The organism is Burkholderia sp. BCC1977, from assembly GCF_905339595.1.
Classification (GTDB): Bacteria; Pseudomonadota; Gammaproteobacteria; order Burkholderiales; family Burkholderiaceae; genus Burkholderia.
Genome location: NZ_CAJPGQ010000001.1, coordinates 57,672 through 433,524, shown reverse-complemented (window position 1 = coordinate 433,524; position 375,853 = coordinate 57,672). Strand labels below are relative to the sequence as shown.

The window sequence follows — 375,853 nt, the reverse complement described above, 5'->3', positions numbered from 1 at the left end:
TGCGGCGCAGGCGCTGGCGGTGCACAAGCAGATGGGCTGGGACACGTCGAAGGTGAACGTGAACGGCGGGGCGATCGCGATCGGTCACCCGATCGGCGCGTCGGGCTGCCGGATCCTGGTGACGCTGCTGCACGAGATGGCCAAGCGCGATGCAAAGCGCGGGCTGGCGTCGCTGTGCATCGGCGGCGGGATGGGCGTCGCACTCGCGGTCGAACGCGGTTGAGCAGGGTCTGACGAGATTGCACGCGTGCGGCGCCGGCCAGTGCCGCTCGCGTGTGCAGCAACCTTCGCGCGGAACAAGCAACCAACAACAAGCGTGATGTTCCGATGCGCCGATGCCCGCCTTGCGGGCGCCAGCGCACCGCAGCGGTGGGGCGGCAGCATGTGCCATGCCGTCGCCCCGCACCATTGTTTACTTTTTTGTCGGTAATTTATAGGATGACTAAGCGAATTGCAGTTGTGACGGGTGGAATGGGCGGTCTTGGCGAAGCGATCAGCATCCGGTTGAACGATGCTGGCTACCAGGTCGTCGTCACGTATTCGCCGAACAACACCGGCGCCGATCGCTGGCTGACCGAGATGCATGCGGCCGGTCGCGAATTCCACGCGTATCCGGTCGACGTGGCCGACCACGATTCGTGCCAGCAATGCATCGAGAAGATCGTCCGGGACGTCGGCCCGGTCGACATCCTGGTGAACAACGCGGGCATCACGCGCGACATGACGCTGCGCAAGCTCGACAAGGTCAACTGGGATGCGGTGATCCGTACCAACCTCGATTCCGTGTTCAACATGACGAAGCCGGTCTGTGACGGCATGGTCGAGCGCGGCTGGGGGCGCATCGTCAACATCGCTTCGGTGAACGGCTCGAAGGGCTCGGTCGGCCAGACCAACTACGCGGCCGCGAAGGCCGGCATGCACGGCTTCACGAAATCGCTCGCGCTCGAGATCGCGCGCAAGGGCGTGACGGTGAATACGGTATCGCCGGGCTATCTCGCGACGAAGATGGTGACGGCGATCCCGCAGGACATCCTCGATACGAAGATCCTTCCGCAGATTCCGGCGGGACGGCTCGGTCAACCCGAGGAAGTCGCGGCGCTGGTCGCGTATCTGTGCTCGGAGGAGGCCGGTTTCGTGACGGGCTCGAACATCGCGATCAACGGCGGCCAGCACATGCACTGACGCGCGGCGGCCCGGGCGGCGTTCGCGCGCGCGTCCGGGCCGTGCTCCCGCTGTATCCAGCGCCGGGGCGGCGCGCAGGCGCGCGGTGACGGATCACGGACGCAGGTTCGCCGCGCATGCGGCGGGTCGTGCGCGCCCGCGCTCCGGCTACCGCGTCGCGGCACGCACGCCGCACCGGCCTCGCATTCCGGAGGAGGCATGGGTGACACCTGGATGGGACTCGCGATCGGCGGCTCGGCACTGGCCGTCGCGCTGACGATGGCGATCGCGCTTCACTGGCTCGAGCGGCGCCGCGCGCGGCTGCTGCGAAACTTCGATCATCGCGATTGCTGGCTGGTCGCGTACGGCAAGTGCCTCGCGCGCGGGCCGGCGCGCCGCACGCGCGGCGGCGCGCGATGACGGCGGCGGTGCGGCACCGGCGCGTTCACGCGCCGTGCCGCATCCCGTTCATCCCGCTTGCGGTGCGCGGGACACCCTTACTCAATCGCTCTTCCGCGCGCCTTCGCCGGAATCGTTCTTGTGGAAGACCCGCTTCGTCGTGCGCTTGGTGGCATCCCAGCCCTCGCGCGACGCGTGCGCGATGCCGTGGCCGACCGTCTTCGCGGCGCTCGCGGTCGCGTGGCCGAAGCTGCGCGCGGCTTCGCCGGTCTTGTGTGCGGCTTCCTTCGAATCGCGCTTGATGTCCTGCTTCACTTCCGACATGTCCGCGTGCGCGATCGGGCTGATCAGCGCGAGAACGAACGCGGTGCAAATGAACTGACGTGCTTTCACGACCTGGTTTCCTTGGGGCAAATTCATCGAGGGTCCGCGCGGCCCGCAGGCGGCGGAACGAATGCGCCGGCCGCCGATGCATCGAGCATCACCGCGGCGCGGCCGCTGAGCAACACGCGCTCGGCGCAGCGCAGCGTGAAGCCGTACAACACGGAGCGGTCGTCGCCGCCGATGCGTTCGGCGTCGACGGTCAGCGGCAGCTCGAACGTGTCGAGCCGGTCGACGAACGCGTCGACGTTGCGCACGCTCGCGAGGTAGCCGGCGCGCGGCCGCGCAGGTTCCATCTGCGCCGGTTGCGCACCGAGCAGCGCACCGAGCAGCGCGCCGTGCACGGCCATCGCCTGCGCCGCATATTCGATTCCGCAGACCGACGCGAGCCGGCCGCGCGAGCGCAGCGGGTTGTGGGGATCGCGGTGGCTCGTCGCGCTGCAGCGGATGCGTGCGGCATCCCATGCTTCGACGCGATCGAGCATGCACATCGCGCCGTCGTGCGGAATGTGCGCGGCGATCCATGCGCGATCGAGCGTCGCCGTCGACGGCGGCATCGGCGTCGAGCAGGGCGTCGTCATTGCGTGTGCTCCGCGGTGGCATCGGGCAGTGCGATATCGACCTGCACGCGCGTATCTTCCAGATAGTCGAGCACGACGCGCGTTGCCCGCCGCGCGGCGAGCGCGTCGAGCAGCGGCAGCGCCCGCGCGGCCGGATTGCCGGTACGCAGCGCGTCGAGTTCGCGGTTCGCGAGCGTCGTCGCCGGCGCGTCGGTGAGCTGCACGTCGATGCGCGCGAGCGTGCGTTCGCTCGCGTCGGGCGCGAGCACGAGCGCGACGCCGAATGCATCGACGATCGGCCGCACCGCGTGCAGCGGCTCCGGATAGTCGGTGTCGTACGCGATCAGCAGGCTCGGCACGCGATCGACCACGACCTGGCACAGGCTTTCGAGCAGGCCCGCGGCAAAGCTGCCGTCGTGCGCGCACAGCACGTTCGACGTCGCCATCGCGCGGGTCGCGATGCTCCAGTAGCCGGCCGGCGCGTTGTGCACCGAGTTGTGAAAGCGCGTGGGCGACAGGTGGCGATCGTCGCCGGCGAGGGTCTCGCAGATCGCGTGGCAGTTCTGGCCGTCGCCGCCGGACGCGCTGAACACGGTCGCGAGCGTGGCGGCATCGCGCCCGCTCGCGGCTGCCGCTTCGAGGCCGACCGCGAGCGCGACGCGTACGACGGGGCCGGTACGGCGGCGCTCCGCCGGCGGCAGGCTGGCGGGCGCCGGCAGCACGGTGCGCGCGCGCGCATAGGCCGCGCGGCCCGCGAGCACGTCGGCCGCGTGCGGCCAGTCGTTCAGTCCCGGCCCGACGAGACCGATGCTTTCGATGAAGGCGGTGAGGGTCATGTCGGCTCCCGGCGGCTCGCATGCTCGGCGCGGCCGAGGATCAGGCTGCAGTTCGTGCCGCCGAAGCCGAACGAATTCGACAGGACCGCACGCACGCGCGCCTCGCGGCTCGCGAGCACGTAGTCGGCGGCCAGCGCCGGGTCGGGTTGCGTCGTGTTGACGCCGGCCGGCACGAACTGCTCGCGCAGCGCGAGCGCGGCGACGACTGCCTCGAGCGCGCCGGCCGCACCGAGCGTGTGACCGGTCGCGCCCTTCGTCGAGCTGCACGGCGTGCGCGCGAGCAGCGCACCTACCGCGCGGCTCTCGGCGGCATCGTTGCTGGGCGTCGCGGTGCCGTGCAGGTTCACGTAGTCGATGTCGCTTGCATCGAGGCCGGCCGACGCAAGCGCCTGTTCGATCGCGACGCGCGCGCCGAGCCCTTCCGGATGCGGCGACGACATGTGATGCGCATCGCTCGATTCGCCGATGCCGAGCAGCAGGATCGCGTCGTCGTCGAGCGTGGCGGGCGCATCCGGCACGCGTTCGAGCAGTGCGAACGCGGCGGCTTCGCCGATCGAGATGCCGTCGCGCGCGACGTCGAACGGCCGGCACGGCCGGCGCGACAGCAGTTCGAGCGAATTGAAGCCGTACAGCGTCGTCAGGCACAGCGAATCGACGCCGCCGACGACGGCCGCATCGATCAGCCCCGCTTCGATCATCCGGCGCGCGGAGCCGAATACCTTCGCGCCGGACGAACACGCGGACGAGATCGCCATCGCCGGCCCGCGCAGCGCGAAATACGCGCGCACGAACGCGGCCGGCGAATACGGGTTGTGCGTGTGCGCGTAGCGGAACCCGGCGGGCAGCGCGCCGCTTGCCGGATCGCGCTGCTCGTACGCGCGTTCGGTCTCGAGGATGCCGGACGTGCTCGTGCCGACGAACACGCCGACGCGCGCGGCGCCATGGCGCGACACGGCCGCCGCGACGTGCGCGTCGAAGCCGTCCTGCACGAGGCCGAGCTGCGCGAGGCGGTTGTTGCGGCAGTCGAAGTCGGCAAGATCCGCACGCACGGGCTGCGCATCGACGCCGTCCACGGCGCCGATCCAGGTGTCGAGATCGGCGCGTTCGAAGTCGCACGGCGTGAGCCCGCCGCGCGCGTGGCGCAGCGCGGCGAGGGTCGCATCGAGGCCGCGGCCGATACAGCTGGTGGCGGTGAAGTGCGAGAGCAGGAGAGGTTTCACGAGGGTCGTATCCGGTGGCCGGAACGGGCGCCGCAGCGGGGCTGGCGGGCGCGCCGGGCATGGTCAGATTTTATCAAACGGGGGGGCCGCCATGCCCGGCTGGCCGGACGGTTCGGGCGCGAGCGCGGCGCGCAGCGTGGTCCAGTGCAACCGCGCATCGGCGGCCGCGCGCAGCAATGCCGGCAGCACGTCCAGCACGATCGGTTCGCCGCGCGTATCGCGCGCCGCGTGGCCGTCGTGGACGAGCAGGATGTCGCGCGGCGCCAGGCCGTTCAGCAAGCGGCGCGTGACGGTGCCCGCATCGTGCGCGCGCGTGTCGAAGCCGCGGCGCGTCCAGCTGGCGAGCTGCAGGCCGAGCTCGCACAGCACCGGCTCGAGAAACGGATTGCGCAGGCCGGCCGGCGCGCGGAAGAAGCGCGGGCGCGTGCCGGCGATCTCGGTCAGCGTCTGCTGCGCGGCCGCGATCTCGCGCCGCAGCGCGGCGGGGCCCGACAGCGAGAACGTATGCCGGTGTCGCTGGCTGTGGTTCTCGACCGCGTGGCCGCGCGCGACGATCGCTTCGACCCACCGCGGATGGCGGCGCGCGAGATCGCCGATGCAGAAGAACGTCGCGCGCGCGTCGTAGCGATCGAGCAGGTCGAGCACACGCGGCGTGACGTCGGGGTCCGGGCCGTCGTCGATCGTCAGCGCGATCCGGCGGCCGGCGCCTGCCGGCAGGCGCGTCCAGTTCGGCCCGAGCAGCGCGCTGCGCGGCCACAGGCCGGCCGCGGTCAGCGCGAGATGCGACGCGACCACGCCGCCGGCGGCCCACGGCCAGGCGGCCGGCTGCGCGACCACGGCCGCGAGCGCACCCGCGTGCAGCGCGGCCGTGCCCGCGATCAGCGGGGTCGGTTTCCAGCGGCGCGCATCGCCGGGCTGGCGAGGCGGAACGGACGACGGCGCGTTCATGCGCGACCTCCTGTCGAATCACGATGAGGGCAGCCTGCCGCCCCGGCGCGCGGTGCCAGGATCGCGGCGAACGCGAGCGCGAGCATCGCGCCGGGGCCGACGGTCAGCCCGAAGGTTTCGAGCAGCGGCACGCGCGACAGCGCGAGCAGGCCGAAGCCGGCGACCGTCGCGAGGTTCGCGATCAGGAGCGACACGAGCGTGTGCGGCGTGACCGGTTGCGCGTCGTCGCGCTTGCAGAAGAACAGCGCATAGTTCGAGCCGACCGCGACGATCAGCAGCATTCCGACGAGGTGCAGGATCGTCAACTGCACGCCGGCGAGCGCGAAGCCGGCCGTCACCACCAGCACGGCCGCGACCAGCGGCGCGAGCGCGCGCACGACACGGCGCGGCGAGCGCAGCGCGATCAGCAGCAGCACGGCGATCGCCGCGAAACCCGCGAGCGACAGCCGGATGTCCTCGTGCACGTAGTTCATGTACAGGCGGTCAGCCTCGGCCTTCAGGTCGACGAACAGCGCATCGGGCACGCCGGCACGCGCGACGGCCGCGCGGATCGGCGCGGCATCGAGCGCCGGCGCGGCCGCCGAAGCGGTGCGTGCGATGTCCGGCGCGCGCAACGACAGCATCGCGCTCCAGCGGCCCGCATGCTCGGTCAGCAGCGCGTCGACGGCGAGCGCCATCGACGTGCCGCGCAGGTCCGCGCGCGTGAGCAGCGGCGCGCGGCGTGCGGCTTCGACATCGGCGATGAACGGTGCGAACAGCTCGGGTCTGACCGTGATCGGCTGGTTCGCGACAGCCGTGCGCATGCGCGCGGCAAGCACGTCCGCGTCCGGCAGGCTCGCCTGGCGCGCGCGCTGCGCGGCGTCGCTCGGCAGGTAGCGCGCGGGACTTTCGAAGCCCGCGAGCGCGCCGCGGTCGACGAGCGGCTGCAATTGCGCGGCGACCTGTTCCGCGCGTTCGAGCGCGGCCTGTTCGGTCGGCGCGGAAATCACGACGAGGTAGCGCACGTCCGGCGCGCCGACGTCGGCGCGCAGGCGTGCGTCGAGTGCCTGCGCACGGGCGGGAACGGGGCTCAGCGCCGCGAGCTCGCGGCTCCACAGGCCGTCGCGATGCAGCACGAGGGTCGCGCACGCGGCGAGCACGAGCACGGCGAGCGGCCAGCGCAGCCGCGGCGCCACGGCGGCCGCCCGCGCGAGCGCCGCGCCGACGCGCGACACGTCGCGAATCGCGACGTGCTGGCCGCGCAGGTGCGGCAGCACGAAGCGCGTGACGAGCGCGGCGGCCGTCAGCCCGACGATCGAATACAGGCCGAGCTGAACCAGGCCCGGAAAGCCCGAGAACAGCATCGACGCGAAGCCGCACACGGACGTCAGCACGCCGAGCCGGATCGTCGGCCAGTACGCGGCGACCCATGCACGCGTCGCGTCGACGGGGCGCGTGGTGCCGCGCGCGCCGGCCTGCGCCGACTGCACGAACAGGTAGATCGAATAGTCGACTGCTTCGCCGATCAGCGTCGTGCCGAAGCCGAGCGTCAGCCCATGGACCGTGCCGAACGCGAGGCTGACCGCCGCGATGCCGGCCGCGATGCCCGTGAGCACCGGCAGCAGCCCCAGCGCGAGTGTGCGCGGCGAGCGGTACAGGGTCAGCAGCAGCGCGACGATCAGGGCGACGCTCGCCGTCGACAGCCGCTCGACGTCGTGCCGGATGGTGTCGCGCGTGTCGACCGAGAACACGCCGGGGCCGGTCATCGCGAGCGTGTACGCGGCCGGGTTCGGCAGCGTCTGCGTCGCGGCGGAGAACGCGCGGCGCACCGCGTCGATCGCACGTGCCTGCGCGTCGGTGTCGGCGCCCGCGGCGGCCGTCTGCACGACGAGCACGGCGCGCGTGCCGTCGTGCGATGCCCACACGCCGTCGCGCAGCGCGGGCTGCGAGCCGCTGTCGAGCTGGTCGACGAGCGCGGTCACTTCGCCGGTCGGGTCGCGCGGCAGCATCGCTTTCGCGACGAGGCCCGCCGACGAGCTCAGCAGGTCGAGGCTGTCGCCGAGCGCCTGATGCAGGCCGTCCGTGCTGAAGCGCCGCGGCGTGACGGCCGGGCTCAGCAGGTAGCGATGGTCGAACACGAACTGCTGGTCGCGCGCGTCGTTCACGGCTTCGCCGTTGTTGATCGCCGAGAACTGCCGGTCGGCGCGCAGCGTGCCGGCGACGCGCCGCGACAGCGCGGCGCGCGTGGCCGCATCGCCGCCGTCGATCGCGACGAGGATCAGCCGTGACACGATGCCGTCGCGCAGTTGATCGACCAGCACGCGCTGGCCGGCGCTCGGCGCGCTCGGCAGGAACGCCGACAGGTCGGCCGTGAAGTTCGCGCGGGCGATCGCGATTCCGCATGCGACGAGCGCGAGCAGCCACGCGAGCACGGCGCGTTGCGTCCACACGGGCGGGCGGACCGTGACGGGGGCGGGCGGCCGGGTGCGTTCGTCCATCAGTTCGCCGGGACGGGTTGCAGGCGCATCGTCGAATGGTCGCCGTCGGCCTGCCGGATCGCGACGCTGCGCAACACGTCGCGCGAGCCTTCGAGCGTGATCGTGCTGACGACCTTCAGCATCCGCGAGTCGAGCGGCGTGAGCGTCAGCGTCCAGTCGTCGCCGCGACCGGCGAGCGCGACCTTGTAGACCTGCTCGAGCGCGTAGCGGTTGCCGGCGAGCGTCGCGCGGATGCTGTCGATGAACGCGCCGAGTTCCGGATAGCGTGCGAGCGCGAGCGTGTACTTGCGGTTGTTGCGCTCGACGGTGAGCATGTCGCCGTCGACGACGAGATGTTCGGGCTTCGGGCTCAGCGTGTGCTTCTCGAGATGGTCGGGGGCGACGAACACGAGCTCGCCCGACGATTCGACCGGTTGCGCGGCGATCGACAGCGTCTTCGTCTCGGTGAACGTCGCGCGCCCGGACTTGTGCTGCGCGAGCGTCGACATCAGCCGGTCGAGGGTCCACGCGGAAGCGGTGTCGGCCGCGTGCGCGGGCAAGGCGAGCGCGCACGCGGCCGTGACGGCGAACGTGCGCGCGGCGCGGCGCAGCGCGAGCGGAGACGGCAGCAGGAACATCGGCAAGAAGCGGCGAACGGCGGTCATGCGTCGGAATCCCTCGTGGCGGACAGGTCGGTGCACGCGCGCGCAGCGTCGCGGCGCGCGGCGGCGTCGCCGGTCTGCCAGAAATCGAAATAGTTGAACCAGTTGTACGGGGCCGCGCGGCAATACCTGTCGAGCAACTCGACGTAGCGCGCGAGCGCCGCATCGACAGCCGCCGCGCGCGCGTCGCGGTGGACGTCGGAGAAATCGGCGAGCGTCTCGAAGTGCACGTCGTAGCGGTTGCCGTCGCGATAGAGGCCCGTCATGAACAGCACCGGGCGCCGCAGCATCGCGGCCATGTACAGCGGCCCGAGCGGGAACGCGGCCGGCGCGCCGAGCAGCGGCAGCCGCCGCAGCGACGCGGCCGCGTCGTCGAGCAGCGTGCGGTCGGCGAGCATCCCGACCATGCAGTTCGCGTCGAGGCGCTCGCGCACCTTCAGCATCGAGTCGACCTGCCCGAGCGGAATCACTTCCGGCGTCGCGGCCGGGTTCACCGCGGCGAGCGTCGCGTTGATCTTGCGTGCATTCTCTTCGAACATCGTGACGACGACGCGCAGGTCCGGACGCGTGCGGCCGATCGCGCGCACGACTTCGAAGCTGCCGAGATGCGCGCCCATCAGGAATGCACCGCGCCCGCCGGCGAGCGCGGCGTCGACCCGCGTTTCGCCGTGCAGCCGGATGTCGAACAGGTCGAAGCGGCCGTTCATCAGGTAGATGCGGTCGTGGATCGTCGCCGCGAACGTAAACACGTGCCGGTACACGTCGCGCCAGCGCGCGGGACGGCCGAGCACGCGGCGCAGGTAGTCGCGCGACGCCGCGCACGCGACCGGCGAGAACAGCACGAAATAGGTTGCGACGGCATGCAGCACGATGCGCGACGGCCGCCGGCCGAAACGCAGCGAGATCCAGGTCATCGCGCGCAGCAACCCCGCGTTGCTGCGTTCCTGGCGCTCGGCCCACGCGTTGCGTTTCATGGCTGAGCGCCTTCTTGTGCGGCCGGCGGCGCGGACAGCACGCCGGTCGCGACGTCGCGCGCGCCCGCGCGCAGCGTGAAGCGGATCGTGCCGCCGGCCGCCGCGTCGAACGCGAGATCGAGCGGTTCGCCCGGCGCGACCGGACTCAGGAATTTGGCGGAAGCCAGCCGCCACGTATCGAGCGGGCGATTCAGCGACGCGCCGAGCGCGGCGAGCGCGTGATCGAGCAGCACGACACCCGGCACGATCGGATGACCGGGGAAATGGCCGGGCAGCGCCGGATGATCGGCGGGAATCGTGAACGCGAGCGGCGCGTGTGTCGCGGCACGCTCGCGCACATCGGCCGCGGCGGCGCGCGTGTGCCGTGCGACGAGCGCGGCGAGCACGTCGCGCGGCAGCTTGCCCGTTTCGTTGCGCGGCAATACGTCGACGAACACGAGCGGACGCGGCATGAAGGCGGGATCGATCCGTTCCCGCAGCGCGCGCTGCAGATCGGCCGCGGCGAGTGTCGGCGCGACCACGAGCGCGACGAGGCGCGTGACCGGTTCGAGGGTCGCATCGGCGTCGGCCGGGGCGGCTTCGTCCGGCATGAAGAACACGCCGTCGACGACGCCGGCAATCGCGTTCAGCTGATGGTTCAGATAGGCGAGCGACGTGCGCTTGCCGGCGATGTTGACGAGGTCCGCCTTGCGGCCGTGCAGCAGGAATCGGCCGTCGCAGAGCAACTCGAGCGCGTCGCCCATCGGCACGGGGGTTTCGACGTGCCCGCCCGACACCCACACGGTCGGGCCGCCGTCGTCGTCCGCGGCGTCAGGCGCCAGGCGCGCGTCGAGCCGGATGTCCGGGAACAGTTGCCAGGCGGCGCCCTGCGACGTGCGGCGCGTCGCGATCTGGCCGGTCTCGGTGCTGCCGTAGATCTCGACGAGCGGCGCAGCGAGCGCGGCTTCGGCTTCGCATGCGAGTTTTTCCGACAGCGGCGCGGTGGCCGACAGCACGAGCGCGGCCGGCGGCAGCGCATGGCCGGCCGACAGCAGTGCGCGCAGGTGGATCGGCGACGTGACGAGCACGCGCGGCTGCGGGATCGCGGCGAGTTCATCGCGAATGTCGACCGGGTAGAACGGCTGGCGGTTGCTGAACGCGAGGCCGCCGATCAGCGCGAGCAGCACTGTCGACTCGAAACCGTACATGTGCTGCGCGGGCACGGTGCCGATCAGCGTGGCCGCGCGGCCGTCGAGCAGGCCGAGGCGATCGGCCGCCGCACGCACGCAGCCGACCAGGAAGCCCCACGTCTTGCGGTGCGGCACCGGCGCGCCGGTCGAGCCGGACGTGAACACGTACGCCATGATCCGCGACGCGTCGATCCGGGGCACGACGAATGGGGCGTCGTCGGCGAGCGCGCCGGGTGCGGCGTCCGGATACGCGAAGCGCGGCAGGTCGATCGCGCAGTCGGGCGCGTCGTGCAGGCAGAACGCGTCCGGTGCGAACGACGCGAGCTGGCGCACCATCTCCGGCGTGTGCGTCGACGGCAGCAGGCTGATCCTGCCGGCGACGAGCGCCGCGCACAGGCTGACCGCGAAGCGGTAGCGGTCGCGGCACACGTTGAACACGTGGCCGCCGGCGGGCAGCGCGGCGGCCACGCGCGCGACGTCGGCGACGAACGTGCGCACGCTGACGGGCGTGCCGTCGCGCCAGGCGATCGTCTGGTCCGGCGAGGAGTGGAATACCAGCGGGTGAGTCGGCATAAATCGGTTGAAGCGGGAGGTGGTCACCGGCGCGGCCGCGATGCGGCGCCGCGCCGGCCATGAATTCATCGTGACGGCTGCGTCGACGCGCGGTACGCGCGCACCGCGTCGACCATCCGCGGCCGCGCGTCGTGCGGCAGCGCGAAGCGCCGGCACGCATGCTCGGCGGCGAACATCACGGCGACGAGCGGCAGCGACAGGTAGTTCGCGAACGTCGACCACGCGACGATCGGCGCGGTCGCGAACAGCAGCGTCGACACGACGGCGATCGCGACGAAGAACAGCGTCCATGCGAGCGTGATGCGCCGCGTGTAGCGCGCGACGGCCGGCGTGATCGTGCCGTGGATCATCGTCGCGAAGCGCGTGCACAGCGGCACCTGGCCGGCCGCGAGCGTGCGGCCGAACAGCAGCGCCATCGCGAGGTTGAAGCTCGCGTGCTCCAGATACAGGCCCCATTCGAAATGGCGCGCGAGCGGGATGCGCGCGGCCCACAGCGCGACGGCGGCCAGCAGCCACGCCGGCACGAGCCATGCGCGCTTCGGCGAGCGCAGTGCCGCGCCGAGCGCGAGCAGCAGCGGCGGCACGAGCGCCATCGCGAGGCCGAAGCCGTGCGCGCCGGGCGTCGCGGCCGCGTAATGCGCGCCGATCTGGTACGCCGCCACCGCGGCGACCGCGCCGGCGCCGCGTGCGATGTCGAGCGGCGTGCTCATCGCGGCGCTCCGGGCGCGCGGCGCGGGTGCGCGTTGCCGCCGGCCGCCGCGGCACGGCGGCGGACGGGCGGGCAAACCGGGGCGAGGCGAACGGACGGGCGCGGCATGGTTGCTGGAAACATCGGGCGGATCGGAGGCCGGACGCGTTGGTCGGGCCGTCAAACATCATATGAATGGCGGCCGGGATGTTTGTCCGGGCCGGCTGTCGTGCATGCACATTTTAGGGCCCCGGCGCGGCGGTTCGAGGCGGGCGCGGCCGGGTTTTGTAACCGAATGTATGGCAGCGCACTGAAGCTTTTGCGGCGGCGATTCATTTCCGCCCGAAGCGGCTCAAGCGTCTGCTGCGATCGGGGCCCGAAACCGGCCGCGGCGGAGGCCCTTCAGTCTGTAACCATTCGCGGTATACGTGCCGATACCCATCGTCTAGAATCCGCGTAACTTTTACAAACGACCCCCAATAACGCAGGCGGGGAAGCCGGCAGACGCCGGAGGGACGGAGATTCGCGCGCGCTTCGCTCGCGCCGTGCGTGCACGACGGTTGCCGTTTCCGGGCGCCTCCCGCTGCCATGGGCCGCCTGCCCGCAAGCATGATGAACGCACTGGAACAAGAGCTCGCCACGCTGATCATCGGCGAACTGAATCTCGAAGACGTCCCGCTCGACACGGTGACGGCCGGGACCCCGCTGTACGGCGAGGGCTTCGGGCTCGACTCCATCGACATCCTGGAAATCGCGCTGCTGATCTCGAAGAAGTACGGCTTCGAGCTGCGCTCGGACAATCCGGACAACCAGAAGATCTTCGCGACGCTCGGCGCGCTTGCAACGTACGTCGCCGCGCATTGCACGAAGTGACGGCGGCGCGCAGAGGATGACGGTACGCAACGGCGGTTGCTGGACGAACCGCCGCCGCGTCGATCGAGGGGAAACGCGATGAACGGAGCAATGCGATGCGGGCGCTCGTAACGGGCGGCAGCGGCGCACTCGGGCAGGCGATCTGCACGACGCTCGCGCAGGCCGGCCATGAAGTCTGGGTGCACGCGAACCGGAATCTCGCGCAGGCGCAAGCCGTCGCGCAGCAGATCGTCGCGGCCGGCGGCACCGCGCATGCGATTGCGTTCGACGTGACCGACGCCGATGCGACGCTCGCCGCGCTCGCGCCGTTCGTCGACGACGCACCAGTGCAGATCCTCGTCAACAACGCGGGCATTCACGACGACGCGCCGATGGCCGGCATGTCGCGCCGGCAATGGCACAGCGTGATCGACGTGACGCTCAACGGTTTTTTCAACGTGACGCAGCCGCTGTTGCTGCCGATGATCCGCACGCGGCGCGGCCGGATCGTCAACATCGCGTCGGTCGCCGGCGTGACCGGCAACCGCGGGCAGGTTAACTACGCGGCCGCGAAGGCGGGGCTGATCGGCGCGACGAAGTCGCTGTCGCTGGAGCTCGCGTCGCGCGGCATTACCGTGAACGCGGTCGCGCCCGGCATCATCGAATCGCCGATGGCCGACCACGCGTTTACCGCCGAACGGATCAAGCAGCTCGTGCCGGCGCAACGCGCGGGCCGGCCCGACGAAGTCGCGGCGATGGTCGCGTATCTGGTATCCGATGCGGCCGCCTATGTGACGGGGCAAGTGCTGTCCGTCAACGGCGGGCTCGCATGACGACGCGCGCGGCGTCGGCTTGACGCGAAGCAACGGCGCGCAACGCGGCGCGCGGCGACGATGCCGCGAGCCTGCGCAGCATAGTGAGGAAATCGAAGTGTCAGTGCATCCAGTCGACGCCGAACGGCGAGCGTGTTCCCCGTCGTCCGCCACGAACGCGGTCGCACGCGGACACATGGCCGCCGCACCCGCCGCATCGCGAGCGGGCCGCTCGCCCGCGGCGAACGGCGGCAACCGTGCGTTGCGACTCGTCCAGATCGATCATGCGCGGCTGGCTGCGCTGCTGCACGCTGCGCAGCAGCGGGGCGACGCATTCGACCACGTGTTTCCCGGCGCGCTGGGCGCGGTCTGCATCGGCGCGGCCGGGGCGCCGGCCGATGCGATGGCGAGTATGCTCGCCGCCGCCGCGCCCGACCTGCCGCTCGCGCCGGTGCAGATGGCGCTGCTCGATGCCGGCGGCCATGCACGCGCCGGTGCGGTCTGCGAAATCTGGCAATGCGACGCGTCCGACCTGCGCAGCGAGCGACGCGGCGCGCTGCAGTATCGCTACAGCGAAACGGCGGGGCTCGTGTTCGGCAGCATCGTCGTGCACGAAGCGCACGAAGCGGCCGCTGCGGATCGCGACGGCGGCACGCCGCTCGAGCGCGCGACACACGATGCGTACCGCGCGCTGTTCGACGTGCTCGATACGCTCGGCATCCCGCATCCGCTGCGGATCTGGAACACCGTGCCGGCGATCAACGCGCAGCAGTTCGGGATCGAGCGCTATCGTCAGTTCAATATCGGCAGGCAGCGCGCGTTCGACGCGTGCCGCCGCGCGCTGACGGGCGGCGTGCCGGCCGCCTGCGCGCTCGGTTCGGTCGTGCCGGTCGCGGGCGACACGCCGCCGGCCGCGCCGCTCGCGATTCATTTCATCGCGAGCCGCACGCCGGCCGATCCGGTCGAGAACCCGCGCCAGGTCAGCGCGTATCACTACCCGTCGGAATACGGCCCGCGTGCGCCGACGTTCGCGCGCGCGGCCGCATGGCGCGGCGGCGATGCCGCGCCGCTGCTGTTCGTGTCGGGCACCGCCAGCATCGTCGGGCATCGCACCGTGCATCGCGGCGACGTCGTCGCGCAAACGCGCGAGACGATCGCGAACCTGGCCGCCGTGCTCGAGCAGGCCGCGCGGCAGGGGCACGGCCCGTTCGCGCTCGCCGACCTGAGCTACCGCGTCTACGTGCGCGACGCCGGCGATGCCGCGGCGCTCGCCGCGATCGAGCGCGTGCTGCGCGATGCGACCGGCCCCGACGTGCGGCCGCTGTTCGTCCACGCGGACGTGTGCCGCGACGATCTGCTGGTCGAGATCGAGGCGAGCGCCGGTCATCCGCTGGAGCACCTGTCGTGAAGCGCGCGGGCCTGTCGCTGCGCGAACCGTCGCCGCGCGCGGGCGGCGTCGACGAAGCCTGTCGGCAGTCGCCTGCAGGTCATAAACTTTTGTCAGGATCCTCGTCTTCGCAATCGGCCGTTCCCATGTCCAAGCTGAACGCCTCGTCCACCCATCTCGTGCTGATTCCGAGCTACAACCCGGGCGTCAAGGTCGACACGACCGTGCGCAACGCCCGCGCGCAGTGGAATCCGGTGTGGGTCGTCGTCGACGGCAGCACCGACGGCAGCGCCGAGCGGCTGCAGGCGATGGCCGAGCGCGACCCCGGGCTGCGCGTGATCGTGCTGCCGGAGAACCGCGGCAAGGGCGCCGCGGTGCTGGCCGGGCTCGACGCGGCGGCCGCGAGCGGCTTCACGCACGTGCTGACGATGGATTCCGACGGCCAGCATCCGGCCGACCTGATTCCCGAATTCATGGCCGCGTCCCAGGCGGCGCCGGACGCGATGGTGCTGGGCCTGCCGAAGTTCGACGCGAGCGCGCCGCAACTGCGCGTGCAGGGCCGCCGGCTGTCGAACGGATGGGCCGACCTCGAGACGCTGTGGGCAGGGATCGGCGATTCGCTGTACGGCTTTCGCGTGTACCCGGTCGTGCCCCTCGCGGCGATCATGCATCGCCAGCCGTGGATGCGCGGCTTCGACTTCGATCCGGAAGCCGCCGTGCGGCTGTGCTGGGCCGGCGTGCGGCCGATCCGCATCGAAGCGCCGGTGCGCTACTTCGGCGCGCACGAGGGCGGCGTGTCCCATTTCCACTATGGCCGCGACAACGCGCTGCTCGTGTGGATGCATCTGCGGCTGTTCGCCGGTTTCGTGGTGCGGCTGCCGATGCTGGTCGCGCGGCGGCTCATGCGCCGGTCGCGTTCCGCGTTCAGCCGGTCGTCCGGCCGCGGCGATTGATGGCCCGTTTGCCTTCAATCGGCTGAGCAATCGCGTCGTTCATTCCGTATCGGTCAGTAATCAAGCTGTCATTCGATGTAAACATCTGGTAATTTTCTGCCGGATTATGCAAAATCGCCGCTTCCAAATACAACTACCGAGGGATCCGGGATGCATATCAAGAAAGCGGCGGCAGCGTGTGGCATGGCGTTCCTGTTGAGCGCATGCGGTGGCGTGCAGAGTCTCGACGCGAACAGCCTGACGTCGGCGGGGACCAACCTGTTCAAGGCGGCGACGCTGTCGGACAGCGACATCGCGGCGCTGTCGAACGACTCGTGCAAGGCGAGCGACGCCGAATCGAAGATCGCCGCGCCGAACAGCGCGTACTCGAAGCGCCTGACGAAGGTGATGAAGGGCTTCGGCGACATGACGCTGAACGGCCAGAAGATCAACTACAAGGTCTACGTGACCAAGGACGTCAACGCGTGGGCGATGGGCAACGGCTGCGTGCGCGTGTACAGCGGCCTGATGGACATGATGAACGACGACGAACTCCGCGGCGTGATCGGTCATGAAATGGGCCACGTCGCGCTGGGTCACTCGAAGAAGGCGATGCAGACCGCCTACGCGGTCAGCGCGGCACGCAGCGCGGCCGGCGCGGCATCGCCGGGCGTCGCGGCCCTGACGAGCTCGCAGCTCGGCGACATCACCGAGAAGTTCATCAACGCGCAGTTCTCGCAGACCCAGGAAAGCGCGGCCGACGACTACTCGTTCGATCTGATGAAACAGAAGAACATGAGCCAGAAGGGCCTCGTCACCGCGTTCCAGAAGCTCGCGCAGCTCGATGGCGGCAAGAGCTCGATGATGAGCTCGCACCCGTCGTCGGCGAGCCGTGCGCAGCACATCCAGGATCGCATCACGAAGGGCAGCTGATCGCTGCCTGATGCGCCGGCCCCGTCCGGCGCCCGGGATGAACACAACCCCACGCTCTTTCGGGCGTGGGGTTGTGTTTTTCGGGGCCCGGAAAGCGGCTGCGCCGCTGGCTTACGGCACCATCCCCGGCAGCACGTAGGCCTGTACGAGCGTGATCAGGCCGACGATCACCGCGAACAGCAGGCTGTGGCGCACCGTGAAGCGGAACAGCTCCGACTCCTTGCCGACGAGGCCGGTCGCCGCGCACGCGACCGCGATGGACTGCGGCGAGATCATCTTCGCGGTCACGCCGCCCGTCGTGTTCGCGGCGACGGCGAGCGTCTCGGGTACGCCGAGCTGGTGCGCGGTCGCTTGCTGCAGCGAACAGAACAGCGCGTTCGACGACGTATCCGAGCCGGTCAGGAACACGCCGAGCCAGCCGAGGAACGGCGAGAAGAAAGGAAACGCGGCGCCGGTCGCGGCCAGCATCAGCGCGAGCGTCGACGACATCCCCGAGTAGTTCGCGACGAACGCGAACGCGAGCACGAGGCCGATCGACAGGATCGGACGCGTGAGGTCCTTCAGCGTCTCGCCGAACGTGACGAGCGCGTCGCGCGGCTTCATCCGCAACAGCGCCATCGAGATCAGCGCGGTCACGAGGATCGCGCTGCCCACCGCCGACACGAGGTCGATCTTCAGCACCGCGTCGAGCGCCTTCGGCGTCGCGGCGATCGGCGCGGTTTTCATAACGAGCTGGTCGAGGCCGGCCACGTGGAACTTCAGGACGGTCGACGCAAGCGCGCCGTGCGCGGCGAACAGCGCCTTGAACGGCGCGATGCTCCACACGGTGACGACGGCCGTCAGGATCAGGAACGGCGACCACGCGCGCACGGTCTGCGCGAGCGTGTAAGGCGACGCCTGGCGATGCGTGCCCGAACCGTTGCCGCCCGCGCCGAACCCCGCGAGCGCCGCGCCGCCGCCGGACGCGACGAGGCCGCCTGCCGCCTGCTTCGCGCTGCTCGGCTGCCAGACCTTCAGGAACGCGGCGAGCGACACGAGGCTGACGAGCGACGACGTGATGTCCGGCAGCTCGGGCCCGATATGGTTCGACGTGAAGTACTGCGTGATCGCGAAGCTGCCGCCGGCGACGAGCGCGGCCGGCCAGGTTTGCCGCACGCCGCGCAGCCCGTCCATCATGAACACGAGCCAGAACGGCACCGCGAGCGACAGCAGCGGCAACTGGCGGCCGGCCATCGCGCCGATGTGGAACGCGTCGATGCCGGTCACCTGTCCGGCGACGATGATCGGGATGCCCATCGCGCCGAACGCGACCGGTGCGGTGTTTGCAATCAGACACAGTCCCGCCGCGTGCAGCGGCTTGAAGCCGAGGCCGACGAGCAGTGCGGCCGTGATCGCGACGGGCGCGCCGAAGCCGGCGGCGCCTTCGAGGAACGCGCCGAACGAGAAGCCGATCAGCAGCATCTGCAGCCGCTGGTCGTCGGTGATCGACAGCACTGAAGCGCGGATGATGTCGAACTGGCCGGTCTTCACGACGATCTTGTAGAGGAACACGGCCGCGACGATGATCCACGCGATCGGCCACAGGCCGTATGCGAAGCCGAAGCCGGCCGCCGCGAGCGCCTGCGGCACGGGCATGCCGTACGCGAGGATCGCGACGCCGAGCGACAGCAGCAGCGTGATCGCCGCGGCGACGTGCCCCTTCAGCCGTAGCGCGGCGAGCGCGATGAAAAAGAAGATGATCGGGATCGCGGCGACGAACGCCGACAGCCCGAGGCTGCCGAGCGGCGTGTAGATCTGATGCCAAACCTGCATGGGTGTCTCCTCCATGGATTGCTATCGGTACGGGTTGAAAGCGGGGTGGTCTATTCGGGCTGGCCGCGTGCGCGCAGCAGGTCGGCCAGGCTGCGCGGCGCTGGCTCGAGCGGCGTGCGATGCTGCGTCCAGCCCATTTGCTTTGCCGGCGTCAGCGCGCGCAGCCGCGTCGCGGTCCAGCGGAACGCGCGATACGCGCGCGGATGCGCGAACGCGCCCGACCAGAAGCGCCACACGAGGTCTTCCGCGCGGTTGTAGTTCGCGCCCTGGCCGCGCAGCGGATGTGCGACGGCTTCGTCGGGCTTGCGGTTCGCCTCGGTGCGCAGCCGCACGAGCAGTTGCGGGATCGGAATCCGGACCGGACACACCTCGCCGCACGCGCCGCACAGCGTCGACGCGGTTGGCAAGTCCGCCGTCGCGTCGAGGCCGAGCAGGTGCGGCGAGATGATCTTGCCGATCGGGCCCGGGTAGGTGGTCCCGTATGCGTGGCCGCCGATGCGTGTATAGACGGGGCAGTGGTTCATGCACGCGCCGCAGCGGATGCATTGCAGCGTCGCGCGCAGCTGTTCGTCCGCGTAGGCCTGCGTGCGGCCGTTGTCGAGCAGCACGAGATGCAGCTCGCGCGGGCCGTCGCGTTCGCCGTCGCGGCGCGGGCCCGAGATCAGGTTGAAGTAGGTCGTGATCGCCTGGCCGGTGGCCGAGCGCGTCAGCAGGCTCGACAGCGGCACGATGTGTTCCAGTTTCTCGACGACCTTCTCGATCCCCATGATCGCGATGTGCGTGTCGGGTACGGTGGTCGACAGCCGGCCGTTGCCCTCGTTCTCGACGAGCCACAGCGTGCCCGTGTCGGCCGCCGCGAAGTTCACGCCGGACAGGCCGATGTCGGCTTCCGCGAACGCGCGGCGCAGCGCGCGCCGGCCGGTCTGGATCAGCTCGTCGACATCCTCCGTGTAGCGCGTGCCGGGAATGTGTGCCTCGAACAGCTCGGCGATGTCGCCGCGCGTCTTGTGGATCGCCGGCATCACGATGTGCGACGGCTTCTCGCCCGCGAGCTGCACGATGAACTCGCCCATGTCGGACTCGATGCAGTCGACGCCGTAATCCGCGAGGTAATGGTTCAGCTCGATTTCCTCGCTCGCCATCGACTTGCCCTTGATCACGCGGCGCGCCTTGTTCGCCTGCGCGATGCCGAGCACGATCGCATTCGCGTCGGCGGCCGTGTCGGCCCAGTGCACGTGCACGCCGGCAGCGGTGAGCGTCGCCTCCAGCCGCTCGAGCAGCGCGGGCAGTTGCGCGAGCGCGTGCTGCCGCACGGCTTCGCCGACATCGCGCAACTGCTGCAATTCGGTGTCGTCGGGGAACTGGGTCGCACGCTTGCCCTGCAGGAAGTCCATCGCGCCGCGAAAGCTGCGGCGCAGCGCGGGATCGTCGAGCGCGGCGCGCGCGCGGGCCTTGAAGTCGCCGGGGGCGACGAATTGCAGCGGTTGGTCGCTCATCGCGGCAGGTCCTCGCAAGCGGTTGCGGTCGGTTCGGTGACGATCACGACCCAGAGGTTGCGCGGCCCGTGTGCGCCATACGCGAGGGTCTGCTGGATATCGGAGGTCTTCGACGGGCCCGACACCAGCACGACGTTGGTCGGCATGCCGGCGTGCCAGCGCTCCGCGTGCACGGCCGCGTGAAGGTCCGCATGCAGCGTGTTCGCATGCACGAGCGCGACGTGCAGCGGCGGCACCAGCGACACCGTGCGCGGCGTGCCGGCATCGGGCGCGAGCACGATGGTGCCGGTCGCCGCGATGCCCGAGCGCGCGACGGTGAAGCCCGCGTCGATCGTGTCGAACAGCTCGGCCTTCCAGGCGTCGATCGGCCGGTCGAACGGCACCGGCGCGACCGCGTCGGGCAGCGCCCGCGCGAGGGCCGCGGCTTCGGGGCGGGCCGGGTCGAGCAGCAGGCGGCGCACGCCGGCGTCGGCCAGACGCGCGGCAAGCTGGGCGGGCCATGCGTCGGCGGCGGCGCACCAGACCTCGGCATGCGACGCGGCGAGCGCGGCCTGCATCGCCTGCGCGAGGGCGTCGGGATCGGGGGCGATCGCCGCGCGCCACGCCGCGTAATGCGTGTCGATGCGCGCATCGAGCGCGGGCGCGGCACTGGCGGCGACGCCGGGGGCGGCGGCGCGCAGGCGCGCGAGGATGGCGTCGCGCGCGCTCATTGCGAATCTCCGCGCAGCGAGCCGGCACCGGCCGTGCGGCGCCACAGGAAGCTCGCCAGATGCTCGACGGGGAGCGCCGCGCCGGCCTTGTCGGCCGCGTGGCCGATGTTCAGCAGGCAGCCGCAGTCCGCCGACACGAGCCGGTCGCAGCCCGTCGCGCAGGCCGAGGCGACCTTGTCGCGCACCATCGCGCCGGAGATGTCGGGATGCTTCAGCGAGAACGTGCCGCCGAAGCCGCAGCATTCGGACTCGCGTTCATGTTCGATGCGCGTGACGCCCGGCAGCGCGTCGACGAGCGCGACGCCGTGCATGCGCGTGCCCATCTCGCGGCGGGCCGCGCACGACGTGTGCAGCACCACGCGCTCGTCCGGGCCGGCGTTCGCGGTGACGGCGTCGAGCCGCACGTCGAGCACGTGGACGAGGAATTCGGCGAGTTCGTAGGTGCGCTCCGCGATCGCGCGGGCCTGCGGGCCGTGCACGGGATCGTCGGCGAACAGGGCGGGCCAATGGTGCCGGATCATGCCCGCGCACGAGCCGGACGGCACGATCACGGGCCACGGCTTCGCGAACAGGTCGAGCTGCGCGGCCGCGACGCGGCGCGCTTCGTCGGGATTGCCGCTGCTGTAGGCCGGCTGCCCGCAGCAACTCTGGCCGCGCGGATAGTGGACGGTCAGGCCCTCGCGTTCCAGCAGGCGGACCGCGTCGAGCCCGGCTTCGGGGACGAACAGGTCGACCAGGCAGGTCGCGAACAGATAGACGTGCGCGGGGGCCGCGGCGGGGTAGTGCCTTTCGTTCATGTCTCGCTCCAGGGGCGCCGGCCCGGCATGCGAATGCGGGACGACGATTTCGCTGCATAATTCCCGCGACGGCGCCGCAGCTCAAATTGGTTGGGCCAATCGGCGTGACGGGTATTCCGGATGGAGAGACGGCGATGGCGGCGATGACGGCACGGGGCCGGACCGAAGTGGTGATGCGCAAGATCGAGACGGCGCTGCTCGACGGCACGTGGCCGGCCGGCGCGCGGCTGCCGGCCGAGCGCGTGCTCGCGCAGCAGTACGGTGTCGCGCGCAATACGGTGCGCGAGGCGACCCAGCGGCTCGTCGCGCGCGGGCTGCTGCAGAGCCGGCGCGGCGCGGGCGTGTACGTGACGGACCAGTTGCGCGCGGGCATCGCGTCGCCGTGGGGCCAGCTGGTCGCCGACCACCCGGCGCTGCGCGACGACATACTCGAATTCCGCCGCGTGCTCGAAGGCGCGACCGCGTATTTCGCCGCGCTGCGTGCCGACGCGAACGACCGGCGCCGGATCCGCACGCTGCTGCGCGAGCTCGAAACCGCGCACGCGAACGACGACGCGGCCGTCGAAGCCGCGACCGACGCGAAGCTGCACGAGGCGATCGCGCTTGCATCGCACAACACGATGTTCCTGCACCTGCACACGAGCGTGATCGGGATGTTGCGCGAGCACATCTCGATCAACGTCGCGGGGATGACGACGCATGACGCGCAGGCATCCGAGCTGCTGTTGCTGCAGCACCAGGTGGTCTGCGACGCGATCTGCGCGCACCGGCCCGAGGAGGCGCGCACCGCGATGCAGACCCACATCGACTACGTGCGCAGCCACTTCGAGCGCAGCGGCGACGCGCCGTGAGATTGGTTGGACCACGGCCGCCGCAGGCCCGCCGGGCGGCCGGTCGCGAGCCGCGGGCCGCCGTTCCACGCGGCCTTCGCCGGCGGCGCGCGTAGCGGCTGCGCGGCGCCGCATGCGCCGGCCGTGCGATTGACCGGTTCATCGGGCGCCCACTAGAATCGGCCGGAACCGCCCGTCAGCCGCGCGCCGCGGCGATTGCGGACCCGTTGATCCGCCTGTCGAGGAAGCTCCCGTGCTCACGTCTTTGATCCGGCGCGTGCCGGCCGCGCTGTCGTGGCGCGCCGCCTGCCGACCGGCCCGCGCGCTCGCCGTGTGCGCGCTGCTGTCGCTGGTCGCCGCCTGCGCGACGCATCCCCCCGCCACCACGCTCGATCGCCCCGTTTCGCACGCGTTGCCGACCGATACCGCGACGCCGCTGCGCGACGCGCTGGCCGCGCCGGAAGCCGCGCATCCGGGCCAGTCGGGCTTCCGGCTGCTGCCCGACGGCGCGACCGCGCTGCAGATGCGCATCGCGCTCGCGCGCGCGGCGACGAAGACGCTCGACATGCAGTACTACATCGCGACCGAGGACACGACCGGCAAGCTGCTGCTCGGCGCGGCGCTGTATGCGGCCGATCGCGGCGTGCGCGTGCGGATGCTGGTCGACGACCTGAACTTCCGCGACATCGACCGCGTGATGGCCGCGCTGGATACGCACCCGAACGTCGAGATCCGCGTGTTCAACCCGTTCGGCGCGTCGCAATACGGGATGGTCGAGCGCACGGCCAACTTCTTCACGCGAATCGACAGCTTCACACGGCGGATGCACAACAAGGCGATGATCGCGGACAACCAGATCGCGATCGTCGGCGGCCGCAATCTCGGCGACGAATACTTCAGCGCGAGCCCGACGCTGCAGTTCCGCGATCTCGACGTGCTCGCGGCCGGCCCCGTGACGAACGACATCTCGACGAGCTTCGACGACTACTGGGCCAGTGCGAGCAGCTATCCGCTGCGGATGCTGAATCATCAGTCGTTCGAACCGAAGGATCTCGACGCGATGCGCGACGAGCTGCGCGACCACTGGCGCAAGAACGCCGATCCGTACAACGCGAAGCCGCTGAACGCGACGCCGCTCGCGCAGCAGATCGCGCGCGACGAACTCGGGCTCGCATGGGCGCCGGCCGAGTTCAAGGTCGACGCGCCGGACAAGGTCGCGCGGCCGACCGACGCCTATGTGAGTCCGCCGATGCAGCGCCTCGTCGAACTGACGCGCGACGCGCGGCAGGAGTTCCTCGCTTTTTCGCCGTACTTCGTGCCGCACGATGCGGGCGTGAAGATCCTCGGCGAGACGACCGCCCGCGGCGTGCGCGTCGCGATCCTGACCAATTCGCTCGCCGCGACCGACGCGGTCGCCGTGCAGGCCGGCTACGCGCCGTACCGCGTGCCGATGCTGCAGCACGGCGTCGAGCTGTACGAATTCAAGGCCCAGCCGGGCCGGCAGCGCACGCGCCTGTTCGGCTCGCGTTCACGCGCGAGCCTGCATGCGAAGGCGTACGTGATCGACCGCAAGATCCTCGTGATCGGGTCGATGAACCTCGACCCACGTTCCGCGCACCTGAATACCGAACTCGCGCTCGTGATCCACAGCCCGGCGATCGCGCAGCAGGCCGCGACGATCTTCGCGCGCGCGACGCAGCCCGACGAAAGCTATCGCGTGAGCCTCGCCATGCCGGCGGGCGGCGGCACGCCCGAACTCGAGTGGACCGGCACGGACGACGGCGTGCCGACCACCCATCACGTCGATCCGCATGCCGGGTTGATGCGCAACCTGATGACGGGCCTCTTCATGCTGCTGCCGGTCGACGACCAGTTGTAAGGGCCGGAACGGCTCGGGCCAAACCCGCGATACCGGTGCGCGGGGAAAGGTGATATGGTTGTGCGCGCAACGATGTGCGTATCGTGAAGGGTGCCGCCGGACGGCCCGCGCAAGGCGGGCCGCCGCGGTGCCGAGCGACGCGCCGCACGCGCCATCTGCGCCATCTGCGCCAGACGCGCCAGACGCGCCATCTGCGCCAGACGCGCCGCGTGCGACGCCAGGAGACGAGGGACGATGCGCGCAGCCGCCCGCGCGGCCGCGCACGTCCGCAACCGGAGTGCCCCATGCAACGTGTACCGAACCAGCCGTTCACGCGTCCCGCCCGTTTCTCCGAAGCCGAATGGCAGGCGCGCGTGCAGCTCGCGGCCGCCTACCGGATCTTCGACCATCTCGGCTGGACCGAATTGATCTACAACCATATCTCGCTGCGCGTGCCGGGCGAGGACGGCCATTTCCTGATCAACCCGTTCGGGCTCCATTACCGCGAGGTCTGCGCGTCGAACCTCGTGAAGATCGACATCGACGGCAACGTGATCGGCCATTCCGACTGGCCGATCAATCCGGCGGGCTTCACCTTCCACAGCGCGATCCATGCGGCGCTGCCCGATGCGCACTGCGTGATGCACGTGCATACGACGCCCACGATGGCCGTGTGCTGCTCGCGCGACGGGCTGTCGTTCTCGAACTTCTATTCGGCGCAGCTGTACGGGAAGATCGCGTATCACGACTTCGAGGGCATCACCGTGCATCTCGAGGAAGGGCGGCGCATCGTCGCGAGCGCCGGCGGGCGGCCCGTGCTGCTGCTGCGCAACCACGGGCCCGTGACGATCGGTTCGACGCTCGCGCAGACCTTCTCGCTGATGTGGCTGCTCAATCGCGCGTGCGAGGTGCAGGTCGCGACCCACGCGATCGGCGATGCACTGCCGATCGCGCCGCCGGTGCTCGAGGGCTGCGTGCGCGATTCGCTGAATTTCGATCCGAAGCACGGCGCGGGGCAGGACGCGTTCGATGCGTTGCAGCGCATCGTCGATCGCATCGATCCCGGCTATCGCGCGTGATGCGTGCCGCGCGCGCCGGCTAGAACCGGTAGCCGAGGCCGGCCTGGATCACGTCGGTGTCGCGGTCGTAGCGCGTGACCACGCGGTTCCACGTGACGCGCGTGAGCCAGCGATCGGAGATCCGGTAGCTGGCCGAGATCGACACGATGCCGGAGAGCCGGCCGTCGCCGGGGCCCGGCTGGCCTGCGCGATTGCGCTGGTCGACCGCGAAGTACGCGCCGGCGCCGGCCGCCAGCGTGACCTTGTCGTTCAGGAACGCGCGCGTGAGCCACAGCTCGGAGGCGATGCCATTGCGGCGGACCCCCTGTTTCGCGCCTTCGTATAGCCAGGTCGCGGTCCAGTCGACCGAACGCGTGAGGCCGCGCCGGTATTCGAGGCTGCCGCCGAGCGTCGACGGCGACGAGCGGCTGTTGAGGATCGTTTCGCCGAGCATCGCGGTCACTTCGTTGTGCGTGACCTTGCGCGCGCGCGGCAGCGCGGTATCGCGCGGGCCCGGTGTGTCGGGGGCATCGAGCTGGTAGCCGACGCCGAACATCACCGACGTCGTGCCGGGGCCGCTGAACACCTGCGCGCGGTTGAGCTGAAGCTGCGCGATCCAGCGGTGCGACGTGTAATACGCGACGCGCACGCTCATCAGCACGCCCCAGCCGTGCGTATTCGAATAGCCGCGGCCTTCGGCGGCCGGCACCGTATCGAAGTAGCGATACGGGCCCGCGCCGGCCGACAGCACGAAGCGGCGGTTCTCGAGCGGCACGCGACCCCAGAACTGCACGGCCTGGCCATCGCGATGGTGATTCGGAATATGCCCCTCGTTGTACCAGCTGAAGCCGAGCGCGGTGTGCGTGCTCAAGCCTTCCTGATAGTCGAACGCCCAGGCATACGAGCGGTCGCCGCCGCCCCGCAGCGCGCCGGCGAACAGCGAGAATTCCTGCGCGTCGGCAGGTGCGCCGTAGAGCGCGGCGACGGAGCAGAGGCTCGCCAGCAGCGGGCGGACACGGACGGGTCGGGGCGGGCAGGGCATCGGGAGACGGGCCGGCACGGTTCACTTTCCAGTCACGACAAAACGCGACCATTGTCCCGTGCGTGCCACGCTGTGTCGACGCGGGTTTGCACAACAACCTGTTACGCATCGTGACGATGCGCGAGATGCGTCGTCACGTCGCACGGCGACCGGCAGCGCGCGAGCCGATGTGACGACGCGCGACGAAAATTGCTTCGGCATGCTTGGTAATTGGTGTTGGTGGACGTGCACGACGATGCGCGCATGCGATGCGGCGCAGGCAAAAAAAACGCGGCCGGATGGCCGCGTGAATACTCGCAGACTCCTTCGGACGAAGGAAACAAGCAACTGTGAGACGCAGTGTAGCGAAAGGCCGCGCGCGGATTCAGGGCTCCCGCTGCAAAGGTCCCTTCCAGGTTCCGTCAGGCTGGCGCGCGACGCGCGGGGTGCCGGATCGGCGGCGATCGACTACCATCATGGAGCGTCCCCGGCCGGGTGGCGCACCACGTCGTACAAGGAGGATTCATGCCGAAGCTGCGTTTGCTCCAGGTGGCGTTGCTCGCGGGCGTGCTGGCCGCCGGCAGCGCCGCTGCCGAAACGGTGCGCCTGTCCGCCAACCTGCAGCCGTCGAGCGAAGTGCCGCCCACCGCGACCAAGGGCGCCGGCGCCGTCGATGCGACCTACGACACGGCCAGCCACCTGCTGCAGTGGACGGTGACTTACGAACACCTCACGGGTCCGGCGACCGCCGCGCACTTCCACGGGCCCGCGCCGGTCGGCCAGAACGCCGGCGTGCAGGTGCCGATCCCGAAGGACGAGCTCTCGAGCCCGATCAAGGGGTCGAAGGAACTCACCGACGCGCAGGTGACCGCCCTGATGGGCGGCAAGTGGTACTTCAACGTGCACACGAAGGAGCATCCGTCCGGCGAGATCCGCGGCCAGGTGATGCCGGCAAACTGAGGCCGGCGAACGGATGCCGGCGAACCGGCGCCGGCGTTTGATATAGAGGCTCCCGTCGAGCGGCGCGGCAACGATCGCACGTACCATCGTCACACTGCGATGACGGAGTGTGTTCGATGAGTTGGCAAAGCAAGATCGCGTGCTGGCTGCTGCGCTGGCAGTTTCGTCCCGAGACCACGCGTCCGGTGCTCGATCCCGCCCGCGCGCGGCGCTTTACCGATCTGAGAATGTACGTGCCGCGTCGCGCGCCGTCGGGCTACCGGCTGCGCGAATGCTACGGTCCCGGCGACGCGCCGCTGCGCGGCGAATGGCTCGAACGCACCGACGCGGTCTCCACGCGCCGTCCCGGCCGCACGCTGCTGTACTTCCACGGCGGCGGCTACTACTTCTGCTCGACCAAAACCCATCGGCCGCTCGTGTTCGGCCTCACGAAGCGCGCGGGCGTGCGCTCGTTCTCGCTCGACTACCGGCTCGCACCCGAAAACCGCTTCCCGGCCGCGCTCGACGACGCGCTGGCCGCGTACCGGCAATTGCTCGCGCTCGGCACGCCGCCCGAGTCGATCGTGTTCGGCGGCGATTCGGCGGGCGGCGGCCTTGCGCTCGCGACGCTCGTCGCGCTGCGCGATCGCGGCGAACCGTTGCCGGCCGGCGCGATCCTGTTCTCGCCGTGGACCGACCTGGCCGGCACCGGCGGCACGATGCGCAGCAACGACGGCGCCGACCCGATGCTCGCGGCCGCGGCGCTGCCGAAGGCGGCGAAGCTGTATCTGGGAGACGAGCCGGCGACGCATCCGTACGCGTCGCCGCTCTATGCGGATTTCACCGGGCTGCCGCCGCTCTTTATCCAGGTCGGGAGCACCGAGGTGCTGCTGGACGACTCACGCCGCGTGGCCGACAGCGCGAAGGCCGCCGGCGTGCCGGTGGAGATCGAGGTGTGGCCCGACATGCCGCACGTGTGGCAGCTGTACACGCCGATGGTGCCGGAGTCGCGCGACGCGCTCGACCGTGCGGCCGCATTCCTGCGCCGCGTCGCGGTCGAGCGGGCGGTTCAGCGCGCGGGCGAGCCGTCGATCGCCTGATACGCGGCCTTCACGGCCACCGAGCCGTACTTGCGCTCGAGCCGGCGCACGGTGAAGTGGCCGTGCGCCATCTGCTGGAAGTGGTCGATGAACAGCGTGTTGACGGTCGCGCCGAGCACCGCGCCGATCGCCGGGATCGACTTCGCGGCCATCTGCTCGGTGACCTGCACCGAGAAGCGTGATGCCACCGTCTGCACGAGCTTGAACACCGCCGCCGAGCTGTGCGCGGCGATCCCTTTCGTCGTGATGTCCGACGATGCCTTCGAAATCGCCTGCGCGAGCGCGCCGCGCAGCACGAAATAGCCGAGATCGGCGTCTTCTTCCCGCTTGTCCGGGTTGCCGCCCATGCCGAGCACGGCCAGGCATTGCAGTTGCGTATCCACCGAGCCCAGGTCCTCGCCCTCGCTGCGCGCGATGTCGCACACCGAGCGGAAGATCAGCGTGGTCGTCACCGGCAGCTCGACCGGCAGCGCGAGGAAGCCGAACGCGCCGCCGGCCGCGCCGGTCGTCGCGACCGCGAGCTTGTGCAGCAGGTTGCTCGGCTTGTCCGGCTCGGCATCGGGCGTCTGCGGCTTGCCGAGCGTGCGCAGCGCGATGTTCAGGCACTTGCGCAGCGCGAGTTGCGTCGCGTCGTTGATCTTGCCGGTCGCGAAGTCCGGCAGCCGCGCGATCATCTTCTCGACCGGCGCGCCCAGCACGCCCGTCAGCTTCATCGTCAGCGACGGGCTTTCCAGCACCAGCTTCGCGCGCCGCAGGGCGTCCTGGTCTTCCGCCGACAGCGTCGCGGCAGGCGTGATTGAAATCGGTTCCATCTTTCTCCTTGGCGGTGGGGAACAGGCCCCGAACCATCGCCAGCCTAGATTACTCCGGCATGCTAGAATTTTGAGATTGTTTGACTCGTCAAAAGTTGCATCAACAAAAAATGGCCGTCCATACTGCCGCCCACCATTCGAGCGGGCAAGTCCTGCCGTTCCGCGAATCGCTGCTGGCGATGCTCGGGATCTCGTTCGTCACCATGCTCGTCGCGCTCGACCAGACGGTCGTCGGCACCGCGTTGCCGACCATCGTCGCCGAGCTCAAGGGCTTCGACCTGTATGCGTGGGTCGCGACCTCGTACCTGCTCAGTTCCGTGATTACCGTGCCGATCTTCGGCCGCCTCGGCGATTATTACGGCCGCAAGCCGTTCGTGATCGCGTCGATCGTCGTGTTCACCGCCGCGTCGGTGCTGTGCGGGATGGCCAACGACATGCTGTACCTGGTGCTCGCGCGCGGCCTGCAGGGGATCGGCGGCGGGATGCTGGTCGGCACCGCGTTCGCGAGCGTTCCCGACCTGTTCCCCGATTCCGTCGTGCGGCTGCGCTGGCAGGTGCTGATGAGTTCCGCGTTCGGCATCGCGAACGCGGTCGGGCCGTCGCTGGGCGGGATCCTGACCCAGTCGTTCGGCTGGCGCTCGGTGTTCTACGTGAACCTGCCGGTCGGCCTGCTGTCGCTGTTCTTCGTGTGGCGCTACCTGCCGCACCTGCGGCACGTCGAGCACGACCGCAAGATGCGGCTCGACTGGCCGGGCGCGCTGCTGATCGCGCTGTCGCTCGGCGCGCTGCAGCTGTTCGTCGAATGGCTGCCGAAGTACGGCGTCATGAGCTGGGCGTCGCTGCTGCTGGTCGTCGCGCTCGGCGCCGGTGTCGGTTTGTGGCATTGGGAGAAGCGCTGCGCGCAGCCGATTCTGCCGTTCGACATGTTCGGCAACCGCGCGCTGTCGGCGCTGTTCGTGCTCGCGATCCTCGCCGGCTTCTCGATGTTCTCGCTGCTGTTCTATGCGCCGCTGCTGTTCCAGGGCGGCTTCGGGATGTCGCCGAAGGAGGCGGGGCTCGTGATTACGCCGCTCGTCGTGTTCATCACGATCGGCAGCATCATGAACGGCCGCGTCGTCACGCGCATCCGCAACCCGAATGCGATGCTGCACGTCGGCTTCGTGCTGTTCGCGATCGCGTGCACGGGCATCGTCGTGGCGACGCACACGACGCCGACCTGGGTGCTGATGGCGCTGATGGTCGCGGGCGGCATCGGCCTCGGCTTCGTGCTGCCGAACCTCACCGTGTTCGCGCAGCAGACGGCCGGCCGCGAGCACCTCGGCATCGCGACCGCGCTGCTGCAGTCGCTGCGGATGGTCGGCGGGATGATCGGCACCGCGCTGACGGGCACGCTGGTCAACCAGATGTATTCGGGCGGCGTGCGCGATGCGTTGTCGGGCGACCACGCACTGCAGTGGCACGCGCAGCTCGCCGATCCGCAGATCCTGATCGACCGCGCCGCGCAAGGCGGTCTCGTCGCGGAGCTGACCCGCGCCGGGCATAATGGCGCGCTGCTGCTGGAAGCGGCCCGCGAAGCGCTGGTCGGCGCGATTCACCTGGGGGTCGCGATGGCGGCGGTCGTCGCCGTGGTGTCGGTGTGGCAGTGCCGCCGCGTGCCGCCGATCGCGCTGCGGCACAAGATCGAGCCGCATGTCGCGGCCGATTGAACGATTCACCGATTGAACGAGTAGAAATCAGCGCATGGAAGAACAGGACCGCGTCGCGATCTTGCAGCAATTCGGACGCACGTATCGCGCGTTCATGACCGCGTTCGAAACGCACGTCGGGCAGCCGATGCCGCGCTGGCGCATCATGGTCGCGCTGCACACGATGGGCGGGCATTCGTCGCAGAAGAAGCTCGTCGAGGTGCTGCGCATCGATCCGGGCGCGCTCACGCGCCAGTTGAAGTCGCTCGACGCGCTCGGCTGGATCGAGCGCGCGTCCGACGCGCGCGACAATCGCGTGACCAACGTCACGCTGACCGCCGACGGCCGCGCCGCGTTCGACGCGTGCCTGCCGCGCCGCAAGGCGTTCCTCGAGCAGACGATGGCGCAACTGCCGGACGACGTGCTGACTGCGCTGTCCGGCGCGCTGGCGATGCTGGAGTCGCGGATCGCGGATGTCGGCTCGACGCCGCCATCGCACTGAAGGCAGGGCGGAAGCGGCACGACGGGGCGCACCCCGTCGGCCGATCGTGATCGGCTCGGCACACGGGTCGCGGGAACCCGCCGCCGGCCGGTGTTTCACTTCATCTCATTCAACTTCGTTCACAGCTCGATGCGCGTGCCCAGCAGCGTGAGGAACTGCGCGAGCCAGGCCGGATGCGCGGGCCAGGCGGGCGCGGTGACGAACGGCGCGTCGGTCACGGCCGCATCGACCGGGATGTCCGCGTACTCGCCGCCCGCGAGCTTCACTTCGGGTGCGCAGGCCGGGTAGGCCGAAATGCGCTTGCCGCGGATCACGTCGGCGGCCGCAAGCAGCTGCGCCGCATGGCAGATCGCGGCGATCGGCTTGCCGGCTTCGGCGAACGCGCGCACCAGCGCGATCACCTTCGCATCGAGACGCAGGTATTCGGGCGCGCGGCCGCCCGCGATCGCGAGTGCGTCGTAGCCCGACGCGTCGACGTCGTCGAACGTCGCGTTCAGCGTGAAGTTGTGGCCGGGTTTTTCGGTATAGGTCTGGTCGCCTTCGAAATCGTGGATCGCGGTCTTGACCTTGTCGCCCGCGCGCTTGCCCGGGCAGACTGCATCGACGTGATGGCCGACGGCCTGCAGCGCCTGGAACGGCACCATCGTTTCGTAGTCTTCGGCGAAATCGCCGGTCAGGAACAGGATCTTCTTCGCGGCCATGGCTTTCTCCATTGAACAGCGTTGAGGGTCCGTTCGCGCCGTGTGCGGCAGACGGTGCAACGGCGGCGAAGCGGCCCCGAGGACGAAAGCGCAGTGTACTCCGGCCGCTTGAAGCGCGCGTGACGGCCGCCCTGCACGGCGGCGGGGCGGCGGGGCGGTGCGCGCGGTGCGTCAGAAGAAGGTTTCGACGACTTCCGTCACGCGGAATTGCGGATCGAGGACGAGCAGCTGGCGCCACTTGTCGAACGTCAGGCACGGGTGCGAGATGTCGAACGCGACCATGTCGCCGACCTTCACGTCCGCGCCCGGCGGGATCTGCAGGTACGCATGCTGGTCCATCATCCCGGTGACGGCCCAGCCTTCGCTCGCGGCGACGTCGCGCGGCGCGCTGTCGCGGCCCGGGCGGAAGTGGCGCGCCGGCTCGGGCAGGCCCGCGTCGAACGCCGCGTCGCGCTTGCCGAGCGCGATGATCGCGCGATTCTGCTCCGGCACCGACTGCACGTACGCCCACAGCTGCAGCGCCGGCAGCAGTCCTTCGCCCATCTTGCGGGCGAGCGGGTTGCGCGCGAACACGTCGGTCTGCGCCTTCTTGTAGATGCCGACGTCGTGCGTCAGGTAGCAGCCCGGGCGCAGCACGATTTCCGCGAAACCGGCGTCGGACGCCTTCGCGAATTCCTCCGCGACCACGTCGTACCATGCCGAGCCGGCGCCCGACAGGATCGCCGGCGTGCGCGCGAAACGGCCGGCTTCGGCCAGCTCGCGCGTGAGCGCGACGGCATCCTGCAGGAACGTGCGAATCTCGCCTTCCTCCTTCAGCACGCCTTCGTAGAGTTCGATGCCGGCCAGCTTCAGCGTGTCCGGATAGCGCGCGATCGCGTCGAGCACGGCGGTGCGCTGCGCGGCATCGCGCACGCCCGCGCGGCCGCCCGGCACGCCGAGTTCGATCAGCACGTTCAGCGTTTTCTTCGCGTCGCCGAAGAAGCGGCCGAGCTGGTCGACGCTGTCGGCCGAATCGACAAGGCAGAAGAATTCGAACTCGGGATCGGACAGCAGCTCCGCGATGATCGTCATGTTCTGGCGGCCGACCAGCTGGTTCGCGAGCAGCACGCGCCGCACGCCGCCGTGATACGCGGCCTGCGTCTGGTGCGCGGTCGCGAGCGTGATGCCCCATGCGCCGGCGTCGAGCTGGCGGCGGAACAGTTGCGGCGCCATCGTCGTCTTGCCGTGCGGCGCGAACTTCGCGCCGTACTGCTGGACGAACGCCTGCATCCAGTTCAGATTGTGTTCGATGCGATCCGCGTACAGCACGGCAGCCGGCAGGCTGACGTCTTCAGCGAGCAGGTTCCATTCGAGGCGGCCCGCGTCGTCGAGCGGCACGCTCGCGCTCGGCAGGTTGCCGAGACCCTTGCCCAACGGATTGATTGTCGGTTCCTGATAGTTTGTAACTTTCATCTCACTCCGCTCCATCATCACTATGCATTGCACTGAAGTTGACATGCAGATGGTACAGAAAGTAGCATCGGCGCGGTGATGTTATTTAGTAACATAAGGCGCCACACCCAGCGCCACACCCTTTTCAGCAGATGAATACGCCCGCCACCCCGTCCGCTCCGTTCGCCGCCGAGCCAACGGCTCCGGTTGCCCAGCCGGTCCTCGACATCGTCGCGCGGATCGCGGAATGCGCACCCGAGCTGCGCGAAGCCGAACGCAAGGTCGCCGCATTCATCCTCGCCGATCTCGCGCGCGCCGCGCATGCGAGCATCGGCGCGCTCGCGCGCGACGCGGAGGTGAGCGTCGCGACGGTCACGCGTTTCGCGAAGGCCGTCGGCTGTCGCGACGTGCGCGAACTGAAGGTGCTCGTCGCGCAGGCGGCCGCCGTCGGCCAGCGCTTTCTCGTGCCGTCCGACGAGCATGCCGAGGAAGACGCGAGCCCGGCATCGGTCGTCTACGACGAGATCCGCGTGGCGCTCGCGCACAACCACCAGCTGCTGCGCAACACGTCGTTCGACGCGGCGGCCGACCTGCTCGCCGGCGCGAAGATGATCTACGTGTACGGGCAGGGCGGCGGCTCGACCGCGCTCGCCGACGAGCTTCGCTTCCGGCTCGTGCGCTTCGGCCGGCCGGTCGCGAGCTACCAGGACAGCCTGCTGCAGCGGATGGTGTCGGCGACGCTGTCGCGCGACGCCGTGGTCGTCGCGCTGTCGGTGAGCGGGCGCGTGCCCGAGCTGCTCGAAAGCTGTCGCCTCGCGAAGCGCTATGGCGCGAAGCTGATCGCGATCACCGCGCCGGCTTCGCCGCTCGCGAAGCTTGCCGACCAACTGATCCCGGTCGTCGCGTTCGAAACCGATTTCATTTACAAGCCTTCGACATCGCGCTACGCGATGATGATGGCGATCGACGTGCTCGTCACCGGAGTCGCGCTGCGGCTCGGCGATGCGGGCCGAGAATCGCTGCGCCGCATCAAGCATGCGCTCGATGCGCACCGCGGCGGCGGAGACCGTCAACCGGTAGGAGACTGACCATGCATTCGCATCCCGAAGCCGCCGATACGCTGATCGTCGGCGCGCAGTTGTACGACGGCACCGGCGCACCGCCCGTCACGCGCGACGTCGCGATCCGCAACGGCGTGATCGCGGCGATCGGCAACCTGTCGAACTGGCTCGCCGAGACCGTCGTCGATGCGAACGGCCGCGCGCTCGCGCCGGGTTTCGTCGACGTGCACACGCACGACGACACGCACGTGATCCGCGCGCCGGAGATGCTGCCGAAGATCTCGCAGGGCGTGACGACCGTGATCGTCGGCAACTGCGGGATCAGCGCGTCGCCGGTGACGCTCGCGGGCGATCCGCCCGACCCGATGAACCTGCTCGGCGATCGCGACGCATTCCGCTACCCGACCTTCGCCGCCTATGTCGCGGCCGTCAACGATGCGCGTCCGGCCGTGAACGTCGCGGCGCTCGTCGGGCACACGGCGCTGCGCAACAACCAGATGGACCGCCTCGACCGCGCGGCGACCGACGGCGAGATCGCCGGGATGCGCACGCAGCTCGAGGAGGCGCTCGCGAACGGCGCGCTCGGGCTGTCGTCGGGGCTCGCGTACGGCTCCGCGTTCGCGGCGCCGGCCGAGGAAGTGATGGCGCTCGCCGAGCCGCTCGCGAATGCGGGCGCGCTGTACACGACGCACATGCGCACCGAGTTCGACGCGATCCTCGACGCGATGGACGAGGCCTACCGCGTCGGCCGTCATGCGCAGGTGCCGGTGGTGATCTCGCACCTGAAGTGCGCGGGCCCGTCGAACTGGGGGCGCAGCACCGAGGTGCTCGCGTCGCTCGAAGGCGCGCGCCGCTACCAGCCGGTCGGCTGCGACTGCTATCCGTACAGCCGCAGCTCGTCGACGCTCGACCTGAAGCAGGTGACGGGCGACATCGACATCACGATCACGTGGTCGGAGCCGCACCCGGAAGTCGCCGGCAAGCTGCTGAAGGCGATCGCGGCCGACTGGGGCGTGACCGAGCAGGAGGCCGCGCAGCGGATCCGCCCGGCCGGCGCCGTGTACCACAACATGTCCGAGGACGACGTGCGGCGGATCCTGTCGCACCCGGCGACGATGGTCGGCTCGGACGGCCTGCCGAACGATCCGCTGCCGCACCCGCGGCTGTGGGGCGCGTTCCCGCGCGTGCTCGGCCATTACGTCCGCGACACGAACCTGCTGCCGCTCGAGGAGGCGATCCGCAAGATGACGTCGCTGTCCGCGCGCCGCTACGGGATCGCGCGGCGCGGCGAGGTGCATGTCGGCTACCACGCGGATCTCGTGCTGTTCGATCCGGCGCGCGTGATCGATGCCGCGACGTTCGAGAAGCCGCAGCAGCCCGCGCACGGGATCGACGCGGTGTGGGTGAACGGCGTGCTGACCTATGAGAACGGCCAGCCGACCGGCGAGCGCGCCGGCGGTTTCGTCGCACGCGGCGAGCGCGTGCCGGCGAGTGCCGACGCCGCGTTCTGAACGCGGTCTCGATCCGATTTGCCGCGTGCGCCATGTCGGCGCGCGCATCCGCAACCGTGCGTTGCATGGGACCGGCGCCGGCGCTTGCATGCCGATGACGGTCGACCAACAAGGAGTGAAACGATGAAGCGATATGGCGTAGGCGAAGCGAAGGGTACCGGCGGCCAGGTGATGCCGTTTGCACGCGCGGTCGAGGCCGACGGCTGGCTGTACGTGTCGGGCCAGACGCCGATGGTGAACGGCGAGGTCGTCGAAGGCGGGATCGTCACGCAATCGAAGCAGACGATCGAGAACGTGATCGCGATCCTGAAGGAAGCCGGCTACGGTCTCGAGCACGTCGTGCGCTGCGGCGTATGGCTCGACGACGCACGCGATTTCGCGTCGTTCAACAAGGTGTTCGTGTCGTACTTCGGCGAGCATCCGCCGGCACGCGCGTGCGTGCAGTCGAGCATGGTCATCGACTGCAAGGTCGAGGTCGATTGTATTGCTTACAAGGCGCCGGCGAAGTAACGCGGCCGCAGTGAGCTGAACGCAACGGGCCTGGTGCATTGGCGTGCACCGGGCCCGCTTACCGTATGGAGAGGGGATATATGGAATGGGCCGCCCTGGTTCCGGAACTGATCTGCACGGACATCGCCATGAGCGTTCGCTTCTATACCGGCGTGCTGGGATTCCAGGTCCGGTTCGAGCGGCCGGAGGACGGGTTCGTCTACCTCGAGCTCGGGCCGGCCCAGTTGATGCTCGAGCAGCAGGGGCCGCAGAGCTGGTTGACGGGCGCGATGGAGGCTCCGTTCGGACGAGGGATCAATCTGCAGATCGAAGTCGAATCGCTTGCGCCCATCGCCGACCGGATTCGCCGCGCTGGCGTGGCGCTGTTCCGCGAACCTCGAACCTCGCGGTATCGTCAGGACGACGTGGAACACGGCCAGATCGAGATGCTGATCCAGGACCCCGACGGCTATCTGCTGCGTCTGGTGGAGATCCTTCCGGAGAGGCCGTGGCGCGGATAGCCTGCGGGGCGTCGTCCCGGCCCCCGTGCCACCGTCATGCGGTAACGGGGCGGCCGGATGGTTTTCTCACTGCCGCGCCGTCCGCGCGTTGTCCGGCATAGGCTGGTTGTAGTTCGTCCTGAACGGATTGATATCGAGCCCGCCGCGGCGCGTATAGCGCGCATACACCGCGAGCTTCACCGGTTTGCACGCATGCAGGATGTCGAGGAAGATGCGCTCGACGCACTGCTCGTGAAAGCCCGTGTGATTGCGGAACGAGATGATGTAGCGCAGCAGCCCCGCGTGATCGATCTGCGGCCCGACATAGTGAATCTGCACGCTGCCCCAGTCGGGCTGGCCGGTGACCGGGCAGTTCGAGCGAAGCAGGTCGGACACGAGCGTCTCCTCGACCGGCGCTTCGTCCTCGGCGTCGGCGGCCGACAGCAGCGACGGATCGGGGGCGTACACGTCGGTGTCGAGGTCGAGCCGGTCGAGCGACAGCCCGTCGAGCTCTTCCATCTGAAGCTTGCCGAAATCGTGCGGCGACACGAGCTGTACCGACACGCTCGCGCCGCACGAGGCCGACACGTCGCGCTTCAGCACGTCGCGCACCGCATCGATCGAGTCGAATTTCGATTGCGCGAACGAGCCGAGATACAGCTTGAACGACTTCGATTCGACGATGTTCGGCGATTCGGCCGGCACGTAGAACGTCGCGACCGCGAGCTGCGGCTTGCCGCGCGCGTTGAGCCACGACAGCTCGTACGCGTTCCAGATGTCGGTGCCGAAGAACGGCAGCGCCGACGTGATGCCGAGCTGCTCGCGCGCCCCGGCGCGCGGGATCGGGAACAGCAGCGACGCGTCGTACTCGGCTGCGTAGACGGTGGCCTTGCCGAGCGGGGAATGTTCGGGATTCATTGCACGCAGCCTTTACGACAGGAACAGGCGGTAAGACGGATTGGCGCTCTCTTCGACATACGGATAGCCGAGCGCCGCGAGGAAGCGGTCGAACTCCGCTTGATCGGCCTGCGGCACCTGGATGCCGACGAGGATCGAGCTGTAGTCCGCGCCCTGGTTGCGGTAGTGGAACAGGCTGATGTTCCAGTCCGGCGCCATCGACGACAGGAACTTCATCAGCGCGCCCGGCCGTTCCGGGAATTCGAAGCGGAACAGGCGTTCGTCGAGCGCGAGCGGCGAGCGGCCGCCCACCATGTAGCGGATATGTTCCTTCGACAGCTCGTCGTGCGTCAGGTCGACGGTATTGAAACCGTGCGACTCGAAGTTCGCGGCGATCTCCGCCGATTCGCCGCGCCGCTTGATCTGCACGCCGACGAAGATGTGCGCGGACTGCGCATCGGCGATCCGGTAGTTGAACTCGGTCACGTTGCGATCGCCGACGAGCGAGCAGAAGCGCTTGAAGCTGCCGCGCTCCTCGGGGATCGTGACGGCGAACACGGCTTCGCGCGCCTCGCCCACTTCCGCGCGTTCGGCGACGAAGCGCATCCGGTCGAAGTTCATGTTCGCGCCGGACGTGACCGCGACGAGCGTCTGGTTCTCGATGCCTTCGCGTTCCGCATAGCGTTTCGCGCCCGCGACCGCGAGCGCGCCGGACGGCTCGAGCACGCTGCGCGTATCCTGGAACACGTCCTTGATCGCCGCGCACAGCGCGTCGGTATCGACCGTCAGCACGCCATCGAGGAAGTCGCGGCACAGCCGGAAGGTTTCCTCGCCGACGAGCTTCACCGCGGTGCCGTCCGCGAACAGGCCGACCTCGCTCAGCTCGACACGCTCGCCCTTCTGCAGCGACTGCGCCATCGCGCACGAATCCTCGGCCTGCACGCCGAACACCTTGATCTCCGGCCGCACCGCCTTGACGTAGGCCGCCACGCCGGCCGCGAGCCCGCCGCCGCCGATCGGCACGAAGATCGCGTGAATCGGGCCCTGATGCTGACGCAGGATTTCCATCGCGATCGTGCCCTGACCGGCGATCACGTACGGATCGTCGAACGGGTGAACGAACGTGAGGTCGCGCTCCGCCTGCACCTTCACCGCGTGTGCGTACGCGTCGCTGTACGACTCGCCCGCCTGAATCACCTCGACGCTCGGGCCGCCGTGCGCGCGGACCGCATCGACCTTCACCTGCGGCGTCGTGACCGGCACGACGATCACGGCCTTCACGCCCATCCGGGCCGCCGAGAACGCGACACCCTGCGCATGATTGCCGGCCGATGCCGTAATCACGCCGCGCGCGAGCGCGTCGGCCGGAATGTGCGCCATCTTGTTGTACGCGCCGCGCAGCTTGAACGAGAACACCGGCTGGTTGTCCTCGCGCTTCAGGTAAACGGGGTTGCGCAGCCGGGCCGACAGGTTGCGGGCGGGTTCGAGTTCCGTCTCGAGTGCGACGTCGTAGACGCGCGCGGTGAGGATTTTCTTCAGGTAATCGTGGGATGCCATGGGCGCTCGCGTGCGGTGCGGAAGCAGACGGTAAAAGATCAATGATAGCGCCAAGGGTCCGTCCGCACGCAAGCGGCGTGCCGGGCGGGCGCCTCGGAACCGCGCCGGCGGGCGTGTTTGCCGCATGGGGCGTCCTTTTTTACCGGTTTAACCGCATGGTTACCGACCGGACGGACGGCGAATGATCACACGAAATCGCGCCGAACCAGGCCTGGCGCGGCTTGCGGCGATAGCCCCACGACCTGTCCGGCGTGTCACGCATGGCCCGATCATGGGTTAGAATTCCGTTTTGAATCAAGGATCGGAAGATGCAGAGGCACCCTCGGATCGCCCCGTTGAAGCCGACGCCGCGCGCAGCCAGCCCCGCGGCGGAGCGGCATGCGCGCCGCGCGCGATCGTGCTGATGGCGCCGAGTGCCGCCAGGCCCAGCCGGCCAGGAACGGTGAGTCCAGACCCGCTCCGGCCCCATGCGAGATAGTCGCGCGCCTGGCACCAGAACAGATTTCCCCAAGATTGCGCCTACGCGCTTGCCGACGCCCGTGCACGGTGTATCGGCCCTCCGAGTCGTCCGAACATGAACGCACCACAAGTTTTCGATCCGCATGGCGCGGCCGCCGCCGTCGCCGCCGACCCCGCGCCCCGACTGCGCGAGATTCCCTACAACTACACGTCCTTCTCCGACCGCGAGATCGTGATCCGCCTGCTCGGCGCGGAGGCGTGGTCGGTGCTCGACGAGCTGCGTGCCGAACGCCGCACGGGCCGCTCGGCACGGATGCTGTATGAAGTGCTCGGCGATATCTGGGTCGTGCGCCGCAACCCGTACCTGCAGGACGACCTGCTCGACAACCCGAAGCGCCGCGCGCTGCTGATCGAGGCGCTGAACCACCGCCTGACCGAGATCGGCAAGCGCCGCCGCGCCGACCTGACCGAGCACCGCGACGACGCGGGCCGCGAACGCGCCGGACGCGTCGAGATGCTCGAGGCCGCCGCGCAGCGCGCGGTCGACGAGTTCGCCGACGAATTCGACAAGATGGCCGACCTGCGCCGCCGCGCGACCAAGGCGCTCGGCCGCTGCACGGAGAAGGACAACATCCGCTTCGACGGGCTGTCGCGCGTGTCGCACGTGACCGACGCGACCGACTGGCGCGTCGAATACCCGTTCGTCGTGCTGACCCCGGATACCGAAGCCGAGATCGCGGGGCTGATCAAGGCGTGCTTCGAGCTCGGCCTGACCGTGATCCCGCGCGGCGGCGGCACCGGCTACACGGGCGGCGCGGTGCCGCTCACGCCGTTCTCCGCGGTGATCAACACCGAAAAGCTCGAACAGCTCGGCGCGGTCGAGCTGACCGAACTGCCGGGCGTCGCGCACAAGGTGCCGACGATCTTCTCCGGCGCGGGCGTCGTCACGCGCCGCGTGACCGAAGCGGCCGAGGCGGCCGGCTACGTGTTCGCGGTCGATCCGACCTCGCTCGACGCATCGTGCATCGGCGGCAACGTCGCGATGAACGCCGGCGGCAAGAAGGCCGTGCTGTGGGGCACCGCGCTCGACAACCTGGCCTGGTGGCGGATGGTCGACCCGGACGGCAACTGGCTCGAAGTCACGCGCCACGAGCACAACCAGGGCAAGATCCACGACATCGCGGTCGCGCGTTTCGAGCTGAAGTGGTTCGACGGCGCGCATGCGCCGGGCGAGAAGCTGCTGAAGAGCGAGATGCTCGAGATCGAAGGGCGCCGGTTCCGCAAGGAAGGCCTCGGCAAGGACGTCACCGACAAGTTCCTCGCCGGCCTGCCGGGCGTGCAGAAGGAAGGCTGCGACGGGCTGATCACGTCCGCGCGCTGGGTGCTGCACAAGATGCCCGCGCACACCCGCACCGTCTGTCTCGAATTCTTCGGCCAGGCGCGCGAGGCGATCCCGAGCATCGTCGAGATCAAGGACTACCTGTTCGAGACGTCGAAGCAGGGCGGCGCGATTCTGGCGGGCCTCGAGCACCTCGACGAGCGCTATCTGCGCGCGGTCGGCTATGCGACCAAGAGCAAGCGCAACGCATTCCCCAAGATGGTGCTGATCGGCGACATCGTCGGCGATGACGCCGATGCGGTCGCGCACGCGACGTCCGAAGTGATCCGGATGGCGAACGGCAAGAGCGGCGAAGGCTTCGTCGCGATCAGCGCGGAGGCGCGCAAGCGCTTCTGGCTCGACCGCAGCCGCACGGCCGCGATCGCGAAGCACACCAACGCGTTCAAGATCAACGAGGACGTCGTCATCCCGCTGAACCGGATGGGCGAGTACACCGACGGTATCGAGCGGATCAACATCGAGCTGTCGCTGAAGAACAAGCTGCAGCTGGTCGACGCGCTCGAAGCGTTCTTCCGCGCGGGCAACCTGCCGCTCGGCAAGACCGACGACGCGAACGAGATCCCGAGCGCCGAACTGCTCGAGGATCGCGTGCAGCAGGCGCTGGAGCTGCTCAAGCGCGTGCGTGCGCGCTGGGAATTCGTGCGCGACCGGCTCGACCAGCCGCTGCGCGAGGCGCAGCACTACCTGGTGCAACTCGGCTACGAGGCGCTGGCCGAGAAGTTCGCCGATCGCGCGGACGAGCAGCCGGGCGTGACCGTGTTCCACGTCACGCAGGACCGCACGGTCCGCATCTCGTGGAAGCAGGAGATCCGCGCGGAGCTGCGCGCGATCTTCAACGGCGGCGCGTTCAAGCAGATCCTCGACGAAGCGCAGGCGATCCACAAGCAGGTGCTGCGCGGCCGTGTGTTCGTCGCACTGCACATGCACGCGGGCGACGGCAACGTCCACACGAACCTGCCGGTCAACTCCGACAACTACGAGATGCTGCAGGACGCGCATGCGGCGGTCGCGCGCATCATGACGCTCGCGCGCTCGCTCGACGGCGTGATTTCCGGCGAACACGGGATCGGCATCACGAAGCTCGAGTTCCTGACCGACGACGAGATCGCCGAATTCCGCGCGTACAAGCAGCGTGTCGACCCGAACGGCCGCTTCAACAAGGGCAAGCTGCTCGACGGCGCCGACCTGCGCAACGCGTACACGCCGAGCTTCGGGCTGATGGGCTACGAGTCGCTGATCATGCAGCAGTCCGACATCGGCGCGATCGCCGATTCGGTGAAGGACTGCCTGCGCTGCGGCAAGTGCAAGCCGGTGTGCGCGACCCACGTGCCGCGCGCGAACCTGCTGTACAGCCCGCGCAACAAGATCCTCGCGACCTCGCTGCTGGTCGAGGCGTTCCTGTACGAGGAACAGACGCGCCGCGGCGTGTCGATCAAGCACTGGGACGAGTTCAACGACGTGGCCGACCACTGCACGGTGTGCCACAAGTGCGTGACGCCGTGCCCGGTGAAGATCGACTTCGGCGACGTCACGATGAACATGCGCAACCTGTTGCGCAAGATGGGCAAGAAGAAATTCAATGCCGGCAATGCGGCGGGCATGTTCTTCCTGAACGCGACCAATCCGCAGACGATCAACGCCGCGCGCAGCGTGATGATGGGCGTCGGCTACAAGGTGCAGCGCTTCGCGAACGACATGCTGAAGAAGGTCGTGACGAAGCAGACCCAGCACCCGCCGGCGACGGTCGGCAAGCCGCCCGTGGTCGAGCAGGTGATCCACTTCGTCAACAAGAAGATGCCGGGCAACCTGCCGAAGAAGACGGCGCGCGCGCTGCTCGACATCGAGGACAACAAGATCGTGCCGATCATCCGCAACCCGAAGTCGACGACCGTCGATTCGGAGGCGGTGTTCTACTTCCCGGGCTGCGGCTCCGAGCGCCTGTTCTCGCAGGTCGGCCTCGCGACGCAGGCGATGCTGTGGGAAGCCGGCGTGCAGACCGTGCTGCCGCCGGGCTACCTGTGCTGCGGCTATCCGCAGCGCGGCTCGGGCCAGTACGACAAGGCCGAGAAGATCGTCACCGACAACCGCGTGCTGTTCCACCGGGTCGCGAACACGCTGAACTACCTCGACATCAAGACGGTGGTCGTGTCGTGCGGCACCTGCTACGACCAGCTGGCCGGGTATGAATTCGACAAGATCTTCCCGGGCTGCCGGATCATCGACATCCACGAGTTCCTGCTCGAGAAGGGGATGAAGCTCGACGGCGTGACGGGCACGCGCTACATGTATCACGACCCGTGCCACACGCCGATCAAGACGATGGACCCGGTGAAGCTCGTCAACGAGCTGATGGGCACGGAGAAGGACGGCTACAAGATCGAGAAGAACGATCGCTGCTGCGGCGAATCGGGCACGCTCGCGGTCACGCGTCCGGACGTGTCCACGCAGGTCCGCTTCCGCAAGGAAGAGGAAATCCGCAAGGGCGCCGCGAAGCTGCGCAGCATCCCGGTCGTGGCCGGTGGCGCACCCGCGCCGGCTGCCGCGAACGGCCCGGACGTGAAGATCCTGACGAGCTGCCCGTCGTGCCTGCAGGGCCTGTCGCGCTACAACGAGGACGCGAACATCGAGGCCGACTACATCGTGGTCGAAATCGCGCGCCAGGTGCTCGGCGAGAACTGGATGGCCGACTATGTCGCACACGCGAACAATGGCGGGATCGAGCGCGTGCTGGTCTAATGCGGGCATGACGGCCGCCCGGCCGGGCCACGGATGAGAGCGGGCGCCGGCGCATCAGCGCCGGCGCCCGTCCACATGGGAGCGACGATGGAATGCGTGTTTTGCCGTGACGACGGCGGCGAGGTGCTCTGGCAGGACGATGCGCTGCGCGTCGTGCTCGCGACGGGCGAGCACGAGTACCCGGGCTTCTGCCGGGTGATCTGGGGCACGCACGTGGCCGAGTTCTCCGATCTCGGCGAGCCCGAGCGGGCACACCTGATGCGCGTGGTGTACGCGGTGGAGCGGGCCGTGCGCCGCGTGATGCAGCCGAACAAGGTGAATCTCGCGAGCCTCGGCAACATGGTGCCGCACGTGCACTGGCACGTGATCCCGCGCTTCTCCAACGACGCCCATTTCCCGCAGCCCGTCTGGGCGCCGCGCCAGCGCAGCGTGTCCGAGGCGCTGCTGCGCACGCGCGCGGCGCAGGCCTCGCTGCTGCACAATGCGGTGCGCGAGGAAATTCAACGCATGACCGATTCGAGGCAGCCATGAGCGGTTTGACTTCCACGACGCCGATTCCGTCCGGCGTCGTCGTGCACGCGGTGTCGCGCGTGCTCGAATTGCAGTATCCGAACGGCGAGAGCTACCGGATTCCGTTCGAGCTGATGCGCGTCTATTCGCCATCGGCCGAGGTGCGCGGCCACGGGCCCGGCCAGGAGACGCTGCAGACCGGCAAGCGCGAGGTGACGATCACCGCGCTCGAGGGCGTGGGCAATTACGCGCTGCAGCCGACGTTCTCCGACGGCCACTCGACCGGCATCTACTCGTGGGATCTGCTGTACGAACTGGCGACGCAGCAGGACGCGCTGTGGCGCGACTATTTCGACAAACTGAAGGCGGCGGGCGTCGAGCGCGACGCGCCGATGCAGGCGGCCTCCGCGCCGCACGGCCACTGCCACTGAAATCGACGGCGCCCGCTCGGCGCCGTCTTGCCATTTACTGAGGATCAACGCGATGAGCAAAACCCACTTCGGCTTCGAAAGCGTCGAGGAAACCGAAAAAGCGAAGAAAGTGGCGGGCGTGTTCCATTCGGTCGCGAGCAACTACGATCTGATGAACGACCTGATGTCGGCCGGCATGCACCGCGCGTGGAAGATGTTCACGATCGCGCAGGCGAACGTGCGCCCCGGCTTCAAGGTGCTCGACATCGCGGCCGGCACGGGCGACCTGACCAAGGCGTTCGCGAAGGCGGCCGGCCCGACCGGCGAGGTCTGGCACACCGACATCAACGAGTCGATGCTGCGCGTGGGCCGCGACCGGCTGCTCGACAAGGGCGTCGTGACGCCGTCGCTGCTGTGCGATGCCGAGAAAATTCCCTTTCCCGACAACTACTTCGATGTGGTCACGGTCGCGTTCGGGCTGCGCAACATGACGCACAAGGACGCCGCGCTCGCCGAGATGCGCCGCGTCGCGAAGCCCGGCGGCCGCGTGATGGTGCTGGAATTCTCGAAAGTCTGGGATCCGCTGAAAAAAGCGTACGATCTGTATTCTTTCAAAGTATTACCGTGGCTTGGCGACAAGTTCGCGAAAGATGCTGAAAGTTACCGGTATCTTGCTGAATCTATCCGGATGCACCCCGATCAGGACACGCTGAAGACGATGATGGAACAAGCGGGCCTCGATGCCGTCAAATATTACAATTTGTCAGGTGGCGTGGTAGCTTTACACCTAGGAACCAAGTACTAAGGGGTTCTTCCCATACATTCGCCTTACATCTGGAGAAGCTGATGTCCGAATCGCGTTCGTTGTTCAACCGTAGCAAGCCGTCGAAGCCGTGGGCTCGACGGGTCGGCACGCTGCTGATGGTCGGCCTGCTCACGGCCGGCACGTTCGCATCGCTCGACGCCGAGGCCAAGCGCATGGGCGGCGGGCGCAGCATCGGCCGCCAGAGTTCCACCGTCACGCAGCGCCAGGCCACGCCGCCCGCGCAGCAGCCGATGCAGCAGGCCGCGCCGGCGCAGGCGCAGCGCGCGAATCCGGCCGCACCGGCACCGGCCGCGCAGCCGAACCGCTCGCGCTGGCTCGGGCCGATCGCCGGTCTCGCGGCCGGCCTCGGCATCGCGGCGCTGCTGTCGCACTTCGGCCTCGGCGGCGCGTTCGCGAGCATGATGGCGAACGTCATCGTGATCGCGCTGCTGGCGATGGTCGGCATCTGGCTGGTCCGCAAGTTCATGAACCGTCGCCGCTCGAACGAGCCGGCGTACTCGGTCGGCGGCTCGGCATCGTCGTCGGGCAGCTACTCGCAGAGCCCGTCGTTCCAGCAAGGCAGCACCGGCAGCAACTATGCCGGTAGCGGCAGCAGCTACGCGAACGAAGCGCAGGGCGTGTTCGGCGGCGGCGCGGCAGCCGCCGGCGCGGCGGGCGCGATGGCGGCCGCACCGCTGCAGGTGCCGGCCGGCTTCGACACCGAGGCGTTCCTGCGCAGCTCGAAGGTCTACTTCGTGCGCCTGCAGGCGGCGTGGGACCAGGGCAACCTGGCCGACATCCGCGAGTTCACGACGCCGGAAATGTTCGCCGAGATCAAGATCGACCTCGACTCGCGCGGCAACGAGTCGAACCAGACCGATGTCGTGCAGCTCGACGCGGAACTGGTCGCGATCGAGGATCGCGGCATCGAGCAGTCGGCGAGCGTGCGCTTCCACGGGCTGATCCGCGAATCGGCGAATGCGTCGGCGGCGCCGTTCGACGAGGTGTGGAACCTGTCGAAGTCGGGCAGCCAGGGCTGGCTGCTCGCGGGTATCCAGCAGATCAACACGCACTGAGCGTGACCGGCGGCCGGCTTGCCGGCTGCCCGGGCGACGGCTGCCGCACTGCGACCGCTTGCCGCCCGGGTGTGCGGTTGGCCGCGGTCTGCCGACGATCCGACGTTACAATAGAAACCCGCGTGGGCGCCCGGCCTGCGCGGGTTTTTTCTTTCCCAGCCCGATGACCTTTGCTGCCAAGCCTTTTGCTGCTGCTGTCAATCACCTGCTCGCGCGCGAATCGTGGGCGCGCGACCGCCTGATCCCCTACGCGGGCAAGACCGCCCGGCTCGACGTGCCGCCCGTCACGCTCACGCTGCTCGTGCAGCCCGACGGCTATCTGTCCGCGGTGGAGGCGCACGATGCGCAACACGTCGACGTGTCGATCGCGCTCGCGGGCGACACGGTCGCCGCATTCCTGCAGGGCGGCCAGGCGGCCGTGATGAAGCACGTGAAGATCGAGGGTGACGCGGAGTTCGCGACGCAGATCGCGAAGCTGGCCGAGCACCTGCGCTGGGAACCTGAGGAAGATCTCGCGAAGCTGGTCGGCGACGCGGCGGCGTACCGGATCGCGACGGTCGTGCGCGACGCCGGCGCGCGCGCGCGCCGCGCCGGCCGCAACGTGCTCGATTCCGTCGCCGAGTACTGGCTCGACGAAAACCCGCAAGTCGTCCGGCGCACGGTGCTCGGCGGCTTCGACGCCGAACTGGCGCGTGCGCGCGATGCGCTCGCGCGGGTCGAGAAGCGGGTCGAGCGACTCGAACAAAAAATCGGCGCGCGCACGGGCTCCGGCCCGCGCGGCGCGCACTGAGGGCCGCAGGGCATGCGCATTTTCCGTTTCATCAAGATTGTCTACACCGTCATCCGCTTCGGCCTCGACGAAGTGATGCTGTCCCGGATCGACGACCGGCGCGTGAAGCTGCTGCTGCGGATCACGACGATCGGCCGCCGCTATTCCGATCCGCCCGCCGTGCGGCTGCGTCATGCGCTCGAAAGCCTCGGCCCGATCTTCGTGAAGTTCGGCCAGGTGCTGTCGACGCGCCGCGACCTGCTGTCGGTCGATTTCGCGAACGAACTCGCGAAGCTGCAGGACCAGGTGCCGCCATTCGATTCGGCGGTCGCGATCGCGATCATCGAGAAGTCGCTCGGCGCGCCGGTCGACGAGCTGTTCGACGAATTCGAGCGCGAGCCGATCGCGAGCGCGTCGATCGCGCAGGTGCATTTCGCGAAGCTGAAGCAGGGCGTACACGCGGGCAAGGCCGTTGCCGTGAAGGTGCTGCGCCCGAACATGCTGTCCGTGATCGACTCGGATCTCGCGCTGATGCGCGACATCGCCATCTGGACCGAACGCATGTGGGCCGACGGCCGGCGCCTGAAGCCGCGCGAAGTCGTCGCCGAATTCGACAAGTACCTGCACGACGAGCTGGACCTGATGCGCGAGGCCGCCAACGGCAGCCAGCTGCGCCGCAACTTCGCGGGCCTCGACCTGCTGCTCGTGCCCGAGATGTTCTGGGATTTCTCGACGTCGCAGGTGCTCGTGATGGAGCGCATGACTGGCGTGCCGATCAGCCAGGTCGAGACGCTGCGCTCGGCCGGCGTCGACATCAAGAAGCTCGCGCGCGAAGGCGTCGAGATCTTCTTCACGCAGGTATTCCGCGACGGCTTCTTCCATGCGGACATGCACCCTGGCAACATCCAGGTGAGCCTCGATCCGACCACGTTCGGCCGCTATATCGCGCTCGATTTCGGGATCGTCGGCGCGTTGTCGGATTTCGACAAGAACTACCTCGCGCAGAACTTCCTCGCGTTCTTCAAGCGCGATTACCACCGCGTCGCGACGCTGCACCTCGAATCGGGCTGGGTGCCGCCCGAGACGCGCGTCGAGGAACTCGAAAGCGCGATCCGCGCGGTGTGCGAGCCGTATTTCGACCGTGCGCTGAAGGACATCTCGCTCGGCCAGGTGCTGATGCGCCTGTTCTCGACGTCGCGCCGCTTCAACGTCGAGATCCAGCCGCAGCTCGTGCTGCTGCAGAAGACGATGCTGAACGTCGAGGGGCTCGGCCGTTCGCTCGATCCAGAACTCGATCTGTGGAAGACCGCGAAGCCGTATCTCGAGCGATGGATGACCGAGCAGATCGGCCTGCGCGGCTGGTACGAGCGCTTCAAGGTCGAGGCGCCGCAGTGGAGCAAGACGCTGCCGCAACTGCCGCGCCTGATCCATCACGCGATGGCGGCGCGCCACGATGCGCCGCGCGCGGCGAGCGAGGAACTGATGCGTCAGATTCTCGTCGAGCAGAAACGAACCAACCGGCTGCTGCAGGCATTGCTGATCTTCGGTCTTGCCGTCGGCGTCGGGGCGCTCGTCGCGCGCGTGCTGCTCGCGCTGGCGTACGGCGCATGATCGAAAGGAGCCGCGCGATGTCCGAACCGAAACAACCGTCCGCGCCGAGCGCCGCCGATTTCGCGACGCGCGACCCCGGCAACGCCGCGTTCTGGGACGAGCGTTTCACACGCGGCGTGACGCCGTGGGAATTCGGCGGCGTGCCGGACGGGTTTCGCGCGTTTGCGCAGCGGCGCGAGCCGTGCGCGGTGCTGATTCCCGGCTGCGGCAGTGCGCAGGAGGCCGGCTGGCTCGCGCAGGCGGGCTGGCCCGTGCGCGCGATCGATTTCGCCGCGCAGGCGGTGGCGGCCGCGAAGGTGCAGCTCGGCGCGCATGCGGACGTCGTCGAGCAGGCCGATTTCTTCGCGTACCGGCCGCCGTTCGACGTGCAGTGGGTGTACGAGCGCGCGTTCCTGTGCGCGCTGCCGCCGAGCCTGCGCGCCGGCTATGCGGCGCGGATGGCCGAACTGCTGCCCGCCGGTGCGCTGCTGGCCGGTTATTTCTTCGTGACGGCGAAACCGAAGGGGCCGCCGTTCGGCATCGAGCGCGCCGAACTCGATGCGCTGCTCGCGCGGCACTTCGAACTGATCGAGGATCTGCCGGTGACCGATTCGCTGGCCGTGTTCGAAGGGTACGAGCGCTGGCTCACGTGGCGCCGTCGCTGAAGCCCGCGCGTCGCGGCCGTTGCCGGAGCGCGCCGGGGTTTCGGATATAATTCAAGGTTTTGCAAGCCGTTTCCAGTTTCTGCGGGAAAAATATCATGCCGATCTACGCCTATCGATGCGAAGCGTGCGGTTTCGCGAAGGACGTGCTCCAGAAGATGAGCGACGCGCCGCTGTCGCAGTGCCCCGAATGCGGGAAGGATGCTTTTCGCAAGCAGGTCACCGCCGCCGGCTTCCAGCTGAAGGGCTCCGGCTGGTATGTCACCGATTTCCGCGGTGGCTCGGGCGGCACCAGCGCGCCGGCGACGGCGTCGGGCGACGCGGGTGCTGCAGCACCGGCCGCCGCGGCGCCGGCGGCAGCCGCGCCTGCTGCAGCGAGTTCCGACAGTACGACGACGAGCGCCGCGCCGGCCCCGGCCGCGGCGCCCGCCGCCGGCAGTTGACCGTCGCGGCCCGGCCGGGTCGCGACCAACCCGCGCCTCCGGCGCGGTTCATTGACGGCAGATGATGAAAAAGACGACCCTGAAAACGGTGTTTCTGACCGGCCTGCTGGTTCTCGTCCCGCTCGCGATCACGCTGTGGGTGCTCGGCCTCATCATCGGCACGATGGACCAGACGCTGCTGCTCCTGCCCGAATCGTGGCAGCCGGAGCGGATGCTCGGCTTCCATCTGCCGGGGATCGGCGCGGTGCTGACGCTCGCGTTCATCTTCGTCGTCGGGCTGGCCACGCAGAACTTCATCGGCCAGAAGCTCGTCACGTGGTGGAACGCGGTCGTGCGTCACATCCCGGTCGTCGGGCCGATCTACACGAGCGTCAAGCAGGTGTCGGACACGCTGCTGTCGAGCAGCGGCAACGCGTTCCGCAAGGCGCTGCTGATCGAATACCCGCGTCGCGGCTCGTATACGATCGCGTTTCTGACCGGCGCGCCCGGCGGCGACGTGGTCAACCATCTGACGGAAGAGTACGTGAGCGTGTACGTGCCCACGACGCCGAACCCGACGTCGGGCTTCTTCCTGATGCTGCCGAAGAGCGAAGTCATCGAACTCGACATGTCGGTCGATGCCGCGCTCAAGTACATCGTCTCGATGGGCGTCGTGGCGCCTCCGGCGCCGGCTCCGGCGCCCGCCCGCCGTCCCGTCGAGCCGCCGCTGTAAGTAAAGAATCATCGCCCGGGCCGCGCGTTGCGGCACCCGTTGATCAAACCGAACGAAAGCAAACATCATGTCGATGCGTACTGAATACTGCGGTCTCGTGACCGAACACCTGCTGGGCCAAACCGTGTCGCTGTGCGGCTGGGTGCAGCGCCGCCGCGATCACGGCGGTGTGATCTTCATCGACCTGCGCGATCGGGAAGGCCTCGTGCAGGTGGTGTGCGACCCGGATCGCGCCGAAATGTTCGCGACTGCCGAAGGCGTGCGCAACGAGTTCTGCGTGCAGATCAAGGGTCTCGTGCGCAACCGTCCGGAAGGCACGGTCAACGCCGGCCTGAAGAGCGGCAAGATCGAAGTGCTGTGCCACGAGCTGATCGTGCTGAACGCGTCGGTCACGCCGCCGTTCCAGCTCGACGACGACAACCTGTCGGAAACGACGCGCCTCACGCACCGCGTGCTCGACCTGCGCCGTCCGCAGATGCAGCACAACCTGCGCCTGCGCTACCGTGTCGCGATCGAAGCGCGCAAGTACCTCGACGAGCAGGGCTTCATCGACATCGAAACGCCGATGCTGACGAAGAGCACGCCGGAAGGCGCGCGCGACTACCTCGTGCCGTCGCGCGTGAACGCGGGCCAGTTCTTCGCGCTGCCGCAGTCGCCGCAGCTGTTCAAGCAGCTGCTGATGGTCGCGAACTTCGACCGTTACTACCAGATCACCAAGTGCTTCCGCGACGAGGACCTCCGTGCCGACCGTCAGCCGGAATTCACGCAGATCGACTGCGAGACGTCGTTCCTCGGCGAGCAGGAAATCCGCGACCTGTTCGAAGACATGATCCGTCACATCTTCAAGACGACGATCGACGTCGAACTCGACGCGAAATTCCCGGTGATGCCGTACTCGGAAGCGATGGCGCGTTTCGGTTCGGACAAGCCGGACCTGCGCGTGCAGCTCGAATTCACCGAGCTGACCGACGCGATGAAGGACGTCGACTTCAAGGTGTTCAGCACGCCGGCCAACGCGAAGGACGGCCGTGTCGCGGCGCTGCGCGTGCCGAAGGGCGGCGAGCTGTCGCGTGGCGACATCGACGGCTACACGGAATTCGTGCGCATCTACGGTGCGAAGGGCCTCGCGTGGATCAAGGTCAACGAGAAGGCGAAGGGCCGCGACGGCCTGCAAAGCCCGATCGTCAAGAACCTGCACGACGCGTCGATCGCGGCGATCCTCGAGCGCACCGGCGCTGAAGACGGCGACATCATCTTCTTCGCGGCCGACCGCGCGAAGGTCGTCAACGACAGCCTCGGCGCGCTGCGCCTGAAGATCGGCCATTCGGAATTCGGCAAGGCGAACGGCCTCGTCCAGGCCGGCTGGAAGCCGCTGTGGGTCGTCGACTTCCCGATGTTCGAATACGACGACGAAGACGCGCGCTACGTCGCGGCGCACCACCCGTTCACGAGCCCGAAGGACGAGCACCTCGAGTACCTCGAGACCGACCCGGGCCGCTGCCTCGCGAAGGCCTACGACATGGTGCTGAACGGCTGGGAAATCGGCGGCGGCTCGGTGCGTATCCACCGCGAGGAAGTGCAGAGCAAGGTGTTCCGCGCGCTGAAGATCGGTGCGGAAGAAGCGCAGCTGAAGTTCGGCTTCCTGCTGGACGCGCTGCAGTACGGCGCGCCGCCGCACGGCGGTATCGCATTCGGCCTCGACCGCATCGTCACGATGATGGCCGGTGCCGACTCGATCCGCGACGTGATCGCGTTCCCGAAGACGCAGCGTGCGCAGGATCTGCTCACGCAGGCGCCGAGCCCGGTCGACGAGCGTCAGCTGCGCGAACTGCACATCCGTCTGCGTCAGCCGGAACAGCCGAAGGCGTAACGCTTGTCAAAGGTCGTGTGCGCGGCGACGCGCGCGCGACGCCCAACGAAAAAGGCGCCGTGGTGCGCCTTTTTCGTTTTTTGCGGTACAGTCGCAGCACTTGCCGCCCGTTCGGGCACAGCCCGGCGCACGGCCCCGTGCCGCATGAAACAAAGATGACGAAGCCGCCGAAAATCCCCGAATCCGTTCTCGTCGTGATCTACACGCCCGAACTCGACGTGCTGGTGATCAAGCGTGCCGACCAGCCCGATTTCTGGCAATCGGTGACCGGATCGAAGGACGCGCTCGACGAGCCGCTCGCGCTCACGGCCGCGCGCGAAGTCGCCGAGGAAACCGGCATCGCGGTCGGGTCGCGCGACGTGCCGGCCACCGCGCTGGTCGACTGGCGCCACCGGATCGAATACAGCATCTATCCGCAATACCTGCATCGCTATGCGCCGGGCGTCACGCGCAACGTCGAGCACTGGTTCGGCCTGTGCGTGCCGCACCGTGTCGACGTGACGCTGTCGCCGCGCGAGCATGTCGACCATGCGTGGCTGCCGTACCGTGAAGCGGCCGCGCGCTGCTTCTCGCCGTCGAACGCCGAAGCGATCCTGCAATTGCCCGTGCGCGTGTCGCTCGCGCGGGCGCCGCACGGCTCGTCCGCATGAATGCGGAAACCCGCAAGCGCTTCGCGCAATTGCGGCAGATGTTCCTGCAGGAGCGCGGCTCCGCGTCGCGGCTCGCGTTTACGGCCGGCAACACGGTGCGGCTCTGCGAGACCGGCAGCGAATTCTTCCACGCGCTGATCGAGCGGATCGATGCGGCGCGCGAGCAGGTGATGCTCGAAACCTACATCTTCTGCGACGACGCGGCCGGCCGCCCGGTGTCGGATGCGCTGATCCGCGCGGCGCAGCGCGGCGTGCGCGTGCGCGTGATCACCGACGGCATCGGCACCGCGCGCCTGCCGCTGTTCGACACGTGGGCCGAGGCCGGTGTCGAGCACTGCATCTACAACCGCTTCCTGTTCGGCCGTTTCGGCTTCTCGCGCACGCACCGCAAGCTCGCGGTGATCGATCACGCGGTCGCGTTCTGCGGCGGCATCAACATCGTCGACGACTACACGCAGGGCAGCGCGACGCTGCCGTTTCCACGCTGGGATTTCGCGGTCGAGATGGCCGGGCCGGCGGTGTCGGACGTGCGCGCCGCGTTCGAGCTGCAGTGGCACCGCATCCAGTTCGGCCACAAGCCGTACGCGCAGTACGCGGCGGGGCTGCACGGCGGCGAAGCGTTCCCGGACATGTTCCGGCGCTGGATGCGCAGCCACCGGTGGATCAAGGCCGGCGCGCTGCGGGTCGTGACCGAGCCGAGCGTCGCATTCGTCGCGCGCGACAACGTCGTGAACCGCCGCGCGATCGAGAAGGCCTATCTCGCCGCGATCGGCCAGGCGCGCCATCGGATCCTGCTCGCGAATCCGTACTTCATGCCGGGCCGCAAGCTGCGCCGCGCGCTGACGGGTGCCGCGCGGCGCGGCGTCGACGTGCGGATCCTGATCGGCCGCAAGGAGTTCACGGCGCTCGATACGGCCGTGCCGTTCCTGTACCACGCGCTGCTGCGCGCGGGCGTGCGCGTGGCGGAATACGACAAGACGATCCTGCACGGCAAGGTGGCCGTGATCGACGACAATTGGGCGACCGTCGGTTCGTCGAATCTGGACGCGCTGAGCCTGATGCTGAACAATGAAGCGAACGTCGTGCTGGTGCGCTACGATGCACTCACGAACGAACTGCGCGACGCGATCGCGACCGCCTTCTCCGAAGGCCGCGAAATCGACGCCGCCCGGTACGCCGCCCGGCCGCGCATCGAGCGCATGCTCAACTGGCTGGCGTACAACACGTATCGCCTCGTGATGAAGGCGCTGACGGTCGGCGGTTACGACTGACCCGGATTCAGCATCCGCTTCATAAAATCTGTCCGCACGTTCGTGCGGAAAAGCCGCTCCGGTCCCGCCGGAATCGCGCAAAATAGCGGCTCGGTTAGACACCGGTTTCTAATAATTTCCTTGTTTCGCGAGCGGCCGCACTCAATAATAGTACGGCCGTTCGATTTTATTCGAACCCCCGAACGGTTAAGAAAAAGCTATGCGAAAAGGCGAACAGACGCGTGCCGCGATACTTGAAGCTGCTTTGGACCTCGCCAGCCGTGACGGGCTGGAGGGGCTGACGATCGGCCTCCTGGCCGAGCGCATGCAGATGAGCAAGAGCGGTGTGTTCGCGCACTTCGGATCGCGCGAGGACCTGCAGGTCGAGGTCGTCCGCGAGTATCACCATCGTTTCGAAAACGAGGTGTTCTTTCCGAGCCTGCGCGAGCCGCGAGGCTTGCCGCGCCTTCGGGCGATGCTGGCCCGCTGGACGGAGAAGCGCATCCAGGAGGTGACGACCGGATGCATCTACATCAGCGGTGCGGTCGAGTACGACGACCGGCCTGACAGCCCCGTGCGCGAGCAGTTGATCGCGAGCGTGACGGCCTGGCGTGCCGCGATGCTGCGTGCCATTTCGCAGGCGAAGGAAGAAGGCCATCTGCGTGCGGATACCGATCCGGACCTGATGCTCTTCGAACTGTACAGCTTCACGCTCGGCCTGCATCACGACGCACGATTCCTGCATTCGCCGGATGCCGTGCGCCTCACGTGGGCCGCGCTGGAAAAGACGATCGTTTCGTATCAGAGCGAGAGCCGTTAGCGGCGCGTGACCCGCCCGCCAGGAGCTCGAGCCGTTTTGCCCACCTTTGGAGAGAGTCATGGGACAGTACGCCGCGCCGCTGCGCGACATGCAATTCGTGTTGCACGAGCTTCTGAATGTCGAGGCCGAGGTCAAGCAAATGCCGCGGCACGCGGACCTCGACGCCGACACGATCAACCAGGTCCTCGAGGAGGCGGGCAAGTTCTGCTCCGAGGTGCTGTTCCCGCTGAACCAGGTCGGCGACCGCGAAGGCTGCACGTATGAAGGCGACGGCGTCGTGAAGACCCCGACCGGCTTCAAGGAAGCGTATCGGCAATACGTCGAGGCCGGCTGGCCGGCGCTCGGCTGCGATCCGGACTACGGCGGCCAGGGCCTGCCCGCGTTCGTGAACAACGCGCTCTACGAAATGCTGAACTCGGCGAACCAGGCCTGGACGATGTATCCGGGTCTGTCGCACGGCGCCTACGAATGCCTGCACGCGCACGGCGCGCCGGAACTGCAGCAGCAATACCTGCCGAAGCTCGTGTCGGGCGAATGGACGGGCACGATGTGCCTGACCGAGCCGCACTGCGGCACCGACCTCGGCATCCTGCGCACCAAGGCCGAACCGAACGGCGACGGCTCGTACTCGATCAGCGGCACGAAGATCTTCATCTCGAGCGGCGAGCACGACATGTCGAAGAACATCATCCACCTCGTGCTCGCGCGCCTGCCGGACGCGCCGCAGGGCACGAAGGGGATCTCGCTGTTCATCGTGCCGAAGTTCGTTCCGGACGCCGCGGGCGAGCCGGGCGAGCGCAACGGCATCAAGTGCGGCTCGATCGAACACAAGATGGGCATCCACGGCAACTCGACGTGCGTGATGAACCTCGACAACGCGAAGGGCTGGATGGTCGGCGAGCCGAACAAGGGCCTCAACGCGATGTTCGTGATGATGAACGCCGCGCGTCTGGGTGTCGGCATGCAGGGCCTGGGCCTCACGGAAGTCGCGTACCAGAATTCACTGACGTACGCGAAGGAACGCCTGCAGATGCGCTCGCTGACGGGCCCGAAGGCACCGGACAAGCCGGCCGATCCGATCATCGTGCACCCGGACGTGCGCCGCATGCTGCTCACGCAGAAGGCCTACGCGGAAGGCGCGCGCGCCTTCACGTACTGGTCCGCGCTGCAGATCGACAAGGAGCTGTCGCACGGTGACGAAGCGGTACGCAAGGAAGCGGCCGATCTCGTCGCGCTGCTCACGCCGATCATCAAGGCGTTCCTGACCGACAACGCGTTCGAGTCGACCAACCACGCGATGCAGATCTACGGCGGCCACGGCTTCATCTCCGAGTGGGGCATGGAGCAGTACGTGCGCGACGCGCGGATCAACATGATCTACGAAGGCACGAACTCGATCCAGTCGCTCGACCTGCTGGGCCGCAAGGTGCTCGGCGACATGGGCGCGAAGCTGAAGAAGTTCGGCAAGCTCGTCACCGAATTCGCGGAAGCCGAAGGCGTGAAGCCGGAGATGGCCGAGTTCATCAACCCGCTCGCGGACATCGGCGACAAGGTGCAGAAGCTGACGATGGAAATCGGCATGAAGGCGATGCAGAACCCGGACGAAGTCGGCGCCGCCGCCGTGCCGTACCTGCGCACCGTCGGCCACCTGGTGTTCTCGTACTTCTGGGCGCGCATGGCGCGTCTCGCTCTCGACAAGGAAGCGTCGGGCGACCCGTTCTACAAGTCGAAGCTCGCGACGGCCCGCTTCTACTTCGCGCGCCTGCTGCCCGAGACGGCGTCGACGATCCGCGCCGCGCGCGCCGGTTCGAAGACGATGATGGAAGTCGACGAATCGCTGTTCTGACGCGAGTCCGGGCGGTGCGCCGCCCGGATGCAACGGTTCCTGGTACTCACTTCGCCGTGCAGCCCTCACAACCCGCGCTGCACGACACTATCCGGAGACATCCCGTGAGCAATTTCCTGATTCGCAAGGTCGCCGTGCTGGGCGCCGGCGTGATGGGCGCGCAGATCGCCGCGCACCTCGTCAACGCGCGCGTGCCGGTGCTGCTGTTCGACCTGCCGGCCAAGGAAGGCCCGAAAAACGCGATCGCGCTGAAGGCGATCGAGAACCTGAAGAAGCTGTCGCCCGCGCCGTTCGGCGTGAAGGACGACGCGAAATACCTCGAGGCCGCGAACTACGAGGACGACATCGCGAAGCTCGCCGGGTGCGACGTCGTGATCGAGGCGATCGCCGAGCGGATGGACTGGAAGCACGACCTGTACAAGAAGGTCGCGCCGCACATCGCACCGAACGCGATCTTCGCGACCAACACGTCGGGCCTGTCGATCACGAAGCTGTCCGAAGGTTTCTCGGACGAGCTGAAGGCGCGCTTCTGCGGCGTGCACTTCTTCAACCCGCCGCGCTACATGCACCTCGTCGAGCTGATCCCGACCGCGCACACGCGTCCGGAGATCCTCGACCAGCTCGAGACCTTCCTGACGAGCATCGTCGGCAAGGGCGTCGTGCGCGCGAAGGACACGCCGAACTTCATCGCGAACCGCGTCGGGATCTTCTCGATTCTCGCGGTGATCACCGAGGCCGCGAAGTTCGGCCTGCGCTTCGACGAAGTCGACGACCTGACGGGCAGCCGCCTCGGCCGCGCGAAGTCGGCGACGTTCCGCACCGCGGACGTGGTCGGCCTCGACACGATGGCGCACGTGATCAAGACGATGCAGGACAACCTCGCCGACGATCCGTTCTTCCCGGTCTACCAGACGCCTGCCGTGCTCGCCGAACTGGTGAAGCAGGGCGCGCTCGGCCAGAAGACGGGCGGCGGTTTCTACAAGAAGGAAGGCAAGGCGATCAAGGTGCTCGACGCGAAGACGGGCACCTATGTGGATTCGGGCGCGAAGGCGGACGAAACCGTCGGCCGCATCCTGAAGCGCCCGCCGGCGGAACGCCTGAAGCTGCTGCGCGAGACGGACCATCCGCATGCGCAGTTCCTGTGGTCGATCTTCCGCGACGTGTTCCACTACATCGGCGTGCATCTCGAGTCGATCGCCGACAACGCGCGCGACGTCGATCTCGCGATCCGCTGGGGCTTCGGCTGGAACGAAGGCCCGTTCGAAGGCTGGCAGGCCGCTGGCTGGAAGCAGGTCGCCGAGTGGGTGCAGGAAGACATCGCGGCCGGCAAGGCGCTCGCGAACGTGCCGCTGCCGTCGTGGGTGCTCGAAGGCCCGGTCGCGGAGAAGGGCGGCGTGCACACGGCCGAAGGCTCGTGGGCACCGGCCGCGCAGCGCTTCGTGCCGCGTTCCGATCTGGCCGTCTACGGCAAGCAGGTGTTCCGCGCGCCGCTCGTCGGCGAAGCCGGCGCCGATCCGAAGACGTACGGCAAGACGCTGTTCGAAACCGACGCGGTACGTGCATGGGTCGATGATCGCGCAGGCGAGGACGACGTCGTGATCGTGTCGTTCAAGTCGAAGATGAACACGATCGGACCGAGCGTGATCGACGGCCTCGTGCAGGCGATCGAACTCGCGGAGAAGGATTACAAGGGCGTGGTGATCTGGCAGCCGACGTCGCTGAAGCTCGGCACGCCGGGCGGCCCGTTCTCGGCCGGCGCGAACCTCGAAGAGGCGATGCCCGCGTTCATGATGGGCGGCGCAAAGGGCATCGAGCCGTTCGTGAAGAAGTTCCAGGAAGGCATGCTGCGCGTGAAGTACGCGAACGTGCCGGTGGTGGCGGCCGTATCGGGCATCGCGCTCGGCGGCGGGTGCGAGCTGATGCTGCACAGCGCGAAGCGCGTCGTGCACGTCGAGAGCTACATCGGTCTCGTCGAAGTGGGCGTCGGCCTCGTGCCGGCCGGCGGCGGCCTGAAGGAAGCGGCGCTGCGCGCGGCGGAGGCGGCCACGGCCGCGAACGCGACCACCGACATCCTGAAGTTCGTCACGAAGTCGTTCGAGAACGCGGCGATGGCGAAGGTGTCGTCCTCGGCGCACGATGCGCGCGCGATGGGCTACCTGAAGCCGTCCGACACGATCATCTTCAACGTGTTCGAACTGCTCGACACCGCGAAGAAGGAAGCGCGTGCGCTGGCGGCGGTCGGCTACCGCGCACCGCTGCGCGCGAAGGACGTGCCGGTGGCAGGCCGCTCGGCGATCGCGACGATCAAGGCATCGCTCGTCAACATGCGTGACGGCCGCTTCATCAGCGACCACGACTACCTGATCGCGAGCCGCATCGCCGAAGCCGTGTGCGGCGGCGACGTCGAAGCCGGCAGCCTCGTCGACGAGCAGTGGCTGCTCGCGCTCGAGCGCCGCGCGTTCGTCGAGCTGCTCGGCACGCAGAAGACGCAGGAACGGATCATGGGCATGTTGCAGACCGGCAAGCCGGTGCGTAACTGAGCGAGCGGATAAGGAGCTTCAAATGAGCAAACAACTGCAAGACGCATACATCGTCGCCGCCAGCCGCACCCCGATCGGCAAGGCCCCGCGCGGTGTCTTCAAGAACACGCGCCCGGACGAGCTGCTGGTTCACGCGATCAAGTCGGCGGTCGCGCAGGTGCCGGGCTTCGATACGAAGCTGATCGAGGACGCGATCATCGGCTGCGCGATTCCGGAAGCCGAGCAAGGCCTGAACGTCGCGCGGATGGGCGCGCTGCTCGCGGGCCTGCCGCAGACGGTCGGCGGCGTGACGGTCAACCGCTTCTGCGCGTCGGGCATCACGGCGCTGGCGATGGCGGCGGACCGCATCCGCGTCGGCGAATCGGACGCGATCTTCGCGGGCGGCTGCGAATCGATGAGCATGGTGCCGATGATGGGCAACAAGCCGTCGATGTCGCCGCACATCTTCGATCGCAGCGAAGACTTCGGCATTGCATACGGGATGGGCCTGACGGCCGAGCGCGTCGCCGAGCAGTGGAAGGTGAGCCGCGAGGACCAGGACGCGTTCTCGGTCGAATCGCACCGCAAGGCGCTCGCCGCACAGCAGGCCGGCGAATTCGGCGACGAAATCGCCGCGTACACGATCACCGAGCGTTTCCCGAACCTCGCGACCAGCGAAGTCGACGTGAAGACGCGCGAGATCGCGCTCGACGAAGGTCCGCGCGCGGATACGACGCTCGAAGGCCTCGCGAAGCTGCGCACGGTGTTCGCGAACAAGGGCTCGGTCACGGCCGGCAACAGCTCGCAGACGTCGGACGGTGCGGGTGCGCTGCTGGTCGTGTCGGAGAAGGTGCTCAAGGCATTCAACCTGACGCCGCTCGCGCGCTTCGTGAGCTTCGCGGTGCGCGGCGTGCCGCCGGAAATCATGGGCATCGGTCCGAAGGAAGCGATTCCGGCCGCGCTGAAGGCCGCGGGCCTGAAGCAGGACGATCTCGACTGGATCGAGCTGAACGAGGCATTCGCCGCGCAGTCGCTGGCGGTGATCCGCGATCTCGGCCTCGACCCGTCGAAGGTCAACCCGGTCGGCGGCGCGATCGCGCTCGGCCACCCGCTCGGCGCGACCGGCGCGATCCGCGCGGCGACCGTCGTGCACGGCCTGCGCCGCCGCAACCTGAAGTACGGGATGGTCACGATGTGCGTCGGCACCGGCATGGGTGCGGCGGGCATCATCGAACGCCTGTAAGCGGAGCGGGACAGTAGCGATCACGGTGCGCGAGCCACGAGCTTGCGCACCGTTTTTCATTCCGGAAGAGGAAAGTCAAAGGAGACGGTTGTGGCCGAAATTCAAGTGGAACGCGCCGACGGCGTGATGACGATCACGATCGCACGCCCGGCGAAGAAGAACGCGCTGACGGCGGCGATGTACCAGACGATGGCCGATGCGCTCGCCGACGCGCAGGAAGACAAGGCGATCCGCGTGATCCTGCTGCGCGGCGGCGACGGCAACTTCAGCGCGGGGAACGATCTCGAGGATTTCCTGAAGACGCCGCCGAAGGACGAGAACGCGTCGGTGTTCCAGTTCCTCGCGCGGATCAGCCAGGCGACCAAGCCGATCGTGGCCGCGGTGCCGGGCATCGCGATCGGCGTCGGCGTGACGATGCTGCTGCACTGCGATCTCGTCTACGCGGCCGACACCGCGACGTTCTCGCTGCCGTTCGCGCAGCTCGGGCTGTGCCCGGAAGCCGCGTCGAGCGCGCTGCTGCCGCGTCTGGCCGGCCATCAGGTCGCCGCTGAAAAGCTGCTGCTCGGCGAAGCGTTCGACGCGCTGGAAGCGCATCGCATCGGCATCGTCAATCGCGTGCTGCCGGCCGCCGAGCTCGACGCATTCGCGGCGAAGCAGGCCGCGAAGCTCGCGGCGCTGCCGGCGTCGTCGCTGCGCGTGACGAAGGCGCTGCTGAAGGACACGGGCGGGGTGGCCGTTGCCGCGCGGATGAGCGAGGAAGCCGGCCACTTTTCGGCGATGCTGCGCGCGCCGGAAGCGCGCGAGGCGATGACGGCGTTCTTCGAGAAGCGCAAGCCGGATTTCCGTCAGTTCGACTGACACGGGGCGCAAGCGCTTCGCCGCGCCGGACGCCTTGGCCGTCCGGCGCGGTAACGCGCGCACCCGCGAGCCGCCGGCCGCGCGGCTTTCGTTCGCTTTTCACGATCGATGCGTCAATCGACGCGTCGGCTCGATCCTGAATCGCCATGCATTCGCGTGGCGTTCCGCGTCCCTCCGCATCCGCCGCCGTTCCGTTGTCGAGACTGCTGCGCAATTCGCGCCGGCACCCCTCATGTCGCGGGGCGGCGCCGTCACACTTCCCGTTCCGTTATTGCCGCCCGCTATCCGTGGTGCTTGAGCGAAAGCCCGGTGCCTGTCTTGTCGCAGGTCATCGTCATCGCCGGTGCCAGCCTCAGCCTCAGCCTCAGCCTCAGCCTCAGCCTCAGCCTCAGCCTCAGCCTCAGCCTCAGCCTCCCGACCCACCCCGCGCAGGGCGGTTCCGGCTCCCCTCGGCAAACCTTGTTCCCGGTCAAGTTGCACTGCGGCAATTTTCCGTACAGTTCGCGCACAGGTCGCCGCGGCCGGATGCGTCGCGCGATGGCGGCGCGCGGCCAGCGCTTCTTCTCAACGACAATCAGGCGAACGAACAATGATCGGACGAATCACCGGCGGGGCGCGTACGGCGCCCGTCATCGGGCTGCTGGCTGGACTCGCTGGATGCAGCGACCTTCACGTGCTCGATCCGAAGGGCGCGGTGGGCGTCGCGGAAAAATCGCTGATTGCGACGGCGACGTGGGCGATGCTGATCGTCGTCGTGCCGGTGATCCTGCTCACGCTGTGGTTCGCGTGGCGCTACCGCGCATCGAACCGCCATGCCGCCTATGCGCCGAACTGGTCGCACTCGACCGCGATCGAGGTCGTGATCTGGACGGTGCCGACGCTGATCATCCTGTTTCTCGGCGTGCTCACGTGGCGGACGACGCACGAGCTCGACCCGTACAAACCGATCGAATCGTCGGTCAAGCCGATCGATGTCGAGGTCGTCGCGCTCGACTGGAAGTGGCTGTTCATCTATCCGGAGCTCGGCATCGCGTCGGTGAACCAGCTTGCGATTCCGGTCGGCACGCCGGTGAATTTCCGCATCACCTCCGACTCGGTGATGAACTCGTTCTTCATCCCGCAGCTCGGCAGCCAGGTCTATGCGATGGCCGGCATGCAGACGCGCCTGCATCTGATCGCCGACGAGGCGGGCAACTACGCGGGCGTGTCCGCCAACTACAGCGGCCGCGGCTTTTCCGACATGAAGTTCCGCACGCTCGCCGAGCCGCGCGAGCAGTTCGACGCGTGGGTGCGGAAGGTGAAGGCGTCGTCCGACCGGCTCGACATGACCGCGTACGGCACCGTCGCGCAGCCGAGCGAGAAGGCGCCCGTGCGCTATTTCTCGTCGGTCGACCCGAAGCTGTTCCACAACATCATCGCGAAATACAACAACGGCCACGTCCTCGACCCGAAGGACGCCGCCTGCACGACGAAGGGGTAACGCATGTTCGGCAAACTGACACTTTCGGCGATCCCGTTCGATCAGCCCATCATCATGGGGGCGAGCGCCTTCATGGGGCTCGTCGTGCTGGGCATCGTCGCCGCGCTGACGGTCACCGGCAGGTGGCAATGGCTGTGGCGCGAATGGCTGACGTCCGTCGATCACAAGAAGATCGGCGTGATGTACCTGGTGGTCGCGGTGCTGATGCTGCTGCGCGGCTTCGCGGACGCCGTGATGATGCGCCTGCAGCTCGCGCTCGCGTACAACGGCCCCGGCTACCTGCCGCCGCATCACTACGACCAGGTCTTCACCGCGCACGGCGTGATCATGATCTTCTTCATGGCGATGGCGCTGCTGGTCGCGTTCTTCAACCTGATCGTGCCGCTGCAGATCGGCGCGCGCGACGTCGCGTTCCCGTTCCTGAACTCGCTGAGCTTCTGGATGACGGCGGTCGCCGCGATCCTGATGAACATTTCGCTCGTGATCGGCGAATTCGCGCAGACGGGCTGGCTCGCGTATCCGCCGCTGTCCGAGCTCCAGTTCAGCCCGGGCGTCGGGGTCGACTACTACCTGTGGGCGCTGCAGATCTCGGGCGTCGGCACGCTGATCACGTCGATCAACTTCTTCGTGACGATCATCAAGATGCGTGCGCCGGGCATGACGCTGATGAAGATGCCGGTGTTCACGTGGACGGCGCTGTGCTCGAACGTGCTGATCATGGCGACGTTCCCGATCCTGACGGTCGCGCTCGCGCTGCTCGGTCTCGATCGCTACCTCGACATGCATTTCTTCACCAACGAAGCCGGCGGCAACGCGATGCTGTACCTGAACCTGATCTGGGCATGGGGGCATCCGGAGGTCTACATCCTCGTGCTGCCCGCGTTCGGCATCTATTCGGAAGTCATCGCGACGTTCGCGAAGAAGCCGCTGTTCGGCTACAAGACGATGGTGTACGCATCGTGCGTGATCATGGTGCTCGCGTTCCTCGTGTGGCTGCATCACTTCTTCACGATGGGCTCGGGCGCCGACGTCAACGCGTTCTTCGGGATCATGACGATGGTCATCGCGATCCCGACCGGCGTGAAGATCTTCAACTGGCTGTTTACGATGTATCGCGGCCGCATCGAGTTCACGGCGCCGGTGTTGTGGACGATCGGTTTCATGGTCACGTTCACGCTCGGCGGGATGACCGGCGTGATGATGGCGATTCCGGGCGCCGACTTCGTGCTGCACAACAGCCTGTTCCTGATCGCGCACTTCCACAACGCGATCATCGGCGGCGTCGTGTTCGGCTACTTCGCCGGCGTCCATTACTGGTTCCCGAAGGTGTTCGGCTTCCGGCTCGACGAGAAGTTCGGCAAGCGCGCGTTCTGGTGCTGGTTCCTCGGCTTCTACGCGTCGTTCGTGCCGCTGTACGTGCTCGGCTTCATGGGCATGACGCGCCGCCTGAACCACTACGACAACCCGGCATGGCATCCGTGGCTGGTCGCCGCCGCATTCGGCGTCGTGCTGATCGCGATCGGCGTGCTGTGCCAGGTCGCGTCGGTGTGGGTCGGCTGGCGCAATCGCAACCAGCCGCAGTATCGCGACGCGACGGGCGATCCGTGGAACGGCCGCACGCTCGAATGGGCGACCTCGTCGCCGCCCGCGGTCTACAACTTCGCGGTGCTCCCGAACGTGCACGCACTCGACGAGCTGGCCTATCGCAAGGCGAGGGGCCTCGGGCTCGGCCTCGGCAAGAACGTCCGGTACGAGGACATCCACATGCCGTCGAACACGAGCGCGGGCTTCTTCGTCGGCATCTTCAGCCTGCTGCTCGGCTTCGCGCTCGTCTGGCACATCTGGTGGCTCGCGATTGCCGCGCTCGTGGGCATCGTCGCGACGGTGGTGCTGTACAGCGCACAGGACAACGACGGCTATTACATTCCGGCGGATACCGTCCGCAAGATCGAGGAACAGCGCGCGGGCGTGCGGATCGGCACGTCTGCGCCGGAAGTCGAACTGGAGGCGAACTGATGTCGTATCAATCTCTCGCGGGTGCCGCCCGCCATCCGGCCGCGCCCCACCATCCGCCGTCGCATTCGGTGTTCGGCTTCTGGCTGTACCTGATGACCGACTGCGTGATCTTCGCGTCGCTGTTCGCGACGTTCGCGGTGCTCGGCAACCAGTTCGCGGGCGGGCCGACCGCGAAGGACCTGTTCGACATTCCGGGCGTCGCGCTCGAGACGGCGGCGCTGCTGCTGTCGAGCATCACGTACGGTTTCGCGATGCTCGGCGCACAGCGGCGCCGGCGCGGCACGGTGTTCGTGTGGCTCGCGGTGACGTTCGTGCTGGGCGCCGCGTTTCTCGCGATGGAGCTGCGCGAGTTCTCGCACCTGATCGCTCAGGGCGCGGGCCCGCAGCGCAGCGCATTCCTGTCGGCGTTCTTCGCGCTCGTCGGCACGCACGGGCTGCACGTGGCGGTCGGCCTCTTGTGGATGGTCGTGCTGGTCGTGCAGATCGCCCGCGGCCCCGGCATGACGGAGCGCGACTTCCGGCGCCTCACCTGCCTGAGCCTCTTCTGGCACTTCCTCGACATCGTCTGGATCTGCGTGTTCTCCTTCGTCTATCTCGCGAGCGTGATCTAAATGGCCCATTCGGAACTCATCCGTCACGATGAAGCGCACGGCACGGCCGGCGGCTACCTCGTCGGTTTCGTGCTGTCGGTGCTGCTGACGGCCGCGTCGTTCGGCCTCGTGATGGGCGGCGTGCTCGCGCCGAAGGCGGCGATCATCGCGCTCGCGGCGCTCGCATTCGTGCAGATCGTCGTGCATCTCGTCTGCTTCCTGCACATGAACACGTCGTCCAGCCAGCGCTGGAACGTGATGGCGTTCAGCTATACGGTGCTGACCGCGCTGATCCTGATCGTCGGGACCCTGTGGGTGATGCACAACGTCAGCATGAACATGATGTCGCGATAACCGGCCCGGGTCGCGGTTCGGCCCGGCCCGCCGTGCCGTGCGTGCCGCACGGCTCCTTTTCTTTCGGGCGTGCGAATCGCATGCCTTTCTGCATCATGGTCAACAACGATTCCCAGACACCGGTTCGCGCCGACGAGCCGATCCCGCATCGCAAGGTCATTCGCGGATGGCTCGTGCCGTTCGCCACGCGCGAGCTCGTGCGTCCGATCCTGCTGCTCGTGCTCGACTACCTGTTGCTGTTCGCGGCGTTCGCCGGCGCGCTGCTGATTCCGTCGATCGTCGGCAAGATTGCCTGCGGGATGGCCGCCGGGTTCATCACCGGGCGACTGTTCATCATCGGGCACGATGCGTGCCATCAGAGCCTGACGCCCGACCGCCGGCTGAACCGCTGGCTCGGCCGCATCGCGTTCCTGCCGTCGCTGACGCCGTACAGCCTGTGGGAAGTCGGGCACAACGTCGTGCATCACGGCTATACGAACCTGAAGGGCTTCGATTTCGTGTGGGCGCCGCATACGCCGGCGGAATTCGCCGCGCTGTCGCCGGCGCGGCGGTGGCTGGATCGCCTCTACCGGAGCGGATGGGCGCCGGGCCTCTACTATCTCGTCGAGATCTGGTGGCTTCGGATGTATTTCCCGACCCGGGCCTATATCGGTGCGTCGCGGCCGGTGTTCCGGCGCGACTGCCTGCTGGTGACGGGCTTCGCGGCCGGCTGGATCGCCGCCGTCGTCGGGGTGGCGATCGAGACGCAGCAACCCGTCGCGCTGCTGCTCGCGACCGGCGTGCTCGTGCCGTTCTTGTTCTGGTGCTCGATGATCGGCTTCGTCGTGTATGTCCACCATACCGACCCGCGCATCGCATGGCACGCGAACCGCGCCGAATGGTCGGATGCCGCGCCGTTCGTGTCGACCACGCTGCACCTGACGTTTCCGTTCGGTATCGGCGGCCTGCTGCACCACATCATGGAGCACACGGCGCATCACGTCGACATGAGCGTGCCGCTGTACCGGCTCAAGCCTGCGCAAGCCAAGCTGGAGGACATGCTGCCCGGGCGGATCGTCGTGCAGCGCTTCAGCTGGCGCTGGTACTTCGACACGGCCCGCCGCTGCAAGCTCTATGACACCGACCGCAAGTTCTGGACGAACTACCGCGGCAACCGGACGAGCGAGGCGGCGCCTGAAGTAAGCGCGCCGGCCGTCGCGGGCGAGCGGCAGGGCGCGGTTCCCGAACCCGCGGGCAAGGCGCCCGCCGCGACTGCTCACACGGTGTCGTAATCGACGTGGCCGGTTTCGCGGCAAAAGCTGACCAGCCGCAGGCCGGCCGCCTTCGCGATCCCGATCGCGAGCGACGACGGCGCGGAGATCGTCGCGACCATCGGTATGCCGACCCGCGCGGACTTGCGCACGAGCTCGTAGCTCGCGCGGCTCGACAGGAACACGAAGCCGTCGGTCGCGTCGGCGCGCGACAGCACGAGTGCGCCGATCAGCTTGTCGAGCGCGTTGTGGCGGCCGACATCCTCGAACGCCATCCGGATCGCGCCTGTTGCGTCGCACCACGCGGCCGCATGCAGGCCGCCGGTGAGCCGCGTGAGCGCCTGGTGCGCCGGCAGCGCGTGCGCCGCGCGCGCGAGCGCGTCGGGTGCGAGACGCGCGAGAAAGCCGGTGTCGGGCACCCGTTCGGGCGCGAGGTCGAGCAGGTCGATGCTCTCGATCCCGCACACGCCGCAGCCGGTGCGCCCTGCGAGCGCGCGGCGGCGGTCCTTCAGCGCGGCGAACGCCTGCTGGACGACTTCCAGACGCACCTCCGCGTGCGGCAGGGGCGCATCGGCGTGCAGGATCACCTCGATGTCCTTGATGTCGCTGCCGCGCTCGACGATCCCTTCCGAGATCGCGAAGCCGACCGCGAACGCCTCGAGGTCGCGCGGCGTGCACATCATCACCGCGTGCGAGATGCCGTTGAAGACCAGCGCGACCGGCCATTCCTGGCCGACGTAGTCGTGCGCGGTTTCGACGGCGCCCCCGCGCGTGCGGCGCACGGACAGCTCGATCGCGCCGCGCGGTTCTTCTGTTTCAGTCGGATTCACGAGCACTCCCGTTGATTCGAGGCAGGGGCGGCGACGATCGGGTCCGCCGCTCGCGCGCAGAGGTTCTAAAATACCTCAGGCAGGCCGGCCGCGCCGGCATCCGCCATTCAGGTAACGACCATGGGACTCAGCGACGCTCCGCTGCTATTCAATTTCGAACACGATTCGTCGGAAAACCTGACGTACATCCCGATGATCGTGCGTTTCAATCTCGACCGTTTCGGTCTGCGGATTTCGCTGGAGCAGTGGCAGCTGCTGCCGCTCGAGGACCGCAAGCTGCTCGCGCGCTTTCCGGCCGACGACGACACCGCGATCGAGCCCAATTTCGATCACGCGCTGTTCGAAATGCTGCGCACGCATGCCGACCTCGAACCGTCATGGTTTCAGCCGGACGAGCAGCCGAGCTGGCGCGCGACCGACACGGTGCCGGACGCGCTCGTGCAGCAAAGCGCGCTGGCCGGCTTGCCGGCACCCGCGCTCGCGCAGTGGCAGCGGCTCGCGCCGTTCCAGCGCTACGTGCTGATGAAGCTGTCGCGCAAGCCGAAGCTCAATCACGACTTCCTGCCCGCGATGCGGGAGTTCGGGCTGACGGCCACGCACTGACGGCCGCGCGTTGACGACCATGCATTGACGGGCCGCATGCGGCGCCGCGGTGCGGCGCGTGCGGATCAGAGCGGCGGCAGTTGCCGCGGCTTGCGGTCCGCGCCGGTCGCGACATAGGTGAGCGTCGCTTCGGTGACCTTCACGATTTCGCCCATCAGGCGCATGCGCTGCGCATACACCTCGACGTCGACCGTCACCGACGTGTTGCCGGTGCGCGTGATGGTGGCGTAGAAGCTCAGCAGATCGCCGACGAACACCGGCTGCTTGAACACGAACGAATTGACCGCGACCGTTGCAACGCGGCCGTTCGCGCGCTGGCTCGCGGGGATCGAGCCGGCGATGTCGACCTGCGACATGATCCAGCCGCCGAACACGTCGCCGTGGACGTTCGCGTCGTGCGGTTGCGGGACGACGCGCAGCGCGGGCTGCATTTGCGGAAGTTCGAGGGTCGAATCGGTCATGGCGGGGGGCTTTCATCCTGTAATAAATGCGCCGCCGCGCGCAGGCCGGCCGGCGAGGCCGCCGGCAGCGGCGCGTAGCGGCTTCTGCGACAATATGACGTTCGCAAATTGTACGAGAAAGCGGGCGAGTCGGCCGCCGCAGCACGCGTCCGGCACCGCCGCCGATCCTTCCCCCCATGCGCCGATATTCCGCTTCCGGCGAGCCCGCGCCGGCTCAGACCGGGCCCCGCAACGACTGGCAGACCATCCGGTCGCTGCTGCCGTACCTGGCCACCTACAGATGGCGCGTCGCGCTCGCGCTCGGCTGCCTGATCGGCGCGAAGGTCGCGAACCTCGGCGTGCCGGTCGTGATGAAGCGCATCGTCGATCATTTGTCCGCCGTGCAGCAGCTCACCGCGCTCGGCCGCGCGGAGCAGTCGGCCGGCATCGTGCTCGCGGGCGGCGTCGGCCTGCTGGTCATCGCCTATGCGCTCGTGCGGCTGTCGACGTCGCTCTTCACCGAGTTGCGCGAGATCCTGTTCTCGAAGGTCACCGAGAGCGCGGTGCGCCAGCTCGCGCTGCAGGTGTTCCGGCATCTGCACGGGCTGTCGCTGCGCTTCCATCTCGAACGCCAGACGGGCGGCATGTCGCGCGACATCGAGCGCGGCACGCGCGGCATCCAGCAGCTGATTTCCTATTCGCTGTACAGCATCCTGCCGACGCTCGTCGAGGTCGGGCTCGTGCTCGGCTTCTTCGTGGTCAAGTACGAGGCGTACTACGCGTACGTGACGTTCGCGGCGCTGGTCACGTACATCGTGTTCACCGTGAAGGTCACCAACTGGCGCACGCACTTTCGCCGCACGATGAACGAGCTCGATTCGCGCGCGAATTCGCGCGCGATCGATTCGCTGATCAACTACGAGACGGTGAAGTACTTCGGCAACGAGGAGTGGGAGGCGCAGCGCTACGACGAGAACCTGAAGCGCTACCGCAAGGCCGCGATCCGTTCGCAGAACTCGCTGTCGGTGCTGAACTTCGGCCAGCAGGCGATCATCGGCACCGGGCTCGTGTTCATCCTGTGGCGCGCGACGCAGGGCGTGCTGGCCGGCAAGCTGACGCTCGGCGATCTCGTGCTGATCAACACGTTCATGCTGCAGCTGTACATCCCGCTGAATTTTCTCGGCGTCGTGTATCGCGAGCTGAAGCAGAGCCTCACCGACATGGACCGGATGTTCGGGCTGCTGTCGGCCGCGAAGGAAGTCGCGGACGCGCCCGACGCGCGGCCGCTCGCGGTGGCCGGCGCGCAGGTTCGTTTCGAGCACGTGAACTTCTCGTACGAAGCGTCGCGGCAGATCCTGCACGACGTGACGTTTACGATCGACGCGGGCACGACGACCGCGGTGGTCGGTCACAGCGGCTCCGGCAAGTCGACGCTGTCGCGGCTGCTGTTCCGCTTCTACGATCTCGACCGGCAGGCGGGCGGCGCGATCCGGATCGACGGCCAGGACATTCGCGACGTCACGCAGGACTCGCTGCGCGCGTCGATCGGGATCGTGCCGCAGGACACCGTGCTGTTCAACGACTCGATCTACTACAACATCGCGTACGGCCGGCCGACCGCGAGCCGCGACGAAGTGATCGCGGCCGCGCGCGCCGCGCACATCCACGATTTCATCGAGACCTTGCCGAAGGGCTATGACACGCCGGTCGGCGAGCGCGGGCTGAAGCTGTCGGGCGGCGAGAAGCAGCGCGTCGCGATCGCGCGCACGCTGCTGAAGGATCCGCCGGTGCTGCTGTTCGACGAGGCGACGTCGGCGCTCGATTCGCGCTCGGAGCGCGCGATCCAGCACGAGCTCGACCAGATCGCGCGGCACCGCACGACGCTCGTGATCGCGCACCGGCTGTCGACGGTCGTGCATGCGCAGCAGATCCTCGTGATGGACCACGGGCGGATCGTCGAGCGCGGCACGCACGACGAGCTCGTGCGCGCGGACGGGCTGTATGCGCAGATGTGGGCGCTGCAACAGCAGCGCGCGGCGGCGGGCGGGGAAGCGGCCGAGGCCGCGTGAGCGTGGGGGCCGCGCGGGGCGGCGCGCGCCGGGAGCGGGCGGTTTGCCGGCCGTGCGGGACCGGGCGGCATTGCGCCGTCACGGCCGGGTGACCGGGCGGAGCGTCCGCGGCATTCGATGGCGGGTCGGCCTGCCGCCGATCGACCGGGCCGTCATCGGCCTTTCAGGTCATGGGCCGCCGCGCCGGGTGGCCCGGCGCGGTCGGCCGCGAAACGATCAGCCCGCGGCGGCGCGCAGCCGCGCGTCGAGCTCGCCGAGCTGCGCCGGCGTGCCGACGTTCTCCCAGATACCTTCATACAATTCGCCGCTCGCGCGGCCGGCCTCGATGGTCGCCTTGAAGTAGGGCGACAGCGGCCGGTGCGTGCCGGGCACGATATCGCGGAACATCCGCGTGTCGTACACGCCGATGCTGCCGAAGGTGACGCGCGGGGCGCCGGCGAGCGCCAGCCGGCCGTCGTCGCGGAGCACGAAATCGCCGTCCGGATGGAACGGCGGGTTCGGCACCATCACCAGATGCATCGCGGGCGCGTCGAGTGCGGCCATCCGCGCGGCACGCGGGGCGAGCGTCCGGTAGTCGAAGGCGCAGTACACGTCGCCCGCGACCGCCGCGAACACCGTCGGCCGGCCGTCGCGCTCGAGCAGCGGCAGCGCCTGCGCGATGCCGCCGGCGGTTTCCAGCGCGTCGCCTTCGGCCGAATACGCGAGCCGCACGCCCCAGCGCGAGCCGTCGCCGAGCACCGCCTCGAGCTGGTCGCCGAGCCATGCATGGTTGATCACGATCGTTTCGACGCCCGCGCGGGCGAGCGCCTCGATTTGCCAGACGATCAGCGGCTTGCCGCCGACTTCGAGCAGCGGTTTCGGGCGGTTGTCGGTCAGCGGGCGCATCCGTTCGCCGCGGCCGGCGGCGAAGATCATCGCCGTGGTCAGGGGTGTGCTCATGTTCGGCTGAAGGTGAGGGCGGTCAGAACGGTCAGAACGTATAGCCGACGTCGGCCGCGCCCTTGCCCTCGAGCTCGTCGAGCAGCTTCGCGAACGGCACGAGCGGGCGGTAGCGCAGCGCGACCTTGCGTGCGTAGGTCAGGAAGCGCGGCAGGTCGTTCAGGTAGTGCGGCTTGCCGTCGCGGTAGTTGATGCGTGCGAACAGGCCGAGGATCTTGATGTGGCGCTGCAGCCCCATCCATTCGAGCTGGCGGTAGAACTCGCCGAAGTCCGGATCGACCGGCAGGCCGGCCTTCTTCGCCTTTTCCCAGTAGTACGCGAAGCAGTCGAGCTCGAACTCCTCGTCCCAGCTGATGAACGCGTCGCGCAGCAGCGACACGACGTCGTACGTCAGCGGCCCGTACACGGCGTCCTGGAAATCGAGCACGCCCGGGTTCGGTTCGCAGACCATCAGGTTGCGCGGCATGAAATCGCGCAGCATGAAGCCCTGCGGCTGCGCATGGGCGCTCGCGACCAGCAGCGCGAAGGTGCGGTCGAGCGTGCCGCGCATCGCGTCGGTGACAGGCTTGCCGAGGTGCCGGCCGACGAACCATTCGGGCAGCAGCTCCATCTCGCGGCGCAGGAACGCCTCGTCGAACGGCGGCAGCACGTCCGGCTTCGAGCTCAGCTGGAAGCGGATCAGCGCGTCGAGCGCGTCGTGCATCAGCGGGCGCGCGGCGACCGGGTCGGCCGGATCGAGCACCGAGATGTACGACGTGCGGCCGAGATCGGTCACGAGCATGAAGCCCGCGTCGAAATCGTGGGCCAGCACGTCCGGCACGTGGTCGCCGGCCGCGGCGAGCAACTGCGCGACCTGGACGAATTCGCGGCACTTCTCGGGCGGCGGCGCGTCGACCGCGACCAGCGAGCCGCCGGGGCTCGTGGCCGACGCGACACGGAAATAGCGGCGGAAACTGGCGTCCGACGATGCGGGCGCGAGGGTCGACAGGTCGAGGGCGAAACGCTCGGCGAGCGGGCGCAGCCATGCGGTCAGGGCGTCGAGGCGGGCGTCGGGCTGGGATGCGGCGGATGGGGGCGTCATGAAACTCGGCGGAGGGGGGAACGTCTTGCCATATAATACCCCACGACTTTTTTGACGCGCCCCGCGTCAGCTTCCGCCGTGCAGGCCCGCCGCCTGTCGCGCCGTCCGCCCGATCGCCTCCCCGGTTTGCGCTCAGCCGCAGTCGCGGTGCGACGGTGCGGCCCGGCGCGCGCGAATGTGCCGTGCCGGAGCGGTTGACAAGGGGCGATTCGCCAAACGATAGATGCCGCCCAAACCGCTATTCCCGAATGTCTTCCCCGGTGACGGGGCGCCGCGCAAACGGCGGCTCGCGCTCGCGCTCCTGGCCGTGCCCGGCCTCGTGCCGGCCGTGTCGTACGCGCAGCTGTCGGGCGCGGCCGCGCAGCCGCAGCCGCTCGACTCGCCGTGGGATCTGCGTCTCGCCCCGCAGCTCGAGGATCATCCGCTGAAGGACGGCGCGAAGCCGGCCACCTTCGTGATTGCCGACCACACGAGCGGCACGGCCGACCAGGACCTCGCCGCGAAGGGCTCGGCCGAGCTGCGCCGCGGCGACGCGGTCGTGAAGGCCGATGCGATCCACTACGATCAGGATACCGACATGGCCGATGCGTACGGCCAGGTCAAGGTGGTCAACGGCGGCACGTCGTTCGCGGGCCCCGAGGCGCATCTGAAGGTCGAGGCGAACCAGGGCTTCATGACGGCGCCGAAGTACCACTTCAACGTGACGGGCGGGTCCGGCAGCGCGGAGCGCGCCGACCTGCTCGACAGCGAGCGCTCGGTGTTCGTCAACGGTACCTACACGGCGTGCCAGTGCTCGACGAACCCCGCGTGGTACATCAAGGGCAGCCGCTTCGACTTCGATACGGGTGCCGACGAAGGCACCGCGCGCAACGGTGTGCTGTTCTTCCAGGGCGTGCCGATCTTCGCGAGCCCGTGGATGACGTTCCCGCTGTCGGGCGAGCGGCGCAGCGGCCTGCTGCCGCCGACGTTCTCGATGAACTCGAACAACGGGTTCGAGCTGACGCTGCCGTACTACTTCAACATCGCGCCGAACCGCGACCTGACGATCACGCCGCGCATCATCTCGCGGCGCGGCGTGCAGACCGAAGCGACGTTCCGCTATCTGTCGCCGTCGTATTCGGGCACGTTTACGGCCAATTACCTGCCGGATGACCGGCTCGCGCACCGCGACCGCTACGCGATCTACTGGCAGCACCAGCAGAACTTCGGCGGCGGTTTCGGCGGCTACGTCTACTTCAACAAGGTCTCGGACAACACGTATCCCGAAGACCTTGGGTCGATGAACCAGTTCATCAACGGGACGCAGACGCTGTACCAGCAGGAAGCCGGGCTCACGTACAACAACGGCCCGTGGTCGGTGCTCGCGCGCTACCAGCACTGGCAGACGCTGCCGCCGTCGATCGCGCCGTACAGCCGCGAGCCGCAGTTGAACGTGAAGTACACGAAGTACAACGTGGGCGGTTTCGACTTCGGCGCGGAAGCCGACTATTCGCGGTTCCGCATCACGACCGCCGACGCGACCGAAGGCGACCGGATCGTCTTCAACCCGTACATCGCGTACGGCGTGTACGGCCCCGGCTACTTCGTCGTGCCGAAGGTCCAGTACCACTTCGCGTCGTACGACCTGAACTATCTCTCGTCGAGCACGCCGAACAGCCCGAAGCGCTTCACCGAGTCGATCCCGACCGTGAGCTTCGACACGGGCCTGATCTTCGACCGCTCGGTGCGCCTGTTCGGCCAGGACTTCATCCAGACCCTCGAGCCGCGCCTGTACTACGTGTACACGCCGTATCGCGACCAGTCGAACGCACCGCTGTTCGACACCGCGGAATCGGACTTCGGCCTCGCGGAGATCTACCAGCCGAACACGTTCGTCGGCAACGACCGGATCGCCGATGCGAACCGGATCACGGCCGGCCTGACGTCGCGTTTCATCGATCCGCGCACCGGCGACGAACGCGCGCGCTTCGTGGTCGCGCAGCAGTACTATTTCGCCGACCAGCGCGTCACGCTGAATTCCGGCCAGAGCGCCGTGCTGGCGCGCCACTCGGACCTGATCGTCGGCGCCGCGCTGAAACTCGGCTCCGGCTTCATGTCGGAGACGGCGTTCCAGTACAACCAGAACAACAACCAGCTCGTGAAGTCGAGCGTCGGTTTCGGTTTCAGCCCGGGCGAGCGCCGCGTGATCAACGTCGGCTACCGCTATACGCGTGCGAACACGACGCTCGACAACCAGCCGATCAACCAGTTCCTGGTGTCCGCGCAATGGCCGCTCACGCGCCGCCTGTATGCGATCGGCCGCTTCAACTACGACCTGGCCGCCGACCGGGTCGTCGACGGTCTGCTCGGCTTACAATACGACGCGGATTGCTGGGCGCTCGGCGTCGGTGTCCAGCGGTTCGCGAACGGTGTGAACTCGTCGGGGCAGCAGAACTCGTCGACGCGATTCATGATGCAGCTGACGTTGAAGGGGCTGTCGAGCGTCGACAACGGTCTGGTGGCCGCATTCCGCGCCGGGGTGCCGGGCTATACGGCGCTGCCGTCGGCACCGCCGCCGATGTCCCGCTTCAGCAACTACGAGTAACGCCGGCTTGTCTGCACCGGTCAGCACGATTTCAATGGAGTATCAGTGGCAATGAAGAAAACCCTTCGTTTCGCGGCAGTCGTGTCCAGCCTCGCCGCGTCCGCCGCGCTGCTCGCCGCCGCGCCGGCCGCGGCGCAGGCGCTTGGTTCGCAAGGCGCGCAGCTCGCCGACGAAGTCGTCGCGGTCGTCAACAACGACGTGATCACGGGCCGCGAACTCGACCAGCGCGTCGGCCTGATCTCGCGCCGGCTGCAGCAGCAGAACGCACCCGTGCCGCCGGCCGACCAGCTGCGCGCGCAGGTGCTGAACCAGATGGTGCTCGAACGCATCCAGGTGCAGAAGGCGAAGGACGACGGGATCCGCGTCGACGACGCGACCGTGCAGTCCACGCTGCAGCGCCTCGCGCAGGCGAACGGGATGACGCTCGAACAGTATCGCGCGCGCCTCGAGGCGCAAGGCGTGCCCTGGAGCGTGTTCACGAGCGACGCACGCACCGAGCTGATGCTGTCGAAGCTGCGCGAGCGCGAGGTCGACGGCAAGATCACCGTGTCGGACGCCGAGGTCGCGAACTACATCGCGAGCCAGCGCGGGCCGAGCGCATCGCAGCAGCAGGACCTGCGCTTCCAGCACATCTTCATCAAGGCGCCGACCAACGCGCCGCAGGCCGACATCGAAGTCGCGCAGAAGAAGGCTGAAGCGCTGCTGCAGCAGGCCACGTCGGGCGCCGATTTCGAGAAGCTCGCGAAGAACAATTCGGAAGCGAACGACGCGAAGAAGGGCGGCGACCTCGGCTTCAAGGCGCCGGGCGCGCTGCCGGCCGACGTCGTCGACGCCGCATCGAAGCTGCGCCCGGGCCAGGTCAACCCGACGCTGATCCGCGTGCCGGACGGCTTCGAGATCGTGCGTCTCGTCGACCGCCGCCAGAGCCAGGGCGCGACCGCCGCGGCACCGAAGATCGTCCAGACGCACGTGCGCCACATCCTGTTGCGCGTCGGCGAAGGCAAGTCGGAAGGCCAGGCGCGCCAGCAGCTGCAGGATATTCGCAAGCAGGTCGAGGCCGGCGCCGATTTCGCCAAGTTCGCGCGCACCTACTCGCAGGACGGCTCGGCGTCGCAAGGCGGCGATCTGGGCTGGATCAGCCCGGGCGAGACCGTGCCGGAATTCGAGCGCGCGATGAACAATCTGCAGGCCGGCCAGATCAGCCAGCCTATTCGTACCGAGTACGGCTACCACCTGATCCAGGTGATCGAGCGCCGCGAGGCGGAGGGCTCGGTGCAGCAGCAGATGGATATCGCGCGCCAGGCGATCGGCCAGCGCAAGGCCGAGCAGGCGTACGCCGACTGGCTGCGCGAACTGCGCGATTCGTCGTACGTGCAGTACAAGATCGGCGGCGTCGGCCCGGCGAACTGAGCGAGCTTCACATGACGGCATCCGCGCTGCAGATCGCGATCACGACCGGCGAACCCGCGGGTGTCGGCCCGGAGCTGACCGTGCAGGCGTTGCAGGATGCCGCGCGGCGCTGGCCCGGCGCGCATTTCACCGTGCTCGGCGACGCCGCGCTGCTCGACGCGCGCGCGGCGGCCGTCGGTGCCGACCGTGCGGTGCTCGCCGGCGGCGGGCCGGTGTCGGTCGAGCATCATCCGCTTGCCGTGCCCGCGCAGGCCGGCAAGCTCGACGCGGCCAACGGCCGCTACGTGCTCGGGCTGCTCGATGCCGCGATCGACGGCGCGGTGGCGGGCCGGTTCGACGCGATCGTCACCGCGCCGCTGCAGAAAAGCACGATCAACGATGCCGGCGTGCCGTTTACCGGCCATACCGAATACCTTGCGGAACGCACGCACACGCCGCGCGTCGTGATGATGCTGGCAGGCACCGGCGAGCGGCCGCTGCGCGTCGCGCTCGCGACCACGCACCTGCCGCTGAAGGACGTGTCGGCCGCGCTGACGATCGACGGGCTCGTCGAGACGCTGGCAATTGTCGACCGCGACCTGCGGCGCGACTTCGGTCTCGCGGCGCCGCGCATCCTCGTGACGGGGCTGAACCCGCACGCGGGCGAGAACGGCTATCTCGGGCGCGAGGAGATCGACGTGATCTCGCCGGCGCTCGCGCGCGCGCAAGCGCGGGGCATCGACGCGCGCGGCCCGTATCCGGCCGACACGCTGTTCCAGCCGCGCCATCTCGAGGATGCCGATTGCGTGCTCGCGATGTTCCACGATCAGGGCTTGCCCGTGCTGAAGTATGCGACCTTCGGCGAGGGCATCAACGTCACGCTCGGGCTGCCGATCATCCGCACGTCGGTCGATCACGGTACCGCGCTGGATCTGGCCGGCACGGGCCGCGCGGATCCGGGCAGCATGGTCGCCGCGCTCGACACGGCCGTCACGATGGCGCGCCATCGCCGCGCGTCCTGACGCGCACGGGCCCGGGCCTGATCTTATTCGTCGTATTTTTCGTTTTTCTCAGTCGATGTCGAACAGCAGACAGCACCAAGGCCACTTCGCGCGCAAGCGCTTCGGGCAGAACTTCCTTGTCGATCACGGCGTGATCGACTCGATCGTCGCGACGATCGGCCCCGCGCGCGGCCAGCGGATGGTCGAGATCGGCCCCGGGCTCGGCGCGCTGACCGAGCCGCTGATCGCGCGTCTCGCGACGCCCGAGTCGCCGCTGCATGCGGTGGAACTCGACCGCGACCTGATCGGGCGCCTGCAGCAGCGCTTCGGCGCGCTGCTCGAGCTGCACGCGGGCGACGCGCTCGCGTTCGACTTCCGCTCGCTCGCGGCGCCCGGCGACAAGCCGTCGCTGCGGATCGTCGGCAACCTGCCGTACAACATTTCCAGCCCGCTGCTGTTTCACCTGATGACGTTCGCGGACGCGGTCATCGACCAGCATTTCATGCTGCAGAACGAAGTGGTCGAACGGATGGTCGCGGAGCCCGGCACGAAGGCGTTCTCGCGGCTGTCGGTGATGCTGCAGTACCGCTACGTGATGGACAAGATGCTCGATGTGCCGCCGGAATCGTTCCAGCCGCCGCCGAAGGTCGATTCGGCGATCGTCCGGATGATTCCGTACGAGCCGCACGAACTGCCGGACGTGGATCCCGTGCTGCTCGGCGAAGTGGTCACGGCCGCATTCTCGCAGCGCCGCAAGATGCTGCGCAATACGCTCGGCGACTATCGCGAGACGATCGATTTCGACGCGCTCGGCTTCGATCTCGCGCGACGCGCGGAGGATGTCAGCGTGGCCGAATATGTCGGCGTCGCGCAGGCGCTTGCGACGGTGCGCAAGGCCGCGGAGTAGCGGTAACGGATGGGGCAACGGGGGGCAACGCGCGCGGCGCGTGCCGGCTCGAGGTTCGCGAGGCTGTCCTGACGGGCAGCCTTTTTATTTCGCGGGCCGTGTTCGTCGATGCCGGACCGCGGTCGCGCGCCGTCACGCGCGCCGGCGGGACGGCGCGTTGACGAGTGCGATCCCGGTCAGCACCAGCGCGGCCGCGGACATGAAGCGCCAGCCGATCGATTCGCCGAGCAGCAGCACGCCGAACGCGACGCCGAACAGCGGCGACAGGAACGTGAACACCGACAGCCGCGACGCGCTGTAGCGCGTCAGCAGCCAGAACCACGACAGATAGCTGACGAACGCGACGATCACAGACTGGTACGCGAGGCTCGCGAGCGCGATCGGCGTGACCTGCGCGAACGACATCTGGCCGAGCAGCGCGGCGAGCGCGACCAGCACGACGGCCGACACCGCAAGCTGGTAGAACAGCGTCTTGCTCGCGCTGGCCCGCGCGAGCGACGTCGAGCGCACCACGACCGTCGTCGCGGCCCACATCGCACCGCCGAGGATGCCGAGCGCGTCGCCGGCGAGCCCGGCCAGCACCGATGCGCCGGGCGCGCGCGGCTTCAGGAAGCCGTCCGCGAACGCGAGCGCAATGCCGGCGAACGCGAGGCCGACGCCGGCCCACTGGACGCGCTGCAGCCGTTCGCCCGGCGCGAACAGGTGCAGGCCGAGCGCCGTGAAGCACGGTGCCGTATACAGGAAGATCGCCATGTGCGACGCGCTCGTCAGCGTCAGCCCGAAGAACACGCAGATGAACTCGCCGGCGAACAGCGCACCGGCCGCGATGCCCGCGCCGAGCGTGCCGTCCGCGCGGAACAGCGGCGTGCCGCGCGAACGGGCCCAGCCCCACAGCAGCAGCGCGGCGATCACCGAACGCAGCCCGGCCTGGAACATCGGCGGGATCGCCGCATTGGTGCTCTTGATCGCGACCTGCTGGAAGCCCCAGATCGCGCACAGCAGCAGCATCACGCCGATGGCGCGTGTGTCGAGCGCGCGGCGCACGGGCGTGCCGGCGAGCGCGGTCATCGGCGGACCTCGGCGGTGCGGAGGGAAGGGCGCAGGGACATGGACAGCGGCGGACGGACAGCGCGTCCGGCGCGCTCGAATGGGCGGTTTCGCACGGCAGGCAGTGTGGCTGAATGGAGTGGTGGTCGCGTTCCGGCGGCGGGCGGCATGCCCGCTTTTGGTGCGAGGTGGGAGGATGTTACCCGATCGGCCGGTGCGGCGGGGCGCGTTGCGAGTGGTGGCTTCTACCGGCGCACGGGCGTCGGGTTCGTCGTGCTGATGATCGGTATCGGCCGGCGGCGGATGGGGCGCCGGCGGCGGGATTCACGCGACTCCGGTAGAATTTCCGGTTCTGGAAAGTCCCCACAGGAGTACAACACATGCGTTTGCTGCATACGATGCTGCGAGTCGGCGATCTCGACCGCTCGATCAAGTTCTACACCGAATTGCTCGGCATGAAGCTGCTGCGTCGCGAGGATTATCCGGAAGGCAAGTTCACGCTCGCGTTCGTCGGCTATGAAGCGGAAAGCACGGGCACCGTGATCGAGCTGACCCATAACTGGGATACGCCGTCCTACGATCTCGGCAACGGCTTCGGCCATCTGGCGCTGGAAGTCGACGACGCGTACGCGGCCTGCGACAGGATCAAGGCGCAAGGCGGCAAGGTGACCCGCGAAGCGGGCCCGATGAAGCACGGCTCGACCGTGATCGCATTCGTCGAGGATCCGGACGGCTACAAGATCGAGTTCATCCAGAAGAAGGCGCACTGAGCGCGGATCAGCGGCGCGCGACGCACGATGGGCGTGGCGGGCAAGGAAAACGGGCGATGCGGAGGAATCCGCATCGCCCGTTTTTGCATTGTCGGTGCGACCGATCGCGTTACAGCGACGGCAGCAGTTCGGGCGGGTGGTGCTTGAGCGTGTGCCGCGCTTCGCGGAATTCCGGGAAGATCGATTCGACGGTCTGCCAGAAGGCCGGGCTGTGGTTCATTTCGCGCAGGTGCGACAGCTCGTGCGCGACGACGTAGTCGATGATCGACATCGGGAAGTGGATCAGCCGCCAGTTCAGCCGGATCTTGCCGTCGCTCGAGCAACTGCCCCAGCGCGTCGCGGCCGACGACAGCGCGACCATCGAATACGTGACGCCGAGCTTTTCCGCGTAGACGACGAGGCGTTCGCCGAAGATCCGCTTCGCTTCGCCCTGCAACCAGCCCTGCACGCGATCCTTGATCTGCTGCATGTCGGCCTGCGCGGGCAGCGGCAGCGACAGCCGCTGTGCATCGGTGTCGAATGCGACGGCGCCCGCGCCGAGTGCGATCGTGATCGTCTTGCCGAGATACGGGAGTTGCGCGCCGTCGCGCCAGTCGATCTGCGGCAGCGCGCGCTGCTCGGTGCGGGTCTTCCACTCCGCGAGTTTCGCGAAGATCCAGCGCTGCTTCTCGGCGATCGCCGCTTCGATGTCGGCGAGCGTGACCCAGCGCGGTGCGGTGATCGACAGTCCGCTGCCGTCGATCGTGAAGCCGATCGTGCGGCGCGCGGAGCGCTTCAACCGATACTCGAGCACGCGGCTGTCGAGTGCGAACGTGCGGACGCGCGAGCGATCGGGCGCGGGGCCCGGATCGAGCGGCGCCGTGGGTGCCGCGGGCACCGCAGCCGCTTCAGGCGGCGAGGGCGGCGCGGCGGGCGCCGACGGTGCGGGCGAGGCCGCCGCTGGCCCGTCGAAGAGCGGCAGGTCCATCTGGCGATGATCGAGGGCCACGACGGCAGGCCGTGGCCGCGGACGCTTTTTCATCAGTTCGCTTCGTTTCGTCGTACGCAACGGCTGCAATCCGGGTGATTCAGACGCGCGCGGCATCGCGCGTGCCGGCATTGCCCGGCTGGCGATAGGAATCGGGATCGATGCGGCGCATCTCCGCTTCGATCCATGCCTCGACCTGCGAGTTCAATACGTCGGGCGTCTTGCCTTCGACCGGAATCGGCTTGCCGATCGACACGGTGACGACGCCCGGGAATTTCGTGAACGAATTGCGCGGCCACACACGACCTGCATTGTGCGCGATCGGCACGACCGGCGCGCCGGTTTCGATCGCGAAGCGCGCGCCGCCCGTCTTGTACTTGCCCTGCTTGCCGACCGGCGTGCGCGTGCCTTCCGGGAACATGATCATCCACGCGCCTTCCGACAGGCGCTTCTTGCCCTGGCGGATCACCGACACGAAGGCGTTCTTGCCTTCCTTGCGGTTGATGTTGACCATGTGCAGCAGCCCGAGCGCCCAGCCGAAGAACGGCACGTACAGCAGCTCGCGCTTGAACACGTAGCAGAGCGGCTTCGGCATCAGCGCCGGGAACGCGAGCGTCTCCCACGCGGACTGGTGCTTCGACAGCAGCACGGCCGGGCCGTCGGGCAGGTTTTCCATCCCTTCGATCCGGTAGTGGATGCCGTTCAGCCAGCGCACGACCCACAGCGTCGACTTGCACCAGCCGGCCGCCATCCAGTAGCGCGCGTCGGGACGCATGAACGGGAACGCGATGAAGCACGCGGTGGCGTACGGCACCGTGTACAGGATGAAGTAGATCAGCAGCAGCAGGGAGCGGACGAAGCGCATCGGCGTGGGTCTGGCAGTAGGGAGGATGCGCGCGGCGGCCGCATCACTCGTGTTCGTGTGAAAGGAAGTCGAGCGCGAACGCGCGCAGGTCGTCGTGGACCTTCGTGCCGTCCGGCAGATTGCCCGCGGCGAGCGTCTTCTTGCCCTTGCCGGTCAGCACGAGGTGCGGCCGGAAGCCGACCGCGACGCCGGCCTGCAGGTCGCGCAGCGAATCGCCGACGACCGGCGTGTGACCGGGATCGACCTCGAAGCGCTCGGCGATCATCTGCATCATGCCGGGTTTCGGTTTGCGGCAGTCGCAGTGGTCTTCCGACGTGTGCGGGCAGAAGAACACCGCGTCGATGCGCGCGCCGACGGCGGCCGCCGCGCGATGCATCTTCAGGTGCATCGCGTTGAGCGTGGCCATGTCGAACAGCCCGCGACCGATGCCGGACTGGTTGGTCGCGACGACCACGCGATAGCCTGCGTGGTTGAGTCGCGCGATCGCCTCGAGGCTGCCGGGCAGCGCGATCCACTCGTCGGGCGTCTTGATGAACGCGTCCGAATCGACGTTGATCACGCCGTCCCGGTCGAGGACGACGAGCTTGCGGTTGGGGCTGGTCGGCATCGTTCGGCCCTTATGCGGCGAGCTTCGAGATGTCGGCGACGCAGTTCATCTGCTGATGCAGCGCGAACAGCAGCGCGAGACGGTTCGCGCGCAGCGCGGGATCCTCGGCGTTGACCATCACGTCGTTGAAGAACGTGTCGACCGGCGCGCGCAGCGCGGCGAGCGCCGACAGCGCGCCCGTGTACGCACGCGCCTCGAGCTGCGACTGCACGTGCGGCGTCACGGCCGCGAGCTGTTCGTGCAGCGCCTTTTCGGCGGCCTCGACGAGCAGCGTCGGCTGCACCGTGCCGTTCGCCCCGCCTTCCGATTTCTTCAGGATGTTCGAGATCCGCTTGTTCGCGGCCGCGAGCGCTTCGGCTTCCGCGAGGCGCGTGAATTCGCGCACCGCGTCGAGGCGCGCGACGAGATCGTCGACGCGCGTCGGATTCAGGCTCAGCACCGCGTCGACTTCGCCGGCCGAGAAGCCGCGTTCGCGCAGCAGGCCGCGCAGGCGGTCCATGAAGAACGCGAAGATCGCGTCGGTCGATTCGGCGACGCCCGGCACGCCTTCGAAGCGTGCATGGGCCGTGCGCAGCAGCGACACGAGATCGAGCGGCAGCTGCTTCTCGAGCAGCAGGCGCAGCACGCCGAGCGCGTGACGGCGCAGCGCGAACGGATCCTTCTCACCGGTCGGCGCGAGGCCGATGCCCCAGATGCCGACGATCGTCTCGAGCTTGTCGGCCAGCGCGACGGCGGTCGACACCGGCGTGGTCGGCAGCGCGTCGCCGGAGAAGCGCGGCTGGTAGTGCTCGGCACAGGCGAGCGCGACGTCGTCGGGTTCACCGTCGTGGCGCGCGTAGTACGTGCCCATCGTGCCCTGCAGTTCCGGGAACTCGCCGACCATGTCGGTCAGCAGGTCGGCCTTCGCGAGGCGCGCGGCGCGCTTCGCGTGCGCGGCGTCGGCGCCGATCGCGGGCGCGATCTCGCCGGCCAGCGCCTCGAGGCGCTCGACGCGCGCGAGCGCCGAGCCGAGCTTGTTGTGATAGACGACGTTCGCGAGCAGCGGCACGCGGTCGGCGAGCGGCTTCTTCTTGTCCTGCTCGAAGAAGAACTTCGCGTCGGCGAGGCGCGGGCGCACGACGCGCTCGTTGCCTTCGATGATCTCGCCCGGCGTCTTGGTCTCGATGTTCGACACGATCAGGAAGCGCGAGCGCAGCTTGCCGCCGACGTCGGTCAGCGCGAAGTACTTCTGGTTCGTCTGCATCGTGAGGATCAGGCATTCCTGCGGAACCTCCAGGAATTCGTCCTCGAAGCGGCACGGATAGACGACCGGCCATTCGACCAGCGACGTCACTTCGTCGAGCAGCGATTCGGGCATCACGACCGTGTCGCCGTTCGCGTGTTCGTTCAGCTGCGTGCGGATCGTTTCGCGGCGATCGGCGAAGTGCGCGATCACGCGGCCCTTGTCGCGCAGCGTGTCGGCATACGCGCGCGCATGCTGGATCGCGACGAGGCCGTCGGACAGGAAGCGGTGGCCGAGCGTGGTGTCGCCGGCGTCGATGCCGAACGCGGTGACGGGCACGATGCGATCGTCGTGCAGCACGGTCAGGCGTTGCACCGGACGCACGAACTTCACGTCGGAGCCGTCCGGGCGCTGGTAGGTCATGACCTTCGGGATCGGCAGCTTCTCGAGCGTTTCGTCGAGCGCGGCCTGCAGGCCGTCGGCTAGCGTCGCGCCGGCCGCCGAGTAGTTGACGAAGAACGCTTCGGCCTTGCCGTCCTGCGCGCGCTCGAGATCGGCGATCGACAGGTTCGGATGGCCGAGCGCCGCGAGCTTTTTCGCGAGCGGGGCGGTCGGCTTGCCTTCGGCGTCGAGCGCGACCGACACGGGCAGGACCTTTTCGCGGACCTGCTTTTCAGGCGCGACGGCGCGCACGTTCTGCACGACGACCGCAAGGCGGCGCGGCGTGGCGTAGCGTTCGAACACGAGTTCGCTTTCGACGAGGTCGCGCGCCGCGAGGCGTTGCGCGAGACCTTCGGCGAATGCGTCGCCGAGGCGCGCGAGGGCCTTCGGCGGCAGCTCTTCGGTCAGCAGTTCGACGAGCAGGGGGGCGGGATGATTGTGCGTCATGTCTGGAATAAATCTCGTCTCGTCAGTCCTGATCGATCTTGCGTTCGACCTTGAGCGGCGGCGCCCATGCCGGCTGGGCGGCGTCCTGGGCGTCGGTGGTGAGGCCCGGCACGCCCGGCGGGTTGCCGAGCATCGGGAAGCCGAGCTTCTCGCGCGAGTCGTAGTAAGCCTGCGCGACGAGACGCGACAGCGCGCGGATGCGGCCGATGTACGCCGCACGCTCGGTCACCGAGATCGCGCCGCGCGCGTCGAGCAGGTTGAACGTGTGGCCGGCCTTCAGCACGAGTTCGTACGCGGGCAGTGCGAGCTGCGCGTCGATCATCTTCTTCGCTTCGGCTTCGTAGCTGTTGAAGAACGTGAACAGCAGGTCGACGTTCGCGTGCTCGAAGTTGTAGGTCGACTGCTCGACCTCGTTCTGGTGGTAGACGTCGCCGTACGACAGGCGGCGCAGCTCGGGGCCGTCCGGGCCCTGCTCTTCCCACTCGGTCCAGACGAGGTCGTACACGTTCTCGACCTTCTGCAGGTACATCGCGAGGCGCTCGAGGCCGTAGGTGATCTCGCCGAGCACGGGCTTGCAGTCGAGGCCGCCGACCTGCTGGAAATACGTGAACTGCGTGACTTCCATCCCGTTCAGCCACACTTCCCAGCCGAGGCCCCACGCGCCGAGCGTCGGGTTCTCCCAGTCGTCCTCGACGAAGCGCACGTCGTTCTGCTGCAGGTCGAAGCCGAGCGCTTCCAGCGAGCCGAGGTACAGGTCGAGGATGTTTTCCGGCGCCGGCTTGAGCACGACCTGGTACTGGTAGTAATGCTGCAGGCGGTTCGGGTTCTCGCCGTAGCGGCCGTCCTTCGGGCGGCGCGACGGCTGCACGTAGGCGGCGCGCCACGGCTCGGGGCCGACCGCGCGCAGGAACGTGTGGACGTGCGACGTGCCCGCGCCGACTTCCATGTCGATGGGCTGGAGCAGAGCGCAACCCTGCTTGTCCCAGTAGGACTGCAGCGTCAGGATGATTTGCTGAAACGTAAGCATGAAGAGCCTTCGTGGCGCTGGCGCTCCGTTGCGGGCGGCGCTCCGGGCGGGGCCCGGAGGGTCGGCTCGCGCGGCGGCGCGGCTTGTTAGTGTGCTGAAACGTGCAATTTTACCGGATCGGCGGCCGGATGCGGCCGGAACGCGGACGAAGGGGCCGTCGGCGGTGTTCCGGCGCGCCGCGCGCAGCCTGTGAGCGGCATCGCCGATGCGCGCGGTGCGCTCGCTCGCGCGACCTCGCGATGCGCGTGCCGCGCCGCTTCGCGCGGGCGTTAAGATGCGCGTATCGCGGTGCGCGCGACGCCTGCCGCGCGACCGATTGCCCACTCCGGACCGCATGGACGATTCGAACGACCTCCTCATTCCCCTGCTGCCGCCGCTGCTTGCGCTGCTCGGGCAGGCCGCCGACGCGCACGCGCGCGGCGAGCACGACGCGCACGCGCTCTGGCTCGCGGCCGCCGGCCATCTGCACGCCGTCGACATGACCGCGCTCGCGCAACTCACCGTGGCGCTCGTCGCGCGGCAGCGCACGGCCGACGCGCTCGCGCTGGCCGAATGCGCGCTGCGCGTGCATCCGGGCGCCGGTGCAGGTTTCAACCATGGCTACGCGCTGCAGATGCTCGGCCGTCACGCGGACGCCGTCGCGCCGTACCGCGCCGTCTATGCGCTCGATCCGGGCTGGCCGTCGCTGCGCAACAACCTGGCGATCGCGCTGCGGCTGTCGGGCGGCGACCGCAACGAAGAAATCGCGCTGCTCGACGCGGCCGTGGCGGCCGATCCGCGCGATGTGCAGGCGTGGATCAACCTGGTCGTCGCGCGGCTCGCGACGCAGGACCTCGACGGCGCGCTCGCGTGTGCGGCGCGGCTCGCGGAGATCGCGCCCGACAATGCGCTCGCGCTGAACAACATCGCGATGACGATGAAGGAGGCGCAGCGCTGGGACGACGCCGAGCGCTACGCGGCGCGCGCGTGCGAGCTGGCGCCCGACGACGCGTCGTTCCGTTTCAACCTCGCGATCATCCAGCTCGTGCGCGGCGACTATGCGGCCGGCTGGCGCGGCCACGAGGCGCGCTGGGACGGCGCCGGCGAGCTGCGCGGCCGCCGGCCGGTGCTGCCCGGCCCGCGCTGGCAGGGCGAGCCGCTCGCGGGCAAGACGCTGCTCGTCTGGGGCGAGCAGGGGCTCGGCGACGTGTTGCAGTTCACGCGCTTCGTCGCGCCGCTCGCCGAGCGCGTGCACCGCGAGGGCGGCCGGCTCGCGTGGAACACGTTTCCGCAGGTGGGTACGCTGCTGCAGCGCAGCCTCGGCGCACACGCGGACGCGTTCAGCGCGGGCGGCGGCGTCGACGAACTGCCTGCCTTCGACTACGAAGTGCCGCTGCTCGGCCTGCCGTTGATGCTCGGGATGGAGACGTCGACGCTCGGTGCGTCGGTGCCGTACCTGCATGCCGATCCGCACGCATGCGACACATGGCGTGCGCGGCTCGCGGGCGACGGCCGGCTGAAGGTCGGGCTCGTGTGGACGGGCAGCGCGGGGCACCAGCGCAATCCGTTCAGGCGCGTCGGGCTCGAGCGTTACGCCGATGCGTTTCGCGGCATCGATGGCGTCGCGTTTTACTCGCTGCAGCCGGGCGCGGACGCGGATGTCGCCGCGGCGCGTGCGGCCGGTTTCGCGATCGAGGACTGCACCGCCGAACTGAAGCGTTTCGACGACACGGCCGCGTTCATCGGCGCGCTGGATCTGGTGATCACGGTGTGCACGTCGGTCGCGCACCTGTCGGGCGCGCTCGGCGCACGCACCTGGGTGCTGCTCGACGTGAATCCGCACTGGCCGTGGCTGCTCGAGCGTACCGACAGCCCGTGGTATCCGACCGCCACGCTGTACCGGCAGCCGACGTTCGGCGCATGGGCGCCGGTGATGGAGGCGCTCGGGCGGGATCTGCGCGGCCTGGCCGCGGACGCGAAGCGGCCGGCGTGAGCGGCTGAACGGCTGAACGGCTGAACGGCTGACCGGCGCGACGTCGTGCGTCATTGCTTCATGTACGCCGGCAGGCAGCCGTGTCGTGCGGACGAAGCCTCATGCGGGGAGCGGCACCATGCGGGGCGGTCCGCACGCCGGAACAGCGGCCGCCGCGCCACGCGCGCCGGCCGCCCGATGCGTCAGGCGTTCCGGTCGTCGTCGGCCTTCGCGCCGTTGCGGCGGCGCAGGCCCGGCCCGAACGTGAAGCCGAACGCGAGCAGCACCAGCGACACCGCGAGCACGACGTTGTTGCCGCTCGTCACGTACGGCGTGAAGCCGCTGGTGCCTTCGATCCGCACGTCGAGCGAGCCGATCGTGAACGGCTTCAGCTGGCCGAGCACGCGGCCGTGCGCGTCGATCGCGGCCGTCATCCCGGTGTTGGTCGAGCGCAGCATCGGCCGGCCCGTTTCGAGCGCGCGCATCCGTGCGATCTGCAGGTGCTGGTCGAGCGCGATCGTGTCGCCGAACCACGCGAGGTTCGTCACATTGACGAGCACGCCGGGCGGCTGCGGGTTGTCGCGGATCGTCGCGGCGATTTCCTCGCCGAACAAGTCCTCGTAGCAGATGTCCGCCATCACCGGCTGGTTGTGCACGAGGAACGGCTTCTGCACGGGCGCGCCGCGCGCGAAGTCGCCGAGCGGCATCTTCATCAGGTCGACGAACCACCGGAAGCCCCACGGGATGAATTCGCCGAAGGGCACGAGATGGTGCTTGTCGTAGTGATAGATGTCGCGCGAATGCGGCGTCACGCCGTACAGGCTGTTCGTGTAGTCGACGTAACGGCCCTCCGGCGTCACCGACGCGCCGACCGCGCCGAACAGCACGGCCGAGCCCGTCGTGTCGCTGAACTTGCGGATCGCGACGGCGAACGGCTCGGGCAGCTCCTGGATCATCACCGCGATCGCGGTCTCGGGCGTGACGATCAGGTCGGCCGGCTTCTCGACGATCATCTGGGTGTACATCTTGATCGCCGCGTCGATGCCTTCCTGCTCGAACTTGATGTCCTGCTTCACGTTGCCCTGCAGCAGCCGCACCGTGAGCGGCGCGTTGGCGGGCACGGTCCACGTGGCCTGCGACAGCGCGATGCCGGCCGCGACGAGTGCGACGGCGATGCCGGCCGGCGCCGCGATGCGCACGCGCGCGTTGCCGGCGTCGCCGCGCGCATCGGCGGGCGACCGGCGCGCGGCGACGAGCGCCTGCACGACCAGCGCGGCGAACAGCGCGAGCACCCAGGCGATCCCGTACACGCCGGCGACCGGCGCGACGCCCGCGAACGGGCCGTCGACCTGCGCATAGCCGCTCGCGAGCCACGGAAAGCCGGTCAACACGGTGCCGCGCAGCCATTCGCCGAGCGCCCATGCGCTCGCGAACGCGAACGCGCCGTGCCAGGTCGGCGAGAACGGCCGCGGATCGGGTTCGCGGCGATGCCACGCATGGCCGGCGCAGAACGACCAGAGCCCGGCCGAGAACGCCGGGTACAGCGACAGGTACAGCGAGAACAGCACCAGCGCGCCGCCCGCGAGCGGCGCGGCCATCTCGCCGTACACGTGCATGCTGATGTAGAGCCACCAGATGCCGCTGATGAAATTGCCGAAGCCGAACGCGCCGCCGGTGAGCGCGGCACCGCGCCAGCTCGACGTGCGCGTCAGCTGCGCGAAAAACCAGACGAATACGACGAGCTGCAGCCAGCCGCCGTGCGGGGTCGGTGCGAAGCTGAGCGTATTGGCCGCGCCGGCGAGCAGTGCGGCCGGATAGTGCCAGCGCGGCAGCGTGCGGCCGGGCGCCGGCGCGAAAAGACCGCCAGCCGGGCGGGACGGGATCGGATCGTCCATGTGAAGCGAAAGAGGGCGAGCGGTTGAAGGAGACGCGGCCGGCGCGAGACGGTCAGTCCTCGTGCGAGGTTTCGGCGCGGCGGCTCGCGAGCGGGTTGCGGCGCACCAGCAGCACGTGGACCTGGCGCGCATCGCCGCGCTGGATCTCGAACACGAGGTTGCCGAGCTGCAGCTTCTCGCCGCGGTGCGGCACACGGCCGAAATGATGGGTGATCAGCCCGCCGATGGTGTCGACCTCGTCGTCGGGGAAGTCGGTGCCGAACGTCTCGTTGAACTGTTCGATCTCGGTGAGCGCGCGCACGCGGTAGCGGCCGTCCGGCCCCGAGATGATGTTGCCGGCTTCCTCGTCGAAGTCGTATTCGTCCTCGATGTCGCCGACGATCTGTTCGAGCACGTCCTCGATCGTGATCAGGCCCGCGACGCCGCCGTATTCGTCGACGACGATCGCGAGGTGGTTGCGGTTCACGCGGAAGTCGTGCAGCAGCACGTTCAGGCGCTTCGATTCGGGAATGAACACGGCGGGGCGCAGCATCCCGCGCACGTCGAATTCCTCTTCGGCATAGAAGCGCAGCAGGTCTTTCGCGAGCAGCACGCCGATCACGTTGTCGCGGTTCTCCTCGAACACGGGGTAGCGCGAGTGCGCCTTCTCGAGGACGAACGGGATGAAGTCTTCAGGCTTGTCGGCGATGTTGATCGCGTCCATCTGCGCGCGCGGCACCATGATGTCGCGGGCGCACAGGTCGGACACCTGGAACACGCCTTCGATCATCGACAGCGAATCGGCGTCGATCAGGTTGCGTTCGTGGGCGTCCTGGAGGATTTCCAGCAACTCGGTCCGGGATTCCGGCTCGGGCGAGATGAAGTCGGTCAGGCGCTCGAGCAGCGAGCGCTTTTCTTGTGGTTTGTCGGTGAGCTTACGACTGGGATACGAATCGTTCATGGTGGTGCGCCCGGGTCATGCCGGAGCGCGCGGTCACGGAGTAGGCAAGGATACACCAAGGGCATGGCGCGCCCGTGTCACACCGGCCGTCCGGCCGGGGGCAGGCGGGCGCGCGCGCGCCCCGCTCGGGAACGGCCGCGCCGGGCGCGGCGCCGTCCTTCGTCTCCATCCTATCTCAGAAAGGGGCGGCGGGGCAGCGGTGGCAAAAAAGCCGCGGGCGACCGGCCGGCCGGTCGGCGTCAGCGACATTTCGCCGCGTGCGGGGCCGGCCGGGCGGGCATTCTGACCCTCAGAAGCGCATGCCGGCGGAACAGCCACCGGCGGCCGCGCCATTGGTCGCGGCGCCGCCGCAGCCGAAGAGGCCGCAGCCGGACAGCGCGACGCTCGTGGCGACGAGCAGCGCGGCCAGCATGACGCGCGATCTGCGTGACGGGTTCATGGGCGCGGGTTCTCCTTCGAATGCACGGGTGTGGCGGCCGGGGTGGTGCAAGCCGGCCCGTCGAGCGTCACCGGCATCGCGCGAGCAGCCCTTCCAGCGCGCGGTCGGGGATGCCGCTCGCGCGCAGCGCGTCCACGGTGCGGCTCACGTAGTCGAGCGTCGTGCCATAGCGGCCGGCCGCACAACTGAACACTTCCTTGACGACGGGGTCGGTCAGCTTGCCCGTGTAAGTGGGTACGTCGCGGCGCATCACGAATGCCAGCGCGTTCACGCGTTCGCCGGTCTCGAGCGAGCACGGCAGCCACGCGGGCCGGTACGAGCCCATCGGCATCTCGCGTTTCCACAACGTCTCGAGATGCGGCTGCGCGGTCGGGCCCGCGAGCCGGAACGCGATGCCCGAGCACGAGCCGCCGCGATCGAGCGCGAGCACGAGGCCCGGACGTTCGGGCGTGCCGCGGTTCACGCGCGACCACAGGTAGAGCCCGCGATGGTAGCCGTGCACCTTGCCGCGCACGGCGGCGACGGTCGGCAGCCCGGGGTTCCAGATCAGCGAGCCATAGCCGAACAGCCAGAGATCCTGCCGGCCGTCCCAGTCGCGCATCGTGTGCGCGAGCGATGCCGCGAGCTCGTCTTCCGTCAGCAGCCGTCCCTCGCCGATCGACGGCGGGTAGGCGGGCGGCAGCAGCGCGGCGTGGTGCATGGTGCGGACGGCTTTTACCGGTACGGGTTCGGGAAGCCCAGTTTCGCGAGGATGTCGACTTCGAGCGCTTCCATTTCGGCCGCGTCCTCGTCGCTCGTCTCGTGATCGTAGCCCTGCGCGTGCAGCGCGCCGTGCACCAGCAGGTGCGCGTAGTGGGCCGCGAGCGGCTTGCCCTGTTCGTGCGCTTCCTTTTCGACGACCGGGCAGCACAGCACGAGGTCGCCGATCACGGTGCCGTCGGGCGCCGGGTCGTATGCGAAGGTCAGCACGTTGGTCGGGTAGTCCTTGTGGCGGTAGCCGGCGTTCAGCGTGCGGCCTTCTTCGTCGCCGACGAAGCGCACGGTGAGCTGGGCGCTCGCGAACAGCGCCGGCTCGATCCATTCGGCGATCAGCTTGCGCTTGGGCAGCGTCTTGCGGATGTCGCCGGTGATCTCGTCGCCGTACTGCACGGACAGGTCGAGCTCCAGCTCGCGCAGTTCCTCCGCCAGTTCCGCGATTTCCTCGTCGCGCGGTGCGGGTTCGGCGCCCACGTGCAGCGTCACGCTGTCGTAGTGCTCGGGTTGCAGCGCGAGCTTCGCGCGCATCGCCGGATCGTTGTGCTGCGCGACGATCGCGACGGCCGCCTCGCCCGAGCTGCCCGACAGGTCGAACATCAGGCTGCGGCCGTCCGGGAAGTCGATTCGGAGCCCTTGCGCGTTGACGGTCCGGGCCTTGCCCTTCGCATCGAACAGCGAAAGACGGGGGGAATCGGGCGCGGCGGACTGGTCGCGACCGGACTTGCGAGAACGGGAAGATTTCATGACGGGTGCGGCGATTGGAACGCGTTGAGGATACACCAAACGGCCGATCGCTCCCGAATTCGAGCCGGCCGCACGCGGGCGAAAAAAAGCCCGGCGCGCCGTCGGGCGGGCCGGGCCGTTGGCCGGTGCGGCGCGCGGGCGCCGCCGGCTTCCTACGCGTCCTTGTGCTGCGCGTGGAAGTCGTCGTATGCCTCGACGATGCGTGCGACGAGCGGATGCCGCACGACGTCCGCGCTCGTGAAGCGCGTGAGCGCGATGCCGCGCACGCCGCCGAGCACCTGCTGCGCCTCGACGAGGCCGCTCTTGTGCCCGCGCGGCAGGTCGACCTGGCTCGTGTCGCCGGTGACGACGGCCTTCGAGCCGAAGCCGATTCGCGTGAGGAACATCTTCATTTGCTCGGGCGTCGTGTTCTGCGCCTCGTCGAGGATGATGAACGCGTGGTTCAGCGTGCGGCCGCGCATGTACGCGAGCGGCGCGATCTCGATCATCTGGCGCTCGAACATCTTCGCGGTCTTGTCGAAGCCGAGCAGGTCGTACAGCGCGTCGTACAGCGGCCGCAGGTACGGGTCGACCTTCTGCGCGAGATCGCCCGGCAGGAAGCCGAGCCGCTCGCCGGCCTCGACGGCCGGGCGCGTCAGCACGATCCGCTTGACCTGGTCGCGCTCCAGGGCGTCGACCGCGCACGCGACCGCGAGGTAGGTCTTGCCGGTGCCGGCCGGCCCGATGCCGAACGTCACGTCGTGCTGCAGGATCTGCTTCAGGTATTCGCGCTGCGCGGGCGTGCGGCCACGCAGGTCGGCGCGCCGCGTGTAGAGCTTCGGCCCGGGCTCTTCGTCCGGTTCGTTCGCGTCCAGCTGCACGACGGGCTCGTCGAACGGGTGGTCGGGGTCGCCGCGAAAGCGCACGTCGAGCGTGTCCTGGCGGCCGTTGCCGGACGTGTGGCGCACTTCGACCAGCGCGAGCTGGATATCGTCGACCGACAGCGGATCGCGCGCGCGGTTGTAGAAGTTCTCGAGCGCCGTGAGCGCGAGCTTCGCGCCGCGCCCGCGGATCGTGATCCGGTGGCCGCGTCGCGCGAGCGTGACGTCGAGCGCCTGTTCGATCTGCCGCAGGTTCTCGTCGAGCGGGCCGCAGAGGTTGGCGAGGCGCGCGTTGTCTTCGCGCGGCGCATTGAATTCCAGTGCTTGGACGGTCTTCAAAGTAGCGTCGGGCTCCTGTTGAGCGTCAGTCGGTCAGTGGGTGGCCGTGCTCGCGTCGTCGCTCACGAGCAGCAGCTCGCCGCGCAGCGAGTGCGGGTACGCATGGTTGATCTTCACGTCGATCATCTGGCCGATCAGGCGCGGGTGCGACGCGAGCGGCGCCGGGAAATTCACGACCCGGTTGTTCTCGGTGCGGCCCGCCAGTTCGTTCGGGTCCTTGCGCGACGGACCCTCGACGAGGATCCGCTCGACCTTCCCGACCATCGACTGGCTGATGCGCGCGACGTTTTCCTCGATGGTCGCCTGCAGATGTTGCAGGCGTTTGAGCTTGACCTCGCGCGGCGTGTCGTCGTGCAGGTTCGCGGCCGGCGTGCCGGGGCGCGGGCTGTAGATGAACGAGAAGCTGGTGTCGTAGCTCATCTCGTGCACGAGCGCCATCATCTTGTCGAAGTCTTCCTCGGTCTCGCCGGGGAAGCCGACGATCATGTCGGTCGACAGCGACAGGTCGGGGCGGATCGCGCGCAGCTTGCGGATCACCGACTTGTATTCGAGCACGGTGTAGCCGCGCTTCATCGCCATCAGGATGCGGTCGGAGCCGTGCTGGACCGGCAGGTGCAGGTGGCTCACGAGCTTCGGCACCTTCGCGTAGGTGTCGATCAGGCGCTGCGTGAATTCCTTCGGGTGCGACGTCGTGTAGCGGATCCGCTCGATGCCGGGGATGTCGGCGACGTATTCGATCAGCGTCGCGAAATCGGCGATGTCGCTCGAACCGGCCGCCAGCGCGCCGCCGAATTTGCCACGATAGGCGTTCACGTTCTGGCCGAGCAGCGTGACTTCGCGCACGCCCTGGTCGGCGAGGCCGGCCACTTCGGTCAGCACGTCGTCGAGCGGGCGCGACACTTCATCGCCGCGCGTGTACGGCACGACGCAGTAGCTGCAGTACTTCGAGCAGCCTTCCATGATCGACACGAACGCGCTCGGCCCCTCGACGCGCGCGGGCGGCAGGTGGTCGAACTTCTCGATCTCGGGGAACGTGATGTCGACCTGCGCGCGGCCGCTCTCGCGGCGCGCGTCGATCATCTGCGGCAGGCGGTGCAAGGTTTGCGGGCCGAACACGAGGTCGACGTACGGGGCGCGCGACACGATCGACGCGCCTTCCTGGCTGGCGACGCAGCCGCCGACGCCGATCAGCAGGCCCGGCTTCGCTTCCTTCAGCTCGCGCACGCGGCCGAGGTCGGAGAACACCTTTTCCTGCGCCTTCTCACGCACCGAGCACGTGTTGAACAGGATGATGTCCGCGTCTTCCGGGGTATCGGTCTTTTCGAGGCCTTCGGCCGCATTGAGCACGTCCACCATCTTGTCCGAGTCGTACTCGTTCATCTGGCAGCCGAAGGTCTTTACGTAAACTTTCTTGGTCATGGGGATTCGCCGTTCGCAGTGGTTGACCTGGGGGCGTCGTCAAGGGTGAATCGGGACGGCTGCTGCCGATGCAGCGGCTCGTGCCGGTGCCGCGTGGCGGACCGGGGCGCGCTGCGCGCGTCGGGCGAGCCTGTCGTGAGTTCCTGTCGTGAACGCGTGAAAAGCCGTCGGGCAAGCCTTCCATTATAGCTTTACGCGCCGCCCCGGGCGGGCGGCGGGTTGCAGCCGCGCGACGCCTTTCGTTGCACTCCGACCCCGATATGGCGGCGTGGCGACCGTCAGCGGCACGCGTTCAGCAGGTCGTCGAGCGCCGCTTCCTCGCGCGCGAAGCGTTCGGCGAGGAAGTCGAGCAGCACGCGCACGCGCGGCGCCATGTAGCGCTTGCCGTGATAGATCGCGTGCAGCGGCGCGTCCTGGTGCCGCCAGTCGGGCAGCAGCACGCGCAGCCGGCCGGCACGCACGTCGTCGGCGATGTCCCACAGCGACTTCAGCGCGATGCCGTGGCCGCGCAGCGTCCATTCGCGGGTGAGGCCGCCGTCGTTGGTCTCGAACGCGGTCGACACCGGCACCGTGTGGGTCTGTACCTCGTCGCCGCGCGTGAAGCGCCACGTGTTCATCGGGCCCGACGCGATCGTGATCACGTTGCATGGAAAGCGGGCCAGATCGTGCGGATCGGCCGGCACGCCGTGGCGCGCGACGAACGACGGCGCCGCGCACAGCACGCGCCGGTTCGCGGCGAGCCGGCGTGCGATCAGCGCGCCGTCGGGCGGGGCGGCGAAGCGGATCGCGAGGTCGATCTCGTCCTGCCACAGGTTCGACGACGAATCGGACGCCGTCAGCGAGAACGTGACGCCCGGATGCTGCGTGGTGAATTCGTCGAGCCAGTCGAGCAGCTGGTTGCGGCCGAAATCGGACGTCGACGACAGCCGCACCTTGCCGGCCACCACGTTGCGGCCTTCCTGCAGCAGCGCGTGCGCGTCGTCGAGCGCCTGCAGGGCCTGCCGGCAGCAGTTCAGGTAGAGCCGGCCTTCGTCGGTGAGCCGCAGCTGCCGCGTCGAGCGCTCGAACAGCCGCGTCGCGACCTTCGCCTCGAGTTTCGCGAGGCGCGCGCTCGCGGCGGCCGGCGTGAGGTTCAGCTTGCGCCCGGCCGCGGACAGGCTGCCCAGTTCCGCCGCCTCGACGAACAGCCGGATGTCGCCCAGTCGATCCATCGGATTTTCCAGAATCTTTTGAAAATGGTTCAAATGCCACGCCAATTATCAAAGATGGGCGTATTCGGGACAATGCGCGCACATCCCGCCTTTTGTGCGGTGCGGCACCGACCGGGCGCCGCGTCCGCCGCCTTTTCGGAGAACGTCATGCCCATTCCGTTACTGGCGCTCGCGATCAGCGCCTTCGCCATCGGCACTACCGAATTCATCATCATGGGCCTGTTGCCCGAAGTCGCGCACGACCTCGCCGTGTCGCTGCCGTCGGCCGGCCTGCTGGTCACGGGCTACGCGCTCGGCGTCGCGGCCGGCGCGCCGCTGCTCGCGGTGCTGACGAGCCGCATGCCGCGCAAGGCGGCGCTGCAGTTGCTGATGGCGATCTTCATCGTCGGCAACGTGCTGTGCGCGACCGCGTCCGGCTACGCGATGCTGATGGTCGCGCGCGTCGTCACGTCGTTCGCGCACGGCTCGTTCTTCGGGATCGGCGCGGTGGTCGCCGCGTCGCTCGTGCCGGCCGACAAGCGCGCGAGCGCGATCGCGCTGATGTTCACGAGCCTCACGCTGTCGAACGTGCTCGGCGTGCCGTTCGGCACGTTCGTCGGCCAGCTGCTCGGCTGGCGCGCGTCGTTCTGGATCGTCGCCGCGCTCGGCGTGCTGTCGCTCGGCGGCGTCGCGCTGCTGGTGCCGAATCGCCACGACAGCGGGCCCGTCGGCCTCGGCCACGAAGTGCGCGTGCTGAAGGAGCCGCAGGTCTGGCTCGCGCTCCTGATGACCGTGCTCGGCTTCGGCGGCGTGTTCGTCGTGTTCACGTACATCGCACCGATCCTCGAAACCGTCGCCGGCTATTCGCCGCGCGCGGTCGCACTGATCCTCGTGCTGTTCGGCGCGGGGCTGACGGTCGGCAACACGCTCGGCGGCAAGCTCGCCGACCGCGCGCTGATGCCGTCGCTGATCGCGATCCTGGTCGCGCTGATGGCGGTGATGGCCGTGTTCGCGAAGACGAGCCACCTGCCGGTCGCGGCCGCGGTCACGGTGTTCGTGTGGGGGATCGCCGCGTTCGCGACGGTGCCGCCGCTGCAGGCGCGCGTCGTCGAGAAGGCCGCGAGCGCGCCGCATCTCGCGTCGACGCTGAACATCGGCGCGTTCAACGTCGGCAACGCGGGCGGCGCGTGGCTCGGCGGGCTCGCGCTGGAACACGGCTTCGCGCTCGACGCGCTGCCGTGGGTCGCCGTCGCGGTGACGTTCGCGGCGCTCGTCGTCACGTGGCTCGCGATGCGGCTCGATGCGCGCGCGCCGGCGCGCGGCGCGGCACCGGCCGCGCATTGAGCGGTGCATCGAGCGGTGCCTCGAGCGGCGGTGCGCCGGCGCTATGGCGACAGGAAAAGGTTCGCGAGAAACGCATTCCTCCGCGATGCTGATAACGGTGTGAAGATAACTTCGTTTGCCGGGTCGGGGCCGGGTGATAGCGTCTCGATACGCGCCGTTCGTGGCGCAACCCGATTCCGGTTCCGGCTTACCCCATTCGCAGGGCCGCGCGGCGGCCCGGAGGCCATGCTATGTCTTCACCCCTGGCGCTGGTGCGCGACGTGTCTTCCTTCGAGTCCGGCAATGCCGCCGACGCGCGGACGTCCGCGTCGCTCGACGTCCTCGAGCAGGTCGTCGGCGTGAATCTCGCGCGCCTGCGCGCCGAGCGGCAACTGTCGCTCGATGCGCTCGCGCGGCTGTCCGGCGTGTCGCGCGCGATGCTCGCGCAGATCGAATCCGCCCGCAGCGTGCCGTCGATCAAGGTGCTCTGCAAGATCGCCGCGGCGTTGAAGGTATCGGTCGCCGCATTCCTGCGCCGCCACGCGGTGAACGGCTTCGAGCACCTGGCGGCCGAGCGCGCGGCGCGCGTCGTCAGCTCGAACGGCCGCTTCTCGGCGCGCGCGCTGTATCCGGAAGGCGAACCGGCCGCGGCCGAGTTCCACGAGCTGCGGATCGCGCCGCTGCACACGGAGCCCGGCACGCGCCGCGCGCCCGGCACGACGGTCAACCTGGTCGTCAGCGAGGGCACGCTCGAAGTCAGCGTGCACGATCGCCGCCAGTTGCTCGCGACCGGCGACGCGATCGTGTTCGACGCCGACCAGCCGTACAGCCTGCGCAATCCCGGCGACAGCGAGGCGCGCGCGTTCCGCGTGACGGTGAGCCCCGAGGTGCCGCCGCGCTGGCTCGTGCCCGACGCCGCGCACGCGGCCGGCTGAGCGCGGGCCGCCGGGCCCCGGCGCCGGTTCCATTGCGGACGGGCGCGCAGGCCCGGGGTCGGCCGTTCGGACGATGCCGTTAGACGGAGTCGTCAGTAAGGTTTTAGGTGTGGTTCGCTGCGCGGCGCGCGCAGCTGATGTATGCTTGGCCCGCCGCTCCCGGGGTAGACCCCGGCCGGTAATCAGTGCGTCTTCAGGGCGGGGTGAGATTCCCCACCGGCGGTAGGCTGGCGAAAGCCGGCGAGCCCGCGAGCGCCCGCGCCTCCGCGCGGGGTCAGCAGATCTGGTCGAATGCCAGAGCCGACGGTCATAGTCCGGATGAGAGAAGATGTGCAGATAGTCATGTCCGTCAGGGCCGCTTTGCCATGCGTGCGAAGCGGGTTGTCGTTCTGTCTGTTTGCAATGCCCTGAAACGTTTTTCGCCCAAATCTTCATTGCGAGGAGCGTTTCACATGTCCTTCATGTCCGTTTCGTCGGCACCCGCCGACGCCTTTGCCGATCTCCCGTTGCTGGATTCCGAACCGGTGCCGCCGCGCATCGCCGCCGCGCTCGACGCGTTGCGCGCGGGCCGCGCGGTCGTGTTGCAGGACGATCACGACCGTGAAAACGAGGCCGACCTGATCGTTGCCGCCGAGCGCATCACGCCCGAGACGATGGCGCTGTTGATCCGCGAGTGCAGCGGCATCGTGTGCCTGTGCCTGACCGACGACAAGGTCCGCGCGCTCGAGCTGCCGCCGATGGTGCAGACCAACGAGAGCCGCAACGGCACCGCGTTCACCGTGTCGATCGAGGCGCGCGAAGGCGTGCACACCGGCGTGTCCGCGGCCGACCGCGTGACGACGATCCGCGCGGCGATCGCCGACGATGCGAAGCCGTACGACATCGTGCGTCCCGGCCACGTGTTTCCGTTGCGTGCGCAACCGGGCGGCGTGCTGGCGCGGCGCGGTCACACCGAAGGGACGGTCGACCTGTCGATCCTCGCGGGCCTGAAGCCGGCGGGCGTGCTGTGCGAACTGATGAATCCGGACGGCACCATGACGCGCGGCGACGACGTCGAGCGTTTCGCGCGGCAGCACGGATTGCCGATGCTGACGATCGCGGAACTCGTCGAATTCCGCGAGGCGCTGGCGGCCGCGCGCGAGCGCTGTTGCGAGCCGGCCTGACGGCCGGCGTAGCGGGCGCGCCGATGCGCCCGCGGTACGGCGTGCGCATCGCGTCGCACGCCGGTCAGGCCGAGCCGGCGCAGCCGTCCGTCAGGACTGCACGTCGCCGAATTCGCCGCGCAGGCCGGCCGCGACGAGCGCCGGCAGTTCGTCCATGTTCCGCATGATCCGCGTGATGCCCATCGCGCGCAGCGCGTCCGCGTAGTTGTCGGGGATGTGGCTTGCGCCGACGAACGCGATCGTCTTCATGCCCGCCGCGCGTGCGGCGTTCAGGCCCGATACGCTGTCCTCGACGACGATGCAGCGCGCCGGCGCAACGCCGAGCGTTTGCGCCGCATGCAAGTACACGTCGGGGTAGGGCTTCGGTCGCGCGACCTGCTCGGAGCTGAACACGCGATCGCCGAAGATTTCGGTGAGCGACGCGCGCTTCAGCGAGCTGCGCACGCGCGCGAGCCGGCTGTTCGACACCACCGCGGCCGGCAGGCCGACCTTCAGCAACGCGTCGCGCACGCCGGTGATCGGCGCGAGCGATTGCGCGAGACCGGTTTCGATGTTGTGTTCGACGGTGTCGATGAAGTTGTCGGGCATCCGGATCCCGAAACGCGCTTCGAGCCCGGCGAGAAAGCGCGACGTCTGCTGGCCGAAGGCGGATTTCGCGGCGTCTTCGAAATCGAGGTGCGGGAAGGTGGCGGACAGCGTTTCGAACAGCACGCGGTCGGCAATGACTTCGCTGTCGACGAGCACGCCGTCGCAGTCGCAGATAAGGTGATCGAGCATGATGATGAAGAAGCGGGGCGTCGGCGACGCCGATCATGCCGCCATGATACGTGCTTTCGCGGCTGCCCCGCGCACCGTTCGGCGCGCCGCTTCCGCGGCCGGGCCGATCCGGCGTATCGGATCCGGCCCGGTCTTGCGGCACGGCGGTGGCGCGCCGGCGCCAGCGCCGGCCGCCGTTGCGCGCGTCACACCTCGACCACGCGCCCGGTCTGCCACGACGTCATCGCGGCCTCCGCCAGCTCGAGCGCGGCGAGCCCGTCGTCGATCGTCGTCCTGACCGGCGAGCCGTCGCGCAGCGCATCGACGAAGTGCGCGATCTCCGCCGCGTACGCGTGCCGGTAGCGCTCGAGGAAGAACGGCTCCGGCACCTCCGTGACGATACCGTTCGCCGACCATGCGGTCACTTCGGTCGGCCGCACGTTGCCGGCCTGCAGCATCCCGTTGCTGCCGAGCAGTTCGAAGCGCTGGTCGTAGCCGTAAGCCGCGCGGCGCGACGTGTTGATCTGGCACAGCAAGCCGCGCCGGGTGCGGATCGTCACGGCGGTCGAATCGAGGTCGCCGGCGTCGCGCACGGCCGGGTCGGTCAGGCAGCTGCCGGTCGCGTGCAGCGTCTGCGCTTCGTCGCCGAGGATCCAGCGGAACACGTCGAAGTCGTGGATCAGCATGTCCTTGAAGATGCCGCCCGAGCTGCGGATGTAGTCGACGGGCGGTGCACCGGGGTCGCGGCTCGTGACGACCAGCATTTCCGGGGTGCCGATCTCGCCGCGCTCGACGCGCGCCTTCAGCGCGGCGAAGGTCGGATCGAAGCGGCGCTGGAAGCCGATCATGCAGGTGACGCCGCGGCGGCGTACGACCTCCACGCATTCGCGCGAGCGGGCGACGGTCAGGTCGACCGGTTTCTCGCAGAACACGGCCTTGCCCGCGTTCGCCGCCGCGACGATCAGGTCCGCGTGCGTATCGGTGCTCGATGCGATCACGACGGCCTGCACGGACGCGTCGCCGAGCGCGCGTTCGATGTCGGCGACTCGCGCGCCGTGCGCCTGCGCGAGCGCTTCGGCCGACGGCGCATGCCGGTCGATCACGTACTTGAGTTTCGCGCCCGGGTGGCGCGCCAGATTCGCCGCGTGGATCTTCCCGATTCTTCCCGCACCGAACAAAGCGAATTCGATCATGGTGTTCTCCTGGTGAGTCAGTTGTGTTCCGACGGGGCGCGGCATGTATTGGCCGTGCCCCGCGTCGGCCGTCAAAACGAATGATTGATGCCGACGTTCACGCCGGTCTGCGAACGGCCCGGCAGCGGATTCGCGAGGTTGTCGTTGTCCGTGCCCGGGTTGTTGTTCGCGACCGAGAAATTCGAGCCGCTCGCGTTGCGCACGTGCGCGGCCGTCGCGTAGAGCAGCGTGCGTTTCGACAGGCTGTACGCGCCGCCGAGCGCGAACATCGACGCGTGGCCGGACGGATCGTGCGTCGCGTCGCCCGCGCCCGAGCCGACGTGCACGTAGTACGCGGCGCCGCCGAGCGACAGCGCGGGCGTCACGCGATACTGCGCGCCGATCCAGTAGTGATCCGCATTGCGCGCGAGGCCGGCGGGCGTGTCGGGCGCGTTCAGGTGCGTGTACGCGGCCTGCAGCGTCAGCGCGCGCCAATAGAGGTTCGCACCGGCGAAGACTTCACGCGAGCTCGTGAACACGTTGCTCATCCGGCCGTTCGCGTCGCGCAGCTCGTCGTACATCGCACGCAGCATCACGAAGTCGTTGCGGTACGTGAGCTGAATGCCGTCGCTGCGGCCATACTCGTTCGCCGCGCCGAGATTGAAGCCGCCGGCCTGGTTGCCGAGCGCGTACTGCGCGTGCACGCTGAAACCGTTCCATGACGGCGACCGGTATTCGATGTTGTTGCTGGTGATCGGCACGTTGCGGCTGCGCACCAGCGCGGTCGCGGAATAGGCCTGCTGCAGCAGCGGATCCATGTCCCACTGGTCGTTCGCGACGAACAGGTTGCGGCCGAACGTCAGCGTGCCGAGCCGGTCGGCGCGCACGCCGACGAGCGCCTTGCGGCTGAACAGGCGGTTGTTGCCGTCGCCCGCGGTGCCCGACATCAGGTTGATGCCCGATTCGAGGTTGAAGATCACGCGATAACCGCCGCCGATGTCTTCCTGGCCGAGCAGCCCGAACCGGCTCGCGCCCCAGTCGCTGCTTTGCGCGCGCAGCCGCGACGCGGTGGTGCCGTGGCCGGTCTGCACCTGGCTCACGTAGTCGAGGCCCGCGTCGGCAACGCCGTACAGCGTCACCGATGTTTGAGCGAAAGCACCCGAGTAACAGAGGATTCCTGAGCAGTAGAGCGCGGTTAGCGCGATTCGTTTCATGTCGTCTCCAGACCTGTCGTCGTTTTGTTGTGGATGACCTGCTTGCCTGCTTGTCTGCGTGGCGGTTGCCGCGGCGGCCTGCGCCGCCGCGCCGCTCAGCGAGCCGCCAGCTCGCCGCGGAGGTGATCGATGCTGGCGCGCAGCCGGTCTTCGATGTCGTCCGCCTCCGCGATTTCGTTCGCGAACGGCTCGAACGAGAATGCCCCTCGATAGCCGCGCGCGAGGAGTTCACGCAACTGCCGGACGTTGCCGAGCCGGTCGGCGCCGCCGACCAGCACGCGGTGGCCGTCGCGCATCCGGTCGACCGGCAGGTCGCTTTCCTCGACACCCGAGATGTGCACGAGGCCGGTCAGGTTCGGGAAGAAGATGTCCTCGCCCGACAGGTGATGGTGGAACGTGTCGTGCACGAGCCGGAATACGTGCTCGCCGGCCGCGGCGTAGATGCCCTTCACCGCATCCGACTTGCGGCGCAGCGCGCATTCCTCGAAACCGAGCGGCTCGATGAAGCCGAGCAGGCCGCGCGCGTCGAGGATCGGCTTGAGCGCCTTCAGCGCCTTGACGAGATCGGCGTGCCGCGCGGCGGCGTCGCGCGTGTCGCCGCGGCTGTTGGTCGGACACAGCACCAGCGCGCGTGCGCCGCATTGCGCGGCGTAGTCCGCGAGCACGGTCGCTTCGTCCGCGCGCTCGGCATTCCATTGCTCGAAGCGCTGCAGCGCGTTGATCGTCAGGATCGACACGCCGCCGGCTTCGACCGTCGCGCGCACCGCCGAAGCCGGCGTGCCGTCGGTGATCTCGACGCCGTCGAGATCGTTGCGGATCTCGATCGTGTCGACGCCGAGCCGCCGGCACAGCGCGACATAGCGGTCGAGCGGCAGGCGCGGCGCGCTCATCCGGTTCAGCGAAAAGTGAAAGGCTTGTTGCGTCATCGTTCTGTCCTCAGGTGTCGAGTGGGGCGGGGCGAATCAGGTGAGGCCGCGCGCGCGAGTGTCGGCCGGCGCATCCGCCGGCTCCGCGGCGAGCGCGCGCCACGTGTCGCGCAGCCACTGCGCGCACGCGACGTTGTTGTCGAAGATCGAATAGCGGGCGCCGCCGCCGTAGTCCGGAAACGGGATGAATTCGCAGCTGACCTGCGCGAGCCGTGTCGGCCGCGCATGAACCTGCCACTGCAGCAGGCGCCGCAGCGCCGTTTTCCACGTATCGAGCGGCGCGGCGCGCCATTCGCCGTGATAGGCGCCCGGCGCCGGTTCGACGAACGGATACTGGATCCCGCGGCCGGGCCGGCCATCCGCGCGGCGCATCCAGCGGTTCTCCGGATTGTTCGGGATCACGCTGCGCGCATGCGCGTGCCCGACCCAGCCGCGTGCGATCCAGTCGGCGTAGACGGCCGACGGCGAGGCCGGGTCGAGCAGGTGCCGCACGCTGTCGACCGGTTCGCGCAGGCCCGACGCATCGAGTTCGGCGCGATTGCCGAGCTTGAACAGCAGGTGCGAATGGTCGAGCGTGATCCGGAACGGCACGCCGGCCTGCTCGACGCATTGCGCGACGCGCGCGATCCGCAGGAAATCCTCGCTCCACATGTCGACGTGCACTTCCAGGCTCGGCAGGCAGCCGACCGGCTCGCCGCGTTCGTAGGCGCGCAGGTAGAAGTCGGCGACTTCGCGGTCCGACAGCGGATGGCCGTCCGCATGGTGCGCGTACAGCTGGCAGTTGAGCACCGTGCTGCCGAACCGCGCGCCGGCGTCGACGATCTCGGCGACGTGCGCCTCGTCGCGGCCGGCGCACCAGATGCCGCCGATCACGCGAATCGGCAGGGCATGCCGGTCGACGAGCGCGAAGTACGGCGACAGGTCCTCGCCGCGCACCGGGTTCTTTTCGACGTAGTCGAACACGCCGGCGCCGGCGATCATCCGGAACCGCTCGGCGGGCGCGGGCAGCGGCAGGCCGTCGTGTTCGAGCACGCCGTCGAGGTTCACGCCGATGAGGATCGCTTCAGCCATCGTCTCCATCCGTTCCGGTTCTGGATGGCTGCCAAATGTACGGACGTGCCGAGCGGGCTGCATGACAAACGTTGACGAAAAATCGCCAATTCGGCGGTCGATCTTTCCGTGACGCGCCTGCGCGCGATGCGCGGCGGGCGTCAGGCCGGCAGATACGCGCTGGTGCGCACGTTGGCCGAGCAGAACACGCGGAATTCGACCGGATCGCCCGGCGGCGGCTGTTCGACGATGCCGCACGCGTGCAGCACGTGCTGCAGCGCGGAAATCGCCTGGCCGTCCGGATCCTGGTCGATCGCGATGTCCATCGAACCGGCCTCGATGTAGGTGCGGTGCAGGTCGATCATCTCGTGCCCGATCCAGACGACGCGCCCGGCCGCGCCGGCCTTGCGCAGCGCGGCCTCGATGCCGGCCGAGCCCGCGCCGCTGTTGTAGATCCCGACGATATCGTCGTGCGCGCGCAGTGCGTTCGTCACCGCGCGGTAGCAGCGGTCGTCCTGGTCGAGCGTTTCGATCGGCGCGTCGTCGCAGTCGAGGTCGGGAAACGCTTCCCGCAGCTGGTCGACGCAGCCGGCCATCCGGTCGGCGTGCGCGCGGTAGCCCATGCGTCCGCCCAGCAGCAGCACGCGGCCGGGGCGCGCCGCGAGGCGGCCGAGGTAGTAGCCGGCCGTGCGCCCGGCGCGGTAGTTGTCGATGCCCGCGTAGTGCACGCGCTCGATGCCGCCGATGTCGGTGACCATCGTGACGACGGTTTCGCCGCGCGCGATCGCGCCGGCCAGCGCGTCGCGCACGCGCGGCGTGTCGCGCGCGGTGACGATCAGCGCCGCGCGCCGGTAGGCCGGCCGCTCGATCAGCGCGGCCGCGCGGTCGTCGTCCGCGGCGGGCAGGATGGTCCGGTGCACGACCACGCGCCGGTCGAGCATCTGCAGCGAGCGCTGCACCGCCTGCTGCAGCCGCCGGAAGAACGGCGCGTCGGTGTCGGGCAGCAGCACGTCGACGTGAAGCAGCCCGTGCCGCGTGTCGGGCAACTGGCGCGGCACGCCGAGCTGGCGCGCGGCCGCGACCACGCGCTCGCGCGCCTGCGCGGACACGCTGCCGCGCTCGTTCAGCACGCGGTCGACGGTGGTCGTGCTGACCCCGGCGAGTGCCGCGATCTCGTCGAAGCGCGCGGTGCGCTTGCGCCAGCGCGGACCGGTGGGGTCGGCCATGGTCGTCTCCGTGTTCGTCTGTCGTCGCCAGCGGGAGGTGGCGCTGTCCGGAACGCTAAAGCGATGGCGAAATTTCGTCAACGTTTCGATTGAGCGGGCCATGGCCGTCGCCTAATTTTGAATGCATGCGAAGCGCTCGCCGCGCTTCCCGCGAACGAACAACCAGGAGACACGAGTGGCCCATACGGACGATCAGGCGCACGACCGCACCGCGGCGGCGCGCCGTCAGGAATACCGAATGATCGGCGGCGCCGGCGAGCGTGCGCGGGCCGCGGGGCTCGTCAACGCCGAGTGGTACCGGTGCCCGGTGCCGCGGCCGCTGATGAAGCAGCTGATGCAGCGCGACGATGCGCGCGCGATCCGCGACACGCTGATCTGGTACGCGGCGATCGTCGCGAGCGGCGTGCTCGCGTGGTTCGCCTGGCGCGCGCATTCCGCGTGGGCGATTCCCGCGTTCTTCGTGTACGGCACGCTCTACTGCAGCCCGGCCGATTCGCGCTGGCACGAGTGCGGGCACGGCACCGCGTTCCGCACGCGCTGGATGAACGACGTGCTGTACCAGGTCGCGTCGTTCCAGGTGTTCCGCCGCGCGACGGTATGGCGGTGGAGCCACGCGCGCCATCACACCGACACGCTGGTCGTCGGACGCGATCCGGAAATCGCCGCACCGAAGCCGACCGACTGGCTCGGGCTCGCGCTGAACGTGGTCGCGCTCAAGCATGTGGCGAGCGAGCTGCGCAAGATGATCGTGCTGGCGTTCGCCGGCCGGCTCGACGACGAGGAGCGCACCTACGTGCCCGAATCGGAGTGGCCGAAGGTCGTGCGCGAGGCGCGCATTCATCTGGGCGTTCATGCGGTCGTGATCGGCGCATCGCTGGCCTGGCACACGATCCTGCCGCTGCTCTACATCGGGCTGCCGAGCCTCTACGGCGCGTGGCTGTACCTGTACTTCGGCCTCACGCAGCACGCGGGCATGCCCGAGAACGTGCTCGATCACCGGCTCAACTGCCGGACCGTGACGATGAATCCGGTGTTCCGCTTCCTGTACTGGAACATGAACTACCACGTCGAACACCACATGTTCCCGATGGTGCCGTTCCACGCACTGCCGAAGCTGCATGAGGCCGTGAAGGCCGACATGCCGCCGCCGTACCGCGGCACGCTGGCCGCGTATGCGGAGATCGTGCCGGCGCTCGTCCGGCAGACGCGCGACCCGTCCCATTACGTCGTGCGGCCGGTGCCGGACGCGGCGCGGGCGTGACCGGCAACCGACCTTCCAACCCAGGAGACACGCATCATGACGCAATGGCTCGACACCGGCGCCCTCGACGACATCGACGACGAAGACGTCGCGCGCTTCGACCACGACGGCCGCACGTACGCGATCTACCGGATCGACGGGAACGTGTATGCGAGCGACGGGCTGTGCACGCACGAGCACGTGCATCTCGCCGACGGGCTCGTGATCGATCACGTGATCGAATGCCCGAAGCACAACGGGCGCTTCGACGTGCGCGACGGCCGGGCGCTGTCGGCACCTGCGTGCGAGAAGCTGCGCACCTACCGCGCGAAGGTCGAGGACGGCCGCATCCTGATCGAGGTGTGACGCGATGGCGAACGACCGGGTGATGGCGATCGTCGGTGCGGGCCATGCGGGCGGTCGCGCGGCGCAGGTGCTGCGCGAGGGCGGCTGGCACGGGCGCATCGTGCTGATCGGCGCGGAGGCGCACCTGCCGTACGAGCGGCCGCCGCTGTCGAAGGGCGTGCTGACCGGTGAGCGCAGCGCCGCGCAATGCGGGCTGCGCGATCCGGATGCGTGGCGTGCGGACGACATAGAACCGATCGTCGCGACGGTCGAGCGGATCGATCCGGTGGCACGCGAGCTGCATGTCTCGGGCGGCCGCGGATTCGCTTACGATGCGCTGCTGCTCGCGACCGGCGGCCGCGCGCGCCGCCTCGCGATTCCGGGTGCGGAACTCGACGGCGTATTCGCATTGCGCACGCTCGACGATGCGGCTGCGCTCGGCGCGCGGCTCGTGCCCGATGCGCGGGTCGTGCTGATCGGCGGCGGCTTCATCGGTCTCGAGGTCGCGGCGTCGGCGCGGCTGCGCGGTTGTCGTGTGACCGTGCTCGACGCGGCGCCACGCCTGCTCGGGCGTGCGGTGCCGGAGCCGATCGCGGCACGCGTGCATGCACTGCATGTGGCGCGGGGCGTCGCGATCGGCCTGAACCGCCGGCCCGTCGCGATCGAGCGTACGCCGGACGGCGCGCTGGCCGTCGTGCTCGACGACGGCGACACGCTGATCGCCGATACGGTGGTCGCCGGCATCGGGATCGAACCGGCCGACGAACTGGCGCGCGACGCGGGCCTCGTCGTGGAACGCGGGATCGTCGTGAACGCGCGGCTCGAGACGTCGGCGCGCGGCATCTATGCGGCCGGCGATGTCGCGGTGTTCCCGAGCGGGGCGTCAGGGCGGCTCGTGCGTCAGGAGACCTGGCACGGCGCGGAAACGCAGGCGCGCGTCGCCGCACGCAACATGCTCGGCGCCGACGAGCCGTATCGCGAGATGCCGTGGTTCTGGTCCGATCAATACGATGCGCAACTGCAGGTGGCCGGCGAACCGGCGCTCGGCGAGCGGACGGTCGCGCGCGTGCTCGGCGACGATGCGGAAATCCATTTCCACTTCGATGCCGGCGAACGGCTCGTCGCGGCGAGCGGTTTCGGTCGTGCGTCGGGATTCGTGAAGGAGATGCGCGTCGCGCGCATGCTGGTCGAGCGCCGGATCGACGTGACACCGGCCGCGGTCGCGGATGCGGGGGTGAAGCTGAAGTCGCTGGCGGCGGCCGCGGGCGATCGCTAGCGGCGGTGTGCGGCGGCGCAGCGGCAGCCGTGCGGAGCAGGAGGAAGGGGGCGGGCAGAAGCGCGCGGCAGCTGCTGCCGCGCGCTCCCGTTCGGGTTCAGGTCAGACCGCGCTCAGGCCATCGCGTGCAGGCGCAGATACAGGCCGGCCGCCGCGGCGCCGCCGAGCAGCGGGCCGATCACCGGCACCCATGCATAGCGCCAGTCGCTGTCGCGCTTGCCGGGGATCGGCAGCAGCGCATGCATCAGGCGCGGCGACAGGTCGCGCGCCGGGCTCATCGCATAGCCGGTCGGCCCGCCGAGCGAGATGCCGATGCCGAGCACGAGCAGGCCGACGGGCAGCGCGTCGAGCGCGCCGAGGCCGACCTGCGGTGACGCGAGGTACAGCACGCCGAGGATCAGCACGAACGTGCAGATCGCTTCGGTCAGCACGTTGTGCGTGGTGCTGCGGATCGCGGGCGCCGTGCAGAACACGGCGAGCTTCACGTCCGCATCGACTTCCTTCGCGAAGTGCTGGCGATACGCGAGCCACACGAGCAGCGCGCCGGCCATCCCGCCGAGCATCTGCGCGGCGATGTAGCCGCCGACCTTCGACCACGCGAACTTGCCCGCGAGCGCGAGGCTGATCGTGACGATCGGGTTCAGGTGCGCGCCGCTGAACGACGCGGTCACGTAGACGGCGACGAACACCGCCATCGCCCAGCCCATCACGATCACGATCAGGTCCGCGCCCTTGCCCTTGGTCTTCGCCAGCAGCACGTTGGCGACCGCGCCGTTGCCGAGCAGCACGAGGATCGCCGTGCCGATGAATTCCGCAATATAAGGTGACATGTTGTCTCTCGTGGATGACGGCGGACTCGCGCGTCGCGCGGCCCGCCGGTGTTGTTGTATTTCGTTCGTATTTCTTGTGGTGACTGCAGCGGTTACTGCGTGTCGTCGGCCCATGCCTTGGCGGCGCGTACCGCGCGCTGCCAGCCGGCCATGCAGCGTTCGACCTGCTCCTTCGGCATCGACGGCGAGAAGCGGCGATCGAGCTGCCACTGGCTGCGCACTTCGTCGAGGTTCTTCCAGTAGCCGATCGCGAGGCCCGCGAGGTAGGCCGCGCCGAGCGCGGTCGTCTCGGTGATCTGCGGACGCACCGCGTCGACGCCGAGCAGGTCGGCCTGGAACTGCATCAGCAGGTCGTTCGCGCTCGCGCCGCCGTCGACGCGCAGCTCGCCGATGCTGATGCCCGAGTCGGCTTCCATCGCGGCCAGCACGTCGAGCGACTGATAGGCGATCGCGTCCAGCGCCGCGCGCGCGAGGTGTGCGGACGTCGTGCCGCGCGTGACGCCGAACACCGAACCGCGCGCCCGGGCGTTCCAGTGCGGTGCGCCGAGGCCCGCGAACGCCGGCACGAGATAGACGCCGTCGGTGTGCGGCACGCTCGCGGCGAGCGCCTCGATCTCGGCGGCCGTCTTGATGACGCCGACGCCGTCGCGCAGCCACTGCACGACCGCGCCCGCGATGAAGATGCTGCCTTCGAGCGCGTACTGCACGTCGTCGCCGATCTGCCACGCGATCGTCGTGACGAGGTTGTTCTTCGACTCGATCGGCTTGTCGCCGGTGTTCATCATCAGGAAGCAGCCGGTGCCGTAGGTGTTCTTCACCATGCCCGACGTCGTGCACATCTGGCCGAACAGCGCCGCCTGCTGGTCGCCGGCGATGCCCGCGAGCGGGATCTTCGACGCGAACACGGTGGTCTTCGTGTAGCCGTAGATTTCCGACGACGCCTTCACTTCCGGCAGCATGCTGCGCGGGATGTCGAGCAGTTCGAGCAACTCGCTGTCCCACTCGCGCGTGTGGATGTTGAACAGCATCGTGCGCGACGCGTTCGTCACGTCGGTCACGTGCAGCTCGTGCTTCGTGAAGTTCCACACGAGCCAGCTGTCGACGGTGCCGAACGCGAGCTTGCCCCGCCGCGCCTTGTCGCGCGCGCCCGGCACGTTGTCGAGGATCCAGCGGATCTTGGTCGCGGAGAAGTACGAGTCGATCGGCAGCCCGGTCTTCGCACGCACCTTCGCCTCGAGGCCCTGCTGCTTCAGCGAATCGCAGAAATCGGCGGTGCGGCGGTCCTGCCACACGATCGCGTTGTAGACGGGCTGGCCCGTCTCGCGATCCCAGACGATCGTCGTCTCGCGCTGGTTGGTGATGCCGATCGCGGCGATCGACGTGCCGTTCAGGCCGGTGCGCGTGACGGCTTCGGCGGCGACGCCCGCTTGCGTCGACCAGATTTCCTGCGGGTCGTGCTCGACCCAGCCGGGTTGCGGGTAGATCTGTTCGAATTCCTTCTGGGCGATCGAAACGATGTTGCCCTGGCGATCGAACAGCATTGCGCGGGAGCTCGTCGTGCCCTGGTCAAGCGCGAGGATGTACTGGTCCTGCATGTCTCTCATCTCCATCCGTGAATTGGCGTAGTTGTGATGCGCGCCGCATGTTACGCGGCGCGTCGGTGAATCAACGTCGGTCAGGCAACTGCAACTGCAAACGAATCACGCGTGCGGCGCATGCGCGGCGGCGAACCATGCGTCGACCGCGGCCGTCACCGTGTCGAGCGTGCCCGGCGTGACGTGCAGGCCGAGCTTCGAGCGGCGCCACAGGACGTCCTGCGCGCAGGTCGCCCATTCGACGTCGCGCAGGTAGCGCAGTTCGGCGTCGTGGATGCCCGGTGCGATCTCGGTGCCGAGGTCGGCGAGCGACGTCGCGCCGTCGACCACGCGTTCCGCTCGCGTGCCGTACGCGCGCGCATAGCGGCGCGCGAGCGCGGCGGGCAGCCACGGGTGGCGTTTCGCGAACGCGTCGGCGAACACGTCGAACTTCGCGTTCGCGATGTCGCCGCCCGGCAGCGGCGCGCCGGCCGTCCAGGTTGTCGCGTCGCTGCCGAGTGCACCGCACAGCAGGTCGGCTGCTTCTTCCGCGAGCTTGCGGAACGTCGTGATCTTGCCGCCGAACACCGACAGCAGCGGCGCGCCGGCACCGTCGTCCATCTCGAGGCGGTAGTCGCGCGTGACGGCCGACGCGTTCGCCGCGTTTTCGTCCTCGAGCAGCGGGCGCACGCCCGAATAGGTCCAGTGCACGTCGGCCGGCGCGATCTTGCGCTTGAAGTAGCGGTTGATCGAATCGCACAGATACTGCGTCTCGTCGCGATCGATCGCGACCTTCGCGGGATCGTTCGTGTATTCGACGTCGGTCGTGCCGATCAGCGTGAAGTCGTGCTCGTACGGAATCGCGAAGATGATCCGCTTGTCCGGGTTCTGGAAGATGTACGCGTGATCGTGCTCGAACAGGCGCCGCGTGATGATGTGGCTGCCCTTCACGAGCCGCACGCTGTGCTGCGCGCCGCGGCCGAGCGCGCCGTGCAGCACGTCGCCGACCCACGGGCCGGCCGCGTTCGCGACCGCGCGCGCACGCACGACGCGCATCGAGCCGTCCGCGTGCTGCAGCCGCGCTTCCCATTCGTCGCCGTGGCGCTCGGCCGAGACGAGCCTGGTGCGCGTGAGGATCTCGGCGCCGCGTTCCTTCGCATCGAGCGCGTTCAGCACGACGAGGCGGGCGTCGTCGACCCAGCCGTCCGAATACACGAAGCCGCGCTTGATCGAGTCGATCAGCGGCGCGCCGGCCGCGTGGCGGCGCATGTCGATGCCGCGCGAGCCGGGCAGCAGTTCGCGCTTCGCGAGGTGATCGTAGAGGAACAGGCCGATCCGGATCAGCCAGGCCGGCCGCAGGTTCGGCATGTGCGGCATCACGAAGCGCAGCGGCCACATGATGTGCGGCGCCGCGCGCAGCAGCGTCTCACGCTCCTGCAGCGCTTTGCGGACGAGTCCGAATTCGTTGTATTCGAGGTAGCGCAGGCCGCCGTGAATCAGCTTCGTGCTGGACGACGACGTGTGCGACGCGAGGTCGTCCTGCTCGCAGAGCAGGACCGACAGGCCGCGGCCGGCCGCATCGCGCGCGATGCCCGCGCCGTTGATGCCGCCGCCGACGACGAGCAGATCGTAGCGATTCGGTTGGGTCACCCTGCTGTCCTTATCGTTTGATGGAAATGGGCGAACATGAAATGTTCGAATTCGAAATTTAACGAACGAAATCGAAAAAGTAAAGTTCGAAAAAGCGGGGCCAGTAGCGCATGGCCCGATCCCGGACGATACTGGCGGAATCGACCGTTTCGCGAGGTGAATCATGCGTATTGGGATGTGGGTCGGCGCGTGCGCCGTCGTCCTGGCAGGGTGCAGCGCTGGCACGCCGCCGCTTGCCGGCAACTGGCGGGCGCCGTCGTTCGTCGACCTGCAGACGTCGTGCGGCGGCACCGCGCACGACTGGGGCGCGGACGCGCAGCCGGTCTATTCGACGCTGTACGACGCGTACGTGGCGAAACGGTATCGCGGGCTGACGCAGGCGAACTACTGCACGTTCGTAAACGAACTTTCGGCGCACTATGCGGCGCCCGACGCGGCGGGGCGCGCCGGCTGGGTCGCGTATTTCAACGGGGCACGCGCGCAGGCCGTCAGCTGGCGGGCCGCGGTCGATCCGACGCTGCGCGGCGGCTGACGCGGGAAAGCTGCTGCCGGAGGCGGGAACAAACGGAAACGCAACGCGGCCGGAAATCCGGCCGGCGCGCTCGGGTCAGGAACAGCGGGACTTCAGGAATAGCGGCATTTGATCGATCGCAACGCGGCGTCGCCGGTTTCGGTCACGCAGTATTTGCGTCCCGATCCCAGCCCTTCCAGCCGCACGAGCTGCTGTTCGAGCAGCGCGTCGAGTTCATCGCGATCCATGTCGCCGTGATCGGGGGCATCCTTCACAAGCAGTAGCGTGGCGAATTCATGCGGACTCAGCATCGTTCTCTCCATGGCAATCGGTTTGCCCGCACAGCCGGCGCAAACGCCGCTGCGCGATACCCCGCGGGGTATGGCTTGGGGGGAAAGCTGTATTCGCCGGCCTTGGGATTCGCACACGCCTTGGCACGGGCGGATCGCGCGAACGGGCCGGGGAACTGGAGTCTAGTCGAGCGCGCGGGCAACGACAAATCGTGCCCCGTTAATTTTCAATTTGACAGGCGCACGTCCCGCAAGCGGTTCGGCCGGCGCGCCAACTTCTTGATTTCACTTGAAGTTTCAGGTGCGGTGCAGCATCGCAAGCGTCATTCCGCGACGTACACCTGGGTGCCCGCGTTCGCCACCGCGTCGGCCATCTCCGGCGGCAGCGGCTTGTCGGTGAAGAGTGCGTGCACCTGGCTCAGGTGCCCCTGGCGCACCAGCGCCGGGCGGCCGACCTTCGAATGATCGGCCACGAGGTAGACCGTGCGCGCGTGCTGCATGATCGCCTCGGCCACGCGCACCTCGCGCGTGTCGAAGTCGCGCAGCGTGCCGTCGGCCTCGATCGCCGACGTGCCGATGATCGCGTAGTCGACCTTGAACTGGCGGATGAAGTCGATCGCGAGTTCGCCGACGATGCCCTTGTCCCACGGCCGCACGATGCCGCCCGTGATCAGCACCTCGCAGTCGGGGTAGCCGCTCATCATCGACGCGACGTTCAGGTTGTTCGTGATCACGTGCAGCCCGTGATGGCGGTTCAGTGCGCGCGCAACCTCCTCGGTCGTGGTGCCGAGGTTGATGAACAGCGAGGCCTGGTCGGGGATGTGCGACGCGGCGAGCGCCGCGATGCGCCGCTTCTCGTCGTGGAACATCCGCTGGCGCGCGGTGTACGACACGTTTTCCGAGCTGGTCGGCAGGCTCGCGCCGCCGTGGTAGCGGCGCAGCAGGTTCAGGTCGGCGAGCCAGTTCACGTCGCGGCGGATTGTTTGCGGCGTGACCGCGAAGTGCGCGGCGAGATCGTCGACGGTCACGAAGCCGTCGCGCTGCACCCATTCGAGCAGTTCCTGCTGGCGCGCGTTGAGGGTGAGGCGGGGATCTCGGGTCATGGCTCGGCGGTCGGGTCGTGAGGCGGAGCAGGTATTGTAAGGGCGGGAAGGGCGTTCGACCGGCCTCCGGCGTATGACCGCCGGGAATTCATGCGGAAAGCGCATGGATTCATGTGACAAATGAATTTGCGCGATCGCGCGGATCGCGCTGCAATGGCGGACTGTCCGCGCATGCCGATCCTGCGTCCGGCGCGTTCATTCAGCTTTCGACGAGGTGGAACCGATGACTGGCTTCAACTGGCACAACCCGTATCCGACGACCCGCATGCCGGTGTTCGCGCGCAACGTCGTGTCGACGTCGCACCCGCTCGCGGCGCAGGCCGGGCTGCGGATGCTGTGGAAGGGCGGCAATGCCGTCGATGCGGCGCTGGCCGCCGCGGCCGCGATCACGGTGGTCGAGCCCGTGTCGTGCGGGCTCGGCGGCGATGCGTTCGCGCTCGTGTGGGACGGCGAGCGGCTGTCCGGATTGAATGCGTCGGGCGTTGCACCGGCCGCGTGGCACCCCGACTACTTCCGCAAGCGCCACGGCGAGGACGCGCACGGCATCGCGAACAAGCCGACCCGCGGCTGGGATACCGTCACGGTGCCGGGCGTGATCGCGGGCTGGGAAGCGCTGCATGCGAAGTTCGGTTCGCTGCCGTTCGCGGACCTGCTCGAGCCGGCGATCGAGATTGCCGAGCGCGGCTATTCGGTGTCGCCGATCGTCGCGCACAAGTGGGCGGCCGCGGTGCCCGAGCTGCAGGGTCTGCCGGGCTTCGCCGATACCTTCATGCCGCGCGGGCGCGCGCCGCACGTCGGCGAACGCATGTGCCTGCCGGGCCACGCGCAGACGCTGCGCACGCTCGCGAAGGACGGCCCGCGCGCGTTCTACGAGGGCGCGCTCGCCGCGCGGATCGCGGCGTTCGCGCGCGAAGGGGGCGGCGCGCTGACCGAAGCCGACCTGCGCGCGTACCGGCCGGAATGGGTCGAGCCGATCGGCAAGCGCTTCGGCCGCCATACGATTCACGAGATCCCGCCGAACGGGCAGGGTATCGCCGCGCTGATCGCGCTCGGGATCGCCGAGCACGCGGGCGCGGCCGAATGGCCCGTCGATTCGGTCGACTCGCAGCACCTGCAGATCGAGGCGATGAAGCTCGCGTTCGCGGACGTCTATCGCTACGTCGCCGATCCGCGCGCGATGGACGTGACGCCCGCGCAAATGCTCGACGACGCGTATCTCGCGGAACGCGCGAAGCTGATCGATCGCACGCGCGCGACGCACTTCGCTGCCGGCCGGCCGCCTTCGGGCGGCACGATCTACCTGTCGGCCGCGGACGAGCGCGGGATGATGGTGAGCTTCATCCAGTCGAACTACATGGGCTTCGGCTCGGGGCTCGTCGTGCCCGGTACGGGCATCGCCTTGCAGAACCGCGGGCACGGCTTCTCGATGGACCCGGCGTCGCCGAACGTCGTCGCGGGCGGCAAGCGGCCGTTCCATACGATCATCCCCGCGTTCGTCACCGAGGCGGTCGACGGCCGCACGGAGGCCGCGATGAGCTTCGGCGTGATGGGCGGCGACATGCAGCCGCAGGGCCACCTGCAGACCGTCGTGCGCATGCTCGGCTACGGGCAGCAGCCGCAGGCCGCCTGCGACGCGCCGCGCTGGAAGGTCAATCGCGACTTCACGCTCGACGTCGAGTCGACGATGAAGCGCGAGACGGTCGATGGGCTCGCCGCGCGCGGCCATACGATCAAGTCGATCGACGATCCTTACATGGATTTCGGCTCGGGGCAGTTCGTATGGCGCCTCGATCGCGACGATCCCGACCGCGGCTACGTGGCCGCGAGCGACAGCCGCCGCGACGGTCTTGCGGCCGGTTTCTGACGGAACGCTTCCAGTCTTGCGCTCGACGGGCGGCCGAATGGCCGCCCGTTTTGCTTGACGCGGCGCATACCATCGAACGCGCGCAACCGGTTCGAACAACTCATCTAACGAACCGCAACATGCGCGGCGGAACTGCGCCCGTCAGGGATGGTCAGTGCTTTGAAGCACGAACATTCAAGTCCGGCTAAGATGCCAGCATGGTTCGGCCGGACCAATCCACTAATAAATGCAAGCAAAACGTCGCCTGCGGGCGCGCCGGGCCGGTGCCGAACGCATCGGCCGGACGGCCGCGCGACGATGGGAGCGCACCACCATGCCTACTGAAACCACGCATGTCATGCCGTGGCGTATCGAGGACATCGACCTGAACCGGATCGATCGTCAGCGCGCCGCCGCGAACGAGGATCTGCTGCTGTTGCTGTGCGCGTCGTCGTTCATCGAAAGCGGTTCGGATCTCTACACGAGCAACCTGAGCGAGTTCTTCAACGACGATCCGGAAGTGTCCGCGTGGCTCAACAATGCATGGGAGCACGAGGAGCTGCAGCACGGGCGCGCGCTGAAGGCGTACATCGCGCACGTGTGGCCCGAGTTCGACTGGGATACCGCGTTCGCGAATTTCTTCGCCGAGTATTCGAAGACCTGCTCGGTCGACGCGTTCGAGAAGACCCGCGCGCTCGAGATGGTCGCGCGCTGCGTCGTCGAGACGGGCACGGCCACGCTCTATCGCGCGATCAACGAATGCTCGGACGAGCCGGTGCTGAAGGAAATCACCGACAACATCCGCACGGACGAAGTGCGTCACTACAAGCACTTCTTCAAGTTCTTCAAGAAGTACAACAAGCTCGAAGGCAACGGCCGGCTCGCGGTGCTCGGCGCGCTGATGCGCCGCGTGATGGAAATCAAGAACGAGGATTCCGAGATCGCGCTGCGCCACGTGTTCGCGATCCGCTACCCGGATCGCGTCGGCGACAATCAATACAACCGCGAGCGTGTCGCGCGCATCAGCTCGCTCGTGCGGCGCAACCTGTCGGCCGACATGTGCGTGAAGATGCTGCTCAAGCCGCTCGACCTGCCCGCGAAGATCCAGCCGAGCGTCCACTATCCGCTGACGAAGATCACGCGGCACGTGTTCATGCGCTGATCGTCAGCGCGCGGCCCGGCGCGCTATGCTGCGGCATCATCGTCTGCTTTTCACCGGGGCCGCCATCATGACCGATTCCCATCGCCACGCACTCGAACAATGGACGTTCGACGCGTGGCCGCCGGCCGTCGTTTCGCTGTTCGACGGCACCGCGCTCGAACGCCATGCCGACTTCGCCGCATCGCTGATCGTCGCGACCGACGACGGCCAGTTGCGTACGACGCTGCTCAGCGTCGGCGAGATCCATGCACGCGACGCGCATACGCTGCTGCTCGCGCTATGGCCGCAATCGCGTGCGGCGCGCGCGCTGGCGCAACGGCGCGCGGCCGCGTTGACGCTCGTCGCGGACGGCGCATTCTTTCAGGCACAACTGAGGATCGAGCCGCTCGAAGGGGACTTCGGCGGACTGGCCGGATTCGCTGCGACGATCGCGCACGGCGATGCGCAGCGGGTCGGCTATGCGCGTCTCGCGACCGGCGTCACGTTTGCGCTGGAAGGGGAGGCGCGCACCGAGGTGCTCGCGCGCTGGCAGCGCCAGGTCGAGCACCTGCGGCGCGCGGCCGCGCGGCTTCAGTGACCGCGCTGGCCGCTGCGCGACGAACGGTTGCGGTTCGCGTGCGCGGCATTGCCGTTCGCGGGACGCGCGCCGTTGCCGCTTGACGGGCGACCGCCGCCACCGGCGTTGCCGGTCGCGCCGCCGGCCGTGCGCGGCTTGGCCGCCTTCGCGGCCTTCGGTTGCGCATTGCCTTCGCGCTTCGCGGCCGGCTGGCCGGAGCCGCCTGCACGCGGCTGGCGATTGCCGCCACCGCCGCCACCACCACCGTTGCCGCCGCGCGGCTGCTGGCCGCGACGTTGCTGGATCGGCTCCGGCTTCGCGTTCGGATCGGGTTCGAAGCCCGCGATCACTTCCTGCGGAATCTCGCGCTTGATCAGCCGCTCGATGTCACGCAGCAATTGCTTCTCGTCGACGCACACGAGCGACACGGCTTCGCCGGTCGCGCCTGCGCGGCCCGTACGGCCGATCCGGTGCACGTAATCTTCCGGCACGTTCGGCAGGTCGAAGTTGACGACGTGCGGCAGCTGGTCGATGTCGATCCCGCGTGCGGCGATGTCGGTCGCGACCAGCACCTGCAGCGTGCTGTTCTTGAATTCCGCGAGCGCGCGCGTGCGGGCCGACTGGCTCTTGTTGCCGTGGATCGCCATCGCGCTGATGCCGTCCTTCGTCAACTGCTCGGCGAGCCGGTTCGCGCCGTGCTTGGTGCGCGTGAACACGAGCACCTGGAACCAGTTGTGTTCGCGGATCAGGTGCGTGAGCAGCTCGCGCTTGCGATCGCGGTCGACCGGGTGGATCTTCTGCGCGACGCTTTCGGCGGTGGTGTTGCGGCGCGCGACTTCGATCAGCGCCGGCGAATCGAGCAGGCTGTCGGCGAGCGACTTGATCTCGTCGGAGAAGGTGGCCGAGAACAGCAGGTTCTGGCGCTGCGGCGGCAGCTTCGCGAGCACGCGCTTGATGTCGTGGATGAAGCCCATGTCGAGCATCCGGTCGGCTTCGTCGAGCACGAGGATGTCGAGATCCGACAGGTCGATCGTCTTCTGCTGCATGTGGTCGAGCAGACGCCCCGGCGTCGCGACGACGATGTCGACGCCGCGCTTGAGCGCATCGATCTGCGGATTGATGCTGACACCGCCGAACATCACGGTCGAGCGCAGCTTCAGGTACTTGCTGTACGCGCGCACGCTTTCCTCGACCTGGGCGGCGAGTTCGCGCGTCGGCGTGAGGATCAGCGCGCGCACCGCGCGCTTCGCGCCGCGATGCTCGGCATAGAAGGTGTGCAGGCGCTGCAGGATCGGCAACGTGAAGCCGGCGGTCTTGCCGGTGCCGGTCTGTGCGCCGGCGAGCAGGTCGCCGCCGCCGAGGACGGCAGGGATTGCCTGTTGCTGGATGGGCGTCGGCGATGTGTAGCCGAGCTCGTTGACCGCCTTGACGAGCGGTTCGGCCAGGCCGAGAGATTCGAAAGACATAGTTACCACTCTTGAGTTTTATGATCAGCGACGCCTCGCGCGGCCCGCGCGGGGAACGGCGTCGCAAAAAAGCAAAGGGGCGCGGCTGCGGTTTCCCGCAGCCGCGCCCCCGTTTGTGTCGCGCGCTATTTAGTCAAGCGGCGCGGAACGCAGGTCGCTCACCTGTTGCGGCGAGATCGGCGTACCGTTGTTGTCCCACGACATCCGGATATACGTGACGACTGCCGCGACTTCCTGGTTCGACAGCGACTGCGCGAACGGCGGCATCCCGTACGGACGCGGATTCTTGAACGTGCTCGGCGGATAGCCACCATTCAGCACCATGCGGATCGGGTTGACTGCCGATTCCATCACGATCGAGTGGTTGCCCGCGAGCGGCGGATAGGCCGGCGGCTTGCCTGCGCCGTTCGCGGCGTGGCAGGTCGCGCAGTTGTCCGCGTAGATCTTCTTGCCCTGGTCGAACAGCGCGTTGCCGAACTGCTTCGACGGCTCGTACTGCATGTTCTTCGGCGCTTCAGCCTTCTGCGGGATCGACTTCAGGTACGTCGACATCGCGCGCGTATCTTCGTCGTTCATGTACTGCAGGCTGTTGTGGACCACGTCCGCCATCGGGCCGAACACCGCGCCCTTCTGCGACACGCCGGCCTGCAGCAGGTCCGACAGCTCCTGCACGTGCCAGTCGCCGAGGCCGAGTTCCTTGTCGTTCGTCAGCGACGGCGCATACCAGTTCTGCAGCGGGATCAGGCCGCCGGCGAACGCCGACGAATTCACCGGGCCGCCCATCATGTTGATCGACGTGTGGCACATCGAGCAGTGGCCGAGGCCTTCGACGAGGTACGCGCCGCGGTTCCATTCGACCGACTTGGTCGGATCCGCCTTGTACTCGCCTTCCTTGAAGAACAGCGTGCGCCAGCCGATCAGCAGGTTGCGGTTGTTGAACGGGAACTTCAGTTCGTGCGGACGGCTCGGCACCGAGACCGGCGCGACCGAACGCAGGTACGCGTAGATCGCGTCCGAATCGGCGCGCGTGACCTTCGTGTAGCTCGCGAACGGGAAGCCCGGGTAGAGCAGGCTGCCGTCCTTCGAACGGCCGGTGTGCATCGCGCGGTAGAAGTCGTCCGACGTCCACTTGCCGATGCCGTCCTTGTCGTCCGGCGTGATGTTCGGCGTATACATCGTGCCGAACGGCGTCGCCATCGGCAGGCCGCCCGCGAACGACTTGCCGCCGCGCACGGTGTGGCACGCGATACAGTCGCCGACGCGCGCGAGGTATTCGCCCTTCTTGATCAGCGCGGCCTGGTCGGCCGGCGTGGCCGCGACGGCGGCAGCGCCGTGCAGCGTGTCGTTGCCCGGCCACAGGACCGGCACGAGGGCGGCAGCCGCGACGATCGCGACAGCCGAGAGTGCAAACAGGGACTTGCGTTTCATTGTGTCTGTCTCCCTTGCCTTATTGCGGTTCGCTGCCGCAGGCGAGCGGAGTCTTCATCGAACGCGCCGGGGCCGGCACGGGGTTGGCGGGCGCCGGTTGCGCGGCGAGCCATGCGGTCACGGCCGTCACGTCTTCGTCCGACAGCTTCGACGCGATGTCGTGCATGCAATCCGGTGCCTTCGCGTGGCGGTTGCCCGAGCGCCATGCGCCGAGCTGTGCGCTCAGGTAATCGGCGTGCAGGCCGACGAGGCCCGGGATCGCCGGCTGCATGCCGGTCAGCCCGGCGCCGTGGCAGGCCACGCAGGCCGGCAGCTTGCGCGACGGATCGCCTTGCGTGACGAGCTGCTTGCCGCGCGCGAGCGTGGCAGCCGGCAGCGTCGGCTTGGCCGGCGTCGGGTACGGCGGACGCTCGGCCGAGAAGTGCTCGGCGATCTCTTTCAGGTAATCGTCGTTCAGGTACGTCAGCAGATAGTTCATCGGCGGGTACTTGCGCCGGCCATCACGGAAGTTGACGAGCTGGTTGTACAGGTACTCGGCCGGCTTGCCGGCAAGCCGCGGGAAATAGTCGTTGTCCGTGCCCTGGCCGTGAACGCCGTGACATGCGGTACAGCCGCGCACACGCTCGGCCATGGTATCGGGTGCCTTGAGCGGCGCCTGCTGGGCGTGCGCTTGCTCCGTGGGCTTGGTCTGCGCTTGGGCAGCGCTCATAAGGCCCGCGCCACCGATCAACAGAACGGCGAGCATCGGACGGAAGAGGCGTCTTGAAGACACACGAGACTCCATGTTTATTCGTCGGGGACCTTGTCCGGGCTACGATCGGCTCGGCGCATGGCAGGCAGGACAGCCGGGCTGCTGCGACGCGGCATTCTATCATCGATGGGTAATGACGGCTATTTGGCAAAAGGACATCGGTTCCTGTCTGTTTGCGACTTGCGACAATTTGACGCGCTATGTGCATGGGTTGTGTGAACCGGCGTGCGCTTTGACCATCGAAGACCGTACACTCGCGGGTCGCGCGGCGCCGCCTCCGCCGCAGATCCAGTCATTTCTCCCGTTTCCGGATTCATCGATGACGTTCCTTACCGTGCCGTTGCCGTCTTCCCGCTGTCGTTCCACTTGCCGCCGCACCGCCGGCCGGCCGTTCCCGGGAGGGCGCGCGCGATGAGGATCGACAGCTTGTGGATCGGGCAGGTCGCGCTGGCGGCGTTGATGGACGCGACGTTCGCGATGGCGGTCGGCTCGGCGCTGCTCAAGGCATGGCTCGGCAAGGACGGCGCGCGGCCGGTCATCGCGCCGTCGCATCCCGCATGGCTGCGCGCGCAACATTCGCTGGTCGCGGCGGCGCTGGCGCTCGTGCTCGCCGATCTCGGCTGGCTGGTGTACGAAGCCGCGTCGATGAGCGGCGCGGGGCTCGGCGGCGCGTTCGCCGCGATTCCCGTCATGCTCACGCAGACCCACGCGGGCTTCGCGTGGAGCGTTGCGTTCGCCGGCGCGGTGGTGCTCGCGATCGTCGCGCTGGCGAAGCCGGACGGCCCGCTCGCGCACGCGGTGCTGTGGCTCGCGGTGATCGTGGTCGCGGCCGGCAAGGCGTCGCTCGGCCATGCGGCCGACACCGGCCCGCTGTCCGCGGCGGTCGGCGTGCAGACGCTGCACCTGCTCGCCACCGCGGTATGGGGCGGCCTCGTGCTCGCGGGCGGCCTCGCGGTGCTGCCGGTGCTCGGCTCGTCGGTCGCGCGCGGCGCGCTGATCCGGATCGGTCAGCAACTGTCGCGGACGTCGGTGATCGCGGTCGTCTTCGTGCTCGCCACGGGCGTGCTCAATGCGCTGCGCGGGCTCGGCGGCTCGCTCGCGCCGCTCGACGGCAGTACGTGGGGGCGCGTGCTGTTGCTCAAGCTGCTGCTCGTCGCGCTCGCGCTCGTGCTCGGCGGGCTGAACCGCTTCTCCGCGCTGCCGCGCCTGCGCCGTACCGCGTCGACCGAGGATGCGCACACGTTCCGCAACATCCTGCATCTCGAGGCGCTGACGATGATCGGCGTGTTCGTCGCGGCCGCCGTGCTGGCGTCCTGCGTACCGGGGTTCGCGGCGTTCGGCTGATGGCCTTGGCGGCGCGGCGAGGGCAGGGTGCCCGCGCGCCGCGTACTGCAGATGCAGGAACGGCCGCCTGTCGGGCGGCCGTCTCGAAGCCGATGCGCGGCATGGCCGCCGCGCAACGCACCTCACCTCACGCCTTCATCACCACTCGGCGACGCTGCCGTCCGCGTGGCGCCACACCGGGTTGCGCCAGCGATGGCCGGTCTTCGCCATCTCGCGCACCTTCTCCTCGTTGACGTCGATGCCGAGCCCCGGGCCCTGCGGGATCGCGACGAAGCCGTCCTCGTAGCGGAACACCTCGGGGTTGCGCAGGTAGTCGAGCAGGTCGTTGCCCTGGTTGTAGTGGATGCCGAGGCTCTGTTCCTGGATGAACGCGTTGTAGCTGACCGCATCGAGCTGCAGGCACGCGGCCAGCGCGATCGGGCCGAGCGGGCAGTGCAGCGCGAGCGCGACGTCGTAGCTTTCCGCGAGCGTCGCGATCTTGCGGCACTCGGTGATGCCGCCCGCGTGCGACGCATCGGGCTGGATGATGTCGACGTAGCCGCCGGCGAGAATGTGCTTGAAGTCCCAGCGCGAATAGAGCCGCTCGCCGAGCGCGATCGGCGTGTTGGTCTGGTTGACGATGTCGCGCAGCGCCTCGGCATTCTCCGACAGCACCGGCTCCTCGATGAACATCAGCTTGTACGGATCGAGCTCCTTCGCGAGCACTTTCGCCATCGGCTTGTGCACGCGGCCGTGGAAGTCGACGCCGATCCCGACGTGCGGGCCGACCGCGTCGCGCACCGCCGCGACGTTCGCGATCACCTGCTCGACCTTGTCGTAGGTGTCGACGATCTGCAGCTCCTCGGAGCCGTTCATCTTCACGGCCTTGAAGCCGCGCTCGACCACCGCGCGCGCGTTGTTCGCGACGTCGCTCGGCCGGTCGCCGCCGATCCACGAATACACCTTGATGCGGTCGCGCACCTGGCCGCCGAGCAGCGCATGCACGGGCACGCCGTGATGCTTGCCCTTGATATCCCACAACGCCTGGTCGACGCCCGCGATCGCGCTCATCATGATCGGGCCGCCGCGGTAGAAGCCGGCGCGGTACATCACCTGCCAGTGATCCTCGATCAGCAGCGGGTCGCGGCCGACCAGGTAGTCGGCGAGTTCCTGCACCGCGGCCTCGACCGTGTGCGCGCGGCCCTCGACGACCGGCTCGCCCCAGCCGACGATCCCTTCGTCGGTTTCGATCTTGAGGAACAGCCAGCGCGGCGGGACGACGAAGGTTTCGAGGCGGGTGATTTTCATGGCGCGAGTCTCCAGGGTTGACCGGTGCGGACGCGCGGATGCGACGCCGGTCGAGTGCGTGACGGTTATCCTAGCGTAGCCCGCTAAAAAATAGTATTAATAGCACTATTGCGCAGATAGTGGGCAGCCGCGGCGTTGCCCGCCCAACGGAGGACGATCATTCAACGCGACCTGCATGGACAGACGGCCTTCCGGCTGGCGACGGCGATCCTGCGCGGCGACTATCCGCCCGAATCGCTGCTGCCGCGGGAGCCGGACCTGATGGCGATGTTCGGCGTGAGCCGCACGGTGCTGCGCGAGGCGCTGCGCACGCTGACGTCGAAGGGGCTGGTCGAGTCGCGGCCGAAGGTCGGCACGCGCGTGCGGCCGCGGCGCACGTGGAACCTGCTCGACGCCGACCTGCTCGACTGGTACGCGCGTGTCGCGCCGCCGCTCGCGTTTGCGCTGAAGCTGCAGGAGATGCGCGAGATGATCGAGCCGCATGCGGCCGCGCTGGCTGCCCGCACGCATACGCCCGAAGCGTTCGACGCGATCGACGGCGCGGCGCGCGCGATGGCTGCCGCGCGCAACGTCGACGAATGGGTGCGCGCTGACTTGCGCTTTCACCTGAGCGTGCTGGAGGCCGGCGGCAACGAGCTGCTGGTGCCGCTCGGCGCGCTGATCGATCGCACGCTCGAGGCGCAACTGCACCTGAACGCGCGCCGGGCGGAGGTCTACAACGCGTCGCTCGCCGAGCACGTGGCCGTCAGCGATGCGATCCGCGTGCGCGACGAGGACGGCGCGCGCCGCGCGATGGCGTCGTTGCTCGCGGTGACGCGCGCGCGGATCGAGATGTCGTGACGCGAAGGGCGGGGGCGGGCCGTCAGGGGTTCGCGCAACCGCCCGGCTTCAGCACGCGCTGCGTCGACGCCGGATATTTCGCGAGCAGGCTCGCCGGGCGACGCGGGCGCGCCACCAGCTCGCCGCCGCAGTTCGGGCAACGGCCCTTCAGCACGTCGTCGGCGCAGCTCGCGCAGAACGTGCACTCGAACGTACAGATGCGCGCATCCGCCGAATCGGGCGGCAGGTCCTTGTCGCAGCATTCGCAGCCGGGGCGCAGGTCGAGCATGGCGGTTTTCCTCGTGGTCGGAGCGGGCGCCGCCGCGCATTGCGCGCGACGCGGGTGCGCGCTACTGTACTCGCTTGAGTCGGCCCGGCCAACGGTGTCCCGCCGGGACGCCGTCGACGCGCACGGGCCGCCCCGGGAGACGACCATGCTTTATCGCGGAAGCTGTCACTGCGGCGACGTGAAGTTCGAGGCGGAAGGCGACCTGCAGGGCGTGATGGCCTGCAACTGCTCGATCTGCCGGCGCAAGGGCGCGCTGATGTGGTTCGTGCCGCGCGACCACCTGACGCTCCTCACGCCCGACGATCATCTCGCGACCTACACCTTCAACAAGCACGTGATCCGCCATCGCTTCTGCAAGCGCTGCGGGATTCACACGTTCGGCGAGGGCACCCATCCGAACGGCACCGCGATGGCCGCGATCAACGTGCGATGCCTCGAGGATGTCGATATCGACGCGCTGCCCGTCACGCACTACGACGGCCGCTCGCACTGAGCGGTGCGTCGTCGCATGAGCGCACGGGCCGCCCGTCAGGACGGCTCGGTCGCCTCGGCCTGCGGCGTCGGCGTTTCGGCCTGCGGCGCGGGGCCCGTCGTGCGCGTGCCGGCTTCGGCCGGGCGTTCGATCAGCGGCGCGAGCGCCGGTGCCATCGACTTCAGCAACTGCACGGCCATCGCGCTCGTGAAGTCGTAGCGCGCCGCGTAAGGCTCGTGCGCGGTCGCCGTCAGCACACCGAAGAAGCGGTCGCCGAGCACGAACACGAACGTGCCGCTGCGATTGACCTTGCGCGACTCGATCAGCCGTGCGCCGCGCGCATAGACATTGAAGCGCTGGTCGCCCGTCCCGGTCTTGCCGTACACCTGCAGCGTCTTGCCGTCGGGCAGCGTGAAGCCGCCCGACAGGCGCCGCGCCGTGCCGCTCAGCACGACGTCGCGCAGCAGCGTGCGCGCGACGTTGACGATTTCCGGCGACAGCGTCGGCTGCGGCTGCGCGGTCGCGCGCACGAAGCGCGTTTCGTACGGCGTGCCCTTCGCGAAGTCGAGGCGCGTGATCGTCTCGGTCGGCGCCTTTTGGCCGCCGGTCGCGATCAGGCCGATCAGTTTCGCGAGCGCGTCGGGCTGGTCGCCGGATGCGCCGATCGCGGCCGCGTACGACGGCGTGACTTCGGCGAACGGGTAGCCGAGCGCGCGCCACGCCTTCGAGATTTCCGCGTACGCACGCAACTCGACCATGCGGCGGATGCGCCGGTCCTGGGTCCCGTGGTAGCGCGTCTTGTACAGCCACGAGTACGTGTAGAAGCGCGCATCGCGGCTGTTGCGCTGGACTTCGCCGAGCGACGCGTTCGGGTGCGCGCGCAGGTAGTTGAGCGTCCACAGCGCGAGCGGGTGGACGCTCGCGATGTAGCCGCGATCGTTGAGGTTGAAGCGGTCGATCGCGTACTTCGCGTAGAGCGCGGCGAGATCGTCGTCCGACAGCGTCGCGGCCGGCGTGCCCTTCAGTTGCGCGCGCATTTGCGCATCGAACCACGCGAGCGATTCGTTCGGCGCGACGCTGCGCAGCACCGTCGCGATCTTCGGCGGCGACTTGCGCACGTCCCGCAGCATCAGCGCGAGCGCATCGTCGGGCGCCTTGCCCGCATAACGCGTGTAGTAGCGCTTCACGTAGACCTGGCTTTCGCCGTCGACGAACTGCTCGAGGTAATGCTTGCGCTGCCCCGGATCGCCGAGCCACGACGACGACGGGCCCGCCGTCTGCAGCATCTCGTAGTGGACGATGTCGCGCATCAGCCGCACGAACACGAGGTTGACCGAGTGCTCGAACGCCGCGTGCAGCGTCAGGATGCGGCCGTTGTCCGACTTCTCGAAGTTCGAGAACACCTGCGCGCCGCCGCCCGTGTAGAACACGTCGGGGCTCGCCGAGTACTTGCGTTCGACCGATGCATCGAGCATCGCCTGCAGCGAGCGGTCGCGCGTATGCGACAGGTAGTCGAGCGCCCAGTGCGTCAGCCCGTCGATCGGGTCGGGCTTCACCCGCGCGAGTTGCGCGTTCGACAGGTTGCCGTAGCGCGCGTGCAGGTCGGAGACGATCTGCAGGTAGGTGATCAGCGTGCGCAGCTTCGCGGTCGAGCCGAGGTTGATGCGGCCGCCGCGGTTCACGTCGAACGGCTGGTTCACGCTGTCGGTCTGCACGCGCAGCATGTTCGCGCCGTTGCGATGCTCGTACAGCGTGAAGCTGTACGTGAGGTGCGACGGATCGTCCTTCGGCGCGAGCATCTCGAAGCCGTACAGGCCGGCGGCCTGCGCGCCGTCGCGGGTCGACGCCTTCGCGAGCCGTTCGGCGACCGCCTGCTGCACGCCGTTGTCGAGCGTGCTGGTGGCTTCCAGATCGAGCTGGTCGAGCTGGTACACGTCGCTGATTCCGAGTGCCGACAGCAGCGACGCGCGCGCGGACGACACGGCCTTGCGCGACACGAACGACTGCACGTGCGCGGCGGCCGGCGGCGCGCTGCGCTCGATCCGCGCGGCGAGCGCCGCATCGCGCAGCGAGGGCGAGATCACGCCGCCGGTCGACAGGAGCCGCAGGTAGCTGTCGGTCAGTTTTTGCAGCGCCGGATAGCCGCGATTCAGGAAGTACGACGGCGCGCGCTGCGCGATGATCAGCGACAGCACTTCGCGGAACGCCTTGCCCTGTTCGTCGACGTTGTCGCCGGTCGTCGGCGCGGACAGGATGCGGTTCACGTCGTTGAAGTCGCGGCCGTACCACGCGGCGAGACCGTCACCGATGCCGGTGATTTCGCCCACGTGCGGACGCGCGGCGAGCGGCACCGAGTTCAGGTAGCGCACCAGGATCGCGCGGCGCGCGAGCATCGTCTGCGGGCCGTTCATGTACGCGAGGATCGACGCGGACGCGATCTGCCGCAGCTTCTCCGGCGGCGTCGCGGTGCGGCCGTCGGGCGAATGGCGGAACTTCTCGATCTGCGTCGCGAGCGTGCTGCCGCCCGGGCGGGCCTGATGATGGTTGACGACGTGCATCGCCTGGTCGGCGAGCGCGCGGCCGAAGCGACCCCAGTCGATCGCCGGGTTGCGGTTCGGCTGGTTCGCGTCGAGCAGGTAGCGATCCTCGATGAACAGCAGCGAATCGGCGACCACGCGCGGCACCCTGTCGAAGTCGGTGTACACGCGCTGCGGGAACACGGTCGCGAACAGCGGCGAGCCGGTCGAGTCGAACAGCATCAGCCCGGCCTGGTCCTTCTCTTCGTAAGGCAGGAACAGGCCGTGATCGGCGAGCGACAGCATCCGTTCCGAATCGCGTGCCTGCTTGCCGACGACGAAGCCGCGTGCGAGCAGACGCTGCTGGAACGCGGGAATCATCGCGTAGCCGAGGCGCTGGTCGTACGGCCCGTTGGCAGGGAAGCGAATATGGTCGCTTGCGCCCGCTTCGATGGTGTAGCCAACGTCGCGGGTGAGCTCGGACAGATAGCGCGCCTGCAGGCGCGACGTCTCGATTTCGGTCATCACGAGTCGCGCAATGATCGCGATTGCAATCACCAGCGCGGCCAGCAAGGACCACTTGATCCACGTCCAGACCGATGCACTACCGGTCACGCGCGGCAGGATGCGATTCAGCGGCCGATTCATGGCGGCGTCTCCCTGAAGGCGCGGGCTCCGGCCGCACCCCATTAAGGATTAGTGTAGTCCTCCGCAGCGGGCTGCCAAGGGTGCTTCACTACCGAGATGCGCCGACGCAACGCGCGTGCCTGCGGCGCGCGGCAACCGGCGTTGCGGTGCGGCGGCGCGTGTCGCCGCGACGTAACGTTTGCGCGCTTGCGCCCGCGTGCCATGGGCTGTCGGGGGCAGCCCGGGGGCAGGCCGCCTGGCCGTTTACGCACCGGCTTTGTGCGTTGCGATTGTGCGTCGCGGTATCGCGGCAAATCGGGTCAGATCCTGTCCGCGGAATCAGGGCCGGCGCACGACGACGCTACGGGTTTCCGCGATGGCCGGGTGCACCGGTCGCGGGTACGATCGCCGGGTGTGCGGCGCATGTCCGCTTTCGCCGGGGGTGCCATGTCGATTCATCCCGTCGCGCTCGTTTGCACGGCGATCCTCGGGTTGCTGCTGTTCGGCCTCGGTCTGGTCGTGTCCGTCACGCGCTTCCGGCACACCACCGGTTCCGGGTGTGCGTCCGATCCGACCGACCGGTTGCACAAGATCGTGCGCGCGCACGGCAACACGGCCGAATACGCGCCGTTTCTCGCGGTGCTGTTTCTCTATTTCGGCGTACACGATCCGTCGCGCGCGATCGTGTCGTTGATCGTCGCGGCAACCGCGTGCCGCTGTCTGCTCGTGATCGGATTGCTCGCGTGGCCGACGATGGCCAGGCCGAATCCCGTGCGTTTCATCGGCGCGCTCGGCACGTATCTGTGCGGCGCCGCGCTATGCGTCGCGCTGTTCGTCTGATCGTCTGGCCGGCAGCGCGAATCCCGCGTTGAACGACGTGCATTCGGCGATCTGCCGCGGTGCGGGTGATATCCTCGCGAAACGCCCGCGACCGACGGGCGGATACCGACTGTCCGCACGCGGCCCGACGCCGTGCCGTGCGGCGTTTCCGAGGGAGAGCCGAACCATGAGCCGCAAATTCATACTGAAGGGCGACACGACCGACCATGGCGGCGTCGTGCTCGACGGGATCGCCAATTCGTCGTTCGACGGCCGCGAACTCGCCTATCTCGGCGCGCCGGTGTTCTGCGCCGCATGCAAGACCCAGGGCGTGATCGTGTCCGACGGCGGCGAGCGGACGATGACCGTGATGGGCAAGGTCGTCGCGCTCGAACACGACCTGTGCCAGTGCCTGTGCACGCCGCAGCCGAAGCTGATCCCGTCGCAGGGAACCGGCACCATCTCGGGCTGAAGCCCGTCGTCAGGCGCTGCGTTCGGTCTCGATCACGAGGATGCGCGCTTCGCCGAGCGGGTGCGCGACGTGTTCGGTGCCGATCGTCGCGTGGAATACGTCTCCCGTTTCGAGCACCGTCGCGTGCTCGCCGCCTGCTTCGCGGTAGCGCATCTCGACACGGCCGTCGAGCACCGCGAAGACTTCCTCGCCGTCGTTCACATGCCACCGGTACGGCTGATCGGTCCAGTGCAGGCGCACCGTGATGCCGTTCAGGTTCGCAATGTCCAGCGCGTCCCATGCGCGCTGCGCGGTGAACGCGGTGCTGCGGATGATGTTCATCGTCAGGTCCGATCCGTGAGTCCGATTGCCGGGGAGGGCGGGCAGGCTGCCCGCCCGCTGGATGCCGTGTATCCGGGATCAGCGCGACCTCGCGCGCAAGGCCGCGTCGATCGTCTGCCTGCGCTTCTCCAGGCCGGCCGCCGAGCGTTCGGTCACGCGCGTCAGCACCGACGCCGGCGCGGTATCCGGCGAGCCTGCATCGAACGGCGGCGCGGGTGCATATTCGAGCGCCAGCTGGATCGCCTGCGCCTCTTCGTCGCCGACGAGTTCGGCGGCGATCGTCAAGGCGAAGTCGATGCCGGCCGTCACGCCGCCGCCGGTGATCAGGTTGCCGTCGCGCACCACGCGCTCACGCACCGGCACCGCACCGAGCGGCTCGAGCAGCGAATGAAACGCCCAGTGCGTCGTCGCGCGGCGTCCGCGCAGCAGCCCGGCCACGCCGAGCAGCAGCGCGCCCGTGCAGACCGACGTCACGTAGCGCGCGGCGGCCGCGCGCTGCCGCACGAATGCGATCGTTTCGGCATCGAGCAGCAGGTCGTTGATCCCGATCCCGCCCGGCACGCAGATCACGTCGAGCGGCGGGCAGTCGTCGAACGTGCAGGTCGGCGCGAGTGCGAGGCCGCTGCTCGACGCGACGCTGTCGCGCGATTTCCAGACCAGATGGACAACCGCGTCGGGCAGCGACGCGAGCACGTCGTGCGGGCCGGTGAGATCGAGTTGCTGGACGCCCGGAAACACGAGAAGGCCGATATGCAGGGTCATGCGAACACTCCGGATGGAAGGGGCGGCGCCGCGGCCGGCGCACGATGGACAGATCGATTCTAGGCGCGTAGTGTTTGGCGAAATTGCCAGATCACCCACGTTTTCAGCCAATCGCCATGCCTGCCGCCCCGCGCTCGATCGTGGTCCTCGCGTTCCCCCGTGCGCAGTTGCTCGACGTGACCGGGCCGCTGCAGGTGTTCGCGTCCGTCAACGAACTCGCGCAGGAGCGCGGTCAGCCCGCGCCGTATGCGCCGCGCGTCGTGGCCGCCGAGGCCGGGCCGATCGAGACGTCGTCCGGCCTCGTGGTGATGGCCGATTCGCTGCGCTCGGCCGGGCGGCCCGACACGGTGATCGTGGCCGGCGGCAAGGGCGTGCACGCCGCATCGCGGGATGCGCGAACCGTGCGCTGGGTCCGGCAGCAGGCGCAGCGCGCGCGACGTGTCGCGTCGGTCTGTACCGGTGCGTTCCTGCTCGCCGAGGCCGGCTTGCTCGACGGTCGGCGCGCGGTCACGCATTGGGCGCGCTGCGACGAATTCGCGGCGCGCTATCCGAACGTGCGCGTGGAGCCCGATCCGATCTTCATCCGCGAAGGTGCGCTGTGGACGTCGGCCGGCGTGACGGCCGGCATCGATCTCGCGCTCGCGCTCGTCGAGGAGGACCTCGGGCGGGCGATCGCGCTCGACGCCGCGCGCGAGCTCGTCGTGTTCCTGAAGCGGCCGGGCGGGCAGGCGCAGTTCAGCGCGATGCTGTCGATGCAGCGCAGCGACGACCGCTTCGGCGATCTGCATGCGTGGATCGCCGAGCACCTGACGGCCGACCTGTCGGTGCCGGCGCTCGCCGAGCGCGTCAGCATGAGCGAGCGCAGCTTCGTGCGTCACTACCGGGCGGGCACCGGCCGCACGCCCGCGCGCGCGGTGGAACAGATTCGCGTCGAGGCCGCGCAGCGCTTGCTCGGCGAAACCGCGTGGCCCGTCAAGCGGATCGCCACGCGGTGCGGCTTCGGTTCGGAAGAGACGCTGCGGCGCAGTTTCGTGCGCGTGCTCGGCGTGTCGCCGCAGGGCTATCGCGAGCGGTTCGTGCGCTGACGTGCCGGTGCGCGGGCCACGCGTGGCGGCCAGGGACGGAGCAGTCGTCCGGAACTGCACGAATCCCGATCACTTTCGAGTCCGAAACGCCGCGACTATTCAGGCATGGAGAACAATAGGCGGGGGCTTGTGCCGCGCGGGTTGCGCGCTCTATTCTGTTCCGTTGGCGATTCGAAGGGGGGCGCAGCATGGACCGCATCCAGGCAATGGAAGTTTTCACCCGCGTGGTCGACGCGAACAGCTTCACGCGCGCGGCCGACACGCTCGCGATGCCGCGCGCGTCGGTCACGACCATCATCCAGAATCTCGAGGCGCTGCTCGGCGTGCGCCTGATGCACCGGACGACGCGCCGGCTGTCGCTGACGCCGGAGGGCGCCGCGTACTACGAGCATTGCATGAAGATCATCTCGGAGATCGCGGAAGCCGACGCGAGTTTCCAGACCGGCAACCGCAAGCCGAGCGGCGTGCTGCGCGTCCACATGCCGAGTTCGCTCGGGCGGCGCGTCGTGTTGCCGGCGCTGTCGATCTTCCGGCAGCGCTATCCGGACATCACGCTCGACCTCGGCCTGTCGGACCGCTACGTGGATCCGGTCGAGGAGGGGATCGACTGCATGATCCGGGTCGGGCCACTCGAGGATTCGTCGATGGTCGCGCGGCGGATCGGGATGCTCAAGCGCGTGACCTGCGCGTCGCCCGACTATCTCGCGCGTCACGGCGAGCCGCAGGAAATCGCCGACCTGGCCGACCATCATGCGGTGAATTTCCGCGCGAGCCACGGCGCGCGGGCGATTCCGTGGGTGTTCATGATCGAGGGCAAGCCGGTCGAGGTGCGGATGAACGGCAGTGTCACCGTCAACGATTCGGATGCGTACGTGACGTGCGGGCTCGAAGGGTTCGGGATGATCCAGCCGACGCTGTTCATGGTGCTGCCGAACCTGCGCGACGGCTCGCTGGTCGAGGTGCTGCCCGACTGCAATCCGAAGCCCAAGCCGATCTCGATCGTGTATCCGCACAACCGGCATCTGTCGCAGAAGGTACGTGTGTTCGCTGACTGGATCGCGGAGCTGTTCGAGTCGACCCCGGCAATGGAGGGTGGCGAGAACTGGCGGGGGAAGGTGCGGGCGGAGGCGGTGGAGGAGCGGGGATCGGTGGTGGCGTAACGGGTGGGACGCGCGTGCCTGCAGGGCAGGCGGCGCGCGAATCCGCGCACGCGCCGGATGACGGGCCACGCAATGAAAAAAGCCGCTGTTCCTTGCGGAACAGCGGCTTTTCGCATTTGGTGGCGAATCAGGGACTCGAACCCCGGACCTGCGGATTATGATTCCGTCGCTCTAACCGACTGAGCTAATTCGCCGAAGAGTTGAATTATGCTGATATGCCCCCGGGCTGTCAACACCTTTTTTCATCTTCCCTGAAAAAAGTTGCCGGCGGCCCGTGCCGGCCCGGATTGCGGGCGGGTTTCCGCCCGCAATCCGATCTCAATCCTGCGCGTAGATGTTCGAGTCCTTCGTCTCCTTGACGAACAGCAGGCCGATCACGAACGTGGCCAGCGCGATCACGATCGGATACCACAGCCCCGAATAGATGTTGCCCTGCGCGGCGACGATCGCGAACGCGGTTGCCGGCAGGAAGCCGCCGAACCAGCCGTTGCCGATGTGATACGGCAGCGACATCGACGTGTAGCGGATCCGCGTCGGGAACATCTCGACGAGCATGGCCGCGATCGGGCCGTAGACCATCGTCACGTAGATCACGAGGATCGTCAGGATCACGATCGTCATCGGCCAGTTGAGCTGCGCCGGGTCGGCCTTCGCCGGATAGCCGGCCGCCTTCAGCGTCGACGCGAGCGTCTTGTCGAACGCCGCACCCTGCGCCTTCGCGTCGGCCGCCTTGCCGTCATAGGCCGCGATCACCGTGTCGCCCACCTTGATCTCGGCGGTCGCGCCGGCCGGCGCCGCGACGTTCTCGTAGTTCAGGCCGGCCTTCGAGAGCGCGCTCTTCGCGATGTCGCACGAGTTCGTGAACTTCGACGTGCCCACCGGGTTGAACTGGAACGAGCAGCCGGCCGGGTCCGCGACGACCGTGATCGGCGCCTTCTGCGTTGCCAGTTCGAGCTGCGGGTTCGCGTAGTGCGTGAGCGCCTTGAACAGCGGGAAGTAGGTGAGCGCCGCGACCAGGCAGCCGGCGAGGATGATCGGCTTGCGGCCGATCCGGTCCGACAGCGAGCCGAAGAACAGGAAGAACGGCGTGCCGATCAGCAGGGCGATCGCGATCAGGATGTTCGCGCTGGCACCGTCGACCTTCAGCGTCTGCGTGAGGAAGAACAGTGCGTAGAACTGGCCCGTGTACCACACGACGGCCTGGCCGGCGGTCAGGCCGACGAGCGCGAGGATCACGATCTTCAGGTTCTTCCACTGGCCGAACGCTTCGGTCAGCGGCGCCTTCGACGTCTTGCCTTCCGCCTTGATGCGCAGGAACACCGGCGATTCGTTCAGCTGCATCCGGATCCACACCGACACCGCGAGCAGCAGGATCGACGCGACGAACGGCACGCGCCAGCCCCAGTTGCCGAACGCTTCCTCGCCGATGAACGTGCGCACGCCGAGGATCACCAGCAGCGACAGGAACAGGCCGAGCGTCGCGGTCGTCTGGATCCACGCGGTGTAGAAGCCGCGGCGGTTCGCCGGCGCATGTTCGGCGACGTAGGTGGCCGCGCCGCCGTACTCGCCGCCGAGCGCGAGGCCCTGCAGCAGCCGCATCGCGATGAAGATCACGGGCGCCGCGATGCCGATCGATGCATAGCCGGGCAGGAAGCCGACCACGAAGGTCGAGATGCCCATGATCACGATCGTCACGAGGAACGTGTGCTTGCGGCCGACGAGGTCGCCGAGCCGGCCGAACACGATCGCGCCGAACGGACGCACGGCGAAGCCGGCCGCGAAGCCGAGCAGCGTGAAGATGAAGGCGGCGGTCGGATTGACTCCGGAGAAGAAGCTCTTGCTGATGTAGGCCGCGAGTGATCCGGCCAGGTAAAAGTCGTACCACTCGAACACGGTGCCGAGCGACGACGCGAAGATCACCTTCTTCTCTTCGCCCGTCATCGGCGAGTGCGAAATTTGCTCGCCTAACGTTGCCATGAATCGTCTCCAAGTCCCTTGATATAGATGTGCGGCCGCCTTGGGTGGGCGGGCCTGTCGACGATTATTGGCACGGAAACTTACGGCGCACTGACTCGCGGGCACAAAACGACTGCGCGTTAACCCGCGCCGAATCGGTTGTTTCGCGCCCCGATCGTGTCGCAAACGGTTGGTAAAGCGCCGGTTTCGATGCGATCGCGGCGCGGTACGCGGGGTGGGCCCGCGCGTGTCAGGATGGGTCGGGGGCGGCGTCCGACAACGGCAGGCTGATGCGCACGAGCGTGCCCGCGAGGCGCGGTGTGCTCTGGTAGACGTGATCGTCCAGCGTCAACGTGCCGCCGTGCTGCGCGGCAATCTCGCGCACGATCGCGAGCCCGAGGCCGCTGCCGTCGCCTTCGCGGCCGAGGATCCGGTAGAAGCGCTCGACCACGCGGTCGCGTTCGGCGGCCGGGATGCCGGGCCCGGTGTCCTCGACCTCGAGATGCACGCGCCGCGCCGCAGGCTCGGTCCGCACGCGCACGGTGATGCGGCCGCCCGCGGGCGTGTAGCGGATCGCGTTGTCGACCAGGTTGCCGAGCATCTCGCGCAGCATCACGGGATTGCCGTCGACGTCGAGCGGCGCGTCGTCCTCCGGGCCTTCGTAGCCGAGGTCCATGCGCTTCGCGAGCGCGGCCTGCACCCAGTCGCGCACCGTACGGCGCGCCAGTGCGGCGATCTCGACCGGCTCGAACGTCAGCCCGCTCGCGCGGTTCTCGGCGCGCGCGAGCGCGAGCAGCTGCGTGACGAGCCGCGCGGCCTGCTCGGAGCTCGTCGCGATCTGCTCGAGCGAGCGCTGCACGTCGGGCGGCACGGGGTGGCGCAGCGCGAACTCGGCCTGCGTGCGCAGCCCCGCGAGCGGCGTCTTCATCTGGTGCGCGGCGTCGGCGATGAAGCGTTTCTGCAGCGCCATGTTCTGTTCGAGGCGCGCGAGCAGGTCGTTGAACGACGTGACGAGCGGCTCGATCTCGGGCGGCGCGCGCTGCGCCTCGACGGGCGACAGGTCGTCGGGCCGCCGCGCGCGGATGTGCGCCTGCAGCGCGTTGAGCGGCGCGAGCCCGCGCGACAGCCCGAACCACACGAGCAGGATCGCGAGCGGCAGGATCACGAACTGCGGCAGGATCACGCCCTTGATGATGTCGTTCGCGAGCGCGTTGCGCTTGTCGAGCGTCTCGCCGACCTGCACCAGCACGGGCTGCGTGCCGCTCGGCTCCGGCAGCGCGACAGTCGTATACGCAACGCGCACGTCGTTGCCGCGCAGCAGGTCGTCGCGGAACACGACGACGCCCGGCGGCGGACGGTCCTCGTCGCGCGGCAGCGGCATGTCGGCCTCGCCCGCGACCAGCTCGCCGCGCGTGCCGAGCACCTGGAAGTAAACGCTGTCGACGTTGTCCGCGCGCAGGAAGTCGCGCGTCTGCTGCGGCAGCGTCAGCTCGGCGACGCCGTTGACCGGATGGATCTGCCGCGCGAGCACGTACGCGTTGGTCTCGAGCGCGCGGTCGAACGGGCCGTTCGCGATCGTCTTCGCGACGAGATAGGTGACGGCGATGCTCATCGGCCACAGCAGCAGGAGCGGCGCGAGCATCCAGTCGAGGATTTCGCCGAACAGCGAGCGCGGGCGCGCGGCCTCGGGCGTGTCGGTTTCGTCGGGGGGCGCGAACGGGTTCTCGTAGCGTGCGTCGCGCGCGGCGTCGGCGGCGGACGATTGCTCGCCGGTCGGATGGCGGGAATGGGCCGGCGTGGCCATCGCGGCGACCGCCGGTTTCAGCGCAGCGGCGTGCCGGCCGCCGCGGGCTGGGGCGCGGCCGAGTCGGCCGGCGCCGCGGGCGCGACTTTCTCGAGGCAGTAGCCGAGGCCGCGCACGGTGGAAATCCGCACGCCGCTCGGCTCGATCTTCTTGCGCAGCCGGTGCACGTACACTTCGATCGCGTTATTGCTGACTTCCTCGCCCCACTCGCACAGATGGTCGACGAGCTGCTCCTTCGACACGAGCCGGCCGATGCGCTGCAGCAGCACTTCGAGCAGCCCGAGCTCGCGCGCGGACAGATCGAGCACGCGCTCGTTCGCATACGCGATGCGGCCGACCTGGTCGAACGCGAGTGAGCCGTGGCGCACGACGGTCGGGCCGCCGCCCGCGCCGCGCCGGGTCAGCGCGCGCACGCGCGCCTCGAGCTCGTTGAGCGCGAACGGCTTGGCCATGTAGTCGTCCGCGCCGAGGTCGAGCCCCTTCACGCGCTCGTCGACGCTGTCGGCGGCGGTCAGGATCAGCACGGGGAGATTGGAATTGCGCGCGCGCAGGCGCTTCAGCACGTCGAGCCCGGACATCTTGGGCAGCCCGAGATCGAGGATCAGCAGGTCGAAGGCCTGCATCGACAGCGCGGTATCGGCCTCGACGCCGCTCTTCACGTGGTCGACCGCATAGCCCGATTGGCGGAGTGACCGGGTGAGGCCGTCCGCGAGTATGCTGTCGTCTTCGGCGATGAGAATTCGCATGTTGCTGACTGGTGGCCGGCGGGGCGTTCGCGCCGGCGCGGCTGTCTCCGAAGTTATCCGTGTACAACGCAGCCTGCATTGCGGGCTTGCACAAAACACTGTTTTTTTATACAGTGTCTGCATTCGTGGGCGGCGCTTGAAAGCGGGCGCGCCTCTGACAGACGCTGCTCATCATAGCAAAGGACGATTCATGGAAGATAGCAAGAAGGGCTCCGGGATGACCGCCGAGAAGAGCAAGGCGCTGGCGGCCGCACTCGCACAGATCGAGAAGCAGTTCGGCAAAGGGTCGATCATGCGGATGGGCGACGGCGAAGCGACCGAAGACATCCAGGTCGTCTCCACGGGCTCGCTGGGTCTCGACATCGCGCTCGGCGTCGGCGGCCTGCCGCGCGGCCGGGTGGTCGAGATCTACGGTCCGGAATCGTCGGGTAAAACCACGCTCACGCTGCAGGTCATCGCCGAACTGCAGAAGATCGGCGGCACGGCTGCCTTCATCGACGCCGAGCACGCGCTCGACGTCCAGTACGCGTCGAAGCTCGGCGTGAACGTGCCGGAGCTGCTGATCTCGCAGCCGGACACCGGCGAGCAGGCGCTCGAAATCACCGATGCGCTGGTGCGCTCGGGCTCGATCGACATGATCGTCATCGACTCGGTCGCGGCGCTTGTGCCGAAGGCCGAAATCGAGGGCGAGATGGGCGATTCGCTGCCGGGCCTGCAGGCTCGCCTGATGTCGCAGGCGCTGCGCAAGCTGACGGGCACGATCAAGCGCACGAACTGCCTCGTGATCTTCATCAACCAGATCCGGATGAAGATCGGCGTGATGTTCGGCAACCCGGAAACCACGACGGGTGGTAACGCGCTGAAATTCTATGCATCGGTGCGTCTCGATATCCGCCGGATCGGCTCGATCAAGAAGAACGACGAGGTGATCGGTAACGAAACCCGCGTGAAGGTCGTCAAGAACAAGGTGTCGCCGCCGTTCCGCGAAGCGATCTTCGACATCCTGTACGGCGAAGGCATTTCGCGTCAGGGCGAGATCATCGATCTCGGCGTGCAGGCGAAGATCGTCGACAAGGCAGGCGCCTGGTACAGCTACAACGGCGAGAAGATCGGTCAGGGCAAGGACAACGCGCGTGAATTCCTGCGTGAGAATCCGGAAATCGCCCGCGAGATCGAGAACCGCATTCGTGAGTCGCTCGGCGTCGCTGCGATGCCCGATGGCGCAGGCAACGAAGCCGAGGCGATGGACGAAGAAGAGTGATGGTCGGGCGCCGAGGTCAGGCTGGCGAACCGGAACCGAGCGACACGCCCGAATCGGCGGGTCGCTCCGGCCGGCGAGCCGCATCCTCGGGTGCCGACCGGCGGGGCGCGGGCAGCCATGCCGCGAACCGCACCGCGACGAGGGCATCCGACGATGCCCTCGTTTCGTTTGAGATGACCGCGCCGGTCGATCCGTTCGACGACGACGAATCGTTCGACGCGCACGACCGGTCGCGCCGTCGCGTGTCCGGTGTCAGCTTCCCGGGCGAGCGCGCAGCCGATGCGGCGGCGTCGGTCAAGGAAGATGTGTATACACGCAGCAGCCAGCATCCGCGTCGCACGCGCCGTGCGTCCGGCGGCTCAGGCAGCGCCGCTTCCGGCGACGCGTCCGGCATCGCCGAGCGCAAGTCGTCGAAACCGCCGCGTTCGCTGAAGGGCCGCGCACTCGGCTATCTGTCACGGCGCGAATACAGCCGCACCGAACTCGCGCGCAAGCTCGCACCGTATGTCGGCGAGGACGAATCGGTCGAGCCGGTGCTCGATGCACTGGAGCAGGAAGGCTGGCTGTCCGACGCACGCTTCGCCGAGAGCCTCGTGCATCGCCGCGCATCGCGCGTCGGTGTCGCGCGCATCGTCAGCGAACTGAAGCGCCATGCGGTCGGCGACAGTCTCGTCGAGGAAGTGAATGCGCAATTGCGCGAGACCGAGTGGACACGCGCGCAGGCCGTCTGGCGCAAGAAATTCGGTGCACTGCCGCAAACGCCCGCCGAGCGCGCGAAACAGGCGCGCTTCCTTGCCGCGCGCGGCTTCTCGAGCGCGACCATCGTGAAGTTGCTGAAGGTCGGCGACGATTTCCTGATCGACGACTGACCGGTTCGATCGCGCGCGCCGCGCGCGATTTTGCTGCAATGCAACCGTTTCCGGACAGGCGGGAATACCCGCCGTCGCGGCCGGCTGCCTCAAATACCCAATATGCTAAAATCCACGGGTTTTCCTCTTCGGCCTCAACCTCCAGCATGCCGCTATCCGAGCCCGTGCCCCGACAGTTGCGACATCGACGCGCAATCCGAGCGGAAGCTTACGAGCGCGGCGACGGCCTGTGGGACATCGAAGCCTGCCTGACCGACCACAAGCCGCGCGATGTCGCGCTTGCGTCGGGCATCCGGCCCCAGGGCCTGCCGATCCACGAACTCTGGCTGCGCGTGACCATCGATCGTGACCTCAATGTCGTCGACGCCGAAGCGTCTTCGGAATGGGTTCCCTATCCCGGTCACTGTCAATCCGCCCCTCCCGCCTATCGGGCCCTCATCGGGCTCAATCTCTTCCGCAATTTCCGCCGCAACGCGAACCGGCTGCTCGCCGGCGTCGCGGGCTGTTCCCATCTCACCGAACTGTGCGCCGTGCTGCCGACGGCCGCGATCCAGGCGTTCGCCGGTGATGTGTGGAACGTGCGCGAAGAGGGGGGCGAAGGCCCGGATCATGACGGCGAGCACGTCGAACCGCCTTTCCAGCTCGGCCGCTGCCGGGCCTTGCGGTTCGACGGCGAGGTCGTGCGGCAGTACTACCCGCGCTGGTATGGCGCGAGCCGGCCGGACGTGCCCGGTGAGGGCAGCACGAAGGAATGAACGGAAATCATTCGAAGAAGCGTCTTAAGCGACATTTCATCCAACTCTCAGACTGAAGGGAATCACGCATGAAGATTCACGAGTACCAGGGTAAGGAAATCCTGCGGAAATTCGGAGTCGCGGTACCGCGCGGCAAGCCGGCGTTCTCGGTTGACGAGGCCGTCAAGGTGGCAGAAGAGCTCGGCGGCCCGGTGTGGGTCGTGAAGGCTCAGATTCACGCGGGTGGCCGTGGCAAGGGCGGCGGCGTGAAGGTGGCGAAGTCGATCGAGCAGGTTCGCGAATACGCGAACCAGATCCTCGGCATGCAGCTCGTCACGCACCAGACCGGTCCGGAAGGCCAGAAGGTCAACCGTCTGATGATCGAAGAAGGCGCCGACATCAAGCAGGAACTGTATGTCAGCCTCGTCGTCGATCGCGTGTCGCAAAAGATCGTTCTGATGGGTTCGAGCGAAGGCGGCATGGACATCGAAGAAGTCGCCGAAAAGCACCCGGAACTGATCCACAAGGTCATCGTCGAGCCGTCGACCGGCCTGCTCGATGCGCAGGCAGACGACCTCGCCGCGAAGATCGGCGTGCCGGCTGCTTCGATTCCCCAAGCGCGCGCCATCCTGCAAGGCCTGTACAAGGCATTCTGGGAAACCGATGCGTCGCTGGCTGAAATCAACCCGCTGAACGTCTCCGGCGACGGCAAGGTCATCGCACTCGACGCGAAGTTCAACTTCGACTCGAACGCGCTGTTCCGCCACCCGGAAATCGTCGCGTACCGCGACCTGGACGAAGAAGATCCGGCTGAAATCGAAGCGTCGAAGTTCGACCTCGCGTACATCTCGCTCGACGGCAACATCGGCTGTCTCGTGAACGGCGCAGGCCTCGCGATGGCGACGATGGACACCATCAAGCTGTTCGGCGGCGAGCCGGCGAACTTCCTGGACGTCGGCGGTGGCGCGACGACCGAGAAGGTCACGGAAGCGTTCAAGCTGATGCTGAAGAACCCGGACCTGAAGGCGATCCTCGTGAACATCTTCGGCGGCATCATGCGCTGCGACGTGATCGCGGAAGGCGTGATCGCCGGTTCGAAGGCCGTGAACCTGAACGTGCCGCTCGTCGTGCGCATGAAGGGCACGAACGAGGACCTCGGCAAGAAGATGCTGGCCGATTCGGGCCTGCCGATCATTTCGGCGGACAGCATGGAAGAGGCTGCGCAGAAGGTCGTCGCGGCTGCCGAAGGCAAGTAAAGGCGCCCCCGGACCTGGCGCTGCGCGTCAGGCCCCCCGTGGGGGTCAAGAAAACTTGGGGCTGCCCGGCGTTTTCTTGAAGGCTATCGAATACGCATGGCGGCGCGGCTGATACGCGACGCCAATCGAACAGAGGTCAAAATACATGTCGATTCTGATCAACAAGGACACGAAGGTCATCACGCAGGGCATTACCGGCAAAACCGGTCAGTTCCACACGCGCGCCTGCCGTGAATACGCAAACGGCCGCGAAGCATTCGTCGCGGGCGTGAACCCGAAGAAGGCCGGCGAAGATTTCGAAGGCATTCCGATCTACGCGAGCGTCAAGGAAGCGAAGGCGGAAACCGGCGCGACCGTGTCGGTCATCTACGTTCCGCCGGCAGGCGCAGCCGCTGCGATCTGGGAAGCGGTCGAAGCCGACCTGGATCTCGCGATCTGCATCACGGAAGGCATCCCCGTGCGCGACATGATCGAAGTGAAGGACCGCATGCGTCGCGAAGGCCGCAAGACGCTGCTGCTCGGGCCGAACTGCCCGGGCACGATCACGCCGGACGAGCTGAAGATCGGCATCATGCCGGGTCACATCCACCGCAAGGGCCGCATCGGCGTCGTGTCGCGTTCGGGCACGCTGACGTATGAAGCGGTTGCTCAGCTGACGGCGCTGGGCCTCGGCCAGTCGTCGGCAGTCGGTATCGGCGGCGACCCGATCAACGGTCTGAAGCACATCGACGTGATGAAGATGTTCAACGACGATCCGGATACGGATGCGGTCGTGATGATCGGCGAAATCGGCGGTCCGGACGAAGCCAACGCCGCTCAGTGGATCAAGGACAACATGAAGAAGCCGGTCGTCGGCTTCATCGCGGGCGTCACGGCGCCCCCGGGCAAGCGCATGGGCCACGCCGGCGCGCTGATCTCGGGCGGTGCGGATACGGCCGAAGCGAAGCTGGAAATCATGGAAGCGTGCGGCATCACCGTCACGCGCAACCCGTCGGAAATGGGTCGCCTGCTGAAGAAGGCACTGTAATTTCCGTGTGGTTCGTCCTGCAGAAAACGCCGGCTTTGCCGGCGTTTTTTGTTATGCTCGCGCAATGAATTTGTAAGCCCCGGGCATGCGCCGCATGTCCCTGCGTTGACCCGGGCCGCCTGTCCGACAGCCGTTGCCCCGTACCCGATACTGCTCATGCTTGAATTCCTGACGTCGCTCCACTGGGGCGCGGTGTTTCAGATCGTCATCATCGACATCCTCCTCGGCGGCGACAACGCGGTCGTGATCGCGCTCGCGTGCCGCAACCTGCCGGCCAACCAGCGGCTGCGCGGCGTCGTGTGGGGCACGGCCGGCGCGATTCTGCTGCGGGTCGCGCTGATCGCGTTCGCGGTAGCGCTGCTCGACGTGCCGTTCCTGAAGTTCGGCGGCGGCCTGCTGCTGCTGTGGATCGGCGTCAAGCTGATGGCGCCGGACGCCGACGCGCACGACAACGTGAAGCCGGCGGACCGGCTGTGGGACGCGGTGAAGACGATCGTGATCGCCGACGCCGTGATGAGCCTCGACAACGTGATCGCGATCGCCGGCGCGGCCGAGCAGGCCGATCCGTCGCACCGGCTGGCGCTGGTGATCTTCGGGCTCGTCGTCAGCGTGCCGATCATCGTGTGGGGCAGCACGCTGGTGCTGAAGCTGCTCGACCGCTTTCCGGTGGTCGTCGCGCTGGGCGCCGGGCTGCTGGGCTGGATCGCGGGCGGGCTGATGGTGCACGACCCGGTCGGCGACCGCTGGCCGGTGCTCGATACGCCGGCCGCGATCTACGGCGCGAGCATTGCCGGCGCGCTGTTCGTCGTCACCGCCGGTTACGCGCTCCGGCGCCGCCGCGGCGTCCCGCACGCGCATTGACGTTGGCCGTCCGGCCGACTGCCGGGGCCGCGGCCTGCTGGCTACGATCGAAACGCCTGCCTGATTCGGCAGGCGTTTTTCGTTTCCGGAGCCAGTCATGTTCGAAGCCTTTTCCGTTTCCCTGTTCCGTCGCATCGCCGCCGATCTGCGGCGCGCGCGCCGGCCGGTGCCGCGCTGGCGGCCGGCCGGCTTCACGTTGATCGAGTTGATGATCGTGCTTGCGATCGTCGGCGTGATCGCGGCCTATGCGATTCCCGCCTATCAGGATTACCTCGCGCGCTCGCGGGTCGGCGAGGGGCTCGCGCTTGCGTCGTCCGCGCGGCTCGCGGTCGCCGACAATGCCGCGAGCGGCGCGGGCCTCGACGGCGGCTACAGCCCGCCGGCCGCCACCCGCAACGTCGAATCCGTCGTCATCGACGGCGATTCGGGCCAGATCACGGTGGCGTTCAGCGCCCGCGTGGCCGCGGCCGGCGCGAATACGCTCGTCCTGGTGCCGTCCGCGCCGGACAAGGCCGACACGCCGACCGCGCGCGTGCCGCTGAAAAAGGGCGCGATGCAGGCCGGTGCGATCGCATGGGAGTGCTTTGCCGCCGGCAAGGCTGCGTCGTCGCTGCCGGCGCCGGGCGCGGGGCCGCTGCCGGCGGAGGCCGCGACGTTGCCCGCGAAATATGCGCCGGCGGAATGCCGCGCGTAGTGTCGGGGGCGTGCCGGCGAGTGCGGGGCTGCGTGCACGGCACGGCACGGCGCCGGCCGTGCCGGCGGGGCCCACCGGTCCCGCGGCATCGGGTGACGGTGCGACGGGACCGCACAGAGGGGGGAAAGTTTTGTATAGTGCGCCGGTTGCTGACATCCGGTTCGCTCATGCCTTCTACTTTTTCCCGTTCGTTGCCGCTCGTTGCGCTGGCTGTCGCCCTGATCGTGCCGTACTCGATCACGAATCACACGTATCCGATCCCGACCTTCTACTCCGAGTTTGCCGCGCTGGTGCTGTATCTGCTGGTGGGGCTCTCCGTCGTCCTGCTCGCGCGCACGGGCCGCCCGGCCGAGCCGTTCGCCGCGCCGGCAGCGTTCGTCGCGCCGCTCGGGTTCGCGGCGGTGCTGATCGCGCAGGTCGCGCTGATGCCGCTGAAGGTGCCGTCGATGAACTGGCTGGCGGTCGGCTATCTGGCCGCCGCGCTGGTCGCGATGCAGGCCGGCTACACGCTCGCGCGCGAGGGGCTCGCCGAAGCCGCCGCGCGCATGATGTCCGGCGCGTTGATCCTCGGCGGGTTGCTCGCGGTCGCGAGCCAGGTCGTACAGTTGTTTCATCTCGAATCCACGGTGTCGCCGTTCGTCGTGATGTACAACATCGCGGTCGATCGCCGTCCGTACGGCAACATGGCGCAGGCGAACCACCTGGCGACCTACATCGCGTTCGCGCTCGCGGGCGCGCTGTATCTGGCGCAGACCCGCCGGCTCGCGGCATGGGCGTGGCTCGTGCTGTCGATCGTGCTGTCGGTCGGGCTCGCGCTGACGGTGTCGCGCGGGCCGTGGCTGCAGGTCGCGGTGCTGGTCGTCGCGGGCTTCTGGATGGCATGGCTCGAGTCGCGCCGCGCGCCGGGCAACCGCCGCGCATGGCTGATGCCGGTCGCGCTCGCGGTGGCCTTCGTCGCGGTGAACGTCGCGGTGCGCTGGGCCAACGTGCACTTCCACCTGGGGCTCGCCGAGTCGGCGGCCGACCGGATGCGCGATGCGGGGCAGATCGCGCCGCGCCTCGCGCTGTGGAAGTACGGACTCGCGATGTTCCGCGAGCATCCGTTGCTCGGCGTCGGCTGGGGCGAATTCCCGTCGCATCAGTTCGCGCTCGTGCGCACGCTCGGCGGTGTCGAGATCGCGAACAACTCGCACGACATCTTCATCGACCTGCTCGCGAAGTCCGGCCTCGTCGGCCTCGGCGTGCTCGTCGTCGCGCTCGTGACGTGGTTCGTGCGCGCGGTGCGCGCGCCGCAGTCGAGCACGCGCGTGTTCGGCCTCGCGCTGATCGGCATCGTGCTGATGCATGCGCTCGTCGAATATCCGCAGCAGTACATGTTCTTCCTGCTGCCGTCGATGTTCGTGATCGGCCTGCTCGACGTGAAGCCGCTGCGCATCCTGCCGGGCCGCGCGGCATTCGGGCTGTTCGCGGTGCTGTCGGTCGGCGGCGTGCTGGCGGCGGTGCCCGTGCTGCGCGACTACCAGCGCGCGGAAGTGCTGTACTACGGCAGCGATCCGGCCGCGCAGTACCGCGATGCGCCGTCGCTGCTGTTCGGCGCGTGGGGCGATTACGGCGCGGCCACGCTGCTGACGATCTCGCCGGACAACCTGCCGCTCAAGCTCGTCGCGCACGAGCGCGCGATCGCGCTGCTGCCGGGCGAGACGGTGCTGCGCCGCTATGCGGTGCTGCAGGCGCTGGCCGGCCGCGACGCAGACGCGCTCGATACGGTCGCGCGCCTGCATGTGTTCTCGAAGGAGTTGAAGGACTGGCCGCAGCAGCTCGCGTCGCTTTACAAGCTGTGCGACCAGCAGCCGGCGCTGAAGGCGTTCAAGGCGGCGGTCGTTGCGAAGTACGGGGAAGTGCCGCCCGACGCGGACGACGACGACTCGGACGACGATTCGGAGTGACGCCGCACGGCGCCGGGCGGGGAATCCCGGTGCCGGTCGGATTGCGGTGAAGCACGGGAGCTGCGGCAGCCAGGGACGCTGCGGCGATTGCTTCCCGCGGAGAATGGATGCCCGCCGGATCCGGCGCGAGTCGCGTCAACCATTGTCAAATCGCCGCCACGCTCGAGGCGGCGCGTGCACAATGCGCGAAAGCGTTCGCGTGCGTGGCTGCCCGGTGCGGGCCGCCGGCGCGAACGCCGCCCCCGGATCTCCGGGAACCCGCCAAGCAGGATCGCGACCGACCCACCATCGGTCGTGCGGCCGCAACGGGGCGCCGGTCCGATGGCCGCGGCGCGGGGCGATGCACGCGATGCGGCCGGATGATGTCCGCCGGCGCGGCGTTCGCCTGGAACAGTACTGAAGAACGATATTCGACCATGGCCCTTCGCTCGACCATCCTGATCCTGCCTGCCGTCGCCGTGCTGTTTTCCGGCTGCGCGATGCTGTCGTCGTCGCAGGAAAGCAAGCTGACCTGCCACATTCCGCGCGCCGTCTATCCGGATGGCGCGAAGCCGCTCACGCGTCCCGTCACCGTGCTCGTGCGCGCGCTGATGACGACCTCGGGCGAAGCGCAGAACGTCACCGTGACGACGAGCAGCCGCAATGCGGCGGCAGACCGCGCGGCCGTCGACGCGATGACGCATGCGACCTGTGCGCAAACCGGCGCCACCGCGAATCCGTTCCTGCTCACGCAACCGTTCGTGTTCGAGCCGCGTCGCGGCGAGTGATGGGCGGGCGATGCGGCCGGTCATGCCGTGTCGAGCCCGTCGCTTGCCGTCGTTTCCTCTCCGGCGCCGCCAGGCCGCTGCGGCGCGCGGCCGGGGTTCAGTGCCGCGGCATCAGGTTTGCGCCGTGGCAAGCCGGCTCGGCCGCCTTGCGCAGCCCGAGCATCGTGAACCCGTTGCGCTCCTGGCGGATCAGCGCGTAGCGTCGCGCCACCGTGTTTCCATCCTTGCCGGTCAGATCCAGTTCGACCTGGAAGCGATCCTTGCCGTCCGAGCAGCCGCGTACCGGACCGTACGCGAACCCGGTATCGGGCGCCTTGCCTTCCGCTTTGAACGCCTGCCGGGCTTTCAGCGCCGCCGCAGCGGCCGCCGGTTCGCTCCACTCGCGCGCGAGCGCATCGTCCACGTTCAGCCATTCGTCGACGAAATCGCGGCCGTTGACCGCGACGGGCTGCACGCGCTGCACGGTGTCGCCGTCGACGCGGTAGCGGAAGATGCCCGGCCGCGTCATCACGTCGCTGTCGCGCGAGCCGACCGTCGTGCGCATCTCGAAGCCGTCGGGACGCACCTTGAAGCGGAGCGCGTCGTCGTCGAGCACGTAGCCGTGATCCGTATGGAACAGCGTGCGTTGCGCGGCTGTGCCGTTGGCCGGCGCGACCACGTCCGCGCCGAACCGGCTCCAGCGCGACGAGCACCACGGCGTGCCGTGGACGACGGCCACCTGGCCGCCCGGCAACACGCCGAACCAGAAGCCGCCGCCGTACGCCCCGCCGATGTCCTTGTAGTCGTCGGCCTGCCAGCGCAGCACGCGCCGCCAGCCGCCGTTTTCCCACGCGTAGGCCGTGAGCAGGTTGTCGTGGCCGCACGCGATGTCGAAGCCGGCGCGCACGAAGAGCAACGGGCGGGACGTGCCGTCGCGTTCGACGTCGACGTCCGCGTTGCGGCCGAACGCCGATTCGCCGTTTTTCGGCTGGGCGGGTTGGCCGGGTACGCCGAGCGTCGCGGCAAGTGTGCGTTTCAGCGCAGCCGGTTCGACGTGTTCGTCGCTGCATGCGAGCCGCGCATCGATCGCACCGATGAGCGCCTGCTTGTACGCGCGAAGCGCATCGCGCAAAGGGGGCGACACGTCGACGGTGCCGCCGCCATCGCCTTGCGGATTGCGGACTTGTTGTAGGCGATGTTGCGCGTCGACGGCGGCGCGCGCGGCGGTGTCGGCGGCGGGGCAGCTGCCGGCGGCGAACGCGGTAGCAGGTGTGGTGCAGGCGATGGAGAGCGCGAGTGTCGCGCGGTTCAGCATGTTTTTCACGGAAGGTTTTTTTTCGTTATTCGCTTCGTGCATCGCGGCGAGCGTGCGGCCGGACACCGAAGTGGAACGAAGCCCGGCGGATGAAGGAAGATTCGACCGAGGTCGCCTGTCAGCCGGTGCGGCATGGCGCTGCGGCCCGGGATCGGCAGCCACGATCGCGGGCCGCGGCAAAGGCCGGTTGCCGGCACGTCCGGTGTGCGATCAGAAGGTCCGCTTCTTCAGCGTGAATGCGTGCAGCCAGTACAGCGTGTTGGTCTGTGCGTCGAAGTAGCCGCCTTGTGCGACCTTGTCGGTCGTTTGATCCCACGACTTGCCGGCGTCGGTGCTGCTGAACGTCAGGTCGATCGGCGCACCGCCGCGGCTTCCCGAGTTCGGGTCGGTTGCGTAGACGAGCAGGAGACCGTCACGACCGACACTCAGGCTGTCGAGCCGGAGCGTCTCGTCGAACGTGCGCAGTTGATGCACGGACCCGGGATGGTCGTTCGTCCACGTGGAAATGGCGCCCGTCCGGCGGCCGTTGTCGCGAACCTCGCCGCTTCGCGGCTTGTCGAGACGCGACAGCGCGTACAGCGAATAGCGTGCTGCCGGTCCCGGCGTGGTATCGAGCGCGGTGACGACCTGGCCCGGCAGCTCGGTCTCGGTCACGAATGCATGCTGCTCCCAGTCGAGCCGGTCGATCACGCTGTGCGCCGGCGTTTCGGCAGGCGGAGCGACGGAGTAGGCGATGCGCAATACACCGTCAGGGCCGAGACTGACGGCATTGAAATTCTTGCGCGTCTTGCCGGCGACACGCGCATCGGCCGGCACGTCGATCGCCTGCCACGTGTTTCCGCCGTCAGCCGTCCGCCATATGCGAGGCCCCCAGCCGATTGCGTAGCCGCGCTGCGGATCGAGGAAGAGCAGTTGGCCGATATTCTGGCTTTCGGGCCATTGGAGCTGCGACCACGTTTGGCCGCCATTGAGCGACTTCCAAAGCTTCGTGGTTTGCGGCGCATCGCCGCCGCGTGCCTCGGGCGCCTTGTAGTTCATCCATGACGTGCTGATGAACTGTACGGACCAGTCCGGCGAATACCACCAGGCGGCATTCTGGCCGACCTGCTGGAACTGGCGTTTCATCCCGCCGTCGATGGTGCCGCGGAAGAAGCTGATCGTCATGCGGTTCAGCAGCTCGCCGGTGTCGTTCATCCATGCTTCGGTCGGCTCGGGCCGCTGCGGTTCCTTCGAATCGGCCGTGGGCTTGAACGTCACCTCGGGATTGGCGAGTTTGACGCTCATCACGTTGTTGCCCTTGATGCGGAAGTTGCCGCCGCCATACGGCGTGTCGTTCCGCATGAAGCTTGTCGAAATCGTTTCCCAGCCCGTCGCCATGTTTACGTACCCGTATGTTGCAATGGCCAGGGCAACGAGACCCCCGGCGATCCATTTCCAGCGCTTGTGTTTTTGCATGTTACTTATTCAGCAAACGATCCAGCGCCCGGCTGACTTCGTCGGCCGTGTCCGAACTCCATTCGCGTGCTTTTTGGGCCGCGTCCGAGCCCCACTCGCGGACCTGGTCGGCCGCTTCCGAACTCCAGTCGTGCGCCTTTTGCTTGGCGACGGGGATACCCGCGTCCCATGCCTGTTTGAACGTCCGCCCATCGCCCCATTCCTGCATATTGGGCCGCATGCCAATCTTCACCAGATCGTTGACCGGCAGACCGGCCAGCCCACCATCCAGATAAGCGAGTGGGTGCGTGACGAAGGCGAAGGTCTTGAACGTTTCCCCGTTCTGGTCCACCTCCAGCTCGTATCGTTCCACCTGCATCGACAGTGCGCCATTTCCCGGTTTCGCGCTCTGGAACGCAATCTGGTCCCCCTGCATGTTCTGCTGCAACCCGATCTCGATGTATCGCTGAAGCCACCACCGGGCGGTTTCGAGCCATTTCTTGCCTTTTGCCGTGAGGGTGGGATACAGATTGGCGCCGTAGTCCGAACAATAGTAATAGCCGTAACTCACGTAGTAATCGGGCGGTTTATGTCCGCACCCGATATGGCGCATCATGAAATTGCCATGGCGCGACCAGTCGGAATCCGTGCTCCCCAGCTTGATCAGCTGCTCTCGCCGATGCAGCAGGCGGCGAGCGACTTCCTTGTCTTTCCACGGATCCCATGACGTCGCGAATTTCTTGACGGTCTCCCATGCGCTCGACTTGCTGACTTTCTCGACCGTCTCCCAGTACTCGCCATGCAGCGGCTGGTAGTAGAACGGGCAGGTGCCGACGATGGAATCGGCGGCCGGCGGCGCGTACTTGTCGCAGATGTGGATATTCACCTTCGGCCGATCCTTGTACCCGGTCGGCGTCAGCATCCCGGAGCCGGTACCCAGGACGTCGTTCTTCTGTTGTCCATCAGCCATTCGATTTCCCTAGAAACTTGACGACGACGTCGTGCGGCACGTGGCTCTGCGTGAGCCCCGTCTCACCTGCCGCATTGGTGACGCCTTCCGAGAGCAGCTTGCCGTTCGAGAACATCTGGTACCGCGTGTTCGCGACCGGGATGTCGGTGCCGGCCCAGTGCGCGATGAACGCCTGATCGTAGTTGCCGGTCGAGTTCGGCAGCGTCGGCATCGTTTGCGACAGGTGCGTGGGGCCGCTGAACGCATGCTGCGCACCCTTGATGTCGATCTTGCCGGGCGCGTGCACTTCGATGTTGCCGTCCGCGATGCGGATGTACGCGCCGCCGGATGTCAGCAGGATTTCCTTCGCTGCCGCACCTTCGATCGACTGCGTGGCCGCCACCACCTTCAGCGCCTTTTGCGCGGTCAGCTCGATGTTGTCCGCATGCGCCTGGATTTCGACCTTGCCCTTGCCGGCGAACAGTTTGATCCCCGCGTTCTGCGCGAACAGGCTGATCCGGTCGATCACGCTGGCGACCAGCGATTTTCCGGCGGCGACATGCGTGCTTTGCCCGCTGACGACGTTGATGTGCCGGTCCGCGACAAGATGCGCGGACTGTTGTGTAGACATCCCGATGCCGGCCGGACTGCCGAACAGCATCACGGGCTCCTTGAACGCGTTGGCAGTGCCGGTGCCGCCGCCGGCGGTCCTGCCGCCCGAGGTGTTGCCGCTCACGCTGTTCTGCGTCGCATCGCTGAACTGCTTCAGTGCTGCATGGCCGGTATCGAGCGACTCGGCCTGATGTTGCGCGCTGACATCCGACATCGCCTCCATCAGGCCTTCCGCCTGGACGAGTTGCTGTTGCGTTTCCTTCGCGTCGAGCGGCTGGCTCGCCGGCTGCTTCGGGTGCGTCGTGACGTATAGCCCGCGGTTCGCGCGCACCGCGCCGTATGCGTCGGAGCGCAGGTCGAACCCGCTGCCGAGGTAGCTGCCGCGATCGTTGCCCGTGTGGTCGATCAGGTAACCGAGGTGCAGGTGCGTGTTGGCCTGGCTGCTGTGCAGGTGCACACGGTTCTGCGCGGTCGCGTCGTCGAGCACCAGCTGGTTGTAGCCGGTTCCCGCATATTCCCTGGACCGGTATCCGGACAGGATCCCGTTGCTATGCCATTGTGGAGTCGTTGCGCCGTTGTAGACCTTGCCGACGATGATCGGGCGATCGCAGTCGCCGCCGAGGAAGTCGACCAGCACCTCCTCGCCGCTGCGGTGCGGATGCACGGCACCATAGCCATTGCCCGAATCCGACGTCGTGGCACGCAGCCAGCACGACGCCTTCTCGTCGCCGTCGTTCAGGCGGTCCCAATGGAATCGGACCTTGACCCGGTTGAGCTCGTCGGTATGCACTTCTTCACCTTGCGGCGCGACGACGATCGCCGATTGCAGGTGCATCGGCGGTTTCGCATGCTCGAACGGGCTGCGGAACGGTACCGTCGTGCGCTGTGCTTCGACGCGGATCTGCAAGAAGCCCTCGCTGCCGTCGGGATGACGGACGCGCGACAGGACCGTATCGGTTGCCTGTACGATGCTGCCGATTTCAGCCTGCAAGCTGTGCGGGAAAGCGGCCTGGTCGTCGGCCACGGGCAGGTTGTTGACGATGACCCACGCCATCTCGATCACGGCGAATTCGCGCTGCCCGGCATCGTCCTTGTCGTGTTCGGGGTGATCCGTCAGCTCGAACGTGCGTCCCGCATCCATGCGCCGCACGCCGCCGACGCCATGAAAGCGCTTCGCGTGCGACTCCTGTTCCTCCATCCAGAGCTTCGACAGATGGTCGCCGCGGGACTGCTCGAGGTACGTATACGCACCGGTGTATTCGTAGACTTCGAGTTGTTGCGGCAGGTCGCCCTGATTCGCGATCGTCGGCGTATGGGTTGCCTTCGGATTCGACGCGGTCGGCGGCTGCTTGTAGTCGAACGTGCGTATGGTGTGCGCGACGCTTCGCAGCGTGCGCGTACCGGAGAACTGGACGAACGTGTCGGCCTCGTCGCCCGTGCCCGCATGATGAAAGCGTACCGTTCGCGGCGACAGCGCGGGCAATGCGCCGACGCGGTCGACGACGACGAGCCGGTGCGACTGGCCGTCCTTGTCCTGTTCCCAGAACCCGTAAAGGCCCTCGGATTCCATCAGGCGGTGGATGAAATTCCAGTCGTCCTCGTATTGCATGCAAAACGAGCGGGACGGCAGCGGCTGGGAGAGCCTGAAGTCGAAGCAGCCCTTGGCTTGCGGGTGCTGGTTCAGGACGTCGGCGATGATCTCGTCGGCGGGTTTGTCCTGCCAGATGCGCTGGTCGCGGCGGAACTTCAGGAAGTGCAGGAACGACGCGAAGACGACCTGGTAGTGCGTGAGGCCGCTGTCCGACCCGAGCCGGCGGGCAGCGTGTACGTACCCGTGGTGCGGCGCGTACGACTTGTCGGCCTGCTGGATCCGCAGCGTGACGGGCTGCGCGATCAGCTTCTTGAGCTCGATGTCGTCGGACACCGACACGGCGTCGACGGTGAACTCGAAATGACGCCCGAGCCGGGATCGTCCCTTGACGCGATGGGGCAGCAGGACGTCAGGGCCGAGCGGCGTCTCCAGCTTGACGAGTCGTTCGTCCTGGATCGGCCCGGCCAGCAGTGCGTTTCTCAATGCTTGCGAATTCATCACCCGTGCTCGCTATTGTTGTGCTGGGTCGCACGCTCTCCCGTGCGGAATCCGCTAATTGTATGAGATAAACGACAGCTATCTCGATTTTGCCTTTCAACGATATTTCAAATGCGGTCGGATCGTCGGCCTGACGGGGCAGGGTGCGCACGTCATCCGGTCGGGCCTGGGTGGTTCAGGCCGGATCGACCGGGCCCGGGCTGCTCAGCCCGCCGCATCCTCCGCCTTCCAGTCCCCCGACTTCCCGCCGCGCTTCTCCCGCACGCTCACCTCGGTGATCACCATCCCGCGATCCACCGCCTTGCACATGTCGTACACGGTCAGCAGTCCGACCTGCACGGCGGTGAGCGCTTCCATCTCGACGCCGGTGCGCCCGAAGGTCTCGACCTGCGCGACGCAGTGCACGCCCGGCAGCGCGTCGTCGAGTTCGAAGTCGACGGCCACGCGCGTCAGCGCGAGCGGGTGACACAGCGGAATCAGGTCGGCGGTGCGCTTCGCGCCCTGGATCGCGGCGATGCGCGCGACGCCGAGTACGTCGCCTTTCTTCGCCTTGCCGTCGCGGATCAGCGCGAACGTCGCCGGGAGCATCCGGATCGTGCCGCGCGCGATCGCGATGCGTTGCGTTTCCTGCTTGCCGCCGACGTCGACCATGTGGGCGTGGCCGGCGGCGTCGAAATGGGTCAGTCCTGACATGTCTTGCTCCAGTGGCACGGAGTGCGCGCGCGAGCGCGTCCCTCGATCCTGCTTCGCGATCGGCCGGGGCGCCGAATCCGGTATTTGTGCCCCGAGCCGATCCAACGTTTCAACGGGCGCCTATCATAGCAGTGGCCTTCGCGGCGCCGAGCGTGCAGATGGCGCACCTGCCGCACGGGACAGTCGCGATGTCGCCGGTACAATGACCCGAATATTCAGACCAAACGCCGCGATGCGCGCCCGGCGCGCGGGACGGTGTCGCTTTCATCCTGCCATGCGTGTCAAACAGTTGCTTGCCGTGTTGCTGTCGGCGGCGCTCGCGGTGCCGCCGAGCGGTCATGCACAGCGCGCGTCCGCGCCGCCGCTCGAGCCGGCGGCCGGCGCCTCGCCGTCGATTTCCACGGTGCCGTCCGGCATCGCGACCGGCGTATTCGGCACCTACGGCGGCGCGGAAAGCCGGTTTTCCGGCGCCGACGGCGCGTCCGCGCCCGTCGCGAGCCTGCGTGCACCGCTGCGCGCGCTGGAGCTGCCCGATCTCGGCGACGGCTCCGGCGGTTCGCTCACGCCGCAGGCCGAACGCCGTCTCGGCGAGCGCGTGATGCGCGAGGTGCGGCGCGACCCGGACTATCTCGACGACTGGCTCGCACGCGATTACCTGAACGCGATGGCGAAGCGGCTCGCGGCCGCGGCGGCGGCGCGCTACATCGGCGGCTATACGCCGGACTTCGAACTGTTCCCGGTGCGCGATCCGCAGATCAACGCGTTCTCGATGCCGGGCGGCTTCATCGGCATCAACAGCGGGCTGGTCGTCACGACGCAGACGGAATCCGAACTTGCCTCGGTGGTCGGCCACGAAATGGGCCACGTGCTGCAGCGGCACATCGCGCGGATGATCGGCGCGAACGAGAAGACCGGCTACACGGCGCTCGCGACGATGCTGCTCGGCGTGCTGGCGGGCGTGCTGGCGCGCAGCGGCGATCTCGGCAGCGCGATCGCGATGGGCGGTCAGGCGTATGCGGTCGACAACCAGCTGCGCTTCTCGCGGTCGGCGGAGCGCGAGGCCGATCGCGTCGGGTTCCAGCTGCTCGCCGGCGCCGGCTACGACCCGTACGGGATGCCGGGCTTCTTCGAACGGCTCGAGCGCACGTCGATGGGCGACGCGGGCGTGCCGGCGTATGCGCGTACGCACCCGCTGACGGGCGAACGGATCGCCGACATGGAGGATCGCGCACGCCGCGCGCCGTACCGGCAGCCGCGCCAGTCGGCCGAATACGGCTTCGTGCGCGCCCGGCTGCGCATTCTGCAGAACCGCGCGCCGAACGACATCACGGCCGAGGCGCGCCGGATGCAACTCGAGCTCGACGATCGCACGGCGCCGAACGTCGCGGCGAACGCGTACGGGATCGCGCTCGCGAACACGCTGCTCGGCCAGTACGACGCGGCCGACCAGGCGCTCGCGTCGGCCCGCGCCGCGTTCAACGCGCGCGAGCGGCACGCGGACGATCCGGCGGCGAGTTCGCCGAGCCTCGACGTGCTCGCCGCGGACATCGCCCGCCGCGCGGGCCGGACCGACGACGCGGTGCGGCTCGCGGCGCTCGCGCAGCGGCGCTGGCCGGCGTCGCACGCGGCGATCGTCGCGCACCTGCAGGCGCTGATCGCCGCGCGCCGCTTCGCCGAGGCGCAGGCGCTCGCGCGCACGCAGGCGCAAGCGGACCCCGAGCAGCCGGACTGGTGGGACTATCTCGCAAAGGCGAGCGACGGCCGGGGCGACGTGCTCGCGCGGCGCCGCGCGCTCGCGGAGAAGCTCGCGCTCGACGGCGCGTGGCCGTCGGCGATACGCCAGCTGAAGGAGGCGCGCGACGCGAAGGACGTGTCGTTCTACGACCAGTCGATCATCGGTGCGCGGCTGCTGGAATTCGAGGCGCGCTACAAGGAGGAGCGCGAGGACGAGAAGAACGGCCGCGGATAACGGCCGTCAGGCGGGCAGGGCGGCGGCGCTTCAGCTTGCGACGCGACCGTTGCCGCCATCCGATGCATCGCGATGCGCCCGCTGCGCGGGACTCGCGACGAAGCCGAACGTCGCCGGCACGTCGGCGCACGCGAGATTGCCGAGCGGCAGCGTGTGCCCGTCGCGCCAGCGCAGCACGGGCGGCGTCGCGTCGAGGTCGGCGTGATCGGCGAACAGGCCGAGGTCGTGGTCGTGCAGCGCCGCGATGCGCGGCGGCGTGCCGGCCGCGCGCAACAGCACGCCGCCCGCATCGTCGAGCCACGCGGCGTCCGGTTCGAACGGCGCGCCGGTCTGGTCGGCCAGCGTCAGCTGCCCGTCGCGTTCGGCCAGGCGCACGATCCACGGCGTATAGGCGAGTTCGACGTACACGCGTTGCGGCCCGTTCTGGAAGAACCACTGGCCGTGTGCATCGCAGTCGTAGTTGCGTCCGATGAACGCGTTCAGCGCCGCATGCCGGACCGGCGAGCCGAGCTCGCCGGCGGCCTGCGCGGCGTCGTCGCGCAGCCGCCACTCGCCGCGCCGGTCGAGCAGCAGCCAGCCGGTGCAGTGCGGCACGTTCGGCCACTTGGCGAGGGCCTGCCTGACGATGTCATCCATGGTCGACGAATTTCGAGCAATAGCCGAACACCCGCGCCGACAGCCAGTCGAGGCGGCCGGGGAACGGCCCGGTCATGAATCCCGCATGGCCGCCGGCCGCGGGCTGGTCGAGCTCGACGGCCGGCGACACGTCGGCGGCGCTCGGCAGCGCGGATTCGGGCAGGAACGGATCGTTGCGGGCGTTGAGGATCAGCGTGGGCACGTCGATCGCGGGCAGCAGCGGACGCGTCGTGGCCTGGGTCCAGTAGTCGTCGGCGTCCGCGAAGCCGTGCAGCGGCGCGGTCACGACTTCGTCGAAGTCACGCATCGTCACGGCCCGCAGCATCGCGTCGCGGTCGAACAGCCCGGGATACTGGTCGAGCTTCGCGAGCGCCTTGCGCTTCAGCGTCTTCAGGAAGCTGCGCGTATAGATCATCGCGAAGCCCTGCGACAGCGCGCGGCCGCCCGCATGCACGTCGATCGGCGTCGAGATCGCGGCGGCCGCGTGCACGATCGACGTGTCGCTGCGGTGCTCGCCGAGCCAGCGCAGCAGCACGTTGCCGCCGAGCGACACGCCGGCGGCGACGATCGGCCCGCGATGCTGCGCGGCGAGCCGGCGCAGGATCCAGTCGACCTCGGCGCTGTCGGCGAGATGGTAGAAGCGCGGCTGCCGGTTGAGCTCGCCGCTGCAGCTGCGAAAGTGCGGGACGACCGCGTGCCAGCCCTTCGCGCGCGCGGCGGCCATCATCGCCAGCGCGTAGTGCGAGCCGGAACTGCCTTCGAGGCCGTGGAACAGCACGAACAGCGGCGCGTCGGGCGGCGGCGCGGCACTGTCGAGATGCGCGACCCAGTCGAGATCGATGAAGTCGTGGTCGGGGGTTTCCCATCGCTCTCGTCGGTAGGCGACGGCCGGACGCCGTGCGAACAGCGCGGGCACGATGGTTTGGGCATGGCTGTTCGGTAGCCAGCGCGGTGCGCGATAGCGCAGTGAATCGTCGTCGGGGGCCAGGGCCCCGGTCAGCGGCGAGGTGGGCGGAGAAGCCGTACTCATGATCGCTCCGCGAATGCGTTGCTTCGTTCTTCGTCAGTGCAGCGGACCCTGCCCATGACGGATCTTCGCGGCGAATTGTCCGGCCGCTTGTTCGGGAATCGGGCTCGCGTGAATATGCGCGATGCGCCACTCGCCGCGTTCGTGAATCATCACGTACGTCGCGAAAACCATGTCCGGTTCGGCCGTCAGGTCGGCCTGCTGATGCGCTTCGGCGATCGTGTAGACGACGGTGCCGAGACTGTCGTAGACGCGGATGTCGAGCGGTTCGATCGTCACGGGACGCGTCGCGAGCCGGTTCGCCAGCCCGCTGCGGATCTGGTCGAGGCCGTGCAGATGCTCGCCGTCGGCCCAGACGCAGCTGGCGAAGTCCTCGTCGATCCACAACCCCAGCAGTGCGTCGAGATTGGCATCGGCGACGGCCTGGTAGTAGGCGTTCAGCGTATCGGCAGCGGCTTCGAAAAGGCGGGCAAAACGTGGCATCGGGTTTATCTCTCGCGCGCGTCGCGCGCCGTATTCAGCACGGCGGCCCGGATGGAGCCGCCGTACACCGGTGAATCGGATTGCCCGGCGCGTCGTGCGACGCTGCCGGTCAGGGTCAGCGCTGCCCGACGAGCATGCCGCGCAAATCGCCGAATACCTGCTCGGGACCGAGTTCGCGCAGGCACTTCAGGTGGCCGAGCGGGCACTCGCGTTCGAAGCAGGGACTGCATTCGAGATGCAGCCATTGTACCTTCGCCAGGTCCGACAGCGGAGGGGTGTGGCGCGGATCGGTCGAACCGTACAGCGCGACGAGCGGCCGGCGCAGGGCGGCCGCGACGTGCATCAGCCCCGAATCGTTGGTCACGACCGCGTTCGCGCGCGCGATCAGCGCGCACGCCTCGGACAGCGACGTCTGCCCGCACAGGTTGCGCACGTTCGGCGCGTGGTCGGCGATCGCCTGCGCGGCGGCGGCGTCCTTCTGCGAGCCGAGCGCGACGATCTGGGTGTACGGGAACGACTGGTGGACGATCGTCGCGAGCGTCGCGAAGTGCTCGGGCGGCCAGCGCTTGGCCGGGCCGTATTCCGCGCCGGGGCAGAACACGACGAGCGGCTTGCGCGTATCGAGATTGAAACGTGCGGACACGCGCGCCGTCTCGTTCAGGTCGGCGTCGAGGCGCGGCGCGGGCAGCGTCTTCATCGACTCGGGCAGCTTCGCGCCCGGCGCATACGCGAGCGCCGCGTAGTGGGTCGTCATCGGCGGACGCTCGGCCGACTTGTCGGGGTTCGCGTGCCGCACGTTCAGCAGGCCGTAGCGGTGCTCGCCCGTGTAGCCGATCCGCAGCGGGATGTTCGCGAGCCACGGGATCACCGCGGACTTCAGCGAATTCGGCAGCACGTACGCCGCGTCGTAGCCGACGTCGCGCAGGTCGCTCGCGAGCTGCCAGCGGCGCAGCAGTTGCAGCTTGCCGTGCGCGAGGTCGGTCGCGTAGACATCGTGGATCTCGGGCATCCGCTCGAGCACGGGCGCGACCCAGGCGGGCGCGACGGCATCGATCGCGATGCGGGGATGGAGTTTCTTCAGCAGCGCAAAAAGCGGCTGCGCCATCAATGCGTCACCGATCCAGTTCGGTGCGATAACCAGCGCTCGACGCATCAGGTCGACTTCCGATGTCGTAATGAAGCACGGCGCACAGGCACCGCGTTCGGGTTGTCAGAACAGGAAAAGGGCGGCGCACCGGGGTCCCGGCTACGCCGCCTCGCGAGCGGCGGGCCCGCGGGCCCGGCCGGCCGGGGGCTCAGTGGCCCTTGACCACCTCGCCGTCGCGCAGCTTGTAGCGCGTGCCGCAGTAAGGGCAGCGTGCCTCGCTGTGCGAGACGTCGATGAAGACGCGCGGGTGCGCGCTCCAGCGCGCCATGGCCGGGTTCGGGCAGTAGGCGGGGAGATCCTTGGCCGTCAGCTCGACCAGCGGCATTTCCTTGATTTCACTCATGAGACTTTCTCTTTATCACTCTTTTGTGGGGCGGTCGGTGGCGCAGCGCACTCAGACCTTCGTCAGCCAGTGCGCGTACTTCGCGTTCTTGCCCGACACGATATCGAAAAACGCCGACTGGAGCTTTTCCGTGACCGGGCCGCGCGCGCCGCTGCCGATCGTGCGGTTGTCGAGTTCGCGGATCGGCGTGACTTCGGCGGCCGTGCCCGTGAAGAACGCTTCGTCGGCCGTGTAGACCTCGTCGCGCGTGATGCGCTTCTCGATCACCTCGATGCCGGCGTCCTTCGCGAGCGTGATGACCGTGTCGCGCGTGATGCCGTCGAGGCACGACGCCAGGTCGGGCGTGTACAGCTTGCCGTTGTTCACGAGGAAGAAGTTCTCGCCGGAGCCTTCCGACACGTAGCCGTCGACGTCGAGCAGCAGCGCTTCGTCGTAGCCGTCGGCGGTCGCTTCCTGGTTCGCGAGGATCGAGTTCACGTACCAGCCCGACGCCTTCGCGCGCACCATCGACACGTTCACGTGGTGGCGCGTGAACGACGACGTCTTCACGCGGATGCCCTTCGCGAGGCCTTCCTCGCCGAGGTACGCGCCCCACGGCCAGGCGGCGATCGCGACGTGGATCGTGTTGCCCTTCGCCGACACGCCGAGCTTTTCCGAGCCGACCCAGATGATCGGGCGCAGGTAGCACGACTCGAGCTTGTTCTCGCGCACGACTTCGAGCTGCGCGGCTTCGAGCGTTTCCCGGTCGAACGGCACGTCCATCTGGAAGATCTTCGCCGAATTCAGCAGACGTTTGGTGTGCTCGCGCAGACGGAAGATCGCGGTGCTGCCGTCGGCCGTCTTGTACGCGCGCACGCCCTCGAAGACGCCCATGCCGTAGTGCAGCGTATGGGTCAGGACGTGGATCTTGGCGTCGCGCCAGTCGATCAGCTTGCCGTCCATCCAGATCTTGCCGTCGCGGTCGGCCATTGACATAGGATTCTCCTGGAAGCGGTGGGGTGCTGCGGGGTGTGTGCAGCGTTGAGCCGGAAAGACGCTTATTTTAGCGTCATTTGGTGTCGATCCGGTCGGTCTGCCGAGGGCCGGGGCTATAATCGTCCGGCACCGATTCCAATAACGACGGGCCGTGCCGGCAGGAGAAGCCGGAGCCCGGACGAACCGCCCGCCGCGGCCCGCTTTCCCATGCTCGCTCGATTGTCCGCCACCGACCGCTTCGCGCTGATCCAGGGCGCGCGCGACTATTCCCCGACATTGATGGCGATCCTGTCCTGGGGGCTCGTCACCGGCATCGCGATGAGCAAGTCGGTAATGACGCTCGGGCAGGCGAGCGCGATGTCGATCTTCGTCTACGCGGGCTCGTCGCAGCTCGCGGTGCTGCCGCTCCTCGCCGCGAAGCTGCCGATCTGGACGGTCCTGCTCACGGCCGCGATGGTCAACCTGCGCTTCGTGATCTTCAGCGCCGGGCTTGCGCCCCATTTTTCCTACCTGCCGCTGTGGCGGCGCCTCGCGATCGGCTATTTCAACGGCGACGTGATCTACCTGCTGTTCCAGAAACAGGGTTTCGCATACGGCCGCGTGCCGGGCAAGGAGGCGTATTTCTGGGGGATGGCGCTCGCGAGCTGGGCGTCGTGGCAGGTGTCGTCGCTCGCCGGCATCCTGCTCGCGAGCGTCTTTCCCGCGAGTTGGGGGCTGGAGCTGGCCGGTACGCTCGCGCTGATCCCGATCATGGTGTCGGCGGTTGCGAACCGCTCGACGCTCGCGGCCGTCGCGGTCGCGGGTATCGTGTCGCTGATCGCGTTCGACCTGCCGTACCGGCTCGCGCTGCCGATCGCGGTGCTGGCCGCGCTCGCGGCCGGCTGCACGGCCGATTTCTTCGTCGAACGGGCCGACTGGCGCCGCATCCGCACCGAAACCGTGCACGAAAAGGAAATCGAATGAGCGCGACGGAAATCTGGATCGTGATCGTCGGGATGACGGTCGTCACGGCCGTCACGCGCGCGCTGTTCCTGCTCGGCGGCGAACGCACCGTGCTCCCCGAGCGCGCGCAGCGCGCGCTGCGCTACGCGCCGGCCGCCGCGCTCGTCGCGGTCGTGCTGCCCGACGTGCTCGAAACGCCGGCCGGGCTGTCGTTCGCGCTGTCCAATCACCCGTTCTACGCGGCGCTCGCCGGCCTCGGCTGGTTTTTGTGGCGGCGCAGCATGCTCGGTACGATCATCGTCGGGATGCTCGTCTTCACCGTACTGCGCCTGATCTTCTGACGAATCGCCGCGCCGGCCGGCCGGGCACCGGCCGCTGGCGTACACGCATTGCTGCGTTGCATCAATGTGTCGCTTGCCGCGCGCGATCCCAAATAGGCGGAATTCGCCGCCGCACGGGTCAGTCTGCCGGATGGATCGGCTAGAATGCCCGTTCGAGATTTTTTACCCGTGCGCGTCATGCGAACCGCCAGCCACGGCCGCATCCGGCGCCCTTTCGCGGCAGCCCGCGCACGTCCAGCGTGAACCCCCTTTCCCCATCCACTACTTCAATCTGTTCAACATGAGCCAAGTCAAGCGTCTTACCGACCTGATCGCCGCCGGCCAGCTCGCCGGCAAGCGGGTGTTCATCCGCGCCGACCTGAACGTCCCGCAGGACGATCACGGCAACATCACCGAAGACACGCGCGTGCGCGCGTCCGTGCCGGCCATCCAGGCCGCGCTCGACGCCGGCGCGGCCGTGATGGTCACGTCGCACCTCGGTCGTCCGACCGAAGGCGAATTCAAGCCGGAAGACTCGCTCGCGCCGGTCGCGAAGCGCCTCGCCGAACTGCTCGGCCGCGACGTGCCGCTCGTCTCGAACTGGGTCGAGAACGGCGTGAACGTCGCGCCGGGCCAGGTCGTGCTGCTCGAGAACTGCCGCGTGAACAAGGGCGAGAAGAAGAATTCGGACGAGCTCGCCCAGAAGATGGCGAAGCTCTGCGACGTGTACGTGAACGACGCGTTCGGCACCGCGCACCGCGCGGAAGCGACCACCCACGGGATCGCGAAGTACGCGCCGGTCGCGTGCGCGGGCCCGCTGCTGGCCGCCGAACTCGACGCGCTCGGCAAGGCGCTCGGCAACCCGGCGCGTCCGCTGGTCGCGATCGTCGCCGGTTCGAAGGTGTCCACCAAGCTGACCATTCTCAAGTCGCTGGCCGGCAAGGTCGACCAGCTGATCGTCGGCGGCGGCATCGCGAACACGTTCATGCTCGCGGCCGGCCTGTCGATCGGCAAGTCGCTCGCGGAAGCCGATCTCGTCGCCGAGGCGAAGGCGATCATCGACGAAGCGCGCGAGCGCGGCGCGTCGGTGCCGATCCCGACCGACGTCGTGACGGCCAAGGAATTCTCGCCGACGGCCGCGGCCACGGTGAAGCAGGTCGCCGACATCGAAGCGGACGACATGATCCTCGACATCGGCCCGGATACGGCCCGCGCGCTCGCCAGCCAGCTCGAGAAGGCCGGCACGATCGTGTGGAACGGCCCGGTCGGCGTGTTCGAGTTCGACCAGTTCGGCAACGGCACCAAGACGCTCGCCGAAGCCATCGCCAAATCGTCCGCGTTCTCGATCGCGGGCGGCGGCGACACGCTCGCGGCCATCGCGAAGTACGGCATCCACGACCAGGTCAGCTACATCTCGACGGGCGGCGGCGCCTTCCTCGAGTTCCTCGAGGGGAAGAAGCTGCCGGCAGTGGAAGTGCTCGAAACGCGGGCGGCCTGAGCGTGGCGGCGCGCGCAGGGGTGACGAGGGCCGCGCGCTCCGCGAAAGCGGAGCAGCCGGCCGGCGCGGGCAAGCGCAAACGCGCGCCCGCGCGGGCGAACTCGACCCCGCGCGCACCGGCGGCCGCCGGCGACGCGGCCGTGCAGCACCACGAGATTCAGAACAAAGCGATGCCGGGCGCAAGCACCGGCACGCTCCCCGGAACGGCCGCCGCTGGGCCCGCCGATTCCGGCTCTCGCAGCGTTTCACCCAGCGCATCCACCTTGATCCAGATGAGGAGTTTCATGCAGCGCGCCACCAAGATAGTCGCCACGATCGGCCCGGCTTCCAGTTCGCCGGAGATTCTGCTGCAGATGATGCAGGCGGGCCTCGACGTCGTGCGGCTCAATTTTTCGCACGGTACGGCCGACGATCACCGCCAGCGCGCCGAGATGGTGCGCGAGGCCGCCCGCAAGGTCGGCCGCGAGATCGCGATCATGGCCGACCTCCAGGGCCCGAAGATCCGCGTCGGCAAGTTCGAGAACGGCAAGACGACGCTCGTGCCGGGCCAGGCCTTCATCCTCGACGCAGGCTGCGAGCTCGGCAACGACGAGCGGGTCGGCCTCGACTACAAGGAACTGCCGCGCGACCTGAAGCCGGGCGACCTGCTGCTGCTGAACGACGGCCTGATCGTGCTGACCGTCGAGCGCGTGCTCGGCGACGAGATCCACACGATCGTCAAGGTGGGCGGCGAGCTGTCGAACAACAAGGGGATCAACCGCCAGGGCGGCGGCCTGTCGGCGCCCGCGCTGACCGCGAAGGACATGGAGGACATCCGCACGGCGATGTCGCTCGGCGCGGATCTCGTCGCGGTGTCGTTCCCGAAGAACGCGACCGACATGGAAATGGCGCGCCAGCTCGCGAACATCGCGGGCGCGCCGTACGGCATCAAGCCGAAGATGATCGCGAAGATCGAACGCGCGGAGGCGATTCCGGCGCTGCAGAGCATTCTCGACGCGTCCGACGGCATCATGGTCGCGCGCGGCGACCTCGCGGTGGAAGTCGGCAACGCGGCCGTGCCGGCGCTGCAGAAGCGCATGATCCGGATGGCGCGCGAGTCGAACAAGCTCGTGATCACCGCGACGCAGATGATGGAGTCGATGATCCACGCGCCCGTGCCGACCCGCGCGGAAGTGTCGGACGTCGCGAACGCGGTGCTCGACGGCACCGACGCGGTGATGCTGTCGGCCGAGACGGCCGCCGGCAAGTACCCGGTCGTCACGATCGAGACGATGGCGGCCGTGTGCGTCGAGGCGGAGAAGTCCGAGCACGTCGAACTGGACAAGGATTTCCTCGACCGCACGTTCACGCGGATCGACCAGTCGATCGCGATGGGCGCGCTGTTTACCGCCTATCACCTGGGTGCGAAGGCGATCGTCGCGCTGACCGAATCGGGTGCGACCGCGCTGTGGATGTCGCGTCACTACACGCACGTGCCGATCTTCGCGCTGACGCCGCGCGTCGGCAGCGAGCGCACGATGGCGCTGTACCGCAACGTGACGCCGCTGCACGTCGACTTCAACAGCGACCGTGACTCGGCGCTGCAGGCGGCGCTCGAGATCGTCGTCAAGCAGGGCTACGTGCAGCACGGCGACATGGTCGTGCTGACCGTCGGCGAGCCGATGGGGCAGGCGGGCGGCACCAACACGCTGAAGATCGTGCGGGTCGGCGAGCATTATTGAGCGCCGGTGTGCACCGGGCCGGTCCGCTGACCGGCCCCCGGCCGCCCGAATTGATCGGGCACCGTTTTTTGACGAAAGCCGCGCGGGGTCCGATGCCCCGGTGCGGCTTTTTTTCTGTTTTTTGCCCGGATTGTGCCGTGCGAAGGTAACAAAATGCGAGTACGCGCCACCGGGCGGTCGGAATCGGAGGCGCTTCGCGATAAAATGCGGCTATTCGACGCTCAGCCGCGCCGTGCCGCCCCGGTTTCGACGGGGGGCGAGCGCCGCGCCGGCGTCAGGGCGCACCGGTTTTCATTCCAAGGAGTTCCACAATGCCTCTCGTATCAATGCGTCAATTGCTGGACCACGCGGCAGAGCACGGTTACGGCCTGCCGGCCTTCAACGTGAACAACCTGGAGCAGGTCCAGGCGATCATGGCGGCGGCGGACCAGGTCGGCGCGCCCGTGATCATGCAGGCATCGGCCGGCGCGCGTAAGTACGCGGGCGAGCCGTTCCTGCGCCACCTGATCGAAGCAGCGGTCGAATCCTATCCGCACATCCCGGTCGTGATGCACCAGGACCACGGCCAGTCGCCGGCGGTTTGCATGGGCGCGATCCGCAGCGGCTTCACCAGCGTGATGATGGACGGTTCGCTCGAAGCCGACGGCAAGACGGTCGCCTCGTACGAATACAACGTCGACGTGTCGCGCAAGGTCGTCGAGATGGCGCACTCGATCGGCGTGACGGTCGAAGCCGAACTCGGCGTGCTCGGCTCGCTCGAGACGATGAAGGGCGACAAGGAAGACGGCCACGGCGCGGAAGGCACGATGACCCGCGAGCAGCTGCTGACCGATCCGGAGCAGGCCGCCGACTTCGTCAAGCTCACGCAGTGTGACGCGCTCGCGATCGCGATCGGCACGTCGCACGGCGCGTACAAGTTCTCGAAGAAGCCGACGGGCGACATCCTGTCGATCGAGCGCATCAAGGAAATCCACGCACGCATCCCGAACACGCACCTGGTGATGCACGGTTCGTCGTCGGTGCCGCAGGAACTGCTGGCCGAGATCCGCGAATTCGGCGGCGACATGAAGGAAACCTACGGCGTGCCGGTCGAGGAAATCCAGGAAGGCATCAAGCACGGCGTGCGCAAGATCAACATCGACACCGACCTGCGTCTCGCGATCACCGGCGCGATCCGCCGCTACCTGTTCGAGAACCCGGGCAAGTTCGATCCGCGCGACTACCTGAAGCCCGCGCGCGAAGCGGCGAAGCAGGTGTGCGTCGACCGCTACCTCGCGTTCGGCTGCGAAGGCCAGGCCGCGAAGATCAAGCCGGTGTCGCTCGACAAGATCGCCGAACAGTACAAGTCCGGCGCGCTTGCGCAGGTCGTGCGCTGAGACTGTAGTACGATTGCCCCGCCCGGTTCTGCCGCCGGGCCGGAGCCGACTGCCCCGGGGCCCGATCCGATCCGGCCCCGGCAGCCGTTCCGTCCGGCCGAACGAGGGCCGGCCGGCAACCGACGGGCGTGATCGCCCGCCGGTTCGCCGACGCATTGCAAGACCGCCGTTCCCGCCTGCCGCGGGGAACGGCGTTTCCCTTTTTGTTTGGCTCCTTATCTGCGAAAAGACGATGTCTACCCTTTACGAATCCACGCTCCGCTCGCTGCCGCTCCTCGGTCGCGGCAAGGTCCGCGACAACTACGCGGTCGGCAACGACAAGCTCCTGATCGTCACGACCGATCGCCTGTCGGCATTCGACGTGATCATGGGCGAGCCGATTCCGAACAAGGGCCGCGTGCTGAACCAGATGGCGAACTTCTGGTTCGACAAGCTCGCGCACATCGTGCCGAACCACCTGACGGGCGACGCGCCGGAAGCGGTCGTCGCGGCCGACGAGGTCGAGCAGGTCAAGGGCCGCGGCGTGGTCGTCAAGCGCCTCGAGCCGATCATGATCGAGGCGGTCGTGCGCGGCTACCTCGCCGGCAGCGGCTGGAAGGAATACCAGGCGTCGGGCGCCGTGTGCGGCGTGCAGCTGCCGGAAGGCCTGCAGAACGCGCAGAAGCTGCCCGAGCCGATCTTCACGCCGGCCGCGAAGGCCGAGCTCGGCGAGCACGACGAGAACATCACGTTCGAGGAAACCGAGCGCCGCATCGGCACCGAGCTGGCCGCGACGATCCGCGACATCTCGATCCGCCTGTACAAGGAAGCGGCCGACTACGCGGCGACGCGCGGCATCATCATCGCCGACACGAAGTTCGAATTCGGCCTCGACAACCACGGCAAGCTGTACCTGATGGACGAAGTGCTGACGGCCGATTCGTCGCGCTTCTGGCCGGCCGACCAGTACCAGGTCGGCACCAACCCGCCGTCGTTCGACAAGCAGTTCGTGCGCGACTGGCTCGAGGCGCAGCCGTGGGGCAAGACCGCGCCGGCACCGGCGCTGCCGGCCGACGTCGTCGAGAAGACGGCCACGAAGTACCAGGAAGCGCTCGAGCGCATCACCGGCCAGCCGCTCGCCTGACGCAAGGAACGCCCGAAATGAGTGAAGTCCAGACTGCCCACACGCACAGCGCGCCGCTCGTCGGCGTGTTGATGGGTTCGAGTTCCGACTGGGACGTGATGAAGAACGCGGTAGCGATCCTGCAGGAATTCGGCGTGCCGTACGAAGCGAAGGTCGTGTCCGCGCACCGGATGCCCGACGAGATGTTCGACTATGCGGAGAAGGCGCGCGAGCGCGGGCTGCGCGCGATCATCGCGGGCGCCGGCGGTGCCGCGCACCTGCCCGGCATGCTGGCCGCGAAGACCACGGTGCCGGTGCTCGGCGTGCCGGTCGCGAGCAAGTACCTGAAGGGTGTCGATTCGCTGCACTCGATCGTGCAGATGCCGAAGGGCGTGCCGGTCGCGACGTTCGCGATCGGCGAGGCCGGCGCCGCGAATGCCGCGCTGTTCGCGGTGTCGATCCTGTCCGTCACGTCGGTCGACTACGCGAACCAGCTCGCCGCGTTCCGCGTGCGCCAGAACGAAGCCGCGCACGCGATGGTGCTGCCGCCGCTCGCATGACGGCGCACCGGCGGCCGCACTGCCATTCCGGCGGCCGCCTGACCCTCCCCACTGCGGCGGGCAGCGCCCGCCGCGACCGACCACTGACATGACCGCAACTCCTGATTCCGTTTCCCCGATCCTGCCCGGCGCGTGGCTGGGCATGGTCGGCGGCGGCCAGCTCGGCCGCATGTTCTGCTTTGCCGCCCAGTCGATGGGCTATCGCGTCGCCGTGCTCGATCCCGATCCGACGAGCCCCGCCGGCACGGTTGCCGATCGCCACCTGCGCGCGGCCTACGACGACGAAGCCGCGCTCGCCGAACTGGCCGGACTGTGCGACGCCGTATCGACGGAATTCGAGAACGTGCCGGCCGCGAGCCTCGATTTTCTTGCGCGCACGACGTTCGTCGCACCGGCCGGCCGCTGCGTCGCGGTCGCGCAGGACCGGATCGCGGAGAAGCGTTTCATCGAGGCCTCCGGCGTGCCGGTCGCACCGCACGTCGTGATCGAATCGGCGGCGGCACTCGCCGCGCTCGACGATGCCGCGCTCGACGCGGTGCTGCCGGGCATCCTGAAGACGGCGCGCCTCGGCTACGACGGCAAGGGCCAGGTGCGCGTGAGCACCGCGCGGGAAGCGCGCGACGCGCACGCGGCGCTCGGCGGCGTGCCGTGCGTGCTGGAGAAGCGCCTGCCGCTGAAGTACGAAGTGTCCGCGCTGATCGCGCGCGGCGCGGACGGCCGCTCGGCCGCGTTCCCGCTTGCGCAGAACGTGCATCACAACGGCATCCTTGCGCTGACCGTCGTGCCGGCGCCGGCCGCCGATGCCGCGCGCGTCGAAGAAGCGCAGCAGGCGGCCGTGCGGATCGCCGATACGCTGGGCTACGTCGGCGTGCTGTGCGTCGAATTCTTCGTGCTGGAAGACGGCTCGTTCGTCGCGAACGAAATGGCGCCGCGCCCGCACAACTCCGGCCACTACACGGTCGATGCGTGCGCCACGAGCCAGTTCGAGCAGCAGGTGCGCGCGATGACGCGCATGCCGCTCGGCAACCCGCGCCAGCATTCGCCGGCCGCGATGCTGAACATCCTCGGCGACGTGTGGTTCCCGAACGGCGCGGCGGCCGATGCCGTCACGCCGCCGTGGGACACGGTCGCCGCGATGCCGGCCGCGCACCTGCACCTGTACGGCAAGGAAGACGCGCGCGTCGGCCGCAAGATGGGCCACGTGAACTTCACGGCCGAGACGCGCGACGACGCCGTTGCGGCCGCGACCGCGTGCGCGCAGCTGCTGCGCGTGCCGCTCGACTGAGGCACCCGCCGATGGCCATCGATCTCCCGAACTCCGTGACGCCCGCGCAGATCGACGCGGCTGCCGCGCTGCTCGACGCGGGGCAACTCGTCGCCTTCCCGACCGAAACCGTGTACGGGCTCGGCGGCGACGCGGCGAATCCCGAGGCCGTCGCGCGCATCTATGCGGCGAAAGGGCGCCCGGCGAACCATCCGGTGATCGTGCATCTGCCGCCCGGCGGCGATCCGGGCTATTGGGCCGACAATCTTCCGGCCGATGCGCAGGCACTGATCGATGCATTCTGGCCGGGTCCGCTGACGCTGATCCTGAAGCGCCATGCGCGCATTCCGGACGCCGTGAGCGGCGGCCAGGATTCGGTCGGCCTGCGCTGTCCGTCGCATCCGGTCGCGCAGGCGCTGCTGGCCGCGTTCAGCGCGCGGCGCGGCGGCCATGGCGGCGTCGCCGCGCCGTCCGCGAACCGCTTCGGCCACGTGAGTCCGACGACCGCCCAGCACGTGCGCGACGAATTCGGCGACACCGTGCACGTGCTCGATGGCGGCGCGTCCGAAGTCGGCATCGAATCGACGATTCTCGACCTGTCGCGCGGTTTCCCGGCGCTGCTGCGCCCGGGCCACGTGACGCCGCAACAGATCGCCGACGTGCTCGGCCGCGCACCGCGCCTGCCCGACGGCAGCGACGCGACCGCGCCGCGCGCGTCCGGCACGCTGAAGGCGCATTACGCGCCGCGCACGCCGCTCGCGCTGCTGCCGTTCGATGCGCTCGAGCCGCTGCTCGCGGCCGCGCAGACCGACGGCGAACGCGTCGCGCTCGTCGCACGCGCGTCGCGCGCGGGACGCTGGGCGCAGGCTGACGGCGTGCATTTCGTCGCGGCGCCGGAAGATCCGCAGGCGTATGCGCGCGACCTGTACGGCATGCTGCGCGCGCTCGACCGTGCGCAGGTCGCACGCATCCTCGTCGAGAAGCTGCCCGAGACCGTCGAATGGATCGCGGTCAACGATCGTCTCGGTCGTGCGGCCGCGGCGTTCGAGGCGCGCGACTGATTCGGCCGTCCGAATCCGCTCGTGAAATGAAAAACGCCCGACCGGCGAAATGAACCGGTCGGGCGTTTCCGTTTGCGCGCGCGGCGCTCGGCCGCTTACTTGCCGACGCCCGAAGCCGCGATCTGCTTCTCCACGAACTGTGCGAACAGCGCGTGCAGGTGCGTCGTCGGGTGGACCGTGTCGGCGAACATGTAGGTCTGGTCCGCGTTCGGGGCCGTGTAGGTCTGCGGCGAGCAGAACAGCGACGAGCCGAAGGCGGTCGCATTCGCGACGCCGTACTGGGTCGCGGCAGCGACCATCGCCTTCAGGTTGCACCCGGTGTCGGTGTTCGACACGCTGAAGCCGTTCGCCTGGTAGTTGGCCGCGATGCCGTCCTGCCACGTGAACGTGTCGAGCAGCGCGACCTTCGTCGTGTCGACCTTCAGCGCGGCCAGCGTGCCGGCGAGCGTCTTGTTGAACAGCCCCGACAGTTGCGTGAACGCGGCCTGCGTCTGCGCGCCGCCCTGCAGCGCGAGCGGCGTGCCGCCGATGTCCGGCACGTTCGACACGTACACGTGCGCCGCGCCCGCCGCGACGATCTGCTGGACGATCCCGCCGAGCTGCTGCGCTGCCAGGCCGATCGCCTGCGCCGCCGCGAGTTGCGCGGCCGGCGTGTTGCCTTGCGCCTGCGCGACCTGCGCCTGGTAGAAGATGTCGTTCGCGCCGCCGTTGACCAGCACGATCTGGCCGGCGTTGAAGCTGCCGTGCTGCGTCAGGTACTGCTTGACCTGATCGGCGATCGGCGTCGTGGTCGCCTGCGCGTAGTCGGCGTTCGGCACGCTCGCGTCCGCGTGGCCGATGCCCGGCTGCAGCGTCACGCGCGAGCCGCCCTGTGCGTAGCCGAGGCCGCCCGTGGCCTGCAGCGGAATGCCGAAGCCGCCCTGGTTCGCGGGCTGCAGCGTGTCGCCGTAGTACTGCGCGACGTCCTGCGTCCACACCTGGCCGGGGTTGGTCGTGAAGCGGCCGCCGCCGAAGCCGAGCTTGATCTGCGAGTAGGTACCGGCATCCGACAGGCTGTCGCCGAACGACACGATCTGCATCTTCACGCCGGACGGCGGCGTGCTCGACGCGCTGTTGTTGTTGTCGTCACCGCCGCCGCACGCGGCGAGCAAGGCGAGCGCGGCGCCCGCGATCGCGACCTGCGCGGTGCGCAGCAGGCGTTGACGGTTGCGCGACGGGGTGTGTTGTCGTGATTGCATCGATGGATCTCCTCGTAGATATGGCCCGATGTGTTGTGCATCTGCCGCGCGTCTCCTCCGGTACTGGCTGCGCGGCGGCCGTTGGCTGAAGCGGTTTATTGGTCGCGCACGGCCGCAAGCGGCGTGGTGCGCGGATCATGATTTGCGGCCTCGGCGGTCTGTGCATGATAAGCGCTCGCCCATTCGGGCGGGCCGAAAATCGCGCGCAGCTTGTTGCGCCATCCGTGGACGCGCAACGCGTCGGCCGCCATCGACACCCACTCGTGAAACGTCGCGACGAGCGGGTTGTTCGAGCCCAGCGGCTCGACGATTCCGTATTGCGGCGGATCGTCGGGCGACTCCTCGACGTAGCTGCCGAACAGGCGGTCCCAGATCACGAGCACGCCTGCGTAATTGCGGTCGATGTAGCGCGGGTTGCGTGCGTGGTGCGCGCGATGGATCGACGGCGTGTTGAGCACGTATTCGAGCCAGCCGAGCTTGCCGATCGCCTGCGTGTGCACGAAGAACTGGAACGCGAGGTTGATCAGCACGACGCCGACGATCTGCTGCGGCGCAAAGCCGAGGAACGCGAGCGGCAGCCAGAACGCCCACATGCCCGCGACGGGATACATCAGGCTCTGCCGGAACGCGGTCGAGAAATTCATCCGCTCGGACGAGTGATGCACGACGTGCGCGGCCCACAGCCAGCGCACGCGATGGCTCGCGCGGTGGAACACGTAGTAGAGGAAGTCCTGGCCGACGAACAGCACGGCGAACGACAGCCAGCCGTCGTGCCACGTGAACAGCCGGAAATGTGCGTAGCAGTACGCATAAACGGGGATCACGAACAGCCACGCGAGCTTGTCGGCACCCTGGTGCATCAGCGCGAGCGCCGCATTGCACAGCGTGTCGCGCCACGCATAGACGTGGTCCTGCGCGCGCGTGCGGGCGAGGCGCCAGGCCTCCCACGCGATGCAGAGCAGGAAGACGGGCGCCAGCGCGAGCAGAAGCAATTCGACGTCGAATCGCATGGACGTGTCTCCTCCTTTCCCCTGCAAGCCGTGAGGCCGGGCGTATGGCCCGTTGTAGATATCGGTCAGGCCAACAGCCTACGCAATCGCCACGCGCTAGGCGAGGGGGCAGCGTAGAGGGTTCCCTCTGAGCGCTCCAAACCTGTCGCGTCGCGCCAGGCCGCCCGAGGGGGCAAGAAAACGTGCGGCGGCCGGGCGTTTTCCTGATGACACGGATTCTACGGAAGCCATGCGGAACGGGGCCGCACGGTGCGGCCCCGTTTTATGGGCAGAACTGGCGGGCGGTGCGCGGCGCGCCGGCGGCCGAGGCCGTTTCAAACCGCGCGGGGCGAAATCCCGGGGGCGGGGCGCCCTGGTGGGTGGCGCCGCTCCACGATCGACTCAAGCAGGCGCCGCGTCGCGGGGGCGTCAGTGCGCGCCCGCGTAGATCCACTCGAGCAGCGTGTCGTGCGCGGCGCGCGCGCCTTCCGCGTGGTCGTCGTTGATGAAACTGACGACGATGTAGCTCTGGCCGTCGGCGCCCGCGACGTAGCCCGCGATCGCGCGCACGTCGCGCAGCGTGCCGGTCTTGATGTGCGCGTTGCCGAGCACGCCGGCGTTGGTCAGGCGGTTCTTCATCGTGCCGTCGATACCGGCGATCGGCAGCGAATCGATGAATGCCTGCGCGACCGGGCTCGCGTTCGCGGCCTGCAGCAGCGCGGCGAGCGACTGCGCGCTCACGTGCTCGTCGCGCGACAGGCCCGAGCCGTTCTCGAGGTCGAGGTCGGGCATCGCGATGCCGCTCTTCTGCAGGAACGCGTGAATCGCGCGGCTCGACTGCTCGGGTGTCGCGGGCGGCTTGCCGGCGACCGCGCCGATCGTCAGGAACAGGTTGCGCGCCATCACGTTGTTGCTGAACTTGTTGATGTCGTAGACGATGCTGCCGAGCACGGGGCTGTGATGGACCGCGAGCGGCCGCGCGGTGGTCGGCACCTTGCCTTCGCTGACCGGTCCCGCGATCGTGCCGCCGTCCTGCTGCCACAGCGCGAGGAAACCGCGTGCGAAGAACGTCGTGTGATCGAGGATCGCGAGGTTTGTGGTGTGCGCGCCGCAGCGCAGCGGGTAGTCGCCGGCGAACGACGCGGTCATGATCCCGCCGCCGCCGGCCGACAGCGTCGGACGCGCGGCCGCGGCAGCCGCGCCGCACGACCCGGTGCCTTCGAACAGCTGGTTGTCGATCGACAGGTTCGCGAGCGGCGGCAGCACGTCGACGGCGACCTTGCCGTCATCGCCCGGCGTCACCGTGAACGACACGGCCTTGAATGCGTACAGCAGCGGATCGGGGCCGACGTTGTACGGCGCGCTCACGTCGTCGTCGAACGACGGCAGGTCGCGCGTCGACGCGGCGAAATAGCTCTTGTCGAGCACGAGGCCGCCGGCCACGCGCTTCACGCCCGCCTTGCGGATCTTGTCGACGAGGTCGATCAGTTCCTCCGGTACGAGCTTCGGATCGCCGGTGCCCTTGATGTAGAGGTTGCCCTGCAGCGTGCCGTCCGGATCGACCGGGCCGTCCCCATACGCGGTGGTGCGCCAGCGGAAGTCGGGGCCGAGGATCGACAGGCCCGAGAACGTCGTGACGAGCTTCATCGTCGACGCCGGCATCATCGGCCGGCTCGCGTTCCACGCAATCAGCGGCTCGGGATCGCCGACGCGCTCGACGACCACGCTCATCGCCGATGCCGGCACCTTCGCGCGCTGCAGCGCGACGAGCACGGACGCCGGCAGGCCGGCCGCACGCGCGGCGGGCGACACCACGGCGGTCTTGCGCGCTTCCTTGTGGGACTTCTTGCGGGCCTGCGCGGACGGTGCGAACGCCAGGGCCGTGCAGGTGGCGACGACGGCGGCCGCACGCAGGAAGGGGCGGGCGCGGGGGGCGAACCGGGCGGAAAGTTCGGAAATCGGCATGGGCGAATACGGGAAAGGCACGGGGCTCGGGCAGGGCGCGCGCGGCGCCGGAGCGCACATTGTAGAGAGAAGTGCGGACGCGCCCCTTGCAATCCGCCTTTCTGTTGCATTGCAGGGGGCGCACGCGATTCGCGGCGCTACAATGGTCGCCATGTTTTACTCGTCCGATGGGTTCCAGTTCCAATGCGGATTCTGCTTGTTGAAGACGATCGAATGATTGCCGAGGGCGTACGCAAGGCGTTGCGCGCCGACGGCTTCGCGGTCGACTGGGTGCAGGACGGCGACGCCGCGCTCACGGCGCTCGGCGGCGAGACGTACGACCTGCTGCTGCTCGACCTCGGCCTGCCGAAGCGCGACGGCATCGACGTGCTGCGCACGCTGCGCGCGCGCGGGCTGTCGCTGCCGGTGCTGATCGTCACCGCGCGCGATGCGGTGGCCGATCGCGTGAAGGGGCTCGACGCGGGCGCCGACGACTACCTCGTCAAGCCGTTCGACCTCGACGAACTGGGTGCGCGGATGCGCGCGCTGATCCGCCGCCAGGCGGGGCGCAGCGAGTCGCTGATCCGCCACGGCGCGCTGACGCTCGATCCCGCGTCGCATCAGGTGACGCTCGACGGCGCGCCGGTCGCGCTGTCCGCGCGCGAGTTCGCGCTGCTCGAGGCGCTGCTCGCGCGGCCCGGCGCGGTGCTGTCGAAGAGCCAGCTCGAGGAGAAGATGTACGGCTGGGGCGAGGAGATCGGCAGCAACACGGTCGAGGTCTACATCCACGCGCTGCGCAAGAAGCTCGGTTCGGACCTGATCCGCAACGTGCGCGGGCTCGGCTACATGGTCGTCAAGGAAAGCTGACGCGTGAGGTCGATTCGTCATCAACTACTGATCTGGCTGCTCGCGATCGTCGTCGCGGGCGTGGGCATCGCGGGCTGGCTGATCTACCGGCAGGCGCTCGCCGAAGCGAACGAGCTGTTCGACTACCAGCTGCAGGAGATCGCCGCGGCGCTGCCGTCCGAGCCGTTCTCGCAGGTGTTCGGTTCGCGCACCAACGGCGACGAAGGCATCGTGATCCAGATCTGGAACCGCAACGGCGTGCTGATGTACTTCTCGCATCCGCGCGCGCCGATCGCGCCGCGCGCGGAACTCGGCTTCTCGACCGAGCGCACCGATCGCGGCGAATGGCGCGTGTACGGCGCGATCGTCGGCGACAACGTCGTGCAGCTCGCGCAGCCGCTGTCGGTGCGCAACCGGCTCGCGGCGAACGTCGCGCTGCGCACGCTGTGGCCGCTGATCGTGCTGCTGCCGTTCCTCGGTGCAGCGGTCTGGATGATCGTCGGGCAAGGGCTCGCGCCGCTCGGCCGCCTCACGCGCGCGGTCGAGGCGCGCCGGCCCGAAGCGCTCGATCCGTTGCCCGATGGGCGCCTGCCGCTCGAGGTGCAGCCGCTCGTGCGCGCGCTGAACGGGCTGCTCGCGCGGCTGTCGGCGGCGCTCGACACGCAGAAGGCCTTCGTCGCCGATGCCGCGCACGAGCTGCGCACGCCGCTCGCGGCCGTGCAGATCCAGGCGCAGCTCGTCGCGCGCGCGAAGGACGACACGTCGCGCCGCGAGGCGGTCGCCGATCTGCAGGACGGCGTCACGCGCGCGACGCGCCTCGCCGAGCAGTTGCTCGCGCTCGCGCGTGCCGAACCGGACGGCGCGACGATGCGCGAGCCGGTCGACCTGCACGCGCTGCTCGTCGAATGCGTGGCCGCGCATGCACCGCTCGCGCAACGGCACAGCATCGATCTCGGCTTCGAGGAGACCCGCGCGGCGACCGTCGTCGCGGACGTCGGCGCGCTGCGGGTGATGTTCGGCAACCTGCTCGACAACGCGGTGAAGTACACGCCGGACGGCGGCCGCATCGACGTGTCGCTGACGCGCGACGCGGCCGGCCGCACGTGCGTGCAGATCGGCGACAGCGGGCCGGGCATCCCGGCCGACGAGCGCGAACGCGTGTTCGACCGCTTCTATCGCGACAGCTCCGCGCGGGCGCGCGCCGACGTGTCGGGCAGCGGGCTCGGGCTCGCGATCGTCAAGCGCGTGGCGACGCAGCAGGGCGCGACGGTGACGCTCGGCGACGCGGCCGCGGGCGGCCTGCTCGTGAGCGTCGTGTTCCGCGACGCCGAGATGCCGGCGCGGGCCCCGCAGGCGTCCGAATCCGTATGACGAACCGGCGCCGCGCGGGCGCCGGTGGCGGCCTAAGCCCCGTTTGAGGTCGATTAAGCCTCCTTTAAGTCAGGGTCGTTACGCTGCGTCCTAACAACGAGGAGGTCCTACGATGAACACCCGATTCCTTGCGCGCGGCGCCGTCGCGGTCGCCGTTGCGGCCGCCCTGTCCGCCGGCTATGTCGCAGGCACCCGCCGCGCCGATCCGCAGATCATCACGCCCGCGCAGGCCGCCGCGCTGATGCCGGCCGAAGCCGCGGCAAAGACCGGCATTCCCGATTTCTCCGGGCTGGTCGAAACCTACGGCCCGGCGGTCGTGAACATCAGCGCGAAGCACGTCGTGAAGCAGGTGTCGCGGCGCGTGCCGCAGCCGCAGCTGCCGATGGATCCGAGCGATCCGTTCTACCAGTTCTTCAAGCACTTCTACGGCCAGGTGCCGGGCATGGGCGGCGACACGCAGCCGGACGACCAGCCGAGCGCGAGCCTCGGTTCGGGATTCATCGTCAGCGCGGACGGGTACATCCTCACCAACGCGCACGTGATCGACGGCGCGAACGTCGTCACGGTGAAGCTGACCGACAAGCGCGAGTACAAGGCGAAGGTCGTCGGCGCCGACAAGCAGTCCGACGTCGCGGTGCTGAAGATCGACGCGAGCGGCCTGCCGACCGTGAAGATCGGCGACCCGGGCCAGAGCAAGGTCGGCCAGTGGGTCGTCGCGATCGGTTCGCCGTACGGCTTCGACAACACGGTCACGTCCGGCATCATCAGCGCGAAATCGCGCGCGCTGCCCGACGAGAACTACACGCCGTTCATCCAGACCGACGTGCCGGTGAACCCCGGCAACTCGGGCGGCCCGCTGTTCAACCTGCAGGGCGAGGTGATCGGCATCAACTCGATGATCTACTCGCAGACGGGCGGCTTCCAGGGCCTGTCGTTCGCGATTCCGATCAACGAGGCGATCAAGGTCAAGGACGAGCTCGTGAAGACGGGCCACGTGAGCCGCGGCCGCCTCGGCGTCGCCGTGCAGGGGCTGAACCAGACGCTCGCGAGCTCGTTCGGGCTGCAGAAGCCGGACGGCGCGCTCGTCAGCTCGGTCGACCCGAACGGCCCGGCCGCGCAGGCCGGCCTGCAGCCGGGCGACGTGATCCTCGCGGTCAACGGTTCGCCGGTGGCCGACTCCACGTCGCTGCCCGCGCAGATCGCGAACCTGAAGCCGGGCTCCAAGGCCGACCTGCAGGTGTGGCGCGACAAGTCGAAGAAGTCGATCAGCGTGACGCTCGGCGCGATGACCGACGCGAAGCTGGCCTCGAACGACGGCGGCCCCGTCGAGCAGGGGCGCCTCGGCGTCGCGGTGCGTCCGCTCACGCCGCAGGAGCGCAGCGCCGCCAGCCTGTCGCACGGGCTGATCGTGCAGCAGGCCGGCGGCCCGGCAGCCAGTGCGGGCATCCAGCCCGGCGACGTGATCCTTGCGGTCAACGGCCGCCCGGTCACGAGTCCCGAGCAGTTGCGCGATGCGGTCAAGGGAGCGGGCAACAGTCTTGCTCTCCTGATCCAGCGCGACAACGCACAGATCTTCGTGCCGGTCGACCTGAGCTGACCGGCGGCCGTTGCGGGCCGGCCCGGCCGGCCCCGGCGGGCGCCGCCGGCGTTCGGCCTCGTGGTGCAGTGTTCCGACCCGAAAGGAGAGAGCCATGCAATATCTACGCAACGTGTCCCGATTTGCCGTCGCCGCGGCGCTGGCCGCCGGCCTCGCCGCCGCCGCGCCCGGCGCGTACGCGCAATCGGACGGCTTGCCCGCGGCGAGCCAGCAGGGCGATGTCAGCTACGTGTCAGGCGGCATCGGCAAGGATCAATCGACGGCATTCGAGAGCAACGAGGCGGCGTGGCCGCTGGCGCTGCGCTTCACCGGCAAGGGCGGCGAATACCTGGCCGACGTCCATGTGCGGATCGTCGACGGCAAGGGCACCGAGCTGCTGAAGACGGACGCGCGCGGGCCCTACATGCTCGTGAAGCTGCCGCCGGGGCGCTACACGGTCCATGCGTCGTACCAGGGCAGCGACGAATCGCGCGCGGTCACGGTCGGTGCGAAGGGCGGCACGAAGGCCGCGTTCCAGTGGAGTGCGCAGTAGCGCATCGCGCGCGGGCCCGGCCGGGCCGCGCAATCGGACCCAGTTTCGCCCATAATGAGAGCCACGGCGCCTGTGCCGTGGCTTTTTCGTTTCCTGCCCCCGGCTTGCCCGCCGGGGCCGCCGCCCGGAGGAGAAACGATGTCCGATGCCCCCGACCCTCGCCTCGAAATCGTGCCGAACCGCCATCGTGTGCGCGTGATTCATCGCGGCATCACGTATGCCGATTCGCACGGCGCGCTGACCGTGCGTGAAATGGGCCTGCCGGATATCCATTACCTGCCGCGCGGCGACGTCAACATGCACCGGCTCGTGAAGTCGAGCGTCACGACGGCCTGTCCGCTGAGGGGCCAGGCCGTGTATTTCGACCTGCAGACCGAAGACGGCGTGATCGAGAACGCCGCATGGAGTTACGAGGAACCGGGGGCGACCGCGTCCGCGCTTGCGCACTATGTCGCCTTCGACGTCGCACGGGTCGACAGTCTCGTCGAGACGTCCTGATGCGGCGCGTGTTCATCGGGGAGACATCATGGAACTGAACGACACGTTACGCGTACCGCTCGCGCCGGCTGTCGTGCGGGCGGCGCTCGAGGATCTCGCGTTGCTGCGGGCGAGCTTCGACCATTGCGAATCCTTCGTGAAGCTCGCGCACGGCGAGTTCGCGCTGACCATCACGGTGCCGCTCGGCCCGCTGCGTGCGCGCTACGACGTGCGTGCGCATTCGGCGAGCGAGCAGGGCGACGCGGAAGGACAGCCGCGCCGCGTGCTCAACTTCAAGGCGCGGGCCGACGGCCTCGGCGCGCTGCGCGGGCAGGTCGAGCTCGTGCTGCGGCCGGACGACGATGACGCGGCTGCGACGTGCATCGAATACGTGGTGTGGACGACGGCGAGCGGGCCGCTCGCCGAGCTGCCGGCGCGGCAGATCGAGAATGCGCTGCACGAGTGGACCGACGATTTCTTCCGCGAATTCTGCGCGGTCGTGCAGGCGAAGCACGGTCTCGTGCCGAACCGCGCGCGCTCGATCCCGCAGCGTCGCCAGCATGTGTTCCTGCGGCCCGCGTCGCTGATGGCCGCCGCGAAGCGTCCGCTGCCGCCGCACCTCGGCGGCGCGCTGAGCGGCCGCGCCGCGAGCGCCGTGCATCATCGCGAATCCGGTCCGCTGCCCGTCTGGGTGTGGGCGGCGATCGTCGTGTTCGTCGCGCTGCTGCTGTACGCGGCGCGCTGGATCAACGGCGCCTGAGCGACCGGGCGCGCCACCGCGTTGCCCGGCCGACCGCCGGCGGCGCGGCGGCCCCTAGCGCCGCGCGTCGGGCCCGGCGCCGCGAAATTCCCTCCGATAGGCCGACGGCGACGTGCCGAGCGCGCCCGCGAAATGCTGGCGCAGCGACACACTCGAGCCGTAGCCGGCCGCCTGCGCGATCGCGTCGATCGATTGTCCGGTGGTTTCCAGCAGATGCTGCGCGCGCGTGAGCCGTTCGGCCTGCAGCCATGCGGTGACGGTCGTGCCCGTCGCCTGGCGGAAGTGGCGCGTGAACGTGCGCCGGCTCATCAGCACGCGTTCGGCGAGCGAATCCACGCTGTGCGCGATGTCGAGATGCGCGCGCACCCAGTCGAGCAGGCCCGCGAGCCGCGCGTCGCGCGGATGCGCGGCGACCGGCTGCGGCACGTATTGCGCCTGCCCGCCCTGGCGATGCGGCGGGATCACGAGACGGCGCGCGATCCGGTTCGCGGCGTCCGAGCCGAAGCGCCGCCGCACGACGTGCAGGCAGCAGTCGAGCCCCGCGGCCGTGCCGGCCGACGTCATCAGGTTGCCGTCGTCGACGTACAGCACGTCGGGGTCGAGCTTCACGCGCGGAAAGCGCTGCGCGAAGTCGTCGGCCCACGCCCAGTGCGTCGTGGCCGGGCGTCCGTCGAGCAGCCCGGCCGCGGCGAGCACGTACGCGCCGAGGCACAGGCCGACCACCTGCGCGCCGCGCGCGGCGGCCGCGCGTACCGCATCGACCATAACGTCCGGCGGCGCTTCGTCGGGATCGCGCCAGGCCGGCACGATGACGATGTCCGCGTCGTCGAGCGCGTCGAGCCCGTGCGGCGCGGTGATCGTGAAGCCGCCCGTCGTCGACAGCGGGCCGCGCTCGGCCGAGCACACGCGGAACTCGAACGCGGGCATCGCGGCCGCGTCGCGCTCCTTGCCGAACACGACCGACGGCACCGACAGGTGGAACGGGCTGATGCCGTCGTACGCGATCACGGCGACGACGGTCGGGGCAGGGGTAACGGACGACGCAGCGGCGCGCATGACGGGCTCCGGAATGGTGATGGCCCGATTCTATCGAAGAATGGCTATCGGGCCACTGTCCGCCTGCCCGATGCGATCCGACAATGCATCGCATCGCGCTGCCGACCGCCCCGTTCCGGAGCGGGGCGGCGCGACTGAACCCGGAGCCTGCCATGTCGAACGCCGCATCGTCTTCCGCTTCCCGCCGTGCCCTGATCGTGATCGATGTCCAGAACGAATACGTGACGGGCAACCTGCCGATCGAATATCCGCCCGTCGACGCATCGCTGGCGAACATCGGCCGCGCGATCGACGCCGCGCACGCGGCCGGCGTGCCCGTGATCGTCGTCCAGCACGTCGCGCCGGCGGGCGCGCCGATCTTCGCGCCGGGCACGGACGGCGTCGCGCTGCATCCGGTCGTCGCCGACCGGCCGTACGCGCACCTGATCGTGAAGGCGCAGGCCAGTGCGTTCGCCGGTACCGATCTCGCCGCATGGCTCGACGCGCACGGCATCGACACGCTCGCGGTCGCCGGCTACATGACGCACAACTGCAATGCGTCGACGGTTTATCACGCGGCGCACGCGGGGCTTGCCGTCGAGTACCTGGCGGACGCGACCGGCGCGTTGGCGTACGAGAACGAAGCGGGCGCGGCGAGTGCCGAAGAGATTCACCGCGCGTACACGGTGGTGTTCCAGTCGAATTTCGCGGCGGTGATGTCGACCGACGCATGGATCGCGGGACTCGGCGGCGCGGCGATGCCGACGCGCGATTCGGTGGCCGCATCGAACCGGCGGGCCCGCGCGCAGCGCGCGAAGGCGGCCTGAGCGGATCGGGGAGAGCCGGGGGAGAGCAGGAGGCGGGCGGGCTGCCGCCCGCGCGTGGCCGGATCGGCCAGACGGTCGCGATGACACGGCGCACGGCGGCGCGCCGTCGGAGGCGCTGCCGGTCAGTCGCCCGTCTTCAGCATCGCCGGGCTGTAGCGCATCATGTCGAAGCAGCCGTCGACGAGCTGTTCCGCGTGCTGCTCGGCGTCGATCTCGTCGGGCAGCATCAGCATGTCGCGCACGAAGCCGCTGACGAGCGTGTGCAGCATCAGCGTCGCGCGCCACGTGTCGAGCCGCTCGGGCAGCAGCTTGAGGCGCACGGCGCCCGCGAGATCGGCATCGATCGCGTGCAGCGCCTCGCTCATTCCGGCGCGGTTGCGCTGCAGCAGCGGCTCCATGTCCGCGACGTACTCGCACTTCATGAACAGGATGCTGAACACGCGCCGCAACTGCGAGTCGCGCTGCACGCCGAGCAGGCACCAGATCAGGATCTTGCGGATCTTCTCGAGCGGATTGCCGCCGGGCGCGTCGAGCGGCATCCGCTTGAGTTCGTCGATCGGCAGGAACACGCGGTCGAACATCGCGTCGAACAGCTCGCTCTTGTTCGCGAAATGCCAATAGATCGCGCCGCGCGTCACGCCGGCGTGCTGGGCGATGTCCGCGAGCGACGTGTGCGACACGCCCTTCTCGAAGAACACGTGTTCGGCGGCGTCGAGAATGCGGTTGCGCGTCTCGAGCGCCTCCTCCTTGGTGCGTCTGACCATGTGCAGGCCTGAATGGATCGATCGTAGGTGAATATAGGGTCTGTAACCCTCGTCGCCGCCATGCGGAGCAGCTATGCTTGCGACTGGTAATAATTCGTAAGACTTGGCGATTGGCGACGGGCGAGCGGGCTTTTTACATACATTCGTGAATGTATATACAATACCACCCTACGATCGAATGACCCAAGTGGCAATCAGTTAATATCCCACTCTGCTGATTCCCGCCAAAGTACCAGTCCGCAGTTCGCGGCATCTCGTCGGCATGGAGGTCTCGTGCCGACTTGCTGTATCCAGTAGTCCAGTAATTCAGGTGTTCGATCGGCGCCGCGAGGCGCATCCGTGTGACGCTCCGTTCGGGCGCCGCACTCATTCCATTGGTTATACACAGAGGTCGCTCCATGCGCGTCGAACGGGTTCCATACCGCTTACTCACTGTCGCGACGGCCGCCGTTTTCCTGGCCGCGTGCGGGAAAAAAGAATCGGCACCGCCGCCGCAAACGCCGGAAGTCGGCGTCGTCACCGTCCAGCCGCAATCCGTCACGGTCTTCACCGAACTGCCGGGCCGCACCAGCGCGTTCCTCGTCGCGCAGGTCCGCGCACGGGTCGACGGCATCGTGCTGCGCCGTGAATTCACCGAAGGCACCGACGTCAAGGCCGGCCAGCGCCTCTACAAGATCGACCCGGCGCCGTACGTCGCCGCCCTGAACAGCGCGAAGGCGACGCTCGCGAAGGCGCAGGCGAACCTCGTCACGCAGAACGCGCTGGTCGCGCGCTACAAGGTGCTGGTGGCCGCGAACGCGGTCAGCAAGCAGGACTACGACAACGCGGTGGCCACGCAAGGCCAGGCCGCGGCGGACGTCGCCGCCGGCAAGGCCGCGGTCGATACCGCGCAGATCAACCTCGGCTATACGGACGTCGTGTCGCCGATCACCGGCCGCGTCGGCATTTCGCAAGTGACGCCGGGCGCCTACGTGCAGGCGAGCCAGGCGACGCTGATGTCGACGGTGCAGCAGCTCGATCCGGTCTATGTCGACCTGACGCAGTCGAGCCTCGACGGGCTGAAGCTGCGCCAGGACGTGCAGAGCGGCCGCCTGAAGACGAGCGGCCCGGGCGCGGCGAAGGTGTCGCTGATCCTGGAAGACGGCAAGACCTATTCCGAGGCCGGCAAGCTGCAGTTCTCTGACGTGACGGTCGACCAGACGACGGGCTCGGTGACGATCCGCGCGGTGTTCCCGAACGCGGGCCGCGTGCTGCTGCCGGGGATGTTCGTGCGCGCACGGATCGAGGAAGGCGTGAACGAGAACGCGTTCCTGGTGCCGCAGATCGGCGTCACGCATGACCAGAAGGGCCAGGCGGTCGCGATGGTCGTGAACGCGAGCAACAAGGTCGAGCCGCGTCCGCTGAAGACGACCGGCATGCAGGGTCAGAACTGGATCGTCGAAGGTGGTCTGGCGGCGGGCGACCGCGTGATCGTGCAGGGCGTCGACAAGGTGCGTCCGGGCGCGACCGTGAAGTCGGTCGCGGCGCAACTGCCGGCCGCCGATGCCGCATCGGGTGCAGCCGCATCCGCCGCGCCGGCCGCCGCCGGTTCGGGCGCCGCAGCCGCTTCGGGTGCCGCCGCATCGGGTGCAGCGCCGGCGAGCGCCGCCGCTGCGTCGAGCGCGCAATAACAGGGAGCCTGTTTCATGGCAAAGTTTTTTATCGATCGCCCGATCTTCGCGTGGGTGATCGCCATCATCCTGATGCTGGCCGGGGTTGCGGCGATCTTCACGCTACCGATCGCGCAGTATCCGACGATCGCGCCGCCATCGATCCAGATCACCGCGAACTACCCGGGCGCTTCCGCGAAGACGGTGGAAGACACGGTGACGCAGGTGATCGAGCAGCAGATGAGCGGTCTCGACAACTTCCTGTACATGTCGTCGACGAGTGACGACTCGGGCAACGCAACGATCACGCTGACGTTCGCGCCGGGCACCAACGCCGACATCGCGCAGGTCCAGGTGCAGAACAAGCTGTCGCTCGCGACGCCGGTTCTGCCGCAGGTCGTGCAGCAGCTCGGTCTGTCGGTGACGAAGTCGAGCAGCAGCTTCCTGCTGGTGCTCGCCTTCAACTCCGAAGACGGCAGCATGAACAAGTACGACCTCGCGAACTTCGTGGCGTCGCACGTGAAGGATCCGATCAGCCGGTTGAACGGCGTCGGTACCGTCACGCTGTTCGGCTCGCAGTACGCGATGCGGATCTGGCTCGACCCGAACCGCCTGACGAACTACGGCCTCACGCCGGTCGACGTGACGAGCGCGATCACCGCGCAGAACGTGCAGATCGCGGGCGGCCAGATCGGCGGCACGCCGGCCAAGCCGGGCACCGTGCTGCAGGCGACGATCACCGAATCGACGCTGCTGCAGACGCCCGAGCAGTTCGGCAACATCCTGCTGAAGGTCAACCAGGACGGCTCGCAGGTTCGCCTGAAGGACGTCGCGCAGATCGGCCTCGGCGGCGAAAACTACAACTTCGACACGAAGTACAACGGTCAGCCGACCGCGGCACTCGGTATCCAGCTCGCGACCAACGCGAACGCGCTCGCGACCGCGAAGGCCGTGCGCGCGAAGATCGACGAGCTCGCACCGTTCTTCCCGCACGGCCTCGTCGTGAAGTATCCGTACGACACGACGCCGTTCGTGAAGCTGTCGATCGAGGAAGTGGTCAAGACGCTGCTCGAAGGTATCGTGCTGGTGTTCCTCGTGATGTATCTGTTCCTGCAGAACCTGCGGGCGACGATCATCCCGACGATCGCGGTGCCGGTGGTGCTGCTCGGCACGTTCGCGATCATGTCGCTGGTGGGCTTCTCGATCAACACGCTGTCGATGTTCGGCCTCGTGCTCGCAATCGGCCTGCTGGTGGACGATGCGATCGTGGTGGTGGAGAACGTCGAGCGCGTGATGGCGGAAGAGGGGCTGTCACCGAAGGAGGCGACCCGCAAGGCGATGGGCCAGATCACCGGCGCACTCGTCGGCGTGGCGCTCGTGCTGTCGGCGGTGTTCGTGCCGGTCGCGTTCTCCGGCGGGTCGGTCGGCGCGATCTATCGTCAGTTCTCGCTGACGATCGTGTCGGCGATGGTGCTGTCGGTGCTGGTCGCGTTGATTCTGACGCCGGCACTGTGCGCGACGATCCTCAAGCCGATCCCGCAAGGGCATCACGAAGAGAAGAAGGGCTTCTTCGGCTGGTTCAACCGCACGTTCAACAACAGCCGCGACAAGTACCACGTCGGCGTGCACCACGTGATCAAGCGCTCGGGCCGCTGGCTCATCATCTATCTGGTCGTGATCGTCGCGGTCGGGCTGCTGTTCGTGCGCCTGCCGAAGTCGTTCCTGCCCGATGAAGACCAGGGCCTGATGTTCGTGATCGTGCAGACGCCGTCGGGTTCGACGCAGGAAACGACCGCGAAGACGCTCGCGAACATTTCCGACTACCTGCTGAAGGACGAGAAGGAAATCGTCGAATCGGCGTTCACGGTCAACGGCTTCAGCTTCGCGGGCCGCGGCCAGAACTCCGGTCTGGTGTTCGTGCGCCTGAAGGACTACTCGCAGCGCCAGCACGCGAACCAGAAGGTCCAGGCGCTGATCGGCCGGATGTTCGGGCGCTATTCGGGCTACAAGGACGCGATCGTGATCCCGTTCAACCCGCCGTCGATTCCGGAACTCGGCACCGCCGCCGGCTTCGACTTCGAGCTGACGGACAACGCCGGTCTCGGTCACGATGCGCTGATGGCCGCGCGTAACCAGCTGCTCGGGATGGCCTCGAAGGATCCGACGCTGCAGGGCGTGCGCCCGAACGGGCTGAACGATACGCCGCAGTACAAGGTCGACATCGATCGCGAGAAGGCGAATGCGCTCGGCGTGACGGCGGATGCGATCGACCAGACGTTCTCGATCGCGTGGGCGTCGAAGTACGTGAACAACTTCCTCGACACCGACGGCCGGATCAAGAAGGTGTACGTGCAGTCGGACGCGCCGTTCCGGATGACGCCGGAAGACATGAACATCTGGTACGTGCGCAACGGTTCGGGCGGGATGGTGCCGTTCAGCGCGTTCTCGAACGGTCACTGGACGTACGGTTCGCCGAAGCTCGAGCGTTACAACGGCGTGTCGGCGATGGAAATCCAGGGTCAGGCCGCACCGGGCAAGTCGACCGGTCAGGCAATGACCGCGATGGAAGGGCTCGCGAAGAAGCTGCCGGTCGGTATCGGCTATTCGTGGACCGGCCTGTCGTTCCAGGAAATCCAGTCCGGTTCGCAGGCGCCGATCCTGTACGCGATCTCGATCCTCGTCGTGTTCCTGTGTCTCGCGGCACTGTATGAAAGCTGGTCGATCCCGTTCTCGGTGATCATGGTGGTGCCGCTCGGCGTGGTCGGCGCACTGCTCGCGGCGACGATGCGCGGCCTCGAGAACGACGTGTTCTTCCAGGTCGGCCTGTTGACCACGGTGGGCTTGTCCGCGAAGAACGCGATCCTGATCGTCGAGTTCGCGCGCGAACTGCAGATGACGGAGAAGATGGGGCCGATCGAGGCCGCGCTGGAAGCAGCGCGCCTGCGGCTGCGTCCGATCCTGATGACGTCGCTCGCGTTCATTCTCGGCGTGATGCCGCTCGCGATCAGCAACGGCGCGGGTTCGGCCAGCCAGCACGCGATCGGTACCGGCGTGATCGGCGGGATGATCACGGCGACGTTCCTCGCGATCTTCATGATCCCGATGTTCTTCGTGAAGATCCGCGCGATCTTCAGCGGCGAGAAGGAAGACGTCGATCAGGCGCTGCGTCTTGCGCAGGATCACATGCACGAGGCGGAGAAGGGCGGCCACGGCGACGACGAGAAGAAGGGACAGTGATGATGCAAAAACACGCTTTGACTGCAATCGCGGTCGCGCTCTTTGCCACGGGCTGCACGATGGCGCCGCATTACACGCGGCCCGACGCGCCCGTCGCACAGGCGTACCCGGCCGGCGGCGTCTATGCGACGCAGCCGGGCGCTGCCGGCGCGCGCAGCGCGAACGGCCAGGCGGCGACCGCCATCGGCTGGCGCGAATTCTTCGTCGATCCGCGCCTGCAGCGGCTGATCGAGATCGCGCTGAAGAACAACCGCGACCTGCGCGTGTCGGTGCTGAACATCGAGGCCGCGCGCGCGCAGTACCAGATCACGCGTGCGGGCCTGTTCCCGACGCTCGACGGTACCGGCACGGGCACCATCCAGCGCGTACCGCGGGGCCTGTCGACGACCGGCGCGCCGTACATCTCGCGCGCCTACAACGTCGGGCTGTCGGCATCGTGGGAGCTCGACCTGTTCGGTCGCGTGCAGAGCCTGAAGGACCAGGCGCTCGCGCAGTACCTGTCGACGTCGTATGCGCGGCAAGCGTCGGAAATCTCGCTGGTGTCGCAGGTGGCGGATCAGTACCTGACGCTGCTGTCGACCGACGACCTGTTGCAGGTCACGGAAAACACGCTGAAGACGGCACAGGCATCGTACGACCTGACGAAGCTGCAGTTCGACAACGGCACGGGCTCCGAGCTCGAGCTGCGTCAGGCGCAGACGGTCGTCGAGACGGCGCTCGCGAACCAGCAGGCGCAGGCGCGTGCGCGTGCGCAGGCATTGAACGCGCTGGTGCTGCTGATCGGCGAGCCGCTGCCGGACGATCTGCCGGCGGGCATGCCGCTCGACGCGCAGAACCTGCTGACGGATGTGCCGGCCGGTCTGCCGTCCGACCTGCTGACGCGTCGTCCGGACGTGATGCAGGCCGAGCAGACGCTCTTGGCGGCGAACGCGAACATCGGCGCGGCACGCGCGGCGTTCTTCCCGCGCATCTCGCTGACGGGCGCGTTCGGCACCGGCAGCCCGACGCTCGGCGGCCTGTTCAAGGCCGGCACGGCGGCGTGGTCGTTCGCGCCGCAGATCACGATGCCGATCTTCGAAGGCGGGCAGAACATCGCGAACCTGAACCTCGCGAACGTGCAGAAGCGCATCGAGATCGCCAACTACGAGAAGGCGATCCAGTCGGCGTTCCGCGAAGTGTCCGACGGGCTGGCCGCACGCGGCACCTACGACCAGCAGATCGCCGCGCTCGAGCGCAACGAGCACGCGCAGCAGCGCCGCTTCGATCTGTCGGACCTGCGCTACAAGAACGGTGTCGACAGCTACCTGTCGGTGCTGACCGCGCAGACCGACCTGTACTCCGCGCAGACGTCGCTGATCAGCGCGCGTCTGGCACGCTGGACGAACCTGGTCACGCTGTACCGCGCACTGGGCGGCGGCTGGATCCAGCGCGCGGGCGAGACGCCGCGCGCGCCGGACGAGACGGTCGACTACGACAAGGCGGCCGCACCGGCGCCTGCGTCGGCAGCGGCGACGAACGGGTAAGCACGACGGCGGGCAGGGGCGGGCAACCGCTCCGGTTCGCTGAAGTCCGGCCCCGGGATGCGAGAACGCCACGGACGAAAGTCCGTGGCGTTTCCTTTTGTGCGGTCGGTTATCGCGTGCGTGGTTGGGGGCGCCGCGGTATTCGGCTGGTTCGCGCCGACTGCGGTTCATCGGTTCGGATGCGTCGATTGGCTGAACGGATCGACCGCGCTTGATGCGACACCGGTTGGATATCGGGTCGTCAAAGCAAAACGCCACGGCAAGCCGTGGCGTTTTTCCGTTACCGTATCGCGCCGTGCTCCGGCGCGTCCGGGGCGGACCGATCAGTGATGCACGTCGGCCGGGCGTCCGTCGAAGTCGTGTCCTGCGCGGCGGATGTCGCAACGCGCGTCCTTCTCGCCCTTCACGCCGTTGAACACGATGTTCAGGATCACGGCGGTCGCCGACGCGAGCAGGATGCCGCTGTGCAGGATCGGTGCGAGCGCGGGCGGCAGCTTCGAGAAGAAGTGCGGCGACACGACCGGCACGAGGCCCATCCCGACGCTCACCGCGACGATGAACAGGTTGTGCGAGTTGTTCACGAAGTCGACCTTCGACAGCACCTTGATGCCGTTCGCGGCCACCATCCCGAACATCACGATGCCCGCGCCGCCGAGCACGAACGGCGGCACCGACGCGACGACCTGCGCCATCTTCGGGAACAGGCCGAGCATCACCAGGATCACGCCGCCCGTCGCGCAGACGAACCGGCTCTTCACGCCCGTCACGCCGATCAGGCCGACGTTCTGCGAGAACGACGTATGCGGGAACGAGTTGAAGATGCCGCCGATCAGCGTGCCGAGGCCGTCGACGCGCAGGCCGCGCACGAGGCGCTCCTGGTTGACCGGACGATCGACCATGTCGCCGACCGCGAGGAACATGCCGGTCGATTCGATGAACGTGACGAACATCACCGTGACCATCGTCGCGATCGACAGCGGGTCGAAGTGCGGCAGGCCGAAGTGGAACGGCATCACGAAGCCGACCCACGGTGCGAGCGCGACGCCGTCGGTATTCACGCGGCCGATCGCGAACGCGATCACGAAGCCGGCGACGATGCCGAGCAGCACCGAGATGTTCGCGAGGAAGCCGCGGCCGAACTTGTTGATCAGCAGGATCAGCGTGAGCACGAGCAGCGACAGGCCGAGGTAGACGGGGCTGCCGTATTCGGGGTTGCCGACGCCGCCGGCCGCCCAGTTGATCCCGACTTCCATCAGCGACAGTCCGATCACCGCGATCACGGTGCCGACCACGACCGGCGGGAAGAACCGCAACAGCTTGCCGATCATTGGCGCGAGCACGATGCCGATGATGCCGGCCGCGATCGTCGAACCGAAGATGTCGAGAATGCCGAGGCCGGGGTTGGTGCCGATCGCGATCATCGGGCCGACTGCCGCGAACGTGCAGCCCATGATGACGGGCAGGCGGATCCCGAAGATCCACAGGCCGAGCGTCTGGATCAGCGTGGCGATGCCGCACGAAAACAGATCGGCGCTGATCAGGAACGCGATCTGGTCTTTCGGCAGCTTCAGCGCGCCGCCGACGATAAGCGGCACGGCGACAGCGCCGGCGTACATGACGAGGACGTGCTGGAGACCAAGCGTTACAAGCTTGCCGGTCGGCAGCACCTCATCGCACGGATGGACCGTGTTCGATTGCATCTGTCTCACTCCATGATCTTGTTTTCGGGGTGATACGAAGTTATGCGGAATGCAACATCGCAACAAGAGCGCTGGGTTCTATTCCGTTCTTTGCTGGTTCGATATGCCATTGCGGCATGAAACAGGGTGTCGATCATCGGGAAACTGCCGCTGGAGTGAGGTTTCCCGGTTTTATAGCCGTCCAAAATAGCGCGGGCCCCCGTGTCAAATATCGGCCGCTTTATGGTGTGTATCGCGACCTCGGCATAGTGGCAAAAACGACCGGCGAAAAATCGTGCCGGGTTAACCCGCGAGCGGCTGTTTTGGCGGGCAAGGTGCAGCCCGGCGGAACCAGTCGTGCACGGCCGTGCTTTCGCGTCGCAGCGCTGCCACGAGCGCCGCGAAAATCGGGCTGCCTGTCGCGATCCCGCTATCATTGATATCCGTTCACTCGACTACGCCATCCCGTTATGCGCCTGCTCGGAATCGACCTCGGCACCGGCTCCGTCAAACTCGTCACGCTCGATGCCGATGGCGTCGAGCGCGCGGTGGCGAGCGAACCCTATGCGTTGTCGTCGCCGCAGCCCGGCTGGGCGGAAATCGCGCCGGACGTGTGGTGGCAGGCGCTCGTGCGCGCCGCCGCGCGGCTGCCGGCCGGCGAGCGCGCGCAGGTCGCGGCGATCGGCTTCTCCGGCCAGATGCATGGCGTCGTGCTGATCGACGCGGCCGGGCAGCCGGTGCGGCCCGCGCTGTTGTGGCCCGATACGCGCGCGGTGCGCGAAGCGGACGCGGCCGATTGGCCGGGCGCCGGTTTGCCCGTCGCGCCGAATCCCGTCGCGCCCGGCATGGCGGGCCCGCTGTTGCGCTGGCTGGCCGCACACGAACCGCACGCGTTGCGGGCCGCCCGCCGGGCCGTGCAGCCGAAGGACTGGCTGCGCGTCGCGCTGGGCGGCGAGGTCGCGGCCGATCCGAGCGACGCGTGCGCGACGGCGCTCGCGACGCCGGACGGCGCATGGGATACGGCACTGATCGAGTCGTTGGGCCTGCCGGTCGACCGGTTCGCGCCGGTGCGGGCGTCGGGCGCGCGCTGCGGCGTGCTCGCGGCGAAGGCCGCGGCGGCACTCGGGCTGCCGGCCGGCGTGCCGCTGGCGACCGGGGCGGCCGATACCGCGTGCGCGGCGCTCGGCAGCGGGCTCGTCGCGGCCGGCGACGCGCTGCTGACCACCGGCAGCGGCGGCCAGATCGTCGTGCTCGCGGATGTGTTGCCGCCCGCCCGGCGCGGGCTGCATCGCTATCGCACGGCGGCCGGCGGCGGCTATTACACGATGGCCGCGATGCAGAACGTCGGGCTCGCGCTCGAAGCCGTGCGCGGCTGGCTCGGCTATCCGGGCTGGGCGGATGCGTACGACGACGCGTTCGCGCAGCCGGCGTCGGAGCGGCTTTGCTTTCTGCCGTACCTGACGGGCGAGCGTTCGCCGTGGATGAATCCCGATGCGCGCGGCGGCTGGCTCGGTCTCGGGCTCGGCGACACGCGCGGCGCGATGATGCGCGCCGCATTCGAAGGCGTCGCGTTCGCGTTGCGCGCGGGGCTCGATGCGATCCGCGATGCAATCCGCGATGCGAACGGGGCCGATCCGGTGACGACGCTGCGCCTCGCCGGCGGCGGCTCGGTCGATCCGCGCTGGCGCCAGTTGCTCGCGGATGCACTCGGCGCGTCGCTGGACGCGGTCGATTGCCCGAACGCCGCGACGCGCGGTGCCGCGCTGCTCGCGGGCGTCGCGATCGGGCACTGGCGCGACGACGCGCTGCGCACGCTGGCGCCGGCTGCGTCGCCGGTCGCCGCACCGCGCGACGAGCGCGCGCTGGCCGCCCGCCATGCGCGTTTCATCGATCTGTATGCGCGAACGGATGCGTGGTTCACGCGCGGCGTTTAAACTCGGGCACTTGTCCTGGATTGTCCTGTCGCGACAGCGGTGACGTCTCGCGGCAAGCCGGCGACCGTTTCCCGCGCGCGATGGGCGGCGGGATCGGGGATCATGCCGGGCGCGATACGGTTTCCCCGTGTCGCGCGGCAGGGCTCGACCCGACCACGCACGCGCTGCCGCGCGCGACGTTCGACGACGGCGTCGACCCGATGAAGACGGGCGAATCGATTCGCCCGATCGTGCTGTATTGAACGGAAGGGAACTCCATGCTCGAACTCGTTTCTTCGCACGCTTGCCACGGTGGCGAGCAACGCTTCTATCGCCATGATTCGCAGGCGATCGGCCTGCCGATGAAGTTCTCGGTGTACCTGCCGCCGCAGGCGGCGCACGGCCGCGTGCCGGCGCTGTTCTATCTCGCGGGGCTCACGTGCACCGAGGAGACGTTCGCGATCAAGGGCGGCGCGCAGCAGTACGCGGCGCAGCACGGCCTCGCCCTCGTGATGCCCGATACGAGCCCGCGCGGCGCGGGTGTGCCGGGCGAGACCGACGCATGGGATTTCGGCGTCGGCGCGGGTTTCTATGTCGACGCGACGCAAGCGCCGTGGTCCACGCATTACCGGATGGAGTCGTACGTGACGGGCGAGCTGCGGGAATGCGTCGCGGCCGAGCTGCCGATCGACGGCGCGCGGCTCGGGATCTTCGGCCACTCGATGGGCGGGCACGGCGCGCTGACGCTCGCGCTGCGTCACCCCGGCCTGTACCGGTCGGTGTCGGCGTTCGCGCCGATCGCCGCGCCGACGCGCTGCCCGTGGGGCGAGAAGGCATTCTCGGGCTATCTCGGTGACGACCGCGAAGCATGGGCGCAGCACGACGCGAGCGAACTCGTCGCGCGCGCGGATGCGCCGAAGTTCGCGGACGGCATCCTCGTCGACCAGGGCCTCGCCGACTCGTTCCTCGCGAACCAGCTGAACCCCGACGTATTCGAAGCCGCGTGCGCGAAGGCCGGCCAGCCGCTGACGCTGCGCCGCCATGCGGGCTACGACCACGGGTACTACTTCATCTCGACGTTCATCGCCGATCACATCGCGCATCACGCGCGGGTGCTGGCACGGTGAACGGGGCGCGACACGCGTGACCCGCGGCGCGCGCCGCACGTCGCGCGCGCATGCAAAAACGCCGGCGGCCTGTCGGGCACGCCGGCGTTTTCATTTTCGCCGCTCGACGATCAGTGGCGTCGCAACAGGCTCGCGCCGTACACGAGCGCGGACAGCGCGGTGATCCAGAAGCTCGTCGGCCAGTCGGTGTGATACGCGAGCGCGATCCCGGCCCACGCTTCGAACAGCGCGAACAGCGCGGCGAGCAGCACGCCGGTCGACAGCCGCGTCGACAGGTTCTGCGCGGCCGCGGCCGGACCGACCAGCAGCGTGAACACCAGCAGCACGCCGACGATCTGCGTCGCCGCGGCCACTGCCAGCGCGCACACCGCGAGGAACAGCATCGACACCGTGCGCAGCGATACGCCCTTGGCTTCCGCCAGCTCGGGCTGCAGCGACGCGAACAGCAGCGGCCGAGCGATCAGCGCGAGCGCGACGAGGCTCACCGCGCCGATGCCGGCCAGCACCGCGAGCGTGTCGTGGCTGACCGCGAGCACGTTGCCGAACAGCAGCGCGGTGACCTGCGTCGCGAACGACGTGTAGAAGTGCAGGAACAGCAGCCCGAAGCCGAGCGCGCCCGACAGGATCACGCCGATGGCGACGTCGCGGCCCGCGAGCCGTTCGCCGAGCGCGCCCATCCCGATCCCGGCCGCGAGCGTGAAGCCGACCATCCCCCAGATCGGCGAGATGCCGAGCAGCACCGCGCCGGTCGCGCCGGTGAAGCCGACGTGCGACAGCGCATGGCCGGCGAAGGTTTGTCCGCGCAGCACCAGGAAGTAGCCGACGATGCCCGCGAGCACCGCGACGATTCCCGACGCGGCGAACGCGTTGATCATGAAGTCGTATTCAAACATCGTGCGAATGCCCGGGATGAGCGTGTCCGTGGTGGTGATGGCCGTGATCGTGGCCGCCGCCGTGCGAGTGGCCGTCGTCGTCCTCGTGTTCGTGATCGTGCTTTTCGATCTCGACGTCGCCCGACATCACGAAGATCTTGCCGTTCACGCGCATCACGTCGATCGGCGAGCCGTAGAGCCGCGACAGCACGGGTTTCGTGATCACCTCGTCGACGGTGCCGAGCGCCGCGACGCCGTTGCCGAGATACAGCACGCGGTCGAGCGCGTTCAGCAGCGGATTCAGTTCGTGCGCGGAAAACAGCACGGTGATGCCGAGCTCGCGCTGCACGTTGCGCACGAGTTCGACGACGCCGCGCTGGTGGTTCGGGTCGAGGCTGATCAGCGGCTCGTCGAGCAGCAGCAGCTTCGGGCTGCCGAGCAGGCACTGCGCGAGCAGCAGGCGCTGCCGCTCGCCGCCCGACAGTTCCGACAACGGCCGGCGCGCGAGCGTCGGGCCGCCGACGAGGTCGAGCACGCGGTCGACGTCGCGCCGCGTCGCGGCGTTCGTGTGCGGCAGCCCCCAGCGGTGGCCGTCGGCGGCCATCGCGACGAAGTCGTAGCCGCGCATCCGGCGATTCGCGAGGCCGCTCCTGATCTGCGGCATGTAGCCGATCGACGCGTTGCCGCGCGCGACCGGGACGCCGCCGACCGACAGCGTGCCGCCCGTGACGGGGACGAGGCCGAGCACCGCGCGCATCAGCGTCGTCTTGCCCGCGCCGTTCGGCCCGAGCACGCCGACGAATTCGCCGGGTTCGATCGAGAAGCTCACGTCGCGCAGGATCGTGCGGCCGCCCAGTTCGAGCGTGACGCGATCGAGTGCGAGTGCGTGGGGAGTGGCGGTCATTTCGTTGCGTGAATTATTTCTTGCTGGCGGAAAGCGCGGCCGCGAGCGCGTCGAGCTGGCCGGCCATCCATTGCTGGAAGGTCTTGCCGGCCGGCTGCGTCTCGGTGACGCTCACGCTCGGCACGCCGCCGTCGCGCGCGACCTTCAGCAGGCGCTTGGTCATCGGCGCTTCGGCCTGGCTGTTGTAGATCAGCACGCGCACCTGCTTCTTGCGCAGGTCGTTCTCGAACGCGGCGACGTCCTGCGCGCTGGCTTCGGTGTCGTTCATCGTCGCGAGCTGGAAGCGCTGGTTGCGCATGTCGAGGCCGATCGCATCCGACATGTAGCCGAATACCGGCTCGGTGGCCGTCACCGGCACGCCCTTGTACTGCGCGCGCAGCGCGCCGACCTTGTCGTCGATCGGCTTCAGCGACGCGACGAACTTCTGCAGGTTGGCGTCGTAGTCGGCCTTGTTCGCCGGGTCGGCACGGCCGAGCTCGGCCGCGATCGCGCGTGCGGCGGCCGGCATGGTCGCCGGGTCGTACCACAGGTGCGGGTTGTCGCCGGCCTTCTTGCCGACGAGATCGGCGACGACGATCGTCGCGCGCTTCGCCTGCTTCGACGCGCCGAGCAGCTTGCCCATCCACGGATCGTAGTCCGCGCCGTTGTAGATCACGACCTGCGCGTGCTGCAGCGCGCGCGCGGTCTTCGGGCTCGCTTCGAACAGGTGCGGATCCTGGTCGGGACTGCTGAGGATGCTGGTCACCGCGACATGGCGGCCGCCGATCTGCGACGCGACGTCGCCGTAGAAATTCTCGGCGGCGACCACGTTGACGGTCGCGGCCTGCGCGAAGGCGGGTGCCGCGATCGACAGCGCGGCGGCGGTGGCGGCGGCCAGCAGACGGGCAAGCGGCAGGGCGCGCCGCGGCGCGCGCTTCAGGGCAATGGACATGAAACTCCTCGTTGGAAGGGGCGGCGTGTGCGGTGTCAGCGTTGCGCGGGCTTGCCCTTGCAGTGCCCGCACAGGCCGTTCAGCTCGACGACCTGGTGGTGGACTTCGAACCCGTGTGCAGGCTCGCTCGCGGACAGCTGTTTCGCGAGGTCGCTGCCCGGAATCTCGACGGTCTCGCCGCACGAATCGCAGATCAGGAACTGGCCTTCGTGCGGCACGCCGATCTCGCAGCACGCGAAGAATGCGTTCTTCGATTCGATCCGGTGGATGAAGCCGTGCTCGACGAGGAAATCCAGTGCGCGATAGACGGTCGTGGGCGGCACGCGGCCGCGCTGCGGCTCGAGCTCGGCGAGCAGGTCGTACGCGCCGATCGGGCGCTGCGCGGCCAGCACGCGTTCGTAGACCTGGCGGCGCAGCGGCGTCCACGCGAGCCCGTGCTCGGCGGCGAATGCGTCGGCCCGGGACAGCCGGGCGTCGATGGGCGATGAGGTGGCCATGGCGTGAAGCAGGCAATGAAACGAAGTATGGCGATGATATAACGTATCTCCATGCCGTGCAGCCCGAATTCCTGCCGATGCACGCGCTCCGTCCCCTTCATCGCCGTTTCAGCCGCGCCGCACCCAGCGCGCCGCGCCTTGCCGGGCGCGGTTCGCCGGCCGGCGCCCGGTGTGGACGTGCCGCAGCGCATCATCGAAAGCCGCCGTGTCGCCTTGACAGCGCGAATCGCGTATCCGATCATTCGACCAACAACAGAGCAATTGATCGGCCAGCGAGCGTTCGCTCACCTCGCGGCCTTCGTGCAGCAGAACGAACCGGAGACAACCAGTGAGACTGGAAGACAAGGTCGCGATCCTGACGGGCGCGGCAAGCGGCATCGGCGAAGCGGTCGCGCAACGCTATCTGGACGAGGGCGCGCGCTGCGTGCTGGTCGACGTGAAGCCGGCGAGCGGTTCGCTCGCGCGACTGATCGAGGCCCATCCCGGCCGTGCGGTGGCCGTCACCGCGGACGTCACGCGCCGTGACGACATCGCGCGCATCGTCGCGACTGCCGTCGAGCGCTTCGGCGGCGTCGACATCCTGTTCAACAATGCGGCGCTGTTCGACATGCGCCCGATCCTCGACGAATCCTGGGACGTGTTCGACCGGCTGTTCGCGGTCAACGTGAAAGGGCTGTTCTTCCTGATGCAGGCGGTCGCGCAGCGGATGGTCGAGCAGGGTCGCGGCGGCAAGATCGTCAACATGTCGTCGCAGGCGGGGCGTCGCGGCGAGGCCCTCGTTTCGCACTACTGTGCGACCAAGGCCGCGGTGATCAGCTACACGCAGTCGGCCGCGCTCGCGCTCGCGCCGCACCGGATCAACGTGAACGGCATCGCGCCGGGCGTGGTCGACACGCCGATGTGGGAGCAGGTCGATGCGCTGTTCGCGCGCTACGAGAACCGGCCGCTCGGCGAGAAGAAGCGGCTCGTGGGCGAAGCCGTGCCGCTCGGCCGGATCGGCGTGCCGGGCGACCTGACGGGCGCCGCGCTGTTCCTCGCATCGGCCGACGCCGACTACATCACCGCCCAGACGCTGAACGTCGACGGCGGCAACTGGATGAGCTGAAATGGCGCCGCTCGCACGCGCAACCAGCCGGCCGGCCCGCGACGCAGCGGCCGCCGTCGAACGAGGGCACGCATGATGGCCGAGATCGTCGTTGCCGGCGAACTGCTGGCCGAATTCGTCGCCGCCGAGCGCGGCCAGGGTTTCGACACGCCGGGCCTGTTCGCGGGCCCGTTCCCGAGCGGCGCGCCGGCGATCTTCGCCGACCAGGCCGCGCGGCTCGGCGCGCGCGTCGCGTATGCGGGTTGCGTCGGCCGCGATGCGTTCGGCGACGCGATCGTCGCGCGGCTCGAGCGCGACGGTGTCGACGTCGCGCGCATCCGCCGCGTCGCCCGTCCGACCGGCACCGCGTTCGTCGCGTATCGCGACGACGGCTCGCGCAGCTTCGTGTTCAGCCTGTCGACCAGTGCGGCCGCGTGCGTCGATGCATCCGACGTCGACACCGCGATGTTCGACGGCTGCCGCTACTTCCACGTGATGGGCTCGTCGCTGACGAGCGAATCGGCGATCGCGGCGGTGCAGCGCGGCGTGATCGAAGCGGCGCGCGTCGGCGCGAAGGTGTCGTTCGACCCGAACGTGCGGCCGGAGATGCTGAGCTTCCGTCCGATGCGCGCGGCGCTCGACACGATGCTCGCCGCGTGTCACCTGTTTCTGCCGAGCGAGGCCGACCTGCCGTTCTTCTGCGGGCCGCAGCCGGCCGAGCGCGCCATTGCGGGGCTGCTCGCGACGCATCCGCTGCTCGAGCGCGTCGTGCTCAAGCGCGGCGCGGCCGGCAGCGTCGCGTTCGACCGTGCGAGCCGCGTCGACGCGCCGGCGTATCCCGTCGACGAACACGATCCGACCGGTGCCGGCGACTGCTTCGGCGGCACGCTGGTCGCGAGCCTCGTCGCCGGCGCGCCGATCGACGTCGCGCTGCGCCGCGCGAACGCGGCCGGCGCGATCGCGGTCACGCGGCGCGGCCCGATGGAGGGCAACAGCAGCGCGACTGAAATCGACCGCTTCCTGACCGAACGAGGTGTCGCATGTCCGGCCTGACCCCCACCGCCGAACGTCCGCGCAGCGCGCACGCCGACGCCGTGCTGCGGATGATCTTCGACGCGAACCGCGCGGATGCGCAGCGCGGCATCTATTCGATCTGCAGCGCGCACCGGCTCGTGCTGGAGGCCGCATGCGAGGCCGCGCGCGCGGACGGCTCGCCGCTGCTGATCGAGGCGACCTGCAACCAGGTGAACCATCTCGGCGGTTACACGGGCATGACGCCCGCCGATTTCCGGCGCGACGTCGATGCGATCGCGCAGCGCTGCGGGCTCGCGCCGTCGGCGCTGGTGCTCGGCGGCGACCATCTGGGACCGAACCCGTGGCGGCACCGCCGCGCGGCCGACGCGATGCGCGAAGCGGCCGCGATGGTCGCCGCGTATGTCGAAGCCGGGTTCGAGAAGATCCACCTCGATGCGAGCATGGCCTGTGCGGACGATCCGCCGCGGCTCGACGACCGGACGATCGCCGCGCGCGCGGCCGAGCTGTGCCGTGCGGCCGAAGACGCAGCCGCGCGCGCCGGCGTCGCGCCCGTCTACGTGATCGGCACCGAGGTGCCGACGCCGGGCGGCGAAGTGGCTGGCGACGCCGCCGGCGATGCGATCGCGCGGATCGCGGTCACGCGCGGCGACAGCATCGCCGCGACGCTCGACGCGCATCGCGGCGCATTCGCGGCGGCCGGGCTCGACGACGCATGGACGCGCGTGGTCGCGATCGTCGCGCAGCCCGGCGTCGATTTCGACGATCGCCACGTGCTCGACTACGACAGCGCGAAGGGCGCATCGCTCGGTGCCAGCATCCTGCGCACGCCGCGCCTCGTGTTCGAAGCGCATTCGACCGACTACCAGACCGAAGGCGCGCTCGCCGCGCTCGTGCGCGACCACTTCGCGGTGCTGAAGGTCGGCCCCGCGCTGACCTTCGCGCTGCGCGAGGCGCTGTTCGCGCTCACCTTCATCGAGGACGCGCTGATCGACGACGTCGCGCAGCGTTCGCGCTTGCGCGACGTGGTCGACGCCGCGATGCGCGCGCAGCCCGAGCACTGGGCGCCGTACTATCGCGGCGACGAGGCCGAGCAGCGGCTCGCGCGCCAGTTCAGCTACAGCGACCGGATCCGCTACTACTGGCTGCAGCCGGCCGTCGCGGCAGCGGTCGAGCAGTTGTTCGACAACCTCGCGCGGCAGCCGGTGCCCGAAACGCTCGTCGCGCAGTGGCTGCCGGACGTGTACGCGGCGTGCCGCGCGGGCGGCCTCGCGAAGGAGCCGCGCGCATGGGTGCGCCACCGGATACGCGACGTGATCGCGCACTATGCGCGCGCGTGCGGCATGCAGCGGGCGGCGTGACGGGCCGCGAAGGAAACGCAACACGACACACGCAATACGACACACGCAATACGCAACACCGACGACAGTTCGAACAATCACAGGAGACATGCCATGCAACGAAAGATGCTCGACGCCGCCGTACGCTGCCTCGCCGGAGCCGCGTTCGCGACGGCCGCGTGCGCGGCGTCCGCCGGCACGCTGACGATCGCGACGCTGAACAACCCGGACATGATCGAGTTGAAGAAGCTGTCGCCGGCGTTCGAGAAGGCGAACCCGGACATCAAGCTGAACTGGGTGATTCTCGAGGAGAACGTGCTGCGCCAGCGCGCGACCACCGACATCACGACCGGCAGCGGCCAGTTCGACGTGATGGCGATCGGCACCTACGAGACGCCGCAGTGGGGCAAGCGCGGCTGGCTCGCGCCGATGACGGGGCTGCCCGCCGACTACGACCTGAACGACATCGTGAAGACCGCGCGCGACAGCCTGTCGTACAACGGCCAGTTGTATGCGCTGCCGTTCTACGTCGAGAGCTCGATGACGTTCTACCGCAAGGACCTGTTCGCGGCGAAGGGGCTCAAGATGCCCGACCAGCCGACCTACGACCAGATCGCCGAGTTCGCGGACAAGCTCACCGACAAGGCGAAGGGCACCTACGGGATCTGCCTGCGCGGCAAGGCCGGGTGGGGCGAGAACATGGCGTACGTGTCGACGGTCGTGAACACGTTCGGCGGGCGCTGGTTCGACGAGAGCTGGAACGCGCAGCTCACGTCGCCGGAGTGGAGGAAGGCGATCGGTTTCTACGTGAACCTGCTGAAGAAAGACGGCCCGCCGGGGGCGAGCTCGAACGGCTTCAACGAGAACCTGACCCTGACCGCCTCGGGCAAGTGCGCGATGTGGATCGACGCGACGGTCGCGGCCGGGATGCTCTATAACAAACAGCAGTCGCAGGTCGCCGACCGGATCGGCTTCGCGGCCGCGCCGGTCGCCGCCACGCCGAAGGGCTCGCACTGGCTGTGGGCGTGGGCGCTGGCCGTGCCGAAGACGTCGAAGCAGCAGGACGCCGCGCGCAAGTTCATCGCCTGGGCGACGTCGAAGCAGTACATCGAGATGGTCGGCAAGGACGAAGGCTGGGCGTCGGTGCCGCCGGGCACCCGCACGTCGACCTATCAGCGCCCCGAGTACAAGGCCGCCGCGCCGTTCTCGGACTTCGTGCTGAAGGCGATCGAGACGGCCGACCCGAACGATCCGTCGCTGAAGAAGGTGCCGTACACGGGCGTGCAGTACGTCGGGATTCCTGAATTCCAGTCGTTCGGCACGGTGGTCGGGCAGGCGATCGCGGGTGCGGTGGCCGGCCAGATGACGGTCGACCAGGCGCTCGCCGCGGGCCAAGCCGCCGCCGACCGCGCGGTGCGCCAGGCCGGCTACAGGAAGTAACGCGGCCCGCACCGTGCGCGCCGCCGCGCACGGTGCACGTCGCCGAAGCAGACAGGCGGGCCGGCCGTTCGCGCCCGCGTCTCAACCGGAGGGACTCCGATCATGCGTCATTTACGTCTTCCCCTGAGCCACGCGCCGTCGGTCGGCGACGCGTCGCCGCCGCCGGGTGCGCCGCGCCGCGCGCGCGGCGCCAGCTGGCTCGTGTCGCCGTCCGTCGCGGTGCTGCTGCTGTGGATGTCGATCCCGCTCGCGATGACGATCTGGTATTCGTTCTCGCGCTACAACCTGCTGAACCCGGACGTGAAGGGCTTCGCCGGGCTCGACAACTACCGCTTCCTCGCGACCGATCCGTCGTTCCTGCCCGCGATCTGGCACACGCTCGTGCTGATCGGCGCGGTGCTCGCGATCACCGTGGTCGGCGGCGTGCTGATGGCCGTGCTGTTCGACCGGAAGTTCTACGGGCAGGGCGTGGCGCGTCTGCTCGCGATCGCGCCGTTCTTCGTGATGCCGACGGTGGCCGCGCTGATCTGGAAGAACATGATCCTGCATCCGGTGTACGGGCTGGTTGCGAACGCGATGCGCGCGCTCGGGATGACGCCGATCGACTGGTTCGCCGATTACCCGCTCACCGCCGTGATCATCATCGTCGCGTGGCAGTGGCTGCCGTTCGCGTTCCTGATCCTGTTCACCGCGATCCAGTCGCTCGACCAGGAGCAGAAGGAAGCCGCGCGCATCGACGGCGCGGGCCCGATCGCGATGTTCTTCTACATCACGCTGCCGCACCTGAGGCGTGCGATCGCCGTGGTCGTGATGATGGAGACGATCTTCCTGCTGTCGATCTTCGCGGAGATCTACACGACGACGGGCGGCGGCCCGGGCAATGCGACGACCAACCTGTCGTACCTGATCTACGCGCTCGGCCTGCAGCAGTTCGACGTCGGCCTCGCATCCGCGGGCGGGATCATCGCCGTCGTGGTCGCGAACGTCGTGTCGTTCTTCCTGGTGCGGATGCTCGCGCGCAACCTGAAGGGGGAGTACGAAAAATGAGCGACCTGACTATCGAAGGCCGGCGCGCGCCGGCTGCATTCGACCTCGTGCGGCGCGCGCTGCCCGGCGCGCTCGCGTGGCTGCTCGCGTTGCTGCTGTTCTTCCCGATCTTCTGGATGGCGATCACCGCGTTCAAGACCGAGCAGCAGGCGTACGCGTCGACGTTGTTCTTCATGCCGACGCTCGACAGCTTCCGCGAGGTGTTCGCCCGCAGCAACTACTTCGCGTTCGCGTGGAACTCGGTGCTGATCTCGGCGGGCGTCACGCTGATCTCGCTGCTGCTCGCGGTGCCGGCGGCCTACGCGATGGCGTTCTTCCCGAACCACCGCACGCAGAAGGTGCTGCTATGGATGCTGTCGACCAAGATGATGCCGTCGGTCGGCGTGCTCGTGCCGATCTACCTGCTGTGGAAGAACGCGGGGCTGCTCGACACCGTGTCGGGCCTCGTGATCGTGTACACGCTGATCAACCTGCCGATCGCGGTGTGGATGACCTTCACGTACTTCAACGAGATCCCGAAGGACATCCTCGAAGCCGGGCGCATCGACGGCGCGTCGACGTGGCAGGAGATCGTCTACCTGCTGATGCCGATGGCGCTGCCGGGGCTCGCGTCCACCGCGCTGCTGCTGGTGATCCTGTCGTGGAACGAGGCGTTCTGGAGCATCAACCTGTCGAGCTCGAACGCCGCGCCGCTCACCGTGTTCATCGCGTCGTACTCGAGCCCCGAGGGGTTGTTCTGGGCGAAGCTGTCCGCCGCGTCGCTGCTGGCCGTCGCGCCGATCCTGATCGTCGGCTGGCTGTCGCAGAAGCAGCTCGTGCGCGGGCTCACCTTCGGGGCGGTCAAATGAGGGCGGCCGGTCTTGGCATGAACGTGCTGATCTGCGATTGCGACGGCGTGCTGATCGACAGCGAGGCGGTCGCCGCCGACGTGATCGTGCGCGAGCTCGATGCGCGCTGGCCGGGTGTCGATGCGCGGCCGGCGGTGATGCCGCTGCTCGGGCTGCGCATCGAGCGCGTGCTGGCCGGCGCGGGCGAGGCCGTCGGCCGTACGCTGTCGGCCGACGACGTCGATGCGATCCGCCGCGCGGTCGAAGCGGCGGCTGTCAACGCGCCGATGGTCGACGGCATCGATACGGCGCTCGCGGCGCTCAAGCTGACGACGGCGTGCGCGAGCAACAGCTACCGCGCGTACGTCGAGGCGGCGCTCGCGCGCACCGGCCTCGCGCGCTTCTTCGGCGACCGGCTGTTCTGCGCGGATTCCGTCGCGCGGCCGAAGCCGGCGCCCGACGTGTATCTCGCGGCCGCGCGCGCGCTCGGCGCGGTGCCCGCGCAATGCCTCGTCGTCGAGGACAGCGTGACCGGCATCACCGCGGCCGCCGCGGCCGGGATGACCGTGCTCGGCTTCGTCGGCGGCGGGCATGCCTCGGCCGCGCAGATCGACGCGTTGCGCGGGATCGGCGCGCGTCACGTATTCGACGACATGCACGAGCTGCCCGGCTACGTCGCGCGCTGGCAGGCGACCGGCGCCGTGCTGCCGAGCTAGCAACCACGAACGATTGCGCGCCGCGTCGAACGCGGCGCATCACGAACGAACGGAGACAGACCATGGCAAGCGTGCTCCTGCGCAACATCGCGAAGCGCTACGACGACACCGAAGTGCTGCGCAACGTGAACCTCGACATCGCCGACGGCGAATTCGTCGTGTTCGTCGGCCCGAGCGGCTGCGGCAAATCCACGCTGATGCGGATGATCGCCGGGCTCGAGGACATCTCGAGCGGCGACCTGCTGATCGACGGCGCGAAGGTCAACGACGTGCCGAGCGCGAAGCGCGGCATCGCGATGGTGTTCCAGTCGTATGCGCTGTACCCGCACATGACGCTGTACGACAACATGGCGTTCGGCCTGAAGCTCGCCGGCGCGAAGAAGCCCGAGATCGACCAGGCGGTGAAGCAGGCCGCGAAGATCCTGCACATCGATCACCTGCTCGACCGCAAGCCGAAGCAGTTGTCGGGCGGCCAGCGGCAGCGCGTCGCGATCGGCCGCGCGATCACGCGCAAGCCGAAGGTGTTCCTGTTCGACGAGCCGTTGTCGAACCTCGACGCCGCGCTGCGCGTGAAGATGCGGCTGGAATTCGCGCGGCTGCACGACGAGCTGAAGACCACGATGATCTACGTGACGCACGACCAGGTCGAGGCGATGACGCTCGCCGACAAGATCGTCGTGCTGTCGGGCGGCGCGGTGCAGCAGGTCGGCACGCCGAACGCGCTGTACCACGCGCCGGCCAACCAGTTCGTTGCGGGCTTCATCGGCTCGCCGAAGATGAACTTCCTGAAAGGCACGGTCGAGTCGGTCGATGCGACCGGCGTGCTGGTGCGCTTCGGCAGCGGCGAGACGCAACGCGTCGCGGTCGAGGCGGCCGGGTTGCAGCGCGGCGCGGCGGTGACCGTCGGCGTGCGGCCCGAGCATCTGATGGTGGGGGCGGCGGCCGAGGGTGTCGCCGCGCGGACGATGGCCGTCGAATCGCTCGGCGATGCCGCGTATCTGTATGCGGAGTCGGCCGTCGCGCCGGACGGGCTGATCGCGCGGATTCCACCGCTCGACACGTACCGCACCGGCGAGGCACTGCACGTGCATGCGCAGGCCGAGCACTGCCATCTGTTCGACGAGCAGGGCCAGGCGTTCCGGCGGCTGAGCGCGCACGCGAAGGCCGCGTGAGGGCACGCGAGCGCACATAAGGGCACGCAAGGGTACGTGACGGCGCGCCGGTCAGCGCTGCAGGTGCTCGGCCATGTAGTCGACGAAGGCGCGCAGTTTCGGCGTCGGATGGCGGCCTGACGGCCACAGGACGTAGATCGGCGTGCAGCTCTCGACGTGTTCGTCGAGCACCGCGCGCAGCGTGCCGTCGTCGAGCGCATCGCGCACGAAGAACTCGGGCAGGCACGCGATGCCGAGCCCGCGCAGCGTGAAGCACAGGCGCGCTTCCGCGCTGTTGCTGACCATCGCGACCGGCACCTCGGGCGGCGTACTCGCGTGCGGCACGCGCAGCGGCCAGGTCTCGAGCTTGCCGCTGCTCGGAAAGCGGTAGTGCAGGCAGCGATGCTGCGCGAGATCGGCCGGCGTGCGCGGCGTGCCGTGCCGCGCGAGGTAGTCGGGCGACGCGACGAGGTGCTGGCGGAAATGGCGGAGCAGCCGCGACGACAGCCGCGAATCCGTCGGCTGGCCGGTGCGCAGCACCGCATCGAAACCTTCTTCGACGACGTCGACGAGGCGGTCGCTGAAATCGATGTCGAGTTCGATCTCCGGATACGCGGCCATGAAATCGGCCAGCAGCGGCAGCAGCAGCGTGCCGATCGTCGGCAGGCTCACGCGCAGGCGCCCGCGCGGCGCGTCGGCGCTGTGCGTCAGTTCCTGCTCGGCCGCGTCGATCTCGGCGATCACGCGCCGGCAGCGTTCCAGGAAGCGCGTGCCTTCCGCGGTCAGCGTGATGCTGCGCGTGCTGCGGTGAAAGAGCCGCACGTTCAGCCGGGCCTCGAGCCGCGCGATGCGCTTGCCGATCGCGGACGCCGACAGCCCGAGCGCGCGGCCGGCCGCGACGAAACTGCGCGTTTCCGCGACCTGGACGAACACGACGAAGCCGCCAAGATTTTCCATGCAGGTTCCCGATTGCGGACATCGACGTCCGGAGTGTCCGGAACTCTAACCCGGTTTTTCTTCTCGCGCCGGCTCCCTACGATGGGCGTTCCTTCATTGTTCGAGGTCACGCCATGTCATCCCTGCCTGTCACTGCCCGCCGCGCCGAACCGGACGCCGCGCTGCGCGAACGCCTCGACGCCGTGCTCGATCGCGCGCTGGCCGAAGCACGCGTGGTCGGCGCGGTCGTGCTGGTCGCCCGCGACGGCGAACTGCGCCATGCGCGCGCGGCCGGTCTGGCCGATCGCGAGGCCGGCACGCCGATGCGGGAGGACACGCTGTTCCGGCTCGCGTCGGTATCGAAGCCGGTCGTGACGGCCGCCGCGATGCGGCTGGTCGCGGCGGGGCGCATCGAACTCGACGAGCCGGTCGCGCGCTGGCTGCCCGCGTTCCGGCCGACGCTTCCCGACGGCACGCCCGCCGACATCACGTTGCGTCATCTGCTGTCGCATACGGCCGGGCTCGGCTACCGCTTCCTCGAAGCGGACGCCGACGGTCCGTATGCGCGTGCCGGGGTGTCCGACGGGATGGATCGCGCGGACCTGTCGCTCGCGGAGAACGTGCGGCGCATCGCCGGCGTGCCGCTGCGGTTTGCGCCCGGCACGTCGTGGGACTACTCGCTCGCGATCGACGTGGTCGGCGCGCTGATCGAGGCGGTCGATGGCCGGCCGCTCGCCGAGGCCGTCGCCGCGCTCGTCACGACGCCGCTCGGGATGACCGACACCGCCGTCTTCTCGCACGACGCCGCGCGTTTCGCGACGCCGTACGTCAGCACGCCGGGCGCGCCGCGCCGGATGGCTGACGACGATCTCGTACCGGTGTACGACGGCACGGTCGGCATCCGCTTCGCACCGGCGCGCGCATTCGACGCGGCCGCGTGGCCGTCGGGCGGCGCCGGGATGGTTGGCACCGCACGCGACTGCATGATGCTGCTCGATACGTTGCGCACCGGCCGCGACGGCTGGCTCGCGCGCCGCTGGATCGACGAGATGTCGAGCGTGCAGCCGGGCGCCCACGACCTGCCCGACGCGCCGGGATTCGGCTTCGGGCTCGGCTTTTCGGTGCTGTATGACCCGGCGGCCGCGCAGTCGCCGGAGTCGGTCGGCACGTGGCGCTGGGGCGGTGCGTACGGGCACGCGTGGTTCGTCGACCGCGCGGCCGGGCTGACGGTCGTTGCGCTGACCAATACGTTATACGAAGGGATGCACGGGCGTTTCGTCGCCGACGTGCGCGATGCAGTCTATGACGTCGACGGCCGGAGCGCGACATGAGCGAATGCGTTTCCGCTTCCGCTTCTGCCTCCGCCTCCGCCTCCGACCGGGTCGCCGACCGGGCGTCCGGTCCGTCCGCGCCGGTGCGTGAACGCCTGCCGGTCGCGAACCTGCTGGCGCTCGCGACTGCCGGCTTCATCACGATCCTGACCGAAGCATTGCCGGCCGGCCTGCTCCCGTTGATGAGCGTCGACCTGCACGTGACCGAGGCGCTGATCGGGCAGCTCGTGACCGTCTATGCGCTCGGCTCGATCGTCGCGGCGATTCCGCTCGTCGCCGCGACGCGCGCGATGCGCCGGCGCCGGCTGCTGCTCGCGGCGCTCGCCGGGTTCGTCGTGTCGAATGCGCTGACCGCCGCGTCGCCGTACTACGTGCTCACGCTCGCCGCGCGCTTCGTCGCGGGCATGTCGGCCGGGCTGCTGTGGGCGCTGCTGGCCGGCTATGCGAGCCGGATGGTCGGCGCATCGCTGCGCGGCCGTGCGATCGCGGTCGCGATGGTCGGCGCGCCGGTCGCGATGTCGATCGGCATTCCGGCCGGCACCGCGCTCGGCGCGCTGTTCGGCTGGCGCATCGCGTTCGCCGGCATCACGGTCGCGGCGCTCGCGCTGATCGGCTGGATCCGGCTGCGCGTGCCCGACTATCCGGGGCAGCAGGCCGGCGCGCGCGAACCGGTGCTCGGCGTGATCGCGCTGCCCGGCGTGCGGCCGGTGCTGGTCGTGATGTTCGCGTACGTGCTTGCGCACAACATGCTGTACACGTACGTCGCGCCGTTCCTCGCGAGCGTGCGGATGGGCGGGCAGGTCGATGCGGTGCTGTTCGTGTTCGGCGTCGCGTCGCTGGTCGGCATCGCGCTGACGGGCGCATGGATCGGCGCCGCGCAGCGGCGGCTGACGCTCGCGAGCATCGCGCTGTTCGCGCTTGCGGCGGCGATGCTCGGCGCCGGGTCCGGGATGACGATCGTCTATGCGGGTGTCGCGCTGTGGGGGCTCGCGTTCGGCGGCGCGCCGACGCTGTTCCAGACCGCCACCGCGAACGCGGCGGGCGACGCGGCCGATGTCGCGCAGTCGATGCTCGTGACGGTGTGGAACCTCGCGATCGCGGGCGGCGGCATCGCGGGCGGGATGCTGCTCGGCGCGACGGGCGCGGGGGCGATTCCGTGGGTGCTCGTCGCGCTGCTGACGGCGGCGTGGCTCGGCGCGTGGCGCGCGCGCCGGCATGCGTTTCCGGCGCCGCGCGCCGCGTGAGCTTGCGATATGCAGGTGCGGGCACGATTCAGGATGCCCGAATGTCCGGCGCCGCCCTGGCGCGCGGCGCGTCGGTACCGCGCGCGGAGGGTCGGGCCGTCGTCATCCGCGCGTGCGTCCCGCCGTTCCTGAATCCCGCCGCGCGCACTGCCGGCGCGGCGCCGGCTGACGACCCGTCCCGATCTCCCCGACCGTCTCCCGTCAACCGTCCGGCGTGATCGACGCTTGCGCGTCGCGCCGAGCGGGAACAATCGTGTCCGGTGGTGCGTTTCTTTTTGACAAATCCTGCCCGAAAGGACAGCTATCGCGCGGGAAGCGTTTGCTTTGTAATTTCCCCGGCGTTTGATTGGCGAATTCGCTTATATCGCGTCCCGTACGCCAGGACGCGACGCGTCAGGCCGATCGATCGCGCCAGTGCCAGCGCGATGTCAAAAACTACGAGGGGTGCGGCGGTTGCGCGACCGCTTGCCGATACCGGGCAAAGCACATCCTCAGCCATTCACGAGAGGGCCGAAATGTCGTGCGATCTATACGAGAACCAAGCACGCGCGGTGGAGTGCGACGCGCTATCGATCGCCCGCGCGATCGTGCGCGAAGTGTTCAAGCTTCGCAAGCTGCATCCGACGGAGGACAGTCGACCCGGCGACATCGAAGCCGAGATGGACTGGCATGTCGAGGCGATCCTGCCCATCGTTGCGAGTGATCGGCAGGTCAGGCTGATCCTGCCTGCGTTTCCGGGCAAGTCGCCGAACCGGATGAAGACGCTCGGTGCGTTGCCCGATCTCGCGGAGAAGCACGCGCTGAAGAACCTGGCCGCGCTGTGCACCCGTATCGGCAAGATCTACCGGCCGGGCGTCAGGTTCGTCATCTGCTCGGACGGCTACTGTTTCTCGGACGTCGTCAGCATCGGCGACGATGAAGTCGCGCAATACCTGAAGAGCCTCGAAGCGCATGCGGCCGTGCATTTCGAAGGCAGCTTCGAGTTCTTCGACCTGAAAGGCCACTTCGGCTATCTCGACGACCTCACGTCGAAACGCGAGGAGTTGCTGATCGCATATAGCGATCCGGTCGAGCGGATCCGGCGGCAATGCCAGGACGATCCGGCGATGAGCGCGATGTATCGCGGCATCACGCGCTTCCTGTACGAAGATTCGCTCGGCATCGAGCGGTTCCGGACCTGGAGCAACACGGCAATCCAGAAGATGAGCCGCTGCAACGCGTATCGCGTGATCCAGCGCAGCAATGCGTGGAGCCGGCTGATCGAGGACGCGTTTCCCAACAGTCTGCGGCTGTCCATTCATCCGCAGTTCCGCATGTCGAAGAAGATCGGCATCCGCCTCGTCGACTGCGACGACGTGTGGCTCACGCCATGGCATTCGGTAGCGGTGCGCGAGAACAACCGGATCGTGCTGAAGAAGCGCTCCGAGGTGGACGAGCGCAATTCGGTACTGGTGTTCTCGGATGGCGTGCCCTGCCATTTCGTCCATCACCCGCAATTGTTCGCCGGTTCCGCTGAAGCCGTTTCCTCTTGAGCGGTGCGGCCCGTATTCCACCCGATTGGCGTTCGTCGGCAGCCGCGTCGCACCGCGGGCGCGGGCGACGAATGCGTTCCATCTGCAATGGAGGCACAACGTGAATCTTTCCGACATGCGCAACGCGAAATGGATCGATGCGCATACGCTGACGGCCGGCCAGCCGACCGAGGCGCAGTTCGCCGAGCTGGCACGGGACGGCGTGACGACGATCATCAACCTCGCGCCGTTCGACACGCGTTACTCGATCGACGACGAGGAGGGCTGCGTGCGGCGCAACGGCATGCAGTATCACTTCCTGCCGGTCGATTTCAAGCAGCCTGCGCTGGAGGACTTCGACACCTTCGCCGATCTCTTCCGGCAAGCGGCGGGCGGCAGGACGCTCGTGCATTGCGCGGCAAACTACCGGGTCTCGGTGTTCGTGTCGCACTACAAGATGATGCATGACGGCTGGTCCGCCGGACAAGCGGACGAATGGATCGCCGGCATCTGGAATACCGCGGAGTTTCCCGTCTGGCAAACCTTCATCCAGACGCTGCGTGCGAACCTGAGCGCACGCCGTACGTCATGAGCCGTGCATCGGCGGTGGCCGAATTTCGGCGCGCATTCGGACAACTGTGCCGCAGCGGCGATGTCGACCGCCTGTCTGCCGTGCAGCGCGACGCGCTCGATGCACAAGTGGGCGCGTGCGTGACGCGTGGGCAGCCGATCCGGCTGACGTTGCCGGGTTTCCCGCTCAAGTCGCCGGACCGGCGTGGCAAGGTGCTTGGCGTGCTGCCCGACTGCGGCGAACAACTCGCGCTCGGCTATCTCGACGCGTTCTGCGAGACGGTGCGCCGGTTCTACGCGCCGGGATGCGTGGTCGACCTGTTCAGCGACGGGCTGACGTTCTTCGATCTGCTGGACGTGAGCCGGGCCGACGCGAATGCGTATCACCACGCGCTGCGCGAGCTGATCGCGTCGCGCAACATCGTCTGGCATTCGTATTCGACGGTGGATCCGTCGTTCGATCGCGATGCGTCCGACGTCGACGCCGTGCTTGCGCCCTACTGGCCCGCCGACGACGACACGCGTTGCGATGTCCGCGGCGAACGCGTCGGCGAGCTGACGGCATTGCTCGCCGGCGAACGGCAGATCGTGCTGGCCGACGCGGACACCGCGACGCGCGCGCGGCTCTCGCGGGCCGCGCAACGGATGGCGGAGCGCGGGGTTGCGCTGGATGGCTTTCTCGACGCGAAGCTGCCTGCCGGTCTGCGGCTGACCGTCCATACGGCGCCGCCCGGGAGCAAAAAGATTCCGATCAGGTTGCATGCCGGGGGCGGCAATGGTGCGCTGCCCTGGCGCAACGTGCTACTTCAAAAAAAGAATGGAGAATTTGCCATGCTGAGCAAATCGCAGGTCAATCAAACCGTCAACGCCGCGCTCGTCACGAAAGGCGGCGAACCATGGTATTTCGCGGAGGGCGACGATCCGGTCCTGAATCGCTGTGCGATCAGCGTCGTGCATCGCGACGACTTCGGCTTGCTGGTCGAGCCGAATGCCGAAGAAGCGGGCCGGATCGATTGCTGCGCGCTGTCGAAGGATGCACTCGCAACGATGCTGCAGCGTCATGGTTTCGTCGTGCTGCGTGGCTTCCGTGTCGATGACGAGGCTTCGCTCGTGAAGTTCACCGAGCAGTTCGGCAAGCTGTACGTGTGGCAGTTCGGGCCGGTGCACAAGGTGAAACCCGAAGAAGATGCGAACGGCTACGTACATTCGTTCGAGGCGGTGCCGCTGCACTGGGACCTGAGCATGCTGCCGCTCACGCATCCGCTCGTGCAGCAGGACGAACACTTCTCCGCGAAGATGTTCGCACTCTACTGCAAGACCGCGCCGAAGCGCGGCGAGGGCATGACGACGCTGGTCGATGCGCGTCGTATCGTCAGTCAGCTCGACGCCGGCACGTTGGCCGCTTGGGAGCAGACGAGTCTGACCTACGACACGAAAATGACCTACTTCGGCGGTGTGCCGCGGACGTTTCCGCTGATCGCCACGCACCCGGATACGGGCGAAAAGGTGCTGCGCTACCAGGAGGGCAGCGAATCGACGCTGCAGCGTTTCGAAGTGAGCCTCGCGACGCCGGGCACCGTGCCCGATGACAGCGTGCAGCAGATCAATGCGCTCGCGTACGCACGCGAGTACCTTGTCGAGCACGACTGGGTGGATGGCGATATCGTGTTGGTCGACAACTACAGTGTGCTGCATGGCCGCCGTGCGATGTCACGCGAATCGGCGGCGCGCGAACTGTGGCGGGTGCAGGTGTATTGAGTGCGCTGTCGAGTGTCGGCCGGTCCGGCGTTTGCCGGCAGACCGGCCGGCTGCATCGTCGCTGGCCTGGCGTAACCGGCCGGCACGGTGGGTATCGAAACGAAAATGCCGCGGTGCGAGCCGCGGCATTCGTTTGTCGGTGCACCGTACGCGGGACGTGCGCCTGCATCGGGCAGCGCGCGGGCGGTTCGAGCGTGCGGCACGTGACGACGCCGACGTCAGCGTGCCGAGACATCGAGCGGGACGTCGTTTTGCGCGTTCTGTGCGGCTTCCCAGCCGCCACCCAGTGCGCGGAACGATGCGATGGCCGCCCGGGCCGCCTCGGCCTGCGCCTGGGCCTTCGCATCGCGCGTCTGCAGCAGATCGCTGTCGGCGTCGAGCACTTCGATGAGGCTTACGGCGCCGCTCTGGTACGCAGTGAACGATGTTTCCCGCGCGCGCGCCAGCGCGGTTTCGCCGCGTGCAAGCGCACGCATCTGCGCCTCACGCTTCACGAGCGCCGAAAACGCGTCCTCGACGTCCTCCGAAGCGCGCAACGCGGCCTGTCGATAGGCGGCGAGCGCCTCGGAAGTCTGTCCGCGCGCAGCCGCGATCTGCGCATCGATGCGCCCGAAGTCGAACAGGCGCCAGCGCAGGCCGAGGATGCCTTGTGCCTGCGTGGCGCCATGCGTGAACAGGTCGCCGGATGCGGTGGCGGCCGTGCCGATCAGGCCGCTCAGCGACAGCTTGGGATAGTACTCGGCGATCGCTGCGCCGATGCGCGCATTCGCGGCCGCGAGCCGCCGTTCGGCGACGATCAGGTCGGGTCGGCGGCGGAGCAGGTCGCCCGGCGTGCCGGCATCCGCGAGACGCGGGGCGACCGGAATCGGCGCGGCCGTGCCCAGTTCGGCCCGATGGGTGCCGGGCTGAGCGCCGACCAGCACATCGAGTGCGTTTTGCGCTGCGTCGAGCCCGGTTTCGAGGATCGGCACCGTGGCTTCGACCTGGGCCAGCGCGCCTTCTGCCTGGCGAACCTGCAATTCGGCCGCGACACCATTGCGGTACTGCATTTGCACGGTTGCCAGCAGGCGCCGGCGGGTGTCGACCTGCTGCGTTGCGACAGCGAGGCGCGCCTGCAGCCCGCGGATCGTCACATAGGTATTCGCGGTCTGCGCGGCGACGGCCAGCCGGGTGGCGACCGCGGCGGCTGCCGACGCCTCGTATTCGGCGCGCACGGCCTCGCGGCTGCGCCGCAACCCGCCGAACAGGTCGATTTCCCAGCTCGCGCCGATGTCACCTTCGTAATAGGCGGCGTTGCGGGAGAAGCCGGGGGTCGACTCGAGCAGTCGTCCGAGCGGCGTATCGACCGACTGGTAGACCTTCTGGCCCTGTGCGGTCACGGCGCCGCTCGGCAGCAGCGCCGCGGTGGCGGCGCCCAGCGCGGCGCGCGCCTGTGCGACGCGCGCGGATGCCTGGGCGATGTCGAGGTTCTGTTGCAGCGCGAGATCGACGAAGCGCGTCATGAGCGGGTCGTCGAAGCCGGTCCACCACGCGTCGAGGTTCGCGACCGTCGTCACGGGACGCTGTTCGACGGCGGCTTGCCCAATGAAGCGATCGGGTGCGGCAATGACCGGCCGTTGGTAATCGGGGCCGACCGCGCAGCCGGCCAGCGCGCCGACGGCGAGGAACGATGCAAAAAATCGATGGGAAACCGGCATGACGACCCTTCAGGGTAGAGAATAGAGGCGAAATTTCGAGTGTGACCATTGTACGAATTGGTCACATGGTGTCAATCACGTCCTGATGTTCCAGATTTCCAACCATGACTGAAAGCGTGTCTCTCCCCGCAGGCCGGCGCGGCCCGGCGGACCACGCCGTCCGCGACCAGATCGTGAATGCGGCGAACGAACATTTCCGGCATTACGGGTACGGCAAGACGACGGTCTCCGATCTCGCGAAGGCGATCGGTTTCTCGAAGGCGTACATCTACAAGTTCTTCGATTCGAAGCGCGCGATCGGCGAAGCGATTTGCGCGACCAGCCTCGGCACGATCATGGCGGCGGCGGATCAGGCGATCGCCGGCGCCGAGTCCGCGACCGACCGGCTGCGCGGGATGTTCCAGGCGATGACCGCCGCCTGCGTGGGATTCTTCTTCACCGATCGCAAGCTGTACGACATTGCCGCGTATGCGATCGAGGAAGGCTGGCAGACCACGATCGAACATGACGAAAAGATCAGGGGCGCGATCGTGCGGATCGTCCGTGAAGGGCGCGAAAGCGGCGAATTCGAGCGCAAGACGCCGCTCGACGAGACCTGCCGCGCGATCTTTCTCGTGCTTCAGCCGTTCGTGAATCCGGTGATGCTGCAGTACCACCTAGACCACGCCGAAGACGCGTCGAAGGCCGTCTGCAACCTTGTGTTGCGCAGCCTGTCGCCCTGACGTCATTTTGATTGTGACCATTGACGATATTGGTCACATGATTCACACTCGGGCCTTCTTCAGTCTGGAGATTGCCCATGTTGCTCATTCGCGCGGCCGCGCCGGCTGTTCTCGCCGCTTCGATTGCGTTCGGCCTCGTCGCCTGCGGTCCCGCGAAACAGGACGATCCGCGCGCCGCGACGCCGCTCGTCCGGACGGACATCGCACGTGACGCCGGGGGCGTCGGGCGGACCTTCACGGGTACCGTCGTCGCGCGGGTGCAAAGCGACCTCGGTTTCCGCGTGCCGGGCAAGATTGTCGAACGCATGGTGGATGCCGGCCAGACCGTGCGTCGCGGGCAGCCGCTGATGCGGATCGACGCAACCGATCTGCAACTCGCGACGCGCGCCGAGGACGACGCCGTGGCGGCAGCGAAGGCACGCGCCAACCAGACTGCGGCCGACGAAATGCGCTACAGCGGGCTTGTTTCCGCCGGCGCGGTGTCGGCATCCGCATACGACCAGATGCGGGCCGCCGCCGACACCGCGCGGGCGCAGCTTCGTGCCGCGCAGGCGCGTGCGAACGTCGCGCGCAACGCGGCAGGTTACGCGGTGCTGGTCGCCGATGCGGACGGTGTCGTGATGAGCACGCTCGGTGAGCCCGGACAAGTGGTGGCCGCAGGGCAGACGGTCGTGCGGCTTGCGCGTTCCGGCCCGCGTGAAGCGGTTGTCGACCTGCCCGAGACTTTCCGGCCCGCGCTCGGCTCGATGGGCCGCGCGACGCTGTATGGCGGTGCCGACCTGACGGGTGACGCACGTTTGCGGCAACTTTCCGATGCGGCCAATCCGCAGACGCGGACATTCGAGGCGCGCTACGTGCTGGAGGGGCCGATCGCGCGCGCGCCGCTCGGCGCGACGGTGACGGTCAATGTGCCCGACGCGCGCGCCGCGACCGGCGCCGCCGCAATACGGGTGCCGCTTGCGGCTGTCTTCGATCGTGGGAATGGCCCGGGCGTCTGGGTCGTCGACGGGACGAAGCCGCGCGTGGTCTGGCGGCGCGTGCGGCTGGTCGCGATCGGCGACGAGACCGCCACCGTCGCGGAAGGGCTCAAGGCAGGCGAGCGCTTCGTCGCGCTCGGCGCGCACCTGCTGCACGACGGTGAGAGCGTGCGCATTGCGGGAGCGCTGCAATGAGCGGCTTCAATCTTTCCGCGCTCGCGGTGCGAGAACGCGCGGTCACGCTGTTCCTGATCATCGCGGTGTCCGTCGCCGGCGCGCTCGCGTTTCTCAAGCTCGGCCGCGCGGAGGATCCGGCATTTACCGTCAAGGAGCTGGCCTTCATGTCTGCGTGGCCCGGCGCGACCGCGCAGGAGATGCAGGACCTGGTCGCCGAGCCGCTCGAGAAGCGGATGCAGGAGTTGAAGTGGTACGACCGCACGGAAACCTTTACGCGGCCGGGGCTCGCTTTCACGACCGTCACGCTGCGCGACGACACGCCGCCGTCGGCCGTGCAGGAAGAGTTCTACCAGGCGCGCAAGAAGCTGGGCGACGAGGCGGCGAAGCTGCCGCAGGGCGTGGCCGGCCCGTTCGTCAACGACGAATACGCGGACGTGACGTTCGCGCTCTACGCGCTCAAGGCGCGCGGCGAGCCGCCGCGCGTGCTGGTGCGTGAGGCGGAAGCGCTGCGCCAGCGGTTGCTGCACGTGCCGGGCGTGAAAAAGATCGATATCGTCGGCGAGCGGCCCGAGCGCATATTCGTCGAATTCTCGTATGCACGGCTCGCGACTCTCGGCATTTCGCCCCGCGATATCTTTGCCGTGCTGAACGACCGGAATCTCGTGACGCCTGCCGGCTCGATCGACACGGCCGGGCCGCGCGTGCAGATTCGCCTCGACGGCGCGCTCGACGATCTTCAGAAGATCCGCGACACGCCGATCGTCGCCGGCGGCCGCACGCTCAGGCTGTCCGACATCGCGGACGTCAAGCGCGGCTATGAGGATCCCGCCACCTTCCTGATCCGCAACCAGGGCGAGCCGGCGCTGCTGCTCGGCGTCGTGATGAAGGAGCGCTACAACGGCCTGCAGCTCGGCAAGGATCTCGACAAGGAGGTGGCGGCGATTTCGGCCGAAATGCCGCTAGGCCTGTCGCTGACGAAAGTCACCGATCAGGCCGTCAACATCGAGGAAGCGTACGACGAGTTCATGCTGAAGTTCTTCGTCGCGCTGGCCGTCGTGATTACCGTGTGCCTGATCAGCCTCGGCTGGCGGGTGGGGATCGTCGTCGCGGCGGCCGTGCCGCTCACGCTCGCGGGCGTCTTCATCATCATGCTCGCGACTGGACGCGATTTCGATCGCATCACGCTCGGCGCGCTGATCCTGTCGCTCGGGCTGCTCGTCGACGACGCGATCATCGTGATCGAGACGATGGTCGTGAAGATGGAGGAGGGGTTCGACCGCATCGCCGCCTCCACGTACGCATGGAGCCATACCGCCGCGCCGATGCTCGCGGGCACGCTCGTGACCGCGATCGGGCTGATGCCGGTCGGTTTCGCGAAGTCGAGTGCGGGCGAATACGCGGGCAACATCTTCTGGGTCGTCGCCTTTGCGCTGCTGACGTCCTGGGTCGTCGCGGTCGCCTTCACGCCGTATCTCGGCGTCAAGCTGCTGCCGCGGATCCGGCCGGTCGCGGGCGGGCATGCCGCCGTCTACGATACGCAGGCGTATCGCCGGTTTCGCGCGCTGCTCGCGTGGACGGTCGCGCACAAGAAACGCGTCGTGTTCGCGGTCGTGGTTTCGTTCGCGGCCGCTGTCCTCGGCCTCGGCCTCGTCAAGCAGGAGTTCTTCCCGATCTCGAGCCGGCCGGAAGTGCTGGTAGAAGTGCGGATGAGTGAAGGAACCGGCATCGCCGCCACGAGTGCGGCGGTCGGCAAGGTAGAGGCATGGCTGCGCAAGCAGCCCGAGGCCCGGCTGGTCACGAGCTACATCGGCCAGGGGGCGCCGCGCTTCTTCATTGCGATGTCGCCTGAGCTGCCCGACCCGTCGTTCGCGAAGATCGTCGTGCTGACGCAGGACGAGAAGGCGCGCGAGGCGCTGAAGCTGAAGCTGCGCACCGCCGTTGCGCAGGGTCTCGCGCCCGACGCGCAGGTGCGTGCGACGCAGATCGTGTTCGGGCCGTATTCACCCTTTCCCGTCGCGTTTCGCGTGATGGGGCCGGACGAGGGCAAGGTCCGGGAGATCGCCGGGCAAGTCGAGCGTGTGATGCGCGCGAACCCGTCGATGCGGCAGGTGAACACCGACTGGGGGCCGCGCGTCCCGACGATCCGCATCTCGCTCGATCAGGATCGGCTGCGCGCGATTGGCCTGAGCACGCACGATGCGTCGCAGCAGCTTCAGTTCCTGTTGACGGGCGCCCCTGTCACGCAGGTGCGCGAAGACATCCGTTCGGTCGAAGTGGTGGCGCGCAGCGCCGGCGCCGACCGGCTCGATCCGGCGAAGCTCGGTGCGTTCACGCTGACGGGAAGCGCCGGCCAGAAGGTGCCGCTCGACCAGCTCGGCGAGGTCGGAGTTCGCGTGGAAGATCCGATCTTGCGGCGTCGCGACCGCCTGACGACGATGACCGTGCGTGGCGACATCGGCGAGGAATTCCAGCCGCCCGAGATCTCGAACGAAATCATTCAGGCGATCCGGCCGATCGTCGCCGCGTTGCCGCCGGGGTACCGGATCGAGACCGGCGCGGCCCTCGAGGAAGCGAACAAGGCGAACGCCGCGCTCGCCGCCGTGTTTCCGATCATGCTGATCCTGATGATGATCGTCGTGATCTTCCAGGTGCGCTCGATCGCGGCGATGGCGATGGTGCTGTTGACGGCACCGCTCGCGCTGGTGGGTGTCGTGCCGATCCTGTTGCTGTTCCGTCAGCCGTTCGGCTTCAACGCAATCCTCGGGTTGATCGGTCTTGCCGGCATCATCATGCGCAACACGCTGATTCTGATCGGGCAGATCCACCAGAACGAAGCCGACGGCCTCGATCCGTACGACGCGATCATCGAAGCAACCGTGCAGCGTGCGCGCCCGGTGATCCTGACGGCGCTTGCGGCTGCGCTTGCCTTCATTCCGCTGACGTTCTCGGTGTTCTGGGGGGCGCTCGCGTTCACGCTGATCGGCGGTACGATCGGCGGCACGGCCTTGACGCTCGTGTTTCTCCCTGCTCTGTACGCGATCTGGTTCCGCATTGCTCCGAAGGCGACCGACGAAGCGGCGCAAATGTCTCCGCCGGCAACTCGGCGCGAAGAGACGCCCGTCAGTTCCTGACCGGGCACATGCGAACCGGAAAACAGGGAGGCGAGAAAATGACGAACCATTCGAGCATGTGCTATGGAAACATGTTTTCCGAGCTGAATTCGGAATCGGAGCTGGTCGAGCGCATGACGTACGTGACGCGCGAGCTTGGCTTCGAGCATTTCTACTATGTGATGCGCATTCCACTGCCGATCTCGAACCCGCGGAACTACATCTTTTCCGATTGCCCGGACACGTGGATCCGGAGCTACGTCGAGCGCGACGGCTTCAGGACCGATCCGGCCGTGCAACGCGGGTTGCGGGAAACCATGCCGTTCCTGTGGTCCGCCGTTAGCGGGGAGGCGGCGGATTTCTGGGGCGATCCGATGCAGCAGCGGTTTCGTCACGCGTGGAGCATGCCGCTGCGCGGGCAGTTCGGCACGATCGGCTTGCTGTCGCTGCTGAGGAAATCCGCGCCGATCCTCCGGGACGAACTCCTGTTCAAAGAGCCATACGTGCTGTGGCTGACGACGCTGGCTCACCGGGCGATGACGCGTCTCGTCGTCGCCACGGCGATGCCCGAGGTGTGCCAGACGCTGACGGCGCGCGAGAAGGAGGTGCTGAAATGGACGGCTGCAGGCAAGACGTATGCCGATATCGGATTGATTCTGTCCATCTACGACCGGACCGCGAAGTTTCACCTGATGAACGTGATGCGCAAGCTGCGTGCGGCCAACAAGGCGGAGGCCGTGATGAAGGCCACGATGCTCGGGTTTCTTCAGTGATCTCCGGTTCGTCCGGAAGCGTCGGCGATCCGGTGTGCGGTGACCGCATGCGGTGAGGGGAAGCCGGCACGCCGGCTACGCTTCCAGCGCCGCCCTCGCGCACGTCTCGTCGGTGACGAGCCCGGACAACCAGCCGCCGCGCAGCGCGGCGATCACCGCATCGCGTTTCTTCGGGCCGCCGGCGAACGCGATCGTCGGACGCTTCGGCGGCGTATCGAGCGCGACGCTCGTCACGCGCGCGCTGGTCGACACGTCGATCAGCTTGCCCTGGGCATCGATCGGCACGCCGAGCAGTTCGGCCACCGCGCCGAGCGCGGTCATCTCGTCGCGTTCCTGTTCGGTGATGAAGCCGTCCTCGTAGAGCGGGCAGTGCGGGCCGATGTTGCCGACCCCGACGAACGCGACGTCGGCCTGCGCCGACAGCGCGTCGACGATCCGGTACAGCCGGTGATTGCACCATTGCGCGCGCTCGGCGTCGCTGTCGGCGAACAGCGGCGCGGGCAGCAGGAAGTGCTTGCTGCCGGTTTTCTCGGAGATGTACTGCGCGACGTCGTAGCGGTTCGACGAGCCGTCGGCCGCGATCGCGCCGACCATCGACACGAGCCGGTGCTGCGGCCGCTCGATCTGGGCGATCTGCGCGACCGCCGCCTTCAGCGTCCGGCCGCTGCTGACGGCGATCACCATCGGCCGCGTTTCGTTCAGGTAGCGCTCCATCACCTGCGCGCCGGCGACCGCGAGCTTGCGGTCGATCGCATCGGGCGCATCGGCATCGACGGGCACGACTTCGCACATCGCGAGCCCATAGCGTTTCGACAGCTGCGCGCCGAGGTCGAGACAGTCGGCGAGCTGGTGATCGACGCGCACGCGGATCAGGTTCTTCTCGACCGCGAACGCGACGAGGCGCTGCGCGACCGGGCGCGACACCTGCAGCTTCTCGGCGATTTCGTTCTGCGTATCGCCCGCGACGTAGTAGAGCCACGCGGCACGCGTGGCGAGATCGAGTTTTTCTGAGGACTTGGACACGATAGCGGTTCGGTTCGGATCTGGGCCGGCCGTCAGGCGGCGCAACGGCATCCACTGTAACGCATGCCGGGCGCGCGGCCGACGGCCACGGCGCGTCGCCGCGGCGGCGCTTACGCGAGTCGCGCGCGCGACGGTTCGTAAAGCGGGCGCACGTGCCGATACAGTGCGCGGAACGCGTCGAGGCGCTCGCGCAGCAGCGCGTGACGGGCGGCATCGGGCGCGTATTCGGCACGCACCGGCGGCTTGGTCAGCACCGCATGCGGATCGCCGCCGACGGCGAGCCAGCCCAGCCGCGCCGCGCCGAGCGCCGCACCCGTTTCGCCGCCGCCGTGCTGGCGCGTGCGCACGTTCAGCGCGTCGGCGATCAGTTGCGCCCAGAACGCGCTGCGCGCGCCGCCGCCGATCAGCGACAGCCGGTCGGTTTCGACGCCGGCCGCGTGCAACGCGTCGAGGCCGTCCGCGAGGCCGAGCGTCACGCCTTCGAGCACGGCGTAGCCGAGATGCGCGCGTTCGGTCGCATGCGTCATCCCGAAGAACACGCCCTGCGCATAAGGATCGTTGTGCGGCGTGCGTTCGCCGGACAGGTAGGGCAGGAACAGCGGCGCCGTCGCGAGCGCGTCCGCGTCGAGCGCCTCGATTTCGGCGAGCAGCGCCGGCTCGTCGGTGCCCGTCAGCTTGCAGACCCAGCGCAGGCAGCTCGCGGCCGACAGCACGACGCTCATCAGTTGCCAGCGATCGGGAATCGCGTGGCAGAACGCATGCACGGCCGACGCGGAGTTCGGCAGGAAGCGGTCGCCGACCACGCTCAGCACGCCCGACGTGCCGAGCGACACGAAGCCGTCGCCCGGGTGGATCGCGCCGATGCCGAGCGCGCTCGTCGCGTTGTCGCCGCCGCCGCCCGCCACCACGACGGCCTCCGACAGCCCGAGCTCGCGCGCGAGATCCGCGCGCAGCGTGCCGGACGGCGCGTTGCCTTCGACGATGCGGGGCATCTGGTCGCGCGTCATGTTGCACGCGGCGAGCAGTGCGTCGGACCAGTCGCGGCGCGCGACGTCGAGCCACAGCGTGCCGGCCGCGTCGGACGGATCGGACACTTTCGCGCCGGTGAGCCGGAAGCGCAGGTAGTCCTTCGGCATCAGCACGCAGGCCGTCGCGGCGAACACGTCGGGTTCGTGCTTCGCGACCCACAGCAGCTTCGGCGCGGTGAAGCCGGGCATCGCGAGATTGCCGGCCAGCGCGTGGAGATCGGGTGCGCGTTCGGTGAGCAGCGCGCACTCGTCGGCGCAGCGCATGTCGTTCCACAGGATCGCGGGGCGCAGCACGCGATCGTCGCGGCCGAGCAGCACCGCGCCGTGCATCTGGCCCGACAGGCCGATGCCGCGCACCTGCGCGAAGGCCTGCGGATGCCGTTCGCGCAGCGCCGCGAGCGCGGCGAGCGTGCCTTGCCACCAGTCGTCCGGATGCTGTTCCGCCCAGCGCGGATGCGGCCGCGACACGCTGAACGGCGTGCCGGCGGTGCCGACCACGGTGCCGTCCGGAGCAAGCAGCAGCACCTTCACTTCCGAGGTGCCGAGGTCGATGCCGAGATACATGAGCGATCCGTTCCGTCAGTGAGGAGCCGCTACTTTAGCCGCACGCGGGCGTGCAGCCAACGCAGGTTCGCCCGGATGCGCGGCCGCGCGCGGGCAGCCGCGTATCCGGGCTGCGGGCCGCGGGCCGCGGGCCGCCGCGCATCAGCGCTGCGCGAGCCACGCGTCGACGCGCGCGAGCCCGGCGCGCAGCGCCTCGAACAGCGCCGCGTTGCCGGCGAGCGAGCCCCACAGCGCGCGGCTCGCGCACAGTGCGACGACCGGATCGTCGGCTTCGACGATCGCGCGCGCGGCGCCGTCGTCCATCACGCCGTCCTGGTACGGATACGGGAGCAAGCCACGCGCCCAGCGTTCGAGAAAGCGCAGGAACAGCGCCGGCAGCACGGCGGTGGCGACCGGCGCCGCGCCGCGCGCGAACGATTCGACGAGCGTCGGCGCGATGAAGCCGGGAATCTTCGAGAAGCCGTCGGCCGCGACGCGCTGGTTCGTGTCGAGCACGTACGGATTGCCGAAACGTTCGAGCACGACGTCGCGGTAGCGTTCGAGGTCGAGCGGGCTCGGGCTGAGGCACGGGATCACGTCCCGCGTCACGTAGTCGTGCGCGAAGCGGCGGATCGCCGCGTCGTGCGTGCCTTCGTGGATATACGTGTGGCCCGCGAGCGTGCCGGCCCACGCGATGCAGCTGTGCGTCGCGTTGAGGATGCGGATCTTCGCTTCCTCGTACGGGTGCACGTCGTCGACCAGTTCCGCGCCGGCCAGCTCCCAGCGCGGCCGGCCGGCCGCGAAGCGGTCCTCGATTACCCACTGGATGAACGATTCACCCATCACCGGACACGCGTCGTCGACGCCGGTGGCCGCGCGCACCCGTTCGCGCACGTCCGCGGTCGGGCGCGGCGTGATGCGGTCGACCATCGCGCTCGGCGTCGCGACGTTCGCATCGAACCAGGCGAGCAGGCCGGCTTCGCCGCGCCGTTCGAGGAATTCGCGCATGCCCGCGCGAAAGCGCGCGCCGTTGTTGCGCAGGTTGTCGCAGCTCTGCAGCGTGAGCGGGCCCGCGCCGCGCTTCACGCGCTCGGCGAGCAGCGCCGCGAGCGCGCCGTACAGCGTCGTGCGCGCGCCCTGCAGGTCGGCCGCGAGATCGGCGTTCGCGAGGTCGAGCCGGTTGTGTTCGTCGAGGTAGTAGCCGCCTTCGGTGACGGTGAACGACACGATCCGGCACGCCGGGTCGGCGCCGGCGTCGATCAGCGCGGCGAGATCGATCGACCACGGCAGCACGCGCGAGATCGCGCGGACCGTCTCGTAGGCGCGCTCGCCCTGCGGCGTGACGGTTTCGAGCGTGTAGGCGCCGTGCTGGGCGGCGAGCGCGTCCATCGTCGCGCGCATGTCGTCGCGGATGTTGCCGACGATCAGCGACCAGCGTTCGCCGGCCGGCACGGCCGCGTTCGCGCGATGCAGATACCACGCCTGATGCGCGCGGTGGAACGAGCCTGCGCCGATGTGCAGCAGCACGGGTGCGCGGGCGGAGGACGATTCGCTCATCCGGTGTCTCCTGTTCGTGCCAGTCTTTTCGGTCGAATACGATCATTTGCTCTTTGTGTGAGCGAATGATCGTATTCGGGCGAGCGAAAGTCAAGGCGGGGACACGGCATTTCGATGGTGCGCTGCGGCGTCGCGCGTGTCGCTTGCGCGACTTGTCGACAGCGGGGGCGGGCGTCAGCGTCCGTCGCGCGTCAGTGCGACGAGTTCCTCGAGCAGCTTGCCGGCCGGCCCCGGCAGGATTCCGTGGCGGCGGCGGAACGCGGTGAGCGTGCGCACCGCGACGACCTCGCGCACCGGCAGCGTGTCGATCGTGCCGGCGCGCTGCTCGGCGCCGTACATCGGTTCGGGCATCCAGCTCAGGAAGCCCGCATGCGCGACGAGGCTCTTCAGCGTCGTGACCGAGCGCGTCTCGACCGCGATGTCGGGCAGCGCGAGCCCGTGCGCGTCGAAGGTCGCGCGCATGTGGTCGAACGGCGCGGTGCCGCGCGGCGGAATCGCCCAGCGCGCGTGCAGCGTGTCGGCGAGCGTCGGCGCGCGGCCGAGCGCGCGCAGCGGATGGTGCGGTGCCGCAACGATATGGCTGCGATCTTCCCAGCGGCACTCCGGAATCGCGACGATCTCGTCGGTGTCGGGCCCGTGCGCGGACAGCGCGAGATCGATCTCGTGCTTGTTCAGCCCTTCCGCGAGCCGGTCCCACACGCCTTCGAGGATCTCGACGCGCAGGTTCGGCCAGCGGTCGAGCACGCGGCCGACCGCGACCGGCAAGACGAGGCTCGCGATGCTGCCCACCGTGCCGACCTTGATCGTGCCCTTCGCGAAGCCGCGCATCGCGTCGAGTTCCTCGCGCGCATGCTCGGCCTCGTGCTGCAGCAGCGTCGCGTGCGGCAGCAGCGCCTCGCCGAACGCGGTCAGCTGCACGCCTTTCGAATGGCGCTCGAACAGCGGCGCGCCGACCTGGTCCTCGAGCCGCTTCAGGATCCGGCTCAGCGCCGGCTGGGTCACGTGCAGCGCGTCGGCCGCGCGGCCGAGGCTGCCGCACGCGACGATGGTCGTGAACGCACGCAATTGTCGAAGATCGAAAGTCATGCCGAACCGTAATGGCTTTTCGCAGAAAATACAGTATCCGTGAATGACTCGCGCTTCGATACTGTGGAAATCGCCAAGCCACCCAGGAGACGCCCGAGCATGTCCGGCACCCCGTTCCATTCCGCCGCACCGGCAGCCCCGATCACCGTCCGCGATGCCGTCATCGACCTGTTTCGCCAGTTCGGCATCGATCGCGTGTTCGGCAATCCCGGCTCGACCGAGCTGCCGATGTTCCGCGATTTCCCCGCCGATTTCCGCTACGTGCTCGGCCTGCAGGAGGCCGTCGTGGTCGGGATGGCGGACGGTCACGCGCAGGCCACCGGCAATGCGGCGGTTGTCAACCTGCATTCGGCGGCCGGCGTCGGCAACGCGATGGGCAACCTGTTCACCGCGTTCAGGAACCGCACGCCGCTGATCGTCACCGCCGGCCAGCAGGCGCGCGCGATCCTGCCGTTCGATCCGTTCCTCGGCGCGACGCAGGCCGCCGAGCTGCCGAAGCCGTACGTGAAATGGAGCATCGAGCCCGCGCGTGCGCAGGACGTGCCGGCCGCGATCGCGCGTGCGTACCGGATCGCGATGCAGGAGCCGCGCGGGCCGGTGTTCGTGTCGATCCCGGTCGACGACTGGGACCAGCCGGCCGAGTTGCTGCCGCGCCGCGACGTGAGCAGTGTCGTGCGGCCCGACCCCGATGCGCTCGCGCGGCTCGGCGACGCGCTCGATGCCGCGCGGCGTCCGGCGCTGGTCGTGGGCGCGGCCGTCGACCGCGCCGGCGCGTGGGATGACGTCGTGCGGCTCGCCGAGCGGCACCGGGCCAGCGTGTACGTCGCGCCGATGTCGGGGCGCTGCAGCTTTCCCGAGGACCATCCGCTGTTCGCCGGCTTCCTGCCCGCGATCCGCGAGAAGATCGTCGCGCGGCTCGACGGGCACGACCTCGTGTTCGCGTTCGGCGCGCCCGCGTTCACCTATCACATCGAGGGCTTCGGCCCGCACGTGCCGCCGGGCGCCACGCTCGTGCAGCTCGTCGACGATCCCGGCATCGCCGCGTGGACGCCGTCGGGCGACGCGGTCGTCGGCAACCTGCGGCTCGCGGCGCGCGACCTGCTGGCCCGGCCGGCGCCTCCCGAGCGGCCGATGCCCGCGCCGCGGCCGCCGCTCCCGCGCGCCGAAGCGCCGGCCGCCGGCGAACGGATGTCGGTGGCATTCGTACTGCAGACGCTCGCCGACGTGCGCGACGCGCACGACATCGTCGTCGAGGAAGCGCCGAGCGCGCGGCCGGTGATGCAGGCGCACCTGCCGTTCACGCGCAGCGGCACGTTCTACACGATGGACAGCGGCGGGCTCGGCTACGGGATGCCGGCCGCGGTCGGCGTCGCGCTCGCGCAGCCGGGGCGGCGCGTGATCGGGCTGATCGGCGACGGGTCGAGCCTCTATTCGATCCAGGCATTGTGGAGCGCCGCGCAACTGAAGTTGCCGATCACGTTCGTGATCCTGAACAATCGCCGCTACGCGGCGCTGCAGGACTTCGCGCCCGTGTTCGGCTTCGGCCCCGACGATCCGGTGCAGGGCACCGATCTGCCCGATCTTGATTTCGTCGCGCTCGCGCAGGGGATGGGGTGCCGCGGCATCCGCGTCGCCGACGCCGCGCGCCTGCACGACACGCTGACGGATGCGCTGCGGGCCGATACGCCCGTCGTCATCGACGTCGAGGTTGCCTGACGCGCGTGGCGCGTCGTTCCGGAGAATCCATGCAAACCGTATCGATGCTGATCGGCGGCGAACGCCGCCATTCGTCCAGCGGCGCGACCTTCGTGCGCCGCAACCCGCTCGACGGCGAAGTCGCGTCGGCCGCGCCCGCGGGCACGGTCGACGATGCGCGCGCGGCGGCCGACGCGGCCGCCCGCGCGTTTCCCGAATGGGCCGCGCTCGGCCCCGGCGCGCGCCGCGCGCTGTTGCTGAAGGCCGCCGCCGCGCTCGAAGCGAAGCACGAGCAGTTCGTCGCCGCGATGGCGGCCGAGACCGGCGCATCGGCGCTGTGGGCCGGCTTCAACGTGCACCTTGCCGCGAGCGGGCTCGTCGAGGCCGCGTCGCTGACCACGCAGATCGGCGGCGAACTGATCCCGTCCGACGTGCCCGGTTCGCTCGCGATGGGGGTGCGGCAGCCGGCCGGCGTCGTGCTCGGCATCGCGCCGTGGAACGCGCCGGTGATCCTCGCCACGCGTGCGCTCGCGCTGCCGCTCGCGTGCGGGAACACGGTCGTGCTGAAGGGCTCCGAACTGTGCCCGGTCACGCACGGGCTGATCGTCGAGGCGCTGCAGGAGGCCGGGCTGCCGCCGGGCGTCGTCAACTTCGTGACGAACGCCCCCGAGGATGCGGGCGCCGTCGTCGATGCCCTGATCGCGCATCCGGCCGTGCGCCGCGTGAATTTCACCGGCTCGACGCGTGTCGGGCGGATCGTCGCCGAAGCGTGCGCACGCCATCTGAAACCGTCGGTGCTCGAACTGGGCGGCAAGGCGCCGTTCGTCGTGCTCGATGATGCCGATCTCGACGCGGCGGTCGCGGCGGCCGCATTCGGCGCGTTCGCGAATTCCGGACAGATCTGCATGTCGACCGAGCGGATCATCGTCGACGTGGCGATCGCCGACGCGTTCGTCGCGAAGCTCGCGGCCAGGGCCGCGTCGCTGCCGCTCGGCGATCCGCGTCGCGGGCCCGCCGTGCTCGGTTCGCTGATCGACATGAAGGCCGTCGAGCGCTGCAACGCGCTGATCGACGATGCGCTCGCGCACGGCGCGACGCTGCGCTGCGGCGGCAAGTCGGACAGCACGCTGTTCCCGGCGACGCTGCTCGATCACGTGACGCCCGCGATGCGGATCTATGCGGAGGAATCGTTCGGGCCGGTGAAGGGCATCGTGCGGGTCGACGGCGAGGCGGCCGCGATCCGCTGCGCGAACGACAACGCGCTCGGGCTCGCGTCGGCCGTGTTCAGCCGCGATGTCGCACGCGCGATGCGTGTCGCGGCGCGCATCGAATCGGGCATCTGCCACGTGAACGGCCCGACCGTGCACGACGAGGCGCAGATGCCGTTCGGCGGCGTGAAGGACAGCGGCTTCGGCCATTTCGGCGGCAAGGCCGGCATCGCCGCGTTCACGGACCTGCGCTGGATCACCGTGCAGACCGCGCCGCGCCACTATCCGTTCTGAGGGGGCGCCGACGATGAGGATTGCGATTCTCGGTGCCGGTGCGATGGGTTCGCTGTTCGGCGGGCTGCTGGCCGAGCACGGCGAGGCCGTCACGCTGATCGACGTGAACGACGCGCATCTCGATGCGATCCGTCGCGACGGGCTGCGTATCGACGACGATCGCGGCGAACGCCGCATCCGCGCGTTGCAGGCCGTACGGCCGGAAGCGGTGAATGGGGCGAGTGCGGCGGCAGGCGCATCGCCCGACACACCGTTCGACCTGCTGATCGTTTTCACGAAATCGCTGCACACGCGGGCGGCGCTCGACGGCGTGCGCGCGTTGCTGACGCCGCAAACGTTCGTGCTGACGCTGCAGAACGGCCTCGGCAACGTCGAGACGCTGAACGCGTTCGTGCCGCTCGAGCGCATTCTGGTCGGCGTCACGACGTGGCCGGCCGATTTCGCCGGGGCCGGACACGTGCGCTCGCACGGTGCGGGCACGATCCGCATGATGACGGCCGACGGCGCGGCGCGCCCGTTCGCGGCGGCCGTGGCCGACGCGCTGTCGCGTGCCGGGCTCGCGTGTGCGCTCGATGCCGACGTGTGGGCCGCGATCTGGGAAAAGGTCGCGTTCAACGCGGCGCTCAACACGCTGTGCGCGGCGACGGGCTGCACGGTCGACCAGCTCGGCCGCGAACCTGACGGCCCGCGGCTCGCGCTCGCGATCGCGGCGGAGACGGCCGCCGTCGCGCGCGCGAAAGGCATCGCCGTGGACGGCGAACGCATCGCGCGCAACATCGAGCATGCGATCCACGCGCATCGCGGCCATCGGCCGTCGATGCTGCAGGACGTGCTCGCGGGCCGCCGCACCGAGATCGACGCGATCAGCGGCCAGGTCGTCGCGGCGGCGCGCGAGACGGGCGTCGCGGTGCCGCATACCGATACGCTGCTCGCGCTCGTCAGGCTGATCGACGCGCGGCGCGACTGAGCATCGGGCCGGCGGCCGGCTTGCGCCGCACGACGATACGGCCGCGCCGCATGCCGGCGATGTCGCCGGATCGGGAAGGATTGGACAGGATGCGGGGTCGGGGCCGATGCAGGGGCGTCGACCGACCGTGCAGCACGAGATCCGGGCACGCGTAAGCGCCAGCCCGGACAACTGGAGACGCCATGAAAATCAGCAAATGCCGTTGTCTTGCCGCGCGCCGTTCGCGCGCCTTGCCGCCGATGCAGCCGATGCCGCTGACGCGTGCCGCACGGGAGGTCGCATGAGCACGCGCGACGGATTGCAGCCGCCCCCGGTCGACATCGGCGCGACCCTCGACGACGGGCCGTTCACGACGATGCAGCGTTGCGTGGTGCTGCTCGCCGCGCTTGCGATCGTGCTCGACGGCTTCGACGGCCAGTTGATCGGCTTCGCGATTCCGGTGCTGATCCGCGAATGGGGGATCACGCGCGGCGCGTTCGCGCCCGCGGTGGCCGCCGGGCTGGTCGGGATGGGCATCGGCAGCGCGTGCGCGGGGATCGTCGCGGACCGTTTCGGCCGCCGCCAGGCCGTGATCGGCAGCGTGTTCCTGTTCGGCGTCGCGACCTGCGCGATCGGCTTCGCGCCGGATGTCGCGGCGATCGCGGTGCTGCGCTTCATTGCGGGGCTCGGGATCGGCGGCGCGTTGCCGACGGCCACGACGATGACGGCCGAATACACGCCCGCGCGGCGCCGCACGATGATGGTGACGGCGACGATCGTCTGCGTGCCGCTCGGCGGCATGCTGGCCGGTCTGTTCGCGCACGAGGTGCTGCCGCGCTACGGCTGGCGCGGGCTGTTCTTCGCGGGCGGCGCGTTGCCGCTCGTGCTCGGCTTCGTGCTGGTGCGCGCGCTGCCCGAATCGCCGCGCTACCTGGCGCGCCGCCCCGCGCGCTGGCCGGAACTCGGTGCGCTGCTCGCGCGCATGCAGCGGCCGGTTGCGCCCGGCACCGCGTTCACCGATCTGCGCGACGCGCGCGCGCCCGGCGCGCGCGGCGGGTTCGGCGCGCTGTTCGGCGCCGGCCAGGCGCGCGACACGATCGCGCTGTGGTGCGCGTTCTTCATGTGCCTGCTCGCCGTATATGCGGCATTCAGCTGGCTGCCGACGATGCTGGCCGCGAGCGGGCTGAGCGTGTCGGTCGCGGGCTCGGGACTCACCGCGTACAACCTCGGCGGCGTGATCGGTGCGCTGCTGTGCGCATGGGCGATCGCGCATGCGGGTTCGCGCTGGCCGCTCGCACTGTGCAGCATCGGCGGCGTGGTGAGCGCCGTGTGGCTGATGGGCGTGGATGCGGGACGCCACACGGGCTGGCTGATCGTCGGGCTCGGCCTGCACGGGCTGTTCGTCAACGCGGTGCAGTCGACGATGTATGCGCTGTGCGCGTACATCTACCCGACGGCGGTGCGCGCGACCGGCACCGCGAGCGCGCTCGCGTTCGGCCGGCTCGGCGCGATCCTCAGCGCGTTCGCGGGCGCGGTCGTGATCACCGCGGGCGGCGCGACGGCGTACCTGACGATGCTGGCCGTCGCGATGGGGGTGGTGTGCATCGCGCTGCTCGCGATGCGGCGGCACATTCCGCGGCTCACGCGCGAGCGGGCGGTGCCGCGCGACGGGGAGGAGCTGGCCCGCACGTCGTCGTGACGCGCGGGCGCACGACGTGCGTTACAGCGTGGTGCGCACGTGCCACAGCTCCGGGAACAGCACGACGTCGAGCATCTTGCGCAGATACGGCGCGCCGCTCGTGCCGCCCGTGCCCTGCTTGAAGCCGATGATGCGTTCGACGGTCGTCACGTGACGGAAGCGCCACTGGCGGAACGCATCCTCGAGATCGACGAGTTCCTCAGCCATCTCGTACAGCTCCCAGTGCTGCTGCGGATGACGATAGACCTCGAGCCACGCGGCTTCGACCGTTTCGTCGTGCCGCATCGGCTGCGTCCAGTCGCGCTCGAGCCGCTCGGGCGCGATCGGGAAACCGCGCCGCGCGAGCAGGCGCACGACCTCGTCGTAGAACGACGGCGCCTCGAGCGTCGCGCGCACCTGTTCGAGAATCTCGGGCCGGTGCGCATGCGGCTGCAGCATCTGCACGTTCTTGTTGCCGAGCAGGAATTCGAGCTGGCGATACTGGTACGACTGGAAGCCCGACGACTGGCCGAGATACGGCCGCATCGCCGAATACTCGGACGGCGTCATCGTCGACAGCACGTTCCACGCCTGCACGAGCTGCTCGAGGATCCGCGACACGCGCGCGAGCATCTTGAACGCGGGCGGCAGCGCGTCGCCGCGCACCGCGTCGAGCGCGCCGCGCAGCTCGAACAGCGCGAGCTTCATCCACAGCTCGCTCGTCTGATGCTGGATGATGAACAGCATCTCGTTGTGATCCGGCGACAGCGGATGCTGCGCGTCCAGGATCGCATTCAGCGACAGGTAGTCGCCGTAGCTCATCGACTTCGAGAAATCGAGCTGCGCGTCGTGCCAGCCGGCTGGCGCCGCGGCATCGCCCGGCACGTGCGGTGCTTCGTGGACGGGTTGGGCCGCGCGTGCGCCCGAGAACGGGCAGCCCGCCGGCGCATCGTCGCCGGGTGGCTGCATATGACCAGAATTCACGACTTTCTCCAGATTTGAATGACGGGGGCGCGGCGCGCCATCCGCACGTCGCGGCGGCGCGCGCCGGGCGACGCCGATCAGGTCACCGCGCCGCGCTCGGCGAACTCGGGCGCCTTCCACGCATCGGTGGCCAGAATGTCGCGCAGCGTCTCGACGGCATCCCACACGTCGACGAAGCGCGTATAGAGTGGCGTGAAGCCGAAGCGCAGCACGTACGGCTCGCGGTAGTCGCCGATCACGCCGCGCGCGATCAGCGCCTGCATCACCTCGTAGCCGTGCGGATGCTCGAAGCTCGCCTGCGAGCCGCGCTGGTGATGCGCGCGCGGCGTGACGAGCTTCAGCGACAGGCCCGCGCAGCGCGCCTCGACGAGCGCGATGAACGCGTCGGTGAGCGCCAGCGACTTGCGGCGGATCGCGTGCATGTCGGTCTGCAGGAACACGTCGAGCCCGCATTCGACCATCGACATCGACACGATCGGTTGCGTGCCGCACAGGAAGCGCGCGATGCCCGGATCGGGCGCGAAGCCCGGCTGCATCGCGAACGGCGCGCGGTGGCCCCACCAGCCCGACAGCGGCTGCGAGAAGTGCGCGTGATGGCGCTGCGGCACCCACACGAACGCCGGCGAACCGGGGCCGCCGTTCAGGTACTTGTACGTGCAGCCGACCGCGCCGTCCGCATGCGCGCCGTTCAGGTCGACCGGCACCGCGCCGGCCGAGTGCGCGAGATCCCACAGCATCAGCGCGCCCGAATCGTGCACGAGCTGCGTGACGGCCGGCATGTCGTGCATGTAGCCGGTGCGGTAGTTCACGTGCGTGATCATCGCGACGGCCGTGTCCGCGCCGAGCGCGTCGGGCAGGTCCGCCGGATCGACGATCAGGCGCAGTTCGTAGCCGCCGCCGAGCTGCTCGATCAGCCCTTGCGCGATGTACAGGTCGGTCGGGAAGTTCGAGCGCTCCGACACGATCACGCGGCGCTCCGGCGCGCGCTCGGCCTGGTGGCGCAGCATCGCCGACAGCAGCTTGAACAGGTTGATCGAGATGGTGTCGGTCACGACGGTTTCGCCGGGCGCGCCGCCGATCAGCGTCGCGAGCTTGTCGCCGAGGCGGCGCGGCAGCGCGAACCAGCCGGCGGTGTTCCAGCTGCGGATCAGGCCTTCGCCCCATTCGGCGCCGATCACCTGTTGCGCACGGGCGGCCGATGCGCGCGGCTGCGCGCCGAGCGAGTTGCCGTCGAGGTAGATCACGCCGTCGGGCAGTGCGAACTGGTCGCGCAGCGCGCCGAGCGGGTCGTCGCGGTCGAGGGCGAGCGCGTCTTCACGGGTCTTGATCATGATGTCGGGTCAGTGATTCACGGGTCAGGGTTCGATTAATCAGGCGGATCGGCCAGGCAGCGCGCGCAGCACCGCACGCACGGGGCTCGCGTCGAGCGTCGTGAACTTCAGCGGCAGCGCGATCAGTTCGTAGTCGCCGGGCGGCACCTCGTCGAGCACGATCCCTTCGAGGATCGCCATCCGGTGCGCGCGCACGCGGTGATGCGCATCCATGGTCTTCGATTCCTGCGGGTCGAGCGACGGCGTGTCGATGCCGATCAGCTTCACGCCGCGCGCGGCGAGCAGGTCGACGGTGTCGGGCGCGACCGCGCAGAAGCCGCCGTCCCATTGCTCGACGCTGGCGCGCGCATAGGTGCGCAGCAGCACGCGCGGCGGCACGCCGGCGAGCGCGGCCTCGATATCGGCCGGGCGCACGACCGGCGACGCGCCGATGCAGTGGATCACGCGGCACGGGCCGAGATAGGTGTCGAGCGGCACCGCGCCGATCGGCGCGCCGTCGGCGTCGTAGTGGAGCGGCGCGTCGCAGTGCGCGCCGGTATGCGGCGACAGCGTCAGGCGCGCGACGTTGACCGGCGAGCCGGCCTCCATCCGCCAGACGCGTTCGACGGAAACCGGCGTATCGCCCGGCCACACGGGGGTGGCGGGGCTGACGGGCGGCGAGATGTCCCAGAGTGTGTCCATGGCATGACGAGTCGGTGAATCGATGCTTCGAATGATAGGTGGACGCTCGCAGAAAGTGCTTGCGAAATAAACATGGACAATCCGCCGGATTGGCAGATAATTCGACTCAGAGGGAAAATGGGGACCAAAAATGCACGCGATCACGCTCGATGCCACCGACTGCCGGATTCTGGCGGTACTGCAGGAGGAGGGCAGAATCAGCAATCTCGACCTGGCGGAACGGATCTCGCTTTCGCCGTCCGCCTGTCTGCGCCGCATGCGCCTGCTCGAGGAGCAGGGCGTGATCGAGCACTATCGCGCGTGCCTGAGCCGCGAGAAGCTCGGCTTCGAGCTCGAGGCGTTCGTGCAGGTGTCGATGCGCAACGAAGAGAATCAATGGCACGAGCGCTTCGCGGAAGCGCTGCGCGAATGGCCGGAGGTGGTCGGCGCGTTCGTCGTGACGGGCGAGAGCCACTATCTGCTGCGCGTGCTCGCGCACAACCTCAAGCACTATTCGGATTTCGTGCTGAACCGGCTCTACAAAGCGCCGGGCGTGATGGACATCCGGTCGAACATCGTGCTGCAGACGCTGAAGGACGAAGCGGGCGCGCCGGTCGGGCTGGCGCGCATGGGGGCGATCAAAGCGGTGTGAGGCCGTGGAAGCCGCCGCCGTGGAACACGAGCGGCGGTGCGGCATCCGCCACGTCACGCACGCCGCAGCGTTCCACTTCGCCGACGAAGATCACATGGTCGCCTTCGTCGTAGCGGCTGCGGTTGTGGCATTCGAACCACGCGAGCGCACCGTCGAGCACCGGCATCCCCGAGTTGCCGGCTGCGTGCGCGATCCCTTCGAAGCGGTCGCCCTTGTAGGTCGAGAAGCGCTTGCACAGGTCAAGCTGCGACGCCGCGAGCACGTTCACCACGTAATGGCTGTTGCTGCGGAACACCGGCGTCGACGCCGACTTGTGCGCGAGGCTCCACAGCACGAGCGGCGGATCGAGCGACACCGAGTTGAACGAGCTCGCGGTGATGCCGATCAACTGCCCGGACGGCGCCCGCGTCGTGATGACCGTGACGCCGGTCGCGAACTGGCCGAGCGCCTGGCGAAAGGCGGCCGAGTCGAAATCGGGTGGGGTGGCATGCTTCATCGGGCGGCCATCCGGATCGAAACGGACAGGCGCGGCGCGCGGCGGGTGCGGGGGGCGCGGCGGACGAAAGGCGGCAAGGCCAGGGCGGTCGGTCGGGAAGTGGTGCGCATGGCGCGATTTTAGCGGAATCGCGACCGCCGGGCCCATGCGGACGGTGCATTGCGGGGCCAGCGTGAGGTAGCGAACACTGGCGCGCGGCGCTGCAATTGGGCCCGCGGCGGCGTTTCTGTCGCGTTTTGTTGCGCGCGGTCGGCGGTCCGGCCACGGGGCGCGCCATCCGCCACACCCTGAATCGCGCGCGACCGCCGCGCCAGTAGCCGCTCGCGCGCTAGCCCGCCGCCGCCAGGCCGAGCGACAGCGCACCGGTCAGGATCAGGCTCGACGCCCACACGGCATCGAGGTTGAACCAGCTCCGCGCGACGAACTTCAGCCCGAGATAGCAGTACACGAGCCACGCGAGCGTGCCGCCCGCGCCGATCATCGCGGCCGCGTGCACTGCCGCGACGACGAGGGCCATCCCGAGATGCGCGTCGACGAGCGTGGCCGCCGCGCGATGGCCGATGTCCGGGTCGAGCCCGCAGAGCCCGAGATAAATCGGCACCAGCATCAGCCCCGCACCGTGCGCGAGCGCCACCGCGAACGACCACAGCCCGAGCCGCGCGGGCGGAATCCGCGCGAGCGCGCGCGGATGGCGCCGCCGGATCAGCAGCACCGCGCCGAAGCCGATCACGAGCGCGCTCGCGCCGATCCGGATCGCCGACTGCCACGCGAGCAGCGCGGCGAGCAGCCCGAACGGCAGCATCACCGTGAATACCGCGAGCGCATGACCGAGCGCGAGATAGCCGAGCGCGGCGACGAGCGCGCCGCCGCGGCGCGTCATCAGCGCGTTCGACACCGCGAGCGGCCAGCCCATCGCCGGATTGAGCCCGTGATAGACGCCGCTCGCGAGCACGGCCGCCCACAGCGCGAGCGGCGCGGAGAGGCTGGCGCTCAACGCTTGACCGACGGATAGCAGAACGAGTCGGTCGAGCAGTCGCCGCCTTCGAGCCGGATCTGGTGCGCGCGATAGCCGTCGGGGAAGTCGACCCGGTAATCGTCGGCGAGCGTCAGCCCGCCGTCCGGGCCCGCATGCGCGAGCACCTGCGCGGCCGGCACGCCGTCCGGATAGAACTGGTCGTCCCACGTCGAGTAGAGCGAGTTGGTCCAGTACACGCGCCGGCCGTCGCGGCTGATCTCGACCATCTGCGGGCCGCCCGCGAACGCGCGGCCGTTCGGGTGCGGCGCGCGGCGCACGATCCCGCCGATGCGTACCGACCCCGCGAGCACCGGGTGATGCGGGTCCGACACGTCGTACTGACGCATCTCGCCCGTGCCCCAGCACGACACGTACAGAAAACGGTCGTCGAGCGACAGGTCGATGTCGGTCACGAGCGGCGGCACCGCGCCGAATCCCTTGAGCAGCGGCGGCAACTCGTCGGCGGCGGCCGGTTCGGGCGGAATCGTCGCGGTCTTCTTCACATGGAACTGGCCGTCCTCGCGCCACCAGGTCCAGATCGACCCTTCGAGATTGGTCGTGTCGACCACCACGCCGACGAACCCGTATTCGCGCACCGGATCGTGCGCGGGCCGCACCTCGAGCGCCATCTGGTGCTGCGCGCCGAGATCGATCGTCTGCACGTTGCGCCGCGCGCGCAGGTCCCAGAAATGCAGCCGGTGGCCGTAGCGGTTCGCGAGCAGGTCTTCCGGCACGATGCCGTGCTCGAATTGCGGCGGCAGCGCCCATTCGCTCGACACCATGTAGTCGCGCGGCAGGTTCCACCAGAAGTCGTAATGCTTGTCCTGCGGGCCGCGGTCGATTTCCCAGCGGCCGAGCACGTCGAAGGTCTCGCAGTCCATGATGAAGATGCCGGGCGCGCCGTCGGTGCCGTCCTTGCCCGCGCCGCCGAGCGTGCTCACGTAGATGCCTTCGGGGCCGCAATGCACCGTGTGCGGCCGCGAATAGCCGGTCTTCGCGAAAACCTCGTCGGGCTCGATGATCTTGTGGATGCGCGCCTGCGTCGGATGCGGCTTCGTGTCGATCACGTAGATGCGCGACGAGCGCAGGCCCGGGATGATCAGGAAGCGGCGCTCGAGGAACGCGTGACCGGTCAGCGGCGACAGCGACGACGAGCACGCATTCCAGCCGAAGTGGTGGAATTCGTCGCCGGTATTCGGCATCGTCACCGTGTGCACGATCTTGCCGTAGGTCGCCGAGCCGGGTTTCACGTCGATCACGGCGAGCGCGTCGGGCCTGGAAAAATCGGGGCTCAGCAACAACGTATAGGCAAATTCCTCCGCCGGCGCCTGCATCGCAAGTGCCGGCGAAGCGTGAAATGTCGGGTCAGGCCGCATGCTCATCGTAGTGCCTCTCTCGGTTGTATCGGATCAAGGATGCACGGCCGTTCACTGCGGACGTGCGGGTCGAACAGGTTGCATGACGCGCATGCGCCGGCGGCCGCGCGCGTCGGCAGGGCGCGCGGTGCGGTGCATCAGATCGGGAAAGCGGGGAAACGCGGTGCACCGGGTCGCCGCGCATGCGGCGTAACGGGCGCACGGTGATGCGAGGGTGCGGGGGCAGCGACGGCGCGCGGGGCACCGGCGGTCGGGCCCGCCAGGCGGACCATTTCTGCTGAGGCGTGCATAGCGATGTTCCGGCAGATGATGTAGGCATCAGGGCGGGCATGCATCGGACGCTGCGTGGCGCCGGACGGTGTGCCGTCGCGGCGAAGCGTGCCTAAGTGTAGTCGAGAAACGTGCGGCCGGTGGTGTGCGGCGCGCGTGCGGTTCAGCCGGATTCGCGCGCGAGTGAGATACTTGAACGCTGCCGCTGCGCACCGGGCAACCGGGCAGCGGCGATACGGACCGGCGGCGCCGGCGCGCGAGCGCGTGCCGGCCGCCGTCATCAACGAGGTAATGATTTCATGGTGAACGAGATGCTTGAAACCGCGACTGTGGGCGGCGGGTGCTTCTGGTGCACGGAGGCCGTGTTTCTCGACGTCGACGGCGTGACGGCCGTCCAGTCGGGCTATGCGGGCGGCCATACGCGCAATCCCGGCTATCGCGACGTCTGCGACGGCGACACCGGGCACGCGGAGGTCGTGAACGTGACGTTCGATCCGGCGCGCATCGGTTATCGGGAGATCCTCGAGATATTCTTCGCGACGCACGATCCGACCCAGCTGAACCGGCAGGGCAACGACGTCGGCACGCAATACCGATCGGCCGTGTTCACGCATTCGGATGCGCAGCGCGACGTCGCGCTCGACGTGATCCGCGAACTGGAGCGCGAGCAGGTGTTCGGGCAGCCTATCGTCACGCAGGTCGTGCCGCTCGACGACAACTACTGGCCGGCCGAGGACTATCACCAGAACTATTACGCGCGCAATCCGGGGCAGGGCTACTGCTCGGTCGTGATCGGGCCGAAGCTCGCGAAATTCCGCCAGAAGTTCTCGCACCGGCTGAAGTCGCTGCGCGGCGCGTGAGCGGCGCGTCAGTCCGTCAGCCAGCCAGCGGCGCGGGCACCCGCGCCGCGACCCCTACGCCGCCTCGTTGCGCCAGTGCGCGCACGCGGCGGCGATCTCGCGCGCGAGCGCGACGCACGACAGCGGCGCGGAGCCTTCCGCCTTGTTGTTGATCGTGATGATCACCGGCTGTCCGGCCAGCGCGTAGCGCGCGGCCAGCGCGGCGAGCGCCGAGCGCGTGGCCGGATCCTCGTCGACGAGCTTGTCGAACGGCTCGTACTTCGCTTTCGCCTGTTCGTACTTGAACCCGCCATGCAGGCTCCAGCGCACGATCAGCGGGCCAGGCGCATCGCCGTCGAGCAGCGCGAGCGCGGCCGCCTGGCGCAGCGGGTCGGGCATCCGCGCATGCAGGCCGACGCAGTAGCGCACGCCGAGCGCCGCGAGCGCGCGGATGAAGCGCGGCGTGAGCAGGCTCGCGTCGCGGATCTCGATCGCATAGCGCGTGCCGTCGGCATCCGGCGACAGCGGCGGCAGTGCCGCGAAGAACGCCGACAGCCGGTCGATCAGCGCGGCCGGGTCGGCGAGCAGTTGATCGGGCATCGGTGAAAACTGGAACACCAGCACGCCGGCCTTCCGGCCGAGCCCTTCGAGGCACGGCTGCACGAATTCCCGGGTGGCGAGCTGCGCGTCGAGGAAGGTCGGGTTCGGCCCGGACGGCTCGCCGCGCCGGCCGCGCACGACCGCGTCGGTGACGGATGCCGGCGCCTTCACGACGAAGCGGAAGTCGTCCGGCACCTGTTGCGCGTAGCGCAGGTAGTCGGCGACCGACAGCGGCCCGTAGAACGACCGGTCGAGGCTCACGCTCTTCAGCAGCGGATGCGCGCCGTACGCCTCGAGCCCTTCGCGCGACAGCTTGGTTTGCGCGAAATCGCCGTCGTAGACGATGCCGTCCCAGCCGGGGAAATACCACGACGACGTGCCGAGCCGCACGTTTGGCGGCAGCGCGGCCGCCGCGTCGGCGACTTCCGCGGAAACCGGTGCGGGCGGCACGCCGCGCCGGCGCCGGCCTTGCTTCGGCGGCGCGGCCGGCGGGGAGGGTTCGTCCCACAGCAGGCCGGACGCGGGGGGCGGCTCAGGTTCGTGATCGGCGGACGGGCGGGGCGATGCACGGCCGGCGCGCGCAGGCGACTTTGCCGGCTGCACCGCGTCGTGCTCGTCCGGTGTCACGTGTGCGCCGGCGCCTGCAGGATGGCCGTCGTCCGCGGGCGCGGCCGTGCGCGCGTCGTCGGGCGACGCGCCGCCGAACAGGTCGAACTGCCAGTCGGCGTGCGACCCGTCCGTGTCGTCGCGCTGCTGTCGTTGCGGCGGCGTGTTGCGCCGCGTCGTGCCGTCACCCATGCATGCCCAGCGTGAAGTGCCGCCTAGCGCGGCAGCGTGTGTTCGTACATATAGCGTCGCGACCATGGCAGCGTTTTCGCGCTGCGTCCGGCCTTGCGGCACACGATCTGGAAGATCGACACGTCGTCGTGCTCGAACGCATACGCGCAACCGGCGAGGTACACGCGCCAGATGCGGAATTTCTCGTCGTCGACGAGCGCGCGTGCCTGGTCCGCCTTCGCCTCGAAGTTCTCGGTCCAGATCTCGAGCGTGCGCGCATAGTGCCGCCGCAGGCTTTCGACGTCAATCGCCTCGAGCCCGCCGCGCTGCGCCGCTTCGAGCGCGAGGCTGATGTGCGGCAGCTCGCCGTCCGGGAACACGTAGCGGTCGATGAATTCGCCGCCGCCGAGCGCCGTTTCGCCGCTTTCCGCGTCGGTCGACGTGATCCCGTGGTTCATCGCGATGCCGTCGTCGGTCAGAAGGTCGTGCACGCGCGAGAAATAGAGCGGCAGGTTCTTGCGGCCGACGTGCTCGAACATCCCGACGCTCGTGATGCGGTCGAACTGTCCGTCGATCTCGCGGTAGTCCTGCAGGCGGATCTCGATCTTGTCCTCGAGCCCGGCGGCTTTCACGCGCGCGGTCGCGAGATCGAACTGGTTCTGCGACAGCGTGACGCCCAGACACGTCGCGCCGAACTTCTGCGCGGCGCGCAGCACGAGCGCGCCCCAGCCGCAGCCGATGTCGAGCAGGCGCTGGCCCGGCTCGAGCTGGATCTTGGTCAGGATGTGGTCGATCTTCTTGACCTGCGCGGCCGCGAGATCCTCGTCGCCGTTCTCGAAGTACGCGCACGAGTACACCATGTTCTCGTCGAGCCACAGCCGGTAGAACTCGTTCGAGACGTCGTAGTGATACTGGATCGCCTTCTTGTCGGTGTTCTTCGTGTGATTGAAGTAGCGCTTCACGCGCGCGAGCTTGCTCGCGCTGGTCACGGTGCTGCGCGCGAGCGAATAGCTGATGTTGATGATGTCCGACAGCCGGCCTTCGATGTCGATCTTGCCCTTCACGTACGCCTCGCCGAGATTGTCGAGGCTCGGTTCGAGCAGGAGCGGCAACGCCGACGCGCTGTTGACCTTCAGCGTGACCTGCGGCGCGCTGAAGGTGCCGAAATCGAGTTGATCGCCGTTCCACAGCACGAGGCGCGCCGGTATGTTCGCTTTCGCCCGTACTTCGTCCGCCCACTGTGCCAGCTTCTTTTCCCAGAACATTTGGATTCTCCGTTTGTTCGTTGAATCGAATACAGCCAAGTATCTTGACCGGCGCCCGCCGCTTGCGAGGCGGGCGCCCGGATGCAACACGAGACACGACCGGCGAGCGCCGGCACCGCGGCCGCGGTTCGGCTTACGGCGACAGGCGCGAGATCGTCCAGCCCGGCGCCGCCGCGGCGTCGCGCGTATAGAGCAGGCGGTCGTGCAGCCGCGACGGGCGGCCCTGCCAGAACTCGATCGCGTCGGGCACGACGCGATAGCCGCCCCAGTGCGGCGGGCGCGGCGGGTTCTCGCCGTAGCGTTCGGCCACGTCCTTCTCGCGCGCTTCGAGCGTCGCGCGGCTGTCGATCACGGCGCTTTGCTCGGACGCCCACGCACCGATGCGCGAGCCGAGCGGGCGCGACGCGAAATAGCGGTCGCTTTCGTCGGCGCTGGTCTTCTCGATCCGGCCTTCGATGCGCACCTGGCGCTCGAGCTCGATCCAGTAGAACAGCAGCGCCGCGTGCGGATGGGCGGCGAGATCGCGGCCCTTGCGGCTTTCGTAATTGGTAAAGAAGACGAACCCGCGTTCGTCGACGCCCTTGATGAGCACGATTCGGGCCGACGGCCGGCCGTCGTCGCCGACGGTGGCCAGCGTCATCGTGTTGGGCTCGGGGAGCTTGGCGGCGAGCGCCTCCTTGAACCAGCGATCGAACTGGGCGAAGGGGTCGGGGGCGGCATCGGCTTCGTCGAGCGAAGCACGCGAATAGTTGATGCGGAGATCGGCGAGAGTCGTCATGTTATGCAAACGCTTCAATCTGGGGCCAGTATAGCGAACGCGCAAGAATCGTGCGTGCACAGTGGCGCGTGCCGGCGGGGAGTTCAGGCAAAATAGAGGGCTGCACGACTTACGTTTTCCTTGCCGCCATGTCCGCTGCCGACACCGCCCCGCTCAGTTCCTCTGATCTTACCCCGACCCCGACAATCCAGCTTGACGTGGATCGCGAGCGCCGCTTCGGCGGCATCGCGCGGCTGTACGGCGCCCCTGCGCTCGCCGCGTTCGAGGGCGCGCACGTCGCCGTGATCGGCATCGGCGGCGTCGGTTCATGGACGGCCGAGGCGCTCGCGCGCAGCGCGATCGGCACGCTGACGCTGATCGATCTCGACAACGTCGCCGAAAGCAATACGAACCGGCAGATCCACGCGCTCGACGGCAATTACGGCAAGCCGAAGGTCGACGCGATGGCCGAGCGGATCGCGCTGATCGATCCCGCGTGCCGCGTGAACCGGATCGAGGATTTCGCGGAACCCGACAACTTCGACGCGCTGCTCGGCGGCGGCTTCGACTACGTGATCGACGCGATCGACAGCGTGCGCACGAAGGTCGCGCTGATCGCGTGGTGCGTCGCGAAAGGGCAGCCGCTCGTCACGGTCGGCGGCGCGGGCGGGCAGCTCGACCCGACGCGCATCCGCATCGACGATCTCGCGTTGACGATCCAGGATCCGCTGCTGTCAAAGGTGCGCGCGCAGTTGCGCAAGCAGCACGGCTTTCCGCGCGGGCCGAAGGCGCGCTTCAAGGTCAGCGCCGTGTATTCGGACGAGCCGCTGATCTATCCGGAAGCGGCCGCTTGCGACATCGAGGACGGCGCGGAGCCGTCCACCGCCGCGCATGTCGCGGGGCTCAACTGCGCGGGGTTCGGTTCGAGCGTGTGCGTGACCGCGAGCTTCGGCTTCGCGGCCGCCGCGCATGCGCTGCGGGCGATCGCGGCGCGGGCCGCGGGCTGATCGGGAAACCGGTCGACGCGCAAAGGAATGTTGCGGCGCGGCAGACGCGCCGCGCACGACCAGGCGATCCGGCCGGGCCATCGAGGCCCGGCCGGTCGTTCGTCAGTTGAGCGCCATGCTCAGCTTGCGCCGCCATGCGGCGACGAGTTCGGGGCGATCGCCCGCCAGCTCGAACACCGAGATCATCGTGCGGCGGCCGAGGTCGTCGCCGTACGCGCGGTCGCGCAACACGATTTCCAGCAACTGCTCGAGCGCGCCTTCGTACGCGCGTCGCGCGATCAGGCTCTGCGCGAGGTCGAAGCGTGCTTCGAGATCGGCGGGGTTCGCCGCGATGCGGGCTTCGAGCGCGTCGGTCGGCGGCAGGTCGGCCGTCGCGTCGAGCGCATCGAAACGGGTCTTGATCGCCTGGTAGCGCGGATCGGTGCCCTGCACGGTCTGCGGCGACAGGCGCTCGGCCTCGGCGCGCGCGGCGTCCACCTGGTTGTTCGCGAGCAGCAGTTCGATCAGGTCGAGCCGTGCGTCGTCGAAGCCGGGGTTCAGCGCGAGCGCCGCTTCGAGGTGGGTGAGCGCATCGTCGTAGCGCGATTCGGCGATCGCGTATTGTGCGGCGCGGCGCTCGGCTTCGTCGGGCGCGGGCAGCAGCCGGTCGAGGAACGCGCGCAACTGGCCTTCCGGCAGCACGCCGATGAACTGGTCGACGGGGCGCCCGTCGGCGAACGCGATCACGTGCGGGATGCTGCGCGTCTGGAAGTGCGCGGCGAGCTCCTGGTTCTCGTCGACGTTCACCTTCACGAGCTTCCAGCGGCCTTCGTAGTCGGCTTCGAGCTTTTCGAGCAGCGGACCGAGCGTCTTGCAGGGGCCGCACCACGGCGCCCAGAAGTCGACCAGCACGGGGGTGTCCAGCGACGCCTCGATGACGTCTTTCTCGAAAGTGGCAAGCGTGGTGTCCATGTCGTTCTCTTCCGTTCGAATGTCGTCAGGATGGGGGCGGCGCGCCTCTTTTTCAACGCGGCTTCGATTCGGGCAGCGGAATCCACTCCGTTTCGCCGGGCACCTTGCCCATTTCCTGGTTCGTCCAGGCCAGTTTCGCGCGCTCGATCGCGTCGCGGCTGCTGGCGACGAAGTTCCATTCGATGAAGCGCTCGCCGTCGATCTTGTCGCCGCCCAGCAGCATCGCGCGTGCGCCGCTGCCGCTCGCGAGCGTGACGGTGGCGCCCGGCGCGAGCACGGCCATCCGCTCGGCCGGCACCGGCGTGCCGTCGATCGCGAGGTCGCCGTCGACCACGTAGACCGCGCGCTCCTCGTGCGACGCGTCGAGTTCGAGGCGGCCGCCGGCCGCGAATTCCGCGGCGACGTACAGCGTGCGCGAGAACGTCGTGACGGGCGCGCGCAGGCCGAACGCGTCGCCGGCGATCACCGTCAGCGACACGCCGTCCTCGTTGCGCGTCGGCAGCGTGTCGGCCGCATGGTGCTCGAACGACGGCTCGGTGGTCTCGTGGGCGACCGGCAGCGCGACCCAGGTCTGGATTCCGTGCACGGTATGGCCGCTCGCGCGCTGCGCGTCGGGCGTGCGCTCCGAGTGCACGATGCCGCGGCCGGCCGTCATCCAGTTCACGTCGCCCGGCACGATCTCCTGCAGCGAGCCGAGGCTGTCGCGGTGCAGGATCGCGCCGTCGAACAGGTAGGTGACGGTGGCGAGCCCGATGTGCGGGTGCGGGCGCACGTCGAGCCCGGTGCCGGCCGGCAGCGTCGCGGGCCCCATGTGATCGAAGAAGATGAACGGGCCGACGAGGCGTGCGGCGAGCGCGGGCAGCGTGCGGCGCACCTGGAGGTTGCCGATGTCGCGGATGTGCGGCTTCAGCAGGGCTTTGATCGGATCGGTCATGGCGGGCCTCGCGGGGAGCGGCTGGAATGCCGGTCATTGTACTGGCGGCACGGCCGCGACGCGCGCAACGCGCGGGGCGCGAGCGCCGTCCGGCGGGAGCGGATACGCGCGATGCGGTTTTCCTGCTGCCGCAGCCGCCGCTGCGGCTGCCCCGTCGCCGCGCGTGACGGATTCCATGCGCGCCGCGCGGGTATCGGGCCGTCCGGCGAAACCCGGTAGACTGATCGGCTTCAAAAACATCCGACAATTGAGGAGACGCCGATGATGGCCCCGAAGGACTTGCTGCTCGCGCTGGTCGTGATCCTGGCGTGGGGCGTGAACTTCGTCGTGATCAAGGTCGGCCTGCACGGCATGCCGCCGATGCTGCTCGGCGCGCTGCGCTTCACGCTTGCGGCGGTGCCCGCGGTGTTCTTCGTGCGCCGGCCGCAGATTCCGTGGCGCATGCTGATCCTCTACGGCGCGACGATCCAGCTCGGCCAGTTCGTGTTCCTGTTCACCGGCATGTACGTCGGCATGCCGGCCGGTCTCGCGTCGCTCGTGCTGCAGTCGCAGGCGTTCTTCACGCTGGTGTTCGCGATGCTGTTCCTCGGCGAGCGGCTGCGCGTGCAGAGCCTGATCGGGCTTGCGATCGCCGCGGCCGGACTCGTCGTGATCGCGGCGCAGGGCGGCCGCGCGATGACGCTCGCGGGCTTCCTGCTGACGATCGGCTCGGCCGCGATGTGGGCGTTCGGCAATATCGTCACGAAGAAGGTCGGCAAGGCGAACCTGGTGTCGCTCGTCGTGTGGGCGAGCCTCGTGCCGCCCGTGCCGTTCTTCCTGCTGTCGCTGTGGTTCGAGGGGCCGCAGCGGATCGCGACCGCGCTGGCCGGGCTCAACGGCGCATCGATCTTCGCGGTCGTCTATCTCGCGTTCGTCGCGACGCTCGTCGGTTACGGCTTGTGGAGCCGCCTGATGTCGCGCTACCCGGCCGCGCAGGTCGCGCAATTCTCGCTGCTGGTGCCGATCGTCGGGCTCGCATCGTCGGCGCTGCTGCTCGACGAGCATCTGACGGACGCACAGTTGATCGGCGCCGCGCTCGTGATGGGCGGGCTCGCGGTGAACGTGTTCGGCGGGAAGCTGGTGCGCCGCTTCGCGGCGTCGTGACGCGCCGGCACGCAGCGCGTGCCGGCGGCGGGGACGGGTGGCGCGTCAGGCCATCCGGTTCTTCGCGAGCGGCGGGTTCGCGGCGAAGTAACGCTTGATGCCGCGGAAGATCGCATCGGCCATCTCGTCGCGATAGCTGTCGTCGTTGAGCCGGCGCTCTTCGTCGGGGTTGCTGATGAACGCGGTCTCGACGAGGATCGACGGGATGTCGGGCGCCTTCAGCACCGCGAACCCGGCCTGTTCGACCGAGCCCTTGTGCAGCTTGTTGATGCCGCCGACTTCCTTCAGCACGTAGTTGCCGTAGCGCAGCGAGTCGCGGATCTGCGCGGTCGTCGACATGTCGAACAGCGCGCGGTTCACGGCCGCGTCCGCCGTCTTGATGTTGATGCCGCCGATCAGGTCCGACGAGTTTTCCTTGTTCGCCATCCAGCGTGCCGCGGCGCTCGTCGCGCCGTGGTCGGACAGCGCGAACACCGACGAGCCGCGCGCGGACGGCGTCGTGAACGCATCGGCGTGGATCGACACGAAGAGATCCGCGCCGACGCGGCGTGCCTTCTGCACGCGCACGTTCAGCGGCACGAAGAAGTCCGCGTCGCGCGTCATCATCGCGCGCATGTTCGGCGCGCCGTCGATCTTCGCGCGCAGCTTCTTCGCGATGTCGAGTGCGATGTGCTTCTCGTACGTGCCGCCGCCGCCGATCGCGCCCGGATCCTCGCCGCCGTGGCCCGGATCGATCGCGACCGTCAGCAGGCGCACGGTGCCGCCCTTGCCGGATTTCGGCGCGGTGAACTTGTAGGTGTCGCCGTCGTCGTCGCTGTCGTCGCGGCGCGCGATGACGGGCGGCGGCTTGACGGCCGGCTTCGCGGGCGTGGCAGGCGAAGACGGCGTCGCGGCGGCCGGCGGCGTGCGCGGCGCGGCCGGCGTGTTCTGCGCGAAGCGCTGGAAGAACGCGTCGCTGTTGTCGCCCGCGCCGGGCGGCGGCGCGGCCGGGCCCGCGAGCGCGGTCGGCGGCTGCATCTGCTGCGCGCGCGCGGTGTCGTTGAGCGCCTGTTCCTTGCGTTCCGTCTGCGCGATCAGGTCGGTCAGCGGATCGGGCGCGACGGCCGGATACAGGTCGAACACGAGCCGGTACTTGTAGGTGCCGACCGGCGGCAGCGTGAACACCTGCGGCTTCACCGAGCCCTTCAGGTCGAACACCATCCGCACGACGTGCGGCTGATACTGGCCGACGCGCACCGACTGGATCTGCGGATCGTTCGGCGCGATCTTCGATACGAGGTCGCGCAACGCCTGGTCGAGATCGAGCCCGTTCAGGTCGACGACGAGCCGGTCGGGACCCTGCAGCAGCTGTTGGCTATTCTGCAGCGGCTGATCGGATTCGATCGTGACGCGCGTGTAATCGCGCGCGGGCCACACGCGCACGCCGAGCACCGACGACGCATGCGCGAGCCGCGGCGCGGCGAGACCGAGCACCAGCGTCGACGCGCCCGCGCACAGGATCTGACGGCGCCGCCAGTTGTGCGTCGCGGTGGCCGCCGATTCGATCGAGCGGAACGGTTTGATCAACATCTTTCGAGACATGCCTTTCCTGAAGCGCTGAACGCCCGGACGGTGAGGGCGCGTCCGTCGCCATCCACGTCGAGCGAGAAAACCAGATCGGGCACGCCGAGCAGGGTGCCCGCCTGTTGCGGCCATTCGACGAGGCAGATCGCGCTGGAATTGAAATATTCGCGAAAGCCTGCGTCGGACCATTCGGCCGGATCGTTGAATCGATACAGATCGAAGTGATAGACCTCAAGTTCCCCGTCTTCGCGCGCGAATGCGTACGGTTCGACGAGCGTGTAGGTCGGGCTGCGCACGCGTCCCGGGTGGCCGAGGCCGCGCAGGATCGCGCGCACGAGGGTGGTTTTGCCCGCGCCGAGGTCGCCGATCAGCTGGATCTGGAGTCCGTCGAACGCGTGGGCATGGGCGAGTTCGCTGCGTGCCGCGTCGAGCGCGTGCGCGAAGCGGGTGCCGAAGGCCTCGGTCGCCGCTTCGTCGGCGAGTGCGATCACGCGCTCCGCGAGCGGGGCAGGCAGCGTGTCGGCATGAGGCGTATGGGACGTGGCTGGCATTCTCGTAAAATAGTGCGATGAACCGATTACCGGAACTCGCCGCATCCGACAGGCCTTCGACTCGTGCCGAAGGCGCGGCGCCGTGCGCGCTCGATGATGCGACGTTGACTGCGCTCGCCGCTCGCATCAGGGCGTGGGGGCGCGAATTGGGTTTCGGGGCGATCGGCATCAGCGATACCGATCTCTCGGATGCCGAAGCAGGCCTCGCCGCCTGGCTGGAAGCCGGGTACCACGGCGAAATGGATTATATGGCGAAACACGGGATGAAACGTGCGCGGCCGGCCGAACTTGTGGCCGGTACGCGACGCGTGATCTCCGCGCGGCTCGCTTATCTGCCAGCCCAGACGCTCGCCGCCGACGGTCCCGATGCGTCATCCGGCGCGCTCGCGCCGCACGACTGGCGCGAGCGCGAACGCGCGCGTCTCGACGATCCGCAGGCGGCCGTCGTGTCGATCTACGCCCGCGGCCGCGACTATCACAAGGTGCTGCGCAACCGGCTGCAGACGCTCGCGGAGCGCATCGAGCGCGAGATCGGCGCATTCGGCTACCGCGTGTTCACCGATTCGGCGCCGGTGCTCGAGGTCGAGCTCGCGCAGAAGGCCGGGGTCGGCTGGCGCGGCAAGCATACGCTGCTGCTGCAGCGCGACGCGGGTTCGCTGTTCTTCCTCGGCGAGATCTACGTCGACGTGCCGCTGCCGACCGATGCGCAAACGGCGCCCGAGCTCGCGCCCGAGACGCCCGGCGCGCACTGCGGCAGCTGCACGCGCTGCATCGGCGCGTGCCCGACCGGCGCGATCGTCGAACCGTATCGCGTCGACGCGCGCCGCTGCATTTCGTACCTGACGATCGAACTGAAAGGCAGCATTCCGGAGCCGCTGCGGCCGATGATCGGCAACCGCGTGTACGGTTGCGACGACTGCCAGCTCGTGTGTCCGTGGAACAAGTTCGCGCAGGCCGCGCCCGTCGCCGATTTCGACGTGCGGCACGGGCTCGACCGCGCGACGCTCGTCGAGCTGTTCGCCTGGGACGCCGACACATTCGATACGCGGATGCAGGGCAGCGCGATCCGGCGCATCGGTTACGAAAGCTGGCTGCGCAATCTCGCGGTCGGGCTCGGCAATGCGTTGCGTGCGCCGGCCGATCGGCTCGCACCCGACGCGCGCGACGCGATCGTCGCCGCGTTGCGCGCGCGGGCCGACGATCCGTCGCCGATCGTGCGCGAGCATGTCGAATGGGCGCTGCGTGCCGCATGAAGGCGGCGTAAAGTGTCGTCGGCGCGCGGCGGCGCCGCGCGTTTCACCGGTGAGGAGGAGCTCATGTTCAACGCAGTCATCGACGCGCCGTTCGGCAAGGTCGGCATCCGCACCGATGCCGCGGTGGTGCGCGAGATCGTCTATCTGCCCGAGTCGGTCAAGTCGGTCGATCCGGACTCGCCGCTCGCGAAGCGCGCGGTCGAGCAGATCGAACGTTATTTCGAGCGCGCGTCGGCACGCTTCGACCTGCCGCTCGCCGACGTCGGCAGCGCCTTCCAGCATCGGGTGTGGAACGTGATCAGCGACATTCCGCCGGGCACGGTGCTGACCTACGGGCAGGTCGCGAAGCGGATCGGCAGCGCGCCGCGCGCGGTCGGCCAGGCGTGCGGCGCGAACTACTTCCCGCTCGTGATTCCGTGTCATCGCGTCGTCGCGGCGGGCGGCCTCGGCGGCTTCGCGAATCACGACGACAATGGCTATTACCAGAAAGTGAAGCGCTGGCTGCTGGCGCATGAAGGCGTGCCGTACCGATGAGTGAACCGTTGCTTTCCCCCGATTCCGATTCCGACGCCAACGACGGCGGCGAGGCCGCCGCATCGCCCGCGCTGCTCGCGAGCCGCGCGTCGATCGACGTGTTCTGCGACGCGCTGTGGCTCGAGCACGGGCTCGCGCGCAACACGCTCGATGCGTACCGGCGCGATCTGGTGCTGTTTTCGCAATGGCTGGCGGCGACGCACGATGCGCCGCTCGACTCGGCCGACGAAACGATGGTGACCGGCTACATCGCCGCGCGCAGCGACGGCAAGGCGACGTCGTCGAACCGGCGGTTGTCGGTGTTCCGTCGCTATTACGGCTGGGCCGTGCGCGAACATCACGCGAGCGCGGATCCGACGCTGCGGATCACGTCGGCGAAACAGGCCGCGCGGTTTCCGTCGACGCTGTCCGAGGCGCAGGTCGAAGCGCTGCTCGGCGCGCCCGACATCGGCACGCCGCTCGGCCTGCGCGATCGCACGATGCTGGAGCTGATGTACGCGAGCGGGCTGCGCGTGAGCGAACTCGTCACGCTGAAGACCGTCGAGGTCGGGCTCAACGAGGGCGTCGTGCGCGTGATGGGCAAGGGTTCGAAGGAGCGGCTCGTGCCGTTCGGCGAAGTCGCGCACGGCTGGATCGAGCGCTACCTGCGCGACGCGCGGCCGGCGCTGCTCGGCGCGCGCGCGGCCGACGCGCTGTTCGTGACCGCGCGCGGCGACGGGATGACGCGCCAGCAGTTCTGGAACATCATCAAGCGTCACGCGCAGCAGGCCGACGTGCGCGCGCACCTGTCGCCGCATACGCTGCGGCACGCGTTCGCGACGCACCTGCTGAACCACGGCGCGGACCTGCGCGTCGTGCAGCTGCTGCTCGGCCACAGCGACATCTCGACCACGCAGATCTACACGCACGTCGCGCGCGAGCGGCTGAAGACGCTGCACGCGCAGCACCACCCGCGCGGCTAGCGCGGCGCGTGCCGGCCGGCGCCGCGCGTCACGCAAGTTCGCGCAGCTTGTGCTTCAGCACCTTGCCCGTCGACGCGGCGGGCAGCGCATCGAGCACGCGGATGCGCGCAGGGCGCTTGTAGGGTGCGAGCCGTTCCGCGCACCACGCCTGCAGCGCGGCCTCGGTCGCCGTCGCGCCCGGCACCAGCTCGACGAACGCGAGCACTTCCTCGTTGCCCTCGACCGCGCGGCCGACGACGGCCGCCTGCACGACCTCCGGGTGCGCGTTCAGCACCTGTTCGACCTCGACCGGATACACGTTGAAGCCCGAGCGGATGATCAGCTCCTTGCTGCGGCCCGCGATCGTCACCGAGCCGTCCGCTTCCCGGCGCGCGAGATCGCCGGTGCTGAGCCAGCCGTCCGGCGACACGGCCGCGCGCGTCGCGTCCGCGTTGCGGTAGTAGCCGAGCATCACGTTCGGCCCGCGCACGCGGATTTCGCCCACCGCACCCTGCGGCACGTCGGCGCCGTCCGGTGCGACGATCCGCATCTCGACGCCCGGGATCGGCACGCCGACCGAGCAGTCGGTGCGCGGCGCGTCGAGCGGCGTCTGCGTGATCGTCGGGCTGCTTTCGGTCATTCCGTAGCCGTTGTGCAGCGGCACGCCGTACACGCGCTCGACGCGCGCCTTCAGGTCCGCGTCGAGCGGCGAGCCGCCCGAATACGCGAAGCGCAGCCGCGGCGCGCGCCATGCGTGCGCGTGCGTGTGCAGGTGCTCGAGCAGCTTCGCGTGCATCGCGGGCACACCCTGGAAGATCGTCACGCCTTCGTCGGCGAGCGCGACGCGCACGGCCTCCGGCGAGAAGCGCGGCGCGAGCCGCAGCGTCGCGCCCGCGTACAGGCTGCCGAGGCAGACCGACGCGAGCCCGTACACGTGCGACACGGGCAGCACCGCATAGACGACGTCGTCGGGCGACACGCCGCGCAGCGCGCTCGACGTCGCCGCGATGAACAGCAGGTTGCGATGCGACAGCATCACGCCTTTCGGGGTACCCGTCGTGCCGGTCGTGTAGATCAGCGCCGCGCACTGCGCGGCCCCGTCGGCCACCACCGGTTCATCGGGCGCGCTTGCGTCGACGCGGTACGACCACGCGCCGATGTCGACCGGCAGCGCGTCGGCGGGCGTCGCGTCGTAGCGCGCCGCATGGGTGCGCGCATCGGGCGATGCTTCCGTCGCGAACGCGATCAGCTTCGGCCGCGCGTGCGCAGCGATCGCATCGAGTTCGCCGGCGGACAGCCGCGCGTTCGACACGAGCGCCCATGCGTCGACGCGCGCGACCGCGAACAGCAGCACGATCTGCGCGACGCTGTTTTCCGCGACGATCATCACGCGATCGCCGCCGCGCACGCCGAGGCGCGCGAGCCGCTCGGCGGCCGCATCGACGGCCTGCGACAGCTCGCCGTACGACAGGCGGCGCGCGTCCTCGATCAGCGCCGGATGCGCGGGCGCTTGCGCGGCCCAGCGGGCGGGCACGTCGGCGATGCGGCCGGGCAGCGCGGCGAGCAGTGCCGCGACGTCGAGCGGCGCGGCTGGGCGGACAGGCGAGGACATGGCGTCTCCAGAAGAAGGGCCGGGCGGCGGCGCGGCGAGTTTTGCGAACGATCGTGCCATGACGGCGGGCGCGCCACAATCGGTCAATCGGGCAATAGCACTTCGCGATGTCCGCAATGATGACGGACGGGCGCGCCGCAACCGCAGGCAGGCTCGCCCGGGATCCCGGGATCCCGCGGCAAAAGGGCCGCGAGTATACCGCCGGTGCGCGGCCCACCGCCGCGAACACGAGACGGGGCGATCGTGCGACGACGCCCGCCCACTGGTCGTTCGCCATTAAAATGCCGCCATGAGCAAATCCAGACACGTGTCCGAGACACCCGCGACCCAGCTGCTGCGCCGCCACGGCGTCGCATTCGACGAGCATCCGTACGATTACGTCGAGCACGGCGGAACCGGCGAGTCGGCGCGCCAGCTCGGTGTCGACGAACACAGCGTCGTGAAGACGCTCGTGATGGAGGACGAGCACGCGAAGCCGCTGATCGTGCTGATGCACGGCGACCGCACGGTGTCGACCAAGAACCTTGCGCGGCAGATCGGCGCGAAGCGCGTCGAGCCGTGCAAGCCCGACGTCGCGAACCGTCATTCCGGCTATCTGGTCGGCGGCACGTCGCCGTTCGGCACGCGCAAGACGATGCCCGTGTACGTCGAGTCGACCATCCTCGAATTGCCGACGATCTACCTGAACGGCGGCCGCCGCGGCTACCTCGTCAGCCTCGCGCCGGCGGTGCTCACGACGCTGCTCGGCGCGACGCCCGTGCAGTGCGCGAGCGTCGACTGAGGGTTTCACCTTCGTGGCAGGCCGTGCTCGTTCGGTAGAATGGGCGCCGTTTCGGCCGGTCGGCCCGCCCGCCCGGCCGGCCGCCACGGCCTGCCGGCGGTTCGCCGCGACGGCGTCTGCCCCGACCGGTCGGCATGCCGCGCCCGGCCGTCCCTTTACCGATACGTTGAAAGAAGAGTTCTCCGCATGCAGATCCTGCTCGCCGCACTTGTTGCCTACCTGATCGGTTCGGTGTCGTTCGCCGTCGTCGTCAGCACCGCGATGGGCCTGGCCGATCCCCGTTCGTACGGGTCGAAGAATCCCGGCGCGACCAACGTGCTGCGCAGCGGCAACAAGAAGGCCGCGATCCTGACGCTCGTCGGCGACGCGTTCAAGGGCTGGTTCGCCGTCTGGCTCGCGCGGCACTTCGGGCTGACCGAGGTCGCCGTCGCGTGGGTCGCGATCGCCGTGTTCCTCGGCCACCTGTATCCGGTGTTCTTCCGCTTCCAGGGCGGCAAGGGCGTCGCGACCGCCGCCGGCGTGCTGCTCGCCGTGCACCCGGTGCTCGGCCTCGCGACCGCGCTGACCTGGCTGATCGTCGCGTTCTTCTTCCGCTATTCGTCGCTCGCGGCGCTGGTGGCGGCCGTGTTTGCACCGGTGTTCGACGTGTTCCTGTTCGGCACCGGCCACAACCCGGTCGCGTGGGCCGTGCTCGCGATGAGCGTGCTGCTCGTGTGGCGTCACCGCGGCAACATCTCGAAGCTGCTGGCGGGGCAGGAAAGCCGGATCGGTGACAAGAAGAAGGCAGCGTCCGACGGCGGCGCGCAGGACGGCGGAAAGGTTTGACGCAGGGGATGGCGGCTGCCGCCCGCCGGGGCGCCCCGTGTGCGGGGCCCGGCGGCGCGGCATGACTCGTTGACGGCGCGGTCGATGGCGCCGTCGACGGCGTCGATCAGTCGCGGAAGTTGTTGAAGTCGAGCGGGGTGTCGGTCACGTCCTTGCGCAGCATCGCGATCACGCTCTGCAGGTCGTCGCGCTTCGTGCCGGCCACGCGCACCGCGTCGCCCTGGATGCTCGCCTGCACCTTGATCTTGCTGTCTTTCACGAGCCTGACGATCTTCTTCGCGAGGTCGCCCGTCACGCCCTTCTTCACGGTGACGATCTGCTTGACCTTGTCGCCGCCGATCTTCTCGACCTTGCCGTAGTCGAGGAAGCGCACGTCGACGTTGCGCTTCGCGAGCTTGTTGATCAGCACGTCCTTGACCTGGCCGAGCTTGAAATCGTCGTCGGCGAACAGCGTCAGCTCGCGCTCCTTCTGCTCGACGCGTGCGTCGGAGCCCTTGAAGTCGAAGCGCGTCGAAATTTCCTTGTTCGACTGCTCGATGGCGTTCTTCACTTCGATCATGTTCGCTTCGGAAACGACGTCGAACGATGGCATGGCATTCTCCCTTGAGATGCGGGCGCCCGGCTGGCGCGCGGGCACTCGCTATAATTGCGGACTGTTTGCCATTTTACCGATGCCCCTTCGTTTGCCCAAGGCCGGCCGTGTGCCCGCCCGGCGGACGTGACCGCGAATGCCGATGCCTCCTGACGATTCCGCCCTGTCGCTGCTCCCCGACCATCCGCTCGCCGCGCACAACACGTTCGGCATCGCCGCGAAGGCGCGCTTTGCCGCGCGCATCACGCATGCGTCGCAGTTCGAGGCGCTGCACCGCGACCCGCGCGTCGCGTCGCTGCCGCAGCTCGTGCTCGGCGGCGGCAGCAACGTCGTGTTCACGCGCGATTTCGACGGTGTCGTGCTGCTCGACGAGATCGCCGGCCGCCGCGTCGTGCGCGAGGACGACGACGCGTGGTACGTCGAGGCCGGCGGCGGCGAGACCTGGCACGCGTTCGTCGCGTGGACGCTCGAGCACGGGATGCCGGGCCTTGAGAACCTTGCACTGATTCCCGGCACCGTCGGCGCCGCGCCGATCCAGAACATCGGCGCGTACGGCCTCGAGATGAAGACCTATTTCGACTCGCTGGTCGCCGTCGAACTCGCGACGGGGCGCCGCGAGCGTTTCGACGCCGCGCGCTGCGCGTTCGGCTATCGCGACAGCTTCTTCAAGCGGGAAGGGCGCGGCCGCTTCGCGATCGTGGCGGTGACGTTCCGGCTGCCGAAGCGCTGGACGCCGCGGCTCGGCTACGCGGACGTCACACGCGAGCTCGACGCGCGCGGCATCGCGCCGGACGCGGCGACGCCGCGCGACGTGTTCGATGCGGTCGTCGCGATCCGCCGCGCGAAGCTGCCCGATCCGCTCGTGCTCGGCAACGCGGGCAGCTTCTTCAAGAATCCGGTGATCGACGCCGCGCAGTTCGCTGCGCTGCGCGCACGCGCGCCCGAAGTCGTGTCGTATCCGCAGCCGGACGGGCAGGTGAAGCTCGCGGCCGGCTGGCTGATCGACCAGTGCGGCTGGAAAGGGCGCGCGCTCGGTGCGGCGGCCGTGCACGACCGGCAGGCGCTCGTACTGGTCAATCGCGGCGGCGCGACGGGCGCCGAGGTGCTCGCACTGGCGCGCGCGATCCAGGACGACGTGCGCACGCGCTTCGGCGTCGAGCTGGAGCCCGAGCCGGTTTGCCTGTGAGTCGGGCCTGACGCTGGTTCGCGCCGCTTCGGCGGTGCACGGGATCGCATCTTGCCGGCCCCGAAGGCAATTGCCTCCCGTTGTTCCGGCGACCCCGCCCCGCGGTCAGGAGGCATGCCGTGCGTCGACCGTGCGCGGCGCGTTCCTTGCACGCGCCATTCAATTCACGATGCTTGACGATCGATCGCTGCCGCGACCTTGACTTACACTTAACCTAGAAGTTAAATGAGACTATGCGATCGACGACACCCGATCCCCTTTCCGTAGTCTTCGCCGCGCTGGCCGATCCGACCCGCCGGGCGATCCTGCTTCGCCTGGCGGAGGGCGCGGCGCCGGTCGGCGAACTGGCCCGACCGTTCGACATGTCGGCGCCGGCGATTTCGAAGCATCTTCGCGTGCTGTCGGAGGCGGGGCTGATCGAGAGGGAAGTCAATGCGCGCTGGCGAATCTGCCGGTTGCGCGCGGACGGGATGCGCGATGCACACGGATGGCTCGAAGCCTATCGGCAGTATTGGGAAGAGAGCCTCGATCGACTGACGGCGTTCGTCGAACAATCGTGCGCCGGCGGCACGGTCGGCGACGACGTTCCACCTCGGCGGGAGAAGTCATGAGTCAGGCAGCGACGTTTCACCTTGAATTGAACCGCTTCATCCGCGCGCCGCGCGAGCGAGTCTTCGATGCGTTCACGAACGAAACCGCGCTGGCGTCCTGGCATTGTCCACGCGGGATGAGCGTGATCGAGGCGAGTGCCGACGCGCGGGTCGGCGGCAAGTACCGCATCGTGATGGGCGGGCGCGACGGTTCGCGGCACATCGCGGGCGGCGAATACCAGAAGGTCGATCGCGTCGATTTCCTGGCGTACACCTGGGCGTGGGAGGCCGGGGCGATGCCGGCCGACCTGAAGACGCTGATCGAGGTCACGTTCACCGACCGGGACGGCGGCACGCATCTGCACATGCGTCACAGCGGCTTTCCCGGGGAGGCCGAGCGCGATTCGCACATGGGCGGGTGGCAATCGGTGTTCAACCGGCTCAGCGATCTGCTGGACCCGGAAGGCAGCGCGGGAACGGTCAGCGTGATCGGTGATCCGCGCAGCTCCTTCTGCCGCACCGTGCGGATGGCACTCGCGGAAAAGGGCGTCGCATATACGTTGCAGGCGGTGCCGCCGCATTCGCCGGAGGTGCTCGCGCACAACCCGTTCGGGCGCATTCCGGCGTTCTGCGACGGCCCGGTCGAGTTTTACGAAACGCGGGCGATCCTCGGCTATATCGACGAAGCGTTCGACGGCCCGAGCCTGTTGCCCCAGTGGGGCGCCACCGCGCATGCGCGCGGCGAGCAGTGGATCAGCCTGATCACCTGTCACGCGTACGACGCGATGGTTCGCCGCTACGTGCTGCAGTACATCTTCCCGAAGGGCGAAAACGGCCAGCCCGACCGCGCGGTGATCGACGCGGCGCTCCCCGACATCGACAAGCATCTGCGCGTGTTCGACGCAGCGTATGGCGGCCGCGACTATCTGGTCGGTGGAACGGTGTCGATGGCGGATCTGTTCCTGGCACCGATCGTGGCGTATGTCGGGATGTTCCCGGAAGGTGCGGAACTGCTGCGGAACGTCCCGAACGTCACGCGCGCGCATGCGGTGATGCGCGAACGGCCGAGCTTCGCCGCGACCCAGCCGGCGCCGGGCTGACCGGGGGCGCATCGGCATGAGCATTCGTTTCGCCCACACGATCGTCGTGGAGCAATCGCCGGCGGAAGTGTTCGCGACACTCGACGATTTTTCCGTCACGCCGCAATGGCTCGAGCGCTGCACCGGCATCGAGAAAGCGGCGCCGGGGCCCAACGCCGAGGGGCAGGCGCTGCGCTACGCGTACCGCGACGGGCGGCGGGCCGGCGTGATGGACGGGCGCATCGTCATTCGCAAGCCGGGTGAGCGGCTCGTTTGCGTGTACGAAGACCGGATGATGCGCGTGAACGTCGATTTCCGCATCGAGGCGCATGACGGCGGCACGCGCCTGACTCACGAGGTCGAGATCGCGCCCAGAACCTGGCTCGCGCGGCTGTTCTCGCCGATGGTGCGCCGCGCGCTGCCGATGCAGACCGTTCGCGCGATGGAAAGCTTGCGCGATTACCTGCGGCGCGCCCATGCGCCGCAGGTCGGCAAATGAAAAGCGCCGGTCGGTGACCGGCGCTTCGAGCGTGAGGTGACGCCTGGCCGTCAGTGCTTCAACCGGCCGAGCAGCAGGAACTCCATCAGCGCCTTCTGCACGTGCAGGCGGTTTTCCGCCTCGTCCCACACGACGCTCTGCGGGCCGTCGATCACGCCGGCCGTCACTTCCTCGCCGCGGTGCGCGGGCAGGCAGTGCATGAACAGCGCGTCCTGGTTCGCGTGACCCATCATTTCCTCGTCGACGCACCAGTCGGCGAACGCCTTCATCCGTGCCTCGTTTTCGGCTTCGAAGCCCATGCTCGTCCACACGTCGGTCGTCACGAGATCGGCGCCCTTGCACGCTTCGTTCGGATCGTCGAACACCTCGTAGAACGGCGCGCTGCCCGGCGACACGAGCTTCATGTCGAGCGCATAGCCCGGCGGCGTCGACAGGCGCAGCTTGAAGCCGAGGATCTGCGCGGCTTCGATCCAGGTGTACAGCATGTTGTTCGCATCGCCGACCCACGCGACCGTCTTGCCGGCGATCGGGCCGCGGTGCTCGTAGTACGTGAAGATGTCGGCGAGCACCTGGCACGGGTGGTAATCGTTGGTCAGGCCGTTGATCACCGGCACGCGGGAGTTTTCCGCGAAGCGCGTGATCACGTCCTGCTCGAACGTGCGGATCATGATGATGTCGACCATCCGCGAGATGACCTGCGCGGAATCCTCGACCGGCTCGCCGCGGCCGAGCTGCGTGTCGCGCGTACTCATGAACACCGCGTGGCCGCCAAGCTGGAAGATGCCGGCTTCGAACGACAGGCGCGTGCGCGTCGAGCTCTTCTCGAAGATCATCGCGAGCGTGCGGTCGTGCAGCGGGTGGTAGGTCTCGTAGTTCTTGAACTTGCGCTTCAGGATACCCGTGCGTTCGAGCACGTACTCGTAGTCTTCCAGCGAGAAATCCTTGAACTGCAGGTAGTGACGAATGGTTTTGGCGGTCATGAAACGAAGTACGGCGGGTCTGAACCGGCAGCGGGGCCGGACGGCGCCGCCGTCGGGTGTGGATAACTCAAAGCAGCATAAAGGATTTTCTGTGCTTTGACGAGCCACGGCGCGAGCCGCGAAGAAAACCGGGGCGGGATCGTGGCGCGCGACGGAGAACGCCGGAAGAGGGGCCGCGAGACGACGCGCGATGGCGCGCTGCGGTATAATTCAAAAGTTTTCTCCAGCCCGGCAGGCAAGCCTTTTCGCGCTCTGCCGGACACAAGCCATGCGCTGCACAAATCCGGTGCGGCGCGCCGGCGGCACGCATCGACGGCCTGTTTTCGGGATATCGGAGCGCGTGTGTCGTCGTCCACTCCAGCTTTGTGTTCGCGTATCCAGGCGCCGTCGCCTGGACATCGCCGGGCCGTCACTTGGGTAACCACATGGCTGAAACCCCTCCGACCGAATTCTTCATCCAGGGCATTACGAAAGACGGGAAAAAGTTTCGCCCGAGCGACTGGTCGGAGCGTCTGGCCGGCGTGATGGCCTGCTTCGGGCCGGGTGCGAGCGGGCCGAACGCTCGCCTGAAATATTCGCTGTACGTGCGCCCGACGATGCTCGGCGACCTGAAATGCGTGATCCTCGATTCCCGGCTGCGCGACATCGAGCCGATGGCGTTCGATTTCGTGCTGAACTTCGCGAAGGACAACCACCTCGTCGTCACCGAGGCGTGCGAGCTGCCGGACTACAACGAGAAGAAGTGAGTTTGACGGGCGAGGGTGCATGCCGCGCCCGCGCCTGATGGTCGCCCGGTGCGATGCGCGGACGACACGCAACAAAAAAGCCCGCCTAGGCGGGCTTTTTTGCGATCGCAGGAAACAGGAGCGCCCGCCGAAGCGGGCACACCGGATTTACGCTGCTGCCTGCAGACCCTTGACGGCTGCGGCGAGGCGGCTCTTGCTGCGAGCGGCCTTGTTCTTGTGAACGATCTTCTTGTCGGCGATCGTGTCGATCGTCTTCACGGCAGCCTTGAACAGCTCGGCAGCCTTTGCCTGGTCGCCGGCTTCAACAGCCTTGCGAACCGACTTGATCGCGGTACGGAATTTCGAGCGCAGCGCCGAGTTGTGCGAATTTGCCTTCGCGGCTTGGCGGGCGCGCTTGCGTGCTTGTGCGGAGTTAGCCATGACGGTTCCTTATCCTGTCCTGTTTCCAGAGCTTGGAGCCTGACGGCCAAGCGCTGCTTTTCGATCCGTCCCCTGAGAGCGATTGCCCAGGGGCGCATAAAAAACGGTGATTTTAACCGAGGCCGAGACATGAAAACGACAGGCGCCGTGCATGTAACAGGCTCAGAAACCGGCGATTATAGCAACAAAATCAAGCGCGTGGCAAGGTCAACGTGACATCGGCCGGACGAGGGTGCCGGCGACGTGCGCCCTTTTCGGCATCCGTCCGTGCCGGGACACGCAACGTCCGTATAATAAGCGCCCCATGAATCTATTCCGAGCCCTGCTGACGGTCAGCGGCTTCACGCTGCTGTCGCGCGTGACCGGACTGGCCCGCGAGACGCTGATCGCCCGTGCGTTCGGCGCCAGTCAATACACCGACGCGTTCTACGTCGCCTTCCGAATTCCGAACCTGCTGCGCCGCCTGTCTGCCGAAGGCGCGTTCTCGCAGGCGTTCGTGCCGATCCTGGCCGAGTTCAAGAACCAGCAGGGGCACGATGCGACCAAGGCGCTCGTCGACGCGATGTCGACCGTGCTCGCCTGGGCGCTCGCCGTGCTGTCGGTCCTCGGGATCGCCGGCGCGTCGTGGGTCGTGTTCGCGGTCGCGTCCGGCCTGCATACCGACGGGCAGGCGTTCCCGCTCGCGGTCACGATGACGCAGATCATGTTCCCGTACATCGTGTTCATCTCGCTGACGACGCTCGCGTCCGGCGTGCTGAACACCTACAAGAGCTTCTCGCTGCCCGCGTTCGCGCCGGTGCTGCTCAACGTCGCGTTCATCGCCGCGGCCGTGTTCGTCGCACCGCACCTGAAGGTGCCGGTCTTCGCGCTCGCGTGGGCCGTGATCGTGGGCGGCGTGCTGCAGTTCCTCGTGCAGCTGCCGGGGCTGAAGAAGATCGACATGGTGCCGCTGATCGGCCTCAACCCGGTGCGCGCGCTGCGTCATCCCGGCGTGAAGCGGGTGCTCGCCAAGATGGTGCCCGCGACGTTCGCGGTGTCGGTCGCGCAACTGTCGCTGATCATCAACACCAACATCGCGTCGCGGCTCGGGCAGGGCGCGGTGTCGTGGATCAACTACGCCGACCGCCTGATGGAATTCCCGACCGCGCTGCTCGGCGTCGCGCTCGGCACGATCCTGCTGCCGAGCCTGTCGAAGGCGCACGTCGACGCCGATTCGCATGAATATTCGGCGCTGCTCGACTGGGGGCTGCGCGTCACGTTCCTGCTCGCGGCGCCGAGCGCGCTCGCGCTGTTCTTCTTCGCGACGCCGCTCACCGCGACGCTGTTCAACTACGGCAAGTTCGACTCACATACCGTCACGATGGTCGCGCGCGCGCTCGCGACCTACGGGATAGGCCTCGTCGGCATCATCCTGATCAAGATTCTCGCACCGGGCTTCTATGCGAAGCAGGACATCAAGACGCCGGTGAAGATCGCGATCGGCGTGCTGATCGTCACGCAGATCTCGAACTACGTGTTCGTGCCGCTGATCGGCCATGCGGGCCTGACACTGAGCATCGGCGTCGGCGCCTGCCTGAACTCGCTGCTGCTGTTCCTCGGGCTGCGCAAGCGCGGCATCTACCAGCCGTCGCCGGGCTGGCCGCGCTTCTTCGTGCAGTTGATCGGCGCGACACTCGTGCTCGCGGGCCTGATGCACTGGTGCGCGATCAGCTTCGACTGGACCGGCATGCGCGCGCGGCCGCTCGATCGCATTGCGCTGATGGCCGCATGCCTCGTGCTGTTCGCTGCACTATATTTCGGTATGTTGTGGGTGATGGGCTTCAAATACGCTTACTTCAGAAGGCGCGCCAAGTGACGACCGCAATGACTCGCGTCCTCGACTACTTCAGCACGCTCGTGGCGGACGACGACAGTCTGCCCGTCACGGAAACCGTGCTGTCGCTCGCACAGGACGCGTATCCCGATCTCGACCTGCAGGGCACGCTGGCCGAAATCGACATCCTGGCCGCGCGGCTGCGCCGCCGGCTCGCCGACGATGCGAACCTGAAGGACCGCGTCGCCGCGCTCAACGAGTTCTTCTTCCGCGAACTCGGCTTCGCATGCAATCACAACGATTACTACGACCCCGATAACAGCCACCTGAACGCGGTGCTGAAGCGGCGGCGCGGGATTCCGATCTCGCTGTCGGTGCTGTATCTGGAGCTCGCCGAGCAGATCGGCGTGCCGGCGCGCGGCGTGTCGTTCCCAGGCCACTTCCTGCTGCGCGTCACGCTGCCGGACGGCGACCTGATCATCGATCCGACCAACGGCCATTCGTTGTCCGAAGCCGAGATGGTCGAGATGCTCGAGCCGTACGTCGCGCGTGCGGCGGGCGCGGTCGACAGTGCGTTGCGCGCGCTGCTGCAGCCGGCCACGAGCCGCGAGATCATCGCGCGGATGCTGCGCAACCTGAAGACGATCTATCTGCAGACGGAACGCTGGCAGCGGCTGCTCGCGGTGCAGCAGCGGCTCGTGATCCTGCTGCCGGAACAGCTCGACGAAGTGCGCGACCGCGGCTTCGCGTATGCGCGGCTCGATTATCTGCGCCCAGCGCTCGAGGATCTCGAGCAGTATCTCGGCGAGCGGCCCGATGCGGACGACGCGACCGTCGTCGAATCGCAGGTGACCGAGTTGCGGCAGCGGATGCAGCGCGACGGCGAGGACTGAGCCGTCGCAGTATCACCGGCACCTCGAACGTCGAAACGCCCGCATCGCGGGCGTTTTTCGTTTGCAGTGGCTTGCATTTACTTCGGCTGCATCCGGATCGCGCCGTCGAGGCGGATCACTTCGCCGTTGAGCATCGGGTTCTCGATGATCTGGCGCACCAGCATCGCGTATTCATCCGGTTTGCCGAGCCGCGGCGGGAACGGCACCATCGCGCCGAGCGCGTCCTGCACGTCCTTCGGCATGCCGAGCAGCATCGGTGTCTCGAACAGCCCGGGCGCGATCGTCATCACGCGGATGCCGTGGCGCGACAGGTCGCGCGCGATCGGCAGCGTCATGCCCGCGACGCCGGCCTTCGACGCCGCATACGCGGCCTGGCCGATCTGGCCGTCGTACGCGGCGACCGACGCGGTGCTGACGATCACGCCGCGTTCGCCGCCGGCGTTCGGCGCGGTCGCGGCCATCGCGGCGGCCGCGAGCCGGATCATGTTGAAGGTGCCGACCAGGTTCACGTTGATCGTCTTCGCGAACACGTCGAGCGGATGCGCGCCGTCCTTGCCGACGGTTTTCGCGGCGGGCGCGATGCCCGCGCAGTTCACCAGGCCGCGCAGCGTGCCCGTGCCCGTGCGCGTCGCGGCGTCGACGGCCGCCTGCGCGTCGGCCTCGCCCGACACGTCGCAGCGCACGAACAGGCCGCCCAGCTCGCTCGCGAGCGCCGTGCCGGCCGCCTCGTTCAGGTCGGCGAGCACGACCTTGCCGCCGGCCTGCGCGAGCATGCGGGCCGTGCCGGCGCCGAGGCCCGATGCGCCGCCCGTGATCAGAAAGACGTTGCCGCGAATCTCCATCACTGTCTCCTTGGTTGGGTCCGATGCCGGTCGATCGGAGGAAGGCCGGTGCGCCGGTTCAGGGGGCGCATGCGTTCGATCGATTGTACGGGGCGCCGTCGGGCGCGGGCGAGACCGGCACGGTCATGCGAATCCAGGTCGGACGAAACGGACCGAAGGGACGACGCAGGCGAAACGGACTAAATGGACGAAACGGACGAAAAAAAACCGCCCGGAAAGGGCGGCTTGCGGAGCACGGCGCGGTGCTTACTTCAGTGCGTCGAACGCGCGCTCGCGGATTTCGTCAACGCTGCCGAGGCCCGAGATCTTGCGATACTGCGGGGCCTTCAGGCCGTTTTCCTCGCCGCGCTGCGCCCAGTCGCCGTAGTACGTGATCAGCGGCTTGGTCTGCGCTTCGTACACCTCGAGACGCTTCAGGACGGTTTCTTCCTTGTCGTCGTCGCGCTGGATCAGCGGCTCGCCCGTCACGTCGTCCTTGCCCTCGACCTTCGGCGGGTTGAACTTCACGTGGTACGTGCGGCCCGATGCCGGGTGCGTGCGGCGGCCGCTCATGCGCTCGACGATTTCCGAGAACGGGACGTCGATTTCGAGCACGTAGTCGATCGCGACGCCGGCTTCCTTCATCGCGTCAGCCTGCGCGATCGTGCGCGGGAAGCCGTCGAACAGGTAGCCGTTCGCGCAGTCGGATTCCTTCAGGCGCTCCTTCACGAGGCCGATGATCAGGTCGTCCGTCACGAGCTTGCCTTCGTCCATGAAGCGCTTCGCCTCGATGCCGAGCGGCGTGCCGGCCTTGACGGCCGCGCGCAGCATGTCGCCCGTCGAGATTTGCGGGATGCCGAACTTTTCCTTGATGAAGTTTGCCTGGGTACCCTTGCCCGCGCCGGGCGCGCCCAACAGGATCAAACGCATGGTGATATCTCCGGTATGTAGATTCGTGTGGCGAGACGCAAAAGCGTCGGCGACAGCGTGCGCGGGGCTTGCCTTGCGCGCGGCGGACCGGTCTGATGCGGCGCGCGGCGAAAAGCGACGCGCGGCTGCCGGGACGGGCCGTGGCGGGGTCAAGCGATGGCGCGCGGGTCGCGGACGGCTCGCACAATCGCCTGATTATGCCACGGGTTATTTTGAACCCGGCCGAAAAAGGGCCTGCACGCGTGCGAGATCGGCCGGCGTGTCGATGCCGGCTTCGGGCGCGTGTTCGGTGATCAGCACGGCGATGCGCTCGCCGTGCCACATCGCGCGCAGCTGTTCGAGCTGCTCGGCCTGCTCGATCGGCGCCTGCGCGAGCGACGGATAGGTGCGCAGGAAACGCGCGCGATACGCGTAGAGGCCGATGTGGCGATGGACCGGAAAGGCCGGCCCAGGCATGGCCGCAACGTCGGGCCAGTGCGGCTGGTACGCATCGCGGCTCCACGGAATCGGCGCGCGCGAGAAGTACATCGCGACGTTGCGCGCGTCGAGCGCGACCTTCACGATGTTCGGGTTGAACACGTCGGCGGCGTCGTGGATCGGATGTGCGGCGGTCGCGATCGCGCAGTCCGGATGCGCGGCGAGGTGCGACGCTACGTCGCGCACGAGCGCCGGGTCGATCAGCGGCTCGTCGCCCTGCACGTTGACGACGACGGTGTCGTCGCTCCACCCGAACGTCGCGGCGACTTCCGCGAGCCGGTCGGTGCCGGACGGATGGTCGGCGCGCGTCAGCACCGCTTCGAAACCGTGCTCGCGGGCCGCGTCGAGCACGCTCTGCGCGTCGGACGCGACGAGCACCTGCTGCGCGCCCGCTTCGCGCGCGCGCTCGGCGACACGGACGACCATCGGCTTGCCGCCGAGATCGGCGAGCGGCTTGTTCGGCAGGCGCGTCGACGCGAGCCGGGCAGGAATGACGGCGATGAAGGGCTGCGGATGAGTCATCGGGGCTGGGCGGTGAGAAGAGCGGGGCGGGCGGCGCGTCGAAGGCAGGCCGCCCGGCAGGTTCGGCACGCGGCTGCGGCGAACCGCGGCCGCGTTCCGGTGCGCCGGTGCGGCGTTTAGCTGCTGGCCGGGCCGGCGGGGTCGACCGGCGTGCCTTCGACGGTCTGGCGTGCTTCGTCGACGAGCATCACGGGGATGCCGTCGCGGATCGGGTAGGCGAGCTTGTCCGCGTTGCAGATCAGCTCCTGCGCGGCGCGGTCATAGTGGAGCGGGCCTTTGCAGATAGGGCACACAAGGATTTCAAGCAGGCGAGCGTCCACGGAGTTTCTCCACAACGAGGGCAATGAGGCGAGGATCGAGCGCGGCTTCGACGGGGACGACCCACAGCCGAGCGTCGCGCCAGGAAGCGCCCAATTTTACTGCATCCTTCTCGGTGATCAGGATCGCGTCGACCGCGTCGTCGACGAACGGATTGTCGGCGAACGCGTAATGGTCGGGCAGCGCGCGCGTCGCCGGCGCGAGGCCGGCCGCGCGCAGCGTCGCGAAGAAGCGTTCGGGCGCGCCGATGCCGGCCGCGGCGAGCACGCGCTCGTGCGCGAACTGCGACAGCGGGCGGCGCAGCGCCGGCTGGTCGAGGTGCCAGGCGGCGCCCGGCGTGAGCGCGAGCGAATAGGTGTCGGGCCACGGCGGCAGCGCGCCGCTGTACGGATCGTTGACGAGCGTCGCGTCGCGGTGGCGCGACAGCGGTTCGCGCAGCGGCCCGGCCGGCAGCAGGAAGCCATTGCCGCCGAGCCGGTGGTCGAACACGACGAGCTCGACCGTGCGCGCGAGGCGATAGTGCTGGAGGCCGTCGTCGCTGACGATCACGTCGACGTCCGGGTGCGCGGCGCGTAGCGCCTGCGCGGCCGCGACGCGGTCGGGGCACACCCACACGGGCGCGCCGGTGCGGCGCGCGATCAGCAGCGGCTCGTCGCCGGCCGCGCGCGCGCGCGACGCGGGCGTGACCGCGGTCGGTGCCTTCACGTTCGCGCCGTAGCCGCGCGACACGACGCCCGGCGTGAAACCGGCCGCGCGCAGCGCGTCGACGAGCGCGATCACGGTCGGCGTCTTGCCGGTGCCGCCGACGGTCACGTTGCCGACCACGACGACGGGCACGCCGACGTCGACCGATTGCTTCCAGCCCTGCGCGTAAGCCGTGCGGCGCAGCGCCGCGCACAGGCCGAACACGCACGCGAACGGCGTGAGCGCCCAGGCGAGGGCGCCGCGTCGCTGCCATTCGCGCGTGAGGCACGCTTCGAGCCGCGCGAGCGGGCCGCCGGGCGCGCTCATCGGGCCGGGCGCGGCGCGTCGTGCGCCGCGGCGTGGGACGGATTCGTCAAGACGGATTCTCCGTTGGGCGGCGCATGCCGCAAGGTCTTCGGAAGGCGGCACTCTAGCGCGCCGCACGCGGGCGCGGCAAGCGCGGCCGGGCGACGCACCCGATGGGGCCGGATCGGAACGGGCTGTGGATAACTCTGTGAAAAACTCCCCGCCTGTTCACGTCAAACGCCCGCCGGGTGGACATCGAATCGGTTGAGAATCAAGCTGCAAGGTTTAAAAAACTATAAAAATCAATGCATTGCGCGGAATCGTCTGGATTTTTCCGTGGTTTTTAAGCGGTTTTGGTGGACGATTGCCAGAGTGTGGACACCTTCCGCGTGTTGCAGCGCGGGCGGCCGGCGCTGGACGCCGCGCGCGTGTCGGACTATCGTGTCGCCGCCAGCATTCATCCGACCGCCCATGCTTTCCGACTCTCCCTTTTCCGCTCCCGGCGCCGCACGCGGCGGCGACGAAGTGATTCCCGTTTCGGCGCTCAACCGCGCGATTTCGACGATGCTCGAGCGCTCGTTTCCGCTGCTGTGGATCTCGGGCGAAGTGTCGAACTTCACGCGCGCCGCGAGCGGCCACTGGTATTTCTCGATCAAGGACCAGCAGGCGCAGATGCGCTGCGTGATGTTCCGCGGTCGCGCGCAGTACGCGGAATTCACGCCGCGCGAAGGCGACCGGATCGAGGTGCGCGCGGTCGTCACGATGTACGAGCCGCGCGGCGAAGTGCAGCTCAACGTCGAGGCCGTGCGGCGCACCGGCCAGGGGCGCCTGTACGAGGCGTTCCTCCGGCTGAAGGCGCAGCTCGAGGCCGAGGGTCTGTTCGCACCCGAGCGCAAGCGGCCGCTGCCGGCGCACCCGCGCGCGATCGGCATCGTCACGTCGTTGCAGGCCGCCGCGTTGCGCGACGTGGTGACCACGCTCGCGCGCCGCGCGCCGCACATTCCGGTGATCGTCTATCCGGCGCCCGTGCAGGGCGCGGGCGCCGCCGAGAAGCTCGTCGCGGCCGTGCAAACCGCGAACGCGCGGCGCGAGGTGGAAGTGCTGCTGGTCTGTCGCGGCGGCGGGTCGATCGAGGATCTGTGGTCGTTCAACGACGAAGCGCTCGCGCGTGCGATCGCGGCGAGCGAACTGCCGGTCGTCAGCGGCGTCGGCCACGAAACCGATTTCACGATCGCGGACTTCGCGGCCGACCTGCGCGCGCCGACGCCGACCGGCGCGGCCGAACTCGCGAGTCCGCAGCGCGCGTTGCTGTTGCGCGAGGTGGCCGACCGGCAGCGCGCGCTTGCGCGCAGCCTGGAACGCGGGCTCGAGCAGCGTGCGCAGCAGCTCGACTGGCTCGCGCGCCGGCTCGTCAGCCCGGCCGAACGGCTGCAGCGGCAGCGCACCCATGTCGAACAGCTGGCGGTGCGGCTCGCGTCGGCGGCGTCGCGGCCGGTGCGCGACGCGCGTGCGCGTTTCGCGCTCGCGCAATTGCGCTGGCAGCGCGCGCGGCCCGATCCGGCGCAGGCGCGCCATGCGCTCGCCGGATTGTCGCAACGTCTCGTGGTGGCGCTGCAGCGCCGTCACGAGCGCGATACCGCGCGCGTGTCGGCCTGCGCGGCGCGGCTCGAGGTGCTGAGCCCGCAGCGCACGCTCGAGCGCGGTTACGCGGCGCTGATCGACACGCAGTCCGGCCGCGCGGTGCGGGCACCGAGCGCGCTGAAGCCGCAGCGCCGCCTGACCGTGCATCTCGCCGAAGGCTCGGCCGACGTGTCGCTCGCCGACGTGCAGCCGCGGCTGACCGATACGATCTGACGGCGGCGTAAGCGAAACGAAGGCCACGCGCCCGGCGGTCCGGATGCACCGGGCGCGCCGGACGCGGGAACGGAGGCTGCGCATCGCCGTCTCGTCCTGCCGGATGAAGCGCCAGCGCCGATTTTCTGCATACCGCGGATAAATGCCCGTGAGTTTGCGGGGATATTCGGACTCGCCTACAATCGGACGCTCGGCAGCATTCAACACAGCCTCCCTACATACTCAACGAAGGAATCGCCATGGCTCATACGCTCCCGCCGCTCCCGTACGCTGAAGACGCACTCGCGCCGACCATCTCGAAAGAGACGATCGAGTACCACTACGGCAAGCACCACCAGGCTTATGTGACGAACCTGAACAATCTGATCCCGGGCACGGAATTCGAAAGCCTGTCGCTGGAAGAGATCGTGAAGAAGTCGTCGGGCGGCATCTTCAACAACGCCGCGCAAATCTGGAACCACACGTTCTTCTGGAACAGCCTGTCGCCGAACGGCGGCGGCGCACCGTCGGGCGCGCTGGGCGACGCGATCAACGCGAAGTGGGGTTCGTACGACGCGTTCAAGGAAGCGTTCACGAAGGCCGCGGTCGGCACGTTCGGTTCGGGCTGGGCATGGCTGGTGAAGAAGGCCGACGGTTCGCTCGACATCGTGTCGACGAGCAACGCCGCCACGCCGCTGACGACGGCCGACAAGCCGCTGCTGACGATCGACGTGTGGGAACACGCGTACTACATCGACTACCGCAACGCACGTCCGAAGTTCGTCGAAGCGTTCTGGAACATCGTGAACTGGGACTTCGCAGCGAAGAACTTCGCGTAAGTCCGGGCGTCCCGCGCGCCTTTGCGGCGCGCGGCACCCCAACAAAAAGCCCTCGTCACGAGGGCTTTTTTGCTTTTGTCGGGCGTGAATCGACGCATGGCATGCGCCGGATCAGCCGATCATCCCCGACACCCAGCCGAGCGCCGCGCTGGCGATCACGACGGCCCACGGCGGCACGCGCCAGAACACGAGCGCGACGAACGCGACGAGCGCGGCTGAGAAATCGCGTGGCGACACGATCGTGTCGCGCCATACCGGCTGATAGAGCGCGGCGAGCAGCAGCCCGACGACGGCCGCGTTTACGCCCGCGAGCGCGGCCTGCATGCGCGTGCTGCGGCGCAGGCGTTCCCAGAACGGCGCGGTGCCCGCGACGAGCAGGAACGACGGCGCGAAGATCGACACGAGCGCGATCGTCCCGCCGAGCCAGCCGTTCGGCGCATCGCGCAGCGATGCACCGAGGAAGGCCGAGAACGTGAAGAGCGGCCCCGGCACGGCCTGCGCGACACCGTAGCCGGCCAGGAATGCCGAATCGCCGATCCAGCCCGGCGCGACGACGGCAGCCTGCAGCAGCGGCAGCACCACGTGGCCGCCGCCGAACACCAGCGCACCGGTGCGGAAGAAGGCGTCGACGACGGCGAGCGTGTTCGAATGGAGCGCGCGTGCCGCGACCGGCAACGCGACGATCAGCGCGGCGAACAGGACGAGCCACAGCATGCCCGCACGGGGCGACACGTGCAGCGGCAACGGATCGTGGGCGCCGCGCCCGGGCTGCGGCAGCAGAACGAGACCGGCTGCCCCCGCCGCGACGATCACGGCTACCTGCAGCCATGCGGTCGGCACGAGCAGCGCGATGCAGGCCGCGATCGCCATCAGCGTGACGCGGCGCGCATCCGGGCACAGCGTGCGCGCCATGCCCCACACCGCCTGCGCGATCACCGCGACCGACACGATGCGCAGCCCGTGCAGCGCGCCGGCCGCGACCGGCATGCCCGTCGCGTGCACGCCGAGCGCGAACAGCATCATCAGCAGCGCCGACGGCAGCGTGAAGCCGAGCCACGCGGCGAACATCCCGGCATAGCCCGCGCGCGACAGGCCGATCGCCATCCCGACCTGGCTGCTCGCCGGACCCGGCAGGAACTGGCACAGGCCGACGAGATCGGCATACGCGCGCTCGGTCAGCCAGCCGCGCCGCGTGACGAACGCGTCGCGGAAGTAGCCGAGATGCGCGACGGGCCCGCCGAACGACGTGAGGCCGAGCCGCAGGAACGCGACGAATACGGGCCACGCGCGGCGGGAAGGGGGAGTGACGGTCGACGTGTTCAAGCGCGGATGACGGGAGGCGAACGAGCCGCCACGATAGCGCAATGGCATGGCAGCAGGAATGCGGCGTTGCGGCGAAGGCGCGGCCGTGTCGGGACTGCGGTCAGGACGTGCCGTCGGGCAGCCCGCTCGCGCGGCGCAGTGCGTCGACGTCGACGAGTTCGATCTCGCCGACGTGCAGCCGCACGACGCCGTCGGCCTGCAGCGCCTTCAGCAACTGGTTGGTGGTCTGCCGCGTCAGCGACAGCATCGCCGCGAGCTTTTCCTGCGACAGCCGGATGCGCGTGCGGCCGGCGCTGATGCCGCCGTAGCCGTCGGCGATCATCAGCAGCCGTGCGGCAAGCCGCTGCGCGGCCGGCATCACGCTCATCGATTCGACGGTCAGGAAGCTCAGCCGGAGCTTTTGCGCCATCAGGAGCGCGAGCTGCCGCCAGTATTGCGGCGTCGCGTCGAGGATCGCGAGCAGCGCGGCCTGCGGCACGTGCAGCAGCAGCGTGTCGTCGAGCGCGATCGCGTCGTGCGTGCGCGGCTGGCCGTCGAACAGCGCGATCTCGCCGAACCACGTGACGGGTTCGGCGACCGTCAGCAGCGCTTCCTTGCCCTGCGGATCGACCGCACCTATGGTGAGGGAACCGGCCAGCACCGCATACAGCCCGCACGGCGGGGCGCCGCGGCGGAACAGCGCGTGGCCGGCCGGCAGGCGCCGCAACGCGGCATGGGCGAGCAGGTCTTCGCGCAACGTGGGTGGCAGCGCGGCGAACCACGGGTGCGCTTCGATTTGCGGCAGGTAGGGGGCGAGCGACGAGGGCATGGGCACGCGATGTCGGGTAGCTGACAGAGGTTCTCGGGCGTGACGCGCATCATAGCGCTCGATGATCGTTCAGGAGACACCATGAAGACGCTCGAAGACCACCTTTCCCAGTATGCGGCCTACCATCGCGACGCGCGCAACATCGCGACGCATCTGGTCGGCATCCCGCTGATCGTGTTCGCGGTCGAGGTGCTGCTGTCGCGGCCGGCGCTCGGCACGCTGGCCGGCGTTGCGCTGTCGCCGGCGCTGCTGCTCGCGGTGGCGTTCGCGGTGTTCTACCTGCGTCTCGACCTGCGCTTCGGGGTGGTGATGACCGCGTTGTTCGCACTCGGCCTGTGGGCCGCGCAGACGCTCGCGCTGCTGCCGACCGCGCAATGGCTCGGGATCGGCATCGGCGCGTTCGTGGTCGGCTGGATCGTGCAGTTCGTCGGGCACTGGTTCGAGGGGCGCAAGCCCGCGTTCGTCGACGACCTGGTCGGCCTGATGGTCGGGCCGCTGTTCGTCGTCGCCGAAGTCGCGTTCTTCGCCGGCCTGCGCGGTGAGGTGCGCCGCGAAGTCGAACGGCGCTCGGGCCCCGTCCACGGCGGCGCGCACTCGCATGTCTGACACGTCGGTCGCGCCGGTCTGCGTGTTCGGCGCGGGCGCGGTCGGCTGCTATCTCGGCGGCCGGCTCGCGGCCGCGGGGACGCCGGTGACGCTCGTCGGCCGCGTACGGATCGGCGACGCGATTCGCGTAAACGGGCTGACCTTGACCGACCGGCGCGGCTATCGCGCGACACTCGCGCCGGCCGAGGTCGCGTTCTCGACCGATCCGGCGGCATCGGCGGCATCGCGGCCGGCCTGGCGCGGCGATGCGCTGTGGGCCGAACTGGTCGCGCAGGCGCCTCGTGCGGGCGACGTGCGAGCAGCGTAGGGCCGCGCGTCGCGCACCACACCACGCGCGATGCGCAACGGCTAAGATGCGGAGTGCGTCACACGACATGACACGACATGACGCGTCCGCGGAGCAATCGCCATGGTGGATCGCCCGACTCTCGATGCCTACGAAGCCCATGCCGCGCAATACGCGCAGGACTGGCTCGACCAGGCCGCCCCCGACGACATGTACGCGCTGCTCGAGCAGTATTTCTCGCCGGGGCCGACGGCCGACGTCGGTTGCGGCGCGGGGCGCGACACCGCGTGGCTTGCTTCGCAGGGGTTCGACGTGCGCGGCTACGATGCGAGCGCCGCGCTGCTCGCCCAGGCGCGCTTGCGCCACCCGTCGCTGACATTCGAGCTGGCTGCGCTGCCGGCGCTCGCCGGCGTGCCGTCCGGCGCGTTTCGAAACGTGTTGTGCGAGACGGTCGTCATGCATCTCGAACAGGCGGATGCCGCTGCGGCGGCCGCGCGGCTGGCCGCGCTGCTGATGCCCGGCGGCACGCTGTACCTGAGCTGGCGGGTAGCCGGCAACGGCACGTTGCGCGACGAGCGCGGCCGCTTGTACACGCCGCTTGATTCGGCGCGCATGCATGCGGCACTCGGTGCCGGCATGCACGTGATCGACGAGCACGAGGTGGTCAGCGCGTCGTCCGGCAAGCGCGTGCACCGGCTGATCGCGCGCCGGGCCGACGACGTCGACGGCGCCGCATGAGCGCGGCGCGCGAACTCATTCGCGGTTGAGCGCCGCTTCCCAGTTGATGTCGACACACAGCACCTGCATGCCGGTCGCGACCGGCGCGGCGATCGATGCGGTCACGCACAGGTGCGCTTCGTTGATCGACAGGTACGGCGGCGTCAGGTGTACGCGGCCCGGCGCGCGCATCGCGTGGATGAAGTAGGGGCGGCGCTCCCAGCTCGCGCCTTCCGAATGCAGCAGCGGCCGGAAGCGCTTTGCCCGCTGCGATATGCTGCCGCGCGCGAGCACGTTGTCGCCGATCTGGCGGCCCGATGCATCGAGCAGGAAGCAGCGCGCGGTTTCCTGCAAGCCGAGCACGGCGCCGGCGGCGTCGATCAGCGTGTCACCCGCGACGAGCTGCTGGCTCGCTTCCTCCAGTGCGGCGACATACGGCGCGAGGCGTTCGGCCTGGGTGCGCTCGCGTTGCGCGACGCGCAGCCGCAACGCGGCCGACAGCGTATCCATGCAGCCGGCGGCGGCCTGCGGTTGGACGGGGTCGACGCTCGGCCCCGCGAAGTATTGCCCCTGCACGAAATCGACGTCGCATTCGAGCGCGATCAGCGCGTCGCGCTCGGTCGACAGCCCGCCCATCAGCACGAGCTGCCCGGATTCGTGCAGCAGCGACACGAGCCCCGGCAGCACGCGCTCGAGATGCGAGTGCTCGCTCGCCTGCGCGAGAATCCCGCGGTCGAGCGTGACGATGTCGGGGTGCAGGTGCCACACGCGGTCGATGTTCGAATGCTTCGCGCCGAAGCCGCCGAGCGCGATCAGGAAGCCGGCCTTGCGCAGGCCGTCGACGATCGCCGCATAGCGCGGCGTCTCGCCGCCTGCCTGCTCGGGCACCTCGAGCACCACGCGGTGCGGCGGCAGGCCGAGCGCCTTCAGGTTCGCGAGCAGCGCGTCGCCGTAGATGGTGTCCATCAACGCGGCCGGATGCAGGCTCAGGAAGAGCCATTCGTCGTGGCTGTCGAACGCGTGGAAGTTGCCGAGATGCAGCGATTCGGCGAGCCGGCCGAGCTCGAGCAGGTCGCCGCGCCGCGCCGCCTGCGTGAACACCTCGTGCGACGCCACCTGGCGGCTTTCCTCGTCGTGCGCGCGCAGCGACGCGTGATAGCCGATCGCGCGGCGGTGCGACACCGAGAAAACGGGCTGGAACACGCTGAACACGGTGTACGCACCGTACAGGACGGTGCGCCGCTTCCCGTCGTCGCCGGCGACGGGGCGGGGCGGCTGAAAGCCGGGTGGATCGATGTCGATCATGCTCATGATGTCGGCCGAAGGAGGACTGCCAGTTTACCTACAGAATAGGCGAGCAAGAAGCATGCACGACATCGCGCCCCGTGCGACGGCCCGTCGCGGGCGCCGGCTGCCGCACGGGGCGGACGCGCTGCACCGACATGGTGCGCCGCGCGCCGTCGTGGCGATTGCGGCGGCGCGCGCCGTGCTCAAGCGCGTTCGGACGGATCGGTCTTGTGCTGCGCGCGGCCGCGGATCTCGGGCGCGAGCTGCGCGAAGATCCACGCGGACGCGGCCGTGATGATCCCGACGCAGATGAAGGTCGCATGGAACGCGGGCAGCGTGTTGCTCGGCGTCACCGTGCGCAGCATTCCCGTGAAGGTCGCCAGGAGCGCGCCCGCGACCGTGACGCCGAGGCTCATCGACAGCATCTGCACGAGCGAGAACAGGCTGTTGCCGCTGCTTGCGCCGCCGGTGCCGAGATCCTTCAGCGTCAGCGTGTTCATCGCGGTGAACTGCATCGAGTTGAAACCGCCGAACAGCGCGAGATGGACGACCTTCACCCACACGGGCACCGTGTCGCGCATCAGCGCAAAGCTCGCCATCATCACGCCGACCATGATCGTGTTCGCGAGCAGCACCTTGCGGTAGCCGTGCTGCGTGATCAGGCGCGTGATGATCCGCTTCGAGAACATCCCGGCCGCCGCGACCGGCAGCATCATCAGCCCGGCCTCGAATGCCGAATAGCCGAGGCTCACCTGCAGCAGCAGCGGGATCAGGTACGGCATCGCGCCGCTGCCGATCCGCGCGAACAGGTTGCCGAGCAGGCCGACGCTGAACGTATGGATCTTGAACAGTTCGAGCGAGAAGATCGGCTGCGGCGCGCGCACCGCGTACAGGCCGTACGCGACGAAGCACGCGAGGCTCAGGATCAGCAGCACGAGCACGGCCGCGTGCTGCATCCCGAGGTCGGCGAGCCCGTCGAGCGACAGCGAGATCGCGACCATCCCGATCGTCAGCAGCAGATAGCCCTTGAGGTCGAAGCGGCCGACGGCCGGGTTGCGCGAGTCGGGCATCGTGTAGAAGGTCGCGACGCAGCCGGCGACGCCAACCGGTACGTTGATCAGGAAGATCCAGTGCCACGACGCGATCTTCACGAGCCAGCCGCCGAGTGTCGGCCCGATCAGCGGCCCGATCAGCCCGGGAATCGCGACGAACGACAGCGCGGGCAGGTAGCGTTCGGCCGGAAACGTGCGCAGCACGGCGAGCCGCCCGACCGGCAACAGCATCGCGCCGCCCACCCCCTGCACGACGCGGAACACGACGAGCTGCGACAGCGTATGCGCGTTCGCGCACAGCAGCGAACCGAGCGAGAACACCAGGATCGCGCTGAAGAACACGCGCCGCGTGCCGAACGTGTCCGCGAGCCAGCCCGAGACGGGAATCATCACCGCCATCGTCAGCGAGTAAGCGATCACGACCGACTGCATCCGCAGCGGCGATTCCCCGAGACTCACTGCCATCGACGGCAGCGCCGTGTTGACGATCGTCGCATCGAGCGTCTGCATGAAGAAGCCCGTTGCAACGAGCCAGAGCATCACGGTGAGGTTCTTTTCGCCGGGAGCGGCGGCGGGCGGGCGTTGGAACATGGGGACGGACCGGTGGCGCGGGACAGCCGCCATTGTAGGCAAAGCCGCCGTGCCACGCAGGATCGGCCCGGGTGCGCCGGACGCCCGTCCGCCGGCGGACCGGTACAGTTCAGCCGAAAGTGTCTGCAGGCGTATCTGTCCGCGTGTTGCCGCTGTCCGAAATACTGGTGTCATCGAACCCACGCGACCCGGAGGCGGCCATGCGCGAACTGCGACTCTACGAGATGGACGGCAACGAACCGGCCGGGCGGTGGCGGATCGTCGATCGCACCACGCTGCAGGTCGCTGACGGCGATCTGTGGGTGACGATCGAGGGCCGGCCCGACGATTACTGGCTGCGCGCCGGCGAGACGCTGGCGCTGCTGCCCGGCATGCGCGTTTGGATCAGCGCGGCGGCGGGCGGCGCGGTGTTCGCGTTCGGCCCGCAGACGGCGCCGGCCGTGCAGGCTGCGCCGATCGCGTGGCGACGGCTCGCCGCATGGCGCGGCGGACGCGCTCAGGCAGCCGCGTCGCTGCCGACGTAGCGCGCGCGGGGCCGGATCAGCTTGCCGTCCGCAACCTGTTCCAGCGCGTGTGCGATCCAGCCCGCGGTGCGGCCGGCGGCGAACAGCGTGAACGCGGCGCCGTCGGGTAGCGCAAGCGTGCGCTCCAGCACCGCGAGCGCGAAATCGATCGCGGGTTGCAGGCCGGTCGCCGCCTCGACCCGCGCGGCGAGCGCGCGGGCCATCCGGAGCGGCGCCCGGTCGGGCAGCGTCGCGTGCAGGGCGTCGAGCAACGCGCGTGCGCGCGGATCGCCGTCGGGATAGAGCGGGTGCGCGAAACCCGACAGCGCCGTGCGTGCGCCGTCCGCCCGTTCGTCGTGCGCGACGCGCAGCGCGAGGTAGCGGTCGAGATCGGCGGCACGCGCCGCTTCGTCGAGCAGGGCGCCCGCGCGGAACGTCTCGCCGCCGTGACGCGGGCCCGACAGCGCCGCGAGCCCGCCCGCGATCGCACCGAACAGGTGGGTGCCGGTCGACGCGATGCAGCGCACCGCAAAGGTCGACGGGTTCAGTTCGTGATCGGCGCACAGCACGAGTGCGCGGCGCAGCAGGTCCGCTTCGTCGCGCCGCCGGATTCGCCATGCGGCGGCGAGCTGCCGATGCACCGGCGCGTCGCTCGGCGCGATACCGGCCAGCGCGGCCGTGGTCACGCGCAGCAGCAGCGTGGCCGCGTCGAACTGCGCGTCGCGCCCCTGCGCCCACAGGCGCGGCAGCGAGGCAGCCGCGGCGGGGAGCAGCACCAGCGTGCGCTCGATCGGCGCGAGATGTGCCCAGCGGCGGGCCCAGTCGTCCCACTGCGCGGTGTCGAATCCGGTCGACGATAGCGCTGCCGCGGTGAGCCGCGCGGGCGGACAATCCCACAGCCGTGCGGCCGTTTCCTCGAGCGTCGCGTCGTTCGCGAGCGCGATCGCATCGGCGCCGCGATAGTGCAGGCGGCCGTCGGCGATCTGCGTGATCCGCGATTCGAGCACGGGCACACCCCAGTCGAGCGAGCGCTCGGCGACGCCGCCCGCGCGTTTTGCATCGGCGCGGCGGCGTGCGAGCAGGCGCACCTCGTCCGCGTCGTAGCGGCGGCGCTTGCTCGCGCCGTCGGGCAGCGAGTGCAGCAGGCCGCGGCTCACATACGCGTAAAGGGTGCTCACGCTGACACCGAGGATGCCGGCGGCTTCCGGCGCGCTGAGGGACGTCATGCCGATCGCTCCTGTCGGGACGCATGAAGCGCGGCCCGGCTACAACTATTCGTTATGCATTGATTCGCGCAATCAAGATTGATCGCGCCCGTCGCGAATTCTAGACTCGAATCCATCTTCTCGACGGCTCGCATCCACCATGACACCCGAACTCGCATTGACCCGTTTGTGGCAACTCGCGCACGGCGAACCTGGCGCATTGGCGCGCGCGGCCGTGACGGGGCAGGACCCGACGCTGCCGTCGACGTTTCATGTCGGCACGCTCGCCGCGGCGACGATCGCGGCAGCCGGGCTCGCGGCGGCCGAATGCCACCGGCTGCGCACGGGCGTCGCGCAGCGCGTCGACGTGTCGATGCGTGACGCGCTCGTCGCGTTCCGCAGCGAACGCTACCTGCGCGTGGATGGCGGCCCGCCGCCCGAGCCGCGCCATCCGGTGACGGGTTTCTACGACACACGCGACGGGCGCTGGATCCAGCTGCATGCGAACTTTCCGCACCACCTGCACGGAATTCTCGACGTGCTCGGCTGCGGCCCGCAGCGCGACGACGTTGCCGCGGCGATCCGCACGTGGGACGGCGCGGCACTCGATACCGCGCTGGCCGAGGCCGGCCTGTGCGCGGCATTGATCAGAACCCCTGACGAATGGGCGGCGCACGACCAGGCACGCGCGCTCGCGTCGCTGCCGTTGTTCGAGATCGAGCGAATCGGCGACGCGCCCGTCGAGGCGATCGGCCGCGGCGAGCCCGACCAGCCGCTCGCGGGCGTGCGCGTGCTCGATCTCACCCGCATCATCGCGGGGCCGGTCGCGGGCCGCACGCTGGCATCGCACGGTGCACGGACGCTGCTCGTCAACGGCCCGCACCTGCCGAACATCGCGTCGCTCGTGATCGACAACGGGCGCGGCAAGCGCTCGACGTGGATCGACCTGCGCGAGGCGGCCGGTGTCGCCACGCTGCGGGAGCTCGCTCGCGATGCCGACGTATTCCTGCAGGCCTATCGCCCCGGCGCGCTCGCGGCACGCGGGTTCTCACCGCAGGCGCTGGCGGAGAGGCGGCCCGGCATCGTCTGTGTGTCGGTGTCCGCGTACGGGCATGCGGGGCCGTGGTCGATGCGGCGCGGCTTCGACAGTCTCGTGCAGTCGGCGAGCGGCATCGCCTGGCACGAGCAGCACGCCGCGCACGCGGACGGCCCGCGCCATCTGCCGTGCCAGGCGCTCGATCATGCGACGGGTTATCTGGCGGCGTTCGGCGCGATGATCGCGCTCGCGCGCCGGGCGACGGAAGGGGGGAGCTGGCACGTGCGGCTGTCGCTCGCGCAGACGGGGCGCTGGCTGCAGTCGTTCGGCGTGGTGCCGGACGGCCTGCACGCGGCGGATTTCACGTTCGACGACGTACGCGACCGGATCGACCGGACCGAGTCGCCGTTCGGCACGATCGATGCCGTGCATCCGGCCGAACGCCTGTCGGCCACGCCGCCGCGATTCGCGCGGCCACCCGTGCCGCTCGGCACGGACGAGGCGCGCTGGCAGTGAGCGCCGGCGGCGCCGTAAATATTGCCGGCGTTACTTGCGCAGCTCGACGACGAAGTCGTAGTAGTCGTTGCGGCAGTAGGTATCGGTGAGCTCGATCGCGCGCTGGTCGGCCGTATAGCCGATCCGCGTGATCAGCAGCAGCGCGTCGTGCGGCGCGATGCCCATCTGCTGCGCGATCTCGTCGGTCGCATTGACCGCGCGGAAATGCTGCAGCGCGCGCACGATCGGCGTGCCGCGTGCTTCGAGATAGCTGTACAGCGAACCGCCGATCGCCTGCGGATCGGGAATCAGCGTGGCGGGGAACGTCGAGTTCTCGACGGCCATCACGATGCCGTCGGCGAGACGCAGCCGTTTCAGCCGTGTAACCGATGCGGCCGGCGACAGGCCGAGCTGGATCACTTCGTCGCGGTTCGCCGGCTGGATCTCGCGTTCGAGCCATTGCGAACTCGGCTTGAAGCCTCGGCGCTCGAGCATCTCGCTGAAGCTCGAGAGCCGCGACAGCGGATCCTCGTAGCGCGGCTGGATGAAGTTGCCGGCGCCCTGCGTGCGGCGGATCAGGCCCTGCTCGACGAGCAGCGCGATCGCCTTGCGTGCGGTAATGCGCGACACGCCAAGTGCTTCGGACAGCACGCGTTCGGACGGCAGCGCCTCGCCGGCCGCCCAGCGATTGTCGTGGATCGCGTCGCCGAGCTTGCGGGCGAGCTGCAGGTAGAGCGGCGTGTCGTGGTCGGGGTCGGGGCGCAGGTCCTGCCAGCGGTCGTCCGTGGGTGCCTTCATGGAATGGGTATCGATCAGGTTGCCGGCCATTCTAAGTCATCATGCGGCGCCGTTATAGCCGGTTTTTGCCGTGCAACAGGTGGACGCCACGCCGATTGACTACACTGATGCGTCGAATTTGATGCTTCGGCCGCGGGTGCGCGGCTACGAATCCGCAGCGAGGAGCGCATGACAGACACGATCGCCACGGTCGTCCTGCCGGACGGCGAGACGATTCCGAAGCTCGGCCTGGGTACCTGGGAAATGGGCGAGCGGCCCGCGCGCCGCGCGGACGAGATCGCCGCATTGCGCGAGGGAATCGCGCTCGGGATGACGCTGGTCGACACCGCCGAGATGTACGGCGACGGCGCGACCGAGGCACTCGTCGGCGAGGCGCTGGCCGGCCTGCGCGACGACGTGTTTCTCGTCAGCAAGGTCTACCCCCATCATGCGAACCGACGTGGCGTCGCCGCCGCGTGCGATGCGAGCCTCAAGCGTTTGCGTACCGACCGTCTCGACCTGTACCTGCTGCACTGGCGCGGTTCGGTGCCGCTCGAGGAGACGGTCGAGGGGCTCGAGGCGCTGCGGCGCGCGGGCAAGATCCGCCACTGGGGCGTCAGCAATTTCGATACGGCCGACATGGCCGAACTCGTCGACGAGGCGGGCGGCGGCGCGTGCGCCACCAACCAGATCCTCTACAACATCGCGCGGCGCGGCCCGGAATTCGACCTGCTGCCGTGGCTCGCCGGCCACCGGATGCCGGCGATGGCCTACAGCCCCGTCGATCACGGGCGGTTGCCGAAGCGCTCGCCGCTCGACGAGATCGCGCGGCAGCGCGGCGTGTCGGTGACGCGCGTCGCGCTTGCCTGGGTGCTCGCGCAGCCGGGCGTGTTCGCGATCCCGAAGGCGTCGCGGATCGAACACGTGCGCGACAATCGCGCGGCGCTCGATCTGGTGTTGAGCGATGACGAGCGCGCGCAACTCGACGGCTACTTCCGTCCGCCGCGCAGCAAGCGCGCGCTCCAAATGCTCTGACAGCGTCGGGTCAGGCGACGCGCCGGTCAGTGGCCATGGCCGTGGCCACCGGCCGATCCGCCATTGCCGCCGGCACTGCCATTGCCGTTGCCGTTGCCGACACCGTTGGCACCGCCGTTGCCGTCGCCGCCACTGCCGTTGCCATTGCCGTTGCCGCCGCCATTGCCGTGGCCGCCATTGCCGTCGCCGTTGCCGCTATGACCGCCGGCACTGCCATTGCCATTTCCGTTGCCGACACCGTTGGCACCGCCGTTTCCGGCACCGCCACTGCCGTTGCCATTGCCGTTGCCGCCGCCGTTGCCGTGACCGCCGTTGCCGCTGTGACCGCCGGCACTGCCATTGCCATTTCCGTTGCCGACACCGTTGGCACCGCCGTTTCCGGCACCGCCACTGCCGTTGCCATTGCCGTTGCCGCCGCCATTACCGTGGCCGCCGTTGCCGTTACCGCCGCCGTTACCGCCGTCACCGCCACCATGACCGCCGTTGCCGTGACCACCGTTACCGCCGCCGTTACCGCCGTCGCCGCCGCCATGACCGCCATTACCGTGACCACCGCTACCGCCGCCGTTACCGCCGCCGTTACCGCCGTCGCCGCCGCCATGACCGCCGTTGCCGTGACCACCGTTACCGCCGCCGTTACCGCCGTCGCCGCCGCCATGACCGCCGTTGCCGTGACCGCCGTGACCACCGCCGTCATCACCGCCGCCGCCGTGACCGCCGTTGCCGTGTCCGCCGTGACCGCCGTGACCGCCGTGACCGCCGTGACCGCCGCCGTCATCACCGCCGCCGCCGTGACCGCCGTTGCCGTGACCACCGTCATCACCGCCGCCGCCGTGACCGCCGTTGCCGTGACCGCCGTCATCACCGCCGCCGCCGTGGCCACCATGACCGCCGCCGTCATCACCGCCGCCGTGACCGCCGTTGCCGTGACCACCGTCATCACCGCCACCGCCGTGGCCACCATGACCGCCCGAAGTACCGCCACCGGAAGTACCACCACCGGAAGTACCACCACCGGAAGTACCGCCACCGGAAGTACCGCCACCGGAAGTGCCGCCACCGGAAGTGCCGCCACCGGAAGTGCCACCACCCGAAGTGCCGCCACCCGAAGCGCCGTTACCCGAAGCACCGCCACCGTTACCGCCGTTGCCGGATGCACTGCCGCCGCGACCTGATCCGCTCGTACCACCGGACGTCGCTCCTGTCGATCCACCGACACCCGAAGGCCCGACGGCGCCGCTACCGCTGCTTCCACCATTTCCGCTGTTACCCGGACTGCTGCCGCCAACGGTACTTCCGGCGCCGCTGCCTGCGGCGCCACGGCCGGCATAGACGTGTACCGCGCAAGCAGCCGGATTGGCAGCGCAGGACGCCGCGTCCTCGGCGAGCATCATGACGGGGTCCGCGCTGGCAGTCGGGGCGGACGTGACGTCGGGCATCGAGTCCTGCGCAATCGCGTAAGAACAGCAGCACGCAAACGCGGCTGCGGCCAGCAGGGTCGTGCGATAGCGCCGTCCCGTTGCGCGGGACAGTTGTTTCGTTCTGCTCATCATTGGCCTCCCGATGCGCGCGATGCCTCGCCACGCGCGTCAATCAACGTGTGAAGCAGGGGACCAGCAACGATGCAGTGTCGTTTCGGCGACCGACGTGTGTCCGACCGGCACCGGCGGCCAGCCGCGAACACGAATCGGCACGCGGGCCCGCCGTGCGAATCCCTACCTGCGAGATTCGTGCCACCGGCTGGCCATGCCCGTGGCGCAAGGCGCGCACGTATCGCGCACCGCCGCGTGAAACACCGTTGAGCGTTTTTTGTTTCCGGAATGAAACGTCTGACTACGTCTGGCGTGCCGTTGTGTCGGCAGCACGCGGCCAGCGATGGCAGAGGATCGACGCGATCCAGGCGATGAGAAACAGCGCGACGATGCCGTAGCCGATCGCGCCGAAGCGCTCGCCGATCGCATCGAGCGCATCGCGTACGGGGCCTGTCAGCGACAGTTTTTCGGCGAGCAGGCCGGCGGCTTCGATCCCGCCGACCGCCAGCGCGACGGCCGCCGACAGCAGCGTGATGCTCGCGTTATAGAGCAGCTTGCGCCGCGGGTCGTCCATCGCCCAGCCGTACGCATGAATCATCAGCACGTTGTCGGTCGAGTCGATCAGCGTCATGCCGGCTGCGAACAGCGCGGGAAACAGCATGACCGCATGGACCGGCAGCGCGTGGCTCGCCTGCGCGGCCGCGATCGCGAGCAGTGCGATTTCCGTTGCAGTATCGAAACCCAGGCCGAACAGCACGCCGACCGGATACATGTGCCAGCTTTTCGACACGAACCGGAACAGCGGGCGCAGCAGCCGCGACACGAGGCCGCCCGCGCGATGCGTGTGCGCGGTGCCGTGAGCAGCGTCCGGCGCGCCGCGATAGCGCCGCCACACGTCGCGCAGGATCACCAGGTTCATGCACGCGAACACGAGCAGGAAGGTAGCGGACACCGCCGTGCCGATCGTGCCGCCGATCTCGCGGAACGTGTCGAAGCGGTCGCGCAGCGCGAACGCGCTCAGCGCGATCCCGAGCGTCGCGGCGACCACGATCGTCGAGTGGCCGAGCGAGAAGAACAGGCCGACCGTCACCGGACGCTGGCCGTCCTGCATCAGCTTGCGCGTCGCGACGTCGATCGCGGCGATGTGATCGGCGTCGACCGCATGACGCAGCCCGAGCCCGTACGCGATCGCCGCGGTGCCGAGCAGCAGCGGATGGTCGCGCAGCACCGCGAGCGCCCACAGCCAGACGGCGACGTTCGCGGCGATCAGGCCGGCATACAGCATCAGCAGGCGGCGCAGGGCAGGGGTGGGCGGCATCGGGACGTATCCATCTGACGAATCGGGATGCATTGTGTCATGCGAAAAAAGCGCCCGGCGTGCCGATCAAAAAGGATGCGGGCGCCCGCGCCGATCCGTCCGGCGGACGAAAAAAAGCCCGTCCGGTTCCGGACGGGCTTCGACTTGACGCGGCAGGGCGTGATGCCCGGCGCTTACTTCACTTTCGCGTTGATCACGGCTTCCGACACGTTCGCCGGCGTTTCCGCGTAATGCTTGAACTCCATCGTGTACGTCGCACGGCCTTGCGTTGCCGAGCGCAGCGACGTCGAATAGCCGAACATCTCCGCGAGCGGCACCTCGGCGCGCACCAGCTTGCCGCCGCCGCCCGCGATGTCCTCCATCCCCTGCACGATGCCGCGCCGGCTCGACAGGTCGCCCATCACGTTGCCCATGAAGTCCTCGGGCGTCTCGACCTCGACGGCCATCATCGGCTCGAGCAGCACCGGCTTCGCCTTGCGCATCGCTTCCTTGAACGCCATCGAGCCGGCCATCCGGAACGCGTTTTCGTTCGAGTCGACGTCGTGGTACGAGCCGAACGTCAGGTGCACCTTCACGTCGACGACCGGATAGCCCGCGAGCACGCCGCTCTTCAGCGTTTCGGTGATGCCCTTGTCGACGGCCGGGATGAATTCGCGCGGAATCACGCCGCCCTTGATCTCGTCGAGGAACTCGTAGCCCTTGCCGGGGTTCGGCTCCAGCGTGATCACCGCGTGCCCGTACTGGCCGCGCCCGCCCGACTGCTTGACGAACTTGCCTTCGACGTCGGACGCCGTCGTGCGCACCGTTTCGCGATACGCGACCTGCGGCTTGCCGACCGTCGCCTCGACGCCGAATTCGCGCTTCATCCGGTCGACGAGGATTTCGAGGTGCAGCTCGCCCATCCCCGAAATGATCGTCTGGCCGGATTCCTCGTCGGTCTGCACGCGGAACGACGGATCTTCCTGCGCGAGGCGGTTCAGCGCGAGGCCCATCTTTTCCTGGTCGGCCTTCGTCTTCGGCTCGACGGCCTGCGAGATCACCGGCTCCGGGAATTCCATCTTCTCGAGGATGATCGGCTTGGCCGGATCGCACAGCGTGTCGCCGGTGGTCGCTTCCTTCAGGCCGACCGCCGCCGCGATGTCGCCCGCGCGCACTTCCTTGATTTCCTTGCGCTCGTTCGCGTGCATCTGCAGGATCCGGCCGAGCCGTTCCTTCTTGTCCTTCGTCGCGTTCAGCACCGTGTCGCCCGATTCGACGACGCCCGAATACACGCGGAAGAAGATCAACTGGCCGACGAACGGGTCGGTCATGATCTTGAACGCGAGCGACGAGAACGGCTCGTCATCGCTCGGATGACGTTCCGCCGGCTTTTCCGGATCGTGGAAGTCGTGGCCGAGGATGGCCGGCACGTCGACCGGCGACGGCAGGTAGTCGATCACCGCGTCGAGCATCGCCTGCACGCCCTTGTTCTTGAACGCGCTGCCGCACAGCATCGGCACGATCTCGTTCGCGATCGTGCGCTGGCGCAGCGCGGCCTTGATCTCGTCCTCGGTCAGCGATTCATGGTCGTGCAGGTACTTCTCGAGCAGTTCCTCGCTGGCTTCCGCAGCGGCCTCGACCATCTTCTCGCGCCATTCGTGCGCGAGCTCGACGAGATTCGCCGGGATCTCCTCGTACGTGAACTTCACGCCCTGGCTTTCGTCGTCCCACACGATCGCCTTCATCTTCACGAGATCGACGACGCCCTGGAAATGATCTTCCGCGCCGATCGGAATCTGGATCGGCACGGCGACGCCCTTCAGGCGCTCGCCGATCTGGCGCTGCACGCGGAAGAAGTCCGCGCCGATGCGGTCCATCTTGTTGACGAACGCGATGCGCGGCACCTTGTACTTGTTCGCCTGGCGCCACACGGTTTCGGATTGCGGCTGCACGCCGCCGACCGAGTCGTAGACCATGCACGCGCCGTCGAGCACGCGCATCGAGCGCTCGACCTCGATCGTGAAGTCGACGTGCCCGGGGGTGTCGATGATGTTGATGCGGTGTTCCGGATAGTTGCCGGCCATGCCCTTCCAGAAGGCCGTGGTCGCAGCCGACGTGATCGTGATGCCGCGTTCCTGCTCCTGCTCCATCCAGTCCATCGTGGCCGCGCCGTCGTGCACTTCACCGATCTTGTGGCTCACGCCGGTGTAAAACAGGATGCGCTCGGTCGTCGTGGTCTTGCCGGCATCGATGTGAGCGCTGATCCCGATATTGCGATAGCGCTCGATGGGGGTTTTGCGGGGCACGTGAACCTCCTGGTGGTTCGGATCGTAAGCGGGCCGGCTGCCCGGCCCGGGCTGAAACAAGCGAGATTTAAAGCATAGCGCTTGTCCGTGGCTTTTGCAGATGCGGCCGGCGTTTGCCGAATCAAGGCCGGTGCCGCCGCCGGCGGGCGAAAAAAAAGCCGGCGCCCAACAAGAAATATTGGGCGGCCGGCTTCGGTCGATGCGCGGCGGCGGCGCGGCAATGGCCGTTACTGGGCCTTGGGCAGGCCTTCGAGCTTCATGCCCGGCTTGATGCCCTTCGCCGCGAACCAGCCCTTGCTCATTTCGAGCGCATAGACGCCGTTGTTGCGCGGGCAGTGGTTGTCGGTCGTTTCGGCCTTCATCTCGTCGATGTCGGTGATCGTGCCGTCCGCGCGAACGAACGCGATCGACAGCGGAATCAGCGTGTTCTTCATCCAGAAGCAGTGCACGGCGTTCTCGTTGAACACGAACAGCATGCCTTCGTTCGGCGCGAGCTGCGACCGGTACATCAGCCCCTGTTCGCGGTCGGCGTCGTTCGCGGCGACGGCCGCGTCGATCACGTACATGCCGGCGCGCAGCTTCGCGCGCGGGAACTCGCTCGGCTGCTTGGCGCCGGGCGGCATCTGCGCGTGGGCGGTCTGCATGCCGAGTGCGAGGACGGCGAGCGCGGCGGGAAACACGGTGGCGCGCGCAAGGCGGCCGAGCGACGAGCGCAGGGAGAATCGCACAGCAGGGCTCCTATCGGGAAAACGAGACCCGCATGGTACGCGAAGCGCGCCGGCGGGCACAAAAAAGAAAAAGGCAGATCGCCTCGCGGTGATCTGCCTTTCAACGCCGTAAGAACGGCAAGACTGCGTGTTCTTGACTGCGTTATTACAGCCTGCTTACTTAGTTCGAAGCAGCTGCCGGTGCTGCTGCTTCGCTAGCTGCAGCCTTCTTCGATGCCTTGTGGTGCTTCTTGGCAGCGTGGTGCTTCTTGGCAGCGTGCTTAGCCGGTGCCGAAGCAGCTTCTGCTGCTGCCGGAGCAGCTTCCGGAGCCGAAGCTTGTGCGAAAGCAGCCGTTGCGAAGAGGCCAGCGACCAGAGCGGCGATCAGTTTGTTCATGTTGTGTTCCTCAGCTTTAGTTAATTAACCAAATGACCCGGCAATAGGAGTCATGACGTCTAACGGTGCCATCCACCTTTCGGTTGACAGACGCTTCGAGAAATTTCTCTTTGCGCTGCGGGCGCCGAATCGTATTCGAAGAAAACGTCGCTTTCGTGACGCAAACACGGAAATACCGGTTCGGCTGCCAATGCCGGATAGCTAAGGTTGGCATCTGCGTGGTTTAACGCGCGATCTTCGCAGGCGGTTGACGAAAAAGATGACGAAAAATTCGCGCGTCCCGAATTCGTCATTCGGCGCGTGCGAAACCGTCCCACGGGGCCCGCGGCGGCAGCGCGATTGTTTCGCCCGGTGCAATGCCGAGCGCGAATATGTCGAGCGCGCCGATGCCGACGCGCACGAGACGCAAGGTCGGGAAGCCGATCGCGGCCGTCATCCGGCGCACCTGCCGATTCTTGCCTTCGGTGATCGCGAGTTCGATCCACGTGGTCGGGATCGCGGCGCGGTAGCGGATCGGCGGGTTGCGCGGCCACAGCGCATCGGGCGGTTCGATGAATTCGGCGCGGCACGGGCGCGTCACGTAGTCGCCGAGATCGACGCCGCGCGCGAGCGCCTTCAGGTCGGCCGGGCCCGGCGCGCCGTCGACCTGCGCCCAGTAGCGCTTGACGAGCTTGTGGCGCGGCTCGGCGATGCGCGCCTGCAGCGCGCCGTCGTCGGTGAGCAGCAGCAGGCCCTCGCTGTCCGCGTCCAGCCGGCCGGCCGGGTAGACGCCGGGCGTCGTGACCCAGTCGCCGAGCGACGGCCGCGTCTCGTGCGCGGAAAACTGGCAAATCGTGCCGAACGGCTTGTTGAGGGCGATCAGGGTCATGGCGGGGTGCCCGCCCGGCGTGCCGCGGGGAAGCGGGACGGGCGGTCTATGGCAAATGGCGGAATCTTAATGCATAATACGGAACGGCAAGTCCTCTGTCTTATATAAGACATAAGGGAAGACTTGATACGCAGCGTCGCGCTTCGTGCCGCCGGCCCCGATTGGGGCGCTAGAATAGCGGCTCGCTGTTGCCGTCACGAAGGTGGCAAGGCCACCTCGCCGCGCGCAGTTTCGACCAGCATCACCTGCTCAGCCACGTCACTGGAGTCGATCATGCCGTATCAGCACATCAAGGTTCCGGAGGGCGGTGACAAGATCACCGTCAACAAGGACTTCTCGCTCAACGTTTCCGATCAGCCGATCATTCCCTATATCGAAGGCGACGGTACGGGCTTCGATATCACGCCGGTCATGATCAAGGTCGTCGACGCGGCGGTCGCGCAGGCCTACAAGGGCAAGCGCAAGATCCACTGGATGGAGATCTTCGCGGGCGAGAAGGCGACGAAGGTATACGGTCCGGACGTGTGGCTGCCGGACGAAACGCTGCAGGTGCTGAAGGAATACGTGGTGTCGATCAAGGGGCCGCTCACGACCCCGGTCGGCGGCGGCATCCGTTCGCTGAACGTCGCGCTGCGCCAGGAACTCGACCTGTACGTGTGTCTGCGCCCGGTCCAGTATTTCAAGGGCGTGCCGTCGCCGGTGCGCGAGCCGCAAAAGATCGACATGGTGATCTTCCGCGAGAACTCGGAAGACATCTACGCGGGCATCGAATGGGCCGCGGGCTCCGAGCAGGCGAAGAAGGTCATCAAGTTCCTGCAGGACGAGATGGGCGTGAAGAAGATCCGCTTCCCGGAAACCTCGGGGATCGGCGTCAAGCCCGTGTCGACCGAGGGCACCGAGCGTCTCGTGCGCAAGGCGATCCAGTACGCGATCGACAACGATCGCAAGTCGGTCACGCTGGTGCACAAGGGCAACATCATGAAGTTCACGGAAGGCCTGTTCCGTGACGCCGGCTACGCGCTCGCGCAGAAGGAGTTCGGCGGCGAGCTGATCGACGGCGGCCCGTGGATGCGCGTGAAGAACCCGAAGACGGGCAACGAGATCGTCATCAAGGATTCGATCGCCGATGCGTTCCTGCAGCAGATCCTGCTGCGTCCGGCCGAATACGACGTGATCGCGACGCTGAACCTGAACGGCGACTACATCTCCGACGCACTGGCCGCGCAGGTCGGCGGCATCGGGATCGCGCCGGGCGCGAACCTGTCGGATTCGGTCGCGATGTTCGAGGCGACCCACGGCACGGCGCCGAAGTACGCGGGCAAGGATTACGTGAACCCCGGTTCCGAGATCCTGTCGGCGGAAATGATGCTGCGCCACCTCGGCTGGACGGAAGCGGCCGACACGATCATTGCCGCGATGGAGAAGTCGATCCTGCAGAAGCGCGTCACGTACGACTTCGCGCGCCTGATGGAAGGCGCGACGCAGGTGTCGTGCTCCGGCTTCGGCGAAGTGCTGATCGAGAACATGTAAGTCCCGTTCCGGGGCAGGCCGGCGGACCGCCGGCCGCCTCGGCGCCTACTGCCGGCGCCGGGGCGTTTCATGAACGGCAGGTTTGTTGGCAGGGCGGTCCGGCATGCGGGCCGCGGCGCCGCGATGCGGCCCGGATGCCCTGCAAGGTAGAACATGACGGCCCTCGCAACACCACCGCCCGGCTAGCCGGCACGCCCCTTTCGCGACCGACCCGGTCGCTCCCCGCCGGTCACCGCCGGCGCTCCTCAGTCCCAAATTTTCACGTAGCAACGCATCGACCATGTCCACTTCGCCCAAGATCATCTACACCCTCACCGACGAAGCGCCGGCGCTCGCGACCTATTCGCTGCTGCCGATCGTCAAGGCCTTCACGCGCTCGTCGGGCGTCGCCGTCGAAACGCGCGACATCTCGCTCGCCGGCCGCATCATCGCGGCATTCGCCGACGTCCTGCCGCCGGAGCAGAAGGGTTCCGACGATCTGGCCGAACTGGGCCAGCTCACGCTGAAGCCGGAAGCGAACATCATCAAGCTGCCGAACATCAGCGCATCGGTGCCGCAGCTCAAGGCCGCGATCGCCGAACTGCAGGCGCAGGGCTACACGCTGCCGGCGTACCCGGAAGAGCCGTCGACCGACGAAGAGAAGGCCGTCAAGGCCCGCTACGACAAGATCAAGGGCAGCGCGGTGAACCCGGTGCTGCGCGAAGGCAACTCCGACCGCCGCGCGCCGCTGTCGGTCAAGAACTACGCACGCAAGCACCCGCACAAGATGGGCGCATGGCAGGCCACGTCGAAGGCGCACGTCGCGCACATGACCGAAGGCGACTTCTACGGCAGCGAGAAGTCGGCGCTGATCGCCGATGCCGGGAGCGTGAAGATCGAACTCACGACGGCCGACGGCGTGAAGAAGGTGCTGAAGGAAAAGACGGCCGTGAAGGCCGGTGAAGTCATCGACTCGTCGGTGATGAGCCGCAAGGCGCTGCGCAGCTTCATCGAAGCGCAGATCGCCGACGCGAAGGCGCAGGACGTGCTGTTCTCGGTGCACCTGAAGGCGACCATGATGAAGGTCTCGGACCCGATCCTGTTCGGTCACTTCGTGTCGGTGTTCTACCGCGACGCGCTCGCGAAGCACGCGGACGTGCTGGCGCAGGCCGGCTTCAACCCGAACAACGGGATCGGCGACCTGTACGCGCGCCTGAAGGACCTGCCGGCCGACACGCGCGAAGCGATCGAGGCCGACGTCAAGGCCGAATACGCAGCGCGTCCGCGCCTCGCGATGGTCAACTCGGACAAGGGCATCACGAACCTGCACGTGCCGAGCGACGTGATCGTCGACGCATCGATGCCGGCGATGATCCGCGAGTCGGGCTGCATGTGGGGCCCGGACGGTGAACTGTACGACGCGAAGGCCGTGATTCCGGACCGCTGCTACGCGGGCGTCTACCAGGCCGTGATCGAGGACTGCAAGCAGCACGGCGCATTCGACCCGGTCACGATGGGCAGCGTGCCGAACGTCGGCCTGATGGCGCAGGCGGCCGAGGAATACGGTTCGCACGACAAGACGTTCCTGATTCCGGCCGACGGCGTCGTGCGCGTTACCGACGAAGCCGGCAACGTGCTGCTCGAGCACACGGTCGAGTCGGGCGACGTCTGGCGCATGTGCCAGACGAAGGACGCACCGGTGCAGGACTGGGTCAAGCTCGCGGTGAACCGCGCCCGCGCGACCGGCGCGCCGGCCGTGTTCTGGCTCGATCCGGCACGTGCGCACGACGCGCAGATCATCGCGAAGGTCGAACGCTACCTGAAGGACCACGACACGAACGGCCTCGACATCCGCATCATGACGCCGGTCGACGCGACGCGCTTCTCGCTCGAGCGCATCCGCGCGGGCAAGGACACGATCTCGGTCACGGGCAACGTGCTGCGCGACTACCTGACCGACCTGTTCCCGATCATGGAGCTCGGCACCAGCGCGAAGATGCTGTCGATCGTGCCGCTGATGGCCGGCGGCGGGATGTTCGAAACGGGCGCGGGCGGCTCGGCACCGAAGCACGTGCAGCAGTTCGTCGAGGAAGGCTTCCTGCGCTGGGATTCGCTCGGCGAATTCCTCGCGCTGGCCGCGTCGCTCGAACACCTCGGCAACGCTTACCAGAACCCGAAGGCGCTCGTGCTCGCGAAGACGCTCGACCAGGCGACCGGCAAGTTCCTGGACGAGAACAAGTCGCCCGCGCGCAAGGTCGGCGGCCTCGACAACCGCGGCAGCCACTTCTACCTGTGCCTGTACTGGGCGCAGGCGCTGGCCGAGCAGACCGAGGACGCCGCGCTGAAGGCGCAGTTCGAAGGCGTCGCGAAGTCGCTGTCCGACAGCGAAGCGCGCATCCTGGAAGAACTGTCGGCCGCGCAGGGCAAGGCGCAGACGATCGGCGGCTACTACCGTCCGAGCGTCGAGCTGACGAGCCAGGCGATGCGTCCGAGCGCAACGCTGAACGGCATCGTCGACGCAGTCGTCTGACGCCGGCCGCGCCACCGCGCGCGCCACGGCAACGGCAGCAGCCGATGCGGCGGGCCGGGCGGTTCGCCGTCCCGCCGACAATGAAAACGCCCCGGTCGCCCGGGGCGTTTTTCGTTGCGGGCTTGCCATTCAGACGTGAACGATTTCCCATTCGGCGATTTCGTGCGGCACTTCGAGCGTGGCCGTATCCAGTTCGGACAGTTGCTCGCAGTCGCCGCGGGAGATGTGGTCGGCCGCCACTTCCGGGCACGAGAACGCGCCGAGCAGAGCGTTGCCGAACGTCGCTTCCCAGCCGCCGTTACCCGGCAGGATGTAGAACGACCCGAGCGCTGAACCAAAGCGAAATCCCTTCATTTCCGTTCTCCCTTTCTGATCACAAGCGATTCTGTTGTGCCGCCCGCCGGCGCGTCCGGCTGTGGCCCGACTGGCTGCTTGCGCCGGGTTCCGTATCGAACGTCGTGGCGAAGCGTCAGTGCATGGAACAAAGTCTACGTCCGCGACCGCGCCCGATGGTGCACGTAGAACGCTTTCTCGAAACAAAAATTCCATCGTAAAAACAATGCGTTATTTCACGCGTTTTGTATTGCGGAATGATTTTTGGCATCGCGAAACAGCGAATTTGTGCCCTGCACCACGAATTTTTACAACGCAGGGACTTGTTCCGCATCGTGAAAAATTGACGGGTTCACGCATCGGCGGTGCGCGGTGTGCCGATGGCGGCATGAACGGCGGGGGCGAATTGTTTCGACCGGGCGTGGCGAAAGCGGACGGCGAAGGCCGCCGGACGGCTAGGTCGGCGTGAATGCGGTGGGGCGCCGCGGCGCTGAGCAACGCATCGAAAACGCGCGACGAACGGAATCCGGTCCGTCCGACCGGCCGCGCGCTGCGTCGTATCGACGCTTGCCCGCCGTTGCCGCGTTTCGGCCGGGGGCTGCGGTTATGATGACGCGGGCATCAGGTTTCGCGTCGCGCACGCGCGCTTCCCCCCCGTGCCGGCCGGCGCGCATGTCGCGACGGCCGCGCGACGCAGCACGAATAACGAGGAACGATTGATGATACGGAGAACCTTCCTGTCGCACGCCATCGGCGTCGCGGCCGCATCGCTGTTTGCACGCACGGCGTGGGCGCAGCATGCGGGGCACGCGGGCATGGCCGGCATGGATCAGATGGACGACATGCCGGGCATGTCGGGCATGTCAGGGATGGCGGATCACGCGCAGCACGCGAAGCCGGCGCCGGCCGCGCTCGCGGCGGCCGATGCGCTGCCGGCCGGCGCGCCGCTCGCGTCGCTGCGCACGCTTGCGAACGAAAGCCGCGAGCCGGGCACGTTCCGGGCGACGCTGGTCGCACAGCCGGTCGCGCGTTCGATGCTGCACGGCGCGCGTCCGACGACGTTCTGGCAGTTCGGCGCGGGCACGCAAGGGCCGGTGGTCGGCCCGCTGATCGACGTGCGCGAGGGCGACACGGTCGAAATCCGCTTCGTGAACAAGCTGCCGCAGCCGTCGACGATCCACTGGCACGGCCTGCCGGTGCCGCCCGACCAGGACGGCAACCCGTCCGCCCCCGTCGCGCCGGGCGCGTCGCACGTGTACCGCTTCACGCTGCCGAAGGGGAGCGCCGGCACCTACTGGTATCACCCGCATCCGCACATGATGACGGCCGAACAGGTGTTTCGCGGGCTGGCCGGCCCGTTCGTCGTGCGTGCCGCCGACGATCCGCTGGCCGGCTGGCCCGAGCGCAACCTGTTCGTGTCCGACCTGAAGCTCGCGCGCGACGGCACGATCCCGCCGAACGACATGATGGACTGGATGAACGGCCGCGAAGGCCAGTTCGTACTGGTCAACGGTGCGCGCCGGCCGCGGATCGACGTCGCGAGCGACGAGCGCTGGCGCGTGTGGAACGCGTGCAGCGCGCGTTACCTGCGCGTCGCATTCGACGACGGCCGCGCGTTCGAGCAGGTCGGCACCGACGGCGGGTTGTTCGACGCGCCGCGCCGCGTGACGTCGCTGCTGCTCGCGCCGGGTGAGCGCGCGGAACTGCTGGTGCGCGCCGGCGACCGCGCGTCGCGCGCGGTGCTGCAGGCGGCCGAATACGACCGCCGCAAGATGGCGATGTCGCACGACGACGGCCACGGCAGCCTGCCGCCCGATCCTGCGCTGCCGCTTGCCGACGTCGCGTTCGCACCGGCCGCCGCCCGAGCGCTGCCGGCCACGCTGCGCGCGGTGCCCGCGCTCGGCGAACCGGTCGCGCACAAGGAGGTCGCGTTCGGCGAGGAGATGGACATGGCCGCGATGATGAGCGGCCCGGCGCATGGCCGCCCGGCCGGGATGCGCTTCACGATCAACGGCGCGACCTACGCACCGCACCGTGCGACGCTGACGAGCCGCCGCGGCGAGGTCGAACACTGGACGATCCGCAACGCCACCGACATGGATCACCCGTTCCATTTGCACGGCACGCAATTCCAGGTGATCGAGCGCGCATCGGACGGCACGCGCACGAGCGAACCGTTCCGCGCGTGGCGCGACACGGTGAACGTGCGCAGCGGCGAGACCGTGACGATACGCGTCACGCAAGACATGCCCGGCGAGCGCATGTTTCACTGCCATATTCTCGAACACGAGGATCTCGGCATGATGGGCACGCTGAAGGTCGTGTAACGAGTATCGAATATGTTTCACGCGTATGGCCGCATTCGATCTGCGCGTGCAACATGACAATACGTGTTCAATTATCGGGATTGAACGAAAAGGCCGGCCAATCGAATTAACGAGTGGCCGGCCTGAAAAAAAAGAAACCCGGCGCAATGCCGGGTTTCTTCGTCCGATATCCGGTGCCTTTACGCGGCCTGGATGTTCGACGCTTGCTTGCCCTTCGGCCCTTGAACGACCTCGAAGCTAACCTTCTGGCCTTCCTTCAGGGTCTTGAAGCCCTGCATGTTGATGGCCGAGAAGTGCGCAAACAGATCTTCACCGCCCTCGTCGGGAGTGATGAAACCGAAGCCCTTCGCGTCGTTGAACCACTTAACGATACCAGTTGCCATTTCCTACTTCCCCTGTCACACAGTCGCTGCTACTTACCACGAGCACGCTCGAAAAGCTAAACGACCGGAAAATACAGCCGTTCCCCCCTCACAAGCTCACCTTCGGCCTCTTTCATTTCGCCAACCGGCGAGTTGAAAAAAGTGCCAGCTTGATTGTTGGCGCTCTTTATTTGAGTGTCAAGGGGAATTTTTAGACGGTTAGAGGGCCGTTGTAAAGAACCCATTTTCAGGGTTTCTCCGGCTTTGCTTTGCAGCATCGCGTCGAGCGCGCGGACTTGAAAAGTCGCATAATCGGCTCATATACCAGGCTCGAGTGACACGCGATCGAGTCGTCCCGGCTTGTGGGATACTGGATGCGGATGCGACGTCCGGTGCAGTTTCCCCCTGACGGTTCGTGTTCCGCGCCACGCGTGAAAGCCGGCACCGCAGCCGGCTTTCGTATGGCACGAAGACGATCGCGGGTCGTCGGGAACCAGGGAGGGCGCCGGCCGGTCGGTCGGGTAATGGCAGGATTGCGGGCCTGTCCGAGTTGTTTAGAATGGGTGTATGGCGATTATCCCGGACAAGCAGGACAGCACCGTCCTGGAACGCAAGCAGCAGAAGCTCAAGCCGCCTTCGATGTACAAGGTGGTGCTGCTGAACGACGACTTCACGCCGATGGAGTTCGTCGTGATGGTCGTACAGGAGTATTTCAAGAAGGATCGCGAGACGGCCACGCAGATCATGCTGAAGGTCCATCGCGAAGGGCGAGGGGTTTGTGGGGTCTATACGCGGGACATCGCGTCGACCAAGGTTGAGCAAGTCGTTACCCATGCGCGGCAGGCCGGGCATCCGCTGCAGTGCGTGATGGAGGAAGCATGATTGCCCAGGAATTGGAAGTCAGCCTGCACATGGCGTTCATGGAAGCACGCCAGGCGCGCCATGAGTTCATTACGGTCGAGCATCTGCTGCTGGCCCTGCTGGATAATCCGACGGCAGCCGAGGTGTTGCGCGCGTGTGCGGCCAACATCGAGGACTTGCGTCAGAACCTGCGCAATTTCATCCACGACAACACACCTACCGTCCCGGGCACCGACGATGTCGATACCCAGCCGACGCTCGGTTTCCAGCGCGTGATCCAGCGCGCGATCATGCACGTCCAGTCGACCTCGAACGGCAAGAAGGAAGTGACCGGCGCGAACGTGCTGGTCGCGATCTTCGGCGAGAAGGATTCGCACGCGGTCTACTACCTGCAGCAGCAGGGCGTCACGCGCCTCGACGTCGTGAACTTCATTTCGCACGGCATCGCGAAGACGAACGGCGGCGAAGCCGCGAAGTCGGCCGACGCGAACGCGGAAAGCGAAGACGCGAACGCGCAGAAGGAAACCCCGCTCGCGCAGTTCACGCAGAACCTGAACCAGATGGCGAAGGACGGCCGCATCGATCCGCTGATCGGCCGCGAGCCGGAGGTCGAGCGCGTCGTGCAGGTGCTGTGCCGCCGCCGCAAGAACAATCCGCTGCTCGTCGGCGAAGCCGGCGTCGGCAAGACCGCGATCGCGGAAGGGCTCGCCTATCGCATCACGCGCGGCGAAGTGCCTGACATCCTCGCGAACGCGCAGGTGTATTCGCTCGACATGGGCGCGCTGCTCGCGGGCACCAAGTATCGCGGCGACTTCGAGCAGCGTCTGAAGACGGTGCTGAAGGAGCTGAAGGAGCGTCCGCACGCGATCCTGTTCATCGACGAAATTCATACGCTGATCGGCGCGGGCGCCGCATCGGGCGGCACGCTCGACGCGTCGAACCTGCTGAAGCCGGCGCTGTCGTCGGGCACGCTCAAGTGCATCGGCGCGACCACGTTCACCGAGTATCGCGGCATCTTCGAGAAGGACGCGGCACTGTCGCGGCGCTTCCAGAAGGTCGACGTGTCGGAGCCGACCGTCGAGCAGACGGTCGCGATCCTGCGCGGGCTGAAGTCGCGCTTCGAGGAGCATCACGGCGTCAAGTATTCGTCGGGCGCGCTGTCGGCCGCGGCCGAACTGTCGGCACGCTTCATCACCGACCGGCACCTGCCGGACAAGGCGATCGACGTGATCGACGAAGCGGGCGCCGCGCAGCGCATCCTGCCGAAGTCGAAGCAGAAGAAGACGATCGGCAAGAGCGAGATCGAGGAAATCATCTCGAAGATCGCGCGCGTGCCGGCGCAGAGCGTGTCGCAGGACGATCGCAGCAAGCTGCAGACGCTCGATCGCGACCTGAAGAGCGTCGTGTTCGGCCAGGATCCGGCGATCGACGCGCTCGCCGCCTCGATCAAGATGGCGCGCGCGGGCCTCGGCAAGATGGACAAGCCGATCGGCGCGTTCCTGTTCTCCGGCCCGACGGGCGTCGGCAAGACCGAAGTGGCGCGTCAGCTCGCGTTCACGCTCGGCATCGAACTGATCCGTTTCGACATGTCGGAATACATGGAGCGTCACGCGGTGAGCCGGTTGATCGGCGCGCCGCCGGGCTACGTCGGGTTCGACCAGGGCGGCCTCCTGACCGAAGCCGTCACGAAGAAGCCGCATTGCGTGCTGCTGCTCGACGAAATCGAGAAGGCGCATCCGGACATCTTCAACGTGCTGCTGCAGGTGATGGACCACGGCACGCTGACGGACAACAACGGCCGCAAGGCGGATTTCCGCAACGTCATCATCATCATGACGACGAACGCGGGCGCCGAGTCGATGCAGAAGGCGACCATCGGCTTCACGACGCGCCGCGAAACGGGCGACGAGATGACCGACATCAAGCGCCTGTTCACGCCGGAGTTCCGCAACCGTCTGGATTCGATCATCAGCTTCCGCTCGCTCGATGAGGAAATCATCATGCGCGTGGTCGACAAGTTCCTGATCCAGCTCGAGGAGCAGCTGCACGAGAAGAAGGTCGACGCGCTCTTCACCGACGCATTGCGCAAGCATCTCGCGAAGCACGGCTTCGACCCGCTGATGGGCGCGCGGCCGATGCAGCGGCTGATCCAGGACACGATCCGTCGTGCGCTGGCCGACGAACTGCTGTTCGGCAAGCTCGTCAACGGCGGTCATGTGACGGTCGACGTCGACGAAAACGACAAGGTGCAGTTGTCGTTCGACAAGCTGGCGAATCCGCCGCACAAGCCGAACGAAGAGACGGTCGAAGTCGAGTAAGCGATAATTCGTTGTTCATGCGAACGGCGCGGGAAGTTCTCCGCGCCGTTTCGTTTTATCTGGCGCCGGTGGCGCGATGGTGGTGCAGGGGAGTGGTAACGCAGTGACACAACAACAACGGTCGTTCGACAGCATCGTCGCGCGCGAACAAGGGTTGCGCCATGCGCTGACGTCCGGGCAGATGGCGATGATCGCGATCGGCGGCGCGATCGGCACGGGACTGTTCCTCGGCAGCGGGTTCGCGATCGGGCTCGCGGGCCCGAGCGTGCTGGTTTCGTACGCGATCGGCGCGCTGATCGCGTTGCTGCTGATGGGCGCGCTCGCGGAAATGACGGTCGCGCATCCGACGGCCGGCTCGTTCGGCGCGTATGCCGAGCACTACGTCGGCCCGCTGGCGGGCTTTCTCGTACGCTATGCGTACTGGTTCGCGGTGGTGTTCGCGATCGGCACCGAGATCAGCGCGATCGCCGTCTTCATGAAGTACTGGTTCCCGGCCGTGCCCGGCTGGTACTGGGTGATCGGCTTTTCCGCGCTGTTGATCGCGGTGAACCTCGCGAGCGTCACGCTGTACGGATCGGTCGAATACGCGTTTTCGCTGCTGAAGATCGCGGCGATCGTCGTGTTCATCGTGCTCGGCGCGTATCTCGTGTGGTCGGCGCCGGCCGCTTCGGGCATCGGCTTCGCGAACTACACCGCGCACGACGGCTTCATGCCGAAAGGGCCGTGGGGCACCTGGGTCGCGGTGATCGTCGCGATCTTCAGCTACATGAGCATCGAGGCGGTCGCGATCGCGGCCGGCGAGGCGCGCGATCCGCAGCATGCGGTCACGCGCGCGTTCCGCTCGACGGTGTTCCGGCTCGTGCTGTTCTACCTGCTGACGCTGTCGCTGATGCTCGCGATCGTGCCCTGGACGCAGGCGGGTACCGACGAAAGCCCGTTCGTGAAGGTGATGGCCGCGACGCACATGCCGTATGCGGCCGGCGTGATCAACTTCGTGTTGCTGATCGCGGCGCTGTCGGCGATGAACAGCCAGCTCTACGTGACGACGCGCATGATGTTCAGCCTGTCGCGCGCGCGGCTCGCGCCGGCGGTGTTCGGCCGGCTCGGCACCAACGGCGTGCCGCGTGCGGCGCTGTGGATCTCGACCAGCGGCGTCGCGGTCGCGGCCGTGCTGGTCGCGCTGTCGCCGGACACCGCGTTCACCGTGATGATGGCGATCGCGATGTTCGGCGCGCTGTTCACGTGGCTGATGATCTTCGTCACGCACCTGCGCTTTCGTGCGCGGTACAGCGGCCCGGCACTCGCGTTCCGGATGTGGGGGCACCCGTTCGGCAGCCTGCTCGGTGCGGGGCTCGTCGGCGCGATCCTGCTGACGACGGCGTTCACGCGCGAATTCCGGATGACGATGGTGGTCGGCGTCGTGTTCGCCGTGCTGCTGACGCTCGCGTACGCGCTGCATTACCGCCACCAGCACGCGCGTTGACGCGCGGCTTCACCCCGCGGGCTGCAGGCTGTGCGGAGATGCGGCGCCGCTAAGGTTCCGTTAAGCCTGCGGCGATAACATTCGAACCTGTCCGCGATGCGGGCTGGCGCACGCCAGCCCGCCGCCATCTGTAAAAGGGGTTCGAATGAACAAACTTCCCGAAATCACGCTCGCGTTCTGGATCATGAAGATCTGCGCGACGACGCTCGGCGAAACCGGCGGCGACCTGCTGTCGATGACGCTGAACGTCGGCTACGCGGTGAGCTCGATCCTGCTGTTTGGTTTCTTTCTCGTGACGCTGGGTGCCCAGCTCAGGACGACGCAATATCGCCCGGCGATCTACTGGGCCGTGATCGTCGCGACGAGCACCGCGGGCACGACGATGTCCGACTTCATGGACCGCACGCTCGGCCTCGGCTACGCGGCCGGCTCGTCGATTCTCGTCGCGATCCTGCTGGCGATCTTCGCGGTGTGGCGCCTGAGCGGCGAATCGCTGTCGGTCGACCTGATCCGCACGCGCAAGGTCGAACTGCTGTACTGGATCGCGATCCTGTTCTCGAATACGCTCGGCACCGCGCTCGGCGATTTCCTCGCGGACAGCTCGGGCCTCGGCTTCGGCGGCGGCGCGCTGCTGATCGGCGTGCTGCTCGCGGCGATCGTGCTCGCACACTATTTCACGCGCATTTCCGGCGTGCTGCTGTTCTGGGCGGCGTTCGTGCTCACGCGTCCGTTCGGCGCGACGGTTGGCGACCTGCTGACGAAGCCGGTCGACAAGGGCGGACTCGCGCTCGGCACGGTCGGTTCGTCGGCGGTGCTGCTCGGCGTGCTGGTCGCGATGGTGATCTACGCGAGCATCGTGCAGGCGCGGCGACGCGAACTCGTGCCCGCGCGGATCGCGCAGACGGCCGATCAGTGAGCATCAGTTGAGCGGTAACGGAAAAAGCAAAGGGGCCGAGAGGCCCCTGTTTTGCATGGCGCCGGTCAGTGACGGCCGGTGCTGCCGAAACCGCCGTCGCCGCGATCGCTTTGCGCGAAGTCGTCGACGATGTTGAACTGCGCCTGCACGACCGGCACGATCACGAGCTGCGCGAGCCGCTCGAACGGGTTCAGCACGAACTCGGTCTGGCCGCGGTTCCACGTCGAGATCATCAGCTGGCCCTGGTAGTCGGAATCGATCAGGCCGACGAGGTTGCCGAGCACGATCCCGTGCTTGTGGCCCAGGCCCGAGCGCGGCAGGATCAGCGCCGCGTAGCCGGGATCCGCGAGATGGATCGCGAGGCCGGTCGGCACGAGCGTCGTTTCGCCCGGCTGCAGCGTGACGGGCGCGTCGAGACACGCGCGCAGGTCGAGGCCCGCGCTGCCGGTGGTGGCGTAGGCGGGCAGGTAGTCGCGCATGCGCGCGTCGAGAATCTTCAGGTCGAGTTTCATGCGGTCGTCGAATCGGTCGGGAAGGGCGCGGCGGCACGGGCCGCCGCGCGGGTGATCAGATCAGGCGGTTGTCCGGCAGGCGCTTCGCGATTTCCGCGACGAGCACATGCGCGAGTTCGTCCTTCGGCGCGCGCGGCAGGCGCGTGAGGCCGGCCGCCTCGAACAGCACGACTTCGTTGTCGTCGCGGCCGAAGGTCAGCGGGCCGAGGTTGCCGACCAGGAGCGGCACGTTCTTGCGCTTGCGCTTCTCGTCGCCGTGCACGTCGAGGTCGCCGCTTTCGGCCGCGAACCCGACGCAATACGGCGGATCGGACAGTGCCGCGACCGACGCGAGGATGTCGGGATTCTCGACGAACGCGAGCGCCGGCATCTTGCGGTCGGCCGTCTTCTTCATCTTGTGCTCGGCCGGTTGATCGACACGCCAGTCGGCGACCGCGGCCACTGCGATGAAGATGTCCGCGTCGGATACCGCATGCATCACCGCGTCGTACATCTGCTGTGCCGTCTGCACGTCCTGGCGGTACACGCCCCACGGCGTGTCGAGCGCGACCGGCCCCGCGACGAGATGCACGTCGGCGCCGGCCTGCTGCGCGGCGCGCGCGAGCGCGAAGCCCATCTTGCCGCTCGAGCGGTTCGTGAGGCCGCGCACCGGATCGAGCGGCTCGAACGTCGGGCCGGCCGTGATCAGCACGCGGCGGTGCGCGAGCACCTTCGGCGCGAAGTGCGCGACGATCGCTTCATAGATCGCCTCGGGTTCGAGCATGCGGCCGTCGCCGACTTCGCCGCAGGCCTGCGCGCCCGAATCGGGGCCGAGCACCGACACGCCGTCGGCGCGCAGTTGCGCGGCATTGCGTTGCGTGGCCGGGTTCTGCCACATCTGGCGGTTCATCGCGGGTACGACGAGCAGCGGACAGTCGCGCGCGACGCACAGCGTCGACAGCAGGTCGTCCGCGAACCCGTGCGCGAGTTTCGCGAGGAAGTCCGTCGACGCGGGCGCGATCACGATCGCGTCGGCTTCGCGCGACAGGTCGATGTGCGCCATGTTGTTGTCGATGCGGGCGTCCCACTGGCTCGTGTAGACGGGCCGGCCGGACAGCGCCTGCATCGTGACGGGCGTGATGAACTGGGTGGCGGCGTCGGTCATCGCGACCTGCACGGTCGCGCCTGCCTTCACGAGCAGCCGCGTGAGCTCGGCGATCTTGTAGCAGGCGATGCCGCCCGTCAGGCCGAGAACGAGGTGTTTTCCTGCGAGTTCTGCGTGTGCCAACTCAGGCCTCCAAGGGTCAAACGGAACGGCCGGCGCGAAGCCGGCCGTCGACACCGAGTATGCGCGCTCAGCGTGAGCCGCGCACGCGACGCAGTTCGTCGTAGATCAGCAGCACCGCGCCGACCGTGATCGCGGAATCGGCGAGGTTGAACGCCGGGAAGTGCCAGGCGCCGAGGTGGAAATCGAGGAAATCGATCACGTGACCGTAGACGAGCCGGTCGATCACGTTGCCGAGCGCGCCGCCGAGGATCATCGCGAGCGACAGGCTGAACAGCCGCTGCTGGCCGTGGCGCTTCAGCAGGAAGCAGATCACGAGCGTGGCGGCGATGCCGAGCGCGGTGAACGCCCAGCGCTGCCAGCCGCCGGCGGTCGACAGGAAGCCGAACGCGGCGCCGCGGTTGTACACCAGCACGAGGTTGAAGAACGACGTCAGCTCATGCTGCGCGCCGTACGCGAACGTCTTCAGGATCGCGATCTTCGACAGCTGGTCGAACAGGATCACGATCAGCGAAATACCGAGCCAGGGCGCAAGCGCGCCGCTGGCCGGTTTCGACAGGGTTTTCGCCATATTTACGCAGCGCTCCGGATTTCGCCGTTTTCAAACAGGTTCGAGAAGCAGCGGCCGCACAGCGTCGGATGATCGGCATGCGCGCCGACATCTTCACGGTAGTGCCAGCAGCGTTCGCACTTCTGGTACTTCGATGCGGCCACGTCGACGCTTTCCTGTGCTTCGTCGTCGACCTTCACGACCGTCGCCGCCGACGTGATCAGCACGAACTTCAGGTCTTCGCCGAGGCTCGTGAGCGCGTCGTAGCGCGCGCCGCTCGCATGCACGGCCACTTCGGCCTGCAGCGACGAACCGATGCGGTTCGCGGTGCGTGCTTCCTCGAGCGCCTTCGTCACGTTGCCGCGCACGTCGCGCAGCAGCGCCCACTTCTCGATCAGCGCGGCCGCGCCGGCCACGTCCGGATACGCGTAGTAGGTTTCCGTGAACACGGTCTCGCTGGCCGGCTGGAACACCTTCCACGCTTCTTCCGCGGTGAACGACAGGAACGGCGCGAGCACGCGCAGCAGTCCGTGCGTCAGGTGGTACAGCGCGGTCTGCGCGGAGCGGCGCGCGCGCGAATCGGCCGCGCTCGTGTACAGGCGGTCCTTCAGCACGTCGAGGTAGAAGCCGCCGAGATCTTCCGAGCAGTACGTTTGCAGCTTCGCGACGACCGGGTGGAATTCGTACTTCTCGTAGTGGCCGAGCAGTTCGGTCTGCAGTTGCGCGGAGAACGCGACCGCGTAGCGGTCGATCTCGAGCCATTCTTCTGCCGGCACCGCATGCTGCGCGAAGTCGAAGTCCGACAGGTTCGCAAGCAGGAAGCGCAGCGTGTTGCGGATGCGGCGATAGCCTTCCGTCACGCGCTTCAGGATTTCCTCGGAGATCGCGAGTTCGCCCGAATAGTCGGTCGACGCGATCCACAGGCGGATGATTTCCGCGCCGAGGCGGTTCGCGACTTCATGCGGGTCGATGCCGTTGCCGAGCGACTTGCTCATCTTGCGGCCTTCGCCGTCGACCGTGAAGCCGTGCGTGAGCAGGCCCTTGTACGGGGCGCAGCCGTCGATCATCGACGCGGTCAGCAGCGACGAGTGGAACCAGCCGCGGTGCTGGTCCGAGCCTTCGAGGTACAGGTCGGCCGGGAACTGCAGCTGATCCTTGTGCGAGCCGCGCAGCACGTGCCAGTGCGTCGTGCCCGAGTCGAACCACACGTCGAGCGTGTCGCGGTTCTTCTCGTACAGGTTCGCGTCGTCGCCGATCAGCTCGCGCGGATCGAGCGACTGCCACGCCTCGATGCCCGACTGCTCGACGCGCTTCGCGACTTCCTCGAGCAGCTCGAGCGTGCGCGGATGCAGCTCACCGGTTTCCTTGTGCACGAAGAACGCCATCGGCACACCCCACTGGCGCTGGCGCGACAGCGTCCAGTCGGGCCGGTTCGCGATCATGCTGAACAGGCGCTGCTTGCCCCACGACGGATAGAACGCGGTCGCCTCGATGCCTTCGAGCGCGGTTTCGCGCAGCGTCTTGCCGTCGTCGCGCGGCGTCACGTCCATGCCGGCGAACCACTGCGACGTCGCGCGATAGATGATCGGCGTCTTGTGGCGCCAGCAGTGCATGTAGCTGTGCGAGTACTTCTCGCTGCGCAGCAGCGAGCCGGCCGCGTTCAGGGCCTCGACGATCTTCGGGTTCGCGTCCCAGATCGACAGGCCGCCGAACAGCGGCAGCGATTCGATGTAGCGGCCGTCCCCCATCACCGGGTTGATGAAGTCCGAATCGGTCATCCCGTGCGCCTTGCACGACAGGAAGTCCTCGATGCCGTATGCGGGCGACGAGTGCACGACGCCGGTACCCGTATCGGTCGTCACGTAGTCGCCGAGGTAGACGGGCGCGGTGCGCTTGTAGCCGGGGTGGGCCGACGCGAGCGGGTGGTGGAAGCGCAGGTTCGCGAGCTTCACGCCCAGGGTGGTCGCGACGACACGGCCGGTCAGCTTGAAGTCGACCATGCAGGCTTCGACGCGTTCTTCCGCGATGATCAGCAGCCCGCGCTCGGTGTCGACCAGCGCGTAGACGATTTCCGGATGCAGGTTCAGCGCCTGGTTGGCGGGGATCGTCCACGGCGTGGTGGTCCAGATCACGATGCCGCCCTCGGCGCGCGGCAGCGCCGGCAGGCCGAATGCCTGCGCGGTCTTTTCCGGTTCCGCGAACGCGAACATCACGTCGATCGTCGGGTCGGTGCGGTCCTTGTACTCGACTTCCGCCTCGGCGAGTGCCGAGCCGCAGTCGAAGCACCAGTTCACCGGTTTCAGCCCGCGATACACGTAGCCCTTCTCGATGATCTTGCCGAGCGCGCGGATCTCTTCCGCCTCGTTGACGAAGTTCATCGTCTTGTACGGATTCGCCCAGTCGCCGAGCACGCCGAGACGCTTGAAGCCGACCTTCTGCTTCTCGATCTGCTCGGTCGCGTACGCGCGCGCCTTGCTCATCACTTCGGCCGCCGGCAGCGACTTGCCGAACTGCTTCTCGATCTGGATCTCGATCGGCATCCCGTGGCAATCCCAGCCCGGCACGTACGGCGCGTCGAAGCCGGCCATGTTGCGCGACTTGACGACGATGTCCTTCAGGATCTTGTTGACCGCGTGGCCGAGGTGGATGTCGCCGTTCGCATACGGGGGGCCGTCGTGCAGGATGAACTTCGGACGGCCTGCGCTGGCCGCGCGGATCTTCTCGTAGATGCCGCGCTCCTCCCATTCCTTGACCCACTGCGGCTCGCGCTTGGGCAGGTCGCCGCGCATCGGGAACGGCGTGTCGAGCAGGTTGACCGGATACTTGGCCTGGGGTTTCGAATCGGCTTTCTTGTTGCTCATGATGGGATCGCTATCTAAATCGGGGGACGCTCGTGCGTCGTGAATCGGGATGCGCGCGGGTCGGCGGCGCGAGGGTGCGGCGCGGGGCGCCGCCGGCCGGATCAGCTAATTCGGTCGGTCGCCGACGTCGAGAAACCGGTCGCGCGGCTGCCCGGCGCGCGGTCGCGCTCGACGAAGTACGCGCGCGCATTCGCGACGTCCAGCGCGATTGCGCGCGACAGCGCCTCGAGATCGTCGAACTTCGCCTCGTCACGCAGCTTCTTCAGGAATTCGACGCGGATGAGCTTGCCGTACGCGTCGCCGTGCCAGTCGAGCAGGTGGACTTCGAGCAGCACGCGGCCGGAATCGTCGACGGTCGGGCGCAGCCCGAGGCTCGCGACGCCCGGCAGCGGGGCGGGGCCCAGGCCGTGCACCTGCACGACGAAGATTCCCGCGAGCGCCGGCCGCTTGTGCGCGATCGGCAGGTTCAGGGTCGGGAAACCGAGGTCGCGGCCGAGCTTCAGCCCGTGCGCGACGTGGCCGCTGATCGCGTAGCCGTGGCCGAGCGCCTGCGCGGCCGCGTCGAGGTCGCCCGCGGCGAGCGCGGTGCGCACGCCCGAGCTGGAGATGCGCGTGCCGTCGCTGCCGGCGACCGTGCCCATTTGCTCGACCTCGAAGCCGTACTGCTCGCCGGCCGCCTTCAGCGTGTCGAAGGTGCCCGCGCGCTTCGCGCCGTAGCAGAAATCGTCGCCGACCATCATCCAGCGCGTGTGCAGCCCGCCGACCAGCGTGCGCTCGACGAACGCCTGCGGCGACTGGCTCGCGAACGTATGGTTGAAGTGCTCGACGACGACGCGGTCGACCCCGTGGTCGCGCAGCGCTTCCAGCTTGTCGCGCAGCATCGCGATGCGCGGCGGCGCGCCGGCCGGGTTGAAGAATTCGCGCGGGTGCGGCTCGAAGGTCATCACGCACACGGGCAGGCCGCGTGCGTCCGCTGCCGCGCGCACGCGCGCGAGCAGGGCCTGGTGGCCGCGATGGACACCGTCGAAGTTGCCGATCGTCAGCGCGCACGGCGCGCGGCTCTCGGCGTTGGGCAGGCCGCGGAAGACTTTCACGATAGCGGATGCAGCGTCGGGGAATGGGCGGTGGGATGCCGCAAAGCAGAAGATTATAAACGTTCGGGCGGCCCGGCGGCCGAGAAGGGGGGAAACGCGGGGGCGAATGGTAAAATTCGCGGATGAAAAAACTCGTGATCCTGATTTCCGGTCGCGGCAGCAACATGGAGGCCATCGTCCGCGCGTGCGCGCAGGAACGCTGGCCGGCCGAGGTCGCTGCCGTGATCGCCAACCGGCCCGACGCGGCCGGCCTGGCTTTTGCCGCGTCGCACGGGGTGGCGACCGCGGTGGTCGACCATCGGTCGTTCGACGGCCGCGACAGCTTCGATGCGGCACTCGCCGCCGAGATCGACCGCTTCGCGCCCGATCTCGTCGTGCTCGCCGGCTTCATGCGCATCCTCACGCCCGATTTCGTCAGACGATACGAGGGCCGGCTGCTGAACATCCACCCGTCACTGCTGCCGAGCTTCAAGGGCATCCACACGCACCAGCAGGCGCTGGATGCCGGCGTCGCGCTGCATGGCGCGAGCGTGCATTTCGTGATTCCCGAACTCGACAGCGGCGCGATCGTCGCGCAGGGCGCGGTGCCCGTGCGCGCGGGCGACGACGCGGCCGCGCTCGCGCAGCGCGTGCTGACGGTCGAGCACGTGCTGTATCCGCGTGCGGTGCGCTGGTTCGTCGAGGGGCGCCTGCGCCTCGAGAACGGCCGGGCAGTGGTGGCGCCGGAAGAGGCGCGCTGGATTTTCGCGGATCAACCGCATACCGAAACGAGCGAGGGCGTATGAAGCTGCACGGATTCCTGATTGGCCAGACCGAGACCTTGCTGGCCGAGGTGCTGAAGTTCGCCGGCCCGGCCGACGCGACGACGAGCCGGTTCTTCCGCGCGCACCCGAAGCTCGGCCATGCCGAGCGCGGCGTGATCGCCGAGGCGGTGTTCGCGGTGCTGCGCCGGAAGATGGAGTTTTCGCACCTCGCCGAGAGCGGCACGGGCAGCCCCGCGCGGCGCCTCACGCTGCTCGGCCTGATGCAGACGCTCGGCCGCAACGCGCTGAAGCCGTTCGTGTCCGACACCGAGGCCGCGTGGCTCGAGCACGTGTCGAAGATCGATCCGGCGAGCCTGCCGGTGCGCGTGCGCACGAACCTGCCGGACTGGATCTACCAGGCGCTGTCGGCCCGTTTCGACGCCGAGGAACTCGCGCAGCTCGCCGCCGCGCTGAACTACCCGGCGCCGCTCGACCTGCGCGCCAACGCGCAGAAGGCGACGCGCGACCAGGTGATCGACGCGCTGCGCGCGAACGGCATCGACGCGGGCGAGACGCCGTTCGCGCCGCAGGGCGTGCGCGTCGTCGGCAAGCCGGCGCTGACGCGCCTGAAGCTGTTCGAGGAAGGCCAGATCGAGGTCCAGGACGAGGGCAGCCAGCTGCTGTGCTCGCTGGTCGCGCCGCGCCGCGGCGAGATGGTCGTCGATTTCTGCGCGGGCGCCGGCGGCAAGACGCTCGCGCTCGGCGCGATGATGCGCTCGACCGGGCGCCTCTACGCGTTCGACGTGTCGGAAAAGCGCCTCACGAAGCTCAAGCCGCGCCTCGCGCGCAGCGGGCTGTCGAACGTGAACCCGGTGCTGATCGACAGCGAGCACGACGCGAAGATCAAGCGGCTCGCGGGCAAGATCGACCGCGTGCTGGTCGACGCGCCGTGCAGCGGCCTCGGCACGCTGCGTCGCAACCCCGACCTCAAGTGGCGCCAGACGCGCACGTCGATCGAGGAACTCACGCCGAAGCAGGCGTCGATCCTCGCGAGCGCCGCGCGTCTCGTGAAGAAGGGCGGCCGGCTCGTGTACGCGACCTGCAGCGTGCTCGACGCGGAGAACGAAGCGATCGTCGAGCAGTTCCTCGCCGACCATCCGGACTTCGTGCTGGTGCCCGCGCAGCAGGTGCTGGCCGACCAGCGTATCGCGCTCGAGACCGGCGACTACCTGTCGCTGTGGCCGCACCGCCATGCGACCGACGGCTTCTTCGCCGCGGTGCTGGAACGGCGCGCGCAGTAACGGCAGGGCGCACGGATGATGCAGAACCGCCTGCTGTCGCACCGGCTCGCGTCGGTGATCCGCGACTTCAACGAGCCGGTGATGATCTGGCAGGCGGCGATCCTCGTCGGCGCACTGTGTTTCGCGTGGGTCGCCGCGCGCTTCGTGCACGGCCGCACGCCGGGCGCCGGCGCGCAGAGCCTGAAGCGCGCGCTGTTCCCGCTGTTCGGCGGGCTGTTCGTGCTGGCCGCGCAGTTCGGGTTCGACCCGTTCATGTCGACGTCGCTGCTGTCGCTCGCGCTCGTGCCGCTGTTCGGCATCGGGCTCATCTACGTGCTGTTCTTCTTCGCGCGGCGCGTGTTCGCCCGCGACGGCCACACGCATGCGTGGCTGTCGATCGTCGAGAAGATCGTGTCGGTCATCGTGTGGGCGGCGATGGTGCTCACGGTGCTCGGGATCCAGCGCGACGTCATCGCGTGGCTCGACAGCGTGCAGTTCCGCGTCGCGAATGCGCACCTCACGCTGCTGTCGGTGATTTCCGGCGCGCTGTGGGTCTGCGTGACCTTGATGGTCGCGATGTGGCTGGGCTCCGTGCTCGAGGAGCGCCTCACGCGCGCCACCACGCTCGACGCGAACCTGAAGGTCGTGCTGTCGCGGGTCGGCCGCGCGCTGCTCGTGTTCGCGGCGATCCTGATCGGGCTGTCGCTCGTCGGCATCGACGTGACGGTGCTCGGCGTGTTCGGCGGCGCGGTCGGTGTCGGCCTCGGCTTCGGGCTGCAGAAGATCGCCAGCAACTACGTGTCGGGCTTCATCATCCTGCTCGATCGCTCGCTGCGCCTCGGCGACGCGATCAGCGTCGGCGGGCTGCAGGGCGTCGTCACGCAGATCCGCACGCGCTATACGGTCGTGCGCGGCCTCGACGGCAACGAGACGCTGATCCCGAACGAGAAGCTGATCACCGACGTCGTGCAGAACCAGTCGTCGTACCTGACGCGCGGCTTTGCGAAGGTCGCCGTGCAGGTCGCTTATACGAGCGACGTCGAGCAGGCGCTCGCGGTGCTCGCGGAAGCCGCGAAGGGCGTGCCGCGCGTGCTCGCGGAGCCGGCGCCGACGCCGTACCTGGTCGGCTTCGGTGCGGACGGGATCGACCTGGAACTGGGCTTCTGGATCGAGGATTCGGCGAAAGGCACGTCGGGCGTGCGTTCGTCAGTGAACCGCAACATCTGGCGGCTGTTCGGCGAGCACGGGATCTCGATTCCGTTCCCGCAGCGCGAAGTGCGCGTGGTCGGCCTGCCGGACGGTCTGGCCGCGCATGGCTTGGCGGCCGAGGGCGTGCCCGTGGCCGGCGGCGGCGCGACGGACGGGCAGGCGTCGGCGGCCTAGGCGCGGCGTGCCGGCGCGAATCGGGCGGGGCCGGCGGCCAGAACCGGATCGCGGGCCTTTCCCGGTCCGCCGATGGACTGTCCGCGTTGCGTCAAGACAAGAAAATATTCATTTTTTACAAAGACTTGGAACGGTTGAAGTAAAATTCCGGTCTACACGCGGTATGCTTTCATTTTTATGACGTCGGCTTGCGCCGGCATCGCTCTCACCACAGGTAACTGCCTTGTTGAATTCCCTGCTCGATTTTCTTTCCCACGGGCTCCTGCGCTTCTCGTGGTGGCAGGTCGCGCTGTTCGCGCTTGCCGTCACGCACGTCACGATCATCGGCGTGACGGTCTACCTGCACCGCTGCCAGGCGCACCGCGCGCTGGAACTGCACCCGATCGCGAGTCACTTCTTCCGTGTCTGGCTGTGGATGACGACCGGCATGCTGACGGGCCAGTGGGCCGCGATCCATCGCAAGCACCACGCGAAGTGCGAAACCGAGGAAGATCCGCACAGCCCGCAGACGCGCGGCATCTGGAAGGTGTTCCTCGAAGGCGCCGAGCTGTATCGCGCGGAAGCGAAGAACGAAGAAACGATGCGCAAGTTCAGCCACGGCACGCCGAATGACTGGATCGAGCGCAATGTGTATTCGAAGTACCCGATCCTCGGCGTGAGCCTGATGATGGTGATCGACATCGCGCTGTTCGGCGTGCTCGGCCTGACCGTGTGGGCCGTGCAGATGGTCTGGATTCCGTTCTGGGCCGCGGGTGTCGTGAACGGCTTCGGCCACTTCTGGGGCTACCGCAACTTCAACTCGGCCGATGCGAGCACGAACCTGTTCCCGTGGGGCATCGTGATCGGCGGCGAAGAGCTGCACAACAACCACCACACGTTCGCGACGTCGGCGAAGCTGTCGAACAAGTGGTACGAGTTCGACATCGGCTGGATGTACATCCGCATCATGTCGGCATTCGGTCTCGCGAAGGTGAAGAAGGTCGCGCCGACGCCGCGCCTGAACAAGCCGAAGACGGTCCTCGACCAGGAAACGCTGCAGGCCGTGCTGTCGAACCGCTACGAAGTGATGGCGCGCTACGGCAAGGCCGTGAAGCGTGCGTACCGCCAGGAGCTCGCGCACCTGAAGGAACTCGGTTCGAGCGAGAAGTACCAGCTGATGCGCGGTGCGCGCAAGTGGTTCCACAAGGACGCCGACGGCCTCGACGAGCCGCAGAAGAAGCTGCTGCCGGAGATTTTCGCGAACAGCCAGAAGCTGCATACGTACTTCCAGCTGCGCCAGGATCTGGCCGCGATCTGGGATCGCTCGACCGCGTCGCGCGAACAGCTGCTCGCGCAATTGCAGGATTGGTGCCATCGCGCGGAACAAAGCGGCATCAAGTCGCTGCAGGAATTCGCGACGCGCCTGCGCCGCTACGCCTGATTCGAAATCGATTAGAATCTCAGGACGTCACAAACCCCGCGTTGGCGGGGTTTTTTCATTTGGGCGGCCGGTTTTCGAAGGACGACCGGACGTGCCGGATTCGTATGAGGCTTGGGGCTGCGGCGACGTGGCGCCCCGGGGCGAGCGTAGGGGATGGGGCTGGAGTAAGCGATAAGGCGCTAACTCGGGCCGACAGGAGATATGGAGATGCAATCGACGATCAAATCCGTCGAGTACGACCGGCCGGTCTCGGCAGGGACCGTCTGTGGCGTCGGGCAAGCATGGGCCAAGGTGCCCGATGCACCGTCCGCCGAAGAACGCGCCGCACTGAAGGCGCGCATCAAGGCGCTGCTCGCACGTGAAAAGGCCGTGCTCGTCGCTCACTACTACGTGGATGCCGAGCTGCAGGAACTGGCCGACGAAACCGGCGGCTGCGTCGCCGATTCGCTCGAAATGGCCCGCTTCGGCCGCGACCACGACGCGCAAACGCTCGTCGTCGCCGGCGTGCGCTTCATGGGCGAAACCGCGAAGATCCTGAGCCCCGGCAAACGCGTACTGATGCCCGATCTCGATGCGACCTGCTCGCTCGATCTCGGTTGCCCGGTCGACGAATTCTCCGCGTTCTGCGATGCGCATCCCGACCGCACCGTCGTCGTCTACGCGAACACCAGCGCCGCCGTGAAGGCGCGCGCGGACTGGATGGTCACGTCGTCGATCGGTCTCGAGATCGTCGCCGACCTGCACGCGCGCGGCGAGAAGATCATCTGGGCACCCGATCGCCATCTCGGCAGCTACATCCAGAAGAAAACCGGCGCGGACATGCTGCTGTGGCAGGGTTCGTGCCTCGTCCACGACGAATTCAAGGGCATCGAGCTCGACCTGCTGCGCGCCGAATATCCGGACGCGAAGGTGCTCGTGCATCCCGAATCGCCGGAAAACGTCGTCGCGCAGGCGGACGTCGTCGGCTCGACGACGCAGCTGATCGACGCAGCCGTGAAGTTCGACGCGACACACTTCATCGTCGCGACCGACCTCGGCATCCTGCACAAGATGCAGCTCGCGGCGCCCGGCAAGACCTTCATCGCCGCGCCGACGGCCGGCAACAGCGCGACCTGCAAGAGCTGCGCGCATTGCCCGTGGATGGCGATGAACGGCCTCGCGAACCTTGCCGACGTGCTCGAGCGCGGTCACAACGAGATCTTCGTCGATCCCGCCATCGGCGTGCGCGCGCGTCTGCCGATCGACCGGATGCTCGATTTCGCAGCGGCGCACAAGAAGCGCGTGCAGGCGAGCGGCGATCTGCAGCGCGACCAGCAACTGTTCGCGAACGTGGGGGCTGCATGACGACTGCAGTGTCCCCGCTGTTCGACGCGCTCCGAGCACAATACGGCGCGGCATTCGATGAAGCGATCGCGCGCAACGTTGCCGACGCGATCGCCGAAGACGTCGGCACCGGCGACCAGACCGGGCGGCTCGTGCCGGCCGGCGAGCGGCGCCGTGCGCGCATCATCGTGCGCGAGGAAGCGGTGCTGTGCGGCGTGCCGTGGTTCGAGGCCGTCATCGCCCGGATCGATCCGTCGATCGTCGTGCAGTGGCGCTATCGCGAAGGCGACCGGATGACGCCGGATTCGACGGTCTGCGAACTCGAAGGGCCGGCGCGCGCACTGTTGACGGCCGAGCGCAACGGGCTGAACTTCCTGCAACTGCTGTCGGGCGTCGCGAGCGCGACGCGTCGCTACGTCGATCGCGTCGAAGGCACGCGCGCAAAAATCCTCGATACGCGCAAGACGCTGCCGGGCCTGCGGCTCGCGCAGAAGTACGCGGTGCGGGTCGGCGGCGGCGAGAACCAGCGTCTCGCGCTGTACGACGGCATCCTGATCAAGGAAAACCATATCGCGGCAGCCGGCGGCGTCGGCGAAGCGCTCGATGCGGCGTTCGCGCTCGATTCGGGCGTACCGGTGCAGGTCGAAGTCGAGACGCTCGCGCAGCTCGACGCGGCGCTCGCGCATGGTGCGCAGTCGGTGCTGCTCGACAACTTCACGCTCGAGATGATGCGCGAAGCGGTGCGCGTCGCGGCCGGCAAGGCCGTGCTCGAAGTGTCGGGCGGCGTCAATTTCGATACGGTGCGCACGTTCGCGGAGACGGGCGTCGACCGCATCTCGATCGGCGCGCTCACGAAGGACGTGCGCGCGACCGACTATTCGATGCGGATCGTCGACTGACCGCGCGAGATACCGTCTGACAGGAAAAAGCCGCTGGCGTGCCAACGCCAGCGGCTTTTTTTGTCGGACCGTAGCCGGGAGGGGCGTGCCGGTCAGCGGCGCGCGCGGGGCGTGAGCACGCTCGGCAGCGCCTTCGGCAGCGTATGCGGCCAGTCGCGGCTGTAGTGCAGCCCGCGGCTTTCGCGGCGCGAATACGCGCTCTTCACGATCAGCGTCGCGACGTCGACGAGATTGCGCAGTTCGAGCAGGTCGCGCGTCACGCGGAAGTTCGCGTAGTACTCGTGGATCTCGTCGCGCAGCAGCGACAACCGGTGCTTCGCGCGTTCGAGACGCTTGTCGGTGCGCACGATGCCGACGTAGTTCCACATCAGCCGGCGCAGCTCATCCCAGTTGTGCGCGACGACGACTTCCTCGTCCGCATCCGACACGCGGCTTTCGTCCCAGGCGGGCAGCGTGGCCGGCGTTTCGGCGTCGAAGCCGGCCGCCTCGATCGCCTCGGCCGCCGCGCGGCCGATCACGAGGCATTCGAGCAGCGAATTGCTCGCGAGCCGGTTCGCGCCGTGCAGCCCCGTGTACGACGTCTCGCCGACCGCATACAGGCCCGCGAGATCGGTGCGCCCCGCGAGATCGGTGACGACGCCGCCGCACGTGTAGTGTGCGGCCGGCACGACCGGAATCGGCTGCTTCGCGATGTCGATGCCGAATTCGAGGCAGCGCGCATGGATCGTCGGGAAGTGTTCGCGCAGGAAGGCTTCCGGCTGATGGCTGATGTCGAGATACACGCAGTCGATCCCGCGCTTCTTGATTTCGAAGTCGATCGCGCGCGCGACGATGTCGCGCGGCGCGAGTTCCGCGCGCGCATCGTGCGCGGGCATGAAGCGCGTGCCGTCCGGCAGCTTCAGCAGGCCGCCTTCGCCGCGCACGGCTTCCGAAATCAGGAACGATTTCGCGTACGGATGGAACAGGCAGGTCGGGTGGAACTGGATGAATTCCATGTTCGACACACGGCAGCCCGCGCGCCACGCCATCGCGATGCCGTCGCCGGTCGCGGTGTCGGGGTTCGTCGTGTACAGGTAGACCTTGCCGGCGCCGCCGGTCGCGAGCACCGTGTGCGGCGCCTCGATCGTGATCGTGCGGTCGTTGTCGACATCGAGCGCATACAGCCCGTGACAGCGACGGCAGGGCAGGCCGAGCCGGTCCGACGTGATCAGGTCGATCGCGTGGTGGTTTTCGAAGAACGTGATGTTCGGATGCTGGCGCGCGCGGTCGGACAGCGTCGCAAGCACCGCATGGCCGGTCGCGTCGGCCGCGTGGATGATGCGGCGGTGACTGTGGCCGCCTTCGCGCGTCAGGTGGAAACCGAGTTCGGCCGCATCGTCCTTCGTGAACGGCACGCCCTGCGAGATCAGCCATTCGATCGCTTCGCGGCCGTGCTCGACGATGTAGCGCGTCGCGCCTTCGTCGCACAGCCCGCCGCCGGCGACCAGCGTGTCGTCGACATGGTTCTCGATGCTGTCCGCCGAATCGAGGACGGCCGCGATGCCGCCTTGCGCGTTATCGCTTGCCCCCTCCATCATCGAACGTTTCGCGATCAGCGCGACACGTCGCGTGCTGGCCAGGTTGAGTGCGACCGACAGCCCTGCCAGGCCGCTGCCGACGATCGCCACGTCGAATTTCATGCTGCATCTCCATCGTTACGCTTTAGATCTTGTGCGTTCCGTCGGCCGTGGCCGCGGAAAGGGGAGAGCATACCGCGTCAGGCCCGCGCGTGCGCGCAAAACAAAAAGCCCCGCATGTGCGGGGCTTTTTGGTCGCCGTCAGGCTGGAGAAACCGGAGATTACTTGATCTTGGTTTCTTTGTATTCCACATGCTTGCGGACGACGGGATCGAACTTCTTGATCGCCATCTTTTCCGGCATGTTGCGCTTGTTCTTCGTGGTCGTGTAGAAGTGACCCGTACCAGCGGTCGACTCGAGCTTGATCTTGTCGCGTGCGCCTTTTGCCATGATTGTGCTCCTTGGGCTTAGGCTTCGCCGCGTGCGCGCAGGTCAGCGAGCACGGAATCGATGCCGTTCTTGTCGATCAGGCGCAGGCCGGCGTTCGAGACGCGCAGGCGCACCCAGCGGTTTTCGCTCTCTACCCAGAACCGGCGGTTTTGCAGGTTCGGCAGGAAGCGGCGCTTCGTCTTGTTGTTTGCGTGGGAAACGTTGTTGCCGCTCATCGGCGCTTTCCCAGTTACTTGGCATACGCGTGCCATGAGAGCACTCCTAATACGCTAAATTCGGGGTTCGATCGCCGATGAAGGTTCCATCGCACCGCCACGTGATCCATGGCTGCACTCAGAACGCCGAAGCCTTTACAGACAAGGCCCTTCGATGGCTAGAACTGGTTGGAAAAAAGACAGACGACGATTCTAGCAGAAAAAGTTCAGAAAAATCAAACCTAATTTCGTTTCGTCGTTGCGGCGGCCCCGGGGCGGGTCGCCGGGCCACAGTCTACAGCCAACCGGCGCGCGCGAACGAAAATGTATCGCCGGTGCCGACGACGACGTGATCGAGCAGCTTCGTGTCGACCAGCGCAAGTGCTTCGTTCAGTGCGCGCGTCAGGCGGCGATCCTCGGCGCTCGGCTGCACCGCGCCGGACGGGTGGTTGTGCGCGATGACCAGTGCGGCGGCATTCAGCGTGAGCGCGCGGCGCACGATCTCGCGCGGATAGACGGCCATCCGCGTCAGGGTGCCACGCGCGCTTTCTTCCGTCTCGATCAGGCCGTGGCGGGCATCCAGGTACAGCGTGACGAACACCTCGTGCGAACGCGTGCCGATCGTCAGCCGCAGATAGTCCTCGACCGCGCGCGGCGAATCGATCCGCACCCGCTCGCGCGCCTGCTCGGCCAGCGCGCGCCGCACGATCTCGGTCACCGCGATCAGCAGCGCCGAGCGCGCGGCGCCGATGCCGGGGTGCGTGGCGAACACGTCGGGCTTCGCGTCGAGCATGTCGCGCAGCGAGTCGCCGAACCGCGCGAGCAGCGCGCGGGCGCTGGCGAACACGTCGCGACCGCCGCCGCCCGTGCCGAGCAGCAGCGCGATCAGCTCCGCGTCGGTCAGCGCGGCTGGCCCGCGCTCCAGCAGCCGCTCGCGCGGCAGATCGGGTTGCCAGTTGCGCGGGCGGCGCTTGCGCGGCGGCCTGGCGGCGTCGATGCGGCGGGCCGGAGCGGCCGGGGCATCGGCGGTGTCGCGACATTCGGTCGCCGGGGCGGCGGGGCAGGATGACAGCATGATCGAAACTCCATTGGCGGCGGGCGCAGGCGCGACGTCGTCGCACTTTCAGCCTTGCGCGCTCAGGTGACTTACAATATTGGCTTTGCGCCGGGCCTTTCGGCCAGTTCGGGCGCCGACGAACACGAGTCATTCATGAGCATCATCGATCTATCCGAAGTGAAGCCCGGTTCCCATGTCACGCTGCATTACCGGCTTGCGCTGGCCGACGGCGCCGACATCGTCAACACCTTCTCCGACAAGCCCGCCACGCTGCTGCTCGGCGCGGGGCAACTGGCGCCCTCGCTGGAACAGATTCTGATCGGGCTCAGGGTCGGCGACCATTCGACTTTTCAGCTAACGCCCGAGCAGGGGTTCGGTCCCCGCAATCCCGACATGCTCCAGCGCGTGACGCTGTCGACGCTGCGCGAGAACGGGATGGTCGGCGACGATTTCACGCCGGGCGAACTGATCGAGTTCAACGCGCCCGACGGCGGCCGCTACGCGGGGGTGCTGAAGGAAGTCAGCGAAACCTCGGCGCTGTTCGACTTCAATCATCCGCTCGCGGGCCAAGCGCTCACGTTCGAAGTGAAAATCATCGGAATCCTGTAATCATGAGCACCACCGATACGCTGTCCGGGCAGACCGTCGCCGCCGATGCCGAAATCCTGCTGGCCCAGCCGCGCGGCTTCTGCGCGGGGGTCGATCGCGCAATCGAGATCGTCGAGCGCGCGATCGCGATGCACGGTGCGCCGATCTACGTTCGTCACGAGATCGTCCACAACAAGTACGTGGTCGAGGATCTGAAGAAGAAAGGCGCGATCTTCGTCGAGGAACTCGAGGAAGTGCCGGCCGGCAATACCGTGATCTTCAGCGCGCACGGCGTGTCGAAGGCCGTGCGCGACGAGGCGGACGTGCGCGGGTTGCGCATTTACGACGCTACCTGCCCGCTCGTCACGAAGGTGCACGTCGAAGTGGCGAAGATGCGCCAGGACGGCGTCGACATCGTGATGATCGGCCACAAGGGCCACCCGGAAGTCGAAGGCACGATGGGGCAGGTCGAGCGCGGCATGCATCTCGTCGAAAGCGTCGAGGACGTGCAGAAGCTCGAGCTCGCCGACCCCGAGCGCATCGCGCTCGTCACGCAGACGACGCTGTCCGTCGACGACGCGGCCGAGATCATCGGCGCGCTGAAGGCGAAGTATCCGAAGATTCGCGAACCGAAGAAGCAGGACATCTGCTACGCGACGCAGAACCGCCAGGATGCGGTGAAGTTCATGGCGCCGCAGTGCGACGTCGTGATCGTCGTCGGCAGCCCGAACAGCTCGAATTCGAGCCGCCTGCGCGAAGTGGCCGAGAAGCGTGGCGTGGCCGCGTACATGGTCGACGCACCCGACCAGATCGATCCGGCATGGGTCGCAGGCAAGCGTCGCATCGGCGTGACGGCCGGCGCATCGGCGCCCGAAGTGCTCGCCCAGGCCGTGATCGCACGGCTGCGTGAACTCGGCGTGCGCAACGTCCGCGCACTCGACGGCATCGAGGAAAACGTGTCGTTTCCGCTGCCGCGCGGGCTCAACCTGCCGCCCGCCGCCTGATTGTCGCATCGCACCCGCGGTACCCCGAAGCGCGCCTCCCGGCGCGCTTTTTTTTGCGTCGCGAAAACGAGATCGCAACCATTATTCACATTAATAGTGCAACCCGGTTGCTATCGCCGCGCTTAACCGTCTCTCAAAATTGGTTGCAATGCAGGAAAACCCCATCGAATCAGGATTATTGGCGTCCTATAAATGGAGTTACAATGCGCCCGTTTTCAGGCCGGAATGGCTTTGAAATCGGGTTTTGGCAAGGCGCGGGAGACCTACTCGATGCATGTGAAGTTGGCTTACGCCATGTCCGTCGCCGCACCGGTTGCAATGCTTGCCGGCTGCAGCAAAAAGAGCGACGGCGGGGCGGGCAGGGAGACTGCGGCACACGCAGTACCGGCGGCCAGCGACGTGCGCGCTGCCGGAACCGGTCGTGCGGCGCGGTCGGTGTGCCGCATTGCGCAATCGGACAGAGACAAGGACAACGGGGCACGTTTGGCGATCGAGGAATTCAACGCGCAGGGCCCGAAGATCGGCATGCATTCGGCACGGCGGGCAGCACGCGCCGGCGGCGCTGCCATCGACCGGGCGACGGGCATGCAGATTGCCCGACAACGAGCCGCCGACCGTGATGCGGCAGCAGCAGGGCGCGTCGAACGACGGGCGCCCGGGTTTCGGGGCAACGCAGGCAACGTGCAGATGTCACTGATGCCCTTTCATTTCGATTCGACGAAACAGCGTGTCGCCGCGAACCATCGCGTCGCGGCGGGCGGTCTGCTTCGTTTCACGAATTCCGACTCAGTCCTGACGAAAGTCGGGCGCCACCTTCGCGATGCCGGTTCGGGCGCCGCGCGGGCGGCGGCGGACGGCCCGCTTGCCACGCAGGCGACGGCGTCCGGCATCGGAGCGCAAACCCCTGGCGACAACGGCATGTGCGCCGCCAAGGTGGTCGAGCCCGCGGGCGACGCGGCGCGGAACCTGATCTGCCCGGACGCGGGGTTCACCCCGGCCCGGACGGAAAAAAGCATGGACTTCGGGAAACCGGAGGCCGGCTGTTGCGGCACGCTGCCCTACGACTTCAAGGAGGCCAAGTACACCGTCCTCGATGTCGTGACGATTTAGCGACGGGACTCATGATGGCACCGGAACAGTGCGGTGCCGTTTCTGTATCCGCTCCGGCGGCAGGTCCGGCCGTACAGGCCGGGCGGCGCGCGCCGGGACGATCCACCCTTACCGGTATCGACTAGTACCCGCAGTGTCGCCGAGAAGGCGCGATTCCTCGCTTACCCGCGGGGCGCAACGTCCTCCGGCAGCATGGGCCAAGGAGCTTTAAATGGATATTTTCGTCCAGCAGATCCTCAACGGGCTGGTGCTCGGCAGTGTGTACGCCATCATCGCGTTGGGCTACACGATGGTGTACGGCATTCTCGGCATCATCAACTTCGCGCACGGCGACGTGCTGATGATCGGCGCGATGGTCGCCCTGTCCGCGATCACCGTGCTGCAGAACCATTTCCCCGGACTCGGCAACGTCGCGACGCTGACGATCGGCCTTGGCATTGCGGCGGTCGTCTGCGCGTGCGTGGGCTACACGATCGAGCGGGTCGCGTACCGGCCGCTGCGCCGCGCGCCGCGTCTCGCCCCGCTGATCACCGCGATCGGCGTGTCGATCCTGCTGCAGACGGCCGCGATGATCATCTGGTCGCGCAACCCGCTGCCGTTCCCGCAATTGCTGCCGACCGATCCGATCAACGTGATCAAGGCCACCGACACGACGCCCGGCGCCGTGATCTCGGTGACCGAAATCGTGATCATCGCGGTGGCGTTCATCGTGATGGCAGGCCTCTTGCTGCTCGTGCACAAGACCAAGCTCGGTCGCGCGATGCGTGCGATCGCCGAAAGCCCGAACACCGCGAGCCTGATGGGCGTGAACCCGAACTTCGTGATTTCCGCGACGTTCATGATCGGTTCCGCGCTCGCCGCGCTGGCCGGCGTGATGATCGCGTCCGAGTACGGCAACGTGCACTTCTACATGGGCTTCATCCCCGGCATGAAGGCGTTCACGGCGGCGGTGCTCGGCGGGATCGGCAACCTCGGCGGCGCGATGGTCGGCGGCGTGGTGCTCGGCCTGATCGAGCAGCTCGGCGCGGGCTACATCGGCAACCTCACGGGCGGCGTATTCGGCAGCAACTACCAGGACGTGTTCGCATTCATCGTGCTGATCATCGTGCTGGTGTTCCGTCCGTCGGGCCTGCTGGGCGAACGTGTCGCGGACCGCGCGTAACGGAAGGGGAGCAAACAACATGACATCCATTCAACCGATCGAATCCTCGACGTCGCTCGTCGAAGAGCGCAACACGACGAAGACCGTCATCATCGGCATCCTGACCGCGGCCTTCGTGATCGCGGCGCCGATCATCATCGGCTCGGCCGGCGGCAACTACTGGGTCCGCGTGCTCGACTTCGCGATGCTGTACGTGATGCTCGCGCTCGGCCTGAACGTGGTGGTCGGCTTCGCCGGCCTGCTCGACCTGGGCTACATCGCGTTCTACGCGGTGGGCGCGTACACGGCGGCACTGCTGAGCTCGCCGCACCTGAGCTCGCAGTTCGAGTGGATCGCGGCGCTCGCGCCGAACGGCCTGCACGTCCCGTTCCTGATCATCGTGCCGATCGCGATGGCGCTGGCGGCGACCTTCGGGATCCTGCTCGGCGCGCCGACGCTGCGCCTGCGCGGCGACTACCTGGCGATCGTGACGCTCGGCTTCGGTGAAATCGTCCGGATCTTTATGAACAACCTCGACCGTCCGGTGAACATCACCAACGGCCCGAAGGGGATCACGGGCATCGATCCGGTGCACGTCGGCGGCTTCAACCTGTCGCAGACGCACTCGCTGTTCGGCTTCCAGCTGCCGTCGGTCTACATGTACTACTACCTGTTCGTGCTGTGCTCGCTGCTGGTGATCTGGACGTGTACGCGCCTGCAGCATTCGCGTATCGGCCGCGCATGGGCGGCGATCCGCGAGGACGAAATCGCCGCGAAGGCGATGGGCATCAACACCCGCAACGTAAAGCTGCTCGCGTTTGCGATGGGCGCGTCGTTCGGCGGCCTGTCGGGCGCGATGTTCGGTTCGTTCCAGGGCTTCGTGTCGCCGGAATCGTTCACGTTCTGGGAATCGATCGTCGTGCTGGCGTGCGTGGTGCTCGGCGGCATGGGCCACATCCCGGGCGTGATCCTGGGTGCGGTGCTGCTCGCGATCTTCCCGGAATTCCTGCGCTCGACGATGAGCCCGCTGCAGCACGCGCTGTTCGGTCATGACATCGTCGATACGGAAGTGATCCGTCAGGCGCTGTACGGCCTCGCGATGGTGATCATCATGCTGTACCGCTCGGAAGGCCTGTGGCCGGCGCCGAAGCATGAGGACAAGATCGCGAAACTGGCGAAGCGCGCCGGCAAGAAGCCGGTGCGCGCTTAACCGACGGACAAGGGGATAAACACATGAGCGACAAGCAAATCCGACTGTCCGTGAAGGGCGTGAACAAACGCTTCGGCGGGCTGCAGGCACTGTCCGACGTCGGCTTGCAGATCAAGGAAGGCGAGATCTACGGTCTGATCGGCCCGAACGGCGCCGGCAAGACCACGTTCTTCAACGTGATCACGGGCCTCTACACGCCGGACTCCGGCGAGTTCAAGCTCGACGGCACGGAATACAAGCCGACCGCGGTGCACCAGGTCGCGAAGACGGGCATCGCGCGCACGTTCCAGAACATCCGCCTGTTCGGCGGGATGACGGCCCTCGAGAACGTGATGGTGGGCCGCCACGTGCGCACCAAGCACGGGCTGCTGGGCGCGGTGTTCCAGACGCCGGCCGAGCGCCAGGAAGAGCGTGAGATCAAGGAGCGCGCGATCGAGCTGCTCGAATACGTGGGCGTGCTGCAGTACGCGGACTACACGTCGCGCAACCTGTCGTACGGCCACCAGCGCCGGCTGGAAATCGCCCGCGCGTTGGCGACCGACCCGAAGCTGCTCGCGCTCGACGAGCCGGCGGCCGGGATGAACGCGACCGAGAAGGTCGAACTCACGCGCCTGCTCGACAAGATCCGCTCGGACGGCCGCACGATTCTCCTGATCGAGCACGACGTGAAGCTCGTGATGGGACTGTGCAACCGGATGACGGTGCTCGATTACGGCAAGGTGATCGCCGAGGGTCTGCCGCAGGACGTGCAGAAGAATCCGAAGGTGATTGAGGCATATCTCGGCGCAGGGGTGCACTGATGGCAGCGGCAATGTTGAAAATCAAGGGCTTGCAGGTCAACTACGGCGGCATCCAGGCCGTCAAGGGCGTTGACATGGAAGTCCGCCAGGGCGAGCTGGTGACGCTGATCGGCGCGAACGGCGCGGGCAAGACCACGACGATGAAGGCGATCACGGGCCTGAAGCCGTATTCGGCGGGCGACATCGAGTACGACGGCAAGTCGATCAAGGGCGTGCCGTCGCACGAGTTGCTCAAGCGCGGCCTCGCGATGGTGCCGGAAGGCCGCGGGATCTTCGCGCGGATGTCGATCATCGAGAACATGCAGATGGGCGCGTACCTGCGCAACGACAACGAGCAGATCAAGAAGGACGTCGACCGGATGTTCGGCTTCTTCCCGCGGCTGAAGGAGCGGGCGACGCAGCTCGCGGGCACGCTGTCGGGCGGCGAGCAGCAGATGCTGGCGATGTCGCGCGCGATTCTGAGCAAGCCGAAGCTGCTGCTGCTCGACGAGCCGTCGATGGGCCTGTCGCCGATCATGGTCGAGAAGATCTTCGAGGTGGTGCGGGAGATCTCGAAGGAGGGCATCACGGTGCTGCTGGTCGAGCAGAACGCACGCCTCGCGCTGCAGGCGGCCGACCGCGGTTACGTGATGGACTCGGGCATGGTCACGATGGAAGGCGATGCGAAGCAGATGCTCGACGATCCGAAGGTGCGGGCCGCGTATCTGGGTGAATGAACGAGCGGGCCCGGTGCGGCGCCGCGGCGGATGCCGGCGTGTCGCGCAAGGGCTTTCGAAAGGCTGTCACGGGATACCGTGACAGCCTTTTTTTCGTGCGGCGCGCGCGGCGGCGAACTGTGCGCGCGGATGCGACTCCATTCATTCGACAGTGACGCCGGCCATGCGGCGCGGGACACGGTGACCGGTCGTTCGAACCGGCCGTCCGCCACCGGCCGTCCGCAAACAGACACGCGGGCTGGGTAGCATGGTCGATCCATCGGGACACGGAGAGCACGCATGAATCTGGACTACGGTTTCGTGAAGGCGAAGGTGACGTCGGTGGCGCAGCTGAAGGGCTCGCCGCACGGCAGCGAAATCCAGTATCACATCCACCTGACGCTCGCGTTGCCGACCGGCGACTGGGACGTCGCGATCAACGTCGGCACCAACGACGCGGACGACCTGCTGAACTACAAGCTCGTCTACGATTTCCATCATCCGGTCACGGCGACGCTCGCGGCCGCGGCCGAAGGCTATACCGATCTCACCGGGCAAACCGCGCTGCCGGCGCTCGACTATCTGCGCAGCGACATCCTGAACGAGACGGGCGCGTGGCGCGCCAGCGCGGTGATGGACGGCACCGAGAACGCGGAGCCGATCCCGTCGCTGTTGCGGCTCGTCAACGCCGCGCAGTCGCAGGGGCTCGACGTCGTCGTGTTCGGCCGCACGTATTCGGAAGGCAACGGCATCCACGACACGCACATGAACCAGGGCTCGACGGGCTCGAACTACCGGCACCGCGCGGGCGACGACCACAACGATCACAACGACGTGTGGCAGGACGGCGCGCTGATCGTGCGCGTGAGCGAGTCGCAATGGGCCGCGTATTTCGCGGCGTTCGAGCAGCAGGCCGTGCCGACCGACGCGCTCGGCAATCCGCTGCCGGGCGCGGGGCCGATCACGCGCTGAACGTGGCGATTGCCGGCGGCGTCAGGCGGCCGGCAGCGTCTTGCCGAACGAGATGCGTTCCTCGACGCGATAGCCGAGCGCCGCGTAGAAGCGGCATGCCTCGTCGTTGCCGGGCAGCACCTGCAGATTGATCTTCAGGCAGCCGCGCGCGGCGAGCGCGCGTTCCGCATGCGCGATCAGCGCGCGGCCGATGCCGAGCCGCCGCGCGTCGTTCGACACGCCGAACGAGTAGAGCCAGCCGCGATGTCCGTCGAAACCCGCCATCAGCGTGCCGACGACCCGCGCGCCGCTGGTCGCGACGAAGAACAGCTCCGGCTGCGTCGCGAGCTTCAGCTCGATCGATCTCAGCGGATCGCGGTGCGGCGGGGCGTCGGCTTCGTCGTACTGCGGGAACGCGTCGCGCCAGACCGCGAGCACGGCGTCGGTGTCGGCGCGGTCGAACGGGCGGATCGCGACAGCATCGGCGGCGGCATCCATCGCGGCGGTCTCCTTAGAGCGTGTCGAGGATCGACCGCAGCATCGCCATCATCTGGTCGATTTCCTCGGTCGTGACGTTCAGCGCGGGCATGAAGCGCAGCAGGTTCGGGCGCGCGGCGTTCAGCAGCAGGCCGTCGGGCTGCATGTCGCGCGCCTTCTCGACGATCTGCGGGCCGATGTCCTTGCCGAGCAGCAGCGCGCGCAGCAGGCCTTCGCCGCGTTCGCCCTCGAAGCCGCGCTCCTCCGACAGTTCGAGCAGTTTGCGCTTCAGGTATTCGCCACGCGCGCGCACGCCTTCGAGGAAGCCGGGCGCGACGAGTTGCGAGATCACCGAATGGCCGACCGCCGTCATCAGCGGGTTGCCGTTGTACGTGCCGCCCTGGTCGCCGGCCTCGAACACCGCGACATCGGCCTTCGACAGCAGCGCGCCGAGCGGGGCGCCGCCGCCGATGCCCTTCGCGAGCGTCATGACGTCCGGCTCGATGCCGGACAGCTCGTACGCGAACAGCGTGCCCGCGCGGCCGCAGCCGCTTTGCACCTCGTCGACGATCAGCAGCAGGTTGTGCTGCTTCGTCAGCGCGCGCAGCGCCTGCATGAATTCACGCGTGGCCGGAATCACGCCGCCTTCGCCCTGGATCGGCTCGAGCATTACCGCGACGGTCTTGTCGGTGATCAGCTTCTCGACCGAGTTGATGTCGTTCAGCTCGGCCTTCGGGAAGCCCGGCACCTGCGGTGCGTAGATCGTGTCCCAGCCCGGCTTGCCGCTGGCCGACATCGTCGCGAGCGTGCGGCCGTGGAAGCTGTGGTCGAACGTGATGATCTCGTAAGCGCCGTTCTTGAACTTGCGGCCCCACTTGCGCGCGAGCTTGATCGCGCCTTCGTTCGCTTCCGCGCCGCTGTTCGTGAAGAACACCTTGTCGAACACGCTGTGCTGCGTGAGCAGCCCCGCGAGCTTCGCCATCGGTTCGTTGTAGAACGCGGGCGACGGGTTCAGCAGCTTCTCGGCCTGCGTCTTCAGTGCTTCGACGATGCCGTCGTTGCAGTGGCCGAGGCTGTTGACGGCCCAGCCCTGAATGAAGTCCAGGTAACGCTTGCCCGTGTGATCGTAGAGCCACGAACCCTTGCCGTGCGTAAACACGATGTCGGGGCGGTTCGTGATGTACATCAGCGAGTCGATCGGGTAATCGTTCAGGGGCATGGCAGCAGACTCCAGCGGACGTTGAAAGTGAAACGGGCAATAAAAAAGCCACGGAAGGCCGTGGCTGGTGGGTCGAACAGCTTGTGCGTAACCGGTGAAGCGGAAGAGGGTTACGCGCGAGTCCGTGACGAGCCGGCGGCATCCGGGCGGAGCGGCGAGCGGCGACGTCGAAGTGCGGACAGGAAGCGGTTCATGTGCGCAAGCATAAGGCATCCCGCGCCCCACTGTAAACCGCCGCGATGCCACGGATGTGACACGGCGGCGCGCAGCGGGGGACGCGGGCGCGCCCGGTGCTCAGACCGGATGCGCGAGATCGGCGGCGCTCGTGAACGAGTCCGCGTAGAACTCGTCGGCCGGCAGCGCGTGGTGCTGCGTGAAGTCGCGCTGCGCGGATTCGACCATCACCGGCGCGCCGCATGCGTACACCTGGTAGCCCGACAGATCGGGCAGGTCCTCGATCACCGCGCGATGGACGAAGCCGGTACGGCCGGTCCACTGGTCGGTGTCGTCCGGCTCGGACAGCACCGGCACGTACGTGAAGTTCGGGATTTCGCGCGCCCATTGCTCGGCGAGTTCGCCGAGGTAGATGTCCTTCTTGCGGCGTGCGCCCCAGTAGAGCGTCATCGGGCGCGTGATGCCCGAATGCCTGATGTGCTCGATGATCGCCTTGATCGGCGCGAAGCCGGTGCCCGACGCGAGCAGCACGATCGGCTTGTCGGAATCCTCGCGCAGGAAGAACGTGCCGAGCGGGCCTTCGAAGCGCAGGATGTCGCGCTCCTTCATCGCGCCGAACACGTGGTCGGTGAACTTGCCGCCCGGCATGTGGCGGATGTGCAGCTCGATCGGGCCTTCCTCGTGCGGCGCGTTCGCCATCGAGTAGCTGCGGCGCGAGCCGTCCTTCAGGATGAACTCGACGTACTGGCCCGCGAGGTATTGCAGGCGTTCGTTGGCAGGCAGTTGCAGCTTCACGACCATCACGTCGTCGGCGCGGCGCTCGAGCGCCGCGATCCGGCACGGCAGCTTCTTCACCTGTACGCCGTCGACGCCGGCGATTTCACGCACGTCGATCTCGAGGTCGCATTGCGCTTTCGAACAGCACAGCAGCGCGAGGCCGCGCGTGCGTTCGTCGTTGGACAGCGCCGACGCGGCGTGCGGGCCCTGTTCGATCTGGCCCGACACGATCTGGCCCTTGCAGGAGCCGCACGCGCCGTTCTTGCACCCGTACGGCAGATGGACGTTCTGGCGCAGCGCCGCCGCCAGCACGGTTTCGTCCGACTCGACCTGGAACTGCCGGCCGCTTTGCTTGAGAGTAACGTTGAATGCCATAGAACCAAATAGAACAAAATGTGGGGACCGTGCATGTCGCGCACGGCAGCTACAATGCAAACCCGTTGCGCGCCGCGCAACGGTGGCTACTGATTTCGCAACCAACATGATCGCGACTCGAATCCTGCGCCGGCCGCGCGCACTGATCGTCGGCTGCGGCGACGTCGGCCTGCGCTGCGTCGCGCAATGGCGCGACGCGCGCCGCAACCTGCGCATCGTCGCGCTGACGAGCCATCCGGGCCGCTGCGCCGAATTGCGCGCGGCAGGCGCGACGCCGATCGTCGGCGACCTCGATCGCCGGGCGACGCTCGGACGTATCGCGGGGCTCGCCCGCACGATCCTGCATCTCGCGCCGCCGCAATCCGACGGCCGCGACGATCGCCGCACCCGTGCGCTGATCGCCGCATTGTCCGTGCCTGCACGGCGGCCGACCGCACCGCCGGTGTCGTCGGTCGGCCGGCTCCGCACGCTGCGTGCCGCGACCCGACAGGCCGGCGTGCCGGTGCGGGCAGCGCGTATTGTACCCGACGCCCTTCGCGCGCCGACGCTCGTCTACGCCAGCACGACGGGCGTATACGGCGATTGCGGCGGGGCGCGAATCGACGAAACGCAGCCGCTGCGCCCCGCGAATCCGCGCGCGTTCCGGCGCGTGTCGGCCGAGCGTCAGCTGCGGGCGGCGACGGTGCGCGGCGTGCTGTCCGCGCGCATCGTGCGCATTCCCGGCATCTATGCGGCGAACCGGTTGCCGCTCGCACGGCTCGAGCGCGGCACGCCGGCGCTCGACGCGGCCGACGACGTCTATACGAACCACATCCATGCGGACGATCTCGCGGCGATCCTGCGTCGCGCGGCCGTGCGCGGCAAGCCGGCGCGCGCCGTGCATGCGTCGGACGACAGCGAACTGCGGATGGGAGAGTATTTCGACCGGGTCGCGCAGGTGTTCGGCCTGCCGCCGCCGCCGCGCATCAGCCGCGCGGACGCCGAGCAGCGGCTCGAGCCGACGCTCCTGTCGTTCATGCGCGAGTCGCGGCGCCTGTCCAATGCCCGGCTCAAGGCCGAATTGTGCGTGACGTTGCGCTATCCGACCGTAGACGAATTCCTTCAAACGCTCGCGCCGCGCGGCACGTCAGGTCAGCGCCGGTAACGCCTCGATCAGCAGGAAGCACAGCAACGCGCCGATCAGCGCGCCGATCAGGTTCGGGTGATATTTGTGCTTCATGTGCATCGTGGCCAGCAGCCCGCCGATCACGATGGCGCCCACGACCGCGAACGCGATCGTCACGTACGACAGTTCGAAAGAATGGTTGAAGTTCATGATGTCTCCCCTGCATCGCTGCTCGTACAGCTTGTGATTTCAGTATAGCGGGGGATCGTGCGGCCGCGACGCGGCCGGGCACCGAACGATCGTGCGGATTTTCCCTTACAGGGTTTTGACGGGATTGCGCAGTGTTGAAAGGTCGTCTTCCCCGAGCCAGCGCCACGCGCCCGGCGCCAGGTCGTCCGGCAGCGTGAAACCGCCGATGCTTTCGCGGTGCAGCGCCTCGACGCGGTTGCTGGCCGCGGCGACCATGCGTTTCACTTGATGATATTTGCCTTCGAGGACGGTCAGTGCGAGCGCGTGCGTGTCGCGCGCGACGGCGGCCACCGCCGCGATCGGCTTCGGCTCGCCGTGGAGCTGCACGCCGGCGCGCAGTGCGCCCAGCTGGGCGTCGTCGAGCGGGTGGCGCACGGTCGCGACGTAGGTCTTCGGCACCTTGCGCTTCGGCGACGTGTACGCGTGCACGAACTGGCCGTCGTCGGACAGCAGCAGCAGGCCCGTGGTGTCCTGGTCGAGGCGGCCGACGCACTGCACGCCGCGTGCGACGAGCGGCGCGGGCAGCAGGCTGAACACGCTCGCGTGGTGTTGCGGCTCGCGCGAACACTCGTAGCCGGCCGGCTTGTTGAGCGCGAGATACGCGCGGGCGTGGAACGGCCACGCGGTGTCGTCGACCGTGAACACGAGGCCGGCGGTGTCGAACGACGCGTCGGGGTCGGTGGCGCTCGCGCCCGCGACGGTGACGCGACCCGTTTCGATCAGGCCGCGGCACTGGCGGCGCGAGCCGAAGCCCTGCGTGTAGAGAATGCTTTCGAGATCCATAGCGCGCGCATTCTATCAAGCGGCGCGCCGGCACCGGCACGAACCCGCCCGCGCTGGTAAGCTGCCGGAGCGCGGCGCGCGTTCCTTCTTCACGGAAAGTCCATGCAATCCGATTCGCTCCGGGTCGGCCGCAAGGCCGCCGCCGTCGCCGCCGTCGTGTCGGCCGTAACGGTTGCGTCGGCCGCTTCGCGCATGCGCATGTCGCGACCGACGGACATCGCACGCAAGGCGCGTACGGCTTCCGCGTGAAGTAATGCCGCGGCGGCGGCACCGGCCCGTGCCAGGCCTGCCGCCGTCTTCATCCGACACGGAGTTTGCCGCATGAATCCGACGACGCTCGATGCACTCGCCGATTTTCCCCGCCAGCTCGAGGCCCATTTCGCCGCCGTGCCGGACGGCTATGCACGCTGGACCCCCGACGACTGGAGCGGCATCCCGAGCGAGCACTTCTCGCCGCTCGGGCAGCTCTGCCACGTGCGCGACATCGAGATCGACGGCTACCACGTGCGGCTGCGGCGGATGCTCGATGAGGATCATCCGCTGCTCGTGTCGGTCGACGGCGACGCGCTCGCGATCGAGCGCCGCTATGACGCCGCGTCCGCGTCCGACGTGCTCGCGGCGATTCGCGACGCACGGCGCGAGACGCTCGAGCTCGTGTCGCGCCTCACGACCGAGCAGATGGCGCGCACCGGCGAGTTCGAAGGCTACGGCGCGTTGACCGTGCGCGGCCTCGTCCATTACCTGTGCAGCCACGACCAGCAGCATCTGGCCGGCATGCAGTGGCTGCTCGGCAAGATCGACGCGGCGCTGTACGCACGCTGACTCGCGCGGCCCGGTGGCCGTGCATCGTGTCGCGTCGAGCGGATTTCGCCGCCGTTGTCGGTGGGGCAGCCCACCGTTCCGGACGCTTGATTGGATCGTTTTTCTGGATAATCCATCCAGCCATGCCCGGCTGACCGGCGCGTCGCGCGTGCCTACACTCCTAGCTTCATTCAACGCAAAAAGGAGTCAACCGTGGCGACTCACACGCTCGCAGACAAGATCGTCCTGATCGCAGGCGGCGCCAAGAATCTCGGCGGCCTGATCGCCCGGGATCTGGCCGGCCACGGCGCGAAGGCGGTGGCGATTCACTACAACAGCGCGGCATCGCAGGCGCAGGCCGAGGAGACGGCCGCCGCCGTGCGGGCGGCCGGCGCGGAAGCCGCGACGTTCCAGGCCGACCTGACGACGGCCGCCGCGGTCGAGAAGCTGTTCGTCGACGCGAAGCAGCGCTTCGGCAAGATCGACATCGCGATCAACACCGTCGGCAAGGTGCTGAAGAAGCCGTTCACCGAAATCTCCGAGGCCGAATACGACGAGATGTTCGCGGTGAACAGCAAGTCGGCGTTCTTCTTCATCAAGGAAGCGGGGCGGCACCTCGAGGATCACGGCAAGCTCGTCACGCTCGTGACGTCGCTGCTCGGCGCGTTCACGCCGTTCTATGCGGCCTACGAAGGGTCGAAGGCGCCGGTCGAGCACTTCACGCGCGCGGCGTCGAAGGAGTATGGCGCGCGCGGCATCTCGGTGACGGCGGTCGGGCCCGGCCCGATGGACACGCCGTTCTTCTACCCGGCCGAAGGCGCCGACGCAGTGGCGTATCACAAGACGGCGGCCGCGCTGTCGCCGTTCAGCAAGACGGGGCTTACCGACATCGAGGACGTCGTGCCGTTCATCCGTCATCTCGTGACCGACGGCTGGTGGATTACCGGCCAGACGATCCTGATCAACGGCGGCTATACGACCAAGTAACCGGGCCCTGCCGGCGGTCGTCGCGTGCGCGCGGCGACCCGCAATGGACCGTTTGCATGGACAATGGACGGGCGCGCGGGCACAACGCCGCGCGCCCGTTTCATCTGTGCCGCCGGGCTCGGCCGCCGCGCGCGGCGCTTGCCGGTGACGGTCGTCCGAACCCACGTCATTCGCCTGCCGATGGACAAGCTGGACCAGGTCAGAATCTTCCTTCAGGTTGCCGAGATGGGCAGCTTCATCAAGGCCGCGCATGCGCTCGACGTGCCGCGCGCGACGGTGTCGGCCGCCGTCCAGCAGCTCGAGACCGCGCTCGGCACGCGTCTGTTGCACCGTACGACGCGGCAGGTCCAGCTGACTGCCGACGGCGCGCTGCTGCAGGAGCGCGGCCGGCGCCTGCTCGCGGAAGCCGACGAACTCGACCGGCTGTTCCGGCGCCGCGATCGCGACGTGATCGGGCGGCTGAACGTCGATGTTCCGAGCCGGATCGCGCGCCGCGTGATCGCGCCCGCGCTGCCGTCGCTGTTTCGCCGCTACCCGAAGCTGCAACTGTCGCTCGGCTCGACGGACCGCTCGATCGATCTCGTGCAGGAGGGGGTCGACTGCGCGATCCGGGTCGGGCGGCTCGCGGACAGCAGCCTCGTCGTGCGGCCGCTCGGGCAGTTCGCGCTGATCAACTGCGCGAGCCCCGATTACCTGCGCGAATGCGGCGTGCCCGAGCATCCCGATGCGCTTGCGCACGGGCACTGGGCGATCGGCTATGCGTCGCCGACGACCGGCCGCGAGCTGGGCTGGGAATACTGCGCGGACGGCGGGCGGCACACGCTGGCGCTCCCGAGCCGCGTGATCGTCAACAACGCCGAAACCTATATCGCGAGCTGCATCGCCGGCATGGGGCTGATCCAGATTCCGCGTTTCGACGTCGTGCATCTGCTCGACAGCGGGGCGCTGGTCGAGGTGATGCCCGGCCATCGGGCCGCGCCGATGGACGTGTCGGCCGTCTATCCGCATCGCCGGCACCGGTCGAGGCGGCTCAACGCGTTCATCGAGTGGTTCGGGGAGTTGGTCGCGGATGCGCTGGACGACACGGGCGCGACCGCGACCGGCGACTGAAAAGGGCACCGCGCCCGAACGCGCCGGCGGCGATCGGCGGGTGTCGGCGAAACTTGATATGTACCGCGACCGGCGAGCGCGTTCAGCCGGCGTGTGCGGAGAACTGCCGCGTGCGCCCGGTGGCCCGCACCGCGTCGATCAGCGCGGCGCCGGCGCCGTCGGGCTTCGCCGCGAACGCGTAAAAGCGCGCGGCCGGCAGCGCCGGCAGGCCGTCGTGCGGCCCGCATGCGCGCAGGCCGTCGCGCAGCTGGCTGCGCGCGAGCGCCGTGACCGCGAAGCCGGCGAGCGCGGCCGATACGCAGCCGGCCATGCTGGCGCTTTCGAACAGCACGCGAAACGGCCGCAGCGCGGCAGCGAGCGCGGACACCGCGGCTTCCCGGTACACGCACGGCTCCGGAAACAGCGCGAGCGGCACGTCGCCTTCGGCGTCGAGCGCCGTATCCGACGCGAACGCCCACACCAGCGGCTCTTCCCACAGCAGTTCGCCCGGCGCGTCGACCTGCCGGCATTGCTTGCCGAACACGACGTCGAGCCGGCCCAGCGTCTGCTCGCGCAGCAGCGCCGCGGTGATTCCGACCTTCAGCTCGATCGACGTGCGCGGATGGCTGTCGCGGAACGTGCGCAGCACCTGCGGCAGCCACGTGCCCGCGAAATCCTCCGACGCGCCGACGCGCAATCGCCCGTGCGCCGGCGCGCCGCGTAGCCGGGCGCGCACTTCGCGCTCCATGTCGACGATGTTGCGCGCGTACGCGTACAGCGTGTCGCCGGCCGGCGTGAGCGCGATGCGGCGCGTGGTGCGCGCGAGCAGCACCGTGCCGGCCGCCTGCTCGAGCCGCTTGATGTGGCCGCTGACCGCGGATGGCGTCAGCGCGAGGCGCTCCGCGGCCGGCGCGAAGCCGCGGCGGTCGACGACTTCGAGGAAGGTGCGCAACAGCGCGATGTCGAGCGCGGTCGACGCGGGATCGGTCAGCGGTTCCATCGATCGATTCAACGCGATATTCAAAGAATGGATCATGATACTCCGCGAATCGTGATGAGAGGCGGGCCTACCATCGGGCATTCAGGCTGACCAACCGGAGTGCACATGACCGCTTATCGATATGCGACGACCGCGTCGCTCGAACTCGCCTATCTCGAATGGAACCCGCGCGGCGAACGCGTGGCCGTGCTGCTGCACGGCTGGCCGGACAGCCCGGTCGGCTGGGAGGCCGTGGCTCAAACGCTGGCCGCGCGCGGCTACCGTGTGCTCGCGCCCGCGCTGCGCGGCTTCGCGCCGACCCGCTTTCGCGATCCCGCGACGCCGCGCAGCGGCCGGCTCGCGGCGCTTGGCCGCGACCTGCTCGAATTCATCGACACGCTCGGCATCGAGCGGCCGGTGATGGTCGGGCACGACTGGGGCGCCCGTGCGGTGGCGAACGCGTGCGGGTTGCGCGACGGTGCGGCTTCGCATCTGGTGATGCTGTCGGTGGGGTACGGCACGAACGACCCGGCCCAGCCGCTGTCGCTGCCGCAGGCGCGCAACTACTGGTACCACTGGTACCTGGCGACGCCGCGCGGCGAGCAGGCGCTGCGCGACGATCGCCGGGCCTTCGCGCGTCTGATGTGGGACACGTGGTCGCCGGCCGGCTGGTACGACGCACGCGACTTCGACGCGGCCGCGGCTGCGTTCGACGGGCCGGACTGGATCGACGTGGTGCTGCATTCGTACCGTTATCGCTGGGGATTCGTCGACGGCGGTGCCGCGTATGCGGAAGACGACGCGCAACTGTCGCCTGCACCCGTGCTGTCGGTGCCGACGCTCGTGTTGCACGGCGGCGCGGATACCTGCACCGCGCCGGAGACCTCCGCGGCGCGCGAGCGCTTCTTCACCGGCCGCTACGCGCGCGCCGTGCTGGACGATGTCGGACACTTTCCGCAGCGCGAGGCGCCGGGAGCGGTCGCGGACGCGATCGTGCGGTTCTGCGAGCACGGTTGAACGCGCGGCCGCACGTCGGTGCGCGGTCGATCGAACCGATCACTCGGTGCGGTGCGGAATGTTGTCGGGAAACGGGTAGGGCGCGTGTGGTCCCGGCCAGTCGGGCACGGGCGGCTCGCGCAGCAGGTCGCATCCGCCCAGCATGATCGACAGCAGCGCGGCAAGCACGCCGCGGCCAATCCGGCTTGAAATGACGCGCATGGACATGGGCGGCCTCCGTGCTGGCGTTCCCTGATGCTTGGACCGACGGGGGAGGCCGCGCGTTGCGGTGTTGCCCGGCGCGCGGCAAAAACAAAAAACCCGCGAAGCGGCGAGCTTGCGCGGGTTTCGACAGTGCAGCGCATGACGCTGCGAAAGACTGGTGCCCAGGGCCGGAATCGAACCGGCACGCCTTGCGGCGGGGGATTTTGAGTCCCCTGCGTCTACCAATTTCACCACCTGGGCTTTAATTCTGGCCGCGCATGCGATTGTGCGCGGCGAAACGCGGATTATGGCGGAAAACGGGGCGCCGGGCAAGCTGCCCGGCGACCGTCCGCGCGTTACTGGCTCAGGTAGACGAACTGGCCGTGCTTCACGATCCCCATCACGCTCGCGCGCTGATCGAGCCCCACGTGATCCTTGTCGCCGGTGTTGACGACGCCGTTCGGCACGACGAGTTCGTGCGCGCGTTCGAGTTCGCGCCGCAGCGCCGCGCGGAAGGCCGGCGTGCCGGGCTGCGCGGCCTTGAGCGCGCGGCCGACCGCGTCGGCGAGGCGCGGGTACACGCCCGCCGCGTCGCCCGCGAACTGCGTGACGGTGCCGGCGCCGTATTTCGCTTCATAGGCATCGACGAACGCGAGCGCGGCCTTGCGGGCCGGATGGTCGGCGGGCAGCGTGCGCGCGACGACGACCGGCTGGGTCGGGAACAGCGTCCCGTCGACGTCCTTGCCGCCGAGCTTGATGAATTCCGGCGTCGCGATCCCGTGCGTCTGGTAGATCGCGCCCTTGTAGCCGCGCTCGATCAGCGTGCGCTGCGGCAGCACGGCCGGCGTGCCCGAGCCCGCGATCAGGATCGCGTCGGGCCTCGCCGCGATCAGCTTCAGCGCCTGGCCGGTGACGCTCGCGTCGGTGCGGTTGAAGCGCTCCGTCGCGATCACGCGGATCTTGCGGACTTCCGCGAAGCGCGTGAATTCATTCAGCCAGCTGTCGCCATAGCTGTCCGCGAAGCCGATGAAGCCGACCGTCTTCACGCCGTGGTTGGCCATGTAGCGCGTCATCACGTCGGCCATCGCGCTGTCGCTCTGCGCCATCTTGAAGGCCCAGGTCCGCGCGCCTTCCTGCGGCTCGACGATCGCGCCGGAGCCGACCAGCGTGATCATCGGCGTCTGGGCGGCCGCTACCGCGTCGAGCGCCGCGAGCGCGGCCGGCGTGATGTTCGGCCCGACCACGACGTCGACGTGATCCTCGTCGACCAGCTTGCGGATGTTGCGCACGGCGGCGCCCGGGTCGGACGCGTCGTCGAGCACCGTCACCTGCACCGGCTGCCCGGCGATCGTCTTCGGCCACATCAGGATCGCGTTCTTGCTGGTGATGCCGATCGCGGCGGCCGGGCCGGTCGACGACAGGTCGACGCCGACCTTCAGGTCGGCATGCGCGGTCGCGCAGGCGAGCACGAGGGCGGCGCCTGCGGCGCGGCGCAACAGGGCGGGAAGCGTCATGCGGAAATCTCCGTCGGGCAATAAAAAGGGGCGCGATTTGCGCCCCTGTGTTTATACCGGTCCGTCACAGTTCGTACGATTCGGATTCGCCCTTGAGCGCCTGCTCGATCAGCTTGCGGTTCAGCGTCGGCGACAGCAGCTCGACGAGCGTATACACATAGCTGCGCAGGTAGGCACCTTGCTTGAGCGCGACGCGCGTCACGTTGCTGCCGAACAGGTGGCCGACCGGAATCAGCCGGAGGTTGCGGTCGCGCTCCGGGTTGAACGCGATGTCGGCCATGATCCCGACGCCGAGGCCGAGCTCGACGTAGGTCTTGATCACGTCGGCGTCGATCGCCTCGAGCACGATGTCCGGCGACAGCCCGCGCAGCGCGAACGCATGGTTGATCTTCTTGCGGCCCGCGAATGCATCGTCGTACGTGATCAGCGGGTACTGCGCGAGATCGTCCAGCGTGACCGGCTTGCGTTCGAGCAGCGGGTGGTCGGCCGGCACCACGGCCGCGTGATGCCACTGGAAGCACGGCAGCGACACGAGTTCCTTGTAGTCGGCGATCGCCTCGGTCGCGATCGCGAGATCGGCCTGGTCGTGGATCACCATCTCGGCGACCTGCGTCGGGCTGCCTTGCAGGATCGACAGGTGCACCTTCGGAAAGCGCTTCTTGAACTCGGCGATCGCGGCCGGCAGCGAGTAGCGGGCCTGCGTGTGGGTGGCGGCGATCGTCAGGTTGCCCTGATCCTGCGCGGCATAATCTTTCCCGACCCTTTTAAGACTTTCAACTTCCTGCAGGATCCGCTCGACCGACGCGAGGATGATCCTGCCCGGCTCGGTGAGCGAGCGCACGCGCTTGCCGTGCCGCGTGAAGATCTCCACGCCGAGCTCGTCCTCGAGCTCGATGATCGCCTTCGATACCCCCGGTTGCGACGTGTAGAGCGCCTTGGCGGCCTCGGTGAGGTTGAAATTCTGCCGGACGGCCTCGCGCACGAAGCGAAATTGGTGCAGGTTCATTTATAACCCTTCCGCATATCAACAGAATTTTTTAGTCGTTTGAAATATAAGGCGAGTTTATTACGATTCACCGGAGTTTTTCAAATATGGATATCTGTTTTCGTCATTAGCAATCCAGCCGGGCCGCGGAAGGCCGGCGGTGGCGGCGGAACGGAGATTCGGGCGCGACGTGGCTAGGACGTCGCGCGGTCACCACGAAAACCCTGGGGTCCCCGAATGTATCAGTACGACCAGTACGACCAGACGATCGTCGACGAGCGAGTCGCGCAGTACCGCGATCAAGTGCGCCGCCGCCTGTCGGGCGAGTTGAGCGAAGACGAGTTCCGTCCGCTGCGCCTGCAGAACGGCCTGTACATGCAGCGCCACGCGTACATGCACCGCATCGCGATTCCGTACGGCAACCTGCGCAGCGAGCAGCTCCGCATGCTGGCGCGCATCGCCCGCGAGCACGACCGCGGCTACGGCCACTTCTCGACCCGCTCGAACATCCAGTTCAACTGGGTCGAGCTGGAAGACACGCCCGAGATCCTCGCGAAGCTCGCATCGGTGCAGATGCACGCGATCCAGACCTCGGGCAACTGCATCCGCAACATCACGGCCGACCAGTTCGCCGGCGTCGCGCAGGACGAAGAGATCGATCCGCGTCCGTGGTCCGAGATCCTGCGCCAGTGGTCGACGTTCCATCCCGAATTCGCATGGCTGCCGCGCAAGTTCAAGATCGCGGTGTCCGGCTCGAAGGACGACCGCGCGGCCGTGCAGATCCACGACCTCGGCGTGTACCTGAAGAAGAACGAGCAGGGCGAAGTGGTCGCGAGCATCCTCGCGGGCGGCGGCCTCGGCCGTACGCCGATCGTCGGTGCGGTGATCAAGGAAGACCTGCCGTGGCAGCACCTGATCACGTACTGCGAAGCCGTGCTGCGCGTGTACAACCGCTACGGCCGCCGCGACAACCTGTACAAGGCGCGGATCAAGATCCTCGTGAAGGCGCTGTCGCCCGCGAAGTTCGCGCAGCAGGTCGAGGAAGAGTGGCAGCACCTGAAGGACGGCCCGTCGACGCTCACGCAGGCCGAGGTCGACCGCGTGTCGCAGTACTTCCAGCCGCCCGTCTACGAGAAGCTCGCCGACACCGACGCGTCGTTCGAACAGCACCTGCTGGAGAACAAGGCGTTCGCGCGCTGGGTCGAGCGCAACGTCGCGCCGCACAAGGTGCCGGGCTATGCCGCCGTCACGCTGTCGCTGAAGGACCACCGCGTGGCCCCGGGCGACGCGACCGACGCGCAGATGGACCTGGTGGCCGACTGGGCCGACGCGTACTCGTTCGGTGAACTGCGCGTGTCGCACGAGCAGAACCTGATCCTCGCGAACGTGAAGAAGCGCGACCTGTTCGCGGTGTGGGAAAAGGCGAAGGCGGCCGGTTTCGCGACGCCGAACATCGGCCTCCTGACCGACATCATCGCGTGCCCGGGCGGCGACTTCTGCTCGCTCGCGAACGCGAAGTCGATCCCGATCGCGCTGGCGATCCAGCAGCGTTTCGACGATCTGGACTACGTGTACGACCTCGGCGACCTGTCGCTGAACATTTCCGGTTGCATGAACTCGTGCGGCCATCATCACGTGGGCAACATCGGCATCCTCGGCGTCGACAAGGACGGTGCCGAGTGGTACCAGGTGTCGCTCGGCGGCGAGCAGGGCACGGGCCGCAACGGCGCGCGCCTCGGCCGCGTGATCGGGCCGTCGTTCTCCGCGGAAGAAGTGCCGGACGTGATCGCGAAGCTGATCGACACGTTCGTCGAGACGCGCATCGACGGCGAGCGCTTCATCGACACGTACGACCGCATCGGCATCGCCCCGTTCAAGGAGCGCGTGTATGCGGCGCGCCAGGCAGTGAACGCGTAACCAACCGGGTAGAAGGAATTTGCAGATGGCTTCGATTATCAAGAACCGCGCAGTGATCGACGACGCATGGCAGGTCGTGCGCGCGGCGGAAGACGGTGCGCTGCCCGCGGTCGACGCATTGCCGGCCGGCAAGGTGCTGGTGCCGTTCACCCTGTGGCAGGCCGAGCGCGCGGCGCTCGTCGCCGCGAAGACGAAGGACGAACTCGGCGTGTGGCTCGCGCCGGACAGCGAGCCGGCCGATCTCGTGGCCGACTTCGGTGCGATCTCGCTGATCGCCGTCGATTTCCCGCGCTTCGCGGACGGCCGCGGCTACAGCATCGCGCGCCTGCTGCGCGAGCGCCACGGCTGGACCGGCGAGCTGCGCGCGATCGGCGACGTGCTGCGCGACCAGCTGCTGTACATGTCGCGTTGCGGCTTCGATGCGTTCGCGGTGCGTGCCGACAAGGACGTCCGCGACGCGCTGAACGCGTTCGGTGAATTCTCGCAGCGTTACCAGGGCGCGTTCGACGAGCCGGCGCCGCTGTTCCGCCGCCGCGGCGCCGCGGCCGACGCCAAGGTGAGCGCATGAGCACCGCGACCGCACTGACGCCGGAGCTGGCCGCGAAGGTCGAGCGCCTCGACGCGCTGCTCGCGCGGATCGGCGCGCGCCACGAGAAGGTGAAGTTCGCGAGCAGCCTCGCCGCGGAAGACATGCTGCTCACGCACGCGATCCTGTCGAAGGGCGTGTCGATCGGCATCTTCTCGCTGAACACCGGCCGCCTGCACGCGGAAACGCTGGGCATGATCGACCGCGTGCGCGAGCGCTACGGCTACGAGATCGAGCAGTTTCACCCGCGGCAGGACGCGGTCGACCAGTACGTCGCCGAGCACGGCCTGAACGCGTTCTACGAAAGCGTCGAGCTGCGCAAGTCGTGCTGCCACATCCGCAAGGTCGAGCCGCTGAACCGCGCGCTGGCCGACGTCGGCGCGTGGGTCACGGGCCAGCGCCGCGAGCAGTCGGTCACGCGTGCGGAGCTGCACGAGGAAGAACAGGACGAAGCGCGCGGGATCGCGAAGTACAACCCGCTCGCCGACTGGACGGAAGCCGACGTGTGGGCGTACCTGAAGGCGTTCGACGTGCCGGTCAACCCGCTGCATGCGCGCGGCTACCCGAGCATCGGTTGCGAGCCCTGTACGCGCGCGATCCGTCCGGGCGAGGACAGCCGGGCGGGCCGCTGGTGGTGGGAGTCGCGCGACACGAAGGAATGCGGGCTGCACATCACGATCACGCCGATTCCCGCGAACGCCGAAGCCGGCGCCGCGCACTGACAGCCGACCAGAAACCGAATATTGCGCCGCCTGCGACAGCGGGCGGCACGAACCCAGAAGAGAAGGACTGAAATCATGAGCACGACGCTCGAGCAATCCGCCTTTGCCCCGCCCACCGGTTCCGACGACCGCATGGGCCACCTCGACTGGCTCGAAGCCGAGTCGATCCACATCCTGCGCGAACTCGTTGCCGAGTGCAGCAAGCCGGCGCTGTTGTTCTCGGGCGGCAAGGATTCGGTCGTCGTGCTCCACCTCGCACTGAAGGCGTTCGGCCTCGGCGCGAACCGCAAGACGACGCTGCCGTTCCCGCTCGTGCACATCGACACGGGCCACAACTACGAGGAAGTGATCGACTTCCGCGACCGCCGTGCGCAAGAGCTCGGCGCGGAGCTGGTGGTCGGCCACGTCGAGGATTCGATCAAGCGCGGCACGGTCGTGCTGCGCCGCGAAACCGATTCGCGCAACGCCGCGCAGGCCGTCACGCTGCTCGAGACGATCGAACAGCACGGCTACACGGCACTGATCGGCGGCGCGCGCCGCGACGAAGAGAAGGCGCGTGCGAAGGAGCGGATCTTCTCGTTCCGCGACGAATTCGGCCAGTGGGATCCGAAGGCGCAGCGCCCGGAACTGTGGAGCCTGTACAACGCACGCCTGCACAAGGGCGAGCACCTGCGCGTGTTCCCGATCTCGAACTGGACCGAACTCGACGTGTGGCAGTACATCGCGCGCGAGAACCTCGAACTGCCGTCGATCTACTACGCGCACCAGCGCGAGATCGTGCGCCGCAACGGGCTGCTCGTGCCGGTCACGCCGCTCACGCCGATGCGTGACGGCGAGACGAGCGAGCTCGCGCAGGTGCGCTTCCGCACGGTCGGCGACATCAGCTGCACGTGCCCGGTCGAGAGCGACGCGGACGACGTCGAGAAGATCATCGCCGAGACGGCGGTGACCGAGATCACCGAACGCGGCGCGACCCGGATGGACGACCAGGCATCCGAAGCCGCGATGGAACAGCGCAAGAAGCAAGGTTATTTCTGAAGCACACGAGGACATTCACATCATGAGCATCATCGAGAACACCGAAGACCTCGGCGTGTTGCGCTTCATCACCGCGGGCAGCGTCGACGACGGCAAGAGCACGCTGATCGGCCGCCTGCTGTACGACAGCAAGGCCGTGCTGTCCGACCAGCTGTCCGCGCTGTCGCGCGCGAAGAACAAGCGCACGGTCGGCGACGAGCTCGACCTCGCGCTGCTGACGGACGGGCTCGAGGCCGAGCGCGAGCAGGGCATCACGATCGACGTCGCCTACCGCTATTTCGCGACCGCGAAGCGCAAGTTCATCATCGCCGACACGCCGGGCCACGAGCAGTACACGCGCAACATGGTGACGGGTGCATCGACCGCGCATGCGGCGATCATCCTGGTCGACGCGACGCGCGTGACGGTCGAGAACGGCGTCGCGGAACTGCTGCCGCAAACGAAGCGTCACAGCGCGATCGTGAAGCTGCTCGCGCTGCAGCACGTGATCGTCGCGATCAACAAGATGGACCTCGTCGATTACAGCGAAGCACGCTTCAACGAGATCCGCGACGCGTACGTCGCGCTCGCGAAGCAGCTCGGCCTGAACGACGTGCGTTTCGTGCCGGTGTCGGCGCTGAAGGGCGACAACATCGTCGGCGCGAGCGAGCGCATGCCGTGGTACGCGGGCGAGCCGCTGCTCGACGTGCTCGAATCGCTGCCGGTCGAGACGCAGGCGCATGACGCGCTGCGCTTCCCGGTGCAGTGGGTCGCACGCCAGGACGGCAGCTCGGCCGACGATTTCCGCGGCTACATGGGCCGGATCGAGTCGGGCGAGGTGAAGGTCGGCGACGCCATCGTCGTGCTGCCGTCGAACCGCACCGCGACGATCGCCGAGATCGTCGCGCCGGTGCCGGGCGGTACCGCGTCGGTTGCACATGCATTTGCAGGCCAGACGGTGACGATTCGCCTCGACGAGGATGTCGACGTGTCGCGCGGCGACATGTTCGTCACGACCGCCGAGACGGTCGCGCCGGCGAAGAAGCTCGAGGCGGACCTGTGCTGGTTCGACGAGACGCCGCTGTCGCCGCAGCGCAAGTACCTGCTGAAGCAGACCACGAGCACGGTGTTCGCGAAGATCGGCGCGGTCAAGGAAGTGCTCGACGTGCATACGCTGTCGCACGCGACCGACCGCCAGGAACTGAAGATGAACGACATCGGCCGCGTCGCGCTGACGCTGCAGAAGCCGATCGTCTGCGACACCTACGATGCGCATCCGGGCACGGGCGCGTTCGTGCTGATCGACGAGGCGACGCACCATACGGTCGCCGCCGGCATGATCCGGGCGTTCTCGGCGTAACCGGTATAAGCGGCATAACCGGCGTAACTGGCATAACCGGCGTGTAGCGCCGCCCTCGCGGCGGCGCGCGCCGGCCGCCGTTCGCACGAGCAGGACCAAGCGAAGCGACAAACATGGGCAAGGTATATCTGATCGGAGCAGGGCCGGGCGCCGCGGACCTCATCACGGTGCGTGGCGCGCGGCTGCTCGAGCAAGCCGACGTGGTGCTGCACGACGCGCTCGTCGAGCCGGCGATGCTCGACTACGCGCCGAACGCGCGGAAGATCGCGGTCGGCAAGCGCTGCGGGCAGCGTTCGACCGCGCAGCATTTCATCAACAAGCAGATCGTCGACGCGGCGCGCGAGCACGCGTGCGTGGTGCGCCTGAAGGGCGGCGACCCGATGCTGTTCGGTCGCGCCGAAGAGGAAATGCGCGCGCTCGAAGCGGCCGGCATCGACTACGAGGTCGTGCCGGGCATCACCGCCGCGCTGGCCGGCGCGGCGACGCTGAAGCGTTCGCTGACGTTGCGCGGCGTGTCGCGCAGCGTCGCGTTCGCGACCCACAGCCGCGCACCGGGCAGCGACGAGATTCGCGAGGCCGCGCGCGCCGATTCGATCGTCTACTACATGGGCCGCGACAGCGCGCCCGGCATCGCGCAGGAGCTGATCGACGCGGGCCGTGCGCCCGCGACGCCGGTCGCGATCGTCGAGGCCTGCAGCACCGCGCGCGAGCGCACGCTGACGCTGACGCTCGCGCAGATGGCGGCGGGCGGCGCGCAGGCGTGGCTCGACCCGGCGCAACCGAGCCTGCTGATGATCGGCGACGCCTTCGCCGAACGCGTGCGGCGCGTGAAAGAAGGCGATGCGTTGCAGGACGCCGCTTGAGTCGAGCGCGCGGTCCGCGGGCGAAAAAAAAGCGCTGGCTTCCGAAGCCGGCGCTTTTTTGTTTGGGCCCGCCGATTCGCTTACGCGTCGCGGTCGACCTGGTCGATGCAGTAGCGCGCGATTGCATCGAGCACGCCGTCGTCTTCCCCGACGGCCGTCGCGCAACGGATCTCGATGCCCGGATGTGTGGCGCGGCACGCATCGACGAGCTGCGGCAGGTCGCGGCGGACATGCCCGCCCTGACCGAAGAACACGGGCACCACGGTGATGCGCGTGCAGCCGGCCGCAACCTGCGCGGCGACGGCCGTATCGAGCGACGGTGTCATCAGTTCGAGAAACGCGAGCGACACGTGCGGGGCAGGGGAGCCGGCCCCGCGCAGCCGCGCGGCGAGCCGCTCGAACGGCTCGGCCCAGCGCGGATCGCGTGCGCCGTGGCCGAACAGGACGATGCCGTGCGAACTCATGTCGAAGCCTCCGTCGTGATGGCGCTCAGTGCCGGTCGACCCACTTGAGCGCGAACAGGCCGAGCGCGAGATAGATGAGGCCCGGCGTCGCCGCGGTCAGCGGCGCGGGCCACGTGTTCAGCGTGCCGATGTGCGAGAACAGCGTGTTGAGCAACTGGAAGCTCATGCCGAGCATGATGCCGCCGAACACCTTCACGCCGACCACACCGGCACGCGTATGCAGGTACGCGAACGGCAGCGACAGCACGAGCATCACGAATACCGCGAACGGGTAGAGCAGCTTGCGCCACAGCGCGATGTCGTAACGCTGCGTGTCCTGCTGATTTTCGCGCAAGTGCTGGATGTAGCGGAACAGGTTGATGATCGACATCCGTTCCGGCGACACGAGCAGCACCGACAGGATCTGCGGCGTCAGGTCCGAGCGCAGCCGGTATTCGGGCAGCGTCACCTGCTGCGACCGGTACACGGGATTCAGCGCGTCGGCCGGCTGGCCGCTGACCGGCTTGATCGGCGTCAGCTCGGTTTCCGTGACGCCCTTGAGCAGCCAGTGGCCGGGCGGCTCGTAGCGGCCCGTCTGCGCGATCCGCACGTTCTGCAGCTGGAATTTCGAGTCGAACTCGTAGATGCGCACGTTGCTGATCGTCGAATCGGGCGACAGGCTGCCGACGTTGACGAAGCGCGTGACCTGCTCGCCGTTCTCGCGCGCCGCGAGCGTGTCCTTCACCCACACGCCCGACTGGAAGTTCGACGACACCGACGCGCCGAGCGCCTGCAGCCGCACGCGTTCGGACAGCTGGTCGGCGTACGGGCCGACGAACTCGCCGATCAGGTAGGTGATGATCACGAGCGGAACGCCGATCTTCAGCAGCGAGCGCAACGCCTGGTTGGTCGCGAGGCCCGACACGCGGAAGATCGTGAATTCCGAGTTCGCGGCCATCTGCGCGAACACGTAGATCGCGCTGATCAGCGCGGCGACCGGGATGATCTCGTAGAAGCGCGACGGGGTCTGCAGCGCGACGCGCAGCACCGCGTAGCCGAACTTGTAGTTGCCGTGCCCGACCGAGTTCAGTTCGCTGATCAGGTCGAAGAAGAAGAACAGGCCCGAGAACGCGAACAGGATGAAGACGAACGTGACGTAGATCTGCCGCGCGAAGTATTTTTCATAGAGCCGCATCGATCATGCTCCCGAGCGGCCGAACAGCGCGCGTGTAAACAGCGGACGATTGCGCACGCGCAACCAGAAGATGACCGCGACGATCGCCGCGACGACCAGGTGCAGGCCGACGAGGCCGACGCCGAACGACATCTTGCCCTGCTCGATCTGCGCCTGCACGACGTTCAGCAGGTTCGAGTACGTGAGGTAGATCAGCACCGCCATCACGAGGTTGATCGTGCGGCTGCGGCGCGGGTTCTGGTACGACAGCGGGATGCCGAGCACCAGCAGGTTGATCGCGATCAGCGGCAGCCCCGCGCGCCACGCGAATTCCGCGAGGTTGTCGCGCGTCGGGTTGCGCAGCAGGTCGGGCGTCGGCGTGCTGTTGGTGGTCGGCACGTTGGTGACCGGCGTGCTCGTGATCTTCACGCCGTAGCGCTGGAACTCCATGATCTTGAAGTTCGGCTGGCCGGGCGTGCCGTCGTAGCGGCGGCCGTCCTCCAGCACGACGAAACGATCGCCGTCCTTCGATTCCGTGTGGCCGGTGTGCGACACGACGACGTTGACCTTGCCGTTCTCGGTGGACGTGACGAACACGTTCTGCACCTTGCTCTGGTCCGGCGACATCTTCTCGATGAAGAACACGCGATGGTTCGAGGCCGATTCGCGGAACTGGCCGGGCGCGAGCAGCGAGATCTCGTCGCGCTGCTGGAAGCGCGCCTTGATCATCTTGCTCTGCTGGTTCGACCACGGCCAGCCGACGAACGCGAAGAACGCGATCAGCAGGACGATCGGCGTGGCGAACACGCCGATCGGCTTGATCAGGCGCGTGAGGCTCACGCCGGATGCAAGCCAGACCACCATTTCGGAGTCCCGGTACCACCGGGTCAGCACGAACAGGATCGACACGAACAGCGTGACGACGAGCATCACGGCGAGATAGCCGATCACGGTCAGGCCGATCAGCACGAGCACGTCGCGCGGATCGATTTCGCCGGACGCGGCATAGCCGACGATGCGGATCATCATCGTCGTGAGCATGATCGTGAGCAGCACCATGAACACGGCGCCAGCCGTATACGCAAGCTCGCGCTGGAGGGAGCGTTCGAAGATCATTCTTGATGAGAAGAGGGCGGGAGGCTGCGCACGCGTGGTGGAGCGCTCGCGCCGCCACGGGAAAAATAGCGGATAATTGCGGCTTTCATCCTTAGCCCAGATTTTATCCGAGGACAAGCGCGATGGACTTTAGCATAAAAGGCTGTGATTGGAGCAAAGGCGAGGCCAAGGGGTTCCTGACCGGGAAGTCCGACTGCATCGTGCTCGGCATCTTCGAGGCACAGACCCTCTCGGGCGCGGCGCTCGACATCGACACGGCCACCAAGGGGCTGATCTCGCGCGTGGTGAAGGCCGGCGACATGGACGGCAAGCGCGGCAAGACGCTGTTCCTGCACGAGGTATCGGGCATCGGTGCATCGCGCGTGCTGCTGGTCGGCCTCGGCAAGCAGGATGCTTTCAATCAGAAAGCCTACAACGACGCAGTGACGGCCGCGTGGCGCGCGCTGCTCGCGACCAAGGTCGTCCAGGTCACGTTCTCGCTCGCGCAGCTGCCGGTCGACGAGCGCGGCTCCGACTGGGGCGTGCGTGCGGCGATTCTCGCGCTGCGCACCGAGACCTACCGCTTCACGCAGATGAAGAGCAAGCCGGAACCGGCGTCGCACACGCTCAAGCGCGTCGTGTTCAGCGTCGACCCGGCCGATGAAAAGGCCGCGAAGCTGGCGGTCAAGCAGGCCGTCGCGCTGGCGAACGGGATGGACCTCACGCGCGACCTGGGCAACCTGCCCGGTAACGTGTGCACGCCGACCTATCTCGGCAACACCGCGAAGAAAATCGCGAAGGATTGGGGTCTGAAGGCCGAGGTGCTCGGCCTCAAGCAGATCCAGGCGCTCAACATGGGCTCGTTCCTGTCGGTCGCGCGCGCGTCGGTCGAGCCGCCGCAGCTCATCGTGCTGCACTACCAGGGCGCCGCCGCGAAGGCCGCGCCGGTGGTGCTGGTCGGCAAGGGCATCACGTTCGACACGGGCGGCATCTCGCTGAAGCCGGGCGAGGGCATGGACGAGATGAAGTACGACATGTGCGGCGCGGGTTCGGTGCTCGGCACGATGCGTGCGGTCGCCGAAATGGGCCTGAAGATCAACGTCGTCGCGATCGTGCCGACCTGCGAGAACATGCCGGGCGGCAACGCGACGAAGCCGGGCGACATCGTCACCAGCATGAAGGGGCTGACGATCGAGGTGCTCAACACCGACGCCGAGGGGCGCCTGATCCTGTGCGACGCGCTCACTTATGCGGAACGCTTCAAGCCGGCCGCGGTGATCGACGTGGCGACGCTGACGGGCGCTTGCGTGATCGCGCTCGGCGCGCACAACAGCGGCCTGTTCTCGAAGGACGATGCACTCGCGGGCGAACTGCTCGACGCATCGCGCGAAGCGAGCGATCCGGCGTGGCGCATGCCGCTCGACGACGAGTACCAGGAGCAGCTGAAGTCGAATTTCGCGGACATCGCGAACATCGGCGGGCGTCCGGCCGGCGCGGTGACGGCCGCGTGCTTCCTGTCGCGCTTCACCGACAGCTATCCGTGGGCGCACCTGGACATCGCCGGCACCGCATGGAAGGGCGGCGCGGCGAAGGGCGCGACCGGCCGTCCGGTGCCGCTGCTCGCGCAGTTCCTGATCGACCGCGCCGGCCAGTGATGGCAGGTCTCACGACGATGCGGGTACGCGGGCAATGACGCGAATCGATTTCCATTCGAACGTCGGCGATTCGCTCGAGTACGCGTGCCGGCTGCTGCGCAAGGCCTACCAGGCCGGGCAGCCGGTCGTCGTGCTCGCGGAACCCGCGCGCCTGCGCGCGCTCGACGAGCGGCTCTGGACGTTCTCGCCGCTCGATTTCATTCCGCATTGCGGCGTCGACAGCGCGCACGCGGCCGGCACGCCGATCGTGCTCGCCGCCGACCTCGACCAGGCGCCGCATCACCATGTGCTGCTGAACCTCGGCGCGGCCGTGCCCGCACAGTTCGCCCGCTTCGAGCGCCTGCTCGAGGTGGTCGGCAATGCGCCGGACGAGCTGGCCGCGGGCCGCGACCGCTACCGCTTCTACCGCGATCGCGGATACGCGCTGAACAACTACAAGCAGGGCAGCTAGCCGAAACCGTCGACGGAGCGTTCCCGTGACACAAGCCGAATCCTCTTCGATCCCGACGCTGACCGACGTGCTGGTGCCGGGCAAGCCGGTGCCGTCGCGTTCGTCCGCGGCCGATGTGCCGCCGCACGACGTTGCCGCCGTGCCGGTGCTGACCGACGTGGTCGCGCCGGGCCATCCGGCCAGGGCGTCCGCCGCGTCCGAACTCCCGGGAACCGACCCCGAATTCGTGGTGGTCGAGCCGGTGCCGACGCCGGACGTCCCGACCGTCGAGTTGCCAGGCGACAGCGATGCGCCGGCGGAACCCGGTGCCGCCGGGCACGTCGTTGCCGAAGAGTCGGCTGCGACGCAGGCGCCGCTGCGCTCCGCGCTGGCCGCCGACGACGCGCAGCCGGCCGGCGTTGCCGCGACGCCGCGCGACGCCAATGGCGGGGGGGTGTCTCACGCGCTCTCAGTGGCTGCCGGCGGGCTGGCTACCGGTCACCTCGGCGGTGCATCACATCCGGACCCGCATGCGGCCGCCGCGCTGACGGCAGAGGACGCACAGCGTATCGCCGAGCGTCTGCGCAATCGGCTGACGAATTATCTGACCGGGGAAGGGCGCGAGGCCATCGAGACCCGCTGTCGCGACGCATTGCACGACCATACGGCCTGGCTCGTCGGCCAGATCACGCGCGAAGTGGCGCTGGCGCTCGAAACCGAAGTGATGGAGTGGGTTCGCGACGCGGTCGACGCAGAGATCGCCCGCCGCCGGACCGGTCATTCAGGCTGAGCGCACGGTCGTTTCATGCGCGGGAACCGCGGGCGCGGCTCCCGTCATCGTCGCTGACGATTGCCGGCCCGGTTGCAACGAAAAATGTCGAACGGTGCCCGGCGTAAAGCGCGGCGCGCGTGCACGCGCCCGGTTTCCGCTTCAGCGCAGCGACAGCACCCACTGCGCGAGCGTGCGCGCTTCCGCGCCCGTCAACTGCGTATTGGCGGGCATCGGCACGCTGCCCCACACCCCGACGCTGCCCTTCACGATCGATTGCGCGAGGTAATCGACGGCGTCGGCGCGTGCCGCATACTTGCCGGCGATGTCGTGGAACGACGGGCCCATCAGCGGCTTGCCGACCGCATGGCAGGCCATGCAGTTCTTGCGCTGCGCGAGCGCGAGCCCGTCGCCGGCCGGGTCGGCGTGTGCCGCTGCCGCGCTGCCGGTCAGCAGCGCCGCGAGCAGTGCGCGCAATATCGTCTGTTTCATGCAGTTCTCCGCCGGCGGGGACGGCCGGCTTCACGGTCCGCGCATTATAAAAGCAAAGGGAAAGCGCGTTTCGCGCGTTTCCCCGGCGGCCGCCTGCAATGGGGTCGCATGCGCTGAGCGCCGCATCAGCCGGTGACGGCGCCCTGGTTCGCCGGGCGGGCAAGGGCCGCGTACTTGGCGAGCACGCCGCGCGTGTAGCGCGGCGCCGGCTGCTTCCACGCGGCGCGCCGGCGCTCGAGTTCCGCGTCGTCGACGTTCAATTGCAGCACCAGCCGGTGTGCATCGATCGTGATCGAGTCGCCTTCCTGCACGAGTGCGATCGTGCCGCCGACGAAGGCCTCGGGCGTGACGTGCCCGACCACCATCCCCCAGGTACCGCCCGAGAAGCGGCCGTCGGTGATGAAGCCGACCGATTCGCCGAGCCCCTTGCCGATGATCGCCGACGTCGGCGCGAGCATTTCCGGCATGCCGGGGCCGCCCTGCGGGCCGAGATAGCGCAGCACCAGCACGTCGCCCGCGCGGATCCGGTCGCCGAGAATCGCGTCCATCGCGCCTTGTTCGTCGTCGAACACGCGCGCCGGGCCCGTGATCACCGGGTTCTTCAGGCCGGTGATCTTCGCGACCGCGCCGTCTTCCGCGAGGTTGCCCTTCAGGATCGCGAGGTGGCCCTGCTGGTACAGCGCGCGATCGATCGGGAAGATCACCTTCTGGTCCGCACGCGGCACGCCCGGCACGTCCTTCAACTCCTCGGCGATCGTGCGGCCGGTGATCGTCACGCAGTCGCCGTGCAGCAGCCCCGCATCGAGCAGGATCCGCAGCACCTGCGGGATGCCGCCGGCCTGGTGCAGATCGGTCGCGACGTACTGGCCCGACGGCTTCAGGTCGCAGATCACCGGCACGCGCTTGCGGATGCGCTCGAAGTCGTCGATCGTCCAGTCGACCTCGGCCGCGTGCGCGATCGCGAGATAGTGCAGCACCGCGTTGGTCGAGCCGCCGGTCGCCATGATCAGCGACACCGCGTTCTCGATCGATTCCCTGGTGATGATGTCGCGCGGCTTCAGGTCGCGCTTCACGGCTTCCACCAGCACGCGCGCCGATTCGGCGGCCGAATCGACCTTCTCCTGATCGGGGTTCGCCATCGTCGACGAGTACATCAGCGACATGCCGAGCGCCTCGAACGACGAACTCATCGTGTTCGCGGTGTACATCCCGCCGCACGACCCCGACGTCGGGCATGCGTTCTTCTCGACCCCTTCGAAATCTTCCTGCGACATCCGGCCCGCGGTGAACTCGCCGACCGCCTCGAACGACGACACGATCGTCAGGTCGCGGCCCTTCCAGTGGCCCGGGCGGATCGTGCCGCCGTACACGTAGATGCCCGGCACGTTCAGGCGCGCGAGCGCGATCATGCCGCCCGGCATGTTCTTGTCGCAGCCGCCGACCACCACCACGCCGTCCATCCACTGGCCCTGTACGCAGGTCTCGATGCAGTCGGCGATCACTTCGCGCGACACGAGCGAATACTTCATCCCCTCGGTGCCCATCGACATGCCGTCGGAGATCGTCGGCGTGCCGAAGATCTGCGGGTTCGCATCGGCCGCCTTCACCGCCGCGACGGCCGCATCCGACAGCCGCTGCAGTCCCGAGTTGCACGGCGTGATCGTCGAGTGGCCGTTCGCGATGCCGATCATCGGCTTGTCGAAATCGTCCTTCTGGTAGCCGAGGGCGTAATACATCGAGCGGTTCGGCGAACGGGCCACGCCTTGCGTGATGTGCTGCGAGCGACGGTTGTACGGCATGGGGGACTCCATCGTTGTGTTGGCGACGCCCGTGAACGACGCGCCGGTTCGGATCAATCAAGCATGGAGTTTCCGGTTTGGGATGTCCAATATATTATTTGTCGCTTATTAAGTCGTTTTGCGAATGAGTCAAACATGGCCGACCCGACGCCTGACCTGCGCCAGTGGCGCTACTTCGTGACCGTGGCCGACGAGCGCCATTTCGGCCGGGCGGCCGAGCGCCTGTCGATGACGCAGCCGCCGCTGTCGCAGGCGATCCGGGCGCTGGAGGACACGCTCGGCGTCGCGCTGTTCGCGCGTACCAAGCGCTCGGTGGCGCTGACGGCGGTTGGCGCGGCGCTGCTGCCCGACGTGCGCCGGCTGCTCGCGTCGGCCGATGCGCTGCCGCCGCTCGCGCGCCGGCTCGCGCGCGGCGAAACCGGTTCGCTGTCGCTCGCGTTCGTGTCGACCGCCGATTACGGTCTGCTGCCGTCGCTGCTGCGCGCGTTCGGCGCGCGCTATCCGCAGGTGCGGCTGCAGCTCGCGGAGGCGACGAGCGACGTGCAGATCGACGAACTCGTCGCGGGGCGCATCGACGCGGGGCTCGTGATTCCGCCGGTGCCGCCGCGCCACGCGGCCGGGCTGTCGTACCTGCCGGTCGAGCGCGAGCCGCTGGTGGTCGCGATGCCGGCGGCCGCGGCGCCCGGCGTGCCCGAAGACGAACCCGTGCATCTGGCCGACCTGGCCGCGCTGCCGCTCGTGATCTTCCCGCGTCGTTTGGCGCCCGGCTTTTATGACATCATTACGGGCTGCTACGGCGCGGCGGGGGAAACCCCGCGCATCGGCCAGGAGGCGATCCAGATGCAGACGATCGTCAGCCTCGTGTCGGCCGGCATGGGCGTCGCACTGGTGCCGCAGTCGTTGCGTAACCTGCGGCGCACCGGCGTGGTCTACCGGCCGCTCGCCGGCGACGCGCCGGTCGTCGAGACGGGCCTCGTGTGGCGCACCGGCGATGTCAGCCCCGTGCTTGCCGGCTTCATCGACGTCGTGCGCGCGCACGGTCTCGCCGCATGATGCGAACGATGGCGCGCCGGCGCCGTCCAATGCGCGGAGCGGCGCCGGTGCGAGCGCCGTACCGCATTCGAAACCTTCATCGCTAACCCATGATCATTCACCCGAATTTCGACCCCGTAGCGATCCATCTCGGGCCGCTGGCCGTGCGCTGGTACGGCCTCATGTATCTCGTCGGCTTCATCGCGGCGATCGTCGTCGGCCGGATCCGCCTGAAGCTGCCGTACGTCGCGGCGCAGGGCTGGACCGCGAAGGACATCGACGACATGATGTTCTACGGCGTGCTCGGCACCGTGCTCGGCGGCCGGCTCGGCTACGTGCTGTTCTACAAGGCCGACTTCTACTTCTCGCATCCGCTCGACGTGTTCAAGGTGTGGGAAGGCGGGATGTCGTTCCACGGCGGCTTCCTCGGCGTGACGCTCGCGATGGCGCTGTTCGCGTGGCAGCGCAAGCGCCACTGGCTGCAGGTCACCGATTTCGTCGCGCCGATGGTGCCGACGGGGCTCGCGGCCGGGCGGCTCGGCAACTTCATCAACGGCGAGCTGTGGGGCCGAGTGACCGATCCGAATTCGCCGTGGGCCATGCTGTTCCCGGGCGCGATGCGCGACGACGCGGCATGGCTGCCGAAGCATCCGGCGCTCGTCGAGAAGTGGCATCTGGCCGACGTGTTCATGCAGTACCAGATGCTGCCGCGCCATCCTTCGCAGCTCTACGAAATCGCGCTCGAAGGCATTGCACTGTTCTTCGTGCTGTTCTTCTTCTCGCGCAAGCCGCGGCCGATGGGTGCGATATCCGCGCTGTTCCTGATCGGCTACGGGCTCGCGCGCTTCACGGTCGAATTCGCGCGCGAACCGGACGATTTCCTCGGCCTGCTCGCGCTCGGCCTGTCGATGGGGCAGTGGCTGTCGCTGCCGATGATCCTCGCAGGCATCGGGCTGCTGGTGTGGGCGTATCGCCGCCGTGCGGCGAATGCGGCTGCGTGAGGGGGCTGCGTGAAGTTGCTGCATGAAGTTGCTGCGTCATGCGGTCGCGTCATGCGCGAGCCGTGTGACGCATGACATGTGATGCGATGCCCACGCGCACGATCGGCGTGCGCATCGATCGCGGGATCTCGAACGAAAAACGCCGGCCCGAGGGCCGGCGTTTTCGCATCTGCCGCGCGATGCGCGTTACTTCATCTGCACCGAGCCGTTGACCGTGACCGACACGGTCGCCTTGCCGCCTTCGACCGAGATCGGCGCGCTCATCTTCGCGCTGTCCATCGGTGCGGCGGCCATCGCCATCATGCGCGGGTACGGCTGCACGTTGCGGCTGCCGCCGACGTTCACGTCGCGGATCGAATAGCTGCTGTAGCCGAAGGCCTTCGCGGCTTCGTCCGCGCGTGCGCGGAACGACTTGATCGCTTCGGTCGTGAGCTTCTGCTCGGCAGCGCGCTGCGCTTCGGGCGACAGCGAGAACTCGACGTTCGCGACCTGCATCTGGTTCGACAACTGGCCCGCGAGCTTCGACGCCGCCGCGAAATCGCGCGATTCGAGCACGACTTCGGTACGACCGCGCCATGCGGAGATCTTGCCGTCGCGATCGGTGCTCGGATACACGGAGAATGCGCCGGTGCGCGCGGTGACGCCCGACACGCCCTTCGCCTGCGCGAGCGCCGCGTCGGCGCGCTGGTTCAGCGCGGAGGTCAGGCTGCCCGGGTCCTTCGCCTGCTGTTCGTAGAACAGCGTGATGTGGATGATGTCCTGCGGCACGTCGGCGCTGGCCTGCGACGACAGCGACAGCACGCCCGCCGGCTCCGGAAAATGCGGGTTCGCGGTTTGCGCGTATGCGGCCGGCGACGCGAGCGTCAGCGCGACGGGCACGGCGGCGGCGAGGGCGAGCGACAGCGCGAGGGCGGATTTCTTGGTCATTGTTGGACTCCTTGTGCGAGGGCGCGCATGCGGATCACGCGTGCGCGACGCGGGCGTACCGCGCGACGAAAAAACGGCCGTCGACCCGATCGGGTGACAGCGGTTGCTTAGGCTGCGCGAACGCGCCGCGAGTTCCGTGGCGGTGGCGCGTGTTGACCGGATTTGACCTTTGGCGCGCGCCTGCTGCACGCCTACTTCATCAGCTTTTCGGTGATGAAGCGCCACTCGGCACGCGTGACGGGCGTGATCGACAGCCGGTTGCCGCGTGCGAGCACGCGCATGTCGGCGAGTTCGTCGTGTTCACGCAGCGCGGCGAGCGGCACGAGCGACGACTTCTTCACGAAGCGCACGTCGACGAGCAGCCAGCGCGGGGCTTCCTGCGTCGACTTCGGATCGTAATACGGGCTTTTCGGATCGAACTGGGTGGGATCGGGGTAGGGCGTCGACGAGACTTCGGCGAGGCCCGCGATGCCCGGTTCGGGGCAGCTCGAGTGATAGAACAGCACGCCGTCGCCGATCTTCATCGTGTCGCGCATGAAATTGCGCGCCTGATAGTTGCGCACGCCGGTCCACGGCAGCGCGTGCTGCGGCGCATGCGCGAGATCGTCGATGCTTGCTTCGTCCGGTTCGGACTTCATCAGCCAGTATTGCATGGATCGTGATCGACGCAGAAAGGGCTGCTGCAAAAGGAAACGGCATCGGGAGTTCCCGATGCCGTTGAATAGGCCCCCGCCTTGGCCGCTAGGCCGGCATCCTGAACCTGGGGTTCAGAATTGGTCGCAGTTAGCAGCACTTCGGGTACATCAGACAGAGTGACGCGCGCGCCCGTGCTACAAATTTCCGCAACCGTGCACATGGCATTGGTTCAAGGAATATATGACCTTGGCGAACCAGGCAGGGAAGCTGACTGAACTGTGTTTCGTTGCGCCAATTTGACCACCGTTGATCGCCAAGATCAAGGGGAATCGACGCATCGATCAAACTGTTACTGCGTCTCGTGCTGTGCGAGCACCGCGCCGAGTTGTTCGTTCATCTGGTGCATTGTACGACGGATTTCTTCCGCCGGAAATGCTTCACCGTGACGCACGCTCGTTTGCAGCCGCAGCAATTCGGATGCGAGCGACAGTGCGGCCATCACCGCGATGCGGTCGGTGCCGCGCACCGAGCTGTTCGCGCGGATCTTCGACATTTCGGCGTCGACGCGTGCGACGGCCTCGAGCAGCGCTGCTTCGGTCTCGGCCGAACAGGCGAGCCGATAGGGCTGACCGAGAATCGAGACTTCGATCTGCTTGGTGCTCATGCATGTTCTCCGTGGCTGGCCGCGTCGTCGCTATCCGGGCGCGCCTGCGCATCCAGCAGGTCGAGCTGGTTGTCGGCTTGCTCCGCACTCTTCGTGCGCGGCAGCTTTTCGAGAATCGCGTTCAGTTTGACCTGGGCGTCGTCGATCTTTGCCGACAGTGTGTCGCGCTCGGCCGCGAGCGCATTGCGTTCGTCGCGCAGTTGCGCGAGTTCCGCGCGGACCGTGTCCGCTTCCGCGCGCATTTGCGCGACCTGCTCCTCGAGCGCGAGCCGTTCCGAGTGATAGCGCTTGTTCAGCGAGATCAGACGGCCAATATTTTGAGATAAGGTTTCGAGTTCGTTGAGCATTTGCTGCGTCCTCTAAAGACCCAGCATTTTAGCGCGGAATAGCGCGCATTCCGACATCTGTAACGTTTCCAGTCGTAACACCCCGGCTTCTTGCCGCGAATATGCGGGTCCGGCGTGTTCGCGGCGCGCGTCCTGCATGGGTCCGGCCGCTTTCTTGACGCTCGCGCGGCCCGCTCCTAAACTGGCGCCGCCTCGGTGCTCGCGCGTGCGTCGCGCGGTTAAACGGGAAGCAGGGCGCGCGCTCCGCCCGGAGATCGCCAACCTGCGCTGCCCCCGCAACGGTAAGCGGCCGCGTCGCATGACGCAGGCCGGCTCGGGCGCGTTTCGCGTGCAGGTCGCACGCGGGCGCGGGCCACTGCGCGTGATACGCGCGGGAAGGCGAGCCGGTACGCCGCCAGCCCGGATACCGGCCGAGGCGAGGAGCCTGCACGGCTTCATGACGCGTGGCCTGCGGGGAAGCGGGGCGCGCAGTGCTTCACGGGACTTGTCTTCGATGCTGACCCCAATCGTCCGCACGGCGCCCGGCGCATGCCATGACGTGCCGCTTGCCGCCGTCGCGCACACTGCGGCGGACGCCGATTCGTCCGGAGCGGCGATGACGGACGTTGTCGCGGCGCCGGGGCCTGTCGCGCGCCGCGACCTTGCACCCTTGCCGCCGGACGTCGCGGTGACCGCGCCGATCGTTCTCGACGGTGACGCAGCCGCGCTGCCGATCGACCCGATGCGGCGGCTTCCACTATATTGCGCAGCATGTCGGCCGCGCGAAGGTGCGGCTCGACGGATCGCGATCGAGTCACGTCGGTGCGACCGACGTGACGCCGGCGGTCACGTTGCGGAGTGCGGTCGACGAAATGCGGAATCGGGGTGCCGGTCGCCGCGCGCGGTATCGTTCGTCAATGGCCGTGAATCACCGGTTTTGCCACGCATCGCGCCCGAGCGGTGCGACCGACGATTCGGGCGGCACGCGGCTCGGCGACGACGGGATCGTCAAGCTTGCCGCGCGAGATGACATTGCCGCGTCGCGGTTCGTCCGTGCACGCATCAACAACCTGTTCGACGAGGATGACGAGCTTGCGTATGCCAACCACACGCCGGAGCGCGAAGCCGGTGCAGCACCCGGCCGGCCGCGACGGTCAGCGGAAACGTCGCGCCACATGCGCGATGCCGTGCGCCGCATGAGTGCCGCGCGTGCCGCCGCGATCTGGGCCGTGCTCGCGGCCGTGGTCGCGTTGCTGTTCGTCGCGTCGCTGTCGATCGGCAGCGTGCCGATGTCGCCGTGGCAGGCGCTCGCGTCGCTCGTGCCGCACGGCGGCGACGCGCTGTTCGCCGACATCGTGCGCACGCTGCGGCTGCCGCGTGCGCTCGCGGGCTTCGCGTGCGGTGCGCTGCTTGCGCTGGCCGGTGCGCTGCTGCAGGTGCTGTTGCGCAATCCGCTCGCGGAGCCGTACGTGCTCGGCGTGTCCGGCGGCGCGGCCGGCTTCGCGCTCGTCGCGATGATCGCGGGCGCCGCGTGGTGGCTCGTCGATGCGTCCGCGTTCGGCGGCGCGCTCGTGTCGGTCGCGCTCGTGCTCGGGCTGGCGCGCCGCGAGCTGTGGCGCGGCGACGCGCGCGATGCGTCGCCGCGGCTGTTGCTCACGGGGGTCGTGATCGCGGCCGGGTGGGGGGCGCTCGTCACGCTGCTGCTGTCGCTCGCGCCCGACGCGCGACTGCGTGGCATCATTTTCTGGCTGACGGGCGACCTGAACGGTGTGACGACACCCTGGTTCGCATGGGGCGCGCTGCTGCTGGCCGCATGCGTCGCGCTGCCGGCCGCGCCGCAGCTCAACGTGCTGCTGCGCGGCGACGCGACCGCGCTCGCGCTCGGCGTGCCGGTGGCGCGACTGCGCATGCGGATCTACCTCGTCGCGTCGCTGGCCGCCGCGGCCGCGGTGACGACGGCCGGCACGATCGGTTTCGTCGGCCTCGTCGTGCCGCACGCGCTGCGGCTTGCATTCGGCAACGACCAGCGCATGCTGCTGCCCGCCGCGATGCTCGCGGGCGGCGGCGGCGTGATGGCGGCCGACCTGCTCGCGCGCACCGCGATCGCGCCCGCGCAATTGCCGGTCGGCGTGATGACCGCGTTGATCGGCGTGCCGGTGTTCCTGTGGATGTTGCTGAGGAGACCGATGCGATGACGCATGCCGCACCGCACCCCGCCGGCGACATGACCTATGCGGCGGTCGATCTCACGCTGAGGGCCGGCGAACGGACGCTGCTCGACGGCTTCACGCAGACGTTCCGGCCCGGCGAGATCTGGTGCGTCGCGGGGCCGAACGGCGCCGGCAAGACGACGCTGCTCGCGACGCTCGCGGGCCTGCAGCGGCCGGCCGGCGGCCAGGTCGAGATCGACGGCCGGCCGCTCGCCGCATGGCCGCCCGAGCAGCTCGCACGGCGCCGCGCGCTGATGCCGCAGCAATTGCACGACGCATTCAGCGCGACGGTATTCGACACGGTGCTGCTCAACCGCTTCCCGTATCTCGGCGGCTGGGGCTGGGAGCGCGACGGCGACCGCGCGGCCGCGCGCGACGCGCTCGCGACGTTCGGGCTGAGCGCGCTCGCGTCGCGCGACGTGCTGTCGCTGTCGGGCGGCGAACGGCAGCGCGTCGCGCTGGCCGCGACGCTGTGCCAGGACGCGCCGCTGATGCTGCTCGACGAACCGCTCGCCCATCTCGACCTGCATCACCAGATCGATGGCCTGACCGCGCTGAACGCCTGGCTCGACGCAGGCCCGCGCACGGTGCTGTTCTCGTGCCACGACCTGAATCTCGCGCGGCGTTTCGCGACGCACGCGCTGTTGCTCGACGGCCGCGGCCATGCGTGGGCGGGCCCCGTGCACGATGTCCTGACGCCGGCGCGCGCCAGCGATGCGTTCGGTTATCCGCTCGTGCTGATCCGCGAGAACGGCCGCGATGCGCTGCTGCCCGCGTGGCCCGAGCGGCGATGAACTTCCTTCTATCGATGCGCGGCACCGGCCGCGCCAACGAGGCAACCTTCCGATGACGAAACCGACCGACTTCCCGCCCGCGATCGCGCCGCTCGACGACACGCTGCGCACGCGCCTGCAGCATGTGATCGATCACAAGACCAAGCCGCCCGGCAGTCTCGGCCAGCTCGAGGCGATCGCGCTGCAGATCGGCCTGATCCAGCGTACCGAGCGGCCGCACGTGCAGCGTCCCGTGACGATCGTATTCGCCGGCGACCACGGGATCGCGGCCGAGGGCGTGAGCCCGTATCCGCAGGCGGTCACCGCGCAGATGGTCGCGAACTTCCTGGCCGGCGGCGCGGCGATCAATGCGTTCTCGGGCGTCGCGCAGAGCGTGCTCGAGATCGTCGATGCGGGCGTCGCGTCGCCGCTGCCGGTGTCCGACCGGCTCGTGTCGCTGCCGGTCGCGCGCGGCACGCGCAACTTCGCGGTCGAAGCCGCGATGACACGCGACGAGGCGATGACGGCGCTCGTCGCCGGTGCGGCGCGCGTGCGCCTGCACGCATCGCTCGGCACGAACGTGATCGGCTTCGGCGAAATGGGGATCGCGAACACGTCGTCGGCCGCGTGCCTGATGAGCCGTCTGCTCGACGTGCCGATCGACGCGTGCGTCGGGCGCGGCACGGGCCTCGACGACCAGGGGCTCGCGCACAAGCGCGCGGTGCTCGGGCGCGCGCTCGTCCGGCATTCGCACGCGATCGCGCCGCTCGACGTGCTCGCGACCTTCGGCGGCTTCGAGATCGCGATGATGACGGGCGCATATCTCGCGGCCGCGAGCGAGCGGATGACGATCCTCGTCGACGGTTTCATCGCGACGGCCGCGCTGCTCGTCGCCGAGCGCATCGCGCCCGGCGTGCGCGACTACTGCGTGTTCTCGCACACGTCGCACGAGGCCGGGCACCGGCGCATGCTCGAGCATTTCGGCGCGAAGCCGCTGCTCGCGCTCGACCTGCGCCTCGGCGAAGGCACGGGTGCCGCGCTCGCGCTGCCGCTGGTGCGCGCGGCGGTCGCGTTCCTCACCGAGATGGCGAGCTTCGAATCCGCGGGCGTCGACGATCGTGATGCCTGAACGCGCACCGGGCGTACGCGCCGAACTGCGCTACTTCTTCGTCGCGCTCGGTTATTTCACGCGCGTGCCGGTGCCGCGCGCGATCGGCTACGCGGCCGGCGATCTCGACCAGGCCGCGCGTTACTTCCCGCTGGTCGGCGCATGCGTCGGCGCATGGGGCGCGCTCGTCTATCTCGCGGCGCTGCGCGTGCTGCCCGCGTCGATCGCGGTCGGGTTGTCGATGGCCGCGACGCTGCTCGCGACCGGCGCATTCCACGAGGATGGGCTCGCCGACAGCTGCGATGCGTTCGGCGGCGGCTACGCGCGCGACGACGTGCTGCGCATCATGCACGATTCGCGAATCGGCACGTTCGGCGCGGTCGCGCTCGTGATCGCGCTCGGCCTGAAATGGCAGGCGCTCGCGGCCATGCCGCCGCCGCGCGCCGCGTGGACGATGATCGCCGCGCATGCGGCGAGTCGCGCGGGGGCCGTCAGCCTGTTGATGTCGCTCGACTACGTCCGGCCGGAAGGCAAGGCGAAACCGGTCGCGCAGCGGATGGGCGCGCGCGCGGCCTGGGTCGCGGCCGCATTCGGGCTGCCGTGGCTGTTCTGGCCGGACTGGCGCGCGGGCGTCGCGGCCGTCGTCGCGCTCGTGCTCGTGCGCGCCTGGGCGGCCCGCTATTTCGTGAAGCGGATCGGCGGTTATACGGGCGACTGTCTCGGCTTCGCGCAGCAGTTGAGCGAGCTGGCGATCTATCTCGTGGTGCTGGGATGGACCTCGTCCTGATTCGCCATCCGGCCGTCGATGTCGAGCCGGGCGTTTGCTACGGACGCAGCGACGTGCCGCTCGCCGCATCGGCCGAGGCGGGGGCGAAGACCGTGCGCGAGCGTCTGGCGGCGCTCGGGGCGCCGTTGCCCGCGCAGGTCTGGACGAGCCCGCTGACGCGTTGCGCATCGGTCGCCGAGCGGCTCGCGCAGGCGTTCGACGTACCGTTGCGGCGCGACGCGGGCTGGCAGGAAATGGACTTCGGCGCGTGGGAGCTGCAGCGCTGGGACGATATCGACCGCGCCGCGCTCGATGCGTGGGTGGCCGACCTGATGCATGCGTGCGCGCATGGCGGCGAAAGCGTCGCACGGTTCGCCGCGCGTGTCGCACGGATCGCGGACGCGGTCGCGCGGACCGATGAGCCGCAATGGGCGCTCACCCATGCCGGCGTGATCCGTGCCTTCGCTGCGCATGCGTTGCGCGTGCCGCTCGATACGCTGTTGTCGCGGCCGGTGCCGACGGGCGGCGTCGTCTGGTTGCGTCTGGGCGATGCCCCACGCACGTGGGAAGTCGTCCACTGGGACGAATAGGCGATCGCGCATGGGTTCGAAGCGCGGCAGGATGCCGAAGCCCGAATTCAGCGCGCCGGCCGCCGTGCCCGCGCGGCGTCGAGATCCTCGCACAGCGCGGCCGCGCCTTGTGCGATCCGCGGCGACGGCCGCGTCAGCAGATCGCCGTCGATCGCGAACAGGTTGTTGCGCGCCACGGCCGTCAGCGCGGGCCATGCACGCCAGCGCGCGAGGCTCGGCAGCGGCGCGTCCGAACGCGTCGCGCCGGCACGCGTCGTCACGATCGCTTCCGGATCGGCCGCGAGCACGGCCTCGTCGGTGACGGTCGGCGCGAGCGGCTTGAGCGTCGCGAACACGTTGCGACCGCCGCACAGCGTGATGACGTCGTTGAACAGATGCGCGCCGTTGAGCGTCGTCAGCGGTCGGTCCCATACCTGGAAGAACATCGTGACGGGCGGGCGCGCCGTGTAACGCGCGCGCAGCGCCGCGATATCGCGCGAGAACGATGCCGCGGCCGCGTCGGCTGCCGGTTCCGTGCCGAGCAGCGTGCCGAGCCGGCGCAGCGACGTCGCGACGTCGTCGAGATGCTTCGGTTCGCTGAAAAACAGCGGAATGTGCAGCGCACGCAGCGCATCGGTTTGCCGCTCGGCATTGCCGTGGCGCCAGACGACGATCAGGTCGGGCTTCAGCGCGGCGATCCGCTCGAGGTCGAGCGCCTTGTTGTCGCCGACGCGCGGCACGGCCTGCGCGGCGGGCGGGTAGTCGCTGTAGGTGACCGTGCCGACCAGCTTCGCGCCGCCGCCGGCGGCGTAGACCAGCTCGGTCGCATGCGGCGCGAGGCTGATCACGCGTTGCGCCGGTGCGGGCAGCGTGACGGCATTGCCGGCGTCGTCGCGGGTCGTGACGTCGGCGTGAGCGAAGGGCGCGAGCGCGACCAGCATCGCGAGCGCCGGCAGCCGGCGCAACAGGCGGGCGTTCATGCGGATGCCCGTTGCAGCGTCGGGACGCACTGCGCGAGCGCATCGGCGACGCGCTGCCATTCCGCTTCGCTGCCCGGCAGGCCGACGCGCACGCTCGACGGTTGCGCGAAGTATCGCGTCCAGACTCCGTGCGCGGCGAGCGCCGCATGCAGCGCGGCGGCGCGCGGGTCGTCGGTCCAGCTGAACAGCGGTGTCGCGTGCACCGCGAAGCCGTGCGCGCGCAGCAGCGCGGCGAGGCGTTCGCCGTCGGCCGCGAGCCGCTCGCGGGCGGCGGTCTGCCATGGGCGATCGGCGAACGCGGCGGCGACCGCGTGACGCGCGGGGCCGCTGACGGTCCACGCGCCGAGCAGGTCGCGCAGCGCGGCGATCAGCTCGGGATGCGCGAGCACGAAACCCGCGCGAATGCCGGCGAGTCCGAAGAACTTGCCGACCGAACGCAGCACGACGAGACCCGGACGATCGGTGTACGGCGCGAGCGATGGCGTGGCGCCCGTATCCGCGAATGCCTCGTCGACGATCAGCGTGCCGCCGCGTGCGGACAGCTGCGCATGCCAGCCGAGCAGTCGTTCGGTCGGAACGGATTCGGCAGTCGGATTGTTCGGATTCCCGACGATGACGTGATGCAGCGTTGCGGGCAGCACGTCCGCGTCGATGTCGAGCGGGACGACGCGATGGCCGTGACGCGCGAAGGCGGGCGCGTATTCGCCATACGCGAGCGCCGCGACGCCGGCATCGCCGGCCGGCAGCAGCGCGGGCAACGCGCGGATCGCGGCCTGGCTGCCGGCGACCGGCAGCACGTGCGCGGCATCGGGCGCGTGGTAGTAGCCGGTCGCGCACGCGGCGAGCGTGTCGCCGTCGTCGGGCAGCCGGCGCCATGCGTCGGCCGGAACGGGCGGCACCGGATAGCCGACCGGATTGATGCCGGTCGACAGGTCGAGCCAGGCGTCGTACGGAATGCCGTGGCGGCGTGCGGCTTCGTGCAGGTTGCCGCCGTGCGGGATGCGTGCGTCAGACATGATGGGTGGCGAGGAGGAGTGCGCCGCTCGCGACGAGCAGCGCGAGCCACAGCGCGAGCGTGCGCGTGACGAGCGACAGCGCGGCGACGACGTGCATGGCCGTCGCGGGCGCGCCGGTGCCGAGCGCGGGACGGTCTTCGATTTCGCCGTGATAGACGGCCGGGCCGCCGAGCTGCACGTTCAGGCTGCCGGCGCCCGCGGCCATCACGGGGCCCGCGTTCGGGCTGTCCCAGTGGCGCGCCTGCGTGCGCCAGCAGCGCCACGCGGCGGCCGTGTCGCCAAGCAGCGCGTAGCTCGCGGCGGTGAGGCGCGCGGGCATCCAGTTGAGCGCGTCGTCGAGGCGCGCGGCGGCCCAGCCGAAGGTCAGGAAGCGCGGCGTGCGGTAGCCCCACATCGCGTCGAGCGTGTTCGCGAGCCGGAACAGCAGCGCGCCGGGGCCGCCCGCGACGACGAACCAGAAGAGCGCGCCGAAGATCGCGTCGTTGCCGTTTTCGAGCGCCGATTCGACGGCCGCGCGCGACAGCGCGCCTTCGTCGGCTGCGCTCGTGTCGCGCGACACGATCCGCGCGGTCAGTGTGCGTGCGGCGTCGAGATCGTGCCGCAGCAGCGCGGCGGCGATCGGTGCGACATGGTCGGCGAGGCTCTTCGCGCCGAGCGCGAACCAGAGCAGCGCGACGTGCAGCGCGGCCGCGAGCGGCCAGGGCAGCACGGCGGCGAGCCACGCGGCGATGGCCACCGGCGGCAGCACCGCCGCGACCCATGCGGCGACGCCGACCATGCGGCCGCGCCGGCCGGTGTTCAGCGCGCCTTCGATGCGCGCGGCGAGCCGGCCGAATGCGACCAGCGGATGCCAGCCGGCCGGTTCACCGACGAGGCGATCGACGAGCGCGGCTACGACCGCGAGCATCGCGACGACCGGCAGCGACAGCATCAGCATGACGGCGCTCCGGCCTTCAGCTCGAGCGGCAGCCCGGCGACCAGCAGCGTCACGCGCGTCGCGAGCGCGGCGATGCGCTGGTTCAGACGCCCGAGTTCGTCGACGTAGCGGCGCGTGACCGACCCGAGCGGCACGACGCCGAGCCCGATTTCGTTGCTGACGACGATCACCTTCGCGCGCGCACCACGCAATGCCTGCTCGAGCTGCTCGACCTGCACCGCGTACTGCGCATCGTCGAGCGGTTCGCCGTCGAGCGGGCACAGCAGGTTCGTGAGCCACAGCGTGAGGCAGTCGACGAGCAGGCACGCGTGCGGATCGTCGAGCCGCGCGAGCGTGCCGGCGAGGTCGACGGGTGCGTCGGCGAAGCCCCAGTCGGCCGGCCGGCGCGCGCGGTGATGCGCGATGCGCCGTTCGAATTCGGCATCGGCGGCCGTCGCGGCCGCGGTCGCGATATAGGTGACGGGGCGGCCGCTGTCGGCGGCGAGGCGCTCGGCGTGCGCGCTCTTGCCCGAGCGCGCGCCGCCGAGGACGAAGGTGAGGTCGTGCGGAATCATCGCGTGATTGTAACGGCGCGGGCGACCGCACGCGGGCGATAATGCTGCCTTTGCTTCGCCACGACCTTGCACACGATGAACGCACCCGAACCGCGGCCGCGCGGCACCTTGATGATCCAGGGCACGACGTCCGACGCGGGCAAGAGCACGCTCGTCGCGGGCCTGTGCCGCCTCGCGCGCCGCGCAGGCGCGCGCGTCGCGCCGTTCAAGCCGCAGAACATGGCGCTGAACAGCGCGGTGACGGCCGACGGCGGCGAGATCGGCCGCGCGCAGGCGCTGCAGGCGCTCGCCGCGGGGGTCGCGCCGCATACCGATTTCAATCCGGTGCTGCTGAAGCCGACGAGCGATCGCGGCGCGCAGGTGATCATTCACGGCAAGGCGCGCGTGAACCTCGATGCACGTGCGTACCACGACTACAAGCCGGTCGCGTTCGACGCGGTGCTCGAGTCGTACGCGCGGCTGCGCGCCGGCTACGACACGGTGCTTGTCGAAGGCGCGGGCAGCCCGGCCGAGATCAACCTGCGCGAGGGCGACATCGCGAACATGGGTTTCGCCGAACGCGTGGACTGCCCGGTCGTGCTGGTGGCCGACATCGACCGCGGCGGCGTGTTCGCGCACCTGGTCGGCACCCTGGCGTGCCTGTCGGACAGCGAGCGCGCGCGCGTGCGCGGCTTCGTCATCAACCGTTTTCGCGGCGACCTCAGGCTGCTGGAACCGGGCCTCGACTGGCTGCGCGCGCAGACGGGCAAGCCGGTGTTCGGCGTGTTGCCGTACCTGCACGGGCTGATGCTCGACGCCGAGGACATGTTGCCGTCGCAGGCGCGCAGCGCCGCCGTGCGCGGCGACGCCGGCGTGCTGCGCGTGGTGGTGCCCGCGCTGCCGCGCATCAGCAACCACACCGATTTCGACCCGCTGCGCGCGCATCCGCAGGTCGAGTTCTCGTACTGGAAGAGCGGCCCGGTGCCGGACGCCGACCTGCTGATCCTGCCCGGCTCGAAAAGCGTGCAGCGCGATCTCGCGTGGCTGCGCGACGCGGGCTGGGACACGGTGATCCGCCGGCACCTGCGCTACGGCGGCAAGGTGCTCGGCATCTGCGGCGGGATGCAGATGCTCGGCCGCACGCTGGACGATCCGCTCGGCCTCGAAGGCGCGCCCGGCAGCGTGCCGGGGCTCGGGTTGCTCGATTTCGACACGACGCTGCAGCCGGACAAGACGCTGAAGAACGTGACCGGGCACCTCGCGCTGCCCGGCGCGGCCGCGGTGCACGGCTACGAGATCCACATGGGCGACACGTGCGGGCCCGCGCTCGCGGCGCCCGCGCTGGAACTGGCGGCCGGCGACGCACCGGGCGGCGTGCGCACGGACGGCGCACGGTCGGCCGACGGGCAGATTCTCGCGACCTACGTGCACGGGCTGTTCGACGCGCCCGACGCGTGCGCGGCACTCCTCGCGTGGGCGGGGCTCGACGGCGCGGAGCGCATCGACTACCCGGCGCTGCGCGAGGCGTCGCTGGAGCGGCTGGCCGATTCGTTCGCCGCGCATCTCGACCTGCGCGCGCTGTACGCCGAGTTCCGCTGACGCATGGCGCGCCGGCCTGGCATTTTGCGGCGGATCGCGTACAACTCAGATGGGCGGAGGTCCGCCCGAAGGAGCGCGACGATGAAGGCTCGATGGTGGTTGAGCGTGCTGCTCGCGGCGCTGCTGGGCGCGTCGGCGGTTGCACACGCGTGCGATTCGTACGCACCGGGCGGCGGCCCGGCCGGCTCGGGCGATGCCACTCAAGGCAAGAGCGGCGGCTGAGCTTCGCGGCGGGTGCGGGTATCGGGGCATGGTCGGTCATGCCCTTTTTCATTACCCGATTCGTTCCATTCAGGAATCAGTTAAAGCCTGGACGCATGTTTATTGGCCGAATCGATTCGAATAGAGTGCGATCCATTCTCATCCACTCACGAAGGAATTCGCCATGAACCCCAATCGCCTGAACGAGCTCGGCGCGACGCTGCTGCGTGTCGCACTCGGCGTGCTGTACCTTGCGCACGTCGCGCAGAAGGTGTTCGTCTTCACGCTGCCCGGCACCGCGCAGTTCTTCGCGTCGATCGGCCTGCCGGGCTGGCTCGCGTATGTGACCACCGTCGTCGAACTGGCCGGCGGCCTCGCGCTGCTCGCGGGCTTCCGCGTGCGGATCGCCGCGCTCGTGCTGCTGCCGTTCATGCTCGGCGCGGTTTCCGCGCATCTGCCGAACGGCTGGAGCTTCGCGTCGCCGAACGGTGGCTGGGAATACCCGGCGTTCTGGGCCGTCACGCTGGCCGTGCAGGCGCTGCTGGGCGGCGGTGCGTTCGCGCTCGGCGCACCGCGCGCCGCGACGCGGACCGCATAAACGGGGCGGGCATCGGCGCAACCCGTTCCGGTGACACCCCGTTTGCCGATATCATCGCTCCCTGTATCCGCATTCGAGCGGCGCCTGCCAGGGCGGCAGGCGCCGCGCGGCTTTTTCGGGGGAATTCATGACGGTGATCGTGGTGGCGAATCCGAAGGGCGGCGTGGGGAAGAGCACGCTGTCCACCAATCTTGCCGGCTATTTCGCGGCGCAGGGCGCATGGGTCGCGCTCGCCGATCTGGACCGGCAGCAGTCCGCGCATGCGTGGCTCGACCTGCGGCCGGCCGGCCTGCCGGCGATCGAGGCGTGGGAGCTCGACCCGGACGCGCCGTCGAAGCCGCCGCGCGGCCTCGAATATGCGGTGATCGACACGCCGGCCGGCCTGCACGGCAACCGGCTCAACGTCGCGCTGCAGCTCGCCGACAAGGTGATCGTGCCGCTGCAGCCGTCGATGTTCGATATTCTCGCGACCCAGCAGTTTCTGGAGCGCCTCGCCGGCGAGAAGGCCGTGCGCAAGGGCAACGTCGAGGTCGGGATCGTCGGGATGCGGGTCGATGCGCGCACGCGCTCGTCCGACCAGCTGCACCGTTTCGTCGAAGGGCTGGGACTGCCGGTGCTCGGCTACGTGCGCGACACGCAGAACTACGTGCAGATCGCCGCGCACGGCCTGACGCTGTGGGACGTCGCGAAGAGCCGCGTCGAGAAGGATCTGGAACAGTGGCGGCCGATCGTCGAATGGGCCGAGCGCCGCGCGCCGAAAGTCGCCAAGGCATCCTGACCGCCAGCGGCCGAACACCGGCGAGGCCCGGCAGAGCAGGGTGAATGAAGAAGGGCCTGATCCGGCACCGTGCCGGATCAGGCCCTTCTTGCATATGCGGCTGCGCGGCGCCGGCCGTCACGGCGCGCGGGGTGCCGCGGCAGCGATCCGGCGTGTCGCGACACGCCGGCCGCCGCGCGAATCAGGTCCAGTTCTGCGTCGGCACGTGATCGCGGTGGCCCTTGATCTTGTTGCCTTCGTCGATGAACACGAGCTTCGGCTTCCAGCCGGCCTGCAGCTCGGCTTCGTCGACCATCGCGAACGCCGCGATGATCACGAGGTCGCCGAGTTGCGCGCGGCGTGCGGCCGAGCCGTTCAGCGAAATCATCCCGCTGCCGCGCTCGCCCTTGATCGCGTACGTCGAGAAACGCTCGCCGTTGTTGATGTTCCAGATGTCGATCCGTTCGTTTTCGACGAGATTCGCCGCTTCGAGCAGGTCTTCGTCGATCGCGCACGAGCCTTCGTAGTGCAGTTCGCAGTGCGTGACGGCCGCGCGGTGGATCTTCGATTTGAGCATGTGGCGCTGCATGGTATCTCCGTGATGCGTGAGAGGCGAGGGCGGGCGGCCCGTCAGATTTCCAGGTTGTCGATCAGGCGCGTCGCGCCGAGCTTCGCGGCCGCGAGCACGACGAGCGGCTCGCCGGCTTCGAACTCGGCGGCGCTCGGCGCGATCAGGTTCGCGCGGCGGCGGATCGCGATGTAGTCGGGCACCCAGCCGCGCTCGGCCAGGTGCGCCCGCGCGTGCTGCTCGAGCTTGCCGAGGTCGCGTTCGCCGCCGAGCACGCTTTCGCGCACGCGCTGCAGCGTCTTCGCGAGTTCGGGCGCTTCCTTGCGCTCGTCGGTCGTCAGGTAGCGGTTGCGCGACGACAGCGCGAGGCCGTCCTCGTCACGCACGGTCTCGGCCGCAATGATCTCGACCGGCAGCGCGAGCTGCTGGCACATCCGGCGCACGATCATGAGCTGCTGGTAATCCTTCTTGCCGAACACCGCGACGCGCGGCTGCACGCAGGACATCAGCTTCGTGACGACCGTGCACACGCCGGCGAAGAAGCCGGGGCGGAACTCGCCCTCGAGAATCCCGCCGAGGTCGTCGGGCGGCAGCACGCGATACTCCTGCGGCTCCGGATACATGTCGCGCTCGGTCGGCGCGAACAGCACGTAGACGTTGTCCTTCTGCAGCTTCTCGATGTCGTCCTGCAGCGTGCGCGGATATTTGTCGAAATCCTCGTTCGGGCCGAACTGCAGCCGGTTGACGAAGATGCTCGCCACGACCGGGTCGCCGTGCTGGCGCGCGAGGCGCATCAGCGACAGGTGACCTTCGTGCAGGTTGCCCATCGTCGGCACGAACGCCGTGCGGTTCTGTCCGCGCAACTGGTCGCGCAGTTCCTGGATCGAGCTGATGACTTTCATGATCGGGTAGCGGGTTCCTCGCGCATGCGCGCGTTGGCGCCGCAACAGCGGCGTCGGGGTCGAAGCGGAGAACGCCGGCGCGCGGGCGGCGCATCGGGCGTCGGCGGATTGTAGAGGATTTGGCCGCCGGACGCATCGAAAAAAGAACGATCGTTCACTTTTTAATCGGGCGCACCGCTGGCAGCCCGCGCGGGCGGGCTCGACGGCGGGATGCGGCGGGTTGGGGGTGCGGGGGAAACGCGGGCGCGGCGGGGCGCCTTACGCGGGCAGGTACGCGAGGCGCACGTAGATCGGTGCGAACGGTTCGGCCTGCGTGATCTCGACGAGCGATTCGCGCGCGAGTTCGAGCATCGCGATGAAGTTCACGACGACGACCGGCACGCCGCGCGACGTGTCGAACAGGTCGGCGAACTCCATGAAGCGTGCGTTCTGCAGCCGGCGCAGGATCAGGCTCATGTGCTCGCGCACCGACAGCTCCTCGCGGGAGATCTTGTGGTGCTGGACGAGCTTCGCGCGCTTGAGCACGTCGGCCCACGCGGCGCGCAGGTCGTCCGAATCGACGTCCGGGAAGCGCGGCGTGATGCTCTGCTCGATGTAGACCTCGGCGCGCAGGAAGTCGCGGCCGAGCTGCGGCAACTGGTCGAGGCGTTGCGCGGCAAGCTTCATCTGCTCGTATTCGAGCAGGCGGCGCACGAGTTCCGCGCGCGGATCCTCGGCTTCCTCGCCGGTGTCGGCCTTCTTGACCGGCAGCAGCATCCGCGACTTGATCTCGATCAGCATCGCGGCCATCAGCAGGTATTCGGCCGCCAGCTCCAGGTTCGACGTGCGGATCTGGTCGACGTAACCCAGATATTGCGCGGTGACCTGCGCCATCGGGATGTCGAGCACGTTGAAGTTCTGCTTGCGGATCAGGTACAGCAGCAGGTCGAGCGGGCCTTCGAACGTCTCGAGGAACACCTCGAGCGCATCGGGCGGGATGTAGAGATCCTGCGGCAGCTTGAAGAGCGGCTCGCCGTACAGGCGTGCGAACGCCGCGACACCGTCGACCGTGTCGGGCGTCGAATCGGCGCCCGCGGGCGCGGCGACCGCGTCGTCCTGCCGGGCGGTGCTGGCCTCGTCGGCGGCGCTCACGTCGTCAGAAGTTCTGGTAGTAGACGTAGGACGTTTGCTTCACGCGCGAATCCTGCTGCTCGGCGCGCTCGTCGAGGTCGATCGGCTGCTTGTCCCACAGCAGGGAACGGCCCTTGCGCTGCTCTTCTTCGAGCGTCGGCTTCTGTTGCTTGAGCTGGTTCAGGAATTGCGTGACGTCGGACTGGTACGGCATGGCTTGGCTTTCCGTTTCGGGCGGCGCACGATGCGCCGGATTCGCGATGGCGGGATTTTACCGCATCGCGGGGAACAGCCGGCGGCAATCGCGCGTCGAATCGGCTGGCCCGGGCGGTCTTTCAGAATCGTTTGGCTTTGACGCCGGCGCCCTGTGGTCAAATACAGGGTTTTCCACAAAACCATCACAACCGAGGGCGAGGTCATATTTGGCGGGTCAGGCGAACCAGCAAGCACACACGGCGCATGAGGCCGGCCCGCGCACGGAACGCGATCGCGCCGGCGCCGCGGTCCGCGTCGCGCGGGCGACCCTCGCGGGCTGTCTCGCCGCGTTCGTCGTGCTGCCGGCCTACGCGAAGTACGACGTCGACATCGACGCGCCGCGCTCGATCCGCAAGCTCCTCAAGGCCCATCTCGACATTGCGCGCTTCGCGAAGCGCGACGACATCAGCGACGACCAGTTCGACTTCCTCGTGACCGCGACACCGCAGCAGGTGCGCGACCTGACCGCGACGGCCGGCTATTTCTCGCCGGTCGTGCGCACCGACGTGCGCACGCGCGACGGCAGGCGCGACGTGCGCGTCGCCGTCGATCCGGGGCCGCAGACCGTCGTGTCGACGGTCGACCTGGCGTTCAAGGGCCCGGTCGGCAGCGAGGATCCGAAGCAGGAGGCCGCGACCCGCTTCGCGTTCTCGCTGAAGCCGGGCGACCCGTTCACGCAGTCCGACTGGGACGGCGCGAAGGGGGCGGCGCTCAAGCAGTTGCAGTCGCGCCGCTACCTGGGCGCGAAGATCGCGTCGTCGGAGGCGCGCATCGATCCGCGCACGCAGCGCGCGACGCTGGCCGTCACGTTCGACAGCGGCCCGACGTTTACGATCGGCAAGGTCGACGTCGACGGCGTGCGCCGCTATCCGGAGAAGATCGTCACGAACGTCAATCCGCTGTCGGAAGGCGAGATCTACGACGTGCAGCGGATCACCGAGCTGCAGCGGCAGCTGCAGAACAC

At 68.3% G+C, this 375,853-nt stretch carries 348 protein-coding genes, 2 tRNA genes, 1 other RNA gene, 2 pseudogenes and 2 riboswitches (1 of these 355 running past the window's edge); of the genes and pseudogenes, 192 read left to right on the top strand and 161 right to left on the bottom strand.

Annotation, left to right across the window (positions count from 1 at the left end; translation table 11 throughout):
• The 3 genes and pseudogenes from U5771_RS01985 to U5771_RS01975 form a co-directional block, all read left to right on the top strand.
• Nucleotides 1–223, top strand: a pseudogene (locus U5771_RS01985) (acetyl-CoA C-acetyltransferase); the annotation flags it as partial.
• A gap of 215 nt (nucleotides 224–438) precedes the next feature.
• Complete coding sequence (phbB, locus tag U5771_RS01980) at nucleotides 439–1,182, top strand: acetoacetyl-CoA reductase (RefSeq protein WP_124612566.1); 744 nt, start codon at nucleotides 439–441, stop codon at nucleotides 1,180–1,182.
• 198 nt (nucleotides 1,183–1,380) lie between these two features.
• Nucleotides 1,381–1,581 (top strand): hypothetical protein, encoded by a 201-nt coding sequence (locus U5771_RS01975; RefSeq protein WP_322022389.1) that lies wholly within the window; start codon nucleotides 1,381–1,383, stop codon nucleotides 1,579–1,581.
• Nucleotides 1,582–1,662: 81 nt separating this feature from the next.
• On the opposite strand, the gene U5771_RS01970 is transcribed toward U5771_RS01975, so the two are convergent.
• The 10 genes from U5771_RS01970 to U5771_RS01925 all read right to left on the bottom strand — a co-directional run bounded on the left by U5771_RS01970 (nucleotide 1,663) and on the right by U5771_RS01925 (nucleotide 12,049).
• Nucleotides 1,663–1,980, bottom strand: coding sequence for a hypothetical protein (locus U5771_RS01970; RefSeq protein ID WP_322022388.1), 318 nt, complete (start codon nucleotides 1,978–1,980; stop codon nucleotides 1,663–1,665).
• Nucleotides 1,977–2,522, bottom strand: coding sequence for a hotdog family protein (locus U5771_RS01965; RefSeq protein WP_322022387.1), 546 nt, complete (start codon nucleotides 2,520–2,522; stop codon nucleotides 1,977–1,979). The genes U5771_RS01970 and U5771_RS01965 overlap by 4 nt, the downstream gene beginning before the upstream one ends.
• Complete coding sequence (locus U5771_RS01960; protein ID WP_322022386.1) at nucleotides 2,519–3,337, bottom strand: beta-ketoacyl synthase chain length factor; 819 nt, start codon at nucleotides 3,335–3,337, stop codon at nucleotides 2,519–2,521. The genes U5771_RS01965 and U5771_RS01960 overlap by 4 nt, the downstream gene beginning before the upstream one ends.
• A complete protein-coding gene (locus tag U5771_RS01955; protein WP_322022385.1) occupies nucleotides 3,334–4,557 on the bottom strand; it encodes a beta-ketoacyl-[acyl-carrier-protein] synthase family protein in 1,224 nt (407 codons plus the stop codon). Before U5771_RS01955 ends, U5771_RS01960 begins: the two co-directional genes overlap by 4 nt.
• 63 nt (nucleotides 4,558–4,620) lie before the next feature.
• Complete coding sequence (locus U5771_RS01950; RefSeq protein WP_322022384.1) at nucleotides 4,621–5,505, bottom strand: polysaccharide deacetylase family protein; 885 nt, start codon at nucleotides 5,503–5,505, stop codon at nucleotides 4,621–4,623.
• Nucleotides 5,502–7,982, bottom strand: coding sequence for an MMPL family transporter (locus U5771_RS01945; RefSeq protein WP_322022383.1), 2,481 nt, complete (start codon nucleotides 7,980–7,982; stop codon nucleotides 5,502–5,504). Before U5771_RS01945 ends, U5771_RS01950 begins: the two co-directional genes overlap by 4 nt.
• Nucleotides 7,982–8,626: an outer membrane lipoprotein carrier protein LolA gene (locus tag U5771_RS01940; RefSeq protein ID WP_322022382.1), complete on the bottom strand. Its 645-nt coding sequence runs from the start codon at nucleotides 8,624–8,626 to the stop codon at nucleotides 7,982–7,984. The genes U5771_RS01945 and U5771_RS01940 overlap by 1 nt, the downstream gene beginning before the upstream one ends.
• The gene (locus U5771_RS01935; protein WP_322022381.1) at nucleotides 8,623–9,597 is read right to left on the bottom strand and encodes an acyl-CoA synthetase; all 975 of its coding nucleotides are present in this window, start codon (nucleotides 9,595–9,597) and stop codon (nucleotides 8,623–8,625) included. The genes U5771_RS01940 and U5771_RS01935 overlap by 4 nt, the downstream gene beginning before the upstream one ends.
• Nucleotides 9,594–11,339, bottom strand: coding sequence for an AMP-binding protein (locus tag U5771_RS01930; protein WP_322022405.1), 1,746 nt, complete (start codon nucleotides 11,337–11,339; stop codon nucleotides 9,594–9,596). The genes U5771_RS01935 and U5771_RS01930 overlap by 4 nt, the downstream gene beginning before the upstream one ends.
• A 65-nt stretch (nucleotides 11,340–11,404) precedes the next feature.
• The gene (locus U5771_RS01925; protein WP_322022380.1) at nucleotides 11,405–12,049 is read right to left on the bottom strand and encodes a hypothetical protein; all 645 of its coding nucleotides are present in this window, start codon (nucleotides 12,047–12,049) and stop codon (nucleotides 11,405–11,407) included.
• Nucleotides 12,050–12,615: 566 nt separating this feature from the next.
• Between U5771_RS01925 and U5771_RS01920 the strand changes: the two genes are divergently transcribed.
• The 5 genes from U5771_RS01920 (at nucleotide 12,616) to U5771_RS01900 (ending at nucleotide 16,943) form a co-directional block, all read left to right on the top strand.
• Nucleotides 12,616–12,900, top strand: coding sequence for a phosphopantetheine-binding protein (locus tag U5771_RS01920; protein ID WP_322022379.1), 285 nt, complete (start codon nucleotides 12,616–12,618; stop codon nucleotides 12,898–12,900).
• Between the two features lie 95 nt (nucleotides 12,901–12,995).
• Nucleotides 12,996–13,712, top strand: coding sequence for a 3-oxoacyl-ACP reductase FabG (gene fabG / locus U5771_RS01915; RefSeq protein ID WP_322022378.1), 717 nt, complete (start codon nucleotides 12,996–12,998; stop codon nucleotides 13,710–13,712).
• 97 nt (nucleotides 13,713–13,809) lie between these two features.
• Nucleotides 13,810–15,099 (top strand): endoribonuclease L-PSP, encoded by a 1,290-nt coding sequence (locus tag U5771_RS01910; RefSeq protein WP_322022377.1) that lies wholly within the window; start codon nucleotides 13,810–13,812, stop codon nucleotides 15,097–15,099.
• Between the two features lie 125 nt (nucleotides 15,100–15,224).
• Entirely contained in the window at nucleotides 15,225–16,031 is an 807-nt protein-coding gene (locus tag U5771_RS01905) for a glycosyltransferase family 2 protein (protein ID WP_322022376.1), read from the top strand.
• A 150-nt stretch (nucleotides 16,032–16,181) separates the two neighbouring features.
• Entirely contained in the window at nucleotides 16,182–16,943 is a 762-nt protein-coding gene (locus U5771_RS01900; protein ID WP_322022375.1) for a M48 family metalloprotease, read from the top strand.
• A gap of 111 nt (nucleotides 16,944–17,054) precedes the next feature.
• Here the strand turns inward: U5771_RS01900 and U5771_RS01895 are convergent, their stop codons facing one another.
• Genes U5771_RS01895 through U5771_RS01880 form a run of 4 tightly spaced genes read right to left on the bottom strand, consistent with a single transcriptional unit; the run spans nucleotide 17,055 to nucleotide 21,758 of the window.
• On the bottom strand, nucleotides 17,055–18,755 hold the full coding sequence (locus tag U5771_RS01895; RefSeq protein WP_322022374.1) for a lactate permease LctP family transporter: 1,701 nt from the start codon (nucleotides 18,753–18,755) through the stop codon (nucleotides 17,055–17,057).
• 50 nt (nucleotides 18,756–18,805) lie between these two features.
• Nucleotides 18,806–20,251 carry a LutB/LldF family L-lactate oxidation iron-sulfur protein gene (locus tag U5771_RS01890; RefSeq protein WP_322022373.1) on the bottom strand — a complete coding sequence of 482 codons (1,446 nt, stop codon included), beginning with the start codon at nucleotides 20,249–20,251 and terminating at the stop codon, nucleotides 18,806–18,808.
• The gene (locus U5771_RS01885) at nucleotides 20,248–20,961 is read right to left on the bottom strand and encodes a LutC/YkgG family protein (protein WP_322022372.1); all 714 of its coding nucleotides are present in this window, start codon (nucleotides 20,959–20,961) and stop codon (nucleotides 20,248–20,250) included. The genes U5771_RS01890 and U5771_RS01885 overlap by 4 nt, the downstream gene beginning before the upstream one ends.
• Entirely contained in the window at nucleotides 20,958–21,758 is an 801-nt protein-coding gene (locus tag U5771_RS01880) for a (Fe-S)-binding protein (protein ID WP_322022371.1), read from the bottom strand. Before U5771_RS01880 ends, U5771_RS01885 begins: the two co-directional genes overlap by 4 nt.
• A gap of 134 nt (nucleotides 21,759–21,892) precedes the next feature.
• Between U5771_RS01880 and U5771_RS01875 the strand changes: the two genes are divergently transcribed.
• The 3 genes from U5771_RS01875 to U5771_RS01865 all read left to right on the top strand — a co-directional run bounded on the left by U5771_RS01875 (nucleotide 21,893) and on the right by U5771_RS01865 (nucleotide 25,525).
• Nucleotides 21,893–22,609: a FadR/GntR family transcriptional regulator gene (locus U5771_RS01875; protein ID WP_322022370.1), complete on the top strand. Its 717-nt coding sequence runs from the start codon at nucleotides 21,893–21,895 to the stop codon at nucleotides 22,607–22,609.
• Between the two features lie 232 nt (nucleotides 22,610–22,841).
• Nucleotides 22,842–24,467 carry a phospholipase D family protein gene (locus U5771_RS01870; RefSeq protein WP_322022369.1) on the top strand — a complete coding sequence of 542 codons (1,626 nt, stop codon included), beginning with the start codon at nucleotides 22,842–22,844 and terminating at the stop codon, nucleotides 24,465–24,467.
• Between the two features lie 284 nt (nucleotides 24,468–24,751).
• Nucleotides 24,752–25,525, top strand: a complete 774-nt coding sequence (locus U5771_RS01865; protein ID WP_322022368.1) for a class II aldolase/adducin family protein — start codon at nucleotides 24,752–24,754, stop codon at nucleotides 25,523–25,525.
• 19 nt (nucleotides 25,526–25,544) lie between these two features.
• Here the strand turns inward: U5771_RS01865 and U5771_RS01860 are convergent, their stop codons facing one another.
• Entirely contained in the window at nucleotides 25,545–26,546 is a 1,002-nt protein-coding gene (locus U5771_RS01860; RefSeq protein ID WP_322022404.1) for a hypothetical protein, read from the bottom strand.
• 504 nt (nucleotides 26,547–27,050) lie between these two features.
• Here U5771_RS01860 and U5771_RS01855 point away from each other — a divergent pair.
• The gene (locus tag U5771_RS01855) at nucleotides 27,051–27,485 is read left to right on the top strand and encodes a CHRD domain-containing protein (protein WP_322022367.1); all 435 of its coding nucleotides are present in this window, start codon (nucleotides 27,051–27,053) and stop codon (nucleotides 27,483–27,485) included.
• Between the two features lie 116 nt (nucleotides 27,486–27,601).
• Nucleotides 27,602–28,564, top strand: a complete 963-nt coding sequence (locus U5771_RS01850) for an alpha/beta hydrolase (protein ID WP_322022366.1) — start codon at nucleotides 27,602–27,604, stop codon at nucleotides 28,562–28,564.
• Here U5771_RS01850 and U5771_RS01845 read toward each other — a convergent pair.
• Nucleotides 28,534–29,376, bottom strand: a complete 843-nt coding sequence (locus U5771_RS01845; RefSeq protein WP_322022365.1) for an EcsC family protein — start codon at nucleotides 29,374–29,376, stop codon at nucleotides 28,534–28,536. The two genes, U5771_RS01850 and U5771_RS01845, sit on opposite strands and share 31 nt — an antisense overlap.
• 110 nt (nucleotides 29,377–29,486) lie before the next feature.
• Here U5771_RS01845 and U5771_RS01840 point away from each other — a divergent pair, with 110 nt between their 5' ends.
• Both U5771_RS01840 and U5771_RS01835 read left to right on the top strand, forming a co-directional pair.
• Nucleotides 29,487–31,082, top strand: a complete 1,596-nt coding sequence (locus tag U5771_RS01840) for an MDR family MFS transporter (RefSeq protein WP_322022364.1) — start codon at nucleotides 29,487–29,489, stop codon at nucleotides 31,080–31,082.
• A gap of 34 nt (nucleotides 31,083–31,116) precedes the next feature.
• Entirely contained in the window at nucleotides 31,117–31,563 is a 447-nt protein-coding gene (locus U5771_RS01835; protein ID WP_322022363.1) for a MarR family winged helix-turn-helix transcriptional regulator, read from the top strand.
• 119 nt (nucleotides 31,564–31,682) lie between these two features.
• On the opposite strand, the gene U5771_RS01830 is transcribed toward U5771_RS01835, so the two are convergent.
• The gene (locus tag U5771_RS01830; RefSeq protein WP_322022362.1) at nucleotides 31,683–32,264 is read right to left on the bottom strand and encodes a DJ-1/PfpI family protein; all 582 of its coding nucleotides are present in this window, start codon (nucleotides 32,262–32,264) and stop codon (nucleotides 31,683–31,685) included.
• A gap of 171 nt (nucleotides 32,265–32,435) precedes the next feature.
• Nucleotides 32,436–33,716, bottom strand: a complete 1,281-nt coding sequence (locus tag U5771_RS01825) for an amino acid deaminase (RefSeq protein WP_322022361.1) — start codon at nucleotides 33,714–33,716, stop codon at nucleotides 32,436–32,438.
• A gap of 131 nt (nucleotides 33,717–33,847) precedes the next feature.
• On the opposite strand from U5771_RS01825, the gene U5771_RS01820 reads away from it, so the two are divergent.
• From U5771_RS01820 to U5771_RS01805, 4 genes are all read left to right on the top strand, one after another.
• Nucleotides 33,848–34,783, top strand: coding sequence for a MurR/RpiR family transcriptional regulator (locus U5771_RS01820; RefSeq protein ID WP_322022360.1), 936 nt, complete (start codon nucleotides 33,848–33,850; stop codon nucleotides 34,781–34,783).
• Between the two features lie 2 nt (nucleotides 34,784–34,785).
• On the top strand, nucleotides 34,786–36,267 hold the full coding sequence (locus tag U5771_RS01815; protein ID WP_044848603.1) for an N-acyl-D-amino-acid deacylase family protein: 1,482 nt from the start codon (nucleotides 34,786–34,788) through the stop codon (nucleotides 36,265–36,267).
• 123 nt (nucleotides 36,268–36,390) lie between these two features.
• On the top strand, nucleotides 36,391–36,777 hold the full coding sequence (locus U5771_RS01810) for a RidA family protein (protein WP_006751946.1): 387 nt from the start codon (nucleotides 36,391–36,393) through the stop codon (nucleotides 36,775–36,777).
• 80 nt (nucleotides 36,778–36,857) lie between these two features.
• Complete coding sequence (locus U5771_RS01805; RefSeq protein ID WP_322022359.1) at nucleotides 36,858–37,277, top strand: VOC family protein; 420 nt, start codon at nucleotides 36,858–36,860, stop codon at nucleotides 37,275–37,277.
• 66 nt (nucleotides 37,278–37,343) lie between these two features.
• On the opposite strand, the gene queF is transcribed toward U5771_RS01805, so the two are convergent.
• Together queF and ilvA are read right to left on the bottom strand one after the other, a co-directional pair.
• A complete protein-coding gene (gene queF, locus U5771_RS01800; protein WP_322022358.1) occupies nucleotides 37,344–38,174 on the bottom strand; it encodes an NADPH-dependent 7-cyano-7-deazaguanine reductase QueF in 831 nt (276 codons plus the stop codon).
• A 12-nt stretch (nucleotides 38,175–38,186) separates the two neighbouring features.
• Nucleotides 38,187–39,710 carry a threonine ammonia-lyase, biosynthetic gene (gene ilvA / locus U5771_RS01795; protein ID WP_322022357.1) on the bottom strand — a complete coding sequence of 508 codons (1,524 nt, stop codon included), beginning with the start codon at nucleotides 39,708–39,710 and terminating at the stop codon, nucleotides 38,187–38,189.
• Nucleotides 39,711–40,284: 574 nt separating this feature from the next.
• Between ilvA and U5771_RS01790 the strand changes: the two genes are divergently transcribed.
• From U5771_RS01790 to U5771_RS01680, 23 genes are all read left to right on the top strand, one after another.
• A complete protein-coding gene (locus U5771_RS01790; protein ID WP_322022356.1) occupies nucleotides 40,285–44,304 on the top strand; it encodes a DUF3683 domain-containing protein in 4,020 nt (1,339 codons plus the stop codon).
• An 87-nt stretch (nucleotides 44,305–44,391) separates the two neighbouring features.
• Nucleotides 44,392–44,835 (top strand): HIT family protein, encoded by a 444-nt coding sequence (locus U5771_RS01785; protein WP_322022355.1) that lies wholly within the window; start codon nucleotides 44,392–44,394, stop codon nucleotides 44,833–44,835.
• Nucleotides 44,832–45,245 (top strand): gamma-butyrobetaine hydroxylase-like domain-containing protein, encoded by a 414-nt coding sequence (locus U5771_RS01780; RefSeq protein ID WP_011546190.1) that lies wholly within the window; start codon nucleotides 44,832–44,834, stop codon nucleotides 45,243–45,245. Before U5771_RS01785 ends, U5771_RS01780 begins: the two co-directional genes overlap by 4 nt.
• Before the next feature lie 52 nt (nucleotides 45,246–45,297).
• Nucleotides 45,298–46,029: a bifunctional demethylmenaquinone methyltransferase/2-methoxy-6-polyprenyl-1,4-benzoquinol methylase UbiE gene (gene ubiE, locus U5771_RS01775; protein ID WP_322022354.1), complete on the top strand. Its 732-nt coding sequence runs from the start codon at nucleotides 45,298–45,300 to the stop codon at nucleotides 46,027–46,029.
• A 41-nt stretch (nucleotides 46,030–46,070) separates the two neighbouring features.
• Entirely contained in the window at nucleotides 46,071–47,105 is a 1,035-nt protein-coding gene (locus U5771_RS01770) for a Tim44 domain-containing protein (protein WP_322022353.1), read from the top strand.
• Nucleotides 47,106–47,268: 163 nt separating this feature from the next.
• Nucleotides 47,269–47,895: an SCP2 domain-containing protein gene (locus tag U5771_RS01765; protein WP_322022352.1), complete on the top strand. Its 627-nt coding sequence runs from the start codon at nucleotides 47,269–47,271 to the stop codon at nucleotides 47,893–47,895.
• A gap of 12 nt (nucleotides 47,896–47,907) precedes the next feature.
• A complete protein-coding gene (gene ubiB / locus U5771_RS01760; RefSeq protein ID WP_322022351.1) occupies nucleotides 47,908–49,485 on the top strand; it encodes a ubiquinone biosynthesis regulatory protein kinase UbiB in 1,578 nt (525 codons plus the stop codon).
• 17 nt (nucleotides 49,486–49,502) lie between these two features.
• Nucleotides 49,503–50,129 (top strand): SAM-dependent methyltransferase, encoded by a 627-nt coding sequence (locus U5771_RS01755; RefSeq protein ID WP_322022350.1) that lies wholly within the window; start codon nucleotides 49,503–49,505, stop codon nucleotides 50,127–50,129.
• Nucleotides 50,130–50,224: 95 nt separating this feature from the next.
• Nucleotides 50,225–50,569, top strand: a complete 345-nt coding sequence (locus tag U5771_RS01750) for an FmdB family zinc ribbon protein (protein WP_322022349.1) — start codon at nucleotides 50,225–50,227, stop codon at nucleotides 50,567–50,569.
• Between the two features lie 61 nt (nucleotides 50,570–50,630).
• Entirely contained in the window at nucleotides 50,631–51,281 is a 651-nt protein-coding gene (locus tag U5771_RS01745; protein ID WP_322022348.1) for a DUF502 domain-containing protein, read from the top strand.
• Nucleotides 51,282–51,348: 67 nt separating this feature from the next.
• Nucleotides 51,349–53,151 carry an aspartate--tRNA ligase gene (gene aspS / locus U5771_RS01740; protein ID WP_044846832.1) on the top strand — a complete coding sequence of 601 codons (1,803 nt, stop codon included), beginning with the start codon at nucleotides 51,349–51,351 and terminating at the stop codon, nucleotides 53,149–53,151.
• 155 nt (nucleotides 53,152–53,306) lie between these two features.
• Nucleotides 53,307–53,801, top strand: coding sequence for a dihydroneopterin triphosphate diphosphatase (gene nudB, locus U5771_RS01735; RefSeq protein WP_322022347.1), 495 nt, complete (start codon nucleotides 53,307–53,309; stop codon nucleotides 53,799–53,801).
• Nucleotides 53,798–55,072 carry a cardiolipin synthase ClsB gene (gene clsB, locus U5771_RS01730; RefSeq protein WP_322022346.1) on the top strand — a complete coding sequence of 425 codons (1,275 nt, stop codon included), beginning with the start codon at nucleotides 53,798–53,800 and terminating at the stop codon, nucleotides 55,070–55,072. Before nudB ends, clsB begins: the two co-directional genes overlap by 4 nt.
• 199 nt (nucleotides 55,073–55,271) lie before the next feature.
• The gene (locus tag U5771_RS01725; protein ID WP_006751498.1) at nucleotides 55,272–55,871 is read left to right on the top strand and encodes a TetR/AcrR family transcriptional regulator; all 600 of its coding nucleotides are present in this window, start codon (nucleotides 55,272–55,274) and stop codon (nucleotides 55,869–55,871) included.
• A 58-nt stretch (nucleotides 55,872–55,929) separates the two neighbouring features.
• A complete protein-coding gene (locus tag U5771_RS01720) occupies nucleotides 55,930–57,717 on the top strand; it encodes an acyl-CoA dehydrogenase C-terminal domain-containing protein (protein ID WP_322022345.1) in 1,788 nt (595 codons plus the stop codon).
• Between the two features lie 104 nt (nucleotides 57,718–57,821).
• Nucleotides 57,822–60,257, top strand: coding sequence for a 3-hydroxyacyl-CoA dehydrogenase/enoyl-CoA hydratase family protein (locus U5771_RS01715; RefSeq protein ID WP_322022344.1), 2,436 nt, complete (start codon nucleotides 57,822–57,824; stop codon nucleotides 60,255–60,257).
• Between the two features lie 22 nt (nucleotides 60,258–60,279).
• On the top strand, nucleotides 60,280–61,479 hold the full coding sequence (locus tag U5771_RS01710; RefSeq protein ID WP_322022343.1) for an acetyl-CoA C-acyltransferase: 1,200 nt from the start codon (nucleotides 60,280–60,282) through the stop codon (nucleotides 61,477–61,479).
• Between the two features lie 90 nt (nucleotides 61,480–61,569).
• Nucleotides 61,570–62,337 carry an enoyl-CoA hydratase gene (locus tag U5771_RS01705; protein ID WP_322022342.1) on the top strand — a complete coding sequence of 256 codons (768 nt, stop codon included), beginning with the start codon at nucleotides 61,570–61,572 and terminating at the stop codon, nucleotides 62,335–62,337.
• A 589-nt stretch (nucleotides 62,338–62,926) separates the two neighbouring features.
• Entirely contained in the window at nucleotides 62,927–63,817 is an 891-nt protein-coding gene (gene cyoA, locus U5771_RS01700) for a ubiquinol oxidase subunit II (RefSeq protein WP_322022341.1), read from the top strand.
• A gap of 3 nt (nucleotides 63,818–63,820) precedes the next feature.
• Complete coding sequence (cyoB, locus tag U5771_RS01695) at nucleotides 63,821–65,833, top strand: cytochrome o ubiquinol oxidase subunit I (protein ID WP_322022340.1); 2,013 nt, start codon at nucleotides 63,821–63,823, stop codon at nucleotides 65,831–65,833.
• The gene (cyoC, locus tag U5771_RS01690; protein ID WP_322022339.1) at nucleotides 65,833–66,444 is read left to right on the top strand and encodes a cytochrome o ubiquinol oxidase subunit III; all 612 of its coding nucleotides are present in this window, start codon (nucleotides 65,833–65,835) and stop codon (nucleotides 66,442–66,444) included. The genes cyoB and cyoC overlap by 1 nt, the downstream gene beginning before the upstream one ends.
• Nucleotides 66,445–66,777 (top strand): cytochrome o ubiquinol oxidase subunit IV, encoded by a 333-nt coding sequence (gene cyoD / locus U5771_RS01685; protein WP_322022338.1) that lies wholly within the window; start codon nucleotides 66,445–66,447, stop codon nucleotides 66,775–66,777. It begins immediately after the preceding gene.
• A gap of 32 nt (nucleotides 66,778–66,809) precedes the next feature.
• Nucleotides 66,810–68,048, top strand: coding sequence for a fatty acid desaturase (locus U5771_RS01680; RefSeq protein ID WP_415859376.1), 1,239 nt, complete (start codon nucleotides 66,810–66,812; stop codon nucleotides 68,046–68,048).
• On the opposite strand, the gene fdhD is transcribed toward U5771_RS01680, so the two are convergent.
• On the bottom strand, nucleotides 68,033–68,863 hold the full coding sequence (fdhD, locus tag U5771_RS01675; RefSeq protein WP_322022336.1) for a formate dehydrogenase accessory sulfurtransferase FdhD: 831 nt from the start codon (nucleotides 68,861–68,863) through the stop codon (nucleotides 68,033–68,035). The two genes, U5771_RS01680 and fdhD, sit on opposite strands and share 16 nt — an antisense overlap.
• Before the next feature lie 114 nt (nucleotides 68,864–68,977).
• Between fdhD and U5771_RS01670 the strand changes: the two genes are divergently transcribed.
• Nucleotides 68,978–69,460 carry a nitrate reductase associated protein gene (locus U5771_RS01670; protein ID WP_124612619.1) on the top strand — a complete coding sequence of 161 codons (483 nt, stop codon included), beginning with the start codon at nucleotides 68,978–68,980 and terminating at the stop codon, nucleotides 69,458–69,460.
• Nucleotides 69,461–69,525: 65 nt separating this feature from the next.
• On the opposite strand, the gene U5771_RS01665 is transcribed toward U5771_RS01670, so the two are convergent.
• Complete coding sequence (locus tag U5771_RS01665) at nucleotides 69,526–69,921, bottom strand: acyl-CoA thioesterase (protein ID WP_322022335.1); 396 nt, start codon at nucleotides 69,919–69,921, stop codon at nucleotides 69,526–69,528.
• Nucleotides 69,922–70,097: 176 nt separating this feature from the next.
• Here U5771_RS01665 and U5771_RS01660 point away from each other — a divergent pair, with 176 nt between their 5' ends.
• Nucleotides 70,098–71,969: an ABC transporter ATP-binding protein/permease gene (locus tag U5771_RS01660; protein WP_322022334.1), complete on the top strand. Its 1,872-nt coding sequence runs from the start codon at nucleotides 70,098–70,100 to the stop codon at nucleotides 71,967–71,969.
• Nucleotides 71,970–72,185: 216 nt separating this feature from the next.
• On the opposite strand, the gene murU is transcribed toward U5771_RS01660, so the two are convergent.
• A complete protein-coding gene (murU, locus tag U5771_RS01655; protein ID WP_322022333.1) occupies nucleotides 72,186–72,908 on the bottom strand; it encodes an N-acetylmuramate alpha-1-phosphate uridylyltransferase MurU in 723 nt (240 codons plus the stop codon).
• A 31-nt stretch (nucleotides 72,909–72,939) separates the two neighbouring features.
• The gene (locus U5771_RS01650) at nucleotides 72,940–73,989 is read right to left on the bottom strand and encodes an aminoglycoside phosphotransferase family protein (protein WP_322022332.1); all 1,050 of its coding nucleotides are present in this window, start codon (nucleotides 73,987–73,989) and stop codon (nucleotides 72,940–72,942) included.
• A gap of 223 nt (nucleotides 73,990–74,212) precedes the next feature.
• Between U5771_RS01650 and U5771_RS01645 the strand changes: the two genes are divergently transcribed.
• The 4 genes from U5771_RS01645 to rsmA are packed head-to-tail and all read left to right on the top strand — an operon-like array spanning nucleotide 74,213 to nucleotide 79,870.
• Nucleotides 74,213–76,573 (top strand): LPS-assembly protein LptD, encoded by a 2,361-nt coding sequence (locus tag U5771_RS01645; RefSeq protein ID WP_322022331.1) that lies wholly within the window; start codon nucleotides 74,213–74,215, stop codon nucleotides 76,571–76,573.
• A gap of 51 nt (nucleotides 76,574–76,624) precedes the next feature.
• A complete protein-coding gene (locus U5771_RS01640; RefSeq protein ID WP_322022330.1) occupies nucleotides 76,625–77,983 on the top strand; it encodes a peptidylprolyl isomerase in 1,359 nt (452 codons plus the stop codon).
• Nucleotides 77,984–77,994: 11 nt separating this feature from the next.
• Nucleotides 77,995–78,984, top strand: coding sequence for a 4-hydroxythreonine-4-phosphate dehydrogenase PdxA (gene pdxA / locus U5771_RS01635; protein ID WP_322022329.1), 990 nt, complete (start codon nucleotides 77,995–77,997; stop codon nucleotides 78,982–78,984).
• A gap of 55 nt (nucleotides 78,985–79,039) precedes the next feature.
• On the top strand, nucleotides 79,040–79,870 hold the full coding sequence (rsmA, locus tag U5771_RS01630) for a 16S rRNA (adenine(1518)-N(6)/adenine(1519)-N(6))-dimethyltransferase RsmA (protein ID WP_322022328.1): 831 nt from the start codon (nucleotides 79,040–79,042) through the stop codon (nucleotides 79,868–79,870).
• A gap of 132 nt (nucleotides 79,871–80,002) precedes the next feature.
• Here the strand turns inward: rsmA and U5771_RS01625 are convergent, their stop codons facing one another.
• Complete coding sequence (locus tag U5771_RS01625; RefSeq protein ID WP_322022327.1) at nucleotides 80,003–80,938, bottom strand: DMT family transporter; 936 nt, start codon at nucleotides 80,936–80,938, stop codon at nucleotides 80,003–80,005.
• A gap of 359 nt (nucleotides 80,939–81,297) precedes the next feature.
• On the opposite strand from U5771_RS01625, the gene gloA reads away from it, so the two are divergent.
• Nucleotides 81,298–81,687 carry a lactoylglutathione lyase gene (gloA, locus tag U5771_RS01620; RefSeq protein WP_322022326.1) on the top strand — a complete coding sequence of 130 codons (390 nt, stop codon included), beginning with the start codon at nucleotides 81,298–81,300 and terminating at the stop codon, nucleotides 81,685–81,687.
• A gap of 109 nt (nucleotides 81,688–81,796) precedes the next feature.
• Here the strand turns inward: gloA and U5771_RS01615 are convergent, their stop codons facing one another.
• The 5 genes from U5771_RS01615 to glyQ are packed head-to-tail and all read right to left on the bottom strand — an operon-like array spanning nucleotide 81,797 to nucleotide 87,263.
• A complete protein-coding gene (locus U5771_RS01615) occupies nucleotides 81,797–82,708 on the bottom strand; it encodes a SprT family zinc-dependent metalloprotease (protein ID WP_322022325.1) in 912 nt (303 codons plus the stop codon).
• A gap of 46 nt (nucleotides 82,709–82,754) precedes the next feature.
• Nucleotides 82,755–83,519 (bottom strand): lysophospholipid acyltransferase family protein, encoded by a 765-nt coding sequence (locus U5771_RS01610; protein ID WP_322022324.1) that lies wholly within the window; start codon nucleotides 83,517–83,519, stop codon nucleotides 82,755–82,757.
• Between the two features lie 43 nt (nucleotides 83,520–83,562).
• The gene (gmhB, locus tag U5771_RS01605) at nucleotides 83,563–84,126 is read right to left on the bottom strand and encodes a D-glycero-beta-D-manno-heptose 1,7-bisphosphate 7-phosphatase (RefSeq protein ID WP_322022323.1); all 564 of its coding nucleotides are present in this window, start codon (nucleotides 84,124–84,126) and stop codon (nucleotides 83,563–83,565) included.
• A 10-nt stretch (nucleotides 84,127–84,136) separates the two neighbouring features.
• A complete protein-coding gene (gene glyS / locus U5771_RS01600; RefSeq protein WP_322022322.1) occupies nucleotides 84,137–86,236 on the bottom strand; it encodes a glycine--tRNA ligase subunit beta in 2,100 nt (699 codons plus the stop codon).
• Between the two features lie 22 nt (nucleotides 86,237–86,258).
• On the bottom strand, nucleotides 86,259–87,263 hold the full coding sequence (gene glyQ, locus U5771_RS01595; protein WP_322022321.1) for a glycine--tRNA ligase subunit alpha: 1,005 nt from the start codon (nucleotides 87,261–87,263) through the stop codon (nucleotides 86,259–86,261).
• A gap of 334 nt (nucleotides 87,264–87,597) precedes the next feature.
• On the opposite strand from glyQ, the gene U5771_RS01590 reads away from it, so the two are divergent.
• Nucleotides 87,598–89,235 (top strand): tetratricopeptide repeat protein, encoded by a 1,638-nt coding sequence (locus tag U5771_RS01590; protein ID WP_322022320.1) that lies wholly within the window; start codon nucleotides 87,598–87,600, stop codon nucleotides 89,233–89,235.
• A 182-nt stretch (nucleotides 89,236–89,417) separates the two neighbouring features.
• Here the strand turns inward: U5771_RS01590 and lnt are convergent, their stop codons facing one another.
• The 8 genes from lnt to U5771_RS01550 all read right to left on the bottom strand — a co-directional run bounded on the left by lnt (nucleotide 89,418) and on the right by U5771_RS01550 (nucleotide 97,817).
• Nucleotides 89,418–91,109, bottom strand: coding sequence for an apolipoprotein N-acyltransferase (lnt, locus tag U5771_RS01585; RefSeq protein ID WP_322022319.1), 1,692 nt, complete (start codon nucleotides 91,107–91,109; stop codon nucleotides 89,418–89,420).
• Between the two features lie 52 nt (nucleotides 91,110–91,161).
• Nucleotides 91,162–92,049: an HlyC/CorC family transporter gene (locus U5771_RS01580; protein ID WP_322022318.1), complete on the bottom strand. Its 888-nt coding sequence runs from the start codon at nucleotides 92,047–92,049 to the stop codon at nucleotides 91,162–91,164.
• A gap of 289 nt (nucleotides 92,050–92,338) precedes the next feature.
• Nucleotides 92,339–92,461 carry a hypothetical protein gene (locus U5771_RS01575; protein ID WP_322022406.1) on the bottom strand — a complete coding sequence of 41 codons (123 nt, stop codon included), beginning with the start codon at nucleotides 92,459–92,461 and terminating at the stop codon, nucleotides 92,339–92,341.
• A 94-nt stretch (nucleotides 92,462–92,555) separates the two neighbouring features.
• Nucleotides 92,556–93,188 (bottom strand): gamma-glutamylcyclotransferase, encoded by a 633-nt coding sequence (locus tag U5771_RS01570; protein ID WP_322022317.1) that lies wholly within the window; start codon nucleotides 93,186–93,188, stop codon nucleotides 92,556–92,558.
• A 14-nt stretch (nucleotides 93,189–93,202) separates the two neighbouring features.
• The gene (gene ybeY, locus U5771_RS01565; RefSeq protein WP_322022316.1) at nucleotides 93,203–93,988 is read right to left on the bottom strand and encodes an rRNA maturation RNase YbeY; all 786 of its coding nucleotides are present in this window, start codon (nucleotides 93,986–93,988) and stop codon (nucleotides 93,203–93,205) included.
• 152 nt (nucleotides 93,989–94,140) lie between these two features.
• A complete protein-coding gene (locus tag U5771_RS01560; RefSeq protein WP_322022315.1) occupies nucleotides 94,141–95,187 on the bottom strand; it encodes a PhoH family protein in 1,047 nt (348 codons plus the stop codon).
• Between the two features lie 33 nt (nucleotides 95,188–95,220).
• Complete coding sequence (gene miaB, locus U5771_RS01555) at nucleotides 95,221–96,606, bottom strand: tRNA (N6-isopentenyl adenosine(37)-C2)-methylthiotransferase MiaB (protein WP_322022314.1); 1,386 nt, start codon at nucleotides 96,604–96,606, stop codon at nucleotides 95,221–95,223.
• A 278-nt stretch (nucleotides 96,607–96,884) separates the two neighbouring features.
• A complete protein-coding gene (locus U5771_RS01550) occupies nucleotides 96,885–97,817 on the bottom strand; it encodes a LysR family transcriptional regulator (protein WP_322022313.1) in 933 nt (310 codons plus the stop codon).
• A 147-nt stretch (nucleotides 97,818–97,964) separates the two neighbouring features.
• Here U5771_RS01550 and U5771_RS01545 point away from each other — a divergent pair, with 147 nt between their 5' ends.
• The 3 genes from U5771_RS01545 (at nucleotide 97,965) to ribB (ending at nucleotide 101,217) form a co-directional block, all read left to right on the top strand.
• Entirely contained in the window at nucleotides 97,965–99,140 is a 1,176-nt protein-coding gene (locus tag U5771_RS01545) for an MFS transporter (RefSeq protein WP_322022312.1), read from the top strand.
• A 230-nt stretch (nucleotides 99,141–99,370) separates the two neighbouring features.
• A complete protein-coding gene (locus U5771_RS01540; RefSeq protein WP_059465738.1) occupies nucleotides 99,371–100,054 on the top strand; it encodes a helix-turn-helix domain-containing protein in 684 nt (227 codons plus the stop codon).
• Nucleotides 100,055–100,239: 185 nt separating this feature from the next.
• Nucleotides 100,240–100,388, top strand: a riboswitch (FMN riboswitch).
• Nucleotides 100,389–100,506: 118 nt separating this feature from the next.
• On the top strand, nucleotides 100,507–101,217 hold the full coding sequence (gene ribB, locus U5771_RS01535) for a 3,4-dihydroxy-2-butanone-4-phosphate synthase (protein WP_059528114.1): 711 nt from the start codon (nucleotides 100,507–100,509) through the stop codon (nucleotides 101,215–101,217).
• A gap of 90 nt (nucleotides 101,218–101,307) precedes the next feature.
• Here ribB and U5771_RS01530 read toward each other — a convergent pair whose 3' ends face one another.
• From U5771_RS01530 to U5771_RS01505, 6 genes are all read right to left on the bottom strand, one after another.
• Nucleotides 101,308–101,994 carry an HAD family hydrolase gene (locus tag U5771_RS01530; protein WP_322022311.1) on the bottom strand — a complete coding sequence of 229 codons (687 nt, stop codon included), beginning with the start codon at nucleotides 101,992–101,994 and terminating at the stop codon, nucleotides 101,308–101,310.
• Between the two features lie 185 nt (nucleotides 101,995–102,179).
• Entirely contained in the window at nucleotides 102,180–103,166 is a 987-nt protein-coding gene (iolG, locus tag U5771_RS01525; protein ID WP_322022310.1) for an inositol 2-dehydrogenase, read from the bottom strand.
• A 71-nt stretch (nucleotides 103,167–103,237) separates the two neighbouring features.
• The gene (locus U5771_RS01520; RefSeq protein WP_322022309.1) at nucleotides 103,238–104,359 is read right to left on the bottom strand and encodes a porin; all 1,122 of its coding nucleotides are present in this window, start codon (nucleotides 104,357–104,359) and stop codon (nucleotides 103,238–103,240) included.
• Between the two features lie 95 nt (nucleotides 104,360–104,454).
• Entirely contained in the window at nucleotides 104,455–105,285 is an 831-nt protein-coding gene (locus U5771_RS01515) for a TIM barrel protein (RefSeq protein ID WP_322022308.1), read from the bottom strand.
• 36 nt (nucleotides 105,286–105,321) lie between these two features.
• The gene (locus tag U5771_RS01510; RefSeq protein WP_322022307.1) at nucleotides 105,322–106,356 is read right to left on the bottom strand and encodes a xylose isomerase; all 1,035 of its coding nucleotides are present in this window, start codon (nucleotides 106,354–106,356) and stop codon (nucleotides 105,322–105,324) included.
• A 140-nt stretch (nucleotides 106,357–106,496) separates the two neighbouring features.
• Nucleotides 106,497–107,561, bottom strand: a complete 1,065-nt coding sequence (locus tag U5771_RS01505; protein ID WP_322022306.1) for a LacI family DNA-binding transcriptional regulator — start codon at nucleotides 107,559–107,561, stop codon at nucleotides 106,497–106,499.
• Between the two features lie 175 nt (nucleotides 107,562–107,736).
• Between U5771_RS01505 and U5771_RS01500 the strand changes: the two genes are divergently transcribed.
• From U5771_RS01500 to U5771_RS01490, 3 genes are read left to right on the top strand one after another with little or no spacing between them, the layout of a single operon-like run.
• A complete protein-coding gene (locus tag U5771_RS01500; protein ID WP_322022305.1) occupies nucleotides 107,737–108,822 on the top strand; it encodes a fatty acid desaturase family protein in 1,086 nt (361 codons plus the stop codon).
• A gap of 36 nt (nucleotides 108,823–108,858) precedes the next feature.
• Complete coding sequence (locus U5771_RS01495; RefSeq protein ID WP_322022304.1) at nucleotides 108,859–109,167, top strand: non-heme iron oxygenase ferredoxin subunit; 309 nt, start codon at nucleotides 108,859–108,861, stop codon at nucleotides 109,165–109,167.
• Between the two features lie 4 nt (nucleotides 109,168–109,171).
• Nucleotides 109,172–110,422: an NAD(P)/FAD-dependent oxidoreductase gene (locus tag U5771_RS01490; protein ID WP_322022303.1), complete on the top strand. Its 1,251-nt coding sequence runs from the start codon at nucleotides 109,172–109,174 to the stop codon at nucleotides 110,420–110,422.
• Between the two features lie 113 nt (nucleotides 110,423–110,535).
• On the opposite strand, the gene U5771_RS01485 is transcribed toward U5771_RS01490, so the two are convergent.
• The 3 genes from U5771_RS01485 to glpD all read right to left on the bottom strand — a co-directional run bounded on the left by U5771_RS01485 (nucleotide 110,536) and on the right by glpD (nucleotide 114,476).
• Nucleotides 110,536–111,252 carry an MIP/aquaporin family protein gene (locus U5771_RS01485; protein WP_322022302.1) on the bottom strand — a complete coding sequence of 239 codons (717 nt, stop codon included), beginning with the start codon at nucleotides 111,250–111,252 and terminating at the stop codon, nucleotides 110,536–110,538.
• Between the two features lie 92 nt (nucleotides 111,253–111,344).
• Complete coding sequence (gene glpK / locus U5771_RS01480) at nucleotides 111,345–112,847, bottom strand: glycerol kinase GlpK (protein ID WP_322022301.1); 1,503 nt, start codon at nucleotides 112,845–112,847, stop codon at nucleotides 111,345–111,347.
• A gap of 105 nt (nucleotides 112,848–112,952) precedes the next feature.
• Nucleotides 112,953–114,476: a glycerol-3-phosphate dehydrogenase gene (gene glpD / locus U5771_RS01475; protein WP_322022300.1), complete on the bottom strand. Its 1,524-nt coding sequence runs from the start codon at nucleotides 114,474–114,476 to the stop codon at nucleotides 112,953–112,955.
• A gap of 163 nt (nucleotides 114,477–114,639) precedes the next feature.
• On the opposite strand from glpD, the gene U5771_RS01470 reads away from it, so the two are divergent.
• Nucleotides 114,640–115,008: a hypothetical protein gene (locus U5771_RS01470; RefSeq protein ID WP_322022299.1), complete on the top strand. Its 369-nt coding sequence runs from the start codon at nucleotides 114,640–114,642 to the stop codon at nucleotides 115,006–115,008.
• Between the two features lie 92 nt (nucleotides 115,009–115,100).
• On the opposite strand, the gene U5771_RS01465 is transcribed toward U5771_RS01470, so the two are convergent.
• Both U5771_RS01465 and U5771_RS01460 read right to left on the bottom strand, forming a co-directional pair.
• Nucleotides 115,101–115,298: a hypothetical protein gene (locus tag U5771_RS01465; protein ID WP_044846784.1), complete on the bottom strand. Its 198-nt coding sequence runs from the start codon at nucleotides 115,296–115,298 to the stop codon at nucleotides 115,101–115,103.
• A 302-nt stretch (nucleotides 115,299–115,600) separates the two neighbouring features.
• On the bottom strand, nucleotides 115,601–116,380 hold the full coding sequence (locus U5771_RS01460; protein WP_044846783.1) for a DeoR/GlpR family DNA-binding transcription regulator: 780 nt from the start codon (nucleotides 116,378–116,380) through the stop codon (nucleotides 115,601–115,603).
• A gap of 223 nt (nucleotides 116,381–116,603) precedes the next feature.
• On the opposite strand from U5771_RS01460, the gene U5771_RS01455 reads away from it, so the two are divergent.
• From U5771_RS01455 to U5771_RS01445, 3 genes are all read left to right on the top strand, one after another.
• Nucleotides 116,604–118,244 (top strand): gamma-glutamyltransferase family protein, encoded by a 1,641-nt coding sequence (locus U5771_RS01455; protein ID WP_322022298.1) that lies wholly within the window; start codon nucleotides 116,604–116,606, stop codon nucleotides 118,242–118,244.
• A 313-nt stretch (nucleotides 118,245–118,557) separates the two neighbouring features.
• Entirely contained in the window at nucleotides 118,558–119,385 is an 828-nt protein-coding gene (locus U5771_RS01450) for a ferritin-like domain-containing protein (RefSeq protein ID WP_322022297.1), read from the top strand.
• A gap of 67 nt (nucleotides 119,386–119,452) precedes the next feature.
• Complete coding sequence (locus U5771_RS01445) at nucleotides 119,453–119,962, top strand: hypothetical protein (RefSeq protein ID WP_322022296.1); 510 nt, start codon at nucleotides 119,453–119,455, stop codon at nucleotides 119,960–119,962.
• On the opposite strand, the gene U5771_RS01440 is transcribed toward U5771_RS01445, so the two are convergent.
• From U5771_RS01440 to U5771_RS01430, 3 genes are all read right to left on the bottom strand, one after another.
• On the bottom strand, nucleotides 119,956–121,407 hold the full coding sequence (locus tag U5771_RS01440) for a DEAD/DEAH box helicase (RefSeq protein WP_322022295.1): 1,452 nt from the start codon (nucleotides 121,405–121,407) through the stop codon (nucleotides 119,956–119,958). The two genes, U5771_RS01445 and U5771_RS01440, sit on opposite strands and share 7 nt — an antisense overlap.
• A 129-nt stretch (nucleotides 121,408–121,536) precedes the next feature.
• Nucleotides 121,537–122,835 (bottom strand): cytochrome c, encoded by a 1,299-nt coding sequence (locus tag U5771_RS01435; protein ID WP_322022294.1) that lies wholly within the window; start codon nucleotides 122,833–122,835, stop codon nucleotides 121,537–121,539.
• A 19-nt stretch (nucleotides 122,836–122,854) separates the two neighbouring features.
• The gene (locus U5771_RS01430; protein ID WP_322022293.1) at nucleotides 122,855–123,619 is read right to left on the bottom strand and encodes a c-type cytochrome; all 765 of its coding nucleotides are present in this window, start codon (nucleotides 123,617–123,619) and stop codon (nucleotides 122,855–122,857) included.
• Between the two features lie 378 nt (nucleotides 123,620–123,997).
• Here U5771_RS01430 and U5771_RS01425 point away from each other — a divergent pair, with 378 nt between their 5' ends.
• Nucleotides 123,998–124,930 (top strand): CopD family protein, encoded by a 933-nt coding sequence (locus U5771_RS01425; RefSeq protein ID WP_322022292.1) that lies wholly within the window; start codon nucleotides 123,998–124,000, stop codon nucleotides 124,928–124,930.
• 138 nt (nucleotides 124,931–125,068) lie between these two features.
• Here U5771_RS01425 and dgoD read toward each other — a convergent pair whose 3' ends face one another.
• A complete protein-coding gene (gene dgoD / locus U5771_RS01420; protein ID WP_021160175.1) occupies nucleotides 125,069–126,217 on the bottom strand; it encodes a galactonate dehydratase in 1,149 nt (382 codons plus the stop codon).
• Nucleotides 126,218–126,352: 135 nt separating this feature from the next.
• Between dgoD and U5771_RS01415 the strand changes: the two genes are divergently transcribed.
• A complete protein-coding gene (locus U5771_RS01415) occupies nucleotides 126,353–127,057 on the top strand; it encodes a FadR/GntR family transcriptional regulator (RefSeq protein WP_322022291.1) in 705 nt (234 codons plus the stop codon).
• A gap of 22 nt (nucleotides 127,058–127,079) precedes the next feature.
• Here the strand turns inward: U5771_RS01415 and U5771_RS01410 are convergent, their stop codons facing one another.
• Entirely contained in the window at nucleotides 127,080–127,325 is a 246-nt protein-coding gene (locus U5771_RS01410; RefSeq protein WP_322022290.1) for a DUF1272 domain-containing protein, read from the bottom strand.
• 145 nt (nucleotides 127,326–127,470) lie between these two features.
• Here U5771_RS01410 and U5771_RS01405 point away from each other — a divergent pair, with 145 nt between their 5' ends.
• Nucleotides 127,471–127,818: a GFA family protein gene (locus U5771_RS01405; protein WP_322022289.1), complete on the top strand. Its 348-nt coding sequence runs from the start codon at nucleotides 127,471–127,473 to the stop codon at nucleotides 127,816–127,818.
• A gap of 35 nt (nucleotides 127,819–127,853) precedes the next feature.
• On the opposite strand, the gene U5771_RS01400 is transcribed toward U5771_RS01405, so the two are convergent.
• Entirely contained in the window at nucleotides 127,854–130,961 is a 3,108-nt protein-coding gene (locus U5771_RS01400) for a biosynthetic peptidoglycan transglycosylase (RefSeq protein WP_322022288.1), read from the bottom strand.
• Nucleotides 130,962–131,387: 426 nt separating this feature from the next.
• On the opposite strand from U5771_RS01400, the gene U5771_RS01395 reads away from it, so the two are divergent.
• Nucleotides 131,388–131,780: an MAPEG family protein gene (locus tag U5771_RS01395; protein ID WP_322022287.1), complete on the top strand. Its 393-nt coding sequence runs from the start codon at nucleotides 131,388–131,390 to the stop codon at nucleotides 131,778–131,780.
• 166 nt (nucleotides 131,781–131,946) lie between these two features.
• Nucleotides 131,947–132,231, top strand: coding sequence for a PAAR domain-containing protein (locus U5771_RS01390; protein ID WP_011657840.1), 285 nt, complete (start codon nucleotides 131,947–131,949; stop codon nucleotides 132,229–132,231).
• A gap of 9 nt (nucleotides 132,232–132,240) precedes the next feature.
• On the opposite strand, the gene U5771_RS01385 is transcribed toward U5771_RS01390, so the two are convergent.
• Both U5771_RS01385 and U5771_RS01380 read right to left on the bottom strand, forming a co-directional pair.
• On the bottom strand, nucleotides 132,241–132,552 hold the full coding sequence (locus U5771_RS01385) for a cupin domain-containing protein (protein ID WP_322022286.1): 312 nt from the start codon (nucleotides 132,550–132,552) through the stop codon (nucleotides 132,241–132,243).
• Between the two features lie 78 nt (nucleotides 132,553–132,630).
• Entirely contained in the window at nucleotides 132,631–133,314 is a 684-nt protein-coding gene (locus tag U5771_RS01380) for a DJ-1/PfpI family protein (RefSeq protein WP_322022285.1), read from the bottom strand.
• A gap of 116 nt (nucleotides 133,315–133,430) precedes the next feature.
• Here U5771_RS01380 and U5771_RS01375 point away from each other — a divergent pair, with 116 nt between their 5' ends.
• Nucleotides 133,431–134,399: a GlxA family transcriptional regulator gene (locus U5771_RS01375; RefSeq protein WP_322022284.1), complete on the top strand. Its 969-nt coding sequence runs from the start codon at nucleotides 133,431–133,433 to the stop codon at nucleotides 134,397–134,399.
• Between the two features lie 188 nt (nucleotides 134,400–134,587).
• On the top strand, nucleotides 134,588–135,559 hold the full coding sequence (locus tag U5771_RS01370; protein ID WP_322022283.1) for a LysR family transcriptional regulator: 972 nt from the start codon (nucleotides 134,588–134,590) through the stop codon (nucleotides 135,557–135,559).
• A gap of 117 nt (nucleotides 135,560–135,676) precedes the next feature.
• On the opposite strand, the gene U5771_RS01365 is transcribed toward U5771_RS01370, so the two are convergent.
• From U5771_RS01365 to U5771_RS01350, 4 genes are all read right to left on the bottom strand, one after another.
• A tRNA-Met gene (locus U5771_RS01365) sits at nucleotides 135,677–135,753 on the bottom strand.
• A 124-nt stretch (nucleotides 135,754–135,877) separates the two neighbouring features.
• Complete coding sequence (locus U5771_RS01360; protein WP_322022282.1) at nucleotides 135,878–137,536, bottom strand: MFS transporter; 1,659 nt, start codon at nucleotides 137,534–137,536, stop codon at nucleotides 135,878–135,880.
• Nucleotides 137,537–137,765: 229 nt separating this feature from the next.
• A complete protein-coding gene (locus U5771_RS01355) occupies nucleotides 137,766–139,319 on the bottom strand; it encodes a sensor histidine kinase (protein ID WP_322022281.1) in 1,554 nt (517 codons plus the stop codon).
• Between the two features lie 17 nt (nucleotides 139,320–139,336).
• A complete protein-coding gene (locus U5771_RS01350) occupies nucleotides 139,337–140,065 on the bottom strand; it encodes a response regulator transcription factor (RefSeq protein ID WP_322022280.1) in 729 nt (242 codons plus the stop codon).
• Nucleotides 140,066–140,255: 190 nt separating this feature from the next.
• Between U5771_RS01350 and recA the strand changes: the two genes are divergently transcribed.
• The 9 genes from recA (at nucleotide 140,256) to U5771_RS01305 (ending at nucleotide 149,480) form a co-directional block, all read left to right on the top strand.
• The gene (gene recA, locus U5771_RS01345) at nucleotides 140,256–141,326 is read left to right on the top strand and encodes a recombinase RecA (RefSeq protein ID WP_322022403.1); all 1,071 of its coding nucleotides are present in this window, start codon (nucleotides 140,256–140,258) and stop codon (nucleotides 141,324–141,326) included.
• Nucleotides 141,326–142,195 (top strand): recombination regulator RecX, encoded by an 870-nt coding sequence (gene recX / locus U5771_RS01340; RefSeq protein WP_322022279.1) that lies wholly within the window; start codon nucleotides 141,326–141,328, stop codon nucleotides 142,193–142,195. The genes recA and recX overlap by 1 nt, the downstream gene beginning before the upstream one ends.
• Before the next feature lie 146 nt (nucleotides 142,196–142,341).
• Nucleotides 142,342–142,950, top strand: coding sequence for a DUF2889 domain-containing protein (locus U5771_RS01335; RefSeq protein ID WP_322022278.1), 609 nt, complete (start codon nucleotides 142,342–142,344; stop codon nucleotides 142,948–142,950).
• Nucleotides 142,951–143,018: 68 nt separating this feature from the next.
• Nucleotides 143,019–144,185, top strand: a complete 1,167-nt coding sequence (gene sucC, locus U5771_RS01330) for an ADP-forming succinate--CoA ligase subunit beta (protein ID WP_017334083.1) — start codon at nucleotides 143,019–143,021, stop codon at nucleotides 144,183–144,185.
• Between the two features lie 145 nt (nucleotides 144,186–144,330).
• Complete coding sequence (gene sucD / locus U5771_RS01325) at nucleotides 144,331–145,212, top strand: succinate--CoA ligase subunit alpha (protein ID WP_010090788.1); 882 nt, start codon at nucleotides 144,331–144,333, stop codon at nucleotides 145,210–145,212.
• 156 nt (nucleotides 145,213–145,368) lie between these two features.
• On the top strand, nucleotides 145,369–146,073 hold the full coding sequence (locus U5771_RS01320; protein ID WP_322022277.1) for a TerC family protein: 705 nt from the start codon (nucleotides 145,369–145,371) through the stop codon (nucleotides 146,071–146,073).
• Nucleotides 146,074–146,170: 97 nt separating this feature from the next.
• Nucleotides 146,171–146,767, top strand: a complete 597-nt coding sequence (locus tag U5771_RS01315) for a pilin (RefSeq protein ID WP_322022276.1) — start codon at nucleotides 146,171–146,173, stop codon at nucleotides 146,765–146,767.
• Between the two features lie 167 nt (nucleotides 146,768–146,934).
• The gene (locus U5771_RS01310) at nucleotides 146,935–148,713 is read left to right on the top strand and encodes a PglL family O-oligosaccharyltransferase (protein ID WP_322022275.1); all 1,779 of its coding nucleotides are present in this window, start codon (nucleotides 146,935–146,937) and stop codon (nucleotides 148,711–148,713) included.
• Nucleotides 148,714–149,129: 416 nt separating this feature from the next.
• Nucleotides 149,130–149,480 carry a TonB family protein gene (locus tag U5771_RS01305; protein WP_322022274.1) on the top strand — a complete coding sequence of 117 codons (351 nt, stop codon included), beginning with the start codon at nucleotides 149,130–149,132 and terminating at the stop codon, nucleotides 149,478–149,480.
• 97 nt (nucleotides 149,481–149,577) lie between these two features.
• Here U5771_RS01305 and U5771_RS01300 read toward each other — a convergent pair whose 3' ends face one another.
• The 5 genes from U5771_RS01300 to moaC all read right to left on the bottom strand — a co-directional run bounded on the left by U5771_RS01300 (nucleotide 149,578) and on the right by moaC (nucleotide 156,551).
• A complete protein-coding gene (locus U5771_RS01300) occupies nucleotides 149,578–150,783 on the bottom strand; it encodes a hypothetical protein (protein WP_415859375.1) in 1,206 nt (401 codons plus the stop codon).
• A gap of 201 nt (nucleotides 150,784–150,984) precedes the next feature.
• Nucleotides 150,985–152,151, bottom strand: coding sequence for a glycosyl hydrolase (locus U5771_RS01295; protein WP_322022401.1), 1,167 nt, complete (start codon nucleotides 152,149–152,151; stop codon nucleotides 150,985–150,987).
• 79 nt (nucleotides 152,152–152,230) lie between these two features.
• Complete coding sequence (locus tag U5771_RS01290; RefSeq protein WP_322022273.1) at nucleotides 152,231–153,178, bottom strand: hypothetical protein; 948 nt, start codon at nucleotides 153,176–153,178, stop codon at nucleotides 152,231–152,233.
• Complete coding sequence (locus U5771_RS01285; RefSeq protein ID WP_322022272.1) at nucleotides 153,171–155,858, bottom strand: type VI secretion system tip protein VgrG; 2,688 nt, start codon at nucleotides 155,856–155,858, stop codon at nucleotides 153,171–153,173. Before U5771_RS01285 ends, U5771_RS01290 begins: the two co-directional genes overlap by 8 nt.
• A gap of 204 nt (nucleotides 155,859–156,062) precedes the next feature.
• Nucleotides 156,063–156,551, bottom strand: coding sequence for a cyclic pyranopterin monophosphate synthase MoaC (moaC, locus tag U5771_RS01280; RefSeq protein WP_006759657.1), 489 nt, complete (start codon nucleotides 156,549–156,551; stop codon nucleotides 156,063–156,065).
• Between the two features lie 274 nt (nucleotides 156,552–156,825).
• On the opposite strand from moaC, the gene U5771_RS01275 reads away from it, so the two are divergent.
• Nucleotides 156,826–158,520 carry a M48 family metalloprotease gene (locus U5771_RS01275; RefSeq protein WP_322022271.1) on the top strand — a complete coding sequence of 565 codons (1,695 nt, stop codon included), beginning with the start codon at nucleotides 156,826–156,828 and terminating at the stop codon, nucleotides 158,518–158,520.
• 30 nt (nucleotides 158,521–158,550) lie between these two features.
• Here U5771_RS01275 and U5771_RS01270 read toward each other — a convergent pair whose 3' ends face one another.
• The 6 genes from U5771_RS01270 to U5771_RS01245 form a co-directional block, all read right to left on the bottom strand.
• Nucleotides 158,551–159,156 (bottom strand): DUF2946 family protein, encoded by a 606-nt coding sequence (locus U5771_RS01270; RefSeq protein WP_322022270.1) that lies wholly within the window; start codon nucleotides 159,154–159,156, stop codon nucleotides 158,551–158,553.
• The gene (locus U5771_RS01265; RefSeq protein WP_322022269.1) at nucleotides 159,149–160,186 is read right to left on the bottom strand and encodes a hydrolase; all 1,038 of its coding nucleotides are present in this window, start codon (nucleotides 160,184–160,186) and stop codon (nucleotides 159,149–159,151) included. The genes U5771_RS01270 and U5771_RS01265 overlap by 8 nt, the downstream gene beginning before the upstream one ends.
• A gap of 33 nt (nucleotides 160,187–160,219) precedes the next feature.
• Nucleotides 160,220–160,666, bottom strand: a complete 447-nt coding sequence (locus U5771_RS01260; protein WP_006749968.1) for a nuclear transport factor 2 family protein — start codon at nucleotides 160,664–160,666, stop codon at nucleotides 160,220–160,222.
• A 115-nt stretch (nucleotides 160,667–160,781) separates the two neighbouring features.
• A complete protein-coding gene (gene waaF, locus U5771_RS01255) occupies nucleotides 160,782–161,819 on the bottom strand; it encodes a lipopolysaccharide heptosyltransferase II (protein ID WP_322022268.1) in 1,038 nt (345 codons plus the stop codon).
• Between the two features lie 142 nt (nucleotides 161,820–161,961).
• Nucleotides 161,962–162,156: a zinc-finger domain-containing protein gene (locus U5771_RS01250; protein WP_322022267.1), complete on the bottom strand. Its 195-nt coding sequence runs from the start codon at nucleotides 162,154–162,156 to the stop codon at nucleotides 161,962–161,964.
• A gap of 51 nt (nucleotides 162,157–162,207) precedes the next feature.
• On the bottom strand, nucleotides 162,208–163,131 hold the full coding sequence (locus U5771_RS01245; protein ID WP_131946669.1) for a branched-chain amino acid transaminase: 924 nt from the start codon (nucleotides 163,129–163,131) through the stop codon (nucleotides 162,208–162,210).
• A 207-nt stretch (nucleotides 163,132–163,338) separates the two neighbouring features.
• Here U5771_RS01245 and U5771_RS01240 point away from each other — a divergent pair, with 207 nt between their 5' ends.
• From U5771_RS01240 to U5771_RS01230, 3 genes are all read left to right on the top strand, one after another.
• Complete coding sequence (locus tag U5771_RS01240) at nucleotides 163,339–164,094, top strand: AzlC family ABC transporter permease (RefSeq protein ID WP_322022266.1); 756 nt, start codon at nucleotides 163,339–163,341, stop codon at nucleotides 164,092–164,094.
• Complete coding sequence (locus U5771_RS01235; protein WP_044844506.1) at nucleotides 164,091–164,414, top strand: AzlD domain-containing protein; 324 nt, start codon at nucleotides 164,091–164,093, stop codon at nucleotides 164,412–164,414. Before U5771_RS01240 ends, U5771_RS01235 begins: the two co-directional genes overlap by 4 nt.
• Before the next feature lie 280 nt (nucleotides 164,415–164,694).
• Nucleotides 164,695–165,891 (top strand): phosphoglycerate kinase, encoded by a 1,197-nt coding sequence (locus U5771_RS01230; RefSeq protein WP_059643076.1) that lies wholly within the window; start codon nucleotides 164,695–164,697, stop codon nucleotides 165,889–165,891.
• A gap of 157 nt (nucleotides 165,892–166,048) precedes the next feature.
• Here the strand turns inward: U5771_RS01230 and U5771_RS01225 are convergent, their stop codons facing one another.
• Nucleotides 166,049–166,177: a hypothetical protein gene (locus U5771_RS01225; RefSeq protein ID WP_322022265.1), complete on the bottom strand. Its 129-nt coding sequence runs from the start codon at nucleotides 166,175–166,177 to the stop codon at nucleotides 166,049–166,051.
• Between U5771_RS01225 and pyk the strand changes: the two genes are divergently transcribed.
• From pyk to U5771_RS01195, 6 genes are all read left to right on the top strand, one after another.
• Nucleotides 166,176–167,612, top strand: coding sequence for a pyruvate kinase (gene pyk / locus U5771_RS01220; protein WP_059447904.1), 1,437 nt, complete (start codon nucleotides 166,176–166,178; stop codon nucleotides 167,610–167,612). The genes U5771_RS01225 and pyk overlap by 2 nt on opposite strands.
• A gap of 311 nt (nucleotides 167,613–167,923) precedes the next feature.
• On the top strand, nucleotides 167,924–168,988 hold the full coding sequence (gene fba, locus U5771_RS01215) for a class II fructose-bisphosphate aldolase (RefSeq protein WP_322022264.1): 1,065 nt from the start codon (nucleotides 167,924–167,926) through the stop codon (nucleotides 168,986–168,988).
• 232 nt (nucleotides 168,989–169,220) lie between these two features.
• Entirely contained in the window at nucleotides 169,221–170,111 is an 891-nt protein-coding gene (locus U5771_RS01210; RefSeq protein WP_322022263.1) for a phosphoribosylaminoimidazolesuccinocarboxamide synthase, read from the top strand.
• A 17-nt stretch (nucleotides 170,112–170,128) separates the two neighbouring features.
• Complete coding sequence (gene purE / locus U5771_RS01205) at nucleotides 170,129–170,650, top strand: 5-(carboxyamino)imidazole ribonucleotide mutase (protein WP_322022262.1); 522 nt, start codon at nucleotides 170,129–170,131, stop codon at nucleotides 170,648–170,650.
• A gap of 88 nt (nucleotides 170,651–170,738) precedes the next feature.
• Nucleotides 170,739–171,935, top strand: coding sequence for a 5-(carboxyamino)imidazole ribonucleotide synthase (locus U5771_RS01200; RefSeq protein WP_322022261.1), 1,197 nt, complete (start codon nucleotides 170,739–170,741; stop codon nucleotides 171,933–171,935).
• Nucleotides 171,936–171,946: 11 nt separating this feature from the next.
• Nucleotides 171,947–172,975, top strand: coding sequence for an L-threonylcarbamoyladenylate synthase (locus U5771_RS01195; protein WP_322022260.1), 1,029 nt, complete (start codon nucleotides 171,947–171,949; stop codon nucleotides 172,973–172,975).
• A gap of 95 nt (nucleotides 172,976–173,070) precedes the next feature.
• On the opposite strand, the gene U5771_RS01190 is transcribed toward U5771_RS01195, so the two are convergent.
• The 3 genes from U5771_RS01190 to dacB form a co-directional block, all read right to left on the bottom strand.
• Nucleotides 173,071–174,213, bottom strand: coding sequence for an SGNH/GDSL hydrolase family protein (locus U5771_RS01190; RefSeq protein WP_322022259.1), 1,143 nt, complete (start codon nucleotides 174,211–174,213; stop codon nucleotides 173,071–173,073).
• A 95-nt stretch (nucleotides 174,214–174,308) separates the two neighbouring features.
• Entirely contained in the window at nucleotides 174,309–175,223 is a 915-nt protein-coding gene (locus tag U5771_RS01185) for a sterol desaturase family protein (protein ID WP_322022258.1), read from the bottom strand.
• A 408-nt stretch (nucleotides 175,224–175,631) separates the two neighbouring features.
• A complete protein-coding gene (gene dacB / locus U5771_RS01180) occupies nucleotides 175,632–177,167 on the bottom strand; it encodes a D-alanyl-D-alanine carboxypeptidase/D-alanyl-D-alanine-endopeptidase (protein WP_322022257.1) in 1,536 nt (511 codons plus the stop codon).
• Nucleotides 177,168–177,350: 183 nt separating this feature from the next.
• Between dacB and U5771_RS01175 the strand changes: the two genes are divergently transcribed.
• The 6 genes from U5771_RS01175 to U5771_RS01150 all read left to right on the top strand — a co-directional run bounded on the left by U5771_RS01175 (nucleotide 177,351) and on the right by U5771_RS01150 (nucleotide 182,729).
• Nucleotides 177,351–178,013: a response regulator gene (locus tag U5771_RS01175; protein WP_040141750.1), complete on the top strand. Its 663-nt coding sequence runs from the start codon at nucleotides 177,351–177,353 to the stop codon at nucleotides 178,011–178,013.
• A 3-nt stretch (nucleotides 178,014–178,016) separates the two neighbouring features.
• Complete coding sequence (locus U5771_RS01170; protein WP_322022256.1) at nucleotides 178,017–179,363, top strand: ATP-binding protein; 1,347 nt, start codon at nucleotides 178,017–178,019, stop codon at nucleotides 179,361–179,363.
• A gap of 112 nt (nucleotides 179,364–179,475) precedes the next feature.
• Nucleotides 179,476–180,960 carry a DegQ family serine endoprotease gene (locus tag U5771_RS01165; protein WP_322022255.1) on the top strand — a complete coding sequence of 495 codons (1,485 nt, stop codon included), beginning with the start codon at nucleotides 179,476–179,478 and terminating at the stop codon, nucleotides 180,958–180,960.
• Nucleotides 180,961–181,054: 94 nt separating this feature from the next.
• Nucleotides 181,055–181,492 (top strand): carboxypeptidase-like regulatory domain-containing protein, encoded by a 438-nt coding sequence (locus U5771_RS01160; protein WP_322022254.1) that lies wholly within the window; start codon nucleotides 181,055–181,057, stop codon nucleotides 181,490–181,492.
• A 138-nt stretch (nucleotides 181,493–181,630) separates the two neighbouring features.
• Nucleotides 181,631–181,990, top strand: a complete 360-nt coding sequence (locus U5771_RS01155; protein ID WP_322022253.1) for a DUF427 domain-containing protein — start codon at nucleotides 181,631–181,633, stop codon at nucleotides 181,988–181,990.
• 28 nt (nucleotides 181,991–182,018) lie between these two features.
• Nucleotides 182,019–182,729, top strand: a complete 711-nt coding sequence (locus U5771_RS01150; protein WP_322022252.1) for a CoxG family protein — start codon at nucleotides 182,019–182,021, stop codon at nucleotides 182,727–182,729.
• 54 nt (nucleotides 182,730–182,783) lie between these two features.
• On the opposite strand, the gene U5771_RS01145 is transcribed toward U5771_RS01150, so the two are convergent.
• A complete protein-coding gene (locus U5771_RS01145) occupies nucleotides 182,784–183,785 on the bottom strand; it encodes a helix-turn-helix domain-containing protein (RefSeq protein WP_322022251.1) in 1,002 nt (333 codons plus the stop codon).
• Nucleotides 183,786–183,937: 152 nt separating this feature from the next.
• Here U5771_RS01145 and U5771_RS01140 point away from each other — a divergent pair, with 152 nt between their 5' ends.
• A complete protein-coding gene (locus U5771_RS01140; RefSeq protein WP_322022250.1) occupies nucleotides 183,938–184,591 on the top strand; it encodes a cysteine hydrolase family protein in 654 nt (217 codons plus the stop codon).
• 122 nt (nucleotides 184,592–184,713) lie between these two features.
• Here the strand turns inward: U5771_RS01140 and U5771_RS01135 are convergent, their stop codons facing one another.
• Nucleotides 184,714–185,355: a TetR family transcriptional regulator gene (locus tag U5771_RS01135; RefSeq protein WP_057929297.1), complete on the bottom strand. Its 642-nt coding sequence runs from the start codon at nucleotides 185,353–185,355 to the stop codon at nucleotides 184,714–184,716.
• 398 nt (nucleotides 185,356–185,753) lie between these two features.
• On the opposite strand from U5771_RS01135, the gene U5771_RS01130 reads away from it, so the two are divergent.
• The 3 genes from U5771_RS01130 to U5771_RS01120 are packed head-to-tail and all read left to right on the top strand — an operon-like array spanning nucleotide 185,754 to nucleotide 191,764.
• A complete protein-coding gene (locus tag U5771_RS01130) occupies nucleotides 185,754–187,025 on the top strand; it encodes an efflux RND transporter periplasmic adaptor subunit (protein ID WP_322022249.1) in 1,272 nt (423 codons plus the stop codon).
• A gap of 15 nt (nucleotides 187,026–187,040) precedes the next feature.
• The gene (gene bpeB, locus U5771_RS01125) at nucleotides 187,041–190,241 is read left to right on the top strand and encodes an efflux RND transporter permease BpeB (protein ID WP_322022248.1); all 3,201 of its coding nucleotides are present in this window, start codon (nucleotides 187,041–187,043) and stop codon (nucleotides 190,239–190,241) included.
• The gene (locus U5771_RS01120; RefSeq protein WP_322022247.1) at nucleotides 190,241–191,764 is read left to right on the top strand and encodes an efflux transporter outer membrane subunit; all 1,524 of its coding nucleotides are present in this window, start codon (nucleotides 190,241–190,243) and stop codon (nucleotides 191,762–191,764) included. Before bpeB ends, U5771_RS01120 begins: the two co-directional genes overlap by 1 nt.
• A 323-nt stretch (nucleotides 191,765–192,087) precedes the next feature.
• On the opposite strand, the gene U5771_RS01115 is transcribed toward U5771_RS01120, so the two are convergent.
• Nucleotides 192,088–193,464 (bottom strand): nucleobase:cation symporter-2 family protein, encoded by a 1,377-nt coding sequence (locus U5771_RS01115; RefSeq protein WP_322022246.1) that lies wholly within the window; start codon nucleotides 193,462–193,464, stop codon nucleotides 192,088–192,090.
• A gap of 449 nt (nucleotides 193,465–193,913) precedes the next feature.
• Between U5771_RS01115 and U5771_RS01110 the strand changes: the two genes are divergently transcribed.
• From U5771_RS01110 to fghA, 3 genes are read left to right on the top strand one after another with little or no spacing between them, the layout of a single operon-like run.
• The gene (locus U5771_RS01110) at nucleotides 193,914–195,377 is read left to right on the top strand and encodes a xylulokinase (protein WP_322022245.1); all 1,464 of its coding nucleotides are present in this window, start codon (nucleotides 193,914–193,916) and stop codon (nucleotides 195,375–195,377) included.
• Between the two features lie 20 nt (nucleotides 195,378–195,397).
• The gene (locus tag U5771_RS01105; RefSeq protein WP_322022244.1) at nucleotides 195,398–195,619 is read left to right on the top strand and encodes a hypothetical protein; all 222 of its coding nucleotides are present in this window, start codon (nucleotides 195,398–195,400) and stop codon (nucleotides 195,617–195,619) included.
• Between the two features lie 15 nt (nucleotides 195,620–195,634).
• Nucleotides 195,635–196,483: an S-formylglutathione hydrolase gene (gene fghA / locus U5771_RS01100; RefSeq protein WP_322022243.1), complete on the top strand. Its 849-nt coding sequence runs from the start codon at nucleotides 195,635–195,637 to the stop codon at nucleotides 196,481–196,483.
• Between the two features lie 110 nt (nucleotides 196,484–196,593).
• On the opposite strand, the gene U5771_RS01095 is transcribed toward fghA, so the two are convergent.
• Genes U5771_RS01095 through U5771_RS01080 form a run of 4 tightly spaced genes read right to left on the bottom strand, consistent with a single transcriptional unit; the run spans nucleotide 196,594 to nucleotide 199,687 of the window.
• On the bottom strand, nucleotides 196,594–197,376 hold the full coding sequence (locus tag U5771_RS01095) for a metal ABC transporter permease (protein ID WP_322022242.1): 783 nt from the start codon (nucleotides 197,374–197,376) through the stop codon (nucleotides 196,594–196,596).
• Nucleotides 197,369–198,259 carry an ABC transporter ATP-binding protein gene (locus U5771_RS01090; RefSeq protein WP_322022241.1) on the bottom strand — a complete coding sequence of 297 codons (891 nt, stop codon included), beginning with the start codon at nucleotides 198,257–198,259 and terminating at the stop codon, nucleotides 197,369–197,371. Before U5771_RS01090 ends, U5771_RS01095 begins: the two co-directional genes overlap by 8 nt.
• Nucleotides 198,260–198,272: 13 nt before the next feature.
• Complete coding sequence (locus U5771_RS01085; RefSeq protein WP_322022240.1) at nucleotides 198,273–199,190, bottom strand: metal ABC transporter solute-binding protein, Zn/Mn family; 918 nt, start codon at nucleotides 199,188–199,190, stop codon at nucleotides 198,273–198,275.
• Nucleotides 199,191–199,225: 35 nt separating this feature from the next.
• Nucleotides 199,226–199,687 carry a Fur family transcriptional regulator gene (locus U5771_RS01080; protein WP_014896195.1) on the bottom strand — a complete coding sequence of 154 codons (462 nt, stop codon included), beginning with the start codon at nucleotides 199,685–199,687 and terminating at the stop codon, nucleotides 199,226–199,228.
• A gap of 328 nt (nucleotides 199,688–200,015) precedes the next feature.
• Between U5771_RS01080 and U5771_RS01075 the strand changes: the two genes are divergently transcribed.
• The 8 genes from U5771_RS01075 to U5771_RS01040 all read left to right on the top strand — a co-directional run bounded on the left by U5771_RS01075 (nucleotide 200,016) and on the right by U5771_RS01040 (nucleotide 208,345).
• Nucleotides 200,016–200,792: an L-iditol 2-dehydrogenase gene (locus tag U5771_RS01075; RefSeq protein WP_322022239.1), complete on the top strand. Its 777-nt coding sequence runs from the start codon at nucleotides 200,016–200,018 to the stop codon at nucleotides 200,790–200,792.
• Between the two features lie 75 nt (nucleotides 200,793–200,867).
• Nucleotides 200,868–201,824, top strand: a complete 957-nt coding sequence (locus U5771_RS01070) for a sugar kinase (protein WP_322022400.1) — start codon at nucleotides 200,868–200,870, stop codon at nucleotides 201,822–201,824.
• A complete protein-coding gene (locus U5771_RS01065; protein ID WP_322022238.1) occupies nucleotides 201,812–203,164 on the top strand; it encodes a D-tagatose-bisphosphate aldolase, class II, non-catalytic subunit in 1,353 nt (450 codons plus the stop codon). Before U5771_RS01070 ends, U5771_RS01065 begins: the two co-directional genes overlap by 13 nt.
• A gap of 93 nt (nucleotides 203,165–203,257) precedes the next feature.
• The gene (locus tag U5771_RS01060; protein WP_322022237.1) at nucleotides 203,258–204,583 is read left to right on the top strand and encodes a sugar ABC transporter substrate-binding protein; all 1,326 of its coding nucleotides are present in this window, start codon (nucleotides 203,258–203,260) and stop codon (nucleotides 204,581–204,583) included.
• A 102-nt stretch (nucleotides 204,584–204,685) separates the two neighbouring features.
• Nucleotides 204,686–205,630 (top strand): sugar ABC transporter permease, encoded by a 945-nt coding sequence (locus U5771_RS01055; RefSeq protein WP_322022236.1) that lies wholly within the window; start codon nucleotides 204,686–204,688, stop codon nucleotides 205,628–205,630.
• A complete protein-coding gene (locus tag U5771_RS01050; protein WP_322022235.1) occupies nucleotides 205,627–206,478 on the top strand; it encodes a carbohydrate ABC transporter permease in 852 nt (283 codons plus the stop codon). Before U5771_RS01055 ends, U5771_RS01050 begins: the two co-directional genes overlap by 4 nt.
• Nucleotides 206,475–207,173: an HAD family phosphatase gene (locus tag U5771_RS01045; RefSeq protein ID WP_322022234.1), complete on the top strand. Its 699-nt coding sequence runs from the start codon at nucleotides 206,475–206,477 to the stop codon at nucleotides 207,171–207,173. The genes U5771_RS01050 and U5771_RS01045 overlap by 4 nt, the downstream gene beginning before the upstream one ends.
• Nucleotides 207,174–207,235: 62 nt before the next feature.
• A complete protein-coding gene (locus U5771_RS01040; RefSeq protein ID WP_322022233.1) occupies nucleotides 207,236–208,345 on the top strand; it encodes a sn-glycerol-3-phosphate ABC transporter ATP-binding protein UgpC in 1,110 nt (369 codons plus the stop codon).
• Nucleotides 208,346–208,396: 51 nt separating this feature from the next.
• On the opposite strand, the gene U5771_RS01035 is transcribed toward U5771_RS01040, so the two are convergent.
• On the bottom strand, nucleotides 208,397–209,281 hold the full coding sequence (locus U5771_RS01035; RefSeq protein ID WP_322022232.1) for a LysR family transcriptional regulator: 885 nt from the start codon (nucleotides 209,279–209,281) through the stop codon (nucleotides 208,397–208,399).
• 113 nt (nucleotides 209,282–209,394) lie between these two features.
• Here U5771_RS01035 and U5771_RS01030 point away from each other — a divergent pair, with 113 nt between their 5' ends.
• The 5 genes from U5771_RS01030 to U5771_RS01010 all read left to right on the top strand — a co-directional run bounded on the left by U5771_RS01030 (nucleotide 209,395) and on the right by U5771_RS01010 (nucleotide 215,674).
• Nucleotides 209,395–210,591 (top strand): serine hydrolase domain-containing protein, encoded by a 1,197-nt coding sequence (locus U5771_RS01030; protein WP_322022231.1) that lies wholly within the window; start codon nucleotides 209,395–209,397, stop codon nucleotides 210,589–210,591.
• Nucleotides 210,588–211,835 carry an MFS transporter gene (locus tag U5771_RS01025; protein ID WP_322022230.1) on the top strand — a complete coding sequence of 416 codons (1,248 nt, stop codon included), beginning with the start codon at nucleotides 210,588–210,590 and terminating at the stop codon, nucleotides 211,833–211,835. Before U5771_RS01030 ends, U5771_RS01025 begins: the two co-directional genes overlap by 4 nt.
• 515 nt (nucleotides 211,836–212,350) lie before the next feature.
• The gene (locus U5771_RS01020; protein ID WP_322022229.1) at nucleotides 212,351–213,367 is read left to right on the top strand and encodes an isocyanide synthase family protein; all 1,017 of its coding nucleotides are present in this window, start codon (nucleotides 212,351–212,353) and stop codon (nucleotides 213,365–213,367) included.
• Between the two features lie 100 nt (nucleotides 213,368–213,467).
• Nucleotides 213,468–213,938 carry a protein tyrosine phosphatase family protein gene (locus tag U5771_RS01015; RefSeq protein WP_322022228.1) on the top strand — a complete coding sequence of 157 codons (471 nt, stop codon included), beginning with the start codon at nucleotides 213,468–213,470 and terminating at the stop codon, nucleotides 213,936–213,938.
• Nucleotides 213,935–215,674: an isocyanide synthase family protein gene (locus U5771_RS01010; RefSeq protein WP_322022227.1), complete on the top strand. Its 1,740-nt coding sequence runs from the start codon at nucleotides 213,935–213,937 to the stop codon at nucleotides 215,672–215,674. Before U5771_RS01015 ends, U5771_RS01010 begins: the two co-directional genes overlap by 4 nt.
• Before the next feature lie 218 nt (nucleotides 215,675–215,892).
• Here U5771_RS01010 and U5771_RS01005 read toward each other — a convergent pair whose 3' ends face one another.
• A complete protein-coding gene (locus U5771_RS01005) occupies nucleotides 215,893–217,371 on the bottom strand; it encodes an efflux transporter outer membrane subunit (RefSeq protein ID WP_322022226.1) in 1,479 nt (492 codons plus the stop codon).
• A 104-nt stretch (nucleotides 217,372–217,475) separates the two neighbouring features.
• On the opposite strand from U5771_RS01005, the gene U5771_RS01000 reads away from it, so the two are divergent.
• From U5771_RS01000 to U5771_RS00985, 4 genes are all read left to right on the top strand, one after another.
• On the top strand, nucleotides 217,476–218,093 hold the full coding sequence (locus tag U5771_RS01000) for a TetR/AcrR family transcriptional regulator (RefSeq protein WP_322022225.1): 618 nt from the start codon (nucleotides 217,476–217,478) through the stop codon (nucleotides 218,091–218,093).
• A gap of 80 nt (nucleotides 218,094–218,173) precedes the next feature.
• Nucleotides 218,174–219,265, top strand: a complete 1,092-nt coding sequence (locus tag U5771_RS00995) for an efflux RND transporter periplasmic adaptor subunit (protein WP_415859377.1) — start codon at nucleotides 218,174–218,176, stop codon at nucleotides 219,263–219,265.
• On the top strand, nucleotides 219,262–222,378 hold the full coding sequence (locus U5771_RS00990) for an efflux RND transporter permease subunit (protein WP_322022223.1): 3,117 nt from the start codon (nucleotides 219,262–219,264) through the stop codon (nucleotides 222,376–222,378). The genes U5771_RS00995 and U5771_RS00990 overlap by 4 nt, the downstream gene beginning before the upstream one ends.
• A gap of 38 nt (nucleotides 222,379–222,416) precedes the next feature.
• Nucleotides 222,417–223,130 (top strand): LuxR family transcriptional regulator, encoded by a 714-nt coding sequence (locus U5771_RS00985; protein ID WP_322022222.1) that lies wholly within the window; start codon nucleotides 222,417–222,419, stop codon nucleotides 223,128–223,130.
• Nucleotides 223,131–223,205: 75 nt separating this feature from the next.
• Here the strand turns inward: U5771_RS00985 and U5771_RS00980 are convergent, their stop codons facing one another.
• The 4 genes from U5771_RS00980 to U5771_RS00965 form a co-directional block, all read right to left on the bottom strand.
• Entirely contained in the window at nucleotides 223,206–224,204 is a 999-nt protein-coding gene (locus U5771_RS00980) for a sugar-binding transcriptional regulator (RefSeq protein ID WP_322022221.1), read from the bottom strand.
• Between the two features lie 59 nt (nucleotides 224,205–224,263).
• On the bottom strand, nucleotides 224,264–225,745 hold the full coding sequence (gene xylB, locus U5771_RS00975; RefSeq protein WP_322022220.1) for a xylulokinase: 1,482 nt from the start codon (nucleotides 225,743–225,745) through the stop codon (nucleotides 224,264–224,266).
• 141 nt (nucleotides 225,746–225,886) lie between these two features.
• On the bottom strand, nucleotides 225,887–227,281 hold the full coding sequence (gene dalD / locus U5771_RS00970) for a D-arabinitol 4-dehydrogenase (protein ID WP_322022219.1): 1,395 nt from the start codon (nucleotides 227,279–227,281) through the stop codon (nucleotides 225,887–225,889).
• Nucleotides 227,282–227,455: 174 nt separating this feature from the next.
• Nucleotides 227,456–228,367, bottom strand: coding sequence for a LysR family transcriptional regulator (locus tag U5771_RS00965; RefSeq protein WP_322022218.1), 912 nt, complete (start codon nucleotides 228,365–228,367; stop codon nucleotides 227,456–227,458).
• A gap of 99 nt (nucleotides 228,368–228,466) precedes the next feature.
• Here U5771_RS00965 and mdlC point away from each other — a divergent pair, with 99 nt between their 5' ends.
• From mdlC to U5771_RS00945, 4 genes are all read left to right on the top strand, one after another.
• On the top strand, nucleotides 228,467–230,083 hold the full coding sequence (mdlC, locus tag U5771_RS00960; protein WP_322022217.1) for a benzoylformate decarboxylase: 1,617 nt from the start codon (nucleotides 228,467–228,469) through the stop codon (nucleotides 230,081–230,083).
• Between the two features lie 29 nt (nucleotides 230,084–230,112).
• Nucleotides 230,113–231,564, top strand: a complete 1,452-nt coding sequence (locus U5771_RS00955) for an aldehyde dehydrogenase (protein ID WP_322022216.1) — start codon at nucleotides 230,113–230,115, stop codon at nucleotides 231,562–231,564.
• 13 nt (nucleotides 231,565–231,577) lie between these two features.
• Entirely contained in the window at nucleotides 231,578–232,531 is a 954-nt protein-coding gene (locus U5771_RS00950; RefSeq protein ID WP_322022215.1) for a 2-dehydropantoate 2-reductase, read from the top strand.
• A 280-nt stretch (nucleotides 232,532–232,811) separates the two neighbouring features.
• Nucleotides 232,812–234,209, top strand: a complete 1,398-nt coding sequence (locus tag U5771_RS00945; RefSeq protein WP_322022214.1) for an MFS transporter — start codon at nucleotides 232,812–232,814, stop codon at nucleotides 234,207–234,209.
• Between the two features lie 21 nt (nucleotides 234,210–234,230).
• Here the strand turns inward: U5771_RS00945 and kynA are convergent, their stop codons facing one another.
• From kynA to kynB, 3 genes are all read right to left on the bottom strand, one after another.
• Nucleotides 234,231–235,157 carry a tryptophan 2,3-dioxygenase gene (gene kynA / locus U5771_RS00940; protein WP_322022399.1) on the bottom strand — a complete coding sequence of 309 codons (927 nt, stop codon included), beginning with the start codon at nucleotides 235,155–235,157 and terminating at the stop codon, nucleotides 234,231–234,233.
• A gap of 92 nt (nucleotides 235,158–235,249) precedes the next feature.
• A complete protein-coding gene (gene kynU / locus U5771_RS00935) occupies nucleotides 235,250–236,503 on the bottom strand; it encodes a kynureninase (protein WP_415859374.1) in 1,254 nt (417 codons plus the stop codon).
• Between the two features lie 39 nt (nucleotides 236,504–236,542).
• Nucleotides 236,543–237,184: an arylformamidase gene (kynB, locus tag U5771_RS00930; RefSeq protein ID WP_322022213.1), complete on the bottom strand. Its 642-nt coding sequence runs from the start codon at nucleotides 237,182–237,184 to the stop codon at nucleotides 236,543–236,545.
• Between the two features lie 130 nt (nucleotides 237,185–237,314).
• Between kynB and U5771_RS00925 the strand changes: the two genes are divergently transcribed.
• Nucleotides 237,315–237,815, top strand: coding sequence for an Lrp/AsnC family transcriptional regulator (locus U5771_RS00925; protein WP_044844460.1), 501 nt, complete (start codon nucleotides 237,315–237,317; stop codon nucleotides 237,813–237,815).
• On the opposite strand, the gene U5771_RS00920 is transcribed toward U5771_RS00925, so the two are convergent.
• From U5771_RS00920 to U5771_RS00910, 3 genes are all read right to left on the bottom strand, one after another.
• Complete coding sequence (locus U5771_RS00920) at nucleotides 237,802–238,311, bottom strand: flavin reductase family protein (protein WP_322022212.1); 510 nt, start codon at nucleotides 238,309–238,311, stop codon at nucleotides 237,802–237,804. The genes U5771_RS00925 and U5771_RS00920 overlap by 14 nt on opposite strands.
• A 328-nt stretch (nucleotides 238,312–238,639) precedes the next feature.
• Nucleotides 238,640–239,305 (bottom strand): hypothetical protein, encoded by a 666-nt coding sequence (locus tag U5771_RS00915; RefSeq protein WP_322022211.1) that lies wholly within the window; start codon nucleotides 239,303–239,305, stop codon nucleotides 238,640–238,642.
• A complete protein-coding gene (locus U5771_RS00910; protein WP_322022210.1) occupies nucleotides 239,302–240,708 on the bottom strand; it encodes a selenium-binding protein SBP56-related protein in 1,407 nt (468 codons plus the stop codon). Before U5771_RS00910 ends, U5771_RS00915 begins: the two co-directional genes overlap by 4 nt.
• A gap of 563 nt (nucleotides 240,709–241,271) precedes the next feature.
• Between U5771_RS00910 and msrA the strand changes: the two genes are divergently transcribed.
• Nucleotides 241,272–241,832 carry a peptide-methionine (S)-S-oxide reductase MsrA gene (gene msrA, locus U5771_RS00905; RefSeq protein WP_322022209.1) on the top strand — a complete coding sequence of 187 codons (561 nt, stop codon included), beginning with the start codon at nucleotides 241,272–241,274 and terminating at the stop codon, nucleotides 241,830–241,832.
• Between the two features lie 54 nt (nucleotides 241,833–241,886).
• On the opposite strand, the gene U5771_RS00900 is transcribed toward msrA, so the two are convergent.
• From U5771_RS00900 to pdxH, 3 genes are all read right to left on the bottom strand, one after another.
• Nucleotides 241,887–243,209, bottom strand: coding sequence for a DUF72 domain-containing protein (locus U5771_RS00900; RefSeq protein WP_322022208.1), 1,323 nt, complete (start codon nucleotides 243,207–243,209; stop codon nucleotides 241,887–241,889).
• A 23-nt stretch (nucleotides 243,210–243,232) separates the two neighbouring features.
• Nucleotides 243,233–244,453, bottom strand: coding sequence for a cyclopropane-fatty-acyl-phospholipid synthase family protein (locus U5771_RS00895; RefSeq protein ID WP_322022207.1), 1,221 nt, complete (start codon nucleotides 244,451–244,453; stop codon nucleotides 243,233–243,235).
• Between the two features lie 133 nt (nucleotides 244,454–244,586).
• Entirely contained in the window at nucleotides 244,587–245,231 is a 645-nt protein-coding gene (gene pdxH, locus U5771_RS00890) for a pyridoxamine 5'-phosphate oxidase (protein ID WP_322022206.1), read from the bottom strand.
• Nucleotides 245,232–245,359: 128 nt separating this feature from the next.
• Here pdxH and tcdA point away from each other — a divergent pair, with 128 nt between their 5' ends.
• Nucleotides 245,360–246,217 (top strand): tRNA cyclic N6-threonylcarbamoyladenosine(37) synthase TcdA, encoded by an 858-nt coding sequence (tcdA, locus tag U5771_RS00885; RefSeq protein ID WP_044848556.1) that lies wholly within the window; start codon nucleotides 245,360–245,362, stop codon nucleotides 246,215–246,217.
• Between the two features lie 102 nt (nucleotides 246,218–246,319).
• Here tcdA and trxA read toward each other — a convergent pair whose 3' ends face one another.
• Complete coding sequence (trxA, locus tag U5771_RS00880; protein ID WP_322022205.1) at nucleotides 246,320–247,168, bottom strand: thioredoxin; 849 nt, start codon at nucleotides 247,166–247,168, stop codon at nucleotides 246,320–246,322.
• A 52-nt stretch (nucleotides 247,169–247,220) separates the two neighbouring features.
• Entirely contained in the window at nucleotides 247,221–248,102 is an 882-nt protein-coding gene (locus tag U5771_RS00875; protein ID WP_322022204.1) for a pirin family protein, read from the bottom strand.
• Nucleotides 248,103–248,366: 264 nt separating this feature from the next.
• Between U5771_RS00875 and U5771_RS00870 the strand changes: the two genes are divergently transcribed.
• Complete coding sequence (locus tag U5771_RS00870) at nucleotides 248,367–249,245, top strand: EamA family transporter (RefSeq protein WP_322022397.1); 879 nt, start codon at nucleotides 248,367–248,369, stop codon at nucleotides 249,243–249,245.
• Nucleotides 249,246–249,290: 45 nt separating this feature from the next.
• Here U5771_RS00870 and U5771_RS00865 read toward each other — a convergent pair whose 3' ends face one another.
• Together U5771_RS00865 and tsaE are read right to left on the bottom strand one after the other, a co-directional pair.
• A complete protein-coding gene (locus U5771_RS00865; RefSeq protein WP_322022203.1) occupies nucleotides 249,291–250,826 on the bottom strand; it encodes an N-acetylmuramoyl-L-alanine amidase in 1,536 nt (511 codons plus the stop codon).
• The gene (gene tsaE / locus U5771_RS00860; protein ID WP_322022202.1) at nucleotides 250,808–251,359 is read right to left on the bottom strand and encodes a tRNA (adenosine(37)-N6)-threonylcarbamoyltransferase complex ATPase subunit type 1 TsaE; all 552 of its coding nucleotides are present in this window, start codon (nucleotides 251,357–251,359) and stop codon (nucleotides 250,808–250,810) included. The genes U5771_RS00865 and tsaE overlap by 19 nt, the downstream gene beginning before the upstream one ends.
• Before the next feature lie 17 nt (nucleotides 251,360–251,376).
• Between tsaE and queG the strand changes: the two genes are divergently transcribed.
• From queG to xerD, 3 genes are all read left to right on the top strand, one after another.
• Entirely contained in the window at nucleotides 251,377–252,612 is a 1,236-nt protein-coding gene (gene queG / locus U5771_RS00855) for a tRNA epoxyqueuosine(34) reductase QueG (RefSeq protein ID WP_322022201.1), read from the top strand.
• Nucleotides 252,613–252,675: 63 nt separating this feature from the next.
• Nucleotides 252,676–253,146 (top strand): methylated-DNA--[protein]-cysteine S-methyltransferase, encoded by a 471-nt coding sequence (locus U5771_RS00850; RefSeq protein WP_322022200.1) that lies wholly within the window; start codon nucleotides 252,676–252,678, stop codon nucleotides 253,144–253,146.
• Complete coding sequence (xerD, locus tag U5771_RS00845) at nucleotides 253,143–254,108, top strand: site-specific tyrosine recombinase XerD (protein WP_322022199.1); 966 nt, start codon at nucleotides 253,143–253,145, stop codon at nucleotides 254,106–254,108. Before U5771_RS00850 ends, xerD begins: the two co-directional genes overlap by 4 nt.
• A 28-nt stretch (nucleotides 254,109–254,136) precedes the next feature.
• On the opposite strand, the gene U5771_RS00840 is transcribed toward xerD, so the two are convergent.
• Complete coding sequence (locus U5771_RS00840; RefSeq protein ID WP_322022198.1) at nucleotides 254,137–255,699, bottom strand: class I adenylate-forming enzyme family protein; 1,563 nt, start codon at nucleotides 255,697–255,699, stop codon at nucleotides 254,137–254,139.
• A 289-nt stretch (nucleotides 255,700–255,988) separates the two neighbouring features.
• Here U5771_RS00840 and ybaK point away from each other — a divergent pair, with 289 nt between their 5' ends.
• Nucleotides 255,989–256,480: a Cys-tRNA(Pro) deacylase gene (gene ybaK / locus U5771_RS00835; RefSeq protein WP_121859523.1), complete on the top strand. Its 492-nt coding sequence runs from the start codon at nucleotides 255,989–255,991 to the stop codon at nucleotides 256,478–256,480.
• Between the two features lie 186 nt (nucleotides 256,481–256,666).
• Entirely contained in the window at nucleotides 256,667–257,305 is a 639-nt protein-coding gene (gene plsY, locus U5771_RS00830; RefSeq protein WP_322022197.1) for a glycerol-3-phosphate 1-O-acyltransferase PlsY, read from the top strand.
• A 106-nt stretch (nucleotides 257,306–257,411) separates the two neighbouring features.
• Here plsY and U5771_RS00825 read toward each other — a convergent pair whose 3' ends face one another.
• The gene (locus U5771_RS00825; RefSeq protein ID WP_006762345.1) at nucleotides 257,412–257,897 is read right to left on the bottom strand and encodes a YajQ family cyclic di-GMP-binding protein; all 486 of its coding nucleotides are present in this window, start codon (nucleotides 257,895–257,897) and stop codon (nucleotides 257,412–257,414) included.
• 136 nt (nucleotides 257,898–258,033) lie between these two features.
• Between U5771_RS00825 and murB the strand changes: the two genes are divergently transcribed.
• From murB to U5771_RS00805, 4 genes are all read left to right on the top strand, one after another.
• Complete coding sequence (murB, locus tag U5771_RS00820) at nucleotides 258,034–259,083, top strand: UDP-N-acetylmuramate dehydrogenase (protein ID WP_322022196.1); 1,050 nt, start codon at nucleotides 258,034–258,036, stop codon at nucleotides 259,081–259,083.
• Nucleotides 259,084–259,316: 233 nt separating this feature from the next.
• Complete coding sequence (locus tag U5771_RS00815; protein ID WP_322022195.1) at nucleotides 259,317–259,694, top strand: metalloregulator ArsR/SmtB family transcription factor; 378 nt, start codon at nucleotides 259,317–259,319, stop codon at nucleotides 259,692–259,694.
• On the top strand, nucleotides 259,691–260,773 hold the full coding sequence (locus U5771_RS00810) for an SRPBCC domain-containing protein (RefSeq protein WP_322022194.1): 1,083 nt from the start codon (nucleotides 259,691–259,693) through the stop codon (nucleotides 260,771–260,773). Before U5771_RS00815 ends, U5771_RS00810 begins: the two co-directional genes overlap by 4 nt.
• A gap of 16 nt (nucleotides 260,774–260,789) precedes the next feature.
• Nucleotides 260,790–261,251, top strand: coding sequence for an SRPBCC family protein (locus U5771_RS00805; protein ID WP_322022193.1), 462 nt, complete (start codon nucleotides 260,790–260,792; stop codon nucleotides 261,249–261,251).
• A 50-nt stretch (nucleotides 261,252–261,301) separates the two neighbouring features.
• Here the strand turns inward: U5771_RS00805 and argF are convergent, their stop codons facing one another.
• Complete coding sequence (gene argF / locus U5771_RS00800; protein ID WP_322022192.1) at nucleotides 261,302–262,231, bottom strand: ornithine carbamoyltransferase; 930 nt, start codon at nucleotides 262,229–262,231, stop codon at nucleotides 261,302–261,304.
• 425 nt (nucleotides 262,232–262,656) lie between these two features.
• On the opposite strand from argF, the gene U5771_RS00795 reads away from it, so the two are divergent.
• A complete protein-coding gene (locus U5771_RS00795; protein WP_014896238.1) occupies nucleotides 262,657–262,977 on the top strand; it encodes a DUF3579 domain-containing protein in 321 nt (106 codons plus the stop codon).
• A 147-nt stretch (nucleotides 262,978–263,124) separates the two neighbouring features.
• On the opposite strand, the gene rpsT is transcribed toward U5771_RS00795, so the two are convergent.
• Entirely contained in the window at nucleotides 263,125–263,397 is a 273-nt protein-coding gene (gene rpsT / locus U5771_RS00790; protein WP_006482211.1) for a 30S ribosomal protein S20, read from the bottom strand.
• A 232-nt stretch (nucleotides 263,398–263,629) separates the two neighbouring features.
• Here rpsT and murJ point away from each other — a divergent pair, with 232 nt between their 5' ends.
• Nucleotides 263,630–265,252, top strand: a complete 1,623-nt coding sequence (gene murJ, locus U5771_RS00785) for a murein biosynthesis integral membrane protein MurJ (protein ID WP_322022191.1) — start codon at nucleotides 263,630–263,632, stop codon at nucleotides 265,250–265,252.
• 8 nt (nucleotides 265,253–265,260) lie between these two features.
• Nucleotides 265,261–266,103 carry a SirB1 family protein gene (locus tag U5771_RS00780; protein WP_322022190.1) on the top strand — a complete coding sequence of 281 codons (843 nt, stop codon included), beginning with the start codon at nucleotides 265,261–265,263 and terminating at the stop codon, nucleotides 266,101–266,103.
• 77 nt (nucleotides 266,104–266,180) lie between these two features.
• Here the strand turns inward: U5771_RS00780 and U5771_RS00775 are convergent, their stop codons facing one another.
• The 5 genes from U5771_RS00775 to lpxK form a co-directional block, all read right to left on the bottom strand.
• The gene (locus tag U5771_RS00775; RefSeq protein ID WP_322022189.1) at nucleotides 266,181–266,945 is read right to left on the bottom strand and encodes an SDR family NAD(P)-dependent oxidoreductase; all 765 of its coding nucleotides are present in this window, start codon (nucleotides 266,943–266,945) and stop codon (nucleotides 266,181–266,183) included.
• 246 nt (nucleotides 266,946–267,191) lie between these two features.
• Entirely contained in the window at nucleotides 267,192–267,854 is a 663-nt protein-coding gene (gene adk / locus U5771_RS00770; RefSeq protein WP_322022188.1) for an adenylate kinase, read from the bottom strand.
• A gap of 207 nt (nucleotides 267,855–268,061) precedes the next feature.
• Entirely contained in the window at nucleotides 268,062–268,853 is a 792-nt protein-coding gene (gene kdsB / locus U5771_RS00765; RefSeq protein WP_322022187.1) for a 3-deoxy-manno-octulosonate cytidylyltransferase, read from the bottom strand.
• Between the two features lie 116 nt (nucleotides 268,854–268,969).
• Nucleotides 268,970–269,173, bottom strand: a complete 204-nt coding sequence (locus U5771_RS00760) for a Trm112 family protein (RefSeq protein ID WP_322022186.1) — start codon at nucleotides 269,171–269,173, stop codon at nucleotides 268,970–268,972.
• Nucleotides 269,154–270,182, bottom strand: a complete 1,029-nt coding sequence (gene lpxK / locus U5771_RS00755; RefSeq protein ID WP_322022185.1) for a tetraacyldisaccharide 4'-kinase — start codon at nucleotides 270,180–270,182, stop codon at nucleotides 269,154–269,156. The genes U5771_RS00760 and lpxK overlap by 20 nt, the downstream gene beginning before the upstream one ends.
• Nucleotides 270,183–270,632: 450 nt before the next feature.
• Here lpxK and xseA point away from each other — a divergent pair, with 450 nt between their 5' ends.
• Both xseA and sodB read left to right on the top strand, forming a co-directional pair.
• A complete protein-coding gene (gene xseA, locus U5771_RS00750) occupies nucleotides 270,633–272,015 on the top strand; it encodes an exodeoxyribonuclease VII large subunit (RefSeq protein ID WP_322022184.1) in 1,383 nt (460 codons plus the stop codon).
• A 239-nt stretch (nucleotides 272,016–272,254) separates the two neighbouring features.
• Nucleotides 272,255–272,833, top strand: a complete 579-nt coding sequence (gene sodB / locus U5771_RS00745) for a superoxide dismutase [Fe] (RefSeq protein ID WP_124499809.1) — start codon at nucleotides 272,255–272,257, stop codon at nucleotides 272,831–272,833.
• A gap of 111 nt (nucleotides 272,834–272,944) precedes the next feature.
• Here sodB and chrA read toward each other — a convergent pair whose 3' ends face one another.
• A complete protein-coding gene (gene chrA / locus U5771_RS00740; protein WP_415859373.1) occupies nucleotides 272,945–274,204 on the bottom strand; it encodes a chromate efflux transporter in 1,260 nt (419 codons plus the stop codon).
• Nucleotides 274,205–274,256: 52 nt separating this feature from the next.
• A complete protein-coding gene (locus U5771_RS00735) occupies nucleotides 274,257–274,964 on the bottom strand; it encodes a Crp/Fnr family transcriptional regulator (protein WP_322022183.1) in 708 nt (235 codons plus the stop codon).
• An 81-nt stretch (nucleotides 274,965–275,045) separates the two neighbouring features.
• On the opposite strand from U5771_RS00735, the gene U5771_RS00730 reads away from it, so the two are divergent.
• The 3 genes and pseudogenes from U5771_RS00730 to U5771_RS00720 all read left to right on the top strand — a co-directional run bounded on the left by U5771_RS00730 (nucleotide 275,046) and on the right by U5771_RS00720 (nucleotide 276,594).
• Nucleotides 275,046–275,570 carry a DUF962 domain-containing protein gene (locus U5771_RS00730; RefSeq protein ID WP_322022182.1) on the top strand — a complete coding sequence of 175 codons (525 nt, stop codon included), beginning with the start codon at nucleotides 275,046–275,048 and terminating at the stop codon, nucleotides 275,568–275,570.
• Nucleotides 275,563–275,799: pseudogene (locus U5771_RS00725) on the top strand (2-dehydropantoate 2-reductase N-terminal domain-containing protein); the annotation flags it as partial. The gene U5771_RS00730 and the pseudogene U5771_RS00725, both read left to right, overlap by 8 nt.
• Before the next feature lie 180 nt (nucleotides 275,800–275,979).
• Nucleotides 275,980–276,594, top strand: a complete 615-nt coding sequence (locus U5771_RS00720) for a class I SAM-dependent methyltransferase (RefSeq protein WP_322022181.1) — start codon at nucleotides 275,980–275,982, stop codon at nucleotides 276,592–276,594.
• Between the two features lie 15 nt (nucleotides 276,595–276,609).
• On the opposite strand, the gene U5771_RS00715 is transcribed toward U5771_RS00720, so the two are convergent.
• Both U5771_RS00715 and mdtD read right to left on the bottom strand, forming a co-directional pair.
• Nucleotides 276,610–277,884, bottom strand: a complete 1,275-nt coding sequence (locus tag U5771_RS00715; protein ID WP_322022180.1) for an EAL domain-containing protein — start codon at nucleotides 277,882–277,884, stop codon at nucleotides 276,610–276,612.
• Between the two features lie 179 nt (nucleotides 277,885–278,063).
• Nucleotides 278,064–279,503, bottom strand: coding sequence for a multidrug transporter subunit MdtD (gene mdtD, locus U5771_RS00710; protein WP_322022179.1), 1,440 nt, complete (start codon nucleotides 279,501–279,503; stop codon nucleotides 278,064–278,066).
• A 200-nt stretch (nucleotides 279,504–279,703) separates the two neighbouring features.
• Between mdtD and U5771_RS00705 the strand changes: the two genes are divergently transcribed.
• Nucleotides 279,704–280,027 (top strand): DUF2917 domain-containing protein, encoded by a 324-nt coding sequence (locus U5771_RS00705; RefSeq protein WP_322022178.1) that lies wholly within the window; start codon nucleotides 279,704–279,706, stop codon nucleotides 280,025–280,027.
• Here the strand turns inward: U5771_RS00705 and U5771_RS00700 are convergent.
• Entirely contained in the window at nucleotides 280,000–281,232 is a 1,233-nt protein-coding gene (locus tag U5771_RS00700; RefSeq protein ID WP_322022177.1) for a citrate/2-methylcitrate synthase, read from the bottom strand. The genes U5771_RS00705 and U5771_RS00700 overlap by 28 nt on opposite strands.
• A 139-nt stretch (nucleotides 281,233–281,371) precedes the next feature.
• On the opposite strand from U5771_RS00700, the gene U5771_RS00695 reads away from it, so the two are divergent.
• Entirely contained in the window at nucleotides 281,372–282,763 is a 1,392-nt protein-coding gene (locus U5771_RS00695; protein ID WP_322022176.1) for a CoA transferase, read from the top strand.
• 30 nt (nucleotides 282,764–282,793) lie between these two features.
• Here U5771_RS00695 and U5771_RS00690 read toward each other — a convergent pair whose 3' ends face one another.
• Nucleotides 282,794–283,540, bottom strand: a complete 747-nt coding sequence (locus U5771_RS00690) for a GntR family transcriptional regulator (RefSeq protein WP_322022175.1) — start codon at nucleotides 283,538–283,540, stop codon at nucleotides 282,794–282,796.
• Nucleotides 283,541–283,708: 168 nt separating this feature from the next.
• On the opposite strand from U5771_RS00690, the gene U5771_RS00685 reads away from it, so the two are divergent.
• Both U5771_RS00685 and U5771_RS35570 read left to right on the top strand, forming a co-directional pair.
• Nucleotides 283,709–284,554 carry an aldo/keto reductase gene (locus tag U5771_RS00685; protein WP_322022174.1) on the top strand — a complete coding sequence of 282 codons (846 nt, stop codon included), beginning with the start codon at nucleotides 283,709–283,711 and terminating at the stop codon, nucleotides 284,552–284,554.
• 35 nt (nucleotides 284,555–284,589) lie between these two features.
• Nucleotides 284,590–285,729, top strand: a complete 1,140-nt coding sequence (locus U5771_RS35570; protein ID WP_415859372.1) for a hypothetical protein — start codon at nucleotides 284,590–284,592, stop codon at nucleotides 285,727–285,729.
• Nucleotides 285,730–286,387: 658 nt separating this feature from the next.
• Here the strand turns inward: U5771_RS35570 and U5771_RS00675 are convergent.
• From U5771_RS00675 to U5771_RS00655, 5 genes are all read right to left on the bottom strand, one after another.
• Nucleotides 286,388–287,404, bottom strand: a complete 1,017-nt coding sequence (locus U5771_RS00675) for a HoxN/HupN/NixA family nickel/cobalt transporter (RefSeq protein ID WP_322022172.1) — start codon at nucleotides 287,402–287,404, stop codon at nucleotides 286,388–286,390.
• A 173-nt stretch (nucleotides 287,405–287,577) separates the two neighbouring features.
• Entirely contained in the window at nucleotides 287,578–289,689 is a 2,112-nt protein-coding gene (gene fusA / locus U5771_RS00670) for an elongation factor G (RefSeq protein ID WP_322022171.1), read from the bottom strand.
• Nucleotides 289,690–289,916: 227 nt separating this feature from the next.
• Nucleotides 289,917–290,417, bottom strand: a complete 501-nt coding sequence (locus tag U5771_RS00665) for a DUF192 domain-containing protein (RefSeq protein WP_322022170.1) — start codon at nucleotides 290,415–290,417, stop codon at nucleotides 289,917–289,919.
• Nucleotides 290,418–290,577: 160 nt separating this feature from the next.
• Complete coding sequence (locus U5771_RS00660) at nucleotides 290,578–290,793, bottom strand: hypothetical protein (protein ID WP_175950947.1); 216 nt, start codon at nucleotides 290,791–290,793, stop codon at nucleotides 290,578–290,580.
• A gap of 289 nt (nucleotides 290,794–291,082) precedes the next feature.
• The gene (locus U5771_RS00655; RefSeq protein WP_322022169.1) at nucleotides 291,083–291,661 is read right to left on the bottom strand and encodes a pseudouridine synthase; all 579 of its coding nucleotides are present in this window, start codon (nucleotides 291,659–291,661) and stop codon (nucleotides 291,083–291,085) included.
• Between the two features lie 273 nt (nucleotides 291,662–291,934).
• On the opposite strand from U5771_RS00655, the gene icd reads away from it, so the two are divergent.
• Nucleotides 291,935–293,191 (top strand): NADP-dependent isocitrate dehydrogenase, encoded by a 1,257-nt coding sequence (gene icd / locus U5771_RS00650; RefSeq protein ID WP_014896266.1) that lies wholly within the window; start codon nucleotides 291,935–291,937, stop codon nucleotides 293,189–293,191.
• A 280-nt stretch (nucleotides 293,192–293,471) separates the two neighbouring features.
• Nucleotides 293,472–295,700 (top strand): NADP-dependent isocitrate dehydrogenase, encoded by a 2,229-nt coding sequence (locus tag U5771_RS00645; RefSeq protein WP_322022168.1) that lies wholly within the window; start codon nucleotides 293,472–293,474, stop codon nucleotides 295,698–295,700.
• Between the two features lie 129 nt (nucleotides 295,701–295,829).
• Here the strand turns inward: U5771_RS00645 and U5771_RS00640 are convergent, their stop codons facing one another.
• A complete protein-coding gene (locus U5771_RS00640) occupies nucleotides 295,830–296,054 on the bottom strand; it encodes a hypothetical protein (RefSeq protein ID WP_006490888.1) in 225 nt (74 codons plus the stop codon).
• 698 nt (nucleotides 296,055–296,752) lie between these two features.
• Here U5771_RS00640 and U5771_RS00635 point away from each other — a divergent pair.
• Nucleotides 296,753–298,360 (top strand): multicopper oxidase family protein, encoded by a 1,608-nt coding sequence (locus U5771_RS00635; RefSeq protein ID WP_322022167.1) that lies wholly within the window; start codon nucleotides 296,753–296,755, stop codon nucleotides 298,358–298,360.
• Nucleotides 298,361–298,539: 179 nt separating this feature from the next.
• Here U5771_RS00635 and U5771_RS00630 read toward each other — a convergent pair whose 3' ends face one another.
• Nucleotides 298,540–298,743 (bottom strand): cold-shock protein, encoded by a 204-nt coding sequence (locus U5771_RS00630; protein ID WP_004196460.1) that lies wholly within the window; start codon nucleotides 298,741–298,743, stop codon nucleotides 298,540–298,542.
• Between the two features lie 546 nt (nucleotides 298,744–299,289).
• Here U5771_RS00630 and clpS point away from each other — a divergent pair.
• The 4 genes from clpS (at nucleotide 299,290) to U5771_RS00610 (ending at nucleotide 304,300) form a co-directional block, all read left to right on the top strand.
• Nucleotides 299,290–299,604 carry an ATP-dependent Clp protease adapter ClpS gene (gene clpS / locus U5771_RS00625; protein ID WP_006398529.1) on the top strand — a complete coding sequence of 105 codons (315 nt, stop codon included), beginning with the start codon at nucleotides 299,290–299,292 and terminating at the stop codon, nucleotides 299,602–299,604.
• The gene (gene clpA, locus U5771_RS00620) at nucleotides 299,601–301,901 is read left to right on the top strand and encodes an ATP-dependent Clp protease ATP-binding subunit ClpA (RefSeq protein WP_322022166.1); all 2,301 of its coding nucleotides are present in this window, start codon (nucleotides 299,601–299,603) and stop codon (nucleotides 301,899–301,901) included. Before clpS ends, clpA begins: the two co-directional genes overlap by 4 nt.
• Nucleotides 301,902–302,004: 103 nt before the next feature.
• Nucleotides 302,005–303,384: an amino acid permease gene (locus tag U5771_RS00615; RefSeq protein WP_322022165.1), complete on the top strand. Its 1,380-nt coding sequence runs from the start codon at nucleotides 302,005–302,007 to the stop codon at nucleotides 303,382–303,384.
• 145 nt (nucleotides 303,385–303,529) lie between these two features.
• Nucleotides 303,530–304,300 carry a hypothetical protein gene (locus U5771_RS00610; RefSeq protein WP_322022164.1) on the top strand — a complete coding sequence of 257 codons (771 nt, stop codon included), beginning with the start codon at nucleotides 303,530–303,532 and terminating at the stop codon, nucleotides 304,298–304,300.
• A 65-nt stretch (nucleotides 304,301–304,365) separates the two neighbouring features.
• Here the strand turns inward: U5771_RS00610 and dut are convergent, their stop codons facing one another.
• From dut to U5771_RS00585, 5 genes are all read right to left on the bottom strand, one after another.
• The gene (gene dut / locus U5771_RS00605; protein WP_322022163.1) at nucleotides 304,366–304,812 is read right to left on the bottom strand and encodes a dUTP diphosphatase; all 447 of its coding nucleotides are present in this window, start codon (nucleotides 304,810–304,812) and stop codon (nucleotides 304,366–304,368) included.
• A 55-nt stretch (nucleotides 304,813–304,867) separates the two neighbouring features.
• Nucleotides 304,868–306,079 carry a bifunctional phosphopantothenoylcysteine decarboxylase/phosphopantothenate--cysteine ligase CoaBC gene (gene coaBC / locus U5771_RS00600; RefSeq protein ID WP_322022162.1) on the bottom strand — a complete coding sequence of 404 codons (1,212 nt, stop codon included), beginning with the start codon at nucleotides 306,077–306,079 and terminating at the stop codon, nucleotides 304,868–304,870.
• A 67-nt stretch (nucleotides 306,080–306,146) separates the two neighbouring features.
• Complete coding sequence (lspA, locus tag U5771_RS00595; protein ID WP_069248662.1) at nucleotides 306,147–306,647, bottom strand: signal peptidase II; 501 nt, start codon at nucleotides 306,645–306,647, stop codon at nucleotides 306,147–306,149.
• Nucleotides 306,648–306,649: 2 nt separating this feature from the next.
• Nucleotides 306,650–309,487 (bottom strand): isoleucine--tRNA ligase, encoded by a 2,838-nt coding sequence (gene ileS / locus U5771_RS00590; RefSeq protein WP_322022161.1) that lies wholly within the window; start codon nucleotides 309,485–309,487, stop codon nucleotides 306,650–306,652.
• 101 nt (nucleotides 309,488–309,588) lie between these two features.
• Entirely contained in the window at nucleotides 309,589–310,581 is a 993-nt protein-coding gene (locus tag U5771_RS00585; RefSeq protein WP_322022160.1) for a bifunctional riboflavin kinase/FAD synthetase, read from the bottom strand.
• Between the two features lie 122 nt (nucleotides 310,582–310,703).
• On the opposite strand from U5771_RS00585, the gene purN reads away from it, so the two are divergent.
• The 6 genes from purN to nadC all read left to right on the top strand — a co-directional run bounded on the left by purN (nucleotide 310,704) and on the right by nadC (nucleotide 317,629).
• A complete protein-coding gene (gene purN / locus U5771_RS00580) occupies nucleotides 310,704–311,366 on the top strand; it encodes a phosphoribosylglycinamide formyltransferase (RefSeq protein ID WP_124486992.1) in 663 nt (220 codons plus the stop codon).
• Entirely contained in the window at nucleotides 311,363–312,625 is a 1,263-nt protein-coding gene (locus U5771_RS00575) for an RsmB/NOP family class I SAM-dependent RNA methyltransferase (RefSeq protein ID WP_322022159.1), read from the top strand. The genes purN and U5771_RS00575 overlap by 4 nt, the downstream gene beginning before the upstream one ends.
• An 18-nt stretch (nucleotides 312,626–312,643) precedes the next feature.
• Nucleotides 312,644–313,987, top strand: coding sequence for a mechanosensitive ion channel family protein (locus U5771_RS00570; RefSeq protein WP_322022395.1), 1,344 nt, complete (start codon nucleotides 312,644–312,646; stop codon nucleotides 313,985–313,987).
• Nucleotides 313,988–314,210: 223 nt separating this feature from the next.
• Entirely contained in the window at nucleotides 314,211–315,407 is a 1,197-nt protein-coding gene (locus U5771_RS00565) for an acyl-CoA desaturase (protein WP_322022158.1), read from the top strand.
• Nucleotides 315,408–315,614: 207 nt separating this feature from the next.
• Nucleotides 315,615–316,751, top strand: a complete 1,137-nt coding sequence (gene nadA / locus U5771_RS00560) for a quinolinate synthase NadA (RefSeq protein WP_057926213.1) — start codon at nucleotides 315,615–315,617, stop codon at nucleotides 316,749–316,751.
• Nucleotides 316,748–317,629, top strand: a complete 882-nt coding sequence (gene nadC / locus U5771_RS00555; protein ID WP_322022157.1) for a carboxylating nicotinate-nucleotide diphosphorylase — start codon at nucleotides 316,748–316,750, stop codon at nucleotides 317,627–317,629. Before nadA ends, nadC begins: the two co-directional genes overlap by 4 nt.
• A gap of 92 nt (nucleotides 317,630–317,721) precedes the next feature.
• Here nadC and nadB read toward each other — a convergent pair whose 3' ends face one another.
• The 4 genes from nadB to radC all read right to left on the bottom strand — a co-directional run bounded on the left by nadB (nucleotide 317,722) and on the right by radC (nucleotide 320,904).
• Nucleotides 317,722–319,308: an L-aspartate oxidase gene (gene nadB, locus U5771_RS00550; protein ID WP_322022156.1), complete on the bottom strand. Its 1,587-nt coding sequence runs from the start codon at nucleotides 319,306–319,308 to the stop codon at nucleotides 317,722–317,724.
• 159 nt (nucleotides 319,309–319,467) lie between these two features.
• Nucleotides 319,468–319,635: a 50S ribosomal protein L33 gene (gene rpmG / locus U5771_RS00545; RefSeq protein WP_006478046.1), complete on the bottom strand. Its 168-nt coding sequence runs from the start codon at nucleotides 319,633–319,635 to the stop codon at nucleotides 319,468–319,470.
• A 17-nt stretch (nucleotides 319,636–319,652) separates the two neighbouring features.
• Nucleotides 319,653–319,886, bottom strand: a complete 234-nt coding sequence (gene rpmB, locus U5771_RS00540; protein ID WP_004186391.1) for a 50S ribosomal protein L28 — start codon at nucleotides 319,884–319,886, stop codon at nucleotides 319,653–319,655.
• A gap of 238 nt (nucleotides 319,887–320,124) precedes the next feature.
• Nucleotides 320,125–320,904 carry a RadC family protein gene (gene radC / locus U5771_RS00535; RefSeq protein ID WP_322022155.1) on the bottom strand — a complete coding sequence of 260 codons (780 nt, stop codon included), beginning with the start codon at nucleotides 320,902–320,904 and terminating at the stop codon, nucleotides 320,125–320,127.
• A 135-nt stretch (nucleotides 320,905–321,039) separates the two neighbouring features.
• On the opposite strand from radC, the gene U5771_RS00530 reads away from it, so the two are divergent.
• From U5771_RS00530 to U5771_RS00495, 8 genes are all read left to right on the top strand, one after another.
• Nucleotides 321,040–321,495, top strand: a complete 456-nt coding sequence (locus U5771_RS00530; RefSeq protein WP_322022394.1) for a peptidylprolyl isomerase — start codon at nucleotides 321,040–321,042, stop codon at nucleotides 321,493–321,495.
• 2 nt (nucleotides 321,496–321,497) lie between these two features.
• Nucleotides 321,498–322,478 (top strand): 4-hydroxy-3-methylbut-2-enyl diphosphate reductase, encoded by a 981-nt coding sequence (ispH, locus tag U5771_RS00525; protein ID WP_006488968.1) that lies wholly within the window; start codon nucleotides 321,498–321,500, stop codon nucleotides 322,476–322,478.
• A 270-nt stretch (nucleotides 322,479–322,748) separates the two neighbouring features.
• Complete coding sequence (locus U5771_RS00520; protein ID WP_322022393.1) at nucleotides 322,749–323,588, top strand: branched-chain amino acid ABC transporter; 840 nt, start codon at nucleotides 322,749–322,751, stop codon at nucleotides 323,586–323,588.
• A 211-nt stretch (nucleotides 323,589–323,799) separates the two neighbouring features.
• Nucleotides 323,800–324,750, top strand: a complete 951-nt coding sequence (locus tag U5771_RS00515; protein WP_044845601.1) for a branched-chain amino acid ABC transporter permease — start codon at nucleotides 323,800–323,802, stop codon at nucleotides 324,748–324,750.
• Between the two features lie 19 nt (nucleotides 324,751–324,769).
• Nucleotides 324,770–325,939, top strand: a complete 1,170-nt coding sequence (locus U5771_RS00510) for an ABC transporter permease subunit (RefSeq protein WP_322022154.1) — start codon at nucleotides 324,770–324,772, stop codon at nucleotides 325,937–325,939.
• A gap of 23 nt (nucleotides 325,940–325,962) precedes the next feature.
• Nucleotides 325,963–326,739 carry an ABC transporter ATP-binding protein gene (locus tag U5771_RS00505; RefSeq protein ID WP_043187587.1) on the top strand — a complete coding sequence of 259 codons (777 nt, stop codon included), beginning with the start codon at nucleotides 325,963–325,965 and terminating at the stop codon, nucleotides 326,737–326,739.
• Entirely contained in the window at nucleotides 326,739–327,455 is a 717-nt protein-coding gene (locus U5771_RS00500) for an ABC transporter ATP-binding protein (protein ID WP_105787560.1), read from the top strand. Before U5771_RS00505 ends, U5771_RS00500 begins: the two co-directional genes overlap by 1 nt.
• Nucleotides 327,456–327,734: 279 nt before the next feature.
• Entirely contained in the window at nucleotides 327,735–328,406 is a 672-nt protein-coding gene (locus U5771_RS00495) for a DUF2278 family protein (protein ID WP_322022153.1), read from the top strand.
• A 21-nt stretch (nucleotides 328,407–328,427) separates the two neighbouring features.
• On the opposite strand, the gene U5771_RS00490 is transcribed toward U5771_RS00495, so the two are convergent.
• From U5771_RS00490 to U5771_RS00480, 3 genes are all read right to left on the bottom strand, one after another.
• Complete coding sequence (locus U5771_RS00490; RefSeq protein ID WP_322022152.1) at nucleotides 328,428–328,883, bottom strand: GNAT family acetyltransferase; 456 nt, start codon at nucleotides 328,881–328,883, stop codon at nucleotides 328,428–328,430.
• Nucleotides 328,884–328,896: 13 nt separating this feature from the next.
• On the bottom strand, nucleotides 328,897–330,081 hold the full coding sequence (locus tag U5771_RS00485; RefSeq protein ID WP_124659197.1) for an acetylornithine transaminase: 1,185 nt from the start codon (nucleotides 330,079–330,081) through the stop codon (nucleotides 328,897–328,899).
• A 294-nt stretch (nucleotides 330,082–330,375) separates the two neighbouring features.
• Nucleotides 330,376–331,407: a CDP-6-deoxy-delta-3,4-glucoseen reductase gene (locus U5771_RS00480; RefSeq protein ID WP_322022151.1), complete on the bottom strand. Its 1,032-nt coding sequence runs from the start codon at nucleotides 331,405–331,407 to the stop codon at nucleotides 330,376–330,378.
• 106 nt (nucleotides 331,408–331,513) lie between these two features.
• On the opposite strand from U5771_RS00480, the gene U5771_RS00475 reads away from it, so the two are divergent.
• Nucleotides 331,514–332,551 carry an NAD-dependent epimerase/dehydratase family protein gene (locus U5771_RS00475; RefSeq protein WP_322022392.1) on the top strand — a complete coding sequence of 346 codons (1,038 nt, stop codon included), beginning with the start codon at nucleotides 331,514–331,516 and terminating at the stop codon, nucleotides 332,549–332,551.
• Here the strand turns inward: U5771_RS00475 and U5771_RS00470 are convergent.
• Both U5771_RS00470 and U5771_RS00465 read right to left on the bottom strand, forming a co-directional pair.
• Nucleotides 332,534–332,722 (bottom strand): hypothetical protein, encoded by a 189-nt coding sequence (locus tag U5771_RS00470; RefSeq protein WP_014896297.1) that lies wholly within the window; start codon nucleotides 332,720–332,722, stop codon nucleotides 332,534–332,536. The two genes, U5771_RS00475 and U5771_RS00470, sit on opposite strands and share 18 nt — an antisense overlap.
• 105 nt (nucleotides 332,723–332,827) lie before the next feature.
• Nucleotides 332,828–333,544, bottom strand: a complete 717-nt coding sequence (locus U5771_RS00465; protein ID WP_322022150.1) for a 16S rRNA pseudouridine(516) synthase — start codon at nucleotides 333,542–333,544, stop codon at nucleotides 332,828–332,830.
• A 321-nt stretch (nucleotides 333,545–333,865) separates the two neighbouring features.
• Here U5771_RS00465 and U5771_RS00460 point away from each other — a divergent pair, with 321 nt between their 5' ends.
• From U5771_RS00460 to U5771_RS00450, 3 genes are all read left to right on the top strand, one after another.
• Nucleotides 333,866–334,366, top strand: a complete 501-nt coding sequence (locus tag U5771_RS00460) for a DinB family protein (protein ID WP_322022149.1) — start codon at nucleotides 333,866–333,868, stop codon at nucleotides 334,364–334,366.
• Nucleotides 334,367–334,558: 192 nt separating this feature from the next.
• A complete protein-coding gene (locus U5771_RS00455) occupies nucleotides 334,559–335,332 on the top strand; it encodes an SDR family oxidoreductase (RefSeq protein WP_322022148.1) in 774 nt (257 codons plus the stop codon).
• Nucleotides 335,333–335,512: 180 nt separating this feature from the next.
• Entirely contained in the window at nucleotides 335,513–336,442 is a 930-nt protein-coding gene (locus tag U5771_RS00450; protein ID WP_322022391.1) for a LysR family transcriptional regulator, read from the top strand.
• An 82-nt stretch (nucleotides 336,443–336,524) separates the two neighbouring features.
• Here U5771_RS00450 and U5771_RS00445 read toward each other — a convergent pair whose 3' ends face one another.
• Nucleotides 336,525–337,421, bottom strand: coding sequence for a LysR family transcriptional regulator (locus U5771_RS00445; RefSeq protein ID WP_322022147.1), 897 nt, complete (start codon nucleotides 337,419–337,421; stop codon nucleotides 336,525–336,527).
• 105 nt (nucleotides 337,422–337,526) lie between these two features.
• On the opposite strand from U5771_RS00445, the gene U5771_RS00440 reads away from it, so the two are divergent.
• Complete coding sequence (locus U5771_RS00440; RefSeq protein WP_322022146.1) at nucleotides 337,527–338,417, top strand: alpha/beta hydrolase; 891 nt, start codon at nucleotides 337,527–337,529, stop codon at nucleotides 338,415–338,417.
• 39 nt (nucleotides 338,418–338,456) lie between these two features.
• On the opposite strand, the gene U5771_RS00435 is transcribed toward U5771_RS00440, so the two are convergent.
• The 4 genes from U5771_RS00435 to U5771_RS00420 form a co-directional block, all read right to left on the bottom strand.
• Complete coding sequence (locus U5771_RS00435) at nucleotides 338,457–338,624, bottom strand: hypothetical protein (protein ID WP_322022145.1); 168 nt, start codon at nucleotides 338,622–338,624, stop codon at nucleotides 338,457–338,459.
• Nucleotides 338,625–338,776: 152 nt separating this feature from the next.
• Nucleotides 338,777–338,861: transfer RNA gene (locus U5771_RS00430), tRNA-Leu, on the bottom strand.
• 95 nt (nucleotides 338,862–338,956) lie between these two features.
• A complete protein-coding gene (locus tag U5771_RS00425; RefSeq protein ID WP_322022144.1) occupies nucleotides 338,957–340,114 on the bottom strand; it encodes an ABC transporter substrate-binding protein in 1,158 nt (385 codons plus the stop codon).
• A 64-nt stretch (nucleotides 340,115–340,178) separates the two neighbouring features.
• A complete protein-coding gene (locus U5771_RS00420; RefSeq protein ID WP_009689198.1) occupies nucleotides 340,179–341,120 on the bottom strand; it encodes a CysB family HTH-type transcriptional regulator in 942 nt (313 codons plus the stop codon).
• Nucleotides 341,121–341,336: 216 nt separating this feature from the next.
• Between U5771_RS00420 and U5771_RS00415 the strand changes: the two genes are divergently transcribed.
• The 6 genes from U5771_RS00415 (at nucleotide 341,337) to cobA (ending at nucleotide 347,564) form a co-directional block, all read left to right on the top strand.
• Nucleotides 341,337–343,016 carry a nitrite/sulfite reductase gene (locus U5771_RS00415; RefSeq protein ID WP_322022143.1) on the top strand — a complete coding sequence of 560 codons (1,680 nt, stop codon included), beginning with the start codon at nucleotides 341,337–341,339 and terminating at the stop codon, nucleotides 343,014–343,016.
• A gap of 25 nt (nucleotides 343,017–343,041) precedes the next feature.
• A complete protein-coding gene (locus tag U5771_RS00410) occupies nucleotides 343,042–343,584 on the top strand; it encodes a DUF934 domain-containing protein (RefSeq protein ID WP_322022142.1) in 543 nt (180 codons plus the stop codon).
• The gene (locus U5771_RS00405) at nucleotides 343,581–344,324 is read left to right on the top strand and encodes a phosphoadenylyl-sulfate reductase (RefSeq protein WP_322022141.1); all 744 of its coding nucleotides are present in this window, start codon (nucleotides 343,581–343,583) and stop codon (nucleotides 344,322–344,324) included. Before U5771_RS00410 ends, U5771_RS00405 begins: the two co-directional genes overlap by 4 nt.
• 75 nt (nucleotides 344,325–344,399) lie before the next feature.
• A complete protein-coding gene (gene cysD / locus U5771_RS00400) occupies nucleotides 344,400–345,362 on the top strand; it encodes a sulfate adenylyltransferase subunit CysD (RefSeq protein WP_322022140.1) in 963 nt (320 codons plus the stop codon).
• A 22-nt stretch (nucleotides 345,363–345,384) separates the two neighbouring features.
• Nucleotides 345,385–346,701 (top strand): sulfate adenylyltransferase subunit 1, encoded by a 1,317-nt coding sequence (locus U5771_RS00395; protein ID WP_322022139.1) that lies wholly within the window; start codon nucleotides 345,385–345,387, stop codon nucleotides 346,699–346,701.
• A gap of 113 nt (nucleotides 346,702–346,814) precedes the next feature.
• The gene (gene cobA, locus U5771_RS00390; RefSeq protein ID WP_322022138.1) at nucleotides 346,815–347,564 is read left to right on the top strand and encodes a uroporphyrinogen-III C-methyltransferase; all 750 of its coding nucleotides are present in this window, start codon (nucleotides 346,815–346,817) and stop codon (nucleotides 347,562–347,564) included.
• An 80-nt stretch (nucleotides 347,565–347,644) separates the two neighbouring features.
• Here the strand turns inward: cobA and U5771_RS00385 are convergent, their stop codons facing one another.
• The 3 genes from U5771_RS00385 to lptF are packed head-to-tail and all read right to left on the bottom strand — an operon-like array spanning nucleotide 347,645 to nucleotide 350,297.
• Nucleotides 347,645–348,028 (bottom strand): CbiX/SirB N-terminal domain-containing protein, encoded by a 384-nt coding sequence (locus tag U5771_RS00385; RefSeq protein WP_322022137.1) that lies wholly within the window; start codon nucleotides 348,026–348,028, stop codon nucleotides 347,645–347,647.
• Nucleotides 348,029–348,053: 25 nt separating this feature from the next.
• Entirely contained in the window at nucleotides 348,054–349,202 is a 1,149-nt protein-coding gene (lptG, locus tag U5771_RS00380) for an LPS export ABC transporter permease LptG (RefSeq protein ID WP_322022136.1), read from the bottom strand.
• A 3-nt stretch (nucleotides 349,203–349,205) separates the two neighbouring features.
• Nucleotides 349,206–350,297, bottom strand: coding sequence for an LPS export ABC transporter permease LptF (gene lptF, locus U5771_RS00375; RefSeq protein WP_322022135.1), 1,092 nt, complete (start codon nucleotides 350,295–350,297; stop codon nucleotides 349,206–349,208).
• 122 nt (nucleotides 350,298–350,419) lie between these two features.
• Here lptF and U5771_RS00370 point away from each other — a divergent pair, with 122 nt between their 5' ends.
• Genes U5771_RS00370 through U5771_RS00360 form a run of 3 tightly spaced genes read left to right on the top strand, consistent with a single transcriptional unit; the run spans nucleotide 350,420 to nucleotide 353,151 of the window.
• On the top strand, nucleotides 350,420–351,931 hold the full coding sequence (locus tag U5771_RS00370) for a leucyl aminopeptidase (protein WP_322022134.1): 1,512 nt from the start codon (nucleotides 350,420–350,422) through the stop codon (nucleotides 351,929–351,931).
• A 34-nt stretch (nucleotides 351,932–351,965) separates the two neighbouring features.
• Nucleotides 351,966–352,382 carry a DNA polymerase III subunit chi gene (locus U5771_RS00365; RefSeq protein ID WP_322022133.1) on the top strand — a complete coding sequence of 139 codons (417 nt, stop codon included), beginning with the start codon at nucleotides 351,966–351,968 and terminating at the stop codon, nucleotides 352,380–352,382.
• Nucleotides 352,383–352,407: 25 nt separating this feature from the next.
• Nucleotides 352,408–353,151: a DUF2486 family protein gene (locus U5771_RS00360; RefSeq protein ID WP_322022132.1), complete on the top strand. Its 744-nt coding sequence runs from the start codon at nucleotides 352,408–352,410 to the stop codon at nucleotides 353,149–353,151.
• A gap of 141 nt (nucleotides 353,152–353,292) precedes the next feature.
• Here the strand turns inward: U5771_RS00360 and U5771_RS00355 are convergent, their stop codons facing one another.
• Nucleotides 353,293–353,622 carry a c-type cytochrome gene (locus tag U5771_RS00355; protein WP_322022131.1) on the bottom strand — a complete coding sequence of 110 codons (330 nt, stop codon included), beginning with the start codon at nucleotides 353,620–353,622 and terminating at the stop codon, nucleotides 353,293–353,295.
• A gap of 125 nt (nucleotides 353,623–353,747) precedes the next feature.
• Nucleotides 353,748–355,421 carry a dihydroxy-acid dehydratase gene (ilvD, locus tag U5771_RS00350; protein ID WP_322022130.1) on the bottom strand — a complete coding sequence of 558 codons (1,674 nt, stop codon included), beginning with the start codon at nucleotides 355,419–355,421 and terminating at the stop codon, nucleotides 353,748–353,750.
• Nucleotides 355,422–355,556: 135 nt separating this feature from the next.
• Here ilvD and U5771_RS00345 point away from each other — a divergent pair, with 135 nt between their 5' ends.
• Nucleotides 355,557–356,474: a LysR substrate-binding domain-containing protein gene (locus tag U5771_RS00345; RefSeq protein ID WP_322022129.1), complete on the top strand. Its 918-nt coding sequence runs from the start codon at nucleotides 355,557–355,559 to the stop codon at nucleotides 356,472–356,474.
• 89 nt (nucleotides 356,475–356,563) lie between these two features.
• Entirely contained in the window at nucleotides 356,564–357,454 is an 891-nt protein-coding gene (lgt, locus tag U5771_RS00340; protein WP_322022128.1) for a prolipoprotein diacylglyceryl transferase, read from the top strand.
• A gap of 186 nt (nucleotides 357,455–357,640) precedes the next feature.
• Here the strand turns inward: lgt and U5771_RS00335 are convergent, their stop codons facing one another.
• The 5 genes from U5771_RS00335 to U5771_RS00315 form a co-directional block, all read right to left on the bottom strand.
• Entirely contained in the window at nucleotides 357,641–358,381 is a 741-nt protein-coding gene (locus U5771_RS00335; protein WP_322022127.1) for an SIMPL domain-containing protein, read from the bottom strand.
• 191 nt (nucleotides 358,382–358,572) lie between these two features.
• The gene (locus tag U5771_RS00330) at nucleotides 358,573–359,034 is read right to left on the bottom strand and encodes an EVE domain-containing protein (protein ID WP_322022126.1); all 462 of its coding nucleotides are present in this window, start codon (nucleotides 359,032–359,034) and stop codon (nucleotides 358,573–358,575) included.
• Between the two features lie 69 nt (nucleotides 359,035–359,103).
• Nucleotides 359,104–359,285, bottom strand: a non-coding RNA gene (ssrS, locus tag U5771_RS00325) — 6S RNA.
• 81 nt (nucleotides 359,286–359,366) lie between these two features.
• On the bottom strand, nucleotides 359,367–359,681 hold the full coding sequence (locus U5771_RS00320; protein ID WP_011885730.1) for a cell division protein ZapA: 315 nt from the start codon (nucleotides 359,679–359,681) through the stop codon (nucleotides 359,367–359,369).
• Complete coding sequence (locus U5771_RS00315; RefSeq protein ID WP_006750007.1) at nucleotides 359,678–360,028, bottom strand: hypothetical protein; 351 nt, start codon at nucleotides 360,026–360,028, stop codon at nucleotides 359,678–359,680. Before U5771_RS00315 ends, U5771_RS00320 begins: the two co-directional genes overlap by 4 nt.
• Before the next feature lie 176 nt (nucleotides 360,029–360,204).
• A riboswitch (cobalamin riboswitch) is annotated at nucleotides 360,205–360,458 on the top strand.
• A gap of 724 nt (nucleotides 360,459–361,182) precedes the next feature.
• On the opposite strand from U5771_RS00315, the gene U5771_RS00310 reads away from it, so the two are divergent.
• Genes U5771_RS00310 through cobC form a run of 5 tightly spaced genes read left to right on the top strand, consistent with a single transcriptional unit; the run spans nucleotide 361,183 to nucleotide 365,454 of the window.
• A complete protein-coding gene (locus tag U5771_RS00310) occupies nucleotides 361,183–362,202 on the top strand; it encodes an iron ABC transporter permease (RefSeq protein WP_322022390.1) in 1,020 nt (339 codons plus the stop codon).
• Nucleotides 362,199–363,011, top strand: a complete 813-nt coding sequence (locus tag U5771_RS00305; protein ID WP_322022125.1) for an ABC transporter ATP-binding protein — start codon at nucleotides 362,199–362,201, stop codon at nucleotides 363,009–363,011. Before U5771_RS00310 ends, U5771_RS00305 begins: the two co-directional genes overlap by 4 nt.
• Nucleotides 363,012–363,063: 52 nt before the next feature.
• Nucleotides 363,064–364,119, top strand: a complete 1,056-nt coding sequence (cobT, locus tag U5771_RS00300; protein ID WP_322022124.1) for a nicotinate-nucleotide--dimethylbenzimidazole phosphoribosyltransferase — start codon at nucleotides 363,064–363,066, stop codon at nucleotides 364,117–364,119.
• Nucleotides 364,112–364,885 (top strand): adenosylcobinamide-GDP ribazoletransferase, encoded by a 774-nt coding sequence (locus U5771_RS00295; RefSeq protein ID WP_322022123.1) that lies wholly within the window; start codon nucleotides 364,112–364,114, stop codon nucleotides 364,883–364,885. Before cobT ends, U5771_RS00295 begins: the two co-directional genes overlap by 8 nt.
• Nucleotides 364,870–365,454, top strand: a complete 585-nt coding sequence (gene cobC, locus U5771_RS00290; RefSeq protein ID WP_322022122.1) for an alpha-ribazole phosphatase — start codon at nucleotides 364,870–364,872, stop codon at nucleotides 365,452–365,454. The genes U5771_RS00295 and cobC overlap by 16 nt, the downstream gene beginning before the upstream one ends.
• 47 nt (nucleotides 365,455–365,501) lie before the next feature.
• Here cobC and U5771_RS00285 read toward each other — a convergent pair whose 3' ends face one another.
• Genes U5771_RS00285 through cobU form a run of 4 tightly spaced genes read right to left on the bottom strand, consistent with a single transcriptional unit; the run spans nucleotide 365,502 to nucleotide 368,920 of the window.
• A complete protein-coding gene (locus tag U5771_RS00285; RefSeq protein ID WP_322022121.1) occupies nucleotides 365,502–366,413 on the bottom strand; it encodes a cobalamin-binding protein in 912 nt (303 codons plus the stop codon).
• A complete protein-coding gene (gene cobD / locus U5771_RS00280) occupies nucleotides 366,410–367,429 on the bottom strand; it encodes a threonine-phosphate decarboxylase CobD (protein ID WP_322022120.1) in 1,020 nt (339 codons plus the stop codon). The genes U5771_RS00285 and cobD overlap by 4 nt, the downstream gene beginning before the upstream one ends.
• Entirely contained in the window at nucleotides 367,422–368,366 is a 945-nt protein-coding gene (gene cbiB, locus U5771_RS00275) for an adenosylcobinamide-phosphate synthase CbiB (protein WP_322022119.1), read from the bottom strand. The genes cobD and cbiB overlap by 8 nt, the downstream gene beginning before the upstream one ends.
• Nucleotides 368,360–368,920, bottom strand: coding sequence for a bifunctional adenosylcobinamide kinase/adenosylcobinamide-phosphate guanylyltransferase (gene cobU, locus U5771_RS00270; protein ID WP_322022118.1), 561 nt, complete (start codon nucleotides 368,918–368,920; stop codon nucleotides 368,360–368,362). Before cobU ends, cbiB begins: the two co-directional genes overlap by 7 nt.
• 75 nt (nucleotides 368,921–368,995) lie before the next feature.
• Here cobU and U5771_RS00265 point away from each other — a divergent pair, with 75 nt between their 5' ends.
• From U5771_RS00265 to U5771_RS00250, 4 genes are all read left to right on the top strand, one after another.
• Complete coding sequence (locus U5771_RS00265; RefSeq protein ID WP_322022117.1) at nucleotides 368,996–370,498, top strand: cobyric acid synthase; 1,503 nt, start codon at nucleotides 368,996–368,998, stop codon at nucleotides 370,496–370,498.
• 81 nt (nucleotides 370,499–370,579) lie between these two features.
• Complete coding sequence (locus U5771_RS00260; protein ID WP_322022116.1) at nucleotides 370,580–370,720, top strand: hypothetical protein; 141 nt, start codon at nucleotides 370,580–370,582, stop codon at nucleotides 370,718–370,720.
• A 163-nt stretch (nucleotides 370,721–370,883) separates the two neighbouring features.
• Nucleotides 370,884–371,297 carry a DoxX family protein gene (locus U5771_RS00255; protein WP_322022115.1) on the top strand — a complete coding sequence of 138 codons (414 nt, stop codon included), beginning with the start codon at nucleotides 370,884–370,886 and terminating at the stop codon, nucleotides 371,295–371,297.
• Nucleotides 371,298–371,424: 127 nt separating this feature from the next.
• Nucleotides 371,425–372,075: a ParA family protein gene (locus U5771_RS00250; RefSeq protein WP_322022114.1), complete on the top strand. Its 651-nt coding sequence runs from the start codon at nucleotides 371,425–371,427 to the stop codon at nucleotides 372,073–372,075.
• 181 nt (nucleotides 372,076–372,256) lie between these two features.
• On the opposite strand, the gene panD is transcribed toward U5771_RS00250, so the two are convergent.
• The 4 genes from panD to U5771_RS00230 form a co-directional block, all read right to left on the bottom strand.
• Entirely contained in the window at nucleotides 372,257–372,643 is a 387-nt protein-coding gene (panD, locus tag U5771_RS00245) for an aspartate 1-decarboxylase (protein ID WP_006754524.1), read from the bottom strand.
• Nucleotides 372,644–372,684: 41 nt separating this feature from the next.
• On the bottom strand, nucleotides 372,685–373,524 hold the full coding sequence (gene panC, locus U5771_RS00240) for a pantoate--beta-alanine ligase (RefSeq protein ID WP_322022113.1): 840 nt from the start codon (nucleotides 373,522–373,524) through the stop codon (nucleotides 372,685–372,687).
• A gap of 258 nt (nucleotides 373,525–373,782) precedes the next feature.
• Nucleotides 373,783–374,655 (bottom strand): ScpA family protein, encoded by an 873-nt coding sequence (locus U5771_RS00235; RefSeq protein WP_322022112.1) that lies wholly within the window; start codon nucleotides 374,653–374,655, stop codon nucleotides 373,783–373,785.
• Nucleotides 374,656–374,659: 4 nt separating this feature from the next.
• Nucleotides 374,660–374,848, bottom strand: coding sequence for a DUF3460 family protein (locus U5771_RS00230; RefSeq protein WP_322022111.1), 189 nt, complete (start codon nucleotides 374,846–374,848; stop codon nucleotides 374,660–374,662).
• A 208-nt stretch (nucleotides 374,849–375,056) separates the two neighbouring features.
• Between U5771_RS00230 and U5771_RS00225 the strand changes: the two genes are divergently transcribed.
• On the top strand, nucleotides 375,057–375,853 hold the start of the coding sequence (locus U5771_RS00225) for an autotransporter assembly complex family protein (protein WP_322022110.1). The gene runs 1,018 nt beyond the window's last position; only the first 797 of its 1,815 coding nucleotides appear in the window; it begins with the start codon at nucleotides 375,057–375,059; its stop codon lies beyond the right edge, outside the window.

Excerpts from the sequence above, each read along its gene's own strand:
- U5771_RS01520 (WP_322022309.1), bottom strand. The coding sequence starts at position 104,359 with ATGAAACGAATCGCGCTAACCGCGCTCTACTGCTCAGGAATCCTCTGT.
- U5771_RS01575 (WP_322022406.1), bottom strand. The coding sequence starts at position 92,461 with ATGCTGGCCGCGCTGCTCGTCGCCACGAGCGTCGCGCTGTCCGGCTGC.
- U5771_RS01770 (WP_322022353.1), top strand. The coding sequence starts at position 46,071 with ATGTCCGAATCGCGTTCGTTGTTCAACCGTAGCAAGCCGTCGAAGCCG.
- U5771_RS01430 (WP_322022293.1), bottom strand. The coding sequence starts at position 123,619 with ATGGAGTCTCGTGTGTCTTCAAGACGCCTCTTCCGTCCGATGCTCGCC.
- U5771_RS00660 (WP_175950947.1), bottom strand. The coding sequence starts at position 290,793 with ATGAACAAACTGATCGCCGCTCTGGTCGCTGGCCTCTTCGCAACGGCT.
- cbiB (WP_322022119.1), bottom strand. The coding sequence starts at position 368,366 with ATGCTGATGCTGTCGCTGCCGGTCGTCGCGATGCTCGCGGTCGTAGCC.
- U5771_RS00265 (WP_322022117.1), top strand. The coding sequence starts at position 368,996 with ATGAACGCACCCGAACCGCGGCCGCGCGGCACCTTGATGATCCAGGGC.
- U5771_RS01925 (WP_322022380.1), bottom strand. The coding sequence starts at position 12,049 with ATGAGCACGCCGCTCGACATCGCACGCGGCGCCGGCGCGGTCGCCGCG.
- U5771_RS01765 (WP_322022352.1), top strand. The coding sequence starts at position 47,269 with ATGACCTTTGCTGCCAAGCCTTTTGCTGCTGCTGTCAATCACCTGCTC.
- kynU (WP_415859374.1), bottom strand. The coding sequence starts at position 236,503 with ATGATCAAGACCCGTGAAGACGCGCTCGCCCTCGACCGCGACGACCCG.
- U5771_RS00365 (WP_322022133.1), top strand. The coding sequence starts at position 351,966 with ATGACGCGAATCGATTTCCATTCGAACGTCGGCGATTCGCTCGAGTAC.
- U5771_RS00515 (WP_044845601.1), top strand. The coding sequence starts at position 323,800 with ATGGATATTTTCGTCCAGCAGATCCTCAACGGGCTGGTGCTCGGCAGT.
- U5771_RS01270 (WP_322022270.1), bottom strand. The coding sequence starts at position 159,156 with ATGGATGACATCGTCAGGCAGGCCCTCGCCAAGTGGCCGAACGTGCCG.
- glpK (WP_322022301.1), bottom strand. The coding sequence starts at position 112,847 with ATGCAGGACCAGTACATCCTCGCGCTTGACCAGGGCACGACGAGCTCC.
- U5771_RS01855 (WP_322022367.1), top strand. The coding sequence starts at position 27,051 with ATGCCGAAGCTGCGTTTGCTCCAGGTGGCGTTGCTCGCGGGCGTGCTG.
- U5771_RS35570 (WP_415859372.1), top strand. The coding sequence starts at position 284,590 with ATGGCCGTGGCCACCGGCCGATCCGCCATTGCCGCCGGCACTGCCATT.
- argF (WP_322022192.1), bottom strand. The coding sequence starts at position 262,231 with ATGACCGCCAAAACCATTCGTCACTACCTGCAGTTCAAGGATTTCTCG.
- U5771_RS01860 (WP_322022404.1), bottom strand. The coding sequence starts at position 26,546 with ATGCCCTGCCCGCCCCGACCCGTCCGTGTCCGCCCGCTGCTGGCGAGC.
- dalD (WP_322022219.1), bottom strand. The coding sequence starts at position 227,281 with ATGAGCGAATCGTCCTCCGCCCGCGCACCCGTGCTGCTGCACATCGGC.
- U5771_RS00305 (WP_322022125.1), top strand. The coding sequence starts at position 362,199 with ATGACGCATGCCGCACCGCACCCCGCCGGCGACATGACCTATGCGGCG.
- U5771_RS00370 (WP_322022134.1), top strand. The coding sequence starts at position 350,420 with ATGGACTTTAGCATAAAAGGCTGTGATTGGAGCAAAGGCGAGGCCAAG.
- clsB (WP_322022346.1), top strand. The coding sequence starts at position 53,798 with ATGAATGCGGAAACCCGCAAGCGCTTCGCGCAATTGCGGCAGATGTTC.
- U5771_RS01275 (WP_322022271.1), top strand. The coding sequence starts at position 156,826 with ATGCGTGTCAAACAGTTGCTTGCCGTGTTGCTGTCGGCGGCGCTCGCG.
- U5771_RS01745 (WP_322022348.1), top strand. The coding sequence starts at position 50,631 with ATGATGAAAAAGACGACCCTGAAAACGGTGTTTCTGACCGGCCTGCTG.
- U5771_RS01900 (WP_322022375.1), top strand. The coding sequence starts at position 16,182 with ATGCATATCAAGAAAGCGGCGGCAGCGTGTGGCATGGCGTTCCTGTTG.
- U5771_RS00415 (WP_322022143.1), top strand. The coding sequence starts at position 341,337 with ATGTATCAGTACGACCAGTACGACCAGACGATCGTCGACGAGCGAGTC.
- U5771_RS00925 (WP_044844460.1), top strand. The coding sequence starts at position 237,315 with ATGCACGCGATCACGCTCGATGCCACCGACTGCCGGATTCTGGCGGTA.
- ubiB (WP_322022351.1), top strand. The coding sequence starts at position 47,908 with ATGCGCATTTTCCGTTTCATCAAGATTGTCTACACCGTCATCCGCTTC.
- U5771_RS00695 (WP_322022176.1), top strand. The coding sequence starts at position 281,372 with ATGACACCCGAACTCGCATTGACCCGTTTGTGGCAACTCGCGCACGGC.
- U5771_RS00385 (WP_322022137.1), bottom strand. The coding sequence starts at position 348,028 with ATGAGTTCGCACGGCATCGTCCTGTTCGGCCACGGCGCACGCGATCCG.
- U5771_RS01830 (WP_322022362.1), bottom strand. The coding sequence starts at position 32,264 with ATGGCCGCGAAGAAGATCCTGTTCCTGACCGGCGATTTCGCCGAAGAC.
- U5771_RS01040 (WP_322022233.1), top strand. The coding sequence starts at position 207,236 with ATGGCAAGCGTGCTCCTGCGCAACATCGCGAAGCGCTACGACGACACC.
- kdsB (WP_322022187.1), bottom strand. The coding sequence starts at position 268,853 with ATGACTCATCCGCAGCCCTTCATCGCCGTCATTCCTGCCCGGCTCGCG.
- ispH (WP_006488968.1), top strand. The coding sequence starts at position 321,498 with ATGAGCACCACCGATACGCTGTCCGGGCAGACCGTCGCCGCCGATGCC.
- U5771_RS01370 (WP_322022283.1), top strand. The coding sequence starts at position 134,588 with ATGGACCGCATCCAGGCAATGGAAGTTTTCACCCGCGTGGTCGACGCG.
- U5771_RS00805 (WP_322022193.1), top strand. The coding sequence starts at position 260,790 with ATGAGCATTCGTTTCGCCCACACGATCGTCGTGGAGCAATCGCCGGCG.
- U5771_RS00410 (WP_322022142.1), top strand. The coding sequence starts at position 343,042 with ATGGCTTCGATTATCAAGAACCGCGCAGTGATCGACGACGCATGGCAG.
- pdxA (WP_322022329.1), top strand. The coding sequence starts at position 77,995 with ATGACGGCATCCGCGCTGCAGATCGCGATCACGACCGGCGAACCCGCG.
- U5771_RS01335 (WP_322022278.1), top strand. The coding sequence starts at position 142,342 with ATGCCGCTATCCGAGCCCGTGCCCCGACAGTTGCGACATCGACGCGCA.
- U5771_RS00985 (WP_322022222.1), top strand. The coding sequence starts at position 222,417 with ATGACGAACCATTCGAGCATGTGCTATGGAAACATGTTTTCCGAGCTG.
- clpS (WP_006398529.1), top strand. The coding sequence starts at position 299,290 with ATGGCGATTATCCCGGACAAGCAGGACAGCACCGTCCTGGAACGCAAG.
- tsaE (WP_322022202.1), bottom strand. The coding sequence starts at position 251,359 with ATGCCAGCCACGTCCCATACGCCTCATGCCGACACGCTGCCTGCCCCG.
- ilvA (WP_322022357.1), bottom strand. The coding sequence starts at position 39,710 with ATGGCATCCCACGATTACCTGAAGAAAATCCTCACCGCGCGCGTCTAC.
- U5771_RS00780 (WP_322022190.1), top strand. The coding sequence starts at position 265,261 with ATGACTCGCGTCCTCGACTACTTCAGCACGCTCGTGGCGGACGACGAC.
- queG (WP_322022201.1), top strand. The coding sequence starts at position 251,377 with ATGAACCGATTACCGGAACTCGCCGCATCCGACAGGCCTTCGACTCGT.
- U5771_RS01865 (WP_322022368.1), top strand. The coding sequence starts at position 24,752 with ATGCAACGTGTACCGAACCAGCCGTTCACGCGTCCCGCCCGTTTCTCC.
- msrA (WP_322022209.1), top strand. The coding sequence starts at position 241,272 with ATGGTGAACGAGATGCTTGAAACCGCGACTGTGGGCGGCGGGTGCTTC.
- U5771_RS00405 (WP_322022141.1), top strand. The coding sequence starts at position 343,581 with ATGAGCACCGCGACCGCACTGACGCCGGAGCTGGCCGCGAAGGTCGAG.
- fba (WP_322022264.1), top strand. The coding sequence starts at position 167,924 with ATGCCTCTCGTATCAATGCGTCAATTGCTGGACCACGCGGCAGAGCAC.
- U5771_RS01460 (WP_044846783.1), bottom strand. The coding sequence starts at position 116,380 with ATGACCCGAGATCCCCGCCTCACCCTCAACGCGCGCCAGCAGGAACTG.
- U5771_RS01920 (WP_322022379.1), top strand. The coding sequence starts at position 12,616 with ATGGGCCGCCTGCCCGCAAGCATGATGAACGCACTGGAACAAGAGCTC.
- U5771_RS01640 (WP_322022330.1), top strand. The coding sequence starts at position 76,625 with ATGAAGAAAACCCTTCGTTTCGCGGCAGTCGTGTCCAGCCTCGCCGCG.
- fabG (WP_322022378.1), top strand. The coding sequence starts at position 12,996 with ATGCGGGCGCTCGTAACGGGCGGCAGCGGCGCACTCGGGCAGGCGATC.
- U5771_RS01530 (WP_322022311.1), bottom strand. The coding sequence starts at position 101,994 with ATGCTCGATCACCTTATCTGCGACTGCGACGGCGTGCTCGTCGACAGC.
- U5771_RS01115 (WP_322022246.1), bottom strand. The coding sequence starts at position 193,464 with ATGCAATCGAACACGGTCCATCCGTGCGATGAGGTGCTGCCGACCGGC.
- U5771_RS00700 (WP_322022177.1), bottom strand. The coding sequence starts at position 281,232 with ATGACGTCCCTCAGCGCGCCGGAAGCCGCCGGCATCCTCGGTGTCAGC.
- U5771_RS01495 (WP_322022304.1), top strand. The coding sequence starts at position 108,859 with ATGACGCAATGGCTCGACACCGGCGCCCTCGACGACATCGACGACGAA.
- U5771_RS01065 (WP_322022238.1), top strand. The coding sequence starts at position 201,812 with ATGTCCGGCCTGACCCCCACCGCCGAACGTCCGCGCAGCGCGCACGCC.
- U5771_RS01120 (WP_322022247.1), top strand. The coding sequence starts at position 190,241 with ATGATGCAAAAACACGCTTTGACTGCAATCGCGGTCGCGCTCTTTGCC.
- U5771_RS00570 (WP_322022395.1), top strand. The coding sequence starts at position 312,644 with ATGCAGAACCGCCTGCTGTCGCACCGGCTCGCGTCGGTGATCCGCGAC.
- ubiE (WP_322022354.1), top strand. The coding sequence starts at position 45,298 with ATGAGCAAAACCCACTTCGGCTTCGAAAGCGTCGAGGAAACCGAAAAA.
- gloA (WP_322022326.1), top strand. The coding sequence starts at position 81,298 with ATGCGTTTGCTGCATACGATGCTGCGAGTCGGCGATCTCGACCGCTCG.
- U5771_RS00720 (WP_322022181.1), top strand. The coding sequence starts at position 275,980 with ATGGTGGATCGCCCGACTCTCGATGCCTACGAAGCCCATGCCGCGCAA.
- U5771_RS01975 (WP_322022389.1), top strand. The coding sequence starts at position 1,381 with ATGGGTGACACCTGGATGGGACTCGCGATCGGCGGCTCGGCACTGGCC.
- U5771_RS01755 (WP_322022350.1), top strand. The coding sequence starts at position 49,503 with ATGTCCGAACCGAAACAACCGTCCGCGCCGAGCGCCGCCGATTTCGCG.
- U5771_RS00335 (WP_322022127.1), bottom strand. The coding sequence starts at position 358,381 with ATGACCAAGAAATCCGCCCTCGCGCTGTCGCTCGCCCTCGCCGCCGCC.
- dacB (WP_322022257.1), bottom strand. The coding sequence starts at position 177,167 with ATGCCGATTTCCGAACTTTCCGCCCGGTTCGCCCCCCGCGCCCGCCCC.
- U5771_RS01835 (WP_322022363.1), top strand. The coding sequence starts at position 31,117 with ATGGAAGAACAGGACCGCGTCGCGATCTTGCAGCAATTCGGACGCACG.
- U5771_RS00330 (WP_322022126.1), bottom strand. The coding sequence starts at position 359,034 with ATGCAATACTGGCTGATGAAGTCCGAACCGGACGAAGCAAGCATCGAC.
- U5771_RS01285 (WP_322022272.1), bottom strand. The coding sequence starts at position 155,858 with ATGAATTCGCAAGCATTGAGAAACGCACTGCTGGCCGGGCCGATCCAG.
- U5771_RS01425 (WP_322022292.1), top strand. The coding sequence starts at position 123,998 with ATGAGGATCGACAGCTTGTGGATCGGGCAGGTCGCGCTGGCGGCGTTG.
- U5771_RS00865 (WP_322022203.1), bottom strand. The coding sequence starts at position 250,826 with ATGTCTCGAAAGATGTTGATCAAACCGTTCCGCTCGATCGAATCGGCG.
- U5771_RS00530 (WP_322022394.1), top strand. The coding sequence starts at position 321,040 with ATGAGCATCATCGATCTATCCGAAGTGAAGCCCGGTTCCCATGTCACG.
- U5771_RS00840 (WP_322022198.1), bottom strand. The coding sequence starts at position 255,699 with ATGTCCTCGCCTGTCCGCCCAGCCGCGCCGCTCGACGTCGCGGCACTG.
- U5771_RS01880 (WP_322022371.1), bottom strand. The coding sequence starts at position 21,758 with ATGAACGAAAGGCACTACCCCGCCGCGGCCCCCGCGCACGTCTATCTG.
- dut (WP_322022163.1), bottom strand. The coding sequence starts at position 304,812 with ATGAAACTCGACCTGAAGATTCTCGACGCGCGCATGCGCGACTACCTG.
- U5771_RS00575 (WP_322022159.1), top strand. The coding sequence starts at position 311,363 with ATGAAGCTGCACGGATTCCTGATTGGCCAGACCGAGACCTTGCTGGCC.
- U5771_RS01875 (WP_322022370.1), top strand. The coding sequence starts at position 21,893 with ATGGCGGCGATGACGGCACGGGGCCGGACCGAAGTGGTGATGCGCAAG.
- U5771_RS01815 (WP_044848603.1), top strand. The coding sequence starts at position 34,786 with ATGCATTCGCATCCCGAAGCCGCCGATACGCTGATCGTCGGCGCGCAG.
- U5771_RS01615 (WP_322022325.1), bottom strand. The coding sequence starts at position 82,708 with ATGAAAAAGCGTCCGCGGCCACGGCCTGCCGTCGTGGCCCTCGATCAT.
- chrA (WP_415859373.1), bottom strand. The coding sequence starts at position 274,204 with ATGCCATTGCGCTATCGTGGCGGCTCGTTCGCCTCCCGTCATCCGCGC.
- cyoD (WP_322022338.1), top strand. The coding sequence starts at position 66,445 with ATGGCCCATTCGGAACTCATCCGTCACGATGAAGCGCACGGCACGGCC.
- U5771_RS01010 (WP_322022227.1), top strand. The coding sequence starts at position 213,935 with ATGAGCCGTGCATCGGCGGTGGCCGAATTTCGGCGCGCATTCGGACAA.
- U5771_RS00445 (WP_322022147.1), bottom strand. The coding sequence starts at position 337,421 with ATGGAACCGCTGACCGATCCCGCGTCGACCGCGCTCGACATCGCGCTG.
- U5771_RS01160 (WP_322022254.1), top strand. The coding sequence starts at position 181,055 with ATGCAATATCTACGCAACGTGTCCCGATTTGCCGTCGCCGCGGCGCTG.
- U5771_RS01670 (WP_124612619.1), top strand. The coding sequence starts at position 68,978 with ATGGGACTCAGCGACGCTCCGCTGCTATTCAATTTCGAACACGATTCG.
- waaF (WP_322022268.1), bottom strand. The coding sequence starts at position 161,819 with ATGCGTCGAGCGCTGGTTATCGCACCGAACTGGATCGGTGACGCATTG.
- lptF (WP_322022135.1), bottom strand. The coding sequence starts at position 350,297 with ATGATCTTCGAACGCTCCCTCCAGCGCGAGCTTGCGTATACGGCTGGC.
- bpeB (WP_322022248.1), top strand. The coding sequence starts at position 187,041 with ATGGCAAAGTTTTTTATCGATCGCCCGATCTTCGCGTGGGTGATCGCC.
- U5771_RS01385 (WP_322022286.1), bottom strand. The coding sequence starts at position 132,552 with ATGAACATCATCCGCAGCACCGCGTTCACCGCGCAGCGCGCATGGGAC.
- U5771_RS01095 (WP_322022242.1), bottom strand. The coding sequence starts at position 197,376 with ATGTTTGAATACGACTTCATGATCAACGCGTTCGCCGCGTCGGGAATC.
- U5771_RS00705 (WP_322022178.1), top strand. The coding sequence starts at position 279,704 with ATGCGCGAACTGCGACTCTACGAGATGGACGGCAACGAACCGGCCGGG.
- U5771_RS00955 (WP_322022216.1), top strand. The coding sequence starts at position 230,113 with ATGCAAACCGTATCGATGCTGATCGGCGGCGAACGCCGCCATTCGTCC.
- U5771_RS01400 (WP_322022288.1), bottom strand. The coding sequence starts at position 130,961 with ATGAATCGGCCGCTGAATCGCATCCTGCCGCGCGTGACCGGTAGTGCA.
- U5771_RS01190 (WP_322022259.1), bottom strand. The coding sequence starts at position 174,213 with ATGCAATCACGACAACACACCCCGTCGCGCAACCGTCAACGCCTGCTG.
- U5771_RS00425 (WP_322022144.1), bottom strand. The coding sequence starts at position 340,114 with ATGACGCTTCCCGCCCTGTTGCGCCGCGCCGCAGGCGCCGCCCTCGTG.
- U5771_RS01315 (WP_322022276.1), top strand. The coding sequence starts at position 146,171 with ATGTTCGAAGCCTTTTCCGTTTCCCTGTTCCGTCGCATCGCCGCCGAT.
- U5771_RS01405 (WP_322022289.1), top strand. The coding sequence starts at position 127,471 with ATGCTTTATCGCGGAAGCTGTCACTGCGGCGACGTGAAGTTCGAGGCG.
- U5771_RS01225 (WP_322022265.1), bottom strand. The coding sequence starts at position 166,177 with ATGAAACTCCTCATCTGGATCAAGGTGGATGCGCTGGGTGAAACGCTG.
- U5771_RS01450 (WP_322022297.1), top strand. The coding sequence starts at position 118,558 with ATGCCTACTGAAACCACGCATGTCATGCCGTGGCGTATCGAGGACATC.
- U5771_RS01390 (WP_011657840.1), top strand. The coding sequence starts at position 131,947 with ATGAGCCGCAAATTCATACTGAAGGGCGACACGACCGACCATGGCGGC.
- trxA (WP_322022205.1), bottom strand. The coding sequence starts at position 247,168 with ATGGACACCACGCTTGCCACTTTCGAGAAAGACGTCATCGAGGCGTCG.
- U5771_RS01510 (WP_322022307.1), bottom strand. The coding sequence starts at position 106,356 with ATGGCTGAAGCGATCCTCATCGGCGTGAACCTCGACGGCGTGCTCGAA.
- U5771_RS01140 (WP_322022250.1), top strand. The coding sequence starts at position 183,938 with ATGTCGAACGCCGCATCGTCTTCCGCTTCCCGCCGTGCCCTGATCGTG.
- cobU (WP_322022118.1), bottom strand. The coding sequence starts at position 368,920 with ATGATTCCGCACGACCTCACCTTCGTCCTCGGCGGCGCGCGCTCGGGC.
- lnt (WP_322022319.1), bottom strand. The coding sequence starts at position 91,109 with ATGGACGATCCGATCCCGTCCCGCCCGGCTGGCGGTCTTTTCGCGCCG.
- U5771_RS01625 (WP_322022327.1), bottom strand. The coding sequence starts at position 80,938 with ATGACCGCGCTCGCCGGCACGCCCGTGCGCCGCGCGCTCGACACACGC.
- U5771_RS00460 (WP_322022149.1), top strand. The coding sequence starts at position 333,866 with ATGAATCCGACGACGCTCGATGCACTCGCCGATTTTCCCCGCCAGCTC.
- U5771_RS01930 (WP_322022405.1), bottom strand. The coding sequence starts at position 11,339 with ATGCCGACTCACCCGCTGGTATTCCACTCCTCGCCGGACCAGACGATC.
- kynA (WP_322022399.1), bottom strand. The coding sequence starts at position 235,157 with ATGCAGCCACCCGGCGACGATGCGCCGGCGGGCTGCCCGTTCTCGGGC.
- U5771_RS01780 (WP_011546190.1), top strand. The coding sequence starts at position 44,832 with ATGAGCGGTTTGACTTCCACGACGCCGATTCCGTCCGGCGTCGTCGTG.
- rsmA (WP_322022328.1), top strand. The coding sequence starts at position 79,040 with ATGTCGAACAGCAGACAGCACCAAGGCCACTTCGCGCGCAAGCGCTTC.
- murB (WP_322022196.1), top strand. The coding sequence starts at position 258,034 with ATGCCGATGCCTCCTGACGATTCCGCCCTGTCGCTGCTCCCCGACCAT.
- U5771_RS00495 (WP_322022153.1), top strand. The coding sequence starts at position 327,735 with ATGAATCTGGACTACGGTTTCGTGAAGGCGAAGGTGACGTCGGTGGCG.
- U5771_RS01440 (WP_322022295.1), bottom strand. The coding sequence starts at position 121,407 with ATGTCTTTCGAATCTCTCGGCCTGGCCGAACCGCTCGTCAAGGCGGTC.
- U5771_RS00505 (WP_043187587.1), top strand. The coding sequence starts at position 325,963 with ATGAGCGACAAGCAAATCCGACTGTCCGTGAAGGGCGTGAACAAACGC.
- U5771_RS01320 (WP_322022277.1), top strand. The coding sequence starts at position 145,369 with ATGCTTGAATTCCTGACGTCGCTCCACTGGGGCGCGGTGTTTCAGATC.
- nadB (WP_322022156.1), bottom strand. The coding sequence starts at position 319,308 with ATGAAATTCGACGTGGCGATCGTCGGCAGCGGCCTGGCAGGGCTGTCG.
- panC (WP_322022113.1), bottom strand. The coding sequence starts at position 373,524 with ATGAAAGTCATCAGCTCGATCCAGGAACTGCGCGACCAGTTGCGCGGA.
- cobA (WP_322022138.1), top strand. The coding sequence starts at position 346,815 with ATGGGCAAGGTATATCTGATCGGAGCAGGGCCGGGCGCCGCGGACCTC.
- U5771_RS01515 (WP_322022308.1), bottom strand. The coding sequence starts at position 105,285 with ATGACGCAACAAGCCTTTCACTTTTCGCTGAACCGGATGAGCGCGCCG.
- U5771_RS00250 (WP_322022114.1), top strand. The coding sequence starts at position 371,425 with ATGACGGTGATCGTGGTGGCGAATCCGAAGGGCGGCGTGGGGAAGAGC.
- U5771_RS01195 (WP_322022260.1), top strand. The coding sequence starts at position 171,947 with ATGGCCATCGATCTCCCGAACTCCGTGACGCCCGCGCAGATCGACGCG.
- U5771_RS00470 (WP_014896297.1), bottom strand. The coding sequence starts at position 332,722 with ATGAACTTCAACCATTCTTTCGAACTGTCGTACGTGACGATCGCGTTC.
- U5771_RS01085 (WP_322022240.1), bottom strand. The coding sequence starts at position 199,190 with ATGTCCATTGCCCTGAAGCGCGCGCCGCGGCGCGCCCTGCCGCTTGCC.
- U5771_RS00440 (WP_322022146.1), top strand. The coding sequence starts at position 337,527 with ATGACCGCTTATCGATATGCGACGACCGCGTCGCTCGAACTCGCCTAT.
- rpmB (WP_004186391.1), bottom strand. The coding sequence starts at position 319,886 with ATGGCACGCGTATGCCAAGTAACTGGGAAAGCGCCGATGAGCGGCAAC.
- U5771_RS01750 (WP_322022349.1), top strand. The coding sequence starts at position 50,225 with ATGCCGATCTACGCCTATCGATGCGAAGCGTGCGGTTTCGCGAAGGAC.
- U5771_RS01005 (WP_322022226.1), bottom strand. The coding sequence starts at position 217,371 with ATGCCGGTTTCCCATCGATTTTTTGCATCGTTCCTCGCCGTCGGCGCG.
- U5771_RS01485 (WP_322022302.1), bottom strand. The coding sequence starts at position 111,252 with ATGTCACCTTATATTGCGGAATTCATCGGCACGGCGATCCTCGTGCTG.
- ribB (WP_059528114.1), top strand. The coding sequence starts at position 100,507 with ATGTCCTTCATGTCCGTTTCGTCGGCACCCGCCGACGCCTTTGCCGAT.
- U5771_RS00735 (WP_322022183.1), bottom strand. The coding sequence starts at position 274,964 with ATGCCCTCGTCGCTCGCCCCCTACCTGCCGCAAATCGAAGCGCACCCG.
- U5771_RS01710 (WP_322022343.1), top strand. The coding sequence starts at position 60,280 with ATGAGCAAACAACTGCAAGACGCATACATCGTCGCCGCCAGCCGCACC.
- U5771_RS01725 (WP_006751498.1), top strand. The coding sequence starts at position 55,272 with ATGCGAAAAGGCGAACAGACGCGTGCCGCGATACTTGAAGCTGCTTTG.
- U5771_RS01080 (WP_014896195.1), bottom strand. The coding sequence starts at position 199,687 with ATGGCCACCTCATCGCCCATCGACGCCCGGCTGTCCCGGGCCGACGCA.
- U5771_RS00320 (WP_011885730.1), bottom strand. The coding sequence starts at position 359,681 with ATGAGCACCAAGCAGATCGAAGTCTCGATTCTCGGTCAGCCCTATCGG.
- U5771_RS00655 (WP_322022169.1), bottom strand. The coding sequence starts at position 291,661 with ATGACCCTGATCGCCCTCAACAAGCCGTTCGGCACGATTTGCCAGTTT.
- lpxK (WP_322022185.1), bottom strand. The coding sequence starts at position 270,182 with ATGAGCGCGCCCGGCGGCCCGCTCGCGCGGCTCGAAGCGTGCCTCACG.
- rpsT (WP_006482211.1), bottom strand. The coding sequence starts at position 263,397 with ATGGCTAACTCCGCACAAGCACGCAAGCGCGCCCGCCAAGCCGCGAAG.
- U5771_RS00435 (WP_322022145.1), bottom strand. The coding sequence starts at position 338,624 with ATGTCCATGCGCGTCATTTCAAGCCGGATTGGCCGCGGCGTGCTTGCC.
- U5771_RS01895 (WP_322022374.1), bottom strand. The coding sequence starts at position 18,755 with ATGCAGGTTTGGCATCAGATCTACACGCCGCTCGGCAGCCTCGGGCTG.
- U5771_RS01505 (WP_322022306.1), bottom strand. The coding sequence starts at position 107,561 with ATGGCCGACCCCACCGGTCCGCGCTGGCGCAAGCGCACCGCGCGCTTC.
- U5771_RS01820 (WP_322022360.1), top strand. The coding sequence starts at position 33,848 with ATGAATACGCCCGCCACCCCGTCCGCTCCGTTCGCCGCCGAGCCAACG.
- nadA (WP_057926213.1), top strand. The coding sequence starts at position 315,615 with ATGCAATCGACGATCAAATCCGTCGAGTACGACCGGCCGGTCTCGGCA.
- U5771_RS01850 (WP_322022366.1), top strand. The coding sequence starts at position 27,602 with ATGAGTTGGCAAAGCAAGATCGCGTGCTGGCTGCTGCGCTGGCAGTTT.
- U5771_RS00285 (WP_322022121.1), bottom strand. The coding sequence starts at position 366,413 with ATGAACGCCCGCCTGTTGCGCCGGCTGCCGGCGCTCGCGATGCTGGTC.
- U5771_RS01240 (WP_322022266.1), top strand. The coding sequence starts at position 163,339 with ATGCTCGCTCGATTGTCCGCCACCGACCGCTTCGCGCTGATCCAGGGC.
- U5771_RS00420 (WP_009689198.1), bottom strand. The coding sequence starts at position 341,120 with ATGAACCTGCACCAATTTCGCTTCGTGCGCGAGGCCGTCCGGCAGAAT.
- U5771_RS01580 (WP_322022318.1), bottom strand. The coding sequence starts at position 92,049 with ATGAACGATTCGTATCCCAGTCGTAAGCTCACCGACAAACCACAAGAA.
- rpmG (WP_006478046.1), bottom strand. The coding sequence starts at position 319,635 with ATGGCAAAAGGCGCACGCGACAAGATCAAGCTCGAGTCGACCGCTGGT.
- U5771_RS01020 (WP_322022229.1), top strand. The coding sequence starts at position 212,351 with ATGTCGTGCGATCTATACGAGAACCAAGCACGCGCGGTGGAGTGCGAC.
- U5771_RS01250 (WP_322022267.1), bottom strand. The coding sequence starts at position 162,156 with ATGAGTGAAATCAAGGAAATGCCGCTGGTCGAGCTGACGGCCAAGGAT.
- cobD (WP_322022120.1), bottom strand. The coding sequence starts at position 367,429 with ATGTCTGACGCACGCATCCCGCACGGCGGCAACCTGCACGAAGCCGCA.
- gmhB (WP_322022323.1), bottom strand. The coding sequence starts at position 84,126 with ATGCCGACCAGCCCCAACCGCAAGCTCGTCGTCCTCGACCGGGACGGC.
- purE (WP_322022262.1), top strand. The coding sequence starts at position 170,129 with ATGAGTGAAGTCCAGACTGCCCACACGCACAGCGCGCCGCTCGTCGGC.
- xylB (WP_322022220.1), bottom strand. The coding sequence starts at position 225,745 with ATGTATCTCGGCATCGACCTCGGCACCTCGGAAGTGAAGGTGCTGCTG.
- plsY (WP_322022197.1), top strand. The coding sequence starts at position 256,667 with ATGCAGATCCTGCTCGCCGCACTTGTTGCCTACCTGATCGGTTCGGTG.
- U5771_RS00310 (WP_322022390.1), top strand. The coding sequence starts at position 361,183 with ATGCGCGATGCCGTGCGCCGCATGAGTGCCGCGCGTGCCGCCGCGATC.
- nudB (WP_322022347.1), top strand. The coding sequence starts at position 53,307 with ATGACGAAGCCGCCGAAAATCCCCGAATCCGTTCTCGTCGTGATCTAC.
- U5771_RS01470 (WP_322022299.1), top strand. The coding sequence starts at position 114,640 with ATGCGTATTGGGATGTGGGTCGGCGCGTGCGCCGTCGTCCTGGCAGGG.
- U5771_RS01845 (WP_322022365.1), bottom strand. The coding sequence starts at position 29,376 with ATGGAACCGATTTCAATCACGCCTGCCGCGACGCTGTCGGCGGAAGAC.
- U5771_RS01905 (WP_322022376.1), top strand. The coding sequence starts at position 15,225 with ATGTCCAAGCTGAACGCCTCGTCCACCCATCTCGTGCTGATTCCGAGC.
- aspS (WP_044846832.1), top strand. The coding sequence starts at position 51,349 with ATGTCGATGCGTACTGAATACTGCGGTCTCGTGACCGAACACCTGCTG.
- queF (WP_322022358.1), bottom strand. The coding sequence starts at position 38,174 with ATGAATCCCGAACATTCCCCGCTCGGCAAGGCCACCGTCTACGCAGCC.
- U5771_RS01665 (WP_322022335.1), bottom strand. The coding sequence starts at position 69,921 with ATGACCGATTCGACCCTCGAACTTCCGCAAATGCAGCCCGCGCTGCGC.
- radC (WP_322022155.1), bottom strand. The coding sequence starts at position 320,904 with ATGCTGTCATCCTGCCCCGCCGCCCCGGCGACCGAATGTCGCGACACC.
- dgoD (WP_021160175.1), bottom strand. The coding sequence starts at position 126,217 with ATGAAAATCACCCGCCTCGAAACCTTCGTCGTCCCGCCGCGCTGGCTG.
- U5771_RS00630 (WP_004196460.1), bottom strand. The coding sequence starts at position 298,743 with ATGGCAACTGGTATCGTTAAGTGGTTCAACGACGCGAAGGGCTTCGGT.
- U5771_RS01145 (WP_322022251.1), bottom strand. The coding sequence starts at position 183,785 with ATGCGCGCCGCTGCGTCGTCCGTTACCCCTGCCCCGACCGTCGTCGCC.
- U5771_RS00510 (WP_322022154.1), top strand. The coding sequence starts at position 324,770 with ATGACATCCATTCAACCGATCGAATCCTCGACGTCGCTCGTCGAAGAG.
- U5771_RS00675 (WP_322022172.1), bottom strand. The coding sequence starts at position 287,404 with ATGCCGCCCACCCCTGCCCTGCGCCGCCTGCTGATGCTGTATGCCGGC.
- sucC (WP_017334083.1), top strand. The coding sequence starts at position 143,019 with ATGAAGATTCACGAGTACCAGGGTAAGGAAATCCTGCGGAAATTCGGA.
- U5771_RS01645 (WP_322022331.1), top strand. The coding sequence starts at position 74,213 with ATGCCGCCCAAACCGCTATTCCCGAATGTCTTCCCCGGTGACGGGGCG.
- U5771_RS01610 (WP_322022324.1), bottom strand. The coding sequence starts at position 83,519 with ATGCGCTTCGTCCGCTCCCTGCTGCTGCTGATCTACTTCATCCTGTAC.
- U5771_RS01135 (WP_057929297.1), bottom strand. The coding sequence starts at position 185,355 with ATGGTCAGACGCACCAAGGAGGAGGCGCTCGAGACGCGCAACCGCATT.
- U5771_RS00980 (WP_322022221.1), bottom strand. The coding sequence starts at position 224,204 with ATGCCGTTGCGCCGCCTGACGGCCGGCCCAGATCCGAACCGAACCGCT.
- U5771_RS01885 (WP_322022372.1), bottom strand. The coding sequence starts at position 20,961 with ATGAGCGCGCGCGACGCCATCCTCGCGCGCCTGCGCGCCGCCGCCCCC.
- U5771_RS01035 (WP_322022232.1), bottom strand. The coding sequence starts at position 209,281 with ATGGAAAATCTTGGCGGCTTCGTCGTGTTCGTCCAGGTCGCGGAAACG.
- U5771_RS00990 (WP_322022223.1), top strand. The coding sequence starts at position 219,262 with ATGAGCGGCTTCAATCTTTCCGCGCTCGCGGTGCGAGAACGCGCGGTC.
- U5771_RS01455 (WP_322022298.1), top strand. The coding sequence starts at position 116,604 with ATGACTGGCTTCAACTGGCACAACCCGTATCCGACGACCCGCATGCCG.
- U5771_RS01490 (WP_322022303.1), top strand. The coding sequence starts at position 109,172 with ATGGCGAACGACCGGGTGATGGCGATCGTCGGTGCGGGCCATGCGGGC.
- U5771_RS01650 (WP_322022332.1), bottom strand. The coding sequence starts at position 73,989 with ATGACGCCCCCATCCGCCGCATCCCAGCCCGACGCCCGCCTCGACGCC.
- cysD (WP_322022140.1), top strand. The coding sequence starts at position 344,400 with ATGAGCACGACGCTCGAGCAATCCGCCTTTGCCCCGCCCACCGGTTCC.
- panD (WP_006754524.1), bottom strand. The coding sequence starts at position 372,643 with ATGCAGCGCCACATGCTCAAATCGAAGATCCACCGCGCGGCCGTCACG.
- U5771_RS00730 (WP_322022182.1), top strand. The coding sequence starts at position 275,046 with ATGAAGACGCTCGAAGACCACCTTTCCCAGTATGCGGCCTACCATCGC.
- U5771_RS01210 (WP_322022263.1), top strand. The coding sequence starts at position 169,221 with ATGTCTACCCTTTACGAATCCACGCTCCGCTCGCTGCCGCTCCTCGGT.
- U5771_RS00825 (WP_006762345.1), bottom strand. The coding sequence starts at position 257,897 with ATGCCATCGTTCGACGTCGTTTCCGAAGCGAACATGATCGAAGTGAAG.
- U5771_RS00715 (WP_322022180.1), bottom strand. The coding sequence starts at position 277,884 with ATGAGCATGATCGACATCGATCCACCCGGCTTTCAGCCGCCCCGCCCC.
- U5771_RS01310 (WP_322022275.1), top strand. The coding sequence starts at position 146,935 with ATGCCTTCTACTTTTTCCCGTTCGTTGCCGCTCGTTGCGCTGGCTGTC.
- U5771_RS00900 (WP_322022208.1), bottom strand. The coding sequence starts at position 243,209 with ATGGGTGACGGCACGACGCGGCGCAACACGCCGCCGCAACGACAGCAG.
- moaC (WP_006759657.1), bottom strand. The coding sequence starts at position 156,551 with ATGTCAGGACTGACCCATTTCGACGCCGCCGGCCACGCCCACATGGTC.
- U5771_RS01540 (WP_059465738.1), top strand. The coding sequence starts at position 99,371 with ATGTCTTCACCCCTGGCGCTGGTGCGCGACGTGTCTTCCTTCGAGTCC.
- U5771_RS00965 (WP_322022218.1), bottom strand. The coding sequence starts at position 228,367 with ATGACTTTCGATCTTCGACAATTGCGTGCGTTCACGACCATCGTCGCG.
- U5771_RS00810 (WP_322022194.1), top strand. The coding sequence starts at position 259,691 with ATGAGTCAGGCAGCGACGTTTCACCTTGAATTGAACCGCTTCATCCGC.
- U5771_RS00875 (WP_322022204.1), bottom strand. The coding sequence starts at position 248,102 with ATGACCGATCCGATCAAAGCCCTGCTGAAGCCGCACATCCGCGACATC.
- U5771_RS01965 (WP_322022387.1), bottom strand. The coding sequence starts at position 2,522 with ATGACGACGCCCTGCTCGACGCCGATGCCGCCGTCGACGGCGACGCTC.
- U5771_RS01000 (WP_322022225.1), top strand. The coding sequence starts at position 217,476 with ATGACTGAAAGCGTGTCTCTCCCCGCAGGCCGGCGCGGCCCGGCGGAC.
- U5771_RS01660 (WP_322022334.1), top strand. The coding sequence starts at position 70,098 with ATGCGCCGATATTCCGCTTCCGGCGAGCCCGCGCCGGCTCAGACCGGG.
- cobT (WP_322022124.1), top strand. The coding sequence starts at position 363,064 with ATGACGAAACCGACCGACTTCCCGCCCGCGATCGCGCCGCTCGACGAC.
- U5771_RS01060 (WP_322022237.1), top strand. The coding sequence starts at position 203,258 with ATGCAACGAAAGATGCTCGACGCCGCCGTACGCTGCCTCGCCGGAGCC.
- U5771_RS00315 (WP_006750007.1), bottom strand. The coding sequence starts at position 360,028 with ATGCTCAACGAACTCGAAACCTTATCTCAAAATATTGGCCGTCTGATC.
- lgt (WP_322022128.1), top strand. The coding sequence starts at position 356,564 with ATGATCATTCACCCGAATTTCGACCCCGTAGCGATCCATCTCGGGCCG.
- U5771_RS01045 (WP_322022234.1), top strand. The coding sequence starts at position 206,475 with ATGAGGGCGGCCGGTCTTGGCATGAACGTGCTGATCTGCGATTGCGAC.
- U5771_RS01185 (WP_322022258.1), bottom strand. The coding sequence starts at position 175,223 with ATGCGATTCGACGTCGAATTGCTTCTGCTCGCGCTGGCGCCCGTCTTC.
- pdxH (WP_322022206.1), bottom strand. The coding sequence starts at position 245,231 with ATGACGACTCTCGCCGATCTCCGCATCAACTATTCGCGTGCTTCGCTC.
- U5771_RS01070 (WP_322022400.1), top strand. The coding sequence starts at position 200,868 with ATGGCCGAGATCGTCGTTGCCGGCGAACTGCTGGCCGAATTCGTCGCC.
- xseA (WP_322022184.1), top strand. The coding sequence starts at position 270,633 with ATGCTTTCCGACTCTCCCTTTTCCGCTCCCGGCGCCGCACGCGGCGGC.
- adk (WP_322022188.1), bottom strand. The coding sequence starts at position 267,854 with ATGCGTTTGATCCTGTTGGGCGCGCCCGGCGCGGGCAAGGGTACCCAG.
- ilvD (WP_322022130.1), bottom strand. The coding sequence starts at position 355,421 with ATGCCGTACAACCGTCGCTCGCAGCACATCACGCAAGGCGTGGCCCGT.
- cyoA (WP_322022341.1), top strand. The coding sequence starts at position 62,927 with ATGATCGGACGAATCACCGGCGGGGCGCGTACGGCGCCCGTCATCGGG.
- nadC (WP_322022157.1), top strand. The coding sequence starts at position 316,748 with ATGACGACTGCAGTGTCCCCGCTGTTCGACGCGCTCCGAGCACAATAC.
- lspA (WP_069248662.1), bottom strand. The coding sequence starts at position 306,647 with ATGGCGAAAACCCTGTCGAAACCGGCCAGCGGCGCGCTTGCGCCCTGG.
- U5771_RS00645 (WP_322022168.1), top strand. The coding sequence starts at position 293,472 with ATGTCCACTTCGCCCAAGATCATCTACACCCTCACCGACGAAGCGCCG.
- miaB (WP_322022314.1), bottom strand. The coding sequence starts at position 96,606 with ATGACCAAGAAAGTTTACGTAAAGACCTTCGGCTGCCAGATGAACGAG.
- U5771_RS01550 (WP_322022313.1), bottom strand. The coding sequence starts at position 97,817 with ATGGATCGACTGGGCGACATCCGGCTGTTCGTCGAGGCGGCGGAACTG.
- glyQ (WP_322022321.1), bottom strand. The coding sequence starts at position 87,263 with ATGCTTACGTTTCAGCAAATCATCCTGACGCTGCAGTCCTACTGGGAC.
- U5771_RS01150 (WP_322022252.1), top strand. The coding sequence starts at position 182,019 with ATGGAACTGAACGACACGTTACGCGTACCGCTCGCGCCGGCTGTCGTG.
- mdtD (WP_322022179.1), bottom strand. The coding sequence starts at position 279,503 with ATGTTCCAACGCCCGCCCGCCGCCGCTCCCGGCGAAAAGAACCTCACC.
- U5771_RS00465 (WP_322022150.1), bottom strand. The coding sequence starts at position 333,544 with ATGGATCTCGAAAGCATTCTCTACACGCAGGGCTTCGGCTCGCGCCGC.
- U5771_RS01570 (WP_322022317.1), bottom strand. The coding sequence starts at position 93,188 with ATGCACCACGCCGCGCTGCTGCCGCCCGCCTACCCGCCGTCGATCGGC.
- U5771_RS00795 (WP_014896238.1), top strand. The coding sequence starts at position 262,657 with ATGGCTGAAACCCCTCCGACCGAATTCTTCATCCAGGGCATTACGAAA.
- clpA (WP_322022166.1), top strand. The coding sequence starts at position 299,601 with ATGATTGCCCAGGAATTGGAAGTCAGCCTGCACATGGCGTTCATGGAA.
- U5771_RS00345 (WP_322022129.1), top strand. The coding sequence starts at position 355,557 with ATGGCCGACCCGACGCCTGACCTGCGCCAGTGGCGCTACTTCGTGACC.
- U5771_RS01890 (WP_322022373.1), bottom strand. The coding sequence starts at position 20,251 with ATGAGCGACCAACCGCTGCAATTCGTCGCCCCCGGCGACTTCAAGGCC.
- U5771_RS01260 (WP_006749968.1), bottom strand. The coding sequence starts at position 160,666 with ATGCCACGTTTTGCCCGCCTTTTCGAAGCCGCTGCCGATACGCTGAAC.
- U5771_RS01235 (WP_044844506.1), top strand. The coding sequence starts at position 164,091 with ATGAGCGCGACGGAAATCTGGATCGTGATCGTCGGGATGACGGTCGTC.
- phbB (WP_124612566.1), top strand. The coding sequence starts at position 439 with ATGACTAAGCGAATTGCAGTTGTGACGGGTGGAATGGGCGGTCTTGGC.
- mdlC (WP_322022217.1), top strand. The coding sequence starts at position 228,467 with ATGTCCGGCACCCCGTTCCATTCCGCCGCACCGGCAGCCCCGATCACC.
- icd (WP_014896266.1), top strand. The coding sequence starts at position 291,935 with ATGCCGTATCAGCACATCAAGGTTCCGGAGGGCGGTGACAAGATCACC.
- ybaK (WP_121859523.1), top strand. The coding sequence starts at position 255,989 with ATGAGCAAATCCAGACACGTGTCCGAGACACCCGCGACCCAGCTGCTG.
- U5771_RS01245 (WP_131946669.1), bottom strand. The coding sequence starts at position 163,131 with ATGTCAATGGCCGACCGCGACGGCAAGATCTGGATGGACGGCAAGCTG.
- U5771_RS01110 (WP_322022245.1), top strand. The coding sequence starts at position 193,914 with ATGCGCCTGCTCGGAATCGACCTCGGCACCGGCTCCGTCAAACTCGTC.
- U5771_RS01350 (WP_322022280.1), bottom strand. The coding sequence starts at position 140,065 with ATGCGAATTCTCATCGCCGAAGACGACAGCATACTCGCGGACGGCCTC.
- U5771_RS01200 (WP_322022261.1), top strand. The coding sequence starts at position 170,739 with ATGACCGCAACTCCTGATTCCGTTTCCCCGATCCTGCCCGGCGCGTGG.
- U5771_RS01940 (WP_322022382.1), bottom strand. The coding sequence starts at position 8,626 with ATGACCGCCGTTCGCCGCTTCTTGCCGATGTTCCTGCTGCCGTCTCCG.
- U5771_RS00685 (WP_322022174.1), top strand. The coding sequence starts at position 283,709 with ATGACAGACACGATCGCCACGGTCGTCCTGCCGGACGGCGAGACGATT.
- U5771_RS01410 (WP_322022290.1), bottom strand. The coding sequence starts at position 127,325 with ATGCTCGACCTGCGCCCCGGCTGCGAATGCTGCGACAAGGACCTGCCG.
- U5771_RS00485 (WP_124659197.1), bottom strand. The coding sequence starts at position 330,081 with ATGCCCCTGAACGATTACCCGATCGACTCGCTGATGTACATCACGAAC.
- cyoB (WP_322022340.1), top strand. The coding sequence starts at position 63,821 with ATGTTCGGCAAACTGACACTTTCGGCGATCCCGTTCGATCAGCCCATC.
- U5771_RS00635 (WP_322022167.1), top strand. The coding sequence starts at position 296,753 with ATGATACGGAGAACCTTCCTGTCGCACGCCATCGGCGTCGCGGCCGCA.
- recA (WP_322022403.1), top strand. The coding sequence starts at position 140,256 with ATGGAAGATAGCAAGAAGGGCTCCGGGATGACCGCCGAGAAGAGCAAG.
- U5771_RS01435 (WP_322022294.1), bottom strand. The coding sequence starts at position 122,835 with ATGAAACGCAAGTCCCTGTTTGCACTCTCGGCTGTCGCGATCGTCGCG.
- U5771_RS00850 (WP_322022200.1), top strand. The coding sequence starts at position 252,676 with ATGTTCAACGCAGTCATCGACGCGCCGTTCGGCAAGGTCGGCATCCGC.
- glyS (WP_322022322.1), bottom strand. The coding sequence starts at position 86,236 with ATGACGCACAATCATCCCGCCCCCCTGCTCGTCGAACTGCTGACCGAA.
- U5771_RS00255 (WP_322022115.1), top strand. The coding sequence starts at position 370,884 with ATGAACCCCAATCGCCTGAACGAGCTCGGCGCGACGCTGCTGCGTGTC.
- U5771_RS00870 (WP_322022397.1), top strand. The coding sequence starts at position 248,367 with ATGGCCCCGAAGGACTTGCTGCTCGCGCTGGTCGTGATCCTGGCGTGG.
- U5771_RS01840 (WP_322022364.1), top strand. The coding sequence starts at position 29,487 with ATGGCCGTCCATACTGCCGCCCACCATTCGAGCGGGCAAGTCCTGCCG.
- U5771_RS01130 (WP_322022249.1), top strand. The coding sequence starts at position 185,754 with ATGCGCGTCGAACGGGTTCCATACCGCTTACTCACTGTCGCGACGGCC.
- U5771_RS00295 (WP_322022123.1), top strand. The coding sequence starts at position 364,112 with ATGCCTGAACGCGCACCGGGCGTACGCGCCGAACTGCGCTACTTCTTC.
- sodB (WP_124499809.1), top strand. The coding sequence starts at position 272,255 with ATGGCTCATACGCTCCCGCCGCTCCCGTACGCTGAAGACGCACTCGCG.
- U5771_RS01805 (WP_322022359.1), top strand. The coding sequence starts at position 36,858 with ATGGAATGGGCCGCCCTGGTTCCGGAACTGATCTGCACGGACATCGCC.
- U5771_RS01175 (WP_040141750.1), top strand. The coding sequence starts at position 177,351 with ATGCGGATTCTGCTTGTTGAAGACGATCGAATGATTGCCGAGGGCGTA.
- U5771_RS00500 (WP_105787560.1), top strand. The coding sequence starts at position 326,739 with ATGGCAGCGGCAATGTTGAAAATCAAGGGCTTGCAGGTCAACTACGGC.
- U5771_RS01030 (WP_322022231.1), top strand. The coding sequence starts at position 209,395 with ATGTCATCCCTGCCTGTCACTGCCCGCCGCGCCGAACCGGACGCCGCG.
- U5771_RS01375 (WP_322022284.1), top strand. The coding sequence starts at position 133,431 with ATGCCTGCCGCCCCGCGCTCGATCGTGGTCCTCGCGTTCCCCCGTGCG.
- U5771_RS00640 (WP_006490888.1), bottom strand. The coding sequence starts at position 296,054 with ATGAAGGGATTTCGCTTTGGTTCAGCGCTCGGGTCGTTCTACATCCTG.
- U5771_RS01290 (WP_322022273.1), bottom strand. The coding sequence starts at position 153,178 with ATGGCTGATGGACAACAGAAGAACGACGTCCTGGGTACCGGCTCCGGG.
- U5771_RS01810 (WP_006751946.1), top strand. The coding sequence starts at position 36,391 with ATGAAGCGATATGGCGTAGGCGAAGCGAAGGGTACCGGCGGCCAGGTG.
- U5771_RS01590 (WP_322022320.1), top strand. The coding sequence starts at position 87,598 with ATGGACGATTCGAACGACCTCCTCATTCCCCTGCTGCCGCCGCTGCTT.
- U5771_RS00260 (WP_322022116.1), top strand. The coding sequence starts at position 370,580 with ATGAAGGCTCGATGGTGGTTGAGCGTGCTGCTCGCGGCGCTGCTGGGC.
- U5771_RS01355 (WP_322022281.1), bottom strand. The coding sequence starts at position 139,319 with ATGGCCACGCCGGCCCATTCCCGCCATCCGACCGGCGAGCAATCGTCC.
- U5771_RS01945 (WP_322022383.1), bottom strand. The coding sequence starts at position 7,982 with ATGGACGAACGCACCCGGCCGCCCGCCCCCGTCACGGTCCGCCCGCCC.
- U5771_RS00490 (WP_322022152.1), bottom strand. The coding sequence starts at position 328,883 with ATGGATGCCGCCGCCGATGCTGTCGCGATCCGCCCGTTCGACCGCGCC.
- U5771_RS00395 (WP_322022139.1), top strand. The coding sequence starts at position 345,385 with ATGAGCATCATCGAGAACACCGAAGACCTCGGCGTGTTGCGCTTCATC.
- U5771_RS00910 (WP_322022210.1), bottom strand. The coding sequence starts at position 240,708 with ATGAGCATGCGGCCTGACCCGACATTTCACGCTTCGCCGGCACTTGCG.
- U5771_RS01935 (WP_322022381.1), bottom strand. The coding sequence starts at position 9,597 with ATGAAACGCAACGCGTGGGCCGAGCGCCAGGAACGCAGCAACGCGGGG.
- purN (WP_124486992.1), top strand. The coding sequence starts at position 310,704 with ATGAAAAAACTCGTGATCCTGATTTCCGGTCGCGGCAGCAACATGGAG.
- U5771_RS00355 (WP_322022131.1), bottom strand. The coding sequence starts at position 353,622 with ATGAAACAGACGATATTGCGCGCACTGCTCGCGGCGCTGCTGACCGGC.
- U5771_RS00520 (WP_322022393.1), top strand. The coding sequence starts at position 322,749 with ATGCATGTGAAGTTGGCTTACGCCATGTCCGTCGCCGCACCGGTTGCA.
- U5771_RS01395 (WP_322022287.1), top strand. The coding sequence starts at position 131,388 with ATGTCGATTCATCCCGTCGCGCTCGTTTGCACGGCGATCCTCGGGTTG.
- U5771_RS01055 (WP_322022236.1), top strand. The coding sequence starts at position 204,686 with ATGCGTCATTTACGTCTTCCCCTGAGCCACGCGCCGTCGGTCGGCGAC.
- tcdA (WP_044848556.1), top strand. The coding sequence starts at position 245,360 with ATGTCCGCTGCCGACACCGCCCCGCTCAGTTCCTCTGATCTTACCCCG.
- U5771_RS01155 (WP_322022253.1), top strand. The coding sequence starts at position 181,631 with ATGTCCGATGCCCCCGACCCTCGCCTCGAAATCGTGCCGAACCGCCAT.
- U5771_RS01970 (WP_322022388.1), bottom strand. The coding sequence starts at position 1,980 with ATGAATTTGCCCCAAGGAAACCAGGTCGTGAAAGCACGTCAGTTCATT.
- U5771_RS01090 (WP_322022241.1), bottom strand. The coding sequence starts at position 198,259 with ATGACCGCCACTCCCCACGCACTCGCACTCGATCGCGTCACGCTCGAA.
- U5771_RS01790 (WP_322022356.1), top strand. The coding sequence starts at position 40,285 with ATGAACGCACCACAAGTTTTCGATCCGCATGGCGCGGCCGCCGCCGTC.
- kynB (WP_322022213.1), bottom strand. The coding sequence starts at position 237,184 with ATGGACACACTCTGGGACATCTCGCCGCCCGTCAGCCCCGCCACCCCC.
- ileS (WP_322022161.1), bottom strand. The coding sequence starts at position 309,487 with ATGAGCAACAAGAAAGCCGATTCGAAACCCCAGGCCAAGTATCCGGTC.
- U5771_RS00920 (WP_322022212.1), bottom strand. The coding sequence starts at position 238,311 with ATGAAGCATGCCACCCCACCCGATTTCGACTCGGCCGCCTTTCGCCAG.
- cyoC (WP_322022339.1), top strand. The coding sequence starts at position 65,833 with ATGTCGTATCAATCTCTCGCGGGTGCCGCCCGCCATCCGGCCGCGCCC.
- U5771_RS00815 (WP_322022195.1), top strand. The coding sequence starts at position 259,317 with ATGCGATCGACGACACCCGATCCCCTTTCCGTAGTCTTCGCCGCGCTG.
- U5771_RS01720 (WP_322022345.1), top strand. The coding sequence starts at position 55,930 with ATGGGACAGTACGCCGCGCCGCTGCGCGACATGCAATTCGTGTTGCAC.
- U5771_RS01960 (WP_322022386.1), bottom strand. The coding sequence starts at position 3,337 with ATGACCCTCACCGCCTTCATCGAAAGCATCGGTCTCGTCGGGCCGGGA.
- U5771_RS01305 (WP_322022274.1), top strand. The coding sequence starts at position 149,130 with ATGGCCCTTCGCTCGACCATCCTGATCCTGCCTGCCGTCGCCGTGCTG.
- U5771_RS00775 (WP_322022189.1), bottom strand. The coding sequence starts at position 266,945 with ATGGAGATTCGCGGCAACGTCTTTCTGATCACGGGCGGCGCATCGGGC.
- U5771_RS01050 (WP_322022235.1), top strand. The coding sequence starts at position 205,627 with ATGAGCGACCTGACTATCGAAGGCCGGCGCGCGCCGGCTGCATTCGAC.
- xerD (WP_322022199.1), top strand. The coding sequence starts at position 253,143 with ATGAGTGAACCGTTGCTTTCCCCCGATTCCGATTCCGACGCCAACGAC.
- U5771_RS01165 (WP_322022255.1), top strand. The coding sequence starts at position 179,476 with ATGAACACCCGATTCCTTGCGCGCGGCGCCGTCGCGGTCGCCGTTGCG.
- U5771_RS00475 (WP_322022392.1), top strand. The coding sequence starts at position 331,514 with ATGATCGCGACTCGAATCCTGCGCCGGCCGCGCGCACTGATCGTCGGC.
- pyk (WP_059447904.1), top strand. The coding sequence starts at position 166,176 with ATGCAGCGCGCCACCAAGATAGTCGCCACGATCGGCCCGGCTTCCAGT.
- U5771_RS01295 (WP_322022401.1), bottom strand. The coding sequence starts at position 152,151 with ATGGCGACGGGCTGGGAAACGATTTCGACAAGCTTCATGCGGAACGAC.
- U5771_RS00450 (WP_322022391.1), top strand. The coding sequence starts at position 335,513 with ATGGACAAGCTGGACCAGGTCAGAATCTTCCTTCAGGTTGCCGAGATG.
- iolG (WP_322022310.1), bottom strand. The coding sequence starts at position 103,166 with ATGATCGAATTCGCTTTGTTCGGTGCGGGAAGAATCGGGAAGATCCAC.
- sucD (WP_010090788.1), top strand. The coding sequence starts at position 144,331 with ATGTCGATTCTGATCAACAAGGACACGAAGGTCATCACGCAGGGCATT.
- cobC (WP_322022122.1), top strand. The coding sequence starts at position 364,870 with ATGGACCTCGTCCTGATTCGCCATCCGGCCGTCGATGTCGAGCCGGGC.
- U5771_RS00230 (WP_322022111.1), bottom strand. The coding sequence starts at position 374,848 with ATGCCGTACCAGTCCGACGTCACGCAATTCCTGAACCAGCTCAAGCAA.
- U5771_RS01265 (WP_322022269.1), bottom strand. The coding sequence starts at position 160,186 with ATGAGTACGGCTTCTCCGCCCACCTCGCCGCTGACCGGGGCCCTGGCC.
- U5771_RS01230 (WP_059643076.1), top strand. The coding sequence starts at position 164,695 with ATGAGCCAAGTCAAGCGTCTTACCGACCTGATCGCCGCCGGCCAGCTC.
- U5771_RS01785 (WP_322022355.1), top strand. The coding sequence starts at position 44,392 with ATGGAATGCGTGTTTTGCCGTGACGACGGCGGCGAGGTGCTCTGGCAG.
- U5771_RS01025 (WP_322022230.1), top strand. The coding sequence starts at position 210,588 with ATGAGCGAATGCGTTTCCGCTTCCGCTTCTGCCTCCGCCTCCGCCTCC.
- U5771_RS01465 (WP_044846784.1), bottom strand. The coding sequence starts at position 115,298 with ATGCTGAGTCCGCATGAATTCGCCACGCTACTGCTTGTGAAGGATGCC.
- U5771_RS01545 (WP_322022312.1), top strand. The coding sequence starts at position 97,965 with ATGCCCATTCCGTTACTGGCGCTCGCGATCAGCGCCTTCGCCATCGGC.
- U5771_RS00945 (WP_322022214.1), top strand. The coding sequence starts at position 232,812 with ATGAGCACGCGCGACGGATTGCAGCCGCCCCCGGTCGACATCGGCGCG.
- U5771_RS01380 (WP_322022285.1), bottom strand. The coding sequence starts at position 133,314 with ATGACCCTGCATATCGGCCTTCTCGTGTTTCCGGGCGTCCAGCAACTC.
- U5771_RS01360 (WP_322022282.1), bottom strand. The coding sequence starts at position 137,536 with ATGGCAACGTTAGGCGAGCAAATTTCGCACTCGCCGATGACGGGCGAA.
- U5771_RS00690 (WP_322022175.1), bottom strand. The coding sequence starts at position 283,540 with ATGAAGGCACCCACGGACGACCGCTGGCAGGACCTGCGCCCCGACCCC.
- U5771_RS01825 (WP_322022361.1), bottom strand. The coding sequence starts at position 33,716 with ATGAAAGTTACAAACTATCAGGAACCGACAATCAATCCGTTGGGCAAG.
- recX (WP_322022279.1), top strand. The coding sequence starts at position 141,326 with ATGGTCGGGCGCCGAGGTCAGGCTGGCGAACCGGAACCGAGCGACACG.
- U5771_RS01950 (WP_322022384.1), bottom strand. The coding sequence starts at position 5,505 with ATGAACGCGCCGTCGTCCGTTCCGCCTCGCCAGCCCGGCGATGCGCGC.
- lptG (WP_322022136.1), bottom strand. The coding sequence starts at position 349,202 with ATGCGGCTCTATGAAAAATACTTCGCGCGGCAGATCTACGTCACGTTC.
- ybeY (WP_322022316.1), bottom strand. The coding sequence starts at position 93,988 with ATGAAATCTTCCCGTTCTCGCAAGTCCGGTCGCGACCAGTCCGCCGCG.
- U5771_RS00950 (WP_322022215.1), top strand. The coding sequence starts at position 231,578 with ATGAGGATTGCGATTCTCGGTGCCGGTGCGATGGGTTCGCTGTTCGGC.
- murU (WP_322022333.1), bottom strand. The coding sequence starts at position 72,908 with ATGAGCACACCCCTGACCACGGCGATGATCTTCGCCGCCGGCCGCGGC.
- U5771_RS00480 (WP_322022151.1), bottom strand. The coding sequence starts at position 331,407 with ATGGCATTCAACGTTACTCTCAAGCAAAGCGGCCGGCAGTTCCAGGTC.
- U5771_RS00895 (WP_322022207.1), bottom strand. The coding sequence starts at position 244,453 with ATGTTCTGGGAAAAGAAGCTGGCACAGTGGGCGGACGAAGTACGGGCG.
- fghA (WP_322022243.1), top strand. The coding sequence starts at position 195,635 with ATGCTCGAACTCGTTTCTTCGCACGCTTGCCACGGTGGCGAGCAACGC.
- U5771_RS01445 (WP_322022296.1), top strand. The coding sequence starts at position 119,453 with ATGACCGATTCCCATCGCCACGCACTCGAACAATGGACGTTCGACGCG.
- U5771_RS00610 (WP_322022164.1), top strand. The coding sequence starts at position 303,530 with ATGAACAAACTTCCCGAAATCACGCTCGCGTTCTGGATCATGAAGATC.